This is a genomic window from Mesorhizobium sp. M1B.F.Ca.ET.045.04.1.1, from assembly GCF_003952465.1.
GTDB classification, from domain to species: Bacteria; Pseudomonadota; Alphaproteobacteria; order Rhizobiales; family Rhizobiaceae; genus Mesorhizobium; species Mesorhizobium shonense.
The window spans coordinates 3610924-4061358 of record NZ_CP034448.1 but is presented as its reverse complement, the minus strand read 5'-3'; the positions used below and the strand labels follow the sequence as shown (position 1 = coordinate 4061358).

At 63.0% G+C, this 450435-nt stretch carries 461 protein-coding genes, 3 tRNA genes, 1 other RNA gene and 6 pseudogenes (2 of these 471 cut by a window edge); 212 read left to right on the top strand and 259 right to left on the bottom strand.

Annotation, left to right across the window (positions count from 1 at the left end; genetic code table 11):
* On the bottom strand, positions 1-242 hold the 5' portion of the coding sequence (gene mraZ / locus EJ071_RS20015) for a division/cell wall cluster transcriptional repressor MraZ (RefSeq protein WP_126099417.1). 217 nt of this gene lie to the left of the window's left edge; 242 of the gene's 459 nt are visible here — the first part of the coding sequence; the start codon lies at positions 240-242; its stop codon lies off the left edge, out of view.
* 469 nt (positions 243-711) lie between these two features.
* Between mraZ and EJ071_RS20010 the strand changes: the two genes are divergently transcribed.
* The gene (locus EJ071_RS20010) at positions 712-1014 is read left to right on the top strand and encodes a hypothetical protein (RefSeq protein ID WP_126099416.1); all 303 of its coding nucleotides are present in this window, start codon (positions 712-714) and stop codon (positions 1012-1014) included.
* On the opposite strand, the gene EJ071_RS20005 is transcribed toward EJ071_RS20010, so the two are convergent.
* Complete coding sequence (locus tag EJ071_RS20005) at positions 1001-1891, bottom strand: RNA ligase family protein (RefSeq protein ID WP_245459926.1); 891 nt, start codon at positions 1889-1891, stop codon at positions 1001-1003. The two genes, EJ071_RS20010 and EJ071_RS20005, sit on opposite strands and share 14 nt — an antisense overlap.
* A gap of 138 nt (positions 1892-2029) precedes the next feature.
* On the opposite strand from EJ071_RS20005, the gene EJ071_RS20000 reads away from it, so the two are divergent.
* Positions 2030-3553 (top strand): TadE/TadG family type IV pilus assembly protein, encoded by a 1524-nt coding sequence (locus EJ071_RS20000; protein WP_126099415.1) that lies wholly within the window; start codon positions 2030-2032, stop codon positions 3551-3553.
* Positions 3550-3852: a hypothetical protein gene (locus tag EJ071_RS19995; protein WP_126099414.1), complete on the top strand. Its 303-nt coding sequence runs from the start codon at positions 3550-3552 to the stop codon at positions 3850-3852. Before EJ071_RS20000 ends, EJ071_RS19995 begins: the two co-directional genes overlap by 4 nt.
* Positions 3853-3908: 56 nt before the next feature.
* On the opposite strand, the gene EJ071_RS19990 is transcribed toward EJ071_RS19995, so the two are convergent.
* The 9 genes from EJ071_RS19990 to EJ071_RS19950 all read right to left on the bottom strand — a co-directional run bounded on the left by EJ071_RS19990 (position 3909) and on the right by EJ071_RS19950 (position 8515).
* Positions 3909-4124, bottom strand: a complete 216-nt coding sequence (locus EJ071_RS19990; protein WP_126099413.1) for a hypothetical protein — start codon at positions 4122-4124, stop codon at positions 3909-3911.
* A 48-nt stretch (positions 4125-4172) separates the two neighbouring features.
* A complete protein-coding gene (locus tag EJ071_RS19985; protein WP_126099412.1) occupies positions 4173-4523 on the bottom strand; it encodes a DUF4406 domain-containing protein in 351 nt (116 codons plus the stop codon).
* Positions 4520-5068 (bottom strand): hypothetical protein, encoded by a 549-nt coding sequence (locus EJ071_RS19980; RefSeq protein WP_126099411.1) that lies wholly within the window; start codon positions 5066-5068, stop codon positions 4520-4522. Before EJ071_RS19980 ends, EJ071_RS19985 begins: the two co-directional genes overlap by 4 nt.
* Positions 5065-6444, bottom strand: a complete 1380-nt coding sequence (locus EJ071_RS19975) for a metallophosphoesterase (protein ID WP_189521135.1) — start codon at positions 6442-6444, stop codon at positions 5065-5067. The genes EJ071_RS19980 and EJ071_RS19975 overlap by 4 nt, the downstream gene beginning before the upstream one ends.
* 29 nt (positions 6445-6473) lie before the next feature.
* Entirely contained in the window at positions 6474-6827 is a 354-nt protein-coding gene (locus EJ071_RS19970; RefSeq protein WP_126099409.1) for a hypothetical protein, read from the bottom strand.
* Between the two features lie 26 nt (positions 6828-6853).
* Positions 6854-7165, bottom strand: coding sequence for a hypothetical protein (locus tag EJ071_RS19965; protein WP_126099408.1), 312 nt, complete (start codon positions 7163-7165; stop codon positions 6854-6856).
* Entirely contained in the window at positions 7128-7547 is a 420-nt protein-coding gene (locus tag EJ071_RS19960) for a hypothetical protein (RefSeq protein WP_126099407.1), read from the bottom strand. Before EJ071_RS19960 ends, EJ071_RS19965 begins: the two co-directional genes overlap by 38 nt.
* 94 nt (positions 7548-7641) lie before the next feature.
* Positions 7642-8283 carry a lysozyme gene (locus EJ071_RS19955; RefSeq protein ID WP_126099406.1) on the bottom strand — a complete coding sequence of 214 codons (642 nt, stop codon included), beginning with the start codon at positions 8281-8283 and terminating at the stop codon, positions 7642-7644.
* The gene (locus EJ071_RS19950) at positions 8270-8515 is read right to left on the bottom strand and encodes a hypothetical protein (protein ID WP_126099405.1); all 246 of its coding nucleotides are present in this window, start codon (positions 8513-8515) and stop codon (positions 8270-8272) included. The genes EJ071_RS19955 and EJ071_RS19950 overlap by 14 nt, the downstream gene beginning before the upstream one ends.
* A 280-nt stretch (positions 8516-8795) precedes the next feature.
* On the opposite strand from EJ071_RS19950, the gene EJ071_RS19945 reads away from it, so the two are divergent.
* Positions 8796-9032 carry a Flp family type IVb pilin gene (locus EJ071_RS19945; protein WP_126099404.1) on the top strand — a complete coding sequence of 79 codons (237 nt, stop codon included), beginning with the start codon at positions 8796-8798 and terminating at the stop codon, positions 9030-9032.
* A gap of 133 nt (positions 9033-9165) precedes the next feature.
* On the opposite strand, the gene EJ071_RS19940 is transcribed toward EJ071_RS19945, so the two are convergent.
* The 41 genes from EJ071_RS19940 to EJ071_RS19750 all read right to left on the bottom strand — a co-directional run bounded on the left by EJ071_RS19940 (position 9166) and on the right by EJ071_RS19750 (position 42924).
* Complete coding sequence (locus EJ071_RS19940) at positions 9166-10527, bottom strand: LamG domain-containing protein (RefSeq protein ID WP_126099403.1); 1362 nt, start codon at positions 10525-10527, stop codon at positions 9166-9168.
* Positions 10512-10700: a hypothetical protein gene (locus EJ071_RS19935; protein WP_126099402.1), complete on the bottom strand. Its 189-nt coding sequence runs from the start codon at positions 10698-10700 to the stop codon at positions 10512-10514. Before EJ071_RS19935 ends, EJ071_RS19940 begins: the two co-directional genes overlap by 16 nt.
* Positions 10700-11518: a hypothetical protein gene (locus tag EJ071_RS19930; RefSeq protein ID WP_126099401.1), complete on the bottom strand. Its 819-nt coding sequence runs from the start codon at positions 11516-11518 to the stop codon at positions 10700-10702. Before EJ071_RS19930 ends, EJ071_RS19935 begins: the two co-directional genes overlap by 1 nt.
* Position 11519: 1 nt before the next feature.
* Complete coding sequence (locus tag EJ071_RS38625; protein WP_189521133.1) at positions 11520-11663, bottom strand: hypothetical protein; 144 nt, start codon at positions 11661-11663, stop codon at positions 11520-11522.
* Between the two features lie 41 nt (positions 11664-11704).
* On the bottom strand, positions 11705-13042 hold the full coding sequence (locus EJ071_RS19925) for a hypothetical protein (RefSeq protein WP_126099400.1): 1338 nt from the start codon (positions 13040-13042) through the stop codon (positions 11705-11707).
* Positions 13039-13809 carry a hypothetical protein gene (locus EJ071_RS19920; RefSeq protein WP_126099399.1) on the bottom strand — a complete coding sequence of 257 codons (771 nt, stop codon included), beginning with the start codon at positions 13807-13809 and terminating at the stop codon, positions 13039-13041. The genes EJ071_RS19925 and EJ071_RS19920 overlap by 4 nt, the downstream gene beginning before the upstream one ends.
* A gap of 8 nt (positions 13810-13817) precedes the next feature.
* Complete coding sequence (locus EJ071_RS19915; protein WP_126099398.1) at positions 13818-17123, bottom strand: phage tail protein; 3306 nt, start codon at positions 17121-17123, stop codon at positions 13818-13820.
* The gene (locus tag EJ071_RS19910; RefSeq protein ID WP_189521131.1) at positions 17123-17941 is read right to left on the bottom strand and encodes a DUF2163 domain-containing protein; all 819 of its coding nucleotides are present in this window, start codon (positions 17939-17941) and stop codon (positions 17123-17125) included. The genes EJ071_RS19915 and EJ071_RS19910 overlap by 1 nt, the downstream gene beginning before the upstream one ends.
* Before the next feature lie 35 nt (positions 17942-17976).
* Positions 17977-18576 carry a DUF2460 domain-containing protein gene (locus EJ071_RS19905; RefSeq protein ID WP_126099396.1) on the bottom strand — a complete coding sequence of 200 codons (600 nt, stop codon included), beginning with the start codon at positions 18574-18576 and terminating at the stop codon, positions 17977-17979.
* Positions 18573-22838 carry a tape measure protein gene (locus EJ071_RS19900; RefSeq protein ID WP_126099395.1) on the bottom strand — a complete coding sequence of 1422 codons (4266 nt, stop codon included), beginning with the start codon at positions 22836-22838 and terminating at the stop codon, positions 18573-18575. The genes EJ071_RS19905 and EJ071_RS19900 overlap by 4 nt, the downstream gene beginning before the upstream one ends.
* Before the next feature lie 7 nt (positions 22839-22845).
* Positions 22846-23103 carry a hypothetical protein gene (locus tag EJ071_RS19895; protein WP_126099394.1) on the bottom strand — a complete coding sequence of 86 codons (258 nt, stop codon included), beginning with the start codon at positions 23101-23103 and terminating at the stop codon, positions 22846-22848.
* 50 nt (positions 23104-23153) lie between these two features.
* On the bottom strand, positions 23154-23528 hold the full coding sequence (locus tag EJ071_RS19890; protein ID WP_126099393.1) for a hypothetical protein: 375 nt from the start codon (positions 23526-23528) through the stop codon (positions 23154-23156).
* Between the two features lie 17 nt (positions 23529-23545).
* On the bottom strand, positions 23546-23992 hold the full coding sequence (locus EJ071_RS19885) for a phage tail tube protein (protein WP_126099392.1): 447 nt from the start codon (positions 23990-23992) through the stop codon (positions 23546-23548).
* A 27-nt stretch (positions 23993-24019) separates the two neighbouring features.
* Positions 24020-24271, bottom strand: coding sequence for a hypothetical protein (locus tag EJ071_RS19880; protein WP_126099391.1), 252 nt, complete (start codon positions 24269-24271; stop codon positions 24020-24022).
* Positions 24272-24288: 17 nt separating this feature from the next.
* Positions 24289-24792, bottom strand: coding sequence for a hypothetical protein (locus EJ071_RS19875; RefSeq protein WP_126099390.1), 504 nt, complete (start codon positions 24790-24792; stop codon positions 24289-24291).
* Complete coding sequence (locus EJ071_RS19870; protein WP_126099389.1) at positions 24793-25074, bottom strand: hypothetical protein; 282 nt, start codon at positions 25072-25074, stop codon at positions 24793-24795.
* Positions 25074-25472: a DUF3168 domain-containing protein gene (locus EJ071_RS19865; protein WP_126099388.1), complete on the bottom strand. Its 399-nt coding sequence runs from the start codon at positions 25470-25472 to the stop codon at positions 25074-25076. The genes EJ071_RS19870 and EJ071_RS19865 overlap by 1 nt, the downstream gene beginning before the upstream one ends.
* Positions 25473-25474: 2 nt before the next feature.
* The gene (locus EJ071_RS39525; RefSeq protein ID WP_126099387.1) at positions 25475-26095 is read right to left on the bottom strand and encodes a putative Ig domain-containing protein; all 621 of its coding nucleotides are present in this window, start codon (positions 26093-26095) and stop codon (positions 25475-25477) included.
* Positions 26095-26730, bottom strand: coding sequence for a hypothetical protein (locus tag EJ071_RS19855; RefSeq protein ID WP_126099386.1), 636 nt, complete (start codon positions 26728-26730; stop codon positions 26095-26097). Before EJ071_RS19855 ends, EJ071_RS39525 begins: the two co-directional genes overlap by 1 nt.
* Positions 26731-26736: 6 nt before the next feature.
* Complete coding sequence (locus tag EJ071_RS38615; protein ID WP_189521129.1) at positions 26737-26889, bottom strand: hypothetical protein; 153 nt, start codon at positions 26887-26889, stop codon at positions 26737-26739.
* The gene (locus EJ071_RS19850) at positions 26886-27089 is read right to left on the bottom strand and encodes a hypothetical protein (protein ID WP_126099385.1); all 204 of its coding nucleotides are present in this window, start codon (positions 27087-27089) and stop codon (positions 26886-26888) included. Before EJ071_RS19850 ends, EJ071_RS38615 begins: the two co-directional genes overlap by 4 nt.
* A 49-nt stretch (positions 27090-27138) precedes the next feature.
* Positions 27139-27648, bottom strand: coding sequence for a hypothetical protein (locus tag EJ071_RS19845; RefSeq protein WP_126099384.1), 510 nt, complete (start codon positions 27646-27648; stop codon positions 27139-27141).
* A gap of 39 nt (positions 27649-27687) precedes the next feature.
* Positions 27688-28053, bottom strand: a complete 366-nt coding sequence (locus tag EJ071_RS19840) for a hypothetical protein (RefSeq protein WP_126099383.1) — start codon at positions 28051-28053, stop codon at positions 27688-27690.
* Between the two features lie 32 nt (positions 28054-28085).
* Positions 28086-29405: a phage major capsid protein gene (locus EJ071_RS19835; protein WP_126099382.1), complete on the bottom strand. Its 1320-nt coding sequence runs from the start codon at positions 29403-29405 to the stop codon at positions 28086-28088.
* 91 nt (positions 29406-29496) lie between these two features.
* A complete protein-coding gene (locus EJ071_RS19830) occupies positions 29497-31101 on the bottom strand; it encodes an HK97 family phage prohead protease (protein WP_126099381.1) in 1605 nt (534 codons plus the stop codon).
* Between the two features lie 22 nt (positions 31102-31123).
* A complete protein-coding gene (locus tag EJ071_RS19825) occupies positions 31124-32467 on the bottom strand; it encodes a phage portal protein (protein WP_126099380.1) in 1344 nt (447 codons plus the stop codon).
* On the bottom strand, positions 32460-34169 hold the full coding sequence (locus tag EJ071_RS19820; protein ID WP_189521127.1) for a terminase TerL endonuclease subunit: 1710 nt from the start codon (positions 34167-34169) through the stop codon (positions 32460-32462). The genes EJ071_RS19825 and EJ071_RS19820 overlap by 8 nt, the downstream gene beginning before the upstream one ends.
* Before the next feature lie 124 nt (positions 34170-34293).
* Positions 34294-34788 (bottom strand): hypothetical protein, encoded by a 495-nt coding sequence (locus tag EJ071_RS38610; RefSeq protein WP_189521125.1) that lies wholly within the window; start codon positions 34786-34788, stop codon positions 34294-34296.
* A 192-nt stretch (positions 34789-34980) separates the two neighbouring features.
* Positions 34981-35694, bottom strand: coding sequence for a hypothetical protein (locus tag EJ071_RS19810; RefSeq protein WP_126099377.1), 714 nt, complete (start codon positions 35692-35694; stop codon positions 34981-34983).
* Positions 35691-36410: a hypothetical protein gene (locus tag EJ071_RS19805; RefSeq protein ID WP_126099376.1), complete on the bottom strand. Its 720-nt coding sequence runs from the start codon at positions 36408-36410 to the stop codon at positions 35691-35693. The genes EJ071_RS19810 and EJ071_RS19805 overlap by 4 nt, the downstream gene beginning before the upstream one ends.
* Positions 36411-36424: 14 nt before the next feature.
* Positions 36425-37015, bottom strand: coding sequence for an SDR family oxidoreductase (locus EJ071_RS19800; RefSeq protein ID WP_126099375.1), 591 nt, complete (start codon positions 37013-37015; stop codon positions 36425-36427).
* Positions 37012-37227, bottom strand: a complete 216-nt coding sequence (locus EJ071_RS19795; protein WP_126099374.1) for a hypothetical protein — start codon at positions 37225-37227, stop codon at positions 37012-37014. Before EJ071_RS19795 ends, EJ071_RS19800 begins: the two co-directional genes overlap by 4 nt.
* Positions 37224-38219: a hypothetical protein gene (locus EJ071_RS19790; protein ID WP_126099373.1), complete on the bottom strand. Its 996-nt coding sequence runs from the start codon at positions 38217-38219 to the stop codon at positions 37224-37226. Before EJ071_RS19790 ends, EJ071_RS19795 begins: the two co-directional genes overlap by 4 nt.
* Positions 38216-38806: a methyltransferase domain-containing protein gene (locus EJ071_RS19785; protein WP_126099372.1), complete on the bottom strand. Its 591-nt coding sequence runs from the start codon at positions 38804-38806 to the stop codon at positions 38216-38218. The genes EJ071_RS19790 and EJ071_RS19785 overlap by 4 nt, the downstream gene beginning before the upstream one ends.
* Positions 38803-39594, bottom strand: a complete 792-nt coding sequence (locus EJ071_RS19780; protein WP_126099371.1) for a hypothetical protein — start codon at positions 39592-39594, stop codon at positions 38803-38805. The genes EJ071_RS19785 and EJ071_RS19780 overlap by 4 nt, the downstream gene beginning before the upstream one ends.
* 65 nt (positions 39595-39659) lie before the next feature.
* Positions 39660-40460, bottom strand: a complete 801-nt coding sequence (locus EJ071_RS19775) for a hypothetical protein (protein ID WP_126099370.1) — start codon at positions 40458-40460, stop codon at positions 39660-39662.
* A gap of 32 nt (positions 40461-40492) precedes the next feature.
* Positions 40493-41272: a hypothetical protein gene (locus EJ071_RS19770; RefSeq protein WP_126099369.1), complete on the bottom strand. Its 780-nt coding sequence runs from the start codon at positions 41270-41272 to the stop codon at positions 40493-40495.
* On the bottom strand, positions 41260-41880 hold the full coding sequence (locus EJ071_RS19765) for a hypothetical protein (RefSeq protein ID WP_126099368.1): 621 nt from the start codon (positions 41878-41880) through the stop codon (positions 41260-41262). The genes EJ071_RS19770 and EJ071_RS19765 overlap by 13 nt, the downstream gene beginning before the upstream one ends.
* A gap of 3 nt (positions 41881-41883) precedes the next feature.
* Positions 41884-42162: a hypothetical protein gene (locus tag EJ071_RS19760; protein WP_126099367.1), complete on the bottom strand. Its 279-nt coding sequence runs from the start codon at positions 42160-42162 to the stop codon at positions 41884-41886.
* 610 nt (positions 42163-42772) lie between these two features.
* Positions 42773-42846 (bottom strand) — tRNA-Gln (locus EJ071_RS19755).
* A gap of 1 nt (position 42847) precedes the next feature.
* Positions 42848-42924, bottom strand: a tRNA-Arg gene (locus EJ071_RS19750).
* Positions 42925-43184: 260 nt separating this feature from the next.
* On the opposite strand from EJ071_RS19750, the gene EJ071_RS19745 reads away from it, so the two are divergent.
* Positions 43185-43553 carry a hypothetical protein gene (locus EJ071_RS19745; protein WP_126099366.1) on the top strand — a complete coding sequence of 123 codons (369 nt, stop codon included), beginning with the start codon at positions 43185-43187 and terminating at the stop codon, positions 43551-43553.
* On the opposite strand, the gene EJ071_RS19740 is transcribed toward EJ071_RS19745, so the two are convergent.
* The 26 genes from EJ071_RS19740 to EJ071_RS19625 form a co-directional block, all read right to left on the bottom strand.
* Positions 43550-43867: a hypothetical protein gene (locus EJ071_RS19740; RefSeq protein WP_126099365.1), complete on the bottom strand. Its 318-nt coding sequence runs from the start codon at positions 43865-43867 to the stop codon at positions 43550-43552. The genes EJ071_RS19745 and EJ071_RS19740 overlap by 4 nt on opposite strands.
* A gap of 34 nt (positions 43868-43901) precedes the next feature.
* Positions 43902-44129: a hypothetical protein gene (locus EJ071_RS19735; RefSeq protein WP_126099364.1), complete on the bottom strand. Its 228-nt coding sequence runs from the start codon at positions 44127-44129 to the stop codon at positions 43902-43904.
* 11 nt (positions 44130-44140) lie between these two features.
* The gene (locus tag EJ071_RS19730; protein WP_126099363.1) at positions 44141-44662 is read right to left on the bottom strand and encodes a twin-arginine translocation signal domain-containing protein; all 522 of its coding nucleotides are present in this window, start codon (positions 44660-44662) and stop codon (positions 44141-44143) included.
* Positions 44655-44864 (bottom strand): hypothetical protein, encoded by a 210-nt coding sequence (locus EJ071_RS19725; protein ID WP_126099362.1) that lies wholly within the window; start codon positions 44862-44864, stop codon positions 44655-44657. The genes EJ071_RS19730 and EJ071_RS19725 overlap by 8 nt, the downstream gene beginning before the upstream one ends.
* Before the next feature lie 12 nt (positions 44865-44876).
* Positions 44877-45761: a hypothetical protein gene (locus EJ071_RS19720; RefSeq protein ID WP_126099361.1), complete on the bottom strand. Its 885-nt coding sequence runs from the start codon at positions 45759-45761 to the stop codon at positions 44877-44879.
* Complete coding sequence (locus EJ071_RS19715; RefSeq protein WP_126099360.1) at positions 45758-46042, bottom strand: hypothetical protein; 285 nt, start codon at positions 46040-46042, stop codon at positions 45758-45760. The genes EJ071_RS19720 and EJ071_RS19715 overlap by 4 nt, the downstream gene beginning before the upstream one ends.
* A gap of 154 nt (positions 46043-46196) precedes the next feature.
* On the bottom strand, positions 46197-46742 hold the full coding sequence (locus EJ071_RS19710; RefSeq protein ID WP_126099359.1) for an HD domain-containing protein: 546 nt from the start codon (positions 46740-46742) through the stop codon (positions 46197-46199).
* Positions 46739-47098 carry an aminoacyl-tRNA hydrolase gene (locus EJ071_RS19705; RefSeq protein ID WP_126099358.1) on the bottom strand — a complete coding sequence of 120 codons (360 nt, stop codon included), beginning with the start codon at positions 47096-47098 and terminating at the stop codon, positions 46739-46741. The genes EJ071_RS19710 and EJ071_RS19705 overlap by 4 nt, the downstream gene beginning before the upstream one ends.
* Positions 47095-48066, bottom strand: a complete 972-nt coding sequence (locus tag EJ071_RS19700; protein WP_126099357.1) for a nucleotidyltransferase domain-containing protein — start codon at positions 48064-48066, stop codon at positions 47095-47097. Before EJ071_RS19700 ends, EJ071_RS19705 begins: the two co-directional genes overlap by 4 nt.
* Positions 48063-48242: a hypothetical protein gene (locus tag EJ071_RS19695; RefSeq protein ID WP_126099356.1), complete on the bottom strand. Its 180-nt coding sequence runs from the start codon at positions 48240-48242 to the stop codon at positions 48063-48065. Before EJ071_RS19695 ends, EJ071_RS19700 begins: the two co-directional genes overlap by 4 nt.
* Positions 48239-48676 (bottom strand): hypothetical protein, encoded by a 438-nt coding sequence (locus EJ071_RS19690; protein WP_126099355.1) that lies wholly within the window; start codon positions 48674-48676, stop codon positions 48239-48241. Before EJ071_RS19690 ends, EJ071_RS19695 begins: the two co-directional genes overlap by 4 nt.
* Positions 48673-49062 (bottom strand): hypothetical protein, encoded by a 390-nt coding sequence (locus tag EJ071_RS19685; RefSeq protein WP_126099354.1) that lies wholly within the window; start codon positions 49060-49062, stop codon positions 48673-48675. Before EJ071_RS19685 ends, EJ071_RS19690 begins: the two co-directional genes overlap by 4 nt.
* A 160-nt stretch (positions 49063-49222) precedes the next feature.
* Positions 49223-49414 carry a hypothetical protein gene (locus EJ071_RS19680; RefSeq protein WP_126099353.1) on the bottom strand — a complete coding sequence of 64 codons (192 nt, stop codon included), beginning with the start codon at positions 49412-49414 and terminating at the stop codon, positions 49223-49225.
* Positions 49411-49692 (bottom strand): hypothetical protein, encoded by a 282-nt coding sequence (locus EJ071_RS19675; protein ID WP_126099352.1) that lies wholly within the window; start codon positions 49690-49692, stop codon positions 49411-49413. The genes EJ071_RS19680 and EJ071_RS19675 overlap by 4 nt, the downstream gene beginning before the upstream one ends.
* Positions 49692-49994 carry a hypothetical protein gene (locus tag EJ071_RS19670; protein ID WP_126099351.1) on the bottom strand — a complete coding sequence of 101 codons (303 nt, stop codon included), beginning with the start codon at positions 49992-49994 and terminating at the stop codon, positions 49692-49694. The genes EJ071_RS19675 and EJ071_RS19670 overlap by 1 nt, the downstream gene beginning before the upstream one ends.
* Positions 49987-50532: a hypothetical protein gene (locus tag EJ071_RS19665; protein WP_126099350.1), complete on the bottom strand. Its 546-nt coding sequence runs from the start codon at positions 50530-50532 to the stop codon at positions 49987-49989. Before EJ071_RS19665 ends, EJ071_RS19670 begins: the two co-directional genes overlap by 8 nt.
* A complete protein-coding gene (locus tag EJ071_RS19660; RefSeq protein ID WP_126099349.1) occupies positions 50529-50879 on the bottom strand; it encodes a hypothetical protein in 351 nt (116 codons plus the stop codon). Before EJ071_RS19660 ends, EJ071_RS19665 begins: the two co-directional genes overlap by 4 nt.
* On the bottom strand, positions 50867-51103 hold the full coding sequence (locus EJ071_RS19655) for a hypothetical protein (RefSeq protein ID WP_126099348.1): 237 nt from the start codon (positions 51101-51103) through the stop codon (positions 50867-50869). Before EJ071_RS19655 ends, EJ071_RS19660 begins: the two co-directional genes overlap by 13 nt.
* On the bottom strand, positions 51100-51681 hold the full coding sequence (locus tag EJ071_RS19650) for a hypothetical protein (protein ID WP_126099347.1): 582 nt from the start codon (positions 51679-51681) through the stop codon (positions 51100-51102). Before EJ071_RS19650 ends, EJ071_RS19655 begins: the two co-directional genes overlap by 4 nt.
* 131 nt (positions 51682-51812) lie before the next feature.
* Positions 51813-52169, bottom strand: a complete 357-nt coding sequence (locus EJ071_RS19645) for a hypothetical protein (RefSeq protein WP_126099346.1) — start codon at positions 52167-52169, stop codon at positions 51813-51815.
* A complete protein-coding gene (locus EJ071_RS19640; protein WP_145965079.1) occupies positions 52170-52658 on the bottom strand; it encodes a hypothetical protein in 489 nt (162 codons plus the stop codon). It lies immediately after the preceding gene.
* 154 nt (positions 52659-52812) lie between these two features.
* Positions 52813-52944 carry a hypothetical protein gene (locus EJ071_RS40070; protein WP_281058873.1) on the bottom strand — a complete coding sequence of 44 codons (132 nt, stop codon included), beginning with the start codon at positions 52942-52944 and terminating at the stop codon, positions 52813-52815.
* Positions 52944-53198: a hypothetical protein gene (locus tag EJ071_RS19635; RefSeq protein WP_126099344.1), complete on the bottom strand. Its 255-nt coding sequence runs from the start codon at positions 53196-53198 to the stop codon at positions 52944-52946. Before EJ071_RS19635 ends, EJ071_RS40070 begins: the two co-directional genes overlap by 1 nt.
* Before the next feature lie 11 nt (positions 53199-53209).
* On the bottom strand, positions 53210-53365 hold the full coding sequence (locus tag EJ071_RS38605) for a hypothetical protein (protein WP_189521123.1): 156 nt from the start codon (positions 53363-53365) through the stop codon (positions 53210-53212).
* Positions 53362-53562: a helix-turn-helix transcriptional regulator gene (locus EJ071_RS19630; RefSeq protein ID WP_126099343.1), complete on the bottom strand. Its 201-nt coding sequence runs from the start codon at positions 53560-53562 to the stop codon at positions 53362-53364. The genes EJ071_RS38605 and EJ071_RS19630 overlap by 4 nt, the downstream gene beginning before the upstream one ends.
* 137 nt (positions 53563-53699) lie before the next feature.
* Positions 53700-54167 carry an HNH endonuclease signature motif containing protein gene (locus tag EJ071_RS19625; protein WP_126099342.1) on the bottom strand — a complete coding sequence of 156 codons (468 nt, stop codon included), beginning with the start codon at positions 54165-54167 and terminating at the stop codon, positions 53700-53702.
* 448 nt (positions 54168-54615) lie between these two features.
* Here EJ071_RS19625 and EJ071_RS19620 point away from each other — a divergent pair, with 448 nt between their 5' ends.
* The 27 genes from EJ071_RS19620 (at position 54616) to EJ071_RS19505 (ending at position 67722) form a co-directional block, all read left to right on the top strand.
* The gene (locus EJ071_RS19620; protein WP_126099341.1) at positions 54616-54942 is read left to right on the top strand and encodes a hypothetical protein; all 327 of its coding nucleotides are present in this window, start codon (positions 54616-54618) and stop codon (positions 54940-54942) included.
* A 12-nt stretch (positions 54943-54954) separates the two neighbouring features.
* Positions 54955-55143 (top strand): hypothetical protein, encoded by a 189-nt coding sequence (locus EJ071_RS19615; RefSeq protein ID WP_126099340.1) that lies wholly within the window; start codon positions 54955-54957, stop codon positions 55141-55143.
* Positions 55140-55409, top strand: coding sequence for a hypothetical protein (locus EJ071_RS19610; RefSeq protein WP_126099339.1), 270 nt, complete (start codon positions 55140-55142; stop codon positions 55407-55409). Before EJ071_RS19615 ends, EJ071_RS19610 begins: the two co-directional genes overlap by 4 nt.
* 26 nt (positions 55410-55435) lie before the next feature.
* Positions 55436-55987, top strand: a complete 552-nt coding sequence (locus EJ071_RS19605) for a hypothetical protein (protein ID WP_126099338.1) — start codon at positions 55436-55438, stop codon at positions 55985-55987.
* Between the two features lie 44 nt (positions 55988-56031).
* Positions 56032-56244, top strand: coding sequence for a hypothetical protein (locus tag EJ071_RS19600; protein WP_126099337.1), 213 nt, complete (start codon positions 56032-56034; stop codon positions 56242-56244).
* 12 nt (positions 56245-56256) lie between these two features.
* Positions 56257-56463 carry a hypothetical protein gene (locus EJ071_RS19595; protein WP_126099336.1) on the top strand — a complete coding sequence of 69 codons (207 nt, stop codon included), beginning with the start codon at positions 56257-56259 and terminating at the stop codon, positions 56461-56463.
* An 82-nt stretch (positions 56464-56545) separates the two neighbouring features.
* Positions 56546-56743: a hypothetical protein gene (locus EJ071_RS38600; protein WP_126099335.1), complete on the top strand. Its 198-nt coding sequence runs from the start codon at positions 56546-56548 to the stop codon at positions 56741-56743.
* Positions 56744-56774: 31 nt separating this feature from the next.
* Positions 56775-56951: a hypothetical protein gene (locus tag EJ071_RS38595; RefSeq protein ID WP_189521120.1), complete on the top strand. Its 177-nt coding sequence runs from the start codon at positions 56775-56777 to the stop codon at positions 56949-56951.
* A 192-nt stretch (positions 56952-57143) separates the two neighbouring features.
* The gene (locus EJ071_RS19585; RefSeq protein WP_126099334.1) at positions 57144-57341 is read left to right on the top strand and encodes a hypothetical protein; all 198 of its coding nucleotides are present in this window, start codon (positions 57144-57146) and stop codon (positions 57339-57341) included.
* Positions 57342-57542: 201 nt separating this feature from the next.
* A complete protein-coding gene (locus EJ071_RS19580) occupies positions 57543-57770 on the top strand; it encodes a hypothetical protein (protein ID WP_126099333.1) in 228 nt (75 codons plus the stop codon).
* Between the two features lie 13 nt (positions 57771-57783).
* Positions 57784-57996 (top strand): hypothetical protein, encoded by a 213-nt coding sequence (locus EJ071_RS19575; protein WP_126099332.1) that lies wholly within the window; start codon positions 57784-57786, stop codon positions 57994-57996.
* Positions 57996-58223: a hypothetical protein gene (locus tag EJ071_RS38590; protein ID WP_189521118.1), complete on the top strand. Its 228-nt coding sequence runs from the start codon at positions 57996-57998 to the stop codon at positions 58221-58223. Before EJ071_RS19575 ends, EJ071_RS38590 begins: the two co-directional genes overlap by 1 nt.
* Positions 58224-58337: 114 nt before the next feature.
* Positions 58338-58652 (top strand): hypothetical protein, encoded by a 315-nt coding sequence (locus EJ071_RS19570; RefSeq protein ID WP_126099331.1) that lies wholly within the window; start codon positions 58338-58340, stop codon positions 58650-58652.
* Positions 58653-58721: 69 nt separating this feature from the next.
* On the top strand, positions 58722-58940 hold the full coding sequence (locus tag EJ071_RS19565) for a hypothetical protein (RefSeq protein ID WP_126099330.1): 219 nt from the start codon (positions 58722-58724) through the stop codon (positions 58938-58940).
* Positions 58937-59179, top strand: coding sequence for a hypothetical protein (locus EJ071_RS19560; RefSeq protein WP_126099329.1), 243 nt, complete (start codon positions 58937-58939; stop codon positions 59177-59179). Before EJ071_RS19565 ends, EJ071_RS19560 begins: the two co-directional genes overlap by 4 nt.
* 58 nt (positions 59180-59237) lie before the next feature.
* Positions 59238-61499: a hypothetical protein gene (locus EJ071_RS19555; RefSeq protein WP_126099328.1), complete on the top strand. Its 2262-nt coding sequence runs from the start codon at positions 59238-59240 to the stop codon at positions 61497-61499.
* On the top strand, positions 61496-61921 hold the full coding sequence (locus tag EJ071_RS19550; RefSeq protein ID WP_126099327.1) for a hypothetical protein: 426 nt from the start codon (positions 61496-61498) through the stop codon (positions 61919-61921). The genes EJ071_RS19555 and EJ071_RS19550 overlap by 4 nt, the downstream gene beginning before the upstream one ends.
* Before the next feature lie 41 nt (positions 61922-61962).
* Complete coding sequence (locus EJ071_RS19545; protein ID WP_126099326.1) at positions 61963-62454, top strand: hypothetical protein; 492 nt, start codon at positions 61963-61965, stop codon at positions 62452-62454.
* A complete protein-coding gene (locus EJ071_RS19540) occupies positions 62402-62746 on the top strand; it encodes a hypothetical protein (RefSeq protein ID WP_126099325.1) in 345 nt (114 codons plus the stop codon). The genes EJ071_RS19545 and EJ071_RS19540 overlap by 53 nt, the downstream gene beginning before the upstream one ends.
* 71 nt (positions 62747-62817) lie before the next feature.
* Complete coding sequence (gene dnaN / locus EJ071_RS19535) at positions 62818-64164, top strand: DNA polymerase III subunit beta (protein ID WP_126099324.1); 1347 nt, start codon at positions 62818-62820, stop codon at positions 64162-64164.
* Between the two features lie 184 nt (positions 64165-64348).
* Entirely contained in the window at positions 64349-65014 is a 666-nt protein-coding gene (locus tag EJ071_RS19530) for a hypothetical protein (protein ID WP_126099323.1), read from the top strand.
* Between the two features lie 42 nt (positions 65015-65056).
* Positions 65057-65287, top strand: coding sequence for a hypothetical protein (locus EJ071_RS19525; RefSeq protein WP_126099322.1), 231 nt, complete (start codon positions 65057-65059; stop codon positions 65285-65287).
* A gap of 12 nt (positions 65288-65299) precedes the next feature.
* Positions 65300-65665, top strand: a complete 366-nt coding sequence (locus tag EJ071_RS19520) for a hypothetical protein (RefSeq protein WP_126099321.1) — start codon at positions 65300-65302, stop codon at positions 65663-65665.
* Between the two features lie 42 nt (positions 65666-65707).
* Positions 65708-66166 (top strand): hypothetical protein, encoded by a 459-nt coding sequence (locus EJ071_RS19515; protein ID WP_126099320.1) that lies wholly within the window; start codon positions 65708-65710, stop codon positions 66164-66166.
* A gap of 261 nt (positions 66167-66427) precedes the next feature.
* Complete coding sequence (locus EJ071_RS38585) at positions 66428-66565, top strand: hypothetical protein (RefSeq protein ID WP_189521116.1); 138 nt, start codon at positions 66428-66430, stop codon at positions 66563-66565.
* Complete coding sequence (locus EJ071_RS19510) at positions 66558-67034, top strand: hypothetical protein (protein WP_126099319.1); 477 nt, start codon at positions 66558-66560, stop codon at positions 67032-67034. Before EJ071_RS38585 ends, EJ071_RS19510 begins: the two co-directional genes overlap by 8 nt.
* Before the next feature lie 193 nt (positions 67035-67227).
* On the top strand, positions 67228-67722 hold the full coding sequence (locus EJ071_RS19505) for a hypothetical protein (RefSeq protein ID WP_126099318.1): 495 nt from the start codon (positions 67228-67230) through the stop codon (positions 67720-67722).
* On the opposite strand, the gene EJ071_RS19500 is transcribed toward EJ071_RS19505, so the two are convergent.
* From EJ071_RS19500 to EJ071_RS19355, 30 genes are all read right to left on the bottom strand, one after another.
* Positions 67719-67940 (bottom strand): hypothetical protein, encoded by a 222-nt coding sequence (locus tag EJ071_RS19500; protein ID WP_126099317.1) that lies wholly within the window; start codon positions 67938-67940, stop codon positions 67719-67721. The genes EJ071_RS19505 and EJ071_RS19500 overlap by 4 nt on opposite strands.
* Entirely contained in the window at positions 67924-68142 is a 219-nt protein-coding gene (locus EJ071_RS19495) for a hypothetical protein (protein WP_126099316.1), read from the bottom strand. Before EJ071_RS19495 ends, EJ071_RS19500 begins: the two co-directional genes overlap by 17 nt.
* Positions 68143-68267: 125 nt before the next feature.
* The gene (locus tag EJ071_RS19490; protein WP_126099315.1) at positions 68268-69314 is read right to left on the bottom strand and encodes a hypothetical protein; all 1047 of its coding nucleotides are present in this window, start codon (positions 69312-69314) and stop codon (positions 68268-68270) included.
* 1 nt (position 69315) lies between these two features.
* On the bottom strand, positions 69316-70686 hold the full coding sequence (locus EJ071_RS19485) for a DnaB-like helicase C-terminal domain-containing protein (protein ID WP_126099314.1): 1371 nt from the start codon (positions 70684-70686) through the stop codon (positions 69316-69318).
* The gene (locus EJ071_RS19480) at positions 70658-71809 is read right to left on the bottom strand and encodes a toprim domain-containing protein (RefSeq protein ID WP_126099313.1); all 1152 of its coding nucleotides are present in this window, start codon (positions 71807-71809) and stop codon (positions 70658-70660) included. Before EJ071_RS19480 ends, EJ071_RS19485 begins: the two co-directional genes overlap by 29 nt.
* Positions 71806-72450 (bottom strand): sigma-70 family RNA polymerase sigma factor, encoded by a 645-nt coding sequence (locus EJ071_RS19475; RefSeq protein WP_126099312.1) that lies wholly within the window; start codon positions 72448-72450, stop codon positions 71806-71808. The genes EJ071_RS19480 and EJ071_RS19475 overlap by 4 nt, the downstream gene beginning before the upstream one ends.
* A gap of 2 nt (positions 72451-72452) precedes the next feature.
* Positions 72453-73283 carry a ParB N-terminal domain-containing protein gene (locus tag EJ071_RS19470; protein ID WP_189521114.1) on the bottom strand — a complete coding sequence of 277 codons (831 nt, stop codon included), beginning with the start codon at positions 73281-73283 and terminating at the stop codon, positions 72453-72455.
* Entirely contained in the window at positions 73270-73656 is a 387-nt protein-coding gene (locus tag EJ071_RS19465; protein ID WP_126099310.1) for a helix-turn-helix domain-containing protein, read from the bottom strand. The genes EJ071_RS19470 and EJ071_RS19465 overlap by 14 nt, the downstream gene beginning before the upstream one ends.
* Positions 73653-75335: a DEAD/DEAH box helicase gene (locus EJ071_RS19460; protein ID WP_126099309.1), complete on the bottom strand. Its 1683-nt coding sequence runs from the start codon at positions 75333-75335 to the stop codon at positions 73653-73655. The genes EJ071_RS19465 and EJ071_RS19460 overlap by 4 nt, the downstream gene beginning before the upstream one ends.
* Positions 75332-76036, bottom strand: coding sequence for a site-specific DNA-methyltransferase (locus EJ071_RS19455; protein WP_126099308.1), 705 nt, complete (start codon positions 76034-76036; stop codon positions 75332-75334). The genes EJ071_RS19460 and EJ071_RS19455 overlap by 4 nt, the downstream gene beginning before the upstream one ends.
* A gap of 34 nt (positions 76037-76070) precedes the next feature.
* Positions 76071-76763, bottom strand: a complete 693-nt coding sequence (locus EJ071_RS19450) for an HNH endonuclease signature motif containing protein (protein ID WP_126099307.1) — start codon at positions 76761-76763, stop codon at positions 76071-76073.
* On the bottom strand, positions 76760-77452 hold the full coding sequence (locus tag EJ071_RS19445; protein WP_126099306.1) for a sigma-70 family RNA polymerase sigma factor: 693 nt from the start codon (positions 77450-77452) through the stop codon (positions 76760-76762). Before EJ071_RS19445 ends, EJ071_RS19450 begins: the two co-directional genes overlap by 4 nt.
* Positions 77449-77970 (bottom strand): hypothetical protein, encoded by a 522-nt coding sequence (locus EJ071_RS19440; RefSeq protein WP_126099305.1) that lies wholly within the window; start codon positions 77968-77970, stop codon positions 77449-77451. The genes EJ071_RS19445 and EJ071_RS19440 overlap by 4 nt, the downstream gene beginning before the upstream one ends.
* Before the next feature lie 11 nt (positions 77971-77981).
* Positions 77982-79868: a DNA cytosine methyltransferase gene (locus EJ071_RS39050; protein WP_210211876.1), complete on the bottom strand. Its 1887-nt coding sequence runs from the start codon at positions 79866-79868 to the stop codon at positions 77982-77984.
* Positions 79869-79912: 44 nt separating this feature from the next.
* On the bottom strand, positions 79913-80203 hold the full coding sequence (locus EJ071_RS19430) for a hypothetical protein (protein WP_126099303.1): 291 nt from the start codon (positions 80201-80203) through the stop codon (positions 79913-79915).
* A gap of 104 nt (positions 80204-80307) precedes the next feature.
* Positions 80308-80799 carry a GcrA family cell cycle regulator gene (locus EJ071_RS19425; RefSeq protein WP_245459923.1) on the bottom strand — a complete coding sequence of 164 codons (492 nt, stop codon included), beginning with the start codon at positions 80797-80799 and terminating at the stop codon, positions 80308-80310.
* A gap of 62 nt (positions 80800-80861) precedes the next feature.
* Positions 80862-81551: a hypothetical protein gene (locus EJ071_RS19420; RefSeq protein WP_126099301.1), complete on the bottom strand. Its 690-nt coding sequence runs from the start codon at positions 81549-81551 to the stop codon at positions 80862-80864.
* A 53-nt stretch (positions 81552-81604) separates the two neighbouring features.
* On the bottom strand, positions 81605-82117 hold the full coding sequence (locus EJ071_RS19415) for a hypothetical protein (RefSeq protein WP_126099300.1): 513 nt from the start codon (positions 82115-82117) through the stop codon (positions 81605-81607).
* Positions 82118-82233: 116 nt separating this feature from the next.
* Positions 82234-82506, bottom strand: coding sequence for an HU family DNA-binding protein (locus EJ071_RS19410; protein ID WP_126099299.1), 273 nt, complete (start codon positions 82504-82506; stop codon positions 82234-82236).
* Positions 82503-83216: an MT-A70 family methyltransferase gene (locus EJ071_RS19405; protein WP_126099298.1), complete on the bottom strand. Its 714-nt coding sequence runs from the start codon at positions 83214-83216 to the stop codon at positions 82503-82505. The genes EJ071_RS19410 and EJ071_RS19405 overlap by 4 nt, the downstream gene beginning before the upstream one ends.
* Before the next feature lie 217 nt (positions 83217-83433).
* Entirely contained in the window at positions 83434-83616 is a 183-nt protein-coding gene (locus tag EJ071_RS19400; protein ID WP_126099297.1) for a hypothetical protein, read from the bottom strand.
* Complete coding sequence (locus EJ071_RS19395; RefSeq protein ID WP_126099296.1) at positions 83616-84212, bottom strand: hypothetical protein; 597 nt, start codon at positions 84210-84212, stop codon at positions 83616-83618. The genes EJ071_RS19400 and EJ071_RS19395 overlap by 1 nt, the downstream gene beginning before the upstream one ends.
* A 7-nt stretch (positions 84213-84219) precedes the next feature.
* Positions 84220-84876, bottom strand: coding sequence for a hypothetical protein (locus EJ071_RS19390; protein ID WP_126099295.1), 657 nt, complete (start codon positions 84874-84876; stop codon positions 84220-84222).
* Positions 84873-85409 carry a hypothetical protein gene (locus EJ071_RS19385; protein ID WP_126099294.1) on the bottom strand — a complete coding sequence of 179 codons (537 nt, stop codon included), beginning with the start codon at positions 85407-85409 and terminating at the stop codon, positions 84873-84875. The genes EJ071_RS19390 and EJ071_RS19385 overlap by 4 nt, the downstream gene beginning before the upstream one ends.
* 192 nt (positions 85410-85601) lie before the next feature.
* On the bottom strand, positions 85602-85901 hold the full coding sequence (locus tag EJ071_RS19380) for a hypothetical protein (protein ID WP_126099293.1): 300 nt from the start codon (positions 85899-85901) through the stop codon (positions 85602-85604).
* 75 nt (positions 85902-85976) lie between these two features.
* Positions 85977-86165, bottom strand: coding sequence for a hypothetical protein (locus EJ071_RS19375; RefSeq protein WP_126099292.1), 189 nt, complete (start codon positions 86163-86165; stop codon positions 85977-85979).
* Positions 86162-87040 (bottom strand): TAXI family TRAP transporter solute-binding subunit, encoded by an 879-nt coding sequence (locus EJ071_RS19370; protein WP_245459922.1) that lies wholly within the window; start codon positions 87038-87040, stop codon positions 86162-86164. Before EJ071_RS19370 ends, EJ071_RS19375 begins: the two co-directional genes overlap by 4 nt.
* 40 nt (positions 87041-87080) lie before the next feature.
* On the bottom strand, positions 87081-87518 hold the full coding sequence (locus tag EJ071_RS19365) for a TerB family tellurite resistance protein (protein ID WP_126099291.1): 438 nt from the start codon (positions 87516-87518) through the stop codon (positions 87081-87083).
* A 228-nt stretch (positions 87519-87746) separates the two neighbouring features.
* Positions 87747-88169 (bottom strand): hypothetical protein, encoded by a 423-nt coding sequence (locus EJ071_RS19360; protein ID WP_126099290.1) that lies wholly within the window; start codon positions 88167-88169, stop codon positions 87747-87749.
* Positions 88170-88559: 390 nt separating this feature from the next.
* Positions 88560-88763: a helix-turn-helix transcriptional regulator gene (locus EJ071_RS19355; protein ID WP_245460345.1), complete on the bottom strand. Its 204-nt coding sequence runs from the start codon at positions 88761-88763 to the stop codon at positions 88560-88562.
* Positions 88764-88863: 100 nt separating this feature from the next.
* Between EJ071_RS19355 and EJ071_RS19350 the strand changes: the two genes are divergently transcribed.
* The 37 genes from EJ071_RS19350 (at position 88864) to EJ071_RS19175 (ending at position 112565) form a co-directional block, all read left to right on the top strand.
* Positions 88864-89226 (top strand): helix-turn-helix transcriptional regulator, encoded by a 363-nt coding sequence (locus tag EJ071_RS19350; RefSeq protein WP_126099288.1) that lies wholly within the window; start codon positions 88864-88866, stop codon positions 89224-89226.
* Between the two features lie 43 nt (positions 89227-89269).
* The gene (locus EJ071_RS19345; RefSeq protein ID WP_126099287.1) at positions 89270-89719 is read left to right on the top strand and encodes a hypothetical protein; all 450 of its coding nucleotides are present in this window, start codon (positions 89270-89272) and stop codon (positions 89717-89719) included.
* Positions 89720-90560: 841 nt separating this feature from the next.
* Entirely contained in the window at positions 90561-90944 is a 384-nt protein-coding gene (locus tag EJ071_RS38570) for a ProQ/FinO family protein (RefSeq protein WP_189521110.1), read from the top strand.
* A complete protein-coding gene (locus tag EJ071_RS38565) occupies positions 90941-91114 on the top strand; it encodes a hypothetical protein (RefSeq protein WP_189521108.1) in 174 nt (57 codons plus the stop codon). Before EJ071_RS38570 ends, EJ071_RS38565 begins: the two co-directional genes overlap by 4 nt.
* Positions 91111-91344, top strand: coding sequence for a hypothetical protein (locus tag EJ071_RS19335; RefSeq protein ID WP_126099285.1), 234 nt, complete (start codon positions 91111-91113; stop codon positions 91342-91344). Before EJ071_RS38565 ends, EJ071_RS19335 begins: the two co-directional genes overlap by 4 nt.
* Positions 91341-91610 carry a hypothetical protein gene (locus EJ071_RS19330; RefSeq protein ID WP_126099284.1) on the top strand — a complete coding sequence of 90 codons (270 nt, stop codon included), beginning with the start codon at positions 91341-91343 and terminating at the stop codon, positions 91608-91610. The genes EJ071_RS19335 and EJ071_RS19330 overlap by 4 nt, the downstream gene beginning before the upstream one ends.
* Positions 91611-91794: 184 nt before the next feature.
* Positions 91795-91986, top strand: coding sequence for a hypothetical protein (locus EJ071_RS19325; RefSeq protein ID WP_126099283.1), 192 nt, complete (start codon positions 91795-91797; stop codon positions 91984-91986).
* Positions 91983-92234 (top strand): hypothetical protein, encoded by a 252-nt coding sequence (locus EJ071_RS19320; protein WP_126099282.1) that lies wholly within the window; start codon positions 91983-91985, stop codon positions 92232-92234. Before EJ071_RS19325 ends, EJ071_RS19320 begins: the two co-directional genes overlap by 4 nt.
* A gap of 4 nt (positions 92235-92238) precedes the next feature.
* On the top strand, positions 92239-93558 hold the full coding sequence (locus tag EJ071_RS19315; protein WP_126099281.1) for an AAA family ATPase: 1320 nt from the start codon (positions 92239-92241) through the stop codon (positions 93556-93558).
* Entirely contained in the window at positions 93555-94496 is a 942-nt protein-coding gene (locus tag EJ071_RS19310; RefSeq protein ID WP_126099280.1) for a PD-(D/E)XK nuclease-like domain-containing protein, read from the top strand. Before EJ071_RS19315 ends, EJ071_RS19310 begins: the two co-directional genes overlap by 4 nt.
* Positions 94497-95022: 526 nt before the next feature.
* Positions 95023-96234: a hypothetical protein gene (locus EJ071_RS19305; protein ID WP_126099279.1), complete on the top strand. Its 1212-nt coding sequence runs from the start codon at positions 95023-95025 to the stop codon at positions 96232-96234.
* Positions 96231-97118 carry a hypothetical protein gene (locus EJ071_RS19300; RefSeq protein WP_126099278.1) on the top strand — a complete coding sequence of 296 codons (888 nt, stop codon included), beginning with the start codon at positions 96231-96233 and terminating at the stop codon, positions 97116-97118. Before EJ071_RS19305 ends, EJ071_RS19300 begins: the two co-directional genes overlap by 4 nt.
* On the top strand, positions 97115-98236 hold the full coding sequence (gene dnaN / locus EJ071_RS19295) for a DNA polymerase III subunit beta (protein WP_126099277.1): 1122 nt from the start codon (positions 97115-97117) through the stop codon (positions 98234-98236). Before EJ071_RS19300 ends, dnaN (EJ071_RS19295) begins: the two co-directional genes overlap by 4 nt.
* Positions 98236-98703 carry a DUF5662 family protein gene (locus tag EJ071_RS19290; RefSeq protein WP_126099276.1) on the top strand — a complete coding sequence of 156 codons (468 nt, stop codon included), beginning with the start codon at positions 98236-98238 and terminating at the stop codon, positions 98701-98703. Before dnaN (EJ071_RS19295) ends, EJ071_RS19290 begins: the two co-directional genes overlap by 1 nt.
* 50 nt (positions 98704-98753) lie before the next feature.
* On the top strand, positions 98754-98987 hold the full coding sequence (locus EJ071_RS19285; protein ID WP_126099275.1) for a hypothetical protein: 234 nt from the start codon (positions 98754-98756) through the stop codon (positions 98985-98987).
* Positions 98987-99502 (top strand): single-stranded DNA-binding protein, encoded by a 516-nt coding sequence (gene ssb, locus EJ071_RS19280; RefSeq protein WP_126099274.1) that lies wholly within the window; start codon positions 98987-98989, stop codon positions 99500-99502. Before EJ071_RS19285 ends, ssb begins: the two co-directional genes overlap by 1 nt.
* Positions 99502-100059 carry a hypothetical protein gene (locus EJ071_RS19275; RefSeq protein ID WP_126099273.1) on the top strand — a complete coding sequence of 186 codons (558 nt, stop codon included), beginning with the start codon at positions 99502-99504 and terminating at the stop codon, positions 100057-100059. Before ssb ends, EJ071_RS19275 begins: the two co-directional genes overlap by 1 nt.
* Entirely contained in the window at positions 100056-100292 is a 237-nt protein-coding gene (locus EJ071_RS19270; protein WP_126099272.1) for a hypothetical protein, read from the top strand. The genes EJ071_RS19275 and EJ071_RS19270 overlap by 4 nt, the downstream gene beginning before the upstream one ends.
* Positions 100289-100729, top strand: a complete 441-nt coding sequence (locus EJ071_RS19265; RefSeq protein WP_126099271.1) for a hypothetical protein — start codon at positions 100289-100291, stop codon at positions 100727-100729. Before EJ071_RS19270 ends, EJ071_RS19265 begins: the two co-directional genes overlap by 4 nt.
* Complete coding sequence (locus tag EJ071_RS19260) at positions 100726-101301, top strand: DUF1643 domain-containing protein (protein ID WP_126099270.1); 576 nt, start codon at positions 100726-100728, stop codon at positions 101299-101301. Before EJ071_RS19265 ends, EJ071_RS19260 begins: the two co-directional genes overlap by 4 nt.
* Positions 101298-101645, top strand: a complete 348-nt coding sequence (locus tag EJ071_RS19255; protein WP_126099269.1) for a hypothetical protein — start codon at positions 101298-101300, stop codon at positions 101643-101645. The genes EJ071_RS19260 and EJ071_RS19255 overlap by 4 nt, the downstream gene beginning before the upstream one ends.
* Positions 101645-102328, top strand: coding sequence for a hypothetical protein (locus EJ071_RS19250; RefSeq protein ID WP_245459921.1), 684 nt, complete (start codon positions 101645-101647; stop codon positions 102326-102328). The genes EJ071_RS19255 and EJ071_RS19250 overlap by 1 nt, the downstream gene beginning before the upstream one ends.
* Positions 102325-102747, top strand: a complete 423-nt coding sequence (locus EJ071_RS19245; protein ID WP_126099268.1) for a hypothetical protein — start codon at positions 102325-102327, stop codon at positions 102745-102747. Before EJ071_RS19250 ends, EJ071_RS19245 begins: the two co-directional genes overlap by 4 nt.
* A complete protein-coding gene (locus EJ071_RS19240) occupies positions 102740-103123 on the top strand; it encodes a hypothetical protein (protein WP_126099267.1) in 384 nt (127 codons plus the stop codon). The genes EJ071_RS19245 and EJ071_RS19240 overlap by 8 nt, the downstream gene beginning before the upstream one ends.
* Complete coding sequence (locus tag EJ071_RS19235; protein ID WP_126099266.1) at positions 103116-103793, top strand: hypothetical protein; 678 nt, start codon at positions 103116-103118, stop codon at positions 103791-103793. The genes EJ071_RS19240 and EJ071_RS19235 overlap by 8 nt, the downstream gene beginning before the upstream one ends.
* Entirely contained in the window at positions 103793-104905 is a 1113-nt protein-coding gene (locus EJ071_RS19230; protein WP_126099265.1) for an ATP-dependent RecD-like DNA helicase, read from the top strand. Before EJ071_RS19235 ends, EJ071_RS19230 begins: the two co-directional genes overlap by 1 nt.
* 199 nt (positions 104906-105104) lie before the next feature.
* On the top strand, positions 105105-105461 hold the full coding sequence (locus tag EJ071_RS19225; protein WP_126099264.1) for a hypothetical protein: 357 nt from the start codon (positions 105105-105107) through the stop codon (positions 105459-105461).
* Positions 105462-105481: 20 nt separating this feature from the next.
* Positions 105482-107047, top strand: a complete 1566-nt coding sequence (locus EJ071_RS19220; RefSeq protein WP_189521106.1) for an ATP-binding protein — start codon at positions 105482-105484, stop codon at positions 107045-107047.
* The gene (locus EJ071_RS19215) at positions 107047-107274 is read left to right on the top strand and encodes a hypothetical protein (protein ID WP_126099262.1); all 228 of its coding nucleotides are present in this window, start codon (positions 107047-107049) and stop codon (positions 107272-107274) included. The genes EJ071_RS19220 and EJ071_RS19215 overlap by 1 nt, the downstream gene beginning before the upstream one ends.
* On the top strand, positions 107231-108292 hold the full coding sequence (locus tag EJ071_RS19210; protein WP_348628109.1) for a DUF5131 family protein: 1062 nt from the start codon (positions 107231-107233) through the stop codon (positions 108290-108292). Before EJ071_RS19215 ends, EJ071_RS19210 begins: the two co-directional genes overlap by 44 nt.
* On the top strand, positions 108292-108681 hold the full coding sequence (locus EJ071_RS19205; RefSeq protein ID WP_126099260.1) for a DUF968 domain-containing protein: 390 nt from the start codon (positions 108292-108294) through the stop codon (positions 108679-108681). Before EJ071_RS19210 ends, EJ071_RS19205 begins: the two co-directional genes overlap by 1 nt.
* Positions 108681-109190 carry a hypothetical protein gene (locus EJ071_RS19200; protein WP_126099259.1) on the top strand — a complete coding sequence of 170 codons (510 nt, stop codon included), beginning with the start codon at positions 108681-108683 and terminating at the stop codon, positions 109188-109190. Before EJ071_RS19205 ends, EJ071_RS19200 begins: the two co-directional genes overlap by 1 nt.
* Positions 109187-109426, top strand: a complete 240-nt coding sequence (locus tag EJ071_RS19195) for a hypothetical protein (protein ID WP_126099258.1) — start codon at positions 109187-109189, stop codon at positions 109424-109426. The genes EJ071_RS19200 and EJ071_RS19195 overlap by 4 nt, the downstream gene beginning before the upstream one ends.
* A 3-nt stretch (positions 109427-109429) precedes the next feature.
* Complete coding sequence (locus tag EJ071_RS19190; RefSeq protein WP_126099257.1) at positions 109430-109819, top strand: hypothetical protein; 390 nt, start codon at positions 109430-109432, stop codon at positions 109817-109819.
* The gene (locus EJ071_RS19185) at positions 109816-110106 is read left to right on the top strand and encodes a hypothetical protein (protein ID WP_126099256.1); all 291 of its coding nucleotides are present in this window, start codon (positions 109816-109818) and stop codon (positions 110104-110106) included. Before EJ071_RS19190 ends, EJ071_RS19185 begins: the two co-directional genes overlap by 4 nt.
* On the top strand, positions 110070-111299 hold the full coding sequence (locus EJ071_RS19180; protein ID WP_126099255.1) for an integrase: 1230 nt from the start codon (positions 110070-110072) through the stop codon (positions 111297-111299). The genes EJ071_RS19185 and EJ071_RS19180 overlap by 37 nt, the downstream gene beginning before the upstream one ends.
* Positions 111300-111449: 150 nt before the next feature.
* A complete protein-coding gene (locus tag EJ071_RS19175) occupies positions 111450-112565 on the top strand; it encodes a cystathionine gamma-lyase (RefSeq protein WP_126099254.1) in 1116 nt (371 codons plus the stop codon).
* A gap of 163 nt (positions 112566-112728) precedes the next feature.
* On the opposite strand, the gene EJ071_RS19170 is transcribed toward EJ071_RS19175, so the two are convergent.
* The 8 genes from EJ071_RS19170 to EJ071_RS19135 all read right to left on the bottom strand — a co-directional run bounded on the left by EJ071_RS19170 (position 112729) and on the right by EJ071_RS19135 (position 117320).
* Positions 112729-112932, bottom strand: coding sequence for a type II toxin-antitoxin system RelE/ParE family toxin (locus EJ071_RS19170; RefSeq protein ID WP_348628108.1), 204 nt, complete (start codon positions 112930-112932; stop codon positions 112729-112731).
* 96 nt (positions 112933-113028) lie between these two features.
* Positions 113029-113304, bottom strand: a complete 276-nt coding sequence (locus EJ071_RS19165) for a type II toxin-antitoxin system ParD family antitoxin (protein WP_126099253.1) — start codon at positions 113302-113304, stop codon at positions 113029-113031.
* Positions 113305-113473: 169 nt separating this feature from the next.
* Positions 113474-113873: RNase P RNA component class A (gene rnpB, locus EJ071_RS19160), an RNA gene on the bottom strand.
* Between the two features lie 58 nt (positions 113874-113931).
* Entirely contained in the window at positions 113932-114642 is a 711-nt protein-coding gene (locus tag EJ071_RS19155; protein ID WP_126099252.1) for a transglycosylase SLT domain-containing protein, read from the bottom strand.
* 185 nt (positions 114643-114827) lie between these two features.
* Positions 114828-115595 (bottom strand): N-acetylmuramoyl-L-alanine amidase, encoded by a 768-nt coding sequence (locus tag EJ071_RS19150; RefSeq protein ID WP_126099251.1) that lies wholly within the window; start codon positions 115593-115595, stop codon positions 114828-114830.
* Complete coding sequence (locus tag EJ071_RS19145; protein WP_126099250.1) at positions 115592-116311, bottom strand: DnaJ family molecular chaperone; 720 nt, start codon at positions 116309-116311, stop codon at positions 115592-115594. The genes EJ071_RS19150 and EJ071_RS19145 overlap by 4 nt, the downstream gene beginning before the upstream one ends.
* A gap of 132 nt (positions 116312-116443) precedes the next feature.
* A complete protein-coding gene (locus EJ071_RS19140) occupies positions 116444-116644 on the bottom strand; it encodes a hypothetical protein (protein ID WP_126099249.1) in 201 nt (66 codons plus the stop codon).
* Between the two features lie 160 nt (positions 116645-116804).
* Positions 116805-117320: a winged helix DNA-binding protein gene (locus EJ071_RS19135; RefSeq protein ID WP_126099248.1), complete on the bottom strand. Its 516-nt coding sequence runs from the start codon at positions 117318-117320 to the stop codon at positions 116805-116807.
* 98 nt (positions 117321-117418) lie between these two features.
* Between EJ071_RS19135 and EJ071_RS19130 the strand changes: the two genes are divergently transcribed.
* Genes EJ071_RS19130 through EJ071_RS19120 form a run of 3 tightly spaced genes read left to right on the top strand, consistent with a single transcriptional unit; the run spans position 117419 to position 123146 of the window.
* Entirely contained in the window at positions 117419-121150 is a 3732-nt protein-coding gene (locus EJ071_RS19130) for a hydantoinase B/oxoprolinase family protein (RefSeq protein ID WP_126099247.1), read from the top strand.
* Positions 121151-121185: 35 nt separating this feature from the next.
* Positions 121186-122484: a DUF3419 family protein gene (locus EJ071_RS19125; protein ID WP_126099246.1), complete on the top strand. Its 1299-nt coding sequence runs from the start codon at positions 121186-121188 to the stop codon at positions 122482-122484.
* A complete protein-coding gene (locus EJ071_RS19120; RefSeq protein WP_126099245.1) occupies positions 122481-123146 on the top strand; it encodes a class I SAM-dependent methyltransferase in 666 nt (221 codons plus the stop codon). The genes EJ071_RS19125 and EJ071_RS19120 overlap by 4 nt, the downstream gene beginning before the upstream one ends.
* 6 nt (positions 123147-123152) lie before the next feature.
* Here the strand turns inward: EJ071_RS19120 and EJ071_RS19115 are convergent, their stop codons facing one another.
* A complete protein-coding gene (locus EJ071_RS19115; protein WP_126099244.1) occupies positions 123153-124538 on the bottom strand; it encodes a serine hydrolase in 1386 nt (461 codons plus the stop codon).
* Between the two features lie 282 nt (positions 124539-124820).
* Here EJ071_RS19115 and EJ071_RS19110 point away from each other — a divergent pair, with 282 nt between their 5' ends.
* Together EJ071_RS19110 and EJ071_RS19105 are read left to right on the top strand one after the other, a co-directional pair.
* Complete coding sequence (locus EJ071_RS19110; protein ID WP_126099243.1) at positions 124821-125612, top strand: GH25 family lysozyme; 792 nt, start codon at positions 124821-124823, stop codon at positions 125610-125612.
* Between the two features lie 182 nt (positions 125613-125794).
* Positions 125795-126973, top strand: a complete 1179-nt coding sequence (locus tag EJ071_RS19105; protein WP_126099242.1) for a lytic murein transglycosylase — start codon at positions 125795-125797, stop codon at positions 126971-126973.
* 42 nt (positions 126974-127015) lie between these two features.
* On the opposite strand, the gene EJ071_RS19100 is transcribed toward EJ071_RS19105, so the two are convergent.
* Entirely contained in the window at positions 127016-127912 is an 897-nt protein-coding gene (locus tag EJ071_RS19100; protein ID WP_126099241.1) for a LysR family transcriptional regulator, read from the bottom strand.
* Positions 127913-128039: 127 nt separating this feature from the next.
* Here EJ071_RS19100 and EJ071_RS19095 point away from each other — a divergent pair, with 127 nt between their 5' ends.
* Complete coding sequence (locus EJ071_RS19095; RefSeq protein ID WP_126099240.1) at positions 128040-128771, top strand: SDR family oxidoreductase; 732 nt, start codon at positions 128040-128042, stop codon at positions 128769-128771.
* Here the strand turns inward: EJ071_RS19095 and EJ071_RS19090 are convergent.
* Positions 128768-129988, bottom strand: coding sequence for an alanine racemase (locus EJ071_RS19090; RefSeq protein ID WP_126099239.1), 1221 nt, complete (start codon positions 129986-129988; stop codon positions 128768-128770). The two genes, EJ071_RS19095 and EJ071_RS19090, sit on opposite strands and share 4 nt — an antisense overlap.
* Positions 129989-130201: 213 nt before the next feature.
* On the opposite strand from EJ071_RS19090, the gene EJ071_RS19085 reads away from it, so the two are divergent.
* Positions 130202-131122: a DMT family transporter gene (locus tag EJ071_RS19085; protein ID WP_126099238.1), complete on the top strand. Its 921-nt coding sequence runs from the start codon at positions 130202-130204 to the stop codon at positions 131120-131122.
* Positions 131123-131705: 583 nt separating this feature from the next.
* Here EJ071_RS19085 and metF read toward each other — a convergent pair.
* On the bottom strand, positions 131706-132623 hold the full coding sequence (gene metF / locus EJ071_RS19080; RefSeq protein WP_126099237.1) for a methylenetetrahydrofolate reductase [NAD(P)H]: 918 nt from the start codon (positions 132621-132623) through the stop codon (positions 131706-131708).
* Positions 132623-133645: a metalloregulator ArsR/SmtB family transcription factor gene (locus tag EJ071_RS19075; RefSeq protein WP_126099236.1), complete on the bottom strand. Its 1023-nt coding sequence runs from the start codon at positions 133643-133645 to the stop codon at positions 132623-132625. The genes metF and EJ071_RS19075 overlap by 1 nt, the downstream gene beginning before the upstream one ends.
* Before the next feature lie 149 nt (positions 133646-133794).
* On the opposite strand from EJ071_RS19075, the gene tsaA reads away from it, so the two are divergent.
* From tsaA to EJ071_RS19060, 3 genes are all read left to right on the top strand, one after another.
* Complete coding sequence (tsaA, locus tag EJ071_RS19070; protein WP_126102647.1) at positions 133795-134301, top strand: tRNA (N6-threonylcarbamoyladenosine(37)-N6)-methyltransferase TrmO; 507 nt, start codon at positions 133795-133797, stop codon at positions 134299-134301.
* Complete coding sequence (locus EJ071_RS19065) at positions 134298-134612, top strand: DUF2293 domain-containing protein (RefSeq protein ID WP_126099235.1); 315 nt, start codon at positions 134298-134300, stop codon at positions 134610-134612. Before tsaA ends, EJ071_RS19065 begins: the two co-directional genes overlap by 4 nt.
* Before the next feature lie 126 nt (positions 134613-134738).
* Entirely contained in the window at positions 134739-135692 is a 954-nt protein-coding gene (locus tag EJ071_RS19060; RefSeq protein ID WP_126099234.1) for an aminotransferase class IV, read from the top strand.
* Here the strand turns inward: EJ071_RS19060 and EJ071_RS19055 are convergent.
* Positions 135689-136306 (bottom strand): MOSC domain-containing protein, encoded by a 618-nt coding sequence (locus EJ071_RS19055; protein WP_126099233.1) that lies wholly within the window; start codon positions 136304-136306, stop codon positions 135689-135691. The two genes, EJ071_RS19060 and EJ071_RS19055, sit on opposite strands and share 4 nt — an antisense overlap.
* Positions 136281-136949 carry a TetR/AcrR family transcriptional regulator gene (locus tag EJ071_RS19050; protein WP_126099232.1) on the bottom strand — a complete coding sequence of 223 codons (669 nt, stop codon included), beginning with the start codon at positions 136947-136949 and terminating at the stop codon, positions 136281-136283. Before EJ071_RS19050 ends, EJ071_RS19055 begins: the two co-directional genes overlap by 26 nt.
* A 124-nt stretch (positions 136950-137073) precedes the next feature.
* Between EJ071_RS19050 and EJ071_RS19045 the strand changes: the two genes are divergently transcribed.
* The 3 genes from EJ071_RS19045 (at position 137074) to EJ071_RS19035 (ending at position 138600) form a co-directional block, all read left to right on the top strand.
* Entirely contained in the window at positions 137074-137493 is a 420-nt protein-coding gene (locus EJ071_RS19045; RefSeq protein WP_126099231.1) for a hypothetical protein, read from the top strand.
* 29 nt (positions 137494-137522) lie between these two features.
* Positions 137523-137921, top strand: a complete 399-nt coding sequence (locus EJ071_RS19040; RefSeq protein ID WP_126102646.1) for a glyoxalase/bleomycin resistance/extradiol dioxygenase family protein — start codon at positions 137523-137525, stop codon at positions 137919-137921.
* A gap of 193 nt (positions 137922-138114) precedes the next feature.
* Entirely contained in the window at positions 138115-138600 is a 486-nt protein-coding gene (locus EJ071_RS19035) for an isoprenylcysteine carboxylmethyltransferase family protein (protein ID WP_245459920.1), read from the top strand.
* 6 nt (positions 138601-138606) lie between these two features.
* Here EJ071_RS19035 and EJ071_RS19030 read toward each other — a convergent pair whose 3' ends face one another.
* The 6 genes from EJ071_RS19030 to EJ071_RS19005 form a co-directional block, all read right to left on the bottom strand.
* Positions 138607-139728, bottom strand: a complete 1122-nt coding sequence (locus EJ071_RS19030; protein ID WP_126099229.1) for a beta-ketoacyl-ACP synthase III — start codon at positions 139726-139728, stop codon at positions 138607-138609.
* A gap of 129 nt (positions 139729-139857) precedes the next feature.
* A complete protein-coding gene (gene tam, locus EJ071_RS19025; protein ID WP_126099228.1) occupies positions 139858-140625 on the bottom strand; it encodes a trans-aconitate 2-methyltransferase in 768 nt (255 codons plus the stop codon).
* A gap of 36 nt (positions 140626-140661) precedes the next feature.
* The gene (ettA, locus tag EJ071_RS19020; protein ID WP_126099227.1) at positions 140662-142311 is read right to left on the bottom strand and encodes an energy-dependent translational throttle protein EttA; all 1650 of its coding nucleotides are present in this window, start codon (positions 142309-142311) and stop codon (positions 140662-140664) included.
* Between the two features lie 150 nt (positions 142312-142461).
* Positions 142462-143472 carry a ribonuclease gene (locus EJ071_RS19015; protein ID WP_126099226.1) on the bottom strand — a complete coding sequence of 337 codons (1011 nt, stop codon included), beginning with the start codon at positions 143470-143472 and terminating at the stop codon, positions 142462-142464.
* A gap of 122 nt (positions 143473-143594) precedes the next feature.
* Complete coding sequence (locus EJ071_RS19010) at positions 143595-144044, bottom strand: MarR family transcriptional regulator (protein ID WP_126099225.1); 450 nt, start codon at positions 144042-144044, stop codon at positions 143595-143597.
* Positions 144041-144754 (bottom strand): alpha/beta fold hydrolase, encoded by a 714-nt coding sequence (locus tag EJ071_RS19005; protein ID WP_189521104.1) that lies wholly within the window; start codon positions 144752-144754, stop codon positions 144041-144043. Before EJ071_RS19005 ends, EJ071_RS19010 begins: the two co-directional genes overlap by 4 nt.
* Before the next feature lie 194 nt (positions 144755-144948).
* On the opposite strand from EJ071_RS19005, the gene EJ071_RS19000 reads away from it, so the two are divergent.
* From EJ071_RS19000 to EJ071_RS18990, 3 genes are all read left to right on the top strand, one after another.
* Complete coding sequence (locus EJ071_RS19000) at positions 144949-145881, top strand: alpha/beta hydrolase (RefSeq protein WP_126099223.1); 933 nt, start codon at positions 144949-144951, stop codon at positions 145879-145881.
* 142 nt (positions 145882-146023) lie between these two features.
* Complete coding sequence (locus tag EJ071_RS18995; protein ID WP_126099222.1) at positions 146024-147199, top strand: CaiB/BaiF CoA-transferase family protein; 1176 nt, start codon at positions 146024-146026, stop codon at positions 147197-147199.
* Positions 147196-148845 carry a thiamine pyrophosphate-binding protein gene (locus EJ071_RS18990; RefSeq protein ID WP_126099221.1) on the top strand — a complete coding sequence of 550 codons (1650 nt, stop codon included), beginning with the start codon at positions 147196-147198 and terminating at the stop codon, positions 148843-148845. The genes EJ071_RS18995 and EJ071_RS18990 overlap by 4 nt, the downstream gene beginning before the upstream one ends.
* Positions 148846-148893: 48 nt before the next feature.
* On the opposite strand, the gene EJ071_RS18985 is transcribed toward EJ071_RS18990, so the two are convergent.
* The 5 genes from EJ071_RS18985 to EJ071_RS18960 all read right to left on the bottom strand — a co-directional run bounded on the left by EJ071_RS18985 (position 148894) and on the right by EJ071_RS18960 (position 153734).
* Positions 148894-149340, bottom strand: coding sequence for a CHRD domain-containing protein (locus EJ071_RS18985; RefSeq protein ID WP_126099220.1), 447 nt, complete (start codon positions 149338-149340; stop codon positions 148894-148896).
* A gap of 165 nt (positions 149341-149505) precedes the next feature.
* Complete coding sequence (locus EJ071_RS18980; protein ID WP_126099219.1) at positions 149506-150477, bottom strand: ABC transporter substrate-binding protein; 972 nt, start codon at positions 150475-150477, stop codon at positions 149506-149508.
* Positions 150478-150516: 39 nt separating this feature from the next.
* Positions 150517-151671, bottom strand: a complete 1155-nt coding sequence (locus tag EJ071_RS18975; RefSeq protein WP_126099218.1) for an ABC transporter permease — start codon at positions 151669-151671, stop codon at positions 150517-150519.
* Positions 151668-152546: an ABC transporter permease gene (locus EJ071_RS18970; protein WP_126099217.1), complete on the bottom strand. Its 879-nt coding sequence runs from the start codon at positions 152544-152546 to the stop codon at positions 151668-151670. The genes EJ071_RS18975 and EJ071_RS18970 overlap by 4 nt, the downstream gene beginning before the upstream one ends.
* Before the next feature lie 396 nt (positions 152547-152942).
* A complete protein-coding gene (locus EJ071_RS18960; RefSeq protein WP_126099216.1) occupies positions 152943-153734 on the bottom strand; it encodes an ABC transporter ATP-binding protein in 792 nt (263 codons plus the stop codon).
* A 110-nt stretch (positions 153735-153844) separates the two neighbouring features.
* Here EJ071_RS18960 and EJ071_RS18955 point away from each other — a divergent pair, with 110 nt between their 5' ends.
* Entirely contained in the window at positions 153845-154255 is a 411-nt protein-coding gene (locus tag EJ071_RS18955; RefSeq protein WP_189521101.1) for a cupin domain-containing protein, read from the top strand.
* A gap of 23 nt (positions 154256-154278) precedes the next feature.
* Here the strand turns inward: EJ071_RS18955 and EJ071_RS18950 are convergent, their stop codons facing one another.
* From EJ071_RS18950 to EJ071_RS18935, 4 genes are all read right to left on the bottom strand, one after another.
* Entirely contained in the window at positions 154279-154656 is a 378-nt protein-coding gene (locus EJ071_RS18950; protein ID WP_126099214.1) for a hypothetical protein, read from the bottom strand.
* A 2-nt stretch (positions 154657-154658) separates the two neighbouring features.
* Positions 154659-156110, bottom strand: coding sequence for a dihydropyrimidinase (gene hydA / locus EJ071_RS18945; protein WP_126099213.1), 1452 nt, complete (start codon positions 156108-156110; stop codon positions 154659-154661).
* 68 nt (positions 156111-156178) lie between these two features.
* Complete coding sequence (locus EJ071_RS18940; protein WP_126102645.1) at positions 156179-157429, bottom strand: Zn-dependent hydrolase; 1251 nt, start codon at positions 157427-157429, stop codon at positions 156179-156181.
* A 66-nt stretch (positions 157430-157495) separates the two neighbouring features.
* The gene (locus EJ071_RS18935; protein ID WP_126099212.1) at positions 157496-158824 is read right to left on the bottom strand and encodes an aspartate aminotransferase family protein; all 1329 of its coding nucleotides are present in this window, start codon (positions 158822-158824) and stop codon (positions 157496-157498) included.
* A 254-nt stretch (positions 158825-159078) separates the two neighbouring features.
* On the opposite strand from EJ071_RS18935, the gene EJ071_RS18930 reads away from it, so the two are divergent.
* Positions 159079-159708: a TetR family transcriptional regulator C-terminal domain-containing protein gene (locus tag EJ071_RS18930; protein WP_126102644.1), complete on the top strand. Its 630-nt coding sequence runs from the start codon at positions 159079-159081 to the stop codon at positions 159706-159708.
* Between the two features lie 298 nt (positions 159709-160006).
* On the opposite strand, the gene EJ071_RS18925 is transcribed toward EJ071_RS18930, so the two are convergent.
* Positions 160007-160879, bottom strand: a complete 873-nt coding sequence (locus EJ071_RS18925; RefSeq protein ID WP_126099211.1) for a helix-turn-helix transcriptional regulator — start codon at positions 160877-160879, stop codon at positions 160007-160009.
* Positions 160880-160982: 103 nt separating this feature from the next.
* Here EJ071_RS18925 and EJ071_RS18920 point away from each other — a divergent pair, with 103 nt between their 5' ends.
* Both EJ071_RS18920 and EJ071_RS18915 read left to right on the top strand, forming a co-directional pair.
* Complete coding sequence (locus EJ071_RS18920) at positions 160983-161828, top strand: SDR family NAD(P)-dependent oxidoreductase (protein ID WP_126099210.1); 846 nt, start codon at positions 160983-160985, stop codon at positions 161826-161828.
* The gene (locus EJ071_RS18915) at positions 161825-162547 is read left to right on the top strand and encodes an SDR family oxidoreductase (RefSeq protein ID WP_126099209.1); all 723 of its coding nucleotides are present in this window, start codon (positions 161825-161827) and stop codon (positions 162545-162547) included. The genes EJ071_RS18920 and EJ071_RS18915 overlap by 4 nt, the downstream gene beginning before the upstream one ends.
* A gap of 311 nt (positions 162548-162858) precedes the next feature.
* On the opposite strand, the gene EJ071_RS18910 is transcribed toward EJ071_RS18915, so the two are convergent.
* The 5 genes from EJ071_RS18910 to EJ071_RS18885 form a co-directional block, all read right to left on the bottom strand.
* The gene (locus EJ071_RS18910; protein WP_245459918.1) at positions 162859-163233 is read right to left on the bottom strand and encodes a DoxX family protein; all 375 of its coding nucleotides are present in this window, start codon (positions 163231-163233) and stop codon (positions 162859-162861) included.
* Between the two features lie 67 nt (positions 163234-163300).
* Complete coding sequence (locus EJ071_RS18905) at positions 163301-163759, bottom strand: carboxymuconolactone decarboxylase family protein (RefSeq protein ID WP_126099207.1); 459 nt, start codon at positions 163757-163759, stop codon at positions 163301-163303.
* Between the two features lie 41 nt (positions 163760-163800).
* A complete protein-coding gene (locus EJ071_RS18900) occupies positions 163801-164319 on the bottom strand; it encodes an Rrf2 family transcriptional regulator (RefSeq protein ID WP_126099206.1) in 519 nt (172 codons plus the stop codon).
* Positions 164320-164700: 381 nt separating this feature from the next.
* The gene (gene preA / locus EJ071_RS18890; protein ID WP_126099205.1) at positions 164701-166014 is read right to left on the bottom strand and encodes an NAD-dependent dihydropyrimidine dehydrogenase subunit PreA; all 1314 of its coding nucleotides are present in this window, start codon (positions 166012-166014) and stop codon (positions 164701-164703) included.
* 2 nt (positions 166015-166016) lie between these two features.
* On the bottom strand, positions 166017-167381 hold the full coding sequence (locus tag EJ071_RS18885) for an NAD(P)-dependent oxidoreductase (protein WP_126099204.1): 1365 nt from the start codon (positions 167379-167381) through the stop codon (positions 166017-166019).
* A 338-nt stretch (positions 167382-167719) separates the two neighbouring features.
* Between EJ071_RS18885 and EJ071_RS18880 the strand changes: the two genes are divergently transcribed.
* The gene (locus EJ071_RS18880; protein ID WP_126099203.1) at positions 167720-168493 is read left to right on the top strand and encodes a VOC family protein; all 774 of its coding nucleotides are present in this window, start codon (positions 167720-167722) and stop codon (positions 168491-168493) included.
* A gap of 37 nt (positions 168494-168530) precedes the next feature.
* Here the strand turns inward: EJ071_RS18880 and EJ071_RS18875 are convergent, their stop codons facing one another.
* A complete protein-coding gene (locus EJ071_RS18875) occupies positions 168531-169019 on the bottom strand; it encodes a hypothetical protein (protein WP_126099202.1) in 489 nt (162 codons plus the stop codon).
* Positions 169020-169222: 203 nt separating this feature from the next.
* On the opposite strand from EJ071_RS18875, the gene EJ071_RS18870 reads away from it, so the two are divergent.
* Together EJ071_RS18870 and EJ071_RS18865 are read left to right on the top strand one after the other, a co-directional pair.
* Positions 169223-169621 carry a DoxX family protein gene (locus EJ071_RS18870; protein ID WP_126099201.1) on the top strand — a complete coding sequence of 133 codons (399 nt, stop codon included), beginning with the start codon at positions 169223-169225 and terminating at the stop codon, positions 169619-169621.
* Between the two features lie 175 nt (positions 169622-169796).
* Positions 169797-170745, top strand: a protein-coding gene (locus EJ071_RS18865) for an IS630 family transposase (protein ID WP_126097617.1) whose coding sequence is annotated in 2 segments (ribosomal slippage) — positions 169797-170132 and positions 170134-170745 — 948 coding nt in all. Because the reading frame shifts where the segments join, the coding sequence is not laid out codon by codon here.
* Positions 170746-170751: 6 nt separating this feature from the next.
* Here EJ071_RS18865 and EJ071_RS18860 read toward each other — a convergent pair.
* Both EJ071_RS18860 and EJ071_RS18855 read right to left on the bottom strand, forming a co-directional pair.
* Positions 170752-173193 carry an FAD-dependent oxidoreductase gene (locus EJ071_RS18860; RefSeq protein ID WP_126099200.1) on the bottom strand — a complete coding sequence of 814 codons (2442 nt, stop codon included), beginning with the start codon at positions 173191-173193 and terminating at the stop codon, positions 170752-170754.
* A gap of 281 nt (positions 173194-173474) precedes the next feature.
* Positions 173475-175013, bottom strand: a complete 1539-nt coding sequence (locus EJ071_RS18855) for a trimethylamine methyltransferase family protein (protein ID WP_126099199.1) — start codon at positions 175011-175013, stop codon at positions 173475-173477.
* Between the two features lie 305 nt (positions 175014-175318).
* Here EJ071_RS18855 and EJ071_RS18850 point away from each other — a divergent pair, with 305 nt between their 5' ends.
* On the top strand, positions 175319-175909 hold the full coding sequence (locus EJ071_RS18850; protein ID WP_126099198.1) for a transglycosylase SLT domain-containing protein: 591 nt from the start codon (positions 175319-175321) through the stop codon (positions 175907-175909).
* Positions 175910-175943: 34 nt separating this feature from the next.
* On the opposite strand, the gene EJ071_RS18845 is transcribed toward EJ071_RS18850, so the two are convergent.
* From EJ071_RS18845 to EJ071_RS18820, 6 genes are all read right to left on the bottom strand, one after another.
* Entirely contained in the window at positions 175944-178142 is a 2199-nt protein-coding gene (locus EJ071_RS18845) for an ABC transporter ATP-binding protein (RefSeq protein WP_126099197.1), read from the bottom strand.
* 44 nt (positions 178143-178186) lie between these two features.
* The gene (locus EJ071_RS18840) at positions 178187-179344 is read right to left on the bottom strand and encodes an ABC transporter permease (protein ID WP_126099196.1); all 1158 of its coding nucleotides are present in this window, start codon (positions 179342-179344) and stop codon (positions 178187-178189) included.
* A gap of 12 nt (positions 179345-179356) precedes the next feature.
* The gene (locus EJ071_RS18835; protein ID WP_126099195.1) at positions 179357-180391 is read right to left on the bottom strand and encodes an ABC transporter permease; all 1035 of its coding nucleotides are present in this window, start codon (positions 180389-180391) and stop codon (positions 179357-179359) included.
* 222 nt (positions 180392-180613) lie between these two features.
* The gene (locus EJ071_RS18830) at positions 180614-182266 is read right to left on the bottom strand and encodes an ABC transporter substrate-binding protein (RefSeq protein WP_126099194.1); all 1653 of its coding nucleotides are present in this window, start codon (positions 182264-182266) and stop codon (positions 180614-180616) included.
* 276 nt (positions 182267-182542) lie between these two features.
* The gene (locus EJ071_RS18825; protein ID WP_126099193.1) at positions 182543-188596 is read right to left on the bottom strand and encodes a translocation/assembly module TamB domain-containing protein; all 6054 of its coding nucleotides are present in this window, start codon (positions 188594-188596) and stop codon (positions 182543-182545) included.
* Positions 188597-188598: 2 nt separating this feature from the next.
* Entirely contained in the window at positions 188599-190527 is a 1929-nt protein-coding gene (locus EJ071_RS18820; RefSeq protein WP_126099192.1) for an autotransporter assembly complex family protein, read from the bottom strand.
* 278 nt (positions 190528-190805) lie between these two features.
* Here EJ071_RS18820 and EJ071_RS18815 point away from each other — a divergent pair, with 278 nt between their 5' ends.
* From EJ071_RS18815 to EJ071_RS18765, 10 genes are all read left to right on the top strand, one after another.
* Positions 190806-196301, top strand: coding sequence for an alpha-2-macroglobulin family protein (locus EJ071_RS18815; RefSeq protein ID WP_126099191.1), 5496 nt, complete (start codon positions 190806-190808; stop codon positions 196299-196301).
* A 213-nt stretch (positions 196302-196514) separates the two neighbouring features.
* The gene (pbpC, locus tag EJ071_RS18805; protein WP_245460293.1) at positions 196515-198605 is read left to right on the top strand and encodes a penicillin-binding protein 1C; all 2091 of its coding nucleotides are present in this window, start codon (positions 196515-196517) and stop codon (positions 198603-198605) included.
* A 145-nt stretch (positions 198606-198750) separates the two neighbouring features.
* A complete protein-coding gene (locus EJ071_RS18800) occupies positions 198751-199503 on the top strand; it encodes a M15 family metallopeptidase (RefSeq protein WP_189521513.1) in 753 nt (250 codons plus the stop codon).
* A 201-nt stretch (positions 199504-199704) separates the two neighbouring features.
* A complete protein-coding gene (locus tag EJ071_RS18795) occupies positions 199705-200733 on the top strand; it encodes a sulfate ABC transporter substrate-binding protein (protein ID WP_126099189.1) in 1029 nt (342 codons plus the stop codon).
* A gap of 109 nt (positions 200734-200842) precedes the next feature.
* Positions 200843-201694: a sulfate ABC transporter permease subunit CysT gene (gene cysT, locus EJ071_RS18790; RefSeq protein ID WP_126099188.1), complete on the top strand. Its 852-nt coding sequence runs from the start codon at positions 200843-200845 to the stop codon at positions 201692-201694.
* Positions 201687-202571: a sulfate ABC transporter permease subunit CysW gene (gene cysW / locus EJ071_RS18785; protein WP_126099187.1), complete on the top strand. Its 885-nt coding sequence runs from the start codon at positions 201687-201689 to the stop codon at positions 202569-202571. The genes cysT and cysW overlap by 8 nt, the downstream gene beginning before the upstream one ends.
* Before the next feature lie 52 nt (positions 202572-202623).
* Positions 202624-203667, top strand: coding sequence for a sulfate/molybdate ABC transporter ATP-binding protein (locus tag EJ071_RS18780; protein WP_126099186.1), 1044 nt, complete (start codon positions 202624-202626; stop codon positions 203665-203667).
* Positions 203668-203869: 202 nt separating this feature from the next.
* On the top strand, positions 203870-204856 hold the full coding sequence (locus EJ071_RS18775; protein WP_126099185.1) for a sulfate ABC transporter substrate-binding protein: 987 nt from the start codon (positions 203870-203872) through the stop codon (positions 204854-204856).
* Positions 204857-205105: 249 nt separating this feature from the next.
* A complete protein-coding gene (locus EJ071_RS18770; protein ID WP_126099184.1) occupies positions 205106-205555 on the top strand; it encodes an Rrf2 family transcriptional regulator in 450 nt (149 codons plus the stop codon).
* 94 nt (positions 205556-205649) lie between these two features.
* Complete coding sequence (locus EJ071_RS18765) at positions 205650-206801, top strand: hypothetical protein (protein WP_126099183.1); 1152 nt, start codon at positions 205650-205652, stop codon at positions 206799-206801.
* 109 nt (positions 206802-206910) lie between these two features.
* On the opposite strand, the gene EJ071_RS18760 is transcribed toward EJ071_RS18765, so the two are convergent.
* The 10 genes and pseudogenes from EJ071_RS18760 to EJ071_RS18715 form a co-directional block, all read right to left on the bottom strand.
* On the bottom strand, positions 206911-207414 hold the full coding sequence (locus EJ071_RS18760; RefSeq protein WP_126099182.1) for a gluconokinase: 504 nt from the start codon (positions 207412-207414) through the stop codon (positions 206911-206913).
* Positions 207415-207428: 14 nt separating this feature from the next.
* A complete protein-coding gene (locus EJ071_RS18755; RefSeq protein ID WP_126099181.1) occupies positions 207429-208415 on the bottom strand; it encodes an ABC transporter permease in 987 nt (328 codons plus the stop codon).
* Positions 208412-209392, bottom strand: coding sequence for an ABC transporter permease (locus tag EJ071_RS18750; protein WP_126099180.1), 981 nt, complete (start codon positions 209390-209392; stop codon positions 208412-208414). Before EJ071_RS18750 ends, EJ071_RS18755 begins: the two co-directional genes overlap by 4 nt.
* Positions 209389-210936 (bottom strand): sugar ABC transporter ATP-binding protein, encoded by a 1548-nt coding sequence (locus EJ071_RS18745; protein WP_126099179.1) that lies wholly within the window; start codon positions 210934-210936, stop codon positions 209389-209391. Before EJ071_RS18745 ends, EJ071_RS18750 begins: the two co-directional genes overlap by 4 nt.
* 78 nt (positions 210937-211014) lie before the next feature.
* Complete coding sequence (locus tag EJ071_RS18740; RefSeq protein ID WP_126099178.1) at positions 211015-212139, bottom strand: sugar ABC transporter substrate-binding protein; 1125 nt, start codon at positions 212137-212139, stop codon at positions 211015-211017.
* A 296-nt stretch (positions 212140-212435) separates the two neighbouring features.
* Positions 212436-213461: pseudogene (locus EJ071_RS18735) on the bottom strand (LacI family DNA-binding transcriptional regulator); the annotation flags it as partial.
* Positions 213462-213655: 194 nt separating this feature from the next.
* Positions 213656-214438, bottom strand: coding sequence for an ATP-binding cassette domain-containing protein (locus EJ071_RS18730; protein ID WP_126099176.1), 783 nt, complete (start codon positions 214436-214438; stop codon positions 213656-213658).
* A complete protein-coding gene (locus tag EJ071_RS18725; protein ID WP_126099175.1) occupies positions 214431-216680 on the bottom strand; it encodes an ABC transporter permease in 2250 nt (749 codons plus the stop codon). Before EJ071_RS18725 ends, EJ071_RS18730 begins: the two co-directional genes overlap by 8 nt.
* An 80-nt stretch (positions 216681-216760) precedes the next feature.
* Positions 216761-217843, bottom strand: coding sequence for a substrate-binding domain-containing protein (locus tag EJ071_RS18720; protein WP_126099174.1), 1083 nt, complete (start codon positions 217841-217843; stop codon positions 216761-216763).
* A gap of 235 nt (positions 217844-218078) precedes the next feature.
* Positions 218079-219248 carry an MFS transporter gene (locus EJ071_RS18715; protein ID WP_126102642.1) on the bottom strand — a complete coding sequence of 390 codons (1170 nt, stop codon included), beginning with the start codon at positions 219246-219248 and terminating at the stop codon, positions 218079-218081.
* Positions 219249-219465: 217 nt separating this feature from the next.
* Between EJ071_RS18715 and EJ071_RS18710 the strand changes: the two genes are divergently transcribed.
* Positions 219466-219753: a DUF3175 domain-containing protein gene (locus tag EJ071_RS18710; RefSeq protein ID WP_126099173.1), complete on the top strand. Its 288-nt coding sequence runs from the start codon at positions 219466-219468 to the stop codon at positions 219751-219753.
* Positions 219754-219958: 205 nt separating this feature from the next.
* On the opposite strand, the gene EJ071_RS18705 is transcribed toward EJ071_RS18710, so the two are convergent.
* Both EJ071_RS18705 and EJ071_RS18700 read right to left on the bottom strand, forming a co-directional pair.
* Positions 219959-220735, bottom strand: a complete 777-nt coding sequence (locus tag EJ071_RS18705; RefSeq protein ID WP_126099172.1) for a FadR/GntR family transcriptional regulator — start codon at positions 220733-220735, stop codon at positions 219959-219961.
* Between the two features lie 98 nt (positions 220736-220833).
* Positions 220834-221730, bottom strand: coding sequence for an NAD(P)-dependent oxidoreductase (locus tag EJ071_RS18700; protein ID WP_059187157.1), 897 nt, complete (start codon positions 221728-221730; stop codon positions 220834-220836).
* Between the two features lie 161 nt (positions 221731-221891).
* Between EJ071_RS18700 and EJ071_RS18695 the strand changes: the two genes are divergently transcribed.
* Positions 221892-222830, top strand: a complete 939-nt coding sequence (locus EJ071_RS18695; RefSeq protein ID WP_126099171.1) for an NAD(P)-dependent oxidoreductase — start codon at positions 221892-221894, stop codon at positions 222828-222830.
* A gap of 24 nt (positions 222831-222854) precedes the next feature.
* Here the strand turns inward: EJ071_RS18695 and EJ071_RS18690 are convergent, their stop codons facing one another.
* Both EJ071_RS18690 and EJ071_RS18685 read right to left on the bottom strand, forming a co-directional pair.
* Positions 222855-223619: a FadR/GntR family transcriptional regulator gene (locus EJ071_RS18690; RefSeq protein ID WP_126099170.1), complete on the bottom strand. Its 765-nt coding sequence runs from the start codon at positions 223617-223619 to the stop codon at positions 222855-222857.
* 169 nt (positions 223620-223788) lie between these two features.
* A complete protein-coding gene (locus tag EJ071_RS18685; RefSeq protein ID WP_126099169.1) occupies positions 223789-224778 on the bottom strand; it encodes a sugar-binding protein in 990 nt (329 codons plus the stop codon).
* Between the two features lie 454 nt (positions 224779-225232).
* Here EJ071_RS18685 and EJ071_RS18680 point away from each other — a divergent pair, with 454 nt between their 5' ends.
* The 11 genes from EJ071_RS18680 (at position 225233) to EJ071_RS18620 (ending at position 235736) form a co-directional block, all read left to right on the top strand.
* Positions 225233-225976 carry an ATP-binding cassette domain-containing protein gene (locus EJ071_RS18680; RefSeq protein WP_126099168.1) on the top strand — a complete coding sequence of 248 codons (744 nt, stop codon included), beginning with the start codon at positions 225233-225235 and terminating at the stop codon, positions 225974-225976.
* A gap of 49 nt (positions 225977-226025) precedes the next feature.
* Positions 226026-227024: an ABC transporter permease gene (locus EJ071_RS18675; protein ID WP_126099167.1), complete on the top strand. Its 999-nt coding sequence runs from the start codon at positions 226026-226028 to the stop codon at positions 227022-227024.
* Positions 227025-227331: 307 nt separating this feature from the next.
* Entirely contained in the window at positions 227332-228159 is an 828-nt protein-coding gene (locus tag EJ071_RS18665) for a helix-turn-helix domain-containing protein (protein ID WP_126099166.1), read from the top strand.
* Positions 228160-228421: 262 nt separating this feature from the next.
* Positions 228422-228865, top strand: coding sequence for an SRPBCC family protein (locus tag EJ071_RS18660; RefSeq protein ID WP_126099165.1), 444 nt, complete (start codon positions 228422-228424; stop codon positions 228863-228865).
* 11 nt (positions 228866-228876) lie between these two features.
* Positions 228877-229671, top strand: a complete 795-nt coding sequence (locus tag EJ071_RS18655; protein ID WP_126099164.1) for an FAD binding domain-containing protein — start codon at positions 228877-228879, stop codon at positions 229669-229671.
* Between the two features lie 59 nt (positions 229672-229730).
* On the top strand, positions 229731-230213 hold the full coding sequence (locus EJ071_RS18650) for a (2Fe-2S)-binding protein (protein WP_126099163.1): 483 nt from the start codon (positions 229731-229733) through the stop codon (positions 230211-230213).
* Positions 230214-230222: 9 nt separating this feature from the next.
* On the top strand, positions 230223-231590 hold the full coding sequence (locus EJ071_RS40065; RefSeq protein ID WP_126099162.1) for a xanthine dehydrogenase family protein molybdopterin-binding subunit: 1368 nt from the start codon (positions 230223-230225) through the stop codon (positions 231588-231590).
* Between the two features lies 1 nt (position 231591).
* The gene (locus EJ071_RS40060; protein ID WP_126099161.1) at positions 231592-232596 is read left to right on the top strand and encodes a molybdopterin cofactor-binding domain-containing protein; all 1005 of its coding nucleotides are present in this window, start codon (positions 231592-231594) and stop codon (positions 232594-232596) included.
* A gap of 8 nt (positions 232597-232604) precedes the next feature.
* Positions 232605-233486 carry a MoxR family ATPase gene (locus tag EJ071_RS18635; RefSeq protein WP_126099160.1) on the top strand — a complete coding sequence of 294 codons (882 nt, stop codon included), beginning with the start codon at positions 232605-232607 and terminating at the stop codon, positions 233484-233486.
* A 226-nt stretch (positions 233487-233712) separates the two neighbouring features.
* Positions 233713-234849, top strand: coding sequence for a VWA domain-containing protein (locus EJ071_RS18625; RefSeq protein ID WP_126099159.1), 1137 nt, complete (start codon positions 233713-233715; stop codon positions 234847-234849).
* The gene (locus EJ071_RS18620; RefSeq protein WP_189521512.1) at positions 234849-235736 is read left to right on the top strand and encodes an amidohydrolase; all 888 of its coding nucleotides are present in this window, start codon (positions 234849-234851) and stop codon (positions 235734-235736) included. The genes EJ071_RS18625 and EJ071_RS18620 overlap by 1 nt, the downstream gene beginning before the upstream one ends.
* Positions 235737-235904: 168 nt before the next feature.
* Here the strand turns inward: EJ071_RS18620 and EJ071_RS18615 are convergent, their stop codons facing one another.
* The 7 genes from EJ071_RS18615 to EJ071_RS18585 form a co-directional block, all read right to left on the bottom strand.
* Positions 235905-236312 carry a carboxymuconolactone decarboxylase family protein gene (locus tag EJ071_RS18615; RefSeq protein WP_126099157.1) on the bottom strand — a complete coding sequence of 136 codons (408 nt, stop codon included), beginning with the start codon at positions 236310-236312 and terminating at the stop codon, positions 235905-235907.
* A gap of 368 nt (positions 236313-236680) precedes the next feature.
* Positions 236681-238177: a sugar ABC transporter ATP-binding protein gene (locus EJ071_RS18610; RefSeq protein ID WP_126099156.1), complete on the bottom strand. Its 1497-nt coding sequence runs from the start codon at positions 238175-238177 to the stop codon at positions 236681-236683.
* Entirely contained in the window at positions 238177-239232 is a 1056-nt protein-coding gene (locus EJ071_RS18605) for a hypothetical protein (protein WP_126099155.1), read from the bottom strand. The genes EJ071_RS18610 and EJ071_RS18605 overlap by 1 nt, the downstream gene beginning before the upstream one ends.
* On the bottom strand, positions 239229-241337 hold the full coding sequence (locus tag EJ071_RS18600) for an SMP-30/gluconolactonase/LRE family protein (protein ID WP_126099154.1): 2109 nt from the start codon (positions 241335-241337) through the stop codon (positions 239229-239231). The genes EJ071_RS18605 and EJ071_RS18600 overlap by 4 nt, the downstream gene beginning before the upstream one ends.
* A 76-nt stretch (positions 241338-241413) precedes the next feature.
* Positions 241414-242439 (bottom strand): sugar ABC transporter substrate-binding protein, encoded by a 1026-nt coding sequence (locus EJ071_RS18595; RefSeq protein WP_126099153.1) that lies wholly within the window; start codon positions 242437-242439, stop codon positions 241414-241416.
* An 87-nt stretch (positions 242440-242526) separates the two neighbouring features.
* The gene (locus EJ071_RS18590) at positions 242527-243513 is read right to left on the bottom strand and encodes an ABC transporter permease (protein ID WP_126099152.1); all 987 of its coding nucleotides are present in this window, start codon (positions 243511-243513) and stop codon (positions 242527-242529) included.
* Between the two features lie 279 nt (positions 243514-243792).
* Complete coding sequence (locus tag EJ071_RS18585; protein ID WP_126102641.1) at positions 243793-245238, bottom strand: MFS transporter; 1446 nt, start codon at positions 245236-245238, stop codon at positions 243793-243795.
* Positions 245239-245350: 112 nt separating this feature from the next.
* Between EJ071_RS18585 and EJ071_RS18580 the strand changes: the two genes are divergently transcribed.
* Together EJ071_RS18580 and hutH are read left to right on the top strand one after the other, a co-directional pair.
* On the top strand, positions 245351-246352 hold the full coding sequence (locus tag EJ071_RS18580) for an ornithine cyclodeaminase family protein (RefSeq protein ID WP_126099151.1): 1002 nt from the start codon (positions 245351-245353) through the stop codon (positions 246350-246352).
* Positions 246349-247854 (top strand): histidine ammonia-lyase, encoded by a 1506-nt coding sequence (gene hutH, locus EJ071_RS18575; protein ID WP_126099150.1) that lies wholly within the window; start codon positions 246349-246351, stop codon positions 247852-247854. The genes EJ071_RS18580 and hutH overlap by 4 nt, the downstream gene beginning before the upstream one ends.
* A 180-nt stretch (positions 247855-248034) precedes the next feature.
* Here hutH and EJ071_RS18570 read toward each other — a convergent pair whose 3' ends face one another.
* The 14 genes from EJ071_RS18570 to EJ071_RS18500 form a co-directional block, all read right to left on the bottom strand.
* Entirely contained in the window at positions 248035-248838 is an 804-nt protein-coding gene (locus EJ071_RS18570; protein ID WP_126099149.1) for a 3-methyl-2-oxobutanoate hydroxymethyltransferase, read from the bottom strand.
* A gap of 38 nt (positions 248839-248876) precedes the next feature.
* Positions 248877-249191 (bottom strand): MocE family 2Fe-2S type ferredoxin, encoded by a 315-nt coding sequence (locus tag EJ071_RS18565; RefSeq protein ID WP_126099148.1) that lies wholly within the window; start codon positions 249189-249191, stop codon positions 248877-248879.
* 27 nt (positions 249192-249218) lie between these two features.
* A complete protein-coding gene (locus EJ071_RS18560) occupies positions 249219-250304 on the bottom strand; it encodes a fatty acid desaturase family protein (protein WP_126099147.1) in 1086 nt (361 codons plus the stop codon).
* Between the two features lie 85 nt (positions 250305-250389).
* Positions 250390-251571, bottom strand: a complete 1182-nt coding sequence (locus EJ071_RS18555) for an aldose 1-epimerase family protein (protein WP_126099146.1) — start codon at positions 251569-251571, stop codon at positions 250390-250392.
* Positions 251572-251575: 4 nt separating this feature from the next.
* Entirely contained in the window at positions 251576-252352 is a 777-nt protein-coding gene (locus EJ071_RS18550) for an ATP-binding cassette domain-containing protein (RefSeq protein ID WP_126099145.1), read from the bottom strand.
* A 2-nt stretch (positions 252353-252354) separates the two neighbouring features.
* A complete protein-coding gene (locus EJ071_RS18545) occupies positions 252355-253305 on the bottom strand; it encodes an ABC transporter permease (protein ID WP_126102640.1) in 951 nt (316 codons plus the stop codon).
* Between the two features lie 128 nt (positions 253306-253433).
* A complete protein-coding gene (locus tag EJ071_RS18540) occupies positions 253434-254378 on the bottom strand; it encodes a substrate-binding domain-containing protein (RefSeq protein WP_126099144.1) in 945 nt (314 codons plus the stop codon).
* A 41-nt stretch (positions 254379-254419) separates the two neighbouring features.
* Positions 254420-255334, bottom strand: a complete 915-nt coding sequence (locus EJ071_RS18535; protein ID WP_126099143.1) for a sugar phosphate isomerase/epimerase — start codon at positions 255332-255334, stop codon at positions 254420-254422.
* Between the two features lie 58 nt (positions 255335-255392).
* Positions 255393-256481 carry a Gfo/Idh/MocA family oxidoreductase gene (locus EJ071_RS18530; protein WP_126099142.1) on the bottom strand — a complete coding sequence of 363 codons (1089 nt, stop codon included), beginning with the start codon at positions 256479-256481 and terminating at the stop codon, positions 255393-255395.
* Positions 256482-256516: 35 nt separating this feature from the next.
* On the bottom strand, positions 256517-257587 hold the full coding sequence (locus EJ071_RS18525; protein ID WP_126099141.1) for an ABC transporter ATP-binding protein: 1071 nt from the start codon (positions 257585-257587) through the stop codon (positions 256517-256519).
* Positions 257588-257778: 191 nt separating this feature from the next.
* On the bottom strand, positions 257779-258867 hold the full coding sequence (locus tag EJ071_RS18515) for an ABC transporter ATP-binding protein (RefSeq protein WP_126099139.1): 1089 nt from the start codon (positions 258865-258867) through the stop codon (positions 257779-257781).
* Complete coding sequence (locus tag EJ071_RS18510) at positions 258864-259820, bottom strand: sugar ABC transporter permease (protein WP_126099138.1); 957 nt, start codon at positions 259818-259820, stop codon at positions 258864-258866. Before EJ071_RS18510 ends, EJ071_RS18515 begins: the two co-directional genes overlap by 4 nt.
* Positions 259817-260677, bottom strand: a complete 861-nt coding sequence (locus EJ071_RS18505) for a carbohydrate ABC transporter permease (RefSeq protein WP_126099137.1) — start codon at positions 260675-260677, stop codon at positions 259817-259819. Before EJ071_RS18505 ends, EJ071_RS18510 begins: the two co-directional genes overlap by 4 nt.
* A gap of 79 nt (positions 260678-260756) precedes the next feature.
* The gene (locus EJ071_RS18500) at positions 260757-262370 is read right to left on the bottom strand and encodes an extracellular solute-binding protein (RefSeq protein WP_126099136.1); all 1614 of its coding nucleotides are present in this window, start codon (positions 262368-262370) and stop codon (positions 260757-260759) included.
* A gap of 354 nt (positions 262371-262724) precedes the next feature.
* On the opposite strand from EJ071_RS18500, the gene EJ071_RS18495 reads away from it, so the two are divergent.
* A complete protein-coding gene (locus tag EJ071_RS18495) occupies positions 262725-263753 on the top strand; it encodes a LacI family DNA-binding transcriptional regulator (protein ID WP_126099135.1) in 1029 nt (342 codons plus the stop codon).
* Between the two features lie 33 nt (positions 263754-263786).
* Here EJ071_RS18495 and EJ071_RS18490 read toward each other — a convergent pair whose 3' ends face one another.
* The 7 genes from EJ071_RS18490 to EJ071_RS18460 are packed head-to-tail and all read right to left on the bottom strand — an operon-like array spanning position 263787 to position 270367.
* Positions 263787-264851: an ABC transporter ATP-binding protein gene (locus EJ071_RS18490; protein ID WP_126099134.1), complete on the bottom strand. Its 1065-nt coding sequence runs from the start codon at positions 264849-264851 to the stop codon at positions 263787-263789.
* Positions 264851-265639 (bottom strand): ABC transporter permease, encoded by a 789-nt coding sequence (locus EJ071_RS18485; RefSeq protein WP_126099133.1) that lies wholly within the window; start codon positions 265637-265639, stop codon positions 264851-264853. The genes EJ071_RS18490 and EJ071_RS18485 overlap by 1 nt, the downstream gene beginning before the upstream one ends.
* Complete coding sequence (locus EJ071_RS18480; protein WP_126099132.1) at positions 265639-266508, bottom strand: ABC transporter permease; 870 nt, start codon at positions 266506-266508, stop codon at positions 265639-265641. The genes EJ071_RS18485 and EJ071_RS18480 overlap by 1 nt, the downstream gene beginning before the upstream one ends.
* Before the next feature lie 29 nt (positions 266509-266537).
* Complete coding sequence (locus tag EJ071_RS18475; RefSeq protein WP_126099131.1) at positions 266538-267596, bottom strand: ABC transporter substrate-binding protein; 1059 nt, start codon at positions 267594-267596, stop codon at positions 266538-266540.
* 40 nt (positions 267597-267636) lie between these two features.
* Positions 267637-268611 (bottom strand): PfkB family carbohydrate kinase, encoded by a 975-nt coding sequence (locus EJ071_RS18470; protein WP_126099130.1) that lies wholly within the window; start codon positions 268609-268611, stop codon positions 267637-267639.
* Positions 268608-269639, bottom strand: a complete 1032-nt coding sequence (locus EJ071_RS18465) for an ADP-ribosylglycohydrolase family protein (protein ID WP_126099129.1) — start codon at positions 269637-269639, stop codon at positions 268608-268610. The genes EJ071_RS18470 and EJ071_RS18465 overlap by 4 nt, the downstream gene beginning before the upstream one ends.
* Before the next feature lie 2 nt (positions 269640-269641).
* Complete coding sequence (locus EJ071_RS18460; protein WP_126099128.1) at positions 269642-270367, bottom strand: GntR family transcriptional regulator; 726 nt, start codon at positions 270365-270367, stop codon at positions 269642-269644.
* Between the two features lie 469 nt (positions 270368-270836).
* Between EJ071_RS18460 and EJ071_RS18455 the strand changes: the two genes are divergently transcribed.
* The 3 genes from EJ071_RS18455 to pcaF are packed head-to-tail and all read left to right on the top strand — an operon-like array spanning position 270837 to position 273700.
* The gene (locus EJ071_RS18455) at positions 270837-271694 is read left to right on the top strand and encodes a CoA transferase subunit A (RefSeq protein WP_126099127.1); all 858 of its coding nucleotides are present in this window, start codon (positions 270837-270839) and stop codon (positions 271692-271694) included.
* Positions 271691-272494, top strand: coding sequence for a CoA-transferase subunit beta (locus tag EJ071_RS18450; protein ID WP_126099126.1), 804 nt, complete (start codon positions 271691-271693; stop codon positions 272492-272494). Before EJ071_RS18455 ends, EJ071_RS18450 begins: the two co-directional genes overlap by 4 nt.
* Positions 272495-273700 carry a 3-oxoadipyl-CoA thiolase gene (gene pcaF, locus EJ071_RS18445; RefSeq protein WP_126099125.1) on the top strand — a complete coding sequence of 402 codons (1206 nt, stop codon included), beginning with the start codon at positions 272495-272497 and terminating at the stop codon, positions 273698-273700.
* A 13-nt stretch (positions 273701-273713) separates the two neighbouring features.
* On the opposite strand, the gene pobA is transcribed toward pcaF, so the two are convergent.
* Genes pobA through pcaD form a run of 6 tightly spaced genes read right to left on the bottom strand, consistent with a single transcriptional unit; the run spans position 273714 to position 278516 of the window.
* Entirely contained in the window at positions 273714-274886 is a 1173-nt protein-coding gene (gene pobA / locus EJ071_RS18440; protein ID WP_126099124.1) for a 4-hydroxybenzoate 3-monooxygenase, read from the bottom strand.
* Positions 274886-275938 carry a 3-carboxy-cis,cis-muconate cycloisomerase gene (locus EJ071_RS18435; RefSeq protein ID WP_126099123.1) on the bottom strand — a complete coding sequence of 351 codons (1053 nt, stop codon included), beginning with the start codon at positions 275936-275938 and terminating at the stop codon, positions 274886-274888. Before EJ071_RS18435 ends, pobA begins: the two co-directional genes overlap by 1 nt.
* A gap of 11 nt (positions 275939-275949) precedes the next feature.
* The gene (pcaG, locus tag EJ071_RS18430; RefSeq protein ID WP_126099122.1) at positions 275950-276564 is read right to left on the bottom strand and encodes a protocatechuate 3,4-dioxygenase subunit alpha; all 615 of its coding nucleotides are present in this window, start codon (positions 276562-276564) and stop codon (positions 275950-275952) included.
* Complete coding sequence (pcaH, locus tag EJ071_RS18425) at positions 276564-277316, bottom strand: protocatechuate 3,4-dioxygenase subunit beta (RefSeq protein ID WP_126099121.1); 753 nt, start codon at positions 277314-277316, stop codon at positions 276564-276566. The genes pcaG and pcaH overlap by 1 nt, the downstream gene beginning before the upstream one ends.
* Entirely contained in the window at positions 277313-277711 is a 399-nt protein-coding gene (gene pcaC / locus EJ071_RS18420; protein ID WP_126099120.1) for a 4-carboxymuconolactone decarboxylase, read from the bottom strand. The genes pcaH and pcaC overlap by 4 nt, the downstream gene beginning before the upstream one ends.
* A complete protein-coding gene (pcaD, locus tag EJ071_RS18415; protein WP_126099119.1) occupies positions 277704-278516 on the bottom strand; it encodes a 3-oxoadipate enol-lactonase in 813 nt (270 codons plus the stop codon). Before pcaD ends, pcaC begins: the two co-directional genes overlap by 8 nt.
* Positions 278517-278635: 119 nt before the next feature.
* Here pcaD and EJ071_RS18410 point away from each other — a divergent pair, with 119 nt between their 5' ends.
* Positions 278636-280297 (top strand): sulfatase-like hydrolase/transferase, encoded by a 1662-nt coding sequence (locus EJ071_RS18410; RefSeq protein WP_126099118.1) that lies wholly within the window; start codon positions 278636-278638, stop codon positions 280295-280297.
* 8 nt (positions 280298-280305) lie between these two features.
* Here EJ071_RS18410 and EJ071_RS18405 read toward each other — a convergent pair whose 3' ends face one another.
* The 5 genes from EJ071_RS18405 to EJ071_RS18385 form a co-directional block, all read right to left on the bottom strand.
* The gene (locus EJ071_RS18405; protein WP_126099117.1) at positions 280306-281160 is read right to left on the bottom strand and encodes a sugar phosphate isomerase/epimerase family protein; all 855 of its coding nucleotides are present in this window, start codon (positions 281158-281160) and stop codon (positions 280306-280308) included.
* 4 nt (positions 281161-281164) lie between these two features.
* Positions 281165-281941 (bottom strand): ATP-binding cassette domain-containing protein, encoded by a 777-nt coding sequence (locus tag EJ071_RS18400; protein WP_126099116.1) that lies wholly within the window; start codon positions 281939-281941, stop codon positions 281165-281167.
* Complete coding sequence (locus EJ071_RS18395) at positions 281938-282930, bottom strand: ABC transporter permease (protein WP_126099115.1); 993 nt, start codon at positions 282928-282930, stop codon at positions 281938-281940. The genes EJ071_RS18400 and EJ071_RS18395 overlap by 4 nt, the downstream gene beginning before the upstream one ends.
* A gap of 140 nt (positions 282931-283070) precedes the next feature.
* Complete coding sequence (locus EJ071_RS18390; RefSeq protein WP_245460291.1) at positions 283071-284060, bottom strand: substrate-binding domain-containing protein; 990 nt, start codon at positions 284058-284060, stop codon at positions 283071-283073.
* A gap of 76 nt (positions 284061-284136) precedes the next feature.
* Positions 284137-285210: a LacI family DNA-binding transcriptional regulator gene (locus EJ071_RS18385; protein ID WP_126099114.1), complete on the bottom strand. Its 1074-nt coding sequence runs from the start codon at positions 285208-285210 to the stop codon at positions 284137-284139.
* Between the two features lie 144 nt (positions 285211-285354).
* Here EJ071_RS18385 and EJ071_RS18380 point away from each other — a divergent pair, with 144 nt between their 5' ends.
* Both EJ071_RS18380 and EJ071_RS18375 read left to right on the top strand, forming a co-directional pair.
* On the top strand, positions 285355-286386 hold the full coding sequence (locus EJ071_RS18380; RefSeq protein WP_126099113.1) for a hydroxyacid dehydrogenase: 1032 nt from the start codon (positions 285355-285357) through the stop codon (positions 286384-286386).
* A gap of 196 nt (positions 286387-286582) precedes the next feature.
* Positions 286583-286888, top strand: coding sequence for a hypothetical protein (locus tag EJ071_RS18375; protein WP_126099112.1), 306 nt, complete (start codon positions 286583-286585; stop codon positions 286886-286888).
* A gap of 97 nt (positions 286889-286985) precedes the next feature.
* Here the strand turns inward: EJ071_RS18375 and otsB are convergent, their stop codons facing one another.
* The 11 genes from otsB to EJ071_RS18320 form a co-directional block, all read right to left on the bottom strand.
* Entirely contained in the window at positions 286986-287765 is a 780-nt protein-coding gene (otsB, locus tag EJ071_RS18370; protein ID WP_126099111.1) for a trehalose-phosphatase, read from the bottom strand.
* Positions 287762-289555: a trehalose-6-phosphate synthase gene (locus EJ071_RS18365; RefSeq protein ID WP_126099110.1), complete on the bottom strand. Its 1794-nt coding sequence runs from the start codon at positions 289553-289555 to the stop codon at positions 287762-287764. Before EJ071_RS18365 ends, otsB begins: the two co-directional genes overlap by 4 nt.
* A 253-nt stretch (positions 289556-289808) precedes the next feature.
* Positions 289809-291971 (bottom strand): amylo-alpha-1,6-glucosidase, encoded by a 2163-nt coding sequence (locus EJ071_RS18360; protein ID WP_126099109.1) that lies wholly within the window; start codon positions 291969-291971, stop codon positions 289809-289811.
* Between the two features lie 40 nt (positions 291972-292011).
* Positions 292012-293070, bottom strand: a complete 1059-nt coding sequence (locus EJ071_RS18355; protein ID WP_126099108.1) for a glycosyltransferase family 4 protein — start codon at positions 293068-293070, stop codon at positions 292012-292014.
* Between the two features lie 95 nt (positions 293071-293165).
* On the bottom strand, positions 293166-293936 hold the full coding sequence (locus EJ071_RS18350) for an L-iditol 2-dehydrogenase (RefSeq protein WP_126099107.1): 771 nt from the start codon (positions 293934-293936) through the stop codon (positions 293166-293168).
* 40 nt (positions 293937-293976) lie between these two features.
* Positions 293977-294735 carry a glucose 1-dehydrogenase gene (locus EJ071_RS18345; RefSeq protein ID WP_126099106.1) on the bottom strand — a complete coding sequence of 253 codons (759 nt, stop codon included), beginning with the start codon at positions 294733-294735 and terminating at the stop codon, positions 293977-293979.
* A 35-nt stretch (positions 294736-294770) separates the two neighbouring features.
* Complete coding sequence (locus tag EJ071_RS18340; protein WP_126099105.1) at positions 294771-295499, bottom strand: SDR family oxidoreductase; 729 nt, start codon at positions 295497-295499, stop codon at positions 294771-294773.
* Positions 295500-295521: 22 nt separating this feature from the next.
* Positions 295522-296775, bottom strand: coding sequence for a sugar ABC transporter permease (locus EJ071_RS18335; RefSeq protein ID WP_126099104.1), 1254 nt, complete (start codon positions 296773-296775; stop codon positions 295522-295524).
* Complete coding sequence (locus EJ071_RS18330; protein WP_126099103.1) at positions 296772-297584, bottom strand: ATP-binding cassette domain-containing protein; 813 nt, start codon at positions 297582-297584, stop codon at positions 296772-296774. Before EJ071_RS18330 ends, EJ071_RS18335 begins: the two co-directional genes overlap by 4 nt.
* 162 nt (positions 297585-297746) lie before the next feature.
* Positions 297747-298814 carry a sugar ABC transporter substrate-binding protein gene (locus EJ071_RS18325; protein WP_126099102.1) on the bottom strand — a complete coding sequence of 356 codons (1068 nt, stop codon included), beginning with the start codon at positions 298812-298814 and terminating at the stop codon, positions 297747-297749.
* 225 nt (positions 298815-299039) lie between these two features.
* Positions 299040-299918 carry an AraC family transcriptional regulator gene (locus EJ071_RS18320; protein ID WP_126099101.1) on the bottom strand — a complete coding sequence of 293 codons (879 nt, stop codon included), beginning with the start codon at positions 299916-299918 and terminating at the stop codon, positions 299040-299042.
* Positions 299919-300194: 276 nt separating this feature from the next.
* Between EJ071_RS18320 and EJ071_RS18315 the strand changes: the two genes are divergently transcribed.
* From EJ071_RS18315 to EJ071_RS18270, 10 genes are all read left to right on the top strand, one after another.
* Positions 300195-300797, top strand: coding sequence for an ANTAR domain-containing response regulator (locus EJ071_RS18315; RefSeq protein WP_126099100.1), 603 nt, complete (start codon positions 300195-300197; stop codon positions 300795-300797).
* Entirely contained in the window at positions 300794-302020 is a 1227-nt protein-coding gene (locus tag EJ071_RS18310; protein WP_126099099.1) for a CmpA/NrtA family ABC transporter substrate-binding protein, read from the top strand. The genes EJ071_RS18315 and EJ071_RS18310 overlap by 4 nt, the downstream gene beginning before the upstream one ends.
* A 360-nt stretch (positions 302021-302380) precedes the next feature.
* Positions 302381-303697: a CmpA/NrtA family ABC transporter substrate-binding protein gene (locus EJ071_RS18305; RefSeq protein WP_126099098.1), complete on the top strand. Its 1317-nt coding sequence runs from the start codon at positions 302381-302383 to the stop codon at positions 303695-303697.
* A 91-nt stretch (positions 303698-303788) separates the two neighbouring features.
* Positions 303789-304679 (top strand): nitrate ABC transporter permease, encoded by an 891-nt coding sequence (gene ntrB / locus EJ071_RS18300; RefSeq protein ID WP_126099097.1) that lies wholly within the window; start codon positions 303789-303791, stop codon positions 304677-304679.
* Positions 304680-304689: 10 nt separating this feature from the next.
* Positions 304690-305487 (top strand): ABC transporter ATP-binding protein, encoded by a 798-nt coding sequence (locus tag EJ071_RS18295; protein ID WP_126099096.1) that lies wholly within the window; start codon positions 304690-304692, stop codon positions 305485-305487.
* A gap of 235 nt (positions 305488-305722) precedes the next feature.
* The gene (locus EJ071_RS39510) at positions 305723-306052 is read left to right on the top strand and encodes a hypothetical protein (protein WP_245460290.1); all 330 of its coding nucleotides are present in this window, start codon (positions 305723-305725) and stop codon (positions 306050-306052) included.
* A 64-nt stretch (positions 306053-306116) separates the two neighbouring features.
* Positions 306117-307418 carry a nitrate/nitrite transporter gene (locus EJ071_RS18285; protein ID WP_126099095.1) on the top strand — a complete coding sequence of 434 codons (1302 nt, stop codon included), beginning with the start codon at positions 306117-306119 and terminating at the stop codon, positions 307416-307418.
* A gap of 17 nt (positions 307419-307435) precedes the next feature.
* A complete protein-coding gene (gene nirB / locus EJ071_RS18280) occupies positions 307436-309886 on the top strand; it encodes a nitrite reductase large subunit NirB (RefSeq protein WP_126099094.1) in 2451 nt (816 codons plus the stop codon).
* 82 nt (positions 309887-309968) lie between these two features.
* Positions 309969-310298, top strand: coding sequence for a nitrite reductase small subunit NirD (gene nirD / locus EJ071_RS18275; protein ID WP_126099093.1), 330 nt, complete (start codon positions 309969-309971; stop codon positions 310296-310298).
* Between the two features lie 3 nt (positions 310299-310301).
* Entirely contained in the window at positions 310302-312971 is a 2670-nt protein-coding gene (locus tag EJ071_RS18270; protein ID WP_126099092.1) for a nitrate reductase, read from the top strand.
* A 13-nt stretch (positions 312972-312984) separates the two neighbouring features.
* Here the strand turns inward: EJ071_RS18270 and EJ071_RS18265 are convergent, their stop codons facing one another.
* Entirely contained in the window at positions 312985-314202 is a 1218-nt protein-coding gene (locus tag EJ071_RS18265; protein ID WP_126099091.1) for an FAD-dependent oxidoreductase, read from the bottom strand.
* A gap of 12 nt (positions 314203-314214) precedes the next feature.
* The gene (locus EJ071_RS18260) at positions 314215-314979 is read right to left on the bottom strand and encodes an HpcH/HpaI aldolase/citrate lyase family protein (RefSeq protein WP_126099090.1); all 765 of its coding nucleotides are present in this window, start codon (positions 314977-314979) and stop codon (positions 314215-314217) included.
* 111 nt (positions 314980-315090) lie between these two features.
* Here EJ071_RS18260 and EJ071_RS18255 point away from each other — a divergent pair, with 111 nt between their 5' ends.
* The 19 genes and pseudogenes from EJ071_RS18255 to EJ071_RS18170 all read left to right on the top strand — a co-directional run bounded on the left by EJ071_RS18255 (position 315091) and on the right by EJ071_RS18170 (position 334862).
* Positions 315091-315981: a 2-hydroxy-3-oxopropionate reductase gene (locus EJ071_RS18255; RefSeq protein WP_126099089.1), complete on the top strand. Its 891-nt coding sequence runs from the start codon at positions 315091-315093 to the stop codon at positions 315979-315981.
* A 4-nt stretch (positions 315982-315985) separates the two neighbouring features.
* Positions 315986-316798: a shikimate dehydrogenase gene (locus tag EJ071_RS18250; protein ID WP_126099088.1), complete on the top strand. Its 813-nt coding sequence runs from the start codon at positions 315986-315988 to the stop codon at positions 316796-316798.
* On the top strand, positions 316791-317597 hold the full coding sequence (locus tag EJ071_RS18245) for an SDR family oxidoreductase (RefSeq protein WP_126099087.1): 807 nt from the start codon (positions 316791-316793) through the stop codon (positions 317595-317597). Before EJ071_RS18250 ends, EJ071_RS18245 begins: the two co-directional genes overlap by 8 nt.
* 14 nt (positions 317598-317611) lie before the next feature.
* Positions 317612-317959, top strand: a complete 348-nt coding sequence (locus EJ071_RS18240) for a RidA family protein (RefSeq protein ID WP_126099086.1) — start codon at positions 317612-317614, stop codon at positions 317957-317959.
* A gap of 77 nt (positions 317960-318036) precedes the next feature.
* Positions 318037-318825, top strand: a complete 789-nt coding sequence (locus EJ071_RS18235) for a FadR/GntR family transcriptional regulator (protein WP_189521510.1) — start codon at positions 318037-318039, stop codon at positions 318823-318825.
* 294 nt (positions 318826-319119) lie between these two features.
* Positions 319120-319842: an SDR family oxidoreductase gene (locus EJ071_RS18230; RefSeq protein WP_126099085.1), complete on the top strand. Its 723-nt coding sequence runs from the start codon at positions 319120-319122 to the stop codon at positions 319840-319842.
* A gap of 1 nt (position 319843) precedes the next feature.
* A complete protein-coding gene (locus EJ071_RS18225) occupies positions 319844-320593 on the top strand; it encodes an SDR family oxidoreductase (RefSeq protein ID WP_126099084.1) in 750 nt (249 codons plus the stop codon).
* An 85-nt stretch (positions 320594-320678) separates the two neighbouring features.
* Complete coding sequence (locus EJ071_RS18220) at positions 320679-321626, top strand: LysR substrate-binding domain-containing protein (RefSeq protein ID WP_126099083.1); 948 nt, start codon at positions 320679-320681, stop codon at positions 321624-321626.
* An 87-nt stretch (positions 321627-321713) separates the two neighbouring features.
* Complete coding sequence (locus EJ071_RS18215; protein ID WP_126099082.1) at positions 321714-322748, top strand: amino acid ABC transporter substrate-binding protein; 1035 nt, start codon at positions 321714-321716, stop codon at positions 322746-322748.
* Between the two features lie 137 nt (positions 322749-322885).
* Positions 322886-324049, top strand: a complete 1164-nt coding sequence (locus EJ071_RS18210; protein ID WP_126099081.1) for an ABC transporter permease subunit — start codon at positions 322886-322888, stop codon at positions 324047-324049.
* A 3-nt stretch (positions 324050-324052) separates the two neighbouring features.
* Positions 324053-325132, top strand: a complete 1080-nt coding sequence (locus EJ071_RS18205; RefSeq protein WP_126099080.1) for an amino acid ABC transporter permease — start codon at positions 324053-324055, stop codon at positions 325130-325132.
* Between the two features lie 13 nt (positions 325133-325145).
* The gene (locus EJ071_RS18200; RefSeq protein ID WP_126099079.1) at positions 325146-325901 is read left to right on the top strand and encodes an amino acid ABC transporter ATP-binding protein; all 756 of its coding nucleotides are present in this window, start codon (positions 325146-325148) and stop codon (positions 325899-325901) included.
* A 53-nt stretch (positions 325902-325954) separates the two neighbouring features.
* Positions 325955-327361 (top strand): FAD-binding oxidoreductase, encoded by a 1407-nt coding sequence (locus EJ071_RS18195; RefSeq protein ID WP_126099078.1) that lies wholly within the window; start codon positions 325955-325957, stop codon positions 327359-327361.
* Between the two features lie 114 nt (positions 327362-327475).
* On the top strand, positions 327476-329146 hold the full coding sequence (locus EJ071_RS18190) for a thiamine pyrophosphate-binding protein (protein ID WP_126099077.1): 1671 nt from the start codon (positions 327476-327478) through the stop codon (positions 329144-329146).
* Complete coding sequence (locus EJ071_RS18185) at positions 329143-331239, top strand: hydantoinase/oxoprolinase family protein (RefSeq protein ID WP_126099076.1); 2097 nt, start codon at positions 329143-329145, stop codon at positions 331237-331239. The genes EJ071_RS18190 and EJ071_RS18185 overlap by 4 nt, the downstream gene beginning before the upstream one ends.
* Positions 331236-332852 carry a hydantoinase B/oxoprolinase family protein gene (locus EJ071_RS18180; RefSeq protein ID WP_126099075.1) on the top strand — a complete coding sequence of 539 codons (1617 nt, stop codon included), beginning with the start codon at positions 331236-331238 and terminating at the stop codon, positions 332850-332852. Before EJ071_RS18185 ends, EJ071_RS18180 begins: the two co-directional genes overlap by 4 nt.
* Positions 332849-333433, top strand: a pseudogene (locus EJ071_RS40265) (aminotransferase class I/II-fold pyridoxal phosphate-dependent enzyme); the annotation flags it as partial. The gene EJ071_RS18180 and the pseudogene EJ071_RS40265, both read left to right, overlap by 4 nt.
* A gap of 136 nt (positions 333434-333569) precedes the next feature.
* Positions 333570-334046 carry an aminotransferase class I/II-fold pyridoxal phosphate-dependent enzyme gene (locus tag EJ071_RS40260; protein WP_348628155.1) on the top strand — a complete coding sequence of 159 codons (477 nt, stop codon included), beginning with the start codon at positions 333570-333572 and terminating at the stop codon, positions 334044-334046.
* 3 nt (positions 334047-334049) lie between these two features.
* A complete protein-coding gene (locus EJ071_RS18170; RefSeq protein WP_126099074.1) occupies positions 334050-334862 on the top strand; it encodes an NAD(P)-dependent oxidoreductase in 813 nt (270 codons plus the stop codon).
* An 18-nt stretch (positions 334863-334880) separates the two neighbouring features.
* On the opposite strand, the gene EJ071_RS18165 is transcribed toward EJ071_RS18170, so the two are convergent.
* The gene (locus EJ071_RS18165) at positions 334881-335864 is read right to left on the bottom strand and encodes a GlxA family transcriptional regulator (protein ID WP_126099073.1); all 984 of its coding nucleotides are present in this window, start codon (positions 335862-335864) and stop codon (positions 334881-334883) included.
* A 273-nt stretch (positions 335865-336137) separates the two neighbouring features.
* Positions 336138-337514 (bottom strand): aspartate aminotransferase family protein, encoded by a 1377-nt coding sequence (locus EJ071_RS18160; protein WP_126099072.1) that lies wholly within the window; start codon positions 337512-337514, stop codon positions 336138-336140.
* 222 nt (positions 337515-337736) lie between these two features.
* Here EJ071_RS18160 and EJ071_RS18155 point away from each other — a divergent pair, with 222 nt between their 5' ends.
* Positions 337737-338858 carry an NAD(P)/FAD-dependent oxidoreductase gene (locus tag EJ071_RS18155; RefSeq protein WP_126099071.1) on the top strand — a complete coding sequence of 374 codons (1122 nt, stop codon included), beginning with the start codon at positions 337737-337739 and terminating at the stop codon, positions 338856-338858.
* Positions 338859-338889: 31 nt separating this feature from the next.
* Here the strand turns inward: EJ071_RS18155 and EJ071_RS18150 are convergent, their stop codons facing one another.
* Both EJ071_RS18150 and EJ071_RS18145 read right to left on the bottom strand, forming a co-directional pair.
* A complete protein-coding gene (locus EJ071_RS18150; protein ID WP_189521509.1) occupies positions 338890-339504 on the bottom strand; it encodes a Crp/Fnr family transcriptional regulator in 615 nt (204 codons plus the stop codon).
* Positions 339505-340117: 613 nt separating this feature from the next.
* The gene (locus EJ071_RS18145) at positions 340118-340750 is read right to left on the bottom strand and encodes a hypothetical protein (RefSeq protein WP_126099069.1); all 633 of its coding nucleotides are present in this window, start codon (positions 340748-340750) and stop codon (positions 340118-340120) included.
* 439 nt (positions 340751-341189) lie between these two features.
* Between EJ071_RS18145 and EJ071_RS18140 the strand changes: the two genes are divergently transcribed.
* The 11 genes from EJ071_RS18140 to EJ071_RS18095 all read left to right on the top strand — a co-directional run bounded on the left by EJ071_RS18140 (position 341190) and on the right by EJ071_RS18095 (position 357154).
* Positions 341190-343286, top strand: coding sequence for a polysaccharide biosynthesis tyrosine autokinase (locus tag EJ071_RS18140; protein WP_126099068.1), 2097 nt, complete (start codon positions 341190-341192; stop codon positions 343284-343286).
* A 20-nt stretch (positions 343287-343306) separates the two neighbouring features.
* Positions 343307-343870, top strand: a complete 564-nt coding sequence (locus EJ071_RS18135) for a transcription termination/antitermination NusG family protein (protein WP_126099067.1) — start codon at positions 343307-343309, stop codon at positions 343868-343870.
* Positions 343871-344117: 247 nt separating this feature from the next.
* Positions 344118-345863: a hypothetical protein gene (locus tag EJ071_RS18130; protein ID WP_245460289.1), complete on the top strand. Its 1746-nt coding sequence runs from the start codon at positions 344118-344120 to the stop codon at positions 345861-345863.
* Between the two features lie 183 nt (positions 345864-346046).
* Complete coding sequence (locus EJ071_RS18125; RefSeq protein WP_126099066.1) at positions 346047-347267, top strand: glycosyltransferase; 1221 nt, start codon at positions 346047-346049, stop codon at positions 347265-347267.
* 236 nt (positions 347268-347503) lie between these two features.
* Positions 347504-348766: a polysaccharide biosynthesis/export family protein gene (locus EJ071_RS18120; RefSeq protein ID WP_245460288.1), complete on the top strand. Its 1263-nt coding sequence runs from the start codon at positions 347504-347506 to the stop codon at positions 348764-348766.
* Positions 348767-349239: 473 nt separating this feature from the next.
* A complete protein-coding gene (locus tag EJ071_RS18115; RefSeq protein WP_348628154.1) occupies positions 349240-351063 on the top strand; it encodes a type I secretion system permease/ATPase in 1824 nt (607 codons plus the stop codon).
* Between the two features lie 31 nt (positions 351064-351094).
* Positions 351095-352399 (top strand): HlyD family type I secretion periplasmic adaptor subunit, encoded by a 1305-nt coding sequence (locus tag EJ071_RS18110; protein ID WP_126099064.1) that lies wholly within the window; start codon positions 351095-351097, stop codon positions 352397-352399.
* 62 nt (positions 352400-352461) lie between these two features.
* On the top strand, positions 352462-353412 hold the full coding sequence (locus EJ071_RS18105; RefSeq protein ID WP_126099063.1) for a sulfotransferase: 951 nt from the start codon (positions 352462-352464) through the stop codon (positions 353410-353412).
* Between the two features lie 71 nt (positions 353413-353483).
* On the top strand, positions 353484-354614 hold the full coding sequence (locus tag EJ071_RS18100; RefSeq protein WP_245460287.1) for an oligosaccharide flippase family protein: 1131 nt from the start codon (positions 353484-353486) through the stop codon (positions 354612-354614).
* Positions 354615-354637: 23 nt separating this feature from the next.
* Positions 354638-354988 (top strand): hypothetical protein, encoded by a 351-nt coding sequence (locus EJ071_RS39505; RefSeq protein WP_245460286.1) that lies wholly within the window; start codon positions 354638-354640, stop codon positions 354986-354988.
* 150 nt (positions 354989-355138) lie between these two features.
* Complete coding sequence (locus EJ071_RS18095) at positions 355139-357154, top strand: RTX toxin (RefSeq protein ID WP_245460285.1); 2016 nt, start codon at positions 355139-355141, stop codon at positions 357152-357154.
* A gap of 345 nt (positions 357155-357499) precedes the next feature.
* Here EJ071_RS18095 and EJ071_RS18090 read toward each other — a convergent pair.
* The 6 genes and pseudogenes from EJ071_RS18090 to EJ071_RS18065 all read right to left on the bottom strand — a co-directional run.
* Positions 357500-357703, bottom strand: a pseudogene (locus EJ071_RS18090) (hypothetical protein); the annotation flags it as partial.
* A gap of 84 nt (positions 357704-357787) precedes the next feature.
* Positions 357788-358783 (bottom strand): nucleotidyltransferase family protein, encoded by a 996-nt coding sequence (locus EJ071_RS18085; protein ID WP_126099061.1) that lies wholly within the window; start codon positions 358781-358783, stop codon positions 357788-357790.
* Positions 358780-359931, bottom strand: coding sequence for a PqqD family peptide modification chaperone (locus EJ071_RS18080; protein ID WP_126099060.1), 1152 nt, complete (start codon positions 359929-359931; stop codon positions 358780-358782). The genes EJ071_RS18085 and EJ071_RS18080 overlap by 4 nt, the downstream gene beginning before the upstream one ends.
* Before the next feature lie 82 nt (positions 359932-360013).
* Positions 360014-361015: a hypothetical protein gene (locus tag EJ071_RS18075; protein WP_126099059.1), complete on the bottom strand. Its 1002-nt coding sequence runs from the start codon at positions 361013-361015 to the stop codon at positions 360014-360016.
* Positions 361016-361023: 8 nt separating this feature from the next.
* Positions 361024-361857 carry an AAA family ATPase gene (locus tag EJ071_RS18070; protein WP_126099058.1) on the bottom strand — a complete coding sequence of 278 codons (834 nt, stop codon included), beginning with the start codon at positions 361855-361857 and terminating at the stop codon, positions 361024-361026.
* A 66-nt stretch (positions 361858-361923) separates the two neighbouring features.
* Positions 361924-363204 carry an O-antigen ligase family protein gene (locus EJ071_RS18065; RefSeq protein ID WP_126099057.1) on the bottom strand — a complete coding sequence of 427 codons (1281 nt, stop codon included), beginning with the start codon at positions 363202-363204 and terminating at the stop codon, positions 361924-361926.
* 403 nt (positions 363205-363607) lie between these two features.
* Between EJ071_RS18065 and EJ071_RS18060 the strand changes: the two genes are divergently transcribed.
* Positions 363608-363853, top strand: coding sequence for a hypothetical protein (locus EJ071_RS18060; RefSeq protein ID WP_126099056.1), 246 nt, complete (start codon positions 363608-363610; stop codon positions 363851-363853).
* A 92-nt stretch (positions 363854-363945) separates the two neighbouring features.
* Here EJ071_RS18060 and EJ071_RS18055 read toward each other — a convergent pair whose 3' ends face one another.
* Complete coding sequence (locus EJ071_RS18055) at positions 363946-364626, bottom strand: sugar transferase (RefSeq protein WP_245460284.1); 681 nt, start codon at positions 364624-364626, stop codon at positions 363946-363948.
* 363 nt (positions 364627-364989) lie between these two features.
* Between EJ071_RS18055 and EJ071_RS18050 the strand changes: the two genes are divergently transcribed.
* Positions 364990-366072, top strand: coding sequence for a hypothetical protein (locus EJ071_RS18050; RefSeq protein ID WP_145965078.1), 1083 nt, complete (start codon positions 364990-364992; stop codon positions 366070-366072).
* A gap of 169 nt (positions 366073-366241) precedes the next feature.
* Here EJ071_RS18050 and EJ071_RS40255 read toward each other — a convergent pair whose 3' ends face one another.
* The 3 genes from EJ071_RS40255 to EJ071_RS18035 all read right to left on the bottom strand — a co-directional run bounded on the left by EJ071_RS40255 (position 366242) and on the right by EJ071_RS18035 (position 370326).
* The gene (locus EJ071_RS40255) at positions 366242-366499 is read right to left on the bottom strand and encodes a LuxR C-terminal-related transcriptional regulator (protein ID WP_348628153.1); all 258 of its coding nucleotides are present in this window, start codon (positions 366497-366499) and stop codon (positions 366242-366244) included.
* A 1237-nt stretch (positions 366500-367736) separates the two neighbouring features.
* Positions 367737-369272 (bottom strand): FAD-dependent oxidoreductase, encoded by a 1536-nt coding sequence (locus EJ071_RS18040; protein WP_126099054.1) that lies wholly within the window; start codon positions 369270-369272, stop codon positions 367737-367739.
* Positions 369273-369423: 151 nt separating this feature from the next.
* Positions 369424-370326, bottom strand: coding sequence for a GNAT family N-acetyltransferase (locus tag EJ071_RS18035; RefSeq protein WP_126102634.1), 903 nt, complete (start codon positions 370324-370326; stop codon positions 369424-369426).
* Positions 370327-370562: 236 nt separating this feature from the next.
* Here EJ071_RS18035 and argE point away from each other — a divergent pair, with 236 nt between their 5' ends.
* The 6 genes from argE to EJ071_RS18005 all read left to right on the top strand — a co-directional run bounded on the left by argE (position 370563) and on the right by EJ071_RS18005 (position 377145).
* Complete coding sequence (gene argE, locus EJ071_RS18030) at positions 370563-371687, top strand: acetylornithine deacetylase (RefSeq protein WP_126099053.1); 1125 nt, start codon at positions 370563-370565, stop codon at positions 371685-371687.
* Positions 371688-371697: 10 nt separating this feature from the next.
* Entirely contained in the window at positions 371698-372621 is a 924-nt protein-coding gene (locus EJ071_RS18025; protein WP_126099052.1) for a glyoxylate/hydroxypyruvate reductase A, read from the top strand.
* 22 nt (positions 372622-372643) lie between these two features.
* Positions 372644-372997 carry a cupin domain-containing protein gene (locus EJ071_RS18020; protein WP_126099051.1) on the top strand — a complete coding sequence of 118 codons (354 nt, stop codon included), beginning with the start codon at positions 372644-372646 and terminating at the stop codon, positions 372995-372997.
* A gap of 155 nt (positions 372998-373152) precedes the next feature.
* Complete coding sequence (locus EJ071_RS18015; RefSeq protein WP_126099050.1) at positions 373153-374616, top strand: aldehyde dehydrogenase family protein; 1464 nt, start codon at positions 373153-373155, stop codon at positions 374614-374616.
* Positions 374617-374626: 10 nt separating this feature from the next.
* Positions 374627-375670 (top strand): tartrate dehydrogenase, encoded by a 1044-nt coding sequence (locus EJ071_RS18010; protein WP_126099049.1) that lies wholly within the window; start codon positions 374627-374629, stop codon positions 375668-375670.
* Positions 375671-375687: 17 nt separating this feature from the next.
* The gene (locus EJ071_RS18005) at positions 375688-377145 is read left to right on the top strand and encodes an NAD-dependent succinate-semialdehyde dehydrogenase (RefSeq protein ID WP_126099048.1); all 1458 of its coding nucleotides are present in this window, start codon (positions 375688-375690) and stop codon (positions 377143-377145) included.
* A gap of 15 nt (positions 377146-377160) precedes the next feature.
* Here the strand turns inward: EJ071_RS18005 and EJ071_RS18000 are convergent, their stop codons facing one another.
* On the bottom strand, positions 377161-378435 hold the full coding sequence (locus tag EJ071_RS18000) for an FAD-binding oxidoreductase (RefSeq protein WP_126099047.1): 1275 nt from the start codon (positions 378433-378435) through the stop codon (positions 377161-377163).
* Between the two features lie 16 nt (positions 378436-378451).
* The gene (locus EJ071_RS17995; protein ID WP_126099046.1) at positions 378452-379120 is read right to left on the bottom strand and encodes a haloacid dehalogenase type II; all 669 of its coding nucleotides are present in this window, start codon (positions 379118-379120) and stop codon (positions 378452-378454) included.
* Between the two features lie 319 nt (positions 379121-379439).
* Here EJ071_RS17995 and EJ071_RS17990 point away from each other — a divergent pair, with 319 nt between their 5' ends.
* The 14 genes from EJ071_RS17990 to EJ071_RS17925 all read left to right on the top strand — a co-directional run bounded on the left by EJ071_RS17990 (position 379440) and on the right by EJ071_RS17925 (position 393817).
* A complete protein-coding gene (locus EJ071_RS17990; RefSeq protein ID WP_126099045.1) occupies positions 379440-380279 on the top strand; it encodes a GNAT family N-acetyltransferase in 840 nt (279 codons plus the stop codon).
* Positions 380280-380408: 129 nt separating this feature from the next.
* The gene (locus EJ071_RS17985) at positions 380409-381782 is read left to right on the top strand and encodes an aspartate aminotransferase family protein (protein WP_126099044.1); all 1374 of its coding nucleotides are present in this window, start codon (positions 380409-380411) and stop codon (positions 381780-381782) included.
* A 240-nt stretch (positions 381783-382022) separates the two neighbouring features.
* On the top strand, positions 382023-382745 hold the full coding sequence (locus EJ071_RS17980; RefSeq protein WP_126099043.1) for an HAD-IA family hydrolase: 723 nt from the start codon (positions 382023-382025) through the stop codon (positions 382743-382745).
* A 64-nt stretch (positions 382746-382809) separates the two neighbouring features.
* Positions 382810-384420 carry an ABC transporter substrate-binding protein gene (locus EJ071_RS17975; RefSeq protein ID WP_126099042.1) on the top strand — a complete coding sequence of 537 codons (1611 nt, stop codon included), beginning with the start codon at positions 382810-382812 and terminating at the stop codon, positions 384418-384420.
* Between the two features lie 86 nt (positions 384421-384506).
* Positions 384507-385457: an ABC transporter permease gene (locus EJ071_RS17970; RefSeq protein ID WP_126099041.1), complete on the top strand. Its 951-nt coding sequence runs from the start codon at positions 384507-384509 to the stop codon at positions 385455-385457.
* The gene (locus EJ071_RS17965; RefSeq protein WP_126099040.1) at positions 385454-386305 is read left to right on the top strand and encodes an ABC transporter permease; all 852 of its coding nucleotides are present in this window, start codon (positions 385454-385456) and stop codon (positions 386303-386305) included. The genes EJ071_RS17970 and EJ071_RS17965 overlap by 4 nt, the downstream gene beginning before the upstream one ends.
* Positions 386302-387957, top strand: a complete 1656-nt coding sequence (locus EJ071_RS17960) for an ABC transporter ATP-binding protein (protein ID WP_126099039.1) — start codon at positions 386302-386304, stop codon at positions 387955-387957. Before EJ071_RS17965 ends, EJ071_RS17960 begins: the two co-directional genes overlap by 4 nt.
* A gap of 88 nt (positions 387958-388045) precedes the next feature.
* Positions 388046-388525: an Lrp/AsnC family transcriptional regulator gene (locus EJ071_RS17955; RefSeq protein ID WP_126099038.1), complete on the top strand. Its 480-nt coding sequence runs from the start codon at positions 388046-388048 to the stop codon at positions 388523-388525.
* Positions 388526-388994: 469 nt separating this feature from the next.
* Positions 388995-389771, top strand: a complete 777-nt coding sequence (locus EJ071_RS17950; protein WP_189521508.1) for an amino acid ABC transporter ATP-binding protein — start codon at positions 388995-388997, stop codon at positions 389769-389771.
* 40 nt (positions 389772-389811) lie between these two features.
* A complete protein-coding gene (locus EJ071_RS17945) occupies positions 389812-390627 on the top strand; it encodes a transporter substrate-binding domain-containing protein (RefSeq protein ID WP_126099036.1) in 816 nt (271 codons plus the stop codon).
* A 59-nt stretch (positions 390628-390686) separates the two neighbouring features.
* The gene (locus EJ071_RS17940; protein WP_126099035.1) at positions 390687-391400 is read left to right on the top strand and encodes an ABC transporter permease subunit; all 714 of its coding nucleotides are present in this window, start codon (positions 390687-390689) and stop codon (positions 391398-391400) included.
* Between the two features lies 1 nt (position 391401).
* Positions 391402-392094: an ABC transporter permease subunit gene (locus tag EJ071_RS17935; RefSeq protein WP_126099034.1), complete on the top strand. Its 693-nt coding sequence runs from the start codon at positions 391402-391404 to the stop codon at positions 392092-392094.
* A gap of 11 nt (positions 392095-392105) precedes the next feature.
* Positions 392106-392459, top strand: coding sequence for a cupin domain-containing protein (locus EJ071_RS17930; protein ID WP_126099033.1), 354 nt, complete (start codon positions 392106-392108; stop codon positions 392457-392459).
* A 20-nt stretch (positions 392460-392479) separates the two neighbouring features.
* The gene (locus tag EJ071_RS17925; protein WP_126099032.1) at positions 392480-393817 is read left to right on the top strand and encodes an FAD-binding oxidoreductase; all 1338 of its coding nucleotides are present in this window, start codon (positions 392480-392482) and stop codon (positions 393815-393817) included.
* 93 nt (positions 393818-393910) lie between these two features.
* Here the strand turns inward: EJ071_RS17925 and EJ071_RS17920 are convergent, their stop codons facing one another.
* Positions 393911-394387, bottom strand: coding sequence for an Lrp/AsnC family transcriptional regulator (locus EJ071_RS17920; protein WP_126099031.1), 477 nt, complete (start codon positions 394385-394387; stop codon positions 393911-393913).
* A 223-nt stretch (positions 394388-394610) separates the two neighbouring features.
* Between EJ071_RS17920 and EJ071_RS17915 the strand changes: the two genes are divergently transcribed.
* Positions 394611-395936, top strand: a complete 1326-nt coding sequence (locus EJ071_RS17915) for an FAD-binding oxidoreductase (RefSeq protein ID WP_126099030.1) — start codon at positions 394611-394613, stop codon at positions 395934-395936.
* Between the two features lie 32 nt (positions 395937-395968).
* Here EJ071_RS17915 and EJ071_RS17910 read toward each other — a convergent pair whose 3' ends face one another.
* The 5 genes from EJ071_RS17910 to EJ071_RS17890 form a co-directional block, all read right to left on the bottom strand.
* Entirely contained in the window at positions 395969-397336 is a 1368-nt protein-coding gene (locus EJ071_RS17910; RefSeq protein WP_126099029.1) for an FAD/NAD(P)-binding oxidoreductase, read from the bottom strand.
* Positions 397333-397635: a (2Fe-2S)-binding protein gene (locus EJ071_RS17905; RefSeq protein ID WP_126099028.1), complete on the bottom strand. Its 303-nt coding sequence runs from the start codon at positions 397633-397635 to the stop codon at positions 397333-397335. Before EJ071_RS17905 ends, EJ071_RS17910 begins: the two co-directional genes overlap by 4 nt.
* On the bottom strand, positions 397632-399617 hold the full coding sequence (locus EJ071_RS17900; RefSeq protein ID WP_126099027.1) for a hydantoinase B/oxoprolinase family protein: 1986 nt from the start codon (positions 399615-399617) through the stop codon (positions 397632-397634). The genes EJ071_RS17905 and EJ071_RS17900 overlap by 4 nt, the downstream gene beginning before the upstream one ends.
* Positions 399618-399622: 5 nt before the next feature.
* On the bottom strand, positions 399623-401698 hold the full coding sequence (locus tag EJ071_RS17895; RefSeq protein ID WP_126099026.1) for a hydantoinase/oxoprolinase family protein: 2076 nt from the start codon (positions 401696-401698) through the stop codon (positions 399623-399625).
* Positions 401699-401789: 91 nt separating this feature from the next.
* The gene (locus tag EJ071_RS17890; protein WP_126099025.1) at positions 401790-402695 is read right to left on the bottom strand and encodes a LysR family transcriptional regulator; all 906 of its coding nucleotides are present in this window, start codon (positions 402693-402695) and stop codon (positions 401790-401792) included.
* A gap of 116 nt (positions 402696-402811) precedes the next feature.
* Here EJ071_RS17890 and EJ071_RS17885 point away from each other — a divergent pair, with 116 nt between their 5' ends.
* Positions 402812-403927, top strand: coding sequence for an FAD-binding oxidoreductase (locus tag EJ071_RS17885; protein WP_126099024.1), 1116 nt, complete (start codon positions 402812-402814; stop codon positions 403925-403927).
* Positions 403928-403963: 36 nt separating this feature from the next.
* On the opposite strand, the pseudogene EJ071_RS17880 reads toward EJ071_RS17885, so the two are convergent.
* Positions 403964-405032 (bottom strand): annotated as a pseudogene (locus EJ071_RS17880) (isocitrate/isopropylmalate family dehydrogenase).
* Between the two features lie 29 nt (positions 405033-405061).
* On the opposite strand from EJ071_RS17880, the gene EJ071_RS38560 reads away from it, so the two are divergent.
* Together EJ071_RS38560 and EJ071_RS38555 are read left to right on the top strand one after the other, a co-directional pair.
* Complete coding sequence (locus tag EJ071_RS38560) at positions 405062-405550, top strand: hypothetical protein (RefSeq protein WP_189521507.1); 489 nt, start codon at positions 405062-405064, stop codon at positions 405548-405550.
* Positions 405544-405738 carry a hypothetical protein gene (locus EJ071_RS38555; protein WP_189521506.1) on the top strand — a complete coding sequence of 65 codons (195 nt, stop codon included), beginning with the start codon at positions 405544-405546 and terminating at the stop codon, positions 405736-405738. Before EJ071_RS38560 ends, EJ071_RS38555 begins: the two co-directional genes overlap by 7 nt.
* 51 nt (positions 405739-405789) lie before the next feature.
* Here the strand turns inward: EJ071_RS38555 and EJ071_RS17870 are convergent, their stop codons facing one another.
* Complete coding sequence (locus EJ071_RS17870; RefSeq protein WP_126099023.1) at positions 405790-407871, bottom strand: FAD-dependent oxidoreductase; 2082 nt, start codon at positions 407869-407871, stop codon at positions 405790-405792.
* 72 nt (positions 407872-407943) lie between these two features.
* Between EJ071_RS17870 and EJ071_RS17865 the strand changes: the two genes are divergently transcribed.
* From EJ071_RS17865 to EJ071_RS17815, 11 genes and pseudogenes are all read left to right on the top strand, one after another.
* Positions 407944-408903: a LysR substrate-binding domain-containing protein gene (locus EJ071_RS17865; RefSeq protein ID WP_126099022.1), complete on the top strand. Its 960-nt coding sequence runs from the start codon at positions 407944-407946 to the stop codon at positions 408901-408903.
* A gap of 173 nt (positions 408904-409076) precedes the next feature.
* Positions 409077-409824: pseudogene (locus EJ071_RS17860) on the top strand (substrate-binding domain-containing protein).
* Positions 409825-409898: 74 nt separating this feature from the next.
* Positions 409899-412382, top strand: a complete 2484-nt coding sequence (locus EJ071_RS17855) for an ATP-binding cassette domain-containing protein (RefSeq protein WP_126099021.1) — start codon at positions 409899-409901, stop codon at positions 412380-412382.
* A complete protein-coding gene (locus EJ071_RS17850) occupies positions 412379-413419 on the top strand; it encodes an ABC transporter permease (protein ID WP_126099020.1) in 1041 nt (346 codons plus the stop codon). The genes EJ071_RS17855 and EJ071_RS17850 overlap by 4 nt, the downstream gene beginning before the upstream one ends.
* A gap of 110 nt (positions 413420-413529) precedes the next feature.
* Positions 413530-414357: a phosphogluconate dehydrogenase C-terminal domain-containing protein gene (locus tag EJ071_RS17845; RefSeq protein ID WP_126099019.1), complete on the top strand. Its 828-nt coding sequence runs from the start codon at positions 413530-413532 to the stop codon at positions 414355-414357.
* Positions 414358-414614: 257 nt separating this feature from the next.
* The gene (locus EJ071_RS17840; protein ID WP_126099018.1) at positions 414615-415556 is read left to right on the top strand and encodes a D-ribose ABC transporter substrate-binding protein; all 942 of its coding nucleotides are present in this window, start codon (positions 414615-414617) and stop codon (positions 415554-415556) included.
* A 78-nt stretch (positions 415557-415634) separates the two neighbouring features.
* Positions 415635-416300, top strand: coding sequence for a DUF2291 family protein (locus EJ071_RS17835; RefSeq protein ID WP_126099017.1), 666 nt, complete (start codon positions 415635-415637; stop codon positions 416298-416300).
* A complete protein-coding gene (locus tag EJ071_RS17830) occupies positions 416297-417844 on the top strand; it encodes a sugar ABC transporter ATP-binding protein (RefSeq protein ID WP_126099016.1) in 1548 nt (515 codons plus the stop codon). Before EJ071_RS17835 ends, EJ071_RS17830 begins: the two co-directional genes overlap by 4 nt.
* Positions 417841-418905 carry an ABC transporter permease gene (locus tag EJ071_RS17825; RefSeq protein WP_126099015.1) on the top strand — a complete coding sequence of 355 codons (1065 nt, stop codon included), beginning with the start codon at positions 417841-417843 and terminating at the stop codon, positions 418903-418905. The genes EJ071_RS17830 and EJ071_RS17825 overlap by 4 nt, the downstream gene beginning before the upstream one ends.
* Before the next feature lie 2 nt (positions 418906-418907).
* Positions 418908-419942, top strand: coding sequence for a Gfo/Idh/MocA family oxidoreductase (locus tag EJ071_RS17820; protein WP_126099014.1), 1035 nt, complete (start codon positions 418908-418910; stop codon positions 419940-419942).
* Complete coding sequence (locus tag EJ071_RS17815; protein WP_126099013.1) at positions 419939-421843, top strand: hypothetical protein; 1905 nt, start codon at positions 419939-419941, stop codon at positions 421841-421843. Before EJ071_RS17820 ends, EJ071_RS17815 begins: the two co-directional genes overlap by 4 nt.
* A gap of 6 nt (positions 421844-421849) precedes the next feature.
* On the opposite strand, the gene EJ071_RS17810 is transcribed toward EJ071_RS17815, so the two are convergent.
* Positions 421850-422563 carry a transcriptional regulator NanR gene (locus tag EJ071_RS17810; protein WP_126099012.1) on the bottom strand — a complete coding sequence of 238 codons (714 nt, stop codon included), beginning with the start codon at positions 422561-422563 and terminating at the stop codon, positions 421850-421852.
* Positions 422564-422746: 183 nt separating this feature from the next.
* On the opposite strand from EJ071_RS17810, the gene oiaX reads away from it, so the two are divergent.
* The 6 genes from oiaX to dhaL all read left to right on the top strand — a co-directional run bounded on the left by oiaX (position 422747) and on the right by dhaL (position 428378).
* Positions 422747-423997 carry a 3-oxo-isoapionate-4-phosphate decarboxylase OiaX gene (oiaX, locus tag EJ071_RS17805; RefSeq protein ID WP_126099011.1) on the top strand — a complete coding sequence of 417 codons (1251 nt, stop codon included), beginning with the start codon at positions 422747-422749 and terminating at the stop codon, positions 423995-423997.
* A 2-nt stretch (positions 423998-423999) separates the two neighbouring features.
* Positions 424000-425325: a four-carbon acid sugar kinase family protein gene (locus EJ071_RS17800; RefSeq protein WP_126099010.1), complete on the top strand. Its 1326-nt coding sequence runs from the start codon at positions 424000-424002 to the stop codon at positions 425323-425325.
* A gap of 58 nt (positions 425326-425383) precedes the next feature.
* The gene (locus tag EJ071_RS17795; protein WP_126102633.1) at positions 425384-426142 is read left to right on the top strand and encodes a triose-phosphate isomerase; all 759 of its coding nucleotides are present in this window, start codon (positions 425384-425386) and stop codon (positions 426140-426142) included.
* Between the two features lie 11 nt (positions 426143-426153).
* Complete coding sequence (locus EJ071_RS17790; RefSeq protein WP_126099009.1) at positions 426154-426609, top strand: RpiB/LacA/LacB family sugar-phosphate isomerase; 456 nt, start codon at positions 426154-426156, stop codon at positions 426607-426609.
* 147 nt (positions 426610-426756) lie between these two features.
* Entirely contained in the window at positions 426757-427764 is a 1008-nt protein-coding gene (locus EJ071_RS17785; protein ID WP_126099008.1) for a dihydroxyacetone kinase subunit DhaK, read from the top strand.
* Positions 427765-427769: 5 nt separating this feature from the next.
* Positions 427770-428378: a dihydroxyacetone kinase subunit DhaL gene (gene dhaL / locus EJ071_RS17780; RefSeq protein ID WP_126099007.1), complete on the top strand. Its 609-nt coding sequence runs from the start codon at positions 427770-427772 to the stop codon at positions 428376-428378.
* 226 nt (positions 428379-428604) lie between these two features.
* Here dhaL and EJ071_RS17775 read toward each other — a convergent pair whose 3' ends face one another.
* The 9 genes and pseudogenes from EJ071_RS17775 to fdnG all read right to left on the bottom strand — a co-directional run bounded on the left by EJ071_RS17775 (position 428605) and on the right by fdnG (position 439103).
* Positions 428605-428904 (bottom strand): hypothetical protein, encoded by a 300-nt coding sequence (locus tag EJ071_RS17775; RefSeq protein WP_126099006.1) that lies wholly within the window; start codon positions 428902-428904, stop codon positions 428605-428607.
* A 185-nt stretch (positions 428905-429089) separates the two neighbouring features.
* Positions 429090-429185: transfer RNA gene (locus EJ071_RS38295), tRNA-Sec, on the bottom strand.
* A gap of 129 nt (positions 429186-429314) precedes the next feature.
* Positions 429315-431141: pseudogene (gene selB, locus EJ071_RS17770) on the bottom strand (selenocysteine-specific translation elongation factor); the annotation flags it as partial.
* Positions 431138-431926, bottom strand: a complete 789-nt coding sequence (locus EJ071_RS17765) for a tetratricopeptide repeat protein (protein ID WP_126099004.1) — start codon at positions 431924-431926, stop codon at positions 431138-431140. The pseudogene selB and the gene EJ071_RS17765, both read right to left, overlap by 4 nt.
* Positions 431913-433334: an L-seryl-tRNA(Sec) selenium transferase gene (gene selA / locus EJ071_RS17760; protein ID WP_126099003.1), complete on the bottom strand. Its 1422-nt coding sequence runs from the start codon at positions 433332-433334 to the stop codon at positions 431913-431915. The genes EJ071_RS17765 and selA overlap by 14 nt, the downstream gene beginning before the upstream one ends.
* Before the next feature lie 7 nt (positions 433335-433341).
* Positions 433342-434259 (bottom strand): formate dehydrogenase accessory protein FdhE, encoded by a 918-nt coding sequence (fdhE, locus tag EJ071_RS17755; RefSeq protein ID WP_126102632.1) that lies wholly within the window; start codon positions 434257-434259, stop codon positions 433342-433344.
* 103 nt (positions 434260-434362) lie between these two features.
* Positions 434363-435067 (bottom strand): formate dehydrogenase subunit gamma, encoded by a 705-nt coding sequence (locus EJ071_RS17750; protein WP_189521505.1) that lies wholly within the window; start codon positions 435065-435067, stop codon positions 434363-434365.
* Positions 435054-436004, bottom strand: a complete 951-nt coding sequence (gene fdxH, locus EJ071_RS17745) for a formate dehydrogenase subunit beta (RefSeq protein WP_126099002.1) — start codon at positions 436002-436004, stop codon at positions 435054-435056. The genes EJ071_RS17750 and fdxH overlap by 14 nt, the downstream gene beginning before the upstream one ends.
* Positions 436005-436016: 12 nt before the next feature.
* On the bottom strand, positions 436017-439103 hold the full coding sequence (gene fdnG / locus EJ071_RS17740) for a formate dehydrogenase-N subunit alpha (protein ID WP_145965077.1): 3087 nt from the start codon (positions 439101-439103) through the stop codon (positions 436017-436019).
* Positions 439104-439316: 213 nt separating this feature from the next.
* Between fdnG and selD the strand changes: the two genes are divergently transcribed.
* Positions 439317-440360, top strand: a complete 1044-nt coding sequence (selD, locus tag EJ071_RS17730) for a selenide, water dikinase SelD (RefSeq protein ID WP_245460344.1) — start codon at positions 439317-439319, stop codon at positions 440358-440360.
* A gap of 141 nt (positions 440361-440501) precedes the next feature.
* Positions 440502-441450 (top strand): IS630 family transposase gene (locus EJ071_RS17725; RefSeq protein ID WP_126097617.1). Its coding sequence is split into 2 segments (ribosomal slippage): positions 440502-440837 and positions 440839-441450, totalling 948 coding nucleotides; the frame shifts between segments, so codons are not numbered across the junction.
* Between the two features lie 462 nt (positions 441451-441912).
* Here the strand turns inward: EJ071_RS17725 and EJ071_RS17720 are convergent.
* From EJ071_RS17720 to EJ071_RS17695, 6 genes are all read right to left on the bottom strand, one after another.
* A complete protein-coding gene (locus EJ071_RS17720; RefSeq protein ID WP_126098998.1) occupies positions 441913-443718 on the bottom strand; it encodes an alpha/beta fold hydrolase in 1806 nt (601 codons plus the stop codon).
* Complete coding sequence (locus EJ071_RS17715) at positions 443715-446252, bottom strand: glycoside hydrolase family 2 protein (protein WP_245460282.1); 2538 nt, start codon at positions 446250-446252, stop codon at positions 443715-443717. The genes EJ071_RS17720 and EJ071_RS17715 overlap by 4 nt, the downstream gene beginning before the upstream one ends.
* A 34-nt stretch (positions 446253-446286) precedes the next feature.
* Entirely contained in the window at positions 446287-447285 is a 999-nt protein-coding gene (locus EJ071_RS17710; protein ID WP_126098997.1) for a DUF1839 family protein, read from the bottom strand.
* Between the two features lies 1 nt (position 447286).
* A complete protein-coding gene (locus tag EJ071_RS17705) occupies positions 447287-448210 on the bottom strand; it encodes an amino acid--[acyl-carrier-protein] ligase (protein ID WP_126098996.1) in 924 nt (307 codons plus the stop codon).
* 3 nt (positions 448211-448213) lie between these two features.
* Positions 448214-449353 (bottom strand): acyl-CoA dehydrogenase family protein, encoded by a 1140-nt coding sequence (locus EJ071_RS17700; RefSeq protein WP_245460343.1) that lies wholly within the window; start codon positions 449351-449353, stop codon positions 448214-448216.
* 68 nt (positions 449354-449421) lie between these two features.
* Complete coding sequence (locus tag EJ071_RS17695; RefSeq protein ID WP_126098994.1) at positions 449422-449667, bottom strand: acyl carrier protein; 246 nt, start codon at positions 449665-449667, stop codon at positions 449422-449424.
* A gap of 398 nt (positions 449668-450065) precedes the next feature.
* On the opposite strand from EJ071_RS17695, the gene EJ071_RS17690 reads away from it, so the two are divergent.
* A protein-coding gene (locus EJ071_RS17690; RefSeq protein ID WP_348628161.1) for an AAA family ATPase crosses the window boundary here: on the top strand, positions 450066-450435 show its start. Its footprint extends 2345 nt past the window's final position; only the first 370 of its 2715 coding nucleotides appear in the window; the start codon lies at positions 450066-450068; its stop codon lies off the right edge, out of view.

Here is a 450435-nt window from a genome sequence, read left to right as displayed (position 1 = left end):
CCATGACAGAAGAACGACATGTCGTCCGCTGTCTGCAGGAAGGGATCCTCGAGCGCGATCCGCTGCTCGTAACGGTCGAGCAGATCGAGCCCGCCGACGTCCATCGCCGGAAGGTCCAGGCAACGTAGCGCATAGAGCTCGCCATAGCCACGTTTCTGCACGACCGCGCGGAAATGCGCTGGAACGGACACCCGCCCCTTCGCATCGATCCTGTTCACCGCGTTTGACAGAAATCGGTCCACTACGCGTTACAGCCGCTGTCGCCGCCGCACCCCTTCTCATGTTTTTCTCCGCGCCGCCGCGCATCGCCTCGCGACAAATCGCTTCATTCACCAAGGCAAAAACCGGCAAACGCGCAGCCGCCGCGACTGCCCGATTGGCGTACGCTTCACCCTGACGCGGAACGAAGGCTTGATGATGCGAATGGGATATCATGGGGTACTATGGGCGTCAACGGGAGCAGGCATCACAAACGCGCGCGCCACAACCAGAAAGAGCAGGCTGACGCCACGTCCCGTCTTTATCGTCTATTAAGCCTAACGAAGCGTTATCGTTAGACCGTTGAAATCATTGAGGCCCGTTACCGCTGATTTTTCGAAGTCGCTGTGCCGCAGGCACTTTTCGAGAGCGAAATTATCGCCTTGCGCGGATCACCCGCTGGCGCTCTTCCTCTCGCTCGATCGGCCATTCCGAATGTGGGAGCGTCATGGAATGATGAACGAAACCGAAGTTGGTCGATGCCCGGCCGGCATCACGGCAGCGCGAGCAGAAGAAATGCGGCTTGAGATCCTGCTCGAGGATCGAGTGATCCATCCCCAGCTTGCGCGCCAGCTGCACCAGGTTGATCCTGGTGCTGTGACCGCAGCCGTATTCGTGGCAATGGATTGTGACTTCGTGGCCCAAGGTGAGCAGCTTGCCGATGCTATCGATCGACAACGGATAGGTGATTTCTGGGAGTTGGAATGGCATCTGACCGATATGGGAACTGAGAGCGCCGAGCTCAATCTGCCTTGAAGCCGCGGATCGTGCCATGCCGGAGCTTTGGCTCATTTCGCAGATATCGGACATCGGCCTTGATGGCGCCCGGCTTGATCCACTCGATGGACGGTCCGGCAATCGCCCGCGGTACGCCAGGTGGTTCCTCTGCCCGTGCCTGTCTCACCAGTTGCTGGAGGCGATCGCGCAGCTGCTTGGGCAGCGTGATCGTCGGCGAGCCAGCATAGCAGCCATTTCTGGCGACAATGCCGACGGCCGGTTTCCCCGGAACGCGCTTGATGCCGATGAGCTCGAAATCGCCGGTCTCCCAGCATTTCGTTTTCACCCAAGCCTCCGTCGACCCGCTTTTGTACGGACTGCCGGACCGCTTTGAAACCATCCCCTCGAGTCCCATGCGCTCGACCGCCGCGAAGAACTCGGCGCCGCCGCCGGCGACGTGCTGGCTATATTGGATGATGCCGTCGGCGGGCTTGACCAAATTCCAGAGGATTTCCTTGCGCTCGATCGCCGGCCGCGCGCGCAAGTCCTCGCCGTCGAGATGCATGATATCGAAGGCGACGAAGGCCAGCGCTTCGGCCTGCCACTTCATGCGCGATGCCATCGCATGGAAGTCCGGCCGGCCGTCGGCGTCCGGCGCGATCATCTCTCCATCGATGACGAAGGCCTTCGCCGGAAGCTTTTCCCCCGCGGCGACGATCGGCCAGTAGCGCTTCGACCAGTCGTGCCCGGTCTTGGTGAGTGCTCGAGCGCCGGCCCAGTCGAGAATGAGCTGCGTGCGGAAGCCATCGTACTTGATCTCGTGGATCCAGTCATCGCTGACCGGCGGCTCCTCCACCTGGGCAGGCTCCATCGGCTTGATGAACTTCAACCGATCGCGATTTACTCGACTACGCATCAAAAACGCCTCAACTCTGAGACATTTTAGCAGTGAATGGTTACGCATTCACCATCGCCGCACGCACCGCTTGCAGGCGCTATTCCATCAGTCTATCCTAAAAATACGGGGATAACGGCGGCTTGGGGAGTTGCTGCGATGCTTCGCGTCTTGCGAAATTTCTGGAATGACCAGCGCGGTATCGCGCTCATCCTGGTAGCGATCATGCTACCGGCCATCATCGGCATGTCGATCCTTGCGATCGATATGAGCCGGGCGAACAACCTTCACAACGATTTGCAGAAGGGCACCGATGCGATGTCGCTCGCCGCGGCGGCCGAACTCGACGGCAGATCAGATTCGATCACCAGAGCTGACCGCGCGCTGGCCACACTGGTCTCGAACCACTACAAATTCGGCGGATCGACCGGCGTCGACCAAGTGCTTCAGGCGGCCGGCGTGACTCGACGCTATCTGCGGTCTCTCCCTGCCACCGACGATCTTCCTATCACGTCCGCCAATGTCATCACCGACGAGGTGGCTGGCGCGCTTGAGGCGAGATATATCGAGGTAAGGGTTACGCCGGTCGGCTTTTTCGCAATGTTCCCCGTCTCTTTCTTGAGCGGGAACGACGCCGACAATTCGTTCAACGTCGGCGCGGTCTCGGTCGCAGGCTTTTCACGTGGCGTCTGCGACTTCACGCCGGTCTATATCTGCAACCCATACGAGGGTTCGGGTGACAGCATCTATTCTGTAGCGGCTGACCCGGCAAAGCGCCGGCGCCTCATCGAGCTTCGCCAGCAAGGCGGCTCAACGGCTCAGAACTCGCCTGGTAACTATGGCTTCCTGCAGCCACCGGACGGCTCGACCGGCGCAAACGTGATCAGGGATATGATCGCGAAGACAAAATCGGCGGCGTGCTATAATTCGCGCGGTGTACTCCTTCGACCGGGCTTCATCGCCACGGTCCGGGACGCGCTTAACGTCCGGTTCGACGTCTACAATGGAGCGATGAACGGCAACAAGAACGATCCTGACTACGCGCCCGGCGAAAACGTGCGCAAGGGCTATCAGATGCTGTCGAAAGGCAGCGGGAGTGCTTGTAATGCCGATCTCGCCAGCCCGCCTGATCCCACTAAGTATGATGCTTTCCCGCGCGACAACTGCTTTTCGACCGGCTGTTCGATAGCCAATGGGCGCGTCGGCGATGGCAATTGGGACTTCAACCGGTATTGGAGCACCAACTTCGCCACCACGACAAACCCGGTGGCTATATCCCCTCCCCTTGGAGCAGACGGCGTGAGCCCCGCCAGCAATACAAACCAGCCGACCCGCTACAGCACATATCGCTACGAGATCGCGCAGGGTATCGTCGGCCACCCCTCGAACGGTGGAGAGACCGGCACACCCGCCTGCTCCGCGAATAAGGTCTCCGATCCCGACAGGCGCATAATCTATGGCGCCATCTTGAATTGCCAGGCGCTTGCGGCGGCCGGATTGATGGGCGGCGGCGCCTCCTCGCCGCCGCTGCCAGTCGAAGCCTTCGGCAGTTTCTTCATCACCGAGACGGTCGAGAGCGGCTCTGATCAGACCATCAGGGTTGAACTCGTCGACGTCACAGGACGAGAGGGCCAAGGAACCCTTGACAACTTCCTCCGCGATGAGGTCCAGCTCTACCGATGATCAAAGCCATCATTGTCACCGCTATCCTGATCGCCACACCAGCCGCCGCCGAGGAGATGTCGCAGTCGGCGTGCAATGCGCTGAGCGATGCCGCCGGCAACGCCGCCGGAAATATGAACGGCGTGATCAACCAGCTGGGCGGCGAGGCCTTTCGAAATGCCATGCCGGTGATGCCGGAGAAAGCCAAAGCCCCGGCCGCCGACGTCGAGGACGCCAGGGTCGCGGCGCAATTCGCGCTGAAGGAATACCAGAATTCCCTCAAGCGCTTCTCGGCCTCAATCCAGAACTGCGGGCAATAAAAAAAGCCCCGCCGGCCGAAGCCGACGGGGGCCGCTGATCTTGGGAGGATCAGAAATCAGGCAAGCGTGAAGTCGACGTAGTATTCCTTACCGACCTCGAACTGGATCGCTGCATCGGGATTGTCGACGTTCATCTTCAGGTCGGCCCATGGGGTCGCCTTCGTGAACCGCCCATTCTCGGACTGGATGTCCTCGGAATAGACGGCATGCATGAAGACGGTGGTGCCTTCCTTCGCGCCGCAACAGAATTTCGCTCTTACTCGGGCCGTCATCGGTCTTCTCCTTTTCAAAATACCCGGAACCGCCGGGCGCGGATTCGATCAAAGATGAATGACCTCGAGTCCGATCGCTTCCGCCAAGGCGAGCTCGGCGCGTGCGCCGCGGGAATGCTCCCAGCCAGGCAGTAACGCGATCGCTTCGGCATGACGGCAGATCCAGTCGCAATCGTCGGCGAGCGCGATGCGGGTCGAAAAGCCGTGCTCCTTGGCGGCGAGGAGTTCGCAGCCGGCAGCGTTGCCCTTGGAGATGTCCTTACCTTCTCGAGCAATGTCGCGCTCGGCCGGCGAGAACACTTCATGCCCCTCAGCGCGGAGTTTCGCGGCCGCAGCATGAAAGGCTGGATAGTTGAATTCGGGAATGCCGCGCATCTGCCCGGCCAGGTACGTCCTCATCGTGCCACCTCGCGCACGAGATAGGACACGGCTTTCCGAAGCTGAGTGAGACTGCCGTCGTTGATCAGCTTGTGGTCTTCAGCGATCCCCGCCTGGAATGCGTCGCTCTCGCACCCAACGGGCCCGACATGCCCCGGGCGCTCGACGCGGATGATGATACCGCCGGCGGACCGGAACCAATCGGCCTCATAGACAAGGCTCTCGGCGATCAGCCTCGCCGTCGGGTCGGCGCGCTTGTGTCGATCTACCTCGGTGCCGAGCGTCCATTCCACACCAAGCGTGGTTCCCATGAACCGGCCGAATTTTTCCATGAAGAAGCGCGGCGACGCGCGGCCGGGTAGAAGATCGGACGAGATGTCCTTCAGGCTGCCGTAGACCATTTCGTTGGCCTCGGTCGACGTTGCCCCGAGATGCATGAAATACGCCAGCGTAGCCGCCTTACCGCCATCGAAAGCATGGATCCGTCGGAAGCCGAAGCTTTCGACCAGCATGTTCGCAACGGTGCTCTTGCCGACATTGCGGGCGCCGGTGAGGCCGATCATCATGAGCGAGCACCTCCGGCGCGCACGCGCATCACGGGCTTGCCAAGACGCCCCTCCTCGATCATAGGCGGCTCATAGAGCGTGCCTTCCTCCGGGACGCCGAGGAAGAGCTCGTTCCATGCGATAACGCCAAGCCGCTCCTCAACGATCAGGAGGTTCTGCGAGGCTGGCGCCGGATCGGCCTTCAGTTGTCGAGCCGCGAAGGGATTGAACCCGACCACCGACCCGTTGGCGAAGCCGAAGGGAATCTTGACCGATGTGTGGTTATGCCCCTCGAGGACATAGTGGAAGCCGCGCCCACGCCGGGAATAGGTGGCATGGGTTTTGTACATGCCTCTCACCTGCTTGTAGACGGGCCCATAGAGCCCGCCAGAGCCACCTACGCCTTCATGACCATGCTGGAGCAGGAACCACCAGCCATAGACATTGAACAGCGCTTCGCCCGAGCCGGTGTAGTAGAACTTGGCCCAGTCCTGTTTGCCTAGAATTTTCTCGATCGACCATGAGATCATCATGTCCCAATTGTCGATGGCACCTTCGTTGACGTGAGGCTTCTGTGTCAGCCTCGCATGGTTGCCGGGCGAGGTGTAGACCCGGACAGGAACGCCAACTTCCTGATGGAGGAATTTGATCCCGCCTGCCGTCAATTCCGAAACCAATTTTACACTTTCCACGACAGGCATGGCGCCGCCGCGGCGCGACTCTTCGCGCAGATTGCCATCGATCATGTCGCCGCCGAGACAGATGATGATCTCTTCGACGGGGTCACCGCTCCAATGTTCAGTAAGCAGGGACGCCGTTTTTTGGAACAGGCGATTCATACGAGCTTTGCAGATCTCGCCCGAATATGAATTCAGTCCGTCCATTTCGTAGAGGTCGACACTCTCGCCGCAATGGACATCCGAGATATGCAGGATGGAGGTTCGCTTGCCCCCCTTCTTTGATCCAAGTGCCGGACTGATGATCGCTGGCGCTTCGAGCGCGTCGGCGAGTTGCATGATCGTGCCTCGCACGTCCTGAAGCGTGATGATCTGGTCGAGGAGATCTCTCTCGCGGCGCTTCAGAGAGGCCACTTCCTGCTCTAGGCGGCGCTCGCGGATGCGGTCATCAACAGTCGGCTCGGCGCGCGACTCCTTTACGTCGTGCTCGATTGCCGCAGCGTTTTTTGCCTCGCGCTCCAATATCTCTGCCGACTTATTGATGTTTGGCTCAGCCATTTCCTTGGCGGTGATGAAGCCCCTGCGCTGGGCTTGGTTGAGGCGATTGGCCATCGTGCTTCTGAAAATTCCCAGAGCAAGAGCGGATGCTGTCTTTGACCCGTATTTTCGAAAAACTTCGACTGCCTCGCGGCATTGTTTATCCGTGAGTGGGACACCCATATGGATTTCTCCTGCGATGAATTCTAGATTCAGTAGTCCTCGTCTTCGCCCGGATCTCTCTTTGGCGGCCATACCCGGCGCGCGATGGCGTCGGCGGCGATATCGGAGATCCACATGGCCATCGCTCCAATCAGGAATGCGATGGCGTAGGTGGCTGTCTGGTCTGGTTCGGCTGGCAGCGGCGGCCAATCGTAGACACGCACGATGTGCACCGTCGGTGCCGTCAGATAGGCGGCTGCAAGACAGCCGCAGATCGGTGACACGAACATCTCGCGCAGCTTGAACTTCTTGCGCGAAAGGGCGCGCAGAAGGCCGCCAGCGGTGCCAGCGGCAAGGACGGACGGGTCAATACCCAAAGCAACGAAGACATCGTGAAGTGTCATGGTGGCGGCCCCCGAAATGATGGAACTTACTTCTTTGGCTCTCGAGCCCGTTCGTTGCGGTGATACCAGGCGGCACACCAGGCAATCTGACCATTGGCACCGCCGAGGGCGTTGTCAGTTTTCTTCGTGGCAGTGTCGAAGCGATCGCCCATGGTCACGCCGCTATGCCATTGCCGCTCGCACTGGGGTGGATAGGGAGGCATCCGGCGCGCGTCCTGCACCACCTTCTCAGCGGCCGCGAGCGCTTCCTTTGCGGCGTCGGCTTTCGCCTTGTCGCTGTAGGCTTGGCCGAGCAGCCACTTATTTGTTGCGCAGCCCGTCAAGGAAATGCTGATCAACACGGCAGTCAGCAGGAGGAGGACGGCTTTCAATCTCGGCGAGTTCATCCGACATTTCCTTCTTTTGGGCATCGGTGAGGGTCAGGCGCGTCTCCAGTTCTACGCGCGCCGAGCGCTCTTCGTCTGCGATCTTGCGCTGTTCATCGGCCTTACTATCGCTCCAGGCGCGCAACCGGCGCTCCTCAACCAGTTGCGCGTTCAACGCATCCAGTTCCGCGCCGGCAACGAGTTCGGTGACCGCCCTATTCACCGCAATACGGACCGCAGATGTACGGTCCCACCAGATCCAGCCGCCGGCGATCAGGAAGACCCAGACCGGCAGCGTGATGCCAAAGGTGAGGATCGGACGGATGACTCTCCAGATCGCAAGAACCACAGTCATGGCCGCATCCCTCGCACATACCCGGAGATAACTTTGATGGTGATCAAAAGGCCGATGACGCCACCAACCATGAGCAGAGCGAACCAGATGGCCATCAGTTCAGTCCCGAGACGCAAAGCTCAGCCTCGCCGAGACGCTGCGCGTCGCCCATCTCGCGGCGTTTCACCAAGCCTGGCAGCACGTCGCCGCCCGCCTTGTTCCATGCTGTCTGGGCTTCGCACGCCTCGCGGTATTGATGCTTCGCCACGAACTCCGCGGTTCGCGAACCAAGCTGGCCGCGCCGCGGCTTCTTCGAACCCACCCCGAAATTATAGGCACCGGAGATCATCGAGGACTGTACCGAGATCGGTGCCTGCCAGTAGTCCTTCACGCCGTCGACGAGTGGCAGGTAGAAGTCATGGGTGACGCGATTGATGAGCATGGCGTCGCACCCCTCAAGCGTCTTGCGCATGCCTGGCTTCACGCCCTTGGTTTCGCCCCAGCAGATCGTCCACACCTTGACGCTGTCTTGGTAGGCGACCAGCCGAAGACCTTCCCAAGGCTTGATCAGCTTGTCGACTGCCAGCCGCACCGCCGGCGGCGTATAGCCCTTGGCGACCGCTTCATGAATTGCGACGACCTGAGGATCGGGCTGACTTGCGATGTATGCCGTCCAGCCACTGCTGGCCGCGAAAAGGATGGCGCCAGCAACGGCCGCTTTGCCGCGGGACGTCTTGGCAATCTTACCGATCGGCATCCGGGTCTCCTGAGTTGTTTCGGCGAAGTTTCTTCTGGGGAATGAGGCGGAGCAGCGGAATCGCGGTCGTCAGCGCGCCATTGAGGATGATCAGCCAGATCGGCGGAACCGGCAGCGACGCCGTGATGAAGTAGACCACTGCGGAAACGCCGTTGAGCAACGCAATGAGGATGGCGAGCCGGATGGTCCAAGCGTGCTTGAGCACCGCCCACCAGTCGTCGATGAGGCGCATGACGCATGCTCCGATATGTCGAAGGAATAACGGGATATATTTCGGATGAACCCATCGCCCGAAGGGCTTATGGATGTTCGCCGGATAGTTAACCGGCCGATTTCGCTTTAGTGATCAGCAACTTACAACCGCGCAAATGTCGATAAGCGCTATATCGCGGTTAACAAATTGCTAATTTTCCTTTGACGCCAATGCTCTGTCGGGAGCAGGATCGCTCTGGGACCGGGGGATGAGCTTGAAAGCACCTCTGTCCGGGTATTGGGTAACAGGGGAAATTCACATGACGAAGCTTCTCAGCATGGCCAAGGCATTCCGTGACGAAGAGTCCGGCGCTGCCATGGTCGAATATTCCATCCTGGTCGGCATCATTGCAGGCGCCGCAATCCTGGCGATCGTCGCCATCGGCCTCTGGGTGAGCGGGCGCTTCACCGGCCTGTGCGGTATTCTTGATGGCAACGGCGTGACTGCCGCCGGCGGATCCGGAACCTGCGACGCCACCACTGGCGCAGGCAGCTAAGTACAGACAAGCGCGCCGCCGTCGATTGAACCCGAACGGTGCGCATGGCCCGAAGCAACGCTTATCGGTGAGCTTCCCGGTATGCCTGCCCAGGGAAAGGAAGGAGCCGGCGTCTTTTCACGCCGGCTCCTTTTTACGACCTGGGAAACGCTTTAGTCGGCACCGATATTGATCCATCGGTGTCATAGCGGCAGACGCCCTTGGTGATGCGTACCTCATCAAGCCAGCCATTGAAATTGGCTGTTGCGAATGATCGGCCAATTTCAAAAGCCCCTGTCGAATTGAAGATGGAGCTGTCCGCGGGTGTTTTACTGTCGTCGAGCGTTCCATTCACCCATAGGCGAATTTTCCCCGAAGCATTTTTCGTTATGGCGATGAAGTGCCATGTGTCGAGAGCCATCGCAACGCTGCCGACACCAACGCCGGTGACAGCTGTTCCGTTGGATGTATAGTTGAAAGATATGACCGAAGTCGGAGCGGCAGTAAACGTCGAGTTTATATACCAGCCGATATTGCCGGAGGCTGGAGCCTGCCCCATGACCCGCTGATTCGAAACATTGGCATGCGGCCTGATCCAGAACTCGATCGTGAACTGGTCAGAATTGGCGTCTGAAAGATCCCAATCCGCGCTGTCCGCCATCGACAGATAATCGCCACTTCCATCAAAAAGACAGGACGAAGAGCCGAATTTGGCTTGCGCTGTATCGATCTGAGCGTTGCCGTTGAATGTGACCGAGCGGCCGACCGGGCTCTCGTCGGTAGTGGTGGTAGCACCGTCGGTGCCCTCAAAGCCGAGCAGCAGTTTAACGCTGGAAAAGTATTGATCAGGTGCCAGCGCATCCGCGAACTGGTCAATGGTGATCGAGAATGGTCCGGCATCGGCATTGTTGAACCATAGCGCGACGCCGAAGGTGGTGACGCCGGAGACATTGGAGAATGGCGACAATGATGCGTCGGAAAACTCGGTGTTCCATGTCGATCCGTCGACGCTGGATTTGAGAGTGCATGTCGTGCCGTCATCAGAGGTAATCAACCGGATATAGTTTGGCCCGGCCTGCGTGCCAGAGGCGGCCGCCCCGCCATCGTTGACAGTGTGCCCTGTCTGGGCGTTCCATCCGCTCGGCGGAGTGCCATAGACTTGGTATTTGTTCAGCCCAGTCGAGCCGTCACCGCGGAGACCAAAGATATGGAAATCGTTACTGTTCTTGAAGCCGAAGCCGACCATAGCCAGCTTGCCCTGCTGGGCGAGTTGAGAGAAGTTTGGCGTATAGCGGAAAGTATATTGTCGCCCTGCGGCGACGGTCGCCAACGGGACAACGAATTTACCAAACGAGCCTGACTTGACCTTGCCCTTGATCGTGGTGTCGCCGCTCGATGTCGTGGTGACGACCGGCTGATCGACGAAGCCGCCATCACTGACGCCACCCGATCCTCCAGTATCGCCGACGATAACAGCGCGACCGGGACCGCGCCGGCCAATCATGTGAGGAAGCATTCAAACCTCCAGTCGCCAGCGCGATACATTGATGTCGTTGATAGGAGGTCACCGCTACCATCAAAGAGAAATTGAGGCGCAGCATGGACGGGGATCACTGCGCAGGCGGTGGAAGGCTCATCCTGTTCGCCGATCAGAAAGACCACGCCCTCGAACGGGTCGAATTTGATCATCAGGCGGAGCCCTGGAAGCCTTCAAGTGTGGCAATCCATGTGGACTGCGCAAGCGGCGAGGCGATAGCCTCGAGCGTCTGCAGCAGGCCAAACACGGTCTTGGCGCCGGAGGTCGGCAACGTGATGATACGCGAGCCCTCATCAGGAACGAAAATGCCGCCACTACCATCACTGAAGGTGCGCATCGTCCCGGAAAGCGACCCGATGAAGGTTGCGCGCGGATTGGAGAACGCGGCATTGTCGCCTGCCCCCACCGTCGGCGAGGCTCGGAACAGCCACATGCGCAGCGCCTTGCCGGCGACGCCGGTATCGGTCGTGATCAGCCGCAACCGTTCGATGGTGACTAGATCGTCATTGACGTCTGACATGCTGAAGGAGAACGGTGTCACCGACCCCGCCGTCGTGCTGTTGGCGATCGCGTCATTGGCGGCATAGGCGTTGGTGTCATTCGGCCGCGTCATTGTCGCCGCAGCGGCCTCGATGAACTTCGTCTTGACCTTGCCGATCAGATTGGTGCCGGAGCCGACGACCAGCGTGCCAGCGATCCACTGCTTGATCAGACCGCGCAGATACTGCTGCAGGGTGCCGTTGGCATCGGTGATGACGGCAGCGCCGGAGGTCGTGCCGAGTATCCCCTCAAGACCATCGACCAAACCGGCCAGCGTGGTTGCAAGATCGGTATGCAATAGCGCGAGAGCAGCAGCATCCTCAGTCGATAGCACGACCGGTTTAGAGTCCGCGGCCGCGGCGCGACCGGGTGCCAATGGAGTCTGGATAGGAACAACGTTGCCGTTGGCGTCCTTGACGTCGATGGTCATATCAGTCGTCCTCCAAAAGGATCAGCAGCGCGCTGTTCTCTTCTTGTGAAAAATCAAGGGTTCCAGGCGGCGGTTCAGAATCCAGAGTCGAAGCCGAAAGCGTCACCGACGAATTCAGATCAAGGCGCAGTTCGAGCGTTGGCATGGCGGTTGCTCCGCGAAAATAGGCTATGAGTTGCTGGTCGCTTAGACCTTCAGCGCGAGCGTGAAGCCCACCCATTCCTGAGCGGTCGTCGTCCAAGCGTCAGGCGCGAACGATGTGCCGTCGAGCCACTTATCCGCGAGGTAGACGCTCGCCCCGTCGGCCGATCCGACTTGGCGGATAAAGCGATTGGTGTTTGCGGGTCCGGAGCTCGGTGAGCCAGCCGAACCGTCTGTGCAGACGACACTCAGGAAAGCATATTTTCCATCGCCGCCACCGGGCGAGAACCCAGGCGACTGCGCATTGGCACCGTTGCCGATGACGTAACCGCCCTCGATCGATGTCGCATGCGGATAGGACATCGTCACATAGGACATCTTTTCCGATGACGAACTCGAGAGCGTCAGGCTGTCCGAGCCGGTGGCAATCTTCCAGAGCCAGACGCCGACGCATGCGCCATTCGAGATCTGTTGGTCGCCGATCGTCCAGCCTGTCCCCGCCGAAATGCCGATCGTCGGCGTGCCGTCGAATGCGGCAAGTACCACGATCATGTCGCCGACATTGGCAGCAGGCGGACTTACCGGGTGCGACGTGGCATCGGCACCTGAACTGTTGGTAGTGAAGCCGGCCCATGACGGCCAATCACCGATGTCGGTATCCGCATCGATTTGGGCCGTCGTCTTGGCCGGGAAAATCGCGATCGAGCGGACTCGAGCGTTCTGGAGATAGTATGACCAGTCCTCGACGGTGAAGATGTCGATCTCGACGACAGTGAAGTATCCGCCGCTATGGGTGGTTGTCGTGCTTTGCGCTGGCCCGCCGTTCGTCGTGGACGCCGTCCGCCAGGAGCCGCCGCCGATATCCTCGAAGAGTGTAAAGGCCCGGCGCTCAATACCTGCCGATACAGTAGTATTGACAGTGCCCCCGACCTCTGTGAGATCGTTGCTGTCCCCGACATAGAGGTGATAGCCGTCATAGATGTCGGCGTAGATGGCGTTGACCGTCGTGTTGGCGTTGGTGCCGTCCATGATCTGCATCACCGGACCGGTGGAATAGACGGTGCCGGCGCCGATATCGGACTTGCTGTCGATCGTGAATTCGACTTCGACAGTGACACCACCAACCGCCAAGAGCCCGGTGAAATCGGTGAACATGTCGCCGATCATCTTCGGCCAGTTGCCTGTGCCGAGCTTTAGACCGTCCTCGTTGACATCGGCGAGATTGATCCCGCTCATGATGTCGGCCGCTGCGACCTCCGCACCGCGCGAATAGAAGAAATTATCGACGAAACTCGCGTAGGCTACGGCACCGGCCGGCGGCGTCGGTCCGCCGCCACCCCCGCCGCCGCCAAACGAGATAAAGGAATTCAGAAGGCCCGTCACGATAGAGTGCCGATGAAGACGAGTTTCAGACCGGCGGCACCCGCTCCAGCGTCGTCGATGTCGACTGACACCTCTGCATCATCGGTCATTGCCGTCGTGCTTAACACCGCCGCCGTCGTGGCGGTCGTTGACGTCTTCTCGAGCGCATCAACAGTCAGTGGAGTTGAGAAGATGGACACGCCGTTCTGATTGACGTCGACCTGGACGATGCCGCCAGAATCGGAGGCTGTGTTTAGCGAGGCGCGAACGCTGGATAGCGTGAAACCTCTCGGCCATCTGAACTTCACCTTGGCGGTGCCAGAGGTAAGAACTGTGGTCTCATCACTGACAGCTACAGGGTAGTCGTAGGGCTGCGACGGTGCCGAGCCGCTGGCACCGGCCGCAGTGCGAACATTGACGCCGTCAGATACGAAGGTGGCGACATCGCCATTTGCCACCGTCGGCGGTGTGGCGGACTGTCCCGACACCTGAACTGTGACCGTCTGTCCGCAGCTGTTGAGCACGGTAAATAGCCCACGCTCTTCGGCTGGAACATTCAGCGTAACGGAGCCGCTCGGTGCTGGCGAACCGGCAATCAGCTTGAGATATGAGCCCTCCCAGAAGGCGGCCGACGTCAGCGTCTCGGTCGTGCCATCGATCGAAACATCGACGAACCCAAACGCTGCGGATTCGATACGATTGTCGCGATTGTTGACCGCCGTGACACCGTCGGTGACCTGCGCCTGAGCGACCGGAACCGCCTGCGGTATCTTCTGCTCGATTGTCATGGATTACCTCAAAGAGGGATGATCGCCTCGGCGACGTGTCCGCGGCCGGCGACCGCCGAGATCATGTAAATACGGATGGTTGCCTCGGCCGGCGGGGTGCCCCAGTCAGTCACCTTCTGCGCGGCCGTGTAGGTCCATTCGTTGGCGGTGACTGGATAGGTGTGAAGCGCCGTATTTGGCGAACCCGCGTCCATCACGTCGATTTCGAAGGCCAGCGTAGCTTCACCGCAGTCAGGCGCAGAACTGAACATTTCCCAAGCCGACAGGCGGCTGCGATAGTCGAACGTGACAACTGTGTCCCCAACGGAAAGCTCGCTGGCGATGTTGACCACGGCATATGGTTTCTCGGCGGCACCAGGAATGGCGTGCGCGATGGCAACGGCACTGGCGAGCGACCCGCCGAAGCCGACGGCCTTGTAAAACTTCGTCAAGTCGAGATCGGTCGTCGGATGAAGAAGCTTCTTCACCCATTCCGGGCTGATCAGGACGAAGAGATCGCCAGCCTCATGCTGGCCGCCATAGACCTCCGTGCCGCGCCAGCCGCGCACAGGAAAGCCGGACATCGTATAGGTGCCGTCTCCATTGTCGACGACCGTTGTGAATCCCAGCCCCTCCCAGCGTCCCTCTTTGCCGACAAAGGCAAGGTTGCTGCCGAGCATGACCTCCGCCTCCGTCGCCGCCGTTGGCGCATCGCCGGAGATCTTCCGGACTACGATACTGCTGGAAAAGTCGCCAGCAAACGGATTGGGATTGTCTGGAAGCGCAGTCGCGCAGCTGCCGATGAAGGCCGTATGCGGCGCTTGATCGTACATCACGGCGAAAGCGTTTGCGGTATCCCCACGATAGAGCGAGCCGCCGCCCCAATTCGGCTGACCGCGCCCGGCGACGACACCATACTGAACCAGCGAAGTGCCGCCGGCGTCGTCGGCGTAGCGCAAGAGCGGAATGTCGAGATGCACATACTGCGATTGCAGCGAGACCGAGTTGATACCGGAGAACCCTGAGTTCGAAACCGCTGCCACATCCGCCGAGAGTGACGTCTGGAAGTCCCGCGCCTCGAACTCGATGACCAGATTTTCCTTGATGTTCACCTTCGCAAGTTCGACGGTATAGGTGATGTCGCCTGAAGGTACGCTGATGACGTCGCCCGGGATTAGATGCGCAAAATCGGAAAAGGTCGAGAAACGATGCGCCCGTTCCTTAGCCTGCTGGCGCCACAGAATTTCCCAGACAAGGCGCTCACCATCGGCATCCGAAAGCACCATAGACGTGGAGAAATTCACCTCCTTCGTCGATCGAGTGACATCGTAGAGTTCGTCGAAAGAATCCGCGTAGACGGTGCGCTGCTGATAATTGTCCTCCTTTGAGGTGTATTCCAGCGTAACCCTTGCGACCCTGGTTAGGTCGCTGTCGTCGTCAGAGATGATCGAGCCGTTGGCCTTGAAGACGAGATCGGTATCGGCGAGCGCCTCGTCAACCACGAACGACCCGTCAGTTGGCGTTTTCCGGAACACGATCTCGTTGCCGACGTCAGACCAGACAAAACCAAGCGGATCCTGATAGGTCCGCAGCAGCGTCCGAATGCTGGTGTCCTTGTCGATCACGTCTCCCCAATCGGAAAGACCCTCAAATCCTGAAAAGCGGACATGATCGACCATATAGGGCCCAAGAACGGTGATGAGATCCAAGATATGGTTGCGTGTCGTGATCTGGCCCGGCGTGGTTCCTGGAATCGTATATTCGGTCCACACGGTGTCGCCCGCCGCCATGAAATAGGACAGGCGCGCCTGATCGTAGAAGCCGTAGTCGATCTGCTGTCCAGTTTCCGAATTGACATCTGCCAGCTTGGTTGCGGTGTGCGCAATGATGTCGATTGCCCAAAGATCCTCGGAGCTTGAACCGGAACTAAACAGCGCATAGCCTGGCCGTGGGTAGCTGTTCTCCTGCTTCCCAATAATGCCGTCCAACGGAAACAGCCGCAGGGAAATCGTAAAGGCTTCAGCGATAGATCCCGTGTCAGGAGTAACAAGATAGACATTGAAGGTGCCAGAAGGGATCTCCTCAAGCACAAGTAGATACTCGGTCAGCGGATCATAGTGGAGGCCGGTTATAGTGCCGACCCCCTGATATGCGGTTTGGAAAATCCAGCCATCTCCATCGAATACGGCTTCTGTAATAGTGTTGCCGGTCCTAACAAAGAAAGAAGCTGAACTCGTCGAGACCCGTCCGCCACTGCCAACCGTCGATGTATAATCGACCGGCGAGATGAAAACATCTATGGTGCCAAGGGCAATGTCGATGGTGGCGAATACCGGGAATTGTCCGCCGCTGGTGTCGAGATCGTCGCCGACCATGACCCAGATGTTTCCAAAGGCTTCTGCGGCCGACCAGACTATTGATTGGTTCGACGCCTCCCGCCATTCGGCGACTATCTGACCTGTAACGACATTGTAGACCCGCGTCGGGGAGTTCAATTCTCCGCTGAGAGCAAACCGAACAACAAGATAACCCGACCCCGGAAGGGTCGCATTGACGAAAGCTGACCCTCCAAAATAGAACGCCGAGTCTTCGAGCCCAACGCGATAGAGTTCGACATGGTTGACAGCATCGAGCACCGACAGCATGCACTCCGTACCGGAAATTTCCAACCCGGTCAGCACCTGATAGATGACAGCATCGACCGGATCGTAGCAGGCATGAAGATGCGCCTGCATCATGGTATCCGGCGCAGCGCCGATCCAGGCGATCTCCTGCGTCGATCCGTTGTCGGTCGCAGCGTTCGAGATCACCGCGGTGATCGTCGGTGCCTGCCCCGCCGGATAGTCTGGCAGAACCAAGAGCACGTCACCGGTGTGCGCCCCAGCATTCGCGCCAACGATCTGCTGGACAACGGGGTCAACGGTTGTCTGGAGGCCATTGTAGAAGCGAAACTCGATGCGCGGGATGGCCCCATTCTCAGCGTCGAAGACGACTTCTCCATCCGCCTCAATTCTGATGATGTCGTAGCCGCGGCCAAAATAATCCCGAGCGAGGAGATACACGACATCGATCGTGGCGACTGTGGTCGGCTCCGGATAGGTCAGATAGAACTCAGACCCAACACGGTAGCCTTTGTAGGTCGTCGTGACCGTCTTGGCTTGGCCATAGACGGGGATGCCGTCGACCCGGCCTGTGCCTATCACGGCAGCCTTCGGGCGACCTATTGCCGGAGGGGTAACGAGACCGGTTCGGCGAGTGATGGTATCATCGACACGGGGAGGTAGCGGGGTCTGGACCCAGTGGCCGACGGTGACCTGAGTACCGGGCAGAGCCATTACTTCAGCCCCCCATAGAGCTCGCCAGGAGTGTGGTCATAGCCGGAGAAGCTATTCTTCCGTCCATTTTGGACGCAAACCAGACGCGTCCGGGCGCAACCGCCGTGCATCACGAAGGCATCACCAATCTCGACATCGAGAGAGAAACCCTCTGCCAGTTCGACCAAACTCGACCCGCTCGTCCATTTCCGAATCTTGCGGCTGTCGCCCGCGTTGGCACCAGAAGTGAATTTGATGGCGCCGCCGAAATTGAAGTCGATGTTCGTCGGGTTCGAGATCGCGACCGTGAACTTGCCGTTGCTGGTGACCGTAGCGATCGTGCCAGACAATTCTCGAGTGGAAAGATCGAACCCGCAGGCCGCCGACCCGAAGACGTGGTTGCACTTCGGCTGAATCTTGTCGAGAACAATATCACCCAGTTGCTCGCCCTTGGTGGCGAATTCAAGCGTGCCGGAGATGCTATCAGAGAACGACACCTTCCCGATGAAGCCGGTCGCCATGATCTCCCGATAGTCCGGGTTGTCGATGTCGGCCAGGTAGAGAACGGCAGTTGCCTTGCGCCATACGCCGCGCTTGACGTCCTCCGAAAAAATCGGGCCCTGATCATCGACCGGGACGGTCACATCCACCGTTGCAGGGAATCCATCCAGCGAATAGGTCACACTGGTCATGTTGAAGCCGGGATCGCCGAGATAAATCTCAGACGGGCTTCCGGCCGTCATGACCATTTCGCCGGACGAGCTGAGGCGCACGACCGCGCCAACACGATTGGTGACCTCAATCAGCCAGACGGGCGTAACGGTGTCCCTCTCCAGCATGGTCTGGAGTTGGGTCGGAAATCCAGATCTCGGCATTAGGCGTTTATGTCCTCGATCGCCGACATAGTCTGGATCGTCGCGTAGGCACCGTTCGGGCCATCAATCGTGACGCCCTGTGCCGAGGCCTCCAGCCGACAGGCTACGTAATAGCGGCCGGTCCACGTCAAGGTTTCTCCGACTGCCCATGGCGCGGTCGGCACGACAAGTCCATCGACTTTGCTGGCAATCGCTTTCACCACGCCATTCGACTTGACGACGATGTCCCCGTCGTCCTCATCAAGGAATTTCACCGGAAAATCGTATGGCCGCGTGCCGCCAAATGCGATCACCAACTGGATGCCATTTGTGGTGCCATCGCCGGTTCCAAAGACCTGGTCTTCGACCGAATAGTGCCTCCAGTCCCTGATCAGGGCCGGGTAACCGCTGCCGCGGCATTCCTCGATCTTTTCGACGATCGCGCGGAAATTGGCGACAAGGCCGTTGTTGTAGGCAAAGGACAGTCGCCGAAGCGGCCGGCTACGGCGAACGATTGATCGCACGCCGCCGCCGTTCATCTGAATCAATTCAGATGCGAAGTCGGGGGTCTCGGAAACAAACCCGAGCGCCGCCGATTTTGGAAAGATGGGATAGGTCATGTCGACAACTGACTCATTGCGCCGTAGACGGTGCGCACGAATTCATAGGCCGCCTGCCGACCCGCCTCAGCGCCATCGGTGATGCCATTGACGTTGATATCGCCAACGACGATGTTGCCAATCGCTCCGGATTGTCTGCTGGTCTCCTGCGGTCCGAGATTGATCGTCGGCCTTTTGAGATGGCCGATGCCCCAACTCGAAACGTAGCTGCCCGTCTCTGGGCTCCATGCGTCGCCGAACATGTGCGACTCTTTGGAAATATTGCCGGTGTTAAGGCCACCGTCAGGGCGCCACCCGTAAGGGTCATTGCCATTCGGTCCCATGCCGACGGTCCCTTCCCAGAGGTCATACATCCCCCTGTAAATCGCCGTGCAGGCAGACGATACCTGGTAGATGCCGGAGCTAACATTCGACAGTCCGCTGGTCACGCTCTGATTGACTGTATCGACGCTTTCTCCCACCGCATTGGTGGCCGCCGTTGTCTGATCCTGGCCGAAGCGCGTGACGGTTACGCCGTTCTCGATCGCCCGGGTAAAGCCAGCACCGGAGGTGCCACCAGAATCGCCACCGAACCTGTGAATTCTAATGCCTGTGGCCTCGTCGACGGTTAGCGTTCCGGTCAATCCGGCCCTTGTACTGCCGCCCAGCGTCCCCTGAATCCTCTTCAACAGATCCAGCGCACCTGTCAGTTTGGCGATCTTGGCAATGGCCTCCAAGACGCTCCGGATGAACGGATTGAGGGCGTCGTCGTTGGCACCAAGGGCTTTGAGTTTTGCCTCAATTTCGGCCATGCCGACGGCAAGATCGTGGGCGCTGAGTTTGCCCTTGGCCATGCGATCGGCGAGATTGAAGATGCCACCGGTTACGGCCGCGATTTCATTGCGCACGTCGGCCGTGTTTTCCAGCTTGCCAAACAGTGAGCCACGAGAGGCGAGAACCAAACGCTCCAATTCGCCGCGATATGACGTAAGGGACGTCTCGACGTCCTTGATGTTGTCGCGATTGGCGATGATCTGAGTAACAACGTCGGCTTGAGCGCTCCGGAAGGACGCGAGCGACCCGATGGCACCATTCAAGGATACGACATATTTGTTGACTGCGGCCCGGGCAGTGACGCCAAGCGAAGAAGTATCGCTTTTCAGATCTTGGATTGCGGCATCGGCACGTTGGATCGCTCCGGCACCGCGGTCGAAATCCACAAGAGCCGATGCCGCGGCGTTGACCTGACTCATATCAACGCCGGCAATCGTGCCGTACTTCTGCCGGATGCTGTCGAGGATCGAATCCTGCTTCTCGAGGATGGAGCGCTCGCGCTCGCCGATGACCGAGCGATCGGCCTCCTTCTTGGCAAGATCCGTCTGCTTGGTCAGCATGTCGGTGACGGCCGCCACCTGAGTCGAAGTCAGACCCTTCTTCGAGAAGTCGATCGCCGGCGCGATTTGCTTGGCGGTGGCGAGCAGGCGAGCAAACTCACCCGACGTCGCTTCCGTCGATCGCAGCCATTCGTCCGAGCTCGAATTGATCGTCTGAAGGACGGAACTGACGATTGCGACATCGCGAGCCTCGCCTTCGAGCAGATCCTTGTTATCCTTCATGATCGCCGCGGTGCGCGTGCGAATATCGGCCTCGGACGACGTTTCGCCATTGATATTCTGGAGATCGACCAGAAGACCTGCGGAAACCTTCCTGGATTGCTTCAACGCCTCTTCGTAGAGCCCCATGTGGTCAATGGCGGATTGGGCGACGCTGTTGATCTCCGCCTCGACGTTGATATTGCCGAGACCGCGGTCGAGCGTGGTCTGCAACTGCTGCGCCCGAAGATTGCTCTTGTTCAAGGCAAGCTCGAACTTGCCGGCCTCGCTTACGGCGTCGGACAGTTTTTTGATCTGATCGTCGTCGAGGAATTTAGCCTCCGGCAGGGCGCGAATTTCGCGATTGACGAACTCAAGCTGGACCTCGCCGGCACCAATACGCTTGATCAGGTTGTTGATGCCTGCCGTCGCGCTATAGAACAGGTCGACGAAGTCGCTGCGGCCAGCCAGCTTCGAGTTCACAAGAGGGTCGAATGCGCGCGTCAGCGCGTCCTGAATCCTGTGCGATTGCTGATCGGCGCCGTCGGCAAAGAGTTTAATCTGGCTCTGAGTTTCCTCGAGATTGCCCTTCAATTCGTCGGTCCGCAGGCTGTCTTCCGCGACCTGGCCTGCACCGCCGCCGGCGCTCGCGACGTCGCCAAGCACATCCTTCAAGGCCTTCTTCGTGTTCTCCGCCTGCTGGGCTGCCTCAGCCGACCTGATGCCGAAGATGGTCATTGCCAAGGTGGCTGCGGTGAAGGCAACGCCCCACGGGCCGCCAAGGAACCCAACCAGACCAGCGCCGGCATTCTTCAGCAGACTCAGCGACTGACGGAACGTGCTGGTGCCTTTGACCGCCGACGCAAGTGATACCGTGGTGTCCTCTAGACCAGTCCTGAGGCCGCCGAGAGCCGCCTCGGCGGTGCGGATTTCGGCCGCCTTGCCGATGGCGCCTACCTCGCCCAGCGCCGCGCGCGCGCGCCCGACGCGTTGCGTCTGGTCATACTCGTCGGTAAGGAGTTTCGCGGTCTGCTTCGAGGCAGTTTGGGCAATGGCCTGATACTTGGCGCGCGTCTCGGCGGCCTTAGCTTCGGCATCGCCGATCTTACCGGCGAGCGCAACGCGCTGGTTGCCGATGGATTCCTCGAGTTGGGAGGCCTTCGTCGTCTCGGCGATCTGCTGCTGGCGGATCCGGGTAATGTCCTTTTCCGCTTCCTTGACCGCACCGATATTCGCGACGTTGAGCGTCTGCTGCCCCTTCGCCGCTGTCAGGCGCGTCTCCGCCCTCTGCAACTCATTGGTAAGCGTCGTCTGCCTGGCCAGGCTGTCCTCGATCTTGCCTTGCGTCTCGACGATCTTGGCCGCGGCCGAAATGGTCGACTTCGAGGATTTGACCTCAACGGCGTTCGCGGCGTTGACGGCATCGCGAAGGCGCGTCGTGGTGGCGAGGCGATCCTCGCGGATCTTGTTAAGCTTGGCCTCTTCGCGCTGAAGGATCTTGAGATCCGATTTCGAGGCGAATTCGAGGTTGTCACGACCTTGCAGACTGCCGAGTGCGCGCGTGCCGCGGTCGATCTGTTGGACAAGGTCGTGCTGCGCCTTGGTCAGCTTCTCCACCTGGTCGCGCGCATCGGCGGCTCGCCGCTTCACCTCTCCGAACGTGGAATCGATGCCCTTGCTGACGCCGCGGCCAGCCAGACGTCCGGCGAAGGCAGAGCCAAGCGCAAGGCCCAGCGTTACTGCGCTGCCAGCGACCTTGTCGATATTGTTCGCGAAAGCAAGGATGCCGCCTGACACGACTCGCGTGAGGCCATAGGTCTTGTCGAGCGTGCCGATGTACTCGGTAAGGCGGTTGTCTGCCTTGACCAATGACTGATCAATGGTCAGCACCGATTTGCCGAACTGCTCGTCGATACTGCCCTTGATCTTCGACAGGGCGCCGAGCACCTTATCTGCGGTGAGCTCGCCGGCGACGCTCATCTGGCGCAATTTGCCGATGGTGACGTCGAGACCCTTCGCCAAGGCAAGGCCGAGCGGAGTCTCAAGCACTGCGCGCAGTTCTTCACCGCCAAGCCGGTTCGAGGCGATCGCCTGCGAGAACTGGATGGCGGCCGATGCCGCTTCCTGCGCCGTAGCGCCGCCGAGAGCCAGCGCCTTCTGAATGGTTTGGACGTATTCCAGAACCTCCGAGTTGGCCTTGGTTGGGGCGGCCTTGGCTAGGCGCGAATAGAGCACGGCCGTCGCTTGGAGCGACGAGCGGCTGTTGTCGGCCGCAGCCTGTACTGCCGCCAACTGGCCAGCAAGATCGGCCGCATCGTCGGAGACGACGCGAATCTGGTTGGTCAGATTGTTGTAGGTGTCCGCGTAGCGCAGCACCAGATTCGACGACAGCGCAGCGGTGAGACCGCCAAACACGGCAGTCGTCGCCAACATGGTGCCGCGAAGGAGGCCGACGCGATCATTGACGCGCTCGAAGGCGCGCGAGACTGCAATCAGACCATAGGGCTTGATGCCAGAAGACGCAGCGGTGGTCTTGGCAAACCTGGCAACCGAAGCTTCGGCAAGACCAGCTTCCTTGCGGATGTTGGCAGCACCGCGGGCAGTGATCCTGTCCGCGAGCGCCCAGCCGGACGCATACTGCCCCACGTCCATGGTTAGCGAGGCGTAAAGCGACCCGATCGGTGTAGCCATAGCCTGCTCACTTCTTCTTTTTGGACGTTTTTGATTTCGCGTTCTTCTTCAGTTCCTCCATGAAGGCGCGCATGTTCCGGTACATCTGTTCCGGGGTCTGCGGCTTGAGAGGATCCTTCCAAAGATCGGATGGTTTTTGCGGAATCTTCCGCATGCGATGAACCGCCTCATGATCCCATGCGACGGCTATACGCCCCTGTAGAGCGGGGCTGATCCACACCATCACTTCATGTGGCGTGAGATCGAAAAATTGATGCGGGAACATGCCCGCCCGGTAGGCTTCCTTCTGGATATGCTCCAGTAAATCTCCGGGCTCTATCCGTTTCCCTGGTCGCTATCCACTTCAAGTTTCTTGATGTTGGCGACATAGTCCATGTGGTCATCAAACTTCCGGCCGTGAACGGCAAGGAAGAGGGCGTCGAGCACGGCATCCAGCATGTCGCCCATCGGGCAGTCCAATGTGTCGTAGTCGATACGGAATGGCTTGCCGTCCTTCTTGCCACCGAAAGCTAGGCAGTTCCTTAGATAGAGGGTATCGACCCGGTTGAGCCTCGGAACGGCGTCGGCGAACCAGTTTTCACCGAACTTGCCCTGCAGTTGGTCGCAGTCAGGGTTGGAAAATCGAAGATAGACCCCTTCCCCCGCTTGAGGGAAGGGAACTTCACCGCGAATGCGGATTGAGGTGGTCATGCGATCACGGTCTCCGATTACGCCACCGACTCGTCGATCTGACCCGACACGCGGATCGTCACTTCGAAGTTGATCGGATCCTCACCGGTGAAGGTGAAGTCGCCGCCCGAGACATAACCGAAGCCGGTCAGCTTGTAGGCAAAGCCGGCATTGGTCATATCGATTTCCCAGTTGAACGTCGCGCCGGAGTTCAGCTTGGCCTCGAGGCCGGTCGTGCCGTTCAGCGTGGCGTCGGTCGGATTGTAGTGGCAGGTGATCTTGATTTCGCCCGGATCCTTGAAGCCGGGGCGGAACTCGCGGAAGCCGCCGGTGGATGCGAGGTGGGTGAAGTCCACTTCCTCGACCGAGCGACCCGAGATGTTGATTGCGGTGACGTTGACGACGGAGGTGAATACCTCCGGCGAGCCACCATCGCCGACCTTGAAAGTTGTTCCAAGGCCGACTTTACCAGTCGATGCTACCATGATGAGTCTCCTATGGTGAGCGGTTACCTACGGCAGGCTTTCCGAGCCGCCGCGGCGTCCTCGGGAACCAGTGTGTCGACCCGGCACTTCCGGCATTGCCAGACCGGGTATCCATTCCACTTCTTTTCGGTCATGGAGCAGGATGGGGCGGCCGAAACGACTGAGGCCGCCTCGGGGGGCGGCCTCTTTTTCGGCGATCTGTTCGACGGCCAATGGCACGTCTTCTTTGATCGGATCCGGCTTTTTGGCCGTCCGTCGGACATAAGGTCTGCGGGGCATTTGCCCTCCTCAGATGGCTATTTCTTCCGGCTTCTGAAGGCCGCAGTCGAAATCCTCAGCCAGGCGCGCTGGCCAAGAATGGTCAGCACATTGCCCTGCTGGGAATCGTATGCCGGCCGGAAGAATGGATGCGCTCTGGCACCCGGATGGCGAAAGCCGCCCTTGAATCGCGGCTGGAAATGCGGTGCCGTTCCGAACTCGACCAAGTGGGCGAGGTAGCGAGCTCGGCGGGTGAATGTGACCCACCAGACCCTGACCTTCGCCGTGCCCCTGATCTTGACCGAGACGACGCCTTCATCGAGATGTCCGCCCTTTGGCGCGCCGGATGGTTGCGGGAAGAATGGATCATGCTTGCCGGCGAAATTCCGGAGGGGAACGGCGTTCCTCTCAGTCTCACGCCGCAGCGGCTCGAGCGCCGCTTCGATATCGATGTCCATCTCTCGGCCACCATAGGCATTGCCGATCTGCTGCATGGTGTTCCGAAGTTGGGCGTCTCCGGAAAGCTTGAAGCCCTTGGCCATTTATTTGTCGATCGAGGCGACGGTCGCCGTTGTGCCGGTGTCAAGGACGCGGCGGACAAAGTACGGGACGATGGCACCGACCGGCAGCGTGCCATAGGTCAACGTTTCGTCGTCTTCATTGTCCGCCGGAATGAACACCAAAGTGCCAGAAACCAGGACGACCAGACCCTTGGAGACGGTCTCCAGATCCACACCGTCATTGGGGGTAATCTGCGCGCCCCTCTGGCCGAAATTGGTTTCATTCGGCGTTGAGTTATACGGATCGATCGCGGTCTTAGGCATCAATGCCTCCATCGGATGAAGAAGTCGAGCAGTCGCCGATAAGTCGATCGATCATCCGACGTGTCAGTTCTGTCGAGATCGGCGAATTGCGTGGTCACGCCAGAGAAAGAGCCGATGGTCGCGTTGATGTTTTCCTGCAGGGCCGACATCACCGCATCGCCCAACGCCATGGCCTCATCCGCCGTGTAGGCATTGCATTCTACCGTGACGCGATGCCGATAATACTTCCCGGCACCGTCGAGCATTTGTTCGTCAAAGCCACTGACGATGTTGACAACCAAGCACGGCGCGGAAGCGCCCTGCGGAAGATCGATCGGATAGATGCCCGCGGCCGTCGTGATGGATGTGACCGCCGACGTCGCCGTCAGCTTGGTGATGGCGATCTCGAGTGCGGACATCTTCAGGCAACCGTGATTGAGAAATCCGGAAGAACAGCGATCGTGCCGTCCGCGTCAGAAACCTGAATGGTGATCCCGGAAGTCACTCCAGCCGCCAGCGGCGTGCCGGAGACGGCACCGGTGGAAGTATTGAGCATCAGCCCTTGTGGAAGCGCGCCGGACTCCTCGGCGAACACGTAGGGTGCCGTACCGCCGGCCGCGGAGACCGTGAAGCCGGCATAGGCGACGCCGACTGATCCATCTGGAATCGCCGAGACAATGGCAATCGATAGAGGCACCGACCCGACGACGGCATCCTGGACCGTGCATTCGATGATGCAGTCCCTTTGCCTTTGCCCGTCCGGCAGAAGCGCCTTGATGTCGAAGTTCATCCCGTTGTGGACGACTCGCATGGTCGCGTCGACGCCTTCGACTTCTTCGTACCTGGCGCGGAAGCGCCAGACCTCTTCCGAGTATCGCTGTTTGGTCTCCGGGTCGAAGTGTTCGCGGCCGCGGCGAACCTCGACCTCGCAGATCGGCTCACGCCAAGTCTGCCAGACGTAATTCGGCGCGTTCAGACGAGTCACCCCGACCTGGACCCTTCTTTGGATCTCGATCGGGTTACGAAGAGAGCCGCCGCGCACTATTCGTTCCAGTCGTCATACGAGTTACTGACCTTGAGCGCGGCGCGCAGGTCATCCATGGCGAACAGCACGTTTCTGCTGATCAGCGTCTTGTTCTGCTCGAGAATGCTGGCTTCGGTGTTTTCGATGTAGTGCGCCGCCAAGAACTTGATCATGCGCAGCAGCTTGGGCGGATACGTGGTGTAGCCGGCGGTGTAGGTAATCGACACAGCCCGCGGTGCCGAGGTGATCGACGGCCAGGCGCTGACCGGATGAATCTCCGGCACGAGCATGCCGCTCTTCACGACATAATCGGCGCTGTCGACGACATTGTCCGGACTGCTGCCGTCCTCGATCGTGATTCCGACAACGTCGACAAGCGGCGGATAAGGCAGAAGGATCGGCAGCGGATTGCCGCACTCATCCTTGCTGGGGAAGTTCTTCAGATAGCGCTTGTAGGTGGTCCGGAGGATCGTGCGATTGAGTTCGCCGCCGATGCCGTGCAGTTTGTCCACCGTATCAGTGATCGCATCGGTCAGCGTGTCGTCGAGTTTGGTGACCGTCGACGAGATCCGGAGATGCTTCTTGAAATTGGCCAAGGACAGCACGTCCAGAGCCGTGGCCGTCGGCGGCGTGACGATCTCAATGTCGAGCATGGCGGATCACCTGGTCTTGTAGCCAGGTCCGCGGCCGGCTGGCTGCATGTCGCGAACGACGCGATCGACTTCCTTGCCCTTCGGGCGCGTCACCGGTTTCGGCTTCAGTCCCTTTTTGGACTCAGGCTTCTCGGTCTGACGGTATTGATCACGGATCATGATTTCTCGTTTCGCGATTGCGCGGCGACGATGATGAAGTGGTCCCGGAGGATGTTCGGGAACGGAATCTTGTAGGCCCAGCCCTTGTCGAGGATCGACAGGCCGATGCGACAGGAAAGGGTCTGGCCGTATTCCCCGCCGACAAGCGAATTGGCGAGGCAGGAAAGGGTGGCACCAAGGTTGATGAAGTAGTTGGCCATGGCGCCCTCCCGAGGCAGTTGGCGGGCCCGGAGGCCCGCCGTGTTAGCATTAGATCGAATCGGCGGTGCCGAGCTTGTAGGTCGCCTGGGTCGACGGCTGATTGTGATCGCCGTAGAAAACCAGTGCGGCCGACCATTCGCAGGTGTCGGTCGCGCCGCGCGAGAGGTTCGGCGTGATCTGGGTGCGGATGAACTCGCGGGCGCCGGAGAGGTCGATATCGACTTCGTAGGTGCCGGTCTCCGTCGAACCGCCGGAGTCACCGGTGGCAACCACAGCGGCAGCGAACGCGGATGCGAAGTCGGCGGCACCCGTGCCAGCGAGCGCCGTCGCATCTTGGAAGTTGCCGGCGAACGTCAGGGTCTCGCCGGTTTCGAGGGTGGCGGTGAAGGTGATCACCAGCTTGGCGGAAAGCGCCATGCCGATGCCGTCGAGTTTGCGGTCGACCCAGGCGCAGTCGACTTCGGTGGCATCGCCGGCACCGCCGGCTGTGGCCGTCTTGTTGATTGCCTGGAAGACGGTTCGGCTGTAGGCGCCGCCGTCGAGCATGTTTGCACGCATTGTGGAATCTCCTTCTCGTGCGTTTCTGTCCCCGCCGGATTATTCCGCCGGGGTTACAGCGGCGGCGCGCCGCTGAATTTCAGCGCCAATGATCTCCTTGGCGGCATCAAGCGTCTTCACGCTGTCGTCGCCGGTGATCGTCTTGGCCAGCTTGATCTTCTGGAGGTGATGCATCTCCTCCCAGTTGTCAGGGATGTCGATCGCATGCACCTCTTTGGCCTCGGCCAGCTTCTTCGGCTCGACGGAGTCGGCCACCTCATAGGTTTCGATGCCTTCCGGCACCTCGACTAATTCGGCAGCCTTCTCGGCGAGCATCTTGCGGGCCACGTCCGGCACCACCCCGAAGATGGTGCCGGTCTTGAAAGAGTGGACCGGCACGAGGCCGGTCTTTTTGACTACTTTCACGGGGTTCTCCTGATCAGTGAGTCAAGAGGCGCTTACGCGCCCCAGCGAACGCCCGGGATCACCGACACGGCTTCGAGGTAGCGCATGTCGAAGTCCGCCTCGGTCGACGCCTTGATGTAGGTCAAGTCGTTCTGGAAGGCGGAAACGGCGGTCCCGTTGGTCACCACGGTGGCCTCGGTCGAGACCGAGAACGAGATGCCCATGCCCTCGCCGAACAGAACATGGCCGAAGGCGACCAGCCAGATTTCGGTCTCGTCGGTGCCGGCGCCGCCGTTGACCGGGTTCTGCGTCGTGACCAGAACCGGCTTGTTGCGCCAGGTCGGGTTCGCGTTCTGCAGTTCCGGGTAATAGCGGTTGCCGTTGCCGTCGCGCTGGTTTTGGAGGAAGATGAACGTGCGCGGCGACATGACCCACTTGGCGCCCAGCATCGGCAGGTTGGCATTCATCATGCCCAGTTCCGCCGAGGAGGCGTCCGCCTCAATCTGCGCGATCGTCGGCGAAGTGCCGGTGGCCGTCAGGGTCACCACGGTGACGCCCGAGATCTTGGTGATGCCGAGCGGGGTGTAGGCAGTGCCCTCGCCCAGATAGGCCGCGCGGTCGATCTCGACGCCCATGACGTTGGCCATGTCCATCTCGACCCAGCCGCGGACATCCGGCAGCGAGTAGCGGATCAGTTGGTTGGTGATCGGCACGAGGGCGTCGACGTACTTCGCCACCATGTTGATCTCTTTGAAGGTCGGCTGACTCTTGGCGATCGCCTGGCCTTCACCGCGCCAGCCGGCCGTCGCGCCAGAAGCCGCCTTCGGCATCTTGTAGCTGCCGTTGACCAGCGGCACGCGACGCGGACCACCCTGCAGGAACGTGGTCATCGGACGCAGGACGTCGATGATCTCGCTCGACATGGCCTCGGGAACGAGGACGCCGCCAGCGGCCGCCGAACCGGAGTTCAGGGCGCGGGTGCGCTGCGCCAGGTCGAATTCCTTGGCCACGTCGCCGTAGCCAGCCGCCTCGAGGTGACGGAAGACCGCCTTCGGGCCGCCGGCCTTCTCCTCGATCCACGCGCGGGCCATGCCGGCGATCATGAGGCCGACCTTTTCGACCGTGGTCAGCTTGGTGGCGACAGTCGCCGGGGCGCGCTCGGTGGAGCCAGCCGGGTCGTTCGCCGGCAGAGCGGCGCGGGCGCGAGCCTCTTCCGCCTTGGTCAGCGTGTCGATCTTCTTCTCGATGTCCTCGAGCTCGGTCGTCTTGGTCTCGAGAGCGGTGAAGTCCTCGGCCGACATGTCCGTCTTGTCGGTGAGAGCCTTGATTTCGCCGGACAGTTCCTTCAGCCGGGCTTTCAGTTGTGCGAGCATAGTTGTCTCCTTTTGCTCATGAAAAAAGCCGCCCTTGCGGAGCGGCTTGTTGATCCGGCGGTTGCCCGGCCCGGAATTCGGATGGTGATGCTTACGCTGCGATCAGACCCTTGGCGGCGAGGCGTGCGAGATGAGCAGCAGCCTTTGCCTTGGCTTCCTCGACTTCCGCCTCACAGGGCAGCGCCGGCGGGTCTTCCGGCTCGTCGTCGGGTGTGTCCTTTTCGACTTGCTTCTTGCCGAAAAGTTTGGAGATCTTGGCGCCAACCGAGTCGACCAGGCGCTCAAGCACGTTCAGCTTCTCGGTCGCTTCGGTGGTGTCCAGCTTGACCGTTACGGTCGCAAGGTCGGTCACCTTGAGAGCCGGCGGCTCCTTGGCCTTGTTCACGCGATCACAGATGGACTGAGAGGTCTCGTTGATCTGCTTGATGGTCATCTCGACCGGGAGCTTCAGCGCCTCGATTTGCTCGCCTTCGCGCTTGATGACAAGGCACATGTCGTCACCATCGCGCAGCACGACGACATCGCCGTCCTTGATCAGTGAGGCGAAGGCGTCGAGGACTTCGTCGGTCAGCAGTTCGACGCCCTTGTTTTCGTCGGTCGGCTCCGCGGCAGTCTTGTCCTCGTCTTCGCACTCAGGATCGTGTTCTGGCGGCATCTCCTCCTCGGCGTCCTCCTCAGTCGCCTTATCGGCGAGCAGGAAACGGTCCGCCTTGATGCCGCGGAACATGCCGGAATACTCGTCGGTCAGGAATTCGACCCAGAGTGCGTGCACGCCCTTGAATTCACCATCGTCGACGATGTAGCTGGCGATCACTTCACCGGTCGCCTTCGCCAGGACGTCAGCGAACGGCCAATCCTTGTTTTCGGGATGACCGGGCTTGACCGTAACCTTGGCGCCGACAAACTTCTCGGCTTCGGTATCGGTGGATGCCTTGAGTTCCATCTCGGCAACCGGGGCGAACTTGCGCGCCGCCGGCGCCAAAGCCTTGTCGATGATGAAGGTCGAACGATTGCCGACGAGATCGAAATGCTTGGCGCGGTACTCATCCATCGGGATGAGTAGGCCTTCCGGCGTCTTGGCGTAGGTGTCGAGAATTTCTTCGATCAGCGACCGCGCCAGAACCATGTCGCCGCCGGCGCTCTTGACCAGAGCATCGGGTTGAGCTGGTATGGGTACTAGGCTGCACTCCAGGAGCTCCGAAGAGTTATATCGGAAGCCGCCAGTCCAATCGTCGTCATCGTCAAGGATGAAGTCGATATCGTCCCAGTTCGGCTTGAAGCCGATCGACACGGTCCGGATCGAGCCAACCGCAACGTGACGGGCTGCGCGATCGGCATCCTCGTCGGTGCCTTCCGGCAGGAAGTTCAGAACGCCTTCGGTGCGCTTCGGACGGCCGCCGAGAACCTTGGTCACATCCGACCAGAGACCGCACGGCCACGACCGGCTGTTGTGGAAGAGCAGCCCTTGTGGATTCTCGAGAAAGCGATCGACATTGAGTCCCGCCTGAACAACGATGTCCTGATAGCGGTCGACGCTCTCGCTCGTCATGACGAACTTGGCGCTGCGCGCTTCCTTGTTCCACGACGGCGGGGACTTGAAGCCCTTCACCATGACCAGACCGCGATCGCTGTCGCGGACATGGTCCTTTCGCTTGGCCTGCACTTCGTCAGCGGAGGCTTTTCTGAACTTGGCCATGGTAACTCCTGATTGGATCGGCCTACGCGCCCTTTTGGGCCTTTGCGTCGGCAGGTTGATCTGGCGCCGGAGCGTTCGGATCGATTGTTGACGATGCTGCAATCACCACGTTTCCGTCGCGGTCGACCGCCTGCATATTCACCGGGATCAAGCGCACTTCGCCCTGCCCGTTCGGCAGCGGGTTGAAGCCCTGCATCGCCCTGGCTTCATCAATCTCGATGGCGCCTCGCTCGAGCAGCGTCTTGATGCGCTCGGTCTCGCGCTGAGAGTCGCGAAGCGTCATCTCATCACGGTCATACTCGAAGAAGAACCTCAGTCGGTCAGCGCGCGAGAGCAGAACTTTCCCGTACCTGTGCTCGAATCGCTCCGCGCGCGGGACGAGCGAGTCGCCCACGTACATCTTCTCAGCGGTTTCGAGATTCTCGTATTTTGCCCCGTCGAAATGGAACACCTTGTGCGGCGGAACGCGTAGAAGGCGACAGGTCTGGTTGATCTGCTCGGCGAACTGCTTCGTCAGTTCCATTTCCATCGGTTTCGAGGCGATCGCCTGGAATTCCATGTTGTCTTCGAGGACGACAGGTTCGACTCCCGCCTTGAACCTCTTCATCAGAATCTTCAGTTGCGAGCGCAGGCGCTGGAACGCGAGTTCGTCGAGGGCGCCTTCGCCACTCTTCTTGAAGACGCCTCGCAATTGGCCTTCTTCACTGAACAGTGAAGTTCGGAAGCCGTCGATCGCCTTTCCGGTGTCGAGCACATCGCGGCCGGCCGTCAAAGTCGAGTAGCCATCCATGCCGTCGACCATGCGGCCGCGGACGTGGATCATGTCCCGTTCATGGAACGTCATCGACACCGCGCCGAGCAGTGCCTGTTCCTGCATCGTGCCGGCGACGACGTCGTAAAATATGTCCCTGCCCTCGACCAGTTCCCGCACGCGTCCAGTCTGGAACGGGATCAGTTCCAGCGGGTCGTCGGTCCGATTGCGCAGCACGCCGGCGTAGGCGTTGGAGGTGTAGCACTCCCAGAGCACCATCATCTCCGTGAACTCATTCCAGGTATGGCGCCGGTTGGGCTCGAGCGCGAGAAACCCCGCGATCGGGTGCTCCGTCGGCAAAACAACCCGGGAAGTTCCGTTCTTCATCCTCTCACGCAGCCGGAGCGTGGACTTCGCAATGTCCTGCGCAATGACATCGCAGCAGAGCATGAACGCAGCCTGCTTCAGCGCATTCTGAACGCTTGCGCTGCCAATGTTCTCGCCGAGCCATGACGCGAATTCCGCCATAGTCATCTCGGTGCCGTGATCCTTGACGATCAAGTCCATCTGGCGGGACTCGGTCGGGACGACGGCCGTCTCTTCGACATCAGACATTGCCGTCACCTATTCCCATCTGGTCGAATCCAATGATGCCTCGCTTCAGATACGGATCGGTCGAGGCGCTGGTCACCTCCACGGCCGGCTTCGCCTCACCGGGCTGCATCCGGCAGCCATTCGCGAAGCAAAGGGCAACGAAGCCGTCGATCTTGCGGGCCGAGTTCTCTTTTTCTTTTCGCGGGAGGATCGAGCCGTTGGCCTTGCGCTCGCCGTGCACGTTCTGCGCATTCCAGGCGAGAACTGGATTCCCATCATGCCAAATCGTCTGCACCGCGACGCGGCCGAGGATGTCATCCGTCGGCGCCGTCATCGTCTTCGCATTATTCGGGTACACCATGACCGGCTTGTTGCCGTCCCACAGGTACTTCACCGTGTTGTGCGCCTGCGCCGGGTCACAGGCGATCACCTGGACGTCGAACACGTCGCAATAGGCCTCAACGTCCGCCCTCACCCGGTCATGATCGGCCAGCGGGCCAGGTGTGAGGGTTAAAAACCCTTGTTCCTGCCAGTGCGCCAGATGATCGACCAGATCAGGATTCTGCGCTGTCGGCGATTCCTCCGGCAGAAAGAAGTGGGCAAACGCGACTAGCTGACCAGCCGGCAACTCGAATAGGAGCGCGATGGCGCACATGTCGAGCACCTGCGCCAAGTCGACGCCGATCCAACACTTCATGCCGAAAAAGTCCGACAAGGCGAGTGGGCGCTTACATGCACCCCACGACGCCGAGTCGATCAGCGTCATTCCGGCGCCAGTCCAGATATTGAAGCGGGTACGCGCTACCTCACCCCGCTTATCTGGACGAAGCCGGTGAGCCTCGTTTACCGCGGCCTTGATCACCGAAGGATCCAGACCGACCCCATACATTGGGTTGGCCTTGGCGATCAGGCTTTCGTCTGTCAGCAATCGATCCCAGTCGATCGCATTGGTTTCCGGGTTGGTGTAATCCTCGCGATCTAGCGTGTAGATCGCCGCGAAGAATGTGAAATCCTCGACCTTCCCTTCGAGGATCATCTGAGCCTGGCTCAGGAGATCGAATGCCGGGCCTTCCGAGTGATGGCCAGCGGTGGTGATCATGCGGCGCAGCGCATTCGGCCGCGCGCCGAAGGCTGAATCAACCACCTTGTAGACCAGAGCCGCGCCGGCGTGCCCTTCCTCGAATAGCGCCAAGGACGGGTTCAGACCGTCGATTCGGTCACCGTGCTGCGTGAGCTTAAAGATTCGGCCGCCGTTGCAGGTGACCTCTTCCTGCGTCACCCGGATCTTGAACTCTTCCTTCAACTCCTCGTCATTGTTGAGCATCTTGACGATGTCGCCATAGAGCGTGTCGTCAGCCTGCTTCGAAGAAAACGCGGCGATCGGAATTTCCGGTGCCATGCCGCCGGAGCAGCAGAGATCAAAAAGCGCCGCGCGCGTGGCCCGCAAGGACTTTGCCGACTTGCGGGGGATCAGTTCCAGCGCAGTCTTGACCAGCCTCGTTCCGTTAAGCCTGACTCGGAAGCCATGGATCGCGGACTCGATCCAGATCTCGAATGGCTCGAGGATGATCCGCGGATCCGGATTCCCCTCCTCGTCAAACTGGTTCAGTTGCCAGTTGCCGGCCTCGAAGTGCTTCAGCTTCTCGCCGAACCGGCAGTAGTCGACGACATACTTCGGTTCGTAGACAAACTCGCAATTCGGATCCTCGGCCATCTCGAGCATGTCGAGATATCGCTGCGCGGCGAGGACGAGGAGACGGTTTGTCGGCAGCCTCTTCGAGGCGACCGCTTCAGCGTAAAGCCTGGCGATCGCCGGATAGTCCGGAACGAGTTCTACTTCTCCAGTTTCAGAGTTTACCAGTTCCAGCGGCTCGATGTGGCCGCAGTGTGATCGGTGAAGTCCGGCTATTCGAGAATCCGGAACCTGCAAACCGGTTTTTTTGGTTCGGGTTCGCGATCGCTGGCGCATCTTCTGCAATTCTGAGCCTCACGCTGATCGCATCCATGCGCTTGATGAGATCCATCGACACCGCTTTGCCGGCGGTCAGCCTCTCATGCATCTGCTGGTGCATCACGGCCATGCGTTCGCAGTCGCCGCAGGTGACCTTCGTCAGCTTGTTTCCGGCGAACAGAAGCGCGGTGATCTCGTCGTATTTTGCCTTGCCGACCGCATTCAACGGAATCGTCGGCTCGGGGATCGAGGTCAGCCAAGGCCCGGTGATGACCTTCTCTGCCGCGCGCGCGGCGTACACCTCGTCGGAACGATCCGATCGATAGGTTCCCTTGGCGCGCTTCTCAGCGTCCGTCAGTCTGCCGTTGCCGCCACTGCCAATGCCGCCCATGACCCTATCTCCCGGCCTTAGGCGCTCCGTATAGACGCTCACCAACAGCGCGGAGAATTTCCCGATCAGCCCATGACAGTTTTGGATCGTCCATCTTCACCACGAGAATGCCTTGGTCATGGAAGGCATTCTTCTTGATGGCCTCGTAGTCGACTGTGCTTGCGAAGTTCAGCGACGATCGCAGGCCAGACATCAGGCGGCCCAGCGCCGGAGCTCGGCGTTCCATTCATCGGCAAAGGCGCAATCTTCGTATCCCGGCATCGTCGGGATTCCGTCCGTGAAATGCACCACATCCGGATCGATTTCATCGCTCGAATGGCCAACCAACCAGTTCCACGAGGCGTCCAACTCGCCGATGTCCTTATCATCAAGCCAACAGAAGGCGTGCAAGTCGCGACCTGGTGCCGAATTGATTAGATCCAGCGTCAACCTAGAATTCGCAGGATGGTCCACATTGAATGCGCAGAACGACGACCAATTTTTTCGCGAATATCTTGATTGTATTTGGCCATCCATCTTGATGCGCTCCGTCGGCTGGAAGTTGTGCTTCACAACCATCACGGCTTTCGACGGATCGAGAAGTTTGAACAAGCGCTCGACATTCGAGCGGACCAGCATGTCGCAGTCCATGAAGATCGCCCAGCCGCTGCCAGCCAGATGAGGCGCAAGGAAGCGCGAAATCGAAAACTCCGTCGCACATGCGGCACCGGAGATGTCATCCCACAAGCGTCCCTCGCGGATGCTGGTCGGGCGAGTATAGAGACCTTTCGCCTGGAGGTTTGCGAGCACCAGACCTCGGATAGGAACTGGTGTGATCAAATTGCGTCTCAAGGAATTCTTGGTGACCGCAAAGGCGGCGGCTTCACGAGGATCGAAGCCGATATAAAAGGCATGCTTGGGCTTCACTGGTCTTTCCTCTTGCCCTTGTGATGGGCGGTGCATTCATGCAGACGTGTGGACGGCCAGGCGTGACCGCGGGCACCGGTCGGATTGAGATCTTGAACTTTCAGTTCCGGCTCGCTCTCGAGCGCTCGATCCCAGACGTAGGCGGAGTGCCACTCTTTGAGTTTGAAGACCGAGTCGTTCAGGTAGAAATCGGCGAACAGGCGGAGCACGCGCCGCGTTTCCCTACCCAATCGCATGGCGTAGAAGCCGATCTCCGTGTGTCTGCCCGGCCGGCGGATGCAGGCCACGTCGGCACCGTCGAGTAGCGAATCCACCCAGTTATCCGGCACCTTGCCCATTGTTTCGGTATCGGCATCGAACCAGACGAAGATGTCGCCGTCGACAAGCCCCTCGATCCCGGGGATCGGTGCCAGCGCCTGCGGCATCCACTTCACAGCGTCGTGACGCCAAGAATAGCCGTTCTCATTGGTCTTCGTGCCTGGCGGGGCCCTGTGGCCCATGGCGGTCATGTCGCTGCTCCAGCGGTCCATGAACGCCCGGTAGCCGGCAATCAGTTCCAGAGGCGCCTGTTTGCCGCGCGGCAGGCCAATGAAGCGGTCAGTCACCACCACCAGTTCAACATCAGATGGCCAGTAGTCCGCGAACGTCTGCGCGAACTTTCGGCCATAGCGCTCCCATGCCGTCCCCCAGCAGAGACTGCAGACCCGAACCGTCATCAATGATCCTTTGGCTAGTGGAGGCCGCCATGCATCCGGATGATCGTCCCGGAGATGTACGGCTGGAAATAAAGCAGTGTCCTCGCCATCGCGGCGACTTCGCTCGCCTCGAGGAAGCGTCTCTTCGGATGCTCTTCACGCCGGCGGATGAGGTTTTCCACATCGGTCCGTGACGTCGTCATGCGGCAGTCGCCGATGATGCCAGGCGAGATCGCCACCAGCTGCTGCAGCTGCGAGAGGCGCTTCTTTTCCACGTAAGCATGCAGCAATTCCTTGGCTGATGCGTAGTTCTCGTCGAACGAGCCGCGGTAACCGCTTTCCGACCCAATGACGCAGACCCTCGCCAGTACGTTGGTGGCAAAGATCAGATCGCAGGCCCGCACGATCGAGGCGAAATTGACTTCGATGCCTTCCCTGATCTCGGCATCGGTCTGGTCCTCGATCCGCTTCGGCCGGAGCAGGCCCTGGCAGAACAGATATCGTTCCGCCCCAAGCGGGAAATTCGGTTCCATCGGCTTGCCGTGCACGATCTCTTCGTTCGACCGAAGCAGCCGGCGGAACTCCTCGGCGATGGCACTGCGCCATCCGGTGATGACGATGGTCACGGATCAATAATCAGATCGAAATCGTACTTGAGAAGCCACTCGGTCTTCCCATGAATTTCGATCCCGAAACGATGCATGCTGTCTTCGGGCACAGACTTGATGACGCCCTCGCCAGCTTTCAGCCAAACACGATCAAACTGATCGAGAAGATCCGGCACTTTGACCCGGTCGCCGATCTCCGGCACATATATCGTTCTGGTCTCCACCTTCATTGCGCGATCATCCCCTTGATGATCCTTTCCGCCTGGACGACGGCATCGATCTTTCCCGCGCGCACGCGCAGCGCGCGCTCCCCTACCTTGACGACCTCGACCAAGCGGCTGTCGGCGCCGGAAAGCGGCATCGCTCGGATGCTCAAGCGGTAATCTTCCACCTGGTAGAGATCGCGGATCGCTGGATAGAACCCGGCCATGTCGCTGATCATGAACTGTGCCTGGCGCTCCACGTCGGCGGCGCTGAGACCGTCGAGCAGTGCCTTCGCCTCGCCCCAAGTCTTGCAGTCCTTAGAAAACGGCGTCCATTTGGCTGACGACAAGCTCGAGAGTCCGAGATCCTCGTTCCAGACGTACAGCGACGGAAACGGCCCGTCGACGATCGTCACCGATTTGTCGGTCGGCCCCTTCAACAAGACCACGAGGCAGGGCTCGTAGCGATCGACGCCGGCGCTGTCATTGGCGCAGAAGCTACAGTCGATCGTGAAATGGTAGTTCTTGCTGTCCACCTCGCCGATTGGCGTGTTGAAGCGGATCTTCCCGTCCAGAATCTTGGCGAAGTGCGCGCGCGCCGCGTCGACAACGATGTGGCGCTCGCCGAGCATCACGCCACCTTCGACGAAAGTCAGGCCAAACTCGGCCGGATCGTAGAGGGTGATGAACTCGACCTGATCGCGCAGGATCCTCTGGTAGGTGCCGAAGTCGATCAACGAATGGTCGCGCGCGACCGCGTAAATGTTCACCGGGATCGACCGGGTGAGATGGCCATACTCCTTCAGGAATTCAGCCTGATGCTCCTGACAGGCCCGCTGCGTGGCCGACGACCGCGGGTAATGCGGAGCTCCAAGGTGCAGCCTGGCCGGAATGTTGCCGGAGGCACCGTTGAAGATGCGGCCGCTGCTCTCGTGAATCTCGACGTCATGGCCTGCGGCAATCAGCGCGGCGCTTAAATGACATCCGAACCAGCCGGCGCCGAGAACGCGAATTTTCATATGGAGAATCGCTCGACGAAAACGTCGTCGCCACGCTTCTCGCGAACCGACAGGACGACTTCGATGTCCTTCTCGCGTTTGATCGCCGTCATCCAGCGCGCCGCATTCCAGCCGAACGGATGCAGATCCGGTTTCTGAAACACCTTTTTCTTCACCGGCGCGATCTTCTCGGCGATGTAGAGCGCCTTGTTCGACAGCGAATAGAGCCTGTCGACCACCCACGGCAGGTCGATGACCGGAATCGAGCCAAGGACGTGCGTGCAGATCACCAGATCGAACTTGCCTACCGGTTCCGCGGCGAATGGCGGATAGGCCGGGTCATACTTGGTGACTTTGATGCCCCAGTATTCCTCGATCGTCATGCCAACCGGGATCGATCCGATCGGATCGGCATTGCGCCAGGAATATTGCTCGCCCTTGCCGGCTCCGTAATCGAGAATCGTCTGACAGCCGAGCCGATCGATGATTTCCTTGATGAACGGCGCGTGCGGCCGCAGAAACTTGCCGGAATAGGTCTTGTGCGCGGCATGGTGACGCTTGGCGTCGTCCAGCGCCGCCAGATACTGGGTGCTCGGCTTCATGCTCATCCGTAAATCTGCGGGCGAATGATCTGCCACGCTTCACCGGCGGCGAACTCACTCATCGTCCATTGCTGGTACGCGAGGTTGGCCAGCCACTGGTTCCGTTCCTTGCGCTTCACCATCAATGGCGACTCGAGATCGGCCATTTCAGTCGAGGAAATCGGCTTCGCCACCGCATCCCCGAGCACAATGCACGGGATGCCTGCGAGGACCGCCTCAAAGCATGCGTTCGAACCATGGGTGACGACGGCATGGGCACCGTCGAGCACTTGGTCGATGGTTTCGCCGGTCCCGTAGGAGAACCTGGTGCCCTTGATCGCAACAGCCTCTTTCCAACTGGGCTTCGGCCTGTAGACGATTGGCCTGTCGCTGACCTCACGAATGTGCCTCACAAGGCTTTCGGCGTATGTCGTCGGGTCCGGCAGCCCATAGAAGGCATTGTACTTGGCCGACGATCCGGCGATGACGATATGACCGCCAATGGTCCGCCACGGATTGACGGTCAGGCGAAGCCTCTGCAGGCGATCCGACGGCCGCGGCACCTTCATCAGGTATCGGGTCGGGTGATGGCCGTCGACAGCGACGCGCCAGTATTCCCAGATCTTGATCGGACCGCCAGCGCTGCCGCGGACATAGCCTTTATCAAGCATCACGGTGTGGATGCCGGCATGCCAGTTCGCCTGGAATAGTTCCTTGCTCTTGACCCCGACCATGACGGCCACTTCGCAATCCGAAGCGACTTGCACCTCATCGGTGAGAAGCCGGACCACCGCTTCATCGCCGTGCTCGATCACGCCGCGCGCGAAAGCATCAGCAAGCAGGCCCTCGCGAGGCTTCGATGATCTGAAGAAGCAGACCTTCAATTCAGGAGTCCTTCTTCCTTAAGGTGACGCCAAGCGACGCCGTCTGTCATTTCCTGCACGTTGAACTGGCACCACGAGATATCTCTCATGAGTTGCTCGCGATCACCGTGACGACGCGGCTCCTCGATCCTCGAGAGGTCGTACAGCGCGAGCGGCGAAGCGACGCCTTCGATGCAGAAGGCTGGCACGCCGGCGATCAACCCGTCGATCGAGACGTTGGAGTGATGCGTGACCACCGCATGGCAGTCGACCAGCATCTTGCGGACGTCTTCCCTTGTCTGCTGAAACTCGGCACCGGCTATCGGCCGCGCGCCAAGCCAACTCGGCTTTGCCCTGTAGATGATCCGGCGATCGGTATACCGGCGCAGTTCCGCGACAGCCCAGCGCTCCCACTCTTCCGGGGCGAACCCGTCGACGATTGCCCCCTTGTCACTCGTGCCAGCGACCAAGATGTGGCGACCGGCCGTCCATTCCTTGAACTCGAGCCCGAACTGGGCGAGACGGCTTCCATCATGCCGCTTGGACTGGAAATAGGCCGTCGGATGCCGATTGTTCACCGACACCTTGTGGAAGCCGGTCCAGCGACCAAGATCCTTGCGGCCCCAATAGCCGAGATCCACATAGACCACCGGCAGTCCTGCTGCCCGATAGCCCTTAAACACGGCTTGCAGAGTCTCATCGAAGCCGTAAAAGACGGCAATGTCGGCATCGGGCGAACGATAGGCCGTCGATGGCATAACGCTCACCATGTCGCCGACTCGGTGAATGCCTTGCGCCATCGCCGCGCCGACGAGCATTGAGCGCTTGTGTGCAGGGATCTGATAGACGGTTACCCGAGAAGCCACTTGAATGGCGTTCCTTCCTCGAGCTCGGCAGTTTCCCACTGAGCCCACGCAAGACTGCGGAGCATCGGCAGGCGGTCGCCGAGAAATGGATTTTCGATGTCGTCGACGCCGCGCTTGGCGGCCGGTCCGCCGATCCATGTCGGCATGTCATGAAAGACCGGGACTCCGGCGACGATCGATTTGATGCCGGCACCGCTCGCCCATGTCACCGCGGCCCACGCGTTCTGCAAATCTGGCCCCGGATCGGTCTTGTCTTTGCCGGGGTGCGGCCGGACCCTGATCGGTCGATCCGTCACCTCTTTCAGGCGACGCACGACGTCGGCGACCCACGTCGATGGCATCGCAATGCCCGGCTCGCCTATACCTCTCTGTGGCAGGATGACGATCTCGTCGCCATTGGAGCGCCACGGGAGCGGTTCGATGCCGAGAGAGGCCCATCGGTCGCCGGCGCCCTCAACCCACGCGCCGGCGCCCAGATGGTGCCCCAGCGCAAGCGCATAGAGCAGGTGCCCGTCCCTATCCTTGCCGATGTAGCCGTTCTCAGCCACCAGCACCCTCGCGCCAGCCTTTTCATATCGGCTGGCGAAGTCGTGATTTCCTCTTGTCCGATTCCAGATGAGCAGAACGTCGTTCGGCTCGGGCCTTTCCTTCGGCGGCCGCCCGACAACATATCCGAGCCGCGCCAGTCCCCTCCGGAATGCATCCCGGTGATAATACGGCGAGTCACTGAACGTGTCGGAAGCAACGCCCGCTATGCCGGCCATTCCGTCTCCAGGTCGACGCGCGGTAGCCAGTCGATCGTGCTCTTGATCGTGGCATTGACGACTGCGATCTTGCGGCGCGCGAACTCGTCCGTCAGGCCGCGCAGATACTTGCGCCAGTTCTCGGTGTTCGAATGCAGGTCCATGCCCGGTCCATGGGGACCGAACCAGTGCGACCGGGCCCCGTCATCCGAATAGTCGAAGGCGACGACCACAATCCGGCGAGCGCCGAGTTTTGCGGCCAGGTGCACGCCCTGAAAGCCGCCATTGCTACCGCTGCGAATACAGCCAGGGGTCTCATCGTACCCGGAAAGGCCGGTATTCTTCAGCGTCCGGACGTCGTGATAGCCGGTGATCTCGAGCGACGTCTTCAAGCCGCGGAAGGCAGGCACGCCCTTATGCAGGTTCCACCAGCGCTTGTCGGACGCATGGAGGATATCGGCGAACCAGCATGGATAGATCGCATCGTTGATGGCGATGACGCGGATCTTGTCCGCGGCGCGCGCCATGCCGATCCTGCGGACCTGGCTGAGCGTCAGGGATGGACCACCGGCGACGATAACGACCGGCCGATCGTCAAAGGGCGCGATCGGAAGGCAGGGAGATTGCACGGATCAGAATTCGACCGTCTCGCCGTCGGCGAACGTGATCGACTTCACCTCGCGACGATTGCCGGTCTTAGGGTCTGCGATGAAGAAACGTGGCGCGCCGGTGATATTCAGATGATCGGCGAACAACTCGAGATTCAGACGGATTGGATCCTCTGGTCCGAATCGCGGAACTTCGACTGATGTGATCCCCGGGATCTCGCGACCGGACTCAACATCGAACACCTTGGTGCCGACACCGATGCCGGTATCCGGAGTGACCATCTTGACGAGCCGGTGAGCCATGCGTTCTCCGAAAAAGGAAAACGGCGGCCCAATGGACCGCCGAAAGATTGCTTACTCGGCGGTGCCGAAGGTCTTCTTGATGAACGCGATGATCGGCGCGCGGAAGTACCAGGCGACCGCACCGACGGCTGCGAGAACGATAAGATCTGCGAGCATGCTGTCTCTCCCTTGTTGGAAATGGTGCCGTAGCCCATCGTCCCGCCAGTGGCGTTCTGATGTCTACTACGGTCTTGAAGAACTAAGCCGGGGAGCTTGAAGGGCGCTTGGCGACCAACAGAGGCCAGACCCGGCTGGGAATTGATGGCCGCGAGAGCCGGTGCTGTGTTTGCCGGCGAGCCTCTCCGGATACGTTCGGCGTTTCGCTCGCCGCAGGCTCAATCTCGCGGACCAAATGCGGGAATCATCCCGCGTGAACCGGCCAGAGGCGCGGTTGCACTGTAGCGCGCTGGTCAGTCGCGCAATCTGCTATTGGTGGTCGGATTTGCTCAAGGCTTGCTTCAAGACGTCGGTTATTCCGCGCGCCTCGCGATCGGAAATGCCATCACCATGGGGCGCGGCGCATGCGGCGAGCATGAGAAGGATGAGGAGATATCTCATGGCCAAGATCTTTTGGTTCCCGCTCATGGGCTCGAACCACGATTCACGCCTTCAAAGGGCGGTGTCCTACCATTAGACGAAGCGGGAATGGTCGCCGCGGTAGGATTCGAACCCACAACCCTCAGAGTCGAAATCTGATGCTCTATCCAGTTGAGCCACGCGGCGGTGATGGTTACCGGCGCCGCTGTTGCTGGAGAGCGTTCATGGGTTTGATTCCGTCTTGGACATGAATCCATCTTTCGCGGCTCTTATGACTCGCATTCTGCAAAAGACACAACAGGTAGTCTTTCAGATTTTTGTGAACACAATTTCTGGTATATGGCGAAACCCAAACAGCGCCAAGCGTTCTTACGAAATTCGAAGTTTTTTCACGCTGCCTGGCGCTCAGTTCTTTCGAAATTGACCGCCAGAATCATCAAAAACCCTTGGCACTGTTGACGTTATGCGCCTTTCCGTGCTTTGAAATCGACGTTTTTCAACAGGAAGGCAGTTCCATGGCTACATCAGTCAACTTTTCAATCATGAGCATCGCCGAGATCGACGAGGTGATCAGGCAGGCCGAGGCAGCGAAACTCGTCCCAACCGGTATCCGCGCCATTTCTCTAATCACCAGTTTGAAGGAAGCCATCAAGGGAATCCGAGAGATCGACGAGAGCATCCTCGGTGAAGTGCTGGGCCCGATCGCTCCGCAGGCCATGCCGAAAGAGGCAACGACGGCTCGGAAATATGGCCTCTCCGAAACCCAGGTGAAGAATGCCAAGGACAAGGCGATCAAGGCGATCGCCGGGCTCTAGCCTCGCGCCGCCGCCAGAGCGTCTTCAACAACTTTGACCGTTGATGGTCGCACATCGTGCACCTCATCAATGTCAAAGATGACACGCTCCAGCGCTGCCACGAGCGCATCATGAGCGTTGACGATGCGGACAGCCTCATCGCGATCTTCGGTGCGCATGAACTTTGCAACGATGTTGCATTGTGGCGAGCCGACGGGGCCGTTGCCGTTGCGAACGATCAGCGATTCTTCTGCTTCACGTTCGGATCGCCAGTCGTTGCTCATGGTGTCGAATTTCGGCTGATGCACATATCGACTTGCTTGCCATCTCGTCATCCCGTCACCTCCATCATTGGCCAATAGATGGCCTCTAGTCCAGAATGCGTCTCGCCGTCGCGAGCGCGCTGAATATGATCCACCAGACCAGAAAGTTGCGTCGCTCCTTTGGTGTCATGGTCATTTGAAGGCTGATCGACAGATCCCCGTCGGTCGGCCATTTCGCCGATTGCTCTGATTGAGTCTCGGTCGAGAATTGCGATACGTCGGCTATCGGCGTGAAGTCGTCGCCATTGCCGATGAACATCTTGCCTTTGCCCATAAAGGTTGCCATCAGACTGCCTCTGCCGCCGGAATCGTCACTTCAATCTCACTCGGATTGAGTTCGAAACTGTCAATTACCAACTCATGGCGGCAGGTCGCACAGACCTCTCGGATGAATGATTTCTTGATCATGTAGAGGCCGTTTTCACCCTGCGACATGGCAAAATCAATGTGTCGGCCGGATGAGAACTCACCCATGAGCAATCCTCGGCCCTCATTGTCGAGAAGAGCCTCAACGCTCAATTCCATCGGATCCGGCAGACAGTAATATCGATGATCTAGCCGATCTATTTGCTCAAGGGATGCGAACGAGACGCTCCTCGCCATATTCACCGTCAAGCTGGTCGACTTGCCGAGAAGACGCCAGACGTCGTTGACCTTCATGAAGACGTCGCCGACATCATGATCCGGAAAGGGCAATGCCGGTACAGCCACCGCCTCGACTGCGGCAATCACTGGCATGCCGACCGCGGCGACGCCGGCGGCCGCCATGAGGCCTTTGAGGAAGTTGCGGCGGGATAGGTCAGTCATGGACGAGCCCTACAATATGGATCTCCATTTCCGGGCCTCGCTTGAGTTTGCGGTAAAGGCTGGGTTCACCATCCGTATCCTCGACCGGCTTGCGCTCGACCGTCATAATTGCGCTCCTCAGTCTGGTGGCTTTCCCTCCAGTTTCAACAACCTCCACGATCTTGGCCTCATCGTCGAAGGTAATGGTGATCGTATGTTTCACTCTGCCGTCTCCTTATCCGTCCGTCGTCGCATCAACGACGTACCATTCCTCATCCGTGACGACGACACCATACAGAACGGACCCGATCCACCAGTCTTTCGGATGGTTCGACCCGTCGATGTTGTATGAGCCAGTTGGGCACTGGTTCGCCAGGTCGACGCGGCAAATCCGGCGCCACTTGCCTTCATAGTTGATCATCAAGTCGTGAAAGTAGCTGATACCGCGCTTCTTCCCGCCCGAGTTCGGGATTACCGTCCCCGACCATGGGTCGAGACGCTTTTCCATCTTGAATTCGGCTTGATTCATGATCTCGACGGCGCGCGGCTTCTCGATGAACTTTCCGTTCATCGCCTCGGCAAGCTCTTCCTTTTGCCGCCGGACAGAGCTTGCCATCTGCGCCTGCCATTGCTGGTCGTTGTATTTCCGCAGATGCGCCGAAATCTCCTTCGCCCTCAGCCTCTCGTCATCAACGAAGAAATCGGATGTCGTCTCACGGAGAAAGACCTCTGCCGCAGTCACCCATTGCAGAATCGGGTGCAGAGATTCGTTGGCCAGGTTGCGCCTCGCATCCTTGACGTATGTTTCCAAGATGCTTTTGTGATCGACGGCATTCAAGCGACCGCACCACATTCCGACGTCGGCATTCCACCAATACTGCGGTTTGCCTGCATCCTCGCCGCGCTCGATGCTGGCCCCCAATCCATGCGGAACCACCCGTTGGCGGTCCTCATCCCAACGCGACCACGTCTCGTGATCGCCGCCTTCATGGTCGACGTTCGGCAGGAAGCGAACCTTGAGCATCGGTGTGATGATGCTCACCTTGGCCTCACCGTCGAAAGTGGAAGTCAACCGCTTGGCTGGCGTCCCGTCGGGCAGGATGATCTCCTCAATGGTCATGGTGCCGGAAACACATATGGCGGATTCTCTGCCTCGAACCTCGCCTTTTGCGCCATCGCCTCTTCGCGGTCGCGCTTCAGCTTTTCCTTCTTGGCGACCTCCTTCAGGATATAACTCTCCGCTTTGACTTGAGAGCCAAACGGTTTGACGAACTGGCCCCAATATGGGAAATCTGCGTCATCGTCATGCCAACCATAGATCTCCACCTGAAATTTGCCGTCTACACAGGGCACGACCCTATATTGCCCACAAATCCCAGGGTCGCAGCAGTCGCTCATCATTTCACCTTCTTGTGGCCAACGCCACGGATCCACCACCAATAATACCCGAAGCTTTTCAGCAGATAGGGATTAGGGTTCCATCCAATACGAATGAACGGACGTCCCCAGAAACCGAGGATCGAAAGTCTTCCAATTCTGAAATCGAATAGGTCGTTCACGGGACATCACACTGCGCGGCCGCGCGCGCCCAGAGCGTTGCGTCACCTTCCTTCAGCACATCGAGCAGCCGCAGTTTCTCATGCCGGTAGACGCGCCAGAAATCCGGATCGCGCTGTTTGATGGTAAGCGTGTTGTCGATCAGATCGGCCAGCTTGATCGTCTTCGCGGCCGACGGCGCCTTGGCGGTATGCGCCAGGTCGATAGCCTTCCGAGCGGCGCGGTTGCCGTCCAGCGGCAAAGAGACGTCAGTCAACCAGGACACAAGAGTCACTACCTCGCGCCCGAATTCTTGGAGGATTTTGTTCAAGGTGATTGGAGTGTCTTCCACGACGTCGTGCAGGTATGCCGCGGCGATCATTTCCGGCGTATGCGGAACCGACCGGACGATCTCAGCGACCGCTATTGGATGCTCGATGTACGGTTGATTTGTATATTTTCTGCGCTGGTCGATCGAGGCGTGCGCTGCGGTCGCGAAGGCGAGCGCCCTCTCCTCTAGCGCCTCGCCATATCGGCATGGATAGTTGGCTTGCCATTCGATCATTTCCGCATCCTCGCATTCCGCGTCAGCGCGTTGCAGTCAGTCTTGTTCATCGGACCGAGTCCGATGCAGGTAATCGTCGGCTCGCCGAAGACGGTCCGGCCGGCGTCCTCGACAACCGCAAATGGAACGCCCCTCGCCTTTGCCTTCGCCATAATGAGCGCTATCGCATCCAGATCATCGACTTCCATGCTCAACTTCATCTGGAGACCGGCCATATAGGAAGTGGCCACCTCGCCGCCGCCGTGAACCAGCAATGCCACCGCATGGCCGAACTGGACCTCCCCCTTGCCGCGCGGAATGTCGATGTCGGCGCGGAAAATGACGGCGATCCGCAATTCATCGGTTGAACTGGTCATCTCGCACCTAACACTTCATCCCGATATGAACTTGCCACGAAGTCGTCGATCCAGGCCAGATCCGGCTCTGCTGGCAACGTTGAAGCTGCCGCCGCAGCCTCAACGCGCTCGAGAAGGTACTCGATCTCTGCCGCCACAACCTGGTACGGCAGGAGTCCCCGCTTGATCTCGAGCACATGGGCAGCATTCGGCAATGGAAAGGTCACGAAACCGGTCAGGAGGAGCTCGATTGCTTGGTTTCCGACGCGCACGGCATGTGAGAGCGCCTTCCAGTCGACTCCTTGGTTGCTCTCAGCCATCAGCGCGCGCTTGCCGTACTCGTCGACCACGCGTTGCATGATGTCGTGCGCATTCCTGATCGACGCCGTGTACGGCATTTTCCGGTTGCATACTTCCCAGAGCAGGACTCTCTGCCCGTGAGGCGTCGTATCCTCGACAAGACTCATGTGGTCGTGCTTGACCATCAACGATCTGATGTCGGGATCCAGTCCGCCGAGTTTGTCCGTCGCCGAAAGAGCCGCCTTCAACAATGCCAATGCCGCCCGGGCCGCGGCGACACGCGAGCCGCGTATCCCATATTTGGCTGCCTGCTGCTTGGCATAGCCGATGAACGCCGCGGACTTCCTCGTCAGCAACCGATCGCGGTTGTCGAGAATCTCTTGCCAGTGCCAGGACGGATCGTCCGTCATCGCCCATTCTGGTGCGAACAGGACGTCCAGCGCCACCGTCTGCCCTTCGGCAAGTAGTCCAAGGAAGCGCTGGAGGCTGAACCTCTCCTCCTCGACCTCGCCGGCGTAGTTCTTCTCACGCTCCGCCTTTGGGCGCTGGTCGTTGATCGTATTCTTTGCCCGCTGAAGCAGGATAGATCTGCCGTCCGGGATGAACACGCTCTTGAAGTCGAGATCCGATTGTGGAGTCGACGTCCCATAGAGATGCGAGCCGAATTTGATGCGGACGATCTGCCTCATGCAACGTCACGCTTCCATGCCTGCCCTTCGTGGAAGGCCTTTACTTCCACTTCCGCCACCTGAAAGTTGAGTCCCTGATCGATGAATGGCTGCACCTCATCCTTTGCAGACTTGAGATCGAGGAAAACTTTATACGGGCGGTGATACTCGCAAGCGAGGTAGTAGGTCTCGATCATGTTGCCTCCATCATCCTCAACGTCTCAGCATAGGCTGTCACCACGGCGAGACAGAGCGCGATCGCCACATTCCCCGGCGGCCGGCGGTCAATGTCGATGCCGACATCCCAGATGCTGCGCGGCGCCGGCTTGCCGTATTCTTTCAACAGCCGCTCGCCATGCGTCGGGCAGTTGAAATCCGGAACAACCCACGCATCATCGGAGACGCAGCACGTCCCGATCTTCCAGGCAAAGCCCGGCAGGATTCGCTCGAGCAACTTCACCGCGGCGTTGAGGTCGCTGGTGAAGGCTGGACAGATTGGCATCCCGTTCCGCATGGCCGCCAATGAAATATTGAACGGTCGCGGCTCGGGCCAAAGAGCGCCGAGTTCGCGATCGATATCCCGGTCAGGCGCTTCAAGCTGCTCGAGTCGTGCAATCAGATCTTCGATCATGCTGCCCCCGAAAGCTTCTTGAAAGCACGCGAGACGGCATCCACGGCCTGCCCCTTGCTGATATTGCCGCCGTCGCCGGTATAATAGCTGTCCCAGACGCGGATCTCCTCGGCTGCAGCACCTACCAGCTTAGATGCGAGTTCCATTTGCCGCTCCGCGATTCGCTCCTCCATTGAGGCGACAGTCGCGGCAGATACGATGCCAATCGTGGCGCGGATCGTCTCGGTCATGGTGCCTTCGTCTGGCTTGTCCTTGGTGAAAGTGATGTGGCCACTTCTAAAGATGAGATCGACAAGATCGTGAGCCAGCGATTTGCGCACATACTCTTCATATTCCAGTTCATAGGAGCGAACGACCGCCTGGCCGCTCACCTTCATGACGGCCACCCTGTCCTCCGATGTCGTTGGAGCGCATTCAGGGCACGGATATTGCCGGCTTATTTCTTCGGCGACCGCCGGCGGTGCGTCGGCGCGATATGCTTGTAAAGATCTGTACAGCGGAACCCTGATGGTGCGCTGCCCTCGGCAAACTGGACACGGCTCAGTCTCACTCATCTTGTCCTCCATACCCCGAGAGCGCGGCACGGCCGGATTCGGTCAATGCCAAGCGATATTCGGAAACCCACACGACTAATCCGAGATCGACAAGTCGCCGCGCTGGGTTGTAGGCTTCGCTGCACCGGTCGTCACCGTTGGCAATCTCGACTAGCAGCTGCTTCTGAGCCTTCGTCAGCCTCATTCCCCGCCCTCCTGCAATGCATGGCCCGCCACATTGCGCGCAAAGCGGCTGAGATGATCGGGGCCATAGCCGTCGCGGATCGTCTCCAGCGCCTCCCTGTACCGCTTCTCTGCCTCTCTGAGGCGGGAGAGTTCGTCTAGGAGGGCGTCGATATTGTTGGTGGTGCATGCGGCGCGAAACTCCATGAGCGCTTCATGGCAGCGGTCATCGGTGACTGGATATTTCCGGAAGGCGGCGATTGCCTCCCCAAGATTTTCCTCAATGCGCTCTATGTCCATCACCGCTTCTCCTCGGAAGAGAGAGGCGCGGCGGCGATCATGGCGCGATAGGCGTCAGCAATATCGTCTGCCTCCGAACCGTCCAGGGGCACCTCAGATAGACCAGCCTCAATCATTTCCGGTGTCGGCTCGCGCGGCACTAGCACCATCTCCGCCACTCCTGGCTCTTGGGATAGGGCTGCGGCGATCTTGGCTTTGACGCCGGCAACGTAGTCATCATCGGCGCGGCACGCCGTCATTGTCTCGGCAAGGTCACAAAGTTTGAGCGCTTCCTGTAGCGCCTCGGTGATGCGGTCAGTCATCCAGGCCTCCTGAGGTGAGGGCGCGGGCGCGGCGGATATCGCTTGCCTTAAGCCGCCATACGCATGTCGAACCGTCTTCGTGCCGAAGCGCGTCTAGTTCCTCGGAGAGTGCGGCGAAGGGCTCCAGCGCCTTCCTCGCCTCCTCCAGCTTGCGGCGGAGGTCTGAGGCTTCGGCCTCGGAGGTGGTGGCGCGGGCTGCATTTGCCATGTCGCTCTTGGCGGCTTCCTCGTAACCGGCCTTGTAGTCTGCTAAGTCAAGTTCCACCTCCACCAGCCGTGCAGAGAGGAGCATGATGGCGGTGGCAGCTTCGCGCAGATCGGGCGCCGCGCCTTCCCAGCCATCGGTATTTTCGCAGTCCACTGCCAGCGCCTCAAGCAGTCGCGGCAGTCCCTCTGTCGGTGCCACCGCCTGTGCGGGGGTGGCGTAGAGGGGAGTTATCGGCCTACCCGCTTTCGCCCAAGCGTTGGCTGTGTCCTGTTCTGTCGTGATGGCCGGAGCTTCAAGATCAGCCCAAGCCACAGGTTTGCTTTTGGTCATAGCGATTTCCCCGCATAGAGGGGGATCTCTTGAAGATCGCGAAGGCCGGCCGCTTTCTGGCTGTGGTCCGCAACGCGCCAATTCGTCCACTCGCCATCCAGTTTCCAGCGGTAGCGCCAAGCCACCGGCTCCGCCGCTCCTGATGGTGAGGAGGAGGCGAGGGCGGCGTTAAGCTTGTCGGCGCACTCAAGATAGCCGTGCTTCCGCAAAGCCCATAAAGCGAAGTCGATGGTGCTCTGGTCCGCCAGATCGCGTGTGGGCCGTACCGGCTCGCTTGAGCCTTGTTCGGGGATGGCGCGAACGACGCCGTTGAAATCGGGCCCGAAATGGGTCTTCACTTCTGACATTCAAACACTCCGTTCTCCGCTCGCGCATCAGGGCATTCGCCGCGCCAATAGGCTTCATAATCTTCCGGCGACACGCAGATTTCTTTTCCGATCGTCTCATCGAGGACTAGGAACGAGCAGTCAGGCAACTGCGCCTCAATCGCAGCCCGGTCGTAGTGAATGAACACAGCGCTGAGGATAAACCCGACAATGAGCGCGACCGACCGCCAGAGCCATTTCTTCATTTTGCCAACACCGCGCTTCTCGACGACCAAGCCGGCAGAAAAGGATACCTGAGCGCCGCCATCCAGCACCTCAGTTTGAAACCGGTGGCGTCGTTGTACCCCTGCCCTTCCCTCAGTTGCTCATGGAATCGGATCCGGCCTGCCTGGGTGATCCGGTCAAGACCGGCCAGTTCCAGTTTCCGCTGCATATCGCGGTCAGTCTTGTAGCCGGCGTCGAGCCAGCCCGGCTCATCGATCGCCACATAGGGCAACTTCAGCAAGCCGCCGAACGCGCGCTCGAGCCGGTCATGGACTTCGTTTTCGGCCGCCTCAATCTCGGCAAGAGGCGGCACCAGCTCGGCATTCAGTGGCGCCAAGCGCTGATCCGAGATCATGCGCTCTGGCGGCTTGGTCAGATGCGATTCGATAAGATCCTCAATGGCGTCGATCAGTTCGTCCTCCGTCATCCTCTCGAAGGACGGACCGGCAAGCGCAAGCGCGGCGTCAATCTCAGCTAGTTCATCTTTCGCCCCGCCAACATCGTAGACGGCGACAAGATATTCGATATGCCTCTTGGCGGTCCTCAGCGCCTCGGCCATGGTTGCCTCCATGGTCGACAGACAATCCTCCGTCGTCTCCGGCCGGAACCGCGGTCCTTTGTAGGCGACATGCGGATAGCAGGTCGTGTCGACCGCATAGCCGGCGGCCTTGGCTTGTTCGATGGTCAGCATTAACCAGCCTTCCTTTCTGGTCGCACAAGGTGCCTCTTTTTCTTAGTCCAAACGATGACCTCTTTGTCACCCCTCTTTGGTTCGGCGGAATCAATGGCAGCATTGATCTGCCACATGATCGGATTTTCCACCGCGGCACCGAGATTGACGAGGTGCTCTCTAGCCAGTTTCAGAGCCTCGACCATTGAGTCATGCGCATTGACCGCCCTCATCGCCAATTGGTAGTTCGGTTCTGATAGGACACGGCAGTCGACAGAGAATGGTCTACCACCCGCCATCAGCCGATCATCGCCGGCAGGGATAAAGACGGCCGTGGTTTCGGTCCATGGTGCAGGAGTGTGCTGATGTTCGCTCATTTATGCCATCTCAATATGGAAGGGAGGTCGCACGCCGGTGCAATTCGCCTCGGCAGCCTCGAGAGCGGCCAGGATGCGGCCATCTGGGTTCCCCAAGGCCCCGTGCAGCCGGCCAAGCGCATATCGCGCCCCTGAGCCCACCGCAGCGTGGGAGGCGAACTCGGCGACCGAATAGTCGGAACTGATCTTGAACAGACGGCCGCCGTGCCCGATGAGCAGTTCGTCGATATCCTTGCCCGAGAGTTCCTTCAATTTGTCGACGACATTCAGGACGAGATGCTGCAACACATCCTTTCCAGTCGGCTTGGCCAGCGCCGTATATTGCATCAGCTGGCCGACTCGGTAGGATCCGGTGAAGCCGATGACATAGACACCATTCCTGAACACCTTCCGATTGGTTCGGATTTCAATGTTCTCGCCGGCGCTGGCCGCACTGTCGGCGCCGATGTAGACCTTGCCATTGTCGATCAGTCCGACCACGCAGGTCATTGGCCGAGAACCTCCAGAATTTCCGCAGCCGCGATGCATATGACGCCGATCACCAACAGCACCCCAGCCCTTAATTCGGACCCACCTGCCAAGATGGAGATGATGGCGACAGCTGTGGTGATTGTGGAAATGATAGTGTATCGTGCCGATCTCTTCACTTGATCCCCCCCTTCCATGCCGCTCTGATCAGCGCGATACCGACCGCCACCCCGGCCATCACAATTCCGATGCATGCGGCGTATATCGCCGCATCGAAAAGGAGCGCGCTTGCCGCCTCTTCCGTCATCACTCCACCTCCAAAGCACAATGCAGGCCGCATTCGACGTCGTATTCATCGACGGGATCGTCAGTGATTAGCATCGGCGTCCGCTGGACGTATTCGACGATATCGCTGACGCTCTCGCGCATGGCGAATGTCTTGCCGAGCGCGGATTCCTCGTTGATCCACCACAATGGCACATCAGGATTGTCTCGAGCGATGCGCTCGCGGATCGCGCGACGCTCGAGCTCGGTCTTCAGCTTTTCGGCTTCGGTCTGCATTGCGTTCTCCTCTAAGCGAACACGCCGAGCGAGATCAGCGTGGCTACATCAATGCCCACACCAAGGGCGATCAGCGCCCACAGAATGGCCTTGTCGAGCCAGCGCCAATGGTCGGGGATGTGATCCTGGCCGACGGTCGTGCGGTAGTAGCGGGGATGGGTCATCACACTGCCCTGCTCTCCCAAGGGAATACCGCTTCCATCTGGTTCGGATACAGCGCCCGGCACATCGCCCGGATCGATGGCGGAGCTCCTTCGCGCTGATAGTTCACCACCGACCCGACACTCACACCCAAAGCCTTCGCGGCTGCGCGCCCGGTGTAGTTCATGGCCGAAAGCCATCGCTTGAACTCGGCCGCAGACATCGAAACTGGCTCGACAGCGGCGTTAGACCGGGTTTTGTTCAATGAATGAATATCCAACCGCTAGGGCATTAGTGTTCACAGGCGGACACTAATACGCCGATCAAAGAATATATGCAATATGCATTTCACATTTTATTTTACGCGACTGGCCGAAACTGAAAAGGCCGCTTTTCCGGATCTCGACACCACTCCGGCAGCATGCCGAGCAGTCCATTTTCCCGCGCATAGACCTCCATCACGCCCTTTTGCGCATGGTGATGCCGGCACAGCGCCATGAGATTCGACCAGGTATGTTTGAGATCCGGCCGATCAACGACCGGGATGATATGGTCGACGAGATCTGTCAGCGTATCCCGATCGATCTGCTCACACCAAAGGCAGCATGGATGGCGCTTGCGGAACGCGATCGAGAGCCGATCCCACTTGGCGTCATATCCTCGATCTCGAGGCGAGCCGCGGTAATTCCCGGTCTTGTTCATCTTCTGGATGGCGATCGCCGCCGGCGCCTGGAAGAGCTTGAACCGCGGTGGCCGGCTGTTTTTATTCACAGTCAAAAATCCCTCTACGCCTTGGCAGATATGGGCCTCAGCGCCCCCGGCCGCCAAGAATTTTGTTCGCTCGGGCAAAAATTCTTTCGGTGGAGTCTCGCGAATTTGGCTGCCAGCTCGGTCCGCCCTCCGCGCGCGCGAGGGTTTAAGCGGACCCCCCTACCCCTCGAGACGCCGGCGGCCGGCCAGGTCGAGGCTCAAGCGCCGACGGCGCGGCGACAAGCACGGCCAAGCCGAGCGCGACGACGGCGCGCCATGCGGTGCGGTGCGCGGTGCAACGATTGATCGAGGAGGAGGAGCGAAAAGCGTTAGGCGCGACGACGGCGCCGAGCTTGTGCGCTGGACGTGCTACCTGGCGCACTGTGCCGCCGGCCTAGCCGAGCAAGGCAAGCGGTGCGGCATAGGGAATAGATATGCGATATGCATTTATTCTATTGACAATGGGCGCGCGCATAGGCAAGGTGACGCTTAGTCGATTGTGACTGACATTGGAGCTTGAAACGAAATGAACGCTCATACCTACCCTGCCCTAACCGCAACGTATGCGCATGATTTGGTTGTGACCCATGTTAATGGCCGCACCGCAACGCTTCGGCGCGCGGGTTATGTAGCGCCCGTCGTCCTGCTTCGGAATATCATTGCCAAGCGTGCCGACATTCGCCGCATTGAAATCTATGCGGTGCGCACCAATGGCACGCGCAACCATGTTGGCACGTTGCACGGCAAGCGCGCGCCGCTCTTCAACGTTTCCATGCGCAAGGTCGGCGGCCTGACGTTCATCCGGCTAGGTCGGCTTTGCGTTTCGTTCTGTCTGACTCGCAAGCCGGTTTGAGGAGCAAGCGCCATGAAATACGCTCTAGTCGTCTATCTCATGATGCACGGGCAGTCTCATTCCTTTGTCGTCGACAAGGGATTGACTGCAGACGATTGCGTCGCGGCCATTGCCGCCGATCTGCCGTCTGACATTCCTAACGACCTTGCCGCCGCGCTTGCCAAAGCGCCGCGCGTTTGTGAATTGGAGTCGAGCAAATGAGAACGCTCCTCAACTGGAAAAACGAAACCGTTTCGCCTTCGGCATTTGCAGTCATCGCATGGGGCGGCAAGCCGGCAGTGTATGCTTTCGCCAGCGCCGAAGCTATGCGCCGTTCCATTGGCGCGGCCAAGCTCTGCCATGTCGAGGCGCGCGAAGTGTCGGCGCATTGCGCCGAAACCCTCCTCATGGGCGGATTTGACGGCCGCTTGCACGAAGTCTCTTGCAATGGCGTTGCCGCCTTCGGCAATCTGAAGCTTGCCGCCTAAGCGGCCGATCTGAAGGGAATAGGACCATGACGACGTTTGAGCAATTCCAAGCTTCGCGGCGCGAGGTTGACGACGTGGAAGCCGCTACCAATGGCGATTATCCGACCGACGGCAAACGGGCCGGTTTCGTCTATCTGGATGGATTCGTGATAGAACGCACCGCAACGGGCTTCTATCTCGTCATCGAAAATCAGCAATTCGAGAATGCCGAGCTTGCGCCGCTCGAGCGTGAAATGTTCGATTTCTATAGAGCAGTCAACGCTGCAGCGCCGTTGCCAATATCGGTCGCGACAATCGGCGACAAAATCAAGCTTGCGCGCGCCTTCGGCGAATTGGTGCAAGCCGAGCTTCGGCCGTTCCAATTCCGCGAAATGTGCGATGCAAACAAGGCCGAACCGGAAAACTCCGGAGTGTGCCACTCCCACGACTATTTCGACGCGAACATGATCATGCTTGAAGCCTTCAAAGCCACATTCGGCCGCGAACCGGCTTTCATGGAAAATCCGGATCATGCCGCCGATCTAGAGCTTTGGAATGATGCATGGGCGATTGCCAAAGCGGCCGATTTCTTCGCCTAACCCGAACCCGAGCGCGATTGTGCGCGACAATAGGAGATTGAACCATGTTTGAGATTGCGTCCAGATTCCCGCGCCTCATGGCAGCATTGCGGCTTGCGGGCTTTTCCGTCGGCGAAGCGGTATCGGCAATCAATGCCCGAATGATCGGCGACGATTTCGCGGCAGCTGAAGCGATTTGCTATGTCGGCGGCGCCTCGAAGGCAATCCGTCATGCGCGCCATTGCCATCGCCTTGCGCGCCGCTATCGGCTGATTTGAGGAGCGGCTACCATGGCACAATATCAAGTCCAATCGACTTTCGCGCCGAGCGCTACCGTTCAAGCCGCAACGCATGGCGCGGCGCTGGATCGCTATCTAGTCGAGCATGAAAACCGAACCGGCTGGAGTTATCCGGAAGAGTCGGCGATTTCGGTTCGGCGCGGTGCGGCCGCATGGCGCAATTACGTTTGCGTTGATGGATTCTTTGAGCGTGACTAATCGCTTTCATATCGGCGCGCCGTTGCGCCGATAGGATGGCGACTAGCCTAAGCCAATGGTGGCGAAGAAAAGGAAACGAACCATGATAATCTTTTACGGCAAAACCGAAAAAGCCATGCCGCATTTTCAATCGGACTCAATCCCAAGCGATAGCGCTTATGCGGTTTGGAATTCAAGCGACGATTGCTACGTCCAGTTCTTTCGCACATTTGACGGCGCCAAAACAGAGGCAAGCAGACTTGCCCGCAAATGCGCCGCGACTTCGATTTTCGTCGGCTAGCAAATCGGCAGAAACAAAAAGGAAAACGACCATGCCAAACCAGGATTCCGCCGCGCGCGTCAAGCGGCTGCAGAAAGCAATCAAGGCCGAAACAGATTCGGCGCGCAAGCGCGCGCTTCAGTCTCGATTGCGTGACCTATGCGCCGACCTGGCGCGCCGCGACTATCGCGCCAAACTGGCCAATCTCGGAAACATGGCGGCATATTGAAAGCCGCGCAAAACTGGAGTTTTCGGAGGATGGATTTTCGTCAAGGAAGGCGAAACGGCCGTTCTATGGTTCGACGCTGAATTCTACACGCCAAGCTCTATCTTTCGCCATGCCGCCACAAGCGGCAATGGCTGGCTACTCTAAATCCGGAAACTGCAAACCGCCAATTGTGGCAATCATGGGAGTCTGAAAATGAATAAGCCGCTTGACGCCGCCGCGCGCGCCGATCTGGAAACGATCACTGCCGCCGATCTGGACGCATTTTTCGCGCAACATGAGGCGCGCAAGGTTCGGCACGGCAAGCCATTCGCAAAGCGCCAGGACGGCCGCGACCGGCGCGCCGAGCGCAAGGCGAAAGAGGCGCGCCGTTATGATTGGTTCAACACATGAGCGCGGCCGCATTCGATACACTGGCAAGGCAATGCGCGCTTGCCGAGCGCCGGTTGAAAGCATGGGACGCAAAGCTAGACAATCCGCGTTTCTTCCGTCCCGTCATCAAATGCGAATGGGACCGGGCTTTTGACACGCGCGAAGCGCTCAAGACGAAACTCTGCCGAATGGATCGCGACCGCTTCGCCGCAATCTATCCCAATGAACCAAACGACCGCTAAAGGAAAACAGAACATGAGCAAGATTGACGTTTCCTATTCCTATTGGGGACACAAACGCGCTTGGCGAGTTCGCGCCTGGCAGGCGCCGCCGGCCGGCCGGGACTTCGGCCGCATCTTGTCCGAAGAATTCAAGCGAACGGAAGCGGCCGCCAAAAAGGCCGCCGAGCGCTTGGCCGCTCAATATGGCGTTACCGCAAACCGCATTTGAAGGAATCGCGACGATGATTTTCGAACATGACACAAAGGACCATGGCGGATCGGCAATGGAACGGCCGCCGACGGCCGGACAATTGGCCTATGAGGAGGATTGCCGGCGTTGCCCGCGCTATGCCGATCAAAGCCCGCGCAAGGATTGGCGCGAATTGCCCGACTATGCGCGCGCCTCATGGGAGAAAGAGCCGACGCCGCGCGAATATGGGAGGAGCGGACTCTAATGCAGATTGGCAACCGAAAAGAGCTCGACGCCGCGCGCGAAGCAATGCGCGACGCATTCGACGCCGTTTGGCTATCTTCCGCCACCATTGGGCCGAAGGAAGCCCGCGCCATTCGCTGCGCTATCGCGTTAGATCGGCCGCGCGTCTTTCACCTGGCGCCCAATTGGCGAATCTTCCCAGGCGGCCGATTTGTCGGCGGCATGGATTGTGGCGTTATCCGCGCCTAGCGCGACCGCTGGCGCGGTCTCATGGCCGCGCCGGCTTCCCTATCCGCTTTGAAAACCCGCGCGCCTTGTGCGGTCTTTCATGGCCGATAGTGGCCTATCTGAAAGGGAACCGGAATGAAGATTGACGGGATATCGCCGAACAATCGAGCGCGTGCCTTGCTCTATTATTTCGGCTTGGAAGGAATGCACCTTGACGGCAAGGCCGTTGCCGAGCTGGCGCGCCTCACTAGCTGCAGCGCCGCCGACCTGCTACACGCAACCGAATTGCCGCATAGCGGCTTGACTTGTGACCATGCTGGCGGCTTCAGCGCCGTGCGCACATGCGACATGGAATGGCGCCGCGACACCCTGGCGCCGCGCTACTCGGCAAATCTGGAATACTGGCAAGGCGTCATCGCCGGATTTTGGGCAACCGGCGCGCTCAACTGATCTTGCTTTTTTGCCCGAACTGTGAAATACAACTGAACCGCCGATTGTGGCGCAACTGGAGTTTGAACAATGGCCGAATTCTCGCTTGAAATCAAAATGGATAATGCCGCCTTTGCCGACGATCCAGGCGGCGAAGTCGCGCGCATTCTTCGCGATATCGCGGACAAGGTGACGCGCGGTGACGGCTTCACCATCGGCGAAGCAACTGGAACGCCGATTCGCGACGTGAACGGCAATCGCGTTGGAACTTGGTTCGCCGATCTGGAAGATTTGGAGTCGGGCCAATGAGCGGCAAGGCCAAAAGAACGAATATCGTCGCCAGCGTCCACCGCTTCCGGGATTTCATCGCGCTTTGTGTCGGCGACGGCCCGACGGTCTATCTAAGCCCGAAAGCTGCAAGCCAAATTGCCCGCGCGCTCAACAAATGCGCGCGTTCGGTCAAGACTGAAAAATTCACAGATTCACATTTCGGCTCCGTCTATATCGAAGACGGCGACGAATGGCGCACAAGCGCCCGGCGCGACTAAAGACCGCAAAACGTTCAAACCCTTGCCAATCGTGGCAACAACTGGAGATCGAAAGACAATGAACATTGAAACCGCTATCCGCCCGGATTCCGTCGCCATTGGCGCGCCGGCCTATCATCCCGCCTATTCAAGTTCCGGCCATGTCGTCCAGGTCGAGGCCTGCAACGGCTTTACCATTGGTGCCAGCGGCATGGTGCGCGACCGGTCGCAGCTAACCATCGTTTGGGGCGAAAGCCTTCAGATAACGGAGGTTCCCGAATCCGCCGCGCGGTCATGGCTGGACCTTGCGGCGCGCTACCGTATCGAGCCGATTTCAGCCGAACAGGCGGCGGCATTGCTGGCGGCGGCGAAGGCGAAGAAAGCCGACGCCGCACGCCAGATGAACGAAGCCTATGAGCAAGGCCGGATTGCGCGCGCTGCCTTTGAAGCCGACGCGGCCAGCAAGATTCCGGCATGGGCGAAAGCTGTCATCGTCGCCGAGTTGATCGAGGATCAATCGGACTCGATGACTGACTATTACGGCGGCAAGACGGTTAGAACCGTCATTCTCGGCTTTTCCAAGCATACCCGCGATCTGTTCCCCGAGCTTCGGCAGGCGGCGCGCAACTTCGCCGAGACTGCCGCATTGGCCGACGCGCCGGAAACTGCCGAGAATCGGCAGAAATGGAGCATGGGCGGCGGCTACTTCCTGAAGGTCGGCGGCCGCTACTCGAACGGCTGGAAAGTCTCGAAACAATCGTTCTATGGCAACCGTGAGCCGGTCAAGAGCCTGCCTTTCCCTGCCGATTGGCACTTGGCCGCACCGAAGGCGGAAACCGCGCCAGCGGCCGCGCCTGGCGTTGTGACGCCGGCCGGGATTCGGATCGAGGAACACACCCACACGAAAAAGGGCTTTCAGATGTTCATCTGCATCATGCCCGAGCGCGTCGAGCGCGACGAATTCAACCGGCTTCGCGAACTGGCCGAGACTCTCGGCGGCTGGTACTCCAAGCCATGGGGAAAGACGCCGGGCGGCTTCGCCTTCAAGAAACGCGATGCCGCCGAGACGTTCGCCAATCCGGAGCCGTCGCCGAACGATGACGGGCCGAAGGATGGACGCGCGCCGGAAGCCGCACCGCGCGCCGAGGCGCCGGCGCGTGCCAGTGTCGCAACCGGCGACAAGCTGCGCGCCATGGCCGACGCTATGCAAGGCGAGATCGACCATAAATTCCGCGACCGGCTGACAAACACGCCTAAGCGCCAGCGTGAAGCCGATAGCGCGCGCCTTGACGGCTATTGGCTACAGCGCACGCAACAGGCGCTGCGCGCCCTGGCGGCGCACCATAACGCCGGCACCGTGCCGCCCGAGCTGCGCGGCGTCACATCGAAGAAAGCCGCGCACGATCTGGCGCGGTCCGAAATCGTGCGCAACGGCGGCTATTATGACGCCGGTTACGACACCGGCAAGCCGGCGACCGACACGCCGGCAACGCGCGCGCTTTGGGCGATGATCGCCGGCCAGAGCGAGGCAGACAAGCAAGCCGAGGCTTTGCGCCGCAAGGTCCAGGCGCTGCAATTCGCCAATATCCCCGGCTACTTCCCGACGCCGCGCGCCGTGATCGATCAAATGATTGATCTTGCCGATCTGCCAGCCGGTGAATTCGACATGCTGGAGCCGGAAGGCGGCAGCGGCGCAATCCTCGATGTGGTGAAGGATACGGCACCCGGCGCAAAGCTCACCACCTATGAGCGGCATTTCAGCTTGCGCGAGATCTTGACAGCCAAGGGTTATGCGCTCGCCGGATCCGATTTCATGGAAGCCGAAACCGCGCCGCGCTTCGACCGCGTGCTGATGAACCCGCCCTTTGAGAACGGGCAGGATATCGACCATGTGCGCCACGCCTTCAAGATGCTTCGCGATGGCGGCCGGCTGGTCGCTGTCATGTCGCCCGGTCCATTCTTCAGGCAGGATCGAAAGGCGACGGAGTTCCGCACCTGGTTCGATGACTGCGGCGGCGAAAAGTACGATCTGCCGCCCGGATCGTTCAAGCAAAGCGGCACCGGAACCGCAACTGTCCTGGTCGTGCTTGTCGGCGATGAACTGGCAAAGGAAGCCACACCGGTATCGACTGCGCCCGCCGGCGGCTACCGCATCGGCACAAGCCATTTCGAAAGCCTCGAGGCTGCTGGACGCTACTATGGCGACCCGCGCGGCTCGACGGCGGCCGACAAGGTAGCCGAGGGCGAAATTCACATCGGCCCGCCGTCAACATGCGAGCCGGACGAAACCGTGACGCTGAATCGCGAAGAAGGCCGCTATTTCATCGAGCGCAAGTCATGAGCGCCCCCTCTACCGACGAGGTATTGAAGCGGCTCGAAATCCTCCACAAAAAACTGGAGGACGAGGGCATGTATGTGCGCGCAAATACGGCTTTGTTGGCCATCAAGGAAATAAAACTGTTGTTGGCTCTGGCCGAGAGGCAACACGATCTGGCAGAAGAACGACAGCGCGAGGTTGTCAGCCTGATGCGGCAGGTTGAGGCGGAACGTGAACGCAGCGCGCGTTGGATGCCCACCCCTATCGAGAGACAGCCAGTTGAGGTCAAGGGCGAGCCATACCAGCCGACTGGAGATAGCGGTGGACTTCGGCCACCTCATCACATGAGCCGCGCACGGGAATTCCTTGGCTTCCTCGCGCTCGTCGCTCTTATGGCTGGCGTCCTGGCGCTGGTCGTCATCTTCGACTTGCCGCTTCCGCATTAACCCCGCTCGATTGTGAGCGAACAAAATAGGAGATTGAGACCATGCCCAAGATGATTTTTCACATGGGTGTTACCCTTCGCTGTTACGGCAACGTTGAGATCGAGGCCGAAAGCGTCGAGGCGGCCTTTCCGCTTCTGACTGCCGACTACATCGGCGACAATATCAGCATCCATGAAACGACAACCGATAGCGGGCAGGATTTGGCCATCATCGACGTTACCAACGCCGAGACCGGGGAACTACTGGCGGACTATGGCGGGCATTCTCTGCCGAGTCCGTATGATCCCAAGCCGTCGCCGCTCGAACTGGCGGCGCCTGACATGCTCGCCGCCTTGAAGGCGATCAAGCGAGCTCGCGGCAATTGTGGCGCCTCGCCATTCGAACAGGAAGCTTGCGACATGATGGACAAGGCTATCGCCAAAGCGGAAAGCGGCGGCATCGAACAAACGCCGGCCCTGCCCGATCATGCTGCGGCCCGACATGCTGTCGGCGCTTCGCCGAGTCGAGTCCCGCATAAAAGGCGAATGGTTTGATCCGACGGGCGACTTGGAAAGCGACATCGCCGGGATTGTCCGCGTCGCAATTGCCGAGGCTGAATCGCCAGTGCCGGAACGTGTCGTCATCGTGATCGAGGGCGGCATGGTCCAAAGCGTGAGCGGCACCGGCTCAATGATCGGCCGCACCGTCCACATCATCGACTATGACACCGACGGCGCCGACGAAAGCGAACTGTCGGAAGTCATCCAGACCGACGGCGAAACAGCCGAGGCCATCGTGCGAACCGAGATCATCGATGAACTGACTGTCACACTGCCGGAAGACTGATCTTGCTTTCGGCATAGATTTATGCCATGAACTGAATTGCCGATTGTGGCGAACAAAGGAGACAGAACAGCATGAACGCTCATACCAATTTTGCGAATTCCAGTGTTTCGGCGATTGCGCTTGGCGCGGTCGTGTCCTTCAGCGACTATGCGGCCGCCAAGGCGCTCAATGTCGAGCCATCGCATGAGCCGGAAGTGATCGCCGCCAATGAGGCCGCCAGCGGCCGCGATGAACTGGTCAAGGCCGAACCGGAAGCGCCAGTCGGGCCAGCAACCGCACTCGCCGACCGAGCTGCGCTCACCCGCGCGCTCGAAATCGTCGCCAACGTGATCGAAAAGCGGAACTCGATTCCGATCCTGTCCAATGTCTGCCTGGTGGGCGACGGCAGCAACCTGACTGTCACCGGCACCGATCTGGATATCGAAATCGCGGTCAAGATTCCAGCCGCCGCCGATGCGCACTTTGCCGTCACGCTGCCGGCGCATACGATGAAAGACCTGGTGAAGAAGGCGACGGCTTCCGAATTCGTCGGCTTCACCGCTGCGCACGGCGACAGCAACGCGGTCACGGTCGATTTCGAAAAGGTCAACTATCGACTTCAGGATTTGCCGGTCGCTGACTATCCGAACCTGTCGGGCGGCAACCCGTCGCATTCCTTCACGGTCCCCGGCGCCGATCTGGTCGAATCCTTCGGCGGCGTGGCCATGGCCATTTCGACGGAGGAAACCCGCTACTATCTCAACGGCGTCTATCTGCACCATGTCGAGCCGCGCGCCATCGACGCCTATCATGGCGATCACGGCGCATTGCGCATGGTCGCGACCGATGGGCATAGGCTCTGCCGGCAGGATTTGGCGGCAACGGAGGGCATGGCAGGGATGCCCGGCGTCATCATACCCCGGAAGACTGTCGCGCTCCTGCAGAAGCTGCTCAAGGGCAAGGCGTGCCCGGCAAGCGTTCGCATCGAACTGTCCGACAAGATGCTTCGCCTCATGTTCGATGATGTCACCGTCACGACGAAGCTGGTGGACGGCACATTCCCCGACTATCAGCGCGTCATCCCGACACAGAACGACAAGCCGGCATCCTTCAAGTCCGCCGACCTGGCGGAAGCCGTGCGCGCCGTCGAACTCATTTCCAGCGACAGGGGCCGCGCGGTCAAATGCACCTTCGATAGGGGCAATTGCCGCCTCGCTGTCAACAATCCGGATCAAGGCTCAGCGAATGCCGATGTCGCAACCGACTATGCCGGCGACATGATCGAGATCGGATTCAACGCGAAGTACATACAGGATTTCATCGCCACGGCCGGCGGCGAGGACATCACGCTCACCATGGCCGATGCCGGCTCGCCGACGGTCATCACCACCCCGGACCGCAAGGGCTGGCTTGGCGTTCTCATGCCGATGCGCGTCTGACATTGCACTAGCAATGCAAGAACATCGCGGGCGGCGAAACCGCCACCCGCTTTCCTCCTCGGGCACTCGCCCTAACCGAAAAGGAACTTCGGAATGAAGCGGCAAAGCTGGAAAGACCAATTGGCAGTCGGTCGCGCGTTCGAGCTGAAGGCTCGCCACGGCGGCCAATGATCCGATCTGCGTCATGATCGTTCGCGATCCGCACCAGCCATCTTACGGCTACCCGATTGCGGTGCAGATTGACGAGCGCGGCATGCGGTCCGATGGCCACTGGAACCACCGTCGCTTCTGGGCCGGCAGCTTGAGGCTTCAGGATTTCACTTCCGCAAAGATTGCCCGTCGCCGCTTTGATCTTGAGCGCTTCGATGCGCGCGATATCGAGCTCATCAACTACGGCATCGGCTTGAAATTCACCGGGGAATTCACCGGCAACAGTTATTCCCGGCGGAACATTCCAAATATCTCCGGCTTTGGTGACATCGTTTGGACGATCTTTTGGACCCCGGTTGAGAGCTGGGATTTTCACGTCTCCAACCCCGAACACGACGCGCTGAAAGACGCATTGCGCGGCGCCTGGCATTTCACTTCATACGGAAACGGATCGATCAATCGCCGCCCGGTCGCATGGGCGACAACGAAGACAAACCACGCCGAGCTTCGCAGGATCGAGGCTATCTTGCGGCGGCATCACCCGAACGTCCAGCGCTCGGAATTCGCGTTCCGATCTGTCGCCAACGAAAAGGGAACTTTCATGCTCCCCGTCGGTCATCTCGGCCCTTGCCTCTGGTCGGTATCGTCCGCCTTTCACGCTGTCGATGGGACTAGAAGCTTTTCGATCTCATCTTCCTGAAAATCAACCGGGCTCTTGCCCTAACCGACAAGGATTTCGCTTATGAAGCTGCCCAATTTTGTTGTCGTCGCCGATGGCGGCATGACGCGCCCGCGCCTCGACATCATGCTCGATCATGATGACGGCATGTCCGCCATAAAGGAAGCTGGCACCATAGGCACCGCCCTGGTGGACGCCGGCTATACGAATTTCACCGTCTTTCGAGTTGACGAAACCGATGTGGAAATCGTGCGGTTTCGCGTCTCGAAGGGCGAGCCGGTCATCCACGAATAGGAGAGATTTGCCGTGAAGATCCATTTGAAGTTCAAAGGGCCGAAAGAGTTTTATGGCGTGATCGGCTATCTGGACCTGACAGCATCCATCCATCGCGCATGGGGGAAAGACACGAGACGCATGGCGAGTTGGCGACACATCACCATCGGCTTGCGGTCACCGCTCCTACGCCAGCCTGGCAGGCTCTACAAGGACGGCCGCGCCCGTTGGGGATGGTGGCCGCTCCGGTTCGGTTATGGTGCCGGCAACGTCTACCTCGGGCTGATCTACATCATCACCACGTTCGGCAAGAGTTCCGGGCAGATGGAGTACAAACGCTTTGGTCCGCTTGAGTGGGCCTATTGGGCGCCATATCGGGCCTACCGCCGCGACGCCTGAAACACAGAAACGCCAACCGTGGCAAAACACAGGAGATAGAACATGCCCACCATCGAAGAGATCGCCGACAAACACGGAGGTTTGCCGATTGAGCCGGCCAAGCCGCTGAAGACCTTTTCCCTTCTTTTCGCCTGGTCCGACAATGACAAGGAGCAAGGCGAGTACGGAACGGTCGTGCGGGCCGAGAGCTATGACGACGCGGAAGCCAAAGGTCGCGCCGACATGCGCGAAAACCATATCTCCAACCATTGCGATGCCGATGCCGACGAAGATGAAATCGCTGAATCATGCGCCGAGTATGAGCACACCGATCTTTACGGCAACATCGTTTTCGGCGGCCGCCTGATCGAGGCTCATGTCGGCGCCATCTGGAAGGCGGCGGAACTGGAAACAGCGTTGCGCGACATCATCACGTCCAGCGACGCCAATGACAGCGGGAGCCTCATGAACGCCATCGAAGCTGGTCGCGCCATCATCGCCGAGATCGACGCCATCGCCTAATCCAACCCGCCCGCCGCGCGCGCCAGCAAGAGGAGATCGACACATGCCGAAATTCACCATCGAAAGCACGTTCATGCAGTCATTGCGGGGTGTTACCTCCTGCCGCTGTGGCGGGTTGGCACCGGCTTGTTCTTGGCGCTTGTTGCTGTAGCAATCATCCGCAGCCTATGCGCCACATCGTAATCGACAATATCGGCGCAATGCTGTTCGGCGCCGCTTTCTAAAACCAACTGCCAACTGTGGCAAAGAAAGGAGACCGGCATGAAAACGCTTCGCACCATATTCGCGGCCGTGCGCCGCATCATCTTCGCCGATCCGGTCAAGGATTATTTGGCCGAATGGGCAAACGAGATCGAGCAGGAGACGGCGGCCCGCAAAAGGCGCAACACCGATGCTTGAATATGGACCCATCGTCATCCTGATCCTGGTCGTCGCCGGCGTGGCCGTCGGCCTGCTTCCCGAAGCGCATGACGCGCCGATGCGCCGGTTCCGGAATCATTGCCGCGCCGAGGGTATGTCATTCGCCGAGACCGAAGCGGCGATCGCCACCCGAATGGCATTCGTGCGTCTGCGACGGCTGGCATCGGATCAATGCGTGTCCCAAGCTGGACGGATCGGACGCGACGAGATCAACGAGATCGCCAGCCGCATGGCGCTCGGCTTGGCCGCAGCCCATGGCCATGAGGCGGCGAAGAAATTCATTGCCTGGATCGACGACTGTCCGGACGAGGAGATCCTCTACGACGACGCCAGGGCGGCGCGCCACCGCCATGCTGTCACGGAGCTTCGCCAGCGCGGCCTTTATCCTCCGAAGGAACCGAAGTTCCACGACGATCACAAGCACGCATTCCGGATCATGAAGCATTAGGCGCGCTTTGCCGCCAGATTTGGCCGCCAGCGCACGCGAAGGCCTTCGGACGCAGCAAACTACCGGCCAAGCAAAACGCGCGCTGGCGGGCTTGCCCCGTCCCCGCTCATCAATCGTGACAAAAAAGGAGTTTTGACCTATGGATTTGATCGTTGCCGATTCGAAAGCCGATCGTGGCGCATACGGAGATGGAATGGCGAACAAGAGCAATCCGATCTACAGGGCGTGGGCCGAGCCCAACAACCGCGGCGCGGGCTATGTTGCCGTGTGGATTGCGCCAGGCCTTGTTGCCGACATCGTTCGCCCCGATGGCAAGACGCCGGCCGTCTATAGCACCGAGTTCGAGGCCGAGCTCGCCGGCTGGAGGCGCATGGCCGAGGTGCTGAACGGTCCGAGGATCAGGGCCAATAAGCAGCAGGGCAAGCCGGAGCGCTATGTGCGCCTGTCGGGCCCGGAACTGGCCGAGCAACTGCGCGCCGCCGGCATCACGCCGTCCTTCCTCGCCTATCTCTACGCCACCAGTCAGCATCGCGTGCTGACTTGGATCGACGGCGCCGAGGATGTGCCGCATCCGATCCGCGTCCTGCTTGCCTTGTTCCGGGCGGACGCTACCAACATCGATATAGCCGAGAACGTGACGGACAAAGTCACATCCGAGCGCAAGCCGCGCCGGCTGGAGACCGGCTAGGCGCTGCCAATGCACGGTCCAATGGTGTCGTGCTTGTCGATGTAATCGTCGATGAGATCGCTAAGATCTTCGACCGTGCTGATCGCACCATTGAGCGTGAAGACGACGCCGGCAAACGGGTTACCCTTCTCATCCTTCAAGACAATGTGAACGTTGCCGTCATCGTCAATGCTGGCCTCGACTGCGGCGGCGTGCGGGACATCAAGGGCCTTTACCACCTTCAGCCTCCCGCGCCGCCAGGACATCAAGGGCCGTCCCGATGATGCTTTGCGGTCGCCCGCCTTCGATGCTGGTGCGCGCGACTGAGCTGCGCAACTCCTCGATGGTAGCGCCGCACTGCAGGGCGATCGAGATTAGCACGGCGGCATCATGGCAGATCAGGCCGATGGCTGAATCGGCCTTCTGCGCATAGATGAACATTTCGCCGATCCGGCCATCCGCATAGAAGCCGATTGTCGATGTGAACGGAGACTTGTTGCCGTTGGCTTCGATATGGTGGAATTCCAGAACCTCCGAGGCCCTGCGGCCAGGTAGACGTTCACACATCAGGCTTGCCTCAATATCTGTTCCGCCGCATTGGAGACGCGCCGCGCCTCGTCCCTCTCCATGCCTTTCACAATCGGCAACTCGCGTCCCCACCTCGAGGCGAATGCGGTACGACCCATCAATTCCTCGAACACAGCGACGACGTCGAGCGCCTGCCGGATTGCCTCATAGACCAGACTGCGCGCCTGCGTGCTGGGAATGCTTTCCCAGACGCACTCGTCCCGGTCGACGACCGCCTCAAGCAGCGCAAAATCGCGGTCGGTCATCATCTGCCGGATGGCGCCGATGGCATGGATCGCCTGAAGTCGGTAGGCTGAAATGGCGAGGCGGCTGTTCGAACCCCGACCGACGCGGTCGAAGTCGATGCTACTCATGCCGCCGATGCGGCAGCCATCCATGTAGCCGCGCAGTATCCTTCCAGCTTCCTTGCGGCGTTCCTTGCTTGAGATCCCACTGATCTTCGGTGCATCGACGCGCTTCTCGGCGGGATCGGCCAATGTCCCGATGTCATGCAGATATTCGAGCGCCGAGCCCTTCAGGCCGCGATTCTCGGCACCCCCCATTTCACGGGCTGCCTGCTCCTCGGCGGCAAGCTTTTCCTCGCGCCTGGCTTGCTGCTTCCGGCGTTGGATTTCCTTGCGCCCTTCTCTGGTTCGCGAATCCGGAACCGGAAGAGGTGCTGGTGCCTGCGGCTTAGGCTTCATGTACCAGGACAGCGGACCAAGGACGGATGGCTCGGATTTGGCCGGAGCTGCCTGCGCCGGCGCCAATTCGGCGGCGATGAAATACTTGTCCGGAAGTCTCCCCTCGTCGACGCGGTGCCTCTTCATCTCGTCCAGCTTTTCTTGCCTGTCTGCGATCGACATCTGCTCGCGCGGCGTCGGGAAAGCGCGGTGGACGATTCCACGAATGCTGCCGGTCGACCTCTGGCTCAACATGGCGATCGCCTTGATCGACCTACCGCTTAGCCACAAGACCGAGATCGTGAAGGTTACGATACCCAGTTCCTTCTTCTTTTGCTGCTTGGCCTGCTTTTCCGGCTTCATGTCAACGCTCCACTTCCCGGAGTTGCCCGCGGCGACCGTCGAACTCGAATTCGGCCGTCTCGCCGTCTTCACCGCGCCGCCTCTTGAGGCATCGCACCTCGATCCTGTTCTTCCAGCGCTGCATCTGTTCGGCCCACTCCCTGCCCTCCTTGCTGTCCATCTCCTGCGGCCGTTGACCCTTCAGCCACCGATCTCGCCTGAACAGTGAGACGCACCAATCCGCGTCTTGTTCAATACTGCCGCCGCCATCGAGGTCCGTCAGATTCGGGAATGGATCATCTCGTCTCTGCGATGATCTGGTCACCTGCGAAAGCACGATAAAAGCGATACCGAGATCCTTTGCCAGCGCCTTGAACTCGCCTGTCACATGCTCGATCCGGTCAAACTTGTTCGTCGACTTGTTGAATGTCCTGACCAGGCGAACATGGTCGACAACCGCAAAGCCGAGACCGTGCCGGCGCTTCATGGCCACACATCTATCCCGCATTTGTTCGACCGCAAGCTTTGGTCGATCATCGATGACGATTCTGGCACCCTTCAGCTTGTCTCTGGCAGATTTCAGATCCTCCAGCGCGAAAGCGTCATAGGAGCCTGCCTCGATCTCGGCGACCGACACATTGGTCTCGCCTGCCATGGCGCGAGCCGTAAGATCCTCGTCCTTCATCTCGAGCTCGAAGAAGATGCCGGGCATGTAGAGTTGCGCGCGCAAGGCCAATTGGAAGGAAAGCAGCGTCTTGGCGTCCCCCGCGCGCGCTCCGATGAACCCCAGATCGCCGGCATGGATTCGGCCGATCAGTTGATCGAGCGTCGGCAGGCCTGTGTCGAAGCCCGGGATAATGCCGGTGTCCTTCGTCTTCGCAGATCGGGTCAGCACCTTACCGGCAATGTCGCCGATCCACTTCAGCGGTTCAGCCTGGCTATTGACGTTGATGTCCTTGATCTTCACTTCCATGTCGGAAAGCAGGTCGGCTGGCATGACGTTCGGCTTCTTCGCCTCCTTCAGCCCATGCTCGAGCGTCTCGATCAGCTTGCGGTGGCGCCAGAGATCGACAATCTGTTCCACTTCGTCCAACGCCGATTCATTGTTCTCGGCGTCGCGCAGCAGTGCGGTGAGGAGTGACACGGTGGATTTTCCGTCGTCATCGTATTCAGGCCCGAGCCGGCTTTCGATGATGGCGATCGACATCCGCTTGCCTTCGGTCAGGATGTCGCGGATTGCCTGGTAGATGCGCTGATGGATCTCGCGCGAGAAGTGGAAGGCATGCAGGGCGTCGGCAACTGCCCAAAAGGATGCCTCGGACTGAAGAACCTTGCCGAGCACCATGCGCTCGGCAGCGAGGTTTTCAAGATGCTGTGTTTGCTGCTTCGCCATTCCCGCCTTCCTTCACCATGCGTTTTTCGAATTTCTGCCGCGAGTTCCAGAGATCGAGCGCATCGCCATCACGGCAGACGTCATGGATCGGGCATTTGATCCCGACGGATTTCATGCGCTTCTGCAGTTCCTCGGCCGCATGCTGACCGGGCGGCGGCAACACGCGCCCCTGCGGCCCCATGACGGCCTTGTCGCCGTCCTTCCATATCCCGAGCCGCTCCACGAAAGTCGGCGGCTCGAAATTCTTCATGCCGCTGGTCGACATAAACGACCAAACAGGCCTTCGGTGGCCATCCAGAAACCAGGCACCGAGCGCCGTCTCGGCGCCTTCGGCCCCGTCGATCTCGGCCGCGTCACCGCCGATCCGGATGGCGCCGCCGGTGGCCGGACCGCGGCCGATCTTCGGGCTCGGCGACAGATCGGCCTTGGCCGGCTTGTCGCGCTGCAGGTAGATTTGCCACACCGCTATAAGATCACCGAAGGCGTCGACGACCTTGCAGACAACGGCCGGAAAGCGGCCAGCGTCGCGGTCGGGTTCGAAATCCAGCGCCGGATGAAAGCGCAGCGTGTCATCCGGCTTCCATGGCCACTGTGCGATTGGAGGGATGCCGCGGGCGATCAGATATTGCTCGCCGAGAGTGCCCTCGAGCGGCTTGCTTTCGTCCCAAACTTCCTTGGCGCTGAGCGTGCGCTCCTGATTCTTCTTCGCCGTCCGTTCGGCATCAGCCTTGGCTTTGGCTTCACGTTGCTGGCGCTCCTTCGCTTGGCGCGCTTCACGTTCAGCCTTCTCTTGCGGAGATTCTTCGTGCTGCTGGATGCCAAGAAAATCTCGAGCCCACTTGAACGCCTCGCGGTAATCATCCTTGCGGCCGGTCTTCCAATAGGAGATGAGTTCGATGCTGCCGCCACCAATCGACTGGCTGAAGCGATACCAAGATCCCCGCGGCATCTTGTTGCTGTCATCGAGCGAGACCGTGAATGACCCGAGTTCCTTGTTGTTCTTCGGCGTCAGATAGGCAATTTTCCCGCGCTGCATCCAGCCTGGATAGGTCGCGTCGAGCACGCCCTCGATGTCATCCTCGAGTCGCCGGCGGATTTCCTGTGCGTCGTCCTGCCGGCTCATTTGCGCTTCAACTTCAGTTCGCCGATGGCGCGCATCACTTCCGAGCGCGTCAGGCTTGTTGCCTCGGCGATCTCGGTCGTCGAAGCGCCACGCTCATACAATTTGGTGATCGTCGCCTTGCGTGGAACGGGCTGCACTTCGGCCGCCGGTTCGGCGAGTGTCGCCTCATCTCCGGATTCGAGGAAATCGCGCGCACGGCTGACACGGCTTTTAACCGTCCCTTCGGCAATGCCGAAGCGCACGGCTATCTCATGATACTCATGACCAAGTGTGGCGAGTTCGACCACCTTGCGCATGTCCGAGTTCATCATCCGCATGCGCCGGCGTATGACTTTCAGGTCAACGGCGGAACTTTGCCCCTCGCCGATCGGAACCGCTTTCGCGAAAGCATCGTCGACGTCCTCAACCTCGCGCCCGCGCTTGCGGCATGTCGAAATCCAATCATTGCGCATGATCGTGAACAGCCATGCATGGAGGTTTGTCCCTGATTGGAACTGCTCGAACTTCTCAAGCGCACGCAGCATCGTCGATTGCACGAGATCCAGGGCCCGATCACGATCGCCGGCGAGGCTGACAGCAAATGCCATCAGCTTGGGGCCACTCTTGATCAGATCGTCATCGAATGCCTTCGGGCGGACCATGGTCAGGCACCGATCTCCGCGTCGAGGTAATCGAAGAGTCGGAGCGCCAACGCCGAGTGGTGCCGCATATGCTTCTGCCGCGCTTCAACATCAGCATCGTTCAACTCATTGCGTAGATCGAACCTCGACATCGCCTTTATTAGGCGGCCTTCCGGCACCATCCACGAGCGCTCGGCGTCGAGGACGTGGCAAATGGCCTTGATTGCCGGTGACTTCACCAGACCCGTCCCTCGGCCCCCGTGGACGGTTATGCAGCGCAGCGCCAAAGCCAGGTGATCGGCACCGTAACTCTTCAGGCATTCCTTCAACGTGCCGACGGCGATCGTCTGGCCAGGCTTCATGAGATTTGATGGCACCGGATTGCGGCAGATCGTGACGCCGCCGGCGAGGCAGACATCGCGCAGACGAACCGCCGCATCGTCGCCGGCCGCGACATCGGCCGCGAAGATCGCAAGGGGGTGGATGGCAGTCACGGATCCGTTGATCGCGGCGAAAGCCTTCGCCTGCTTTCCGGGGTCAGCTGCGATGACGACGCACGGCACCTTTATGACGCCGCGGATGTCGGCTGCGATGGTGCGATGCTGCCCGTCGACAATGGCGTAAAAGCCATCTCCCAAAGACGCGACGACGACGACCCCGAACAACGACCAGTCGAAGTACCTGGCGATCCGGCCAATGTTCCGCGCGCCATTGCGCAGCACTTCCCGCTGATAGGTCTCGTCGATACGGAGATTCGCGATCGGCAGCCACATCAACTGGGGCGTAGTGCCGAGTTTTTCGGAAACGATCTCACCGACGAATGACGCAAACGGTCTTGAATCAACGAGCCGCATGCGGCGCCTCCTTTTCCTTCCTTGGCCTGCCAACAGGCCTGCCGGTCGACGGCCGCTGCAATCTCTTCTCAAGGCTGTAGTTCGATATCGGCGGATCGCCGGTCTCATGGGAATGGCGCGCCAGCGAATAGAGGACCGTCGTCCAGTTCTTGTCGAACCATTTGGCGATCTGCGGCGATGACAGCGTCGGCTTCTTCACCTTGATCTGATACATGGCTTCCCGACGTGCGCGGCAGGTCTTGTCGTCCCTGAAGTCCATGACGATGACATTGGCGGCGACGCCGTGCTTCGAGGCGACCTCGTTGATGATCTCCCGGGCCCACAGCGGCACATGACGCACCGCCAGCATGTCTTGCTTGGGGATCCTTTTCATGCGGATCTCTTTTCCAAGAACTGCTGCGCCAGAAGCTTGATGCGCGACTCGTCCGTATAGACCTTCGGCAGCGCCATCCCGGGATCGTTGATGCCGCGGGCCTGATCCTTCTTTATGGCGTTGACGGCCATGATGGTCGGATCGGATCCGAAGTTCACATAGGGGAATATCGCAGTGACCTCGTCTTTGGTCTGCCCAGGTCGATCAACGCGACCGAGCAGCTGCTCGACCACTTGGGGCGACCAGTCGAATTCGCCGACGACAACAGTGCTGCAGACGCGCTGAAGGCCATCCAGACCAGCGCCAGACCGGAGCGAGATGATGAGCGGGTTAGCCTCTCGATTGATGAAGGCCTTCTTCGCTCGATCCTTCTGCTGCGGCGATTCGGTTCCTGTGTAGAGGATTGGCTTGAAGTCGGCGAGTTCCTCCAGCCAGATCTTGTAGACTTCGCGGTGCCAGCCACCGAGGATGATCTGTTCGCCACCTTCCTCGATGAGCATCCGCACATAGGTCGCCACACTCTTGGCCTTGGCCAGCCCGGTTTGCAGGCGGGCGAAGGCATCGAGCTCGCGCGCGGCCTGGCCTGCCTCGTGGAACTTTCCGCCGATCACCTTCATCGCCAGCGAGCGCGCCAGTTTCTCGGCGTCGGCCGCAACGTCCTCGTCGAAATCGACCTCGATCGGAATGCGGTTGATCGGCCTACCCTGTCTGATGCGGCGCAGGAACACCTTCGCCTCACGCAGGTAGGTTCCAAGTGCATCAGGATCGGTGACCAACCATTTGCCGTTCTTGCTGTGGCACCATTCGCGGACGAACTCCCACCAATCGCCGAGCACGTCGGGGTCGATGAACTGCATGATGTTCCAGATTTCCGAGCCGTAGTTGAACACCGGGGTCGCTGAGAGCCCGAGCCTCAACTCGGCATTGTCGGCAAACACTTTCGCCGCGGCGCCCTTGCGCGTCCCCTCTCCCGGCCTGCCTTCCATTTCGAAGCCGGCACGCAGGTCTTGGATCTCGTCGAACACGACAGCCTTGAACATGCCAGTCGCGGCGAGATCGGCCCAGCCGTGGATGTTGGTGTAGCGGAAGATGTAGAGATTGGCCGGGGGCAGCCGATAGGGCTCGGTGCCCTTGATGACATGCGCGGTCATGTAGGTGAACGGCTTGATGAACTCGTCGACCCACTGTTGTGGCAGATGGGCCTGCACTACGATCGCCGCTGGCAGGTATTGCGAGCCGGCGAGTGCCGCCATGGCCACGATGGTCTTGCCGAACCCAACGTCATCGCCGAGCAAGAGGCGCCGAGTCAGATGCAGGAGTTCGACTGCCTGTTGCTGCATCTCGTAAGGAGCATAGCCAGGCCGGAAACCATGCCTGACTTGTTGGGACTTCCATTCCGGCGACAGAATGGCTTCGACATTCGCACGGTCTTGATCGAATTTGGCGCGCCGGCCCTCGAGCAGATCTCTGTCCGTATCCGACATCGCCAGCGGATAGCGCTTCATGAACCACGACAGGTCGGCCGACATTTCATCGGTGGCCGGAAGATCGAACACTTTCGTCTGTGTCTTTGGGATGCGCCTGAAGATGTCCTTCATGCGGATGGCGACATGCGGCGGGATATCGCTGAGCACCCAGCGATTCCCTTGCAGCGCCAGTTTGCCGTAGATTGGAGTCATGCGACACCCGCAAACAACGGGCCAGCATCGTTCTCAATCCGGCCGCGCGCGATCATCACGTAGTCCGGATCGAGTTCAATGCCGATAAAGTTTCTATTGGTCCGGCGGCATGCGACCCCGGTCGTTCCGGATCCCATAGAGAAATCCAGTATCGTGTCACCCTCTCGGCTATAGGTCTTGATCAGGCATTCGAAAAGGTCGACCGGCTTCTGGGTTGGATGCACCTTCTCAGGATCATCGTTGTTGATGATTGGGAACTGTTGGACTGACCGCGGATAGCGCTCTGTCGATCCACCATACTCGGTCGGCTTCTGCGCTCCGTAGTTCGACGTGTTGGTCCGCCGGACGGCGAAGTTCCCCGGCGTGTGGCCGTCGGTCATCTGCGGAAAGTACGGCGGGGTCTCCTTGGAAAAGACAAGCACGAGCTCATGCGCCCTCATCGGCGCTTTTTTCGCATTCAGGTGACCGGTCGCCTTGTTCTTCTCCCAAACCCATTCATGGCGGAAATGCTTGACCTGACTCATCACCAGCGCCGACGAAAATGGCTGCATGGCCGTGAAAACGACAGCGCCGCGGCAGAGCCGCCAGATCTCCTTCCACATCGGCTCGAAAGGGATGATCACATCCCAAGAGTTCTGCGTGGAATTGTAAGGCGGGTCGACCGCGATCATATCGATCGAGCGATCTGGCAATGTCGCCATGATCTCGACTGCCTCCCCGCAATGAAGTGTGAAGTTAGGAGATGTAGTCATAGATGCTGGCCTTGATGCGGTCCCATTCTTTTTGGGTCATCGCGTTTTTGCAACGGTTCTCAAACCATGTGAGTATTTGAAGGTTTGCGACCGAATTTATCTCTCCTCCCCTGCTGATAGGCACAATGTGATCGGCTGATGGGCGTAGGTAGCGATCGCTTTTACCGGCGTCGCACCATCTCTCGTAGACGCGATTGAACTGCTCGTCGTCGTAGAATTTAGAGATGAACTCCATATAAAATTGCACGGTTATGTTCGGGAATTCCCGAGTTCTAGACACACATCGATTCAGCGATTTCAACTTCTCTATGTCCTGGAATTGGTTCAGCCATTTCCAGTCGATATCTACCCGCAGATGCGCCGCCATGTTTTTGATGACAGTCTGTCTTGGCATCTTGAGCCCGGTAGACCAGCATTTTCGGCCCTTCGTCCGCTTGGAGATTTTTCTACGGTGCTCAATCGTAAATGGCGGCAACTTCCCTGGGACAATTGTGACCCCCGCTTTGATCAATATTCTCTTCACCAAGTGATTGCTCACACCGGACAGACGCGCCACCTCGCGAATGGTCGTGATCCCCGGGATGTAGTTGCAAAGCACACGCTCGTCGCGTGTCGCGACTCGAATCTCGAACAAGTCAAGCTGGGTAGCGTAGAACTGTAAAGAGTGAATTGTCATGCCGCCACCAGCCCACGCCGACGCTTCACCGCAAGAACAGCCCTGAGATCCTCGAGCGCCTTCACCTCGATCTGCCTGATGCGCTCCCGGCTGACTCCGTACTCTTCGCCGAGCGCTTCGAGCGTCACGGGATCGTCGCTCATGACGCGGCGCCGGATGATGTCCTGCGAACGCGGGGACAATTTCGCCAGCGCGAGATCCATGATTTCCTTTGCCCTCTCCCCGTCGATCGTGCGCTCCGCCATCTGCTCCGGGTTCGGATCATCGCCCTCCAGTATGTCGACCCATGTCTGATTGCCGTCTTCCCCGACCGGCATGTCCAAGGACGCGTGGCGGGTACGATCGCCCCTGTAGAATCTCCGCTTGGCATCGTGCCCCTTGGGGCCTCTCACGATGCAGTAGTTGTTGAGGATGAAGGTCTGCATGTGGGAGATCACCCACCACCTGGCAAAGGTCGAGAAGCGGTTGCCCATGTCGGGGTCGAACCGATCAAGAGCGCACTTCAACCCCATCGCCCCTTCCTGAACCAAGTCGTCATGCTCGAGATCGAACTTGGCGAATTTCTTGGCCATGCCATGCACCAAGGGCAGATGCGAGGCGATGATCTTCTTCATGGCCTTCACATCCTTGTGGTCGCGCCAGCTGACCGCCAGCGCGTACTCCTGCTCCTTGGTAAGGAGTTCACTCAAAGCCACGCCTTCGCAAGATTGTGGAAATAGACCGGCTTGCCGTTGATCTCCGGCGGGAAGCCCATGGCGACGTTGCTGATCAGGATCAGTTCCCTCACCTTGGCGTGCTGCGCGTAACGCTCCACCTGGTGGAAGATTGCCCTCTTGCTGCCCTTGATCTTCACCTCGATCGCCACATCGCCGATCATGAAGTCAGGCCGGTCTTCCGGGCTGAGTTGGACTTCCCGCTCATAGTTCACGCCGGCGGCATTGAATTCCTCGGCGATCGCCAGTTGCAGTTTCACTTCGGTCGAGAGTGGCAAGCGCAGTCTTGACAGAAAGCCCATGATTTCCTGCGCCGTCGCTGGCGGCTTTGCCTTCATAATCGTTAGTTCAGACCGCTCACGGTGCCATTTCGAGCCGTCCTGCAAATCCTCAACGATCCATGCCGGTATGCTGCCAGGATGAACGGAGAGGATGACGCCGCTAAACGCCGGCTTGTCGCCGACGGCGACCGATTTGACAAATTTGCCGATCATGCCGTCGGGCCTCATCTGCTGATCTTTCCTTCCGCCACCAACCGTTCGAAGCGATCAATGCGTTGGCCTATCCATCGCATGACATTACAGGCCATGGAGTTCCCCAGCGCCTTGTAGCGAACGCCATCCGGATCGTTGACCCGATACCCTTTCTTCGTCTTGCGGACGGTCAGGTCGGCGGCTTTCAGTTCCCCGATATCTTCGTCCTCGCCGACATCGCGCCAGCCATCCCAATTGGGGATTTGCGTGAAGCGATCAGGGAAACCCTGAAGTCTCTCGCACTCCAATGGCGTCAATCGCCGAACGCGCCAACCACCATCGGTGACACCGATGGTGGTGCCATCTGCGTCGATTGGAAGCGAGAGGTCTTGTTCATTGATTGGGTCTTGGCGAGCGTTAAATGAAATCACGCTCGGGCTCTCAGCAATAATCGTCTCGTTCTTCGCATCGCCGCGGCGCGTCGCAGGCAGTCTGCCTGCTGCCTCAAGCAGCCGAACCTCTTCCCTTTGATTTTGAGCGAAGGCAACGAAGGTCTGCGACGATCCTCCACCTGGCGTTCGCACCACGGGGGCGACGCCCCCGTGCTCTACCTCCGGAGTGGCCCCACCATCACGGCCGCGCATGGAGAAGGCAATCGGCACAAGGCTTTCACAGGTATCGACGTCGGTCCGATAGGGGCGATCACCCCCCGTCTTATTTCCTCCGGCGCGCAGTGTCGGTGCTACCGACACTGCTATGATTGGCGTTCCCCGACCAGTCCCGTCCTCGCTGGCATCAAATCCCTCGCCTCGCAGCGAGTGGACCACTCGCTGCTCAAGCGCGGCCGGCAGGGCGTGGTCCACGCCCTGTACCTTATTCCTCGCCTCCAGAGTGTAGGCTATATCTTCCTGATAGCCCTTCCCCTGTGGCCCAGCATCCGGGTTCTCGCTGACCGCTCTCTCTTGGATCGCATACACTGGCTCGGTGACCAGCGCCTCACTACCATGACCGACATCCCCACTAGCAGCCCTTAACGAAGGCGCGCCGGCACGCCGGTAACCGGCGTGGTCAGATACCACGAACGTCTCTACTTCAAAATCAATCCTATGGTTATGAGCAGCCAACGCGGCGTCGCCGCCGCGTGGCTGGTCGCTCGTATTGCCTCCGCCGAAAGCGGCCTGCGAGCAGACGGCGGTCTGACCGCCGTCTATATCGAAGTCCGTTCCAAGCCCGCCACCGCCTGTAGAGCGTGAAGCAATTGTCGGGGCAACTCTTTGCCCCGATTGACGGCGCGGCGGAGAATCCCTGCGCATGCTTTCGGACTCAAATAGAACCGCTGCGGCACGTCGCCAGTCTCCAAGATATCCGACAACGAACAAACGCCTTCGTCTTTGAGGGACAGCCCTGCTATATCCGTCCACTCGGACAAATTGAGAGTCCAGAACTCGGTAGGCGAACCCATACCCGCATTCGCGAACGAAGGAGAGGAACATGGCGAGATCACGCTCCTCGATACCCTCTCCCTCTCCTCCGACTGGACCTTCCTGAACCTCACGGTTTGCCTGTTCGCCTCCGGAGAAAGAGGAAAGCACGCCGGGGACATTTTCCCAAACGATCCAGCGGGCGCCAAGCCGGCGAGCCAAGCTGAGAAATTCGAGGGCGAGGTTGCCGCGCGGATCATCCAGTCCGAGACGTTTTCCGGCGACCGAGAAGGACTGGCATGGCGTTCCTCCGACAAGAAGGTCAATAGGTCCGGCATCGGCTGAGATTTTTGTGAAATCGCCATGGTTTGGCACTCCGTTGGTTGCAAGCGGCTCGCCCGGCATATTCGATCCATAGTGATGAGCAAGCACCGCAGACGGAAACTTCTCAATTTCCGAAAAGAAAGCTGGCGTCCAACCAAGCGAATGCCAGGCCATGGTTGCGGCCTCGATCCCGCTACAGACTGAACCGTATCTCAAAGTCACTTCTTGCCCTTCCAATTCTTCGAACCCTTCTCCGGGAACGCCAGCGCCATGCAGTAACGGTCGAGGTGCAGTTCCGCCGTCTCAAGGATGGTCAAACCTCTCCTGTTCAGCGTCAGTTTCATCACTTCCTCGCCCTTCTGCCCCTTCAGCACTTCGACCTGTTCTCCAAGAAATCTGCGCACATAGTCGATCGTGAAGTCCGTCTCCTCGACCCCGACGCCCCACTGGCGATAGACGTCCAGCCACCGCAGTGCGGCGAAGATCTTGGCCGCTTCTTCCCTCGTCATGTGAACGATCACCTTGAATGATCGTCCGTCGTCCCGTTCTCCGTTTCGCCAGATGATGCCTCGCAGAAAGTCACGCGCGTCCTCCGGCCTGATATCCGATGCCTTCAAGCAAACTCACCGCGCCAGGACAGTCTCGCGCTTGACCTTTTCCTCTCCCGCGGCACCGGCAGGCCGTCATACATCTTCTTGTGGCAATGCCAGCAATACGATGATCCGGCCTTCACCGGCTTGCCGCAGTAGAAGTATGCTTCCAGTCCCGGCCGCTTGTCGTCATTCCACAGCGGCCGCCGGCATTGCCCGCTCTTGACCTCTTCCAGATGCACTTCGTAATGGCTGTCCGGGAATTCGTAGATGGGCTCGGCATCGACGAAGGCTGGCTCTTGTTTCTTTTTCAACGGCACCGGAGGCGATGTCTTCGTCGGTTTTACCACCCTCTTCATCGACCCGGTCTTTGACGACTTTGGCCTCGCCGACGCCTGTTTCTTTTCCACCTTCGGTCGTGGAGATGCCAATGCCACATGGGCCCGGTAAGCCAGTCCGATGACGGCGTTCCTTGTGCACCCTCCTATTTCAGCCGCAATCTCCGTGCTGCTCATGTTGCAGCCGACGCCGTCGCGGATCGCCTCTATCCGCTCCTCTCTTGTCATCCGATTCCACATCAGGTGGCAGCCTTGAACAGTTTCTCGGCCTCCTGGATCTGACGCTGCGCATTGGTCGGCGGCTTATCGGCAAAGAGATCGTTGGCCCGGCGATGGCTGTACGGATTGAGCGTCCGATCGAGCCACCAGCACACGCCAACCGCCTCCGCCGAATCCACGCTGGAGATTTCAATGCCCAGCTTGCGGCACATCTTCACCGCTTCCGACTTGGCATCCGGCGGCCGCCCATGCCCCAGAAAGGCCGCCCTCCATGTCGCCTGATTGACGAAGACTGCCGGGATGTTCAGTTGGGCGCACACCCGGCAGGCAACCGCCTCGAGGCCATGAAGCTTAAAGATCGTCTTGAGGCTGATACCGCCCTTCTTCTCGTAGGTGACCGACTTGCCGGCCCAGTTGGATCCGGCATCGACAACCGCCTTCTTCCGGCCGCTGAAGTCGGTGCGCAGCGGTTCCTCGATCGCAACCTTTTGGATGCCATGGGTGAGGATCCAGACGCGCACAACGCGCTCGAACCAGTCGAACACTTTCCCCAGTTCGACCGCGTCCAGTGCCTTCTTTTCCTCAAGATCATCAAGGATGCTCTTTTTCTTCTTCGCGCCGCTGAAGACGAATGTCTCGGCGGTGAAGATGCCGTCCTTGAGGACGGCAGCGCCTGTCGTTGTGGCTATATCGAGCCCACCGAGAATCATGTCGCAATGCTCTTCATCTTGGGAAAGCGGGCAGTTGCCTGCCCCCTATGATCTCACTCCGCCGCGGCGCCGCCCGCCGCCTCGTCGAACTCATCCGGCTTGCCGGAGACCTCGGCCCCTTCCTTGCGCAGCAGTTCTGCTTCTGGCGGCTTCTGCTTGATGCCGGTCGCGTTGATTGCCTGACCAGCGTGCCACCCCTCGACATAGCGCCCGTAGGCAACCGTGTCCGGCGCATGCGGCGGTTGCAGCGTCTTGCCCGACATGCCGTCGCGCTTGCCGTCATCGAAGGCGCGATCCTCGATCGGCCGTCGGTCGGCGTCGAACAGCGAGCCTTGCGTACCGATCGCGAGGCCGGCCCAGCGCGCGACCATCGCCTGGCGCTCCATGTCGGCCTTGATCCTGGCCTCGCCTTCCGGCGTTTCCAGTTCCTCGAGCAGCTTGATATTGGCAAGGCCGGTGGCGCCAAGATCCGACTTGATGACCTTGTCGAAGTTCATCCTGGCGGCCTTGGCCTTCTTCTCGGCGTCGACCAGCGACTTGCGCTTCTGCGCATGCTGTCTGGTCAACCCTTGGAGTTGGTCATCCGTGAGTTGCTCCTGCGAGCGATTGTGGCCCGGTCCGGCGACGCCGCCGACGACGGATAGTTTGGGTTTATTCTTGGATCCGGCTGGACGTCCCAAAGTCACATCCTCCCCTTCAGATCAGCGGCCATCTTGAACGTGACCTTTCGCCCGGCGGCGATTGCCACAGTGGCGCCGGTGTGGGGATTGCGCCCCTGACGCGCCGCAGTCGCCTTCACGTTGAAGATGCCAAGGCCGGCGAGTTGCACCTTTTCGCCGGAAATCAGAGTGTCGGCGATCGCGTCGATCAGGGAGTTCACCGCTGCGGCGGAGTCCGCTTTCGTTAGGCCTGTCGCGGCTGCGACTCGAGCGGCCAGTTCTGTCTTGGTCGTCATGCTTCTTCCTTCAGATGTGCCGCGTCCTGCGGCGGTTGCGCCGGGAGTCCGGCATCGAGCAGGCCGACCTGGTCACCCCAGGCCGTCCAGTTCTTCCTCGAGCTCCTGCTGAAAAGCTCGACATAGGGGCCATCGAACAACGTTTCGATGCGATCGTATTGTTCGTCCGGCTTCTGGCTGTGGATGCGGCGTGGCGCGCGTATGGCGTCGAGCGGCATCGCCTCGATGAAGTCGCGCACGCTGCGGACGCCGGACGGGATCACCGCCTCGCCGAGCATATCGCTCATGATGGGCTGGCGAAGCTGCGGGCCGCCACGGGTGCAAAGTATGCATGGTTCGAGATTTTTTCTCGTGCCATACCCGCCTCCGAAGGCGTATTTGCCGGATTTCGGATTGAACTTGATCCATTCCCAAGCAAGGCCAGCGAAGGTGAGTCCGAGCGCGTCGACAACCTCGCGCCAGCGCATCGCCAATGGCCAGGTCATCCAGAGGAAGACGGCAGCGTCGTCCGCCAGCAATGCCGTCAACGGCACCTGACAGATCTCCTCGATCGTCATCGTGTTGTAATGGCGCTGCGGGCCCTTGCCCTGCCCCTTCTCCGAGAAGTGCTCGAAGTCCCATGGGAAGTCGATCAGCGCTGCCTTGAAGCCGCCGGCTGGGCGGATGGAGGCGAACTCTTTTGTCATCTTGGCGAAATCGATGGCGCTCACGGCGGCGTCACCGAGAATGAGATCTTGGCGGCTTGTTCCGAATGTCCGCTTTCACGTCCCGGCGCAGCGCCGGCCCGGTCTGGATGCTGGCTGTACCCAGCACCCATTTTTGCACCAGAAGCTTCGGAACTTGGTATGCTCAGATGGCCGCCGGCACCTGCCGAAAGGCGCGGACCGGGTTTGTTCAGTTGGTTGGCGGTGGCAAACAAGATGATCCTCACTTGCCTTGTTTGACGAGTTCGGCGACCTCGACGCATTGGCCGAGGTAACCAGCCTCCGGGAAGAACTCGGTGGTCTCCATCTTGATTGTCTCCTGGCACTTCGCGACCGTCGCGACGCACCGCGTCTCGAGCGAGAACGAGTTGTCCATCAGCGCAAGGATCATGAGGACCTGGCACATCAGATCTGCTGCTCGTAGGTTGGTGCCGGCGGCGGTGATCGCTTGTCGGGCAGTACCTTGGGCTGCGGTTTGGCCCAGAAGCGCTTCTCATGCGTATCCCACGACCATTCGAACGGATTCATCTCGACCGAAGGATTGCCTTCCTGCGCCCGCTTCTCACCGCCCTGGCCGCCGCCATTCTTGCCCTTCTTCTCCCATGGCCACCTGAACTGATCGACGGTGATGCCAGCCTCGCCGCCCTCGCCCTTCTCATCCAGCGCCTGCTGTAGTTTGTCGGCCATCTTCGGATCCCATGGGATCTTGAAGTACCGCGGCTGCTCTTCTCCACGATCGATCAGGACATAGATGCCATCGCCGATCGTGATCTTGGCGCCGAGTATGGCGTGCTCGCCGGCGGATAGCGTAAGGCCGTCGACCAAGGGAACCGGCCAGCCAAGGCTGAAGCCGAGTGACGCGGCCGCGATTGGGCTCGCCAACAAAAAGGCGAGGACAGCTAGGCCGCGGGCGCGCGAGAAGCCGCGGGCCCAGATGGCGAAAGTGGCGACAAGGCCGAGGATGACGGTGATCACCAGCCAGACGGTTACAGGATAGCTCATGGCAGCCTCAGTGCTCGTAAGGAGGGGTTACGGAACTTCCGTGCGGCGTCTCGGACTTCGTCGCCGAGCGCAGCGGCTTGAATACCGAGTTCTTGGATCCCGGAACGATGTCCTTGGTCGACTCGTCCAGCTTGAACCGGATCGCCGTGCGCTCCTGCCCATCGGTCACAAGCTTGACCGTCGTGTTGACGAGCGGCTTCATCTCGGTCTTGCCCGGCTCGCCGGTATTGAGTTCGACGACGACCTTGACGTCCTGCGGCAGTTGCGGGCAGCGGTAGCACATCACGTTGACCGTATAGTCGCCGCCGACTATGCCGCGGGTGAAGGCGTCCTCGTAGTTGATGTCCGTTGCGTCCGGCTGAGCGCCGAGATCGTCACGAAGAAGGTTCCAGAGAAGGCCGCCCTTGTTGCTGTACCCGACCGGAACCGGCTCGCCGGGTCCGTCGACCCAGAGATCGACATCTGTGTCCCCTTGAGGCCACAGGATATGGACGATCATGTTGCCCGGAGGTTCAGATGCCTCCTTCTCCATCTTGTTCTTGACGGTGATCAGGATGGCAACGATCCCTATGATCATCGCCAGTCCAAGAATCGTGTTCAGCAAGACATCACGGTAGGCGACGCTGTTGATCTCGCTGTCGTAGTCGATCTCGGCCTCGATCATGGCGCGATAACCTGCGGGAACGAGCGCGGCCGCAGGGCCTCGGCATCGATCTGCAAGAGCGCCGTCGCGACGCGAAGGATGTGGCCGTTGACGCCAAGCCAGAGGCCGAGACTTGTTCCGATCATGGTCGTGTAAAACGCGACCTTCATGCCGGCGATCATCTGCCCGATGGCATTGAGCGCGGCGTCACCGCCACCCGATAGGTTCAGCGCCTCAACGGCCTGAGAAAAGCCCGCAATGTTACCAATCAGACCGAGCGTGACAAGCCATACCGAGACCGCAGGCACGAACGATCCCTTGACCTTGAATTTGCGGATGTCGACCCACCTGCCCGCTTTCACATCGTTCAGCGCCGCCGATGTCTTCCGCACCCGCTGGATGAAGCCAATCATCGCGATGACGAAAACGACCACCATCCCATATCCGATTCCGGTAGTCTCGTGCGCGAAGAGAACCTGGACGCGACCCTGCATGAAACCCCAGATCAGGCCGGCGACGATGCATGCGTTGAACACTGCGATCCGATAGAGCAAAAGATTGTTTAGCATGCACGTCCCCTTTTCAGCCTTGAGTTATTGTTGAGAGTTCAGTTCCCATCTCGATCGGCGCGTGACGATTTCCGCCAGATCTCAATGTGATGAGCAGGACGACGAAGACGGCGCCAAAGAAGGCAGCCAGCGCAACGGATGCGCTCATCGATTGATATGGTTGGCGTCGCGCAGACCTCACGTCGGCGCTCCGCTGTGGTCGCCCGGCGGCGCGATAACGGCCCAGCCAGTTCCGACGGTCAGTACGCATGCGGTTCCATCGACGCCCACCGCCACCGTGGTCCAGGTCTCACCGCCAGGCGACGCGAACACCGCCATCATCGCATGGTCGTTGATGAGCGCGGCCGCAATCTGCACCTCATGGAACTTGTCCGCGAGAGCTTGTTTCAGCGCGCCCCATTTCGAGCACTTTGACTCTTCCGCATGCGCCGGAGACAGCGCGAGGAACGCTGCCAAAAATAGACCTGCCTTCATCATCACGCTTCTCCTTGAATTGGTGCCGGGAAAGGCCCCCGGCTGGCCATTTAGTTATTGCTGCCGCCTATGCGGCGATCAGGACTTTGACCCCTTAAGCCAACCCTCGATCGTCTCCATCTTCGAGTAGGCAAAGATGAGGGCGGCGACGAAGAGGCTCGAGAAGAGATCCAGGAAGGTGTTGAAGATGACGAACTGCAGCACGATCAACACCAACTGGATGACGAGGATGGCACCAAGCGCCTTCGCTTTGAGCCAGGCGATCATTGGCCGTATTCCGCCTTGATGCCGGCGGAAGCGCGGGCAACCGCCTGAATGAATGCCGCCAGTTGCTTCTGGTCCGTGAAGCGATCGGTGTTCACATAGACGCCGGCCAGCCACGAGATCGTCGAGACGGAACTGCCGAAGAGTCCGGTTTGGAGCGAATTCGGATAGGTGCCAGACGGGATGTCCACGTAGGTATAGAGCGGCTTGCCGGTGATGTCCGTCGCGTCGTTGAAATCCTTGTCATTGGCGTCAGCCAGGACGACACTGTCGCCGAAATTGCTGTCCGCCTCCATGACGGTGCCGTTCTTCAGACCGGACGGCACAAGCATGCATGTGGTCACATCGGAGGCCACGGCAGAAAGTGCGATGATGCCGCCTTCATTGGTGACGGGAACCTTCGCGTAGCTGTCGTCTTCGGCGATGATGTTTTGCCATATCAGCCAGGCGCCGGAACCGGGCTCGCCGATTGCCAGCGAGTGCCCACCATCGGCAATGTCGCCGAGATCGTCGACGCCTGACGCCTTGGAGCACAGAACGTGAAGATACTCGCGATGAAGACCGCCGACCTGGCGCAGTTTCTTCACCTTCGCCGGCGACTGCCGTCCGATATAGACCGGTCCGTCAGGTTGGCCGATCATCGCGTCGCACGCCGTCGGCGAATCGGCCGGCTGGTCGATGAGACGCTGCAGGTTGTCGATGGTGCCTTCGGTCTCGACCACCGAGACGGGCAGATTCTTGCCGGCCATCTTGGCGATCTCCTGTCCTGCGGCGAAGTAGTTGCCGCTCGAGGAGCCGGTGCATAGCCGAATGTCAGCCATGGCCGCGGCGGGTAGCAGTGTGGCGATCGCCACGGCAATCAAAAGTCTCTTGATCACTCAAATCTCCCTTCGGTGATTGAGATCGGCGCCGATCAGATCAGGCGGCGAGCTTGTCGTAGTTGACGTTGCAGATCGACGCGATGTCGCGCATGACCGCCGTTTCCGCCGCTGAGATGCCGCCTTCGTCGGCGACGTCCAGACTGGCGAGCACGATGGCCTGGCCGAGCGAGCCGGTCCGGTCCCTGGCGATCACCTCGCGGATCTCGTTCTTCAGTTCCGCCTTGCCGGAGCGCGTCGTGGTCTTGCCCTGCATGCGCGCGAAGACCGACTCGATCTCGGTCGAGCCGAAGCCTTTGGAGATCGCCGAGTTCGACCGGATGACCGTGAGCGTCTTCTCGTACTCGGCGTCGTCGATGCCGCCCTCGGCGGCGGCCGTCAGCGCGCAGGCGGCGCACATGCCCTCGAGAAAGTCCTTGTTGCCGGAGAACTGGTTGATGGCTTCCTTGGCTTTCCCTTTGAAGAGATTTCCGAACATTCATCATTCCTTTGGTTGGTTGAGAGGTTGGTAGGCACTTCCATCCTGCCGTCAGGCAGAATTCTGTTGTGCAGCGGCTGCTTTTGCCCTGCGCTCTTTCTTCGCGAGAACATGCCGGATCTTTGCGGCAGTGGCGCTTCCATCGAAGACTTCCTGCCTTCGCTGTTCTCGGAGAACGCGTCGCCGTTCCGGTCGCGTCAGTTTCATTTCTTTCCTTTCAGTGCCCGATCAATGATGAGCAGCATCCATTCCCAGCCCCGCCGCGCGAGACTCTTTGTAAGGCGTCGCATCCTTTGACCCCGTTCCCAGCCGTTCAGCCCGATAGCTGTCGGCAGCCCGTTCGTTGGTTTCGCAAATTCTCTCGTATGCGATCATCAGTTTGACGAGAGCCGAGCCGGACACATCCTTCATGTCCTCCCAGCGCTGCCAAATTCGCTTGGCCATCGAAATCTCGATGCCGGCGAATTCTGCCGCACGATCCCGCGCCGACGTCCAGGTATCCCGGCGCGGCCCGCGATGCATTTTTGCGGCGATGCCCTCGAGCCAGAACTTGGCCTGCTCGGGAGCTTCCATACCTTTGGTATCGGCCAACGCTCTCATTGGAGCCTCGGCACGTAATGTGTCGGATTTGACACTTCTCGCGTCGGACATGGCTGATCTCCTTCGATACATTGAACCTCATCGAAGTGCGGCCCACCCAGATCAACCCCCGGGCCGCGGGAAAGAAGGACAAACGAAAATGCTCCAGAACCTCGGACCATTCCTGGCCGGCAAGCACGAGACTGGCCGAGATCATGAGCGGACAAGTTCATGGGCGGTTCGCCGCCCTAACTGGTTGTTGATTGCGGCCGACGATCACAAGATCGGCGCCCGAGGTGATAGTCCGAAGAATGCGCGAGCCAACGCATGCCGCGCCAGAAATCAGATTGGGGCGATGGTCCACGCCCGTCGTATGGAGTGACTCAAAGCCAGCACACATCGCAACGAACGCCGTCGCCGTGCCCGCGGGGCGGCAAAAGGCGTCTTTGGAGGACAAGAGGTTCACTCTGCGGCCTCGAGCTCGGGGCACAACGCATCGGCAGTGCCGGCGTCGGCCGCGTCGGAAAGAACCTGCAGGGAGATGAGAATCGCACCCTTAGGCGGATTGTCGGCCCTCTCCATATTGGAGACGGTTGACTGATTGACGCCCAGAAAACGCGCCAGGCGCTTCTGATTCCAGTTCAGGCGCTTGCGAAGCGCCTTCATGCTCAAGGGTGCGTTTGCTCCGGTCATATCGTGTAATATGCATATCACATATTTTCTGTCAAGGGCGAAACGCATATCAGAATCGCGCAAGATGCATTTTATGAAAAATCTTGATGATAGACCCGAAAGGGCACAGCGCCTTGTCCAGGCGCGCCTCGCACGAGGCTTCAAGACGGCCAAGGCCGCAGCCGAGCGATTCGGCTGGAAGAATGCGACCTATAATCAGCATGAGACCGGGAGAACCGGCTATCAGAACTGGCTTTCCGACTACGCCAAAGCGTTCAAGGTAGATGAATCATGGCTTTGGAGTAATGTCGGCCGGGGGCCGGGTGGCACGCCTGACCTTTCCATTCCTGAACATACAAAAGAGAAGCTCAGACTGCTTGAGCCGGACGACCTCATGGACGTCTTCGACTATCTCGACGGGATAGTTGACAGGGCAGTGCAAAGGAGCCGAAAGTAATGTTTGAGGGATCGGAGAGGGTTAATATAAGGGCGGAGCAGCGATGGGTGCAGCATTGGCCACCAGTGCATGGGCAACAACAGAAAGTAGTGATTTCCCTAAAATTGAAACGTTCGAGGCTTGTCAGGCGTCAGTATCGCCTGACGGCGATGCTTGCGAGTTTAATGTAAAGCATGAGAATAGGCAGAAATCTGTGGTTTACGTGCCATTCTCGCGAATTGGCTCGCTTTATCATGAGGTTCGATACGCAACTCAGCTGATGGTCTTTCGACAGAGGCTTAGGTTGGACAAGGGAATCGAAAAGATGCTTGAGCTCTGCGCAACGGCGCTCAGGCCATCAACTACGGAAGTCATCGTCGAGCCGGATACCGGCGATCGCCTGGTGATCTATCAATTCACCGAACACGCTCCATTTTGCCTGCGTATTTCACCGGTCGAGATGGATGCTTTCATTGAGAAACTGAAGCAGGCCTCGAAGAAGGCCTCTCACTAAAGATTGCTGTCCGGATTCGAACGGGGATTCGGCGTTATCCACAACATGCAACAAGTCTGATATACCCTTCCTCACCCATCCGTTCTGAAGGTCGGTGAGGGAGGGTTCCAGCCAAAGGTTCCCCCTACCCCATGGATCCAGTCCAAGGGGCGGGGGAGCCTTTGGCGTGTCCTGAAGGCCGGAGCCTGGGATGGGACGCAAGCCAGAGATCCCTTACGGGGTACTCGTCCTCTGTTTCTGGTGGCACCGTAGGACTTTCGGTTCCCGCGCCCGCAGCCGATCGCCAGACCAAGGAATTGCACCCGGTCGCTGCAAAAAAATCAGATTGTGATTAAGGTCAACACTCCGTGAATATGCGGGGTGTTCTGCATATCGTCAACGTAGAAATATGGATTTCACATTTTTCCTGTTGACGGAATTTATGTGATATGCATATTGTTGCGTCATTGAACGCCGACAAACCGGCTCAAACCTTCCCGATCTCAAGGAGGCGCCTGGCGATGAAGCTCATCTGAAATCTCAGGTTCGGCGAATGGCATCAATGGAAAATTTGGTGGCCGGCGCGAATGCCGGCCAAGTCCCAAGGAGACCTCAATGTCAGCATCCGACGCCTGCCCCTTCTGCCGATCCCTCGACAATTCCGTCCAGCGGTTTGGATCCGGCAAAATGCAAATGTTCCACGTCAATTGCCACAACTGTGGTGCCGACGGGCCGATCGCAGACAGTTCGGCCGAGGCGGAACGCCTCTGGAAAACCAGGCCACCCGAGCCAAAGCGCGGGAACGGCCATCCGCAAAGCAAGAATTGAAATCGCGCCGCGGCGCCCTCGCACGGAGGTCCAATTGTCGAAGCCCTTCTATACCTATCGCGAGCACATCAATCCCGCCCGTGAGCGGCTGGCAAAGCTGTTTCCATCTGCCTTTTCGCGCAAGGGTGAGCCGGCGAAAAGGCCGCTCAAGATCGGCATCGACAAGGACGTTCTCGCTGCGGTCAAGGATATTCCGCGCCGGGTCATCAAGCTTGCAATCAGCGACTATTGCACCGGTCCGAAATACGCCAAGGCCATGGTCGAGGGCGCCGTTCGCATTGATTTGGATGGCAACCCGGCCGGCGTGGTTTCGGCCCACTCGGAGGCCTATGCGCGAGCTCGTGAGGCTACGCGCCTGGAGCGCGTGAACAACCGGCATGTCAGTCGCCAGATCGTCGGCGAGGAGGCGCGGCCGTGAACACACCCAAGAGCGTCGACGCGCTCAAGGCTGAACTCGCCGACGCGAAGGCGGCCTATGAGCACTGCAGCTATCACGACAACTACCAGCGCATGCGCCAGTGCCAGAGCAACGCACAGCGCCAGATTGACAGGCTGACCGCGGCGATTGCGGAGGCCGAGAAGCCATGAGTGCGCGCAATGACGGCGGACAAGCGTTCCCGCGCACTGGCGGCGAAGTTCCCGGGCCCAATTCTCCAGAATGGGTGCAGCCGCAGGAAGGCATGAGTCTTCGCGACTGGTTCGCGGGGCAGGCACTCTTTGGACTTCTTGCTCACGGCTATGACCTGACGTGGTCTGGCCATGCCGAACGCGCATACATCGCGGCCGACGCCATGCTTGCCGAAAGGCAGAAGGCATGAGCAACAACCCCCTCGCCCAATATCCTCTCGGCCAGTTGCGCGCTTGGGCCGATGCCAAGGTCATCTCGTCGGCGAAATACGTCGAGGAGATCGAGCGGCGGAAGAGTGTCGCGCAATACAAGATCTGCGGCGAGTTTTGCACCTGCGACTCCTTCTGCGATCGGGTGAATGACGAAATCCAGGCCAACAGTGGCGCGGACACTTTCTTCACCCGGACGGAAGAACAACTGATCGACGGTCTCAAGCTTGATGCGGTGGCGCCATGATCCAGTGCCTAGCCCGCGAAGACATGCTCGCGCACCTTGCTGAGGCCGTCAATTTCCACATCAAGGGCGACCGTTACGCCGCCCTTTTCCATAGCCGCATCGCCATGGACTTGGCGTCCCAACTGAAGGACGCCGCAGCCCACAAGGTGATGTTGAAGTACAGGAAACTTATGAGGGCAGCGCCATGCGCGAACTGATCAGTCCTTATCCCAAGCAGATCGGCCGCCGCGTCGTGCACGACGAAACGCGCAAAGAGGGCGTCGTGGTTGTCCAGCCAGACGGCGATGCGACGCATGTCTTTGTGCTTTTCGATGGCGCGGAGCAAGCAGTCCCAGTTCACCCGGGCAGCATCGAATACGTGGACCAAGCAGCATGAACCACGTCTGCGCCAACGAAGCGACCACCATCAACCGAACCAATCGCAAGCCGGAGTCCGAGGCGATCGCCAAGGTGCGCGAGGCTCTGCTGGCGATCGAGAAGTTCGACACCGACCGCGAGTTCATTCTACGCGCGCGGCACCGCTACTGCGAGCTCACCGAGCCGCATCCCGACGAGGTCGAGGCGAAGCGCAGCGACGCCGGTGCTGGCATCGTCATGCATCATTTAAACATCCGGAGCGATTGACCTCATGCCCATATCCTATCTGCGCATCAACAACTACATGCGCGTCGAGAACGTCGAGTTTGATCCGAAGGGTGGTCTGAACGAGATCACAGGATCGAACGGCGCAGGCAAAACAAGCACGCTCAGCGCACTCGCTACTATGGGCGGCAAGAAAGAAATTGCATGGAAGCCGATCCGGGATGGTGCCGAAGAGGCGACCATTGAAATTCATGTCGACGGCGTTGGCGCGTCGACCATCCGGGTCATCCGCAAATTCTGGACCGACAAGAACGGCAAGCCAGCCGAATCCTTGACGGTCGAGAGCGCCGACGGCGCCAGGTTCCCATCTCCGCAGAACATGATGACGGGTTGGCTGAGTGCCTTCACGTTCGATCCCCTCGCCTTCACCCGTATGGAAGGGAAGGAGCAGGCAGAGATACTGAAAAGGTTCGTCCCTGATTTCGATTTCAATGCGATCGACAAAAAGAATCGCGAGGATTTTGAGACCAGGACGGACGTCAACCGATCGGCAAAGGATCTTCGAGCTCGTATCAGCGGCATCCTAGTGCCGGCGGATACCCCGGACGAACCGATCGACGAGTCCGCTCTTGTGGAAGAACTGCAAAGTGCCGGCGCCCACAACGCCGACATCGAAAAGCGGCGAGCCAACCGTCAGGCGCTCCAGAGGGACATAGACCGGCGCGGTGAAGATATCGGTCGCGCTCGCGCACAGGTCGAAGAACTGAAGCAAAAGATTGCGGCCGTCGAGGAGGGCATATCCGCCGACGAAGGATGGATATCAGAGCAGAAGGGGCGCTTGGCAAAGGCCGGTGAACTTCCGGCACCAATCGATCAATCTGAAATCACCGGCAAGATCAATGCCGCCCGGGCAATCAACGCCCATGTCACCAGGAAGATCGAGCGCGCCGACCTGATCAAGAAGGCCGAGGCTGCTGAGGCCAACAGCGCCGCCCTCACGGCCGCCATGGACGCCCGCAAGAAGGAAAAGGCGGAAGCTGTCCGGAAGGCCAAGATGCCCGTAGACGGGTTGGAATTTGGCGAGGACATGGTGCTGTTCAACGGCCAGCCGCTCGACCAGGCATCGCAAGCCGAGAAGATCCGCGTCTCAGTCGCGATCGCCGCAGCGATGAGTCCAAAGCTCAAGGTTGCCATCATCAAGGATGGTAGCCTTCTCGATAAGAAATCATGGGCGCTACTTGAGCAGTTTGCGATCGAGCACGATCTGCAGGTCTTCGTCGAGACAGTCGACTCAAGCCGCCCAACGGCAATCGTCATCGAAGACGGGTCAATCCGCCAGGAACAGGCATTGGGGGCGGCAGAATGACCGGCCTCATCCGCGAATATATCCCGGGCACCAAGATCACAGAGCCGGGTGCCTACGCAAACATGCCGATGTCGGTTTATCACGGCCAGCCGACCGAAGGACCATCAATCAGTTCCAGCGGGCTGCGCACGATCTTCAACCAGAGTCTGGCGCACTATTGGGATACATCGCCGCTCAATCCCGACCGCGAAGAGACCAAAGACAGCGAGGCAATGATCCTTGGCCGCGCTGCCCACCATCTCCTCCTCGGCGAAGCGGATTTCAACAAGTTCTTCGTCCTGCGGCCGGAAGAGGCACCGGACGGGCGCGCATGGAACGGCAACAACCTCTCGTGCAAGAGGTGGCTCGCCGAAAGAGAGATTGAGGGTCTGACCGTCCTCAAGCCAGAACAACTCGAATACATCAAGGGCATGTCGAAGACGCTTGCCGCCGAGCCGCCGATCCGCGGCGGTATCCTCAATGGCATGGTCGAGCTTTCGTTGTTCTGGCAGGATCCTGAAACCGGGATCTGGCTGAAGAGTCGACCTGATGCCGTTCCGAACGACAACGATGCGGCCGACTTAAAATGCGTATCAGATGTCTCGGACGATGGCATTTCGAGAGCCTTAGGCGAGCGCGGCTATCACCAACAAGCAGGGTTGGTAAATGAAGCTATGCAGATGGTTTTCGGCCGTCCGCTGGAAAATTTCTTTCTCGTCTATGTCGAGCAGAAACGCCCTAATTGCGTCCGCATCGACGCAGTGGACCCGAACGAGATCGCGGCAGGCCACGCCGAGAACCATGCTGCGTTGCGCTTGTTCAAACGCGCCTTGGATACTGGCTACTGGCCAGGACCGAAGAATCTACAAGGGGATGGTGGGTTCATCCGCCGTACCAAATGGTCACGCGAGCAGGCAGAGCGGCGGATCGCAATGATCGAACAGGATTTAGCGGCGTGAGTGATCGTGTAACAGCCATGACCGGCAAGCGCTTTGGACGCCTTGTGGTTATGGCACGATCTGGTTCCCTCAGAAATAAGGCTGCGTGGAATTGCCTTTGTGACTGCGGTGCCACGACGGTTATCGTGGGGCAACAATTAAGACGAGGAAAGGCGCGATCCTGCGGCTGCCTACAAAAGGAACAAGCAGCCGAGAAACGATTGCGCCACGGAGCGACGAAGCGTGGGTCGAGATGGCCTGAATGGGGCATCTGGAGAGCAATGATTAACCGATGCCATCGGCCGAAGACTGAATCGTATAGGAACTATGGGGCCAGGGGAATAATGGTCTGCGATCGGTGGCGATTTGGCGACGGTTCGGCCTCTGGTTTTGAATGCTTCATCGCTGACGTTGGACGCCGGCCGTCACCGGATCTGTCCATCGAAAGAGATGACAACGACGGCAACTATGAACCCAGCAACTGCCGGTGGGCAACAACAGCAGAGCAGATGCAGAATCGTCGCATCAGTAAAAAGAAGGCAGCAGCATGAACGAGATCACGACGATAAACGAACCCGTCGAAACCTTCCGACCGTCGGCGGCGATCGATCCGCAGCGCCTTGAATATCTCTGGACGCTGGCCGAGCGGATGGCTCAGTCAACACTCGTTCCTGAGTCTCTAAGGACAACCGGCAGTAAGAACAACAAAAAGGATCTTCCGCACGAGGCTGTGGTTGCGAACGTGTTCGCCGTCGTCGAGCAGGCTGACCGTTGGAACATCTCACCATTTGCGCTACTCGCATGCGCAGCAATCGTCCATGGGAAACTCGGCTTCGAGGGCAAGGTCATCTCCTCGGTGCTCGAGTCTCGCTACGGAATCGACCTTCAATACGAGTGGACCGGATCCGGCGAAGACCGCAAGATCAAAATCAGCGGCATGAAACCGGGATCGGATCGGCCACTGATCATCGAAGGAACGGTCAAGGACTGGAAGACGACCGGGGATGGGTCTCCGTGGCGCCCATCCACCTTCGACAAGATGCTCGCCTACCGCGGCGCCCGGGAGTGGGCGCGCCTTCATAAGCCGTCGGCAATCCTCGGCGTTCTCGGTGATGACGAGATCCTGGCGATTGGCATGGAGCGCGACGCGCAGCTCGCACGCGACATCACGCCGTCACTCGCCTCACGCTTCGGCGGCAAGCAATCCGCCGACGGCTTCGATCCCGACAATGTGAAGAAACTGACCAACTCCGGTCAGGTCGCGATGGATGTAGTCGACCAGAAGACAGGAGAGATTTTGAACACTGGGGTACAGCGCGAAACGACGGTTAATAAATCTACGTCGTCCGCGAAAGCGGCCTCAGCAAAGCCGGCATCTGACGATGCTGGCAGGAGCGGCGAACACTCATCGGGCTCAGATGACAGCCGCTCCACCAATTCGTCGCAGGGCTCCGCCGAACGGGGCCATGACGAAGCCGGCGGGAAGACGGAGGTAGCCGCCCAGCGTCTTCCCGCCGAACTCTTCAAGAAATATGCGTCCAGCCTGGCACGCATGCAGACCGAAGGCAATGTCGACAAAGCCTCCGCCCAGTTCTGGCAGGAGAACGGCGGCGCACCGAAGGGCAAGGATCGTGCGCTGGCGAAGTCCATCTACGACAAGGAGATGGCCCGCGCGAAAGGCGAGTTGAGCGCCGAAGGACTGCTGGACGAAATCAACGCCCAAATCGACACATCATTTGCCGGAGACAATGCACTATGAGCGACATGATTGAGGCTCCGGTGGCGCGCGTGCGCGTTGTCGACCTTGAGACACTCTTCCCGGAGCCCGAACCGAACGGCATCGTCGAGATCGGCTACACAGACGTCGTTGCGACCCGAACCGATCTTTTCGGCGAGCCGACGCAGTGGGAGGTTCGGCCGGGCCAAGGCTTCCTGGTCAATCCGATGCAGCCGATCCCGGCCGAGACGATGGCGGTTCATCACATCATGGACTGCGATGTTATCAATTCGCCAGTGTGGCGCGAGGTTCATCCGCTGGTCTTCAACGTCGACGTGATCGCCTACGCCGCCCACGGCGCCGAGTTCGAGCGCAAATGGCTGAGCGAAGAGATTACCGGCAATGCCCCGTGGATCGATACGTACCGCTGCGCTCTCAATCTCTATCCGGAGTCGCCGACGTTCAAGAACAACGGCCTGCGCTATTACCTGAATCCGGAAGGCATCGTGCGAGAACTGTGTATGCCTCCGCACCGCGCGCAGCCCGACTCCTACGTCACGGCGCACACCGTCCGAGACATGCTGAACGCCGGTCATTCGATCGAGCAATTGGTGAAGTTCACCAACAACCCAGCCCCTATCCCGACCTGCAAGATCGGCGACACCTACTACAACGGCGGCAAGGGGACGCCGTGGAAAGACGTCGAATGGTCGATGCTGACCCGGATCCTGAAAAAGGATTTCGGGGAAGACGTCGTTTTCACCGTCCGCCGCGAGATGGAACGCCGCGAGATCGACCAGCGCCTCGAGAACGAGCGGGTCGACCTCAACCGACAGTTCCGCGCCAACAACCTGCCGGAAACACCGCCGGCGCAGGAGTTGCCGCCGGTGTCGGCCTATGAGAACCAGGAGCTCTTTCCGCTATGAAGTTTGTCGCCGACGCAAAAGCCTTCGCCGCGGCTATGGCCGCCGTCCAAAAAATATGCGAGCGCCGCAATAGCATTCCAATCCTATCGAACGCTGTGGTTTCGGCAAAGCAGGACGGTATCGAACTGCGCGCCACCGATCTCGACCTCGAGATCACGATGGCGCTCGGCGCCGCCGTGGCGCGACCGGGTGCGACGAGTGTGCCGGCACAGCTGCTGAGCGACATCCTGCGCAAGATGGCACCCGGCTCCGAGGTGATGTTCGAGAGCGAGCCGGATGGCCAGGTCGCCAGCGTCGGTGCCGGCCGGTCGAAGTTCCGACTGCAGACGCTGCCGGATAGCGACTATCCGCAGATGACCGACGGCAACTATTCCCACACCATCCAGTTCGCCGGCGACGCGCTGCTCGAGGCGCTCTCCAAGGTCCAATTCGCCATCTCGACCGAGGAGACGCGATATTATCTCAACGGCGTCTTCTGGAACGTGGATGACGCCCAGCCGGATGCCATCACCTTTGTGGCCACCGACGGCCATCGCCTGGCGACGTCATACCGACAGCCAGATGGCGACGTCGACGGGTTTCCGCCCATCATCGTTCCGCGCAAGACAATCAGTGAGATCATCACCCTGGCCAAGGTCGCCGGCACCGATCCGATCAAGGTCGAGGTGAGCGAGAACAAGATCCGTGTGACGGTCGGCACCACGGTGCTTGTATCGAAACTGATCGATGGCACCTTTCCGGACTACAAACGCGTCATACCCGCCATCGGCAATCGCATCGCTATCGTCGCCTCCAAGATTCTGTCGGCGGCGGCCGATCGCGTCACGACGGTTTCGTCCGAGCGCGGCCGCGCGGTCAAACTGACCTTTACCGACGAGCATCTGAGCTTGACCGTCAACAGCCCCGACAATGGGTCGGCCGAAGAGGATGTCGACGTCCAGTATGGCGGCGAACCGCTCGAGATCGGCTTCAACGCCAAGTATCTGAGCGACATCATGACGGTGATCGGCACCGGCGATGCCCGCATCAGCCTGATCGATCCGGGTAGTCCGACAGTCATCACGACTGACAAGGATCCGGCGTCGGTCTATGTCCTCATGCCGATGAGAGTCGGGTGATGGTCGACTCGACGGAAAGCATCCTCAACCACATCGCCCTGGTCCGGGCGTCTATCCATCAGTTTTGCGATCTGATGGATGCCCGGGCCGAGGTGCACGACGCGTCGAAGTTCACGCCGACCGAAAAGGGGCCGCTAGATGCGCTGCTGACTCTGATCGAGAAGGAAGGTCCGGCGCCCTATGGCTCCGACGAGGCGCGCCGGCGCACCGCCATGCTCGGCGACATGATCACGCATCACTACGCGAACAACGATCACCATCCTGAGGCGCACATCGGCAGAGGCATGGCCGGCATGACGCTGATGAGTCTTGTCGAGATGTTCTGTGACTGGCGCGCCGCCAATGTCGAGCGTGACGGCGGCGAGCCCATGAACCTCTCCTATTCGGTCAAGAAGTACGGAATCCCCCCGATGCTCGCCGACATCTTGAGGAACACGGCGTCCGAACTCGGGTGGGCGTGGAAATGACCCTGTCGACGATCAGAGCGCACTTCCAATGCGATGGATGCTCGGCTCCCATGACATTCGACATGGATGCGGCAGAAGCAACACCGGAAGGCTGGTCATTGTACGATATGGCCGTCAACAGCGTTCGCTCTGGTTCGCCGCGGGAGGGTGGATTCTCGTCTGTTCAAGCCGAGATGTGTTTGTGCAGCAAATGTACTTCCATCGTTGACGAGTACCTCACTGAAGATCGAAACGCGACGGCTGACGAAGTCAATGCCGCCCTCAACAGGAAAGCAGGCATCTGATGGCTGGCAGTCTGAACAAGGTCCAATTGATAGGTCATCTCGGCGCCGATCCGGACATCCGCAAGAACAACTCCGGCGATCCGATCGCCAACATGCGCATCGCGACGTCGGAAACTTGGCGCGACAAACAGACCGGCGAAAAGCGCGAAAAGACCGAATGGCACAATGTCGTCATTTTCGGCGGCATCGCCAAGGTGGCCGAGCAGTATCTGAAGAAGGGAATGAAGGTCTACATCGAAGGTCAACTGCAGACGCGCAAGTGGCAAGACCAGTATGGCAATGACCGGTATTCGACCGAGGTTGTGATTCAGAACTTTGGCGGATCGCTCATCATGCTGTCCGGCGGCGGCGATGACGATCGGCGGGGCAGTGGTGGCCGCGGTGAGCGCCAGGACGACCGCGGTGGCGGATCGCGCAGCAACCAGTCCTCCCGCGACAGCGGCTCGTCCGGCGGCGGCGGCTTTGGCGGTGGCGGGTTGGACGACGAGATACCCTTCTCTCCGGAGTGGCGCTAATGCAGCGGAAACTGGTCGTCGTCGTGAATGGGCATCCGCGCTCGGGCAAGGACACCGTCGTCAATGGCCTCTCTGAGGTCTTGAAGGAGTTTGGATGGCTTACCGGAGCGATCAGTTCGATCGACCCGATCCGCAACGTGCTGCGAGGGCTTGGCATTCCAGTCGACAAGAAGACGACGGCAGAGCGGGATCTCCTCGCCAACATGAAGGCCTGCTTGGAAGGGTACGATAATTGGGTGACGCGCTCCTGCGTGTCGTCGGCGCTGGCGAGGCTTGATATCGGCTATTCCGGCAAGGATGTCATCTTTCTGCATGTTCGCGAGCCGGCTGCGATCGCGCTCACGAAGGAATTGCTCCCTGACTCGGTCGAGTTCCTGACGATCTTCGTCGATCGTGCGGCAGCCGAGCAGGTCTCCACCAATGCTGCCGACGCGAATGTCGAAAACTATCCCTACGACATCAGCTTGGGAAACAACGGCGACCTTGCATCACTGGGAGCCAGCCTTGTTGCGTTAGCCGCCAAAATCAATCAATCCACTGCAAAGGTGGCGGCATGAGCGACTTCTACACGTTCGCCGGCGCTCATCCGTTGGTCACCTTCTTCTTGGCTTGGGGGATTTGGCCGGTTTGCTGGACGGTGCAGGCCATTCTGACCACACCGTTCAGATACGCCTATTTGGCCTATAACCGCAGGCTGCGTTCGCTGAACATCCGCGCTCTCGGCTGGCCGACGAATCCGATGATGGATGCCGATGGCGATATCGCCCAGCCGCCAGTGCAGGCAAAATGAGCGACCTCGTCGTCACATGCCCCAAGGCCTCCTGGGAAGAATGGATCGCGGAAGGCGACCCGGCCGGCGCCGCTTGGTCTGGGACCGAATGGGGCTGGTACATGACATCGCGCGCGCGGCCGCCGATCGCTGTTGGCGATCGCCTCTATGTCGTCGCCCATGGCCGGCTGCGAGGCTATGCGCCGGTCACGGCGCTGCGCGGGCTTAGCTTCGATCCGAAGCACGACTGCCAGCCGCCAGGCGGTGTCTACTTGGACGTGGCCGATCTTGATGCGTCGCCTCCTTATCACGCCGTCGACCAGTGGTGCATCTGCCGTCGTGGTGACGCCGTGGCGGTGACTATCCCTGAGCCGATCAAGGGCTTTCAGGGCTGGCGCTATACCTGGTGGTCACGCGATCAAGAAATCCCCTTCCCTAACTGGAGAGCGGTTGCATGAACACGATCGCACATGACGCCGGCGGCAAAGTCAAACTCCGGCTCCCGGAAGGCATGGATGGCGACGCTTCGTTCGGCGGCGATCGTGGCCAGTTTCGGCATCATCTCGGTCGCTGGTGGGGCGACATTCTCACGCCGACCGACGGCAACTACGCACTCTGGATAGGCATGAATCCGAGCGTGGCTGGATGGGATGTCGATGATCCGACCGTCCGCCGAGAAGTCGCCTACACGAAGAAGATGCTCGGCCTCAACCGCTACATCAAGACCAACGTCATGGACTACCGGTCGACAGATCCGAAGGCGCTGCTTTCGATGACGCCGGACGAGCGGTGCAGCCTGGTGAACTATAACAAGATCGAGGCCTATGCGCGTAGCGCCGATGTTGTCATCGCAGCATGGGGCGCGCTGCCGCCAGTTCTGCGGCCGCACGCGATTGCTGTCGAGGTGATCCTCCGCAACGCCGGCATCAAACTCCACTGCGTCGGATACACCAAGGATGGATCCCCCAGGCATCCGCTCTACGTCCGCGGCGGCGCGCCGCTTCTCCCCTACCCTCGCGAGGCAGCATGAGCAAGAAAGTGACGAAGTCCGATCTCGAATCTACGATCGAGAAACTGCAAGCCGAGAACACCGCACTCCGGCAAAGGATGGTCAGCAGCGAGGCGAATGCGAAGCTGACCCTCAAGGAAAGGGATGAGCAATCCGCGTCAATCGCATCCCTCAAGACCGAACTCATGGCGAAGTGTCTCGAGGTGGCGAAGCTGGAAGGCTACATCACCCGGGCCAATGAGAGCGATCCGGAACCCGCGTCACCGACGATCAGGACGTTCGGTGCCATCGAAAGGCCGCCGATGACCAGCGTCAGCTATGGAGCCAATTGGTCGGAGCCGCAGACGCCGTGGTGGAACCGCTGATGGATCGGCCCATCCTCTTTTCAGGTCCGATGGTCCGAGCGCTGCTCGAGTCTCGCAAGACGCAGACCCGGCGGGTGATCACACCTCAGCCTGACTGGGATGCCGAAGTGGTGGAGACCAAGCTTTTTGGTCTCACTTGGCCGATAGGCAAATATGGGCAGCAATGTGGAGGGCCAATCGCACTCCCGCGCTTCGCCATCGGCGACCGGCTCTATGTCCGTGAGGTTTGCATGGCGGAAGAATTGGCGGACGGATCAGATGGTGTTCGCTATCTCGCCGACAACGCCTTCCTTGCTATCGCAAACACGCGCGAAGCCGGCGACCGATGGTGCGATCTGTTCAACTATAGCGGCAAGCGCCCATCGGGACGGCGAGGCCGCAAAGTCCCCGGCATGCATATGCCGCGGTGGGCCTCTCGCCTTACTCTGATCGTTACTGATGTCCGCGTCCAGCGCCTCCAAGCGATCAACGAGATCGACGCGTGGGCCGAGGGCGTCCAAGATTGCGGAGAGATCGACGGTGGCAGGCATATCTCCGGCCACGGGAAAACGCTCTACGCGAATCTCTGGGACCATCTCAACAAAGATCGCGCCGGCGGCGCATACGCCTGGGCAGCAAACCCGTGGATCGTGGCCGTGTCGTTCAACGTCATCAAGCAGAACATCGACCGGGTGAAGCCATGACCGACATGGAATATCTGGAAGCCGGCGTGCTGGCCTTCATGAAGGTGATCGACGAGCGAATCCCTGACAACTACGTGGCCGGACTGAAGGCCGACAATGCCGATGAGTATCGCATGATGTGCGCTGCCGTCAGCGCCGCCATGGAGGCAGGGAACAAGCGTCGAGTTCAGGATCTGCTCGAGGCGAACAATCGCTATCAGCAGGCGGGTCGCAACTGGACAATGCTTGAACGTTTCCGTGAGGGTGAAGGCAACTCGATCACGCTGGTTTGCGACAATCCGGATTTCAACGGTCAAGCAAACTCAAAGGTCATCGTCTGTGCGGACTGGACTGAGTTTCAGGAGCGCGAGTTCACTGGCGATACAATCACCCAGGCCATAGCAAACGCCTTTGCTGTTTTCGGAGAGACCAATGGCTGACGTCACCGGACCCATCTCATCGCTGCCCGGCTCAGGCCACGACTTCCCGGACGGCACTATGTGCGACGATCATCCCGATAGACCGGCGGTCGCTCGCATCCAAGGCGAGACGGATAGCTTCGGCAGTGAGATGAACGACATGTGCCAGGAGTGTCTCGACGCCTATCGCGAGGAGATGAAGAACACAGATTGGTCCGGAGTCTGCGACTGGTGCAAGCAGCACATGCCGCGCCTTCGGCCGAGGCGCGACTATGAAGAGGGCATGGCCGGGCGCGTCTATGACGTCTGCGACGACTGCATCAAGCGAGAAAATGACGAACTCGAAAAAGAGATCGGAACCTATTGGGACGACGACGGCGGGGATTACGATGACTGAGCATCGCGACACCTCCGCGCCTGACATTCTCCTGCTCAAACTCCACACCTCGGGGCTGTACCGTAAGGACATCTCCATCGACGATTCTGCACAACCATGGTGTCCTGAAATTGCCGCAGCCCTCTGCAATCGCTCTGGCACGATGCTCAACGCATTCACCCATCTGATCAAGAGCGATGGGCGCACGATCAAGGAGAACGCCGAGAAGGTGCACGGCATCACGGCGCGCGCGAGCTCGCAGGTCGGCATACCAGAGCCTCGAGTCTTGGGCGCCCTGTCGGACATGCTCAAGACTGCGCCCCTTGATTCACACATGCGCGTCGTCACTTTCGGCGACATGGACCGGATGGTCGTCGCATCGCTCTTTGCGCGGTTCGCGCTGGCAAGCGGCAAGAAGTCAGACGCCTATGACCGCCTTTGGCTTACCCGGCCGCTGATCGAGTTCGTCGACCTGCAGAAGCCCTATGCGCAGCAACTGTGCAAGCTGCCGAGCGAGTTTGAAGGCGGCGGCGATTACAAATGGCCGTCACTCGACGAGGCCGGATCAATCATTCTCGGCCAGTCGGCCCATGAAGGCCTGCGCGACGCATGGTCTGATCTGATCACGATGAAAAAGCTTTTCTTCAAGTTCGAGGAAATGGGATTGTTTGAGCGAGAGGCGGCGGCCTGATGCAGTTCTCTCCACAGCAAGCCGCCGCGATCGACGCCGTCAGCGCCTGGCATAAGGCTAAGGAAAAGCAGGTGTTCCGAGTCTTCGGTTACGCCGGCACCGGGAAAACGACGCTGGCAAGGCATTTTGCTGAAGGCTTGAATGGCCGAGTGCTCTATGCCGCCTATACCGGCAAGGCCGCTATGATGATGCGGAAGAATGGCTGCCTGAATGCCAGCACCATCCACTCCACGATCTATGCCGTCGACGTGAACAAGACGACCGGCGCCACCAAGTTCATCCTCCGCCATAAGAGCGAATTCGAAGGCGTGGCGCTCTTGGTCATTGATGAGTGTTCGATGGTCGATCAGGACATCGGCCAAGAGATTCTTTCATTCGGCATCCCGGTCCTTGTCCTCGGCGATCCGGCGCAGTTGCCGCCAGTCTCGCCCGGCGCCGGGTTCTTCACCGAGTGCGACCCGGACGTCATGCTGACGGAAATCCACAGACAGGCGGCTGAGAGCCCTATTATCCAGATGGCCACGATCGTGCGGGAGGGCGGGAGCCTCCGATACGGAGTCTATGGCGCGAGCGAAGTCATCAAGCGGTCCTACCTGGTGCAGGACCACGTCATGAAGGCCGATCAGGTATTGGTCGGCCTGAACAAGACGAGAGCCGGCTACAACCAGCGCATGCGAGAGATCCTTGGCCGCAAGCAGGTGCTGCCTGAGAAGGGTGACCGGCTTGTCTGCCTCAAGAACGACCGGACCCTTGGCCTGTTCAACGGCGGACTATGGAACGTCCTCCACGTCGCCAAGCGCCGCGCCGGACACATTGAGGACCATTGCGTCGCAATGGACGTGACGTCCATCGACTTCGAGATGACGACGCCAGTCAAAGTCAGGGCGCGCAAAGAATGCTTTGAGGGTCGCCTCAATGAGGTCGACTGGAAGGAACTGCGCGGGACTCAGCAATTCGACTATGGATACGCTTTGACCGTGCACAAGGCGCAGGGCAGCCAGTGGGACAACGTCTGCCTGTTTGATGAAAGCAGCGCCTTCGCCGATAGCCGTGCGCGATGGCTCTACACCGGACTGACGCGCGCCGCTGAGAAGATCACGGTGGTGATGTGAGCCAGCCTTCGCTCTTCGATTTCGCCGATGAACAGATCAGGCACCACGAGGCTGCCGCGGCTGAACTGCGACGCGAAACGATCATGAGTGAGATGGAAAGAAGGCGGACTTCGCACAAGGAATGGAAGCCGCTGGCCGGCGAACTGCGCCGGGCAACATGCCTGGCGCTGGCGGCATCATGCGGAAGGGAATGGATTGGATGACCGGCGACAGGATCTGCTGCATCAACCCGCGTTGCGGCCGCACGGCACCAAAGGACAAGTACGGCGAGTCGACCGACATCATCTGCCGTCGGTGTTGGAACCTGCTTCCGAAGGCGATCGCCGATAGGTTCCGGACTCTGAGCCGGCGCGACAAGAGGCTGAGCCGACTGATCGACAAGCGCTTTGCCGCCGGCACGATGCCGCAATACCGCATCAACATGCTCGGGAATTTGATTGACGGACAGGCCCGGAAGAACTGGGCGGAGATTGCCGCCTATTTCCGGGATCCACAAAAGCCGGAAGGGTTGGAGAATTTTCTCGCCGACATCGGCCTTGGGAACGAGACGCCATGAAGATTGCAGCAAACATCGAATTGAACCTCGAGACGTTCCGCGGCCAGCGGTCGATCCTTCAAGGCGCATCCGGATCCGGCAAGTCGAACGGTGCCCGCGTGCTACTCGAAGCGACCTATGGAAAGTTCCAGCAGTTGATCCTCGACGTCGAGGACGAGTTCCATACTCTTCGCACGCCGGAGCGGGAATACGCCATCATCGGCGGTGACCACGGTGACGCGCCACTGAGCAAGACGCAGGACGCCGGTGACCTGGCGCTGACCTTGTTGAAGGTCGGAGTGTCGACCATCCTGCAAATCGGCGATTGGACGCTGGAGGAGAAGCGGTCGTTCATCGGCCGGTTTGTCGCCGGCATGATGCGCGCCAAGTCGGACCTGTGGCACCCAACCATCGTCATGCTCGACGAGACACATCTGTGGGCGCCCCAGCAAGGCGTGGTGGCCTCCAGCGAAGCGATTACGCATCTCGCCACCGCTGGCCGCAAGCGAGGCTTCGGCGCCATCTTTGCGACCCAGCGGCTGAGTCTGATCAACAAGGACTTGCTCGGCCAGTGTGAGAACAAGTTCCTTGGCCGCGTCGAGCAGAGCGCCGACCGTCGGGCGGTGGCCGACCTACTTGGTTTCGGATCAAGGTCTGACGAGGCCGTCGACATGCAGGCGTTCAAGCCGGGCGAGTTCTATGTCGTCGGTCCCGCTCTCGCCGCGACACCGGTGCGCGATCGTCTATTCAAGGCCTCCACGGAGGCTCCAAAGCCCGGCAGCACCGTTCTGCCGTCGGCGACACCTGCCGCCATCCAGCGCGCCCTGGCGGAGCTCGTGAAGGCATCCAAGGAGCCGACGACGCCGGAGAAGTCGCCCGATCAGAAAGTCCGCGGCGCCGACCCATCAGAAATCGCAACTGCTGAGCGCAGAGGCTACACGCGCGGCTATGGCGAGGGATTGGACAAGGGGCGTGAAGACGGCTTCGCCGCCGGCGCCGAGGCAATCAGGACGGCGCTCGAGGAGTTCCTCGACCGGCCGCGTCCGCCGAAGATCCATGTTGGCGTCGACATGGCGAGGGGGCGGGATGAAACTGTCTACTACACCCCCATTGACTTGAATGCACAGCCAAAGGAATTCATCCCCGGCGTGAAAACGGCCGAGTTACCCATGTCGCCGAGCTCGCGCAAGGTGGTCGACGCTGTTGTCTCCGCCTACCCCCTCGGCATCAGCCTACAGGTCGCCGCCAAGCGCGCCGGCCTGTCATCTCGATCGAGCGCATTCCGGAAGTATCTGATCGAGGCGGCGGCATCTCCACGCATCCAAGACCGCGGCGACGGCCGCTACGTGGCTGTGGAGGCTGAGGCTGGCATCACGGCGCCTCCCGGACTCGCCGCCTTTAAGGAGCGCCTGCCGTCGTCCTACGCCCGCATGCTGGCCGCCCTAGAGGCCGCCAAGGGCGCCGAGATGGACTTGGATGCCATCGCTGACCGCGCGGAGGTCTCGCGCACGTCCAGCGGCCTCAGCAGCGGCCTTCGTGAACTCGCCGCGCTCGACCTGATCGTCAAGACCGACGGCGGTTACCGCCTGTCACCGGATTTCCTGTGATGAGCATCGAGGGCATCGGATCATTTTCGGATTTCTACACGCCACCAGGTGAGAAGACCGAGCGCATGCTTGACGCAGCAATCGAATGGGAACGCGCAAGGGCGGAGTGCATCAAGGCATCCATCTACCCGATAGGAAACACCGAATACCGAGCGAAACTGATCGATCTATCGAACGCTGAAGATGCCCTCGCGAGGGCCGTCAGAGAAGGAGCCAACAGTGGCTGAAAATACCGCGATCTCATGGGCCCGACACACTTTCAATCCATGGATGGGGTGTACCAAGGTCTCGCCGGCCTGCGATGGCTGCTACGCCGAAGCTCTCATGGACAAGCGCTATGGCAAGGTCAAGTGGGGGCCGCACGGCGACCGAGTGCGCACGGTGCCGACGAATTGGAACAAGGTCAGGAAATGGCATCGCGACGCCGCGAACGCCGGTGAGAAGTGGTTCATCTTCTGCGCGTCGCTCGCCGACATCTTCGACAACCAGGTGCCGCCAGCATGGCGCAAGGATCTCCTCGACCTCTGCCGCGAATGTCCGAACCTGATCTTCCTGTTCCTATCGAAGCGGCCGCAGAACATGGTCCGCATGAGCGAGGAGGCCGGCGGCCTTCCGCCAAACTGCGCGCTCGGTGCGACATGCGAGGATCAGAAGCGAGCCGATATCAATCTGCCGCACCTACTCATCGCCGCGAGCCGCTTGCGGGCAGCATTCGCCTTCGGATCTTTCGAGCCGCTTTTGGGGCCAGTCGATGCTGGATGGGCGATGTCCAACAATCCTCTCGATGTGGCGGCAGGCATTCTCGAGCACGGCCATTTCTCACCTGGCCTCGAAACCCTTCGCCGAATCGAGTGGGTCATCACCGGCGGCGAGACTGACCAAGGCGACCACAAAGCTCGGCCCTCGGATCCAGCATGGTTCCGCAGACTTCGCGATCAGTGCGCGGCCGCAGGTGTTGCCTACCATCACAAACAAAATGGCGAGTGGATATCGCATGAGCAGATGGGCGGCGGTTGGGAGTACACCCGCACAAAGGACGGTGTCCGCTACGGCGTTCTGAGCGAAGGCGGCTTCGGAAGGACCAATCGGCTTTTCGGTGGCCGCGATTTTCCGACGGAGTATCCATGGAACACCGCCGGACCAGGCGGATGGGGGCCGGGGCCATGCATGGTCAAGGTCGGGAAGCACAACTCCGGCCGGCTCCTCGATGCGCGCGAGCACAACGCCTTCCCAGAGGTGGCTTGATGGCCTCTCGAATTGCCTACCAGCGAGAAGCCTTCGCCAACGCGCCGGCCAAAGGCCAGAAGCGGCCGCGCAAGGAAGACGGCGCCCATCTGAAGTGGATCCGCACGCTGCCGTGCGCGATCACCGGCAGACGTCCGGTCGAAGCCGCACATGTTCGATACGAGGATCCGGCCTACGCCAAGCGCGAGACCGGGAAGGCAGAAAAGCCGGACGATCGATGGTCGCTGCCCCTCAGCCCCGAGAAGCATCGTGAGCAGCATTCCATGGCCGAGAGAGCCTTTTGGGCCAAGCACGGCATCGATCCGCTCCGCGTCGCTCTGGCTCTCTACAACGTCACCGGTGACGATGAGCAAGGGGAACTGATCATTCGAAACGCGAGGAGAGCATAATGAATTCCGCACTGATAGCGGCGCTCAGGGAGTGCATTGAGACGCTGAGCCTTGTCGAGCATCCTCCGAGAGTAGATTCCGTCCATGGCGACGCGGTTCGCGAACTAGGCAGCCGCATTGGCTATGGCGCGCTCATGTCATCCGCGTCAGCCTCTTGGCGAGCAGCTTTGGCGGAAAGAGGTCTTCCCGCCGGCGGTGAGTTTGTCGCCGGACCGTGCCATGGAACGGTCGAGAGGACGCTCAAGCTGGCGCGGGAGGTCATGGCGGTGGCGGAAGCACCAGATGAGCCGATCGATGCCGAGGGATGGCAACCAATTGATTCAGCGCCAAAGATCGATGATCAGCGCATACTCGCTTGGTGCACCGCGGCAGAAAGCCTGCATGGCATCATTGAAATGATATGGCGCGGCAAACGTTGGGCGCCTGTGATCGAACACCCGTGGACCAATGCCTGTCTCGCACCGACGCATTGGCGACCTACATTCGACGACCCGAAAGCGCGCTCATGAGCATCCCCGGCTATGACGCATGGAAACTCATGACGCCGGAAGAGGACTACGAGTCCCGCGGCGGCAAACTTTGTCCATTCTGCGGTGCCTACTCGCCGAGGCAGTGCGAACTGGACGAGGACACCGGCGGCGTCTGCGCCTGGGAAGAGAGCCAGCCAGATCCCGATGCGCTCATGGAAGCGCGCCGCGACGACAAGCGCATGGCTGCCGACCAGCGAGATGATGGAGACTTCTGAACCATGACCGACCTGACGCTGGAAGAAAAGACGAATTATGCCTCGCGGCGAGCTGTCGAGGTGGCGGCCGAGAAGCATTTCTATGACGTCTCCCAGCCCCACTTCCCCCTCGGCTTCTCCGTCGCCTATCGCAACCCGGGTCACTGGGACATCTTCGCCAAGCAGGCGCATGGCAGGGTATCGGCGTGGCTTCACGCCAATCCTGGCAGCAGCACCAGCGGGAAGGACGGCGAGCGCGAGCGTGCTTTCCGCATCCGTGGCGAGCCGGGGAACGTCGTCGTCTTTGATGAGCGATGGAACCCGTACAATCCGCATCCTCGAAAGGAACTGGTCTTCCGGAGCGTGCCGGCTGCGATGCTCTGGATCGCCGAGGAGTTGATGCAGGAACCATGACGAAGATGGACGATTTGCCTCTGTTCGCCGGCGATCGAGAGATCGCGGAGGCGATTGTTGGCAAGCGTGGTGCTGAAAAATGGATGAAAGAACGCCTTCCAACTCTTGCACAGAAGGCCGGTTTCCCTGCTATTGATGCCTTTCACGGCGGGCGGCCAGTGCCGCTCGTCAAGCGCTTCTATGAAAATTACCTCGGTTTGCCCGTCGAATCCGCCAAGGGCAAGCCCGACGGCCAAGAGGACGACAGCGCATGGAACAAGCGAAAGCGCCGGGGCTCAAATGGATGAAGCGCGCGAACGGCGCCGCGCCAATCTGGGTCGCCGATGAAGCCGATGTGAAGAAGGGGTTCCTCCCCAAGACGGTCAATCTATCGATGTTCGTGGACCAGCCCGACATCCTGAAGGCGAAATGCGATGCGCTTCAGGCAGACATGCTGCTATGGCGCGCCGGCTATCGCAATGACCCTCTCGCCTTCGACGGCACCGTGAAATCCCTTCTCACGATGTACCAGTGCCACGACGAGAGCCCGTTCAAGAAGCTCAAGCCTGCATCTCGTCGAACCTATGTCGGATTCCTCTCGAAGATCGAGGCGCACATCGGCGCCAGGCGCGTCGACGCGATCAGCGGTGTCGACATCATCCGCTACCATAAGGTCTGGTCCAACGGCGGCGAGAATCTCGCGACCGCGGCGATGTGCCGGTCGATCCTCGAGTCCGCCCTCAGCTTCGGCGTGATGAACAAGCACAACGAATGCGCCGGCCTGCTCCTCATGCTTCGCGAGGCAAAGAAGAACCTTTCCCGGGCGTCGCCGCGCACCCAGGTCATCACCCCGTCTCAAGTCGCCGCCGCCCGCGCCGCCGCCAACGCCGCGAATCGGCGTTCGTCGGCGCTGGCCTACGCCTTCGCCTTCGAGACCACGCTCCGGCTCTGGGATGTCATCGGCCAATGGTATCCGATGAATGAGGGCGGCCTGTCGGACGTTCTTGATCCCGCCAATGGAGAGAAATGGTTTGGGCTGCGTTGGGAGGACATCGACGAGCACATGGTGCTCAGGTTCACACCGTCTAAGACGGAAGAGACGACGGGGCGGAAAATCATCTATCCGCTCGCCAAGGCGCCGATGGTGATGGAGGAGATCAAACTCGTTCCGCAGGAGCTGCGCATCGGCCCGATCGTCGTCTGTGAGGACACCGGCATCCCCTACCGGCCGAAGAACTTCGCCTATCGCTGGCGGCTCGACCGCAAGGCTGCGAACATCCCGTCGACGGTCTGGGCGCGTGATTTGCGCGCCTCCGGCCTCACCGAAGGGCGCGCCGCCAACGCGTCGATCGAGGACGCCGCGAAGGTCGCTGGCCACACGGGGCCGACCACAACCGCCAGGGTGTATGATCGCGCCGTATTCGAAGCTGCGGACCGATTCGCCGATGCTCGGCTTCGCGGGCGCGAACAGAGCGGTAACGGCAGCGGTAACGGGCGGTAACGGGCACCAGCTAAGCGATTGGAAACGCGGCGGAAAATTTTCGATAAAACTAACGAAGCGTTTAGAACGCTCTGGCCCAAAAAGACGCGGCTTGCTGCGAACGGCTGGCGCGCCTAGCGTCGAACCTCTGTTCAGCGAAGGAATGAGCCCATGTCCGAAACCGCGAAGTCACGCGCCGCGGCACTTGCCCATCTGCGCAGCGGCGATTTCGCCAAGGGCGACCCGATCCCCTTGCCGCTGACCATGGCTTCGATCTTTCATTCGCCGGGCGACGCGACCGGATACGATCAATACGGCCGGTTCAGCAATCCGACATGGCATGCCGTCGAGCATGTGCTTGGCCATTTGGAAGATGCGCAATGCGTTGCTTTTCCGTCGGGAATGGCAGCGATTTCGGCGGCGTTTTTCGCACTCGTCAAATCGGGCGACCGCATACTCTTGCCGTCGGACGGCTATCACACGACACGCGCGCTGGCGGAGCGTTTCCTGAAACCGCTTGGCGTCACCTATGACGTGAGGGCGACATCGAGCATGCTCGATGGCGCTTTCGCAGGCTATCGACTGGTCTTCGCCGAGACCCCATCCAATCCGCAACTTGATATCTGCGACATCGCCGCCGTCGCCAAGGCGGCTCACGAGCAAGGTGCGGTTCTTGTCGTCGACAACACGACGATGACGCCCTTTGGCCAGCGGCCGCTCGACCTCGGCGCCGACATCGTCGTGTCGGCCGACACCAAGGCGATCAACGGGCACTCGGACGTGCTGTTCGGCCATGTCGCCAGTCGCAATCCGGACATTGTCGCCAGGGTCAGAGACTGGCGCGAAACGGCCGGCGGCATTCCCGGACCATTCGAGGCCTGGCTCGTGCATCGCGGCCTCGAAACGCTTGAGGTGCGTTTCGACCGCATGTGCACTTCGGCGGAAACGATCGCCCGCCGGCTCAAGGCGCATCGCGCCGTGAGCGGCTTGCGCTTTCCAGGCCTTGAGGGCGACCCCTCGCACAATCTGGCGCGGTCTCAGATGGATCGCTTCGGCTTCCTCATCTCCTTCGAACTGGCGTCGGAAGAGAAGGCCGAGGATTTCATCAACAATTGCGCGCTGATTGAATCGGCCACGTCATTCGGCGGCGTGCACAGCTCGGCCGAGCGGCGCTCGAAGCGTGGCGACGCCGTGCCCCCGGGCTTCGTGCGGCTAGCCATCGGCTGCGAGCCGGTCGAGGAGCTCTGGCAGGCGATCGAGGCGTCGTTGGATAAGATCGGCAGCTAGCGCAATTCCAGGAAAATGCTTTGGCGGTTTTCGTCCGGAATTGCGTTGAAGCATGTCTGCCGAAAGTGGAACCGGTTTCGGGACAAAGACATGCGTAAAATCAAAAACCTAAAGCGCACGGAGCGAATGTGAAGGATCGCGACGCGCTTTAGACAAACGCCGATCACGGCGCAAAGTCGTCCGCCTCGATCTTCCGCCGGCCGTGCAGCACACGGACGACTTCGATCGCGTCCCCGCCGACCCGATAGAAGGTGAGGTATTCGCCGACGATCAGATGACGGATTCCGGGTGCGATGTCGTCGCGCGGAGGGCCCGAATACGGATAGGTCGCGAGCTGTTGACACCGGGGCTCGATTCGATCGAGCAATCTATCCGCTGCAGCTTCGTTATCACGCGCGATGTGGAGCCAAAATCGCTATCAAATCGCCTTCAGCGTGCGCCGTACGAATGATCGGCAGCACCTTCATGCCGCGTCGTCGGATCTCAATCGCTTACGGGCTTCGGCCTTTATTTCATCCATCGACGAGAACCGTCCAGGCCCGCTGTCGATCCCCTCTTGCACCAGCTTGCGTAGTTCCTCGACTGTGTAGCCGAGTAGGTCGCGCCGGTCCTTCCATTGCCTGAGCGCGTCCCGGATCACCTCGCTCGCCGAAGCGTATTCGCCGGCGGCGACGACATCGTCGACCGCCCGCGCCAGCTCGGGGGAAAGCGTTATGCTGCGTTTGTCGACCTGGCCCATGATGTGCTCCGATGGCTTTCTTTGCGACCAGGGTACGATTTAATCGTACCGGTTTCAAGGAACGCATTCATGGAGCGGTGGAACCGGGCACAGCTCCACGCGCTTGAATCAACAGGCACGCCCATGGCTGCAACCTGTTGATATCAAGCGTTTTGTCGGTATCGGGAAAAATGCCAGCTGGCCTGTAAGCCGGGTTCTGTATGGCCCCGCGCCTTGCGGCGCGGGAACGTGGCGGCCATTCATCTTGGGCGCATGTCGCCATGCGCCTCACGCAACCTACCCGGACGGTGGGCCGGAAACAGCCCTCGAAGGTTTCCCTTCGCACCGCCCCTATTCGGTCTTGCTCCCGGTGGGGTTTGCCGTGCCGCTCCTGTTGCCAGTCGCGCGGTGGGCTCTTACCCCACCCTTTCACCCTTGCCGCGGCTGATGCCGCGGCGGTTTGCTTTCTGTGGCACTTTCCCTGGGGTTACCCCCGCCGGCCGTTAGCCGGCACCGTGTCTCCATGGAGCCCGGACTTTCCTCACCCGCAGCCTTTCGGCTCTTGCAGGCGCGGCCGCCCAGCCAGCTGGCAAGCGCGTATAAAGGGATTCCCGCCTGAAAACGCAAACGAAAAAGGCGAACTTGCCTCTAGGCGGGTGAGCCGAGCGCCGCCATCTGCACCTTCACCTTGCTGCAATAGGCGGCCGAAACCGGATTCATCCGCCTTGCGCCATGACCGGCATTGTATTTGAGGATCGTGCCGCAAGTGGTGCCGCCGCCGAGGCCTTGCGCCATGGCGAGGTACTTCATGCCGTATTTGATGTTGGTGTCGGGATCGAACAGTCCCTTGACCGAACCCGTATAGCCCATCATGCGCGCCGTCGCCGGCTTGATCTGCATCAGGCCGATCTCACCGGCGCCCCCGACCATGTTCGGCCGGTAGTTGCTTTCGATCTTGATAACGGCCTTGGCGAGCGACACCGGCACGCCATAGCTTGCAGCATAGCGAGCGATGATCGCCGAATATTGGCCGCCGCCGGTGGCCGAAGACGACAATGCAGGCTTTTCGGGGTGAATGGACGCTGTCGTCGTCAGGTCGACAGTCTGCCTGCCGCGCTTCCTACCGCGTTTGACCGTTGATTTTGCCGACTTCAATGCGGCGGTCTTCTGCACTTTCGCCGCAGCGGTTTTCTTGGTTTTTGCGGGTTTGAGGGCCGGAGCCGCCTTCGGCGTCACGGGGGTCGCTGCGAACCCATTGTCTGCCGCCCGCATGCTCAACGGCGCGCTGTTAGCCGGGCTGAAGGCAAAAGTCATCACTCCGGCAGCAACGGCTGCCGCTACAACGGTCAATCTGTGCATGTAGTCCTGTTCTGTTTGAACCGAGCGAAGAACTTCGCGCGGGTGGGCCAACTCAATATCGGAACATCTTGGGAGGCTAGACGTCCGACAACTTGCGGGAGATGCCTTTGAAGAGCGATTTGGCGCCAATGAAGGCGAGGCAATTCACTTTGTATGACAAATTGTAATTTAGGTAGCTTGGCAGATTATTCTGGCGAGGCGGCCTTTACGGAAGCCAGCAGCCTTTGCAGTGTGCGGATCGTCGAGCTGTCCGCCACGCCGTCGACGAGCCGCCGCCGGAAATGCCGCTGAAATGCCGCCACCACGATTTCTGTTTGGCGATCGAAGACGCCCGATATCTCGACGCCATAACCATAGAGTGCCAGCATCGACTGCAGCGCCTCGACGTCGGCGCCGGTGTCGCACGCCTTCAGCGTCGCGCCCTGCCTGATCGGGGCCGCGGGAACGAGGTGGCCGACGCCGGCCGCGAAGAGCGCCTTCCAGGGAAATCTCTCGCCCGGGTCGACTTTGCGCCCCGGCGCCACGTCGGAATGCGCAAGCACCCTTTGCGGTGCAATGGAATGCCGGCCGGCGATCCCCGCGCACAATCCGATCACCGCATCGATCTGCCGCTTCGGGAAGGCCTTGTAGCCGAGCGAATGCCCGGGATTGACGATCTCGATGCCGACCGAGCACGAGTTGATGTCCGTGCGCCCGAACCACGAGCTCTTGCCGGCATGCCAGGCGCGGTCGCCCTCACGAACCATCTGCACGATCCAGCCGTTCTCATGAACAAGATAATGCGCGGACACCTCGCTTGCCGGATCGCACAGCCACGCCTCGGCGCCGGCGCCCGTCGCCATGCCGGTATAGTGCAACACGATCATGTCGGGCCCGAGCATCTCGCGTCGCGGGCCAAAATTCGGCGACACCCTGACCTCGGCACCCTGCTGGTCGGGCAAAAATCCGCTCATGCGTGCCTGAGACCCCGTTCGATCATCTCATAGGCAGCGTTGATCGCAGCGACCCTTGTCGTGGCGATCTTGATGAACTCCTGCGGCAGGCCACGCGCGATCAGCCTGTCGGGGTGATTGTCGGAGATCAGCTTGCGGTAGCGCTTCCTGACCTCTTCGAACGGCTTTCCGCGCTCGATGCCCAGAACAACATAGGGATCGGCGGCGCCCAGATTGACGTGACGCGACAGGATCGCCTGGTAATGCGCCTCGTCGATCCGGAAAATCTCGGCAATGCGATGCAGGAATTGCCCTTCCCGCTCGTGGATCAGGCCGTCGGCCTTGGCGATGTGGAACAGCCCATCGAGTATGTCTTCCAGCATCATGCAATTCGCATGGCCGGAACCGCAAAGCTGCGCCATGCGCAGGGCATAGATCTCGAAACCGGCAACATCGCGCTTGGCGAGGTCGTAGAGGCGCGCCACGTTGCGCGTTTCACTCGGCGGCACCTCGAAGATTTCCTGGAAGGCGCGCACTTCGTCCTGAGTGACGATGCCGTCGGCCTTGGCCATCTTGGCAGAGAGCGCGATCATCGCCACTGAGAAGGCAACGCGCCGGCGCAAATCCGGGTCGCCGGAAAACACGGTACGCACGGCCTCGACGACGTCGGCGACGCCCGAGGACGCCGACGACGAAACACGAGCGATGAATTCGCCGAGGCGGTCCCAAATCGACATGCCGGCTTCTTAGTGCGAACCGGGCACCGCTATCAAGCCGGGACGATGCCGCAGGTCCAATGGTCGCTGACCGCAGCCCCGACAAAAAGAAGGCCGGCAGAAGCCGGCCTTCCAGAATCGTCAGATCGACTTCTACTGCGCAGGCGCAGCAGGAGGTGTTGCCGGAGCCGGTTCGGCAGGCTTCGAAGCGTCAGGCGTAGCTGGCTTCATCGGCTGCTCGTTGGCCGGCGGGTTGGTGCTTTGAGTGGTCGTGTTGTCCGTGCCGCTGTTGCTGCAAGCCGCGACCCCCAGCAGGGCAAGCGCCGAAACAGACGCCAGAATGAGCTTCTTCATGATATCACTCCTTCAACAAACGTTCACGTTTCGGTGAACAGTCGCAGGAGAAATGCATCAAGCGGCTCGGGAGTTTCGTAACGTTGCGTTTCTGCGTGTAACATCGCGATAACTGCTAACGCCCCGGTATTACAGGCAATTTGGCGAGATGGTGCGCCTGCTACAGGCTGACGGCGCCGCGGGCAGCCTGGTCGTACTGGCCAGACACCGCGCGCATCAGCGCCGCGAGCCTGCTGAGCGCCTCTTCATCGAGCCCGAGGGTTTTGATGCTCGAAATCAGCAACCCTTCGCGCAACTCCCGGTAGCGTTCGCACGCCCGCGCGCCAGCTTCGGTAACCCCTACGATCTTTTCCTTGCCGCGTCTGCCGGTTCGGACAAGGCCCATTCCGGCGAGTTTCTTGATCGAATAGGTCGCAAGATGGGTGTCCTCGATGTTGAACATGGTGCAGAGATCGGCCTGCGTCTTCTCGCGCCCTCGATGGTTGGTGGCATGCAGCAGAAGGACGTCGAGATGGGTGAGGCTGGGGTAGCCGGCGGCCGCCATGCACCTCACCGTCCAGCGCTGAAAGGCGTTGCCGGTGACCGTCAGGGCGAATTCCAGTTCCGACATGGACGGCATGGCCCCAACCGACAGATGCGATGCCGAAACGATCGGCCCCCATTCTTCGCGTTGCATGCGATGCCTTTCCGATGTTTTATCGATAATATATTGACGTATTGACATCGATAAGGCAATGAAAAACCTAGATCCGCACGACCGCAAAGGGAGGCAACGTGACCTCGAGATGGGATTTCTGGATCGACCGTGGCGGCACCTTCACCGACATCATCGGCCGCGATCCGCAGGGCCAGTTGCACCCGCGCAAGCTCCTGTCCGAGAACCCTGAAGCCTATGCCGACGCCGCCATCCAGGGCATACGCGACCTGCTTGGGCTAAAAACCGGCGCCGCCATTCCCGCCGAGCGGATCGGCGACATCAAGATGGGCACCACAGTCGCCACCAATGCGCTGCTCGAGCGCAAGGGCGACCGCGTGCTCCTGCTCATCACCAAGGGTTTTCGCGACGCGCTGCGCATCGCATATCAGGCGCGGCCGGATATCTTCGCCAAGGAAATCATCCTGCCGGAGCAGCTCTACGAGCGCGTGATCGAGATCGACGAACGCGTGCGTGCAGACGGTCGCGTCGAGCGCCTGCTCGACATCGCCGCCTGCCGCCCCGCGATCGAGCAGGCCAAGGCGGACGGCATCGACGCGGTCGCCGTCGTCTTCATGCATGCCTGGAAATATCCGGACCACGAAAAAGCGGTAGCCAAGGTCTGCCGCAAGATCGGCTTCAGCCAGATCTCGGTCAGCCACGAGGTCTCGCCGCTGATCAAGCTGGTCGGCCGCGGCGACACCACGGTGGTCGACGCCTATCTGTCGCCGATCCTGTCGCGCTACGTGCAAAGGGTGGCAGGAGAGTTGGGTGCCGGCCCCCGCCTGATGTTCATGATGTCGTCGGGCGGGCTAACCGCCGCCGACATGTTCCAGGGCAAGGACGCGCTGCTGTCGGGTCCGGCCGGCGGTGTCGTCGGCATGGTCGAGACGGCGAAGCTCGCCGGATTCGACAAGGTCATCGGTTTCGACATGGGTGGCACCTCGACCGACGTCGCCCACTATGACGGCGACTACGAGCGCGCCTTCGACACCGAAGTCGCCGGCGTGCGCATTCGAGCGCCGATGATGCGCATCCACACGGTCGCGGCCGGCGGCGGCTCGATCCTGCATTACGAGGCCGGCCGCTTCCGCGTCGGCCCGGACTCGGCCGGCGCCAATCCTGGCCCAGCCGCTTACCGGCGCGGCGGCCCGCTTGCCGTCACCGACGCCAATGTCATGCTCGGCAAGCTGCAGCCCGATGTCTTCCCGGCGATCTTCGGTCCCGGCCAGGACCAGCCGCTCGATGTCGCCACCGTGCGCGAAAAATTCGCGGCCTTGGCCGCCGAGATCGGCGATGGACGCTCGCCGGAAGCGGTGGCCGAGGGTTTCGTCACCATCGCCGTCGAGAATATGGCCAACGCCATCAAGAAGATTTCGGTGCAGCGCGGCTACGACGTCACCGAATATCTCTTGAACTGTTTCGGCGGCGCCGGCGGCCAGCATGCCTGCCTCGTCGCCGATGCGCTCGGCATGGAAGCGGTGCTCATCCACCCCTTCTCGGGCCTGCTCTCGGCTTACGGTATCGGGCTGTCGACGGTTTTCGCCTCGCGCCAACAGGCATTGCTCGAACCTCTCGCCGAAGAATCGCGCTCGTCGATCGAGGACCTGATTTCGGCATTGCGCCAAGGCGTGGTCGCCGAGCTTGCCGCGCAAGGCATTGCGGAAGCCGCCATCGCGTCCAAGCCGGTCCTGCAAATTCGCTATGACGGCACCGACACGGCGCTGCCGGTCAATTTCGAGCATGGCTCGATCTTCCGCGCCAGAAGCGATTTCGAGGCCGCCCACAAGGCGCAGTTCGGCTTCGTCTATGAAAACAAGCCGATGATCGTGGAGGCAGTCGGCGTCGAAGGCAGCGATGTCGGGACCGGAGCGCGCGACGAAAATGAATCAAGTCTCGAAGACCAAGCGGCAAGCCCTTGGCAGACCCGGCAATTCTTCGCCGATGGCGGCTGGCGCGATGCCGGCATCTTCCGGCGGGAGGATCTGAAGCCCGGCTACAAGGTGGCCGGCCCGGCCCTCATTATCGAGCCGAACCAGACCATCGTCGTCGAGCCCGGCTGGCAGGCCGAGATCACCGCCAGAAATCACGTGCTCCTGCGCCGCATCGAAAAGAAGCGCCGGCAGGCGGCGCTTGGCACCGAGGCCGATCCGGTGATGCTGGAGGTCTTCAACAACCTCTTCATGTCGATCGCCGAGCAGATGGGCGTGACGCTGCAGAACACGGCCTATTCGGTCAACATCAAGGAACGGCTGGACTTTTCCTGCGCGGTGTTCGACCGCCACGGCGCCCTGGTCGCCAACGCGCCGCACATGCCGGTGCATCTCGGCTCCATGGACCGCTCGGTCGAAACCGTCATCCGCCTGAATTCGGGCGATATCCATCCGGGCGACGTCTTCGCGCTCAACGCGCCTTACAATGGCGGCACGCATCTCCCCGACATCACCGTCGTGACGCCGGTTTTTTCCCTCCCCCTTGAGGGGAGGGTGGCCGCGAAGCGACCGGGTGGGGTCGCCTCAGAAGGCACAGCCAAAGCGTCGAGCACTGCCGCAACGACCCCCTCCGCCGCCTTCGGCGGCACCTCCCCCTCGAGGGGGGAGGAGATATTGTTCTACGTCGCCTCGCGCGGCCACCACGCCGATGTCGGCGGCACGGCGCCCGGCTCGATGACGCCTTTAGCCACCACGGTCGACGAGGAAGGCGTGCTGTTCGACAATTTCCGCATCGTCGATCGCGGCCGCTTTCGCGAGAAGGAGCTCGAGACCCTCCTTACCGACCATCCCTATCCTGCCCGCAATCCCGTCCAGAACATCGCCGACCTCAAGGCGCAGATCGCCGCCAACGAAAAGGGCGTGGCGGAACTCCGCAAGATGGTCGCGCATTTCGGCCTCGATGTCGTCGAGGCCTATATGGGCCATGTCCAGGACAATGCCGCCGAGAGCGTGCGCCGCGTGCTGGAGCGCTTGCCGGACAGTTCGGACTACCAATATCCCACCGACACCGGTCAGCTGATCAAGGTCAGGATCAGCGTCGACCGGGAAAAGCGCGAGGCGACGGTCGATTTCACCGGCACCTCGCCGGTCATGAAGAACAATTTCAACGCGCCGGAGCCGGTGGCGCGAGCCGCCGTGCTCTATGCCTTCCGCGTCATGGTCGAGGATATGATCCCGATGAACGCCGGCTGCCTCCGACCGATCAACATCATCATCCCCGACGGCTGCATGCTCAAGCCTGCCTATCCCGCCGCCGTCGTCGCCGGCAATGTCGAGACCTCGCAGCACGTCACCAACGCGCTGTTCGGCGCCATGGGCGCGCTGGCCAACGCCCAAGGCACCATGAACAACCTGACCTTCGGCAACCGGCAGTATCAGTATTACGAGACGATCTGCTCCGGCTCGCCGGCCGGCCGGATGAATTCGGGCCGCGGCTTTGCCGGCACCTCCGGCGTCCACACGCACATGACCAATTCGCGGCTTACCGATCCGGAGGTGCTGGAATTGCGCTTCCCCGTCGTGCTGGAGGATTTCCGCATCCGCGAAGATTCCGGCGGCAAGGGCAAGTGGAACGCCGGCGACGGCACCAAGCGCACCATCCGCTTCCTGGAAGCGATGGAATGCGCCATCCTCTCCTCGCACCGCAACCGCCCGCCCCAGGGTCTGAACGGCGGCGGCGATGGCGAGGCCGGCTCGACCAAGGTCAGGCGCAACGACGGCTCGATCGATGTGCTGAAGGCCTGCGACCAGACCACGCTCGACGCCGGCGAGGCCGTCATCGTCATCACGCCGACACCCGGCGGGTTCGGCAAGGCATAAATATACCAGCGTCAACAGCCTGTCACCCGCCTGTCATGACGCTGCGCTACCCGCTTGCGCCAACGCAAATGGGGAATCACCTTGCCATGTCGGATGTTTCGGGAGAACTCGTTTATCGCCGAGGCAAGGAAGTCGGAAAGGCGGTCTACCAAAACCGGGCATTGTCGAAGGATGGCATTTCCGAACGTCTCTTCGCCTTCCTGTTTTCCGGCCTTGTCTATCCGCAGATCTGGGAGGACCCGGATGTCGACATGGAGGCCATGCAGCTTGGCGCCGGCCATCGCATCGTCACAATCGCGTCAGGCGGCTGCAACATCCTGGCTTACCTCACCCGCTCGCCGGCCCGGATCGACGCCGTCGACCTCAACGCCGCGCACATCGCGCTGAACCGCATGAAACTGGGAGCGGTTCGCCACCTGCCGTCCCAGGGCGACCTGTTCCGCTTCTTCGGCGCCGCCGACACCAGCCATAATTCGGAAGCCTACGACCGCTTCATCGCGCCGCATCTCGATCCGGTCAGCCGCCACTATTGGGAGCGCCGGAACTGGCGCGGCCGCCGCCGCATCTCGGTCTTCGACCGCAACTTCTATCAGACCGGCCTGCTCGGCCTCTTCATCGCCATGGGCCATCGCGTCGGCAAGCTGTTCGGCGTCGATCCGGCCGGCATCATGAAGGCGAATAACATTGGCGAGCAGCGCCGCTTCTTCAACGAGGAGCTGGCGCCGGTCTTCGACAAGAAGCTCCTGCGCTGGGCGACGTCGCGCAAGGCGTCGCTGTTCGGCCTCGGCATCCCGCCGGCGCAATACGACTCTCTTATCACCTCCGGCGACGGCTCGATGGCGAGCGTCTTGAAGGCGCGGCTGGAAAAGCTCGCCTGCGATTTTCCGCTGAAGAACAATTATTTCGCCTGGCAGGCCTTCGCCCGCCGCTATCCGGAACCTGGCGAGGCAGCCCTGCCCGCCTATCTCGAGCCGGGCAACTACAAAACGATCCGTGCCAACATCGATCGCGTCGCCATCCATCATGCCAACCTGATCAAATTCCTGGCCGCCAAGGATGCGGGCTCGGTCGACCGCTTCGTCCTGCTCGACGCGCAGGACTGGATGACCGACGACCTGCTCAACGATTTGTGGACCGAGATCACCCGCACGGCCTCGGTTGGCGCCCGCGTGATCTTCCGCACCGCGGCCGAGCCCAGCCTGCTGCCGGGCCGCGTCTCCAACTCGCTGCTCGACCAATGGCACTATGAGACCGAGGCCTCGCGCGAATTCTCCGCCAAGGACCGTTCGGCCATTTATGGCGGCTTCCACCTCTATGTGAAGCGCGCCGCATGAACGCGACCGAACTGCCGGCCAGCCATGCCGAGCTGATGGACGGCGTCTATCGCTGGCAGCGCCACATCTACGACCTGACCCGCAAATACTACCTGCTCGGCCGCGACCAGCTGATCGCAGGGCTCGACATGCCGCAAGGCGGCACCGTGTTGGAACTCGGCTGCGGCACCGGCCGCAACATCGTGCTTGCCGCCCGCCGCTATCCGAACGCCCGCTTTTTCGGCCTCGATATCTCGGCCGAGATGCTGGAAACGGCGAACGCCGCTATGGCCCGCGAAGGTCTCGCCGCTCGGGTCACCCTGGCTCGCGGCGACGCCACCGACTTCGATGCCAAGGCGCTTTTCGGTACCGCGCGCTTCGACCGCGTCTTCGTTTCCTATTCGCTGTCGATGATCCCTGGGTGGGAAAAGACCGTCTCGGCGGCGCTCGCCGCGCTTGCTCCAGGCGGCTCGCTGCATGTCGTCGATTTCGGCCAGCAGGAAGGCCTGCCGCGCTGGTTCCGGGCGTTGCTGCGCGGCTGGCTGCGGAAATTCCATGTCGAGCCGCGCGCCTCGCTGCGCGATGTCCTTGAATCGGAATCCGAGCGGAACGGCACAACCTTCCATTTCAGAACGCTTTATCGCGGCTATGCCTGGCTGGCGGTGATCGGCGCTCGCAAATAGCAGGCGCTACTGGTGTAGTGCCTTGACCAGCGCCGCCACCATGGCTTGCGGACGATAGCCGAGCTTGGCGGGCGTCAGCCCGAGACGCACCACCACCAGTTGCTCCGACGGAATGATGGCCACCGTCTGGCCGTCATGGCCTTCCATCCAATAGGTATCCTTGGGCAGGCCGGCAGCGGCGCCAGCGCCGGGGCTTTCCTCGTCGCCCGGGCCCTCGATCCAGACCTGACCCTTGCCGTAGACCTTCGAAGCCGGTGCCGGCTCCCGCATCCAGTCGACGAAGCCGGCGGGCAAGATCTGCGCGCCGTTCCAGACGCCACCCTGCAGCAGGAACTGGCCGAAGCGGGCCCAGTCATGCGCCGTGGCATAGAGATAGGACGAGCCGACGAACGTGCCCTGCTCGTCGGTTTCGAGCACCGCGCTGTGCATGCCGAGCGGGCCGAACAGCGTGGTCCGCGGCCATGCCAGCGCCTTTGCCTTCTCACCGACCGCGTCCTGCCACAGGCGCGACAGCATGACGGCCGTGCCGCTCGAATAGGAAAACACCTTGCCCACCTCGCCGGCGAGCGGCTTGGCCTCGCCAAAGCCCGCCATGTCCGGCTCGAGATAGAGCATGCGGGTCACGTCGGCGACGTCGCCGTAATCCTCGTTGAACTCCAGCCCGCTCGACATCGCCATCATGTCGGCGAGGCTGATGGCGGCCCGCCCGTCGGCCTTCCACGGCGCGAACAGGTCCTTGCTGTCGAGCGCCATCTTGCCGTCCTTCACCAGCGTGCCGACGATCGCGACATTCACCGTCTTGGTCATCGACCAGCCGAGCAGCGGCGTCTTGGCCGAAAAACCATCGCCAAAGCGCTCCGCGACGATATGGCCGTTCTTCACCACAACGAGCGCGCGCATGCCGGTCCCGGCCATGGCGGCATCGTCGATGATCTTCGACACTTGCGGGTTTTGCGAGGCATCCACCCGTTCGCCTTCGGGCCAGAGCGCGTCCTGCACGGTCACCGCCAGAGGCTCGACATGCACGGATGTCTGCCTCGCCCGTCCGGTGTCGCCGTTGGGAACCGAGGCGCAGCCGAGCCCGTCGCGCGCGACCGCGACGCTTTTGCCCAGCACGCCGAACAGGCCCGCCGAAACAAGCCCCCTCTCCTTGTCGACAGATACCTTCATCAGGCGGAGCAGCGGATGACCCGGCGCCTGCACGTCGATGGCGAGCACCTCGTTCGGGTCCCGGCCGGCGATGAACACGTTCGAGCAGACGATCTTGGCCGAATAGCCGGAGCCGACGCGGATCAACTCGGGCGGCGCAAAGTAGAGCCAGGCGAAGAGCCCGACCACCGCCAGCACGACGAGGCCCAGCAGCCATTTGATGAACTTCACGACAGCCCGCATCTTTTTCCCGCCCCTTGGATTTCCCGGCTCGATTTATGTCATCGATTTGCCGCCATTGCTTCCGCAAAATCATATCCGATGTCGAGCGCCGTCAACGGATTATCAACCATGTTCGGCGATCACGGAGGGATGTGGTCCAAAAGTGCCAAGCTGCTTTGGGACAACGACATGCATGAAGAGCGGGCGGCCCAGTGGGGCGGCCGTCCGGAGGGGGCCCGCGTAAGCGACCACCATCAGTGAAGGACCCATCAGCGGCCGGCTGATCCCGGCTCGGGGGATATCATGCGCCGTCTTGCGGCCATCCTGATGCTTACGCTGTTGGGCGCCTGCTCGACCGTCGAGGATCTTTCGCCGCTGGCGCCGTCATCGCAGACTGTCGCGGTGCGCGCGCCGCGTTTCGAGGATTCCAAGCCGCATGAATGGGACAGCGGCACGCCGTGGAATTATGCCATCCATGGCACCGATGTCTCCAAATACCAAACCTCGGTCGACTGGCCGACGGCCAAGGCCAGCGGCATATCCTTCGCCTTCATCAAGGCAACGGAAGGTGGCGACCGGTTCGATGACTATTTCAACGAACACTGGGCCCGCACCAAAACCGCCGGAATCCCGCGCGCGGCTTATCATTTCTTCTATTTCTGCACGCCGGCCGCCACCCAGGCGCGCTGGTTCATCGCCAATGTGCCAAGAGACCCGTCGGCAATGCCGCCGGTGCTCGACATGGAATGGAACCCGAAGTCGCCGACCTGCAGGCTGCGCCCCGATCCCGCGACGGTGCGCGCAGAGATGACCACCTTCCTCGAGATGGTCGAGCGCCACTACGGCAAGAAGCCGATCATCTACACTTCGCTCGACTTCTTCGACGACAATCAACTGGCAACCTTCCGCGGCTATCCCTACTGGCTGCGCTCGGTCGCGGGCCATCCGCGTCAGAAATACGGCAGCCACCCCTTCGCGTTCTGGCAATACACCGGCACCGGCATCGTGCCCGGTATGACCGGCAAGTCCGACATCAATGTTTTCAACGGCTCGGAAGCCGCCTGGAACAAGTGGCTGCGGCAGAACACCCGTTGACATCGGCCCCCGTGCCTGCTTTTCGACACGGCGGGCGGCGATGGTTGCAACCGCTAGTGATGCGGAGCGGCGCACCCTACCCGGGTGCCGAACGGCGCTCTTGAACTTTGAAATCTACGCATGATCCTGTCCAGACCCGGCCGGGTTTCACGGATCAATGCGGCGGTCTCGAAAGGGAAGCGATGCGATTGCGCGTTGAAATTTTGGCGGCGCTGGTCCTCGGTGCTTTCGCCTGGCCGGCGGCGGCACAGGAATGCGGCGGCGATTTCGAAGCCTGGAAACAGGGCGTCGCGGCCGAAGCCAAGGCGGCCGGCGTCGGCGCCGTCGGGCTGGACGCGCTGGAAGCCGCCACCATCGACGAGAAGGTGCTGGCGCGCGACCGCGCTCAAGGAGTGTTCACACAGACCTTCACCCAATTCTCGAACCGCATGATCTCGGCATATCGCCTCAAACAGGGCGCGGCCAACCTCCAGAAATATGCCGATGTCTTCGCGCGCGCCGACAAGGAATTCGGCGTGCAGCCGGCGGTCATCACCGCATTCTGGGGACTGGAAACCGATTTCGGCGCCGTGCAGGGCGATTTCCATACGCTGGACGCGCTGGTCACGCTCTCGCATGACTGCCGCCGCCCTCAGCTCTTTCGGCCGCAGCTTGTGCCGCTGCTGACCTTGATCGACCGCGGCGTGCTGCCGGCCGACGTGAAGGGTGCCTGGGCCGGCGAGATCGGCCAGACGCAGATCCTGCCGACCGACTACCTCGCCCGCGGCGTCGACGGCGACGGTGACGGCACGGTCGATCTCAGGAACAGCGTGCCGGACGTGATCATGACCACGGCCGACAAGATCCTGTCGCGCGGCTGGAAGCGCGACCAGCCCTGGGTCGAGGAAGTGCGCGCTCCCGGCGATATGCCTTGGGACCAGACCGGCCGCACCAACAAGTTGCCGATCTCGCAATGGGCTCAGTGGGGCGTGACCAATCCGAACGGCACGCCGCTCGTCGACAATGGCCTGAAGGCCGGGCTCGCATTGCCCATGGGTCGCAAGGGTCCTGCCTTCCTGACCTACGACAATTTCGACGTCTATCTGGAGTGGAACCAGTCGTTCACCTATGCGCTGACCGCCGCGGTGCTCGCGACACGGTTTGCCGGCGCGCCGCAATTCGACCCGCGCACGCCGGAGCAAGGTCTCAGCGGCGACCAGATGAAAGCGCTGCAGACCAAGCTCGAAGCCAAGGGCTACGATGTGGGAACGGTCGACGGCATCCTGGGCACCAACACGCGTGAAGCGATCCGCAAGGAACAGATGCGGCTTGGCCTTCCGGTGGATGGCTGGCCGACGCCGGAACTGCTGGCGAAGCTGTGATTCCTGTGATGGACGGAGCTTGGTCCTTCCAGCTCCGTGCCTCTACTCTCGAGTCGTCCGAATGAAATCGATGAACACACGCAGTGCCGGCGGCACATGCCGTCGACTTGGATGATATAGATAAAAGCCTGGAAAACTGGGCGACCAGTTTTCGAGAAACCGAATCAGTTTGCCGGTCTCGATCGATGGCTGGACTTGATAATCAAGCATGTAAGCCACGCCTGCTCCGTCCAGCGCCGCATTGAGCATCAGCTCTGTATCGTTGACGATGAGACTTCCCTCGACTGCGATTTCAAGCGACCGCTTACCGCGCGAGAACTCCCATCGGTAGATGTTGCCTCCGCCGGGCCATTGAAAGTTGATGCAGCGGTGCTGGTGTAGATCCTGCGGGAAGCGCGGAATCGCGCGACTCTTGAGGTAGGCCGGAGCAGCCACAGCGGCCATTTGCAAATCATCGCTCAGCTTGACAGCAACCATGTCCCTCTCCAGCCGTTCGCCAAGACGGATTCCGGCATCGAAACGCCCCTCGACAATATCTGTCAGCAGGTCGTCGACGATGATCGTCAGTACGATATCGGGATAGGCGCGCTGGAAGTCGCCGAGGATCGGCGCGATGAACCGCATTGCGGCAATGCGCGGAACATTGATACGCAGCGAACCGGTCGGGCTGTCACGCGCGGCCTGAACGTCCGCGACAGCGCCTTCCAGTTCACCGAACACCACCGCAAGGCGGGCAAACAGCGTCTCGCCGGCCGCGGTCGGCGCGACGCTGCGTGTCGTCCGGTTCAGCAGGCGGACGCCGAGGCGAGCTTCCAATTGCCGTATCGTCTGGCTGAGAGCCGGGGGTGAAATCCTGAGCCTAGCAGAAGCGCGGATGAAACTGCCCTCCTCCACGATCGCCGCAAAGGCCCTGAGTTCGGTGAATTCAGACCCTCTCATTATGTATCTCAGGATTAACAAGCCAGTCAGATAATAGGCCATTATCTGACCAATTGCATACCGCTATTTCTCAATTGCCAGCCCGTCGCGCAACCGACGCGGCAAGGAGTAATTGAAGGAACTGAACATGTCTCATGCGCTTCAGGGCAAAACCGCAATCGTCACAGGCGGTTCGCGCGGCATTGGTCGCGCCATCGCGGAAGGACTCGCAGCCAACGGCGCCGCTGTCGTCGTCAACTATGTCAGCAACAGCAAAGCCGCGGACGAGGTGGTGGCCGCCATCACGAGCAAGGGCGGAAAGGCGATCGCCATTCAGGCGGACATATCCAGCGTGCCGGACGTTCGCCGCCTGTTCGACGAGACCGAGAGCCAGTTGGGCGCAATCGACATCGTCGTCGCCAATGTCGGCGTCGCCGTCATCAAACCGTTGGTCGAGGCCAGCGAAGCCGATTTCGACCTTGTCTTCGGCACCAACGCCAAAGGCACTTTCTTCACGCTCCAGGAAGCGGCACGCCGGGTACGTGCAGGCGGCCGCATCATTGCAGTCTCCACTGGCGGGACAAAGATGTACTTCACGCACGCCGCCCTCTATCTCGGCAGCAAGGGCGCCGTCGAACAGTTCGTGCGCGTGCTGTCGCGCGAACTCGGGCCGCGCGGCGTCACCGTCAACGCCCTGTCGCCCGGCTTCACCGACACGGATCTGCTGCCCGAGCGTGACCGCGCCGTTGCTGCCGGCATGTCGCCCTTCGGCAGGATCGGCGCGCCGCGCGACGTCGCCGACGTCGCCGTCTTCCTGGCCAGCAATGAGGCCCGCTGGCTGACCGGCGAGAACATCCAGGCCGGCGGCGGGGTCGCCTAGTCCGCCATCGTCTCCAGGCTCGCGAACCCCTCCGGCGCGTCACCCTCGTCGAACGGCGTCGCCAATTCGACGAATGTATCGGGAAAAAAGCCGTTGAAGCGCGTCCTCAGCGACAGCGAGTAGGCGCCGATATGGCCGATCTCGATCCAGTCGCCGGTGTCGACCGTTTCCGGCAGCCAGAACGGCCTGGACAGGATGTCGACGGAATCGCAGGTCGCGCCGCAGACCTTGAACGGCACAATGTTTTTCTCGGCGCCGTTGCGCGTGCGGATCGCGGGATCGGGAATGAAGCGCGCCGGCAGCGTGATCTTGCCGGTCCATGAATCCGAGAGCGACGCCCAGATACCGTCATTGATGTAGAGCCGCTTGCCCTTGCGCAAGAGCACGCGCACGATCAGCGACAGGCAGCGCGCCACGATCACCCGGCCGGGTTCCGCCACCAGCGGCATCTGGTCGAACTGATACTCCTTCAGATCGCCCGCCAACCGCGACATGAGCTGGCCGAGCGACGGCATCTCGATGTGCCTGCGATTGGGGTCGTGGCCGTACTCGGCCGGAAAGCCGCCGCCGACATCCAGCCCGGCAATGTCGAAGGTCAGCCGGTTGCGCACCCAGTCGGCCGAGGCCAGCGCCCGCTCATAGGTGTCGGGATCCTCGATCTGGCTGCCGACATGGAAGCACAGCCCGACCTTGTAGCCGGTCCGATTGAGCCGCTCGGCAAGCTCCACCGCGTTGGCGGGTCCAGCGCCGAACTTCTTCGACAGCTCATAGGCGGCGTGCCCCTTGGTCTGGATGCGTACGAACACCGTCACCGCGCCCGGGTCGATATCGAGCGCGCGCACCACGCGCGTCAGCTTGGTGATCTCGTCCTCATGATCGAGCGAAATCACCCGGATGCCGTATTTCTCCAGCGCCAGCTTGATGTCCGACTGCGCCTTGACCGGGTGCATGTAAAGCATTTCGGCATCCGGCGAGACGGCGCGCACGGCGGCGAACTCACCGGGCGAGGCGACGTCGAAGGCGCTGACGCCGGCCTCCACCAGCGTCTTCAGCACGATCTGCTCGCCATTGGTCTTGACTGCATAGGCGGTCTTGCCCGGGAACATGCCCATGAACTGCAAGGCATCGGCTTTCAGCACCTGCGGGCGGAAGCAGTAGACCGGATCGTCCGGGCGAAGCGCCAGTGCCGCCTCGCGGGCATTTTCGAATCGCTGCATGGACGAATCCTTGATCTGGCCGCGCACAATTAATCCTAGCTAGCCGCCAAAGAAAACAGTTCTGTGTCTCGCCTTCCCGCGCGGCCGGCCGCACCCTTTCCGCCAACGCTAAACCAGTGGTCAGGTTTTGGGTGGCCCTTGCCGCTAAACCGGATATCGGTTGCAGCTGTTCGACCGGCTTGAGATTGCGACCGGACTGGGGGGGTTGACGAGATGACGATTACGGCTGGCGTCGCGGCGACGCGCGGACCGATGACGCTCAAAGACTGGGCGCAGCTGCTTTTGCTCGGCGCGATCTGGGGCGGCTCGTTCTTCTTTGCCCGCGTTTCGGTGTCGGAGATCCATCCGCTGGCGCTGGTGCTGTTTCGCGTCGCCATCGCCGCGGCAGCGCTCCAGCTTTATCTGGCGATGCGGGGCCCGTCCTTCCGCCTCGCCTTTCCTCGTGCTGGCCTATTCTTCCTGCTGGCGCTCACCAACAACGTCGTCCCCTTCTCGCTGATCTTCGCCGGCCAGACCGAGCTCGGCGCCGGCGTCGCTTCGGTGCTCAACGCCACGACGCCGTTCTGGACGCTGGTCCTCGCCAATGCGCTCACCACGGACGAGAAGCTGTCGTGGAACAAGCTCGCCGGCATCGCGCTCGGCGTCGCCGGAACGGCTGTCATGATCGGTCCGGGCCTGCTCGCGGGGCTTGGCGGCCCGGTCTGGGCGAAGTTCGCGCTGATCGGCGCGTCGCTCTCCTACGCGGTCGCCCTGATGATCGCGCGCCGCTTCAAGGGCGTGCCGTCGCCGGTCATCGCCACCGGGCAACTGACCGCATCGACCATCATCATGATCCCCGTCGTGCTCATTGCCCATGGCCCGGCCGGGCTGTTTTCGGCCTCGCCGCCGGTCTGGGCCGCGGTACTGGGACTGGCGCTGCTGTCCACGGCCTTTGCCTACATCCTCTATTTCAACCTCGTCGCCTCGGCCGGCGCAACCAATGCCTCGCTGGTCACCTTGATCGTGCCGGTCAGCGCCGTGCTGCTCGGTTTCCTGTTCCTCGGCGAACGGTTGGCGGCCTTTGAAATCGGCGGCATGGCGCTGATCGGACTCGGGCTGGTCACCATCGACGGGCGCCTGTTCGGCCGATGGTAGCGGTGTCATGCCACAGCGCCGCCACAATTTATTCACAACTTTTGGATCGATTTTTGCCGAAGAGTTTCAACGGCTAATGGCAAATCGGAAGCCGCAAATTCCACAATCACGTCGCAATGCAGCATATTTTCCGCTTGCCTGTGACCCAAATGACTCTAGATTCCGGCCATAGCTCTGAAGAGGAGGCTATGGCATGGGACTGACGAGGCCAATCAACGCTTTGATGATTTGTGCCGCATTCGCATTCATCGGTGCCCTTATCATAGGCGTTCTTCCCTGACCCGCCAAAGCCGGGAAGATCAGTACCGAGAGTAGTCCAAACAGTTCGAAAAGGCCGGGTTCCACCCGGCCTTTTCCATTTCAGTCTTTGTCATTTCAGTCTTTGTTTTGATGCATGTCGTATTCCCAAAACAGCTGCACACTTTTGGGCGACATGCATCAGGGTGTCTTGAGATTCAGGTCAGGACGAGTCGAGAATGGTGGTTTCCGAGAACCGGAGCGGAGCGTACTCAAAGTACGTGAGCACCGGAAGCGCAGGAAGCCGCCATTTGCAGGGCCGGCCTCACCTGAATGTCGACACACCCTAGGCCGCGGCCGACCCTGTCGCCTCCGATTCATGCGAGCGGATGCCGATCATGTGGCAGACGGCAAACACCAGGTCGGCGCGGTTCATCGTATAGAAGTGGAAATCGCCGACGCCGCGCTCGACCAGATCGTGAACCTGCTCGGCCGCGACCGCCGACGCGACCAGCGCATGCGTCTGCGGATCGTTCTCCAGCCCTTCGAAGCGCTCGGCCAGCCATGCCGGCACCAGCGCGCCGCAACGCGAGGAGAAATTGGCGACCTGGGTGAAATTGTGCACAGGCAGGATGCCAGGCACGATGGGGATATAGATGCCGGCGCGGCGCGCCCGCTCGACATAGCGCTCGTAGAGATCATTGTCGAAGAAGAACTGGGTGATCGCCCGCGTCGCGCCATTGTCGACCTTGCGCTTCAGCATGTCGATGTCGGTGGCGAAATCCGGGCTTTCCGGATGCTTTTCCGGATAGGCCGAGACAGAGATGTCGAAATCGCCGGCGCTCTTCAGCGCGCCGACCAGTTCGGCGCCGTTGGCATAGCCTTCGGGATGCGGACGGTAGGCAGTTCCGACACCCGCGGCCGGGTCTCCGCGCAAGGCGACGAAACGGGTGACTCCCATCTCCGCAAATTCACTTATGACGGCGTCGACCTGATGGCGGGCCGCGTCGACGCAGGTCATGTGCGCCGCCGGCGTCAGCGTCGTCTCGTTCAAGATGCGCCTGACCGTGCGAGCGGTGCGCTCGCGCGTCGAGCCGCCGGCGCCGTAGGTCACCGACACGAATCTCGGCTTGAGCGGCTCCAGCCGGGTGACGGTATCCCACAGCCTTACCTCCATTTCGTCCGTCTTCGGCGGGAAGAACTCGAACGAAACCCGGACCTTGTCGCCAATGTCGGGGCGGCGGGAAAAGCGGAACTGGTTCATCAGGCTGTTTCCCCCATTGGATATGCTTTGGCTGGAAGCGTGTCGTTGGATGGGTCGGCGATCAGCAGCCGGCGGTCGCGGCCGAGCCAGAGCTTGACGGTGAGCCTTGCCTCATTGCCGCCGCGCGGCTCGAATTCCTGGCTGTCCTCGAGGTCGAGCTCGGCCTCCGCGAACCAGTCGGCGATCTGCCGGTCGGAAAAGCCAAGCCGCATATGGGCGTGCTGGTCGCGCAGGAACTCCAGATTATGGGGCGCGAAGTCGACGATGACCAGTCTGCCCGCTGGACGCAACAACCTCGCCGCCTCGCCGATAGCGCGCGCCGGATCGTCGAGATAGTGCAGCACCTGGTGGATGGTGACGAGATCGAAGGCGTTGCGCTCGACCGGCGGCGAAAAAATGTCGCCCTGGCGCACCTGCGCATTGGCGACGCCCGCCCTGTCGAGATTGGCGCGCGCCACCGTCAGCATCTCGCGCGACATGTCGATGCCGACGCCGCGCCGGTAGAGCGGTGCAAAAATCTCCAGCAGCCTGCCGGTGCCGGTGCCGAGGTCGAGCATCGACTGGAACGGCCGCTTGCCGACGAGCTTGAGCAGTGCCGCTTCCACCGCGCGGTCCGGCACATGCAGCGAGCGGATGCGATCCCAGCTTGCGGCGTTCTCGGAAAAATATTCAGCGGCCCGGTCCTGCCGCTTGCGCTTGACCGCCGCCAGCCGCTCCAGATCGCGCACCACCTGCGGATCGGCCTCACGCACGCCAGAGACCAGGCGCTGCACGAAATCGCGCGAGGCGTCCGTGTCCGACAGCCTGAAGAAGGCCCAGGACCCTTCCTGGTAGCGGCCGATCAGCCCGGCATCGAGCAGGAGCTTCAGATGCCGCGACACGCGCGGCTGCGACTGGCCGAGGATTTCGGTAAGGTCGGAGACCGTGAGATCGCCGCGCGACAGCAGCACGAGGATGCGCAGGCGGCTGGATTCGGCCGCCGCCTTCAATGTATCTACCATCGTGTCGAGCGTGACATGCATGAGCGGGTTCTCACTGAAAGATATAAAGATATGTTTATGTCGATTTTGAAACCATGGCAAGCGCTATGTCGCTTCCGGACAAGAAAATGGCGCAGCCGCAATCGGCATGCGCTTCGCCGCTCTTCCGCGGACTGACAGGGACCAAGCCGATGTTCGAGATGCGCGAGGGTGAGAAGCTTCTGGAGACCGACCCGGCTGATCTGCCGCCGGACGGCCATGTCGTCTTCATCGGCCATATCGTCTCGCCCTGGACCAGTCGCGAGGATTGTCCCAAGAACATGCGCACCGCCCGCGACACCGGACGGACGGCAACCATCCTGATCGACGAGCGCTATCGCCCCGGACTGCAAAATCTCGACCGCGCCAGCCACCTCGTCGTCCTGTCCTGGCTCGATCATGCGCCGCGGAATCTGATCGTGCAGAAACCGCGCCATGCGGCTGAACCGAAAGGCGTTTTCTCGCTGCGCTCCCCTGCCCGGCCGAACCCTGTAGGGCTGCATGTCGCGAAGCTTGTCACACTCGATATCGAGGCTGGCCGGATCGAGATCGACGCCATCGACATGCTCGACGGCACGCCGGTCATCGACATCAAGCCCTATTACGCCTCGACCGATGCGTTCCCTGAAGCGTTCATTGCGGGGCGCGACGAGGAATGAGCGCGCCGACCGGCCGCCGCCGCGCCATTGCCAAGGCGCTGACCGCGCTCCTGCCGCTCGCCCCGTATGCCGACATGGAAAAGATCCGCGCCGACGCCGGTTCAGTGCATATGAAGACCTTGCCGCCGACGATCGCGGTCTGGCTGGCAACCATCGCCCATGTCCGCCACGCCCATACCGACTACGAGAGATTGCTCGCCGAAGGCTACGACCGGGACTCGGCGCGCTTCTTCGTCATCGGAAAGACCAATGAGGTGCTCACCCGCTGGCGGGCGACTCGCCTGTTGGAGGAGGACGACGAGGACGAGTGAGGCCGATGGGGAACCGCCTGGACCGCGCAACCGCCTCACAGGCCAAGCAACGCCGGCGGCCTGGCTCTACTTCATTTGGGACCGGACGCTAGCCTGCCCTTGCCGCAACAACGAGGGAGAGACGAGATGAGCCTAGCCGCCAAGCCCGCCGGGCCGCTCCCCCTGCTTTCGGACCGTCACGTCGACCCGCACGCTTATCCGGACGGGGTGGCTTACCTGGATGGACAATATCTGCCGATGTCGCAGGCCAAGGTCTCGGTACTCGACTGGGGCTTTCTGCACTCCGACGCCACCTACGACACGGTCCATGTCTGGGATGGCCACTTTTTCCGTCTCGACCTGCATCTCGAGCGTTTCTTCGGCGGATTGGAAAAGCTCCGCATGGCGATTCCGTTCGACCGCGACGGCGTCGCCGAAATCCTTCACAACTGCGTTGCGCTGTCCGGCCATCGAGCAGCCTATGTCGAGATGCTGTGTACGCGCGGCGCCTCGCCGACCTTCAGCCGCGATCCACGGCAGGCGATCAACCGGTTTATGGCTTTCGCCGTCCCGTTCGGCTCGGTCGCCAATGCCGAGCAGTTGCGAAGCGGCCTCCATGTCGCGATCAGCGACAAGGTGCGCATCCCGCCTGCCTCGATCGATCCCTCGATCAAGAACTACCATTGGCTGGACCTGGTGCGTGGGCTCTACGACGCCTATGACCGCGGCGCCGACACCGCGCTGATCCTCGACTTCAACGGTAACGTCGCCGAAGGTCCAGGCTTCAACGTGTTCTGCGTCAAGGCGGGCAAACTGTCGACGCCCGCCGTCGGCGTTCTGCCTGGCATCACGCGCCGCACCGTGTTTGACCTATGCGCCGAGGCGGGGCTCTCTGCGGTGGCGGCGGATGTCAGCGTAGCCGCGCTCAAAACAGCCGACGAAGTCTTCATCACCTCGACTGCCGGCGGCATCATGCCCGTCACGACGATCGACGGCGCGTCGGTGGCCGACGGCAAGGTCGGCGTGATCACTGAGCGTCTGATGGCGCTCTATTGGAAAAGGCACGGCGATCCGGCCTGGTCGAACCCGGTGCGCTACTAAGCGCGATAGATCCACTGCTCCGGCACCCGCACGGAGATCTCCTCGCCTGCCCTGATGATGCCTGGCTTCTCGACCCAGGCGACGAGGCCTCGCAGCCTTTTCGCCGCCTTGGGGAACAGCAGCGCTCCCGCCTCATGATCGGCCATGCCGGCGTTCTCGGCGATCGAACGGCCGGAGAAGCGGCAGGGCCCGTTCTGCGCATCGACCTTGATGGTCACGCCGCCCTTGAAGAACAGCAGCGATCCCGCAGACAGCATGGAAAGATGCGGCACACCTTCGATCAGCAGGTTAGCCCCGATCCACTCCGGCTTGATCTCCGCGATGCCCATGCGCTCGGCGACGATGGCCAGCTCGTCGGCGGCGACCAGTGACAATTGCCTTTCGTTGCGCATCTCGGTGCCGCGAGGATACCAAGGCTCGCGCCCGCCGGAGCGCCGTGTCGCGCCGGCATGGAAATCGCCCTCGATGCCGTCGAAGCCGAGCCGCAATTCCTCTACCCGCCTCGTCTCGAAATGATCGGAAGGCGCCACGTAAAGCGCCGCGGCCATCGCCGCGAGCTTGCGGCCCGGCACGATCTCGATGGGCGTTTCAATCGTGGGGAACAGGTCCGGCATCGGTTTCGCCATTTGAGTCGGCCGCTTTTCGCACTTCGGCTGCCCAGGCGGCAAGAGCGATCTCGGCCAAAGCCCTGAGGTCTTGCGCCGAAGCGCCGTCGCGCGCCTGGATCGACATTCCGTGCATGACGCCGGTCAGGTATTTGGCCAATCGCTCGACGGACAGATCCGCCGGCAATTCGCCGGCCTCTTGGCCCTTGACCAGCCGCGCCGCGATCGCCGCTTCGGTCGCCTTGCGATATGTCTTGAGCTCGTCCGCGATGCCTTGCGCCTGCGGCGAGGCCGCCAGCGCACCGCTGATGAAAAGGCAGCCGCCAGGCTTGCCCGGCTGGGTGTAGGCCTCAGCCGCGCCCATCAGCAGCAAACGGATCGCCTCCTTGACCGGCACCGGCGCGCTGAGCGCGTCGAGCGCAAACCCGATTTCCCTTTCGTGGTAGCGCGCCAGCGCCCGACGGAACAGCGTCTCCTTGTCGGTGAAGGCGCTGTAGATCTGCGGCGGCGTCAGGCCCATGGCCTCGCGCAGCATGGCAAGCGAGGTCGCTTCATAGCCATGCTCCCAGAACAGATGCATCGCGGCGTCGAGCGCAACCTCCGGGTCGAATGCGCGCGGCCTGCCGCCGCGTGACTTCTCGAAATTTTCCATAGTGATCGATACGAAACCTATTGACTTGCCGATTTGAAGTAACGTAACGATCAATACGTAACCTGACAAGCGCAAAGCACCAGAGCCGTCAGGGCCATCCGCAGCAAAGCAAGGGAGAACCATTATGCCGATCACCGTGACCGCGCCCGAAGGCGTGCTAACAGCAGATGGGGAGCGCGAAATCCTTCCCCGCCTGAGCGCCGCGCTCATCGAGGCCTCCGGAGCCACCGGAAACTCATTTTTCACTGCAATCGTCGGCGGAACGGTCCATGTCCTGCCGGACCATCGCATCTATGCGGGCGGCGCCAACCGGCCTGTCGTCATGGTGGAGCTGAAACTGCCGAACATCGGCCTTGCCTCCATCGAGGCAAGAGAGGCATTCATTACGGCTGCCGCAAGGATCGTCACCGACCTTTGCGTGCCGGGCCATAGGCCCGAAAACACCTGGATCAACATCCTCAATGCGCCCGACGGCGGCTGGGGCATCGGCGGCCGGCAATATTCAGGCGAGGCGCTGGTCGCGGCGGCGATGGCCGCCGCATGACGACCACGGTTCAGAAGCAAGGGCACGGGATGCGGTTTTCTCCCTCGCTGTTTTTCACGACCAACTGCGAGGCGGCTCTCGCCTTCTACGAACGGTGTGGCCTCGGCCGGGGAACAGTCCTGCTGCGTTGGGGTGAAAACAATATGCCCGTGCGAACCGAGGCCATGCGAGGGAAAGTGTTGCATGCCCGGTTCGAGGGGCCTGGCATCCTTTTTCACGCATCGGACAATGACGACGCCGAGCCCATGAAAGGCTCGGCGCTGATGTTGGAGTTCGACGAACTCATCACGATGCGGGCGCTGTTCGGCAACATGGCCGAGGGCGGCCGGATCACCGTGCCTCTGGCGCGTCGGTATTGGGGGACAAGCTTCGGGATGCTCGTCGATGCTTTTGGCATACAGTGGATGTTTAGCTGTTCGAGCGAATAGGAGCGGTGTCTGCTCGCCGCTCGCCTTGCGATCACGACGTTCTTACTGGCCGCCACTATCTTTCGCCCCGCGGCGTCGCTTTGATGGCGGCGCCAAGACGAAAGGGTTGATCATGCATCCCGGACCCGCAATCGCTGCCTTGTGGCTGGCTTGGATCGTATCCTGGGCTTTGGCCGCCTTTTGGGCCGATCCCGTGCAAAAGCGCGCAGGCTTCCGGGCGGAAGCCCAGTATCGGGCACTGTGGCTCGCCGGCACCATCCTCCTATTCGTGCCGGCGCACGGCTATGTCGGCCGGCTTCGGCTCTGGACGCCGACGCTTGCCGAGGCCTGGATCTGCGTTGCCCTTATCGCCGTCGGCATCGCCTTCGCCTGGTGGGCGCGCCTGCATCTCGGCAAGCTGTGGTCCGGCACCATTACCGCCAAGGCCGATCACCGGGTGGTCGACACCGGCCCCTATCGGCTAGTCCGCCACCCGATCTACACCGGCCTGCTTTTGTCGATCCTCGCCACCATGGCGGCGAAAGGCACGGTCTGGGGCATCGCCGGCGCCGCCCTCCTGCTTATAGGCATCGTCGTCAAGGCCAAGCTGGAAGAAAGCTTCCTGCGCGGCGAGTTGGGCCCCGCCTATGACGACTACGCCAGGCGCGTGCCGATGCTGGTGCCCTTCGCGCCAGCCTGACCCGCTTTACAACATCCTGAGCAGCGCGCCGCCGATCGAATAACCGGCGCCGAAGGCGCAGAGCAGGCCGAAATCGCCGGCCTTCATGTCGGCATGGTTTTCCGACAGCGCGACGATCGCGCCGGCGCCCGCCGTGTTGCCGAGCCGTTCCAGCACCATCGGCGCGCGGTCGTGGTCGACGTCGTGACCGAAGGCGAGTTTCAGGATCATCGCGTTCATGCGCGCATTGGCCTGATGCAGCCAGAAGCGGCGGATGCCTTGCGGCGTCAGCCCGTGCTCGGCCAGGAACTCGACGATGAATTTGTGGCCGGCGACGGTGACTTCCTTGAACACCTTGTTGCCGACCTGCTTGATCAGATTGCCCTCGAGCTTGATCTGGTAGGGATCGTCCTGGGCGGTGCGGGTGTGGTAGCCGAGATTGGTGCGGATGTTGTTCGACAATTGCGTCCAGGTGCGTGTGTCGAGCACCTCGAAGCGTCCCGGCCGCTTTTCGCCCTGGTTGAGCCCTTCGACGACCATCGCGACCGAGGCGTCGCCGAAGATGAAATGCGTCTGCCGGTCGCGGAAGTTGAGATGGCCGGTGATGATTTCGGGCGTCGACACCAGGATGCGCTTATGCGCCCCGGCCCTGACCAGATTGACCGCGATGTGCAGCGCGGCCGCGGCGGAAGAGCAGCCCAGCCCCATGTCGAAGCCGGCGCCCTTGGTGCCCAGCGCCTCCTGCATCTCGATGGCGATCGCCGGATAGGGCCGCTGGTGATGCGAGGCCGAGCATATCACCAGGTCGATATCCGACGCTTCCACGCCGGCATGGGCAATCGCCTTTCTGGCTGAGGCAATGCCGAACTCCGCCTGGAGCGACAGCGCGTCGTCCGGCCGTGCCGGAATCCGTGGCGCCATGCGGGTCGGGTCGAGAATGCCTTCGCGCTCGATCACATGGCGGGTCTGCACGCCCGACGCATGCACGATGAAGTCGCTGTCCGATTTCTGCAGCGGCGTCTCGCCGGTGACGGCGCGGCGCGCATTTTCGGTATCGACCCAGCTGTTGAAGCTTTCGACCAGCTCTTCATTGGTGATGACGGGCTCGGGGATTTCGGCGCCGATGCCGCTGATGATGACGCGATGCATGTCCAATCCGTCCGAGGCGCAACCTTCTGGTGCCGAAGCGGGCCGGGCCACCCTTGTCGTATTTGGCCGGTTTATGCCAGCTTAAATCTCTGTCGCGCGCTGCTATCGCGATGAGTTGACCGGAAGCAGTCAGGCGCGCTTGGCGATGATGAAGATGCGCGGGAAGCGCAGCAGCACCTTGCCGTTCGCAGTCTTGGGATAGGCCTTTGCGATCTTCGCGGTATAGCTTTCGAGAAACAGCTTCTTCTCATCCGCGTCGAGCGGATCGAGGAACGGCTTCAATCCCGTCGCCTTGACCCATTCGACGACCGCTTCGGCATCGGCCAGCGGATGGTTGTAGATCGTGTGCCAGATATCCACCCGATCCGCGAGCGGCGACAGGAGATCGTAGTAGAACGAAACCGGCGGCAGCGGCGCGCGCGCCGCGCCCTTGAGCTTCGCCGAGAACGGCATCTCGGCCGCGGTGTCGCGCATCAGCTGATGCGAACGCTCGGCGAGATTGTCGGGCATCTGGATGGCCAAGGCGCCGCCGGGCGCGAGCAATCCCATCAGCCGCTGGAACACCGCCGGATGCTCCGGCAGCCACTGGAAGACGGCGTTGGCGAAGATCACGTCGACCGGGTTCTCCGGCTGCCATTTGGCAGCATCGGCGAGCGCGAAGGTGACATTGGGCAGCCGCGTCCTCGCCTTCTCGATCATGTCGGGCGAGGTGTCGAAGCCGCTGACCTCGGCATCCGGCCAGCGCTCGACCAGAAGCTGCGTCGAGTTGCCTGGACCGCAGCCGATGTCGACGACGCGGCGCGGAAAGTCTACCGGCACCTGGGTCGCCAAGTCCCGCGCGGGCCGCGTACGCTCATCCTCGAACTTCAGATATTGAGCGGCGGACCAATCAGCCATTTCAGAACCTCTTTGTTCGCCGCCGCCTCGTTGATCCTACCTTGTCAGCCGCTTGTGCGTCATGCGGTGCGGAGTGGCCGCTTCCGCGCCCAGGCGGCGCAGCTTGTCCTTCTCGTATTCCTCGAAATTGCCCTCGAACCATTCGACATGCGCGTCGCCCTCGAAGGCGAGCATGTGGGTCGCCATGCGGTCGAGGAACATGCGGTCGTGGCTGATGATGACCGCGCAGCCGGCATAGGCTTCCAGCGCATCTTCAAGCGCGCCCAGCGTTTCGGTGTCGAGGTCGTTGGTCGGTTCGTCGAGCAGCAGCACATTGCCGCCGCCCTTCAGCATCTTTGCCAGATGCACGCGATTGCGCTGGCCGCCTGAAAGGTTGCCGACCTTCTGCTGCTGGTCGCCGCCGCGGAAGTTGAAGGACGAGCAATAGGCGCGGCTGTTGACCTCGTGCTTGCCGAGCTTGATGACCTCGGCGCCGCCGGAGATCTCTTCCCACACGGTCTTGTTCGGGTCGAGCGCGTCGCGGCTCTGGTCGACATAGCCGAGCCTCACCGTCTCGCCCTTGCGGATCGAGCCGGCATCAGGTGTTTCCTGGCCGGTGATCATCTTGAACAGCGTCGTCTTGCCGGCGCCGTTCGGGCCAATGACGCCGACGATGCCGCCTGGCGGCAGCTTGAAGGAAAGGTCTTCGATCAGCAGTTCGTCGGCGAAGCCCTTGTTGAGGCCTTCGATCTCGATGACGACGTTGCCGAGGCGCTCGCTCGACGGGATGACGATCTGTGTATCGGTCGGCTTGCGGCTCTGCGACTGCTCGACCAGTTCCTCATAGGCCTTGATACGGGCCTTGGACTTGGTCTGGCGCGCCTTCGGCGAAGACTGGATCCACTCGCGCTCGCGCCAGATCGCCTTCTGACGGGCGTCGTCCTCGCGGCCTTCCTGGATCAGGCGCTTGGCCTTGGCGTCGAGATACCTGGTGTAGTTGCCCTCGTAGGGGATGCCGCGGCCGCGGTCGAGCTCGAGGATCCAGCCGGTGACGTTATCGAGGAAGTAGCGGTCGTGGGTAATGATCAGCACCGAGCCCGGATAGTCGCGCAGATGCTTTTCCAGCCATTGCGTGGTCTCGGCATCGAGATGGTTGGTCGGCTCGTCGAGCAGCAAAAGGTCGGGCTGCTCGAGCAGCAGCCGGCAGAGCGCCACGCGGCGACGCTCGCCGCCCGACAGGTTGGTCACCTCGGAATCGGCCGGCGGGCACTGCAGCGCGTCCATCGCCATCTCGACCTGCTGCTCGAGGTCCCACAGGTTGAGGCGATCCATCTCGTCCTGCAGCTTGGCGGACTCGTCGGCCGTCTCGTCGGAATAGTTCATCATCAGCTCGTTGTAGCGATCGATGATGGCCGTCTTCCTGGCGACGCCGTCCATGACGTTTTCGCGTACGGTCTTGTTGGGGTCGAGCTGCGGCTCCTGCGCGAGGTAGCCCACGGTCGCGCCCTCGGCCAGCCACGCCTCGCCCTGATACTCCTTGTCGAGCCCGGCCATGATGCGCAGGATGGTCGACTTACCCGAGCCGTTGGGGCCGAGGATGCCGATCTTGGCGTCCGGATAGAAGGACAGGTGGATGTTGTCGAGCACCTTCTTGGTGCCATAGGCCTTCGACAGGCCGGACATGTGATAGATGAATTGGCGAGCCACGCGCGCTTTCCCTGAAACTGAACTGTCGAGTTGGATGGGGGTTGCGCGCTATGTAGGCGATGAAGCGCCGAACGGCAATCGCTTTCGGCATGCCGCGATCTTTCGGCAAGCCGCAGGACTGCCGGTCCGGCGGCTTAACCCGCGCAGCCCCTACTGGAAGCCGATCGCGTCGACCGTGCCCTTCGGGCAACCGGCCTTGCCCGTCGGCGTCGAGGCCATGAGCAGGTCGGCGAGCTTGCTGTCAGGACCGATCGGACCGGAGAGGCCGAGCGTCAGCTCGCCGATCAGCCGCCGGCCGCTCGACGGATCGACAAGGCAGGAGACGCGTACCCGGTCGCCGGCGCCAGCGCCGAAGGCCTGGTCGAAGGCGCTGCGGACCTGGTCCGACGTCAGCTGCTTGCCGATGTTCTTGGTGAAGAGATCGCGCACCGGCGAGGCGTTCACCGCGCGCATCAGATTGAGCGCGTCGGAGAAATACTCCTGCTGGCTCTTGCCGTAGCAGGTGCCGTGCTTGATCCACTCGTGGCGTTCGAGCTTGGAGGCAGTACCCGGCATCACCTCGTCGAGCTCGGCGCGCGTATTGGCATCGAGGTCGACCGCTGGCAGATCCCCCCAATGCGCGGGATTGTCGTTGGTCTTGTCGCCAGCCGACACTTGGCAATAGAAATTACCGTTCGGCTGCGGCCACAGCCCGTGCAAGGTGAAGTGCGAAGCGTCGAACTCGTTGGGATTCTGCGCCTTGCATTCGGGCTTGTTGGCCTTGGTCTCGCAGAAGGCGGGCTGCCAGCTCAATGCGAAGACATATTCAGGCTTGCCGGAAGCCGGCTGCGACGGTCTGGCCTGGTCGGCGGGCGCCTGGGTGGCCGGCGCGCTGCCGCCGGTGACATGACCGCAGTTGATCTTCACCCAGCGTCGTTCCGGATCGGCGCCCGGGACCTGGATGAGGTAGTGGGTGGGCGCGTCCTTGTTGCCGGCCAGAAGCTGATAGCTTTGTCCTGCCTCGATGGAGATGTTGCCCGGGTTCTTGCCACTCTTGATGGCTTGCGTCGCCGGACAGGCGCTGTCGGCCACGAATGTGCCGCTCATCTTCACATCGGCATTCGCCGTGCTGGCGCCAACCAGGGCCAGAACAACCGAACCCCATAGTGCCCAAACCCGCATTCCCGCTCTCCCGGCGATCATTGAACCGTATTGGATTCGTCACACTAGAACAGGCGACGTGTCAGAATTGCGATCTTTTTCGCCAGGCGAAAATAATCCCCAGATGAAGGCTTTTGGCCTGGTCAGCTCTCGGCCTGCTCCACCCGCAGCGCCAGCACCCGCAGCAGCGCCAGCGCACCCTTGAGCTCTCGAGGGTCGAGGCCCTCGGAGACAGAGTTCGCCCATGCGTGTTGACGTCTGGCGATGTGGCGGATTGCCGTCCAGCCGGCTTCGGTCACCGACAAAAGCTTGGCGCGGCGATGCGCCGGATTGTCGGCATAGGCGGCAAGCCCGTCCTCGGCCAGTATGTCGGCCAGGCGCTGCACGCTCTGGCGGGCAAGCCCCATGTCGCGTCCGATCTCCGCGACGGATTTCGGCTCTCTAAGAACGGCTCCCAGCACCTGCCAGCGCGCCGCGGTCAGCCCCGCCGGAGCGGCCAGCCGATCTGCCGCTTCGAGGAAGCGGCCATTCAGCCTGAACACAGCAAGAACGAGATCGGTAAGCGTGTCTGCGGCCTCGGTCCCGGTCGTCATTCGTGGGCCTCGATGGTCGCGATGAATGTGTTGACGGCTTCCGCCACCACCTCGGGCTTGTCAAGCATGACCCAATGGCCGGTGCCCGCCACGACTTGATGCGGAATGCCGGCTCGCAGGTGATAAAGCGCGGATGGATTGTTGCTGGGCTCGGTCGCCAGCACCAGCAGCGGCCCATGATAGGCATCGAGCGCCGGTTCCGGATTCCACTCGGCGAGCGCCTTGCCGACACCCGCCACCGCCGCCGGATCGACGACCGACGCGTCGGCAAGCACCCGCTCGCGGACGGCAGGATTGGAGCCGGCGATGGACGTGTAATACGCCTTCAACACATCGGATGCATTGGGGCCGGCCAGATCACGGATGAACCCTTCGCGCACGTCCTTCGGCAAGGCACGCGGATCGGTCGCCGGATCAACCAGCAGGATGCCGGCGACACGGTTCGCATGGCTGGCGGCGTAGGCGAGCGCCGTCCCCGCCGCGCCGCTATGGGCAACAATGAGAAACCTTTTCAGGCTGAACGCATCGGCGATCGCTTCGACGTCGGCCGCACGCCCGTCATAGCCATAGTCGCCATCCGCGGCTGGCGCCGAGATGCCGTGACCGCGAAAGTCGAAGGCAACCGCCCGCCGGTCATCGGCCGTGGCTTGCATCACCTGCTGCCACGCCGATGCACGGCTGCAATCGCCGTGCAGGAACAGGATCGGCAAGCCGTTGCCGGTTCCGATACTGTAAATCGCAAGCCGACCCTGCGGGCCGTCGATGGTCGACGTCTTCATAACTTTCTCCCTGGCTTCCAAGTTGACAGCATACTGTCATATAACTCATTGACAGCATGCTGTCAATGCTGCGCTCTCTTGACGTCGCCGAAACCCTCGCCCATCAGTCGCGGAGGGAGCGAGACATGCCATTCGACAGAAAGACTAGGCTGGCCTCACCAACCGGGGCCGACCTTAACCTTTATGTGAAAGACGCTGAGACGGCTCCGCGCGCCGTGATCCAGATCAATCACGGCCTCGCCGAACACGCGGCGCGCTATGCCCGATTTGCCGATTTCCTCGCCCCGCGCGGCTTTCATGTCTATGCCCATGACCATCGCGGCCACGGCGCGACAAAGGCGCCCGACGCGCCGCTCGGCAGGTTCGCTCACGCCGACGGCGTCGCCAAGGTGATCGCCGATGTCGGCGCGGTCCACGACCTGATCGCCGCCGAGCATCCGGGGTTGCCGGTCATCGTCTTCGGCCACTCGCTCGGCGCTTCGATCGCGTTGAATTTCGTGCTCCGCCGTTCCGGTCGCGTCCGTGCCGCCGCCATTTGGAACGGCAATTTCTCGCAAGGTCTGCTCGGCCAGCTCGCGCTGGGCATCCTAGGCTGGGAACGCATGCGGTTGGGCTCCGACGTGCCGTCGCGCCTGTTGCCGAAGCTGACCTTCCAGGCCTGGGGCAAGGCGGTGCCCAACCACCGGACCCTGTTCGACTGGCTGTCGCGCGATCCGATCGAGGTCGACAAATACATCGCCGACCCGCTCTGTGGCTGGGACGCCTCGATCTCGATGTGGCGCGATGTCGTCAGCATGGCGCTTCATGCCGGCAAGGATTCCAGCTTTGCCGGCGTACGCCGCGACCTCCACGTCAACCTGGCCGGCGGCGAGAAGGACCCGGCGTCGGACTATGGCAAGGCGGTCAGCCACCTCGGCCGGCGCATGGATAGAATGGGCTTTTCGAATCTGGTTTCAAAGGTTTACGCCGAGACTCGCCACGAAAGCTTGAACGAGATCAATCGCGACGCCGTCATGAACGATTTCGCCGCCTGGGCCGACAGCGTGCTCAAATCCTGATCCGGCGTGGCCCACTGCAAGAGCCGTGACAGGGACGGCTGCTATTGATAGTGCATGTCGCCCAAAAGTGCGCAGCGGTTTTGGGATAGCGACATGCACGACGCAGGATTCGAGGCTGCGCTTCATTGAACCACGGTGATCCATGACAGAGCCTCCGCTGAAAGGCATCCGCGTTATCGAGCTCGCCCGCATCCTGGCGGGGCCTTGGGCCGGGCAGCTGCTCGCCGATCTCGGCGCCGATGTCATCAAGGTCGAAAGCCCGGATGGCGGCGACGATACCCGCAAATGGGGTCCGCCCTTCGTCATGAGCCATGACGGCGAGAACCTTTCGGCCGCCTATTATCACTCCTGCAATCGCGGCAAGCGCTCGATCGCCATCGATTTCTCCAAGCCCGAGGGCGCCGACACGCTGCGGCGCCTCGTCGCCACTGCCGACGTGCTGATCGAGAACTTCAAGCTCGGCGGCCTGAAGAAATATGGCCTCGACTACGAAAGCCTGAAGAAGATCAATCCGCGCCTCGTCTATTGCTCGATCACCGGCTTCGGCCAGGACGGCCCTTACGCACCGCGCGCGGGCTACGATTTTATCATCCAGGCGATGGCCGGCATGATGTCGATCACCGGCGAGGCAGGTCGGGAGCCGCAGAAGGCGGGCGTCGCGATCTCCGACCTTTTCACCGGTCTCTATTCGGTGATCGCCATCCAGGCGGCGCTGCGCCATGCCGAAAAGACCGGCGAAGGCCAGCACATCGACATGGCTCTGTTCGACAGCCAGGTCTCGGCGCTCGGCAACCAGAACCTCAATTATCTGGTCTCCGGCAAGTCGCCGGTGCAGATGGGCAACGCCCATATGAACATTGCGCCTTACGAGGTGCTGCCGGTGAGGGACGGCCACATCATCCTTGCCGTCGGCAATGACGGCCAGTTCGGCAAGTTCTGCGCTGTGGTCGGTCTCACCGACTTGCCCGCCAATCCTGACTTCGCCACCAACCCCGCCCGAGTGGCCAATCGCGCCAAGCTGCGCGAGCTGATTGTCGAGACGCTGAGCACGTGGGATCGCGATCCGCTTTTGGCTAAGCTCGAGGCAGCAAGCGTGCCGGCGAGCCCGATCAACACGATCGGCCAGATGTTCGCCGACCCGCAGACGATCGCGCGCGGCATGCGACTCGACCTCGACGACGGCCATGGCAATCTTCTGCCTTCGGTGCGGGCGCCGATGGTGATGTCCGGCACGCCGCTCGTTTATGAGCGCCCCTCGCCGCGCCTCGGCGAGCACACGCAGGAAATCCTTGCCGAACTGGAGAGATCAGCAAAATGAAGACCGGCGGACAACTGATCGTCGAGGCGCTCGAAGCGAACGGCACCGACCGCATCTTCTGCGTTCCGGGCGAATCCTATCTGGCGGTGCTCGATGCGCTGCATGATTCATCGATCCGCACCATCGTCTGCCGCCAGGAAGGCGGCGCGGCGATGATGGCCGACTGCCAGGGCCGCCTGACCGGCAAGCCCGGCATCTGCTTCGTCACCCGCGGTCCAGGCGCCACCAACGCCTCGGCCGGCATCCACATCGCCATGCAGGATTCGGTGCCACTCATCCTGTTCATCGGCCAGGTCGCAAGCCATGCCAAGGAGCGCGAGGCCTTCCAGGAGGTCGACTACAAGCGTTTCTTCGGCGACATCGCCAAATGGGTGGTCGAGATCGACGACGCCTCGCGCATTCCGGAATTCGTCACCCGCGCCTTCGCGGTGGCGACCTCGGGCCGGCCGGGCCCCGTGGTCATCTCGCTGCCCGAGGACATGCTGACCAGCCAGGTCGAGGCGCCGGAAGCGCTTCCGCACACGCCGGTCGAGACGCGTCCCGGCGAGGCCGAGCTCGACGCGCTCGAAATGCTGCTTGCCGGCGCAAAGCGACCGTTCGTCATTCTCGGCGGCACGCGCTGGGATGACCAAGCGGTGGCGCAGATGCGCACGATCGCCGAGGCATGGTCGCTGCCGGTGGGCTGCTCATTCCGTCGCCAGATGCTGTTCGACCATCTTCACCCGAACTATGCCGGCGACGTCGGCATCGGCATCAATCCGAAGCTGGCGGCGCAGATCAAGGCGGCCGACGTCGTGCTGCTGATCGGCGGGCGCATGGGCGAGATGCCTTCCTCCGACTACACGCTGCTGAAGAGCCCCTATCCCGACCAGGCGCTGGTGCATGTCCATGCCGATGCCGGCGAGCTCGGCCGCGTCTACCGCCCGACGCTGGCGATCAACGCCTCGCCGTCGGCTTTCGTCACGGCGTTCGCCAAGCGCAGGCCGGCCGCCACGCCTTCATGGGCGCAGGAGACGGAAAAGGCACATGCCGCCTATCTCGAATGGTCGACGCCGCCGCAGACCGGCCCAGGCGCGGTCCAGATGGGGCCGATCATGGAGTATCTGAACAAGACGCTCCCTGAGGACGCCATCCTGACCAACGGCGCCGGCAACTATGCCACCTGGGTGCATCGCTTCTACCGCACCCGCCGCTTCGGTACGCAGGCAGCACCCACTTCCGGCTCGATGGGCTACGGCACGCCTGCGGCCGTTGCCGCCAAGTCACTGTACCCTGATCGCACCGTGGTTGCCTTCGCCGGCGACGGCTGCTTCCTGATGAACGGCCAGGAATTCGCGACCGCTGTCCAATATGACCTGCCGATCATCGTAGTGGTCGTCAACAACGGCATCTACGGCACCATCCGCATGCATCAGGAACGGGAATATCCAAACCGCGTCGTCGCAACCGATCTGAAGAACCCGGACTTCGCCGCCCTTGCCCGCGCTTATGGCGGCCATGGCGAGACGGTCGAAAAGACCGAAGACTTCGCGCCTGCGTTCGAACGTGCGCGCGCCAGCGGTAAGCCGGCAATCGTCGAGATCAGGCTCGATCCCGAAGCGATCACGCCGACCCGCACGCTGACCCAGATCCGCGACAAGTCGTGACTCGAACGAGGCGGTTTTGCCGCCTCGTTCCTGCCTGCGGAAAGTCCGCTACATCGATGCGCCAGCCTTTTCGATCTGCCCGCGTATCTCGCCGTCCGGATTAGCCTTCGTGTGGACATTGACGTAATACTTGCCGGCCTCAAGATCGGCCGCTTGCGCGTCGGTCAGCGTCGCCGATCCCTTGATCGGGCTCTTTAGCTTCTTGAACGGGATTACCGGATCCGCGCTTTGACCCATTGCGGCCGGGCCGTGAATGTGAGCGGCCGCCGCCGGCCCGCTGAGGCCGGAATATTTGACGTTCCAGCTGAGCTTCTTGCTGGTGGTGTTGAAGGTGAATGTAGCAGTTCCCTTGCCCTTGGTGGTGACGGGCGGGGTTTGCTGGCCACCATCGAGCGTCGCCTTGAACTTCATCGTCTCGGCCATGGCCGGCGATGCGAGCAGGAAAGCGGTCGAGACGGCTAGCGCCGAAAGCAGCGGCAAGGCTTGGATGCGCATTGAAGGACCTCCGTTTGGCTAATGCGTCCGCCACCGCTCCCCGGCGCGCGGACTCTACTGCAACGGTTGGCAGGCGCTTTGTATCCGGACACACGCATATTTTACCAGCGCCAACAAAAAGGGGCGGTCGCCCGCCCCTTTCGATGCCGCCATCAAGGCCCGATCTTACTTGATCGCCTTGTCGGTGATCGCCGTCGTGTAGGCGCCCGAGGGCTCCTTGGCGATGATCTTCTGGTCGAGCAGCGCCTTGGCGGTGCGCTCATAGGTCGCCGGATCGAGCTTGCCGTCGGCATTGTCGATCAGCTTGGCGACTTCGCCCATCATGCGCTTCTGGTGGTTCTCGTCCTGGCCGCCATTGTCCATGACGATGCCGGCCGCCTCGTCCGAATTGTCGACGGCGTATTTCCAGCCCTTCATCGAGGCGCGCACGAAGCGCACCATCTTGTCCTCGAAGGCCGGATCCTTGAGCTTGTCTTCCAGCGCATAGAGCCCGTCCTCGAGCAGGTCGTTGCCCATGGCCGAGTAGTTGAAGACGGTGAGTTGCTCCGGCTTGTAGCCGGCGTCGATCAGCTGCCAGTACTCGTTGTAGGTCATGACCGAGATGCAGTCAGCTTGCTTCTGGATCAGCGGCTGCACGTCGAAGCTCTGCTTCAGCACCGTGACTCCGTCCGGACCGCCCTCGGTCTTGAGGCCGAGCTTGTTCATCCAGGCATAGAACGGATATTCGTTGCCGAAGAACCAGACGCCCAGCGTATGGCCCTTGAAGTCCGCTTCGGTCTTGATCGGGCCGTCCTTCGGGCAGACCAGCTCCATGCCGGCCTTCTTGAAAGGCTGGGCGATGTTGACCAGCGGCACGCCCTTCTCGCGCGCGGCGAGCGCGCCGCCCATCCAGTCGACGATCACGTCGGCGCCGCCGCCGGCGATCACCTGCTCCGGCGCGATGTCCGGACCGCCCGGCTTGATGTCGACGTCGAGGCCCTCGGCGTCATAGAAACCCTTGGCCTTGGCGACATAGTAGCCGGCGAACTGGGCCTGCGTGACCCATTTCAGCTGCAGCGTCACCTTGTCGGCGGCCATCGCCTGGAAAGCGGCCAGCGACATCGCCCCGGCCAAAGCAGAAATTACCAGTCTTTTCATGTTTTTACCCTCTGAAGTTATCACCCAAACCCACCGCCCCTATCCACCACGGACAGAGGGATGCCAAAACGTGACGGCTCTCTCGACGAGAGCGACCACGCCATAAAAGACCGAACCCGCCAGTGCTGCAACTGCGATTTCGGCCCAAACCATGTCGATGTTCATCCGCCCGACTTCGGTCGAAATGCGGAATCCCATGCCCACCACCGGCGTGCCGAAGAACTCCGCGACGATGGCGCCGATCAGCGCCAGCGTCGAATTGATCTTCAGCGCATTGAAGATGAACGGCATTGCCGCCGGCAGCCTGAGTTTCAAGAGCGTCGGCCAGTAGCCCGACGCATAGGTGCGCATCAAATCGCGCTCCATATGGCCGGAGGCGGCGAGCCCGGCCACCGTGTTCACCAGCATCGGGAAGAAGGTCATGATGATGACGACCGCCGCCTTGGACGGCCAGTCGAAGCCGAACCACATGACCATGATCGGGGCGACGCCGATGATCGGCAGCGCCGACACCATGTTGCCGATCGGCAGCAGCCCACGCCTGAGGAACGGCACGCGATCGGCGAGGATGGCGACGACGAAGCCGGCGAGATTGCCGACGATGTAGCCGATCAGCACCGCCTTGAAGATCGTCTGCCGCACATCCGATCCCAGGATCGGCAACGAGTTGGCGATGCGCGCGCCGATGGCGCTCGGCGGCGGCAAAAGGATGAACGGGATTCCGGCGCCGCGCGTCACCGCTTCCCAGATGATCAGTATCCAGGCGCCGAAGATCGCCGGGATGATCAGGCGCAGGGCAGTCTTCGCCCCATTGGCTGCGGGCCTTAGCGAAGACAAGAGGGCGACGCAGCGCCAGGCCAGCAGCCAGGCGGCGGCGAGAGCCAGGAAATAGGGCGCCAGCGCCGTGCCCTCGAAGCCGGCGATGCCCTTGATCAGCAGCCAGGCCGCGATATGCGCGCCGATGAACAGCACGGCCGCCTCGACGACAGGCGCGAGCCTGACCGCCGAGACCAATGCCGCGATCAGCAGCAATCCGAGGATCAGCCCCTTCGTGCCCATATACGGGTAGATGGTCGTCGCCGTGGGTTGCGCGAGCGCAGCCGCTTCCGGCTTCGACATCGCACCGAGCGCCAATGCGACGAGGCAAAAGAGGATCGCCAGCACAGCTTGCCAGGACGGTTTCAGCCAGGTCATGCCGGCCTCCCGCCCATGGCGCGGTCGACGAGCCGGCCGGCGATGCCGACCACCATGACCAGCAGCGCCGCGACCACGGAGCCTGCGACCAGCGCCGACCAGATATCGATGGTCTGGCTGTAATAGGCGCCGGACAAAAGCTTGGCGCCGATGCCGGCGACCGCGCCCGTCGGCAGTTCGCCGACGATCGCGCCGACGAGGCTCGCCGCCACCGCAACCTTCATCGAGGTGAACAGGAACGGCACCGAGGCCGGTACCCTGAGCTTCCAGAAGGTCTGCGAGCGGCTGGCATTATAGGTGTGCATCAGGTCGAGATGCATGATCTCGGGCGAGCGCAGCCCCTTCACCATGCCCACTGCAACCGGGAAGAACGACAGATAGGTCGAGATCAGCGCCTTCGGGATCAGCCCGGTGATGCCGACCGCGGCCAGCACCACGATGATCATCGGCGCCACCGCCAGGATCGGAATGGTCTGCGAGGCGATGATCCACGGCATCAAGCTGCGGTCGAGCGTCGTCACATGCACGATGCCGACCGCAATCACGATGCCGAGTGCGGTGCCGAAGGCAAAGCCGAGCAGCGTCGAGGACAGCGTCACCCAGGCATTGTAGACCAGGCTGCGGTTCGAGGTGACGCTGCGCAGAAAAGTGTTCTCGAAGAAGTTCACCGCCACCTGATGCGGCGCCGGCAGCGTCGGCTTCGGCTGCGACAAAGTCTTGCCGATGAATTCGACTGTGCCGGGTGTTTCGTTGGCCCTCTGGTCGAGGTCGCGCTGGAACGGCGCGTTGAGGATGACGGCGAAGACATACCAGAGGACGACCACGCCAGCGAGGATCGTGGTTACCGGGATGATCCTGGAACGGAAGGAGTCCATCAGCGGCTCCCTCCTCCTCTCCCCACCGGGGAGAGGGTGGCCGGAGCGAAGCGAAGGCCGGGTGCCTTCGCTTTCTGTGCCGCGGCGTTCGTTCTTTTCGTCATCCTAGGGCGAAGCAAGGAGCGAAGCGACGCGGCGCAGACCCTAGGATCCATGCCGTTACCTGGACGTTCCACAGCGGTGCCGAACATGATTCCCAGCGCTGCGCCTCGGGCGCATTTTCTCCGCCGTTTTGACCCTTCCGCCGAGGTCACGGCATGGATCCTAGGGTCTGCGCTCCGCTTCGCGTCGCTCCGCCCTAGGATGACGAAATCGCGATTGGCCGCCCCCTCACCCGGCCGCTGCGCGGCCACCCTCTCCCCGACGGGGAGAGGAGGGCGCGTATCCGCCACCCCCTCAATCCTCATAGCTGTGCCCCGCCCTCAACCCATCGCGCACGCGGGCGGCGATCGCCAGGAATTCCGGCGTCTCGCGGATGTCGAGCGGCCGGCGCCTCGGCAGCGTCGATTCGATGACGTCGGTGACGCGGCCGGGCCGCGGCGACATCACCACGATGCGTGTCGAGAGATAGACCGCCTCGGGGATCGAATGGGTTACGAAGCAGATCGTCTTGTTGGTCCGGCCCCAGAGAGAAAGAAGCTGTTCGTTCAAATGGTCGCGCACGATCTCGTCGAGCGCGCCGAACGGCTCGTCCATCAGAAGCAGGTCGGCGTCGAAGGCGAGCGCGCGCGCGATCGAGGCGCGCTGCTGCATGCCGCCGGAAAGCTGCCAGGGATACTTCTTCTCGAAGCCGGAGAGGTTGACGAGCTCCATGGTGCGCTTGATGCGCTCAGCCTGCTCGGCCTGGCTGAGGCCGATGATCTCCAGCGGCAGCGCCACGTTGCGTTCGATCGTGCGCCAGGGAAAAAGCGCCGCCGCCTGGAAGACGTAGCCGTAGGCGCGTTTCTCGCGCGCCTGCTCCGGCGAAATTCCGTTGACGGAGATCGCTCCCGAGGTCGGCTTCTCCAGGTCCGCGATGACGCGCAGCAAGGTCGTCTTGCCGCAGCCGGAGGGGCCGATGAAGGAGACGAACTCGCCCTTGCCGATGGTGAGATCGACATTGGACAGCGCCTGCACCGGACCGTCACTGGTCTGAAAGGTGAGGCCAAGCTTGCTTGCCGAAACGACGGCTGGCGACTGTCCGCTCATTGGCAGAAACCTGCCTTTCGCAGCCGCTGCCGTGCAGGATGAAATCCCGTTGCTTTTGCGTTGATGTTGCTTTCCACTCGTCCAGTCCCACTCGATCGACGCCCGGAGCCTTGCCGATGTCGCCTAAACCCGCTTGTCATCTTATTCGCCCTGAAAGCACTTATGAAGGCAAGCAGGGGCTGAGCTATTTCGCCGGCATTGCCGCCGAAACGGTCGGTTCCTCCGGCATCTGCATGCATCTCCTGACCATGCCGCCCGGCGCCCGCGCCAAGGCGCACATGCATGAGAACCACGAGACGGCGATCTACGTGCTCTCCGGCGAAGTGCACACCTGGTATGGCGGCCGGCTCGAGCACCACATCGTCGTCAAGGCCGGCGACCTCTTCTACATTCCGGCCGGCGTGCCGCACCTGCCCGCCAATCTGAGCGGCGCGCCATCTTCGGCCGTCATTGCCCGCACCGATCCCAACGAGCAGGAAAGCGTCGTCCTGCTGCCGGAATTGGATGCGCTGGTTGCCTGAAGCTGAAGGATGGGCTCTCGCCGTTATTTGCACCGGGAGACTTCGCCCATCACATTGCCGCCTTCGTCGGTCACCACCAGCTTCTTCGCATTCTTTTTGCTGCGCTTGATGGTGAACTTGATCGGCGCCTGCCCCTCTTCGCCTTCCGCCTCGCATTGTGCTTGCACCACAAGTGATCCGTCGGCCTGAGTCTGCTTGTCGCTGAAGGTGCAGGCGCTGGCGGCCGTGATCAGTTCCTTGTCGGTCAAAAGCAGCATCCGATCGGCGGCGACTTCCTGGCCGTTTCTGTTGATGCAGCCATACTTGTCGCCATAGGGCTTGCTGAGATCAATGCCCGCGGCGAATGCCTGGCCGGCAGCCAGCAGCGCGGCGGCCGTGACTACGAGATAAATGGCGCGCACGCTTAAACTCCCGTCGCCGGAATGCCGGACCGCTCCACCTTGCGCGGTGCGGAAATCTCCTTCCAGGTCGACAGCGCCCGGTTGACCGCTGCGTTCGGCTCGCGGGCGACGAACTCGCCATGGCCGATCTTGGCCTTGACGTCCGCCTCCTCGATCGACAGCTCGCCGCGCGAGAAGACGAAGCGCGGCAGGCCGGTCACCTCGAAACCTTCGAAGACGTTGTAGTCGATCACGGACTGCTGCTTCTTGGCCGTGATCGTCTTCTTGCGCTTCGGATCCCAGACCACGATGTCGGCATCAGCACCTTCGACGATCGCGCCCTTCTTCGGATACATGTTGAGGATCTTGGCGATGTTGGTCGAGGTCACCGCGACGAACTCGTTCATCGTCAGCCGACCAGTGTTGACGCCAGTGGTCCACAGGATGGGCAAGCGGTCCTCGAGGCCGCCGGTGCCGTTCGGGATCTTGGTGAAGTCGCCGATGCCGTTGCGCTTCTGCTTGGTGGTGAAGGAGCAATGGTCGGTCGCCACCACCTGCAGCGAGCCGGCCTGCAGGCCAGCCCACAGCGAATCCTGGTGCCACTTGCTGCGGAAAGGCGGGCTCATCACACGGCGCGCCGCATGGTCCCAGTCCTTGTTGAAATATTCGGTTTCGTCGAGCGTCAGGTGCTGGATCAGCGGCTCGCCGAACACCCGCATGCCCTTCTGGCGGGCGCGGCGGATGGCCTCGTGGCTCTGCTCGCAGGAGACATGCACGACATAGAGCGGCACGCCGGCCATGTCGGCGATCATGATGGCGCGGTTTGTCGCCTCGCCCTCCACTTCCGGCGGACGCGAATAGGCATGACCTTCGGGGCCGTTGTTGCCGGCGGCAAGCAGCTTCTGCGAAAGCGCCGCGACCACGTCGCCGTTCTCGGCGTGCACCAGCGGTAGCGCGCCGAGGTCGGCGCAGCGCTGGAACGACGCATACATCTCGTCGTCGTCGACCATCAGCGCGCCCTTATAGGCCATGAAGTGCTTGAACGAGGTGATGCCCCTGTCGACGACGGTCGCCATCTCGTCGAACACCTGCTTGCCCCACCAGGTGATAGCCATGTGGAAGGAATAGTCGCAAGCCGCCTTCGAGGTCTTGTTGTCCCACATCTGCAGCGCTTCGAGCAGCGACTGCTGCGGCGCCGGCAGGCAGAAATCGACCACCATGGTCGTGCCGCCGGAGAGCGCGGCGCGCGTGCCGGACTCGAAATCGTCGGCCGAATAGGTGCCCATGAAAGGCATTTCGAGATGGGTGTGCGGATCGATGCCGCCCGGCATGACATAGCAGCCGGTGGCGTCGAACTCGTGATCGCCATGCAGACCCGAGCCGATGGCGATGATCTTGCCGTGGCTGAACACCACGTCCGCCTTCCAGGTGCGGTCGGCCGTGACGATGGTGCCGTTCTTGATGACTTTGGTCATTCTCTTGTTCCCCTGATCTTTCGCGCTTCTTTGCGAGCGGTGTTTTGGGAGGTGATTGGTCTAGCCGATCATTCGACGATTCCCGCCGTTTCGACCACCGCGTGGAACAGCACGTCGGCGCCCGCCGCCGCCCATTCCTTGGAGATGTCCTCGGCCTCGTTGTGGCTTAGCCCGCCGACGCAGGGGCACATGACCATCGTCGCCGGCGCCACCTTGGCCGCCCAGCAGGCGTCGTGACCGGCGCCGGAAATGAGATTCATGTGGCTGTAGCCCAGCTTCTCCGCCGCCGTGCGCACGCGGCCGACCAGCGTCGGATCGAACGTCACCGGATCGAAATGGCCGACCGCCTCGACCGAGCATTTCACCCCGAGCGGCTCGCAGATCTTCGGCGCTTCCTTCTCGATGCGGGCGCGCATGCCGTCGAGCTTCGCCTGGTCCGGCGAGCGGATGTCGACGGTGAAGATCACCGTGCCCGGCAGCACGTTGCGCGAATTCGGCGAGAACTTCACCTGGCCGACACCGCCGACGGCGCCGGGCTGGTTCTCCATGGCGACCGTCTGCACCATCTCCAGGATGCGCGCCATGGCGAGCCCCGCATTGACGCGCATGTTCATGGGCGTCGAGCCGGTATGCGCTTCCCTGCCGGTCAGCGTGAATTCCAGCCACCACAGCCCCTGGCAGTGGGTCACCACGCCGATCTGCTTGTTCTCGGTCTCCAGGATCGGCCCCTGCTCGATATGGTATTCGAAATAGGCGTGCATCTTGCGCGCGCCGACCTTCTCGTCGCCCACCCAGCCGATCCGCTTCAACTCGTCGCCGAAGGTCAGGCCGTCGAGATCCTTGCGAGCATAGGCGTAGTCTTGGCTGTGCACGCCGGCGAACACGCCGGAGGCAAGCATGGCCGGCGCGAAGCGCGCGCCCTCTTCGTTCGTCCAGTTGGTGACGACGATCGGATGCTTGGTCTTGATGCCGAGATCGTTGAGCGAGCGCACGACTTCCAGGCCAGAGAGCACACCGAGCACGCCGTCATATTTGCCGCCGGTCGGCTGGGTATCGAGGTGGGAGCCGACATAGACCGGCAGCGCGTCCGGATCGGTGCCGGCGCGCGTCATGAACATGGTGCCCATCTGGTCCACGCCCATGGTAAGTCCGGCCTCGTCGCACCAGGACTTGAACAGCTCCCGGCCCTGTTTGTCGGAATCGGTGAGCGTCTGGCGATTGTTGCCGCCGGCAATGCCGGGACCGATCTTCGCCATCTCCATGATGGAGTCCCACAAACGGTCTGAATTCACTCGCAGATTCTCGCCGGGGGCGGCCATTGAAAGTCCTCTCATTCACGTCTCCGGCCGGGCGGCAGTTCCCGACGCCGCCCGGCCGGAAGCAGTTTAGTCTATCGAGCGCAGAACGTCCCTGACATGGTCGATCAGTTCGTTGATCTGGCCCTTGGTGATGATCAGCGGCGGCGACAGCGCGATGATGTCACCGGTGGTGCGAATCAGTGCGCCGCGCTCGAACGCCTTGACGAAGGCCGAGAAGGCCCGCTTGGTCGGGCTTCCGGCGATCGGCGCCAGCTCGATCGCGCCGATCAGGCCGATGTTGCGGATGTCGATGACATGCGGCTCGCCCTTCAGCGAGTGCAGCGCGTCTTCCCAGTAGGACGAGAGCTCCTCGCCGCGGGTCAGCAGGCCCTCTTCCTTGTAGGTGTCTAAAGTGCCCAGCGCCGCGGCACAGGCGATCGGGTTACCCGAATAGGTGTAGCCGTGGAAGAACTCGATCATGTGCTCGGGGCCGGTCATGAAGGCGTCGTGGATCTCCTTCTTGACGAACACCGCGCCCATCGGGATGACGCCGTTGGAGACGCCCTTTGCCGTGGTCATGATATCGGGCGTGACGCCGAAATAGTCCGCCGCGAACGGCGCGCCGAGGCGGCCGAAACCGGTGATCACTTCATCAAAAATCAACAATATGCCGTGCTTGGTGCAGATTTCCCGAAGTTTCTGCAGATAGCCCTTCGGCGGCAGTATGACGCCGGTCGAGCCCGCGACCGGCTCGACGATGACAGCTGCGATGGTCGAAGCGTCATGCAAGGTCACGAGGCGCTCGAGTTCGTTCGCCAGTTCCGCGCCGTGCTCCGGCACGCCCTTCGAGAAGGCGTTCTTCTCCGGCAGATGTGTGTGCGGCAGATGGTCGACGCCGCCGAGCAGCGTGCCGAACATCTTGCGGTTGCTGACGATGCCCCCGACGGAGATGCCGCCGAAATTGACGCCGTGATAGCCGCGCTCGCGGCCGATGAGGCGGGCGCGCGAGCCCTCGCCCCTGACGCGATGATAGGCGATCGCCATCTTCAGCGCGGTCTCGACCGATTCCGAGCCGGAATTGGTGAAGAAGACATGGTCCATGCCCTTCGGCGCGATATCGACCAGGCGGTTCGCCAGCTCGAACACGATCGGGTGGCCCATCTGGAAGGCCGGCGCATAGTCGAGCTCCGCAGCCTGGCTCTGAATCGCCTCGGTGATCTTCGGCCGGCAGTGGCCGGCGTTGACGCACCAGAGGCCGGCGGTGCCGTCGAGCACCTTGCGGCCGTCGCTCGTCGTGTAGTGCATGTCCTTGGCGGACACGAACATGCGCGGCGCCTGCTTGAACTGCCGGTTTGCCGTGAACGGCATCCAGAATGCGCTGAGATCGTTCGGCGTGACTTTCAGCCGGTTGGACATGACCAAGAATTCCCCTTGTAGCCTGTTTCGGTGCGCTAACGCTTGGTCTTCCCAAGGCTTGGTCTTCGTTGCGTTTTCGTGCTACGCAAAATTTTGACCGGTTGGACAAACGTTAGCACCGCCCTGTCGGCGGTCAAGGGACTACTAACGGAAATGCGGCATCAAAAGCGCGCTCCACGGCCCGAAGAAAAACTGGTCCAGAGAATTGGTCCAGAGAGGCCGAACGGCGACGACTGGCAAGGATGACGGACACGATGGAAGGCTCAGCTCCCCGCCGCACCCGCATCCAGCAGGAAAAGCGCGAACTCATCCTCGAGGCCGCGCTCGAAGTCTTCTCCACCAACGGCTTTCGTGGCTCGACCATCGACCAAATCGCCGAAGCCGCCGGCATGTCGAAGCCGAACCTTCTCTATTATTTCCGCCGCAAGGAGGACATTCACGAGACGTTGATGCAGCGGCTGCTCGACACCTGGCTGGCGCCGCTGCGGGAGCTGGACGACATCGGCGATCCGATGACCGAGCTCAGGAGCTACATTCGCCGCAAGCTCGAAATGGCGCGCGATTTCCCGCGCGAAAGCCGGCTCTTCGCCAACGAGATCCTGCAAGGCGCGCCGCGCATCATGCCGATGCTGGAGGGCGAGCTGAAGACGCTGGTCGACGAGAAGGCCGCCGTCATCAAGGGCTGGATGCGCGCCGGCAAGATCGCCCGCACCGACCCCTGGCACCTGATCTTCTCGATCTGGGCGACGACGCAGCACTACGCCGATTTCGACGTCCAGGTGCGCGCCGTGCTCGGCGCCGACCGCGGCGGCGACGGCCGCTTCGAGGACGCTGCGCGCTTCCTCGAGCAGCTGTTCCTCGATGGCTTGAAGCCGAAGGGCTAGCGTCTCGTCATACCAGCTCAGCGGGCCGGAACAACTTGCGAGCCGTTTGGTTGTTGCTGCCCTTGGAGATTGGCCGAAGCCACTCAGCTTCGTCATCCACGGGCGGAGCAAGGAGCGTAGCGACGCAGCGCAGACCCGAGGATCCATTCCGTGACCTCGGAGCGCCGCTACCGTCCAGAATTCTGCACCGCTGCACCCCACGGCAAAGGTAACGGAATGGATCCTCGGGTCTCCGCGTCCGCTTCGCTCCCGCTCCGCCCGTGGATGACGAAGCCGATAGGCCTGCGACCAACCAACCTCACGCGCTGCGCCGTTCGGCCGGCTGCGCTTCGAGCAGCTTCTTGAGCTTGGCGATCGAGTTCTGCTCAGGCAACGGCGTGTAGACGATCAGCCGCATGTCCGAGCCGTCGTCGATCGACAGGCTCATATGCTCGAAGGCCATCGCGCCGGCGGTAGGGTGGCGGACGTGCTTCACTCCCGTCAGCCTTCGCGCCACGTCCCGCCGCGGCCACCAGTCGCGGAACTCCGGGCTGGAGCGCATCATCAGCGCGATAAGCCGTTCGAAATCCGGATCGCCGACATATTTGGCGCTCTCGGCACGAAACGAAGGGAGCACCACGCGGGCGAGCTCTTCCCAGTCGACCAGCAGCCGCCGGTGGTGCGGGCTGGTGAACACCAGATGCACGATGTTGCGGGCATCGCCCTCCAGCAGGCCGTAGTCGCCGAACACGGCAACCGCCGCATCGTTCCAGGCCAGCACGTCCCAGCGCCGGCCAACCACATAGGCCGGCTGCAGGACGAGGCTTTGCAACATATGCAGCAGCGTCCCATCGGCCCTTTCGGGCGCCGCCACCCGACGCTCGGGCTGCTGGCGGCCGGCGAGGATGAACAGATGCCGCTTCTCGACGGCATCGAGGCGCAGCGCCTCTGAGAGCGCCGTCAGCACTTCCACCGACGGCCGCACGTCCCTGCCCTGCTCCAGCCAGGTGTACCAGGTGGTGCCGACGCCGGCGATCATCGCCACTTCCTCGCGCCTCAGTCCGGGCGTGCGCCGCCTGGCGCCGGTCGCGATGCCAATGTCGGCAGGCGACAGCCTCTCACGGCGTGAACGCAGGAAAGCGCCAAGCTCGCGGCGGCGGCTGTCCTCGGGGGAATGGGTCACGGCATCCATGAAGCTATTATAGCAGTACTGATACCAGGATAAAGTTTGAACTGTTTGGGATGCGCGCCGCGCCCCATCTTCTCGTTCAGAGCAGCATAAGGAGGCTCTGAACATGGAACTGAAGAACAAGACCGTTCTCGTCACCGGTTCGACCGACGGTGTCGGCCGTGTCGTCGCCGAAAGGCTCGGCGCCGCCGGCGCTCGCGTGCTGGTGCATGGCCGCGACGAAGGCCGCGGCAAGGCGACAGTCGCCGCCATCGAAGCCAAGGGCGGCAGGGCCGAATTTCTCGTCGCCGATCTCGCGTCGCTTGCCGAGGCGCGCCGCCTCGCCGAAGCCGTGCGCGAAAGGACCGACCGGCTCGACATTTTGATCAACAATGCCGGCGTGGGCACCGGCGGCCAGGGTGCGAAACGGCAGGTGAGCGCCGACGGCCATGAGCTGCGCTTCGCCGTCAACTATCTCGCCGGCTTCCTGCTGACGTCGGAGCTGCTGCCCTTGCTCAAGAAAAGCGCGCCGGCGCGCATCGTCAATGTCGCGTCGGCCGGCCAGCAGGCGATCGATTTCGACGACGTCATGCTGACCCGCGGCTACAGCGGCGTGCGCGCCTATTGCCAGAGCAAGCTGGCGCAGATCCTGTTCACCATCGATCTGGCCGAACAGCTCAAAGGCAGCGGCGTCACCGTCAATGCCCTTCACCCGGCGAGCTACATGGACACCACCATGGTCCGGCAGGCCGGCGTCACGCCGTGGAGTTCCGTCGAGACCGGCGCCGACGCCATCCTCAACCTCGCGTCGTCATCGGCGCTCGAAGGACGCAGCGGCCTCTATTTCGACGGCCAGCGGGAATCGCGCGCCGACGCGCAAGCCTATGACGAAAAGGCCCGCCGCCGGTTGCGGGCCCTCAGCCTCGAACTGACCGGGTACTCTTCAGCGGCATCCAGGAAACAGCATCCATGAGCGAGAACATCGAACATTGCGTGATCATCGGCGGCTCGTCCGGCATCGGCCTTGCCACGGCCAAACGGCTGGTCGGCCCCGGCATGAAAGTCACGATTACCGGCCGCAACGAGGAGAAGCTGAAAAGCGCCTGGAAGAGCCTTGGCGGCACCGTCGGCAAGGCCGCCTTCGATGCGAGCAAGCCGGATGAGGTCCGGAATTTCTTCGATAACCTCGGTCCGTTCGATCATCTCGTTCTGGCCGCCAGCGGCGGCAAGGGACTGGGGCCGTTCGCGACGCTAGACCTTGCCGACATCGGCAGCGGCGTCGACGAGAAGATCCGGCCGCAGCTGGCCTGTCTGCAGGCGGCCCTGCCGACCTTGAACAAAGCCGGATCGGTCACCTTCATTTCGGCCGTCTCGGCGCAGCTCGCCACACCCGGCGTCGCCGGCATCGGCGCCATCAACGGCATGCTTTTGACCGTGGCGCCGATCCTGGCGGTCGAGCTGAAGCCGCTGCGTGTCAATGTCGTGGCGCCCGGCGTCATCGACACGCCCTGGTGGGACTTTTTGCCTGACGAGCAGCGGCAAGCGGTGTTTGCCGAATATGCCGGCAAGACCCCCGTCGGCCGCATCGGCCGCGCCGAGGACGTCGCCGCGGCAATAGCCTTCCTGGTCTCCAACAGCTTCATGACCGGCCAGGTGCTGACCTGCGACGGCGGGCTGCGCTTTGCCGCGTGAACCGGACAGCAATCGAAGGTCTGCGCCGCCCCTCATCCGCCTGCCGGCACCTTCTCCCCGTATATGACGGGGAGAAGGGACTGGCCGCGGCCTTGGCGCTCGTTCTGCAACGCTGGCGATTGGCGAAACCGTCGAGGACGGCGTCTTTCTCCCCGTCACTATACGGGGAGAAATGCCCGGCAGGGCAATGAGGGGCGGCGCCACCGTCGGCGATTGGGTGCGGCGACCAGTTCCTCCTCTGTCTTAGCCTTGGGTATTCAGTTCACTAGGAGCGGCGTGAACGCCATCGTGGCGGCACTATAAACTCCCGGCTATGCGGCTTGCGCGATCAGCGCCAGGAAGCCGCCGGCCAAGGCAATGTTGCCGACGAAGCCGTTGATGCGGGAGGCGCGATCCGGACCCTGATGGTCCCAGAAATTGTGGAACATCGGCGTCGCGGCAATGAGGAACAGGACAAGGCTTGCCGCCGCCAGCGCGGTCCAAAGGCCGGCGATCACCAGCGCGCCGGCGACGACCTGCAGCACGATGCCCAGCCACAATGCATGGCCCGCCCGCGGCACGCCGCGCGCCGCCATCATCGGGATGAGCAGGTTCCTGTTCTGGATGTTGCGCAGGCCGGCGAAGACGAAGGCGCCGCCAAGCAGCAGGCGGGCGGCAAACAGAACCTCGTTTCTGAAAATTCTCAACCATGTCATTGATCTCGCAAATGAAAGCGCGCGAGCACGCGACAGACCCGCGCGCCGGTCTAAACCCTCAGGCGGCCTTCGCGGCCGGCATCGGATGGATGGCGTGGAAGGACACGCAGAGCCGGTTCCAGGTGTTGATCATGCCGACCGCCACCGTCAGCTTGACCAGTTCCTCCTCCGAGAAATGCTCCAGCGTGCTCGCGTAGAGATCGTCCGGAACGCCGTTGCCGGAAATGTTCGTCACCTTCTCGGTCCAGGCGAGCGCGGCACGCTCGCGCTCGGAAAACAGCGGCGATTCCTTCCAGGCGGCGACCAGATAGAGCCGGGTCTCGGTCTCGCCGTCCCGTCGCGCCTCACGGCTGTGCATCTCGACGCAGTAGGAGCAGCCGTTGATCTGCGAGGCCCTGAGCTTGACGAGATGCATCAGGCTTGCCTCGAGCCCGCACTCCTCGACGGCCTTGTTGAGCGCCATCACCGCCTTCATGATTTCAGGCGCCTTGGCGAAGAACTGCAGCCTCTGTTTCATCGTCTTTCCTTCTAGGTTTTTGGGTGGATTTAGAGGTGGGTCTAGATCTGCTTGGATGAAGCGGATTTCTGCGGCCGCTGGTGACGCTCGACGAAGGCGCAGCTTGCCGCGATCGAACGGGGATCGCCTTCCGCGGCGTAGTTCGCCACGATGTCGGATACCTTCACCTCGGCAAGCGCCGTGCGGTAGGCGCGCTCGGCCTTCAGCATCGCGGCGTTGATGCCGCATGGCTTCACATAGGCCGAGGCGTCGAGCCTGACCGGGCCGCGCTGGCGGATCTCGCCGCAGCGGAAGGCCGGCTCCCGGCCTTCGACCGCCAGCACGATGTCGAGCAGCGTGATGCGCTCTGCTGGCCGCGCCAGCCGATAGCCGCCGGAAGGCCCGGAGACCGATTCCAGGATGCCAGCCGCCGTAAGCTGATTGAGATGTTTCAAGAGATAGCTCGGCGACAGGCCGAAGGCCTCGGCCATGGCGGCGCCCGACATGGTGCTGTTGCCGTCGACACCGGCAAGCATGGAGGCGCAGTGGATCGCCGCTTCGACCCCTTCTCCCAGCTTCATGGCCTTTCGCTCCTATTCATGGATAACTTTTATCATGGATATTTTTTATCTGCAATAGCCGTTGCTCACGGCAGCTTCTATCCGAAGGTCGGCGCTGCCCCTCACCTGCCTGCCGGCATCCTCTCCCCGTATAGCGACGGGGAGAGGGACGCCCCTCATGGATGATTTCGCCGATCGCCAGCGCTGCAGGAGGGGAGCCAGCGTTGCGACAAGTCCCCTTCTCCCCGTCACTATACGGGGAGAAGGTCCCAGCAGGGGGATGAGGGGCGGCGCCGGCTTCGATAGTTGACGGGTCGTGCGTAAAAAATGACGGTCGTGCGCACAAAAAAATCGCCCCGTGAGCACACAGGGCGATCGAGTCAAGCCTACAAGGACGAAAGCCTATTCCGCGGCCACCTTGGCCATCGGGTTGTTCGGGTGCGTCGTCCAGTTGGCGTAGATCGGCGACACCGGCTTGCCGGTGCGCCGGTCCATCGCGCCCGCCGCCAGCGGCTCCATGGTGATGCAGCCTTCCACCGGGCAGACGTTGACGCAGAGGTTGCAGCCGACGCATTCGGCCTCGATCACCTCGAAATGTCGCTTGCCGTCCACCATTGCGGTGATCGCCTGGTGCGAGGTGTCCTCGCAGGCGATGTGGCAGCGGCCGCATTTGATGCAGGCATCCTGGTCGATATGCGCCTTGGCGACATAGTTGAGGTTGAGATACTGCCAGTCGGTGACGTTGGGCGTGGCGCGGCCGACGATGTCGGAGAGCGAGGCATGGCCCTTCTCGTCCATCCAGTTCTCCAGCCCCGCAATCATCTCCTGCACGATCTTGAAGCCATAGGTCATGGCCGCGGTGCAGACCTGCACGTTGCCGGCGCCGAGCGCCATGAATTCGGCCGCGTCCCGCCAGGTGGTGATGCCGCCGATACCGGAGATCGGCAGGCCATGCGTTTCCGGATCGCGCGCGATCTCGGCCACCATGTTCATGGCGATCGGTTTCACCGCCGGGCCGCAATAGCCGCCATGCGAGCCCTTGCCGTCGATGGTCGGCTGCAGCGCGAAACTGTCGAGGTCGACGCCGGTGATCGAATTGATGGTGTTGATCAGCGACACCGCGTCGGTGCCGCCGGCTTTCGCCGCCCTCGCAGGCTTGCGGATGTCGGTGATGTTGGGCGTGAGCTTGGTGATAACCGGCATGCGCGTGTACTGCTTGCACCAGCGCACCACCATCTCGATATATTCCGGCACCTGGCCGACGGCCGAGCCCATGCCGCGCTCGCTCATGCCGTGCGGGCAGCCGAAATTGAGCTCGATGCCGTCGGCGCCGGTCTCCTCGACCAACGGCAGGATCGCCTTCCAACTCTCCTCCTCGCAAGGCACCATGATCGAGGCGACCAGCGCCCGATCCGGCCAATTCATCTTCACCTGCTTCATCTCGCGCAAATTGGTCTGCAGGTCGCGGTCGGTGATCAGCTCGATGTTGTTCAGGCCGAGCAGCCGGCGGTCGGCGCCCCAGATCGCGCCGTAGCGGGGACCGTTGACGTTGACGACAGGCGGCCCCTCTTCGCCGAGTGTCTTCCAGACCACGCCGCCCCAGCCGGCCTTGAAGGCGCGCTCGACATTATAGGCCTTGTCGGTCGGTGGCGCGGAAGCCAGCCAGAACGGATTGGGCGACTTGATGCCGACGAAAGTGTTGCGGATGTCTGCCATGCTCATGCCCTCCCGTTAGAGGTCAGTGCCCGGTGGATGCTCTCGGCGGCGTCGCGCCCTTGAGCCACGGCCGAGACCGTCAGGTCGTCGCCGCCGAAGATGCAGTCGCCGCCCGCCCAGACCTTCGCCAGCGAGGTGCGGCCTTCAGCATCGACCTTGATGCGGCCGCCTTCGAGTTCGATTCGTTCGCCACTGCCGTTGAGATGAGCCGGCACGAAGCTCTGGCCGATCGCCTTGAACACCTGGTCGGCGACGAGCGTAAGCCGTTCACCGGTGCCGGCGAGCTTGTCGCCATTCATTGCGGTGTATTCGAGCTCGATGGCCGACACCTTGCCGTTCTCGGCAATGACGCGCTTCGGCTGCAGCCAATGGCGGATGGTGACGCCGTTGGCCGCGGCGAGATCCTGCTCGAAGCCGGAGGCGTTCATGTGCTCCTGGCCTCGGCGGTAGCAGACCGTCACCTCTTCAGCGCCGAGCAGCTTCGACTGCACGGCGGCGTCGATCGCCGTCATGCCGCCGCCGATGACGACGACGCGCCGGCCGACCGGCAGGCCGGAAAGGTCGCTTGCCTGCCTGAGCTCGGCGATGAACTCGACGGCGTTGGCGACACCGTCCGCATCCTCGCCGTCGGCGCGGAGCGCATTGACGCCGCCAAGGCCGAGACCGAGGAAGACTGCATCGTAGTTGCGGATCAGGTCGGATAGCTGGAAGTCTCGGCCGAGCGCCTTGCCGTTCTGGATGTCGATGCCGCCGATCGATGTCACATAGTCGACCTCTGCCTGGGCGAAATCGTCGACGCTCTTATAGGCGGCGATGCCGTATTCGTTGAGGCCGCCGGCCTTCGGGCGGGCCTCGAGAATGGTGACGTCGTGGCCATGGCGAGCCAGACGATGCGCGGCCGCGAGACCTGACGGCCCGGCGCCGACCACGGCGACCGTCTTTCCGGTCGCTTCGGCGCGCTGATAAAACTGTTTGTTTTCGTCCATCGCGACATCGGTCGCGTAGCGCTGCAGCCGGCCTATCTGCACCGGCTTGCCCTCCGCCACTTCGCGCACGCAGACCTCTTCGCAGAGCGTCTCGGTCGGGCAGACGCGGGCGCACATGCCGCCGAGTATGTTCTGGTCGAAAATGGTCTTGGCCGAGCCCAGCGGATTGCCGGTCGCGATCTGCCGGATGAACATCGGGATGTCGATCGAGGTCGGGCATGCATTCATGCACGGAGCGTCGTAGCAGAAATAGCAGCGGTCGGCCTCGACCAGCGCCTCGTGATGATCGAGCGGTGGGTGCAGGTCGGAAAAATTGTCGGCATATTGCTCGGCCGACAGCCGGCCGCCGGCAATGCCTTCGATGAAATGACCAGTCGCCATTCCAATTCCCCTTGTTTTGCTTTGTTTTGGGGAAGGCTAGCACGTTTTATTTTTTTATCAATTGGTCAATTTTCGGCCAAGCCACTGTAATGGCTGGATAAAACATGATAATTGCAGTCATGTTATATTGGTAAGATCCGGCGTGAGCGATATCCGGCGCATGGATCGACAACCCCTCGTCGACGGCAAGGAAGTCGAAAACGACAAAGCGCGCAGGAATGCGGACGAAAGTGCCTTGCCGCCGTCGATTTGCGGCCCATGTCGGATTTCTGTCGCCAAGATCGTCCTAGGATGGATCGAACCGCGATCGCTGCCCTGAACCGGTGAGGAGACCGACCATGCCGAATTCCCAACCTTTCTTCTGGTACGAACTGATGACCACCGACCTCGATGCCGCCGAGGCTTTTTACACCGCCGTCGTCGGTTGGAGGGCCGAGCCCTTCGACAAGGCGCCGGGCATGCCCCGCTACATCGTGATGAATTCCAGCGTGCGCGGCGTCGGCGGGCTGATGACGATACCGGAAGATGCCGCCAAGATGGGCATGCCGCCGGCTTGGCTCGGCTATATCTACACCAAGGAGGTCGACGCCTCGACGAAGGCGCTTGAGCAGGCAGGCGGCTCCGTCCACCGCGCGCCGGACGACATCCCTGGCGTCGGCCGCTTCGCCGTCGTCGCCGACCCGCAGGGCGCGACCTTCATGTTCCTGCAGCCCAACCAGCCCGAGCAGCCGCCGGTGCCGGCCACCACGCCCGGCCATGTCGGCTGGCACGAGCTCTACACCTCGGATTGGAAGGCCGCCTTCGACTTCTATTCGAGCCAGTTCGGCTGGGAGAGCGCCGGCGAGTTCGACATGGGCGAGATGGGCATTTACAAGACCTTCGGCGCCGGCCCTGAATCCGGCGGCGGCATGATGAACAAGCCGCCCCAGATTCCGGTGCCGGCCTGGCTGTTCTATTTCAACGTCGATGCCATCGACGCCGCTGCCAAACGCGTCACCGACAATGGCGGCAAGATCCTGATGGGCCCGATGGAAGTGCCGAGCGCGCAATGGGTGGTCCAATGCCAGGATCCGCAAGGCGCGCATTTCGCGCTGCTGGCCCCGGTTAGATAGTCGGTTTTGAAGTATTGCCTCATCGACTGGCGCCGGATCACTCCGGCGCCAGCACCGCGACCTTGAGGGTCTCTTTCTTCGCGCCGCTGAGCTGAACGGTAGCCGGACCGGCGGACAGCTTGAAGCGCACGTTCTTGCGAATTCCAGGGCAGGTTTTCACGCCGCTGAAACCCGTCGACTTTATGGCATGGCCGTCCTGCACGACATCGATCCAGGCTTCATCAGACAGGCTGAACTGGAGCTCGCCTTCAGGTGGTACGGTCACGTTTGCCGTCGCGCCGAACGTGCCGGCTGCCGGTGCACGTTCCGGCGGGACTTCAAAGCTGATCGTGTCGACAGCCACGAGTGCGAAATCCATCGCTTGCCCGACTGTCAGGTCAGCGCCGGATTGCGCGGCGGGCGCCGCCGGAAACAGCGCCTGCTCGCGTGTGACCGGCCATTTGAAGGCATCACAGCCGGCGCCGGCGGCCATGGCGGAGCAGGTGCCTGCAAGGATTGCGAAGAGGCTGATGACGAAAGTTTTCATGATGCGCGGACCTATTCGGCTTGGAACGTCGACGCTTAGATACAACCATAGCGATATTTATGCAACCATGGAGAGAAAATTTGCAGGTCATCCACGGAACCGTTTCCAATCATCGATTGTTGATAGCAGGCCTCAGGAAGTGAATGGTCCACCGCCGGGCGATAATCTATGGCCGATCCGGGCGGGCTAAAATGGAGTTTTATATGAAGCTTTTCGAAAGCCTTGCCCAATACCGGCCGCAGGCGCTGGGCGTGCTCCGCATCATGACGGCGCTGCAGTTCATCGAGCACGGCACGCAGAAACTGTTCAACTTTCCGGTTGGCGAGCATGCCGGCCCCTTGAGCGGACTGCCTCTCACGGCCGCGCTCCTGGAATTCATCGGCGGCATCCTGCTGGCGCTGGGGCTCTTGACCCGCCCCGTGGCGTTCCTGCTCTGCGGCGAAATGGCGATCGCTTACTTCATGGCGCATGCGCCGCGCGACTTCTTCCCCGTCAACAATGGCGGCGACTCGGCAATCTCCTTCTGCTTCATCTTCCTCTATCTGATCTTTGCCGGGCCCGGCGCTTTCGCGCTGGACAATCGCGACAGCGCAAACGCCTGACAGCTGGGATGCGGGCCTGGAGGCTTTTTGTTTGACGCAATTCCGGACGGAAAACCGTTTCACACTTTTCCTGGAATTGCTCTAGAGCGGTTCAAGATTTGACGGAATCGGAAGGGATTCCCGATTTGTCGGATTTGTGATTCAAGATGCTGGCTGGAATGGAGGCCAGCATCTGATGACGCGACCTCTTTCGAATGATCTTCGCGAACGGGTTGTGGCGGCGGTTTTGCGTGGTGAGAGCCGCCGGTCGGCGGCCAAACGGTTTGGCATTTCGGTTTCGGCGGCGGTGAAGTTGTTGCAGCGCCATCGGGCGACTGGTTCGGTTGCTCCAGGCAAGATGGGTGGACATCGCAAGAGGGTGTTGGAGCCGCACCGTGCCTTCATCGCGGCCCGTCTACGTGAGACGCCGCATCTGACGCTGCACGGTCTGAAGGATGAGTTGGCCGCTCGCGGGGTCAAGGTTTCGCATAACGCAGTGTGGCAATTCCTGCGCCGCGAGGGGCTGAGCTTCAAAAAAAACGTTGTTCGCTCTTGAGCAGGCACGCGCCGATATTGCCCGAAGGCGCCAGCGATGGCGATCCTGGCAGGCCGGCCTCGATCCGCAGTGCCTGGTTTTCATCGATGAGACCTGGATCAAGACCAACATGGCTCCGCTGCGTGGCTGGGGGCCGAAGGGCAAGCGGCTGCGCGGCTTGGCTCCGCACGGCCACTGGCGCACGCTGACTTTCCTGGGCGCGCTGCGCTGGGATCGGCTCGCGGCACCTTGTGTCTTCGACGGACCGATCAACGGTCAATGCTTCCGCGCTTATGTCGAGCAACAGCTCATCACTGTCCTTAAGCCCGGCGATATCGTCATCATGGACAATCTGGGAAGTCATAAGTCGGCCGCCATCAGGCAGATGATCAAGGCCGCCGGTGCCAGGCTTTGGTACCTGCCGCCCTACTCGCCGGACCTTAATCCGATCGAGCAGGCCTTCGCCAAAATCAAACACTGGATGCGCCAAGCTCAGAAACGTACCGTCGAGGACACCTGGCGTCACATCGGTCACCTCGTCGAAACCATCGAGCCAGCCGAATGCAAGAACTACTTCGCAAACGCAGGCTATGCTTCCGTCAAAACGTGAAAGACCCTAGGCGCGCATCCGCTCGAAATTGGCGTCGAACAGCGGCGCCGCCTGAATGCGCGCCGCATGACGCTTGCCGAGGATCTCGATCTCGAAGCCGTCCGGCTCGTCGGCGATCTCCTTCGGCACATAACCCATCGCCACCGATTTCTTCGAATGATGCGCGTAGCCGCCCGAGGTGACCCAGCCGCGCACAACGCCGTCATGCCAGATCGCCTCGTCGCCGATGACATCGGCATCATCGGCCTCGACTATGAAGGCGCGCAGCCTGAGCTTGCCGCCCTGCTTGCGCTCGGCGACCGCTGCTTCCCTGCCGATGAAATCGGCCTCCTTGCCATAGGCGACGAAACGGTCGAGCCCCGCCTCCAGCGGCCCATAGATCGGCCGGTATTCGCGTGCCCATGAGCCGTAATTCTTTTCGAGCCTGAGCGCATTGAGCGCGCGCGAGCCGAACAGGCCTATGCCGAATTCCTGGCCAGCGGTCAGCAGCGCCTGGAACGCGGCGCGCTGATATTCCGGCGCCACCCAGATCTCGTAACCGAGGTCGCCGGTGTAGCTGACGCGGCCGACGAGACAAGGCGCCATGCCGATATCCATCCTGGCCACCGCCATGAAGGGGAAGGCTGTGTTGGAGGTATCGGCGCGGGTGACTTTAGCCAGCACCTCTCTCGCCTTCGGCCCCGCGATGGCGAGACCCGTAAGCTTCTGCCCCAGCGCTTCGATGCGGACCGAGCCGTCCTTGGGCTCATGCGCTTCGAACCAGCGCATGTGGTACTGCTCGGCGACGCCTGAGCCGGCGATGAACCATTCGCTATCCCTGGCACCGGGGGCGCCGACATTGGCAAGCGTGAAATCGCCGATCAGCTTGCCGTCTTCCTTCAGCATCGGCGCCAGCGTCATGCGGCCGGGCTTGGGTAGCTTGCAGGCCAGCATACGGTCGAGCCAGGCAGCGGCGCCCTCGCCCGCGACCTTGTATTTGGCGAAGCTCGAAATCTCCGACAGGCCGACGCCGCCACGAACGGCAGCGACCTCCTTGGCGACATGGTCGAAGTCGCTCGAACGCCGCCACGAGAACTCGTCCTTGACGCCCTCCGGCGCGTACCACAGCGGCACTTCCAGCCCATAGGCCACGCCCCATTGCGCCCCTTTGGCCGACAGCGTGTCGTAGACCGGCGTTGTCTTCAGCGGACGTCCCGCGGGCAGTTCCTCATTCGGGAAGCGGATCGAGAAGCGGCGCGAATAATTCTCGCGCACCTTGGCGTTGGTGTAGGCCATCGTCGCCCAGTCGCCGTAGCGTGCCACGTCCATCGCCCAGATATCGGCGCCCGGGTCGCCCTCGATCATCCAGTTGGAGAGCGCAAGGCCAACGCCGCCGCCTTGCGAAAAGCCCGCCATGACGCCGCAGGCGACCCAGAAGCCCGGCAGGCCGCGCACCGGACCGACCAGCGGATTGCCGTCCGGCGCGAAGGTGAAGGGACCGTTGATGATCTGCTTGATGCCGGTCTTCTGGAAGGCCGGGAAATGGCGGAAGCCGACCTCCAGCGACGGCGCGATGCGGTCGATGTCCGGCTCCAGCAGCTCATGGCCGAAGTTCCACGGCGTCTGGAATTCGGACCAGACCTTGTTGGCCTTCTCATAGGTGCCCATCAGCATGCCGCCGCGCTCCTGGCGGAGGTAGAGCTCGCCGTCGAAATCGACGGCGTGGATGATCTCGGTGCCGGTCTTCTTGTTCCAGTCGGCAACCTCCGGCATGTCCTCGGTGATCAGGTACATGTGCTCCATCGCGAGCACAGGCAGCTCCAGCCCGACCATGCGGCCGACCTCGCGCGCCCACAAGCCGCCGGCATTGACCACATGTTCGGCCACCACCTCGCCCTTGTTGGTGATGACGCGCCACAGGCCGTCGGGTCGGCGCACGATGTCCTCGACCTTGGTGAAGCGCTCGACTTCAGCGCCCAGTTTCCGCGCGGCCTTGGCATAGGCATGCGTCACGCCCGACGGGTCGAGGTGGCCGTCCTCCTTGTTGCGCACCGCGCCGACGAATTGCTTCGGATCGATGAGCGGCATCAGTTCGGCTGCTTCCTTCGCCGAGATCACCTCGAGATTGATGCCGAGATAGCGGCCCTTGGAGACCACGCCGCGCAGCCAGTCGAGCCGCGCCTCGGTCGCCGCCAAAAGCACGCCGCCGGTGAGATGGACGCCTGTCGCCTGGCCGGAAAGCTCCTCGATCTCCTTGTAGAGCGAGATCGTGTATTTCTGCAGCTTGGCGACATTGGGGTCGCCGTTGATGGTGTGCATGCCGCCCGCCGCATGCCAGGTCGAGCCGGAGGTCAGCTCATCGCGCTCCAGAAGCACGACGTCGGACCAGCCGTGGCGGGCGAGATGGAACAGCACCGAGCATCCGACGACACCGCCGCCGATGACCACGACCTTTGCATGCGACTTCATGGCTTTTTTCTCGTTATTTCAGTGAGTTGGATAACAAAGTGAATCGAAAGGGCAGCGCCAAGCCACCCCCCTCTGTCCTGCCGGACATCTCCCCCTCAAGGGGGAGATCGGCAGCCTCAACGCCGCCGCCCCTTCTTCAACGTCGGTGATTGGCGAAGGAGAATGTGACAGCCAATCTCCCCCCTTGAGGGGGAGATGTCCGGTCCACCCTCCACAGCTGCAGCGCAGCTGCTGCGGAGGACGGGCAGGACAGAGGGGGGTGCCTCGCGCCGACGCTAAAGTCACGGCTCGCCCTGCCCGATCGCTTCCTTGCGGCGCGCGATATAGGCCTCGAGCGCCTCGCGCACGGCGGGATCCATGGCCGGCTGAACGTATTCCTCCAGAGCCTTCTTCCAGAGCCGCGTCGCACGTGCCGTGGTGTCAAGCGCGCCGGCTTCCTGCCAGGCCTCGTAATTCTGCCAGTTGGAGAGCATCGGCTGATAGAAGGCGGTGGCGTAGCGCTCCAGCGTGTGCGGCTCGCCGAAGAAGTGGCCGCCGGTCGGCACGGCGCCCAGCGCCTCCACGGCCAATTCGCCTTCATCGACCACGATCGGCCGCAGGAATTCCATCATGTGCTGCATCATCTCGACGTCGATGATGAGCTTCTCGAACGACGCCGTCAGCCCACCCTCCTGCCAGCCGGCGGCATGATAGACGAGGTTGCCGTGGCCGAGCACCGCGCCCCACAACGCCATCAATGTCTCATAGGCGCCTTGCGCGTCGGCGGCATTGGAGGCAGAGCCCGGCGTCGTGCGGTAGGGCAGATTGTAGCGCCGCGCCAGTTGGCCGGAGGCAATGTTGGCCTTTGTGTTTTCAGGCGTGCCGAAGGCCGGCGCGCCCGACTTCATGTCGACATTGGAGGTGAAGGCGCCATACATCACCGGCGCGCCAAGGCGCACGAGCTGCGTCAACACGATTCCCAACAGCGCCTCGGCATTCTGTTGCGCCAGCGCGCCGGCCAGCGTCACCGGACTCATCGCCCCCATCAGCGTGAACGGCGTCACCGCCACCGACTGGCCGAACTCGGCCATGGTCATCAGCCCCTCGGCCATCATCTCGTCGAAGCGGCGCGGCGAGTTGACGGAAATAATGGTGGTGACGCCGGGATCCTCGGCCATCTGCTCCAGCGTCAGTCCGCGCGAGATCGCCATCATCTCGATGCCGTCTAGCGCCCTGCCCCGGCCGATCGCCGAGACATGGAAGCATTTGTCGGTCAGCGTCAGATTGGCGAAATAGGTGTCGAGATGGCGCGAGTTCGCCGGCAGCTCGATCGGCGCGCAGACCTGGTTGCCGAGCATGTGGATACAGTTGAAATGCTGCGCCAGCCGCACGAGGTCCGAGTAGTCGGCGAGATTGCCGGCGCGGCGGCCGCGTTCCATGTCGTGCACATTGGGCGGCCCGGCGACCAGCGTGAAGTTGATGGTGTTGCCGCCGAGATGGATGGCGCGGGCTGGATTGCGGGAGGTCAGCGTGTAGGAAGAGCGCGTCGTCTTCAGCGCCTCCTCGACCATGCCGCGGTCGACGCGCACATTCATCGATGAGTGATCGACCCTGGCGCCGGCGCGTTCGAACAGGGCGAGCGCCCTCTTGCTCATCACCTCTATGCCGAAATTTTCGAGGATATGCATCGAGGCCTGGTGAATGGCCTCGATCTGGTCGGCCGAAAGCACCGCCATCGGCGGGTAAGGATTGACCACGCGCCGCGGCGGCAATTGGGGAATGGCGGCAGGCCCCCGGTTGCTGGTCCGCTCGGCGCCGCGTTTTCGTCTCGGTTCGGTCATGCGCGCATCAGAGCGTCAACGTGCCGGCATAGCTGTCAGGAATTCGTCATTTGCCGGCGCGATTTTAGCCACGGCGGCATTCTTTCAAATCGATGAGAAGAAACACGACGCATTTGGTCGAAATATTGATACGACCAGGATGGGCGCGCCTAATGCATGTCGCCCAGAAGTGTGCATCGGTTCTGGGGCAACGACATGCATCAAACAAAGACTTGAAGCGCGTCGCCGTCCAACGCGACGCGCTTTAGCCGGCGTTAAGGAAGCTCGAAAGACTCCTTTTATGATTTCCGCCTATTCGTTGCCCAATGCGTAGGTCGAGTTTTAGTAAAATTGTCGCTGTCTCTGTGCTGCTGGCGCTTTCGGCCTGCGCGACGGCGCCCAGCCATATCAACAATGTCTGCGCCGTCTTCGACCAGAACGACGGCTGGTTCGACAACTGGCAGTCGGCCGCCGAGCGCACCGAGCAGAAATACGGCATTCCCGTTCCGGTGCTGATGGCGACGGTGCGCAAGGAATCCGGTTTCAAGAGCAATGCCCGACCGCCGCGCACCAAGCTGCTCGGTTTCATTCCGTGGAAGCATGTCTCCAGCGCTGCCGGCTACTCGCAGGCGCTCGACGGCACCTGGTCGCAATATCAGATGGAGACCGGCAACTGGGCGGCGCGCCGCAGCCGTTTTGCCGACGCCGTCGATTTCGTCGGCTGGTATCATTCCAAGACCGTCGACACCTTCGGCGTCGCCCGCAACGACACCTACAACCTCTATCTTGCCTATTATCTCGGCTGGACCGCCTACGGCCGCGGCAATCGCGGCGACGCCGGCGTGCAGAACTACGCGCGCGCCACCGACCAGATGGCCCGCGACTATGCCGCGCAGCTGCGGCAGTGCGGCAGCTAATGGCGGCGCGGAAGCGACGTTAGCGCCGCTCTTCTTAGTTCGGCTTCGGCTTCTTGCCGCGCGGACGCTTCGGCGGAATACCGGCAAAGCCCGGCCCTTCGCTGTGCGGCGCGTCGTCCGGCACGCCCTCATGCGCGGCGTGCTCCTTGTCGAACTTGATGACCGGTTCCATCTTCGCCAGCACGTCGTCGGCCAGCCAGCACAGGCTCATGTGGCCGTCGCCAAGATTCTTGTGCGGCGGCACCTTGGTCTCGCACAGATTGTCCGGCACCAGCTTTTTATAGCCGCAGCGCGTCTGGAAGGGGCAACCGGTCGGCGGGTTCATCGCCGAGGGGATGTCGCCCTCGAGCACGACATGCTTCTTGACCACGCTGGTGTCGGCGATCGGGATCGCCGACAGAAGCGCCTCCGTATAGGGATGGTAGGGCGGCGAGAAAATCTGGTCCGTCGTGCCCTGCTCGACGATATAGCCGAGATACATGACGACGACGCGGTCGGCGATGTAGCGCACCACGGACAGGTCGTGGCTGATGAACAGCATCGTCGTCTTGTTCTTGCGCTGAATGTCCATCAAGAGCTCGGTCACCGCCGCCTGCACCGAGACGTCGAGCGCCGAGACCGGTTCGTCGGCCACAACCACCTTGGCATTGCCGGCAAAGGCGCGCGCCACGCCGATGCGCTGCTTCTGGCCGCCGGAGAGCTGGCGCGGCTTGCGGCTTTCGAAGGCCCGCGGCAGCTTCACCAGATCGAGCAGTTCCAGCATGCGCTTGCGCCGCTCGGCGACCGTCTTGCCGACATTGAACTTCTCCAGCGTGCGGATGATCTGCGAGCCGACCGTGTGGCTGGGGTTCAGCGTGTCGAATGGATTCTGGAACACCATCTGGATCGAAGACACGGTCTCGACATTGCGGCTCTCGATGCCGGTCGACTGGATCTCCTTGTTGCCCAGCGTCACCGTGCCGGAGCTTGCGGTCTCGAGCCCCAGAAGCACCTTGGCGAGCGTCGACTTCCCGCAGCCGGATTCGCCGACGATCGCGACCGTTTCCGATTCACGCGCGGTGAACGAGATCGTCTCGTTGGCCTTGACGACACGGCCTTCGCTGGAGCCGAACACCTCGCTGCCGCCGACCTTGTAGTACTTCTTGAGATCGTCGATCTTGAGCACCGGTGCGCCGGGCTCGACCTTTTCGTTGACCTTCTTGGCGCCGGGCGGCAGCGCTTCCCAGTCGATCTCGTTGAAGCGCACGCAGCGCGAGAAATGGCCCTCGTGCCCGTCGACCGGGATCATCGGGATTTCGGCGGCGTTGCAGACGCCCTCGACGAAATGGTGGCAGCGCGGTCCGAAATTGCACCCCCTCGGCCGTTCATGCGGCAACGGCAATTGCCCCGGAATGGAGATCAGCGGCCGCGAATTCTTGTCGGCGCCGGGCAGCGGGATCGAGCGGAACAGCCCTTGCGTATAGGGATGGCGCATCCGGTCGAAGACGTCCTCGATCTTGCCGGTCTCCACCGCCTCGCCGGAATACATCACCGTGATACGGTCGCAGGTCTCGAGGATGAGGCCGAGATTGTGCGACACGAAGATCATCGAGGTGCCGAACTTCTCGCCCAGCCCCTTGACCAGTTCGACGATGCCGGCCTCGACGGTGACGTCGAGCGCCGTCGTCGGCTCGTCGAGCAGGAGCAGCGCAGGCTTCGACAGCAGCGCCATGGCAATGACGATGCGCTGCTGCTGGCCGCCTGAAAGCTGGTGCGGATAGGAGCGCATCATTCGCTCCGGATCGGGCAGCTTCACCGCGCGCACCATATCGAGCGCCCGTTTGTAAGCCTCGTCCTTCGAGACCTTGTCGTGGATCAGCGGCACTTCCATCAATTGCTGGCCGATCTTCATCGCCGGATTGAGGCTCGCCATCGGCTCCTGGTAGATCATGGCGATCTTGTTGCCGCGGATGGCGCGAAGCTCCTCCTCGGACAACTCGCCCATGTCCTTGCCCTGGAACTTGATCCGCCCGCCGACGATCTTTCCGATGTTGGAGAGGTCGCGCATGATGCCGAGCGACACGGTGGACTTGCCGCAGCCGGATTCACCGACGATGCCCATCGCCTCTCCGGGCATGACCGTGCAGGAAAAGTCCATCACCGCCGGGATCTCGCCCTTGCGGGTGAAGAAGGAGATCGAGAGGTTCTCGATCTCGATGATTGGTTGAGCTGGATCTCGAACTGCCTCGTTCATGGGTCGCTCCAATCCTTATTATAGTAGGGTCTGGGACCCCGCCATCAATCCTTCATTGACTGTTCGCGCAGCGAATCCGCCAAAAGATTCAGTCCCAGCACGAACGACATCAGCGCGATCGTCGGCGGCAGCGCCGGATGGATGAAGGAGCGCAGCAGGCGGCTGGCATCCTTGATCGCGGTGCCCCAGTCGGGGCTTTCGGGCGCCAGGCCGAGGCCGAAATAGCCGAGCGTGCCGAGCAGGATGGTCGTGTAGCCGATGCGCAGGCAGGCATCGACGATCAGCGGTCCGCGCGCATTGGGCAGGATTTCCCACAGCATGATGTACCAGGGCGATTCACCGCGCGTCTGCGCCGCCGCCACATAGTCGCGCGTCTTGATGTCCATGGTCAGCCCGCGCACGATGCGGAACACGCCCGGGCTGGAAGCGAACACCACAGCCACGAAGATGTTGAGCTGGTTGGGATCGATGTGCACGATGTGCAGCGGGTCCCTATCGAACACTAGGCCGATATAGATCCAGCCGCCGACGACGAGCGTCACGCCGAGCAGGATGTAGAGGCGGTCCGGCCGGTTCTTGAAGCGGGTCCAGAACAGCACGCTGAAGAAGATGATCGGGAACAGGAAGAACAGCCCGGCCATCGCATAAGGGATCGGCGTATCCATGATGCCTGGCGTCACCAGGAGGTAGAACAACAGGATCACGGGGAAGGCCAGCACCAGATTGGCGAGGAACGAAAGCAAAGTGTCAATCTTGCCGCCGTAGTAGCCTGCCGGCAGGCCAAGCGTGATGCCGACCATCAGGGCAAAGCCGGTCGCGGCCGGCGCGATGATCAGTACGATCTGGCTGCCATAGACCATGCGCGAGAACACGTCGCGCGCAAGCTTGTCGCCGCCGAAGTAATAGATGAGCTTCGAGGTCGGTTCGATCGCGCCGGGCAGTGAGTCCTTCATGATCGAAACCTGCGCCAGCGGATCGAAAGGCGAGATTGTCGAAGCGAAGATTGCCGTGAACAGCCAGAACAGGCAGATGCCGACACCGGCAATGCCGACGCCGCTGTCGAAAAGCTGTCCGTAGAGGCCGAGCCGCTTCTTGTAGGCGAAGCTCACGCCCATCACCAGGATGAGTGCGACCCATACCGGCCAGAAGCGCCAGACTACGCCAACCACAACGTCGAAGGCGTTGATATATTCGATCTGCATCCGCCTTGCCCCCTACTGAACCCTGATACGCGGATTGAGAAACGCGTAGCCGACATCGGAGATGAGCTGTGTGATCAGCACGATGAACACCGAGACCAGCGAGCAGCCAAGCAGAAGGTCGATGTCGTTGTTGCCCGCGGCCTCGACCAGCGTATAACCGAAGCCCTGGTAGCGGAACATCACCTCGACGATGACGACGCCGGTAAGCAGCCACGGGAACTGCAGCATGATGACGGTGAACGGCGCGATCAGCGCGTTGCGAAGCGCATGCTTGACCACAACGCTACCGAAGGAGAGGCCCTTCAGCCGGGCGGTGCGGATATATTGCTGCGTCATCACCTCGACCATCGAGGCGCGCGTCATGCGCGCAATGTAGCCGGTGCCGTAAATCGCCAGCGTCATCACCGGAAGCGTGAAATTGTAGAAGGTAAGGCCCTGGCTTGCCGAGGCCGCCGAGCCGTTCAGCCAGCCGAGCCACGAGGCGAAGATGACGGTGAAGATGACGCCCGACACATATTCGGGCGTCGCCGTCGAGGCGATAGAGGCGACCGAGAGCGTGCGGTCGGTGCGCGAGCCCTCGCGCATGCCGGCGAGTATCCCGACAAGCAGCGAGATCGGCACCATCACCGCCAGCACCCAGAACATCAGCAGCCCGGTAGCGCCGAGCGCCGGAAACAGCTTGGCCGCGACCGTCGTCTTGAACTTAGTCGAACAGCCGAAATCACCCTGCAGGACACCTGAGAATTTCGGCTCGACCGGGTCGTTGCAGAAAGAGAAGCGCTGCGCCGGCTTGCCCGTCGCCGGATCGGTCGCCGGCTGCTTGGGCAGCAGGCCCAGCCACTGCCCGTAGCGAACGAAGAAGTTCTGCCGGTAGCCATGGTTGACCAGCCAATCCTCCAGCTGCTCGGCCGACGTATGCATTTCGGTCTGGCTGATTGCCAGCTTCTTCAGGTTCGGATTGAGATTGATCAGGAAGAAAACGACCAATGTCAGGCACAGCATCGTCAATGCCATCGTGCCAAGGCGTCTGAGGATGAAAGATAGCATGGCGGCCCCTGCCGGTCTGGTTGGGGGTTGGAGCCTGTCTGGAAACCAACCCGGCCGTTAGCGGCCAAGCTGATTGTCAACGGACCCTCGGATGCGATCAACCCTGTTTTGTTACATGTCGTTGGCGAAAGACCCGCACGCTCTTGGAGCGGCGGCTTCCGGTTCCAGCATTGTGTGGGTAGAGAGGGGAAGGGGCAAGGGCCCCTTCCCGATCGGCTCCGATCACGCCTGGTCGAGCCAGACCTTGCCGTAATCGCGTTCGAAGGTCGGATGCATCTTGTAGTTCTGCACCGCCTTGACCGAGTGGCTGTAGAGCTTGCGCCAGTAAGGCTGGATGATGATACCGGAATCCTGCAGGATCTGCTCGATGTCCTTCATCATGTCCTTGCGCTTGGCGGCGTCGGCGACGGCGAGCGCGGCATTGAGCTTGGCGTCCCAATCGGGATTCGACCAAGCCGTCTCGTTCCAGGCTTCGCCGGTGCGATAGCCGATCGCCAGCACCTGTACACCCAGCGGCCGCATGTTCCAGTTGGTCATCGACAGCGGATACTTGGTCCAGTCGTTCCAGAAGGTCGAGCCCGGCAGCACCGTGCGCTTCACCTTGATGCCGGCGTCGCGCATCTGCGCGGCAATCGCGTCGCCGGTGTTCTTGTGCCAGTCCTCGTCGACCGTGATCAGCTCATGCTCGAAGTCGGCCTGGCCAGCTTCCGCCAGCAGCGCCTTTGCCTTGGCCGGGTCGCGAGCGACCTTCGCCAGTTCGTAGTATTCCGGGTGGATCTGGCAGACGTGGTGATTTTCGGCGACCGTGCCAGCATTACCGTAGCCGAGCTGGAGAACGACGTTGTTGTCGACCGCAAGCTGCAGCGCGTTGCGGACCTTCTGGTTGTCGTAGGGCTTGTTGTTGACGTTGGTGCGGCACACGATCGTCGAGGCCGTCACCACTTCCGACTTCACCAAGTCCATGCCGTCGAGAATCGACACATAGTCGGCCGAGGTCTCGAAATTGGTGTGCACTTCACCCGCCTCGAAGGCGCTGACCGTGGCACCCGGATCGGTTCCGTAGTCGATGAATTCGATGCCGTCGAGGAAGACTTCGCCATCCCACCACTTGTTGTCGGCGCGGCGCTTGTAGACCACTTTCTGGCCGACATCGTAGGAGACGAGCTCGAACGGACCGGTGCCGATCGGGCAGGCTTTGAAGTCTCCGCCCTTCTCGTCGAAGCTCTTGTGGACGATCAGGCCCGGATAGTCGCACATGTTCGGGATCAGCGCGATGTCTGGCTTGCCGAGTTTCAGCTTGATAGTCATGTCGTCGACCTTGGTCACGGCGCTCTCGTCGAGCTTGTCGTCCTTGACCAGGGTGCCGAGGCGGCCGGGCATCGAATTGCCCTCGGCCTTCTTGTCGCCCCAGCGCTTCAGGTTGAAGATGACGTCATCAGCGGTGAAAGCATCGCCGTTCGACCAGGTCACGCCCTTGCGCACATGCAGCGTGTATTCGGTGGCGTCGTCGTTCACATCCCAGCTTTCCAGCAGATAGGGGCGGAAGGTGTATTCGGTGGTGTACTTGACCAGCGGCTCGAGCGCCTGGCGCTCGGCATTGGCGATTTCCGACCAGTCGGCCTTGCGCGGGTCCTTCGGATCCTTGATCCACTGCGCGACCTTCAGCGTGCCGCCCTTCTTGCCCTGGACATCTTCCGCCCGCGCCGGCGTCGGATCGGCGAGACCGATCAGCCCATAGGCCATCGCCGTCGACGCGCCGAAAACGCTGGCCAAAGCCAAAAATTCGCGGCGATCGACGTTTCCTGCCTTGGCTTCTTCGGCCAGGGCCAGGATGTGATCCGGAACGCGATCGCCATTACTCTTATAGATTGCCATGACTTATCTCCCATTGTTGGCTTTCTGCCTTTTAACATTCCGCATCCAGACCGTGATGTCAAAAGACGGTGTGGAGTGGGAACATGTTGGGGAAATGTGCAACTTTGGAATGAGACCGGTTGGCGTGATAGCGACAGTCTTGACGCAAATTTGTTAGTGCACGCACATTTCTCGAAAAATCGACGGGGCGATTAAATCAAGACATTTTAGGCGGATAAGCGCCTCATGCGCTCGGCGGAAGCCCTCTTGGGCCGGCCGCAGGCGAGCGTCATGTCGTCAATATTCGCGCTCGTAAAAGACGCCGCCCTTGGCTTCGCCGGCATCGTTGGCCTCGCCGCGCAGCTTCACGCCGCGCCCGACGTTGAGGTCGATCGTCGCCTTGCCGGAGCCCGGCTTGTCGCCCTTCTGGATCGTCACATAGGTGCGGTCGTTGAGGTACTTGCCGGCCGAAACGGCGGTGCCGCCCTTTTCGTCGGTCGTCACGTCGAGGTCGTCGACGCCGATGGCGCTGCGCAGATTGTCGAGCAGCGAGGTCGAGCCGCCGACCCCCGCCAATTGCGCGGCCGCATCGGCGAGCTGGGCGATTTGCAACGGCGACAGATTCGACATCGAGCGGCCGAAGATCAGCTGCGCCAGCACCTCGTCCTCGGGCAACGCCGGCACGGAAGAGAAGGTGAACTTCGGATTGGTCGCCTCGCCGGAAACGACAATCGTGACGGTGGCGCTGCTGGTCGTCGTGGTCGCCGTCATGTTGAGGTAAGGCACCAGCGAACCCTGGAACCCGACCGTGCCCTCGGTAAAGGTCAGCCGCTTGGCAAGGATCGTCAGCCGGCCGCGTTGCAGGGTGAAGGTGCCGACCGCCTGCGGCGACGACGCCGGTCCGGTCAGCTTGAGCGAGCCGCCCAGTTCGGCATCAAGGCCCCTGCCCTGGATGAAGATCTGGTTCGGCGCGTTGACCGTCACGTCGAGGACAAGACCGCCGCCGCCGTTGCTGTTGCCGCTGGATGTCGGCGGGTTCAGCGCCCTGTCCTGCGCCCGCACCGCACGCGGCGCATTCTTGTGCTTGACGTCGAGCGCCGAGAGCGAGCCCGGCAGCTTTTCCGGCACAGTGATGACCGTCTTCGCCAGATTGATGGTGCCCGCGATAACCGGCGCCGAGACGAGCGGTCCTTTGATGGTCAGATCGCCGCCGAGATTGGCGGTCACCACCCTGCCATCCGTGTAGCGGCCGTCGGTGAGTTTGATCGACAGGTCGGCCGGAAAGCCTTGCGCCGGGGTGATGCCGACCGTGCCGCTGGCCGAAAGGCTGCCGCGCGTCGACAATGTGCCGGTCAAGCGGTTGATCCTGGCAACGCCGCTGCCGATAGACACGTCGGCCGCGATGTCGTTGACCGCAAGCCCGGAACGCGCGTCGATAAGGCGTGCGCCGGATGTCGTGACTTTGCCGCTGATCACCGGCGACGATGCGGGACCGCGCACCTGCACGTCGACATTGGCGGTGCCGTTAAGCGCCAGGCCTTGAGCAGCTAGCTTGGCGGCAAGGAAGGAAAAAGGCACCTTGCCGTTGAAGTCGAGCGCCAATATCGGCCCACCTCCTGTCGTCACCGTGCCGCCGCCCTTCAGGCCAAGCCCGGCGCCGTCGCTGATATTGGCGTCGAAAGCGAGCTTGTTGCCGGCAAATGTGCCCGACGACGACACGTTCATGCCGCCGAGCCCGGCGCCGCGCGTCTGCGAGGTCTGCACGGCGGAAGCATCGACCTTAAAGGTGACCGCCGGAGTGGCCGGCGCGCCGGACACCTTGACGGTGCCCGAGATCGAGCCGGCCGCGTCGAGACCCGGCGAAAAACTGTTGGCGAGCGAGACCGGCACCCTGGCCAGGTTGGCGTTGATGTCGAGCGCCTGTGCGACCTTGCCCGTCACCGTGGCGGTGCCGCCGCCGAGATTGAGCACCAGCCGGTCGAGCGTGGTCGCGCCGTTGGCGATGGTCACGGTCGAGGCCTGCGCGATCGCAGCCTTGATCCCCTGGACCGTCGCCTGGCCCGAAGCCAGCTCGACGGTCGTCGTGCCGTTCGCCACTTTCACCCGGCCGGCCGCCCTGGCCGGAATGTTCTTGACGGTGGCGCCGCCGGAAAAGCCGGTCCAGTCGCCGTCACGCTTCAGGTCGACATCGATGCCGGTGACGGTGGTGCCGCCCGAGATCACGCTGCCGGCGCGCACCTTGCCGGAGATGACAGGGGCCGCAAGGTAGTTGGCGATCTGTGCATCGATGGCGACGTTTTTGGCCGATAGATCTCCGCGCCTGATCGCCGCCGTGCTTGCCTTGACGACGACGTTTGGCCCGTCGGCCGCTTTCGAGAAAGCGATAGTGCCGCGCACATCGCCCTCCGCCTTTTCCAGCGCAAGCGCCGCCAGCGGTCCGATGTCGGGCAGGTCGAGCGACACGGTTCCCTCCGGCACGAAGGCCTCGTCGAGAGCAAGATCGCCGGAAATCTTGTTCGACCCCAACGACAGCAAAAGCCCGTTGATCGCGCTCTTGCCGTTGGTGGTGGCAAGCACGGCGCTGCCCTGCAGCGGCTGCCCGGCGACATTGCCGGTCAATTGCACATTGGCGGCCGGATTGGCGGCATCCGCCTTGCCGGTCGCGATGAGTTCAAGTCCCGTGATTTCGCGCGCCGCCACCGAAAGCCGGTCGCTGTTGACCGTCAGCGACAGATCGGGCCCCATGATCGGACCTTGCGCGTTCAGGGCAAAAGCGATGGCGCCCCTGGCGTCTTTCGACAGCAGCGAAACGTCGCTCAAGGCACCCTTTATGTCGGCGGCAAGCTTGCTGTCGGCAAGGCTCGCCTGCCCGTCGGCGCTCAGCGCGCCCGAGTTGAGCTTCAAGCCGTCGACATGGACGTTGCCATTGGCATCACGCTTCAGCGCGGCGCTCAACTGCGCGCTCTCGCCCAGCATGCCGCGCACCGCCGCCGGCAAGGCGGAAGAAGCAACATTGGCTTTCATATTGAGGTCGATGGCGCCGTCGCGCAGCGATATCAGGCCGGCGATCTGGCTGTTGAGCGCATCGCTCTTGAGCGCGCCGCTGTCGACGGCAACGGCATCGGTCGTCAAACGGCCGTTGACCTCGGCCGTGACCTTGCCGGCAACCAGCGGCGCGATCATCGGATTGTCGAGACCGACCCTGTTCACCGACACCGTGCCGGAAACCGGACCTGCCCGCCCCTTGAGATCGAACGCATCCGAATGCAGCGCCAACGCAAGGCCGTCCACATTCACCTGGCTGGCGGCAACGGAAGGCAGGATCGCGGAAACATCCAGTCGGGCTTGGGTGCTTTCGCCCTCCATCTTTGCCGACAAGGACTGGACCGCGATCTTGACCGGGCTCTCGGCGCTGCCGATCGTCAGCGGCAGGCTGGGTCCGGATGATGTGAGGTCGAGGGAAAAATCGCTGGCGCCGTTCGGATTTAATGTGCCGGCGGCGTTGCCGGAAATCTTGTCGCCCGAAAGCGTTGCGTGGTCCAGGGCTACGCCGCCCGCCAGGCTGTAGCTGCCTGTTGCGTCTAGATCGAGCGGCCCAAGCCCGGCCTGGCGGGTTTGGCTGGTCTCAGCACCGGCGAGTTGCGCGCTGAACTGGACCTCAGGGTTGGTCGACGCACCCGTGACATGCGCCGTGCCGTTCAATGTTCCGGCAGCATCGAGGCCAGGCACGAAGTCGTTGGCAAGTGCCGCCGGCAGGCTGGCAAGGTTGGCGGTCAGGTCGAGTGTCTGGCCGGCGCTGCCGGAAATCGTCGCCGAGCCGCCGCCGAGATTGAGCGCGAGCTTTTCGATGCTGGTGACGCCATTGGCGATCGCAAGGCTCGACGGCTCGGCGATCGCCGCTTTGATGCCGCGCACGGTCGCCTCGCCCGATGCGATCTCGACACTTGTCCTGCCGTCGGCGATCTTCACGCGCCCGGTTGCCTTGGCCGGAATACCGGACACCGTCGCGCCGCCGGCAAAATTGGTCCAGTCGCCGTCGCGCTTCAAATCGATGCCGATGCCGCTGACCACGGTAGCGCCGGAGGTCACGCTGTCGGCCTTGATCGTGCCCGAGATTGCCGGGCCCTTGAGATAGTTGGCGATCAGCGCGTTGACGGTGATCGTCTTTGCCGCCAGCTCGCCGCGCGCGATCGAGGTGCTTGCCGCATTGATGGTGACGGTCGGGACCGCGCCGTCCTTGGCGAAGGCGATGATGCCGTTGATGTCGCCGGTCGCCGACTGGCCGCCGAGCGCGGCAAGTGGCGCGATGTCCGGCACTGCCAGCGTCAGCGTGCCGAGCGGCAGGAGCTGATCGTCGAGCGCGAGATCGCCCGAAACCTTGTTGTCGCCGAGCGCAAGGCTGAGCCCCCTGATCGAGCGCTTGCCGGCGGCGGTCACCAACGAGGCCCTGATATCGAGCGGCTGCTCTTCGGCGCTGCCCGTCAGCGAAACATCGGCCGAAGGATTGGCGACGTCGGCCTTGCCCTTCGCCGAGAGCTTGATGTCCTTCACCGTGCGGCCGGCCGCCGTCAGGCTGGCGCTGTCGGCCGAAACCGAGAAGTCCGGCGCCCAGCGCGGACCGCTCGCGCTCAGCGCGAAATTGATCCCGCCGGCAAGCGGTGTGCCGGCCAGAGAAGACAGCGCCGAGACGTCGCCCAGCGTTCCCTTGACGTTGGCCTGGATGTCCGAGCCCTGCGCGCTGGCCGTGCCGCTTGCGCTCAGCGAGCCGGAGGTGAGTTCCAGCTCGTTGGCCGCGAACGCGCCTTCCGGGTCGCGGGTCGCGGTGGCCGAGAATTTCACCCGTTCGCCGAGCAGCGAGCTGATCTGCGGCGGCAGCGCCTTCGACACGGCGTCAGCATTCATCTTCAGCGTCATCGACAGATCGGCGAGCGAGACGCCGGCCGTCAGCGCGGCATTGAGCGCATCGCTGCGCAGCGTACCCTTGTCGATGGCCACGTTATCGCGGCTGATCGTGCCGGAAAGATCGGCCGCGAGCTTGCCCGTGACGAGCGGCGCCAGCGTCGCCACGTCGGTCTTCAGGCCGGTGGCGGCGAGCTTGACGCTGACCGGGCCGCTGCGGTTTTCGACATCGAAGCCGTCTGAATGGATTTCTCCCGTCACAGTGTTGAGCTGCGTGCCGCCGACGGCGACCGAGGCCAGCGAGGTACCGATATCGACCATCGGCGCCTTGCCGTCGCCAAAGGCGCGCGCCGTCGCCTTCTCGATCGCGACCAGGATCGGCACCGCGCTGGTGCCGACATCGATCGTGACGGGCTTTTCCTTGGCGGAGAGCTCGACGGCAAGGTCGCTGGCGCCTTTCGGGTCGACATTGCCCGTGGCCGTGCCATGCACGGCGTCGCTTTCTATGGTGGCGCGCTCGATATCGACCCCGCCTGCCGTCGTCGCCGTCCCGGCGACGTCGAAGTTCGTCTTACCGGCAAAGAGCGATTTGAACTTTTCCGGCAGGAAGCGCTCGAATTCGCCGTCGCCCTTGGCCTCGATATAGTGGCCCTTGTCGCTGAGCTGGTGGCGCCCGATGAGCTGGGTGACGATCTGACGGTCGACGACGAAGGTGCCGATGCCGCTCCAATTGGCGAGCGGCCCAGTGCCGGTGACGACGATGTCTACAGGCGGCGCATCCGGCAGCTTGAGCAAATTGGCGATGATGCCGCCCGCCGGCTCCGATGCCTTGAGATCGAGGTCGAGCTTGTTGTCGGCCGGCGCGAAATGGACCTTGGCGTCGACATTGCCCTCTCTGCCGTCGTGACGGGCGACGTTGAGCACCGTCTCGATCGCCAGCGGCGATGGATCGGCCTTGAGCGAACCCTTGGCGGCAAGCTCGGCAATGCCGCTGCCGGCAAGCTGCTGCCCGAGCGCGATCTCCGGCAACTCGATCTTTCTGACATCGATCGAGACCGGCAGGCTGGTCGATCCGCCTTGCGACGGCTGTTGGCTGGCTTGCGGCAATCGCGCCAGCTCGATGCGCTCGGCGGCGATGCGGTCGGCGTTGAAATTGCGCGACAAGAGCGCCGTCGGCGACCAGTCGAGCGCCACCTTGCGTGCCACCAGCCAGGGCCCGGCGCGGTCCTCCAGCACGACGTGATCCAGCCGCAAGGCGCCGGACCAGATGCCTTCGATGCCGCTGACGGTGATCTTGCGGTCCTCGGTCGAAGCCATCTTCGAAATCAGACCAGCGAGATTTTGCCGGCCGCCTTCGGTGCCGGTGAGCACGACGAGCGCGCCGATCGCCACCACCAGCAGCAGGAGCAGCGCGTAAAGGCAGATGCGAAGGATGCGCCAGAAGATCCTCATCGTCAGAACGCCTGACCGATGCCGGCATAGATGCCGAAATGCGGATCGCTCGGATCGCGGTTGAGCGGCACGGCGGCATCGATGCGCAGCGGCCCGAAAGGCGTAAGATAGCGCAAACCGACGCCGGCGCCGACCTTGACGTCCGAGAAATCGGGGAAGGATTTCGTCGAGACCGTGCCCGCATCGACAAAGGGCACGACGCCGATCGTGTCTGTGATGGCGATGCGCATCTCGACCGAGGTCTCGAAAAAGGACAGGCCGCCGATCGGCTGGCCGTCGATGTCCTTCGGGCCGATGCCCTGATAGGCGTAACCGCGCACCGAGCCGCCGCCGCCCGAATAGAAACGCCGGTCTGCGGGCACGTTCTGCAGGCCGGTGCCGACGATCGAACCGAGCACGGCGCGCTCGGCAAGCACGAATTTGCTCGCCGTGTCCAGCGACTGATAGGCGGAGCCTTCTCCCTTCAGCTTGAGGAAGGTCGCGCCGTTCAATATGTCGTAGCTCGGCTCGGCATAGGCGAGCGCCCGGAAACCCCTGGTCGGATTGAGCTTGTTGTCGCGGCTGTCATAGACATATTGCAGCGGCACGCTGGCGATCAGATAGGTGTGCTTGCCGAAAGTGTCGGTGATCCGCGAATAGTCGAGGGCGAATTCGGCCGAAACCCTCTGCTGCTTGTCGAGATCGTAGGAGACGCCGATATTGCCCTTGACCGAGAAATGGTCGTAGGCGTCGGGGTGCTCGAACACCGTCTTGATGCCGGTGAAGAACTTCGATGTCGGCCCGAGCACGCCCGGCTTCTCGAACATGATGCCGGCATTGTAGTTGAGCGCGGAAATGCTGTTGCTGCCGATGCCGCTGATGGAACCGTCGATGCGCAGCTTCTCCGCCTGGCCGAACAGGTTGCGGTGGCCCCAATAGCCTTCGAGCCCTAGCCCTTCCGTGTTCGAAAACGTGCCGCCGATGCCGAAAAAGCGCGGCTTGCGCTCGCTCACCTGGACGTCGATCGGGATGTTGCCCTGGGCGTCGAGGCTGTCGCCTTCCTTGATGGTCACGCTGTTGAAGACTTCGAGCCCGAGCAGCCGATCGCGGGCATCGTCAATCTCTTGCGGCGAATATTGCTGGCCGCGCTTCAGTCCGGTCATGTATTCGGTGAAGTCGCGATCGACCTTCTCGGTGCCCTCCACGGTGGTGCCGCCATAGCCGGCGACCGGGCCGGCCGCCACCGTCAGCGTGACGTCGAGCGTCGAGGTGGCGTGGTCGGCGACGATCTCGCGGTCCGTCACCTTGGCGAGCGGCCTGCCCTCTTCCTTCAGCGCGCGTACGATCGCCGCTTCGGCCTTGAGAACGGCGCCGGACCCGGCATCGCCGCCGGCGAGCAGGCCGAAATCGGCGCTCGCCAGCCCGGCCGCGTCGCCTTTCAGCCTGATGTCTCCCAGCGTGAATTTCGGCCCGGCGGCAATGCTGACGACCACCGGGATGGGCTGCGGCCCCTTGAATTCGGCGTCCGGCGGCAGTTCGTCGATAGACTTGCCCTGGATGGTGATGGTCACCACGCCTTCGTAGCGGGCGTCGGCATAAAGGGCGGCAACGAGCTGTTCCCGGTCGCTGCGCGCCTTGGCCATCAGGCCGAGCGACCCCGACACCGGATGCTCCTCGTCGCTTTTGAGCGCCGAGGCATTCTCCAGCCTCTCGACCAGATCCTTGTCGGCGTCCGGCGCGTCGATGGTTACGGAATAGCGCAGCGGATCGACGATGTCGGCATCCTCGTCCTTGGACGAACCCCAAAGCTTGATGCCGAAAATCTCGAAGGCAGCCGCCGGACGCGCTTCGCCGGCAAGCATGGTAGAGCAGACAAGCGCGAAAAGCAGGGCGCGCGGAAGCCCGCGCCCTGGCGCGATCCCTCCTGACATCTGCGTTTCATACGCCGGCATTAACACAACCTAGTCGACAAAACTAAAATTGGAATGAAGTTCTGAAACGCTCGTAAAGGGGCCACAATCCAATTGTCTGAAATAGACCGGGCTTGGAATTCACACCTTTTGCACCTTCGCAAGAATGTGTGATCCATCTCATAGAGGTTCTGTCGAAATACCGGCCTTTGGCCGGCAAGGAAACCGTTGGCGGGTTGAAAAACCTGTCGCGTTCCGGCGTTGACAAGCCCGCTCGATGCTTGATCATGCCCGGACGCTGGCAATGTCTGGAGGGTGATATGGCAATGCGCGCGGCTCGTGGTCTCTCTTTCCTTCTCCTTATCTTTTTCGCCCCTGTCTTCCTCGCCTTGAGCGGCGCGGCACTTGCGGCCGAAGCCCGGCGAATCGTGACGACGGACAATTCCGACTATTTCGGTTTCGACCTCAGGTCGGATCAGAATGTCAGCCTCGACCAGTGCAAGACCACATGCCTCGGCGACCCCGCCTGCCGCGCCTTCACCTACAACACCAAGGCCAAATGGTGCTTTCTCAAATCCGACTATAACCAGCTGAAACCCTTCAGCGGCGCCATAGCCGGCAAAGTCGCCAATGTCGATGGCGACCCCGAGATCGGCGCTCCGCCGGCGCTTGCCTTTTTCCCCAACTGGATGGCCGACCAAGCCCAGCAGTTCCGCAACAAGCTGACCGATCCGGCCTATGACAAGCCGACCGAAGGGCTGGCCGCGCTTCAGGCCGCAGCCGAGCAGGCCGCGCTCACCGGCGACCATCGCCTCGCCATGCAGAAATACCAGGCGGCGCTGTCCGTCCTGCCGGACGACGGCGCGCTCTGGCTGGCGCTGGCGCGCGAGACGCTTGGCGTGCAGCCGGCTTCCAACACCACCGAACCCTCGACCTTGCCGGCAAATGTCACCTCGGCCGCCTTCAACGCCTACAAGCTGGTGCGCACCGCAAAGACCCGCGCCGAGGCGCTGGCGCTGCTTGCCGCCGGCCTCGACAAGCGCGACCTCTTCCGGCCGGCCATTCAGGCCTATGAGGCGAGCCTTGCGCTGGTGAGCTCGCCCGCCGTCCAGGCCGACTATGCCGACCTCAAGGCGCGCAAGGGTTTCCGCGTTATCGAGCACACTGTCGATGCCGATTCCTCTTCGCCGCGCATCTGCGCCCAGTTTTCCGAAGAATTGGTCAAGACCGGCGTCGACTATTCGCAGTTCGTCACCGTCGACAACGCCGCACCCAAGGCCGTCGAGGCCAAGGACAAGCAGATCTGCGTCGAGGGGCTGGAACACGGCCAGCACTACGACGTGACGTTCCGCGCCGGCCTGCCGGCGGCAATAGGCGAGACGATCGCCGCCCCGGTCGTGCTTTCGATCTATGTCCAGGACCGCGCCTCGTCCGCCCGCTTCACCGGCGACAGCTTCGTGCTGCCGGCCGGCGCCCGCCGCGGCGTTCCGGTCGTCACCGTCAACATGAACGCCGCCAAGATGAAGCTCTTCCGCATCGGCGATCGTTCGCTGGCTCAGCTTCTGTCCGGCTATCAGTTCCTGCACCAGCTTGACGGCTATGACATTTCCACCATTTCCGACCAGATGGGCGAGCCCGTCTGGGAGGGCACGCTCGACATCGCCAACGACCTCAACAAGGAGGTCACCACCTCCTTCCCGGTGGACGAGGCGATCCCGCAGCGCAAGCCCGGCGTTTATGTGCTGACGGCGCAGCCGATCGACGACAAGGGCGACGACTACGGTTCGCGCGCCACCCAGTGGTTCGTCGTTTCCGACATCGGCTTGTCCACCTATACGGGCCAGGATGGGCTCAATGTCTTTGCCCGCTCGCTCGGCTCCGCCAAGCCGATCGCCGGCGCCGAACTGACGCTGCTTGCCAGGAACAATGATATCCTCGGCACGGCGACATCCGACGCCGAAGGCCACGCCGTCTTCAACCCGGGCCTGACGCGCGGCGAAGGCGGCATGGTGCCGGCCGTGCTGATGGCCAAGCAGGGCGACAATGACTTCGTCTTCCTCGACATGGGCCGTGCCGGCTTCGATCTGTCGGACCGCGGCGTTGCCGGGCGCGCCGCGCCCGGCGCGCTCGACGTCTATGCCTGGACCGAGCGCGGCATCTACCGCGCCGGCGAGGATGTCCATGTCGCAGCCCTTGCCCGCGACGGCGCCGCCAAGGCGGTCGAGAACCTGCCGCTCACCTTCATCTTCACCCGTCCCGACGGCGTCGAGAGCCGCCGCGTCGTCAGCGACGGCGTGTCCGCCGGCGGCCATGCCGTCGACCTGCCGCTCGAACCCAACGCCATGCGCGGCACCTGGACGGTTTCGATCTATACCGACCCGAAGCAGGCGCCGGTGGCGAGCCAGATGTTCCTGGTTGAGGACTTCGTGCCGGATCGCATCGAGTTCGACCTGACGGCCGACAAGAAGGAGATCGCCCAGGGCGAGACCGCCAATGTCAGCGTCGACGGGCGCTTCCTTTACGGCGCGCCGGCCGCCGGCCTCGCGCTCGAAGGCGAGATGACGCTGTCGACCACCAGCAGCTGGGACCGGTTCAAGGACTTCACCTTCGGCCTCGCCGACGAGCAGTCGGCCGAGCCTTCGGTGACGCCTCTGGCCAACCTTCCCGTCGTCGGCGATGACGGCAAGGCGACCTTCCCGGTTTCGATCGACCAGTTGCCTTCGACCACCAAGCTGGTCAACGCCAAGGTCACTGTGCGCATGCGGGAGGCCGGCGGCCGCGCCGTCGAGCGCTCGCTCGACATCGCGGCGCATCCGGAAAAAGAGATGATCGGCATCCGCCCGGATTTCGAAGGCGATGAGGTGCCTCAGGGCGGAATGGCGAAGTTCAGCATCATCGCCGTCGATCCAAACGGCAAGCGCGAGGAGCTGAAGGGCGCCCAGTGGTCGCTGGTCAAGGTCGAGCGCAACTACCAGTGGTACCATTCCAACAATTCCTGGAATTATGAAGCGGTGAACCTCACCAAGGCCGTCGCCAATGGCCAGATTGACCTCAACGCCGACGGAGAGGCGACCGTGTCGCTTCCTGTCGACTGGGGCCGCTATCGGCTCGAAGTCGAGACGGCTGACCCGGAAGGTCCAGCGACCAGCTACGAGTTCGATGCCGGGTGGTACGTCGCCTCGACCACAACCGAAACGCCTGACGGTCTTGAGATCGCGCTCGACAAGGACACTTACGCCGCCGGCGAGGTCGCGAAGCTGAAGGTCTCGCCGCATTTTGCCGGCGAACTTCTCGTCAACATTGGTGCCGAGAAGCTGTTGAAAACCGTTACCGCTTCAGTGCCGGCTGGCGGCGGCACCGTCGACATCCCGGTCGGCGACGATTGGGGCGCCGGCGCGTATGTCACGGCGACTTTGTTCCGGCCGGGCGATGCTGAGCAATCGCGCATGCCGGCCCGCGCCATCGGCGTCAAATGGCTGACCGTCGACCCAGGCTCGAAGAAGCTCGCAGTTGCGCTGACGCCGCCCGAAAAGACCGCACCGCGCCAGCAACTGTCGATCCCGGTCGCCGTCAACGGCGCACAACCCGGCAGCAATGCCTATGTGATGGTCGCGGCGGTCGATGTCGGCATCCTCAACCTTACCAACTACACGGCGCCCGATCCGGAGGACTGGTTCTTCGGCCAGCGCATGCTGGGCCTGGAAATCCGCGACCTCTACGGACGCCTGATCGACGGCTCGCTCGGCACCACCGGCAAGCTCAGGACCGGCGGCGACGGCGCCAACATGCAGTCGCAAGGCAGCCCGCCGACCGAAAAGCTGGTCGCCTTCTTCTCCGGCCCGGTCGAGCTCGACGCCAACGGCAAGGCGCGGGTCGACTTCGACATCCCGCAGTTCAACGGCACCGTGCGCGTCATGGCTGTCGCCTGGACCAAGGAAGCCGTCGGCCACGCTCAGACCGACGTCATCGTGCGCGATCCGGTGGTGATCACTGCCGGCCTGCCGCGCTTCCTGGCGCCCGGCGATGCGGCCACCATGCGCCTCGACATCGCCGACACCGACGGCCCTGCCGGCGACTACAAGCTCTCGGTCACCACGACCGGCGATCTTTCGACCGGCGACAAGCCCCTGCCCGAGAAGCTGACGCTCGCCCAGGGCAAGCGTCAGTCGCTCTCCTTCCCGCTGGTCGCGCGGACGGCGGGCGATGCCTCGATTACTGTCAAGCTCGCGCATGACAGCGGCGCCGAGGTCGAGCAGACGCTCTACCTGCCGGTTCGCCCGGCCCAGCTTCCGGTCACCAACCGCATGGTGGTCGACCTGAAGCCGAATGGCGGTTCGCTGCGCGTCGACAAGGAACTGCTTGCCGCAAGCGTGCTCGACGGCGCTTCGGTGAGCGTCGGCGTCTCGCAGGCGTCCGCCTTCGACGTGCCCTCGCTGCTGATGAGCCTCGACCACTACCCCTATGGCTGCGCCGAGCAGACCACCAGCCGCGCCATGCCGCTGCTCTACGTCAACGACATGGCCACCAGCATCGGCATGGGGAGCGATCCCGAGCTGCATGGCCGCATCCAGGACGCCATCTACAAGGTGCTGAGCTACCAGTCATCGAGCGGCAGCTTCGGCCTCTGGGGTCCGGGCTCCGGCGATCTGTGGCTCGACGCCTATGTCAGCGAGTTCCTGACCCGGGCGCGCGAGCAGAAATACGACGTGCCGGCGCAGGCGATGAACCAGGCGCTGAACAACCTGCAAAACTCGCTCGGCTACGACCAGGACGTCCAGGATCGCGGCAGCGAGATCGCCTATGCGCTCTATGTGCTCGCCCGCAACAAGAAGGCCTCGATCGGCGATCTGCGCTACTATGTGGACACGCAGCTCGAAGCCTTCTCCAGCCCGATGGCCGTCGCGCAACTGGCGGCGAGCCTTGCACTTTATGGGGACACGCAGCGTTCGGAAGCCACCTTCCAGACGGCGCTTCGGCTGGCCCAGGCGAGCACCGAGTACGACTACTATCGCTCGGACTACGGCTCGCCGCTCCGCGATGGCGCGGCGATCCTGGCGATGGCCGCGGAATCGAAACCGGTGCCGAGCATCGTGCCGCAGTTGATCAGGCTGGTGGCGCGGGAACGCGCCGACGCCCGCTGGACGAGCACCCAGGACGAATCCTGGATGCTGCTGGCGGCGCGGGCGCTGAAGGAAGGCAATGATTCCATCACGCTTTCCGTCAACGGCGCGCCGCATTCGGGCGGCTACTCCGACCAGGTCGCCGGCAATGAGCTCGAGGGCAGCCCGCTCACCATCGCCAACACCGGCAAGACGCCGCTGCAGGCGGTGGTCACCGCGGTAGCCGCGCCTGTCGAGCCGCTGCCGGCCGGCGGCGACGGCTTCACCATCGAGCGCACCTACTACAGGCTCGACGGCACCGAGGCCAATATCACCGAGGCCAGGCAGAACGAACGCTATGTGGTCGTGCTCAAGATCTATGAGCAGAACAACTGGCCGTCGCGTCTCCTGGTCACCGACCTGCTGCCGGCTGGTTTCGAGATCGACAATCCGAGCCTGGTTTCAAGCGCGCAATTGTCGAACTTCTCCTGGCTGGCGCAGACCGACGCCGCGCATCTGGAGTTTCGCGACGACCGTTTCGTCGCCGCCTTCAACCCCAATGAAGGCGACGGCGACCGCAACATCACGCTGGCCTATGTCGTGCGCGCGGTGACGCCGGGCACCTATGCCCATCCGGCGGCGACGGTGGAGGACATGTACCGGCCGCAATATTCGGCCCGCACGTCCACCGGCATGATGGAGGTCAAGGCGGAATAAAGTGCTGCTGACGGACATGAACGGAACGATGGCGCTGCCCCTCATCCGCCTGCCGGCACCTTCTCCCCGTATAGAGACGAGGAGAAGGGGGCCGTCGCGATCGCCGGCCCGTTTTCTGCAGCGTTGGAAATTGGCGAAAGCCTCTGCGCAGGCTCCTTTCTCCCCGTCTCTATACGGGGAGAAATGCCCGGCAGGGCAATGAGGGGCGGCGCCATGCTCTCCAGGAAATTTCTGCGTCGCGCTGCCATCGCCGGGATTTCTCTAGCCGGCTTCGCGGTACTCTCCATCGCCATCCTCTGGGAGCTCGACCGTGCCTTCCCGCCGCCTGTACCGGCCGCGCTGACGGTCTCGACCGAAGTGCAGGACCGCGACGGCGAGCTCTTGCGCGCCTTTGCGACACCGGACGGCTACTGGCGGCTGGAAACCCGGCTCGACCAGGTCGACAGAGAGTTTGTCGACATGCTCGTCGCCTATGAGGACAAGCGCTTCTGGGATCACGGTGGTGTCGACGTGCTGGCGCTTTGCCGCGCCGCGGGCCAGTTTGCCACCAGCGGCCATATCGTGTCGGGCGGCTCGACCTTGTCGATGCAGCTTGCCCGGCTGATCGAGCCGCGCGACAGCCGCAGCCTAGGCTCCAAGCTCAAGCAGATCCTGCGCGCCGTCCAAATCGAGCGGCGGCTGTCCAAGCAGGAAATCCTCGAGCGCTACCTGACGCTGGCGCCCTATGGCGGCAATCTCGAAGGCGTGCGCGCCGCCTCGCTCGCTTATTTCGGCAAGGAGCCGAAGCGGCTGACCGTCTCCGAATCCGCCCTTCTCGTCGCCCTGCCGCAACTGCCCGAAAAACGCCGGCCCGACCGCGACCTCGACATCGCGCATGCCGCGCGCGACCGCGTGCTCAACCGCATGGTCTCGGCCGGCCTGCTCGGCGAAAGAGAGGCTGCCCGCGCGGCCCTCGATGACGTCTCCGGCCTGCGCCGCAAGCTGCCGGCGCTGGCCGCGCATGCCTCCTACGCCATGCTGCCCAAGGCCGAGCCCGGCAAGCCGCTGCGGCTGACGATCCGCCGAAGCGTCCAGCAGGGGCTGGAGCAGGTGGCCAGGGAAGCCGCCAGGAAGCTCGGCCCGAAACTCTCCATCGCCATGGTGATGGCGGATGCGCGCACAGGCGACATTCTTGGCGAAGTCGGCTCGGCCGACTTTTTCGACGCCACCCGCTCCGGCTGGATCGACATGACCAAGGTCGTGCGCTCGCCCGGATCGACGCTGAAGCCCTTCATCTACGGGCTCGCCTTCGAGCAGGGCCTGGTGGCGCAGGAAACCATCATCGAGGACAGCCCAGCCGATTTCGGCGGCTATCGGCCGAAGAATTTCGACATGGGCTACCAGGGTGATGTCAGTATCCGCCAAGCACTGCAATTGTCGCTCAACGTGCCGGCGATCCGGGTGCTCGACGCCGTCGGCCCCGCACGGCTCACCGCGCGCTTCCGCCAGGCTGGCGTCAACCCAACGCTGCCGCTTAACGAGGCGCCGGGCCTGGCGATCGGCCTTGGCGGCGTTGGCGTAACTTTGCGCGATCTGGTGCAGCTCTATACGGGGCTCGCCAATGGCGGCAAGATGCACACGCTGCATGACGGCACCGAGCCGGCCAATGCCGAGCGCACCACCGCCACCATCCTCGACGACCAGGCCGCCTGGCAGATCAACGACATCCTGTCCGGCGTAAAGCCGCCGGAAGGTGCCATGCAGCGCGGCATCGCCTACAAGACCGGCACCTCCTATGGCTATCGCGATGCCTGGTCGGTCGGTTTCGATGGCCGTTATGTGCTGGGTGTCTGGGTCGGTCGCGCCGACGCTGGTCCAATCCCAGGCCTCTCCGGCTATGTCTCGGCCGCGCCGATCCTGTTCGAGGGCTTTGTCCGGTCGGGTCTGGCCAGCGTGCCGCTGCCCAGCCGGCCGCCGGGCGTCTTCAATCCCAAACGCGAGGACCTGCCGGTAACGCTCGCCCGCTTCGGCGCCGGCTCGGACGGGCTGGTGCAGGCGACGCCGACGGAGCCGGCGCCCACGATCGTCTTCCCGCCGGATGGCGCCCGCGTCGATCTCGGCACCAATTCTGCCGACGCCACGCCGCTGGTGCTGAAGCTGCAGGGCGGCCGCGCGCCGTTCCGCTGGCTGGCCAACGGCAAACCGCTCGCCGGCATCGATCGTCGCCGCAACGCGACCTGGCTACCCGACGGCACCGGCTATTCGACACTGACCGTGATCGACGCCGCCGGCCGCGCGGCCAGCGTGAAGGTTTTCGTTGAATAGAATGCGGCAAGCGATTCAGAGGATTGCGTTTCTTGAAGCTTTGGTTCGAGGAAGTTCTCTCCTGACGTTTGGCGCGAGGCACCCCCCTTTGGCCTGCCGGATGGAGGCGGCGCCGAAGCTGCCAATCTCCCCCCTTGAGGGGGAGATGCCCGGCAGGGCAGAGGGGGGTGCCTCGCACCAACCTTCGCTGAGAGCGACTGCGATCCTCGCAGCTCTCCTGACCGCAATCTCCTCCCCCGCCCGCGCCGATCCCCTCCCCGCCGGCTTCGTCAGGCTGGCCGACGTCGATCCGACCATCCGCCAGGACATCCGCTATGCCGGCGCCAAAAACTTCCTGCACCGCAAGGTGAGTGGCTACGAAGCACCTGTCTGCATCCTGACCGAACAGGCGGCGAAGGCGCTTTCCAGCGTCCAGAAGACGGTCGCCGCCAAAGGCCTGACGCTGGTCGTATTCGACTGCTACCGCCCCGCGCGTGCCGTGGCTGACATGGGCAAATGGACCCGGCAAGGCGGTCCGCCCGATCCGCGATGGTATCCGAAGGTCGAGCGCGGCGATCTCATCGCCAAGGGCTATGTCGGTGAGCTCTCCAGCCATTCGCGCGGCTCGACCGTCGATCTTGCGATCGCTGAGGCGGACAAAAAAAGCACGGCGCACCCGGCCTGCGGAGCGCCCGATGCCGGCACGCTCGATTTCGGCACCGGCTTCGACTGTTTCGACCCTTCTAGTGAAACAGCCCACCGCCCTCTCCCCGCCGAAGCGGCGGCGAGCCGCAAGATGCTGCTGGCGGCCATGCGCGCCGCCGGCTTCCGCAACTATGCGCGCGAATGGTGGCATTTCACGCTTGCCGACGAACCTTTCGCAAAACAGCGCTTCGATTTTCCGGTGACCGCAAACTGAGCCGCAGGACTTGCCTGGAGGCGGCCCGCTTCTAATTAGGCCGGCTGATGAGGAGCCCCAGCGACGCAAGTTGAGGAAGTTATTTCCTCGATCGGCCATTGCTCGGCGAAAAATTGCTGCAAGGAGGTGAAAAAGGCAACATTCAATGCATCTAATTTCTATAAACTCGCTAGAGTTCGGCCGTCATCAACGGAGGCGGAAATGACCAATCCTCATTTCAGGAAACTGCTCGGCGCGCTGGTCGCCACATCTGTCCAGTTCGGCACGCTCGGTTTCGCGTTTGCCGATACGACCATTCTGAATGTGTCCTACGACCCGACACGTGAGCTCTACAAGGCCTATGACGAGGCCTTCGCCGCGCACTGGAAGGCCGAGACCGGCGAAACCGTCACCATCCAGCAATCGCATGGCGGATCGGGCGCGCAAGCCCGCGCGGTCATCGACGGCCTCGACGCCGATGTCGTGACGCTCGCGCTCGAAGGCGACATCAACGCCATTGCCTCGAAGACGAAGAAGATCAATCCGGACTGGCGCACGAAATTCGAAAACAATTCGGCGCCCTACACCTCGACCATCATCTTCCTGGTGCGCAAGGGCAACCCCAAGGGCATCCACGACTGGAACGATCTGGTGAAGGACGGCGTCCAGGTGATCACGCCGAACCCGAAGACGTCCGGAGGCGCGCGCTGGAATTATCTCGCCGCCTGGGCCTATGCCAACGCCAATGACGGCAACGACGAAGCCAAGACCAAGGAATTCGTCGGCAAGCTTTATGCCAATGTCCCTGTGCTCGACACCGGCGCGCGCGGCTCGACGGTGACATTCGCGCAGAAGGGCCTCGGCGACGTGCTGATCGCCTGGGAGAACGAGGCGTATCTCGCGCTCGACGAATTCGGCGCCGACAATTTCGACATTGTCTACCCGCCGACCTCGATCCTGGCCGAGCCGCCGGTCGCCGTCGTCGACGCCAATGTCGACGCCAAGGGCACGCGCAAGATAGCCGAGGCCTATCTGAGCTGGCTCTATTCCAAGGAGGCCCAGACCATCATCGCCAAGAACCACTATCGTCCGGCCAAGCCCGACCTGGTGCCTGCAGAGGACCTCGCCAAGTTGCCGGCAATCAAGCTGGTCACCATCGACGATCCGCAATTCGGCGGTTGGAAGAAGGCGCAGCCTTATCATTTCGGCGATGGCGGTATATTCGACCAGATTTACAAGCCCGCCCAATGAGGCATGGTGGCCACCGGCCGGATGAAACCTGATTGGGTCTATTGTACGACTGCCCAAGGCGATGCAGCGGGCGGACTGGTCTGAATAAGAAGGGACGATCCAGAACAGCATGAACACAGCACCCGCCAAGGCGGGGGGGCGATTCAGACAGCCGAGCGTCATTCCGGGCTTCGGATTGACGCTCGGCTTCTCGCTTGCCTACCTCACGCTCATCATCCTCATCCCGCTTTCCGGGCTGATCTGGCGTTCGGCCGCGCTCGGCTGGACCGATTTTTGGGCGATCGCCGTCGACCGGCGCACCCTCAACGCGCTGAAGGTCAGCTTCGGCACCGCCTTCCTGGCCGCTGCCATCAACGTCGTGTTCGGCACCATCGTCGCCTGGGTGCTGGTCCGCTATCGCTTCCCCGGACGCCGCATCGCCGATGCGATGGTCGACCTGCCCTTCGCCTTGCCCACCGCGGTCGCCGGCATCGCGCTCACCACGCTTTACGCGCCGAACGGCTGGATCGGCCACCTGTTGGCACCGCTCGGCATCAAGGTCGCCTATACGCCGCTCGGCATTGTCGTGGCGCTCGTCTTCATCGGGCTGCCTTTCGTCGTGCGCACTGTCCAGCCGATCATGGAAGAGATCGACAAGGAGGTCGAGGAGGCAGCCGCCACATTGGGCGCCAACCGCTTCCAGATCATCACCCGCGTGCTCTTCCCCGGCTTGGCGCCGGCCATCATCACCGGCTTCTCGCTCGCATTCGCGCGCGGCGTCGGCGAATACGGCTCGGTCATCTTCATCGCCGGCAACCTACCCTTCAAGTCCGAGATCGCGCCACTGCTGATCGTGATCAGGCTCGAAGAATACAATTACGAGGCGGCGACCGCGATCGCAGCGATCATGCTGGCGCTGTCCTTCGTGATGCTTTTGGTCGTCAATCTCGTGCAGACATGGAGCCGTAAGCGCTATGGCTGATCCCGAGATCAAATCTTTCGAGCCGCATCGCGTGAGCCAATCGGCGGCGGTGACAGAAAGCCGGCCCGTGAGGGCGGTGCTTTTGGCGATCGCTTTCGCCTTCCTCGCCGTCTTCCTGCTTCTGCCGCTGATCGTCGTTTTCCACGAGGCGCTTGCCAAGGGCATCGGCGCCTACACGGAAGCCCTTTCCAGCCCCGACACCCGCTCGGCGATCCGCCTGACGCTGCTGGTGGCGGCGATCTCGGTGCCGCTCAACGTGATTTTCGGCATCTCGGCCGCCTGGGCGATCGCCAAGTTCGAATTCAAGGGCAAGGCGTTCCTGACCACGCTTATCGACCTGCCCTTCTCGGTGTCGCCCGTCATTTCCGGCCTGGTCTATGTGCTGCTCTTCGGCGCGCAAGGGCTGCTCGGCGAATGGCTGAAGGCGCATGGCATCGTCATTCTCTTCGCCGTGCCCGGCATCGTGCTGGCGACCATCTTCGTCACTTTCCCATTCGTCGCCCGCGAATTGATCCCGCTGATGCAGGAACAGGGCAACGGCGACGAGGAAGCCGCCCTTTCGCTCGGCGCCAATGGCTGGCAGACTTTCTGGTATGTGACGCTGCCCAACGTCAAATGGGGACTGCTCTACGGCGTGCTCCTATGCAACGCGCGCGCCATGGGCGAGTTCGGCGCGGTGTCGGTGGTCTCGGGCCATATACGCGGCCTCACCAACACCATGCCGCTGCATGTCGAGATCCTGTACAATGAGTACAATGCCGTCGGCGCCTTCGCGGTCGCTTCGCTGCTTGCCGGCCTGGCGCTGGTGACGCTGGTCTTGAAAACACTTCTCGAGATGCGCTACGGCGCCGAGATCGCCGCGGCGCGCGGACATTAGATGCATGCCGCCCAAAACTGCATTGCATGCGTCAACTGACTGAGGGATCTGTATGGAAGTTCGCGTTGTCAACGTGCGCAAGGAGTTCGAGCGGTTTCCGGCGCTCCATGACGTCTCGCTCGACATCAGGTCGGGCGAGCTCATTGCGCTGCTCGGGCCGTCCGGCTCCGGCAAGACGACCCTGCTCAGGTTGATCGCCGGGCTCGAGCGGCCAACCAAGGGCGCTGTCTTCTTCGGCGAGGAGGACGCCTCGCAAAAGTCGATCCAGGAGCGCAACGTCGGTTTCGTCTTCCAGCACTACGCGCTGTTCCGCCACATGACCGTTGCCGACAATATCGGCTTCGGCCTCAAGGTCCGGCACGGCGCGGCACGCCCCTCGGCGAAGGAGATCCGCCGCCGCGCCTCCGAGCTCCTCGACCTCGTCCAGCTGTCGGGGCTGGAAAAGCGCTATCCGGCACAACTCTCCGGCGGCCAGCGCCAGCGCGTGGCGCTTGCCCGCGCCATGGCGATCGAACCCAAGGTGCTGCTGCTCGACGAGCCGTTTGGCGCCCTCGACGCACAGGTGCGCCGTGAGCTTCGTCGCTGGCTGCGCGAGATCCATGACGCCACCGGCCACACCACCGTCTTCGTCACCCATGACCAGGAAGAGGCTTTGGAGCTTGCCGACCGCGTCGTGGTCATGAGCCAGGGCCGCATCGAGCAGGTCGGCTCGGCCGACGAGATCTACGACATCCCAAACTCGCCGTTCGTCTATAGCTTCGTCGGCGAATCGAGCTCGCTGCCGGTCAAGGTCGAGGGCGGTGAACTGTGGATCGCCGACCGGCCGATCGGGCTATCGGCACCGCAGGGAGCGCCTTCGGGCGAAGCGTTGCTCTATTTCCGTCCGCACGATGTCGAGCTGCTCGACGGCTGCAGCGGCTGCATCGCCGGCACCGTCGCCGCCAGCCGGCGCGTCGCCGGCACCAGGCGGGTCGAGCTCGAGGTGGGCGGCGAGCGCCAGCGCGTCGAGATCGAGCTGCCGGTCGACCATCCGGCGGCACAGAAGAGCCGGGTGGCCTTCAGGCCGCGGCGCTGGAAACTTTTTCCGGTGTCCTGACGCTTCATTACGCCTAGCGTTGCCGGAGTCCGCCGCGGTCCCGCGATGAATCGGCTTGGAAGAAAATCCTATTAGGCGGCTGTTTGGGCGACGCTTTTTCCCGGCGTCCCCACTCCTCCCGCTGCGTGTGCCTCGTCGGGCCAGGCCTTCCCCATTAAGGTCGTGCTATAGTCTCAATCCATTCTCAAGGGAGCCTATTGTCGTGAAGCGCTTATTGCTTGGCATCGCCACTTTCGCCGGCCTCGTCCTCGCCTCCTCCCAAGCCTGGTCGGCCGACAGGCTGTTGAATGCTTCCTATGACGTCGGCCGGGAATTGTTCGCCGAGGTCAACAAGGCCTTCATCGCCGGGCACCCCGGCGTGACTGTCGATCAGTCCCACGCCGGAACCTCGGCGCAGGCACGCGCCATTGCCGAAGGCCTGGCCGCCGACGTCGTCACCTTCAACCAGGTCACCGATGTCGAGTTCCTGGTCAAGAAGGGGTTGGTCTCAGCCGATTGGCAGAAGGATTTCCCGGACAACGCCTCGCCCTTCTATTCGCTGCCGTCCTTCCTGGTGCGCGCCGGCAATCCCAAGCACATCAAGGACTGGAGCGATCTGGTGCGCGACGATGTGCAGGTGATCTTCCCCAACCCGAAAACCTCGGGCAATGCGCGCTATACCTACCTGGCGGCCAGCGCCTATGCCAAGGAAGCCTTCAAGGGCGACGATGCCAAGGTGAAGGAGTTCATCGCCAAGCTGTTCGCCAACGTGCCGATCTTCGACACCGGCGGCCGCGCCGCCACCACCACTTTCGTGCAGCGCGAGATCGGCGACGTGCTGATCACCTTCGAGTCGGAAACGCGCGGTATCCGCAAGGAATATGGCGACGACAAGTTCGAGCAGGTCACGCCTTCGGTCAGCCTGTTGGCCGAGTTCCCGGTGGCGATCGTCGACAAGGTTGCCGACGAGCACGGCAGCCGCGATCTCGCCAAGACCTATCTCGACTTCCTCTATTCAGCGGAAGGACAGGACATTGCCGCCCGCAACGGCCTGCGGGCCCGCGACGCCGCAGTCGCCGCCAAATACAAGGCCGATTTTCCCGACGTCCGCCTGTTGACGGTGGACGAGGTCTTCGGCGGCTGGGACAAGGTGCAGAAAGAGCATTTCGCAGCCGGCGGCCTGCTCGACCAGGCCTACGGCAGCCGGTAGGCTGCCTTATCGGAAAAGTGCAGGAAGGCCGGCTTTTGCCGGCTTTCTTCATATCTGGCGCCGGCATCGGCTTGACGCCGAAATGATGGCAGCCAATGTGAAAAACGTTACGAAGAATCAACGCGTTTGTGCCTAACCTGTATTGGCGAATTGTTGGGCCAAACGGCGTTCTGCGGCCAAACTGTCATGATTTGCACACAAACAACCGTCAGATGCAGGGCGATTGGGGTTTGATGAACTGAATCGGGCATGCTGACCAAAAAAGGCAAATACGGCCTCAAGGCCCTCGTGCATCTTTCCGGCCTGCCGGACGGCCAGCTTGCATTCGTCAACGACATAGCGGTCGCCAACAACATCCCGAAGAAGTTCCTGGATGCCATCCTGGGCGAATTGCGCAATGCCGGTTTCGTGCAGAGCCGCAAGGGCAAGGAAGGCGGCTACCGCCTTGCCAGGCCCGCTTCCGAGATCAAGATCGGCCATGTCGTGCGCGTGCTCGACGGACCGCTGGCGCCAATCCCTTGCGCCAGCCGCACGCAATATCAGCGCTGTGAGGATTGCGACGAGGCGACGTGCCAGGTCCGCCACATGATGCTGGAGGTGCGCCAGGCGATCGCCGAGGTTCTCGACAATCGCAGCCTCGCCGCGATGCGCGACGCCGACAACGACGATTTCCCGGCCGAACTGACCTCGCAGATCTGATCGCCAACCCGCAGCGCCATGCCGTAGTTGTCTATCCGCGACAAACGCAGTAAAGCGGCTGGCGGATGGGAACGAGGTCTGGGGTATCCGACGCATGAGGCTGCCTTGGCTTGGCAAGTCCCGCAGGGCCAAACGACAACCGTCATCCGCCAACATCTATCACACCGAGATCATCGCCGACGTGCTGGTGCCGGAGCGCGGCGAAACCGTCCGCTTCTTCAGCCGCAAGCTCGTCCGCCCCGGCAAGTTGCGCCGCGTCTCCAACAAGGATCTGCGCGAGAGCCTGCTCTTCTTGTTCTATCTCGGCGTGGCGGCTCTCCTGCCGGTCGCCTGGTGGGCGCCGATCTGCGGTCGGGTGTCGACGCTTCGGCGCAAGCGCCATTTTCGCAAGGAATTCGCGCGCTATGACGTCGCGATCAAAGCGGTGCTTGGCGATGACGTTGACACGCAAAGCTTTTTCAGGGGCCATCTCGCCGCCGCGCATCGCCGCCGCCTGATGCTTGCCGCCCACCTGGTGCCTGGCAGGCGCTGGTCGCCGGCAATCCGGCTCGAAGGCGTCGACGGCGTGCGCGAGGCGTTGCGACGCGGCCGCGGCGCCATTGTCTGGTGCGATCAGTTCATCGCCCAGACCATCATGGGTAAGCGCGCCCTCTTCGAGGCCGGCATCGAAGCGCACCAGGTGAGCGTCAACTTCCATGGCTTTTCGGAAAGCAAATTCGGCCTGTACGTGATCAACAGGCCGCTGGTCGAGGTCGAGAACCGTTTCCTGAAGAGCCGCATCGTCTTCGAGCGCGCCGACGCCTACCAGGTCACCGCGCGCATCCAGAAGACGCTGAAGGAGAACGGCGTGGTGCTGATGACCAACACCATCCACGCGGGCTCCACCTTCACCGAAATCGCCATGGGCGAGCACGGCTGGACCCACCTCGCCTCGGCGCCGGCAAATTTCGCGGCGCGCGCAGGCGCTGCGCTGTTTGCCATGTCGACCCTGGAGACCGTGCCCTTCCGCGAATACCGGGCGATCGTCAGCCCTGAACTGAAACCCAACGCTGCCCAGCAGGCATCCCTGTCGGCAAAGGACGTGGCGGCAAAGAACCTCGTCCTGCAGGCGGGCTACATCCTGCTCAAGCGCGACCGTCTGCTGGAAGCTGTCAAATTATATCCGGAGCAGATGATGGTCTGGTCCGGCGCCAATCGGCTCACCGGGCAGCAGGATCAACCCACGATCGGTAGCGACACCGCCTAGAGCAATTCCAGGAAAAGTGTGTAACGGTTTTCCGTCCGGAATTGCGTAGAAACAAATAGTTAGAGCAGTTCGGCGTTTCCGAGCCGTTTCCGTGAAACGATGAACTGCTCTAGCCGAGTAATTCGTTCACGATCGCGACGACGGACCGCGTCGCATCCACCGTCACCGCGAGCTCGTCCGGGCCGGGCTCTTCCAGGGTCGCGAACTGGCTGTCGACCAGGCTCGCCGGCATGAAATGGCCCTTGCGGCCCGCGACCCGCCGCCAGGCGGTCTCGCGATCGATCTTGAGGTAGAGGAAGACGATGTCGGGGCAAAAGCCGCGCAGCCGGTCGCGGTAGCTGCGCTTCAGCGCCGAGCAGGCCGCCACCGCCTTCTGTCCGTCGGCGACGGAGGCCGCGATGCGCTCGCCGATGGCGTCGAGCCAGCCTTTGCGCAAGGCATCCGTCAGCGGCTCTCCGCGCGCCATGCGCGCCACGTTTTCCGGCGGATGCAGGCGGTCGCCTTCGATGAAGATCGCGCCCAGCTCTTTGGCCAGCGCCTCGCCGACGACCGTCTTGCCGCAGCCGGCCACTCCCATCGCGACGATGGCCGGCGCTGACCGGATGTCGTTCATTCTTTCATCCACGATCAGCGACTTGCCGGCGCGCGGCCGTAAAGCAGAAGCATAGCGACGATCACGACGCCGTAGATGATCTGCCGCCCCGCCTCCGGCATCTGCATGACCGAGAGGATCGACTGCAGCAGCGTGATCAGGATCACGCCGGCGACGGTTCCGAGATAGGAGCCGCGTCCGCCGAGGATCGAGGTGCCGCCGAGCACCACCGCGGCGATCGACGGCAGGAGATAGGCATCGCCCATCGACTGCGCGGCCTTCGATGCGTAGCCCGCGAGCAGGACGCCGCCGAAGGCCGAGAGCCCGCCGGACACGGCAAAGGCGATCATCACCACGCGGCGCGTGTCGATGCCGGACAGATAGGCGGCGCGCTCGCGATTGCCGATGCCGTAGACGGCGCGGCCGAAGCTGGTGCGTGTCAGCATGAAGACCATCGCGGCCCCTATCAGCGCCCAGATGATGACGGCGTTCGGCACCCCAGGAATGGTAAACCCGGTTGCGAGGTAGCGCATCGCCGCCGTCGCCGAATCCTGCGGCGAGAACCCGCCCGTATAGACCACCATCAGCCCTTGCGCGACGGCATTGGTGGCCAAAGTGATGATCATCGAGGGAATGCGCAGGTAAGCGACGCCGATGCCGTTGACGATGCCGATCGCTACTCCGCAGAGGATGCCGAACGGGATGGCAAGCGCGACGCCGACCGGGCCATAGGCCGCGGCCGCGCAGGCCATCATGGCGCCGGTCGCCACGGCCCACGGCACGGACAGGTCGATCTGGCCGAGCAGGATCACCAGCATCATGCCGGTGGCGATCACGCCGAGGAACGAGGCGACCTTCAGCTGCTGCAGGAGATATTCCGGCGACAGGAAGCTGCGCGAATAGAGGCTGCCGACCAGAAGCAGGAGCACGATGCAGGCAAAGGCGGTGACCACCGCCGGATCGGCGCGGCGGATGAATTTCGGCATGCGGCCGGCGATGCCGCCAAGCGTCGTTTCGCTCACAGGAACCACTCCAGCCGGTTGCGCACCCTGAACAGCGCGAAAGCGCCGAGGCTGACCGCGATCAAGAGGATAACGCCCTGGAACAGCGGCTGCCAGAGCGGATCGAAATCGAAGACGAACAGGAGATCGCCGATGGTGCGGAAGGCGAGCGCGCCGAAGATCGCGCCGATGGCGCTGCCCTTGCCGCCGAACAGCGACACGCCGCCGAGCACGACGGCCGCGATGGAAAACAGCGTGTAGGCATTGCCGCTCGCATAAGCCGCCTCCCCGGTGTAGGTGAAAAAGGTCAGGAACAAACCTCCGATCGCGGCGAGCAGCCCGGCAAGCGTATATGCAAGGAACTTGCCCCTGCGGATCGGCACGCCCGACATATAGGCCGCCGTCTCCGAGGAGCCCGCGGCATAGGCCGCGCGGCCGAGTTCGGATCGGCTGAACGGCACCCAGACGATGAGGACCACGACGAACAGCGCCACGAAGCTCGCCGGCACCACGCCGAAGAAACGCCCGGTCAGGAAATCGGCGAGGTCTTCGTTGACCGATCCGCCGGGCACCGGCCGCAGCAGCAGCGCTAGCCCGAAATAAACAGCGCCCGTAGCGATGGTCGCCACGATCGGCTGCAGGCGGCCATAGATCACGATGGCGCCATTGACCGCCCCGCTGATGAGCCCGGTGCCGAGCACGGCCACCACGCCGAATGCGGTTTCGAGGCCGGTGCCGATCACCAGCCAGGAAGCCATGCAGTTGGTGAGCGTGAAGATCATGCCGACCGACAGGTCGATGCCGGCGGTGATCACAACAAGCGTCTGCGCCATGGCGACGAAGGCCAGCAGCACGCCCTTGTTGGCGGCCGTTTGCACGACATTGGCGGTGAAGCCTGCCGGATGGTTCGCGCTGTAGATAGCGAACATGACGATGAAGATGGCGAAGGCCAGCAGCGTCCCGCGCTGTTCGGCCAGCCAGTAGCGCCAGTCCTTCATGCGCCCTCTCCTTGCCTTGGCCCGGAACCTTCACCGTGGATGTTGAGCGCGCTGGCGATCAGCGCATGCTCGGTGATCTCGGCGCCGACGAGCTCGCGCTTGATGGCGCCGTCATAGAGCACAAGCACGCGATCGCAGCAGCCGATCAGCTCGTCATAATCGGTCGAATAGAACAGGATCGCGGCGCCTGCATCCGCAAGCTTGCGCATCAGTTGGTAGAGCTCCTGCTTGGTGCCGACATCGATGCCGCGCGTCGGATCGTTAAGCAGGATGATGCGCGGCTGCCGCATCAGCCATTTGGCGATCACCACCTTCTGCTGATTGCCGCCGGAGAGCGCGCCGACCGGGATATCGAGGCCCGCCGTCTTGATGGCCAGCAGCCCGACCATATCGTCGATCAGCCGCTGCTCGGCGCCGCGGTCGATGACGCCGGCTTTCGACAGCCTGTCGAGCGCTGCGAAGGACAGGTTCTCGCGCACCGTCATCGGCAGCATCAGCCCTTCCGTCTTGCGGTCTTCCGGAATCAGCGCCATGCCCACGCGGTCTTCGCTCGCGGCTGTGGGGCTTGCGATCGAAACCGGCTTGCCGTCGACCAGGATCTGCCCGGAAAGGCCGCGCAGCACGCCGAAAAACGCAAGCAGCAGCTCGCGCTGGCCCTGGCCGTCGAGACCGCCGAGCCCGACAACCTCGCCGGCTCCGATCGACATCGAGATATTATCCAGCCGGCCGCTCCATGAGAGGTTGCGCGCCTCCAGAACCGGAACCGCACCGGACTGGTGACGGACCGGCTTTGGCGGGAAGATGTGGCTGTATTCGCGGCCGATCATCAGTTCGACGACTTCGTTGTCGCTCTTCGAACCCGCCGCATAGCTGGCGACATTGCGGCCGTTGCGGAATACCGTGCACTGGTCGGCCAGCTCGGCGATCTCGTTCATGCGATGTGAGATGTAGAGCAGTGCCAGCCCTTCCCCGCGCAGCCGCTTCAGCACGCCGAATATCTTGGCGACATCTGCCGCCGTCAGCGCCGAGGTTGCTTCGTCGAGGATCAGGATGCGCGGCTTCCTGGCCAGCGCCTTGGCGATCTCGACCATCTGCCGGCGCGACAGCGGCAGATCCTTGACCAGTGCCAGTGGATGGATGTCGGAGGCGCCGGCGCGGGCAAGAGCCTCTTCCGCGATGCGCCGCTGCGCCTTGCGGTCGATCATGCCGAAGCGCTTGGGCGGGTCGGAAATGACGATGTTGTCGGCGACGCTGAGCTCCGGGATGAGCGACAGTTCCTGGAAGATGCAGACGATGCCGACCTGGTTCGCGGCGGCCGGTGAGGCGAAGGTCACCTCGCGCCCATCCAGCGTCATGCGGCCTTCGTCCGGCGCGACGACACCGGCCATGACCTTGATCAGGGTTGATTTGCCGGCGCCATTTTCGCCGAGGATGGCGTGGATGCTACCGGCCGTGACCGTGAGGTCGGCCTTTTCCAAGGCCCGTACGCCGCCATAGCGCTTGGATATGCCTTCCATATGGAAAAGCGAAGCCGCGCCGTCCATCAGCCCTCCCAAGGCCAGTTCGCGATTGGCATCAAGCGGCCGGCGCCACGGCTTTCCCGCGGCGCCGGTTGGATCAGGCTACTTGTTTTCCTTGGACTGGCCCATGATTTCCTGCGCGGTGAAATTGATGCCGCAGGTCGGGAAGGAATTGCCTACGAAGAAATTGTCGGACTGGTCGGGGAAGAAATCCTGGCCCGCCTTGAAGTTCGGATCCTCGACGATGGCCAGCGGCAGCTTGACCGACTGCGGCACGACATTGCCTTCGAGCGCGGCGATCGCCGTCTTGATGGCGACCGCGACCTGGGCCGGTCCGGTGCCCGCCGAAGAGCATTTCAGCCCGTCGCCGGCATGCGCGGCGCAGAATTTGCGGAAGCCGTTTTCCGTCTCGCCACCGAACGGCACGAACGGATGCTTGGCGTCGATCATCGCCTGCACGATGCCGGTGTCGCCGCCCTGTCCCGTGATGCCGTCGAACGGCCCGCTGGTGGCGATCGCATCGGCCGTTGCCTTCTGCGCCACGCCGTCATCCCACTTGCCGACGACCTCGGTGACATCCCACTTCTTGCCGGACCCATCGAGCACCTCATGGATGCCGTTGTGGCGGTCGGTGTCGACGGAGGTACCGGCCACGCCGCGCACCTCGAGCACCTTGCCGCCATTCGGCACATGCGCGACCAGCCATTTGCCCCACAACTCGCCGAGGCCCTTCTGATCGACATTGACGTTGATGGCGTCCTTGGTGTCGAGGATGTTGTCGAAGGCGACGAGAATGACGCCGGCTTCCTTGGCGCGCTTGATCACCGGCCCGAACGCGGTCGGGTTCTGGGCATTGACGACAATAGCGTCAAAGCCGGAATCGATGAAGTTGTTGATCGCCGAAATCTGCGCCGGCACATCCTCGCCGGTCGACACCACCTTGAATTCCTTGAGTTTCTTGGCGACGTCCGGCTGCGCGGCATAGGCCTTGGCGGTCTGGATCATCTGGATGCGCCAGGTGTTGGCGATATAGCCGTTGGCGAGCGCGATGCGGTACGGCCCATCCTTCTTCGGATATTTGAAGAACTGTGTGTCGGCCGCCCAGGGCGCGAAACAGTCCGGCTCGGCGGCCGGCCCCTTGACGATTTCCGGATCGGCGATCGCCGAAGAACTCAGCATAACGAATGCAGTGGCGGCAATGACGCCGCCAACGAGTGACTTGATCATCGGTATTCCTCCCAGTTGCAGTTCTGCTTGTCGATGGATCCGCGCTGTCGGCCGGCTTCCTCACGCCAGTCCAATACGCTTCCGAGGTGACTTGCGCCGTCCCTCTTTCCTCCCCCTCCCGCCCCTCCAGGCGGCTTACAAAACTATCATATTATACATAATAAACAAGCATGAGCTGTCGCTTATGTATAATAAACAGCCTTGTTGCCCCCAATCGCATACTTGGCGGGAAATATGGTAGCGCTACCATCTTATAGTGTAAACCGGCATTCGCACAGTCGCCGCTGCGTGTTTCAACGTGCGGTGCTCTCGCGGCGTATGAGCTCGAAACCGAGGTCGACAACCCGCTGCTGCGGCCTCTGGCCTGCGATCGCGGCAAGCGCCATCGCCACCGCCCTGCGGCCGATTTCGTAGCGATGCGTGCGGACGCTGGTGACCGAAGGGAACGCCGCCTGCATCATGTCGAGATCGTTGAAGCCGACGATGCCGATTGTCTTCGGCACCGCGATCGCGGCACGGCGGCATTCGAACAGAACGCCAAGCGCGATATCGTCATTGTTGCAGAAGACGCCGTCGAGCGACGGCATCTTGGCCAGCGCATCGCGCAAAAGCTCGCGGCCAAGGCTCACGCTGGACAAGAGCGGCGTGGTGGTGACCAGCCGTGGATCGAACAAGCCGGCCGCCTCCATCGCCGCGCGATAGCCGGCAAGGCGCCGTTGCGAACGCGGATCCATGCGCGCACCGATGAAGGCGATCCGCCGGTAGCCCATTTCGATCAGGTGCCCGGTGGCCGTCCGGCCGCCGTCGAAATGCGAGAAACCGACTAGCATGTCGACCGGGTCGGGTCCGGTTTCCATCACTTGCACCACCGGGCAGCCGGCCGTCTCCAGCAGCTTCCGCGACGGCGGCGTCTGGTCGATCCCGGCCACGATCAGCGCCGCAGGGCGCTGCAGGGCAAATACCTGCAGCAGCCGCTCTTCCTCCAGGCCCGAGTAATGCGTGTTGCCGAGCTGGATGCGGAACGGGCTGTCCGACAGGCTGTCATAGATGCCGCGCACCACCTCGGCAAAGACGTTGTTGGTGAGGGAAGGCACCAGCACGCCGAAGACCTCGGCGCGCGCCGAGGCCAATGCCCGCGCGTTGGGATCCGGCACATAGCCGAGCTCGTCGACGGCGGCCTGTATCTGCCGGCGCAGATCTTCCGAAACCCGCCCGGGCTCGCGCAAGGCGCGGGAAACGGTGATTGCGCCGACGCCGGCCTTGCGCGCCACGTCGGCGATTGTGGGGCGGCCGCCGCCACGCCGCGAGCGCGGCCTTGTCACCGCCTTGTCCTTTTTGCACGAAAGGAGCGCAGCGGCGGGTTGACGATCAACAGCTTAGCCACAGCAACCATGTTTCGCAGCCCGTCCCCATTCCGGTCTGGGTCGCGCAGGCCATGGCCATTGTCAAGCCAACGAATATTGGTTCAGCCCACCCCCGGTAGAAGCGATAAGCCCTCAGGCCAACGCCTCGGTGGTCAGACCGCCCTCGCCTGATCGGCCGTAAGCGCCTGCTCCCGGGTGCCGGAGACTATGATCTCAAGGACCTCGTGCTCGTCGGTGTTCCTGACGTGACGGTCGCCGACATTCTCGCCACGCTTGAGCACCATGACACGGTCGCCCACGGCGAAAATGTCGACCAGCCGATGCGAGATGATGATCTGGGCAACGCCCTGCTTTTTCAGTTCCAGCATGGTCTCGAGGAGCCGCTCGGTCGCCATCACCGAGAGATTGGCGGTCGGTTCGTCGAGGATCACGACGCGTGGCTCGAAGGAGATCGCGCGGGCAATTGCCACGGATTGCTGGCGGCCGCCCGACAGGCTTTCGACCTTCTGGAAAACGGAGTTCACGTCGACCTTGAGCCGCTTCAGCACGCTGTCGGCTTCCGCGTACATCTTGCGGCGATTGACAAAAGGGCCTTTGCGCGGCCAGCGGCCGAGAAAGATGTTCTGGCCGACATCCATGTTCCCGCAAAGAGCGAAATCCTGGTAGATCATCTCGATGCCGGCATCGCGGCTCTCATGCGGACTCTTGAAGTGCACAGGTTGACCGGCGACGAGGATTTCGCCGGCGTCGCGCTGATAAGCGCCGGTCAGGATCTTCATGAGCGTCGACTTGCCGGCCGAGTTGTCGCCGACCAGTCCAAGGATCTCTCCGGGATAGAGCACCAGATCGACTTTCCGAAGCGCCTGGACAGCGCCGAAGGCTTTTTCGATGCCTCGCATTTCCACGATCGGTTGAGGCAACGCAGCATCAGGCATGAATGGTTTCCTGGGTTCGTGCGCGTCGCGCGAGGCGGGCTCGCAGGCGACCGAAGATGTTGGCTTGGCGCACCCAGATGTCGATCAGCACCGCGACGATGAGGATGACGCCGATGAAGACGTTGATCCAATGCTGCGGCATGCTGAAGCCCTGGACATTGAGCTGCAGGAGCGACCGAACGAGAGTGATCACGGCTGCACCGGCTAAAGAGCCCAGCATGGTGCCGTAGCCGCCGAAGATCGACCCGCCGCCGATGATCACGGATGCGATGGCATCGAGTTCGCGGAACTGGCCTGCAACGGGATTGAAGCTTCGGAAATAGGCGACGTTGATGATCCCTGCCATCGTCGCGCAGAACGCCGCCAGCATGAGCGAGATGAAGCGCGCCCGGTTGGTGTTGATGCCGGCATAGGCGGCGGCGCGTATGTTGCCGCCGGTTGCGTAGACCTTTTGCCCGAACGGCGTATAGGCGAGCACGATGCCGGCAATCAGGGCGACGAAGATCATCCAGACCGTCTGCACGCTGACCACCTCGGCCAGTGTTTTGAGGATGCCATCCGGAAGCACGATGCCGAAGTGAAGGAGGATGTCGTTCACCTTGCGGCCAAGCAGGTTGTAGCCCTCCGGCCAGCCGGTTAGCTGCTGGCCGGCGACGAACCATGCGGCGAGACCGCGGGCGATGTAGAACATCCCAAGCGTGGCGATGAAGGCCGGGAGCTTCAGGCCGACCGCAACGATGGCGTTGACGAGGCCGGCGAGCATTCCCGCCAGCAGGCCCATCGCGATGGCGGTGACGGGATCGGCGCCCAGGACCTTCAGGAAATAGGCCGCCGCGCTGCCGGCGAGCGCCAGGACGGCTCCGACGGAGAGGTCGATATCGCCGGCAGCGATGACGTAGGTAAGCCCGACCGTGATCAGCGCCAGCTCGGTATAGTTGAGCAGGATCGCGAAAGTGTTGGACAGGTTCCACCAATAATCCGGCCTCAGCAAAAGACCCGTGAGCCACAGCACCACGGTCAGGATGACGGCGAGGGCATCGCGCCGGGCGAGGAACTTGCCGAACCCGGTCGCCGACAGCGCCATGTCGGTCGCCATTGCGCCCTTGGTCACCACGCCCTCGAGCGCGACGCCGCCGATCTCGAAGGCCGGCGGCGGCGGCCTGCCGCGCAGCCATGCCCAGAGGCGCGCCGCGACCTGGCGGCGGATGAGGTGAGGTTCAATCAGCACGGCAATGACGAGCAACAGCCCGAGAAAAACCGGCACCGCGCCGACCGGCAGGGAATAGACGGCGTTGACCGTCACCTCCTCCTCGCCGATCTTGATGGTGCGCGTGATCGGCAAACCCTCGCGCAACACCTTGTCGAGCAGAACGACCAGCGTGGCGCCGAGGCAGGACCCGGCGACGCGGCCGCGACCGCCGAGAATGGAAGCGCCGCCGATGATCACCGCGGCGATGACGGTTAGTTCGCCGCTAACGCCGTAAAGCGGGGTCACACCCTTGTCCTGAGCGGCCGACAGGAGGCCGGCAACGGTGGCGCAGAGCGACGAGAGCAGATAGGCGCGGATGCGTACCCAGTTCGTCGGTATGCCGGCATAGACTGCTGCCTGCTCGTTGCCGCCCGTCGCAAAGGTCTCGTAGCCCCAGCGAGTGTTGGCGAGCACGTAGGCGCCGATCACGGCAACGACCGCGAAGATCGCGATCTGGTTGTTGAAGCCGAAGACGTTCGTCTCGCCGAGATGAAAGAAGAGCGGGGCCTCCTTCGCTTTGCCTGGATAGTAGATCGCCTGACCGTGAGTCAGGGCGAGGACGAAGCCGCGGCCGATCAAAAGCGTGGTCAAGGTGGCGATGAACGCCGGCACTTTTAGGATGGTAACGAGCACGCCGTTGACGAGGCCGATCGCCATGCCAAGAAGGACGCAGACGATCACCGACGTGACGATGTCGAGATCGGCGAAGCTTGGCGCGAACAACCTGGCAAAAACGACGGCCACAAGGCCGTAGATGGAGCCGACCGAAAGGTCGAGGTCCTTGTTGATGATGACGAAGGTCATTCCGACGGCGATGATGGCGACCCGCGAGGTATCGCGAAGCACTGCATGGAACGCCTCTGGTGAGCCGAAGAACGTCGGATTGACGGCAGCGCCGCCGAGATAGATCAGCGCCAGCAGGGCAAGCAATCCCATTTCCCAGCCGCCGACGAGCTGGGACGGAAGGCGACGAGCGAGAGCTTCAGCGGGCATTTTTGATGAAGGGTTCCGAAGGCCAAAATGCGCGGGAGGATACCAGCCCTCCCGCGCCAGGTTCAGGATCGCTTTGACATTCAGTTCTCGAAACGCTTGCCGACCTTTCCAACAGTCTCTTGCGTCACGAGTTGGGCACGCGTGTCGAGATTGGCGGCTGAGATGCCACGATCGATCTGCAGATAGAGCTGCATGACCGGATAGAAGCCCTGCAGGAAGGGCTGCTGTCCGAGCGCGCCCGTCAAGTCGCCGCTCTTCAACGCATCCTGCTGCGCCGGACCGAGGTCGAAGCCATAGGCACAGATTTTTCCGGTCTTTCCCGTCTGCGCGACGGCCTTGACCAGCGCCGGCGTGAACACGTTGTTGCCGGCGAAGGCGCCGACGACATCACCGCGCGATTCGAACAGCGTCACGATGCCGTTCACTGGATCGTTCGGATTGGTGTCGATGCCGGTGTTCTCGGGACCTGCGTCGACCTTGAAGGCCTCGAGCTTGCCGGCAGCCTTCAGGCTTTTGACGACCGCGTTGAAGGCCGAGGTGACGCGATTGTTGACCTCGATGTTGCCCATTGCGGTCGAAGACGGGAAGACGATCGAGCCCTTCTCGATACCCTTGTCGACCAGGCACTTGACGAGCGCCTCGCCCGCGATTGCCGCGGCGGAGGCGTCCTGACCAGTGTGGCTGATGCCGCTGCGGTCGAGGATCGTGCCGTCGAAGGAATTGGTCGTTGCTACCGGTATGCCCTTGGCCTCGGCGGCCTTGACGATGTCGTTATAGGCGCCGACCTGGGGCGTTGTCATGATCAGCCCGTCGATAGTCGGATCCTGCACGATCTGATTCAGGATTTCGATCTCGCGGGCCGGGTCGTCGGTCGGAGATTCCGAGCCGAGCAGCAGTATCTTGGCGCCGATCAGATTGCCGGCGGCAGTCGCACCGACATAGACCGGATCGAAGAAGCCGTTGCCGGCTGTATGAGTCACGATCGCGAAAGTGAGATGACCATCGGCCGAATGGAAGTCCTTGGTGGTGGGAGCCTCCTTGGCGGCTTCCTCGAAGCTGTAGCCGCCGACTGCTTTCTGGACGCCGCCGGACTGAGCGAAGGCGGAGGGCACGCCGAGCAACAACGCCGCGGCGCATGCCGCGAGCGGGAAAATACGTCTCATGATTATCCTCCCTTGCATTCAACGGGCGGAAGCCGTTCGAGCGCATTTATTCAGGGGATTTTCCGAGTGCTTCCTCCCACTTAGCAATATTCCGCCCAAAGCCTGTCCAAGTAAATAGCCTGCTGCGTCCAGTGTTCGGGCGCGACGTCATGCGAAAGAGTGCGGACGCCCCCACCCAGCCCCTCCCTTTGCGCCGGTAGACAATCTTGCAATGGCTAGGTTTTGCTGGCGGACATCAGGCCAACGCTTCGGCGCTCCGCCTCGCCTTCCACATAAGCAGCAAAATGGCGGTGAGATTGACCAGGTTCCAGGCGATGCCGTTGAGGAACGCGGCGGCGTAGGAGCCTGTGAGATCGTAGATCCAGCCCGACATCCAGCCGCCGACCGCCATGCCGAAGATGGTCGCCATCAAGACGATGCCGACGCGCTGGCCGGCTTCCTTGGCCGGCATGTAGTCGCGCACGATGATCGCATAGCAGGGCACGATGCCGCCTTGCGAGAGACCGAAGATGAGCGAGACGACATAGAGCGAGGCAAGCCCGTCGAAGGGGATATAGAAGAGCAGCGACACGCATTGCAGCGCCGAGCCGATGAGCAGCGTCTTCACCGCGCCGATGCGGTCGGCGAGGAAACCCGACCCGATGCGGCTGACGACGCCCGCCGCCAGCATGATCGACAGCATGTCGGCGCCGCGCGCGACGCCGTAGCCGAGATCCATGCAATAGGCGACGATGTGCACCTGCGGCATCGACATCGCCATGCAGCAGCCGAAGCCGGCGACGACAAGCAACATCTGCAGCGCTGACGGCGACAATGAGATCGGCTGAACCGGGCGGCTGCCGGATGAGCCGGCGGCCTCGCGCGGCGCGCCGCGCCGCAGCATCAGCACCAGCGGCACCATGGTCGCAAGGCAGAACACACCGATCGCCGCATAGGCGAAACGCCAGCCTTCACCTCGCATTATGTAGGGAATCACGATCGGCCAGACCGCACCGGCCAGATAGCTGCCGGAGGCTGCGGCCGTCACGGCGACCCCGCGGCGGCGGTTGAACCAATGCGAAATATCCGCAATCAGCGGCCCGAAGATCGCCGAGGTGCCGAGGCCGATCAACAGCCCCTGGGCAAGGGTGAAGCCGAGGATCGAGGTGGTGAGCGAAGCGAGAAGAAAGCCCGCGCTCAGCGCCGCCGCGGAGGCGAGTGCCGGTATCCAATAACCCATGCGATCGATGGCGCGCCCGACCAGCACATTGCCGGCGGCGAAGCCGACCATGGTCGCGGTATAGGGCATCGAGGCGGCAGCCCGGTCGACACCGAACTCGGCCTGAACGGCGGGCAGAACCACGACCACCGCCCACATGCCGGCGCCGCCTATCGTCGCCAGCAGCAAGGAAATGCCGAGCCGCATCCACGCATAGAAGCTGTCGATGCCGGCGTCGTTTGCCGTGTTTCCGGGGATTGTCGTCAAGGCGTTTCCTGTCCGCGATTCTTCGAGACCGGGCGGTTTCAGCGCAGTATCGGCGCATTTCTGCTGCCGAGCAGCGCCACGACGGACAAATGCGTGGCTCCAGCAACCGGGAACCGGCCCTGCCGCCCGGAGTTGTGCCCATGGAAGGAGCTTCACCATGACCGCTAAAAAAAAATGGTCGGCCGAGGTGACCGAGCACAGCGACGCGCTGGATCTCGAAGAGCACGTCTTCGAATCCGACGATGCCAAGAAGATCGCCGCTTCGCTCAAGCGCTCGGCCGAGCACAGCCACCGCCGCAAGGCGGAGCCGTTCCGGTCCGCGATGTCGATGCTGAATTTCTACATCAACCGCGCCGGCAGGAACCTGCCGGAGCAGCGCAAGCGGGTGCTGGAAAAGGCGAAGGACGAATTGCGCGTCGCCTTCGGGCGCGAGAAGCAGGACTAAGGCCTGCTCAGATTCAGGTCAGGCCGAGTCGAGAATGGTGGCTTCCGAGAACCGGCCTACGCCGGCCGTAGCCTTCATAGAGCGGAGACACTTATGACGGCTTTGGCCGGCGAAGGCCGGAGCGGAGCGTACTTTAAGTACGTGAGCACCGGAAGCGCAGGAAGGCGCCGTTCGCAGGCCGGCCTCACCTGAATCTCAGCAGGCCTTAGCGCGAGCGGATGACGTCGTCGGTATTGGCAAGCAGCTTGCGCACGGCATTGCGCGCCGCATCCGGCCGCTGCAGCCGGATGTTCTTCTCGATCGCTTCGTGCAGTTTCTGGGCGTGCTGCAGATCGTCCAATTCGCGTGTCGTGTAGGCGAAGAGATGGTCGAAGGCGGATTCGATGAGGACGCCGAGCGGCACCAGCAGGTCGTTGCCCGAGGCCCTAAGGATGGCGAGATGGAAGCGCGTGTCGGCGCGGGTGCGCTCCTGCAGGTTGGTCGCCTCGCCCATTTCGCGGCAGGCCTGGCTGATCTCGGCCATCTGCTCATCGGTGCGCCGCATTGCGGCAAAAGCCGTCGCTTCCGGTTCGATGATGTGGCGGAACTCCTGCACCGTCCGCAGGAAGACTTCACGATCCGGCGACGTCGCGTACCAGGCGAGCACATCGCGGTCGAGCAGGTTCCAGCGCTCTTTCGGCTCCACCCAGCTGCCGATCTTGGGTCGCGACGCCAGAAGGCTCTTGGCCATCAGCATCTTGATCGCCTCGCGCACCGCCGAGCGGCTGACGTCGAAGGTTTCCGACCATTTCGCCTCGTTGGGCAGGATGGTACCCGGCGGATAGTCGCCGCGCACGATCCGAAGGCCGATTTCGCTGGCTAAAGAGGTATGCACGCTGGCGCCAGGGATGCGCGGCGCATTGGGCCGGCGAGTACCGGCCGGGCGCTCGGCGGATGCCGCTGTCGTTGGCCTATTTTCGTTGTTCGGCTTCGCGTTCCGCATATATCCACAAAGTCCGGTTTTCAGAAGCTGTCAAGCACGGCAAACCAGCTTTACCGCAAAGCGCGCGGATGTGCACAGCTCAACCAGCGTTTGTCTCCTCATGCCGTCTTGACGTATTTGCGCCAGCTATGCTCGGGCCGGAAGCCCAGCACCTCCCTCGCCTTGCGGTTCGACAGCAGCGTCTCGAATTCGCCGAGCTCGGCTTTCACCGGCACGCCGGGATAAAACCGCTTCAGGAGCTCGGCCGTCGGCAGGTCGGACGAGGTGTCGTCATTGGCCGCGTTGAACACCTGGTAGCCTAGCCCGTCCTTCTCGATCGCGCGCAAGGTGATCTGGCCGAGATCGCGGGCGTCGATGTAGCTCCAGGCGATACGCTTGCGGAAACCCGGATCGGCGAACCATTTCGGGAATAGCGCATATTCATGCGGCTCGATGACGTTGCCGATGCGCAGCGCATAGATGTCGAAGCCGCTGCGCAGCGCGAAGGCGCGCGCGGTCTTCTCGTTGACGATCTTCGACAGCGCGTAGCTGTCCATCGGGTCGACGTCATAGTCCTCGTCGAGCGGAAAATGCGTCGGATTGCGCGGCTCGTTGGCGAAGACCAGGCCGTAGGTCGTCTCGCTGGAAGCGACGATCACCTTGCGGATGCCGAGCTTCACCGCCGCCTCGATGACGTTGTAGGTCCCCATCGCGTTGATGCGGAACACCTCGTTGTCGGGCGTGATCATGATGCGCGGGATGGCGGCGAAATGCACCACGGCATCGACCGGCTGCGCCCGCAGCGACGGGTCGAACTCGTGCAGCCCCGCATAGCTCGACAGCGCGTTGAACACCTGGCCGCTGTCGGTGATGTCGGTGATTAAAGTGCGCACCTTCGGGTTGTCGAGCGGCCTGGTGTCGATGTTGAGCACCTGGCAGCCATGCTCGACCAGATACTGCACGACATGACGGCCGGCCTTGCCGCTGCCGCCGGTGAACATGATCCGCTTCGTCATTTTACTCTCCACATTGCTCGGGAATTCTGTGTATTGTCAGACAATATGGCGCTCCGCAATCGCCTGCCAACGGCGATCCGCGAAAACCTTCTCCAGCAATCGCTCGCCGGCCGGTCGCGCCGGCCCCGATCATCAGACAACAACGATAGGGACGAAACGACATGACCACCACCGCTGCCCGCGAGAACATCGGTTTCATCGGTCTCGGGCTGATGGGGCACGGCATCGCCAAGAACATCGTCGACAAGGGTTATCCGCTCACCTTCCTCGGCCGCAAGAACCGCAAGCCGGCAGAGGATCTGCTTGGCCGCGGCGCCAAGGAAGCGGCGACCTCGCGCGAGGTGGCGGCGGCCTCCGACATCGTCTTCATTTGCGTCACCGGCTCACGCGAGGTGGAGGCGATCATCCGTGGAGCCGGCGGCCTCAAGGAAGGCTTGAAGAAGGGCTCGGTGGTTGTCGACTGCTCGACATCCGACCCGACGTCGACCATGGCTTTAGCCGCCGAACTCAACGCGCTTGGTGTTGATTATGTTGACGCTCCCCTCAGCCGCACGCCGAAGGAGGCCTGGGAAGGCACGCTCGACGCCATGGTCGGCGCGCCCGATGCGGTGTTCGCACGTGTGAAGCCTGTTATCGAGACCTGGGCCGGGCGCATCGTCCATATCGGCGACACCGGCGACGGCCACCGCATGAAATTGCTCAACAACTTCATTTCGCTGGGCTACGCGGCGATCTACTCCGAAGCTCTCGCCCTGGCGCAGAAGGTCGGCATCTCGCCGCCGCGCTTCGACAGCGTGATCCGCAACGGCCGCATGGATTGCGGCTTCTACCAGACCTTCATGCGCTGGACGCTCGACGGCGACCGCGACGCGCACAAATTCTCCATCGCCAATGCCTTCAAGGATCTGACCTATCTGGAATCGATGGCGGGCGCCGCCGGCATTGCCAATCCGCTGGGCAACGCCACCAAGAACTCATTCGCGACCGCCTTTGCCGCTGGGCCGGCCGAGCAGTATGTGCCGATGCTCGCCACACATGTCGGCAAGCTCAACGGTGTCGACCTGATGCCGTCGAAGGACGGGGTTAAGCAGAAGATCTGACAGCCATCGGCGCGAGTTCCCTTCTCAGCGCCGCGACAGCTCGATCACCTCGTCGGTGTTGGCGAGCAGCTTGTGCACCGCGCTCCTGGTGGCCGCCGGGCGCCGCAGGCGGATGTTCCGCTCGATCGCCTCGTGCAGGGATTGGGCCCGCCGCTGGTCGCTGTGCTCGCGCGTGACGAAGACGAAGAGATGGTCGAGCGCCGATTCGATCAGGACGCCGAGCGGCACCAGCAGCTCGTTGCCGGAAGCCCGCAGGATGGCGAGGTGAAATCGCGTGTCGGCGCGCGTGCGCTCCTGGATATGCGTCGCTTCGCCCATCTCGCGGCAGGCCTGGCTGATCTCGACCATCTGCTCGTCAGAGCGCCGCATCGCCGCGAAGGCGGCCGCCTCCGGTTCGATGATGTGGCGGAACTCCTGCACCGTCCTCAGGAACACCTCGCGGTCGGGCGAGGTCGCGTACCAGGCGAGCACGTCCCGGTCGAGCAGGTTCCAGCGCTCTCGCGGCTCGACCCAACTGCCGATCTTCGGCCGCGACGCCAGCAGGCTCTTGGCCATCAGCATCTTGATGGCCTCGCGCACCGCCGATCGGCTGACGTTGAAGGTTTGCGACCACTTGGCTTCATTGGGCAGGATGGTGCCGGGCGGATAGTCGCCGCGTACGATCCTGAGGCCGATCTCGCCGGCGAGCGATGCATGCACGCTGAGACCGGAGATCCGCGTCGCCTCAGGCCCGCGTATGACGACCGCCGCTGGCTCGGCTAAGCGCTTCGCTGACTTTTCCCGTGGCATCCGCGTTCGGTGCCTCCTGTCGCGAGCTCCAAGACGCCCGCAAAACTCTGCCGGACAAGAAAATTCTGGGCGCGGAAAAGTCTTGGCCCGCCACCCCCGGCAAGGCCGCGCCCATGATCCTGGCGAAAAGTGGAGGGGCGCCCTTCGAAGGGCGCCCCGGGATGGAAGCCTACTTCTGGATGCAGGTGTCGACCGTGTCCTTGGTGCATTCGTCGAGACCGGTGAAGACCGGATCGTCGACCTTCTTGCCCTCGATCAGGTCGATCATCACCGACGGCGCCTTGTAGCCCATCTCGAACGGGCGCTGGCCGACCAGAGCCGTCACCAGGCCATCCTTGGCGATAGCCACTTCGTCGCCGATCGTGTCGGCGGCGCCGATGACGAATTCGTTCTTGGCGATCTTGTCTGCCATCGGCTTGAACAGGTCGCGGTAAGGCTGCGGCGCGCCGAACAGCGGCCAGCCACCCTCGATTGCGAAAGCATCGAGCTTGGGATTGGCGGCAAGGATGTCGGTCATCGCCTGCACGCCCTTGGCGCCGTCGTCATTGGTGAACACCGGGCATCCCGCCACCTCGGTCCAGCCGCCCTCGCCGGCAAGCGCCGCAAGGCCTTCCTTGCCGCTGAGCGCATCGCGCGTGCCCTGGGCGCGGCGCAGGATGTTGTCGGCTGCGGGGTTGCCTTCGATCAGGCAGACCGTGCCGCCGTTCGGCTTGGCCTTCTTGATGTACTCACCGATCTTGTGACCCATCAGATAGTTGTCGGTGCCGAGATAGGTCTTGCGCAGCGCTGCATCTTCCTTGGCAAGGTCGGCGTCGACCGTCATGATCGGGATCGACGGATTGGCGCTCTTGATCGTCTGCGCGATCAGCGGCGCGTTGGATGGCGAGATCGCCATTGCCACTGTGTCGGGCTTGCTCAGCATGTCCTGGACGATCTGGGCTTCGCCCGCCTCGTCGGAGGTCGACGCCGGGCCCGTATAGAAGCATTCATATTCCGAGCTGGCGTTTTCCTTGTTCCACTTCTCGCAGCCCTGATGGATGGCTTCGAAGAACGGGTTGTCGAGACCCTTGACGACAATGACGAGCTGTTTCTTGGCCAAAGCCGGCCCGGCGCTCAACGCCATGGCGGCGACGGCGGCGAGCAAAAGTGATTTCCTCATATCAGTCCTCCCTTGAAAACAGACGGACACGACGTGCCCGCCACACCAACCGACCTGGACGCAAGGACACGGGAATTGCCTCGAACGTTCGTGTCTTAAGCCGGGCCGATAAGCATTTGCCGATCCGTTCCAGGCCGAATGAACACTGGCATCGCCGGATCTTAACCGATCCTTGCCCACCGCCTCCGCCGAGCAGCGATTTGCGAGGGCAAGCTCTTCCTCCGACGCTAGCTAATATCGGCTCGCCGCCAACGTCAATTCCTATTTGTCCTACAAAACGGATTTTTCGACGAGTTCCGAAATTAATCGTCCGACAGTTGATTGACGCCCATGCGGGTTTTGCCTAAATGAACCGATCGCACCCGCTCGGGAGGAGTTGGAGGTGCGAGGCCCAGGCGGCGCCGACATCGATGATGCGGCACTCGCGGGACGCAAACGGGGAGGCTTAAGGCTGGTGTCGGTTCTCGAACTCGCCAACATTTCGAAGCATTTCGGCGCCATCCAGGCGGTGAACGACGTTTCGATCACGCTGGAAGCTGGCGAGGTCGTCGGCCTGATGGGCGACAACGGCGCCGGCAAGTCGACGCTGGTCAAGATGATCGCCGGCAACTTCCGCCCGAGCCACGGCACGATGCGCATGGACGACAAGGAGCTGATCCTGCACAAGCCGGCGGAAGCCCGCCAGCACGGCATCGAGATCGTCCACCAGGACCTGGCGCTCTGCAACAATCTGACGGCCGCCGCCAATGTCTATCTCGGCCGGGAACTCCGCCGCGGCGTCGGCCCGTTCCGCATCCTCGACTATGCCGCGATGTACAAGCGCGCCGGCCAGCTCTTCGCCGAGTTGAAATCCGAGACGCGGCCGCGCGACCTCGTCAAGCAGATGTCGGGCGGCCAGCGCCAGGCCGTGGCCATCGCTCGCACCATGCTGTCGCAGGCCAAGATCGTGCTGATGGACGAGCCGACGGCGGCGATCTCGGTCAGGCAGGTCGCCGAAGTGCTGAACCTGATCCGCCATCTGCGTGATCAGGGCATCGCCGTCGTGCTGATCAGCCACCGCATGCCCGACGTCTTCGACGTCGCCGACCGCGTCATCGTCATGCGGCGCGGCAGGAAGGTCGCAGACAAGAAAATCGCCTCGAGTTCGCCGGAGGAGGTCACCGGGCTGATCACTGGCGCCATCGAGCAGCTAGCATAACGGCGCCTGTGGCACCTAAGCGTTTCACCGCCGGCAAGAAAGGTCGATAATGGCAGTCACCCTTGACCAGACGATCGCGCAGAAGCAGCACACTTTTCTATCGCGGCTTTTTGCCAGCCAGACCTTCTGGGTGGTGATCGCGGTCATCCTCGCCTGCCTGTTCCTGTCCTTTGCCACCGACGCCTTCGCCACGCAGAAGAATCTCTACAACATCACCCGCAACATTACCTTTGTCGCCATCGTGGCGCTCGGCATGACCTTCGTCATCATCACCGGCGGCATCGACCTTTCGGTCGGCTCGGTGCTCTGCCTGTGCTCGATGGTTCTGGCCGTCACCATGCATGCCGGCTATTCGATCGAGGTCGGCATCCTGGCCACGATCGTCACCGCGCTCGCCATCGGCGCTTTCAACGGTGTCCTCATCGCCTATCTCGACTTCCCGCCCTTCGTGGTGACGCTCGGCATGCTGTCGGTCGCCCGCAGCCTCGCCATGGTCGCCTCCAACAACACCGTCGTCTTCCAGTTCGGACCGGACCACGACAAGCTGCTCGCGCTGGGCGGCGGCGCCTGGCTGTTCGGCATCGCCAACCCGGTTCTCTACATGATCCTTCTGGCGCTGATCACCGGCTTCATCCTGCGCTGGACCAAGTTCGGCCGGCACATCTTCGCCATCGGCGGCAATGAGCATGCGGCGACGCTGACCGGCGTGCCTGTGCGCCAGATCAAGGTCGCCGTCTACATGATCTCGGCGCTTTCGGCGGGTCTCGCCGGCATCATTGAGACCGGCTGGCTGGGCGCGGTCACCACCAACATCGGCACCGGCATGGAGCTGCAGGTGATCGCCGCCACCGTCATCGGCGGCGCCAACCTCGCCGGCGGCGTCGGCACAGCCTTCGGCGCCATCGTCGGCGCCGCGCTGATCGAGGTGATCCGCAACAGCCTTGGCCTGCTTGGCATCAACGCCTTCTGGCAAGGCACCTTCATCGGCGGCGCCATCCTGCTGGCGGTGCTGTTCGATCGCATCCGCAACTTCCGGCGCAGCGACTAGAGCGCGACGCCCCCTTCTCCCCTTGCGGGAGAAGGTGTCGCCGAAGGCGACGGATGAGGGGTGCTCCAGGGAAAGCCAGCGTCTCACTCCGCTGGAACACCCCTCATCCGTCTCGGCGCTGCGCGCCGATCCACCTTCTCCCACAAGGGGAGAAGGGAACGCACCTATCGCCCAGTCTGAAAATCCGTCCCGATGGCCGTCCCCAAACGTCTGTCATCATTGCGCGCCTTGACGCAACCGCAAACTCAGCCGCACTATCCTTGAGCAGGCGAAGGGAGGCCAGTCGCCTGCGGGAGGAACTATACCCATGACGGACGCGATCAGGCTCTATTGGGGCCGGTTCGGACATGTCTCTGTCCTGAATGTCGCCAACGACTTCGTCACCCACGCCCATGGCGAGGCGCATCTCATCATCTGGCTGGAAGGCACCGCCGGGGAAATGACCATCGGCCGCGAGACTGTGCGGCTTGGACCTACCACTGCCGCCGGCATCAACTCCTTCCAGCCGCACAGCCACGCGCTTTCCCGCGACGGCAAGCCCGGCCTTTTCCTCGCCTTCTACATCGATCCCGACTGGGCACGCCGGCGCCGCGACCTACCCTCGTCGGCGCCGCTGTTTACGCAGGCGGCAATCGTCCTGGAGCCGTGGCTGCATCAGGCAGCGGCGAACCTGCTCGATCACTTGGCCGACAATGAGAGCATCGACGACGTTGCCAACTACGAGATCGAGCGCTTCATCGACAGCGTGCTCGACGCCGCCGATGCCTCGGCGCCCCAGGCGGCACGCGCTCGCATCAACACGATGCTCGATTTCCGCGTCCGCAAGGCGATCCAGCTGATGAAAGCCAATGTCTGCGAGCGCATTTCCTTCGACGACGTGGCGCGCTCCGTGGGCCTCTCCCGGCCGCATTTCTTCGCGCTGTTCAAGGAACAGACCAACCTGACGCCGAATGTCTACTGGAACACGCTGCGGATGGAGGAAGCCGTGCGCCAGCTGCAGTGGTCGCAGGAGCCGCTGATCTCGGTCGCCTGCAATCTCGGCTTCACCACCCAGGGCAATTTCTCGCGCTTCTTCCGCGATCATGTCGGCGTGCCGCCGACGCTCTACCGCGAGGCGGCGCGGGCGATGTCCTGAGCCGGCGCCCGGCTTATCTTGCAAGGCTATTTTCAGACTGCCTGAGCGGCCTAAAGCGCGTCGCGATCTTTCAGATTCGCTCCATGCGCTTTAGGTTTTTGATTTCAATCATGTCTTTGTCCCGAAACCGGTTCCCACTTTCGGGAGACATGCTTTGAGGCCGCTCTTTTTCAGACTGATTGATACGCGCTCAAGACGCATTGATAAGCGCCGGCGCACTGACCGCCCTAGCCTCTTGTCATCTTTGCAAGGGAACGAGCTTATGGCGAAAGTCACCATTTCCAGCGTCATCGACGCGCCGGTCGAGCAGGTCTGGGCCCGCATCCGCGACTTCAACGGTCTGCCGAGCTGGCACCCGCGCATGGTGGAAAGCCACATCGAGGACGGCAAGGACGCCGCCGCGATCGGCTGCGTGCGCAACTTCCAATTGGTCAGCGGCGCGCGGCTGCGCGAAAAACTGCTCGACTTCTCGGACGAGAATTTCCTGGTCAGCTACTCGATCCTCGAAACCCCGCAGCCGCTCACCAACCACAAGGCGACGCTGCAATTGCGTCGCGTCACCGACGGCAACCGCACCTATGCCGAATGGAGCGCGAGCTTCGACGCCGCGCCCGAGGAAGCCGATAAGCTGGCCGAAGGCATGGGCGCCAATGTCTTCCAGGGCGGCTTCAACGCCCTGAAGAGCCATTTCGCAGGCCAGGGCTAAGGGAGCAGGCCATGTCGCTTGCGCTGCAGACCTTCTCGACAGTGAAAGACGCCAACGCGGCCCTGCAGGCGTCCGGTACCCGCTATCTGGGCGGTGGCACGCTGGTCGTCCGTGCCGCCAATGAGGGCGACATCTCTGTCTCCAGCCTCGTGCGCGTCACCGAGCCAAGCCTGTCGCAAATCACCGTTTCCGGCGGCAGGGCCCGGCTCGGCGCTTCCGTCACCATGGCCGCAATCGCCCGTCATCCCGAGCTTGCCGCGCTCGCGCCGGCGGCGCGCGCCGTCGGCGGGCCGGCGATCCGCAACATGGCGACCGTCGGCGGCAATCTGTTCGCGCCCGCCCCTTACGGCGACTTCGCCGTGGCGCTGCTGGCGCTGGACGCCACGGTTGCCACCGCGGACGGCGAAATGCCGATCGAGACCTTCCTGGCGGGCCGCGACACCAGCCGCGGCATCGTCACCGCTGTCGGCTTTTCGCTGCCCAAGGCGGAGAGCTTCCGCTTCCTCAAAGTGTCGCGAGTCAAGCCGAAGGGCGTCTCGGTGCTGAGCATCGCGGCGCTCTTGCAAAGCACGACCGACGGCACGGTAAGCTCCGCCCGCATCGCGCTCGGCTGCATGGCCGATCGCCCGATGCGCGCCCACGCCGCCGAGAAGGCGTTGCTTGGCTGCAAGCTCACGGCTGACGAGATCGCACCGGCGCTGGCTGCCGCGGGCGAAGGTATTGCACCGATCTCCGATCCGATCGCCAGCGCCTGGTATCGCACGCAAGTCCTGCCGGTCCATCTCGGTCGGCTGCTGCTGAGTTAACCACCGTTGGGGGATGCGCGTCTGTCCGGTCATCCGGGCAGGCGCGCTGGGAGGAAAAAATGGCCAAGGTCCCGATTCAGTTCACGCTCAACGGCTCGGAGAAGGCCGAATTCGTCGAGAGCGGCACGACGTTGCTCAACGCGCTGCGCGACAAGATCGGCGATACCTCGCCGAAAGGAGGCTGCCACCAGGGCACCTGCGGCGCCTGCTCCGTCATCATCGATGGCGAACTGAGGCTTTCCTGTCTGACACTGGCCGAGACCTGCAATGGCGCCGATATCAAGACCACCGCCGGCCTTGCCGAGGGCGGCGTGCTGCATCCGCTGCAGCGCGCCTTCCTCGATGCCTTCGCCACGCAATGCGGCTTCTGCACGCCCGGAATGATCATGGCCGCGAAGGTGCTGCTCGACCGCACGCCGAACCCGAGCCGCGAGGATGTGGTCGAGGCGCTGTCCGGCAACATCTGCCGCTGCACCGGCTACGAGCCGATCATCCAGGCGGTGCTGACCGCCGCGCGCACCAACTCGCAGAACGCCGCCTGAGGAACAGCCATGGAACTGCGCAAGGACTATTTCGCCGACATCCGCAAGGACGGCCTCCACGAGATCGGCCAGCCGCGGCCTCGGCTCGATTCCCCCGGGCACGTCACCGGGAAGACCGCCTATTTCGCCGACCGCAATTTTCCCGGTATGCTGCATCTGAAAATGGTGCGCAGCCCGCACCACCACGCCCGCATCCGCTCGATCGACACTTCCGAAGCAGAAAGGCATCCGGGCGTTGTGCGCGTGCTGACCGCCAAGGACGTCCCGCACAACGTCTACACCATCCTGATCCTGATCCAGATCGGCCCCGAGGACGAAACGGTGCTTGCCGACGGCAAGGTGCGCTGGAAGGGCGAGGCCGTGGTGGCGGTGCTGGCCGAGACCGAGCGCGCGGCGCAGGAAGCCGCCGCCAAGGTCAAGGTCGACTACGAGGTGCTGCCGGCCGTCTTCGACATGGAGGAGGCGCTGAAGCCCGGCGCGCCGATCGTCAACGAGTATCACGGCCAGAACCACTATCTCTATGACAGCGGCGAGTGCCGCAAGGTGCGCTTCGGCGATGTCGAGGCCGGTTTCGCTCAGGCCGACCATATCCTGGAGCAAAGCTACCAGTCCTCGCCGATCGAGCATGCGCCGACCGAAACGACCGGCTGCGTGGTGGCGCCCGAGGGCAACGACCGCTTCACCTGCTACACCAACACGCAGGCGATGTTCTTCACCCTCGACAACACCTCGATCATCCTGCAGATGCCGGGCTCGAAGCTGCATTTCGTCGGCGGCACGGTCGGCGGCGGCTTCGGCGGCAAGGTCGACGTCATCGTCGAGCCGATCGCCATCCTCGGGGCCAAGCTAACAGGACGACCGGTCTGTTTTATCTACAGCCGCGAGGAAGAGATGCAGATCTCCTCGCCCCGCGCGGCTGAAAAAGTCGTCATCAAGGACGGCGTCATGAAGGACGGCCGCATCGTCGCGCGCAAGGTGACCGGCTACACCGATGCCGGCGCCTATTCGCGCCATTCACCCTATGGCGCGCAGAAGGGCGCCGCGCACTATCCCGGCCCCTACACGATCCCCAACGTCTGGATCGACACTTACTGCGTCTACACCAACCGCACCCCGTCGTCGGCCATGCGCGGCTTCGGTGTCACCATCGGCGACTTCGCGCTGGAGGTGCAGATGGACAGGCTGGCGCGGCTGATCGGCTTGGACCCGCTCGAATTCCGCTTCATCAACGCCTATCGCGACGGCGACATGAAGGCGCATCGCCAGCCGACCGAAGGCGCGGCGCTGATCGAGTGCATGCAGGAAGCCTCGCGCGCCGCCAACTGGCCGGTGGCGGAAAAATACATGGCGATGTCCTCCTACAGGAAAGGAGGCTGAGATGGCGATCCGGCGTGGACGCGGCGTCGCCGCGATCAACTATCCGACCGGCATGAATCTCGGCGGAGACCCGACCCAGGCGCTGGTTCATTCGACGCCGACCGGCAATTTCATGGTCACGCTTTCCAGCGTCGATCTAGGCCAGGGCATGAAGCAGATCATGGCGCAGATCTGCGCCGAAACCATCGGCGTGCCGACCGACCGCGTCATCATCGACACCGCCGACACCGACACCGGCCCCCACTGCATGGGCACCTTCGCCTCGCGCGGCACGCACCGCGCCGGCAATGCCGTCATCCAAGCGGCCAAGGAAGCCCGCCAGGTGATGCTGGAAGTTGCGGCCGAGGAGCTGGAGGTAGACGCCTCCGACCTTGAGACCGATGGTGAGGGCAACATAGTGGTGAAGGGCGCGCCGCAGAAGTCGATCTCGATCTTCGATGTCGCGCTGTCGGCGCATTTCAAGCGCGGCCGGTCGATCTCCGGCCGCGGCATGTTCTTGATCCCGCGCTCTTATCCGGAGAAAGAGACCGGCGCGATGAAACCGTCCACATGCTACGCCCATGCCTGCACGGTGGCCGAGGTCGAGGTCGACGACGAGACCGGCGAAGTGACGGTGCTCACCGTGAAGAACGTCTTCGAGATCGGCCGCGCGCTCAACCCGAAGATGGTCGAGCAGCAGCTTGTCGGTGGCTCCTGGATGGGCATCAGCCACGCGCTCTACGAGACCACCGAGCCCTATTATCCGAGCCGGGACCATGGCGGCACCGACTTCAACCAGTATCTGATGCCGGGACCTGGCGATCTCGCCGAGACCGAGATCATCGTGCTGGAGCGCCCTTCCGCCGACGGCCCGTTCGGCGCCAAGGGTCCGGGCGAGATGTGCGCCAATCCACAGATCCCGGCCGTCGCCAATGCCGTCTTCGACGCCGTTGGGGTTCGCATCGATACCTTGCCGATCACGCCCGAACGCATCCTGCGCGCGCTGAAGGCGCAGGCCACGGGCTGAGCAAGAAGATGACCGGCGCCGATGCAGAGCAGGTTGCGGCTTCGCCGGAGGCGGTCGCGGCGCGCCTCGTCGCTTCGCGCTACCTGGCCGACGACAGCCTTGCGACCGCGATCTTCCTGGCGATGCGCTTGGGCAAGCCGCTGTTGCTCGAAGGCGCGCCCGGTGTCGGCAAGACCGAAGCCGCCAAGGCGGTCGCCGAACTGCTCGGCCGCGAGCTGGTGCGCCTGCAATGCTATGAAGGCATCGATGCCGCGCATGCGCTCTACGAATGGAACTACCAGCGCCAGTTGCTCGCCATCCGCCACGCCGGCGAGCACGAGATCGACATTTATGACGACCGCTTCCTGGTCGCGCGGCCGCTGCTGCAGGTGCTGCGCGCACCGGAGCAACGCGTACTGCTGGTCGACGAGATCGACCGTTCGGATCACGAGTTCGAGGCGCTGCTGCTCGAATTCCTCTCCGATTTCCAGATCAGCATTCCCGAGCGCGGCACGATCCGGGCTGCGACCCAGCCGATCGTCATCCTGACCTCCAACCGCACCCGCGAACTCGCCGAGGCGCTGCGCCGGCGCTGCGTCTACCACTGGATCGGCTATCCCGACGTCGCGCGCGAGGCCGAGATCATCATGCTGCGCTCAGGTGACGTCGCCGAGGCGACCGCGCGCGCGGTGGCGAAGGCCGTGCAGCAGATCCGCGCCCGTCCGCTGGCCAAGCCGCCAGGGATCGCCGAGGCCGTCGAATGGGCAAATGCCGCGACCATTCTCGAAAAAGGCGGCAGCCCGTGGCCGGAAGCCTTCCGCCGCGCCATTGGGGTGCTGATCAAGGACGAGGAGGATTTGTCGGCGATCGTGCCGGAGCTGGGGAGGATTGTCGAGGAGGCGCTGGCGTGATGAGCAATCGCAACGCGCTAGCGCGATACCCCAGGGTTAATGCGCGACGCTGGCGGGACAGCACCCCCCTCTGTCCTGCCGGACATCTCCCCCTCAAGGGGGGAGATCAGACGTCCTGCCGGCTTTCGCCAATCTTCAACGTCGCAGGATTGAGCGGAGCGCCCAAGCTGCCAATCTCCCCCCTAGAGGGGGAGATGTCCGGCAGGACAGAGGGGGGCGCGAAGGAATGATGCGTGGGGAAAGCTTGCCTCGTCCCACCATGCCCTTCCTCGGCTTTGCCCGGCTGCTGCGCCGTCACGCCTTCGCCATCGCGCCGGAACAGGTCATTGCCTTCATGCAGGCGGTTATGCTGCTTGGGCCACGCTCGATGAACGATATCCGCGAGGCGGCACTTGCGACGCTCGCACCCTCGCCTGACCGCCGCGGCGAATTCGAGGCGCATTTCCGCGCCTATTTCTACGGCGATGCCAAGCCTTCGGTCGCAGGCGATGAAGCCGACGAAACCCGCATCAAGGATGATCGCGGCACGCGCGAAGAAGAAAGCCGGGCCTTGCGCCAGGAGAAAGGCGGCGAACTATCCTCGGGGCTCGAGCAGTTGAGCAGCCGCGATTTTCCGCGCGATCCCGACGGCCTCGGCTCGTTCCGTCGCCGGCTCGCCTCCGCCCTCCCCGCCCGCCGTTCCTTCCGCACCGCGCGCACCCGCTCGCGCGGCACGCTCGACCTCAGGCGCTCGCTGAGCGAAATCGTCAGCGCCGATGGCGACATTCCCTCACCGCTGCTGCGCCGCCGGCAGATCGTGCCGCGCAAGCTCTTGCTGCTCATCGATGTATCCGGCTCGATGAAGCTGCACACGGCCGACTACCTCAAGCTGGCGCACGCCGCCGTGCAAGGCGCTGACCGCGCGGAAGTCTTCACCTTCGGCACGCGGCTCACCCGCATCACCTCGGCGCTGCGCATCCGCGATTGTGGCCAGGCGCTGGCGCGCGCGGCAGCGCTGGTCGACGATTGGGACGGCGGCACCCTGATGGGGCCGACATTGCTCGCCTTCCTCTCGGTGCCGCGCTTTTCCGCCTTCACGCGCGGCGCTGCGGTGGTGATCCTGTCGGACGCGCTGGAGCGCGGCGACCATTCCGATCTCGAAACCGCGATGCGGCGGCTCAGCGCCCGCGCCTTCCGGCTGTCGCTGGCGAGCCCGCTCGCCGGCGATCCGCGCTTCCGACCGGCCACCGCAGCGCTCCGCGCCATGCTGCCGGTGCTCGACGATCTGATCGACGGCTCGTCGCTGAAGAGCCTGACTGATTTCATCCTGTCGCTCGCCCGCCCTGCCCCGGCGGCCGAGACCATCTGGAAAAGGGTATCGTGATGCAGAAGGCGATCGACGCGCATTTCCACATCTGGCGCCAAAAGGACCAGCCCTGGCTGGTCGGGCCGATGGTGCCGCGCATCTTCGGTCCTTACGAGCCGATCCGCCGAGATTATCCGATCACGGAATTTGTCGACGACCAGAAAGGCTCCGGCGTCGAGAAGGCCGTCTACGTCCAGACCAACTGGGCCAAGGAGGATTTCGAGAAGGAGGTCGCCTTCCTGCAGAAAACCGCGGAGGAGACCGGCTGGCCGCATGCGATTGTCGGCTATGCCGACATGACGGTCGACGACGTTCGGCCGCAGATCGACCGGCTGATGAAATACAAACTGCTGCGCGGTGTGCGCATGCAGCTCCACTGGCACGAGACACTCGCCTTCCGTTTCGCCTCGTCAGCCGACCAGGTGATCGATCCCAAGGTGCGCGCCAATGTCGCCCGATTGAAGGACTATGGCCTGTCCTTCGACCTGCAGCTCTTCCCGGCGCAGATGAAAGACGGACTGACGCTGATTGGCGAAAACCCCGAAACGAACTTCATCCTCACCCATGCCGGCATGCTGACCGGCATGGAGCCGGAAACCGCTGAGGCCTGGAAGGCCGGCCTGCGCACGCTGGCAGCGGCGCCCAATGTCTACGCGAAGCTGTCCGGGCTCGGCACTTTCGTGCACCGCAACGACCCGGAGCTCATCGCCTATATCGTCGACAACGCGATCGAAATCCTGGGCAGCGGCCGGCTGATGTTCGGCTCGAACTTCCCCATCGAAAAGCTCTGGACCAGCCACGCCGAGCTGATCAAGGCGCACCGCGCGGCGGTGGCAAGACATGGGCCGAAGGCTGAGGCGGATGTCTTCTGGAACACGGCCGAGAAGGTGTATCGGCCGGTGTAGTTGGGCGCCTCTCCTTCTTCCCTGTGGGAGAAGGTGGATCGGCGCGTAGCGCCGAGACGGATGAGGGGTGCTCCAGGGGACGCCAGCGCCTCACTCCGCTGGAACACCCCTCATCCGTCGCCTTCGGCGACACCTTCTCCCGCAAGGGGAGAAGGGGGCGCCGGCGCCTCACTTCACCTCGAACTGCGGGTCGAGCGTGACCTGCATCGCCGTGACCAGATGATTGGTCTGCCCCGCCAGCCCGATGATCGACACCAGCTCGCCATGCTGAGCATCGGTCATGCCCTTGGCGCGGGCGGCGGCCGTGTGCGAGTGGATGCAATAGGAACAGCCATTGGCGGTCGAGACGGCGATATAGATCATCTCCTTGGTCAGCGGATCGATGGCGCTGTCGGCGACCATCACCGCCTTGAGCTGCTCCCACACCCGCTTCAGCGAGGCCGGATCGTTGGCGAGCCCGCGCCAGAAATTGTTGACGAAATCGGACTTCCGCGTCGCGCGGATATCGTCGAACACGGCCTTCACCGCCGGGATTTTTTCGACCTCGGCATCGCTGAGGAGTCTTGTGGTGGCCATGGCGTCGTCCTTTCGTTTGAATTGTTGGTCGAGGTTGTTGAATCAAGCGTTGCGCATAGACGGCTAACCCGTTTGTCTGATTCAGTTTTTAGCTCGAAACAACACACTGCCGCGAGGTTGGCCGAAGCACCTCAGCATCGTCATTCTAGGGCGGAGCAAGGAGCGAAGCGACGCGCGCAGACCCTAGAATCCATTCCGTGACCTCGCGCGAAGGGCGCAGCGAAGCAGAATTCTGGACCGCAGCGGCGCCTAAAAGTAACGGAATGGATCCTCGGGTCTGCGCGCGTCGCTTCGCTCCTTGCTACGCCCGTGGATGACGAAGGGGCGGACGATTCGGCCAATTGTTGAAGTGCCCACCAGCCAATACCCTAATGCACTGCCGCATACATGATCTTCTCCTCCGTCGCCTCCGCCGGCGAGAACTCCTCGACGATGCGGCCCTGGCGGCAGACGAGAATGCGGTCGGAAAGGTTCATGATCTCAGGCAGGTAGGACGAGATGACGACGACAGCGAGCCCTTCATCGGCCAGCCGGTTGATGATCTGGTGGATCTCGGCGATGGCGCCGACATCGACGCCGCGGGTCGGCTCGTCGAGGATGACGATGCGCGGTTTCTGTACCAGCCCCTTGCCGATCACTACTTTCTGCTGGTTGCCGCCCGAAAGCTCGACCACGCGGGCATTATCGTTGATCGCCCGGATGTTGAGCGTCTTCGTCCACTCGGCCGAAAGCTGCCGCATCTCCTGCTGGTTGATCACCCAGGCCTTTTCGCGCCCGGCCGCCAGCAGTCCGCCGAACAGGTTGTCGGCGATGCCCATCGTCTCGAAAATGCCTTCGCTCTTGCGGTCCTCGGTGACATAGACGATGCCGTCGGCCACCGCCTCGGCCGGCACCAGGTAGCGCACCGGCCTGTCGTCGAGCTCGATCGCGCCGCCGCGCAGGAAATCGCGCTTGTAGATGCCCGACACGATCTTGAACGTCTCGGTGCGGCCGGAGCCGATCAATCCGAACACGCCGGTGATCTGCCCCTCGAAGATCGAGAAGGAATTGTTGCGCACGATGTTACTCATCGAGATGTCTTGCACCGAGAGCACTTTCCGGCCCGCCTTGCGCAGCTTCGCCTCGTCGCGCTGGCGGTAGATCTGCCCCGACAGCGAGCGGCCGACCATGGCGGCGACGATCCTGTCGCGGTCGAAGCTTGACGTGTCGTCGGTGATCACCAGCTCGCCGTCGCGCAGGATGGTGATGCGGTCGGCGATCATCAGCGCTTCTTCCAGCGCGTGGCTGATGAAGACGATCGAGACGCCGCGCGCCTTCAGCCGGCGGATCAGCGCGAAGAAATGGCGCTTCTCCTCCGGCGTCAGCGTCGCGGTCGGTTCGTCGAAGATGATGATCTCGGCATTGTGGTGGACGGCGCGCGCGATCTCGACCATCTGCCGCTTGGCGGCGCCGAGTGTGGCCACCATGGCGTTGGGGTCGACGGGAAAATTCAGCGACTGCAGGAATTGCTGTGCCGATATGTAGGTGCCGCGCAGCCGGTTGAGGAATTTCTCGGTGCCGAGATAAAGGTTCTGCGCCACCGTCATCGACGGCACCAGGCTGGTTTCCTGGAACACCATGGCGATGCCGGCTTCGAGCGCGGCATGCGGCGAGGCGTAAGTCCTCTCGACGCCCCTGTGGAACATCTTGCCCGAGGTCGCGTCGACGACGCCGGCGATGATCTTGGTCAGCGTCGACTTGCCGGCGCCATTCTCGCCGAGCAGCGCGTGGATCTCGCCTTTCCTGAGATCGAAGCTGACATTCTTCACCGCCGGCACGCCGCGATAGGTCTTGGTGACGTTCTCCAGCCGCACGATCGGGTCCATCAGAAACCTCCCGCGATCGCGTCGAGCGCCAGCACGCAATCGCCACCCTTCGAGGCGACGAACAGGCGGCCGTCCTTCTCAGTCACGCTGCAGATGCCGTGACGCGTGCCGTTGGCGCGGCTGTGCAGGCTGAACAGCGGCTGCATGTTTTTATCGAGCCTGGCCACCAGCCCGTAGGAGCGGCTGGGCGACCACGGCTTGTGGATGCCCATGGTGCGGATGCCGCCGCATTGCAGCGGTTCGAGGAAGCTGCGGTTGGAAGCGAGCGCCGGCGCGATCCAGTAGGCCGGCGGCACCTGGCCGATCATGTCCTCGCGGTAGCGCTTCTCCTGCAGAACGAATTCGATCAGCCGGTTGCGCGGCGCGAACAACGCCAGCCATGCCCCGCCATCGCCGGACGGCGACAGCCGCGCAGGATAGCCGGGCAGATGCGTCAATACCGTGGAACGATTGCCGGTCGCGCCATCGAAGCGGACGAGTTGATGGCGCCAGCTTTCACTGACCAGCACATCGCCGCCGATCGGACGGAGCCCGTACGGGAAGGCAATGTCGCCGGCGATCATTTCGAAGCCAATGCCTCCCGGTCCGCACCGCCACAGCGAGCCCGACGCGCCCTTCTTCATCAGGTCGGCGGCCCATTGGGACGGCGCATGTTCGTCCGAGCCGTTGGCCAGCCACAGGGTGCCGTCGTCTGCATAGGCAAGCGCCGTGATGCAGCGCACATCGGCCGGAAGCGAAACCTCCCGGCCTGCGAGCAGCAGCTTGCCGCTTTCCAGCCCGATCGTAAGCTCGCCTGACGGCGAAAGCGCAAGCGCTGTCACCGGCGATTGAAAATGCTCGACCACAGCAGGTTCGGCCGTTGAGCCTATCGAATAGATCGCATTGCCGCTCGATGCGAGCAGCCTTTCGCCGTCGACGAGCAGGTTGTCGGGCTCCGAAAGCGTGGCGAATACCGGCTCGTCATCGAGCTTCGTGTTGGGCCGGAAAGCGCCGTCGAGCGGCGGGATCGTCACAGCCTTGCCGCGGAAGACATCAAGCACCCGATCGAGGATCATGGTTTTGCCCCCCAATAGGAGTCAGGGCTGGTCCAGTTAGGGTCGGCGCCCTCGATCCTGTAGCGGCCGACGCGGTTGTTGAGGATGCCGCCGACGAAGAGATATCCCTTGTGCTCGCGCATCGAGGTGACCATCGGATGCGCGGCGCCGGAGAGATCGCCGAGCGTCTCGACGATGCCGCCCTTCTCGTTGAACTTCACCACGCCGCCGGTGTTGATGTTTGGAAACAGCCATTCGTCCTGCGGCAGGCGCCGCGTCATGCGCTTGCGCATGTCGGGATGGCGCAGCGACAGGTCGAAGCTCGGCGTGCGCATGCCGAGCCAGGCCATCCAGTAATTGCCGTCCGAGGCCCTGTTGATGTTGTCGGGATAGCCCGGCATGTCGCGGATGACGCATTCGGCGGTGCCGGCCTTCGGCCCCTCCAGCCAGTAGCGGTGCACGCGGCAGGCCCAGCTTTCGGCGAAGAACAGCGACTTGCCGTCATGCGCCATGCACACGCCGTTGGTGTAGCGATAGCCGTCGAGCAGCGTCTTCGTCGAGCCGTCCTTCGGATCGAAGACCAGCAGGCGGCCTGTGGCGCGGTTCTCGATCGAGTCCAGCGTCCAATCGTGGGCGTCGTAGCGCTTGGTCGAATCCGTAAAATAGATGCGGCCGTCCGGCGCGATGTCGCAATCGTTGGGATCGCGCAGCCGCGCGTCGTCGACGATCGATGTCCAGGAGCGCGCCGTCTCCGCCGACAGCCGCTTCACCTCGCGCTCGGGCGAGACTGAGTAAAGCCCCATGGCGCCGACGCAGCTGATCAGATTGCCCTCCTTGTCGAAGGCGAGCCCGAGCGGGAAGCCGCCGATATGGGCAAAGACCTCGGAACGCTTGTAGTCCGGCGCGAAGAAGCGGACGATCTCGCCGTGGCGGGTGCCGCAATAGAGATGGTCGTCGTAGTCGAGGATGACGTCTTCCGGCCCTTCCAGCTCGCCAAGCCCGATGTGGTCGGCCTCCGACAGGCGGTTGTCGAGTTCGTAGAGCGTGCCGGAGCCGGGTGCGGCCGACTGCGTCTCGCCCATCCTGAGGTAGACCGGCGCGACATAGACCTCGTTCAGCACCTTGTGGCGGTTCTTCAGCCAGCGGATGTCGATGGTGACGGCGGCCGCCAGCAGGATGCCCAGCACCATCTGGTTGGTGCCGGTGCCGTAGCCCAGCCGGATCAGTCCGTTGGTCATGGTGAGCACGATGATCGCGCCCATCAGGCCCTTGACCACCGAGCCGCGGCCGCCGCCGAGGCTGACGCCGCCGACCACCGCCGCCGTCAGCGCCATGATTTCCAGGTTGAGGCCGGTGCCGGGTCCGGCGCCGCTCAGGCGGCAGGCGATGAGGAAGCCGCCGATCGAGCAGCAGAAACCCGAAAAGACATAGGTCATGAAGACCGTGCGGCGCACGCGGATGCCGGCATTGTGGGCCGAGCGGCGTGAGCCGCCCACCGCCAGCACGTGCCATCCGGGCCGCGAGCGTGTCAGTGCGATATGCCAGATCGCCAGCCACACCGACACCGAGAGCCCCCAGAATGTGCCGTCGCCGATGAAGTCGAGCACATCGGAGGAGGCCTGAGACAACTGCACGTCGGCGGCGTAGGTGCTGACCAGGATGTCGAACAGCGCTCGCCCGAAGATGAAGGTGACCAGCGTGGTCAGGAAGGCGCGCAGCCTCAGATAGCCGACGAGGTAACCGTTGATGGCGCCGAAGACGAGGCCTGTGGCCAATGCAGCGACCAGCGCCAGCCAGACCGACTGTTCGAGGATGAAGAAGACATAGACGGCCGAGAAGCAGGACAGCGCGAAGATCGAGCCGACCGAAAGATCGATGCCGCCGCCCAGCATCACCACGGTCATGCCGATGACGACAAGGGAGAACTCGCCGAGCTGGCGGGTCGATCCCTGCAGCGAGGTGAGCTTGAAGAAACCCGGAATGATCGAACCGAAGACGCCGAGCGTCGCCACCAGCGCCAGGAAGGGAATGGCGTTGTCGGTCCAGCGCTTGGTCAGAATCTCGCCAACCAGATGGTCGGGCACGAGATTGTAGCGCCAGGCCTGGAGGCGTTCGCGAAAATTCATCGGCTGCTGCTGTCAATCAAGAGTAAAGAGGTGGCCGGAATGTCCGGCCACCTCGCGGATGCTTTGGTCAGCGGCCTTACTTTGCCGCCGCTTCGGCCTGCAGCGCCTTCAGGTCCCAGCAGCTGTCGGGCTTGAGGTCGGCCTTGGTCGTCGCCTTCTCCAGCGTGTAGATGTAGGTATGCGAGGTGCCGGCCGGTTGGCCGCTCTGCAGCAGGAATTTGATGATGGCGTTCATGTCGCCCGACTGGCGGGCAAGATCGGTCATCACCACGGCGCCGTAGGTGCCATCCACGAGCTTGTCGCAGTCGGCGGCCTTTTCGCCGCCGCCTGTGGTCACCAGGAACACCTTGCCGTCGAGCTTGGCGTCGCGGATCGCGGCGGACGCGCCGGTGGCGTCGCCGTCCCAGAAGTCGATGATCGAGCAGATGTCGGGATGCTGCTGCAGCATCGTCGTCGTCACGTCGCGCGAAGTGGTCGCATTCCAGTTCGAATCCGGCTTGGCGACGACCTGGAAGTCGGGATGTTTCTCCAGCACCTTCATGATGCCGGCATACTGGTAAAGGCTCGAGGAATTCGCCTGGTCGCCCTGCACCAGCCCGATCTTCTTGGAAGAATTCTCGCCGCAGCCCTTGACCGCCGCTTCCGCCTCGAGCTGGCCGAGCTTGTCCCAGTCGCTGCCGACGAAGGCGTCGGCGGGGAAGTTCGCCGGATTGTCGACCAGCAGCACATAGGTGCCGGCAGCCTGCGCCTTCTTCATCAGCTTCGAGTAGGAGTTCAGGTCCGGCGCGTGGATGATCAGCACGTCCGGCCGCGTGTCCGAAGCGATGGCGTCGGTGATCGCCTGCGCGCCGGCATCGACAACCCAGTTCGGGTCGCGCGTCTCGAAAGTACCGCCCCAGGCCTCCACCTCCTTCTTGAGATAATGCGCCCAGCCCTGCGCCAGGTCGAAGCCCATCGCCAGCGGCACCAGCATGACGCGCTTGCCGTTGAGCGCCTTGCTATAGGTGGCCGGGCCCGGGTCGTCCGCGGCGAAAGTGGGAGCAACGAAGGCCGAAACGGCAAGCGCCGTGGCCGCCGCCATCAATGTCCTGAACAATTTCATGTCACATCCTCTGGTTTCGATTGTTGCCGGCCGATCAGAATGGATCGAACCGGGTACCCGAGAGCAAGATGGGCTAGCCCATCTGCTCTAAATGTCGCCTTGCTGCGCGGTCTGCTCGTCGCGTGGATTGATGATGCCGTCGACGATGGTGGCGCCGAGCAGGATCGCCGCCTTGATCAGGTTCTGGTAGAGCAGCGGGATGTCGATGATGGTCATCGCGTTGAGCAGGATGCCGATCAGCGCGGCACCGACCAGCACGTTGCGCACCCCTCCCCGTCCGCCGGAAAGCCCGATGCCGCCGATCACCGCCACCAGCACGATGTCGTAGAGCAGCGTCGAATTGACGACGCGCGTATTGATCGAATGCAGGCTGGCGGCCGTGAGCAGGCCGGCGATCAGCGCCACCACGGCCGAAAGCACGTAGCGCAGCACCAGCATCGGCCGCACCGGAATGCCGATGTTGCGCGCGGCAACCGGGTTGTCGCCGGCGAAATAGATGAAGCGGCCCCATTTGGTATAGCGCAGGAACAGGAAGACCAGGAACGCCAGCCCGGCAAAGACGAAAACCTCGACCGGAATGTCGAGAAAGCGCATGCCGCCAAGCAGCTCCACCCAATGGCCCTGGGGCACCGGCACGGCATCCTGCGTGATCAGTTGCGAGCGCACATAGCCGAAGACGAAGGAGCCGGTCGCCAGCGTCACGAAGATCGCCGGAACGTCGGCATAGGCGACGAGGAAGCCATTGAGCAGGCCGATGGCGAGCACGCCGGCAAGCACATAGGTGAAGGCAAGGCCGTCCGCGGTGCCGGTGTTGAGCAGCTGGAGATACCAGGCGACCGACATCGCCATGATCGCCACAGCCGACAGGTCGATGCCGCGACCGATGATGACGACGGCCATGCCGAGCGCGAGGATGCCCAGGACTGACACGGAACGGACGATGGCGACCAGATTGTCGGCGGTCAGAAAGCCCGGCAGGCCGATGGCGGCCGCGGCGAACAGCAGGATGGCGATCGCAAAGATGATGCCTTCCTGATTAAGGCGCCTCCAGTCCGGCCAGCCGATCGCGTTCATCGCTATGTCTTCGCCCCGATGGAAAGGCCCTGATGGGCCTCCGTCCCGCACGAAAGCTAATCGGCCCAACAGCGGCTCGTCAAATGAATCCGCGTTCAAGAGCCGCGCCTCTCCGACTATTTGCCGAGTGGACGCATCGATTGCCGTAACTGGCGCAATAGCCGGAAACTCTTGGGCTTTTGGCAATTCGTTGTCTCGATTGTGCGGCTCGTGAAAGAGCGCATTCGAAGCCTGCGAGGCCGGCGGAATTTACATCTGCAAAACGCGGTAAGCGCGATGTCAATTGTCCGCTGAGTGACCCGAGACCTCGGCTCCGGCGGATGGCGGCAGGACCATGAACCGGAACGACGCCACGAGCCCGATCAGCCCGATCGCGATGAATGCGATTCTGAAGTCGACGAGATCGGGCGCCGCTTCGCCTCTGGCGATCTGCGACAGGTTGAGGACCGCCGCCGCGACGGCCACGCCGAACAGCATCGATATCTGCTGCAGCATGCTGGAAAGCGTCGCCGCCGAGCTGCGCTGCGCCCCGCCGATATCGGCGAAGGCCAGCGTGTTCAGCGCCGTGAACTGCATCGAGCGCGTGAGACCAGCGATCAGCATCAGCGCCACCACCAGCGCCAGCGGCGTCTGCGGCGAGATCGCCCCGCAAGCCATGATCGCCAGCGACGCGATCAGCCCGTTGACCACCAGCACCCGGCGGAAGCCGAAGCGCCTCAGCGTCGGCGTGGTCACCGCCTTCATGCCGAGATTTCCGAGGAAATAGGCCAGGATCAGCAAGCCGGCATCGACCGGCCGCATCCCGAAGCCCACCTGGAAGAGCAGCGGCAAAAGGAAGGGCGTGGCATTGATCGCTACGCGGAAGATCGTGCCTGCCGACAGCGTCGAGACGGCGAAGGTCAGCACCTTGAAGGCGGAAAGATCGAGCAACGGATGCGGCGCACGCCGCAAATGCCGAACCGCGAGCCAGCCGATAGCGATGCCGGCGGCAATCAGCGCCACTGTCGGCAGCATGCCGTTTTCGGGATGCGCAAGGCGCTCCAGGCCGTAGAGCATCACCGCGAGGCCGAACGAGGTTACGAAGAAGCCCGGCCAGTCGAGCGGCCTCGCCTCGGAGTCGCGATCGCCCGGAACGAAGCGGGCGACCAGCAGCAGCCCGGCAAGCCCCAAAGGCACGTTGATGAAGAAGTTCCAGTGCCAGGAAAGATAGGTGGTGATGAAGCCGCCGAGCACCGGCCCCACAACCGGCGCGAACAAGGCCGGCCAGGTGATCAGCGCTGTGGCGTTGAGCAATTCCGATTTGGCGGCGTTGCGCAGCACCAGGATGCGGCCGACCGGCGTCATCAGCGCGCTGCCCAGGCCCTGCACGATGCGGGCGGCGACGAACTGCGCCAGGCTCTGGGAGAAGCCGCAACCAATCGACGCCAGTGTGAACAGCGCTATCGCCCCGAGGAAGATGTTGCGCGCGCCGAACCGGTCGGCGAGCCAGGCCGACAGCGGCACGAACACCGCCATGGTCAGCATATAAGCGGTGATGCCGATGCTCATCGCCACCGCCGGCACGCCGAAGGATTGACCCATCTGCGGCAGCGACGTCGAGATGATCGTCGAATCGAGCAGCTGCATGAAGAAGGCGACAGCGACGATCAGCGCCACGCGCCGTGCCTGGCGCGTCGCCATCGGCATGGGCTGGGACACGGCCTCGTTGTCGGGAATGCTGCTCATGACGCGCAGGTTGAACAGCAAAAGGCTGAGCCGGTCCAGAGATTAACCAACAAACTTTCGTGTCGCCTCGCCGCCTGTTATTGAGAGGTGGGCTTGGGAGGGGAAAAACGGGATGAAACCCATCTATATCGACTATCTCAACGCCCTCGACATCCAGGCGCTGGCGATGACCGATGCCGAGATCATCGGCGCCGTCGAAGCCGGGCTCGTCGCCCAGGGCAACGGCCAGACGGTGATCGAGCCGCGCGTCCATCTCGAGCCGGATCCCTCCTTTCATGGCCATTTCAACGTGCTGCGCGGCTATGTGGCGCCGCTCGATGCGGCCGGCGTGAAGATCGTCGGCGACTATGTCGACAACTACCTGCACGGGCTGCCGTCCGAATTCGGTATCCTCAACCTCTTCGACCCGCGCACCGGCACGCCGCGCGCCATCCTCGACGCCACCGTCATCACCGACATGCGCACCGGCGCCGTCACAGCCATCGGCGCCAAGCATCTGGCGAAGAAGTCATCCAGGGTGCTCGGCCATATCGGCGCGCGCGGCACCGCCTACTGGAACGTGCGGCTGCTCGATCATCTCTTCGACTTCGATGAGATCCGCGTCCATTCGCGCCGGCCGGAAAGCCGCGACGCCTTTGTTGCGAAACTTGCCGCCGATCTCGGCAAGCCGGTCATGGCCGCGGCTGACTGGAAAAGCTGCGTCGAAGGCGCCGACATCGTCGTCGAAGCCTCGCGCTTGCCGGAACCGCAGCCGCTGCTCAAGACGGACTGGATCAAGCGCGGCGCGCTGGTCGTGCCCTATGGCACGATGAGCGCGGTCGAACTGTCGCTCACCGACATCATGCAAAAGATCGTCGTCGACGACTGGGGCCAGTGCAAGACCGGCAAGTTCGGCTCGCTGCGCGCCCATGTCGAGACGGGGCGGTTGAGCGAGGCGACGCTCCATGCCGAACTCGGCCAGATCGCGGCCGGCCTCAAGCCGGGCCGACAAAGCGATGGCGAGACGATCCTGTTCTGGCACCGCGGCCTGTCGCTCTCCGATATCGCGCTCGGCAAGGCGATGCTGGCCAAGGCCGCAGATAAGGGCATCGGCCAGAGGCTGCGCTTCGCATGACCCCGCTCGTTCTCACCGGCGCCGGCGTCAGCATCGAGGATGTGGCGGCTGTCGCGCGCAATGCGGGCAAGATCGAGATCACGCCGACGGTCATCGAGAAGCTCGGCAAGGCGCGCAAGGCGCTCGATGACGCCGCCGCCGGCGGCCAGCAGATCTATGGGCTGAACACCGGCCTTGGCGCCAATCTCGGCACGGCCGTCGAAGGCGATGCCGGCGCCTTCCAGCGCCAGCTTCTCGACGGGCGCGGCGCAGCGGTCGGCGATGCCTTGCCAATCCAGATCGTGCGGGCGGCGATGTTTGCCCGCATCGCAATGCTTGCGGCGGGTGGTTCCGGCCTGTCGCCGCATGTCTTCACCGCGCTCGTCGATGCGCTCAACGCCGGCGTCCATCCGGCAATGCCCTCGCTCGGCTCGATAGGCGCCGGCGACCTGGTGCTGATGACGGCGATCGCCCACACGCTCATCGGCGAAGGCGATGCCGACTACCAGGGCCGGCGCATGCCGTCGGCCAAGGCGCTGATGATGGCGCGGCTTGCCCCGGTCAACCTGGCGCCGAAGGACGGCCTGTCGCTGATCAACGCCTCGGCTGTCTCCACCGGCGCCGCCGCGCTGGCACTTGTCGACGCGTTGTCGGCGCTCGAACAGCAGCAGCAGGCCGGCGCGCTGACCATGGAGGCGCTCGGCGCCAACCGCACCATCCTCGATCCGCGCCTCCACGCCGCGCGGCCCGCGGCGTGCCAGCAAGCGGCTGCAAAGGCGCTGCGCGACCTGCTCGCCCGCGACGACGCACCGGCGCCGACCACCATTCAGGATCCGCTGTCGATCCGCTGCATGCCCTCTACCCATGGCGCGCTGATCCAGGCGATCGATCACGCCAGGCTGGCGGTCGAGATCGAGCTCAACGCCGCAGCCGACAACCCGCTGGTGCTCGTCGACGATGCGCTGGTGCTGTCGACGGGCAATTTCCACACCGCCTCGCTCGCGCTGGCTTTCGAGACTTTGGGGCTGGCGATCGCTCAGTGCGCGGCGGCTACTGCCGCCCGTTTCGTCCAGCTCACCGGTTCAGGCCGTAACGGCCTGCCGAAATACCTCTCGCCGGTCGGCGGCGCGTCCGCCGGCTTCGTGCCGCTGCAGAAGACGGTGACGGCGATCCTGGCCGCGATCCGCCACAAGGCCAATCCGGTGATGCTCGACTTCCTGCCCGTATCCGAAGGCGCCGAGGATCATGCGACGCAGACTCCCCTCGCCGTGGCGAAATGCGCCGAGATGACCGTGCTGTGGCGGCGCCTGATCGCCTTCGAGCTGATGGCAGCAGCGCAGGCGATCGACCTGCGCGAAGGGCTGACGCTGGCATCCGCCACCGGAGCGATCCACGCGGCTGTCCGCGCCCACGTGCCGACGCTCAAGGAAGACAGGCCGCTCGGCCCCAATGCCGATGCGCTGCACTCGGTGCTCGCCGACGGGTATTGGCACCCTGCGGTGCACCAAACGCTGCGCGTTTAAAGCATGTCTCCCGAAAGCGGAAACCGGTTCCGGGACAAAGACATGCGTAAAAATCAAAAACCTAAAGCACTCACAGCTTAAAGCATGTCTCCCAAAAGTGGGCCCGGTTTTGGGACGAAGACATGCTTAAAATCAAGAACCTAAAGCAGGTCGCGTGAATCCTTTTTCACGCGACCTGCTTTAGGCTTTCTCGTCCACCTTCTTTATGAAGTGGCTGAATTCGTTCGGGTCCATATGCACGATATGCCTGTCTTCCGGATAGGCGCCGCTGTTGACGTCGGCGACGTACTCGGAAAACGCTGCAATGCGCTCCGCCTGCAGCCGGTCGTACTCGGCGGCGAAGTTGCGGTAGACCTTCGAGTGGCGCGGCATGTGACCGCGATTGGTGCCGAGAATGTCTTCGGCAAACAGGTATTGCGCATCGCAGCCCGTGCCCGCTCCCATCGACAGCATGATGAGCGAGGTGCGCTCGGAGATCGCCTTCGCCACTTCGGCCGGCACCACCTCGATCTCGGCGCCGATCGCGCCGGCGACTTCCAACTGCTTCACCGCCTCGAACACCTGCATCGCGGTGTCGGCGGTCTTGCCAACGGCCTTGAAGCCGCCGGTCCAGGTCGCGCGGGAAGGAATGAGGCCGACATGTCCGATCACGGGAATAGCGTCGTCGGCCATGCGCTTGATGGTCGCGTAGCCGGCGCTGCAATAGACGGCATCGGCGCCGGCCTTGTAGAGCCTGAACGACCAACGCACAAAATCATCGGCGGTGCCGATCTCGTAGAAATTGTCGCCCGGCATGGTGAAGAGGCTGGGCGCCGCGTCGCGGTACTGCGGATTGAGCACCAGTTCCGGCGGCACCGAGACGATGTCGACACCGGCGCGCTCGGCGGCCTCCGCTTCTTCCAATGTCAGCACACGCAACATGGTCAACTGCCGTTTGCCCTTCATGGCGCGCAGATCGGCAACGGTCGGTCTCTTTCGGCTCATCGATTTCTGTTCCTTCGTAGCTTGGCTGGTGCGGCCGATCAGTCGATTCCGATCAAGACTTTACCGGCCTCGATCTTGACCGGATAGGTCTTGAGGTTGACGCAGACCGGCGCGCCCTTGGCCTGGCCGGTCTTGTAGTTGAAGCGGCCGTTGTGCTTCGGGCATTCGATGATGTCGTCCATCACCAGCCCGTCGGCGAGATGCGTCTTCTCGTGCGTGCAGAAGCCGTCTGTAGCGAAGAACTCGTCGTCCGGCGAGCGGTAGATCGCAAAGCTGCGGCCGCCATGGTCGAAGCGGATCACGTCCTCCTCGTCAACGTCATCCACAGCGCAAGCTTCGACCCAGTCCGCCATCGTCTCCTCCGGATTGTTACGTGCCGCCTATTCGGCCGCGGCCGCCGTTATATCCAGCTCGTGCAACTCGCCGCGATAAGGCTTGGCCGTCGGCGGCAGTTCGCGCTTGAGGTAGTAGTCCTCATATTTCAGCTGCCTGAGCAGCACCGGCCAGACCTCGCGATACGCGTGCCACATCGATGGATTCGGCTCCGGCAGGTCGTGCTTGATCAGCTCGTGCAGCTTCGGCAGCGCGTGATAGGGCACCATCGGGAACATGTGGTGCTCCACATGGTAGTTCATGTTCCAGTAGATGAACCGGCTGATCGGGTTCATATAGACGGTGCGCGAGTTGAGCCGGTGGTCGATGACATTGTCGGCAAGGCCGATATGCTGCAGCAGGCCGGTCATCACCATGTGCCAGGTGCCGTAGAGGCGCGGCAGGCCGATCAGCACCAGCGGTATCCATGATCTAAGCACGATCGCGACAGCGATCGTCGCGGCATACACGACCATGTGCCAGCGCGCCGCGACCACCGCCTTATGGCGCTCCATCTCCGGGATGTAGCTCTTCTCGTCGTCCGACAGCGTGCCGAAGGCCTGGCGCACCAGTGTCGGCAGCGAATAACGGAAGTCGAGGATGCCGGTGAAGGCGAGCGCCGCCTTTATGAGGTCCGGCGGCCGCATCACGGCGATCTCGGCGTCACGGCCGACGATGATGGTATCGGTATGGTGGCGGGCATGGCTCCAGCGCCACTGCACCGGATTGCGCATCAGCATGAAGGAGGCGATGTGGTAGACGACGTCGTTCATCCAGCGCGTGCGGAAGGCGGTGCCGTGGCCGCATTCGTGCCAGCGCGAGTCGCTCGACGAGCCGTAGAACACGCCGTAGACGAACAGGAACGGCACGACCCACCACGTACCCCAGAACCAGACGATGCCGGCGGCCGAGCCCAGGATCAACACGATCCACATGACGGTGTCGCGGATCGCCGGCCCGTCCGAGCGCTGCATCAGCTCCTTCATGGTCTTGCGCGCCACGTCGGTGTGGTACCACTCGGCCGAGGCGAGCCCGGTCTCGATCGCAAGCCGAGTGCTTTCGCCGACAAGGCTGTAGTCGCGTTTTTTTGCCATCGTCGTCACATTTGCCTCCAATCTTCGCGCACCGCTGGCAATCCGGTCCGCCGGCCGGAGGGCTTGCTATGGATATTTGCCACGCTCATGCCCTGTCCGCCAGTTTTGGAAACTTGCCGGAGGGTTGAGGATAATCCTGCTCGGGCTGGCGGGCGATGGCCGTGATCCTGCTTTCGGCGTCGGCGATCGCCTCCTTGCCGTCGAGGACGCGGAACACCGCGTCATAGGTACGGTTCTCGCCATGCTCCAGCCAGATCATCTCGCCGCGCTCGCGCGCCGCAAGGTTGCCGAGCACATGATGCGTCGATGGCTCGATGCCCAGCGCATACTGCCCGGCCTGGAAATTCTGCCACTGATAGCAGCAGGGCAACTGGTCCTTGCTGGTAACGACCTCGAAGCCGAGGCCGAGACGGTCGTTGACGACGGCCACCGGCACCCCGCCCTTGGCGTCGGCGCCGAGCTCGTGCTGCCAGACCTGCTCGCTGAATCCGAGCTGCGGCGCGGGCACGCTGCGATAGCCGACCTCCTGCGCCTCGTAGCGCTCGCCGGCATGCGCGGCCCAGACCACGTCACGGATCGGCGCCAGGTAGCGCGAACCCTCGTCGAGCAGCGGATGCCCGACATTGACGTGGTAGAAATACATGTGCGGCGTGCGGTGGAAGCCGTGGTTGACGACGCGGTCTGAAATCCGGATCTCGCCGCCGCCGACATCGGCTTCGATCCGGCGGATGAGGTGCAGGTCCTCGCCGAACACGGTTGCCTGCTGGACGATGCCTTCGGCCCACAGCACACAGCGATCGCCGTCCCAGCTTTCACCATAGCCGGTCAGCCGCGCCGGAATGGTGCCGATGCGCCCGTGCAGTGAATGGGTCACCGTCTTGCGGCCCGGATAGTTGTAATTCTCGGCCGGCACCTCGTTGCGGCCGAGTATGTGGTCGAGGCCGCAGGTAACGAGCAAGCCGGAGAAGGACCGCCCCCAGGCAAAGCCGTTCTCGCCTTCATAGTCGTGCAAGGCGGGATGGCGGAAGCCGCTCGGCGAATGCCAGCCGATCGCCTGGCCCTTGTACTCGCAATCGGCGATATCGAGCGCGCGGTCGACGAGCGCGGTGAAGCGCAGGCCCGAGCCGGTGCGGAATTCGAGCATGCGGATGCCGCGCTCCACGCCGTCGCCGAGCGTCATCAGCCGCACGCCGGCGAACTGCGACAGCATCCCGGACCGTTCGGCGACCTGCCGGCGCGATAGCGTCTGTCCGTAAAGCTTCACCATGCCGTCACTGCGCCCTTTTCATCAGCGCCGACATGTCGGCTCCGGTTATCAGGCTTTCCACGGTCAGAAGGTCGGTGCCGGCGACGGTCTGCTCGGCGACGACTTCGCCGCGCCGCATGACGACGATGCGGTCGGCGACCTCGAACACGTGGTGGATGTTGTGGGTGATCAAAAGCACCGAATGGCCGGCCTCGCGCATCTCCTTGACGAAGCGCAGCACGCCATGCGTCTCCTCGACGCCGAGATTGTTGGTCGGCTCGTCGAGGATGATCACCTTGGCGGCGAACTGCATGGCGCGAGAGATCGCGATCGACTGGCGCTCGCCGCCGGACAGCGTGCTGACCAGCGCATTGGCGTCGAGCTTCTTCGAGATGCCGACGCGCTTCAGCAGCGCCGACGCCGCATCGCGCAGCTTGGCAAGGTCGAGCGGCGCGAAGACCCCGAGCCATTTGAGATTGACCGGCTCGCGGCCGAGAAACAGGTTGCGCGCGATGCTGAGGTCCGGCGCCAGCGAGGTGTCCTGGTGGATGGTCTCGATGCCGAGATCCATCGCGTCGCGCGTCGAACGGATCGAGACCTTCTCGCCGCGCACATAGATATCGCCGCGATCGATCGGGAACACGCCGGAGATCGCCTTGATCAGCGTCGACTTGCCGGCGCCGTTGTCGCCGAGCAGGGCCACCACCTCGCCTTCCCTCAGCGTCAGCGAGGCGCTCTTCAGCGCGCGCACGCTGCCGAAGGATTTTTGCAGATTCTGCAGCCGGAGCACTTCCTGCATCATGGTCAGCTCCTTGCGGCGTTTTTCTGCAGCAGAGCGTGCAGGATGAGCATGGCGAGGATGATGACGCCGACGAAGATGTTGTAGGCCAGCCCCGGCACGCCGACCAGCACGATGCCGTTGCGGATGGTGCGCAGCATCAGCGCGCCGACAATGGTGCCGAGGATCGTGCCGCGGCCGCCGGTCAGCGCCGTGCCCCCGACCACCACCATGGCGATCACTTCGAGCTCGTATCCCGTGCCCGCCACCGGCGAAGCCGCCGAGATGCGGAAGGCGCTGATCATGCCGGCAAGCCCGGCAAGCACCGAGGTCAGGATGAACAGCCAGATCTTGACGGCGTCGGCCGGCACGCCGCGCGCCACCGCGGCGTTGCGGTTGGAGCCGATGGCGCTGATCCAGTTGCCGAGCTTGGCGTAGCGCAGCACATAGACCGCAAGCAGCGACAGGCCGATGAACCACCAGAGCGAGGTGTAGAAACGGAATGAACCAACGTTGAAGCTGCCGGCGAGCAGCGTCACGAAGAACCCCGGTTCATTCCAGGATTTCAGCGGAAAACCCTGCGTGATGTAGAGCGCCGCACCGCGCACGATCAGCAGCATCGACAGCGTCACCAGAAAGGACGAGATGCCGATCTTAGTGACGATCACGCCGTTGATCGCGCCGATCGCGATGCAGAGCAGAAGCCCGGCAAGCAGTGCCACGCCGATATCGATCCCGGCGTTCTGCACCAGAAGCATGACCACCACCGGCGCCAGCGCGAACACCGCGCCGACCGACAGGTCGAATTCGCCGGCGGTGAGTAAGAGCGTCATGCCGAGCGCGATGATGCCGAGCTCGGGCAGGAAAGCCATCATGTTGGAGATGTTGAGCGGCGACAGGAAATTGCCGTCGGCGACCGCGAACACCGCGAGCAGCACGACGAGAATGACGAAGGAGGAGAATTGCGGCGAGCGCATCAGGCTCGACCTGCCCTTCGCGCTTCGTGCGCCGTCTTCCGCGGTGATTGCCCCGGCTTGCTGAACCATGACTTGCTGAACCATGCTTTCTGCGTGGCGCCCGCCGCGCGCGGCGGACGCCAGTTCTCTCACTTCTTGTCGTAAAGCTTCAGGATCGGCTCGACGCTCGAGGCGTCGTAGAGCCCGAAAGTGTGGATGTCGTAGCCGATCGGCTCGCCGGAAGCCGCGAGACCGAGCAGCGCGACCGGCATGAACCCTTGCGCCGAAGGATATTGCCAGGCGGCGGCGTTGACGAACCCGTCCTTGACCGCGTCGGCCGTCTCCTTCGAATTGCCCCAGCCGACCACCGGGATCTTGCCGGCCGGAATGCCGGCGCCGTCGAACACCCGCTTCACGCTGGCCGCAACGGAATCGCCCAGCGCGATGATAGCGGGCGGATTGTTGGCGACCATGTAGTCGGTCATCTTGGCGATGATGCCTGCCGGGTCGGTGCCGCAATCGACCACGTCATATTTGATGCCGAGCGGATCGAAGACGCCGGCGATGCCCTCGGTCTCGAGCTGCTGATAGCTGGCGCCGGGGACCTCGACCGGCAGGAACACCTTATCGCCCTGCTTCACCATCTTGTGGTCGACGAGATACTTCGCCCAGATGGCGCCGGCTTCCTTGAGGTCGGCGCCGACATAGGCCTGGCGTCCGGTCGCCGGATCGTCCGTGTTGAAGAACACGATCGGGATGCCGGCCGCCTTGGCGGCCTTCACCTCCTCGGTCCACAGGCCGGGCTGCGCCGAGGTGGTGGCAATGCCGTCAGGCTTGGCTGCAAGCGCCGAATTGAAGGCCTCCTTCTGCGCCGCCATGTCGCCGCCGCTAAAGGAGATCTTGCAGGTCACCTTGAGCTGATCGCAGGCCTTGGTGGCGCCGGCGTTCCAGTCGATCCAGAACGCGTCCGACGGACCGCCATGCGACAAAAGGTAGAACGTCTTCTGGCCGTCCTGCGCCTGCGCCGCCGATCCGAGCGCAACGCCGGCAAGCAAAGTCGCTGCGGCCGCCAGCTTCAATCCAAACTTCAACATCTCGCTTCCTCCACTCTCATGTCGTGCAAAGGTGCCGGCCTTTAGAGGCCGTTCTCGCGGAACTTTCCGTCGAGAAACTTCTTGGCGCGCGGCACGTCGTCTTCCGACAGATGCTCGATGATGACCGGGATGTTCGGATGCTTCTCGGCGAGACGCTTGAGGTAGAGGTCGTAGTTCAGCGAGCCGAGGCCCGGCGCCGGCAGCTCGATCTCACCGACGCCGCGGAAGGTGTGGCTTTCCATCGCGTCGGCGTCGCCGATATCGGCATGCTTTTCCGACTTGTCGCTGCCCGAGCGCTTGACGTCCTTGGCGTGGGCTATTCTGATCTTGTCGGTCAGCGTGTCGAAGACCTGGTTCAGGATCTGGTCCATCCGGTCGATGTTGTGGGTCTCGAAATAGTTGGTCGGGTCCATCAGCAGGCCGAGGCCGGGATGGTCGACCTGCGCGAACATCTTCACCGTCTCTTCGACCGAGCCGACGACGTTGTTGACATAGGTCTCGAGCAGAAAGACCGCGCCGTGGTCGTAGGCCGTCTGGGCAAGGTCCGCGATCACCTTGCGGCACTCCGCGAAACCTTCTTCGGTCTTGTTCTTCGGGTGATGTACCCAGTCGGACTCGGTGTTGTAGGTGCCGGTCTCCGAGATCACGTAAGGGCTGCCGAAGTGGCGGGCGTTGCGGATGATCTCCTTGAGATAGCCGACGCGCTTCTCGCGCTCCGCCTTGTCCGGATGGATGATGTTCGTGTAGCCCGACACGCAGCAGACCGGCAGGTTGTGGTCGCGGAACACGTCCCGCACCTTCTTCGCCTTGTCCTTGGTGATCTGACCGGCCGAGAGGTCGATGTCCTTGAAATGCAGGTCGAGCTGCACCGTGTTGAAACCGAGGCTGCGGATCTTTTGCGCCGTCTCTTCGAGGCCGTACGGGAAATAGCCCGTGAAAATGCCTGCCTGCATCATGGTGTGAATTCCTCCCTCTAAGCGATTCAGTTGGTTGCGATTTCAGTTGCCGGTGTTTTCAGGTGATCGAGATTTCGGAGAGCTTGACCGTCCGGCCCGACGCGATCGAGCGATAGCCCGCCTCCACCAGCGCCATCGTCTTGACGTTGTCGGCGACGGATAGCGCCGGCGGCGTGCCGGTCTTCACCGCGTGCTGCAGCTGTTCCATCACGCCGATGAAGGCCTGCGGGAACCACATCGTCTCCCAGCTTGGGCTGACCCATTCGCCGCCGGTCGTCTCGGCGGACGCATAGGTCAGCGTCGAGGCAGAGCCCGTCGGCCAGCCGATCGTGCCCTTGGCGACGCCCTTGGTGCCGTCGACGCGCCAGTTGATATGCTGGTCGTCGTGATAGCCTTCCTGGCGCGGACCGGACCACACGTCCTCCAGCGACACGGCGAGCACGCCCGACGGGAAGCGCAGCGTCGACACCGTGATGCCGTCGGAATGATCGAAGCGCGTGCGCGGGTCCTTGCGCGTCAGCGTCGTGATCTCGTCGGGATCGCCGAACAGGAAGCGCAGCACGTCGAGATGATGCACGCTCATATTGGCGAGCGTCAGCCGGTCATAGTCCTCGAGGAAGGTCTGCCAGTGCGGGATCGCGTGCATGTCGATCTGCGCGAAGACGATGTCGCCGAGTTCGCCATTATCGATGATCTGTTTCAACACGCGCATCGACTGGTCGTAGCGCATGTTCTGGTTGACCGAGAGGATCTTGCCGGATTTGGCCGCCTCGTCGCGCAGCTTGACTGCTTCCTCGACCGTCAGCGCCAGCGGCTTCTGCGCCAGGATCCCCCTGATGTGCTTCTGCTTCAGCGCGTGGCGGATCAGCGCCGGCTGCTGGTCGGGCGGAAAGGCGAGATCGATGATCTCGACATTAGGATCCTCGATCAACTGTTCCGGCGTGTCGTGCACGGTCGGAATACCCCAGCGCGTCGCGACCTTCTCGGCATTCGCCTTGGTGCGCGAGGCGATTGCCAGCACCGGAAAACCAGCCTCCTTGTAGGCTGCCAGATGGCACTCGGCCATGATCATGCCGGCGCCGACGCAGCCGATTTTGTAGTCCTTGGTGCGAACCTTGACGTCCGGCTCGAAGCCTTTGCTTGCCATCTCTTCCTCCCGAAATTCTCTTCTCGCGGCCGCTGTCACAACGCGCCTCCGTCCTGGCCGAAATAATGCACGCGGGCCGGCTCGCAGGATATCGCCACTAGCGCGTCCGGCCTGATGTCGGGCTGGCCCCGCAGCAGCGCCCTCACCCGCGCCTGCCCGGCGGCAAGTGTCACCACGGTGTAGCCGCCGAGCGGCTCGACCTCGAACACTCGCGCCGGGCGGCCCTTGCCCCCGTTCGCCATCTCATTGTCTGCCCACGGACGCACCTTGATGTCTTCGGGCCTGAGCCCGATCTCGATCGACTCGGCCGGGGCCTTGGCATCGGCGATGCAGATTGCGCCTTCGGCCGCCTCGACACCCTCGGCCTCGTGCACCGACGGCAGGATGTTCATCACCGGCGAGCCGAGCATGCGCGCCACATAGGCGCTTGCCGGACGATCGTAGATCTCGGCCGGCGCGCCGATCTGCCTAATGCGGCCGTTCTCCAAGATGGCCATGCGATCGGCGACCGACATCGCCTCTTCCTGGTCGTGCGTGACGTAGATCAGCCTCTTGCCCAAATCGCGCTGGATGCGCTTCAGCTCGACGCGCGTCTCCTCGCGCAGCCGCGCATCGAGCGCCGAGATCGGATCGTCCATCAGATAGGCGACCGGATCGCGCACCAGGGCGCGTGCGATCGCCACGCGCTGCCGCTCGCCGCCGGAGAGCTGCGCCGGCGGCTTGTGCAGGATATGGCCGATATGCAGCTTGGCGGCGACGTCGGCGAGGCGCTTGTCGATCTCAGCCTCCGCAACCTTCCGCTCGACCAGCGGGAAGCGGACATTGTCGCGCGCGCTCATATGCGGGAACAGCGCGAGGTTCTGGAACACCATGGCGACGTTGCGTTTCGCCGGAGAGACGCTGTTGACCGGCTTGCCGCCGATCAGGATCTCGCCCTCGTCCGGTTGCTCCAGTCCAAGCACAAGGCGCAGGATCGTCGACTTGCCCGACAGCGGCGGGCCGAAGAAGCAGAAGAACTCGTTGTCGTTGACGGTGAACGAGGCGTCGTCGACGGCGAGCGTCGTGCCGTAGCGTTTCGTGACATTGCGGAAAACGATATCGGCCATGCTAGTGCGCTCCGCAGATTTCGATCAGCCTGCCGGCCTTGGCGCCGCCCCTCATCCGCCTACCGGCACCTTCTCCCCGTATAGTGACGGGGAGAAGGGAGCTGGCCGCAACGCCGGCGACCCCCTCTCCCCGTTCTTCACGGGGAGAGGGTAAGGGTGAGGGGCGGCACAGACCTGGGGATACTTGCATCTCAACCCCCGACCTTGATGGCGCGACCCGTACCGGCGTCGAAGACGCGCACCGACGAGGCCGGCGGCGCGACGACCGCCGCCTGCCCGATCGAGAGCCCGACAACGTTCTCGAACACCGCCTTCACGGCGCTCTCGCTCTGACCCAAATGGACGATGGTGCGCGCGCCGACCCGCTCGACGAATGTCACCGGCATCGACAGCCCGCGTTCGGCAAGCGTCACCTGCTCCGGCCGGAAGCCGTAGAGGACCTCTCCGCGCACCGCGCGCACCGCCGGAGCGAGCTCGTCGGGCAAGGGTGGCGTGACGCCGAGCGGCCCGAGATCGATCACCAGCCCGCGATCGCTTTCCGCCGGCCGGCCCTTGATGAGGTTCATGCCCGGCGCGCCGATGAAGCGGGCGACGAAGACGTTGGCCGGATTGTTGTAGACCTCGAGCGGCGTGCCGACCTGCTGCAGCACGCCATGATCCATCACCGCGATACGGTCGGCCATGGTCATGGCTTCGAGCTGGTCGTGCGTGACATAGATCATAGTCTGCTTGAACTGGCGCTGCAGCTGCTTGAGTTCGGTGCGCATCACCGCGCGGAAGGCCGCGTCGACATTGGACAGCGGCTCGTCGAGCAGGAAGATCGCCGGCTCCATGATCGCCGAGCGGCCGATCGCGACGCGCTGCAGGATGTTGACCGAGAGCCGGTCCGCCTTGCGGTCGAGCAGCGGTGAAAGCTGCAGCATCTCGGCGATGGCGCCGACGCGGCGGTCGATCTCGACCTTGGCGGCGCCGCGCATCTTCGGCCCGTAGGTGATGTTCTGCCGCACCGTCATATGGGTGAAAATCGCGTAGTTCTGGAAGACGAAGCCGACACCGCGCCGCCCCATCGGCACACCGGCCATGTCGCGCTCGCCGAACAGGATTTTTCCGCTGGTCGGCTCTTCCATGCCGGCGATCATGTTCATCGTCGTCGACTTGCCGCAGCCGGAAGGCCCGAGCAGCGCCATGAACTCGCCGTCGGCGATCTCGAGATCCATCGTCTTCAGCGCGGTGAAGTCGCCGAATTTTTTGACCAGGTTCTTGAGGTGGATCGCGCTCATGCCGCCAACTCCCGGGCCTTCGCCATGTGCTTCATGGCGTAGACCGCGACGATCGAGAGCACGACCAGGATAGCCAGAGCGATGGCCGCCACATAGCCCCAGATCAGGTCCTGGGTGGTGACCTTGTAGATGTAGACGGAGATCGTCTCGGTGGCGACGCCGGGACCGCCGCCGGTCATGATGTAGAGCGTGTCGAAGATCTTGAAGTTCTCGATCACCCGGATCGCCAGCGCGATGATGATGATCGTCTTCATCTTCGGCAGCACGATGGTGACGAAGCGCTGCCAGGGATTGGCGCCGAGCAGCGTCGCCGCCTTCATCTGGTCCTCCGGCACGCCGACAAGGCCGGCAAGCAGGATGAGGAACATCAACGGCGTCCACTGCCAGATGTCGGCGATCATCACCGCGATCAGCGCCAGCGTCGGATCGGAAAGCCAGGCGATGGTGACGGGCGTTCCGACGATCTTCGACAGGATGTCGTTCACCGGTCCGCCCGACTGGAACAGCATGAAGAACATGTAGCCGGCGACCGCCGGCACCACCATCATCGGCATCAAGAGGATCGAATAGAAGATGCGCTTGCCCGGAAAGTCGTCGGCAAACAGCGTGGCAAGTGCCAGGCCCAGCAGCAACTCCGCCGGCACGCAGACGACCATGACGATCGCCGTGCGCTGCAAGGCGCTCCAGAACCGGGTGTCGGCCGCAAGGTCGGTATAGTTGGCAAAGCTGTTCCATATCTCCCAGGCGTTCCACCAGCCGATGCCGGAAAGCGGCGACCAGTCGGTGACGCTGATGTAGAGCTGCATCAGGAGCGGGAAGGCCGAGATGAACAGCACCAGGATCTGCGCCGGCAAGGTCAGCCGGAAGCCAAGCCGCGCGCCCTCGTCGGGCGTGGCGGGCTTTGTCCGCGCGGCCATCTCGTCCTCCGAAATCGTAGCGGTCACGGCGCTCATTGCTTGAGCGCTCCGAAGGTCAGTCCGCGCACCAGATGGCGCTGGATGGCGATGCCCATGATGACCGGCGGCACCGCCGCGATCAGGCCGAGCGCCGCCTTGGCGCCGTAGAGCTGTCCGGTCATCGAAGACGACAGCGATGCCATGTAGACGGGGATTGTCACCCATTCGCGCGTCGTCAGAAGCAGCGCGATCAGATAGTCCGACCAGTTGAGGATGAAGACGAAGAGCGCAGCACTTGCCAGCGGTGCGCGCATCATCGGCAGCGTGATGCGGGTGAAGACGCGCAGCCGCGAGCAGCCCTCGACGAGCGCTGCCTCCTCGATCTCGCGCGGCATGTCGTCGAAGAAGGTCTTCATCAGCCAGAAGGCGAAGGGCAGCGTCACGATGCCGTAGATCAACGCCAGGCCCCACCAGCTGTCGGTGAAGTTGAGAAACGACCACATGATCATCACGGGAATCATGACGGCCATCGGCGGAAACAGCCTGAGCTGGATCAGCGCCAGTGGCAGGTTCTGGCCGGAGCCGAAACGCGACAGGCCGTAAGCGGCCGCGGTGCCCGCCGACATGGCGATCGCGGTTCCGAACACCGCCGAGAGCAGCGACGACAGGATCGGCTTCAGCGCCGTGCGGTCGAGCGCCACGATCAGGCTGTTGGTGGATTCGCCGAATACGAACTGGAAATTGGCAAGCGTCGGATGCTTCGGCCACCAGGTCAGGTCGGCACCTGTGGCCGACCATTCGCCGATCGGCTTGAAGGCCATCGACGCCATCCACAGGATCGGCACCAGCGTCACCGCGATCGCCACGAAGATCGCGGCGTAGCGGAATATCTCGAAAGGAACGGAACGCTTCATCTGGCTGCTTTGCTGGTGGCGTTGTTTCGAAGGGGAGGAGCAGTGTCCCTCCCCTCCTTTTCTGATCCAGGGAGGCGGATCAGGCGATCGAGTCGAGAACCGTAGGCCAGGCCTCCTTGTTGGTCTTGATGGCTTCGAGCAGTTTGTCCTCACCGGTGCGCCGCGCGATCTTCTTCCACTCGGCCTCTGTGTCGGCCATGGCCTGCTCGGGCGTCTTGGCCTTGGTCAGCGCGGCGACGAGATTCTCGTCGAGCGCATTGTGGAAGGCCGTAGCACCTGGATAGTTGATGGTCGGGACCGTGCGCGCCACCGTCTCGCGCACCACGTCCATGTGGTAGGCGTGATAGGTTTGGCGGACCAGCGGATCGGAGAAGTCCGAGAGGCGGGACGGATCGAAATAGCCGCCCGGGTTGGCCGTCATCCAGGCATAGATGCGGCTCGATCCCAGCCACTGCAGGAAGAGATAGCAGGCTTCCGGATTCTTGGACTGCGCCGAGACCGAAGCCGACAGGTTGAGCCACAGCACCGAGCGGCTGACCAGCTTGCCGTCGATCTCGCGGCCGGGCGGCAGCATCGAGCCGATCTTGCCGGTGACGGCGGAATCCTTGTTGCCGGCATTGTCGAGGAATTTCGGCAGGTTGGAGAAGGCGCAGGTCATCGCCGCGCCGCACTTGGCGAAGTTGCCATACTGCTCCGGCCAGCCCCACGAGATCGCGTCCGGTGAATGATGCGCCAGCGAATCGACGTATTCCTTCGTCGCCGCGATGCCCTGCTCGGAATTGATCAGCGGCTTGCCTGCGTCGTCGAACAGGTATTGGTTGGGCGAAGCCATCGAGACGTAGCGCTGGTACCAGTTGGTGTAGCCCCAGCCCTGGTTGCGCAGGTCGGTCGAGCCGAACAGGCCCTTGTCCGGGCGATGGAAGAAGGCGGCGATGTCGCCATGCTGCTTCCAGGTCCTGGGCGGCGCGAGATCGTAGCCGTACTTATCCTTGAAGGCCTTCTTCTCGGCCCCGTCGCCGAACAGGTCGGTACGGTAGACCCAGGTCTGGAAGTCGCCGTCGAGCGACACGCCATAGGTCGAGCCGCGATACTGGTTGAGCAGCGAAACGCCCTTGGCGCCGTTGACGTAACCGCGCTCCGGATCGTCCCATTCCGGCTTGTGCTGGGCGACGAAGTCGTCGAGCTTGATGATGCCGCCGGTTTCGGCGAGGTCGCCGAGGCGGTTCCATTCCACCGCATAGATGTCATAGGCCCCACCCTTGGTGGAGATGTCCTGCATCGTCTTGGTGAATTCCTGGCCGTTCGGCACACCGACGATTTCGAGCGGAATGCCGGTTTCCTTTTCCCACAGATCCTTGATCGACGGCGCTCCTGCGGGGAACGGCTGCGTCAGCTGGCCGATCGAGCCGTCCGAGAGGCCGAGCACGATCTTGGCCGGCGCCTTGCCGGCGCCCTTCATCGCCTTGATCGCCTCGATGGCGCGCCCTTCCGGCGTATCCGGCCCGTACTGGTAGCGCTCGGCGCCGTCGAAGCCTGTCGGCCCGCCGATCATGCCTGGCGCCAGTGCATCGGCCGCCAGGGCGCGGCCGGGACGAATGAATTGCGGCGCGATTCCAGTCGCGGCGACAAACACAGCCGCCTTTCCTCCGGACGCCAAAAGACGGCGCCGCGAGACGCGGATCAAATCAGTCATTGGAACTCCTCCCTCAAGGGCCTGTTCCTCCATGGCCCTTATGAGGGATATTGACGGAACCATATCGAGCCTGTCAACATCATAAATACTCAAAACACGTCATAAGATCGCAAATGAGGGAGAGAATGCAGTTCGCCGAGCCAGTCACATCGCACCCATTGCGTGGTTTTGAGGGATTCTTGCGCCGATCCGGCCGGCTTTGCCGGGCCTTCGCTGTCTTGTGTAACGCGTCGGCTTGCGTGCGGGCCAAGGCCGGTTACATCATTTCACATCAGAATCGCGGCTGCGGCTGAGCGGTTTTCCGGAACGGATTGGCAGCTGCGTGATTTTGATGCTTGCGATGAGGTGCTCGACGTGCGGTCAACCCTGACAGACATAGCCCGGGAAGCCGGCGTTTCTCCCGCCACGGTCGACCGTGTGCTCAACAACCGTCCCGGTGTGCGGGCGCGCACGCGCGAGATCGTCATCGAGATGGCGCAGCGCCTTGGCTACATTGCCGAGACCCCGAACGGGGCGCAGCAACGAACCGTGCCGGGTCAGACAATCAGGCTCGACTTCGCGCTGCCCGCCGGCACCAACTCCTTCATCAAGCTGCTGCATCGCCACATCGAGGCCCAGGCGCAGACGCGGCCCGATCTCGACGTACGCGTGACGACGATCGAAGGTTTCAATCCCGACCGGCTTGCCCGCCTGCTGCAGGACTTGCACGGCCAGACGCAGGGCGTCGGCGTCATCGCGCTCGACCATCCGACGGTGCGCGAGGCGATCCGCTCGCTGTCGGCGAGCGACGTCAAGGTCGTCACCATCGCCTCCGACATCCTGCACGTGCCGCGCGTCGCCTATATCGGCATCGACAACCGCGCCGCCGGGCGGCTGGCCGGCTACCTGCTCAACCGCTTCATCGGCGCCCACCGTCCAGGCAAGGTCGCGCTGTTCGCGGGTTCGCTCGCCTATCGCGGCCATGAGGAGCGCGAGATGGGTTTTCGCCATATCCTCGCGGAGGAATCCCCCAACCTCGAAATCGTCGAGATGCGCGAAATGCTGGACGATCGCGAGAAGGCCTATTCGGAGGCCTCGGCTTTGCTCGAGCGCCATCCCGACCTCGCCGCCATCTACAATGTCGGCGCCGGCAATACGGGCATCGCGCGCGCGCTCAAGGAGCGCGGACGCGCGAAGGAGATCCTCTTCCTCGGCCATGAGGTGACCGACGGCACCAAGGAGCTTCTGCTCGACGGCACGCTCGATGCGGTGATCGACCAGAACCCGCGCGTCGAAGCGCGCGAGGCGCTCAACATCCTGTCCCACGCCGTCAGGGGATTGCCTTACGAGCTACACCAGCCGCGGCTGCAGGTGATCTTTCGCGAAAGCATTCCGGAGATTTGAGCGATCCCAACCAGGCCCAGAAGATCGGCAGTCTCAGGCCGCGATCAGCACAGTGCTCTCTGGCGACCAACTGAGCACAACTGGCTGACCTTCGGACAGCCTTTCTGCGCCGGTGTTCTGGACGACCACCTTCAGCGTCTGACCCTCGCGATCGACGAAGTACGTGCTGTTGTTGCCGGCGAAGATGCGTTTTGAGACCTGCCCCTTAAGCATGTTCGCGTTGCCCGAACCCGGCTTTCCCGCGCCCGTCGAAATCTGGATGCGCTCCGGGCGCACGGCGCAGCTCGCCTTGGCGCCGGCTGGCACCGATGCACCCGAGGAAGCGCTGATTGTCGTGCCGTCCGGAAGCTTGATCCCGCCACCAATCGCGTCGCCGCGAAAGATGTTGGCGTCGCCAAGAAAAGTCGCGGCGAACTCGCTTTGCGGCCTGTCGTAGATTTCTTCCGGCGGTCCCTCCTGCACCAGCCTGCCGTCGCGCAATATGCCGATGCGGTCGCTCATCGTCAGCGCCTCTTCCTGGTCGTGGGTGACGAAGATGGTGGTGATGCCGATCTCGCGCTGGATGCGCTTCAGCTCGATCTGCATGTCGACGCGAAGCGCCTTGTCGAGCGCGCCGAGCGGCTCGTCGAGGAGGAGCACGCGCGGCTTAGTGACGATGGCGCGAGCCAGCGCCACCCGCTGGCGCTGGCCGCCGGAGAGCTGATGCGGCCGGCGGCCACCGAGCTTACCAAGCTGCACGAGGTCGAGCGCGCGCTGCACCTCGGCCGTGATCGTCGCCTTCGGCTCGCCGCGCACCGACAGGCCGAAGGCGATATTGTCGGCCACGCTCATATTGGGAAACAGCGCATAGTTCTGGAACACCATACCGATGCGCCGCTTCTCCACCGGCACGCGCTCGACGCTTTCGCCGCCGATGGCGATGCGGCCCGAGTCCGGAAAATCAAAGCCGGCGATCTGGCGCAGCAGTGTGGTCTTGCCGCTGCCCGACGGTCCGAGCAGCGCATAGAAGCCGCCGTCCGGAAAATCGATCGAGACGTCGTCCAGCGCCTTGTGCGCGCCAAAACTGCGGGAGACGTTCGCTACCTGCACGCCGGCCATTATTTTTCTCCGCCGAATTTGAAGAAGCGCGCCGTGAGCAGCATCAGGGCCATCGACACGACGATGATGATCGTCGACACCGCGTTGATCTCGGGCGTGAAGCCCTTGCGGATAGCGGCGTAGATTTCGACCGGCAGCGTCGTCTGGCCGGGCGTCGACAAGAAATAGGAAACCACGAACTGGTCGAAAGAAACGGCGAAGGCAAACAGCCCACCGGCAATCACGCCGGGCATGATCCAGGGCAAGGTGACGCGCGCAGTCACCTGCCACTGATTGGCGCCGAGCGAGCGCGCCGCCTCCTCGAGCTCCGGGGCGAAGGTCTGCAGCCGGGCCGAAACGACGACGATGACGTAGGGCAGCGCCAGCGCGACATGGCCGAGCAGGATGGCGACCAGCCCGCGGCCGATGCCGATGCCGAAGAAGAAGATCAGCATCGCCGTGCCGGTGATCAGCCAAGGAATGGCGATCGGCGGAAAGAGCAACGCCTGCAGGAATTTTTTGCCACGGAACTCGTAGCGGTAGAGCGCCAGCGATGCCATCGAACCCAGCGCCGTTGAGATGATAGTGGTGATGACGGCGATCTCGATGCTGTTCCTGGTCGCCGCGATCAGTTGTTCGTTCTGCCAGAGCGAGGCATACCAGTCCGTCGTCCATTCAAGCGGCAACTGATAGAATGGCGAGGCGTTGAACGACATCAGCGCCATGATGATGATCGGCAGATAAAGGAAGGCAAGCAGCAGGACGATGTAGAAACGCCCGAGCCATTCGAGGATGCGCGTCGTCGCCATCAGGCGGCCCTCCGCAGCACCGGTGCCGCCAGCGCCAGGATAACCAGCACGACGGCGAGCAGGATGAAGGAGAGTGCAGCGCCCAGCGGCCAGTTGAAGACGGCGACGAACTGATCCTCGATGACGGTGCCGTAGAAGGTGCCGGTGCGGCCGCCGAGGATGCGCGGCTCCATGAAGGAGCCGACCACCGGCACGAAGATCAGCGCGGCCCCCGCGATCAGTCCGGGCATCGACAGCGGGATGATCACCCGCTTGAGCACCTGCAGCCGCGATGCGCCGAGCGAGCGGCCCGCCTCGATCAGCGAGTCGTCGATCGCCTGCAGCGTCAGATAGCAGGTCAGCACCATGTAGGGCACATAGGAATGCACCAGGCCGATGATGACGGCCGGATAGGAATACATCAGATCGATGTTGATCTTGAACGGCAGCACGGCGTTGAGCGCCGTGTCGAGGATGCCGCCTTCGCGCAGCACCATCGCCCACGAGAAGATGCGCACCAGCCCGTTCGACCAGAACGGCAGGATGACGAGCAGGAAGATCGCCTCGCGGCTGCGCCCTTTCAGCACCTTGGCCAGCACATAGGCCGCGGGATAACCGATGACGATGCACCACAGCGTGACCTCGAGGCCAAGCCGCAGCGAAGCGAGCAGCAGTGTGGAATAGAGGCTCTGCGAGAAGAAGGCCGCGTAGTTGCCGAACGTGAACGCCCACTTCTTCCCGGCCAGTGGCAGGTCGGTCATGAAGGAGAAGAACACCATGGCCGACAGCGGCAGGAAGATCGCCACTGTCAGCCACAGGTAGGCGGGAAGGAGAAGCGGCAGGGCCGGCCGCAGTCCGCGGCGCGAACCGGTCGCGAGCTGGTCAGCCATCTTGCCTCTCCTCCCCCGAAAGACGCCGGTTACTTCACGTTGACCTTCAGCTCCTGCCATAGCGCCAGGTACTTCTCGCGCTGCTCATCGGTGACCGGCGCCTGGAACTGGATGCGCTTGGCGACCTCGGGGCTGCCCATGACCTTACGGTTGAAGGCGTCCTCGGGCAGCGCCTCGACCGCTTTGGTGTTGGCCGAGACCGGCGCGCCGACCTTGGTGACCCATTCGACGTAGAATTTCGGGTCGATCATGTAGTTGATGAAGGCCTCGGCGCCGGCGACGTTCTTGGAGCCGACGGGGATCGAGAAGGCGTCGAGCCAGGCGACCGCGCCTTCCTGCGGGATGACCAGCGAGACCGGCAGCTTGAAATGCGTCTTGGCGCGGTCGGCCGAGCCGCTCCAATAGGTGCCGATGTCGATCTGGTTGGAGGCGACCATCTGGTTCCAGTCGTTCTCCGAGCTCCAGAAGGTCTTGATTTGCGGCATCAGCGAGGTGAGCTTGGCCTTTACCGCTTCCATATCCTTGATATCGTTGATGTTCTGGCCGCTGGCAATCGCTCCGAACTGCACCGCCTCGACGGCGTCGTCGCGGATGATGACGCGGCCCTTATGCGCCGGATCCCACATCTCGGCGATGCTGGTCGGCGGCTTGTCGAAGGATTTTTCGTTGATGGCAAGAGCGGTCAGGCCCCAGACCCACGGCACGCCATAGACCTTGCCGTCATGGTTCAGCATCGGCGAGCCGGCCTTGTCCTTGGCGATATCGGCATAGTTGGAGAGCTTCGATGTGTCGATCGGCTGGATCAGCTTGCCGGCCATCGCCTGGTCGTTGAAGGCGGCGTTGATCATGACGACGTCGTAGAGGCCCGGGTTTGTCCTCAGCTTGGTCAGCATCTCCTGCTCTGAGTTGAAGAAGTCGTTGACGACCTTGAAACCGGTCGCCTTCTCGAAATTGGCGACAGCCCACGGCTCGTCGGCGCCGTAGCCCTTCCAGTTGAGCACATGCACTTCTTCGGCGGCCTGGGCGGCCAGGGCTGAAACGAAGACGGCGGTCGCCGTCAGAAAAGCGGTCAGTCTGGGCATGCGCATGTTTTCTTCCTCTCATTGTTTTGCCCGATTGACGGGCTTGTTAAGTTGCAGTCGCGTCCTCCCGGCCATGCGCGGTCGTTTCTTGATCGCGGTGGCTCAGGAATTCCTGGATCTCTGCATCCGTCGGCGCCGAAGAACCGCCATGACGCGTGACGGAGAGGGCCGCGGCGGCGTTCGCGTAGCGCGCCGCCTCGCAAGGCGGCATCCCGCGCGACAATGCGCTGACGAAGGCGCCGATATGCGCATCGCCGGCGCCGTTGGTGTCGACGGCTGAGACCTCGAAACCGGGGATCGCCCGCGTGCCGCCGTCGGCCATCCGCACCAGGCAGCCATGCGCCCCGGCGCGGATGACGACGCCTTCAGCCTTGAGGCAATGTTCCGCGAGCAACCGGATCGCGACAGTCTGGGCATCACCGGCGCCGGCTATCTCGGCGGCTTCATTCGTGTTGCAGCTCAGCCAGGTCGTGCGGGCGAGCACCCGGTCCAGAATCGTCCGAGGAATGTCCGCAATCACTGGCGTCGGATCGAACACGAAAGGAATGTCGGCCGGCAGCGCCTCGATCCAGTCGGCGAGCACATCGCGGCTGCCAGGATAGCTCAGCGTGTAGCCGGAGGTGAAAACCCAGTCGCCCGCAACCACTTGGACCGGTGCCATCATGTCCAACGTCAGCCGGCTCTCGGCACCCGGCCAGGAAACGAATGTGCGCTCGGCATCGCCGCTGATCATGGCGACGCAATTGCCGCTGTCCATCAAAGGCGATGGCGGTGTCAGCGTCTCGATGCCTTCAGCTTCGAAAGCGGCCCTCAGGAAGTCGCCGTCAGGCCCGGTACCGAGCTGGCCGCCGAACGCGACCTTCATGCCGGTGCGGCTCGCCGCGACCATCATGTTGAAGCCGCCGCCGGCGACCCGGGCGTAGCTTGTCGCGGTCTTTTCGCTGCCGGGTGCCGGCAGAGCGTCGATGCGATAGACATAGTCGACCACAGCGCTGCCGACATGGACGAGCCGCGCGCTCATCGGGCAACCTCCTTGCCGGAGCCAGCCTTTGCGGCGCGTGCTGCCACGAGATCGTCGGCCAGCGTGCGAACCTCCGCGAGGTGAATACCCTTCAGCCTTGCGATGCGATCCTGCGGCAAGCGCGACAGACCCGAGCAGGCGCCCGCCATGCCGGCGGCAATGGCGCCGATCGTGTCGGTGTCGCCGCCGAGATTGGCGCTGATGACGGCCGCTCGCCAGGCATCGCCGTCCGCGACCTCCAGCACGGCGAATGCCGCCGGAACCGATTCCTGGCTGGCGACGCCCGTGCCGATCAGGTCGACGATCAGCCGGATCGCCTCCTTCTCCGGCTTGCCACGGACGAGTTCCTGCGCCCACAGGATACGTGCCGCGATGTCGCCGCCGGTGACCCAATGGCCGAGCGTGGCACCTAGCCTTGCCGCTGCGACGGCATGGCCGGAAGCTGCGCGCCAGTCGCCGCCCGAAACACCGAGGCTGACCGCGGCGGCGACCGCGGCAGCGGAGGCAATGGCAATCGACGTGTTGTGCGTGGCCCGGCAAGTTTCCGCCACTTTAGCGACCAGCGCGTCAAGCGGCTCGGGCGGTATCATGATGCCGACGGGTGCGATGCGCATCGCTGCCCCATTGGTGTCGCCGCTTCGCCCCGCCTCTTCCGCCGGGACGCCGCTATTGATCGCGTCGATGGCGCGCTTGGTCGACGGTCCAAGCAGGTCGTAGCTGCCGCGTGCCTTCACGTCCCGCTCCCAGTCGAGCAGCGCGTTGACCCAGCGCGCATGGTCGAAGCGACCGCCGGAGCTGATCAGGATGCGGCCGAGCAGCAACGCCTGTTCGGTGTCGTCGGTAATAGCGCCGGCGGGCAGGCCTTTCGAGACCGGATGGTCGGCGGCCGGCGCGACAAAATCCTCGATATGGCCGTAGAGCTCGGCGATGCGAGCGGGCGACAGGAGCTGCGTCGGCATGCCCAGCGCGTCGCCCAGCGCCCCGCCGATCAACGCGCCAATTGCCCGGTCAAGCGCGTCAACCGCCATGCTCAGAACTCCAGATGCAGCGCGAAATGCGCCGGGTTGAGCAGGCTGGTGACGAATTCGATGGCGCGGCCGTCGGCGGCGCGCGTCAGGCGCCGCGTCCTGAGGAACGGCGTGCCCGGCGCGCAGTCAAGGATGGCGGCATCGGCAGCGCTGAGCATCTCGATATCGACCCATTCCTCGCCGTGGTCGGGAACGAGCCCTGCCCCGCGCAGCGTCTGGTGCAGCGAGCCCTCGCGCAGGCCGCGCAACGGCACGTCTTCGAGCTCGGGCGACAGCGGCAGGCGGCTGCGCTCGATCGAAATGGCATGGCCATCATCGGCGTTGGTGCGCACACGGTCGACGGCAATGAAGGACGGGTTCTCGACGCCGAGTTTTGCCGCGAGCTCGGCGTCCTCGATGATCTCGAGCCTCAACGTGCGGGTCTCGGCATTGGCGCCCGCATTGGCAAGCGCGCGCGACCAGCCGATCGCGTCATCAACCGGCATGCCGTCGAAAGTGACGAAGGAGCCGATGCCGACCTTGGTGGTGATGAGCCCGCGATTCGACAGTTCTTCCAGACCTTTGCGGACCGTATTGCGGCTGACGGAAAAGCGCTGGACGAGCTCGTTCTCGCTTTGCAGACGATCGCCGAAGCCGAGCATGCCGGAGCGGATTTCACGCTCCAAAACCGTCGCAATCTGCTCGGGCTTGCCCGTGCCGGGAGTGAGTTGCATCGCGCGACGAGCCATATCAATACCTGTTCAATGAACCTGTATAATCCTGTTCAATATTAGATAAAGTAGGTGGAGTCAACGAGTGCGTAGTGAACGAACCTGGCGGCCGCCTAACGTTAATTTCAAGCGTAGCGCTGCCCCTCACCTGCCTGCCGGCGTTCGTTGTTCGAAAAGCCAAGCAGTTGGCTTTTCGTCCGCTGCGCGGACCACGCCTCACTCCCCGTATAGTGACGGGGAGAGGGCGCTGTCGCTGGCGCGCTGTCGCTGGCGGTTTCGCCAATCGCAAACGTTGCAGAATTGGCGCCGAGGACGCGGCCAGCCCCTTCTCCCCGTCTCTATACGGGGAGAAGTGCCCGGCAGGGCGATGAGGGCTGCGCCGATTTTCGGCGGTTTGGGTGGCCGGTCAAACAAAGAAAAATTGCTCGACGCGCTGCTTGGCCACATAACACATGTTCGCAATACGAACTTCTTCGGAGCGTGCTCGATGGTCAAGTTCCTGCCGCTGAAACAGGCCGTCGCAGAGAACCTCCATGACGGCGATACGGTCGCCTTCGAAGGCTTCACCCATCTGATCCCGACCGCCGCAGCGCATGAGGCGATCCGCCAGGGCTTTCGCGACCTGACGCTGATCCGCATGACGCCCGACCTGATCTACGATCAGATGATCGGCATGGGCATGGCCAAGAAAATTGTCTTCTCCTATGTCGGCAATCCGGGCGTCGGCCTGTTGCGACGCGCCCGCGACGCCATCGAGAACGGTTTTCCTCGCGCCATCGAGGTCGAGGAGCATAGCCACGCCGGCATGGCCAACGCCTATGAGGCGGGCGCCGCCGGCCTGCCCTGCGCGGTGTTCCGCGGCTATCGCGGCGCCGGCCTTGCCGACGTCAATCCGAACATCAAATCCATCACTTGCCCGTTCACCGGCGAGGTGCTGGCCGCTGTTCCCGCGATCCGGCCGGACGTCACCTTCATCCATGCGCAGAAGGCGGATCGCAAAGGCAACGTGCTGGTCGAGGGCATCATCGGCATCCAGAAGGAGGCCGTTCTTGCCGCAAAGCGCGCCGTGGTCACGGTCGAGGAAGTGGCCGACAATTTCGACGACCTCCACCCCAACCTCACCGTGCTGCCGGGCTGGACTATCGCGGCGATCTCCGTCGTGCCGGGCGGCTCCCACCCTTCCTATACTCATGGCTATTACGAACGCGACAACGCCGCCTATCTCGAATGGGACGAGATCGCCGCCGACCGCGACAGGTTCCAGGCCTGGATGCAGCAGAACGTCATCGAAAGCACGGCGGACGATTTTGCCGCCCGCGTCGAGCATCTGAGGAAGGCCGCATGAGCGACACGCCGGATCTGGGCTTCACGCCCAACGAGATGATGACGATCGCCGCCAGCCGCGCGTTGAAGAACGACGATGTCTGCTTCGTCGGCATCGGCGCGCCGTCGGCCGCCTGCAACGTCGCGCGGTTGACCCATGCGCCGGGCATCACGCTGATCTACGAAAGCGGCACCATCGGCACCGCACCCGACGTTTTGCCGTTGTCGATCGGCGACGGCGAATTGTGCGAGACCGCGGTGACTACGGTCGCGGTGCCGGAGATGTTCCGCTACTGGCTGCAGGGCGGCCGTATCTCGATCGGCTTCCTGGGCGCCGCCCAACTCGACAAGTTCGGCAACATCAACACCACCGTCATTGGCGACTATGCGCACCCGAAGACGCGGCTGCCCGGTGGCGGCGGCGCGCCGGAAATCGCCACCTCGTCGAGAGAGGTCTACATCACCATGGTGCAGTCGAAGCGCGGCATGGTCGAGACAATCGACTTCTTCACCTCCTTCGGCCACGGCGAAGGCGGCGACCACCGCAAGCGCCTCGGCATCGGCACCGCCGGCCCGACGCTTTTGATCACCGATCTCGCAATCTGGAAGCCTGATCCCATCACCAAGGAATTCACCGTCGTGTCGCTGCATCCTGGTGTCACGCGTGAGCAGGTGCAGGCGACCTGTGGCTGGGTCGTAAAATTCGCCGAGGCCCTTGACGAGACGCCGGCGCCGACGGAACTCGAGCTGAAGACATTGCGCGACCTGCAGGCCCGCACCAAGGCGGCGCATCAAGGGATCACCAAAGGGAAAGCAGCATAAATGGCTGAAGCCTTCATCTGCGATTACATCCGCACGCCGATTGGCCGCTTCGGCGGCGCGCTGTCCTCGGTGCGCGCCGACGACCTCGGCGCCATTCCTCTCAAGGCCCTGGTCGAGCGCAACCCCGGCATCGACTGGTCGGCCGTCGACGACGTCGTCTATGGCTGCGCCAACCAGGCCGGCGAGGACAACCGCAACGTCGCGCGCATGGCGCTGTTGCTTGCCGGCCTCCCCCAGGACATTCCTGGCTCGACCGTCAATCGTCTGTGTGGTTCGGGCATGGATGCCGTCACCATCGCCGCGCGCGCCATCAAGGCCGGCGAGGCCGAGTTGATGATTGCCGGCGGCGTGGAGTCGATGAGCCGCGCGCCCTTCGTCATGCCCAAGGCCGACACCGCCTTCTCGCGCAATGCCGAGATTTACGACACCACCATCGGCTGGCGCTTCATCAACCCGCTGATGAAGAAGCAATACGGCGTCGATTCGATGCCGGAGACCGGCGAGAATGTCGCCGAGGATTTTTCCGTCAGCAGAGCCGACCAGGACGCATTTGCCGTGCGCAGCCAGGACAAGGCGGTCGCGGCGCAAGCCAACGGCCGGCTGGCGAAAGAGATCACGCCGGTGAGCATCCCGCAGAAAAAGGGCGATGCCGTCGTCGTTTCGAAGGATGAACATCCCCGCGCCGGCACGACCATCGAGGCGCTGGCGAAACTGCCGACGCCGTTCCGGCAGGGCGGCACGGTGACCGCCGGCAATGCCTCCGGCGTCAATGACGGCGCCGCCGCCCTCATCATCGCATCCGAGGCAGCGGCGAAGAAGCATGGCCTGACGCCAATCGCCCGCATCCTCGGAGGTGCCGTCGCCGGCGTTGCCCCGCGCATCATGGGCATCGGCCCGGCGCCGGCCACGGAGAAGCTCTGCGCCCGCCTCGGCCTGACGCCCGAGCAGTTCGATGTGGTTGAACTCAACGAGGCCTTCGCCTCCCAGGGCATTGCCGTGCTGCGCCAACTCGGCATCGCCGAGGATGCCGCCCACGTCAATCCGAATGGCGGTGCGATCGCGCTCGGTCATCCGCTCGGTATGTCGGGCGCCCGCATCACCGGCACCGCGGGGCTCGAGCTGCGCGAACACGGCGGCCGCTATGCGCTAGCCACCATGTGCATCGGCGTCGGCCAGGGCATTGCGATCGCGCTGGAGCGCGTGTGACGGCTTCCGCCGATCAGTATGGAAGGCCGACATAGTTTTCGGCTAGTGCGGTCGAGGCCGCCTTTGAATGCACGAGATAGTCGAGCTCGGCTTCCTGGATGCGCTGGCCGAACTCGCCGGTCTCGGGAAAGCGGTGCAGGATCGTCGTCATCCACCAGGAGAAGCGCACCGCTTTCCAGACTCGCGCCAGCGCTTTTGCTGAGTAGGCGTCGAGCCCGGCTTCCGACTTGTCGGAAAAGAATTCGCGAAGCCCGGCAAAGAGATAGCGCACGTCGCTGGCAGCGAGGTTGAGGCCCTTGGCGCCGGTCGGCGGCACGATATGGGCGGCGTCGCCGGCCAGGAACAGCCGGCCGAAGCGCATCGGCTCGGCGACGAAGGAGCGCAGCGGCGCGATCGATTTTTCGAAGGACGGCCCGGTGGTGACGGCCGCAGCCGTCCGCGCCGGCAGGCGGCGTCGAAGCTCATCCCAAAAACGGTCGTCCGACCAGGCCTCGACGCGTTCGTCGGCGGGGACCTGAACATAGTAGCGGCTGCGGCGCGGCGACCGCATCGAGCACAGCGCAAATCCGCGCCCGTGATTGGCGTAGATCAGCTCATGATCGGCCGGTGGCACCTCCGCCAGCACGCCCAGCCAGCCGAACGGATAGTGCCGCTCGAAGGTCTTCAGCGCGCCTTCCGGCACCGATCGACGGCTGACGCCGTGATAGCCGTCGCAGCCGGCGATGACGTCGCAGTCAATGCGATGGCCGACGCCATCCTTGTCGTAGGTGACGAACGGCGCTCGCCCGTCAAAATCATGCGGCGCGACGCTCGCCGCTTCGTAAACGGTGATGAGCCCCGCCGCCTCCCGCTTGTCCATCAGATCATGCGTCACCTCGGTTTGCCCGTAGACGGTGACGTGCTTGCCGCCGGTGAGCGCCGTGAGGTCGATGCGATGCAGGCGTCCGTCGAAGGCGAGCGAAATGCCGGCATGCGGCAGGCCTTCAGCATGAAGCCTGTCAGCAGCGCCTGCCTCGCCGAGCAGGTCGACTGTGCCCTGCTCCAACACGCCGGCGCGCACCCGGCCAAGCACATGCTCGCGGCTCGACCGCTCGAGGATGACGGTCTCGATGCCGATGGTGGCGAGCAACTGGCCGAGCAGCAGGCCGGACGGTCCCGACCCGATGATGACGACCTGGGTGCGCATCAGTGGCCGAGGCTTTCGATCTGCGCTGCAAGCTCGGCCGCAAGCCTGAGCGCGGCTGCCGTCGCCACCACCATCTGCGGCAGGATGAGCCACTCCAGCGTCCAGGCCGCACCCGAGCGCTCCTGCTCGTGCTCCAGCGCCTGATGCATGCCCGATAGCTGGACGGCGTTGAAGCGCGCAAGCGCGACCAACGCTTCCGCCTTTACCGGGTTCTGCTTATGCGCCATCGCCGACGAGCCGCCACCGCCGGAGAGCTTGATATCCGTGCCCGCCTGCGCCATCAGCGCAATGTCCTGGCCAAACTTGCCCAAACCGCCGCTGAGGAGCGACAGCCAGCCGGCGAACTCGGCGAGCGCGTCGCGCTGGCTATGCCATTGCGGCGCATCGCCAAGACCGAGCTTCGCGGCGAGTGTCGCATGCACAGCCGGCGCTTTGTCGCCGAGTTTTTCCAGCGTGCCTGCAGCGCCGCCGAACTGCACCACGAACAGCCGGCCGGATTGTTCGTTCAAGCGCTGCTGGTGCCGCTCGATCGGCGCGCGCCACGAAGCGATCCGGTCCCCTGCCCTGATCGGGATCGCCGGCTGCATGCGCGTCATCGCCATCAGCGCCCTGCCCCCGAACTCCTGTTCAAGGTTGGCAAGGCGAACGATGTTTTCGCTGAGCAGCAGGCCGATATGCTCGACAGCCCGGCGCAGGCGCAGCACCAGCGAAGTGTCGACGACATCCTGGCTGGTCGCGCCGAAATGAACGAATTCGCCATGTGGTTCGCCGACGGCCGCCGTGAGTTGGCGGACCAGGTCCGGCACCACGACGCCATCCTTGGCGACGCCGGAGCGCAGCTTTGCGGTATCCGGCCGGAACGAGACCAGCGCTTTGACGATGGCAGCCCCGGCTTCGCGCGAAATCACGCCGCATTCGGCCTCCGCCTCGGCCAGCCCGCGCTCGAAACTGAGCATCGCGGCGATGTCGGCTTCCACCGAAAAATGTCTCGCCGCCTCTTCGTCGCCGAGCAGGCCGGAAAGCAGCGGATGGTCGAAGGGCGATACCGTCATGTCGGCCTCGGTCAGCTGTCGAAGAAGACCGTCTCCTTCTCGCCTTGCAGGTGGATATCGAAGACGTAGGTGTCGCCCTGGCGCTCGGCGATCAGCGTCGGCACCCGAACGCGATGCTCGATGCGGGCCAGGATCGGATCCTCGGCGTTCGCCTTGTCCTCGTCGGCAAAATAGAGTCGCGTGTTGAGGCCGATATTGATGCCGCGCGCCACGATCCACAGGCTGATATGCGGCGCCATCGGCCGGCCGTCGCGGAACGGCACCCGTCCTGGCTTGATCGTCCGGAAAAGGCAGACACCAGTTTCCATGTCGGTCGGCTGGCGGCCCCAGCCTAAAAAATCGGGATCGGCCGCACCGCGCAATTCGCTGGGCGAGTTGTAAAGCCCGTCGGCATCCGCCTGCCAGATCTCGACCAGCGCATCCTTGAGCGGCGTGCCGGTGCCGTCGAGCACACGAATGCGCAGCTCGATGCGCTCGCCCTTGGTCTGGTCGTTGACCATGGTCGAGCCGAGATCGCTCTGATAAACGCCGCCAATGCCGCAGAAATTGGGCGTCAGCCCGATATGCACATAGGGCCCGGCGGTCTGCGAAGGGCTTTCCTTCAGCCGGTCGAGCGACTGTGCCATCAATTGCGCTCCGGTCCGTTCTCGAACAATGTCGAGCGCCGCCCGCGCAGCACGATGTCGAACTTGTAGGCGAGCGCATCCATCGGAATCGCCGACTGCATGTCGAGCGCGGCAATCAGCGCTTCGATGGCGGCCTTGTTCGAAATACCGCCGACGATCGGGCAGCGCCAGATCAGCGGATCGCCTTCGAAATACATCTGGGTGATCAGTCGCTGCGCGAAGCCGTGGCCGAACACCGAAAAGTGGATATGCGCCGGCCGCCAGTCGTTCGGGCCGTTCGGCCATGGATAAGGGCCGGGCCTGACGGTGCGAAAGGCATAGCCGCCGTCCTCGCTGGTAACGGCGCGGCCGCAGCCGCCGAAATTCGGGTCGAGCGGCGCGAGATAGCCGTCCTTCTTGTGGCGGTAGCGGCCGCCGGCATTGGCCTGCCAGAATTCCAGCAGCACGCCGGGCACGCCCTTGCCCCGCTCGTCGAGCACCCGTCCATGGACGATGATGCGCTCGCCGATTGCGCTCTCGCCAGGCCTGGCGAAATTGTGGATCAGGTCGTTGTCGAGCTCGCCGACCAGAGCATGTCCGAACACCGGGCCGGTGAGTTCCGACAGCGTGTTGTCGAAGGCGACCAGCGCCTTTTGCGGCGAGCGCAGCACCGAGCTTTTGTAGCCCGGCGTGAAGGCCGGCGGGTGCCATTGGCGGTCACGCTGGAAGAAGGCGCCGGTTTCCGGCGTCCGGTTGGAGCCGGGCTCAGTCATGGGGCTCCGTCCATTTGCGCAAACACTTCCTTGGCGATCTTGAAGGCGCGGTTGGCCGCCGGCACGCCGGCATAGATAGCGACATGCAGGAAGGCTTCGCAGATGTCCTCGCGCGAGGCGCCGGTGTTGGCGGTCGCGCGCACATGCATGGCCACCTCCTCATCATGGCCAAGCGCCGCCAGCAGCGCCAGCGTCACGATCGAGCGCTCGCGCTTCGACAGGCCAGGGCGTGCCCACACCGTTCCCCAGGCGGCCTCGGTGATCAGCTGCTGGAACGGCCGGTCGAAATCGGTCGCGGCATCCTCGGCGCGGTCGACATGTGCTCCGCCAAGCACGGAGCGGCGGACCTCGAGCCCGGTCCGGTATCTGGCGGTGTTCTTTGAGTCGTCATCCATGGGCATGCGTTCCCTCAGGCAACGAGGCGACGAAGTCGCGGATCAAGGCGGTGAGCGCGTCGGGCCGTTCGATGCAGGGAATGTGTCCGGCGCCGCGGATCACTTCGAAGCGCGCGCCGGGGATCAGGTCGGCAAGCGCGCGGACAAGATCGGGCGGCGTCGAGCCGTCCTGGTCCCCGACGATGCAGAGCGTCGGCACCGCGATGCGGCGCGCGCTGTCGGTGAAATCGGCATCACGCACCGCCATGCAGGTGCAGATATAGCCAGGCAGCGCCTGCCTGGTCAGCATGTTGCGGCAGCCGGCAAGCTCGGCCGCGCGGTTGGCATGGAAATCCGGCGTGAACCACACTTTGAGCACACCGTCGGCAATCGCTTCGATGCCGTCGTGCTTGATCGTCGCGATGCGGCTGTTCCAGCTTTCGGCAGTGCCGATTCTGTGCGCGGTGTCGCTGAGGATCAGCCCCTCGACGAGGTCGGGCCGCCGTGCATAGAGCCCCTGCGCGACCATGCCGCCGACCGATAGGCCGCAGATCACCACCTTGTCGAAGCCGAAATGTTCGATGAGCGCGATCAGATCGTCGGCATGGTCGTCGATCGAGCGCACGCCGTCGCCATTGTCGGAAAGCCCGTGACCACGCTTGTCGTAGACCAGCATCGGCATTTCGCCGGCAAGCCGCGCGACAACGTGGTCCCAGATCCGGAAGTCGGTGCCGAGCGAATTGATGAAGACGATCGGACACGCGGTGCCCGTCGCTTCGAAGGTGCGGTAGTGAAGCGTGACGCCGCCTATGCTGACGAATGGCACGGTTTCAATCCTCCACGGTGACATTGCACCAGTTGGCGGTTCAAGAAAATGATATTTGGCCGCGTTTCATTCACTTCGCCGTTCTGGCATTACCGTTCGTCCGAGAGCCACGGATAGCAATGAATTCAAAACGCAACGTCCTTTTCATCATGTGCGACCAGCTTCGGTTCGACTATCTGAGCTGCGCCGGACACAAGAGCCTGCAGACGCCAAACATCGATAGGCTCGCCAGCCGCGGCGTGCGCTTCACCAATGCCTATGTGCAGTCGACGGTGTGCGGCCCCTCGCGCATGAGCGCCTACACCGGCCGCTACGTCCGCTCGCACGGCTCGACCCACAACGGCGTGCCGCTGAGGGTCGGCGAGCCGACCTTGGGCGATCACTTGCGCGAGGTCGGCGTGCGCTGCGCGCTAATCGGCAAGACGCATATGAGAGCCGACGAGGAAGGCATGGAGCGCCTTGGCATCGCCCGGGATTCGGTTATCGGCGTGCGCGTCGCCGAATGCGGCTTCGAGCCGTTCGAACGCGACGACGGCCTGCATCCTTCGACCAGCTACGATCCCGATCCGGCCTACGACACCTATCTGCGCGAGCATGGCTTCGACGCGGCCAACCCATGGGAGCATTGGGCGAATTCCGGCGAAGGCGGGAACGGCGAGAATTTCAACGGCTGGCTGCTCGTCCATGCCGACAAGCCGGCGCGCATTCCGGACGAGCATTCCGAGACGCCCTACATGACGCGCCGCGCCATGCGCTTCATCGAGGAGGCCGAGGCCAGGGGCGAGGCCTGGTGCGCGCATCTTTCCTACATCAAGCCGCACTGGCCCTATATCGTGCCGGCGCCCTATCACGATCTATACGGCAAGGCGGACATCCAGCCGCCGATCCGCAGCGAGGCCGAACGCGTCTCGCCCAATCCGATTTTCGAGGCTTTCCAGCAGGAGCGCTACTCGAAGAACTTCTCCCGCGACGAGGTCCGCGAGACGGTCATCCCTTGCTATATGGGCCTGATCAAGCAGATCGACGACCAACTCGGCCAGCTGTTCGACTTCATGGAAAAACGCGGCCTGTTCGAGAACACGCTGGTCGTGTTCACCTCCGATCACGGCGACTATCTCGGCGACCATTGGCTCGGCGAAAAATACCTGTTCCACGACGTCGCGGTGAAGGTGCCGATGATCGTCTACGATCCGCGCTCCGAGGCCGATGCCATGCGCGGAACGACCTCGGACGCGCTGGTCGAGATGATCGACCTTGCGCCGACCTTCCTCGATTATTTCGGCGGCAAGGCCAAGCCACATATCCTCGAGGGTCGCTCGCTGCTGCCGCTCACTTCCGGCGAACGGCAAAGCCTGCGCAACTATGCGATCAGCGAATACGATTACAGCGGCGATGCGGCGCGGCTGAAGCTCGCCATGCTGGTGTCGGACTGCAAGCTCTACATGGTGACCGACGGCCGCTTCAAGCTCGTCCATGGCGAAGGTGTGGAGCCGATGTTCTTCGACCTGCATAACGATCCGGGCGAACTCCGCGACCTCGGCCGCGCGCCGTCGGCGGCCGCCGACATCGAGAGGCTGCGGAAGGTGCTGATGCGCTGGCTGGCGCTGCCCAACAACCGCATCACCGTAGCAGACGAGTGGCTGACCGAGATCGACGACAAGGTCGGGCATTTCGACCCGATCGTCGGCTCAGGCGTGCTCATCGGCTACTGGGACGAGGCCGAGCTTGCCGAACAGCAGGAGGCGCGCCGCCGCTGGCTGGCGCGCCAGGCCGGCAAGTAGACCTCCACCTATCCGAGGGTCAGCCCAGCCTTGCGCGCTTCCTCGCGCAGGAAGGGCAAGCCCACCTCTATGACGTCGCGCGGGTCTTCCGCCACCGGACGCCACACGGCGAGCCCGCCGGCGATGTCGATATCGACATGGTTCATGCTTTCCAGCGTGATCGCGCCCTCGTAGCCGATGTCGGCGATCGCCTTCATGCACGCCGCCCAATTGAGCATGCCGCGCCCCGGCACGCCGCGATTGGCCTCCGACACATGCACATAGCCGAGGAAGGGCGCCGCCGCCTCGAAACCGGAAGCAAAGCTCTCTTCCTCGATATGCATATGGTAGGTGTCGAGGTGGATGAAGATGTTGTCGGCGCCGACGCGCTCGATGATCCGCGCCGCGTCGATGCCGCGGTTGATGAGATGCGTCTCGTAGCGATTGCACGGCTCGATGCCGAGCTTCAGGCTGCGCGACTTGGCGGATTTCGCCGCACGCTCGAGGAAACGGCACATGCCGTCGATCTCCCTTTGCGTCGGCGCCCGCCCGGTGGTCTTGCCGATCGTGCCGTAGGTGACGCCGCCGAGCGCCTCGGCGCCCACTTCGTTGCAGACCTTGAAGGCCGGCTGCAGGAAGTCGAGCGCTTCCTCCGGCCGCTCGACGACATCGAGCGCGCGCGGCAGGCCGAGCGACGGCATGAGCTGCACGCCGTAATGACTGGCGAAGCCGCGTGTGCGCTTGGTGTCGATCTCCTCGGGGCGCAGCAGCGGGATCTCCATCAGGCCGATGCCGTGCTCCTTCAGCCGGTCCATCTGCGGCTCGATGCGGGCAAGGTCCCAGACCGGCGCGATGGCGAAAGTGTGCAGTCCAAAGGTATTCATAAGCTCAGCCTCGTTGTTCATGCTCCGCCGCGGCGGCTGTATCGCCGCCGCCGACGATGCGGCTGACGACTTCGTTCATATTGGTTTTGGTCGTGACGAGATCGGCATCCGCCCTGCCATGCCTCAGCACGACGATGCGATCGGTGACCGACAGCACGTCGTTCAGCCGGTGCGAGATCAGGATCACGGCGATGCCTTCCGACTTCAGCCGCCGGATCAGGTCGAGCACGCTCTGCACCTCGCGCACGGCAAGTGCGGCCGTCGGCTCGTCCATGATGACGAGCTTCGGATTGAAGGTGAGCGCACGCGCGATCGCCACCGTCTGCTGCTGGCCGCCGGAGAAGGAGCCGACGGAGCGGCTGATCGACGGCAGGTGCGCGCCGAGCCGGTCGATCATCCGCGCCGCCTGGCGGTCCATTTCAGCCTTGTCGACGAAGCCGGGGAACAGGCCGAGCAGCCTTTTCGTCGGCTCACGGCCAAGGAAGATGTTCGACGCCACGTCCTGTTGCTTGGCTAAAGAAAGATCCTGGTAGATCATCTCGATGCCGAGGCGGCGCCGCTGGCCGGGATCGAGCGCCAGGATGTCCTTGCCGTCGAATTCGATCGAGCCGGTGTCGGCCCGGTAGATGCCGGTGATGGTCTTCATCAGCGTCGACTTGCCGGCGCCGTTGTCACCGACCAGCCCGACCACCTCGCCGGCCGCGACCGACAGGTCGACGCCATGCAGCACGTCGACCGCGCCGAAGCTTTTGCGGATCCCATGGAGCGAGAGCAGTGTCATACCCGCGACTCCTTCCGCACCTGGTACTGGTCGATGAAGACCGCAAGGATCAGCACCGCGCCGATCGCCATCTGCTGGTAGTAGGATTGCACCGCAAGCAGCGTCAGCCCGTTCTGCAGCACGCCCATGATCAGCGCGCCGATCATCGTGCCGAGGATCGAGGCGCGGCCGCCGAACAGATTGGTGCCGCCGATGATCGCGGCGGTGATGGCGGTGAGCTCGTAGTTGATGCCGGCGGTCGGGTCGCCGGCATTGACGCGGGCGGTGAACAAGAGACCGGCAAGCCCGGCAAGCGCGCCGGAGAGCGTGTAGATGATGCGGCGGTGATGCTCGACGCGGATGCCGGCGGCGCGCGCCGCACCCTCGCTGTCGCCGAGCGCCAGCGTGTGGCGGCCGAAGCGCGTGTAGGCGAGCACGCAATGCGCGACGATCGCGGTCAGCACGAAGGTGATGACCGGCATCGGAACGCCGAGCGGCCTCCCTTGCCCGATATAGACGATCTCGGGCGGCAGGCCGTAGATCGCCCTGCCCTGCGAGATGACGAGCGCCAAGCCGCGCGCCAGGCCCAGCATGCCGAGCGTGACGATGAACGCCGGCACGAAGGCACGGGTGACGAGTTGTCCGTTGATGTAGCCGGCGATGGCGCCGGCGAGGATGCAGGCAATCAGCGCGAAGACCGACGGCCAACCGAGATTGACGGCGACGAAGGCGCCCGCCACGCCGGCAAGGCCCATGACCGAGCCCAGCGAAAGGTCGAGCCCACCCGAGCCGATGACGAAGGTGGCGGCGATCGCCAGCACGCCGATCGTGGATGTCGCGAGCAGGATGTTGAGGAAATTGCTGAGCGACAGGAAAAAGGGCGACAGCAGCGCCATCGCCGCGCTCAGCAGGACAAGCACCAGCAGCGACTCCAGCCTGATGTGGAGCCTCTCGACGGATGCGCGCTGCACCCGAGCCCAGAAACCGGGCTGCGCCGTTTCGGAAGCCATTTTTTTCACCCTTCGGGTAGGGAGTAGGCAGTAGGGATTAGGCAATAGGCAACAGGTGAATAGCGATCCGGTCTGAGGGGCAGGACATAGGTAGTCCCTACTGCCCACTGCCTACTGCCCACTGCCTACTGCCTATTCCCTTATTTCACATATTGCAGCATCGGCTCCTTGCCGGCGTCGAGCATGTCCTTGGTCAGCACCAGGGTGGGCACGGCGATGCTTTCCTCGACCTTGTCGCCGGCCAGCGCCTTCTTGACATTCTCGACCGCCTGCTTACCGACCAGATAGGGAAGCTGCGCGACGGAAGCGTTGAGGCGCCCTTCCTTGATCGACTTCACCGCATCGACATTGCCGTCGACCCCGATCATCGTCACCTGCTCACCCTTGCCGGCCGCGTAGACCGATTCGACTGCGCCCAGCGCCATGGTGTCATTGGCAGAGAAGATGGCGACGAGATCGGGATGCGCGGTCAGCGTGTCGGTGGCGATCGAGGCCGCCTTGCCGCGATCCCAGTCGCCCGGCAGCGAAGCGACGATCTGCAGCCCGGGCGCCAATTCCTTCAGCTTGTCGGCAAAGCCCTTGGCGCGCTTTTCGCCGGTGATGTTGCCGGACAGACCCTCGATCACCAGCACCGGACCCTTGGCGTCCTTGCCGAGCTTGGAGACGAGATATTCGGCGCCTTGCGCGCCGGCCGCGACATTGTCGGAACCGATATGGAAGGTGACCTTGACGCCCTCCTTGTCGAGCACGGCCTGATCGAGATTGTTGTCGAGGTCGACGATCTTCATGCCCGCAGCTTGCGCCGATTTCAGGCAGGGCAACAGATTGGTCGAGTTGATCGCGGCAGTGATCATCGCCACCGGCTTGCGCTCGAGCATCGTGTTGCAGAGGTTGAGCTGCGGCTCGGCAGCCTGGTCGCTTTCAGCCGCCTGCTGGAAATATTTCACGCCGGCTTCCTTGGCGCCGTCCGCGACGCCTTGGGCCATGGCGCCCCAGAACGGATTGGCCAGCGTCTTCATCAGCACGCCATATTCGCCGTCCTCGGCCTTGGCTGCGCCAATGGCGGAAACCGCAAGAGCTACGCCTAACGCAAGGGTAAATCGATTTATCTTCAGGAAAAGCGATGTCATTCCATCCTCCGTTTGTTGTTTGCGCCGGATGCCTCGGCCAGGGCCGGCGCCTTTGTTCCGTTTTCGACAATGGGGGCTATTGTCGGTCTCCTCCCCCGGAATGCGGGACGCTGCCTGGCGAGCCAACGGATTCCCGCATCAACACCTTGCAGGGTTCGAGCCGCGCCGTTGGCGGGCCGCCCTCGCCTTCGATCCTGCGAAACAGAACCTCCATCGCATTGCTGGCGATCTCGCGCACCGGCTGCACCACGGCGGCGATCGCCGGCCAGGTCACCTGCATCCATTCGGCGTCGTCGAAGCCGACCAGCGAGATGTCATTCGGACAATGCCAGCCACGCCGCCGGAATTCCGACAGCGCCACCAGCGTGCCCTTGAGGAATAGCGAATAGACCGCCGTCGGCCGGTCGTTCCCAGCTTCCCGCTTGCTGAAATAGTCGCGAAGCAGTGTCCGCAAAGGCTCGACGTCGCTTTCGCAAAGCACGACGTCGATGCGGATGTCGGGCGCAAGTTCCAGCGCGGTGTTGCGAAACCCTTCGAGGCGGGCGCGGACCGTCGCCGCCTGCTGGCCGAGGCCGACGACGAGGATATGGCGATGCCCCTCGCCGACCAGCGCGCGCGCCACTTCAGCACTTGCGGCCGCGCTGTCGGCCGAAACCGTATCGAAGGCATCGTCGGCAAGCACCCGGTCGATCAGCACGCCGGTCATGCCGTTCGCCTTCATGAAACCGGCCGCCGGCCCGTGCTCGTTGCGCACCGGAGCCAGCACCACGCCGGCGACGCGCCAGTCGTGCATGCGGGCAAGGATCTCCTTCTCGCGCGTTTCCGATTCACGGCTGGAGGCGGCGACCAGCGTATAGCCGCGCTGCTCGGCCAGCCCTTCGAGCTCGCTGACCATCTGGCCGAAGAACTCGCTTTCAAACTCAGGCATGATGGCGCCGATGATGCGGCGCTTGGCCCTGCGCATGTCGGAGGCGAGCGGGTCGACGCGATAGCCGAGCAGTTCGACGGCATCGAGGACGCGTTGCGCGTTTTCCGGCTTCACCGTGGTGACGCCGGCCAACACCTTGGAGACGGTGGCTGCCGACACGCCGGCATGGCTTGCCACGTCGTGGATCGACGGGCGCCGCTGTTGGGCTTCCTGTTGCGCCATCAATCTTCTCCCAAGGGCAGCTGGCCGCCCGCCCTCTCAATAATGTAACCGATAAATCGATTTTTCGCTGTTGTAAATCGTTTCATCGGGAGTAAAAAACGCATATGTGATTGACGCGATCCAATCTCGTCGGGAGGAAAAATCATGTCCAACAAAGCCTCGCCGCTGGTGATCAGCGCACCCGAACCGCGCACGCTCGACCTGATCTTCACGCCGCCGCAACTGGCTGTGTTTCGCAGCAAATATCGCATCGTCGAAACAACGCCCGAAGGCGTCGCGGAGTTGCCGCCGGATGTGTTGTCGGAGGCGCGCTACATCGTCGGCCAGCCGCCGATCGCGCCGGAAACGCTGCAGAAATTGAAGGCGCTGCGCTGCGTCTTCAATGTCGAGACCAACCTCATCAACAACATGCCGTATGAGACGCTGTTTGCCCGCGGCGTCCACGTCGTCACCACCGGCCTGGTCTTTGCCGAACCGGTTGCCGAGCTTGGCCTTGCCATGGCGCTCAATCTGGCACGCAACATCGTCGATGCCGACCTCGCCTTCCGGCAGGGAAAGGAGCTTTGGGGCGGCGACGGCAACCAGGCCGCACGACTACTCTCAGGCGCCGATATCGGCATCATCGGCTTCGGCGATCTCGGCCGCGCGCTCAATCGCCTGCTGACCGGCTTCCGCACCCGCACCAGGGTGTTCGATCCCTGGCTGCCGCCTTCCGTGCTCATCGAGCACGGCGTCGAACCGGCTGCGCTCGACAAGGTGCTGTCGGAAAGCGATTTCGTTTTCGTCGTCGCTTCGGTGACCGCCGAGAACCTGGGTTTTCTCGGCGCGGACGCCTTTGCCAAAATGCGAAAAGGCGCTGCTTTCATCCTGCTCAGCCGCGCCGGCGTCGTCGATTTTGCGGCCTTGATGGCGGCGGTGAAGAGCGGCCATATCGTTGCCGCCAGCGACGTCTTCCCGGAAGAACCGCTGGCCAAGGACCATCCCGTCCGTTCCCTGCCCGGTTTCCTGCGCTCGGCCCACCGCGCCGGCGCGCTTGACGTCGCCTTCAAGCGCATGGGCGACATGGTGCTGGAGGACATGGACCTCATCGATCGCGGACTGCCGCCGATGCGCTCCAAACGCGCCGAGCGCGAGACCGTTTCCCGGATGCGCTCCAAGCCGGTCGACAGGAATTGAGAGATTTGGGGCTCTGGCAGGGAATCCCCGACAATTCGGTCAGTAACACTGCGGCTTGCTGGAAAATACGCCCAATCTTCCGGTTTTTACCGGCAATATTTTGCTCTGATGACCCCAAATCCGGAACCTTCATCCCGACCTGTCGTTTGCCTTTCGATCGTTGCTTCTACGATCCAAGCAACAGGAGGATGATACCGTGAGCATCAAGATGATCTGCTTCGGCGCCATGGCGCTTTCGATGGTCACCGGCTCGGCTCTCGCCGCCGGGCAGACCGGCACGTCGGCGCTCGACGACCCGGCCAAGATGCAGCCTTTCTACACCGACTCCAGCATGAAGACGATGGTCAGCAAGGACGCCTTCGTGAAGGCTTGGAAGGCCATGTCGCCGGAGGATCAAACGGCGATGATGACCGCATGCGCCGACGAGGCCAAGAACGCCAATGCAGCCAACACCCATCCGGAGTTCTGCAGCAGCGTCAAAGAAAACGGCGGCAGCAAGTAACCGGTCGCCATAGGCACACATGATACGGCCTCGTTCGCGGGGCCGTTTTTCAATGCATCATCATGATCACGGATGGCCAGCACCAGCCATTAGGCCATTAGGCAACGAGATCGCCGCGGTCCGCCTGTTCAGCGTCGTTGAAATTCGCCTCGAGCCAGGCGATCGCGCTGGCGACGTCGGCAATGGCAAAGCGTGCCGCGGTCTCGCCCTGCGGCTTCACGCGGATCGAAATCCCGCCCGCGGCATTGACGGTCTCAAAACCGTTTTCGTCGGACGTGTCGTCGCCGAGGAATACCGGACGCCGGCCGGTGAACGGATCGAGCTGCATGAAGCGACGGATCGCGGCGCCCTTGGCCGCCTCCAGCGGCATCAGCTCGACACCCGCATTGCCGGCAATCACGCGGTAGCCTTTCGGCAGCCGGGCAAGCGCTGCCTCGACCAGTTCCGTCGCACGGACCAGCAAATGCGGCGCCGCCCTTGTATGAATGGCCAGCACCGGCCCCTTGCGCTCGACATAGACGGCCTTGCTTGCCAGCTCCAGCTCGATTTCGTCGGCAAGTGCCGCCATGTCCGCTGGCTCATCGGCTGCCTCGATCTGCCCGTCCGGCGTCAGCCTATGCTCCAACCCGTAGAGGCCGGCGATCCGCAGCCTCAAGGGATCGAACAGGTGATCGACGGCGGCGATCGAGCGGCCGGTGATGAAGGCGAGCGCTCCATCCAGCCGGCGTTCGATCGTCTCCAGGAGGAGGCGCAGCTCCTCGCTGACCGAAACACTGTCCGGGTGGGCGGCATGCTCCAGCAGGGTGCCGTCAATGTCGAGGAAGAGCGCCCACCGGCCGTCGGGAAGGCGCGGCGTCAAATCTGTCTGAATATTCATCGGTACCCGGCTGCCTGTTTGCGTTCGAATATGGAGACGACATTGTCGCCGTTGGTGTTCGCGGGCCGTTCCGATAATGCGGTGACCCGGTCGAGCTCGCCGCGCTTCCTCAGCCGCGCCGCGTCGAGCAGCATGCTGCCGGCCCAGCGATAGACATTGTTGTCGCGAACGATTTCGCGCATGCGCCGCATGCGCTCGCGCTGTTCGTCAGGCCCCATGGTGAGTGCTTGAAGCATGACCTCGCTCATCATCGCCGCGTCGTAAGGGTTGACGATCAGCGCCTCCAGCAGCTCTCGCGAGGCGCCGGCGAAGGTGCTGAGCAGAAGCACGCCTTGCTCGTCGTCGCGCGAGGCAACGAATTCCTTGGCGACGAGGTTCATGCCGTCATGCAGGCTGGTGACCAGGCAGATGTCCGCCGCCCGATAGATTTCGTAGACATCCTTCTGGGAATGATGCTCGGCCACCAGCACGACCGGGCGATAGGTTTCGTTGCCATAGCGCTCGTTGAGCTCCTCGGCAAAGCGCTGGCATTCCTCGTGCAACTGTTTGTAGGCCGGCAACGTGCCTCGGCTGGGTGCGGCGATTTGCAGGAACACCACCTGCCCGATCGTTTCCGGGTGACGGATGAACAGCTCCTCCAGCGCGTGAAACCGGTCGAGAATGCCCTTGGTGTAGTCGAGGCGCTCGACCCCCACGCTGAGCTTGGCATCGGCCGGAATGCCGAAACGTTCGCGGATGTGTTGTCGGGATTCCTCGACCGAAGGCAGGGCCTTCAACAGCTCGACGGGCCATTCGATCGAGATCGGATAGGCATGCACCAGCGTCGTCTGGCCGCCATAGGATACGGCGGCGTCCGCCCGCTCGATCCGGCTCTCCATGAAGCGGTCGACGCTTTCGGTGAAATTGTTGGCGTGGAACTGGGTGTGGAACCCGATGATCGAGCTGCCGAGCAGGCCGTCGAGGATGCGCTCGCGCCACGGGCAGATGCTGAACACTTCCGAGTTCGGCCATGGAATGTGCCAGAAAGTGATGACGATCGCTTCCGGCAGCCGCTCGCGGATCATGCGCGGCAAAAGCGCGAAGTGGTAGTCCTGGACCAGCACGATCGGCCACTCGTTGCGGGCCTCGGCGACCACCGTATCGGCGAATTTGCGGTTGACGGCCTCATAGGCCTCCCAATCGGAATCCCGGAAGATCGGTCGCGTGAAGGCGATGTGGCAAAGTGGCCATAGGCCCTCATTGGCAAAGCCGAGATAATAGCCCTGATATTGCTCGTCGGTCAGCCAGACCCGGCGCAGCGTGTATGAGGGATTGCCAGGGGGCACCTGCAGACGGTCGTCCCCGTCCACCACCAGGTGGTCGGCGCTGCCGCCGCCATAGGCGATCCACGTGCCGGCGCAGGCGCGCGTGATCGGCTCCAGCGCCGAAACCAGTCCGCTCGCCGGCACGACGAGTTCGACATCGCCTTTCTTGTTCTCGTTGTGGATGTAGGGCTCGCGGTTGGAAACAACGATGACCTGTGCGTCCGGCAGATCCTCGGTGAGGATCTTGCGCAGCGTCTCCGGCGACCAGGTCACCAGGGCAGCGTCGACCGACTGTCCATTCTTCTCGAATTCGCGCATCACCTTGCGCGCGGCTTCCGAGGCGACATCATCGCCCGAGCCAGGCATGCTCGCAGCCCTCGAATGTTGGCGGCGGTGCCGGGATACTGAAATGAAGATCGCGAGAGCGGAAAGTCCGAGACTTGCGAGGATGAGAACCCACAAAAAGTCGACGCCATATTGTGTCATTGAAATGCCAGGCTGCCTCCGGCTGTCCGCTATTTTGTTTTTCGTTCTTGCCGGCTGCGGACCGGTAGGCCGGTACGAGTTTGCAAACGCATAACCCGGTCGTCGGTTCCGACATTTTTCGATTATCGGACGCGCGCTTGCGGAACTCTGCTCTGAGCAATTTCGGGAAAAGCGTGGGGCGGCCTTCCATCCGGAATTGCGTAAAAACAAATAATTAGAGCAATTCAATGATCCTGCCGGACGCTGAACTGCTCTAAGTCCGCACGATGAGCGGCACCATGCCCTCATGCCGGTCGGAAAGAAAGGCCACCACGCGGTCGCCGACTCGCTGGAACGTGAGGTCGACGGATTTGTCGCCGACGGTCAGGTGCCGGAGCGTGAGTGTGTCGATACCGATCGGCATCCTTGGGCGCGTGACGTGCAGTTCGCCTTCCCATCCATCGATTTCCAGGCCGAGGCAGGCCTGCATCAGCATGAAGGTGGAGCCTGCCGACCAGGCCTGCGGCAGGCAGGCGACAGGATAGGCGATCGGCGCTTCGCCTGGTGCCCGGATGAAGCCGCAGAACAATTCCGGCAGCCGCATGTTGAAGTGCACGGCTGACTCGAAGGTGCCGCTCATCAGCCGCACCACACTGTCGCGCTCGCCGTAACGCGCCAGGCCGACACCGCAGAGCGCGGTATCGTGCGGCCAGATCGAGCCGTTGTGATAGGACATCGGGTTGAAGAAGATCGCGTCGTCGGCGAGCGTCCTCAGCCCCCAGCCGGAATGGAAGGAAGCCGACAGCAATTGATCGGCGACGATCTTGGCGCGCTCCGGCTGGGGCAGCCCGGCATAAAGAAGATGCCCGGCATTTGACGTTCGCACCTTGCAGGGCTGGCCTTCGCCGTCGATCGCGATGGCGTAGAAGTTCAGATCGTCGATCCAGAAGTCGCGCTCGACGGCCAGCCGCATTTCCTCGGCGCGGTTCTCCCAATGCTCGGCATCGGCGAACTCGCCGCGGCGGCGCGCGAGCGCGGCAAGGCCCCGGTAGGCGGCAAAGACATAGCCCTGCACCTCGACCAGGGCGATCGGCCCCCTGGGAATACGTCCGTCGGCATGGAAGACCGAATCGATGCTGTCCTTCCAGCCCTGGTTGGCGAGCCCGGATTCCGCCGCGCGCTGGTAGGTGACGAAGCCGGTCGCCCGGCTGGCCTCTTCAGTCCACTCGGCGGCCGCCTTGAGCGATGGCCAGAGCGTGTCGATGAAGGCCATGTCGCCGGTGCGGTCGGCATAGGCGCAGGCGAGATGAATGTAGAGTGGGGTCGTGTCGACACCGCCGTAATAGCGGCCGAAGGGGAGCTCGCGCAGCGCCGCCATCTCGCCCTTGCGTGTCTCGTGCATGATCTTGCCCGGCTGCGAATCGATGAAGGGCGACGTCTCCGTCGCCTGATGCTCGGCAAGAAACGCCAGCACGCCGCGCGCCAGGCCCGGATTGAGCCACAGCATCTGTAGCCCCGAGATCACGCCGTCGCGGCCGAAGGCCGTCGAGAACCACGGAATGCCTGCGTAGGGATAGGGTCCGGTCGAGAGCTCGGTGGTGAGCAGCGCGACATCGGCGCGTGCGCGCTCGACCCAGTCGTTGAAGACACGGCCGGAACTGTGCACCGTGGCGCCATGCCGGCGCTTGGCGCGCATGCCGAAACGCGCGCGGGCCGCGGCGGCACGGAAGCGGTCGCGCCCGGGTATGTCGGCGACCTCCGGGCCGACTTCGACATAAAGCACCTTGCTGCTGCGCTTGGTGACCGCGATCAGGAAGTCGGCACGATTGTCGCTCAACTGGTCGGGGGCTTGCGAAAAGGAGATCGCCGACAGGCGCGGCAAGCCGTCGAGGCCGTCATAGCCGAGCAGCACCGATGCCTTGTCGGTCTTGGCGACATGGACCGTTCCGCGCTTCGGCCGCGTCGAGCCGCGCACCTCGAACATGTCGCGGAAATCGGCGGCGAAATGCAACGAGACGGCAATGGTCGAATGCTCCCGGCTGTAATTGGAAAGCGTGATTCGATCGAACAGCCGGTCCTGCCAGATCAGCCTGACGCGCTCGATGTGGATCGCGCCCTGCGGAATGTCGCGGCCGGCGGCGCTCTGGATCGGCAGGTTGGTCAGGTTGCTGGTGAACAGCACGTTGTCCTGACTGAGCGAGGCGCCAAGCAGCGACATCGGCCTGCCGCCGACCGTCAGGCGGAATTCGGAAAGCACGCGCGTATCGTCGCGAAAGAAACCGTCGCCGGCGCCCCGGATGTCGCCATAGGCGTCCGTGACGGCAAAACAGTCGCCCTGCTTGAGCGCGAACAGCCGATGCGGCTCCCGCGGCGCCGTTTCGTCGAGCGAGGCAAGAGCCACCGCGGGATCGAGCTTGCGCTCGTCGAGCTCCATCATTCGTCACCTCTCGTTTGTCCCGCCCGTAAGACAATGCCGATCAGGAGGCTCTCGCCTCCGGGATGCCGATCAGCCGCATATAGGCGGCTTGATAGTCGCGCGCCATCCTGATGACCGAAAAACGCTTTTCGAAGACTGCCCTCACCTGCCTCCGGTCAAGCTTCAGAAGCGTGGGCACCGCCGCGACCGCATCGTCAACCGTATCGACGACAAAGCCCGTCACCCCCCGATCGATGATCTCCGGCAAGGCACCGCAATTCCAGGCGATCACCGGCGTGCCGCAAGCCATGGCCTCGACCGGAGCCAGGCCGAACGGCTCCGGCCAGTCGATCGGAAACAGGAGGCCCGCGGCGTTGCCGAGGAACCCAGCCTTCTCATCTTCCGCGATCTCGCCGACATAGTCGACGCGGTTGCCGTCGATGAGCGCCTCGATCTCGTCGTGAAAATAGGCGCGATCGTCGTCGCCGATCTTGGCCGCCAGCTTCAGCTTCAATCCTGAACGCCGCGCGATCTCGATCGCCCGATCCGGTCGCTTGTCGCGAGACAGTCGCCCGAGGAAGGCTAGGTACGGCTCTTCGGTCGATGGGTCATAGGTCGGCGGATAGGCGTCGACCGGAATCCCGTGATGGATCGTCGCCAGCCAGTTGGCGTCGGGCAACCCCCGCTTCTGGCTGTGCGAGATGGAGATCATCGGAAAGCGCGGGAAGCGCTTGTATGCCGGCGCCAGGTCGACATAGTCGAGCCTGCCATGCGGCGTCGTCACCGTTCGTTCCGCCATGTGCTCGAAGAACGGAAAATGCACGAAATGGCTGAGATGGAAATGGATGACGTCGAACTCGCTGGCCCGCTCGCGCACATCGCAGAGCATCGCCATATGCGCCGCGATCTCCGATTTCTTCGGCCGCGGATCAAGCCGGATCGCCTGGTCGCGGCCGGGCACCAGCCGCGCCGAGGTCTCGCTGTCGCCGCTCGCGAACAGCGTCACATCGTGCCCCAGTTCCACCAGCGCTTCGGTGAGATAGGAGACGATGCGCTCGGTGCCGCCATAAAATCTCGGGGGGACGGATTCATAGAGCGGCGCGACGTGGGCAATGCGCATGGATTCCCTCAAAACTATTGACGGAAACCAAAATGCGTCAGCCGCGAGATCGTTCCTCTCAATCGGCAGCGGCCGGCCCCTCCAGCTTCTGCCGATCAGCTCATCCAGTTGCCGCCGTCGACATTGAGCGTCTGCGCCACGACATAGTCGGCATCGCTCGACGCCAGGAAAACGGCAGCGCCCCGGTAGTCGTCGGGATCGCCCATGCGTCCGGCCGGCACCGCCAGCCCGACCTGCCGCTTCTTCTCGCCGACCGGCAGGTTCTCGTAGCGCGCGAACAGCGCGTCGACCTGGTCCCACATCGGCGTGTCGACCACGCCTGGCGCAATGCCGTTGACGTTGATGCCGTGCTTGATGAGCGCAAGGCCCGCCGATTGGGTGATGCTGATCACGGCGGCCTTGGTCGCGCAGTAGACGGCGACCAGCGCCTCGCCGCGCCGTCCAGCCTGTGAAGCCATGTTGATGATCTTGCCGCGCCGCCCTTGCGCGACCATGCGCTTGGCCACCGCCTGCAGCGTGAACAACAGGCCCTTCACGTTGACCGAGAATTGGAGGTCGAAACTCCCCTCCGATATTTCCAGCAGCGGCCCCATGTCGAAGACGGCGGCATTGTTGACCAGGATGTCGATGCCGCCATGCGTCCGTGTCACCGTATCGACCATCGCTTCGATCGAGGCGAGATCGCGCACGTCGAGCCGGACGGCGGTCGCCTTGCCGCCGAGTTCGCGCGCCAGCGCTTCCGCTTTGTCTGCGGCCATGTCGGCGATGACGACGTGAGCGCCTTCATCGACGAAGCCGCGCACGATGGCCGCCCCGATGCCTTGCGCGCCGCCGGTGACGACGGCGATCTTGTCCTTGAGTTTCATGCCTGCTCTCCTGTCTCAGCGCCCTGTCTCAACGCCCATCTCAGCGCGTCGTATAGCCGCCATCGATGACCAGCACCTCGCCGGTCACATAGCTCGATGCAGGAGAGCACAGAAAAAGTGCTGCCGAGGCAACCTCCTCCGGCTGGCCGACGCGACCCATCGGCGTCATGCCGCGCCAGATCGGGAACCATTCAGGATTTTCGATGCCGCCGCGCGAAAGATCGGTCTCGATATAGCCGGGCGCGACGGCATTGACGCGGATATTCTCGGCCGCGAGCTCGCTGGCGAGGCTCTTGGTCATCATGTGCACGGCCGCCTTGGAGCTGTTGTAGGCGACCTGGTTCTGCGGAACGTTGGAGACGATGCCGGAGATCGAGCCGACATTGAGGATCACGCCGCCGCGCTGGCGCCGCATCGGCGCTAACGCCGCCCGGCAACACCGGAACACGGCATCGACATTGATCGCCATCGTCTGCCGCCAGATGTCCTCCGGATAGTCGCCGCTGTCGCCATGCACGGCGATCCCGGCGCTGTTGACCAGGATGTCGAGCCGGCCCGCCTTGGCGAGCGTATCGGCGACAAGCCGGTCCGGCGCCTTCTCGTCCAGCATTTCGGCGGCGAGGAAATCGAAGGCGAGGCCCGCAAGCTCCTGCCGCGCATCATCCTTCATGGTCCGGCCCGCAACGACGACGCGCGCTCCCGCTTCCCCGAGCGCCTTGGCGATGGCAAGGCCGATGCCACGCGTGCCGCCGGTCACCAGCGCAACCTTGCCGTCCAGTCGGAAGCGGTCGAGGATCATGATTGTCGTTCCATCGTCCGGAGTTGGAGGACGGCTCAGATGTCCACGCTCTGCGGCAGGATGACGAGGTCGCGGATGGTGACGTTGCGCGGCCGCGTCAGCATGAAGAGCACGGCGTCGGCCACTTCCTTCGGCTCCATCAGGCTGCCGGCGGCCAGCGCTTCTTCCATCTTGGCCTTCGGCCAGTCGCTGAGCAGCGCCGTCACCACGGGACCGGGCGCGACGGCGCCGACGCGGATGCCGTGCTTCAGCACCTGGCGGCGGACCGTGTGGACGAAGGCCTGCACGGCGAATTTCGACGCGGTGTAGATCGGCTCCCAGACCACAGGAACGAAACCGGCGACGGAGCTGGTGACGATGATGTCGCCGCTTTTCTTCTCGATCATGTGCGGCAGCACGGCGTGCACCGTACGGAACACGGCGTTGATATTGAGGTTGAGCATCCTGTCCCACTGGTCGGGATCGCCGGACGCCACCTCGCCGCCGACATAGGCGCCGGCATTGGCATGGAAGATGTCGAGCCGGCCGGCCTTTTCCAGGATCTCGGGCATCATGCGATCGACGCTCGACGGGTCGAGCAGGTCGGTGACCACCGCTGAAGCATTGTCGCCGAGCTCCGCGACGAGCGCCTTCAGGCGATCCTCGGCCCGATCGACCAGGACGACCTTCGCGCCGGCGGCGAGCATGGCGCGGGCGCATTCCAGCCCGATGCCCGAGGCAGCGCCAGTGATTGCGGCAACCTTGCCGGAGAGACTTTCAGACATTGCGATCCTCTTCGATGAGCCGTCAGGCGCGGCCGTGTGAGACGCGCGAGCGGCGGGCGAGAGAATCGACGATGACCGCGATCGCCAGCACGCAGCCGGTGATCATGTACCGGAGCGAGGATGACAGATCGAGCAGCGTCAGGCCGCTTGCGATGGACTGGATGACGATTATGCCGAGCAGCGCCGAGTAGGCGCTGCCGCGGCCGCCGAACAGGCTGGTGCCGCCGATGACGGCCGCCGCGATGGCGTTGAGGTTGACGTCGCCTGTGCCGGCCTGCTGGCTGGCGGTGGCGAGACGTGCGGCGGACAGCAGGCCGCCGGTCGCCGCCAGCGTGGCGCAGAGCGCGAAGGCGCTGGCGTAGATCAGCCGCACATTGATGCCGGCGCGTCGCGCCGCCTCGCGGTTGCCGCCCACGGCGGTCATCGAGCGGCCCCACTGGGTCCGCTTCAGCGCATAGTTCATCGCCACGACCAGGCCGACGAACAAGGCGAACATCCAGGGCACGCCGCGCGACTGGTTGAGGTAATAAGTCACCAGCTCGAGCGCGACGGTGATCACAACGGCCTGGAGCAGAAGCCCGCCGAACGAACGCGACGACAGTCCGGCGGCCTGGCGACGCTGCGCCTTGCGGTAGCCGAGCAGCAAGGCGAGCACGCCGGGCACAACGGCCAAGGTGTACGACACCCAATGCGGCATCACCAGAAGCTGGCCGAAATTCACCAGCGGCGAATCGTAAGGCAGGTTGATCGAGCCGGTCGGGCCGAGGATGTAGAGCTGCAGGCCGAGGAAGGCGAGCAAGCCGGAGAGCGTCGACACGAAGCTCGGCATGCCCAGCCGGTTGAGCAGCAGCGCATAGACGCAGCCGGTCACGAACCCGACCGCCATCGCCGCCACGATGGCAAGCGCGACCGGCCAGCCCCACTGGACCCAAAGCACGCCGAGCAGCGCGGAAGACAGGCCGCTGACGGAGCCGACGGACAGGTCGATCTCGCCGACCATCAGAACGCAGACGATGCCGAGTGAGATGATGCCGACCGTCGAGCAGTCGAACAAAAGGTTGACCAGGTTGTTCGGCTGCAGGAATACGGGATTCAGCGTCTGGAAGATCGCACAGATCAGGACCAGCCCGACAACCACGGGCAGCGAGCCGAGATCGCCGGACCGGACGCGGTCGAGAAAGCCCCTGATGGCGCCCTTCGCGCCGCTGCGATCCTTCAGCCGCTCGTCGCCGCGATCGAGCAGCGCGCCGGGATTGCGATCGGAAGCCGTCGTCATGGCTGTTCTCCCTGCACCTTCTCGGCTGTGCGCCTGCCGCGCCGCGAGACCGCGTTGTCGTCGGCGCCGGTTATCGCGGTCACCAGTTCCTGGTTGGATGCGCCGGGCAGGAAGATGCCGTTGTTGCGGCCGAGCCTCAGCACCACGATGCGGTCGGCCACGGCGCGCACATCCTCCATATTGTGGCTGATCATGACGACGCCCAACCCGCGGTCGCGCACGCGCTCGATGAGGTTCAACACCTCGGCAGTCTGGGCAACGCCAAGGGCCGCAGTCGGTTCGTCGAGGAGAATGACCCTCGGTTCCATCAGCAGGGAGCGGGCGATCGCGACCGTCTGCCGCTGGCCGCCCGACAGCGACGCCACCGGTTCGCGCACGCTGGGGATCCGCGCCGACAGCTCTTTGAGCAGGGTCCAGGCGCGGACCTCCATCGACACTTCGTCGAGGCGAAGCGGATGAAGTTCGCGGCCGAGGAAGATGTTGGCCACGACATCCAGATTTTCGCAAAGCGCGAGATCCTGGAAAACGGTGGCAATGCCGAGTTTTAGTGCCGCGGCCGGGTTGGCCAATGTCACCGGCTGGCCGTCGAAGGTGATCGAGCCGGAGCTCGGCATATGCGCGCCGGCGAGGATCTTCACCAGCGTCGACTTGCCGGCGCCGTTGTCGCCGACCAGGGCGACGATCTCCCCGGCGTTGATGTCGAGATCGACATCGGTGAGCGCCGACACCGCTCCGAAATTCTTCGAGATGCCGCGCAGGCTGAGCACCGGCTGGCGGCTTGTCGTGGACGGCGTGTCGGGTATTGCCATGGCGCTGTTACTCTTCCCGCGTTTGGTTCGGTATGTCCGGCCGCCAGGAGGTAGCGGCCGGACACGCCCGGCTGCCTGCGTAGGCGACGTGCCGAGTATATCGCCATCGACACGGCTGCGCCGCATCGCTCTCGAGACAATGCCGCCAGGCGGCATTGCTCCTTATTCAATACCGAGCTTCTTGCAGCCTTCGGCGTAGCGGTCGGTGCAGAGCTGGGCTGCGGTCTGGATCTTCTTGTCGATGATCTCGGCCTTGAGGTTCTCCTGCGTCACCACCGCCGGCACGAAGAGCTTCGAGGGCGTGTCGTAGAGCGTCGTCTCGGCTTTCGGCGTCTCGCCCTTGAGAAGCTGCACCGCAACGTTGGCCGCCGCCGCGGCGACGATTTCGCTCGGCTTGGAAATAGTGTTGTACTGGTCGCCGGCAATGATGAGCTGCAAGGCGGCGATGGTGGCATCGTTGCCGGTCACCGTCGGTACCGGATCGACGCCGGCGGCCTTGAACGCGGCGATGGCGCCGCCGCCGGTGCCGTCATTGGCGGCGACCACGCCGACGATCTTGTTGCCGAAGCGCGAGATCTGCCCCGCCGCCCATTGCTGGGCATTCGACGGCGCCCAGTTCGGCGTGTCGAACTCGGCCAGGGTCTTGTAGCTGCCGGTCTTGAGGCCTTCATGGATGCCGTCCTTGATCAGGCCCGCCGCGGCGTCGGTCGGGGAGCCGTTGATCTGCAGCACGCCGACATCGCCGTCGCTCGACACTCCCTTCGCTTTGAGATGCTCGACCAGCGAGGCGGCGATCGCCTTGCCGATGGCCTTGTTGTCGAACGACACGTAGAAATCGGCCTTGGTGTCCGGGATCGGCCGGTCATAGGCGATGACCTTGACCCCTTGCGCCTGCGCGTTGTGCACCAGCGACGCCGCTGCCGCGGAATCGACCGGATCGAGCACGATCACCTTGGCGCCCTGGGTGATCACCGAATTGAACTGCTGCTGCTGCTTGGTGACGTCGGCGTCGGCGTTGAGGTAGAGCACCTTGCAGCTGTCGCAGAGCTTCTTCATTTCGGCGACGAAGCCGGGATGATCGTGCTCTTCGTAACGCGTCGAGCCCTGGTCGGGCATCAGGAACGCGACGGTGGAACCGGCAATATCTTGCGCATTGGCAAACGTCGCGCCGAGAGCAAGGCTCGAGACGGCCATAGCGGCCGCGGCCAATCTGGACATGTATCTGGACATAAGGTCTTCTCCATTCCCATTGTTTGATGTAACGACCTCGACATCGGGCTATGGATGTCTGCTCGTGTCGCCCGATCGGAAGTCTAGCGAACTCGTGCAGCAGCCTAACGACTTCCTCCCGCTGGCATGACACGAGGCAATGCTCGTCCGTCGCTGGTTCGCTCGCGCGACCCATCGCTTCGTCTTGATTCTTGCTTAGGCTTGTTTTTCCTCCCAAACTCCTTTCTATGCGGCGCGCGCGGCCGCGAAATTGTCCGCAACCAATCGTCTGAACTGCGAAGGCGGCATGCCCTTCTCGGCCAGGAACTGGCGGTTGAAGTTCGACAGGTTGTTGAAGCCGACCTCGAAGCAGATATCGGAAATCTGCGCCTGCTCGTCGCTCATCAGGATCTGGCAGGCGAGATTGATGCGCAGGCGCTTGATGTAATGCAGCAGCGACATGCCGGTGTGCTTGCGAAACGATCGCGAAAACGCGCTCGGCGTCTGGCCCGCGATTGCCGCGAGGTCGCCTTCGTTGAATTGGTGGGTCAGGTTCTCGCGGATATAGGCCAGCGCCTGGTTCATGCCGGCCGACATGTAGCCCGACGGGTCAGGCAGGTAGTTTTCGCTGGCGAGCACGCGCGGCGAGGTCTCGCGGCTCAGCGCTTCCATGATCGACATGAACAGGCTGATCCGGTGCACGCCGTAGGCATGCGTGATCTCCGCCAGCAACGGCATCACCTGTCTGCTCACGCCTTTGCCGAACAGGACGCCGCGCCGCGCCAGATCGAGCAGCGGCGAGACTGCGCCGAGCTCCGGAAAAGTCGTGATCGCGCCGCCGATGAATTCCTCGCTGAACTGGATCAGCCTGCAGCGCAATGGAACCGACTCCGGAACCTCGCTGATCCAGTTGTGCGGCAGGTTGGGGCCGGTGAGCACGAGATTGCCGATCTCGAACTCGCCGATGAAGTCGCCGACGAAATAGCGGCCCTTGGTCGCGACGATCTGGTGCAGCTCGTATTCGGGATGAAAGTGCCAGCGCACCGTATGATACGGATAACCGTGCCACTTCACCGCGAATGACTCGCCAGGCCTTATCTGTATGACTTCCAGATCGGGTCCCATGCTTCCTCCCGGAGGCTGTCGGGTGCTTCAGCCTTCGAACCGCGGCCGTTGTTTGGCTCATCTAGGGTCAGGATAACCGCGGCCAAGCAGGTCCGCCACCTCGCCACGCCGCGTTGACTGATACGTTTTTGACCATTTTGGGCCACGAAGATCGCATCTTCGAAAATTAGACGCCGCGAACGTTCGGGATTGGCCAACGGCGCATGAGCGCGGGAAAGTTCGCTTCGGACCACGCTGCCGCATTGCACAATTTCGGTTCGACTGCACAATAGGCGCATGTCCGCCGGTTCGTTGACCATCCTTGTTATCGACGAGAACCGCATCCGCGCCTCGATCATCGAGGCCGGATTGCGGGACGCCGGCCATCGCCATGTCACGGTGGTCCATGACGTGGCCGGCATCGCCCGGCGCATCGCCGAGATCGAGCCGGACGTCATCGTCATCGATCTCGAAAATCCAAACCGCGACATGCTGGAGAACATGTTCCAGCTGTCGCGCGCGGTGAAACGGCCGATCGCCATGTTCGTCGACCGCTCCGACCAGGCCTCGATCGAGGCGGCCGTCGATGCGGGCGTGTCCGCCTATGTCGTCGACGGGCTGAAGAAGGAGCGCATCAAGCCGATCCTCGACATGGCGATCAGCCGCTTCAATGCCTTCTCGCGCATGGCGCGCGAACTGGAGGAGGCGCGCAGCGAGTTGGAGAACCGCAAGGTCGTCGATCGGGCCAAGGGCATATTGATGAAGTCGCGCGGGCTGAGCGAAGAGGCGGCCTACGCGCTTCTGCGCAAGACCGCCATGAACCAGAACCGCAAGATCGCCGAGATCGCCCAGAGCCTGGTGACCGCGGCGGGATTGCTTGGACCGCTGGAGGGCGAATGAGCACGACTGCCTCGCACCAGGTCACTGCCGGCTTCATGCCGCTCTTCGACAGCGCCGTCCTGGTCGCGGCCGGCGAGATGGGCTTTGCCGCCCGCGAGGGCATCGAGCTCAAGTTGCAGCGCGAGACCTCCTGGGCCAACATCCGCGACCGTATCGCCATCGGCCATTTCGACGTGGCGCATATGCTGGGACCGATGCCGCTCGCCTGCAGCTTCGGCCTCACGCCGCTTGCCTCCGAGACCATTGTGCCCTTCTCGCTAGGACTCGGCGGCAACTGCATCACCGTCTCCAATGCGGTTTGGCAAGGCATGGCGGCGAACGGAGCCACGCCTGACCTCGATCCGGCTCGTGCCGGCACGGCGCTCGGCGCGCTGATCCGCGAGCGGGCCGGCCGCGAGCCGCTGCGCTTCGCGGTCGTGCATCCGCATTCCGGGCACAATTACGAGCTGCGCTATTGGCTCGCCGCCTGCGGCGTCGATCCCGATCGCGATATCGAGATCGTCATCGTACCGCCGCCGTTCATGGCGGACGCGCTCGCCGCCGGCCGCATCGACGGCTATTGCGTCGGCGAGCCCTGGAACAGCGCTGCCGTCGCCGCCGGCACCGGTCGTATCGTCACCGTCAAGGCGCTGCTGTGGCGCAACAGCCCGGAAAAGGTGATTGGCGTGCGCAGGGCCTGGGCCGAGGAGAACCCGGAAGCGCTGGCGGCGCTGTTGAGAGCACTGCATCACTCCGCCCGCTGGTGCCAGGATCCGGCAAACCGCGGCGAGTTGGCGGCGCTGATGGCCAGATACGCCTTCCTCGGGCAGCCGGAGGCGATCCAGATGCCGGTTCTCACCGGACAGCTTCAACTAGGTGGCGGCGCGGAACGGCGCGTCGAGGATTTCTTCCTGCCCTTCGACAAGGCGGCGAATTTTCCCTGGAAGAGTCATGCGCTCTGGTTCTACACGCAGATGGTGCGCTGGGGACAATTGCCGCATACGCCGCAAAACCTGGCGATCGCCCGCGACTGCTATCGGCCCGACCTCTACCGCTCGGCGCTTAAGCCGCTCGGCGTGGCGCTCCCCGGCGCCAATGCCAAGGTCGAGGGCGCGCTGAAGGTCGCGACGCCGGTCGGTTCGGCGGGGGCGAGCCTTGTCCTTGGCCCGGACGGATTTTTCGACGGCCAGATCTTCGATCCCGACCGGATCGACGCCTACATTGCCGGGCAAAAACGAGCCTGATTATTTTCGCGCCACTCTTGTGCACTGCACAATAATTGTGCGCGCGCTTGCGCTAATGGGCAATCTTTGGCCTGCTCGCTTAGTGGTCCGGCACGCTGCCAACTATAGCATACAATTGATTTCATTGGTATTTTTGACACAGTCTGAAACTGGCACGGTTCCTGCTTCGTAGTAGCCAGACTCTTCGCGGGGTCACGGAACAGGCGTCCAATGGCGGGCGCCACAGGCAAAGCTGCCGCTCAGGTCAACACGCGATCCCGGATGTAAGGACGCGCGCGACCTGGCCGGCGGCTTTTTTGTTTTTGACCGAACACGCAATCGACGGCGCCGGTCTCAAGCGGCGCCCAACGGGAGATGACGATGACGAAACGGATCGGAACTGGAACGACGCCGAAGGACCTGACCCGGCGCGACTTCCTTGCCAGAAGCGCGCTCACTGCTGGGCTGTTCGTGGCGGCGCGCAAGCTCCTGCCCTCGGGCGCCTATGCCGCCACGCCCACTCCCGAGGTGACCGGCGCCAAGCTCGGCTTCATCGCGCTGACGGACGCGGCGCCGCTGATGATCGCCAAGGAGAAGGGACTGTTCGCCAAATACGGCATGCCCGATGTCGAGGTGCTGAAGCAGGCCTCCTGGGGCGCTACGCGCGATAATCTTGTGCTCGGCGGCGAGGCTAACGGCATCGACGGCGCCCACATCCTGACGCCGATGCCCTACCTCATGCACACCGGCAAGGTGACCCAGAACAACCAGCCGCTGCCGATGGCGATCGTGGCGCGGCTGAACTACGACTGCCAGGGCATTTCCGTTGCTCAGGAATACACCGCCACCGGTGTCGGCCTCGACGCGTCCAAACTGAAGGAGGCCTTCGCCGCCAAGAAGGCCGCCGGCAAGGAAGTGAAGGCCGCCATGACCTTCCCGGGCGGCACGCACGACCTCTGGCTGCGCTACTGGCTGGCCGCCGGCGGCATCGATCCCGACAAGGATGTCTCCACCATCGTCGTTCCGCCGCCGCAGATGGTGGCCAACATGAAGGTCGGCAACATGGACGTGTTCTGCGTCGGCGAGCCGTGGAACGAGCAGCTTGTTCACCAGGGCATTGGCTTCACCGCCGCCACCACCGGCGAGCTGTGGAAGGGCCATCCGGAAAAGGCGCTCGCCCTGCGCGCCGCCTTCATCGAAAAATACCCCAACGCCACCAAGGCAATCCTGATGGCCGTCATGGAGGCCCAGCAATGGTGCGAGGCCATGGAGAACAAGGAGGAGATGGCCTCGATCATCGGCAAGCGGCAATGGATGAACGTGCCCGTTGCCGACATCATCGGCCGCCTCAAGGGCGACATCAACTACGGCAACGACCGCGCCGCCAAGGGCACCGACCTCTACATGAAGTTCTGGAAGGGTGGGGTCTCCTATCCCTTCAAGAGCCATGATGCCTGGTTCCTCACCGAGAACATCCGGTGGGGCAAGTTGGCGCCGACCACCGACATCAAGGCGCTGGTCGACCAGGTCAACCGTGAGGATCTCTGGCGCGAGGCGGCGAAGGATCTGGGCGTCGCGGCAGGCGACATCCCTCAATCGCCCTCGCGCGGCGTCGAGACCTTCTTCGACGGCAAGACCTTCGATCCGGCCAACCCGTCCGCCTATCTCGACAGCCTGAAGATCAAGGCATCGGCTTAAGCGCGACGGCGCCTTCGCGCCGTCGTCGCTTAAGCGACAAACGGCGCAACGCGCCGTTTGTCGCGACTGCCCCACGGAGATTTTCCACGACATGTCCATCCAAACCGTCGAGGACACCAAGGTGAAGGCATTTCCTGCGAAGCCCGCCGAGGTGATTGCCTTCACCGCAAAAGCGCGGCGCCGCATCGACCTCACGGCCATTGCCGGCCGGCTGGCGACGGCACTGGTGCCGCCGGCCGTCGTCATCCTCGTCCTGCTCGTCGTCTGGCAGGTGGCCTGCTCTTCGCCGACGGCCAGCCTGCCGCCGCCGAGCCAGGTGTGGAACGAGGCTTACGACCTGATCGCCCATCCGTTCTTCGACAATGGCCCGCAGGACATAGGCCTCGCCTGGCGAGTGCTGATCTCGCTGCAGCGCGTCGCCATCGGCTTCGGCATGGCGGCGGTGGTTGGCGTTGCGCTGGGCGCCCTGGTCGGTCAGTCTGTCTGGGCGATGCGCGGTCTCGATCCGGTCTTCCAGATCCTGCGCACCGTACCACCGCTCGCCTGGCTGCCGCTGTCTCTGGCCGCCTTTCGCGACTCCAACCCGTCGGCGCTGTTCGTGATCTTCATCACCTCGATCTGGCCGGTGATCATCAATACCGCCGTCGGCGTGCGCAACATCCCCGAGGACTACCGCAACGTCGCCCGCATCCTGCGGCTCAACCAGCTCGAATTCTTCGTCAAGATCATGGTGCCGGCCGCCGCGCCCTACATCTTCACGGGCCTCAGGATCGGCATCGGTCTCTCCTGGCTCGCTATCGTTGCCGCCGAGATGCTGACCGGTGGCGTCGGCATCGGCTTCTTCATCTGGGACGCGTGGAATTCCTCGCGACTGCCAGACATCATAGTCGCGCTCGTCTATATCGGCGTCACCGGCTTCTGCCTCGACCGGCTGGTTGCGGCGGTCGGCGCCTTCGTCACCCGCGGCACAACGGCAAAGTGAGGACGGCGCCATGATCGCCTATCTGAAGCTCGACCATATCGACAAATCCTTCTCTCGTGGCGGCCAGTTCAGCGAGGTGCTGAAGGACATCAGGCTCACCATCGATGCTGGCGAGTTCGTCTCCATCATCGGCCATTCCGGCTGCGGCAAGTCGACCTTGCTCAACCTGATCGCCGGACTGACCAAGGTTTCCAAGGGCGCCGTGCTGCTCGAGAACAGGGAGGTCGACAGCCCCGGACCGGAGCGCGCCGTGGTTTTCCAGAACCACTCGCTGCTGCCCTGGCTTACCGTCTACGAGAACATCAACCTCGCCGTATCCAAGGTCTTCGGCCGCACGAAGAGCCGGGCCGAGCGGCATGACTGGATCATGCGCAACCTCGACCTCGTGCAGATGGCGCATGCAAGGGACAAGCGCCCGGCCGAGATATCGGGCGGCATGAAGCAACGCGTCGGCATTGCTCGCGCCCTCGCAATGGAGCCGAAGATCCTTCTGCTCGACGAGCCCTTCGGCGCGCTCGACGCGCTGACCCGCGCCCATCTCCAGGATGCGGTGATGGACATCCACGCCAGGCTGGGCTCGACCACGATCATGATCACCCATGATGTCGACGAGGCGGTGCTTCTGTCCGACCGTATCGTGATGATGACCAACGGCCCCTCGGCCACCATCGGCGAGGTGCTTCCGGTGCCGCTCGCCCGGCCGCGCCGGCGCATCGAGCTTGCCTCCGACCGCACTTTCCTGCGCTGCCGCGAGGCGGTGCTGAAGTTCCTCTATGAACGCCACCGCTTCGTCGAAGCGGCGGAGTAAGGCCGTGACCGAAAAACGCACCGCATCGACAATAGGCAATCTACCGCATTGCACAAATATTATGCTGCCCTGCAAGGCATCCTGACTAATCTTTGATCCGCTCCGGGCTTGGTCAAAAGTCGCACGACAACGTCTTCGTATTGATTTCATTAGATAATTCATATCGCTGTCGAATTGGCACGCTTCCTGCTTTTGAGAAAGTAGGCCCGCAAGGGCCAAGAGACACAGGCGTCCAATGGTGGGCGCCACAGGCAAAGCTGCCGCTCAGGTCGACGCGCGATCCCGGATGTACGGACGCGAGACCTGGACGGCAGCTTTTTTGTTTTGGACCCCGAACACGAAAATCGACGGCGCCGATCCCAGGCGGTGCCAGGCGGAGACGACGATGACGAAACGGATCGGAACTGCGACAACCCTCAAGGATTTCACGCGCCGCGATTTTATCGCCAGCAGCGTCCTGACGGCGGTGCTGTTCACCGCGGCGCTCCTGCTGTTCCCAGCCAATCACGAAACCGAGGGCAAGGGCCCGCAAGTGACCGCGCAAGTCCCGGTCTCGCCGCGCTGACCGATGCCGCGCCTCTGACCAACACAACACGCGGTGCCTCCCACGCCGCAAACCGGAGCCCAAGATGACCGCAAATCTCCCAGCCGCGCCAAGCCAGGACAGTACTCCCCGGCAGGCGCTCGTCATGTCCACCATCGCCTTCACGGTCTGCTTCGCGGTGTGGACGATCTTTTCCATCATCGGCGTGCGCATCAAGCAGGAGCTCGGCCTGAACGAGACCGAATTCGGCCTGCTGGTCGGCACGCCGATCCTCACCGGCTCGCTCGTACGCATGGTGCTCGGCGTCTGGACCGACCGCCACGGCGGCCGTCTGGTCTACACCATGACCATGCTCGCCGCGGCGGTCGCGACCTTGCTGCTCGCTTTCGCGCACACCTATGAACAGATGCTGGTCGCAGCGCTCGGCGTCGGCCTTGCCGGCGGCTCCTTCGCGGTCGGCGTCGCCTATGTCTCGCGCTTCTTCCCGGCTGGCAAGCAAGGCACCGCGCTCGGCATTTTCGGCGTCGGCAATGTCGGCGCCGCGGTCACCAAGTTCCTCGCGCCGTTCGTGCTGCTTTCCTGGGGCTGGCAGTCGGTCGCGCTGATCTGGGCGGCGGCGCTGGTCGTCATGGCCATCGTGTTCTGGTTCACGACCGGCGACGACCCGGTCATCCGCGAGCGCCGCGCCGGCAAGATAGCACCCGTGAGAAGCTTCTGGCAGGAATTCGCGCCGCTGAAGAACCTGCAGGTCTGGCGCTTCGCCTTCTACTATTTCTTCTCCTTCGGCGCGTTCGTGGCGCTGTCGCTCTGGCTGCCGCGCTACCTGATCGGCGTCTACGGCTTCGGCATCGCCACCGCCGGCATGATCGGCGCCGCCTATTCGATTCCCGCAAGCGTTTTCCGCGCCTATGGCGGCGTGCTTTCCGACCGCGTCGGCGCCCGCACCGTGCTCTACTCGACCTTCAGCGTTTGTGCCGTGGCGACCCTCGTTCTGTCTCTCCCCTCGGCAGACTACGTCGTGCGCGGCATCAGCGGGCCGATCCCGTTCCATTTCGAGATCGGCCCGCTCGCCTTCATCGCCGTCGCTTTCGTGCTCGGCTTCTTCATGAGCCTCGGCAAGGCCGCCGTCTACAAGCACATCCCGGTCTACTATCCGCAGAGCGTCGGCGCGGTCGGCGGCGTGGTCGGCATGATCGGCGGTCTCGGCGGCTTCATCCTGCCGATCGCCTTCGGCGCGCTGAACGACCTCACCGGCGTCTGGTCGAGCTGCTTCATGCTGCTGTTCGTGATCGTCGTCTCGTGCCTCATCTGGATGCACGTCACCATCCGCCGGATGGAGCGCGCGGCCGCTGTCAAGCCCGCGCCCCTTTCCTACGCCGCCGAATAGATCGGAGCAGACCGGACATGAGCGAAAAACTCGTCATCATCGGCAACGGCATGGCTCCCGGCAGGATGCTCGAGCACCTGCTGGAAGCAGCACCCGACCGCTACGCCGTCACCATCTTCAACGCCGAGCCGCGGGTGAACTACGACCGCATCATGCTGTCGCCGGTGCTTTCGGGCGAGAAGGCGTTCGAGGAAATCGTCATCCACGGCGACGGATGGTACATCAAGCACGGCATCACCCTCTACAAGGGCCACAGGATCGTCGCCATCGACAGGGACGCAAAGACCGTTACCTCGGACCACGGCGTGACCGAGAGCTACGATCAACTCGTAATCGCAACCGGCTCGGTTCCCTTCATCATCCCAGTGCCGGGCAAGGACTTGCCCGGCGTGCTCAGCTACCGCGACCTCGACGACGTCAACGCCATGCTGCTTGCCGCGCAGTCGCGCGCCAAGGCGATCGTCATCGGCGGCGGCCTGCTCGGGCTCGAAGCCGCTGCCGGGCTGAAGGAGCGCGGCATGGACGTGACCGTGCTCCACGTCATGCCGACGCTGATGGAGCGCCAGCTCGACCCGGCTGCCGGCTACCTGCTGCAGAAGGCGGTCGAGGCGCGCGGCATCAAGGTCATGACCAAGGCCAACACCAAGGCCATTGTCGGCAACGGCAAGGTCGAGGGCGTCGAGCTCATGGACGGCACGGTCATCCCCGCAACGCTGGTCGTGATGGCAGTCGGCATTCGCCCGAGCACCGCCCTGGCCAAGGAAGCCGGGCTCGAGGTCAATCGCGGCATCGTCGTCGACGACCGCATGCGGACCTCCGATCCGGCGATCATGGCGCTCGGCGAATGCGCGGAGGTCGGCGGCCATGTCTATGGGTTGGTCGCGCCTCTCTACGAGATGGCCCGCGTCGCGGCAGCCGGGCTCGCGGATGGCGAAGACAAGCGCTTCGTCCACTCCGACACGCCGACCAAGCTCAAGGTCACCGGCATCGACCTCTACTCGCTGGGCGACTTCGCCGACGGCGACGATCGCGAGGAGATCATCCTGCGCGATGCGTCCGCCGGCATCTACAAGCGCGTCGTGCTGCAGGACAACCGCATCATCGGCACGGTGCTGTTCGGCGAGACGGCCGACGGCGCCTGGTTCAACGATCTGAAGAAGAAGGCGACCGACATCTCGGAGATGCGCGACACGCTGATCTTCGGCCAGGCGTTCCAGGGAGGCACCTCCTCGGACCCTTTGGCGGCCGTTGCGGCACTGGCGGATGATGCGGAAATCTGCGGCTGCAACGGCGTCTGCAAGGGCAATATCACGGGCGCGATCACGGGCAAGGGGCTGACCGGGCTCGACGACGTGCGCGCCCACACCAAGGCCTCGGCCTCGTGCGGATCGTGCACGGGTCTCGTCGAGCAGCTTCTGAAACTGACGCTGGGCGAGGCCTACAATCCGGCGGCGGTGCAGCCGATGTGCGGCTGCACCAGCCTCGGCCACGACGATGTGCGACGCCTGATCAAGGCGAAGGGCCTGAAGACGATTCCCGCCGTCATGCAGGAACTCGAATGGAAGACCTCCTGCGGCTGCGCCAAGTGCCGACCGGCGATCAACTACTATCTCGTCTGCGACTGGCCGGACCAATATGCCGACGACTATCAGTCACGCTTCATCAACGAGCGCGTGCACGCCAACATCCAGAAGGACGGCACCTATTCGGTAGTGCCGCGCATGTGGGGCGGCGTCACCAGCGCCGGCGAATTGCGCGCCATCGCCGACGTGGTCGACAAGTTCCGCATCCCGACGGTGAAGGTGACCGGCGGCCAGCGCATCGACATGCTCGGTATCCGCAAGGAAGACCTGCCGGCGGTATGGGCCGATCTCGGCAAGGCCGGCTTCGTCTCCGGCCATGCCTACGCCAAGGGCTTGCGCACGGTGAAGACCTGCGTCGGCTCCGACTGGTGCCGCTTCGGCACCCAGGATTCGACGGGGCTGGGCATCCGCATCGAAAAATTCATGTGGGGCTCCTGGACGCCTGCCAAGGTGAAGATGGCGGTGTCGGGTTGCCCGCGAAACTGCGCGGAGGCGACCTGCAAGGATGTCGGCGTGGTGTGTGTCGACTCCGGCTACGAGATCCATTTCGCCGGCGCCGCCGGCCTCGACATCAAGGGCACCGAAGTGCTCGGCCTGGTGAAGACCGAGGACGAGGCGCTGGAGGTGATCGTGGCGCTGGTCCAGATGTATCGCGAGCAGGCCCGCTATCTGGAGCGTATCTACAAATGGGCCAAGCGCATCGGCACCGCCGAGATCAAAAAACAGATCCTGGACGACGTCGAGAAGCGCCGCGCCTATTTCGAGCGCTTCGTCTTTTCCCAGAAATTCGCGCAGGTCGATCCGTGGTCCGAGCGCGTCTCCGGCAAGGACAAGCACGAGTTCCGGCCACTGGCCACCGTTGGCTTTGCGGAGGCGGCGGAATGATGGAGATGTCTGCAAATTCTAGCTCGGAGCCCAGTCGTGTCGCATCGACTGGGCTCGACGCTCAACAAAAAGGCCCCTCCAAATGACCTGGATCGCAATCGGCACCATCGCCGACATCCCTCGCCGCGGCGCGCGTTGCGTCGCAACCCCGCAAGGCAAGATCGCGGTCTTCCGCACCGGGGATGACCAAGTCTTTGCCATCGATGACCATTGCCCGCACAAGGGCGGGCCGCTCAGCCAGGGCATCGTCCATGGCGCGGCGGTGACCTGCCCGCTGCACAACTGGGTGATCTCGCTGGAGACCGGCAAGGCGCTCGGCGCCGACGAAGGCTCGGTCAGGACGATCCCCGTCAGGATCGAAGGCGAGCGGCTCTTCATCGCGCTTGAAGCGCTGGCCTCGAAAGCGGCCTGAGGCATGGAAGAAGCACGCGAGGTGAGGACCACCTGCCCGTATTGCGGGGTGGGCTGCGGCGTGCTGGCCGAGATCGCCGCGGACGGCAAGACGACCGTCCGCGGCGATCCCGAGCACTCGGCCAATTTCGGCCGGCTTTGCTCGAAGGGGTCCGCGCTTGCCGAGACGCTCGGCCTCGAAGGCCGTCTGTTTCAGCCGGAGATCGGCGGCAGGCAGGCGAGCTGGGGCGAAGCGCTCGATCTCGTGGCCGCGAAATTCTCGCAGGTTATTGCCGAGCATGGCCCGGACTCGGTCGCCTTCTATGTCTCCGGCCAATTGCTCACCGAGGACTATTACGTCGCCAACAAGCTGATGAAGGGTTTTATCGGCTCGGCCAACATCGACACCAATTCGCGGCTCTGCATGGCTTCGTCCGTTGCCGGCCACCGTCGCGCTTTCGGCGAGGACATCGTTCCCGGCGTCTATGAGGATTTCGAGCGCGCCGATCTCATCGTGCTCACCGGCTCCAACACCGCATGGTGCCATCCCGTGCTCTACCAGCGCATGCTCGCAGCACGTAGGGAGCGTGGTACGAGGATCGTTGTCATCGATCCCCGCCGCACCGCGACTGCCGACGAATGCGACCTGCATCTCGCGCTCGATCCGGGCACGGACGTGCTCCTGTTCAACGGCTTGCTCGCGCATCTCGTCCAGGCCGGAAAGATCGATGCCGGCTTCATCCGCGACCATACGTCGGGCTTTGACGCCACAGCCTCGCTGGCCGGCGCCGATGCGCCGTCGATCGCGCGCGTCGCGAAAGGCTGCGGATTGGCAGTCGCCGATGTCCAGGCCTTCTATGAGCTCTTCGCGCGCATCGAGCGGACGGTCACGGTTTACAGCCAGGGCGTCAACCAATCGGCGCATGGAACCGACAAGGTCAACGCGATCATCAACTGCCATCTCGCCACCGGCCGCATCGGTAAGCCGGGAATGGGGCCGTTCTCGGTCACCGGACAGCCGAACGCGATGGGCGGCCGCGAGGTGGGCGGCCTGGCAAATCAGCTCGCCGCGCATATGGACTTCGCCGACGAGACCAACATCGACCGGGTCTCCCGCTTCTGGAACGCACCCGACGTCGCGCGGCGCGGCGGCCTGAAAGCCGTGGACATGTTCCAGGCGGTCGCCGACGGCCGCATCAAGGCGTTGTGGGTCATGGGCACCAACCCTGCCGTCTCGATGCCGGACGCCCCGCGCGTGCGCGCCGCTCTGTCCAAATGCGATTTCGTCGCTGTCTCGGATGTCACCCGCACGGACACCACGCGCTATGCCGACGTGCTGCTGCCGGCCGCCGCCTGGGGAGAGAAGGACGGCACGGTCACCAATTCGGAGCGGCGCGTCTCGCGTCAGCGGCCCTTCCTGCCGCCGCCCGGCGAAGCGAAAGCCGACTGGCGCATCATCTGCGAGGTCGCCGCGCGTATGGGCTTCGGCGATGCGTTTGCCTACCAGACGCCGGCGGAGATCTTCCGCGAGCATGCCGCGCTTTCCGCCTTCGAGAACGATGGCGAGCGCCTGTTCGATCTCGGCGGCCTCGCCGATCTCAGCGACGCGGACTACGCCGCCTTCCCTCCCCGCCATTGGCCTGCGCCGGAGCGGCGCGAGCAGCAGGCGAGACTGTTCGCCGACGGCCGCTTCCCGACGCCCGACGGTCGCGCGCGCTTCGTGCCGGTGCGGCAGGAGGCGACAGCCTTCACGGTCGACTCGGACTATCCGCTTGCCTTGAACACCGGCCGGCTGCGCGACCAGTGGCACACCATGACGCGCACCGGAAACGTGCCGCGCCTGATGGCCAACGCGCCTGAGCCCGCGGTCGACCTCCATCCGGCGGATGCGGCCGCGCACCATCTCAAGGATGGCGACCTCGCCCATCTGTCGACGCGCTTCGGCTTTGTCCGCGCGAAGGTGCGCGTATCCGACGCGCAGCGGCGCGGCCAGGCCTTCATGCCCATGCATTGGAGCGGTCAGTTCGCGGCCAGGGCGGCCGCAGGGATGCTGTCCTCGCCGGTCACGGATCCGCATTCCGGCCAGCCGGAGCTTAAGCATGTCCCGGCGAGAATCGTGCGGGAGAAAACCGGGTGGGCCGGCGTGCTCATCACGCGGCGCGATCTCAGGCCGACCGGTTTCGTCCATTGGAGCCGGCATGCGGTCGAGGGCGGTTGGGTCTACGAACTCACCGGGACCGAGCCGCCGGACCAGGGCATTCTCCTGGCGCGCAAGCTGCTCGGCGTGCAACGGCAGGATCAACTGCTCGAATACACCGATCGCCGAGGGCTCGCTTATCGCGCCGCGGCCATCGACGAAGACGGCGCCATGGCCGAGGCCCTGCTGGTCGCCGCTCCGGAGCAGTTGCCGACGCAGGACTGGCTGGTGTCGCTGCTCGCCACGCGCCAGCCGCTGTCGGCCACCGATCGCCACGCGCTTCTATCCGGGCGCTCACCCGCGCCAATGCCCGCTATCGGGCGGGTCGTGTGCTCGTGCTTCCATGTCGGCGCCAACCAGATCGCTTCGGCGGTCGCTTCGGGATGCGACAGTCTGGAGGCGATCGGGTCGACGCTGCGCGCCGGCACCAATTGCGGCTCCTGCCGCTCCGAGATAAGGGCGATCATCGAGGCCCGCCAGGTTCAGGCCGCCGAGTGATTAGGAACGCCGCTCAGATAACCGCTTCTTCCAGAAACGGCTCGTTACGCGGAATGCGCTCATAGCAGAACGGCGACAGGTCGAGCGTCTGGAAGGCGCCATGGACGATCAGCTCGGACACCGCCCGGCCGACCGCCGGCGACTGCTGCAGGCCATGCCCGGAAAAACCGTTGGCGAACATGAAGTTCGTCACCTCGGGGTGGAAGCCGACGATGCCGTTGTGGTCGAGCATGTTATATTCGTAATGGCCGGTCCAGCTCGTCTGGACCTTCAACGCGTCGAAGGCCGGAATGCGGTGCCACAGCGCCGGCCAGATATAATCGTCGAACTCCTCGAAATGCATTTCGAAGTCGTCGTAATCGGCGGGTCCGTCGCCTTGCGGCGTGTTGCCGGTGAGGAAAAGCTCGCCTTCCGGACGCACAAAGGTGCCGGAGAGATCGATGACGTTGGGCATCCGCCCGGGGATCGGATTGGCGCTGGCGAAGACGAAGCTGTAGCGCTTGTAGGGCGCGACAGGGATCGACAGTCCGGCCATGGCTGCGACCTGCTGCGCCCGCGGGCCAGCCGCGTTGACCAGCGTGCCGCAGGCGACGGTCTCACCGGTTGCGAGGCGGGCGGACACAACCCGCCCATCGCGGACATCCAGCGCTGTCACGGCATTGTCGATATATTCGACGCCGCTGGCGCGCGCCGCGCGGCGGAAGCCGTTCAGCAGGCCCATGGAATCGAACCAGCCTTCTTCCCGGGAGCCCCAGGAGCCGCCGCCGAGATCGTCGACATTCAGCCAGGGAAAGCGCTCCTTCAGCGGACCCGGCTCGAGGAAGACCGTATGGGCACCGAGGCTTCGCTGCAGCTCGACCCGTTCACGTGCCGCTTCCACGCCTTCGGGCGAGCAGCAATAGAGATATCCATGCTCCTTGAAGCCGAGATCGGGGGCCGGCTCATCCGTGTAGAACGGGGCCATCCGCTCCCGGAAGCCACGGATGATCTCGATGCCGAACTGGCTGATCTTCACATTGATCGGATTGGAATATTGCTGGCGGATGGCGCTGGTGGAGAGTGCCGTCGAGGAAAACTCGTAGCTTGAGTCGCGCTCGACCACGAGGATCGAAGCGCCGTTGCCCAGCGCCTGGCTCAGCCAATAGGAGGTCGACGAGCCGATGACGGCACCGCCGACGATGACGATGTCATAGACGTTGCGCGAGGGAGCCTTGTACGGAGGGATTGCCATGGCTGTCTCTCCTTACCGGTTGAACGAGGCGATCAGGGCATCCGAGCCCCGCGCCAGCAGACCGAGGTCCGATCCGACGGCCACCATGGTGAAGCCGTCGGCCAGATAACGGTCGGCGTCGGCCTTTACAGGCGCCAGGATGCCGCTCGCCTTGCCTGCCGCAGCCGCGGCCTCGCGCACGGATGCGATCGCCTCCTGCACATGCGCAGCACCTGGGTTGCCCATCGCGCCCATGTTCGTGGAGAGGTCGCCCGGGCCGACGAAGAGAACATCGACGCCATCCACCGCTGCAATCTCGGCGGCATTGGCGACGCCGGTCTCGTCCTCGATCTGCACGGCGAGAAGCTGCTGCTCGCGTGCCTTGGCGTGATAACCGGCGATGCGGCCGAAGGCATTGGCACGGTGGCCGACCGAGAAGCCGCGAAAGCCGCCGGGGGCATAGGTCATCGCCGCGACGATACTACGTGCCTGGTCCGCCGTCCGCACATTCGGGATCATCAGGCTGCGGGCGCCAATGTCCAGCGCCTGCTTCATCAGGTTTGGATCGTCCGACGGCAGGCGCACCACTGCCTCGGAGGGGAATGCCGCCACGACCTGCAGCTGCGCCATGATGCTGCGCAGGTCGTTCGGGCTGTGCTCGCCATCGATCAGCAGCCAGCCGGCTCCTGAACCGGCGACGACCTCGGTGGTGAGGGCCGAAGCCAGCGAGCACCAGATGCCGATATGCGGCCGGCCAGCCTGTACGGCCGCCTTTAGCGAATTCACACGCTCCTGCATTTTGCGATCGGTCTCCAGTCGGAAAGAAGGTGCATTGAAATTTGTATGATGTCCTATATCATATGGCTTGATCGAGCTGCAAGATGGCTCGGACGCCAATGGGAGTTGCGCATGAAAATTGGCTTCATCGGGCTTGGTGTCATGGGTGCGCCGATGGCGCGGCATCTCGCCGATGCCGAGCACGAGATCGTCACGGTCCTGAACCGCTCGCCTCTTCCAAAGGACCTAAAGGCAGCGGTCGTCACCTCCCCCGCCGAGGTGGCCCGGGTGTCCGATATCGTCATCACAATGCTGCCCGACACGCCCGACGTGGAACGCGTCCTGCTCGGACCTAACGGCGTGCTCGAAGGGATTTCGGCCGGCAAGCTGGTCATCGACATGAGCTCGATCAGCCCGATTGCGACGGCGGAATTCGCGGCGAAGTTCAGGGAAGCCGGCGCCGGTTATCTCGATGCGCCGGTCTCTGGCGGCGAGGTCGGCGCCAAGGCGGCGAGCCTCACCGTCATGGTCGGCGGGCCGGCCGCGGAGTTCGAGCGAGCGCTGCCGATCTTTGAGAAGCTCGGCAAGAACATCACGCTGATCGGCGAACAGAACGGCTCCGGCCAGACCTGCAAGATCGCCAACCAGATCATCGTCGCGCTCAACATCGAAGCCGTCGCCGAGGCGCTTGTCTTCGCCAGCAAGGCGGGCTGCGACCCGGCGAGGGTCCGCGCCGCGCTGATGGGCGGCTTCGCCTCTTCGCGTGTGCTCGAAGTGCATGGCGAGCGCATGATCGCCCGCACCTTCGCGCCGGGCTTCCGCATTCGGCAACACCAGAAGGATCTCAATCTCGCGCTCGAAAGCGCCCGCGCGCTCGGCGTCTCGCTGCCGAGCACCGCGACGGCGCAACAGCTGATGAATGCCTGCTCGGCCCGGCCGGGCGGCGCGGACGCCGATCATTCGTCGCTCGTCAGGGCCCTCGAGGTGCTGAGCGATCATGAACTGTCAAACGAAAAGGAGTGAACCGATGCGCGGAACCGGCAAAGCCGAAATCTTCGTGATGCTGGCCCATCCAGTCGGGCATGCCAAGAGCCCCGGAATCTTCAACGAAATCTTCGAGCAGAAGGGGCTCGACAGCCTAATGGTGCCATTGAGCTGCCGTCCGGAAGATTTCGACACTTTCTGGGCCGGCATCACCGCGGCCGAGAACATCCGGGGCGTGATCATCTCGGTGCCTTACAAGACGGCGGTCTACCACAAATGCGCCGCCGCTCATGACCGCGCCGCGCGCGTGCAGAGCGCCAACTCGGTGCGCAGGCAGGCGGACGGCACCTGGTATGCCGACAATTTCGACGGCGTTGGCTTCATCGACGGGCTGAAGGCGGGCGGGCACCAGATCGCCGGCCGCCGCATCCTCCAGGTCGGCGCCGGCGGCGCAGGATCATCGCTAACCTACTGCCTGGCCGAAGAAGGCGCAGCGGAAATCCGCCTCGCCGACATCGACAGAGACCGCGCCGCAAAGCTCGCTTCGCTGGTCAACAAGTCGTTCCCCAATTGCCGCATCGAGGTCGGGGAACCCGATCCGTCCGGAATGGATATGGCAATCAACGCGACGCCGTCCGGGCTGAAGGCCAGCGATCCGCTGCCGATGGATGTGAGCAAACTGACACCGGAGATGACCGTGGTCGACATCATCATGGAGCCGGCCGAGACGGCGCTGCTCAAGGCGGCGAAAGAGATCGGCTGCCGCATCCAGCCCGGGCGCCCGATGATGGATTTCCAGGTCGAGGCGATGTCTGAATTCTTCGACATCGAGCGGAAGGACCGCCGCAATGGTTGACGCATCGACCGCCGTCGTCATCGGCGGCACGTCCGGCATCGGTCGCGCGATCGCGCTGCGCTTCGCCGAGGACGGCTACCAGGTGGTCGTCGCCGGCCGGGACGCTGTCCGGGGCAAGGAGGCGTCCGTCGCCTGCGAGAGTGCGGGCGCGCCACGCGCCCTCTTCGTGCAGACCGATGTCGCCGATCCCGCCTCCGTCGAGGCGCTGGCGCAGAACGTCGCGGATGCGTTCGGCACGCCCCATGTCGTGGTCAACTGCGCCGGCATCCTGCAGAGCGGCAAGCATGTGCTCGACCAGGAGCTCGGCGAAGACGAGCAGATGTGGCGCATCAACTATCGCGGCACGCTGCTTGGCTGCCAGGTGTTCGGCCGGCTGATGTCGGCCGCCGGACGCGGCGCAATCCTGAACGTCGGCTCCCTCGCCTCCTTCGCGCCACTTTCGCTGCCGGCCTATACGCCTGGCAAGCACGCGGTTCTGGCTCTCACCCAAATTCTTGCCGCCGAGCTTGGCCCGCACGGCGTTCGCGTCAACGCCGTGGCGCCGGGTTACACGCTTTCCGATGGGCTGAAGGCCAGGATCGCCAAGGGCGAGCGCAATCCGGAAGCCATCCAGGCCACGACTGCGCTCCGTCGTTTCGTCGAGCCGCGCGATGTCGCCGAGGCGGCGCTGTTCCTCTGCTCCGACCGTGCCGCGTCAATAACCGGCGTCACGCTACCCGTCGACGCCGGCTGGCTCGTCCAGGCGCCTTACGCGCAATACCTGCAGGGCAACCCCATCCGGCAGACGCCGGCAATCTGACGAGAAAGAATCCAGTGGGCGATATCCAGCGCTTCGACTTCGACACCCGCATCCATCACGGCGTCATCCACAACGGCACGCTCTACCTCACGGGCCAGGTCGCGCGGCCGGGCCAGTCCGCGACCAACCAGATGCGCGAGGTGCTCGGCAAGATCGACGCGCTGCTCGCCAAGGCCGGCACCGACAAGACCCGCATCCTTCACGTCCAGATGTGGCTGGACGACGTCCGCGACTTCGATGAGGTCAACACGGTCTGGGACGCCTGGATGCCGAAGGAGCACGCGCCGGCGCGCTCTTCCGGCGAGGGGCGGATGGCCAAGCCCGGCATGCTGGTCGAACTCATCGTCACCGCGGCGGTTTGAATGGTCTTGCCGGTTCGGGCATCATCCCGAATCTGAACTTGAACAGCCCGAATCTGAACTTGAACGGAAGGACCTAAATGACGAAGCGCAAGCCGCTTTCCACCGTCGTGGCGGAGAGCTTGGCCGAAAAGATCCGCTCCGGACGGTTGCAGCCTGGCGCGCAACTGCCGACCGAGGCGGAGCTCTGCGCCGAATATGATGTCAGCCGCACCGTCGTGCGCGAAGCGGTGGCGCGGCTGCGCTCGGAGGGCATGGTGGTGCCGCAGCAGGGCCGCGGCATGTTCGTCAGCGAGACGCCCGTGCCGCGCAATTTCTCGATCCCGGACGAGGCGCTGAGAACCTTGCCGGAAACCATCGCGCTGCTCGAGCTTAGGTTGAGCGTCGAAGTGGAATCCGCGGGGCTCTGCGCGGAGCGCCGCACCGATGAGGAGGCCACCGATATCCGGTCGATGATGGAGCAAATCGACGCTCAGCAGGCGGATCCCGCCGCCGTCCAGATTCACTACGACTATGATTTTCATCTTGCGATCGCCAAGGCCGCGCGTAACGAATTCATCCATGGCTTCCTCGCCTATCTCGGGCCGATGATCGTGCCCCGCTTCCAGCTCGGCTATGTCGTCGAGCCCGCGCTCAAGGACAGTTATTACGCGCGCATCCACAGCGAACACCAGGCAATCGTCGACGCCATCGAAAGGCAGGACGGCGGCAAGGCCCGACAGGCCATGCGCAAGCATCTGCACAACAGCCTGGGACGCGTGCGCGCCCTGGCGAGGGCCTCCGGCGTCGAGGCGACGGACGCGGAGCAAAAGGCCGCCGCGGCCTCGCTCTTCACCAAAATGAAAAGGCCGGAATCGACCGGCGGGTAAGCTGCGACGACTTGCGATCCGGAGAGCCTGCGCTGAAGGCAACCGCCGGGCGGTTGCGAAAGCCATGTTTTTGCTCGGCCGAGCGGCCGGAAGCCCCTCGCCTGCGCCGAACATCTTGTTTTCCTCTGGTTTGCGGCTTTCGAGGTCCTGCGGTCGGCGTAGAACGTTTTAACCTTCGAAACGGCTTTCGAAAGTTTATCTTTCCTTTTTGCTGCTTTTCTTGGTTTCGCGGCATCGGCCAAGGTCGCACACTGACGCCAGGCAATTGGGGAAGCCGCAATCGGGGAAACCAAGGTGACGACAGCCTTCATCACAGGAGCGACGAGCGGCATAGGACGAGCGATTGCCATCGCGTTGAGCGATGCGGGCTACGACGTCTATGCGGTCGGCCGTAGCCAGGCGGCGCTCAAGGAACTGCAGGCAGAGCGGCCGGCCATTGTTCCCATTGCGGTCGACGTCACCGACCGCGAGGCGCTGGAATCGGTTCTGGCCGATCTCACCATCGACGTGCTGATCAACAATGCCGGCATGATGCCGCCGCTCGGCAACTTCGCCGACATGAAGATCGCCGACATCGACACCACGCTGGAGGTGAACCTCAGCGCGGCGATCCTGCTCACCCGCCTCGTCGTGCCGCAGATGCGCGAGCGGCAGTCGGGGCACATCCTGTTCACCGGCTCTTCCGCCGCCCATGCGGCCTTCCCCAATGTCGCCGTCTACTCGGCGACGAAGGCGGCCATCGCCGGCTTTGCCGCCGCGTTGCGCGCCGATCTCTCGCAACACGGCATTCGCGTCACCGAGATCGTTCCGGGCCGCGTCGAGACGCAGCTCTACAAGGATATCCTCGACACCGAGGCGCGAGCGGCGATGTACGCCGGCAATGTCGCCGTGCAGCCGGACGACGTCGCCAAGATGGTCGTCGCGCTGCTCGGCCTGCCCGCATGGGCCGACGTTACCCGCTTCGACATCATGCCGACCCGGCCGACCACGCCGAGTGGCAGCAAGCAAGGAAAATAGGATGAAAGACCTTTCCGTTCTGATCGTTGGTGGCGGCGCCGGCCTCGGCGCCCTTCTCGCCCGCATGGCTGTGGAGGCCGGTGCGGCCAAGATCGGCATCATCGACATCAACCAGGAAGCCGCCGAGAGCGCGCTCGAACCGGCAAAGGCCAAGGGGCTGCCGACCGCGGCCGCGGCTTGCGACATCCAGGTCGGCCCGCAGTGCCATGCGGCCTTCGACGCCATCGTCGCGAAGCTCGGGCGCGTCGATACGCTGATCAACTGCGCCGCGATCTACCCTCGCCGCCCCCTCCTCGAGATCACCGACGCCGAGTGGGACGCCTCCAACGGCATCAACATCAAGGGCACCTATCACATGATGGTGGCGGCCGTTCGCCATATGCAGGCGCAGGAACCGAAAGCCCATGTGCGCGGCCGCATCGTCAACCTGACCTCGGTCGACGCCTTCAAGGCGCACCCGCAGAACGCTCATTACGCGGCGACCAAGGCCGCCGTCGTCAGCCTGACCCGCTCCTTCGCCCACCATGTCGCCAAGGACGGCATCCTGGTGAACTCGGTGGCGCCGGCCGGCATGGCCACGGGGAAGGCAAAGGCCCTCGGCTTCCTCGAGGAACTGGCCAAGGCAAGCCCGCTCGGCCGCGGCGCCGAGCCGACCGAGATCGCCGAATGGGTGCTGATGACCGGCGGCCCGAAGAACACCTACATGACCGGTGAAAACGTAATTGTCTCAGGCGGTTACATTTACGCGTGAAATCAAATTTTCAGAAGCCGGCGGCGACTGAAATACGGCAGTGCATGATCAACGGAGTTTCCAGGGAAAGGAGGCGGACTTCACCATGACCGGCAAGCTTCGCCTTCCTTCGCTGAATGCGCTTCGGGTCTTCCATGCCGTCGCGCAGCACAAGAGCTTCCGGCAGGCGGCCGACGAGCTGCTGGTGACGCCGCAAGCCGTCGGACAGCAGATCAAGCTGTTGGAAGACACGCTTCAGGTGACGCTGTTCGAGCGCAAGGGCCGGTCGATCGAATTGACGGAGTCGGCGATCCTTCTGTCGCACTACGTGAAAGCCGGCTTCGACGAATTTTCCGAAGGCGTTCGCCGCGTCACCAAGTCGAACTACCGCGACCGCATCAACCTCAATGCGAGCCCCTACTTCGCCACGCATTATCTGCTGCCCAGGCTTTCGCTGTTCCGCGAGATCCTGCCGGGCGCCGATCTGCGTCTCACGACGATGGTCGACCTGCCCGACTTCGGACGCGACGACATCGATATGACGGTGCAGTGGGGCTACGGCAACTGGCCGGACTACGAGACCACGCTGTTGGTGCCGGACCCGAAGATCATCTGCTGCACGCCGGCGATCGGCGAAAAGATCAAGTCGGCGCAGGACCTGACGCGGTTCACCCTGCTCGACACCGTCAAGTCGAAACGGCTGTGGCCGGATATATTGCGCCACCTCGGAGTGGAGCTGACGGAGGGCGACCGCAGCGTCAGCTTCGATGACGCGGCGACCATGCGCCGGGCGACCCTGCAGGGCATCGGCGTGGGCTTAGTCTCCGTCATCGACGCCGAGGAGGATTTCCGGTCTGGCGCGCTGGTCGCGCCGATCGGCCGCGACGCCATTGCCGATATGAGGCCAGAGGAAGTCCCCGGCTTCTATCTTGTCGTCCCGCGCGGGCATCTGCGCGTGAAAGCTGTGGCCGCCCTTCATCGATGGCTGGCCCAGCAGGATTGGCGGAGCGATCTCACGATTTCCCTGCCGAAACCGACCCCGCTTTCCGACTAGGACGCGGCTTCCAGACCGGGCTCCGAAAGGCAACTTGCGGAGCTCCAACAATAAGAAACGGAATAACTCAACAGTGGAGACGACAACATGAAAATGATGAAATGGGGGGCTGCCGCCTTGGCCCTTGGCCTGGTGCATTTCGCGGTGCCTGCGGAAGCGGCGGGCGGCAAGACGCTTGAGACCGTGAAGGCGCGCGGCGTGCTCAACTGCACCGGCCATGACGGCTCCTATCTTGGCTTCGCCGAGGTGGACGACAAGGGCAACTGGAAGGGCATGGACATCGACCTCTGCAAGGCGGTGGCGACCGCCGTGTTCGGCGATCCGGCAAAGCTGAAAATTGTGCCGATCAGCTGGGCGCAGCGCTGGCCGTCGCTCCAGTCGGGCGATGTCGACATCATCATCAAGGCGTCCGGCGGCACGCTCAGCCGCGACACAGAGCTCGGGCTGCAATTCTCCAACTCTTACTACCTCGGCACGACCAAGGTGATGGCGCACAAGGAGCTCAATCTGAAGTCGCTCAAGGACGCCAATGGCGGCACGATCTGCATTCCCGCCGGCACGTCGCAGGAGCAGCAGGTCGCCGCTTACGCCCAGAAGCTCGGCATCAAGCTGGAACCCGTGCTCATCGAAAAGACGGAAGAGCTCGAACAGGCTTACTTCTCCGGCCGCTGCGATCTCTATGCGCAGTGGGGACCGACGCTCGCCATTGCCCGCATCGCCAAGAGCAAGGTCGAGGACCACGTGATCCTGCCCGACGTGCTCGCCGTCGAGCCTGAAGTCATGATCATGCGGCAGGGCGACGACAACTGGGTCGACATCGCCAACTGGACGCTCAGCGCCCTGATCTTCGCCGAACAGGAAGGCATCACCTCCAAGAATGTCGACGAGATCAAGGCCAAGCCGACCTCGCCGCAGGTGGCGAAATTCCTCGGCGCCACGCCAGGCATGGGCAAGGGTCTCGGTCTCGCCGACGACTGGGCCTACAACGTGATCAAGAAGGTCGGCAATTACGGCGAGATCTTCGAGCGCGATCTCGGCAAGGACTCGCCCTACAAGATGGATCGCGAGCTCACCAACCTGTGGAACAATGGCGGCGTCCTGTTCCCGCTGGTGATCGACTGATCCGCCTAAGCATTTGCAGCCAAATGAAATCCATTTGGCGTCGCAGAAATGCGACGAAGCAAAATTGAACGCATCCCGCTCTTGGCTCTGCCTGGCTCTTGCCAGGCGGAGCTGGCGCCAATTCGGGAAAGACGCTGATGATCAGCCTGCTGAGAAATCAGAGGATACGCAACACGCTGTTGCAGGTTCTTTACGTCGGCTCGCTTGCCGGGATGGTTCTTGCCTGCGTGATGATCGCAAGGCGGAACCTGGCGGAGCAAGGGATAACCTCGGGATTCGACTTCCTGTTCAAGTCGACCGGCTGGGACGTGAACTTCTCGCTCCTGCCCGCCACAGCCAATGATCCCTACTGGTGGTACTTCCTCATCGGCATCATCAACACGCTGTTCCTCGGAACCACCGGGCTGATCCTGGCGACGATCGTCGGCACGATCATCGGTCTGGCGCGCGCCTCTTCGAATGAATTGGCGCGGCTGCTCGGCCGGACCTATGTCGACATCTTCCGCAACATCCCGCTGATCCTCCAGGTTTTCTTCTGGTACGCCGTCATCACCCATCTGCCGACGCCGCGCGCCGCGCATGAGGCCTTTGGCATGCTGCTGACCAGCCGCGGCCTTTACGTGCCGGTCCCCAACGTCGGCGGTGCTGCGCTCGCGGCAGCGATACTTGCGGTGATCGCGGCGATCGCGCTTCCGGTTTGGCTGGGCAGGACATCTCGCCTCAGCCGGCCTGTCGGCGAGCGCCTTGGCGTTCAATTCGCCGGTGTCGCGGCGGCGCTGGCCTGCGCGGTCATCATCCTGACGGCCGGCCGCCTGCCCGACCTGCCGCTGCTCGATTTCCCTGCCCTGCAAGGCCTCAACCTCAAGGGCGGCTTGCGCATTCCGCCGGAGTTTTCCGCTTTGGCCATCGCCATCGCCATCTATGGCGGCTCCTACATCGCCGAGATCGTGCGCGGCGGCTTCAAGGCGGTCGGCAAGGGTCAGATGGAGGCGGCGCTCTCGCTTGGCCTCAGCCCCTGGCGGGTCTTCACGCTGGTGCGGTTGCCGCTGGCGCTGCGCGCCATGCTGCCGATCCTCGCCAACCAGTATGTCTGGCTGATGAAGGCGACGACCATGGGCATCGCGGTGGGCTTCACCGACTTCTTCATGATCGTGGCGCTGACCATCAACCATTCCGGCCAGACGCTGGAAGCGATCGGCATCCTGATGGCGGGATTCCTTGCCATCAACCTCAGCCTTGCCGCGATCTTCAACCGCATCAACAAAGCCATTGCCCTCGAGGGCAATCAGTTGAGGGGGTGAGAGATGGAGATGGTCGTTGTCGCTCCCCCTGCCCCGGGAAAGCTCGAGGATCTGAAGCGGCGCTTCTTTGCGACGCCGCTTCAGGCGCTGTTGTCGCTGATATCGGTGGCGATCATGGCTTTCGTCGTCTGGAGGCTGCTCGACTGGGCGGTCTTCTCGGCCGTGTTCACGACCAGCGGCGGGCCCGAGGCATGCCAGGCGGCGGCGGGAGCCTGCTGGTCGGTCATCGCTGCCCGGTGGCGCATCATCCTCTTCGGCCTCTATCCCTTCGAGGAGCAATGGCGCTCGGCGCTGGCCTGTGTGGCCGTGGTGGTGATGACGGTGCTGAGCTGCATTCCAGCCTTCTGGACGGGCCGCCGCATCGCGCTCGTCTGGGGGGCCGGAACAGGCCTCTATTACGTGCTGATGAAAGGCGGCCTGCTTGGTCTGCCTTATGTCGGCGAGGAAGCCTGGGGCGGACTGGCGCTCACCCTCTTCATCTTCGTGACCACCTGCCTGATCGGCTTTCCGCTGGCGATCTGCCTGGCGCTGCTGCGCCGGTCGGACCTGCCGTGGGTTTCCAGGACAACCGGCCTCATCATCGACGGGGTCCGCTCGCTGCCGCTGATCTCGATCCTGTTCACCTTCGCCGTCGTCCTGCCGTTCGCGCTGCCGCAATGGCTGGTAGGCGACAAACTCTACCGGGTGATCATCGGCTCCGCCCTGTTCTTCTCCGCCTATCAGGCGGAGATCGTCAGGGGCGGCATGCAAGGCGTGCCGAAGGGACAGGAAGAGGCCGCCATGGCGCTCGGCATGAGCTACTGGCAGCGCATCGGTCGCATCCTCCTGCCGCAGGCCATGCGCAACGCTCTGCCGGCGACGATCAACCAGTTCGTCATCTCGTTCAAGGAAACCTCGCTGGTGGTCATCGTCGGCTTCTTCGAGATCCTGGCTTCGGGCAACGCCGCCTACGGCACCGGCGAATGGCGCTTCGCCTATGTCGAGGTCTATGCCTTCATCGCCATGATCTATTTCGTCTTCGTCTTCAGCCTGTCCCGCTACGGCGCCTTCCTCGAGCGGCGCATGTCGGTCGGCGAACGATAGGAGAGGCCCGCAAGTGAATTCGACCCAGCCATCCGGCGCCGCCGTGCGCATCGAAAACCTCGACAAATACTATGGGACATTCCAAGCGCTGCGGAAGATAAACCTGTCCGTGCAGCGGGGCGAAAAGATCGTCGTCTGCGGCCCCTCCGGTTCCGGCAAGTCGACCATGATCCGCTGCATCAACCGGCTCGAGCAGCACAATGGCGGCCGCATCACCGTGCTCGGCACCGAGCTCAACGACGATGTCGGCAACATCGACGGGATCAGGCGCGAAGTCGGCATGGTGTTCCAGCACTTCAACCTGTTTCCGCACATGAGCGTGCTGGAGAACTGCATGATCGCGCCGATGATCGTGCGCAAGCGGCCGCGCGAGGAAGCAGAGGCGACCGCCCGGCGCTATCTTGAGAAGGTCCGCATTCCCGAGCAGGCGATGAAGTTTCCCGGCCAGCTCTCCGGCGGCCAGCAGCAACGTGTGGCGATTGCGCGCGCGCTCTGCATGGAGCCGCAGATCATGCTGTTCGACGAGCCGACCTCGGCGCTCGATCCGGAAATGATCGCGGAGGTGCTGGACGTCATGGTCACGCTTGCCTCCGAAGGCATGACGATGATCTGCGTCACCCACGAGATGGGCTTCGCACGCCGCGTCGCCGACCGGGTGATTTTCATGGACGGCGGCGAGATCGTCGAGGAAGCGCCGCCGGAGGAATTCTTCACCTCGTGCCGGAACGAGCGCACGCGGCAATTCCTGTCGCAGGTCCTGGGTCATTGAGCCGGGCGCCGCACCTGTCTATACGCGGCTCGTCGTACATCTCAGGTATCCCGATGGCTGATCCCGTTAGTGTATTGCAGGCAATTCTCGGGCCGAAAGGCTGGCTTTCGGGCACTGACGCCGAGCCCTACCAGCGCGACTGGCTGAACCGCTATGGCGTCGCGCCTTTGGGCGTTGCCAGGCCGGTGAGCACCGCTGAAGTAGCGGCGGTCGTCAAGGCATGCCGGGAGGCGGGCGTGGCGGTGATCCCGCAAGGCGGCAACACAGGCCTTTGCGGCGGCGCCGTCGCCGATCGGCCGAACGCCGTGATCGTCTCGCTTTCGCGCATGACGGCGATCGGCGAACCGGATCCGGAGAGCGGGTCGATCGCGGTTGACGCGGGCGTTGTGCTCGCCACGCTGCACGGGGCGCTGGAGCCGCATGGCCTGATGTTTCCGATGCATCTCGGCGCCGAAGGCAGCGCCAGGATCGGCGGCCTGATTGGCACCAATGCCGGCGGCAGCCAGGCTTTCCGATACGGGATGATGCAGGATCTTGTGCTTGGCCTCGAGGTCGTGACGCCGGACGGCGCAGTGTGGGACGGGCTGCGCGCGGTGCAGAAGGACAACGCCGGCTATCAGCTGCGCAAGCTGTTCTGCGGTTCGGAAGGCACGCTCGGCATCGTGACGCGCGCGGTGTTGCGGCTCTATCCCACGCCAAAGCAGCAGGCGAGCGCGCTGCTGGTCATGTCCGACTTCGCTGCCGCCGTGTCGTTCGGCGCCTACCTGCGCGGCGAGGCCGGAGAGTTCCTCGCCGGGCTCGAATTCTTCTCCGATGTCGGCCTTGCGCTGGCGCTCAAGCACCTGCCCGACCTCGCCTATCAGCTGGAAACACGCGGCGACGTCTATCTGCTCGTCGAGCTGGCCTCGGGCTCGCCGCGGGTGCCGCTGGACGAAATCCTGAATTCGGCGCTGGAATGGGGCATGGAGCAAGGCCTAGTCGTGCATGGCGCGCTGGCCAATTCGGGCGCGCAGCGCGCGCAATTCTGGCGCCTGCGCGAGGAGCAGCCCGAGGGGCAGCGGCTGGAAGGCGAGCAGTTGAAGCACGACATCTCTGTGCCGCCGGGCGCGATCGCCCGCTTCATCGAGGCCGGCGCAAAGATCTGTGACGACATCCTATCGGGCGTGCGGATCAACCCGTTCGGGCATCTCGGCGACGGCAACATCCACTACAATCTGTCGCCGCCGGAAGGTCGCGCCGATTTCGACGGCAAGGCCGGAGAGTTCGCCGAGGCGCTGGCTGCGCTTGCCACCGAAATGGGCGGCAGCTTCGCGGCCGAGCATGGGCTTGGCCGCGCCAAGATCGCCATGGCCGATCGGACCAGGGGTGTAATGGAGCGGGAGCTCATGGCGCGGCTGAAGGCTGCGTTCGATCCGTCGGACACGATGAATCCCGGCGTTCTGGTGCATTCGCCAGAGTAAAGAAAAACTTTCGATTAGACCGCATTTCTTGATTTCGCTGCGGTCCGCCAGCGTGCAGGTATAGATCGAAGGGCAGGCTCAGTCCGCTTGCCGACACAGCGGGGTGTTCGAAGCATGATGCGCAATGGCGGTCGCCTTCTTGTCGAGTGCCTGATCGCGCTCGGCGCGACCAAGAGCTTCGGCGTTCCCGGCGAAAGCTATCTGGCCGTCCTCGACGCGCTGCACGACACCCATGGCAAGCTGGATTACGTGCTCTGCCGCAACGAAGGCGGCGCGTCTTTCATGGCCTCCGCCTACGGCAAGCTGACAGGCACGCCGGGCATCTGTTTCGTCACCCGCGGCCCGGGCGTCACCAATGCCAGCATCGGCGTGCATACGGCCATGCAGGACTCGTCGCCGATGATCCTGTTCGTCGGGCAGGTCGGCACCGACATGAAGGGCCGCGAAGCCTTCCAGGAGATCGACTACCGGGCGGTCTATGGGACCGTCGCCAAATGGGCGGTCGAGATCGACGACGTCGAGCGCCTGCCCGAGATCGTGGCGCGGGCCTGGACCACCGCCTCGACCGGACGGCCCGGCCCCGTTGTGGTCGCGCTGCCGGAAGACATGCTGACCACCCTGACCGAGGCCGCGCCGCTCAGCGGCCCGGCGGCGATCTTCGAGCCCGCGCCGGCGCAGGCTGCGATTGCGGCGGCCGTCAAATTGCTGGCATCGGCCGAGAAGCCGGTGCTGCTGATGGGCGGCACCAACTGGACGGCGGACGGACGTGCCGCGCTTCAGGCCTTCGCCGAAGACTCCGACATCCCGGTCGTCGCCGCCTTCCGCTACCAGGACCAGTTCGACAACCACTCGCCGGTCTTCGTCGGCGAGGCCGGCGTCGGCATGGTGCCGCATGTGAAGACCCTGATCCGCGACGCCGACGTGATCCTGGCCGTCAATGTCCGCTTCGGCGAGATGACGACCGACGGCTACACGCTGCTGGAAGTTCCCGTGCCGCGCCAGAAGCTGATCCACGTGCACGGTTCCGATCGCGAGATCGGCAAGATCTATGTGCCGGCGATCGGCATCCATGCTGGGCCGAACGCCTTCGCCAAGGCGCTCACCTCGGTGAAGGGTGGCTGGGCCGACTGGCGCGCCGCGGCTCGCAAGGCCTATGAAGGTACCTTCGCCGCGCCCGTGCAGCCTGGCCCCGTCGACATGGTCGCGGTCAGCGCCTGGCTTCGCGACAACCTACCGGCAGACGTGATCCTGACCAACGGCGCCGGCAACTTCACGGTATGGCCGAACAAGTTCTTCAAGTTCGGGCCGCAGGCGCGGCTGCTTGCACCGCAGTCCGGCGCCATGGGCTACGGTCTGCCGGCCGCGATCGCCGCCAAGGTCGCGTATCCGCAGCGCACAGTCGTCTGCTTTGCCGGCGACGGCGACTTCCAGATGAATTGCCAGGAACTCGGAACCGCCATGCAGGCGGGCGCGCAGCCGATCGTGCTGATCATCAACAACGGCATCTACGGCACGATCCGCGCGCATCAGGAGCGCAACTATCCGGCCCGCGTCTCCGGCACCTCGCTCGAAAATCCGGATTTCGTGACGCTGGCAAAGGCCTACGGTTTCCACGCCGAGCGGGTCGAATCCACCGGAGATTTAGCGGCGGCGTTCGAGCGGGCGCTGAAGTCCGAAACAGGCGCCGTCCTCGACATTGCCGTCTCGCCCGAAGCGCTCACGCCCCGGCAGACTCTCACCCAGATGCGCGACGCCGCATTCGCTTCCCGGAAGGCCAAGGCATGACCTCCAGAACTGACGACATCCGTCTCGGCGCGGACATCGGCGGCACCTTCACCGACATCGCCCTCGACGTCAGGGGAACGATGTTTTCGACCAAGGTGCTGACCAACTATTCGGCGCCCGAACAGGCGATCCTCGACGGCATCGCCATCGTCGTCCGAGATGCCGGAATCGCGCCGTCCGAAATCGGCATCATCATCCACGGCACAACGCTCGCCACCAACGCGCTCATCGAGCGGCGCGGCGCCAAGACCGCGCTGGTCACAACGGAAGGCTTCCGCGACGTGATCGAGATGCGGACGGAAAACCGTTTCGAGCAATACGATCTCAACCTGCAACTGCCGACGCCGCTCATCCCGCGCGAAGACCGCTTCACAGTCAAGGGCCGCATCGGTGCCGAGGGCCAGGAGCTGCAGCCGCTCGACGAAGCCGCCCTGAAGGAAATAGCGGACCGGATCGCGGCCGGCGGCTTCGGCTCGGTGGCAATCGGCTTCATCCATGCCTACGCCAATCCGGACCACGAGCGCCGCGCCCGCGAAATCCTTGCTCGCAAGCTGAACATCCCGATTTCGATCAGCGCGGAAGTCTCGCCGCAGATGCGCGAATTCGAGCGCTTCAATACCGTCTGCGCCAACGCCTATGTGCGGCCGCAGATGGCCGACTACCTCGCCCGCCTGCAGACGCGGCTCAAGGACATGGGCGCCGAGTGCCCGGTTTTCATGATCCATTCCGGCGGCGGCCTGATCTCGGTGGAAACCGCTTCGGAATTCCCGGTTCGGCTGGTCGAATCCGGCCCGGCCGGGGGCGCCATTTTCGCCGCCGACATCGCCAGACGCTTCGGGCTCGAAAAGGTCGTCTCCTATGACATGGGCGGAACCACCGCCAAGATCTGCCTGATCGAGGATTACGCGCCGCGCACGGCGAGAACCTTCGAAGTGGCGCGCACCTATCGCTTCTCCAAGGGCTCGGGCATGCCGATCTCCATCCCCGTGATCGAGATGATCGAGATCGGCGCCGGCGGCGGCTCCATCGCCTGGGTCGATGCCATGGGCCGTATCCAGACCGGACCCGAGAGCGCGGGATCGGAGCCGGGCCCGGCCTGCTACGGCCGCGGCGGCAAGCGCCCGGCGATCACCGACGCCGACCTGGTGCTCGGCAAGCTCGATCCACACAATTTCGCTGGCGGCGCGATCAGACTCGACACAGCCGCGTCCGAACAGGCCATCCTGCGCGATGTCGGCGAGCGGCTTTCGTTGAATGCCATGTCGACCGCCTTCGGCATCTGCGAGGTGGTGGACGAGAACATGGCAAATGCCGCCCGCGTCCATGCGGTGGAGAACGGCAAGAACATCTCCGACAATCTGATGATCGCCTTCGGCGGCGCCGCACCGCTTCACGCGGCAAGGCTGTGCGAGAAGCTCGGCATCGACCAGTGCATCGTGCCGAGAGGTGCCGGCGTCGGATCGGCGATCGGCTTCCTCAAGGCGCCGTTCGGTTACGAGGCGCTGGCCTCGAAACTGACGCGCCTGTCACAATTCAAGCCGGCCGAGGTCAACGCCCTGCTCGCCGACCTCAAGGCCTCCGCCGAGGGCTTTGTGCGTACCGGCGCCAGCGGTAAAATCGTCTGCGAGATCACCGCCTTCATGCGCTATGCCGGCCAGGGCTGGGAAATCCCTGTCCCGCAGGCCGACGAGCCGTTCGGCGACGACGCCGTTGCAAAGCTCAAGGAACTGTTCGAGGAGAACTACCAGCGCTTCTTCGGCCGCGCCATCGAAGGGCTCGACGGGCTGGAGATCGAGATCGTCACCTGGTCGGTCAAGGCGACGGATGTTCGGCCTGCCGTTACGAGGCACGAGCTGACCACCGGTAGGAAGACGAGCGAACCGACCACGACGCGCGAGGTCTTCGATCCCGTCAGCGGCGCGCCGCGCAGCTACGGCATCGTCGAACGCGACACGCTCTGCACCGGCGACCGTGTCGCGGGCCCTGCCGTCATCGTCGAACGCGAAACGTCGACCGTCGTCACCACCAGCTTCGACGCCGTCATCCAGAGCGACGGCGCAATCCTCCTGATCCGCAAAGGCAGCCAGGCATGAGCGATATTGGCGAAATCCGCATGCAGGTCATGTGGAACCGGTTGATCTCGGTGGTCGAGGAACAGGCGCTCACCTTGCTGCGCACGGCCTTCTCGACCTCGGTGCGCGAATCCGGCGACCTGTCGGCCGGCGTCTTCGACCCGCGCGGCCAGATGCTGGCGCAGGCGGTGACCGGCACCCCCGGCCACGTCAACACCATGGCCGAAGCCGTGCTGCATTTCATGAACGAGATCCCGCGCAATCAAATGTTCGAGGGCGACACCTACGTCACCAACGATCCCTGGCAGGGTACGGGCCATCTGCACGACATCACCATGGTGTCGCCGTCCTTCCTGAACGGCGAGCTCGTGGCCTTCTTCGCCTGCACGGCGCATGTCGTCGATGTCGGCGGACGCGGCTTCGGCGCCGACGGCAAGTCGGTCTACGAGGAAGGCATCCAGATCCCGATCATGAAGTTCGCGGAGAAGGGCAAGGTCAATCTCGATCTGGTCAGGATCCTGCGCGCCAATGTCCGTGAGCCCAACCAGGTCGTCGGCGACTTCTATTCGCTCGCCGCCTGCAACGAGGTCGGCCACCGACGGCTCGTCGACATGATGAAGGAGATCGGCCTGACCTCGCTCGATGGGCTTGGCGAGTTCATCTTCTCGCGCACCCGCGACGCCATGCTCGAACGCATCGAGGCGCTGCCGAAGGGAAGCTGGTCGAACGAGCTGGTGACCGACGGCTACGACGAGCCGGTCAAGCTCGCGGCCACGGTCTCGGTGCGCGACGACCATGTCGAGGTCGATTTTACCGGCACCGACCCGATGAGCCGCTGGGGCATCAACTGCCCCATCATCTACAGCAAGGCCTATGCTTGCTATGCGCTGAAATGCATGGTGGCGCCTGACATTCCCAACAATGCCGCCTCGCTCGCCTTCTTCACCGTGTCGTCGCCGGTCAACATCCTGAACGCCGTGCGGCCGGCGCCGGTGGCGCTCAGGCACATCTTCGGCCACATGGTTCCCGATCTGGTGCTGGGGGCGTTTTCCAAGGCGTTGCCCGGCAAAATTCTCGCTGAAGGCGCCGGCGCGCTGTGGAACATCCACATCTCGGCACGGCCTGTCGCCGGCGGCTCCGGCCGCCGCGCCGAAGTGCTGATGTTCAACTCCGGCGGCATGGGCGCCCGCCCCGAGCTCGACGGATTGTCGGCGACGGCCTTCCCGTCGGGCGTGCATACGATGCCGATCGAGGCGACGGAGCATACCGGCCCGATCGTTATCTGGCGCAAGGAGCTACGGCCTAACTCCGGCGGCGACGGCGAGTTCCGCGGCGGCCTCGGGCAGATCATCGAAATCGCCGCGACCGAAGGTCACGAGTTCGACTTCTCGGCTATGTTCGACCGCGTCAATCATCCTCCCCGGGGGCGCAACGGCGGCAAGCCCGGCGTCGCCGGCGTGGTCAAATTGGATGACGGCACGAAGATGCGCCCGAAGGGCTGGCAGCATGTGCCCGCAGGACGCCGGCTGATATTGGAATTGCCCGGCGGCGGCGGCTATGGCGATCCGGCGAAGCGCGGCGCGGCGGCGCGAGCCAATGACCGATCCAAGGGATACATCTCGGAGAGCGAATGATGAGCTATGTTGCCTCGCGTCTGTCGGTGGTGAAGCCTTCGGCTTCGATGGCGGCCTCGCAGGCCGCCAAGGCGCTTCGCGCCAAGGGCGTCGACGTAATCGATCTCGGGCTGGGCGAGCCCGATTTCCCGACCCCTCTTCACATCATCGACGCCGCCCACTTCGCGGCGAAAGCGGGACAGACGCTGTACACCGCCGCCGCCGGTACCGCCGAAGTGCGCGAGGCGGTGGCCGGCAAGTTCCGCCGCGAGAACGGGCTGGATTGCTCGGCCGACGATATCGTCGTGGCGAATGGCGCCAAGCAGATCATCTTCAACGCGCTGATGGCGACGCTGGAGACCGGCGACGAGGCGATCCTTCCGGCGCCCTACTTCGTCTCCTATCCCGAGATGGTGAAGCTGCTCGGCGGCACGCCAGTCGTCGTCGAGTGCCCGGAGACCACCGGCTTCCGGCTGACGCCGGCTCTGCTGGAAAAGGCAATCACACCAAGGACCAAGTGGCTTTTCCTCAACATGCCCGGCAACCCGTCCGGCGCGGTCTATTCGCAATCAGACCTCGCGGCGCTGGGCGCCGTGCTGGCAAAGCACCCACAGGTGCTTGTCCTCTCCGACGAGATCTACGAGCACTCCGTCGAACGCGAGTTCGTTCCTTCGGCAAGGCTTGCCCGCGCTCAAGGACCGCACGCTGATCGTCAACGGCGTCTCCAAGTCCTACGCGATGACCGGCTGGCGTGTCGGCTATGCCGCTGGCCCTGCGCCACTGGTCAAGGCGATGTCGACGATCCAGAGCCAATCGTGCACATCGGTGTGCTCGATCGCGCAGGCGGCCACGGTCGCCGCGCTCAACGGCCCGCAGGACGAGGTCGCGCGCTTCCGGCATGCCTTCGAGGCGCGCCGTGATCTGGTCGTGGACGGCATCCGCAAGATCAACGGACTGACGCTGTCGCCGCCGGAAGGCGCCTTCTATGCCTATATCGGCTGCGCCAGCCTGATCGGCCGCAGGACGCCCAAGGGTATGGTCCTGGACGACGATGCGGCTGTGGCGAATTATCTTCTGAACGAGGGACGCGTGGCGTCTGTGCCGGGCGTAGCCTATGGATTGTCACCCTATTTCCGCATCTCGACGGCGACGAGCGAAGAGGTGCTGACCGAAGCGATCTCGCGGATCAACGCCGCCGTCGCGCGAGTGGAGTAAACGATGCCGCACTACGAACGTATCCTGATCACCGGCGCCGCCGGTCGGCTCGGCTCGCAGCTCAGGAAGGGGCTGGTGCCGCTGGCAAAAACGATCCGCCTGGCGGGGCGCGAACCGTTCGGCGATCTTGCGCCGCACGAGGAAGAAGCGGTCTTCGACCTTGCCGACATGGAGGCCACGATCGCGGCCACCAAGGACTGCGACGCGATCGTGCATTTCGGCGGCGCGCCCCTCGAATGCGAGTGGCAGACGATCCTCGATTCCAGCATCCGCGGCTCCTACCACATCTACGAAGGCGCCCGGAAACACGGCGTGAAGCGCGTCATCTACGCCTCGTCGGTGCATGCCATCGGCTATCACGAGATCGAGGCGCATATCGGCGTCGACGCGCCGGTGCGTCCCGACAGCCTCTATGGCGTGTCGAAGAATTTCGTCGAGAGCCTCAGCCGGCTCTATTGGGACAAGTTCGGCATCGAGACGGTATGCTTGCGCATCTTCTCGTCCTTCCCCGAGCCGGCCGACCGCCGCATGCTGTGGTCCTACCTCTCCTTCGCCGACTGCGTGCGGCTGGTCGAGGCGTCGCTCACCGCGCCGCGTGTCGGCCACACCATCTCGTTCGGCATCTCCGACAACAAGCTGAAAATGGTCGACAACAGCGGCGCCGACCACCTCGGCTTCATCCCTCAGGACAGCGCCGAACCTTTCCGCGCGGCGATCGAGGCGAAGACGCCGGTTCCCGATCCGACGAAGCCGTCGGTGAAATATCTCGGCGGCTGGTTCTGCGAGCTCGGGCACCCGGACGACAAGCCCGCGTGACCTTTATAGGCCGGCAAATCAGTTTGGCATTGCCGACCTGACCTTGCTGGGCGGCACGCCGAACGTCTCGCGAAACGCCCTGGAGAAATGCGAGGCATTCTCGAAGCCGACTTCAATCGCGATCTCGACCATCGGAACGCTGGTCTCGAGCAACAGCTGCTTCGCCCGCTCGAGGCGCACTCTTTTGTAAACGAGCGCCGGGGAGCTCTTTGTTTGCTCCATGAACAGACGCTCCAGTTGCCTGCGCGATAAGCCGACCGATGCCGCCAGTTGGGGAATGGAGATCGTGTTCTCGATATGGCTCTCCATCATGATGAGCGCCGCCTGGAGCCGCGGGTCGTCGCATTCGATGGCAAGCGGCCTGCGCGGCTGGATGTGCAAGGCCGAGCGCGCCTTGTCGATCTGCAGCACTTCGAGCGCATTCCGTTCCGCCCGTTCGCTGATGTGGCGTCTCACGATCGACGCCGCCATGTCGGCCGCGCTGCTGCCGCCGGCGCATGATCCCCTGGTCCGATCGAGGTTGAAAATGCGGTCGGCCCGGACCTCGTGATCAGGGAAACGCTGGCGGAACGCCTGATAATGCAGCCAGCTGACGCAGGTCCGGTGGTACTTCATCAGGCCGGCGTCCGCCAGGATGAAGGTACCCGTGCAAACTCCGATCAACGGAACCTTGGCTGCCGCGGCTCTCTTGAGGTAGCGGACGGTTTCGTCGTCGACCGGGAATTCATTGTTCAGCAGTCCGCCGACGACGACGATGTAGTCGAACAGGCCGGGATCGACGAAATCCGATGTCGGCGCGACCTGCACGCCGCAGCTGGCTGTGATCAGGTGTCTGGTGCTCGCCAGAACCTGCCAGTCGGCAAAGACCCTGCCGGATCTGTCTGCTTCGTCGCTGGCCAGGCGCAGCGTGTCGACGAACAGAGCAAACGCTGAAAGAGTGAACGAACGGGCGAGAATGAAACCGATTTTCAGCCGGCTGGTCTCCGGAACCGCTAATTTCATATTTGCCTCGCTCCTGTTGGCGGACAATGTGCGCACTCTGATGCGCTGTTTCCAAACCGGCGCCTGATCTCGCCGTCAACACCTTTTCACGCATGGTAAGATGCCAGCCGCTGCCGTCCTCGGATAGTCCATCAACGACTTGGCCGCCTCGGAAGGAGACGCGCTGTCGGGCCCGGATCGTCGCGCCGGCCGGATCTCAGCGCTGGCCGGCAGAAGGCTAGCGGTGTCTTATGCGGCGACGCGGAATAGACGGTGTCGCGGCTTTGGATTGGCTCAGCCCTGCGGCCGAACCTGCGGCAGGGCGGCGTCGAGCGACCGTTCGAACGTATCGACCAAGGCGTCGACCTGGGCCTCGGTGATGATCAGCGGCGGACAGAAGGCGATGGCGTCGCCCATGTTGCGCGAGATCACGCCGTTCTGCTGCAGCAGGCCGTTGACCAGCGCGCCGAGCGCGGCGGGCTTGCCCCACGGCGCCTTGCTTTCCTTGTCGGCGACAAGCTCGACGGCGGCGATGAGACCGACGCCGCGCACCTCGCCGACCAGCGGATGCGAGGCAAGCTTGCGCAATCGCGCTTGAAGGTGGGCGCCGACCTTGCGCGCATTGCCGACGAGGTCGCGCTCCTCGATCAGCTTGATGTTTTCCAGAGCGACGGCCGCGGCGACAGGATGGCCGCCGCCGGTGAAGCCGTGGCCGAACGTGCCGATGCGGTTGCTCTCGTCGGCGATCGGCTCGAATACCTTGTCGTTGATGATGAGCGCCGAGATCGGCAGGTAGGAAGACGAGATCTGCTTGGACAGCACCATGATGTCGGGCTTGATGCCGAAGGTCTGCGAGCCGAACATCTCGCCGGTCCGGCCGAAGCCGCAGATCACTTCGTCGGCCACCAACAGGATGTCGTATTTCGACAGCACCGCCTGGATCTTTTCCCAGTAGCCGGCGGGCGGAACGACGACGCCGCCGGCGCCCATGATCGGCTCGCCGATAAAGGCGGCGATGGTCTCCGGCCCTTCGGCGAGGACGAGCTTTTCCAGATCGTCGGCAAGCCGCGCGGAGAACTGCTCTTCGCTCTCGCCTGGCTCCGCGTCGCGCCAGTGGTGCGGCGTCGAGGTATGCAGGATGTTGGCGATCGGCAGGTCGAAGGAGAGATGGTTGTTGGGCAGGCCGGTCAGGCTCGCCGAAGCGATGGTGACGCCATGATAGCCGCGCTTGCGGCTGATGATCTTCTTGCGCGCCGGCTGGCCGAGCGCGTTCGAGCGGTACCAGATCATCTTGATCGCGGTGTCGTTGGCCTCGGAGCCAGAATTGGTGAAATAGGCCTTGCTCATCGGCACCGGCGCCATCTTTACCAGCTTCTCCGCCAGGTCGATCAGCGGCGAATGCGCCTTCGAACCGAAGTCGTGATAGTAAGGCAGCTTCGACATTTGCCGCGTCGCCGCCTCGACCAGCCGCTTTTCCGAAAAGCCGACGGCGACGCTCCACAGGCCCGCCATCGCTTCGATGTAGCGGTTGCCGGCAATATCCTCGACATAGACGCCGTCGCCCTTCTCGATGACCAGCGGTCCGGTTTCCTGATGCTTGCGGGCATTGGTGTAGGCATGCATATGGTAGCGGATATCGCGCGCTTCAGGGGAATTCGGTCTGGCGTCCATGCTGGCTCCTGTCTGCAGGCTCGAAGCGAAAACGGCCTGTCTCCCTGAAGGAGATGTTCACAAAATCCGCCTCACGTCTGTACTGCTGATGCATCATGGCGGGATGCCGCCGCAAGAGCCGCTGTGTCACAATCGATAGCGCCATGAGGTTTCCGAGGTGGACAGAGACTGTATGGTTGCAGGGGCTTTGGCGCGGCGCATGCGCAACCGGAGGGACGTGGCATGGAACAGGTCGACTGCGTAATTGTCGGCGCCGGCGTCATCGGACTTGCGGTTGCGCGTAGCTTTGCGGCGAAGGGCCTCGATACGCTGATCCTCGAAGCGACGGAGGCCGTAGGCACTGGAACGAGCTCGCGCAACTCGGAAGTCATCCATGCCGGCATCTACTATTCCGAGCGCTCTCTTAAGGCTCGTCTCTGCGTCACCGGCCGCGACATGCTCTACCGCTACTGCACGGAGCGCTCGATCCCGCACGAGCGCTGCGGCAAGCTCATCCTCGCGACCGACGAGGCACAGGAGCCGGTGCTTGCAACCATTCGCGCCAATGCCGCCGCTTGCGGCGTCAGCGATCTGCGTTTTCTTTCCGCTGCCGAGACGCGGGCGCTGGAGCCGGCGTTGCATTGCACGCAGGCGCTGTTCTCGCCCTCAACCGGTATCGTCGACAGCCACGCCTTGATGCTGGCACTACGCGGCGACGCCGAGGAAAAAGGCGCGATGCTGTCATTCAACACGCAGGTCGTTTCGGGATATATCGAAGCCGGCCGTATCGTTCTGCAGACGACCGACACGGCCACCGGCGAAGGTTTCGAGATCGCCACATCGCGTCTCGTCAACGCGGCCGGCCTTGGCGCTGTGGCGCTGGCTGGCTCGCTGAAAGGCTTCGACAGGCAATTCCTGCCAACGCTTCGTTACGCCAAGGGCAACTATTTTTCGGTGGCCGGACGCGCGCCCTTCTCGCGACTCGTCTATCCCGTGCCGGAACCCGGCGGCCTGGGCGTCCACCTGACGCTCGATCTCGGCGGGGCAGCGCGCTTCGGACCTGATGTCGAATGGACTGAGACGCTGGACTACCGCGTCGATCCGGCGCGCGGCGAGCGCTTCTACGACGCGATCCGCAAATATTGGCCGGGCCTAGCCGACGGCAGCCTGCAGCCCGCCTACAGTGGGATCCGGCCGAAACTCTCCGGGCCAGGCGAGCCCAACAGCGACTTCGTCATCCAGGATGCCGCGACCCATGGCGTCGAGGGCGTGGTCAATCTGTTCGGCTTCGAAAGCCCTGGGTTGACCTCGTGCATGGCGACCGCACAGCATGTGACGGACATCCTCGCCCTGGAGCAGCGCTGATGGACGCTCGAACCGCAAGCGCCACATGACGTCAGCTCGAAATGTAGGACCGATCAAATCCAGCTGTTTCGATCAGTCCCGCATGGTCATGCAACTCGACCACGCCGTTGCGGAATGACGCCAGCCCGGTCTCCCGCAATGTCTTCAATACACGGCTCACATGCACAGCCGAAAGCCCCAGCGCGTCGCCCAGTTCCGCCTGGGTCAGCGGACATGCAAAGCGGTCCGGATAACTCGTTGCCGATCGATTTACGCGGCAGGCCAGCTCGAGAAGAAGATGGGCCGTGCGCTCCACGGCCCCCCTTCTGCTGGCCCCGGCCAGATGTTCCGCGAGCCGTGCGTATCGGCTTGCCTGAGCCACCAGGATAGCCTCGCAAATCGACTGCGGGTAGCGCGAAAAACAAGTATGGACGGGACCGGCCAGCTCGATCGCAGTCACGTCCGATAGAGCGGTTACCGTCTCGCCGGCTTCTCCACCGAACTCGATAGGAGCTATTTCGCGAGGAAGCGCGAAGTCGACGATGACACGTGATCCGTCCGGCAGCGCCTTCGCGAACGCCGCCCACCCCGCAGTCATGATTAGTACACAGGATCTGGCCTGATACTCGCCTGCAATTGTCGTGTTGGCCGGATAGGTGCGGCGCATAGCTCCCGGCAGTAAAGATATCCCCCGCTCCCAACTTGCCTCAGCAAGCGTAGGTCCCCGCGCCAATCCAAGAGCCAGCTTTGATAAGCTCATTTTGTTCTGAGCACCCCAACGCGTTGACCACCCCCTGATCAACCTCAAGCTGCAACCATCAACTACACAAAAGGTTCCATCTGCCATTTCATCCGAATTGCTGCCCAGTCTACCACCTTTGGGCATAAGCTTGCCACCCGGTAATCGAAGGCCTTCCTTTGAAGACTACCATGACTCCCGGAACAACACGACGATGCAGCCGCTTGCATTGGGCAAAAGCGTGGCGGCAAACCGGCACGCCATGCGTAAGGCCAGACATCGATCTTCGTCCGCTCGGCGCCTTCGCTCGGGCGGCAGTGGCCGTGTGGCCATTGGCAAGTTTCTTGGGAAACCAGCTGCGTCTTGCCGGCGCAGCACTGCTGCCCGCGCGACCTTCCATATCGGGATGAAAGTCGTATCAGAATGCCGGCGATCTCGGCCATGATCGATGGCCGCTCGTGCAGTCCCGCCTGCCGGACCGGCTTCGGCGAGTTGCCTGTGGCCTGCCAGCAAACCGATGGCGAACCGACATGCTTGCGGTTTACTTCAGCCGGCTCGAACCATCACCGGCATAATTGTTCAACTCGATCGCAGCCCCTCTTTGACGTTCTTTCGAAAGCGGATCGTGTTCTGCCGGTCGAGTTGATGCCGGACGCGCGGAGTCCAATCGGGCGTCGAGCGCTTGTAGCTCTTGCCAAAGCGGACCGGGGATCGACTGCCCCTCTCTTGCGGGCCTCTCCTCTGCGCTCACCGAAGCGGTTTGCTCCATTGTTGCGGCCGGCCGCTTCCTGCGCGACTGAAACCGCGAGACCGTGGGATGCTTGGCGCTGTAAGTCTGCCGTCTTTCCTCGGCAACTTCCAGCTCGCCGAGCGCCGACATGACCGATGCGAGGCGGTCTTCGATTTGCGTCAAACGCCTCCGGGTGGAAAGCAGGGCAACTGAAACCAGCAAACTGTAGGCGAGAAAGACGATAACTGCTCCGCCCGGATTCTCGATGCCGAAAGAGATCAATGTGACAGCCCCAACAAGCACGGCGAGGGCGCCATAGCCCAGTAGCCGGCCTTTCTGCAAAAGGAGCATCAACGGCAAGGTTGTTGACAGCATCAGAATGGTTCCCGGTCTGTTGGTGATCCAATCCGCAAATTTCACAACGATTTCGCTGTAAGTGTCCATGTCAACCTCGGACTCGCCTTCGATCTCGGACCCGCCGGCGGCCAGCCGCGTTCTTGTCGTCCAGGCACAGGGTTCTCCTGCGAGACGCTATACGTCGGCAGTGTTGTGGGCCTCTCGGAAGAGCGGCAGCAAGGTGTCCAGGCGACGTCCCAAAGCTCTGAAAGGCCTGCCGGGTAGACCAGATCGACCTTTAGCCGATTTACTACTCAATAATGGTAATGGCGAGAATGTCCGCGAAGCTGATATGTTTCTAAGCCGACCGGTGACGCGATCGGTCAGGTGGGTGGAACAGCGATTTGGACATGCCGGCGGGGCACAAAGGCCCGCGCGATGAGTTTGAGCGCGCCTAACAGCTAACTGCCCGAACCTTTTGGAAAGAAAGCCATTTCAGCCGACGCTGAAGGGGTGGTGTCGTGCTGCTGATCGCAAGGATTCCGAGATGGCAAGTCCAGCTGACAATCCGACGATGATCCGGGAGTTTTTGCCGCTCGACGTCAGGGAGATCGTTGATTTCTTTCTCCGGCGTTGGAAGCTTGTGTGCAGTATTGCAGCGCTCACCTTCAGCTTATTTCTAGGCGCCGCCTATGTTATTCCGGCATCGTATACGGGCGTTGCGCAAATCCTGCTTGACGCCCCGATCGACTATATGACTCCGCAAGACTATTCCAATTCTGACTTTGCCGACAATCCAACATTCATCGAAAGTCAGATTGCAGTCCTGAGATCCGCCTCACTTCTTCAACAGGTCGTCGACAGCCAGAAGCTTACGGAAGATCCCAAGATCGGGCCGGCGGCATTGGTATGGCTCCAAGGCGCGCTGGGAGTCTCGCGCGTCGGGCTCGGCAACGTCATTGAGCTTGATGTGAGCACCTACGACCCGCAGAAAGCAGCATCGCTCGCCAATGCAATTGCCCAGGCCTATGTCAACGATCGAATAAAGTCCCGTTACGAAGGGGTCCAGAAAGCCTCGACATGGCTTAGCGAGCGGGCCTCCTACTTGCGGGCGGAGCTCAGCCGTTCGGAACAGGCAGTCCAGAAATTTCGGATCGATCACAATCTGCTGGCGACGCCGGCGGGCAGCCTGACCGACCAACAGCTGTCCGAATTGAACGTCGCTTTGATCAATGCGCGCGCCGAACTGTCGGAGAAACGGGCGCAGTATCAACAAGTCGACAAGCTGCAGATTGCCGGCGGCGACATCCAGTCAATGCCCGACGTCTTGCAATCCGTCGTGGTCAGCGCACTTCGATCGCAGCTGTCTCTGGTGAGCCGGAAGGAAGCCGACCTCAAATTGAAATACGGCGAACGGCATCCCGAAGTCATGGCGGCCCAAGCCGAGCGCCACGACATCGAGGGGCAGATTGCCGCCGAGGTCCAGCGCCTCATCGGCAACCTGAAGAATGAAGTCGACGCCGCCGAAGCCCGCGAGGCTTCACTGGCTCGGGCCCTGGACTCAGTATCCAACCGATCCGAGATCGAAGGTCAGGTTGGCGTTCAGCTGCGCGATCTCGAGAGGATCGCCGCCGCGAACAAGGAACTCTTCGAGACATTCCTGTCACGCGCCAAGCTCACCGAGGAAAAATCCACCCTCCTCAACAGCGGCGTGCGTGTGATCACCGATGCCAGCGTTCCGGGTGCACCGAGCTTCCCGAACAGGTCTCTTTTTGCGGCTCTGGGTTTGGTCTTCGGCATTTTCTTCGGCGGCGCCGGCGCCGTTCTTCGTGAGCTTTTCGCTTCCGGCTTCATGGCAAAGAAGCAGATCGAGGACGAACTGGCCGTTCCGGTTCTTGCGTCCATGCCAAGGATGTCGGGCTGGTCGAAGGACGCCCAGTCCCAGGCGCAGCCGGTGGCCTACCTCGAGCGCAAACCACTATCCAGATACAGCGAAGCGGTGCGGCGGCTCCGCCTCGGCCTGGAGGCGACGCCGGAATGGGACCGTTCGCCGCGCCTCATGCTCGTGACGTCGGCGATGCCCGGCGAAGGAAAGACAACTCTAGTGTTGAGCCTGGCCTGCTCCGCCGTGGCCGACGGCAAACGGGTTCTGGTCATCGATGCGGATTTGCGGCTGTCCGCCACAACGGCTTTCTTCGGCATGGCGGACAAGGTCGGCTTGGTCGACCTCCTCACTTTGCCGGTGAAGGCTGCAAACGCAATTCACCTGGACGAACGCTCGGGGATTTCCCTTCTGCCTGCCGGCGCAAGGACCCGCAACCCGCCTGCCCTTCTCGCTTCGGCGCGAATGCGCTCCATCCTCGATGAGCTTCGCGGAAAATTCGACACGGTGATCATTGACGCGCCGCCCGTTGGACCCGCGGCCGATGCCACGATCCTGGCGAAGCATGTCGACAAGGTCGTCTTTGTCGTGAAGTGGCGCGAGACCTCGCGCGAGGCCGTTGCCGAAGGAATTCGACATCTCGGCGGTCGGTCCAGGATTGCCGGAATCGCCTTGACAATGGTGGAGGAACCAAAGCTGCCGAGATACGGCCGTTACACGTCGCTCGAAAGCAGTGTCTCGGACAGTTACTATCTCAATTAGGAAAGAGACAATATTGCGCCATGCTCAACGCTGACTTATACCACAATCGGCCCCTGGAGCCGGCAGCACAAAGTCACGACGGCGAACTTGCCCGTTGGTGCGTGGTCCAGACGCACCAGCATTCCGAAAGCCTCGCCGAAAGGCACCTGCTGTCGCAAAGCTTCCGAACCTATCTGCCCAAGCGAAGGCGAACTGTCCGGCACGCGCGCAGTGTCAAAACCGTCTCCAGTGCATATTTCGACTGCTATCTGTTCGTCTCACTGGCTGTTCATCAACAGAGCTGGTACCCGATCAACTCGACCGTCGGCGTCCGGAAGCTGGTCATGAGCAAAGGAATGCCGATACCGGCACCTTACGGTGTGGTCGAGTCGCTGATATCGGCAACCGACGATGACGGAATTTTGCATCCGGACATTCTGTTGAGGCCGGGTCAAAGAATAAGGATCATAGACGGACCGTTTTCGGACCAGCTAGGGGTTCTTGACCAGGTCGGCAGCGCTGGGGCGGTCAGGATTCTTCTTGATATTATGAACCGTTCGATTCCGATTACTATCGGCAGAGATAAACTCTCGGTAATTTCTTAATACTTATTGTGAACTTTCATTTACTGTTTTTCTGGTGGGAAAATAGCCGAACCCACTCGACGGAATTGGCACCCAATTCACCCTGGGTGCGGCAGCTTGCAAAGACAACATCCGAACTTGCAGGCCGGCATTGAGAGGCTTGGTGCCTCAACATTGCAGCGAAGTCAGGCGCAGAGATTGGAATGCCTCAAGTCATCCGACAACGTCGAGCGAATGACGCCAGCCGCTACAAATTGCAGGAGACCCCTTGCAGCCCGCACCCAAATCCAAATCAGGAAGCTACCGCCCCGACGGGCCCGGTGAGCTTCACGATGGCCTGCGGCCGCATCAGTATCGTCGCTGGTCCCCGGATGCCAAGGCAAGGATGGCGACGGAAGCGCTGGCGCCGAGGGCGAATGTATCGGCGCCGGCCCCTTCGCTTGGCGTGAGCCCGTCGGGCAGCCAAGCAGATGCAAGGCCCTCTCAAGCCAACGGAAGCGCTTTGCGGCCCCGCGAAACGGCACCGGTGCTGCCGATTGCCACTGATCTGTTTCGAGCGTTCAACGAAGCCGGCCTGAAATACGGGATAATTCAAGATTTGGCATCTCTACATGACGGACTGTCTGGCCGGGACGATCTGGATGTCCTCTTGGACAAGCACGACTATCCGGCCTTCTGCTCGATCGTAAGTCAGCTGCACGGCCGTCGCAGCGTCAGCCTGTCCTGTTACGACAATGTCTGCGCCGGACGGGAAGACTGGTTCCTGCCTGATTTCTCGCATGGCCGCTATCTCCATCTCGATATGCATATCGGCGGCCGGGTCGGCAGGGAATTTCGTAAGCGCTATCCGGTATTCGATTATGCGGCGATCACGCGATGGGAGTCGGTCAGCGTCGACGGCGTATCGATTCCGGTGGTCTCCTCAGAAGACGAGCTTCGAATAACGATTGCCCGTTTCGCCTTCCGGGCCTGGGCGCCACCGTGGAGGCAATGGATCACCGTCGGCGATGGTTGGAAGGACCAAATTGCACGCCTGCCGTTTCTGTCCAGCGAATCCGAATTGCGTGTGATGGAATATGAACTTGGCGGCGGGCGAACGGTAAGCTGCAGGTTCATGCAAAGCGGCGACGGTTTGGCTGCCCATCGCGGAGATCTCGCCAGGCTGCGGCGTTCGATCCGGGAAATGTGCGGCTTCACGGGGCGCTATGGGATAGCCGATGCCGCGGTCCATCTGGCCCGCAAGACCTCATATCTCGGCTTGCGGTTCCTTCAGCGCTTGATGCCCGGCAGCTTTCCACCAAAGAGACGGCCCGCGGCAGGTGGATTCGTGGTGGCGCTCATAGGCCCGGACGGCACGGGCAAGAGCACCCAGGCTGACCGGCTGACCCAGATTTTTCGATGGAAATTCGGCTGCGCGCAAGCCTATGTCGGAACCGGCGATGGCAATGGATGGTGGCTTCGCAAGGCGCTGCAGGCTCTGGTTTTCCCCCATAGACGCCGCCTCAAGTCCCTGGCCGGCCACGACGGCAAAGATTCCCTCGGCCGGAGCGGAGCCAAGGAGGGCGTTGCAGCCGCCGCATTGGCATTGTGGGCGGTTTTGATCGCGTTTGAACGATACGCTGTGGTGAAACGCGCACATCGGTGGGCGACGCGCGGGCTGATCGTCATTTGCGACAGGTGGCCGCAGGCGCTCCGAAGCGGATATCTGGACGGGCCGACCATCCCACCGCACCTGTTCTCCGTCCCGGGCCTGTCAGCTCTCGCTCGGCTCGAGCAGCGGCTCTATCAGAAGATGGCGGAGTGCCAGCCGCACCTCACTTTGCACCTCGTCTCGGATTTTGCCGTCTCCGAGCAGCGAAAGCCGGGAGACATCAAGAAAGAAGCGTTCGATGCGCGGCTGTCACTGATGGCGGAGCTACGAGCCAGGGACAAGAACATCCGGACCGTTGACGCCAGCACGGACGTAGAGGCCGTCGGCCGGGAACTGTTCAGGCACATCTGGCTGTCTTTGTAACAGCCGGCCGCGGAGTCCTCGGCCCACATCCATTCCCACAATAGACGCAACCTCCCCCGCGATCGCGCCAGGCGACAAGCGATCCCGGCCATGCGCGCGAAAGGCGGGAGCCGCCAGGCATCTCGCTCGACGCATTCGATCCTCTACCCGAGCCCGGATTTCACGTCCCCTGAGGTATAGGCAATGAAGATCGTTCATGTGCTCACCCGACTGCTTCGGGCCGGCTCCGAAGAGAACACATTGGCTTGTTGTCTCGCTCAGGCGCGGCACGGCCACGAAGTGCTGCTGGTTCACGGCGAGGAATACGACCCGAGTCTACGGTTGTCCGTCGCCGGCGCCCTTCGAGTGGTGACGCTCGGAAAACTCATCAACTCGATTTCGCCCTCGCGCGACATTTCTGCATTCGGGCAGCTCACGCGCCTTATGCGCGATTGGCAGCCCGACATCGTGCACACACATCAAAGCAAGGCCGGCATCGTCGGCCGTCTCGCCGCAAGGGAAGCCCATATCCCCGGCATCGTGCATGGCGTGCACATTTTGCCGTTCGTGCATGTGGGCACTGCGCAGAGGCTGATATTCCTGGCTGCCGAACGCCTGGCCGCGAGGTTCACGCGCGCTTACATCGATGTCAGCCAGGCCATGCGCGACATTTGCATCTCCAATCATTTGGGCCGCCCCGATCAGCATCACGTCGTCCACTCCGGCTTCGATCTGGCACGTTTCGCGAACGCGAAATGGCCGCAAGAACCGCATCTGCTGCTGGGGACGGGCGCCGGCGAGCCAAAGCCACCGGTGGTCCTGATGCTGGCCGCGCTGGAACCGAGAAAACGCCACGTCGAGTTCATTGAAGCATTCGGGCAGGTCGTCGATCGAATTCCGAACGTGCGACTGCTCGTGGCCGGTGAAGGGTCGGCGCGAGCCGCGGTTGAATCGGCGATCGAACGATCCCCGTTCGCGAACAACGTTCGCATGATCGGCCATCACCGCGAGCCGGAACGGCTGATCAGCCTGGCGGACGTGTGCGTGCTGACATCCATGCGAGAAGGGTTGCCCCGCGTCATGATGCAATATCTGGCGGGCGGTCGAGCCAGTGTGATCTCGCACCTGCCCGGCGTGGAAGAGGTTGTGAAGCATGGCGTGAATGGAATTGTGACGCCGTCGGAAGACGTAGGCGCCGCCGCCGCGGCGGTCGCCGATCTTCTCGAGAACCAGCATCATCGCGCTCGACTGGCTGACGGCGCGAAACTCACCGATCTTTCGTCCTGGGGACTGGATTCCATGTGCGAAAGGGTCGAGCTGATTTATCAATCCGTCCTGGAGTCAGCCCCTGCAGCCGCAAGGCCAACCGAGGCGCGAATTCGCGACCGCCTGGCCAAGCAAACCATGGGGCTGCCCGGATTTTGATCGCCCTTTCGCTCCTTCGAACGAGCAGGGAGTTGCAAGGCCATTTCTCCAACCGAACGGATCCCCGCTGTCACGCCCTGGTCGACGCGTGTCGACTGGCCGTGAAGGCAGTTGTCAAGGCAAGCGGAGTACAGACGATGTGTTTGCGTGCTGACCAGCAATTTCCATCCCAGCCTTTGCGAAGCTGGAGCCGATGGCTCCTTACCGGATTCGAACCGGCGGCCGGCGTGTTCGCAATGATCGCCGGTCTCGCAATTGCTTTTGTCCTGCTCACGGCGCATGCGTCCCGCGCCGACGGCTATGCCTTCGACACCGGCGACGTCTTGCGGATATCCGTGATCGGCGAGGCGTCCTATCCGCTGGATGTGGTGGTCGATGATCGGGGCTCGATATCGCTGCCCATGTTGGGCGATATCCAAGCGCGAGGCCTCACCACCGTCGCCCTTTCAGAGGCCATTGAGCATGCATTTCGGCAGCAGAAGCTCATCCTCGAGCCGTTCGTGAAGGTGGAGATCGGTCAGTACCGGCCATTCTTCATTTCCGGAACCGTGGCTCACCCCGGATCCTACCCGTTTCAACCGGGAATAACGGTTCGCCATGCGCTCGCCATTGCGGGCGGCTTTCGGGCTAGCGCGGTGGGAAACACGGAGCCGGCCCTGCAAATAGCCGACCTGCGCAGCACTCGCGCAAATCTGGCGATCGAAGAATATCGCCTGAAGGTTCGGCTCGCCCGGCTCCTGGCGGAAAGCCGCGAAGACAAAACCTTCGTTGCTCCGGCGGATCCGCCGATCGAGTTCGGCGGACACCTGATTGCCGACATCATCGCGTCCGAACAAGCCCAGCTGAACGCGCGGCTTGCCGCGTATCAGGACGACGTCTCCTATCTCCAGGCCTCGCTGGATCGGTCGAAGAAGGAAGCTGATATGGTCGCCGCCACCAGAAAGGAACGGGAAAAGACCGCAAACCTTCAGCTTGAGGAATTACAGTCTGCCCGCTCGCTGCGGGAAAAGGGGCTGATAACGAACTCGAATGTCAATTCGGCGGAAAGAGCGCATACGAGCTATCGGGCCGAACTGGCGCAGACCGAGCTGCAGCAGGAGCAGGTCCAGCAGGAGATGCTGAACGCGCAGAGCGAACTGCGAAAAAAGCGTCAAAGCCACGAAGTGGAGTTGATCGGGCAGACCCAGGACACGCAGGTCGAGCTTGGAAAAGTCCAAAGTCAAATCAGGTATGTCGCCGACAAACTTCTGTTTATCTTTACTTACGGCGAACAGAGGACCTTTGACGACTTGCAAGGTTCGGTGAAGATTTCGATTTTCAGGCGCGACCAGAAGATCGCTCACGACCTCGTCGCCGACGAAAATACGGAGGTGAAAGCCGGCGACGTCATCGAGGTCTCGCTTGTGGCCAACAAGGGGTTTTACGCTCCGGACTCCGGAACAATGGCGCCTCCGAATACGGAAGGTGCGGCCAACCAGCCCGGCATCATCGGCCAATAAGACGAGCCTCGCTTTCTCAAGCAGCGCTAGGCTTCGAGCCTGCTGTCGCCGCTCCGCAATGCTCTGGATGAGCTGTGCATTTGATTGGTCTCCGGCCGTCTGCACTTAGGGGTTAAGATCTCATCTTCGGAACTTTGACAATGATCCTGGGGGCAGCACTGACCGCTTTGGGGAGCCGACTCCACAAGGCGAATTCTGATGCCGCGACGGAACTGAGGCCGCTCAGCCTCCTCCGTGCAACGGTGCGCCGCAAAACGTCTCGTCGCGCCCTGCGCCGCCGGCCCGTCGTCCGGCCGCACATCCCCGGAGCAATCCTGCTCGTCCTCGCCCTTGCGTTGGTTGGAGCCGATCTTTTACCGCGCTTCGTCGATTTCGGCAGAGTCTCGCAGGCGCGGCCGTGGACCGATCTCTCGGCCGGCTGGCTGGCCGGTCCGGGCGCTCTGCCGGTATGGCTGGCTATCGCAATCCTGGCCTTGCTCGCGGTGGTCGCGCGCTACGCAAGGCGGAAACGGAGGGGCAACTTGCCAGGCGCGTTCGCGAACGCCGGCGCCTCGGTCACGGAGCCGGCGCCCGGTTCGGAACTCGCCGACGCATTGCGCTCCTGCAAGGCAGCGTTCGCCGGCGTCGCGCTCTTCAGCGGCGTGAGCAACATCCTCATGCTGACCGGCGCGATGTTCATGTTGCAGGTCTACGACCGCGTGCTGCCGAGCCGCAGCGTCCCGACCCTGATAGCCATGGCGATATTGGCCGGCATTCTGTTTGTCGGACAGGCGCTCATCGACCTTGCGCGCGGCCGCATCATGACCCGGATCGGCGCCGAGCTGGACGACGCGGTAGGGGGACGCGTCTTCACGGCTGTTTCGAGGCTGCCTCTGTATATCGGCCAGCAGGGCGATGGATTGCAGCCGCAGCGCGATCTCGACGGCATCCGCACATTTCTGTCGAGCGCCGGGCCTGGCACGCTTTTCGACCTCCCGTGGCTTCCTTTTTATCTGGCGATCATCTGGAGCCTTCATCCGACCCTCGGGATCACCGCCACCTGTGGCGCGATCCTGTTGGTGACGCTGACGGCCGCGACCGAGGTCTTTACGCGCAAACCGATTGGCGCCGCGGCTGTGACTGGCGTGCGGCGCAACAGCCTCGCCGAGGCCAGCCGCCGCAACGCGGAGGTGCTTGCGGCGATGGGCATGGGCAACCGCCTGCACGACCACTGGCGGGAGGCGAGCCGTGAATATCTGGCGCAACAGCAGCGCGTCAGCGATATCGTGGGCGGCTTTGGCAGCTTCGCCCGCGCCTTGCGGCTGATGCTCCAGTCGGCAATGCTGGGTGTGGGCGCCTGGCTGGTGATCCAGGGCGAGGCGACGTCCGGGATCATCATCGCCGGCTCAATCCTTGCCGGCCGCGCGCTGGCGCCTGTCGATCTCGCCATCGCCCATTGGCGCAACTTCGTGGCCGCGCGTCAGAGCTGGAGCAGGCTGAGCAAGTTGCTCGCCCGATTGCCGCCGGACGCGCAGCCGATGGCACTTCCGGTTCCCGGTGCGAATTTGACGGTGGAGCGCATCGCGATCGGCGCGCCGGGCGCGCAGCGGATCATCGTGCAAGGTGTGGAGTTCAGCCTGGACGCCGGCTCGGTGCTCGGCATCATCGGACCAAGCGGCTCCGGCAAATCGAGCCTCGTTCGTGGGCTGGTCGGCGCGTGGCGACCGCTGGCAGGCCGCATCAAGCTGGACGGCGCCGCACTCGATCAGTGGTCGTCGGAACGCCTTGGCCGCTACATAGGCTACCTGCCCCAAGACGTCGAACTCTTCGCCGGAACCGTTGCCGCCAATATCGCCCGCTTCGATCCCGGACCGGATCCGGAGGCTATTGTTGCCGCCGCCCGCGCGGCGGGTGTCCACCAGCTGATCATCGGTCTTCCCAACGGCTACGAGACGCAGATCGGAGAGGGCGGAACCGCGCTTTCGGCAGGGCAGCGCCAGCGCGTTGCCCTGGCACGCGCGCTCTATCGCGATCCGTTCCTGGTCGTCCTCGACGAGCCCAACTCCAATCTCGACAGCGAAGGCGAAATGGCGCTTGCCGCAGCCATCCTAGGAATCAAGGCCCGCGGCGGCATCGTGGCGATCGTGGCGCATCGGCCGAACATCCTCAGCACCGTGGATTTCCTGCTGCTGATGAAAGAGGGGCAGATGCAGATCTTCGGCACCAGGGAGTGCGTCCTGACGAAGCTCCTGCCGATGCCGCAAGTCAGTGCCGAGGGCCTGCAGCCGGTAGCAAGCGCGCCACAATTGCGGAACTGAACACAGGACTCGGGCAAGCAAGGCGACGGACTTGAAGCGGCCTTCCTCCAACCGGCGTTCCATTCGCCGCAACCTGCTGGGCGGGACAACCGTCGTCGCGCTGCTCGTCGGCGGGGTCGGAGTCTGGGCCGGAACCGCGGACATTTCCGGAGCCATCATTTCGCGTGGCGCGGTAGTTGTCGAGACCAGCGAGAAGAAGGTGCAGCATCCGACCGGCGGCGTTGTCGGCAAGATCTTTGCGCACGACGGCGACCGTGTCCGAGCCGGAGACGTTCTGGTCCAGCTCAGCGACACCATTCCGCGCGCCAGCCTGGCCTATGTGACGAAGAACCTGGACGAGCTTTATGCGCGAAAATCGCGGCTTGAGGCCGAGCGTGACGGCAGTGAGCGGATTGTGCTTGCTCCCGAGCTTGCCGCGCGAGTGAACGACCCCGAGATTGCAGCCACGGTGGCCAGCGAGCAACGTCTATTCGATCTTCGCCGGGTCGAGGTGTCCGGCAACAAGGCACGCTTGCGCGAACGCATCGAGCAACTCGGCAAGCAGATCGAAGGCTACTCGGCCCAGGAATCGGCAAAGGCCAAGGAGATCAAGCTGATCAACGACGAGCTCGTCGACATCCGCAGCCTCGTCGAAATGAAACTCACCCTCAAGTCGAAGCTGACCGAATATGAACGCGAGGCGACACGCATCGAGGGTGAACGGGCGCAACTTGCATCGAGCATGGCGCAGGCGAAAGGGGCCATCGCCGAGGTCGAGCTGCAGGTCCTGCAGCTGGACAAGGAATTTTCCAGCCAGACCGGGAGCGAACTGCGCGATGTCGAAGCCAAGATCGCCGAGTTCGAGGAGAAAAAAGTCGCCGCCGAGGACCAGCTGTCGCGCATCGACATTCGCGCCCCTTCCAGCGGCACGGTTCATCAATCTTCGATCCATACCGTGGGCGGCGTGATCGGCGCAGGGGAGCCGATCATGCTGATCGTACCCGACACCGACACGCTCACGGTCGAGGTGAAGGCCGCTCCGCAGGACATCGACCAGCTCTCGATCGGCCAACGCGCGCTTCTTCGCTTCACCGCCTTCAACGTCCGCACCACGCCCGAAACCGAAGGTGTGGTCTCCATGATCTCGGCCGATGTGACGCGCGATCAGCACACCAATGAAGTCTACTACGTGGTGCGCATCACGCCCGGCCCGAAGGACCTGAAGAAACTCGGTCCTGTCTCGCTCATTCCCGGCATGCCGGTGGAAGCGTTCATCCGGACCGGTGACCGCAAGGTGTTCTCCTACCTGATGAAGCCTTTGACGGACCAGATGATGCGCGCCTTCAGGGACCAGTAGCGGCGCGGCTTGCCGTGCGGATCGCGCAAATCCTAGTTCATCTTTAGCGACGGAGACTTGTCATGATGACAACCGAGCTGAAACCTCCGATTTTTCTGATTGGCAATTATCGGTCCGGCACCACGATTGCGCAGAAATTGATCGGGCTGCACCCCGACATCGTTACCTGGTACGAGCCAAAAACGGTGTGGCTTTATGCCGACCCGGCGCGGCGTCATGACGAATTTGGCGAAATCGATGCCACGAAAAAGGTCGCTCGTTACATTCGGGGCCGGTTCCTCGAATACCAGTTACGAAATGGCAATCGGCAGATCATGGAAAACACGCCCGCCAACGTCTTGCGCGTGCCGTTTGTCCACGAAATATTTCCTGAAGCCACATTTCTGTATATTACGAGGAATCCATTCTCCTACATAAGTTCGATGGAGCTCAAGTGGCAGCGAGCCAAGTCATTCAAGGGGCTTCTGCGTCTCCTGAAAATGACCCCTGTCACTCAGATTCATTACTATGCCACAGATATTGCTAAACAGATCATTGCCAAAAGAATATTACGAAGAAAATACACATCCATCTATGGCCCTCGCTACAACGGGATAGATCGGGACTTGAAGGAGCAAGAAAAACTGACGGTGATCGCGCGCCAATGGGCGCGCGGCAATCGGAAGGCTCGAGAAGATCTCGCCAGGCTGGGCAACAGCCGCGTGCTGTCGTTTCGCTATGAGGACCTGATCCAGGATCCCGAGCTGGTCTTGCGGCGCATCTTTGACCATTGCGGGCTGAACTGCACCGAAGACATCGTTCGCACGGCCAAGGAGATGATCGATCCCGGCCGCCAGCAGAAATGGCTGCGCCTGGATCCGAACGAACTGGCGGCGATCATTCCCGAGGTCCAGGATGAGATGGATTTCTACCGCTACGAGATCCCGTCCCTTCTCGTTGAACATGGCTCGCGGCCAACGCGGGCTCCGTTGGCGTTTCAGCAAGGCCGTCCGGATATTCCGTCTCCCCGCTGAGCGGTTCCGGGAAAGATGCATGGCCGCCCGCCTGGGTCGGTCGAGTAAGTAACCTGCACGTGGAGATTGGCGTGAGCGACATTCGGCGCGGGCTGGCAAAACGCAGTGTCGTGGGCATGTTCTGGACGGGCCTGTCCATGGGCGCCCTGGCGGTTGCGGAGCTTGTCGCCCTTCTCCTCCTGGCCCGGCTGCTCTCGCCCAACGAGTTCGGCCTTTACTCCGCGGCACTGATCGTCATCAAGTTTTCGGCCATCTTCCAGGGCCTTGGCATTACGCCTGCGATCGTGCAGCGGCCTGTACTGGAGGAGCGGCATCTTCGGGTGGGGTTCACCTTGTCGTGCCTGCTCGGACTTGCCGTGGCCGCGCTGGTTTGGCTGATGGCACCCGCAATTGCCAGCCTTCTTCGCCTCCCCGATCTCATTCCAATCGTGCGCGCGGTCTGCTTCATCTTTCTTTTCCAGGGAGCTTCCATGGTGGCGTTGGCCTCGGCCCAGCGCGCGTTGCGGTTCCGTTGGCTCGCGCTCGTCGACGCGGTCGCTTTCGCGGTCGGCTATGTGGTTGTTGGTCCGGTGCTGGCCTGGCTCGGCTTCGGCATTTGGGCGCTTGTCGCAGCGCTCCTGGTCCAGCAGTTGTTCCGCACGATCGTGCTGCTCGCCGGCCAGCGGCACCCGATGCGGCCGTTGCTCGAGCGAAGCGCGATTTTCGAACTGCTCTATTTTGGAGGCGGCTTCACCATTGCGCGGGTCTGCAACTACCTCGCCACTCAGGTGGACAGGCTCGTCGTGGGCCGCTACCTCGGCGCCGATGCGCTCGGCGTTTACGGCTTGTCGTCCCAGTTCATGACCACTCCGGCGGTCATCGTCGGCCAGGTTCTCGATCGCGTGCTGTTCCCCACCATGGCACTGGTCCAGGAAGAGCCCGTCAGGCTTGCGCGTGCCTATCGCAGCGCGGTAGCCGGTTGTGGCCTGCTTGTCCTGCCGGCCAGCGTGGTTGTGGCGATCGTCGCGCCCGAATTGGTTCGGGTCATTCTCGGACGAGGCTGGGAGGGTGTAGTAGCCCCCTCCAGATCCTGGCGTTCAGCATGCTGTTCCGCACGAGCTACAAGCTTAGCGACTCCGTCTCGCGGGCAACCGGAACGGTTTACGCACGAGCCTGGCGCCAGGCTGTTTTCACCGTCGGTGTCTTCGTCGGAGCCTTCATAGGGCAATTTTGGGGGGTGGAAGGTGTGGCGTTCGGTGTCGGCCTGGCATTCGGGGCCAACTTCTTCCTCATGGGGCAGTTGAGCCTGCGCGTGACCGGGATGACATGGGCGGATTTCTTCCTGGCGCACTTGCCTGGCCTCGCGCTAGCGGGCGTCGTCGGAACCGGCGTCTGGGCGTTCGTGGAATGGCTTCGCGCCTTCCAGCTGTCTCCTCTTCCGCTGCTCATCGATACGGCATTGCTGGCGTCTGCGGGGGGCCTGCTGTTGTGCTGGCTGCTGCCGTCGCTGTTCCTTGGGCGGGAAGGCCTGTCGCTGCTGCGCTTGCTCGCTGCAGTGGTGCCCGCGTGGCCTAGGATGAAGCAGGCAACAGACTGATCATCGGCGGAACTCGAGATAGGTCCGAGGATCACATTCTTCACGCGCAACGAAATCATCGCCTTGCTCGATCATGGGTCGGCCTGACCCGGGTCGGGCACCTGGAGGTTTCGTTGTTAATCGAGGGGAAATGCGGAAAGGAGATGTATCATGGCTGAACTATTCGAAACGCGGGTGGCGACAGCAGGCGACGATGTCGAGGAGAAAGGTTCCGGTACGATCGGAACCAACACCGGCGACCTGGAGCTGGGTTATGACAGCAGCACCCGCCAGACGGTCGGCATCCGATTCACCGGCATCGACATCCCGCAAGGCGCGATCATCACCAGCGCCTACATCCAGTTCCAGGCCAATGAGGTGAAGACCGGCGCGGCCTCACTGCTGATCCAGGGCGACGACACCGACGACGCCAGTCCCTTCACCAGCACCGCGTTCAACGTCTCGTCGCTTCCCCGGACGACGGCGTCCACCGCCTGGACGCCGGACCCGTGGACCACGATAGGCGAACAGGGCCTGGCCGAGCGTACACCCGACCTCTCTACGATCGTCCAGGAGATCGTCAACCGATCGGGCTGGGCGGCGCTCAACGACATGGCCTTCTTGATCACCGGCACCGGCACACGCACGGCCGATTCATATGAATACAATCCCGCCGGCGCGCCGCTGCTGCACATCGAATATACCTTGCCGGGATCCGGAAGTCCGGTGGCCTTTAACACAAACGCCGATGCCAATTCCGCCACCAATCAGATCGCCGAGCTCGCCGCGACTGGTGCTTCTACCGGGATCACCGCTTCAGCGACGGACCCCGACGCCAACACGACCGTCACCTACAGCATCAACGATGCGCGCTTTGCCATTAATTCCAGCACCGGTGTCATCACGCGCTCGTCTGTCGGCACCCTGGACTTCGAGACCCAGCCGTCGATCAACTTGACGGTGACGGCAACCTCGTCGGACGGCGGCAGCGCCACCAAGATTTTCACTCTCGCTGTCCTCGACAGCCCGGAGCCGGTCGCGTTCAACACGCCGCCGGATGCCAACACCGCGGCCAACCAAATCTCCCAGAACGCCGCCGCCGGCACTGCCGTCGGCATAACCGCCTCGGCCAAGGATCCCGATGCCGGATCGACGGTCACCTACACGATCGACAGCTCGCGCTTTGACATCAATTCCAGCACCGGCGTCATCACGCGATCGAGCAGCGGCACGCTCGATGCCCAATCGGAACCGTCAATCAATCTGCACGTGACAGCGACCTCGTCCGACGGCAGCACCGACATCCACACCTTCACCGTTGACGTCACCGGCGGCAGCGGCCAGTTGCCGACATCGGTGACCTTGGCGCATACCATTCTGACTTCGCAGTGGTCGCCGCCAAGTCCCGATCCAACGGATATCGTCTATATTTCTCATCTCGGCACGCTGCTGGTTGCCGACAGCGAAGTCGATGAAATGTCCATTTTCACCGGCAAGAATCTCTACCAGATGAATCTGAACGGCACCCTGGCGGGTACGCTCACGACCATCAATTTCTCCGATGAGCCGGCCGGGGTCACATACAATCCGACGAACCACCATCTCTTCTTCTCGGACGATACCGGCACGAAGAGCGTCTACGAGTTGAACCCAGGCAAGGATGGGCTTTACAACACGTCCGACGATATCGTGACCTCATTCAAGACGTCCGCGTTCGGCAGTTCGGATTCGGAGAGTCTTGCCTACGACACAAACCGCGGAGTGCTCTATCTCGAGGATGGCTCGACCCATAGGATTTACACCATCGCTCCGGGCCAGAACGGCAAATTCGACGGCGTCCCAAGCACGGGTGGCGACGATGTCGTGACGAGTTTTTCCGTACAATCGCTCGGAACCCCTTCTGACGGCGGGCTCGCGTATGATCCGGTCCACGACCTGCTTTATGTCATCACGTCACGCAACTCGGTCGCGATGGTGACGCCAACCGGGGATCTGCTGGGCACGCTCGATATCTCCGCCGCTCACGCGAAGAAACCGGCGGGATTGGCGCTGGCGCCGAGCAGCGACGATCCGAGTCATCACATGAGCCTCTACATCGTCGATCGGGGCGTGGACAACGACTCGAACCCGACCGAGAACGACGGCAAGATCTATGAATTCCATTTGAATGACTGGCTGCTCGCCTGACCCGTCAGGTGCGATCTTTCAGGCCCCCGGAGCGCGTCATGCCCGGCTCGAATGGTGCCGGGCCAATGCGCCCCGGACGCGCGAGCGCGGCGCGTTGCAAGCGCGAGCGAGACTGACCGCCGCCGGCAAAAGAAAAGCCCGGATCGCTTGCGGCACCCTGGCGTGCCGCAAGCGATCCGGGCTTTCAACGTAGAACCAAATAAATAATTAGAGCAGTTCGCCGTTTCCATGAAACGGTGAACTGCTCTGCTCTAAGCCCTATGGCCTCAAAACGCTGTTTTCAGCGATCATGCCGGTCGAAGAGGCTTACGATTGGCCGGGAGGGCCAAGGTGAATATGGTTCGTGTCTCCCCAGCCATTGCCCGGGCGTGATCCTCCCGACTGGGCAATCGCCTTCGAGTTCAGGCTCGTGCCGAGCAGAAGCGTTATCGCCGGCGGGGTCACCGCCGCAAAACGCCCCGCCTTCTTGAGAAAGTCCCGGCGCGCCTGAGACTCTGAAACCAGCGTTTCCGGCTTCCGTTCCGGGCGTTTTGTGCTTTCGGTTGGCATGTCAAATCTCCCCACACGCGTTTCAAGATTTCACGGACTTTACTCTATGCTTCCCGGGACGGAGGTACTAGTTCACCAAAAGGCTTAGATTTTCGCCCTGGGGTTCAAGAGCGTGCGAGCGATGCGCCGCGCAAGATCGGTCGAGCCACGCCGTGCCAAATCATCGGCCTGTGAAAACCGGCGTGCGCCCCACATCAAATTGCCGGCCAGGCGCAACGGAGCGCCGATGATCGGATGGGTCGCCGTGAACACGCGCCTCCAGTGCTGGAAACGGATCATCGGCCGCTGTGCGCATTTTGCCGGAATGTTGGTTCCGAAGAAATGCTGCAGGGCGAGGAGCTGGGTGTCGAGCGCATTGCGGGCGCGCCGATCCGCCATGGATGCCCGCAGCGCCGTCCAGTCCACGTCCTCCCTTTCCGCCAGTCGCGCCAGATCATGAAGGTGCCGCAGATCAATCCTTCCGCGCCAGTAGTCCCCCTCCTTAAGCAGGTCGTGCACGATCCAGTGCAGGGCGCGGGACCGGACAGACGGAATATTCACCCGCAGCCCGTTTCGCCGGACGAGCTTGGGCAGCTCAAAGCCGTTGCCCCTGCTCGGCCGGAGCTCCAGCATTCCGGCGTCCTGCTGCCGGACCATGCCTCGGGCGCCCCCCATCTCGACGTAGCCAAGCTCCTCGAGGCAGCTTCGCGCGACCGCTTCATCGGCCGGTTCCACGGCCAGATCGAGGTCGCTGGTCATCCTGCTGGGGACCCGATCGATCGGGGAAAGGAATAGGGGAACGGCCCCCTTGAGCAGGAGCGGAACGATGCCGCGGCGGTTGAGGGCCGCCACGGCTTCACGCAGTTGGGCTCGCAAGCGCAGATTTCGTTCCCGATTGCAGCCGTGAACGAACCGAAGATACTTGCGTACGTCCCGCGGGAGCCGACTGATCTGGCCGGCCCGCAACAGCGACGAGAACAAGTCCGGCGTGAGCAACGTGCGATTGGCCAGAGCAATCACCGCACGCCAGTCGGCCGCGTCGGCCGGACAGCCGCGAAGCCCCGCGACCAGTGCCTCAAGCGCGTTGCCTCGATGCTTCATCGGCAAGCTTTCGCGATCAGCTCTATTGCATCATCGAGCTTTGAATAGGTCAGGCGGTAGGTCTGCGCCGATCCGATGAGTTGGGTCAGCACGTCGAACGCGGCGCCACTCAGTTCTGGGCCGGGTGCAGACGCGCCGTTGAGCAGGACGCGCAATGCGCTGGCCGGATCGACCGGTTCCAGGCACGCTTTCGCGTCGCGACCTCGACGAAGCTGGATCACACTGCCGATGGGCGCAGGAGAAGGCGGCACGAACTGCCCCGGCACGGCAAACCGAACGCGCCTGCGGTCCGGGCGGCGACAGATTGGGACAGCGTCGATATCGGGGTAATATTCGGCCACAAGCGGCCATGCTCCCGCCTTGACCGCGGGGGCAAACGGAAGCCCCACGCCATGCCCCTTGGCGTCCAGCAGCGTCACATCATCGGATGCGAAACGGAACCCTGCATGAACCAGCGCCAAGGTCAGCGTTGTCTTGCCCGCGCCCGGATTGCCGCAAAGAAGCACGAGGCGTTCATTGCCGACCAGCGCAGCCGCGTGCAGGGCAAGTTCGTAGGCGCCGTGATCGAGGACCTCGGTCAGCAATTGCCCTTTCAGCATGACGGGCAATTCATCGCGCGAACAAGACAGGACCCATCCGTCGTCCCGAAACAGGTGGACCCGTCGGTCGTGTTCAACCACCTGGAGCAGAATGTCGGCAGCCTCTCTTCGGACCTCGAGATGGCGAAATACGGAGACGGCGGGAAAGGCGCAGGCGGCCGGATACACGATGCGTATGGTAAGGCCCGCAACGGCGACCACCTGACTCACGAGCTCCTGAGCCGATGATGGAGAGAACGGCGCGCACGGCCGTATCAGGCTCAGTCGCTGCCAATCCCCAAGCGCTGCCTCGACATGCCTGTTTGCCTCAAGCCTATCGACGCCGCTGCGGGCCATCTCGACCGAGATGGCCTGCGGCGATGTGCCTTCCTCCAGAAAGCGCCAGATGTCGGCAGCAGTATCGTTGACGGCGAAAATTGCCCGCTGGGATGGGCTGAACAAGATGTTTTGCCCCCTGACGCGGGCCAATCGCCCTTGGGTGACAAACCTCGCAGCGTGATCGGCAGAAGCTGGCGACATGGTTTCATCGACCGCCTTGTCCTGTTTCATCGCCTTCCTCTCGTCTACCATGCGGTGACGGTCTAAACTGTCGTTTGCAAAGCTGGCGGCAGCTTGCTGCCGGCGCGACTTCTCACAGCGCTTCGTCGGTGAACCGGGCCACGTCCCGATGCGCTGCGACCCACTGGCGATACGCCTTGTTCCAATATCCGCGGGCATCGGCGCCCGTCAGCACCTTGAACCCGGACGGCGGCAGCGGAAATTTGAACGGAATTGGTTCGTCGGGCAGCCACAACAAAGCGTTGTCGCGACTTTCAACCGTCAGCCCCCACGTTCTTTCGAGACGACGCAATCCACGCATGTTTGCCGAAGTCAGCGCGAAAACCGATCCCGTGATCCTCAACCTGGGTGACTGATCGACAGCCTTGATCGGCGCTTGATGTGTGATCTCGCCTTTGGAGAGAAAGGCGTGCATGCGAATGAGGGTTCGGTCGATCCGCACGGTCTCCCCTGTCCCGTCCCGTTCGTTCGACGCAGGATCCACACTGATCCCCGAGAAGCACCCGTCGAACAGGCAATCTTCGACCGTGCCGCTGAGGAGATAATCGTTCTCCACCGCATCATCCCTGACCTCGCTGAGCCAGCACCCTTTGAGGTGAAAGCCGTCGGCCCGCTCGGCCAGGCGGATGCCGTCCCAGCAGCGGCGCACACGGACGCCTTCTATTGTCGCATTGGCGGTTCCGTCCCTGACAAGCAGGGCCGCGCTGTTGCAGTAAGTATCCCGCCAGTCGGAGGTCAGCGGCACCTGACCGTCGAAGCGCCCTCCGAGGAAGTGGACGCCGGGGCAGTTGCGGATGACGACCGGATAGCGATTGACCGGCAACGTCCCCTCGTCGCAGCCCATCATCGCGCTGGGATCGCTGTTCCTGCTGTTGGCGACTGTGAAGGAAGCGTTGCGGGCGTCGACCGTCGTTCCGGCTTCGAGATTCCGAATCGATTGTTGCTCGTAGCCGTAGTCACCCGTCAGGACGAGTTGCTTGCCCCTCGGCGTCTGTCCTTCCGCTTGGCACGAGCCCGGCAGCAGAGCGCACACGGGATACAAACCGGCAAGGCCTATGAACGAGCGGCGATCCATCCCCATGCTCATCGATCAGCCGAATCACATGGCCGATGTCGTTCCAGACAGGCCAAAAGCACCGTCTCCAGCGCTCTTTCAGCCACGTCTTCGGGCGACGCCAGTCTTTCCACGTCGACTGACGCCAATACGCCGACGTGATCTTCCGTTCCCATTTCCTTCTCAAGATCGGCCGTCAGCTCACGGCAAGTTCGATCCGCCGCCGACCAGAGATCGAGGTCGCGGCCAGGAGACGCCCTTTGCATTCGCGAGGATTGATCGCCCCTCTTCAGAAGTCGATCCCGCGCCACGCCGGTCTCGGCGCGAAGATGGACGAAAAGCATGTCATCGACGCCAATGTCAGACAGGATATCAACCCACCTCTCGGAAGTTGCCCGGCGCTTGCTCTTCAAAAATATAGACCAGAAGCCCTGCAGCAATCCCTGATCCATAATGACGATGGCGTTTTGTCTTGGCCTCTCGCTCTGAACGAAGGCAACCAGAACCCACATGTTCCAGGTCACCCTGACTGCGTCGGCAATCGATGACTGTCCGCTTTCGAGGACGAAGCGGGCTATTCGCATCAGCAGCGAGCGAAACTCACGATCCTTGATTCTTGGGGCGACAATGCCGACCCTGTAGATCTGCCGGCTGATGAAAGTTCTTGTCCCCCACGCCATTCGCACGTCGCCGACCAGCGGGCCGCAACGTCGCAAACCGTTCGCCAACAGACTGGAGGCGGTTGTCTTTCCGACCCCGGGCAGACCAAAGAATTCCACAAATCGGATGTCTGTTTGAAGCGCGCGCGTTCCGACGCTTGGCGGAAGTCTTGCCGCCAGGTCGCGAACCGCGTGCGAGGTCATCGGATTAAAGCGCTAAGGTTGACTCTTGAAGATCAAAGAACCAGGAAGAGGCTCTTCCTCTTTTCTTCATTGCTGGAATAGTTGAGGTCCGGTCCCGGCATGCAGCTCTGGCTTCTGGTCGAGCCCGGTCTGCAGTGATCGCTGCATGCCGCGGTAGACCATGAGCAACGCCAGCGGCAACCAGAAGAAGGCCGAGGTTGATGGACCGAAGGAATCGCTCATCTGGTTTGCGACGAGGTAATTCCACACGGCGACCGACGTTCCGAGCACCATCACGTTCACTTCGGTCGCTTGCTCGCCCTTCCCCCTGTCGACCAATGTGTGAAGAACGGAGCTGATCAGATAGGCAACGACCAGCACAACGATAACCGATACCAACGCCAGGCCGGGCACTCCCAGCGTTCTGAAGGCGTCGATGAACAGGTTGTGGCTATGCGGAGCGATGTCGCCCACCCACTGGCCTGCCCCCACTCCCATGAACGGATGCGACAGGCCGAGATCGATCGATATGGACCACAGTTTCTGCCGCGACACGATCGAATGCGCCTCCCCTCCGGAAAGCTGAAGTGACAGCAGCCTGTAGGCCCGCGGATTGAGGAACTGCAATGTCGCCAAGCTCAACTGGAACAATATCGGAGCCGCAACGGTCCCGGCGATCACTGTTACTGGGCGCTGCCTCCTTATCACCAGATAGACGCTGTATAGCCCGAAGAACGTGCCGAGACCTGCCACGCCAAGGACGAAGTTTGTCTTTGAGCCCGATTTCACCAAGCCCAAAAGCCCCGCCAGAAGGCAGCCCGAGAGGAGAATCCTGTGCCTTCGAGAAGCGACCAGCTTCGCGGCGACAAGCGGCAGACCGGCCGACAAGGCAATTCCGAGCTGGTTTGCGTGCTTGAAATAGCCCTCCGCCCGATCGGCGAACCGAGCATCGCCCAGCCCGATGGCGACGAGGCAGGATGTCGCAGCAACCATGATGACCATCGCCATCCCGATCCTGTCGATTGCCTCGAAACCCCTGGGCCTCGCGGCGATCACCGCAATCGTCGGAATAATGGCGAAACCAAATACCTGCGCGAAGACCGCGCGCATGGTCCTGATCGGATTGTCTGCATGAAGCGCCGACAGCAGGGACAGAACCATGATGAAAGCAGACATCGTCAGCACGGCAATCGCCAAGCCCGCTTCGGTTCGGTGAAGGCGTTTTGTCGCTTCGGCATAGGGAACGATACTTACCAGGGCGCAGAACAGGGCCAGCAAAAAGGAAAGCGAACCATCCGTCCCGGCGATCCGCGTGGCGCCGGGAAACCATATCGACACGATAAGCAAAAGGATGGATGCCTGCAGCATAGATGGAGACGTCACGCTGAAAGCGCTATGCGGCAACTGTGCGCCGACACTGCTCAGCCCCGCTGAGCAACGTCCAGCGGCCTTTTCGTCCTGATTGGCTGCGCCCGGGAACAGGGCTCCGTGCCACCATTCAAGACATGCTGCCGCACCGCGGGTGAATGTTCCGCGTACTATTCCATAAGCAGCGTAGGCTGAGCGCCTGGACAAGGAAATGAGCGAAAACGCGTCATTCGGAGAAGGTGTCCTACGCCTTTTGTGCAAGCAGCGGAGATGCAGCGATTTCCCGCCACCTGGTTGAGGCCGTCAGGCAGTGCGCCGAGATTGAGAGTTGGTACGGATTCGCAGATGTGGGAGACTTGGGACACGGCACACTTTTGAGTCTTCCACATTATAGGAGATCGCCGTGTTTTGGGGCCTTGTCGCTGTCGGCGCGATCGGCATCTTGCTGGGATTGCGCGTTCGTGCGCCTGCGCTCATCGTCGCGACCGCGGCGACTGTCGTGGTCGGCGCCGTTGCAGGCGGCATTGGCAGTTTGTTTGATTGGCACCGCCTGCTTTCGATCATGCTCCTCGTTGTCACGCTGCAGTGCGCCTACCTGCTCGGCCTCCTCCTCGGCGTCATGTGGCGTCGGATGCCCCCGGAGCAATGACGGCCGCGGCTGCCATCTCCGTCGCCGCCGGTGCAGTTCCCGCGGTCTCTGCGGCAAGGACATGCATGAGGAAGAATTTGCGATCCGCTCGTTCAGGACGCGTGGTCGAATTTCATCACGGCGAAAACGGTCCGCGCAAGAATGACGACATCGGCCCAAATGGACCAGTCTCGCACGTAGCGGCTGTCGATGGAGACGCGGCTGGGATAGTCGATTGCGTCCCTGCCCGTCACCTGCCAGAGGCCGGTCAGCCCCGGCCGGGTTCGGAGATAGTCGATCGCGCAGGCGCCGTAACGTTGCAGTTCGTCCGGGACGACCGGTCGAGGGCCGACACAACTCATTTCGCCGCGCAGCACGTTGATGAGCTGAGGCAACTCGTCCAGGCTTGATTTCCTGAGAATGTGCCCGAGGAACGTGATGCGCGGGTCATTCCTGAATTTCCAGTTCTGCTCCCATTCCTTGGCAGCTTCGGGGTTGTTCGCAATATAGTCGGCAAGAACCTGATCGGCGTTGGCGACCATTGTCCTGAACTTGTAGCAGGCGAACCGCTTGCCGTTGAATCCGACCCGGGTGTGCGAGAATATTGCCGGTGAACCGTCGGTCAACAATATCAGTAGAGCAATCGCCAACATGACCGGGGCGGCGAGGACAAGCGCGATCGATGCGACCGTCACGTCCATGATTCTCTTGCGACGCCCCCCCAGCGGGCGATGGTTTTGACCCACGCTGATGCCGGGTCTGCGGGGATTCATGCCAAATGCGCTGATTGTCATGAGTTTCGCCAACGAACGCGGCTGGTTTTCCGCTCCCAATTTCACAGCGGCTGGTCATCCTCGGCAAGAACCGCAAAGGAGGTAGCGCCGCACCCGACCCTGATTACCCGTTAGCCTGATCCGCGCCTTGCAGGCATGATGGCAATAAGCCTTCTGATCAAATGACGTGTCACCAAGCACCCGTTTTCTGCAGTAGCAGTTCGGGCGGGTTCGGCTGTATTGCGGGAGCGACACAGGCCCGCAAAAGGCGTCCGCCGACGCAATGCATGAAAAAGCGTGCGCATCGCGTCCGGACGAGATCCGGCAGGACAGTTTGTTCCGCGTCAGGGATGTGAGCCTATCTGACAGTGGAGACCGCGCAACGTGGCGCCCAGCCTGAAGCCTTCGCCCCGTGATTTCCCTGCAAGGCCGCTTGCTCGTCATGCTGCCGAGATCGACCATGCGGAAGCACTGGCTATTGTGCGCAACCAAATAGCCTCGCTCGATCTCGATCTCTCTGGCCTCACCGTGGTCGTTGGCGCTTCAACAGGATACCACGCGGTGACCGCGACAGCCGCGGCGCTCGCCAATGCCGACCGCGTCATTGCGCTCGCCCGCATATCCGCCAGACATCCGAACCTGGCGGCGGCCGCAGACTCGACATTGGCATTCAGCAAATACGCCAAGGTCTCCGCGCGTGTGGAAGTCACACACCGCATCGACAGCCGCAAATGGCAGGACGTGGACGTCCTCACGAACTGTCCGCAGGTCGCGCCGATTTCGAGATCGCTTATCGAACTCTTGCCCTCGCGAGCGGTCGTTTCGCTGATGGCTGAACCCTGGGAGCTTTGGCCAGGCGCTGTCGATTTCGACGCCTGCGACGAGGCCGGCATCAAAGTTGCGGCTCCCAATCTCGCCCATCCGGCCATAGACCTGCTGCCGGAATTCGCGCGGCTGTGCTGCGCCTTTCTTGGTGACGCCGGCGTCGATCAGCGTGGCGCCAGGGTCGCCATCGTCTGCGACACGCCTTGTGCGCCGTTCCTCGAGCATATGCTGCGCGAAGGCGGGGCGAGGGTAAGCGTTTTTTCGCACCCGGCACTCCTGAGCGACGACGCATGGGATGTGATCGTCGTCGCGATGCGACCCTCCGACAAACCACCAATGGACATCAACTGCCTCGGCCGTATTGCCCGTAACTCGCGCCATGCGCTGCTGTTGCAGTTCAGTGGCGGAATCGATCGCTCGGCCGCCAGCTATTTCGGTCTCGGGGTTTGGCCGCCGAAGCGGCCCGCCCGTGGTCAGCTAGGCCTGCCGCTCGACCTGCTCGGAGCCGCTCCGGTGATCCGCAGACTGACGGGAGGGCTGAAAGCCGCCGAAGCTGCATATCGCAACGCGGAGTTGGGCGAAGACAGTGTTGGATTTCTGGTGAAGGCAGGACCCGAGACGGTTGGCCGGAAACGTGCCTGAACAGTCGCCCGAACGTATCCGTTTCGCCAAAGGCCCCAAGCTGGCGCCCAACTTTCCTGACTCCCGGATCTGAGCTGCGGCCTCACAGAAACCCGCAGCTCCGATCCGAGGCAAAGGTGCCCAGCAGTCGTACCGCCGGACCCGCTAGGCAGAGACCGGTCGAGGAGCTTCAAAGCATCATCTGTCTGAGCTTGTAGGCTACCTCCGTGCGGTTCGTAGCCTTCAGTTTCTTCATGATGTTGCGGATATGGACCTTGACGGTGCTCTCACAGAGATTGAGCTCGTAGGCAATTATCTTGTTCGCCTTGCCTTTCCTCAGCGCCTCCACAACCGCCGCCTCTCGTGCGGTGAACATGCCGGTAAGCGGGCGGGCGCCGTTTGCTGTCGAATGGATGATCTCGCGAAGCGCTAACACTGGCGGGCACAAAGATGCCTCCGGCGCGAGCCAGGCCGATGGCCTCGGCGGCGACCTTCACCTTCACGCTTGTGGGAATGTAGCCTCGGGCGCCGCATTCAAGAGCCGCCAGGATTTCCCCCGGCTCATCGGAATCCACCACGACGATTACAGGTACCGTGCCAACCTCGCCAATGAAATGCACGAGCTCCGCCCGAACGCTTTGATCGGTAACCTTTCTGGCCCCCAGGATGACGAGGATCGCGGATGGCTCCGCCTCGCCGTCACTATGCTGGATCTCGTCAAGCGATCCCACCGCGCTGACGCGCAAAGCGGGATTGTGTTCGATAAGGCCACGAGCAAGGCATTCGCGCTCAAGTGCCCGCTTGTCGACAATTACAACCAGGCCTTCGCTTGGCTGTCCTTCTTCAGCATCGGACCTGTTAAGGCCGGTAGCGCTCGGCAGATGCCCATTTGGTACCGGTCCTGTTGCGTCGCTCCAAAAATCGGAAATCTGAGGATGTCCCATCGCCTTTTTACTCCTCTCCGCCGCCGACCTTGCTTTCTCCCTTTTTGTATTTGCTCCCTCGCAAAGCCATGTCGAAGGCATGAACTGATACGCTCGTCTACCCGTGTGGCAGGCTGCCTAAATGTTGACTGGGGATTCTGGGAGTAGAGCACACGCCATCGCAACGTCCGGACGTATGGCACCCCCGCTCCATTGAGGTAACTCAGCCTGAGAGGCATACTACGATGCTGTGGAAAACGCGCATTAATCCCGGTTAACAATTTGGTAATTATATCTTAGGTGGCTAATATGCCCGAAAGGATTACAATCTGAAGTTGTGCATACATAAAGAAACACCAAAAAGACGAACGCGAGATCGCCACGGGCCGAGTGCGGAACCTTGCGATTTGGAGGAAACGGAGCCACAATTTTTGAAAACTTATTGACCTCGGCTGTCAGTGCCCCCACCCAACCCCTGCAGTCGAGGTTCCTTTTTTGGCCGTACGCGGCGTTGCCCGGACGGGCAAAAATGGCGGGGAGCACCGGCGAGCGGATAGCTCGCTACGATCGGACCTCCGGCATACCGACCGCCTTTCGGCTGATAGCTTGTCTATGCCGTGGATCAGGTGTTGATGCGCTCAACCGAGGTCAGCAAGCCTCGATTAATGCATGTCGCCAGTGTGCAGCGGTTTTGGGAGAACGACATGCATCAAAACAAAGATTTAAAGCGCGTCGCCTGAATCCGTTTCGACGCGGCGCGCCTTAGACAGGCACTGCGCGCTCCATGGCCAGTTCGGCTTCCAGGCTCTCGACATCCCGGAAGATCGAGGCGGCAGCCAACGTGCGCCCTCCCCTCTTGAAACGCAGCAGGCAGTCCCTGGCGGCGATGTCGCCCTCGACCACGATCTCTTCCCATCGTTCGGCATGACCGACATAGTTGATCGGGACGTCGTAATGCTGGCTCCAGAAGAACGGGACTGCAACGTACTTCTCGCGGTATCCGAGCATATTGAGCGCCGCGGTTTGACCCTGTCTCTCAGCAACCACCCAATGTTCGACCCGGATATTCTCGCCGCTGTGGGGATCGGGCCACCGCGCGATGTCGCCGGCAGCGAAAATCCCTGGCTCGCACGTTTCCAGGAAAGCGTCAACGGCGACGCCGCGGTCAACGACCAACCCTGCCTTCTCGGCAAGCCCGGTGCGCGGCCGCACACCAATGCCGGCGACGACGAGATCCGCCGCCAGAGTACTGCCGCCGCTCAGTCTCACCGTCCCGCCGTCGATGCTGCTTAAGGTTTGCTCGAGATGGAACACGACACCCTGCTGTTCATGCAGGGCGCGGATGAAGTCGCCCATCTGCGGACCCAGGATACGCTCCATGGGCCGCTTCTCAGGCGCCACGACATGGACGTCGATAGCGCGCGCACGCAAAGAAGCGGCAACCTCGAGCCCGATGAAACTGGCGCCAAGCACGACCGCACGACGTGCGGTGGCAGCTCGCGCGATGATCTCCGTGCAGTCCGCGAACGAACGCAACGTGCGGACATGCGGCTGGCCGGCGCCGGGGACGGCCAGGCGAACGGGTTCCGCCCCGGTCGCAAGCAGCAGCCTGTCATAGGGAATCCTGCCCCCATCCGCGAGGATGACCTGCCGCGCACGGGCGTCGACATGCATGGCTTCCGTGTTGAGCCGCAGGTCGATGTTGTTCTTGGAATAGAATTTTTCGCCGCGGAGCGGGATCCAATCCTCAGGGGCTTTTCCGGCGAGGTAGTCCTTGGAGAGGTTTGGCCGATCGACGGGCGGCGATTGGTCGTTGCTGAGCATTACGATGCTGCCTTGGAACTGCTCCCGGCGCAGCATTTCGGCCGCTGCGAACCCCGCCGCGCCGCCGCCTATGATGACGATTTTCTCAGGCACCTGGCCGGAGCCCCCGGAGCGCGGTTTCGGAGCCGTCCGTTTCAGTTTCTCGCCGACGAATATGCGGCCGTCCCGCTGTTCGACCGCCCAGCAGGCAAGAGGATTGAGCGCAGGGGCGCGTAACGCTTCGCCCGTCCGCAGATCGAAGCAGGCATGGTGCCAGGGACAGCGGACGGTATCATCCGCGACAAGGCCGTCGACGAGCGGCCCGCCGTAATGCGTGCATGTCGCACTGACCGCGAATACGTCGGTTCCGCGGCGCACCAGCAGCACTTGGTCGTCGCCACATCGGCCGGCCAGCTTGCCGCCGTCAGGAAGGTCCGCGAGCGCGATGCCCTGAATCAGATCCGGTCCGGTCGACTTGCCTTGGTCCTGGGCCATTGCCTTCTCCCGCGGCGATAGGCTCGGAATTCAACGGCAGTTTCTCGCCATTGGGGACATCCTGCAAACGAATTCAATCGGCAGTCGGGTGCAAATTTCATGATAGGAACCGGACTGCTCGCGTTCGTCGCGCAGATCGCGCCTTACTGAACTACCCGAGAGTTTGACTGGCAAGGGCATAGGTCATCGGTGCGGTTGCGCCGCCGACGGAATAATCGGCGAGGCGCTTGCCCATGGACATAGTCAGCACCGTGTCGAAGACAGGCATTCCGCTGTGCGACAAAAATGCGGCGAACTCGCCGCTCTCCATGTGGGTATCGACCCGCAGGAAGCCACCCGAATGATCGGCCACGTGCGGCCGGACCACCGCGATGGCATCGGCATCCCGCTGCGCCACCACCGGGCCGATGACGTGGCCGCGGCCGAACGGCCGGCACAGGGCAAAGGCCTTGAGCCGGCCATCGTCGAAGAGCCCGTAGCCGACGGATTGATCGAGCAGCTTTTGGACGAGTGCTTCCCTACGCACCCCGAAACCGGCGGCGTCGAGTGGGATGATCGCTTGCAGGTGCTCCGCACGCAATTGCCGCACCTCGCCATGCGCCTTGCCCATGCCGGCCGATCCGATCGCATGGACAACTCCCTGGCATTGGTAGACGGTCCTCTCCGGCTGGAAATCCAGCGAAAGATAAAGCCGCCTTGCCGCCCGGGTTGCGTTGAGACGCAGGTTACGCCCGGCGACCTTATCGAAGACCCGCTTCATCAGCCACTGCCCTGCCCCCAGCGTCTGCAGTCTCGGCGAGGTGATGACCATTCCGACCGTCGCGAAATCGGCGCCATGTGGGAACCACATGGCCGAGCCGAGAACGCGGCCGATATCATCGAGCGCCACGAACCCGTGCCCGCATTCGCGCAGGAACTGCCAGTCTTCGGCTCGATGCGGCCATCCCACGGACAAGGAGTGCGCGTGCAACCGGTCGAGATCGATGCCATCGACGTCGCCGATGCGCATCGAGAAGGTATCGATTTTCAAGCTTCCGGACGGCTTCAATTTCATGCCTCTGAAAGATTGCCTGACGGGTGCACGCAATGGCCGCTCCCGCCCTGCCAACGCTAAACAACCAGACCGATACGATTTGCTCGAAAGCCCCGCTCCAACGCAAGATTCAACTGAAACACTTCCGCTTTCGGCACGCAATCGCGAAAGAAAGCCCACATCCTCTGCCGAATTGCTGCAGCATGCGGTCGACGGCACCAATCCCGGCGAACCCAAAATGCTTTTTGAGGACAGGAATGGACGTCCTAGACATCCTCGACCGTCTCGTCGCCTTTCCATCGGTCGCCGGCAAGCCGAACGGCGACATTGCCGGCTGGATCGAGGCCAATCTCGCCGAACAAGGAGCAAAGGTCACCCTGCTTCCGGGGCCGGAAGGCGACCGTTCCAATCTTTTCGCGACGATCGGTCCAGCCGATGTCCCGGGCTACGTCCTGTCCGGCCACATGGACGTCGTCCCCGCCGGCGAGCCGCAATGGAGCTCTTCTCCCTTCGCGCTGCGCCGCGACGGCGAGCGGCTCTACGGGCGCGGCACTACGGACATGAAGGGGTTCCTTGCTGCCGCGCTTGCGGCCGTGCCGCACGTGGCGGGCATGCGCCTGGCCAGACCGATTCACCTTGCCTTCTCCTATGACGAGGAAGTGGGATGCCGCGGCGTGCCGCATCTGATCGCCCGCCTGCCAGAACTTTGCGCCAAGCCGCTCGGCGTCATCGTCGGCGAGCCAAGCGGCATGCGCGCCGTGCGCGGCCACAAGGGCAAGGCGGCCGCCCGCGTGACGATGCGGGGCCGCACCGGTCATTCCTCGCGGCCCGATCTCGGCCTCAATGCCATCCACGCCATGGCCGAGGTGCTGAGCGCGACCGTGAGCGAAGCCGGGCGGTTGACGCACGGTCCGTTCGACCCTGCCTTCGAGCCCGCCTATTCCTCGCTGCAGGCGGGCGTGATCGCGGGTGGACAGTCGGTCAACATCATCCCCGACACCTGCACGCTGGACCTGGAGGCGCGCGCCATACCCGGCGTCGATCCGGCCGGCTTGCTCGCACCCGTCAAGGCAAGGGCCGAGGCCTGCGCATCCGAAGGCTTTCAGATCGAGTGGACGCCGATCAGCGCCTATCCGGCGCTGTCGCTGCCGCAAGACGCTGCACTGGCGGCATTGCTGCATGGGCTTACCGGCGAAGAGCCGCTTGCCGCCGTCAGCTACGGCACGGAGGCCGGGCTTTACCAGGCCGCCGGCTTCGACGCGATCATCTGCGGCCCCGGCGATATCGGCCGCGCCCACAAGCCGGACGAATATATCCTTGCCAGCGAACTCGCCGCCTGCCAGCGGATGATCGAGGCGCTGGGCGCGGGCTGCGCGGTCTGAGGGCACCGGAATGACATTCCTGTTCAACTCCGATGCGCGCCGCGGGGCTGTCTTCGCAGAAGCCTTTGCCAAAGAGTTGCCCGACCTCCCCTTCGCCATGGACGCCGCGACGGTCGATCCCGACGCCGTGCGCTATCTGATCACCTGGACCGTGCCGGAAAATCTCGCCCGCTACAGGAACCTCGAAATCCTGTTTTCCATCGGCGCCGGCGTCGACCAGTTCCGCTTCGACGCGGTGCCTGCGCACGTGAAGATCGTGCGCATGATCGAGGACGGCATCGTGCGTATGATGCAGGAATATGTGGCGCTGGCCGTGCTTGCCCTGCACCGCAACCTGCCGGACTATCTGGCGCAGCAGCGCGCCGGCGAATGGCGCGATATCCCTCAGCTCCAGGCCGCCTCGCGGAGGATCGGCGTGCTCGGCCTCGGGCAGCTCGGCCACGCCGTCCTCGACCGGCTGAAGCCCTTCGGGTTTCCGCTTGCCGGCTGGAGCCGCTCGCCGCGGCGGATCGAAGGCGTGATCTGCCATCATGGCGAACTCGGGCTGGATGAGATGCTCGCGACCAGCGACATACTGGTCTGCCTGCTGCCGCTAACCGAGGACACGCGCGGTTTTCTCGGTGCCGGCTTGTTTGCGAAACTGCCCAAGGGCGCGGCGCTCGTTCACACCGGCCGGGGGCCGCAACTCGACCATGAAGCGCTTATCACCGCCCTCGACAGCGGCCATCTGTCGGCGGCGATGATCGACGTGACCGATCCCGAACCGCTGCCCAAGGGCCATTCGTTCTGGTCGCATCCGAAGATCATCCTGACCCCGCATGTCGCCAGCGTCACCCAACCGGCGACCGCGGCGCGGGCCGTCATCGACAACGTGAAGCGTCACCGCGCCGGGCTCGATCCGATCGGGCTCGTCGACCGGTCGCGCGGCTATTGAAATCCAACGGAAAGGCCATCCTTTGTCCCTGCTCAAGACCGTCGATACAGACCCAATCTTTTCGCCGCGCGAATCCAAGGCGCTGCCCGAACGGCTGATTGCCGGCAATCCCGCCTTCAAGACCTGGGCACAGGATGTCGCCAAGGACGACCTCGTCCATACCGGCGTCTGGGAGGCGACGCCGGGCGAGACGCGCTCGATCAAGGGCGACACCTTCGAGTTCTGCCATATCCTCTCCGGCGTGGTCGAGATCACGCCCGACGCCGGCGAGGCGGTGACCTACCGCGCCGGTGACAGTTTCGTCATGAAGCCTGGCTTCACCGGAGTCTGGAAGACCATCGAAACGGTGCGCAAGATCTACGTGACGGTCGGCTGACAGGCGCTGATCTGCGCGGAAGATTTTGCCGTCCCCCGCGCTTGGCACGCAACTTTCGTCGGCTGCGGATCGGCGAACAGCGCATGCTGCGTGCCAGCACGCGCTAGGCTCGGGCAAATGCTCGAAAGTGATCGCCCCATGACGTTGAGCTTCGAATGAGCCTGAGCTTCGATCCCGACAAAATTCCCCTCCCCGTCGGCCATTTCGTTGGCGGGGAGCTGATTTCGGCCGAGGGCCGCATCGAGATGCGCCGCCCGTCGGACGGCAAGCCATACACCGCCTGCCCCGTGGCCAGCGCGGACATGGTCGACCGTGCGGTGGAAAGCGCCAAGGCGGGGCTGAAGGCGAGCAATTGGGGCGGCGTCCGGCCGCGCGAGCGCACCAGGGCACTCCAGGCCTGGGCCGACCTGATCGAAGCGGAAGCCGAAACGCTCGCCAAGGTCGAGGCGTTGAGCTCGACCCGGCCCGTCGGCCAACTCGTCACCGGCGACATCGCCGTCACCGCCGAGCAGATCCGCTTCTTCGCCGAATTCGCCGACAAGGAAGGCAGCGACCTCGTGCCAACTGACGACGCCAGTCTCGGCATGATCATGAGCGAGCCCTATGGCGTGGTCGGCGCGATCACGCCCTGGAATTTTCCGATCTCGATGGCCGGCTGGAAGCTCGGCCCGGCGCTGGCTGCTGGCAACGCGGTCGTGCTGAAGCCGTCCGAGATGACGCCTTTCTCGGCGGTCTACATGGCGCAGCTTGCCGTCAGAGCGGGTCTGCCGGCAGGACTAATCAACGTGGTTCTCGGCGACGGTCCGACGACCGGCACGGCGCTGACCGGCCATCCCGAGATCGCCAAGGTCAGCTTCACCGGCTCGACCCGCGCCGGCTCGGCCATCATGGAGAACGTCGCCCGCACCGGCGTCAAGCCGATGACGCTGGAACTCGGCGGCAAGAGCCCGCAGATCGTGTTTGCCGATGCCGATCTTGACAAGGCGGCGACGGCAATCGCCGGCAGCGTCACCTTCAACGCCGGCCAGGCCTGCGTGGCCGGCACGCGCCTGATCGTCGAGAAGAGCGTCGCCGACAGCCTGACGGCCGCCATACTGGAGAAGATGAAGGCGGCGCGTCCCGGCCCGACCTGGGACGAGGCGACGCAGTATTCGCCGATCATCTCGGAACGGCAGCGTGCACGTGTCGACGGCATCGTGCGGGCCGCGGTCGAGGCCGGCGGCGAATGCCTGACGGGTGGCGGCGCAATGGATGCTCCCGGCTATTTTTATGAGCCGACGCTGATTGCCAATGTCGATCAGGCCAATCCGGCGATCGTCGAGGAGATCTTCGGCCCGGTTCTGACGGTTCAGACCTTCGAGGCCGAGGAGGAGGCCCTGGCGCTGTCCAGCCACCCGACCTATGGGCTGGCCTCCGGCCTCTTCACCGCCGACCTGTCCCGCACCATCCGCCTCGCGCGCAAGCTCGAAGTGGGTACGGTCTGGGTCAACCGCTACAGCCGCTCGCGCGACCACATCCTGCCGACCGGCGGCTACAAGCGCTCCGGCATCGGCAAGGATCTGGGGCGCGAGGCCTATCTCGCCAACCGCAGGACCAAGAGCGTCCTGATCAGCCTCTAGAGAGATGCCGATGAAGTCCTACTCGATCGCCCTGATCCCCGGTGACGGCATCGGCCGTGATGTGACCGCCGCTGCCTGGACGGTGCTGGAAATGGCGGCCCGGCATTCAGGCTTTGCCGTAACCGGAACTGAGTTTCCCTGGTCCTGCCGCTTCTTCAAGGAAACCGGCCGCATGATGCCCGAGGATGGCATCGAGACCTTGCGCGGCTTCGACGCCATCCTTCTCGGCGCCGTCGGCTGGCCGGCGGAGGTGCCCGATTCCGTTTCTCTCCACGGCCTCCTGCTGCCGATCCGCAAGGCGTTCGTGCAATACGCCAACATCCGGCCGCACCGTCTGCTGCCGGGCGTGAGGGGCCCGCTGCGGACCGAAAGCTTCGACATCCTGTGTATCCGCGAGAACACCGAAGGCGAATATTCGGGTGCCGGCGGGCGCGTGCATCAAGGCACGCTGGACGAGGTGGCGGTGGAGACCTCGATCTTCACCCGCGCCGGCGTCGAGCGCATCCTGCGCTTCGGCTTCGAGCAGGCGCGGGCACGCCGGGGCAGGCTTGCCTCCGTCACCAAGTCCAACGCGCAGAAACATTCGATGGTCTTCTGGGACGAGATCACGCACAAGCTGGCGGCAGACTATCCGGATGTCGCGGTGACCAGCTATCACGTCGACGCGCTCGCCGCGCGCATGATCATGGCGCCGGAGAGCCTCGACGTGGTCGTCGCCTCCAACCTCTTCGGCGACATCCTGACGGACATCGGCGCGGCGATCCAGGGCGGGCTCGGCTACGCCGCTTCCGCCAACATCAATCCGGACCGCTCGGCGCCGTCCATGTTCGAGCCCGTGCACGGCTCCGCGCCCGACATCGCCCATCTCGGCATCGCCAATCCGATCGCCGCCATCTGGTCCGGCGCGATGATGCTCGACCATCTGGGCGAAAAGGACGCAGCCGGCCGTGTCACGAAGGCGCTCGAAGCGACGACCGCTCGGGGCATTAGAACCATCGCCGGCAAGGACAGCACGGACGCCGTCACCGCCGCCGTCGTGGCGGCGCTCAACTGATTGCAAGGTCGTTTTCTATGAAAAACCTGAAAGATAAAACGCTCTTCCGCGAGGCCGGCCTGATCGGCGGCAAATGGGTCGCGGCCGGTTCCGGCAAAACGGTCGATGTCGTCGATCCGGCGACACAAGTGTCGATCGGCACCGTGCCCGACATGGCCGGTCCCGACACACGCGCGGCCATAGATGCCGCGGCTTCCGCCTATCGGTATTGGAAGAAGAAAACCCACGCCGAACGCGCTGCCCTTCTGGAGGCCTGGCATGGCCTGATGCTCACGCATCTGGACGACCTCGCGCTGATCCTGACCACGGAACAGGGCAAGCCGCTGGACGAAGCCAGGGGCGAGATCCGCTACGGCGCTTCCTTCGTCAAATGGTTCGCCGAGGAGGCACGCCGCATCAACGGCCATACCATCCCCTCGCCCACGGCCGACCGCCGCATCATCGTGCTGAAAGAGCCCGTCGGCGTATGCGGCATCATCACGCCGTGGAATTTTCCCAACGCGATGATCACCCGCAAGGTCGCGCCGGCGCTGGCCGCCGGCTGCACGGTGGTGATCAAGCCCTCCGAGTTCACGCCCTATTCGGCGCTGGCCCTTGGCGTGCTCGCCGAACGGGCCGGCATCCCCGCCGGCGTCATCAACATCGTCACCGGCATGCCGGCCGGGATCGGCAACGAGATCATGGCGAACGAGACCGTGCGCAAGATCTCCTTCACCGGCTCGACCCGGGTCGGTTCGCTGCTGATGCGCGGAGCGGCTGACAGCGTGAAGCGGCTCAGCCTCGAGCTCGGCGGCAACGCGCCCTTCATCGTCTTCGACGACGCCGATCTCGATCTCGCCATCGAAGGCGCGCTCGCCTCGAAATTCCGCAATGGCGGCCAGACATGCGTCTGCGCCAACCGCATCCTCGTCCAGGCCGGGGTCTATGATGCCTTCGCCGCGAAGCTCAGCGCCCGCGTCAACGCCATGACGGTCGGGCCAGGCACTCAAGCCGGCGTCGCCATCGGGCCGATGATCAATATGGCGGCGGTCGAGAAGATCAACCGCCACGTCGAGGACGCGCTCGCCAAAGGCGCCGAGATCATCACGAAGAGGCCAGCCTTGCCAGAGGGGCCGCAATATGTCGCGCCGCTGGTGCTGACGGGCGCTACGAACGAAATGCAGCTCGCCGGCGAGGAAACCTTCGGCCCGGTCGCGCCGCTTTTCCGTTTCGATACGGAAGAGGAGGCGATCGCGCTCGCCAACGGCACGCCCTATGGGCTCGCTTCCTACTTCTACACCGAGAACCTGAAACGCGCCTGGCGCGTCGGCGAGGCGCTGGAGTTCGGCATGGTGGGGCTCAACACCGGCTCGGTCTCGATGGAGGTGGCTCCCTTCGGCGGCGTCAAGCAATCCGGCCTCGGGCGCGAGGGCGCGCAGGCCGGCATCGAGGAATATCTCGAGATGAAGAGCTTTCACATGGGAATAGGGCAATAGGGAATAGGCAACAGCCTACCTCACCCTGTCGAGCGCCTTGTAGTAGAGGCCGACCATCGGCAGGAACCAGGGCTTGCCGGAATAGCCGGGAATGGCAGGCCACTCGAGCCCCTTCATCGGATTGCGGTCCTCGCGGCCGAGCATGGCATCGGCCATGATCATGCCGAGATGGGTGGAAAGTTGCGCGCCGTGGCCGGAATAGCCCATCGCGTACCAGACCCCGTCATGGTAGCCGGCTCGCGGAAAACGGTCCTTGGTCATGTCGACCAGCCCGCCCCAGCAATAGTCGATCTCGACCTTGGCGAGTTGCGGGAAGATCGCGGCGAGGCCTGCCCGCAATATCTCTCCGCTCTTGGCGTCGGAGCGCTGGTCCGAGGTCGCCGAGAAGCGTGCGCGACCGCCGAAGATCAGGCGGTTATCCGGCGAAAGCCGGAAGTAGTTGCCGATGTTCATCGAGGTCACGCATGTCCGGTTGCCCGGCATGGTCGCGGCGATCTCCGCGTCGCTCAGCGGCCGCGTGGCGATGATGAAGCTGCCGACGGAGATGATCCTGCGGCGGAAAAAGCCGAAATTCGGCGTCGTGTAGGCGCCGGTCGCCACCAGCACATCGTTGGCGCTGATCCGGCCGCGCGATGTGGTCAGTTCATGTCTGGCGCCGGCCTGCTTGCGGTCGGTCACCGCCGCATTCTCGTGGATGACGGCGCCATGGCGAGCGGCGGCCGTGGCGAGACCCGCCACATAGCGGCCCATATGCATCATGGCGCTTTTCTTCGACAGCATCGCGCCATGGAAGGGCGAGCCGATCTCGGACTTGAGATCGGCCGCCGACAGCAGCGCCGTGTCCGGATCGACCTCGGCATGGACGGCCTCGAAATTGCGGGCGATCGCTTCGAAATGCTGCGGCTTGGAGGCGAGCTTCAACTTGCCGGCGCGGCGGAAATTGCAGTCGATGCCTTCCTCTGCGACCAGCGCCTCGATGGTCTCGACGGATACGTCCAGCGCGCGGTAGAGGGCGATAGCCCGCTCCTTGCCGAGCTCCGCCTTGGCCGAGAGATAGCTGTGGGCGAGGCCGTTGTTCAGATGCCCGCCATTGCGGCCGGATGCGCCCCAACCCACCCGCTCCGCCTCGAGCACCGCCACCCTCGCGCCGGCCTTCGCCAGCTGGCGCGCGGCGGCGAGGCCGGTGAAGCCGCCGCCGATGATGGCGACGTCATAATGCCCCTCGACCGGGCCTTGCGCCCCGCCGGAGAAGACAGGGGCCGTGTCGTGCCAATAGGAAACGAATTTCATCGGCAATCCGCCTGTTTCAAAGCCCGACCACGCCCGGCAGACCGGAAATATCGGCGATCTCGACATAGCCATAATACGGGTTGGCCGGTTCGTGGCCGCGGTTGACCCAGACCTTGTTCTTGATGCCGAGATCGTGCGCCGACATCAGGTCATAGCGGAACGAAGACGAACAATGAAGGATATCCTCCGGCCTACAGCCCAGCCTATCGAACATATACTCGAAGGCCTTGAAGCGAGGCTTGTAGGCCTGAGCCTGCTCGGCCGTGTAGACGGCATGGAACGGCGCGCCGAGCTTCTCGACATTGGACATGATCTGCGCGTTCATGGCGTTGGAGAGGATGACCAGCGGAATTTCCTTGGCGACCTTCGAAAGCCCCGCCGGAACGTCCGCATGCGGCCCCCAGGTCGGGACGCGCTCATACACCATCCTGGCGTCGTCGGCACCGAAGGCGACGGCGTTGCGCTTGCAGGCGCGCTCAAGCGCGTTGTGGATGACGTCGGCATAGGGCTTCCAGTCGCCCAGGATCTCGTCGAGCCGGTAGGCCGCGAAGTTCTTGATGAATTCCAGCATGCGCGGCTCATCCAGCCGGTTGCCATAGAGGTCGCGCGCCGCTTCCGCCATCTGGAAATTGGTCAACGTGCCGTAGCAGTCGAAGGTGATGTATTTGGGCCTGAAAGTAGCCATGTCCGTCGATCTCCGGTGGAAGCACATCCGCGTTGGATGTGTTTCATCATAGGCCGGCAGGCGGCGAGCCACCTGACCGAAAAGCGCCTCGCGAAAGCAGAAAGTTCTGTATCCGTCGCCCGGTTTGGCACGCTGTAGCATCTTGAGCGTCGATGAATGCGCCGGTCGACGGCGTGAAGCCTGTCCAGTTCGATAGGTGCCAGCACAAGATGCGGTGCGCACCCCGCGCTACGGCGAAAGATACCGCCGAAGCCGAGACCTTCAGACGATCTGCGGCGCGCCGATGCCCGAGACTTGGAAGCAGACGGAAGGATGCTCCATGCAGCAGGGCGAGATCGAACTCCAGGACTTCGGGCCGGACCATATCGAGGGCGCGGTGGCGCTTTCTCGCCAGGAGAATTGGCCGCATCGTCCGCAAGACTGGCAGATGGCGCTGCAGCTCTCCAGCGGCGCGGTAGCGCTCGACGACCGAGGCCGGGTCGCCGGAACCATCCTGGTCACGCCATACGGCGCGGACTGCGCCATGATCAACATGGTGATCGTCGACAGGAACGCGCGTGGCAAGGGGCTCGGGCGGCGGCTGATGGAACAGGCCTTCGCGCTTGCCGAGAACCGTCCGCTGCGGCTCGTCGCGACGACCGACGGCATGCCACTCTATCAGAAGCTGGGCTTCGTGCCTTCCGGCACGATCCTGCAGCATCAGGGCAAGGTCACGGAGCTTCACACGCCTGACGGCGTGCAAGCCGCAAGCGCCGACGATCTGCCGGAGATCAAGGCATTGGACCGCGACGCCTATGGCGCCGACCGTGAAGCCTTGATCGATGCGCTGGCCGAGCGCGGCCAATTCGCCGTTATCCGCCGCAACGGGGTCATCGAGGCCTATGCCGCGATCCGCCCGTTCGGACGCGGCGAGGTGATCGGTCCGGTCATCGCGGGGAGTGCCGGTGACGCCAAGGCCTTGATCGGCTTCTTCGCCGCGTCGCGTCCCGGCGCCTTCCTGCGCGTGGATACCGACAGCAGGACCGGCATCGCCGGCTGGCTGACCGAAATCGGCCTCGCCCATGTCGGCGGCGGTGTGGCCATGGACCGCCCGTCGAAGAAGGACTCAGAACAGGTCAGGCCGAAAGTTTACGCCCTCGCCAATCAGGCGCTCGGCTAGAGCCGGATGATCTCGGATCGAGTCGATCCGAAGTCTGAATCCGGCTCTAAATCAAAGAGATAGAGCATGATGTCGTCCGAAAACCGCCTCACACTTTTCGGCATCATGCTCTAGTCACGAGGACAAACAATGCTCGCCAATTCCCTGATCGAACTCGACCGCGCCCATCTGATTCATCCGGTCTCCTCGTATCGCGGCCATGAGGCGCTCGGCGTGCGCGTGCTGAAATCGGCGAAGGGAGCGACGGTGACCGACGCGTCCGGCCGCCAACTCCTCGACGGTTTCGCCGGGCTGTGGTGCGTCAATGCCGGCTATGGCCACGACAGCATCGTCGAGGCGGCGGCCCGGCAGATGCGCGAGCTTCCCTACGCCACCGCCTATTTCGACCTCGGCTCGGAGCCGGCCATCCGGCTCGCCTCGGAACTGGCCGAGCGCGCGCCGGGAGACCTGAACCACGTCTATTTCACGCTTGGGGGGTCGGACGCGGTCGACAGCACGATCCGTTTCGTCCGCTACTACTGGAATGCCAAGGGCGAGCCGAAGCGCGACCAGTTCATTTCGATCGAGCAGGGGTATCACGGGTCGTCGGTGGTCGGCGCGGGGCTGACCGCCCTGCCCGCCTTTCACGCCGGTTTTGGCATTCCCCTTGATTGGCAGCACAAGATCCCCTCGCCTTACCCCTATCGCAACCCCGTAGGCGAGGACGGGAACGCGATCATCGCCGCCTCGCTCGCTGCGCTGAAGGCCAAGATCGAGGAAATCGGGCCGGAGCGGGTCGCCGCCTTCTATGCCGAGCCGATCCAGGGCTCGGGCGGCGTCATCGTCCCGCCGAAGGGCTGGATCAAGGCCATGCGCGAGCTCTGCCGCGAACACGGCGTCCTCTTCATCGCCGACGAGGTGATCACCGGCTTCGGCCGCACGGGGCCGCTGTTCGCTTGCACCGATGAGGACATCGTTCCCGATTTCATGACGACGGCGAAAGGGCTGACCTCGGGCTATGTGCCGATGGGCGCCGTGTTCATGGCCGATCATGTCTACAACGTCATCGCCGATGGCGCGGGCAGCGCGGCGGTCGGCCACGGCTACACCTATTCCGCCCATCCCGTCAGCGCCGCCGTGGCGCTCGAAGTGTTGAAGCTCTATGAGGACGGCCTTCTCGAGAACGGCGTTAGAGCCGGTGCCCGCCTGATGGCGGGCCTGTCGGGCCTGAGCGACCATCCGTTGGTCGGCGAGGTGCGCGGCCGCGGCATGCTTGCGGCGATCGAACTGGTGGTCGACAAGGAGAGGAAGACGCCACTTCCCGCCTCGGCGATGCCGGCGCGGCGGGTCTTCGACAGGGCCTGGGACAACGGCCTCATCATCCGCGCTTTTGCGCACGGCGTTCTTGGGTATGCGCCGCCGCTCTGCTGCACCGACGGCGACATCGATGCGATCGTCGAGCGCACGCGCCGGACGCTTGACCAGACGCTGGACGATCCCGATGTCCGCAAGGCCCTTGCATGAAGGGCGATGAATTTTTCGCATCTCGAAATATCGCCGGGGCCGACGATTTCGCAATTTTGTGCCGCAGCCCCGCGCCTTTTCGGCGAATCCAGCGCGGGGGAAGTGCCAGACTGCTTTTAAAGACAAGGCCAGAAAGCCCGAATTTCCGGGCTTTTGAAGAAGGTGGACGCCCTGAGCAGCACGGAATTTTGTTCTGTTCAGCACCAAGCAATTCAGCCGCGCGCAGAGGAGAGCTAGTTCTTGGCCAGGGCCTTTAGCGAATTCAAATACATGACCTTCGATGTGGTCGGCACGCTGATCGACTTCGAGGGCGGCATAACGAGCTGCCTGGCCGGGATTGCCGCCGAGGCTGGCGTTGCCGTCGACGGCGAAGAAGCGCTGGCCCTCTACCGGCAGGCCCGCTACATGCCCGACGCGGGCCTGTTCCCCGACGATCTCGCGCGCGTCTACATGGTTATCGCACCGCGGCTCGGCCTGCCGGCCAACGAGAAATACGGCGTCCGCCTGCGGGATTCGGCCGGCATCTGGAAAGGCTTCCCCGACAGCGCGGCGGCATTGGCCGAGCTTGCGAAGTCCCACAAGCTGATCGCCATGACCAATGCCAGGCGCTGGGCGCTCGACCATTTCGAGAAGCAGCTCGGGTCGCCCTTCTTCGCCACCTTCACCGCCGACGATTGCGGCACGGAGAAACCGGACCCGGCGTTCTTCCAGAACGTCTTCGATTTCGTTGCGTCCTGCGGCGACAGCAAGGACGACATCCTGCACGTCGCGCAAAGCCAGTATCACGACATCGGTATCTCCCGGGCGCTTGGTTTGACCAATTGCTGGATCGAGCGCCGTCACGCCCAGAAGGGCTATGGCGGCACGATCGAGCCCGAGCGCTTCACCGTGCCGGACTACCACTTCACCTCAATGGCTGCCTTGGCGGCCGCCGTGCGGGAAAGCCTGAAGGAACGAACCTGAACCCAAGCCCGGAAAGCCGCAGCAAGACGAGCATACCGACCAAACCGACAGAAAGGGGAATGACATGACCGACAAGATCACCAACTGGACCAGCGCAGACGATGCCATGGTCGAAAACGCCATCCGCCGGGGCGCCAGCCGCCGCGAGCTCCTCAAGATGCTGTTGGCCGGCGGCGCCGCGGTTGCCGCGGGCGGCGTGGTGCTTGGCCGCGCCACTCGAGCCGTCGCCGCCACGCCAGTTTCCGGTGGAAATTTTAAGGCGGCCGGCTGGTCGTCCTCGACGGCCGACACGCTCGATCCGGCAAAGGCGTCGCTCTCCACCGACTATGTCCGCTGCTGCTCGCTCTACAACCGTCTGACTTTCCTCGACAAGGATGGCAAGACGCAGATGGAGCTGGCCGAAAGCTTCGACAGCAAGGACGCCAAGACCTGGACGGTGAAGCTGCGCAAGGGCGTCACCTTCCATGACGGCAAGGATCTCACCGCCGACGACGTCGTCTTCTCGCTGAAGCGCCATCTCGACAAAGCGGTCGGCTCCAAGGTCGCCAAGATCGCCGCGCAGATGACCGGCTTCAAGGCAGTCGACAAGTCGACCGTGGAAATCACGCTCGCCGATCCGAATGCCGACCTGCCGACCATCCTGGCGCTGCATCACTTCATGATCGTCGCCGACGGCACCACCGACTTCTCCAAGGGCAACGGCACCGGCGCCTTCGTGCTGCAGACGTTCGAACCGGGCGTGCGTTCGGTGGTCACCAAGAACAAGAACTACTGGAAGTCGGGCAAGCCCTATCTCGACTCTTTCGAGTTCATCGCCATCACCGACGACAGCGCCCGCGTCAACGCCCTGATTTCCGGCGACATCAATTTTGCGGCCTCGATCAATCCGCGCTCGATGAAGCTGCTGGCGAGCCAGCAGGGCTTCGAGCTGTCGAAGACGACCTCGGGCAACTACACCGACCTCAACATCCGGCTCGACATGGATCCGGGCAGCAAGGCCGACTTCGTGGCCGGCATGAAGTATCTCGTCAACCGCGAGCAGATCGTCAAATCGGCATTGCGCGGCCTCGGTGAAATCGGCAACGACCAGCCCGTCTCGCCGGCGAACATCTTCCACAATGCCGACCTCAAGCCGAAGGCCTTCGACCCGGACAAGGCGAAGTTCCACTTCCAGAAGGCGGGCGTCCTCGGCCAGTCCATCCCCGTGGTCGCGTCCGACGCCGCAACCTCGTCGATCGACATGGCGGTGATCATCCAGGCGGCCGGCGCCGATATCGGCATGAAGCTCGACGTCCAGCGCGTCCCGTCCGACGGTTACTGGGACAACTACTGGCTCAAGGCGCCGGTCCATTTCGGCAACATCAATCCGCGCCCGACGCCGGACATCCTTTTCTCGCTCCTCTACGCCTCCAACGCGCCCTGGAACGAGAGCCAGTACAAGTCCGAGAAGTTCGACAAGATGCTGGTCGAAGCGCGCGGCTCGCTCGACCAGGCCAAGCGCAAGGAGATCTACGGCGTAATGCAGACCATGATCTCCGAGGAAGCCGGCACCATCATCCCGGCTTACATTTCCAACGTCGATGCCCTCTCCAGCAAAGTGAAGGGTTTGGAAGCGAACCCGCTCGGTGGCATGATGGGCTACGCAATGGCGGAATACCTCTGGCTCGAAGCCTAAGAGGCGCCTGCCGGGGGCCGGTCAGCCGGCCCCCGACACTGCATTGCGCAACATTGTTTGGCCGAACGCAACCGCAGGGAGCTTCCATGAAGTCTGGGGTTTTAAACCTCGTGCTGAAGCGGTTGGCGGTCGCGGTCGTCACCCTTCTGATCGTTTTGTTCGCCGTGTTCTTCGCCACCAGCATGCTGCCTGGCGACACGGCGTCGATCCTGCTCGGCCAGGCGGCGACCCCCGAGGCGGTCGCCGGCCTGCGCGAGGCCATGCATCTCAACGATCCGGCGATCCTGCGCTTCCTGCGCTGGCTTGTCGGCCTGCTTCACGGCGATCTCGGCACCTCCTATGCCAACGACATGCCGGTCGCGGCGCTGATCGGCGGGCGCTTCGTCAACACCATGAAGCTCGCCGGCATCACCACGCTCATCTCGGTGCCGCTGGCGCTGACGCTCGGCATCACCGCCGCGATGCTGCGCGGCTCCCTCTACGACCGCACCGTCACCGTGCTTTCGATCGGAGTGATCTCGGTGCCGGAGTTCATGGTGGCGACGCTGGCGGTCCTGCTCTTTGCCGTTTATCTCAGATGGCTGCCGGCGCTGTCCTCGGTCAACGAGGCGCATTCGCTGACCGACATTGTGCGCATCTATGCGATGCCCGTGATCACGCTCACCTTCGTCATCTCCGCCCAGATGATCCGCATGACCCGCGCCGCTGTGATCGAAACGCTCTCCACGCCTTACGTCGAGATGGCGCTTCTCAAGGGCGCATCGCGCAGCCGCATGGTGCTGAGACACGCGCTTCCCAACGCCCTCGGACCGATCGTCAACGCCGTCGCGCTCTCGCTGTCCTATCTGGTCGGCGGCGTCATCATCGTGGAGACGATCTTCAACTACCCCGGCATCGCCAAGCTGATGGTCGATGCGGTCGCGACCCGCGACCTGCCGCTGATCCAGAGCTGCGCGATGATCTTCTGCCTCGGCTATCTCCTGCTCATCACGGCCGCCGACATCATCGCCATCATGTCCAATCCGAGGCTCAGATGACAATGGCGCGCGCGACATCCTCAAGGCGGTCCTTCCTGGGCCACAGCTACAACCTCGTCGGCGTCGTGGCCTCGCTGGTCATCCTGGCCTGGACCCTAGTCGCGATCTTCGCGCCCTACATCATTCCCCATCCGATCGGCGACATCGTCGACGACGACTATTTCGGCCCGATGCGCCAGGGGCTGTGGCTCGGCTCGGATTATCTGGGCCGCGATATGCTCTCCAGGGTGCTGATGGGCGCGCGCTACACCGTCGGCATATCGCTTGCCGCCGTCTCCATCGCCTGCTTTTCCGGCGTCGTGCTGGGGATGATCGCGGCTGTCACCGGCGGTTGGCTCGACACTTGCCTCAGCCGCTTCCTGGATGCCATGAACTCCATCCCCAGCAAGCTGTTCGGTCTTGTCGTCGTCGCCGCGGTCGGCTCGTCGATCCCGGTGCTGATCCTGACGCTCGCCGTCATCTACATTCCCGGCGCCTACCGTTTCGCGCGCGCGCTCGCCGTCAACATCAACACCATGGACTTCATGACCGTCGCCCGCGTCCGCGGCGAGAGCACGGTCTATCTCATCGGCTCCGAGATCCTGCCCAACATCATCCGCCCGGTGCTGGCCGACTTAGGCCTGCGCTTCGTCTTCATCGTGCTCTTGCTCTCCGGCCTCTCCTTCCTTGGGCTTGGCCTGCAGCCGCCTTTAGCCGACTGGGGCGCGCTGGTGCGCGAGAACATAGGCGGCTTGCCCTTCGCGGCACCGGCCGTCATCGTGCCTTCGCTGGCAATCGCCAGCCTCACCATCAGCGTCAACCTGCTGATCGACAACCTGCCGCAGAAGATCAGGGACAGGGACGCATGACCAATCTCGTCGAAGTCAGGAACCTGAGGATCGAGGCGACGACCGATGCCGGACGTCTCGTCGAAATCATCAAGGGCGCCAGCCTCGACATCCCTGACGGCGAGATCGTCGCCCTGATCGGCGAGAGCGGCTCGGGCAAGACGACGCTGGCGCTCTCGCTGATGGGCCATGCGCGGCCCGGCTGCCGGATCACAGGTGGCGAGATCAACGTGGGCGGCAAGGACATGGCCGCGCTTTCCGAAAAGCAACGCGCCAAATCACGCGGCACCGACATCGCCTATGTTCCGCAAAGCGCCGCCGCCGCCTTCAACCCTGCCGCGACCATCATGGACCAGGTGATCGAGGTCACGCGCATCCACAAGCTGATGCCGCCCGAGCAGGCGCGCCGGCGCGCGGTCGAGTTGTTCAGGGCGCTGTCGCTGCCGGACCCGGAGGGGATCGGCGCCCGTTATCCGCACCAGGTTTCCGGCGGGCAATTGCAGCGGCTGGCGGCGGCCATGGCGCTGATTGGCGATCCCAACCTGGTCATCTTCGACGAGCCGACCACGGCGCTCGACGTGACGACGCAGATCGACGTGCTGAAGGCGTTCAAGTCAGTCATGCGCGCTGGCGGTATAGCAGGTGTCTACGTCTCGCACGACCTCGCGGTCGTCGCCCAGATCGCCGACCGCATCGTAGTGCTGAAGGGCGGCGAAGTGCAGGAGATCGGCACGACGGCTGAAATCCTTTCGGCTGCCAAGCACCCCTATACGCTGGAACTGCTGGCCGCCTTCGAACCGAAACCAAGGCAGACGCAGGCGGATGGAGATTCGGGAGCGAAGCCGCTGCTTCGCATCGACAATCTGACCGCCGGATACGGACCGGTGAAACCTGACGGGCAGCCGGTTATCCGCGCGGTCGAGTCCGTCAGCCTTGTCGTGGAGAAAGGGCGCAACCTCGGCGTCATCGGCGAATCCGGCTGCGGAAAATCGACGTTGGCGCGAGCCATCGCCGGCATCCACCCGGCGGCCTCCGGCGACATCGTGTTCGACGGTAAGGCGCTGGAGCGCGCCGCGAGGAACCGCAGCCGCGACCAGCTGCGCGAGATGCAGATCGTGTTCCAGTATGCCGATACCGCGCTCAATCCGGCCAAGCCTGTCGAGGACATCGTCTCGCGGCCGCTGGCCTTCTATCACCGGCTCGACAGGCAGGCGCGCTCGAAGCGCGTCGACGAACTGCTCGACATGGTGCGCCTGCCGAAGGCGCTGCGCTACCGTCATCCGTCAGAACTCTCGGGCGGCCAGAAGCAGCGGGTGAACTTCGCGCGTGCTCTGGCGGCCAACCCCAAGCTCATCATCTGCGACGAAATCACCTCGGCGCTCGACACTGTGGTGGCGTCCGCCGTGATCGAGCTGCTCAAGGAATTGCAGCGCGAGTTGGGTTTGTCCTACATCTTCATCAGCCACGACCTCTCGGTGGTCGAGGCCATCTGCGACCAGATCATGGTGATGTACAATGGCGAGCGGGTGGAGCAGATCACGCCTGACAAGGTGAAGGCGCCCACCCACCCCTATTCCAAGCTGCTGTTCTCCTCCGTGCCGAAGCTTGACCCGACTTGGCTCGACGGCCTCGTCCGCGATCCCGAGCTGGTCAGCCAGTACGGCCACCGCTGACTACATCGGAAATAGGCCGGAAGACTGGGAGTGACGGCAAGTTTTTCAGCCACGATTGTGTCACCAGATCAACGCGCAGGCAGGCAGAATGAAGCTTGATCAACTGGACTCTCGCTTGCTTAATATTCTGCAGACCAACAATCGCCACGGCACGGAAGAGCTTGGCCAAATGGTCGGCCTGTCGGCAACGGCGGTCCAGCGTCGTCTCAAACGGCTTCGGGAAGGGGGAGCAATCGAAGCTGACGTTTCGATCGTGAAACCCAAGACTGTCGGCCGGCCTATTGCAATGCTCGTGCTGGTTTCGCTCGAGCGCGAACGGGCTGACATCGTCGACCGCTTCAAACAATCGATCCGCCAGACTCCGGAAGTGATGAACGGTTACTACGTTACGGGAGAAGCAGATTTCGTTCTCATCGTCACATCCCGAAGCATGGAAGATTATGAAGCTTTTACCCGGAGATTTTTCTACGAGAATCACGACATCAAGGGGTTCAAGACAATGGTTGTCATGGATCGAGTGAAGGTTGGGTTTTCCATGCCAATCGATTTCGAGCATTGTCTTGATTGATGATGCGTTTAGGCCTGTCAACGGCGTGGTGCAGGCAGCCCGTGATGTGAATCTCTGCAAGAACGTGCCGCAAAAATGGGCGTGAGGCGAGCGCCGATCCGAAGACCTGGTTTACCCTGCCGCGGTCCGACTCCGACGCGTTCGGAGCGTTTCCTCTTACAAACCTACGATTGGCAGGAATTCTGCGGAAATTCAATGGAATAAGACGAAATTGCGTGCCCCGACGGACATAAGCTGAGGTTACGTTTTGTAGTCCTCGAGGGTGGAATGCAGATGGAAGCAGTCGGCCTTGAACAGGAGGGCGCGCAACAGCATCCGTCGCCGAATTTCGTTGAACTGAAATTCGTCTGTTTCTGCGATTTGGCCCCCTTAGGGATCCGAGAATGACGACTAGCGAAGATGTCGCCGAAATGGACCGTCGATCGGTTCTACATCCCTTCACCACGGCACGGACAGGAGGCGCCTGGGCATGGCTCCTGTTCTGAAGGTTCGCGAACTCCGTAAGGCATTCGGCGCTGCCAGCGTTCTCAACGGAGTGAGTTTGCAGATGCGCCAGGGCGAGGTCATTTCGCTCGTCGGTTCCTCCGGCTCGGGAAAGAGCACTGCGCTACGATGCATCAATTTTCTGGAGACCCCGAGTTCTGGTGAGATCGAGGTGATGGGCGATGCGATTACCGCATCGCAGAACGAACTCCACGAAACGGAAATCTTCAACGCGGCCAATATCAGGGTTTTTCGTCGCCGCATCGGTATGGTGTTCCAGAGCTTCAACTTGTGGCCCCATCGAACCGTGCTTGGGAACGTGACCGAAGCGCTGGTCTACGTGCTGCGCAAGAACAAGCGGGAGGCGAATGAAGCAGCGCTTTCGGCGCTATCCAAAGTGGGCATGGCCGATTTTGGCCACCGGTATCCAAGCCAGCTTTCGGGCGGGCAGCAGCAACGCGTGGCAATCGCGCGTGTTTTGGCGATGCAGCCCAAGCTGATGCTTTTTGATGAACCAACCTCCGCGCTTGATCCTGAGCTGGTCAGCGAAGTCTTGAAGGTCATCAGAACGCTTGCCGATGAGGGAGCGACCATCCTCCTCGTCACGCATGAAATGAGGTTCGCTCGGGAGGTGTCGAACCGAATGATATTCCTGCACAAGGGTGTCGTTGCGCAGGATGCCCGGCCGGAAGAACTGTTTCGAAATCCCGCAACCCAAGCGGTGAAGCAGTTCCTTTCCAGCGTGATTTCAACCGCCGCCTGATGGCGGCCATCAAACAGAAAGCAAAGAGGGGTAACTCAGAATGCTCGTAAAGAATACACTTCGCTCAATCTGCGTATCCGGCCTGATGGTGGCGGCAATAAGCGTCGCATGGGCCGAGGACGGCGTCTTGCGCGTGGGCACCGAAGGCGATGCGCCGCAGTTCAGCATGGCCGATGCCAACGGCAACGTTACCGGCTTCGACGCCGATATCGCCAACGGCATCTGCGCCGAGCTTAAGGTCAAATGCAAATTCGTGGTGCAGACGTTCAGTTCCTTGGTTCCGTCGATGGACAGCGATCGCTTTGATGTCATCATCTCGGGTCTCGGCATCACCAACGAAAGAATGAAGAAGATCGACTACTCCGTCCCCTATGCAACCACACCCCAGTATTTCGTGGTTCCGAAGGATTCTTCGCTCATGGGACTAAAGAGTCTTGCGGAAATCGAGAAGGGGCTGGCCGGCAAGACCATAGGCGTCGTGAATGGCACCACATACGCGCAGTTCATCAAGAAACATATTCCGACCGCGGACCTGAAGACCTACGACGCCACGACCCAGCAGAATTCCGATCTCGCGGCAGGCCGGCTTGACGCTGCATTCGGCGATTCCCCGACCTGGGTCGACTTCCTCGGCTCACCGGACGGCGCCAACTTTGCCCGCATCGACGTCAAGGTCACCGGAGCGGACGATCACGAAGCGCTGGGCTATGGCATGGGTGTTGGCCTGCGCAAGGGCAATACCGAACTCAAGGCCAAGCTGGACGGCGCACTCTGCAACATGATCGACAACGGCAAGGTGAAGGCTGCCTCGGAAAACTGGTTCAAGGACGACTACACAATCGCGTGCAACAAGTAATCACCCGACAGGCAACAGACCGTCGCGGCAATGCCGCGACGGTCTGATGGAATGTTTTCATGTTGCACGATATCTGGGTGCTGATGGTCGAGAAGGGCTGGCTCCTAGCGTTGCTGCGCGGGGCCGGTATCACGCTTCTGATCGGCTTTGTTGGTGTGGTTGTAGGATTGGCGGCGGCGATACCGCTTGCCATCCTTCGTTGGCGCCAGGTCCCTGTTCTGTCACAGCTTGTTGATGCCTACAGCATCATCATCCGCGGCGTTCCGGGACTACTGGTCATTTATCTCCTGTTCTTCGGCTCCGTCGACTGGGTGCGGAGAATTGCCTCGGCGTTCGGCTACGCGGATAGCGCCGAAAACGCCTATCCATTCCTTATCGGCATTATCGCGATCGCCGCCATTTCATGCGCGTACTCGATAGAAGTCATACGAGGCGCGCTGCAGGCAGTTCCCATTGGCCTCCTGGAGGCGGCTCGATCGCTTTCTTTGTCGCCGCGCGTGACCTTTTTTCGCGTGACGCTACCGCTCGCCCTCAGGCTGGCTCTGGGTGGGATCAACAACGTGTGGCAGATGACGATCAAGGATACCTCGCTCGTATCGGTCGTCGGTATGCAGGAACTGATGCGAGCGGCAGCGGTCGCCGCAGGAATCACGCGCTCGCCGCTTCTATTCTATTGCTTGGCGGCCGCGATGTTCTTCGCCATGACCGCCGTAAGCCAAGTTCTGTTCAACCGCGCCGAAAACCATTTCAATCGCGGCTTCAGTAGAGGTTAGGATGGATTTCAGCATCGTCACATATGCGGATCCATTTCTCCTCGTCGGCGCGAAGACGACCCTGCTGATTGCAGTTTTCGGCGTCGGTCTTGGATTGCCGTTCGGCATCCTGCTGGCGACAGCCCGCATTTCCCAGACCGGCACGGTTCGCAAATGCGCCGACTTCTACTGCGCGGTCTTCAGGGGCACGCCGATGCTCGTGCAGATCTTTGTGATCTACTACGGCCTCGCGCAAATAGGTTTCATACGCCACAACGCGGTTTTGTGGTGGCTGATCGGCGACAGTCTGCACGCTGCCATCCTTGCCGTCATTCTCAATACCGGTGCCTATACGGCGGAGATCTTCCGTACTGCCCTGCTCTCGCTGCCGCGCGGGCTGATCGAGGCGGCAGAAGCCTGCGGCATGTCCGGGTGGGTGGTCTTCCACCGTATCAAGTTTCCTCTGGCGCTACGTCAGGCCTTGCCTTCCTACAGCACCGAAGTCGCCGTTATCGTCAAGGAATCGAGCCTTGCCTCCACCATAACGGTGCTTGAAATCACCGGCTACGCGAAACGGCTGATGAGCGAGACATTCGCCATCATGGAAATCTTCGTCGTCACCGCTGCCTTCTATCTTGCAATCAACGTCGTCTGTCTGACTGCCCTGCATGCCATCGAAAGGCTTCTGTCTTTCGAACGGCGTTCCGCACGCTGAAAGGGTGCCCTATGTCCAAGCTTACCTTTTTCGATCAGAACAATCTCCCCGAACCCAGGAGAGGCGAACCGCTGCCGGAACGGCGCGTGGAAGGTGATCCCCGGTTTCTAACTTGGGATATCGCGCAGACCGCTGATGGCCAGGTGCAGGCTGGCGTATGGGAGGTCACGCCTGGCGCTTATCGTTCCATCAAAGGCGGGACCTTCGAATTTTGCTACATCCTTTCGGGGGTTTCGGAACTCATCGAGGATGGGTTCGAGCCGCGCCGAATTGCAGCGGGCGATGCCTTCGTCATGCACCCAGGATTCACAGGGGTCTGGCGGGTGATCGAGCCCACCCGGAAGCTCTGGGTCTCGCGCGATTGAGCGCGTGGATTGAACCAGAGATGCACGCCATGGATCCCATCTCCGCGCGTCCCTTTAAGTCCACGCCGTATTGGTGGGACGACTGCGCGTTTTCTGCTCTGCCGGTGTGGCCGGTGATCCCCAGATGCGACGTCGCCATCGTCGGCGGTGGCTATGCGGGCCTGTCGGCGGCCATCGAGCTCGCGAGGGCCGGACGCAGCGTTCAGCTTTTCGACCGGCAACCGATAGGGCAAGCCGCGTCCAGCCGAAACGGCGGCATGGCGAGCGGCAGCATAAGGCCGGGCCGCAAACAATTGATACGAAGGTTTGGTGAAGCGCGCGCCAATGGCATCTTGATGGAAGGAAAGGCTGCGCGAGAGGATCTTTGGGCCTTTCTCGAAGAGGAGCAGGTGGAGTGCGACTTTTTCCTTTCTGGCCTTTTCGACGGAGCGATAAACGACCGCGAATGCGAAGAGTTGAGCCGATACGCCGAGTTGTTGCAACGTTTTCTAGGGATTGAGGCATTTTCAGTTTCCCGTGCAGAGGTATCGCGATACATCGGCACGGAGGTCTACGCGGGTGGCTTCGCGCGCATGGACATTGGTGGTCTTCATCCCGCCAAGCTGCTGGCCGGCATACTACGGGTCGCCCGGGCAACCGACGCGGTCATTCACGAGGATACGGCGGTGCTGGGGATGGTCGCCGAGGCCGGCGGCGTGCGTGTCGCCACGTCGCGCGGCGAGGTCTTCGCCAAGAAGGTGCTGGTGTGCACCAATGCCTATACTGACGACTTCGATCCCTGGCTTCGCCGTCGTCTCGTGCCGGTGCGGAGCCGTATCGTCGCCACCGAGCCTCTGGGCAACGGCGTCATGGAGCGCCTGATGCCGAAGCGCATGATGTATGGCGACACAAGGCAGCTCAGTTACTACTACCGTCCATCGCCAGACGGCTCACGTATTCTATTTGGCGGGCGCGACGGCACGACGGAAGGGGATCCGCTTTCTCCAACCACGCACCTGCGGTCCGAACTCGGACGCATATTTCCCGAACTGGCAGGTATTGGCCTGACGCATAGCTGGTTCGGCCAAGTCGCAATGAACCGTGACATGATCCCACGAATGTTTACCGTGGGCGACACCATCTATGCCACCGGGTTCTGCGGATCCGGCGTGGTTTGGGCGCGCTGGCTCGGCAAGAAGGCTGCCTTCAAGCTTCTTGGCCAAACAGAGAAGGCCCTGTCGGCCTTCGACTTCGATCCGCCGCCGAAGGCAGTGCCATTCTACCAGGGCAAGCCATGGTTTATCCCGATCGTCTATTCGCTCTACGCGTGGAGGGACAAGCGCGCGATGCGCCGCAAGAATGAGCGCGAGAAACGGTGATGATCTTTTTCAGCGGTCGCGCGCATGGCGTTGTTTTGCGATGCTTTCGCGGTGCGCAAGACCCTAGTTCGTCAGCGTGGCGGCCACCATTGACTACATCGGAAACAGACTGGGCAGCGGCATGTGCGCCTTGACGATGGGAGACTTCAGCACCACGAAGCTGAAATATTTGTCGATGCCGATATCCATGTCGGTGAGCCGTTCCATGATCGTCTGGTACTCGCCGATGCCGGCGGTCACGAATTTCATCAAATAGTCGTAGCCGCCCGACACGAGGTGGCATTCGATGACCTGGTCGATCTTCTCCACCACGGCGAGAAAACGGGCGAAGTCCACCTGGCGGTGGTTCTTCAAGGTGATCTCGGTGAACACGGTCAGCGTTTGGCCGAGCTTGCCGATATTGACCTGCGCCGAATAGCCTTCGATGTAACCTTCCGACTGCAGCTTCTTGACCCGCATCAGGCATGGGCTGGGCGACAGGTGCACCAGCTCGGCCAGTTCCACATTGGTGATACGGCCGTTCTTCTGCAATTCGTACAGAATCTTGATGTCGATCCGATCGAGTTTCACGGCCGTCTCCACAGAACGCATGCCACAGCACAAAATGCTGCCTTGCCAGTCACCATCGACACTATCACAGCCCACCGGCCTGTCCATCAGAGCGGATACCGCTTTGAGACGCATCGGCTCCCGATTTCGGCCGAGCTGCCGGAATAAAATTCCGCCTCAGCCTCAACTGCGGCAGCGGCTGCCTGCGCAACGCGCTAGATTGGCGCTTCAAGGTGGAGAGACCATGCGCGCGCCGCTGCAGCAAATCGAAACGTCCGGCGAACTGCCGCAATCCGCGGATGCGGTGGTGATCGGCGGCGGCATCGTCGGCGTCTTCGCTGCCTACTATCTGGCAAAGCGCGGCATGAAGGTCGCGCTTATCGAGAAGGGACGCATCGGCGCCGAGCAGTCCAGCAGGAACTGGGGATGGTGCCGCCAGCAAAACCGCGATGCCCGCGAGCTGCCCATGGCGACACGAAGCCTGGATCTGTGGGAGCGCTTTGCGGCGGATACCGGCGAGGATACCGGCTTTCGCCGCTGTGGCCTGCTCTATCTCAGCAATGACGAGGCGGAACTGGCCGGCTGGGCGCGTTGGCGTGACTTCGCAAAGACGGCCGGCGTCACCACGCATATGCTCGACAGCACCGAGGCAAGCGATCGGGGTCTCGCAACGGGCCGGACGTGGAAGGGCGGCGTCTTCTCGCCGACCGACGGCACCGCCGATCCATCGCGGGCCGCGCCGGCGGTCGCCCGCGCCATCCTCAAGCTCGGGGGCAGCGTGCGCCAGAATTGCGCCGCGCGCGGCATCGAGACCGAGGGCGGGCGCCTGAGCGCAGTGGTCACCGAAAGCGGAACGATCCGGACGAAGCTGGCGGTCCTCGCCGGCGGCGCCTGGGCGTCCTCCTTTTGCCACCAGTTCGGCTTCCGCTTTCCGCAAGCGTCGGTCCGCTCCTCCATCCTGTCGGTCTCGCCCGGCGCGGAAGGCCTGCCCGATGCGCTGCACACGGCACGGATCTCGGCCACGCGTCGCGGCGACGGCGGCTATACGCTCGCCATAAGCGGACGTGGGCGCGTCGACATGACGCCGCAGCAGTTGCGCTTCTCCTCGCAGTTCCTGCCCATGTTCCTGAAGCGGTGGCGCAGCCTCGCGCCGGGCGGCCTGCAGGGCGTGCGCTCGGGGCACGAAACGCTGCAACGCTGGCGGCTCGACAGGCCGACGCCGATGGAGCGGATGCGCATCCTCGATCCGGCCCCGGATCGGGCGACCATCCGCCTGACCCACGCCCGCGCGCTCGAGCTGCTGCCGGCGCTGCGCAAGACATCGATCAGCGCGGCCTGGGCGGGCTATATCGACAGCACACCGGACGGCGTGCCCGCCATCGGCGAGATAGACACAGTTCCGGGTTTCTTTCTGGCCGCCGGATTTTCGGGACACGGTTTCGGCATCGGGCCTGGCGCCGGGCACCTCGTCGCCGATCTGGTGACCGGGTCGGAACCGATCGTCGATCCAACATCCTACGATCCACGTCGCTTCGGCGCTTCGGCCTGGGGGAAGGTCGCCGATTTCTAAGACGTGATCCTTGCCGAGCCTCCGGAATTGCATCAGCTTCCCCGGACAAAGGCGCCGATAAGCGCCGGCCGAACAGGCGCCTGCCCGCGAAATCGGCCGACAGCGCCGGGCGCGCAGCCGGTCTGCGCCGCGACGAGTTCGACGGCGGCCAACTGACAATAGCGCCCCTGGCACCGCCCCATGCCGACGCGTGAAAGCGACTTCACCCTGTTGGCCTCGCCGCCACCGAAATCCGCGCCCTCACGCACGGCTCCGGCAGTCACGCTCTCGCAGCGGCAGACGATCGCGTCGTCGGGGAGTGCACGCACCATCGCGGACGGCCAGGGAAAGGCGCAAGCCAAACCGCGGGCAAAGCGCTCGAGCCGCGCCAGCTTGCGCAGATCGGCGCCGACCGAGGGCGCTGGACGTCCGAGATCGGAAAGACATGCCGCCGCGGCAAGGCGTCCCGCGATCTCCGCCCCATCCGCCCCGAGGAGTCTGGCCCCGTCGCCCGCAAGATAGACGCCGTTACCCGCCCGGCCCATCGCGTCGGTCTTCGGCAGCCATTGGCGCCACTGCTCGTCATAGGTGAAGGCGCATCCCGCCAGATCGGCCAGATGCGTCTCCGCCCGCAGGTGCCAGCCCATGCCGATCATGTCGCATGGGGTTAGGCGCTCCCGGCCGCGGGCATCGCGCCAGCGCAGCGCTGTGACGCCCGTCTCGTCCGCCTCGATACTGTCCAGCGCCACACCAGCATGATAGCGGCGGCCGAGCCGCGCCCGCAGGACCAGACCGCGCAACGCGACGACCGGCCGGGCGGCAAGTCCCCAGAACCCCCGCATCTGCTGATGCCAGGACGAAGTGTCCAGCACCGCCGCCACATCCGCCCCAGCCTTGAGGAGCTGCGCGCCGACCAGCGTCAGCAGAGGTCCCGATCCGATCAGCACGATGCGCCGCCCAAGCGCGACGCCCTGTGCCTTGAGCGCGATCTGCGCCGCGCCGAGGCTATAGACGCCGGCGCTCTGCCAGCCGGCGACCGGGGCGACACGGTCGGATGCGCCGGTGGCAAGGATCAGGCGGTCATAGCCGATCACCTGCACGCCGCCCTCCCCCAGCACCTGGAGCCGACCCTCATGCACGGCGATGACGGAGCTTAGCGCGCAATGGGTGAGCCGGCCCTTCTCGGCCAGCCGGTCGAACAGCGCATGCAGCGCGCGCGCCTTCGCCGCCTCCGACCCGTAGAGCTGCTTCGGCGTGCGGGCGAAGCCGGCAGGCGGACGGCGATAGATCTGCCCGCCCGCGCGATGTCCTTCGTCGATCACCACCGGATGGAGCCCGGCATCGACCAATGTCGCGGCGGCCCTTATGCCGGCCGGACCCGCGCCGACGATCACGACCCGCGGCGACGAGGTCCCGTTCACGGCCAGCCCTCCGGCGGCGTGGTGCGCAGCCGCATGCCCTCGACGATAACGGTTGTGCAGGCACGCAGACGCGGTCCCTCCTCCTGCCAGACCCAGCAATCCTGGCAAGCTCCCATCAGGCAGAAGCCGGCACGCGACTCGGGTCCGAACTCCGAGCTTCGTAGGGCGTGTCCGGACCCCAGCATGGCGGTCAGCACGGTGTCGCCCGCAAGCGCGCCGCGCATTTCGCCATCGAGAAGGAACTGCACCTCTGCCCGGTCGCGCTCGGCCAGCCGGACGATGCGGCCGGCGGTGATCATTCCGCGGCCTCTCGCACCGGGCCTGGGCGAGGCAGTTCGGGGAAGCGTTCGCAGACCGCTTCGAAGGCCGCCTGGACACGCTGCGGCCCGGAGCGTCCTTTCATGCGCCGGAAGATCTCCGTCTTGGCGAAGAACCGCCAGTGGATCGGCAAGGCGTCCAACAGAGTGTGGAGCCGGTCATAGGCCGCCGGCGTCCATTGCGCTTCGTAGCCGTCGCGCTCCGGGCCGAAGTGGAAATGACCGGCGGACGGCACCTGCCCCGCGCGCAACCGCTCCGTCGCTTGCGCGTCGACCTCGCCGCCGCTGAGGACGACGCCATAATCGCGCTCGGCTGCGGCCGCCGAGACATAGCCGCGCCGCACATCCTGGGCGATCCGCCAGGCCTCGCGCTGATGCGGATCGCCGCGCCCGCCGCCTCCGGCGGAGCGGATTTCCAGCACGTCGCCGGGCTGCAGGACCGCCGTGTCGATGTTGCCCAGCCGCCGCTCGTGCTCTGTCCCCGGATTGACGACCATGTCCGACAGGCCGGCTGCCTTGCCGCCGAGCACGCCCCAGGGACGAAAGAAGCTGCGATCCCGGTTGCGCGCCGTGATCCTGGAGTCGGGGGCAAAGACGCGGAAGGCCATCTCGGTCGCCAGCCCGCCGCGCCAGCGGCCTGGGCCGCCGCTGTCCTTGGCGAGCCCGTATCTCACGAACTCGACCGGCGTTTCGGTCTCCGTGATTTCGATCGGCGTGTTCTTCAGATATGCGGCATCGGCGCCCGATCCGTTGGTGCCGTCGCGATGCGGCATCGCGCCGCCGCCGCCCACCACGGGGTTCACCGCCGCGATGACGCTCCGGCTGGTGCGCTCATCCGTGGTCATGACGTTGACGATGCAGTTGTTGCCGGCCGGCGCCGCCGGCAGGCGTTCCGGCACGGCTTGCGAAAAAGCTCCGAAGATGACCGACCGCAGCCGGGCGCAGGTGAGCGAGCGCATGCCGACGGCTGCGGGATGGACCGGGTTCAGCACCGAACCTTGCGGCGTGATGCAGGTAAACGGCCGGGTGAGACCCGTGTTGAGCAGGATCTTCGGGTTGAGCGTATAGAGCACATAGTAGACGCCGACGAGCAGCATGGTGTGGCGCGGGTCGCCGCCTGAAGGCACATTGAGCGAGGAGCCGAGCTGCGGATCGGAGCCGGTGAAGTCGAGCACCGCCTCGTCGCCCCTGATGGTCAGCGTCAGCTTCAGCCGGCAGGGATTGGCCTCGACGGAATCCTCATCGGCGTAGTCGGCGAATTCCCATGTGCCGTCGGGCATGGAGCGCAGCACGTCGCGCGCCTGCGCCTCCGCATGGTCGAGGAGAGCTGAAACGCCTTCGATGAAGCCGGCCTTGCCGAACTTCTTCACCATTGCCTGGATCTTGCGCTCGCCGGTGTTGAGCGCGCCGACCAGCGCCTTGATGTCGCCGATGTTGAGGTCGGGCTTGCGCACATTGGTGCTCATGATCTTGAGGATCGTCTCGTCGAAGACGCCTTCCCTGACCAGCTTCATCGGCGGAAAGCGGATGCCTTCCTGATGGATTTCGGTCAGCGCGCGGCTGAGCGAAGCCGGCACCGCACCGCCCATGTCGGTGTTGTGAATGTGCCCCCCGGTCCAGGCGACGATCTCGCCGTCGACGAAGACCGGCTTCCACAGATGCGTGTCGGGCGCGTGCGTGGCGACGTGGCCGGAATAGGGATCGTTGGTGAAGGCGACGTCTCCGGGCCGGTAGTCGTCGACCATCGCGATCGCGCGGTGATAGGAAAGCCCTGGATACCAGGTGGCGCCGAGTTCCATCGGGACGGCGAAGGTCGCCCCTGAACGGTCCATCAGCATCACCGTGAAATCCTGCGTCTCCTTGACGAAGGCCGAGTGCGCGGTGCGATGCAGCGTGTGCGCCATGTTCTCGGCGGCCGCGCGGGCATGGTTCGCCAGAACCTGAAGGTTTGTGCGGTCGAACAATGGCGTCACTCCACGAAGGTCAGGAGAAGGTTGAGGTGGCGGTCGACCCGTGCCTGCGCTCCGGCGGGAATGGCAAAGGTGGTGTCCTCCTGAACGACCACAGCTGGCCCCTGGAACGTGCTGCCGGGTACCAGGTTCTGCCGGTCGTGGAGGTCGACGGTCTCGACGCTCGTGCCAGTATAGACCGGAAGCCGACGGGCCACACTGACCGGGGCTTCGATCTCGTCGATCTCCGGGAAGGAGAGCGCCGGCCCTGCGCCGATCGCCGACAGCCGGACATTCACAAGCTCTATCTCACCCTCCAGGTCGTGGAAATCGTAGAGCTGCTCATGAGTGCGGTGGAAGGCTTGCTTGACAGCATTCACGTCGCCATCCGCCAGCCATTTCGGCGAAAGGACGACCTCGATCTCGTAGCTCTGACCGACATAGCGCATGTCGCAGGAGAGATTGAGCTCAACCGCCGCATCATGCCCCTGCGCCGCAAGCCAGTCGCGCCCCTCTTGCGCGAGAGTCTCGAAGGTCTCACGGATGGTCGGCAGCGATGCGGCCGACAGCGGACTGAAGATCGTGCGAATGAAGTCTCCGCGCAGGTCCGCCACCAGCCCGCCCAGCGCCGACACCACACCGGGACGGCGCGGAGCCATGACGCGCTTCATCCCGAGCTCGCGGGCCAGGAACGCGCCGAGCATGGGGCCGCCGCCGCCGAAGGGCATCAGCGTGAACTCGCGCAAGTCGACGCCGGCGCGCGAGGCGAGCTTCTCGACTTCGACGAACATCTCCGATACCGCGATGTCGAGGATCGCCTGCGCGGTCTGCTCGACTGGGCGGCCGAGCCGGGCAGCGAGCTCGCCGACCGCGCGATGCGCCAGTCCGGTATCGATCCGGAGCTGGCCATAGGCCATCTCGCTGTGGCCGAGCCAACCGCACACCACCATGGCGTCCGTCACCGTCGCCCGCTCGCCGCCACGGCCATAGCATGCCGGTCCAGGCGTCGAGCCGGCCGACTCCGGTCCGACGCGCAGCACGCCTTGCGCGTCGACACCGGCGATCGAACCGCCGCCGACGCCGATCGAGCTCACCGACACGGACGGAATATGGAGCGGAAACTCGCCGATCAACTCGCCGGTCCCGAACTGCGCCTCGCCGCCGATGATCAGTGCGAAATCGGCCGATGTCCCGCCGATGTCGAGCGTAAGAACCTTGTCCTCGCCTGCCTGGCGCGCCAGCCATGAGGCGCCGATGACGCCAGAAGCCGTTCCCGACAGCAGCATGTTCACGCAGGCGCGCTTGCCTTCGGCAGCGTTCATCAGCCCGCCGTTCGACTTCGTCAGCATCGGGCGGGCCGGCACGCCGCGGGTTTTCAGCCGCGCTTCCAGAGCCGTCAGATAGGCCGAGACGCGCGGATGGACGTAGCCATTGAGGATGGCGGTCGAGCTGCGCTCGTATTCGCGGATGACCGGCCACACCTCGGCTGAGGTGAAGACGAAGAGCTCGGGCGCAAGACGCGCGATCGCCGCCTTCACCGAAGCCTCCTGCGCGGCATTGCGCCAGGCATGCAGGAAGGACACGATGATCCCTTGCGCTCCGTTCGCTTTCGCCGCCGCGACCGCCCTCTCCACCGCCGTCATGTCCGGCGCCTGGGTTTCGCTCCCATCGGCACGCATGCGAGCCGGAATGCCGAACACCATGTCGCGCGAGATCAAAGGGTCCGGCCGCGAGCAGAACAGCGAGTACATGTCCGGCATGCGAAGCCGCGCGAGTTCGATCAGGTCCTCGAAGCCCGCATTGGTGAGCAGCGCGAGCGGCGCGCCCTTGCGCTGGATGATCGTGTTGATGCCGACCGTCGTGCCGTGCACGAAGCGCGTCATATGGGTCGGATCGAAGCCTTCGCGCTCGGCCAGAAGGGCAAGGCCGGTCATCAGCTCGGCGCCCGGATCTTCAGGCGTCGTCAGCACTTTCAGCGAGGCGACCCGTCCGGAGCGGGCTTCGAGCGCGCAGAAATCGATGAATGTCCCGCCGATATCGACGCCAACCTTCCAGTCGGCCCCATTCTGCGCTGCATCCGCGATGGCACCATCCATGACGCGTCCCTTCCTGTCTTGCCAAACAAATGCTGGCATGACCGGATGGTCCGGGTCCAAGATGGATGACGGGCTAGGTTATAAGCCCTGCTTATACTCTTCCGTCTCGTTCACCCAGGACAGCGGAGCATGCGGCGCGGATCTGATCGCGCATCATCTCATCGGCCCGCGAAAGCGCCCGTGCTCGCGAGGTAAGCAGCGCGATCGGGAATTCCGGTCCCGCCACCAGCGGCCTGACTTCAAGTCCGGCAAACTGGCGCCACGGCAGGAGCGCGTCGACCAGGGCGATGCCCATGCCGGCCTGGACGAAGCCGACCGCGGAGATCGACACGTCGATCTCGAGCGACGGCGAAAGTGTCACGCCCTGGGCGCGGGCCGCATGGGCCAGTTCGTCGGCGGGACGGGTGTTTCCGCGGTAGGATATCAACTCCTCACCGACGAGATCAGCGAGCGTCAGCTCGGTCTTCTTCTGCAACGCGTGCCCGGCGGGCAGCAGGCAGGCGAAGCCGATGCTGCCCATCACCTCGGCGTCAATGTCGGGAGGCAGGCGATCGTCCATGGCCACGCCCAGGCTCGCATCGCCCGCGCGCAGCATGTCGATGATCGCGGCGATCGGCGCAATGTTGGAGCGCAGCAATATATCGGGATGCTGCGCCCGGAATTTGGTGAACGCGCGCGGCAATATCGCCATGGCCGGCGGGGGCGAGGCCGCGACCCGCACCAGCCCGGTCCGGCCCAACCGCAGGTCAGTGGTCTTGCGGCGAAGGCCCTCCAACCCCGCCGACAACCGTTCGGCATCTGCAAAGATCTCCAGCGCCTCCGGAGTAGGCCGCAGCCGGCCTTTCACCCGCTCGAACAGCGTGAAGCCGAGTTCGTCCTCTGTGTGGAGCAGCACCTGGCTGAGCGCAGGCTGAGAAATGTTCAGCATCCGCGCCGCGGCGGTGACGGTGCCCGCGCGCATGACGGCGATGAACACTTCGAGCTGCCGAGCCCGCATTGCCACTCCATAGGTAAAGCTTATGGCTTTTGTCCAAACCCATCTTTGACGCAATGCCGCGGCGCGGACAAGATGGACGCATCCAAGGATCGGCCGCTCTGCGCTAGGGAATGACTATGGGTGTGATCGTGCTGGGCGGCGGCCTGATGGGGACGGCTTCGGCCTATTTCCTCGCCAGGCGCGGCGCGCGCGTTACGCTGATCGAACGCAACCGCGTAGGGGCCGGAGCAACCGTCGCCTCTTTCGGCAACATCCGGCGCACCGGGCGTCATCTGTCCCAGCTTCCGCTGGCCCACCGCTCGTTGAGACTGTGGGGCGAGGCCGAAAAAATGCTTGGCCGCGACGTGGAGTTCCGGGCCACCGGTCATATCCGGCTGATCTTCGATGACGGCGGCCTCGCCGACATGCGGGCCTATGCTCAAGCCGCGCGGCCCTGGGGGCTCGAGCTGGAGGAACTAGACCCGCGCGAGATCCGTGCCCGCTTTCCCGGCCTCGGTCCCGACGCGATCGCGGCGTCGTTCTCGCCGCATGACGGCAGCGGCAATCCGCGGCTGATCGCGCCGGCCTTTGCCGAAGCCGCTCGCAAGCTCGGCGCGGAAATCATCGAGGGAGCCCTGGTCGAAAAGATCGAGCGGACCGACTCCGGTTTCCTTGTCGCCACCTCAAAAGGTTCATTCGCCGCCGAATGCCTGCTCAATGCCGCGGGTGCTTGGGGCGCGCGCATCGCCGCGCAGTTCGGCGAGGAGGTTCCGCTCGACGCCCGTGGCCCGCAGATGGGCGTGACGGAGCCGCTGCCGCATCGCATCTTGCCGGTGGTCGGCATCTGGACGCGCGACAAGGATTACGGCGCCTATCTGCGTCAGGTCGAGCGCGGCAACATCGTCTTCGGCGGCGCGGCCGAAAGGGTGCCGGTGGACCTCGATCCAGGCTATGCGGTCGCCGACCCCATGCGCCTGCCGGCGCAGTTGCGCGCCGTCGCCCGGCTGCTGCCGGCGATCGCGCAGGTCGCGGTCATCCGCACCTGGTCCGGCTGCGAGGGCTACGTGCGGGACATGCTACCCGTGATGGGGCGCTCGGCGACGACGCCAGGACTGTTCCACGCCTTCGGCTTCAGCGGACACGGCTTCCAGCTTGGCCCGGGCGTCGGCGACGCCATGGCCGAGCTCATCACGACCGGCCGCTGCGAGACGCCGCTCGATGATTTCAGGGTCGATCGCTTCAGCCGCGCCTGAACAGCGGCGTTGCCAGGAAGTGGAAAGGGTTGGCTTCTATCCGACCAAGCGGGATGAACTCGCGCTGTTGACACCTGAGAGGGCGGCAATCACGGCAGCGGTGGCCGCCAAGATCCGGACTGAGATACTCTCCTCGACCAGTGACGGTTTCAATTGCCACCATAAGGCGACGCGCCGCGGCCTGCTCGCCGAGATGGTCAAGCATCAGGCTCGCCGTCCAGAACGACCCAAGCGGATTGGCGACGCCCTTGCCGGTGATGTCGAAGGCCGATCCATGGATTGGCTCGAACATCGACGGACGCGCGCGTGACGGGTCGATGTTCGCGGTTGAGCCTATGCCAGCGAACCACCGAGTGCCGCGGCCAGATCGGACAGGATGTCGGCATGTAGATTGGTCGCCAGCACCGTGTCGATGCTGCCGGGCTTGTTGACCATGCGCTGGGTCATGGCGTCGACCAGCATCCAGTCGACGGTGAGGCCGGAATAGTCTCGAACGACTTCGCGCACGACTTCGTCCCACAGCACCATGCCATGGCGCTGCGCGTTCGACTTGGTGACGACGGTCAAGAGCTTGCGCGGGCGCGACATGGCAAGATCGCAGGCAAAACGGGCGATCCGCTCGATGCCGCTGCGGGTGAAGACCGCAACATCCATGCCGACCTCGATCGGCAGGCCGCGATGGGCGCGGCCGCCGACGCCGGCATATTCGCCTTCGCTGTTCTCGGCCCGTCGATCTGCTGGCCGAGTTCAGGCCGCAACGGACCGGTGAGGCCCGGCAGAAGGCGCGTCGGCCGCACATTGGCGTACTGGTCGAACCCCTGGCAGATGGCCAGCCGCAAACCCACAGCGTGATGTCGTCCGGCAGGTTCGGATCGCCGACCGAGCCGAAATAGATCGCGTCGAAGTCCTGGATCTGAGAGAGCCCATCCTGCGGCATCATGCGGCCGTTGCGGCGATAATAATCCGAGCCCCAATCGAAACGCTTGAACTCGAAGGCAAGGCCCGGCTCGACGGCAGCGAGCGCTTCCAGCACCTCGACGCCGGCCTCGACAACCTCCGGGCCGATGCCGTCACCGCCGATCACGGCGATCCTATGCAAGGACATTTTCAGCTTCCTTCTCGATGGCAGCGACGATGGCGCTGGTCATTCCTTCGGTGTTGGTGGTTCCGCGTATGTCGCCCGTGCACGTTTCGGGCCGCGCGAGCGCGGCGATCGTGGCCTCCGCCAAGATCGACGATGCTGCGAGCGCCTCTGCTATGCCTCGGTTGTGGCCAAGCCATTCTGATAGCATGCGAGTGGATTCGACATCATCCCGACCTACCATCTTCTCACCCTGGGTTGGGGGCTGGAGAGCTATCACTGGTTCTTCATGGCGCAGAAGGCGCCCTTCCCCGAGAAAGCTGATCTGCGCCGACCTCGACTATTACATCAACTACAAGCTCAACAAGAAAGGCGTGGACCTGGAGATATTCACGCCGGAAGCCTTCAAGGAATATGCCCGCTGCACGACGCCCGAGCAGATCCATGCGGTGTGCGAGGACTACCGCGCGACCGCGACGCTCGACCTCGTCATGGACACCGCCGATTCGGCAGGAAGACGATCCAGTGCCCGGTCATGGTGATCTGGGGCAGCAACAGCCATGTCGGACGGCATCTCAAGCCGATCGAAGCCTGGACCCCCTGGGCGCCGGATCTCCGAGGCTGGGCCATTGCGACCGGCCACTATCCGGCCGAACATCGCCCCGACCTGGTCTATGAGAGCTTCTGGACCTTCTTCAACGGAAGCGAGCCGAAGCCCTACCAGCCTTGAGGATGCGCCGAATTGACTTTCGACCGCGGCGGCAGCCGCGGCCACGCCCGTCTACAATTGCGAACAGAGACGGTAGGCCTCATAGATCGACGAATAGATATCGCGGCTGGCAACAGCGTCGCCAATGCGGTGCAGCTCGAACGATCCGGCGGCTGGAGCCTTGTTGCCCTCTTTCGCCCCTGCTCCGGTCATCAGCGCAATGTCGGTGACGCCGTTGTTGGAAGAGCGGGCACGCAGTTCCTGATAGACGTCCTCGATGGGGACCGTGCCACGCTCGACTATGACTTGAGCCGCGCTCAATTCCATCTCTGTACCGGTGAGCTCATGCCGGAATCTGGCGATGATGCCGTTGCCTTGGCGCACGGCTTTGATCAGCCGGACGTCACTGACGACCCGGATGCCGAGTTCCGCGGCGCGTTTGCGGAAGCTCACCCTGTCTGGATAAGGGGTCTCGACCGCCAGCGTGTCGTCCGCGATGGCGAGTGTGACCGCACGGCCCAGGCGGGCGAAATGAAGTGCGCAGGAAACAGCCGCCTGGCGTCCGGTCTCGTCATAGATGAGAATGTCGTCCTTCGCCGGCACGGCTCCGGTCAGCATGTCCCAGACGCTGTCGCAGTGTTCAGCGCCGTCCAGCCGTTCCATGTCCGGAATGCCGCCCGTGGCGACGATCACTGTGTCGGGCCTGTCGGCAAGGACGATCTCCGCATCCGCGTAAGCGTTGAGGCGGACATCCACACCGAGGCGGGTGAGTTCGTTGACGCGCCAGTCGACGATGCCGATGAGATCCTTGCGATCGGAGGCGGAGGCGGCGATCAGCACCTGGCCGCCAAGCCGCGCTCCAGCTTCGAGCAGGATCACGTCGTGCCCGCGTTCGGCGGCAACCCGCGCCGCTTCCATCCCGCCGGGCCCGCCGCCGACCACGACCACCCGCCTCGGCGTTTCGGCCCGGTCGATGATGTGGCTGACGATCGTTTCGTGGCCGCTGGCCGGGTTGTGGACGCATTGGACCTTCTTGTAGAGGCAGTAGGATGCGCCGACGCAGGGGCGGATGCGCTCCTCTTCTCCCCGTATCACCTTGTTGACGATATGCGGGTCGGCGATATGCGCCCGCGTCATGCCGACCAGGTCGACAAGCTTCTCGCGGATCGCATGCCGGGCCGTCGCTACGTCGCGAATGGCTGCCGCGTGAATGACGGGCAGCCTGGTTTCCCGCTTGAACTGCCCGACCAGCGGCAGGAACGGCGCGCTCCGGCTGAACATGCCAGGCATGTTCTGCTCGGCCAGGGCCAAGTCGGTGTCCATCCGACCAAAGATGCAGTTGAAGAAATCGATATGCCCTTCCCGCTCGAACAGCCGGGCGAAGGCAAGGCATTCCTCGAAATCCGACCCATTCTCGACCGCCTCGTCGATCACGAACCGGATGCCGACGGCAAAGTCGTCGCCGACCGCCCGGCGGATCGCCTCGTGGATCATCAGGCCGAAGCGCGCGCGGTTTTCGAGCGAGCCGCCGAAGCCGTCCGTGCGCCGGTTGGTTCTTGGAGAGAGGAACTGACCGATCAGATGTCCGCCGGTGACCGTCTCGACGCCGTCGAGACCGCCATCGCGGCAGCGCCTGGCGGCGCTTGCGTAGTCGCCGACGATCCTGCCGATGTCCGAGGCATCCATCTCCTTCGGAAAATTCCGGTTTCGCGTCTCGCGCACGCGCGACGGCGCCACCGGCGGAAGCCAGTTGCCGGCATAGGCGGTGGCGCGCCGGCCCAGATGCGATACCTGGCACATGACGGCGGCGCCGTGGCGGTGGATTCGCTGCGACAGCGATTGGAGATGCGGGACGATGCGATCGCTCGAAAGATCCAGTTGACCGCCGCCCCAACTGGAATCCGGCGACGTCATCGCCGAGCCGCCCATCATGGTCATGGCGAGGCCACCGCGCGCCTTCTCCTCGTGGTAGCGCTGGTAGCGCTCGAGCGGCAGGCCGCCATCGTCCAGCATCGAAGCGTGACTGGTGCTGACGACGCGGTTGCGCAGAACCAGTCCCTTGAGCCGGAACGGTTGAAGCAACGGATCCAGCGATGTCTCCATACCCTTGGACTGCGGTGCCGCTAAGGTCACGTTCTGCTCCGAACCATTCATGAAAGTTATAGTCCGTTATTTGGAGAGCCTTAGAAAGATTGAAAATTCTTTTGGTAGCTATACACTGCACGTATGGCTGGCTTCGCAAAACTCGTTCCTTCCGCGCGCGGACTTCTGGTCTTCGAGGCGGCTGTCCGGCTGGCAAGTTTCACGGCCGCTGCCCGGGAGTTCAACGTCACGCAACCGTCCGTAAGCCGCAGCATCGCCCAGCTCGAGACCGATATTGGCGTCGCTCTTTTCACGCGGAATTCGACGGGATTGACCCCGACCGCGGACGGCCGCGCGCTCTATTCGGCGGTGCGCGAAGGATTTGACGGGATCGAGGAGGTTATCCGCGGGATCAAGGAGAAGAACGTCGCAAAGCCGGTCGTCACGCTCTCCCTTTCAAGCTCGCTGGTGACGCATTGGTTTGTTCCGAGGCTGAGCATCTTCGCGACAAGATTTCCGGACGTGGACCTGAGATTCGAGCTGATCGCGGGCGTTCTGCGCGGGCCGGTCGAGAACGTCGACCTGGCCACCAGAATCCTGGCCGATGACGACTTAAACTATCACCGTTGGGCGTTCTCGCCGGAAATCATCGTTCCGGTGTGCAGCCCATCCTATCTGTCGGCCCATGGCCGGCTGAAGCACGACGCGGACGGCGAGGGCCATGTCTTGCTTCATCTCACCGATGCCAAGCTGCAATGGCTGGACGCCTGGGGCCACGTCGCCGACCGCAAGACCAGCAAGGCAAAGTGGCTCGAATTCTCGGACTACGCGGTTGTGCTCCAGGCCGCGATGAACGGGGAAGGCGTCGCGCTCGGCTGGCTCAGCAATGTCTCTAGGGCCTTGCTTCAGGGGACACTTGTCCCTGCATCGGACCGCCAGATCAACACCGGCCGGACCCATCACCTGATTGCGCCGCGCTCGAGACCGGTGCGGCCGATCGTCTCCGAGATCTGCGCCTGGATGATCGCTGAGATGCAAACCGAATTGAAGGCCTTGCATCCAATGTTGCGGCCGGACGTCTGGCGAAGGGCCGGCTCCAACTGATCGTAGGTTCCGCCACGCATCCCGCGCTCGCAAGTTCAAGCCCGAAGTGCCGCTTGCCTATTTGGTATGCTGGTATAACATGTAGCTGGTATGGTGTCTTTTGAATGGGCGTCATAGCGGAACAGCAGACGAGCCGACCCATGTTTGGCCGGCGCTTTTGGGAGGAGATATCAATGAAGTTCGCAATCGTTGCGGCGCTCACCGGCGCCGCGCTGGCTAGCGTTTCGGGTCTGCCGGCAATGGCGTCTCCGGACGCGCCGGTCATCGCGCTGGCCAACGCGTATTACGGCAATACCTGGCGCCATCAGATGGTCGAGGCCTTCGAGGCTTCGGCCAAGGAAGCCAAGGCCGCCGGACAGATCGCCGACTATATCGTCATGAACGGCGACGGCTCGGTCGCGCAGCAGAACAGCCAAATCGCCGAACTGATCCTGAAGAAGGTCGACGTGCTCGCCGTCGATGCCGCTTCCGAAACCGCGGTCAACGGCATCATCGAGAAGGCCTGCAAGGCCGGCATCATCGTGATTTCCTTCGATTCCGTTGCTTCGGCGCCCTGCAACTACCAGCTCAATTTCGACTTCAAGGGTTACAAGGCCGCCCAGGCGGAAGCCGTGTTCAAGATGCTCGGCGGCAAGGGCAATGTCATCCAGGTGCGCGGCGTGAAGGGCTCCGCGCCCGACAACGACATGTTCAAAGCCCAGCAGTCGGTACTGGCCAAATATCCCGACATGCATCGGCGGCGCCGCCTTCTGGCTCGGCCTGTCGCTGCTCAAGGGCGCCAAGGCGCCCAAGCTGATGATCATGCCGGTGGCAACCGTCGATGCCAACAACCTCAAGGACTACGCCAAGCTGCCGGGCGGTCAGATCATCAGCCCGAGCTATTCGCTGGACTGGGTCAAGCAGAACCTGCTCAGCAAGTAAGGCAGGCCGTTTAACGGATCGGGCGCCGCCCCACAGCGGCGCCCGATCTTCGCCTGCGAAGAAGCGGAGGACGAATGTCCCATCTTGCCGTTGCCGCACAGGGCAGCGCCGTAGCCACGGGGCCTGCTGCCCCTGCCCGGCCAAGCGTCGTTTCGCTCAGCGGAATAACCAAGAGCTTCGGGCCGACTCTCGCCAACGCCGGGATTGATCTTTCCGTCGGCGCCGGCGACGTGATCGGGCTGGTCGGCGGCAACGGCGCCGGGAAATCGACGCTGATGCGCATTCTGTGCGGCGCGATGTGGCCGACGCTCGGCTCGATTTCCTTCGCCGGCACGGAGGTTGCTTTCGCCGGCTACGACACCGGCGAAGCGCAGCGGCGCGGTATCCGCATGGTGCATCAGGAGCTGTCGCTCTGCGCCAACCTGTCCGTCGCCGAGAACTTTTTCCTGGAAACGCCGAGCGACTCCGCAAGCCGGCCTGGCTGGCGCGCGCTCTATCGCACCCGCGCCCGCGCGGCGCTCGACGCCGTCTTCCCCGGCAATACAATCGACGCCGACACCGAGGTCGGCCATCTCAGCATCGCCGAACGGCAGATGGTGGAGATCGCGCGTGCCGCGGCGACGCCCGGCGTCAAGCTGATCGTGCTCGACGAGCCGACATCCTCGCTCGATCTCGACCGCTCGAAGCAGCTCCGCGCCTTCATTCGCGAGCGGGCCAAGGCCGGTCTCGCCTTCATCTTCATCAGCCACAAGCTGCAGGAGATCATCGACATCGCCACCGAAGTCGTGGTGTTGCGCAACGGGCGCACCGCGTGGCAGGGCCATACGACGGATGCCTCGATCGGCAAACTGGTGCAGTTGATGGGCGGCGATGCCGATCCGGTTCACCAGCACGCCGTCGCGGCCGCATCCTCCCAGGATGTGCTGGTGCGGCTCTCCGGGCCGCTGACGGCCGAGCTCGGCCGCGACATCGACATCGTGCGCGGCGAGATCGTCGGGCTGGCCGGCCTCGAAGGCAGCGGCCAGAAGGAATTGCTGCACGCGATCTTCAACCCCGGCCGAAAGCAACACGCCGTCGTCGCCAGGCATGCGGATGCCGGCTACATCGCCGGCGACCGGCAGAAGGAAGGCGTGTTCCCGCTGTGGAGCGTGCTTTCAAACATCAGCATCGGCGCGCTTGCCCGCCGCCCGGCGCTGGGCTTCGTTTCCGACCGCGCCAGCCGCGATACCGCTTCGCGTGCCGCAAGCCGCCTGCGCCTCGACGACCGGCGCTTCCAGTCCAACATCACCGAACTCAGCGGCGGCAACCAGCAGAAGGCGCTGGTGGCGCGCGCGCTTGTCGCCGACACGCCGGTCATCCTGCTCGACGACCCGACGCGCGGCGTCGACATCGCCACAAAGCAGGATTTCTACCGGCTCTGCAACGAGGTCGCGCGTAGCGGCCGCGCGCTGGTCTGGCACACGACCGAGGATGCGGAACTGCTCGCCTGCGACCGCGTGCTGGTCTTTTCAGGCGGCCGGATCGTGAAGGAACTGGCGGGCGAGGCGATCACCGAGCAGGCGATCGTCGGCGCCTCCTTCGCCCAATCGACGGACAAGCAGATGAGTACCGCGCGAAACCGGACCACCATGGCGGGTTTCGCTCGCCGGCTGGTGAACGCGGCGCCGTTCATCGGGCTCGCCGCCGTGCTCGCCATCATGATCGCGATCAACCCGGCGGTCGCCTCCACCTTCGGCCTCGACCTGCTGTTGATGCCGGCCCTGTCGCTGGTGCTGGTGACCGGGGCGCAGATGTTCATCGTCGGCGGCAGCGAGATCGATCTCGGCGTCGGCGCCTTTGCAGGTCTCGTCAGCGTGCTCAGCGCCACGCTGCTCTACGACCAGCCGTGGCTCGGCGCGCTGGCGCTGATGGTGGCGGTCGCCACCTATGCGGGGCTTGGCGGCCTGATCCAGGCCCGCAAGATCCCGGCGATCGTCGTCACGCTCGGCGCATCCTTCATCTGGGTCGGGATAGGCTATGCGCTGCAGCCGACACCGGGCGGCGCCAGCCCGGACTGGCTGTCGGCCCTCTTCAACTGGTCGCTCGGTGTCGTGCCGACCTCGATCATCCTAATCGCCGCCGTGGCGCTGATCGTGCTCGTCATTGACAGGCTGCCGCTCGGCGTCGTGCTGCGCGGCTTCGGCAACAACCCGGCGGCGATGATCCGCTCGGGATGGTCGCCGACGCGCTACGCGCTGGTGCGCTATCTCATCGCCGGACTGTTCGCCGCCGCCGCCGGCCTGTCGCTGACGGCCATCAACACGGCGAGCGACATCAATTCCGGCAATTCCTACACCTTGCTGAGCGTCGCCGCCGTGGTCATGGGCGGCTGCTCGCTGCTCGGCGGCGTCATCTCGCCGGTCGGCGCTGTCGCCGGCGCGGTGACGCTCTCATTGATCGGCGCGCTGCTCGGCACGCTCAGCGTCAGCAGCGACTACAACGCCGCCACGCAAGGGCTGATACTGATCGCGCTGCTCACGCTGCGCAGCCTGACCGCCGACCGCAGGAGCGAGCCATGAACGCACTCGCGGGCTTCGGCATCTGGGCGCAGCGCAACCGCTGGATCTGGTCGGCGATCGGCGTGCTGCTTTTATGGCTGGTGCTGTCATTCGTCACCAACCGCTTCAGCCTGTCCAGCCTGTCCGGCGTCGTTCTGTCGGCCTCCTTCCTGACGGTCGTCGGTATCGGCCAGATGTTCGTAGTGACGACCGGACGCGGCAACATCGACCTTTCGGTCGCCTCGGTGATCACGCTCAGCGCCTTCGTCGCCCTGCTCACCATCAAGGGCCAGGACGCGAACCTCGCCATCGGCGTGATCGCCGCCATCCTGCTCGGCCTTGGCGTCGGGGCGCTCAATTCGCTGCTGGTCGTCGGGCTCGGCATCCCGGCGATCATCGCGACATTGGCGACCGGCTATGTGCTGGCGACGGCGACGCTTCTGTCCAACAAGGCGATCCCGGGCTTCGCCGTCAGCCCTTCGCTGAAGGAACTGGCGACCGGGCGCATTTCCGGCGTGCCGATCATGGCCGTCATCGCCGTCGTCGGCGTGGCGGCTACTTCCTTCGTGCTGCGCTACACCGTTTTCGGACAGCTCTTGTCGGCGGTCGGCCAGAACCGCGCCGCGGCGCGGCTTGCCGGCATCCGCAATGGCCCGGTGATCGCGTCGGCCTTCATCATCTCTTCGGTGCTGGCATCGCTCGATGGGCTGCTGCTCGGCGCCTATATCGGCGGCGCTTTCCTCGAAATGGGCCAGCCCTATCTCTTGCAGTCGATCGCCGCCGTGGTGCTCGGCGGCACGCTGATCTTCGGTGGCTCGGCGACGGCTTTGGGCACGTTCTTCGCCAGCATCCTGCTCATCCTCATCGTCACCACCATGCAGATCATCGGCCTGCCTCCGGGCGCGCAGGACATCGTGCAGGGCGTCGTCGTCATCTTCGTGCTGGCGCTGGCGGGGCGCCAGGCTCTGGCGCGGCGCGCCTCCGTCGATCCTGCCGATGGCGAGGCGGACCCGGCGGCCAAGGCGGAAGCGAGCGCGCCGGGCATCCACCCCGGCTGAGAGACACGACGCGATGATTTCCTCTTGCCAAATCGTGGTAGAGTGATCATACCAGTATATGAGATGACGATTGGCGAGAGCGTCGTCCGAAATTCAGGGAGCAAGGCCAAATGACAACGATTGCGCTGTTCGGTGCGGGCGGCAAAATGGGCTACCGTTTGTCGACTAATTTTCGCGGGTCGCCCTATACGATACGCCATGTCGAGATCAGCGAGGCGGGCAAGGAGCGCCTGAAGACCGGACTCGGCATCGATACGGTCAGCGTCGACGAGGCGCTCAAGGGCACCGAAGTGGTGATCCTTGCGGTTCCCGACACGCATATCGGCAAGGTCGCGGCCAGCATCGAAAGCAAGCTGGCGCCGGGGACGATGGTGATCGTGCTCGATGCCGCGGCGCCCTTTGCCGGCCATCTGCCGAAGCGTCCTGACCTGACCTATTTCGTCACCCATCCCTGCCATCCGCCGATCTTCAACGACGAGACCGACATGGCGGCCAAGAAGGACTTCTTCGGTGGCGTCAAGGCCAAGCAGCATTTCGTCAGCGCCCTAATGCAGGGGCCGGAAGAGGACTACGCCAAGGGGGAGAAGATCGCCCAGATCATCTGGGCGCCGGTGATGCGCTCGCACCGCGTCACCGTCGAGCAGATGGCGCTGCTCGAGCCTGGCCTCTCCGAGACGGTCTGCGCTTCCCTGCTCGTCGTCATGAAGGAGGCGCTCGACGAGGTCGTGGCGCGCGGCGTCGATCGGCAGGCGGCGCTCGATTTCCTGCTCGGCCACATGAACGTGCTCGGCGCCGTCATCTTCGGCGAAACCAAGGGCGTGTTCTCGGACGCCTGCAACAAGGCGATCGAGTTCGGCAAGCCGGTGCTGATGCGCGACGACTGGAAGCGGGTCTTCGAATCGGAGGAGATCGCTGCCAGCATCCAGCGCATCACCTGAGATAGCTACTATCAGGTACATATCACCTGAATTAGTGATTGACTCATCATACCAGTTGGCTTTAGCTGTTCCGGCTCGGATTGCTGGGAAAATCCGAAGCGGACGTGGAGGAATGGCGGGGAGCGGCAGCGAGGGTCGGTTCGGATGAAAGCCGGCGAAGGCTTTCAAAATCCGAGCGGCGCGGCCGGCACCGCCTGACGAATTTCAAACACAGACGATTGCCTCGATCGAGGCACGGTTTTCAACGGGAGGACTTCATGAAACTCACTCGCAGAATGACGCTTGCGGCTTTCGCCGGCGTGCTCGCACTGGGCACCGCCATGCCTGCCTATGCGGCGGACCTGATCGCCATCATCACACCTTCGCACGACAATCCGTTCTTCAAGGCGGAAGCGGTGGGCGCCGAAGCCAAGGCTAAGGAGCTCGGCTACGACACGCTGGTGCTGGTGCATGACGATGACGCCAACAAGCAGTCGGAGTTGATCGACACCGCGATCGGCCGCGGCGCCAAGGCGATCATCCTCGACAATGCCGGCGCCGACGCCACCGTCGCCGCCGTGCAGAAGGCCAGGGACGCCGGCGTTCCCGCCTTCCTGATCGACCGCGAGATCAACGCCACCGGCGTCGCCGTGGCGCAGATCGTCTCCAACAACTACCAGGGCGCCCAGCTCGGCGCGCAGGAATTCGTCAAGCTGATGGGCGAGAAGGGTAATTTCGTCGAGCTGGTCGGCAAGGAATCCGACACCAACGCCGGCATCCGCTCCAAGGGCTATCACGACGTGATCGACGACTACCCGGACCTGAAGATGGTCGCGCAGCAGTCGGCCAATTGGAGCCAGACCGAGGCCTATTCCAAGATGGAATCGATCCTGCAGGCCAATCCCGATGTCAAGGGCGTGATCTCCGGCAACGACACGATGGCGATGGGCGCCTATGCGGCGCTTGCCGCCGCCGGCCGCAAGGATGTCATCGTCGTCGGCTTCGACGGCTCGAACGACGTGCGCGACTCCATCACCTCCGGCGGCATCAAGGCAACGGTGCTGCAGCCGGCCTATGCCCAGGCGCAGATGGCCGTCGATCAGGCCAGCGACTTCATCAAGAACAAGAAGTCGCCCGAGAAGGAAAAGCAGCTCATGGACTGCGTGCTCATCAATGGCGACAATGCTCCCAAGCTGGAGACCTTCGCGCTCAAGAACTGAGCTGGCGATAGAAGCTGCGAGGGGCGAACACTTGTTCGTCCCTCGCCTCCATTTCACTTTCGGGTATCCTTGATTGCCATGACCAAGCCGGCTTGTCCGCTCAAGAAGAGTTGGCTGATCCTTGCGCTCACTGCCGCCGTCGGCCTGAGCGCCTGCAAGATCCTGCCGACGCCCTCGGCGCAGGGTGCCGATAGCGGCAACGGCTCCGCCTTCAATCCCGACAAGATGGTCGAGGAGATCTGGGCCTCGAAGGTCATTCCCTATCTGCAGCAGAAGGCAGGCCCGTTCGCCGAGGTCCATGCGCTGGCAAAGACCGATCCCGCCGCTGCCGGCGCAAAATACGGCAATCCGAAGAAGCAGGCGAATTCGCCATGGACCTTCGCGGTGCGCGTCGAGGGCAAGATCGTCGCCGCCAACACGCAATCGCGCGCGGCAACCATCGATGTCGACGTCGACGGCGACGGCAAGGCGGACGCGCGGGTGCAGATCGGGCCGGCCATGCGCGGTACGGCGCTGCGCGACAGTCTGGACTTCGTGCAGTTCAACGACTTCACCAACCAGATCGACTTCGCCCAGTTCGGCAAGGCCTTCAACGCCCATGCCGGCAAGACGGTGCTGTCCAAGCTGCCGCGCGATGGGCTCGAGGGCCGCACCGCAAAGGTGCTCGGCGCCTATACGATCGAAGGCGGCCAGGACCTGCCGCTGGTGACGCCGGCGGAGGCCGAGATCGGGCCGAAGCCATGAGCCCCCCGCCCGGTCACGACGTCATCCTGAAGCTAGAAGACATCTCCAAGGTCTATGCCGGCACCGTGGCGGTCAAGCACGCGAATTTCGAGGTGCGCAAGGGCGCGGTCAACGTGCTGGTCGGCGAGAATGGCGCCGGCAAGTCGACGCTGATGAAGATCATCGCCGGCGTCGAACGGCCGACCGCCGGCCGCATCCTGCTCGACGGCAACGAGGTCTCCTTCTCGTCCTCCGGAGACGCCGTCAGCCGCGGCATCGGCATGGTGTTCCAGGAGCTGAACCTGTTCGGCAACCTCTCGGTCGCCGAGAACATCTTCGCCACCCGCGAGCTGACCAACGGCTTCTGCAAGATCGACCACAAGGCGCAGGAGCGGCGCGCCGCCGAATTCCTCGAACAGCTCGAAGCCGGCATCAGGCCCGACATGCTGGTCGAGGATTTGCGTATCGGCCAGCAGCAGCTGGTCGAGATCGCCAAGGCGGTCTCGCTCGACGCGCGTATCCTGATCATGGACGAGCCGACCTCGGCGCTGAGCGCGGCCGAGGTCGAGATCCTGTTCAAGGTGATCGCCGATCTCAAGGCGCGCGGCGTGGCGATCGTCTACATCTCGCACCGGCTGGAAGAGCTGATCCGTATCGGCGACTACATCACCGTGCTGCGCGATGGCCGCATCACCGGCCAGGAAGAGATGAGACAAGTCGATACGCAGTGGATCGTCCGGCAGATGATCGGCTCGGACGCCAAGGATTTCGCCAAGGCCGACGGCCATCAGCCCGGCGAAGAAGTATTCCGCGCCGAGGAAATCTGCCTGCCGCGCGTCACCGGCGGACTGGCGGTCGATCATGTCTCGCTGTCGCTGCGCGCCGGCGAGATCCTCGGCATCTACGGATTGATGGGCGCCGGCCGCAGCGAACTGTTCGACTGCATCATGGGCCGTCACGGCCAGGCGAGCGGCAGGATATTCATCGACGGGAGGCCGGTAAAGGAGCGCGACACGGCGCGGCGTATCCAGCGCGGCCTGGCGCTGATCCCGGAAGACAGGCAACGCGAGGGACTGGTGTCGATCCTGTCGGTCGCCAGCAACCTGACGCTTGCGAGCCTGTCGCGTTTCGTCAGCCTGTTCCACATACGCGGCGGCGCCGAGCGCCAGGCCGTCACGCAGATGGTGCGCGAGCTGGCGATCAAGGTCGCCGATCCGATGCAGGAAGTCTCGTCGCTGTCGGGCGGCAACCAGCAGAAGGTGGTGATCGGCAAGGCGCTGCTCACCGACCCAAAGGTGCTGTTGATGGACGAGCCCAGCCGCGGCATCGATGTCGGCGCCAAGGCCGATGTCTTCCGCACCATGCGCAAGCTTTCACGCGACGGGCTGGGCATTCTCTTCGCCACCTCCGACCTCGACGAGGTGATGGCGCTATCCGACCGGATCGCGGTGATGAGCAACGGAAAACTGACAGGCATGTTCGATCGCGCCGAGGCGACGGAAGCGGCGATCGTCGCCGCATCGGCGCTTGGCCATGGACCCGTGCATGGAGAGCAACGCCGATGACCGACATTCCAGCCAAGGCTGCCGCGCCATCCGCGTCCAGCGGCTCCGTGCTGCTGACGCTGATGAAGCTCCGCACCTTCATCGCGCTGATCGCGGTGCTGGCGTTCTTCTCGATCGCGGCGCCAAATTTTCTGTCGGCCGCCAATCTGATCCTGATGGCCAAGCACGTGGCGCTCAACGCTTTCCTCGCCATGGGCATGACCTTCGTCATCATCACCGGCGGCATCGATCTGTCGGTCGGCTCGATCGTCGGCTTGTGCGGTATGGTCGCTGGCTATCTCGTGCTCAACGGTATCGACCTGCAGATCGGCTACACCGTCTATTTCAACGTCGTCGAGATAGCTCTCATTACGCTTTCGGTCGGCATACTGATCGGCGCCGTCAACGGCTTGCTGATCACCAGGCTGAACGTCGCGCCCTTCATAGCCACGCTCGGCACGCTCTATGTCGCCCGCGGCCTGGCGCTTTTGTCGTCGGACGGCCGCACCTTCCCCAACCTCGTCGGCAAGCCGGAGCTCGGCACCACCGGATTCGGCTATCTCGGCGCCGGCAAGCTGCTCGGCCTGCCGGTCTCGATCTGGATACTGCTCGTGGTGGCGCTTGGAGCCGCCTACCTCGCCCGCTACACGCCGCTCGGCCGCCACATCTTCGCCGTCGGAGGCAACGAGCGTGCCGCGCGCATCTCGGGCGTGCGCGTCAACGTGGTGAAGATGTTCGTCTACATGTTCTCAGGCTTCTGCGCGGCGATCGTCGGTCTCATTATCTCGTCCGAGCTGATGGCTTCGCACCCGGCGACGGGCGAAAGCTTCGAGCTCAACGCCATTGCGGCAGCGGTGCTCGGCGGCACCTCGATGTCGGGCGGCCGCGGCACGATCGGCGGCACCATCGTCGGCGCCTTTGTCATCGGCATCCTCTCCGACGGGCTGGTGATGATGGGCGTCAGCTCGTTCTGGCAGATGGTCATCAAGGGTCTCGTCATCATCGTCGCTGTCGTCGTCGACCAGGCGCAGCGCCGGCTGCAGAGCCGGGTGACGCTGATGCAGATGGCGAAGGTGGGCTGACCATGGCGATCTTGCGTGGAGCGCTGATCGGCTGCGGCTTCTTCGCGGTCAACCAAATGCATGCCTGGCGCGACATCGACGGCGCTTCGATCGTCGCGATCTGCGACCGCGATCCCAAGCGATTGCGGATCGTCGGTGACCAGTTCGGCATCGAGCGGCGCTACAGCGATGCGGCCGAAATGTTTGCCGGCGAGACGCTCGACTTCGTCGACATCGCGACCACCGTCGGCAGCCATCGGCCGCTGGTCGAGATGGCTGCTGCAAACCGCGTCCCGGTGATCTGCCAAAAACCTTTCGCGCCGACGCTCGGCGACGCCAAAGCCATGGTCAAAGCCTGTGCGGATGCCGGCGTGCCGCTGATGGTGCACGAAAACTTCCGCTGGCAGTCGCCGATCCAGGCGGTGCGCGCCGTGGTCGACAGCGGCGAGATCGGCAAGCCGTTCTTCGGGCGCATCTCCTTCCGCTCGGCCTATGACGTGTTTTCGGGGCAGCCTTATCTTGCGACCGGCAAGCGCTTCATCATCGAGGATCTCGGCATCCATATCCTCGACATCGCCCGCTTCCTGCTCGGCGACGTGTCGAGCCTCACCGCGCGCGCCGCGCGCGTCAATCCGGACATCGCCGGCGAGGACGTGGCGACGATGCTGATGGATCACGAAGGCGGCGCCATCTCCGTGGTCGATTGCAGCTATGCGACCAAGCTTGCGACCGAACCGTTCCCCGAAACGCTGATCGAGCTTGACGGCAGCGATGGCACAATCCGGCTGGCGCGGGGCTATCAGCTCACGGTCACCGGCAAGAGCGGAACCAAGATCAGCGACGTGTCGCCGCCGTTGCTCCCCTGGGCGTCGCGGCCATGGCACAACATCCAGGAAAGCGTCATGGCGATCCAGAAGCACTGGGTGGACTGTCTAACGAGTGCCAAGGAGCCGGCGACTTCCGGCGCCGACAATCTCAAGACATTCGCCCTGGTCGAGGCCGCCTATGCCGGCGCCGCGAGCCGGCAGCCGGTGCGGATCGAAGAGTTGCTCAAATGACCGCCGGCACGTTCCGCCTCTACGGCACGCGCGCGGTCGACGCCGAACCGGTCCGGCTCGTAGCCGGCCCGCTCAGCGCCGATTTCGTCAACGGCAATCTGCGCACCGTCCGCCATGGCGGCGTCGAGGTGCTGCGCGCCGCCGCCTATATCGTGCGCGACCGCGACTGGGGCACTTATGAGCCGGTGCTGGCGGATCTGGTCATCGAACAAGGTGACGACCGTTTCTCGGTGCGCTACTCGGCAAGCTGCGAGGGGCCGGGCGGGAGCCGGCTCGGCTTTGACGCCACGATCGAGGGCCGCGCCGACGGCCGCCTCGTCTTCGATGTGAGCGCGCTGCCCGAAAGCGATTTCGAGACCAACCGCTGCGGCTTCTGCATCCTGCATCCGATCGCCGGTCTCGCCGGCAGCCCGGTCAAGATCGAGCATACGGACGGCAGCGTGGCGGACACGAAGCTGCCCTTGCTGATCGACCCCTGGCAGCCGTTCAAGAACATGCGCGCCATCACTCAGCAGGTCCGGCCGGGCGTCGGCGCCGAATGCCGGATGGAAGGCGATATTTTCGAGATGGAGGACCAGCGCAACTGGTCGGACGCCTCCTACAAGACCTATGTGCGGCCGCTCGCTTTGCCGTGGCCCTACGTGCTGCCGGCCGGACAAACCAATCGTCAGACGATCACGCTGCGCATCACCGGCGACGAGAAGTCGAAAGCCGCCGCAGCGGGAACCGAACCGGTCCACATCGAACTTGGCGCAGCCGGAGCGAAGCTGCCCGATATCGGTGTGGTCATTTATCCGGAAGATGTCGAGGCGGCGCTTGCCAAGCTTCCGCTGCTGTCGAACCTTGGCCCGCAGCAGCTTCTCCTCCACTATGATCCGACACGCGGCCACGGCCTGGACGCCTTGCGCGCCCATGCCAGGCTCGCCGCCGCATTCCCCGCCAAGACAACCCTCGAATGCGTCGTCGCCTGTGCCGGCGATCTCGACGTTGAACTCTCCGGCGTTGCCGAGATGGTGCGCAGGGTGGGTCTGCGCCTCGATACCATCGCGGTCTCGCCTTCGGTCGACCGGCAGTCTACGCCGCCCGGCAGCATCTGGCCGGCATGCCCACCGCTCGAGGACGTCTACGCCGCCGCCCGCCGTGCCTTTCCGGACATCCGCCTTGGCGGCGGCATGTTCAGCTATTTCACCGAGCTCAACCGCAAGCGCGTTCCCGCCGACGCGCTCGATTTCATCACCCATTGCACCTGCCCGATCGTGCACGCGGCGGACGATCTCAGTGTCATGCAATCGCTGGAGGCGCTGCCTTTCATCACCCAGTCGACACGGGCGATCTACGGAGCGAAGCCTTATCGCATCGGACCCTCGACCATCGCCATGCGGCAGAACCCCTATGGCGGCGCGACCAAGGACAATCCACACGGCCAGCGCATCGCCATGGCCAATCGCGATCCGCGCCATGCCGGCTTGTTCGCTGCCGCCTGGACGATCGGCTATGCCGCGCGCGTGGCGCCGGCCGGGCTGGAGATGCTGACGCTTTCCGGCTTCACGGGGTCGTTCGGCGTACTGGCAGCCGCCGGCGAACCCGCCGAAGAAGGAAAGCCGCGGCCGATCTTCCATGCTGTGCAAGGCCTCGCCGCGCTGGCCGGCCATACGCATATCGCTGTGCGCGTCAGCGGCGATCGCGTGGCTGCGCTGGCGGGCCGCTCGCCGGCTGGCGCCGTGACGGCCTGGCTGGCAAACATCGCGTCGGACGAGGTGCCCGTCGACATCTCGGCGCTGGTTGGCGGAGCGGCAGGTCCGGTTACGATCTGGGACGGAGTGGGTGAACGCACGCTTGCAATCGGCGCGGCTTCAGGGCGCTTCACTATGCCGGCTTACGCCATAGCAAGGATCGGCTGAACGAAGTTATTTCTCAGAGCTCATCACATAGAGGGCGCGCGAGCGTTCGAGGTGCTTGATCATCGCCTTCTCGGCGCCTTCGGCGTCCTTCTTCTCGATACAGCCGATGATCTCTTCGTGCTCGGTCAGTGTGAATTTTTCCTTGCCGGTCCAGATCAGCATCTCGGTGTGATATTCCTTCAGCCAGCCGAGCATCGCCTCGCTGACCGCGACATAGATCGGATTGCCCGAGATCGCCGCGATCTGGGTGTGGAAGCGCATGTCGGCGGAGATGAAGGCCTCGGCATCGCCGCGCGCGGCGCGCTGCTCGGCGACGGTCGCTCTCAACCGCTGCACATCCTCGGGCGTCGCCTTCTCGGCCGCTTCCTTGACCATGCCGCGCTCGAAGAAGATGCGCGCGCTCTTCAAATGCTCCAGCGTATCCTTCGACGACGACAGGATGATCTTGGCCGCGCCGTCGACCTGCTTGATGATCGACTTGGCGGTGAGCTGCAGCACCTTGGCGCGCTCACCATGCGAGATGGCGACAAGACCCATATTGCTCAGCGCCTGCATCGCCTCGCGAATCGCCGGCCGGCCGACTTCGAAGCGCTCCATCAGTTCGCGCTCGGACGGCATGTCGTCACCCGGCTGCAACTCGCCGCTGGTGATGAGGCGCTTCAGCCTGGCAAAGACTTCATCGGAAAGCTTGCGCCGGACGATCGGTTCCGAACGGTTCATCGCCGCGAATCACTCCTTGACCCAGACCCAATCTAACACCGCGACTGCAATTTCCGGAATGGCTGTCACCTTTCGCATGGCGCTCCGCCAAGCAGGATATTGCTTGCAATGCTTATGTGCTCATTATACCAGATTTCGAGCACAGGGAATTCTTTTCCTGCCTTTTCGAAGTATGACCCGGCCATGATCACCCTCACCTATCGCATCGAGACCGCGGGGAGCATCGAGGCGCTGGCGGCCAAGATCGCCAGCGACCAGTCGACCGGCACCTTCGTCGCGTTGCCCGGCGAGACCGAGGAGTTGAAGGCACGGGTGGCGGCGCGCGTGCTTGCGATCCGGCATTTGCCGGACGCGGCGCAACCGTCGATACCCGAGGTCGGCGGTGGTCCCTTCAAGCGCGCCGATGTCGACATCGCTTTTCCTTTCGACGCGATCGGTACCGATCTCGCGGCGCTGATGACGATTGCGATCGGCGGCATCTATTCGATCAGGGGGCTCACCGGCATCCGCGTCATCGACATGAAGCTGCCGGAAGAGTTCCGAGGCGCTCATCCCGGCCCGCAATTCGGTGTCGCCGGCAGCCGAAGGCTCACCGGCGTCGAGGGCCGCCCGATCATCGGCACCATCGTCAAGCCGGCGCTGGGTTTGAGGCCGCATGAGACGGCCGAGATGGTGGGCGAGCTGATCGAGGCCGGCGTCGATTTCATCAAGGATGACGAGAAGCTGATGAGCCCGGCCTATTCGCCGCTGTCGGAGCGGCTGAAGGCGATCATGCCGCTGATTCACGACCATGAGCAGAAGACCGGCAGGAAAGTGATGTACGCTTTCGGCATCTCGCACGCCGATCCCGACGAGATGATGCGTAACCACGATCTGGTGCTTGAAGCCGGCGGCAATTGCGCGGTGGTCAACATCAACTCCGTCGGCTTCGGCGGCATGGCCTTCCTGCGCAAGCGCTCCGGCCTGGTGCTGCATGCGCACCGCAACGGCTGGGACATCCTCACCCGCCATCCCGGCCTCGGCATGGACTTCAAGGTCTGGCAGCAGTTCTGGCGGCTGCTCGGCGTCGACCAGTTCCAGATCAACGGCATCGCCTCCAAATACTGGGAGCCGGACGACTCCTTCGTTCGCTCCTTCGAGGCTGTGACGACACCTTTGTTCTCGGCCGAAGATTGCGCGCTGCCGGTGGCGGGATCCGGCCAATGGGGCGGACAGGCGCCGGAGACCTATGAGCGCACCGGGCGCACGGTCGATCTCCTCTATCTCTGCGGCGGCGGCATCGTCAGCCATCCGGACGGGCCGGGAGCCGGCGTGCGCGCCGTGCAGCAGGCCTGGCAGGCGGCGGTCGAGGGTATTGCGCTGACGGACTACGCTCGCGGTCACCCCGAGCTAGCGCGCTCGATCGAAAAGTTCGCCGACGGCAAGGCGGCCTGAGCATGCAAAACCTGCTTCTCAGCTATTACGGCGACGACCTCACCGGCTCGACCGACGTCATGGAGGCGCTGGAACTCGGCGGCGTGCCGACCGTGCTGTTCATGCGCAAGCCCGATGCCGAACTGATGACGCGCTTCGCGCATTGCCGCGCCGTTGGCCTTGCCGGCACCAGCCGCAGCGAGTCGCCGCAATGGATGGACACATACCTCAAGGACGCCTTCGCCTGGCTGAAGACGCTGCGGGCCGAGATCTGCCACTACAAGGTCTGCTCGACCTTCGATTCCAGCCCCACGATCGGCAGCATCGGCCGGGCGATCGAGATCGGTCGCGCGGTGTTCGCGCAAGCCTGCGTGCCGCTGGTGATCGGCGCGCCGCAGCTCAAGCGCTACACCGCCTTCGGTCACCTCTTCGCGGCCTATCGCGACAGATACTATCGCATCGACCGCCACCCGGTGATGAGCCATCATCCGGCGACGCCGATGGACGAATCCGATCTCCTGGTGCATCTGTCCCGCCAGACCGACCTGCCGTCGGAACTGCTCGATCTCGCAACGCTGCGGTCGCCTGGTAGGTCCGGAGCCTTTGACAGGCTGGCCGCGGATTCGGCGATCCTGCTCATCGATGTCGACAGTCCCGAGAGCCAGGTGCTCGCCGGCAAGGAAATCTGGCGCACCCGCAAGTCAGGCGGATATTTCGTCGCCGGCTCCTCCGGCATCGAATATGCGTTGCTCGCCGAATGTCAGGGCAATGCAGGGGCAAGCGCGAGCTTCCAGCCGCCCGGCGCCGCCGACCGCATCGCGGTGGTGTCGGGCAGTTGCTCGCCGACGACGGAACGGCAGATCCGGCATGCGATGAGCGACGGTTTCGACGGCATCGAGGTCGACCCCGTCGAGCTGGTCTCCGAACGCTCCGGAAGTGCGATCGCGCGCGCCGTGGCGGCCGGATGCGCCAGCCTGGAAGCCGGACGCAGTGTGATCCTCTATACGGCACTCGGTCCTACGGCCGACCGCGGAGCGGAGATCGACCGCCAGGAAGGCGCCCGCCACAAACTCGGCCGTGGCCTGGGCGAACTGCTTCGCGCATTGACCGTGGAACAGCAATTGAAGCGGGTGATCATCGCCGGCGGCGACACGTCCAGCCACGCGCTCGGCCAGATGGGCGTCGACGCGCTGACGGTGAGAATGCCGCTGCCGGCATCGCCCGGCTCGCCGCTGTGCGTCGCCCATTCGAGCATCGCTGCGGTCGACGGGCTGGAGGTGGCGCTGAAGGGCGGACAGGTCGGAACCGACCGCTATTTCTCGGCCATCCGCGACGGCCTCGGCGGTTGATAGTCCCATGCCGCACTCACCCGTTTTCGGCCCGATGTCGCCAAGGGACTGATCAATGATGCCTCAAGTCTGGATCGGCACAAGCTGGAAAATGAACAAGACGCTTGGCGAGGCGCATGCCTTCGCCAGCGGACTGCTTGCCGACCCGGAAGGCGACCCGCGGGTCCAGCGTTTCGTCATCCCGCCCTTCACGGCGGCGCGAGAGGTCAAGGCGATACTGAGGGATACCTCCATCAAGGTCGGTGCCCAGAACATGCATTGGGCCGACGAGGGCGCATGGACCGGCGAGATTTCACCGGTGATGCTGAAGGATTGCAATCTCGACATCGTCGAGCTCGGCCATTCCGAACGCCGCGAGCATTTCGGCGAAACCGACGAAACCATTGGCCTCAAGACGGAGGCCGCCTTGCGCCACGGCCTGACCCCCTTGATCTGCATCGGCGAGACTTTTGCCCAACGCGAGGCCGGCTTGGCCCGCGAAGTTCTCGACAGGCAGGTGCGCGGCGCGCTCTCCAAGCTCAGCGCCGCGCAGAAGCGTGCGCCGATCCTGCTCGCCTACGAGCCGGTATGGGCAATCGGCGTCAACGGCATTCCGGCGACGTCGGACTATGCCGATGCCCGCCAGGCAGAGATCATCGCTACCGCTGAGGACGTGCTCGGGCGCCGCGTTCCTTGCCTCTATGGCGGTTCGGTCAACCAGGACAATTGCGCTGAACTCATCGCATGCCCGCATATCGACGGGTTGTTCATCGGACGCGCTGCATGGGCTGTCGAGGGCTACCTCGACATCCTGTCCAGATGCCTCGCCAAACTATGAGGGAGACGATCATGAAGCTCGCGATTGCGGGGGACAGTGCCGGCGAAGGTCTGGCCAGGGTTCTTGCCGACTACTTGAAGGACAGGCACGAGGTTTCGGAAGTGTCGCGCACCGAAATCGGCCCCGACCCGTTCTACGCCAATTTGTCCGATCGGGTCGCGAGCGACGTGCTGGCCGGCAAATACGACCGTGCCATCCTGATCTGCGGCACGGGGATCGGCGTCTGCATCTCGGCCAACAAGGTGCCCGGCATCCGCGCGGCGCTCACTCACGACACCTACTCCGCCGAGCGCGCCGCGCTGTCGAACAATGCGCAGATCATCACCATGGGCGCGCGCGTGATCGGGTCCGAGCTGGCGAAGTCGATCGCCGATGCTTTTCTCAAGGAAACGTTCGATCCGCAAGGGCGGTCGGCCGGCAATGTCGCCGCCATCGACCAGGTCGACGCCAAGTACAACGCTCGCTGACTCTCGGGCGCTGGCCTGGCGACTTCTCCAGCGGCACTGCAACCGCTTAGCGAACTTCCGGCTGTTTGGCTCGCCAAGAAAACAGAACGTTCCAAGCGGCCGGGAAACGCTTTAGTCTCGCGGCCGAAATTGTACAGGGAGAAGCGCATGAGCCTGACGCAGAAGCTGATCAACGACGGCAATGCAGCGGTCGACGAAATGCTGGTCGGCATCATGGCTGCGCATCCTGAGCATCTTTGGCGCCCCGACAATGCGCCGCGTGCGGTCGTCGCCAAGCACGGTCCGCGCACCGGCAAGGTAGCGCTGGTCATCGGCGGCGGCTCAGGCCATGAGCCGACCTTCCTTGGCTATGTCGGCAAGGGATTGGCGGATGCCGCCGCGATCGGCAACGTCTTCGCCTCGCCGCCTCCGCAGCCGGCGGTCGACGCGGCGATGGCCGCGAGTGGCGGCGCCGGCGTCCTGTTCATGTACGGCAACTATGCCGGCGACGTGATGAACTTCGACATGGCTGCCGAGCTTCTGGAGATGGAAGGCATCGAGGCGCGCACGGTGCTGACCACCGACGACATCGCGTCGGCGCCGCGCGATCAACGGCAAAAGCGCCGCGGCGTGGCCGGCAACGTGTTCATCTTCAAGGCCGCGGGTGCGGCCGCCGACATGATGATGCCGCTGGACGAAGTGGAGCGCATCGCCCGTCACGCCAACGACCGCACCTTCACCATGGGCGTGGCGCTCTCGTCCTGTTCCCTGCCGCAGACGCGGCGGCCAAGCTTCGATCTGCCCGTTGGCGAGATGGAGATCGGCATGGGCATCCATGGCGAGCCCGGCGTACGGCGCGGCCCATTGCGTTCGGCCGACGATGTCGCCGACGAAATCATGGATGCGATTCTGGCGGAAATGAAGGCGCCGGCCGGCGATCGCGTCGCGGTGCTGGTCAATTCGCTTGGCGCAACGCCACTGATGGAGCTCTACATCCTGAACGCCCGGACAGCCGAACGCCTGCAGGCTGCCGGGCTGGTAGTCCACAAGACGCTGGTCGGGCCCTATTGCACGTCGCTCGACATGGCCGGAGCCTCGATCACCGTCATGCATCTCGATGACGAATTGCAGCGCATGATCGACCATCCCTGCGACTGCGCCATGTTCCGGAGCTGAGCGAGATGGACTTTACGACCAAGGATTTGAAAGCCCTTTTCGGCGCCTTCTCCGAGCGGATGGCGACCGAGCGCGACAGGCTCTGCGCGCTTGACGGGGTGATCGGGGACGCCGATCACGGCATCGCCATGGAACAAGGCATGAAGGCCGCTGCCGACGCGGCCCAGGCCGCCGAGGGCACGTTGCAGGACGTCTTCAACGCCGCCGCCAAAGGCTTTCTCAACGCAGTCGGCGCCTCCTCCGGACCGCTCTATGCGACCGCCCTTCTGCGCGCTGGCAAGGCCGCGGGCCCGCGCGGATCGATGCCGAGCGGCGAGCTGCGGACCGTCATTGCGGCGATGCGTGATGGCATCGTCCATCGCGGCAAGGCCGAACCGGGCCAGAAAACCATGCTCGACGCCTGGGCGCCGGCTGCGGATGCGGCAGTCAATGGCCAGAACGCCGATGCCATAGCCGCCGCTGCCCGCCAGGGAGCGGAAGCGACGCGCGATATGATCGCCACCGTCGGCCGCGCCGCACGCCTCGGCGAGCGCTCGCGGGGTCATCCGGACCCCGGCTCGGTTTCAGCCGCAATGCTGGTCGAAGAAATCTGCAATGCGATGAAGACCGCCTGACCATCTGTTGCGTGGGCTAAAGCAATTCCAGGAAAAGTGTGAAACAGTTTTCCGTCCGGAATTGCGTGGAAACAAATAGTTAGAGCAGTTCGGCGTTTCCATGAAACGGTGAACTGTTCTAGCCAAGCGCGTTCCTTGGCTTCAGCTTCCTGCCCAAAATGCGCGCGTAGAATGGCTCGCATTACCGGCGTGGCGCTCAGACTGGGGACGGCGCTCGGCGTGCGCATCAAAAATCGACGACAGGCGTGTCCGGCATCTGCTGTTCGAACAGTGTCCAGAACACGGAGCCCCGGGTTTCAGAGTACCATTGCTCGAAATCCGCAAGCGCGGCACGGATATTGACGGATTGGTTCCCGTTCGTGTCCCGGAACATTGCCAGCGCAACCGGCGCAAAATGCGAGATCACCTCCGAGCGCGCCTCGCTGTCTGCATTCCAGCCGAGGCTCGTGCGCAAAGCGGCGAAGGCGCTCGCAACGGCGATATCTTCACTTTCGGCCGGGGCTATCGCATCGGCGATCATCTGCATGAAATTGAGCCGCCGGAAAGCAAAGGCGCGGTCCTGTTCCAGAACTGCGATCTGCCTTGCTGCCTCGTGCCGGAAACTCGTCTCCACAGCTTTGGCGGACTCGGCCGCAGTCCTCAGTTCAAGCAGAAAAGATGCTGGCATCGCGTCATCTCCTCGGAAAGATCCGACAGCCAATTCTAAGAGGATGGCGGAAGAGAGTGGGAGTCGAACCCACCAAGGACCGGCTCGCGGCCCCTCCCGGATTTGAAGTCCGGACGCCCCACCGGGGACGATGCTCCTCCAGAAGCTTTCGCGATTGGCGGCCCACTGTCGTCCTGGCGGCGAAACAGGTCCAGCCGATGCTTGTTGACGCGACGCAGGTCACCGCGTCGCAAGGTGACGCCGTGCCGATCGAGGAATTCGAGGATGTGGACAGCGACCTTGCGCCCGCTGCCCGCACTGTCGCGAAACTGTGCGACACTGAACCGTCCGTCATGCTCGGCCGCCAGATCGCAGACGATCTCGACGATCTCGCCCAGCGCCGAGTGAAGGAAGAAGTGATCATGCGCAACCTCATGAACCGTGCCGATGCGTCCGGAGAGCTTCAGGACCTTGCGGATTTCCGCTTCCGGCCGGGCAAGCTCGCTTGCGATGTCGCGCACCCTTGGGGGATGGAATTTCACCGGGCCAGCTAGCCGTGGCTCGATCTCGCGCCAGAGGGCCTCCTCCCTGGCCGCGAGACGGACCTGATGTCCCGGAAGCCGTATCCAGGCGCCGTCAAGCTCGATCTGACCGACGCGGACCAGACTTCGCATCGCGGCGGCGAAGGCCGGCGCAGGAAGACAGGGATCGAGCTGAAGGCGCAGCTTTTCCATTCCGATGCCCGGCAAATCGGGGTTGCCGGCATGAAAGGCCTCCAGGATTGAGCCCAGGTCGCGCCTGAACCGAGCCCAACCGATTGACGAGACCACGAACTGCGTCTCCCCGACGGAAATCGTGGCAAGGCCGAGACGATCGATCAGGCTTGCGACCTCGCCGGCGCCGAGGGCACGATCGCGTGCGAAGGCTCCAATATCCAGATAGCGGGGCGGCGTGTCGAGCAGCGCAGCGACGGCCTTTTCCGGTGCCGGAATGGCGAATGCTTCGAGCATGGCCAGCCGATCCGGTGAGCGGCGTTTCCGGCTCGGACCTCTGAGGTCGATGAAGCGTCCGCCGCCGATGGTTCGCTGGGCGGAGGTGTCGCGCATCACATAGGCGTCGCCGGCCGCAGCGGCGATCGGGTTCTCCAAAACGATCTGGACCTTGGCTGTGCTGCCTGGCGCTATAGGCTCGTCGTTGAGAAGCACGATCCTGGCCCCGACCTCGGCAGCGGCGTGGTGGAGCCGCACCGGGAACCACTGCCCGATCGGCCTTGGCTCGCGGGGCAGCAGGCGCAACTCGGCGTCGATCCTGTCCGCCGGCGCGTGAAGCGCGGGATCGAGGATCACGTCTCCGCGGCGGATCGCCTCCTTGCTGACGCCGTCGCCGGTCAGACAGAGCGCGCAGCGGTCTCCGGCTCGGCCGCGCTCTGCCACCCGGTCCTGAGCGTGGATCGAGCGAATGCGCGCGGCAAGCCCTGGCGGGCTCACCACCACGCTGTCGCCGACGTCAATGCAACCTGAAAGCACGGTGCCGGTCGCGACGGTGCCGATGCCATGCAGGGTAAAGCAGCGGTCGACCGCCAATCGAAAGCGGCCCGCGGCTGAGCGCCTGGCAAAGCGCGATGCCTCCTCAGCCAGCAGGCGCCGAAGGTCATCGATGCCTTCGCCGGTAACGGTAGAGGCCGGGACAACCTCAGCCTCCTCCAAGGCTGTACCGGCAACGGCGGCGCTGATATCCGCGGCAACGGCTACGCGTCGTGCCGGGTCGGCCAGATCGCACTTCGAGAGCACGACCAGCCCGCGCCTGACACCAAGGAGATCGATGATCGCCAGGTGTTCACGCGTCTGCGGCATGACGCCGTCGTCGGCCGCCACGACCAACAGCGCGAAATCGATGCCGCTGGCGCCGGCGACCATGGTGTGGACGAAGCGCTCATGACCGGGAACGTCTATGAACCCGACGATGTCCCCGCTCGGCGTCGGAAGATAGGCGAAGCCGAGGTCGATCGTCATGCCGCGCGCCTTCTCTTCCTGGAGCCGGTCCGTATCGACGCCGGTCAGTGCCTGCACCAGCGCCGTCTTGCCGTGGTCGACATGTCCCGCCGTGCCGACGATCATGGCGCAGGCTCCTCGAGCGACAGCGCAGCGCGGCGCTCGCCCTCGGCGATATCGTCCGCGGTGAGCGCGCCGCGCGCCGCGTCGATATACCGGCCTGCGAGAGCACTGCCGCCTGCCCGCGCACGCAGCAGCCAGGCATAGGCTTCGACAGCGTCGGCGGGAACGCCGGCGCCGAGATGGCAGGCGGCGCCGAGCAGCGCCTGGCCGTCCGCGTCGCCGCGCAACGCTGCCTTGCGCCACCAGCGGACCGCTTCGGCAGGATCGCGCGGCACGCCGAGCGCATCGTGATAGAGCATGCCGACACGGGTCATTGCCGATGCGATCCCTCGCCCGGCGGCGGCCAGCGCCCAGCGCCGCGCCTCGGCGATGTCGGGCTCGATCACCTCACCCTCGAGCAGCATCCAGCTCAGCATGTCCTGCGCCGGTCCGTCGCCTTGTTCCGCCGCGGCCCTATAGAGTTCGGCCGCGCGGCGGTAATTCTGCTCGACGCCTTCGCCACGGAAATAGAGCGAGGCGAGGTTCCGCTGCCCGACGGGATCGCCGGCTTCGGCGGCGAGCGCCAGCCAGCGGGAGGCAAGACCGCAGTCACGCTCGACGCCGAGCCCCTCGGCGAAGCAGGCGCCGATATTGTTTTGGGCGCGAGCCGATCCGGACCGCGCCAGCGGCTCCCAAATGCCGAGAGCTGTGGCGTAGTCGCTCCGTTTGGCAGCGTCGAGGGCCGCCGCCAACCGGTCGGCTGCAAATGCCGGAGCGGCCTTGCGCGCGAGATGATCAAGCCATCGCACCGCCGCTGCCTCCCGGAGAGAAGTTTGCGAGATTGGCCACAAAACCGGCTTCGTCTTCAAGGCAACGCAGATCAAGCACGAGCGCCCGCTTTTCGACGCGCCCGATCACCGGAACAGGCAGCGCGCGCAAGGCGGCTGCGAGTGCTTCCAGGGCCTGACCGCTGCCTGAATGGGGGCTAAGAGCAAGCCCGGCGCTCGGCAAGGTATCGAGCGGCATTGCGCCCGATCCGACCTGGCTGCGGCACTCCATCACTTGCACTATAAATTGATCGCCCAGAGCATTGGAAAGCAGGGGAGCCAAGCGCTGGGCCTGCGTGGCAATATCGACGGCGAGGCGCGCGAGCAGCCTGAGCGTCGGCAAACGCTCGGCCAGGCGATCCGGGTTGCGATAGAGCTTCAGTGTCGCCTCCAACGCGGCCAGCCGGAGCTTGTCGACACGAAGCGCCCGCTTCATCGGGTTTCGGTTGACCTCGGCAACAAGATCCTTCCTGCCGACGACGAAACCTGCCTGCGGCCCTCCGAGCAGCTTGTCGCCCGAGAAGGTGACGAGATCGGCGCCGTCCGCGATCGCCTCGCCTACGGTCGGCTCGTGCCTGAGGCCATATTGGGTAAGATCGATGAGCGTGCCCGAGCCGAGATCGTGGACGAGAGGCACGCCGCGTTCCCTGGCGATTGTCGAAAGCTCGCGCGCCGGGACTTCGGCCGTGAACCCCTCGATCCGGTAGTTCGACGTGTGCACCTTGAACACGAGTCCGGTCGCCGGACCGATGGCCGACAGATAGTCCCTGGGATGCGTACGGTTGGTGGTCCCGACCTCAACGAGCTTCGCTCCCGCGCGGGTCATGATGTCCGGCATGCGGAACGCGCCGCCGATCTCGATCAGCTCGCCACGCGACACGATCGCCTCGCGGCCAAGCGAGAGCGTGTTGAGGACGAGGAGGACCGCGGCCGCGTTGTTGTTGACGATAGTCGCGTCCTCGGCCCCCGTGAGCTCGCATATGAGCATGCGCAGATGATCGTCGCGTTCGCCGCGTCTGCCGGTCCCGATATCGAATTCGAGCGCCACTGCCTCGCGCATGGCGGCGCGCATTGCCTCGGCGGCTTCGTTCGCGATGAGCGCGCGGCCGAGATTGGTGTGCAGCACAGTGCCGGTCAGGTTGAAAACCGGGCGCAGCGATGGGTGCTCGGCGGTCTTGAGCCGGACAAGTGCGTCGGCGGCGAGGTCGCACGGATCAGGCACCGCGGCCCCGGTGCGCCACGCTGCCCGCGCTTCTTCGAGCACATCGCGGATGGCGCGCGTCGTGGACTGCTGCCCGAAGCGCTCGACCGCCGCAGCCGCGAGCGGGGTCCTCAGCACCCGATCGACTGATGGGAGATCGCGCAGGCGAGTTGCGGGCAGACCCGACATCGCACCCTCAATAGCCGATCAGGAACGGGTTGAACGATCCGCGGCGATAGCCGGTTTCGCGCACGAGCATGTCGAGGCCAAGCGTTGCCACGTCATCGGCGATCGGGTCGAGACCGGGATCCTTGTGCTGATGCAGGATCTTCACATAGCAGCCGCAGGAATCACAGGTCTCGGCCTTCACCGTGCCCGGCCCGCCCTCGATCTCCTGGTAGCCGATGCCCTTGGTCGAGCCGCACAACGTGCATTTGATGCGCACGTGGTTCCACAGCGTGCCGCATAGCGAGCATGCGCAGAAGCGCGACCCATGGGCTCCCTGCCAGCCGACAATGATCGAGGATGCCGGCGGGGATCCGCAGGCGGGGCACGCGCCCTCGCCTACCGGCACCAGCGCAGGGGCGTCGAGGCGGGCGGCGAGACGGGCGAAGTGAACCTGCAGCGCGGCCGCGACATAGACGTGTTCGGCGAGCGCCTCCATCGGGATCGCACCGGCGAGCACATTGCGCACCATGCCAGCGCGCTTCGCCGGAGTGGCCTGCCTCAAACGGTCCAGCGCATCGGCCGCGGCGCCCGGCTTCTCGATCTCCGACGCCGCGGCGATCAGGCGGTCGAGCGTCTCTGCGGCCATGTCGAGGACGAGTTTGTTGCGGTCGAGCGGCGGCATTCCAAAGCTCCTCGCGCGCGCGCGCGCCGAGGCATCAGGCATCTCCGGCTCCGTCAGGCCCTCCTGACTACGGTGCTGCACATCGGCGAGAGCGGCAAGAAAGCGAAGATAGGGACCCAGCTCATGGCCTGCAGCCAGCGCGTTCCACCGCTGCGCGCGGCGAGAGAACAGACTTGAAGGCTCTGGAAGGCGGGCAAAGGGAGGGGCGGAGACCTCGCCTATGGCGGTGGGGTCGGAACCCGCCGGAATGATCTGTCTTGGCATTCGAGCCTCACGAACCGCACGGGTCACGTGGTTGCCTGACCGGCACAAAAATCATGTGCGAACACAAAACTAGGGCGGCAAAGTCATCCGACCAGCGCCCGCCCTATTCGGCGGGCTTCGATCCCGATGATCCTGTTCCCTTGCTCGATTTGGTGACGAGCTCCCGCAGCCATTTGCGGTGATGCCGCCAGGCCCAGCCGCCGGTCACCCGTCCGCGCGTCATGGCGGGAATGGTGCCGCGCACCCAGATGGCCGAGTAGAAATGGACGATCCAGACGCCGATGATCGCCACCGCCGCTATGGAGTGGACAAGTATGGCCACGCGCTTCTGATCGATCGTCGTATACTGGGAGAAATATTGATCCCATGCCGCCAATCCGCTGGAGATGAGGATCACAATCAGCACCGACATCGACCAGAAGACCAGTTTTTGGCCGGCATTGTACTTGCCGACCTCGGGAACATTGTCCTCGTGGTTGGCCAGCACGTCACGGAAACGGCCGAGCCACGTCCCGTCCTCGCGCCTCCACAGATTGGCCTTCCAGAATCGAAGGAAAAGTCCAAGGAAGCTGAAGAAGAGCACGACGCCGATCCAGGGATGGATGAAGCGCGTGAACTGTCCCCCGCCGAAAAGGCCGGACAGGAAGAACAGGCTCGGGTGGAACATCGCAAGGCCGGACAGGGCGAGCAGGACCAGGCTGGCCGCCGTGATCCAGTGGTTGATCCGCGCCCCCACCGTGTAGCGGTCCACGATCACCGGCTTGCCGGGATGTATCTGTTCGTTCGGCTTGAGGTCATCGGCGGCCATGGCTGTCGCCTTCCGTCAGCTCTTCGGCGTGCTCCTCATCCGCCTCGGAGACCCTGTTCGGTCCCATGATCAAATGGTGGAGCAAGCCGACGCCGGCCGCCACGCCCAACACCGTGAGGCCGGCATATTTGGTCACACCTTTCCAAGCCTCCACCAACGGACTGATCTTCGGGTCCTTGGGCAGGCCGCTGTAGATCTCGGGCTTGTCGGCATGATGCAGCACATACATTACATGTGTCCCGCCGACGCCCGGCGGATCATAGAGGCCGGCATTGACGAAGCCGCGCGACTTCAAATCCTCCACCCGCTTGGCGGCCCAACCCTTCATCTCATCCTTGGTGCCGAAGACGATCGCCTGGGTCGGGCAGGCCTTGGCGCAAGCCGGACCCTGACCGACCGCCACGCGGTCGGAGCAGAGCGTGCATTTGTAGGCCGTATGGTCGACCTTGGAGATGCGCGGGATGTTGAAGGGGCAGCCCTTGATGCAATAGCCGCAGCCGATGCAGTTCTCGTGGACGAAATCGACGATGCCGTTCGAATACTGCACGATCGCGCCCGGCGCCGGGCAGGCCTTGAGGCAGCCGGGATCGGCGCAATGCATGCAGCCGTCCTTGCGGATCAGCCATTCGAGCTCGTTGGTCTCGGGGTTGTCCCATTCGCTGTAACGCATCAGCGTGAACATGTCCGGCGTCAGGTCGGGCGGATTCTCGAAGGCGCCGGCGAAGACGCCGACCTCCGGATGCGTGTCGTTCCACTCGAGGCAGGCCGTCTGACAGGCCTTGCAGCCGATGCATTTCGAGACATCGATAAGCTTGGCGACTTCGGTCAGCTGCGTCTCGGGAGCAGGCACGGTAGACGCCGAGCGGCGGATGAGGTCCTTCTCGGAAAAACGCGGGGCCGTGTCCGTCGTCGAAGGATTGGGAAGGGGAGGAAACATCGCTTGCTCCTCCTATGCCACCGGCCCTGGAGCGGGCTCGATGTTGACCAGGAATGCCTTGTACTCCGGCGTCTCGATATTGGCGTCGCCGACAAAAGGCGTCAGCATGTTCGGACCGAAGCCTTTCTTTGCCGCTCCGGTGAAGCCCCAGTGCAGCGGTATGCCGACGATGTGGATGGTCTTGCCGTCGCAGGTGAGCGGCCTGATCCGCTTGGTCACCATGGCTTTCGCCACGACCGAGCCGCGCTTCGACCAGACGCGGACGTATCCGCCCTTGGTGATGCCCTTCTCGGCCGCGAGCTGTTCCGATATCTCCACGAAGAACTCCGGCTGCATCACCGCATTGACGATGACGTGCTTGGTCCAGAAGTGGAAATGCTCGGTCAGGCGGTAGGAGGTCGCCGCATAGGGGAACTCCGGCGAGGCCGTTTCGGCGAACTGGGCCATGTCGCCTTGGAACACCCGCGCGGCGGGATTGCCGCGGACCTTGGGCGCCACCGGATTGACGATCGGCGACTCGAACGGCTCGTAATGCGCCGGGAATGGTCCGTCGCGCATCATGGTTCGGGTAAAGAGGCGCGAGACGCCTTCCGGGTTCATGATGAACGGGCCGACCTGATCGGGCTTGGCAGTGGGCAGGATGTCGGGCACGTCGTAGCCCGACCACTTGGCGCCGTCCCATTCGATCACTTTGCGGCTCGGATCCCAGGGTTTTCCGGTAAGGTCCGCAGAAGCCCTGTTGTAGAGGATGCGGCGATTGGCGGGCCATGAGAACGCCCATTTCGAATAGAAGCCGGCGTCGTCCGGATCGCTCGTGTCCCGCCGCGCCATGTTGTTGCCGTTCTCGTTGAAGCAGCCGGAATAGATCCAGCAGCCGCAGGCTGTCGAGCCGTCGTCGCGCAGTGCTGCAAAGGCCGGCAGCAGCTTGCCGGGCTCGGCCAGCACTTTCGTCGGGTCGGCCGTGTCGGTCACCCTGGCGAGCGCCCTGCCGTTGATCTCCTGGGCAAGTTCCTCGGCTTTCGGATCGCCGGGATCGGCATAAGGCCAGGTGAGCTTGACGATAGGATCGGGGAAGGCGCCGCCTTCCTTGGCGTAGAGCGCCTTGAGGCGAAGATAGAGCTGCGCCATGATCCATGTGTCGCGCTTGGCTTCCCCGGGGGGCGTGCCGCCGGCCCAATGCCACTGCAGCCAGCGCCCCGAATTGACCAGCGAACCGTCATCCTCAGCAAAGCAGGTTGAGGGCAACTGGTAGACTTCCGTCTGGATCTGCGACGGATCGACATCGTTGTACGGCCCGTGGTTTTCCCAGAACCGCCCAGTCTCCGTGTCCAGCGGATCCATGATGACAAGGAATTTCAGCTTCGAGAGCGACTCGATCACCTTCTTCTTGTTCGGAGCCGCCTGCAGCGGGTTGAAGCCCTGGCAGAAATAGCCGTTCATCTTGCCCTGGTGCATCAGCTCGAAAGCACGCAGCAGATCGTAGCCCGGCAGGTCGAGCTTCGGCAGGTAGTCATAGGCGAAGTCGTTCTCCGGCGTCGCCGCGTCGCCCCACATCGACTTCTGGAAGCTTACGAAGAACTTCTTGTAGTTCTGCCAGTAGCTCATCTGGTTCGGCCGCAGCGGCTTGAAACCGCGCGTCGACATATAGGTGGCGAGATCCGGCTCCTTCTGTGTCGGCAACGTGAGATAGCCGGGCAGCAGGTTCGACATCAGCCCGATGTCGGTCAGCCCCTGGATATTCGAATGGCCGCGCAATGCATTCATCCCGCCGCCGCGAATGCCGATATTGCCGAGCACAAGCTGCAGCATGGCCATGGCGCGAATGTTCTGCGAGCCCTTCGAGTGCTGGGTCCAGCCGAGCGCATACATCGACGTCATCGCCTTGTTCGGCGCGGACGTTTCGGCAACCATCTTGGCTACCTGCAGGAATTTCTGTTTCGGCGTGCCGCAGATGCGTTCGACCATCTCCGGCGTATAGACCGCGACATGGTTCTTGAGCAGGTTCCACACGCAACGGGGATTGGCCAGGGTTTCGTCGACAACGGCGAAGCCGTCCGGCCCGACATCGTAATCCCAGGTGGACTTGTCGTAATCCCGTTTCGCCTCGTCATAGCCGGAGAACAAGCCATCCTTGTAAGCGAAGCCCTGCTTGACGACATAGGCCGCATTGGTGAAGGCCTTCACATAGTCCCATTGCACCTTGTCGTTCTGGATGCAGTAGTTGATGAGCCCGAGCAGGAAGGCGATGTCCGTTCCCTGGCGGATCGGCGCATAGACGTCTGATACCGAGGCTGAGCGGGTGAAGCGCGGATCGATGACGATGAGCTTGGCGCCGCGGTTGGCCTTCGCTTCCGTGACCCATTTGAAGCCGCAAGGATGCGCTTCGGCGGCATTGCCGCCCATGATCACAACAAGATCCGTGTTCCTGATGTCGGTCCAGGAATTGGTCATTGCGCCGCGGCCGAATGTTGGGGCGAGACTCGCCACCGTCGGGCCGTGTCAGACACGTGCCTGGTTGTCGAACACCAGCATGCCTGCGCTGCGAACCACCTTGTAGGTCGCGAACGCGGTTTCATTGGTCGAAGCCGAGGCGGCGAGAAAGCCCGTGGTGATCCACCGGTTGACCGTCACGCCGTCATTGTTCCTGGCGACGAAGTTCTTGTCGCGATCGTCCTTCATCAGGCGGGCGATGCGATCCAGCGCCTCCTCCCAGCCTATCGGCTCGAACTTGTCGGACCCGGGCTTGCGGATCAATGGATGCTTCAGCCGGGTCGGAGATTTTACGAAGCCGAGCAGAGCCGATCCCTTGGGGCATAAGGTGCCGCGATTGGTCGGATGGTCGGTATCGCCCTCGATATGGGTGATCTCGGCCTTTTCGCCTTTTCTGAGATCGCCTTTCGAATACATGATGATGCCGCAGGCCACCGAGCAGTAGGGGCAGGTGTTGCGCGTCTCGACAGTGGTCGCGAGCTTGAAGGGCCGTATCGCCGCCGCATGCGCGGCCTCGATGTCGGCGAAGCCGAAAGCTCCCAACGTCGTGCCGGCGAGACCCGCGCCTGCCGTCTGCAGGAACGCGCGCCGTGAGAGTTCAACATTCATCTGGATTTCCTCCCGAATTCCATGCCCACAGGGGCATCCAGAACCAAGGGATACGCACGCCATTTTGAGCCGAATTGGCGTAATGTCAAACACTTAGAGCGCAGATCGAAGTCGGCAAATGATTCCGCGCAGGAAAATGCGATTGACGCTTTTCGGAACGTGGTCCTACAGTATCGCGTGGTCTTGGAAACGGCTCCCGCGTCGCGGGGCGATATCACCGAAGCGCGCCTGACCAGCCTTGCTCATGGCGGCGGTTGTGGTTGCAAGCTGGCGCCCTCCGTCCTTCAGCAGCTGCTTGCCGAGCAGGCGGAACCCAGCCCCTTCAGGCAGCTCCTTGTCGGCACCGAAACCGGAGACGATGCCGCCGTCTGGCAGATCGACGACGCGACCTGCGTGATTGCGACCACCGATTTTTTCATGCCGATGGTGGACGATCCTTACGATTTCGGCCGGATCGCCGCGGCCAACGCACTCTCCGACGTCTATGCTATGGGCGGACGGCCGATCATGGCCTTGGCCATCGTCGGAATGCCGATCGGGAAATTGCCGACGCATACGGTGCGGGAAATCCTCAAAGGCGGCCGCGACATCTGCGCCACAGCCGGGATACCGGTCGCGGGCGGCCACTCGATCGACTCACCCGAACCGATCTACGGGCTTGCCGTGACCGGCATCTGCCGGCCAGCGGACATCCGGCGCAATTCGGGGGCCAGGCCGGGAGATGCGCTGATCCTGACCAAGGGACTCGGCGTCGGGATCTATTCAGCGGCCATCAAAAAGCAGGCGTTGTCGCTGAGCGGCTATCAAGAGATGATCGCTTCGACGACCCTTCTCAATCGGATCGGAGCGGAACTCGCCAAGGACGCAAGCGTGCATGCGATCACCGATGTGACCGGCTTTGGCCTGCTCGGACACGCCCTTGAGATGGCGCGCGGCTCAGCCTGCGAGCTCGTGATCCGCGACCGCGACATTCCGGTCTTTGCGCAGGCCTCTTCACTTGCAAAACAAGGCTTCGTCACCGGTGCGTCGCAGCGCAACTGGGCAAGTTGCGGCGATGCGGTGCGGCTGCATGAAGGCATGCCGGAGTGGCGGCGCGATCTGCTTACCGATCCACAGACCTCAGGGGGGCTGCTGGTTGCCTGCGAACCCGGCAGCGCCAGCGCCCTGGTCGAGACAATCGTCGCATGCGGCTATCCGTCGGCTAGATTGATCGGATGTGTCAAACGCGGCCGACCTGCCGTAGCAGTCGAGGAATGAATGTCAGGATCGGGCTACGAGCCGAATCCGTTTCGACGCGACGCGCTTTAGAGCGGTTCAAGATTTGACGGAATCGGAAGGGATTCCCGATTTGTCGGATTTGTGATTCAAGATGCTGGCTGGAATGGAGGCCAGCATCTGATGACGCGACCTCTTTCGAATGATCTTCGCGAACGGGTTGTGGCGGCGGTTTTGCGTGGTGAGAGCCGCCGGTCGGCGGCCAAACGGTTTGGCATTTCGGTTTCGGCGGCGGTGAAGTTGTTGCAGCGCCATCGGGCGACTGGTTCGGTTGCTCCAGGCAAGATGGGTGGACATCGCAAGAGGGTGTTGGAGCCGCACCGTGCCTTCATCGCGGCCCGTCTACGTGAGACGCCGCATCTGACGCTGCACGGTCTGAAGGATGAGTTGGCCGCTCGCGGGGTCAAGGTTTCGCATAACGCAGTGTGGCAATTCCTGCGCCGCGAGGGGCTGAGCTTCAAAAAAAACGTTGTTCGCTCTTGAGCAGGCACGCGCCGATATTGCCCGAAGGCGCCAGCGATGGCGATCCTGGCAGGCCGGCCTCGATCCGCAGTGCCTGGTTTTCATCGATGAGACCTGGATCAAGACCAACATGGCTCCGCTGCGTGGCTGGGGGCCGAAGGGCAAGCGGCTGCGCGGCTTGGCTCCGCACGGCCACTGGCGCACGCTGACTTTCCTGGGCGCGCTGCGCTGGGATCGGCTCGCGGCACCTTGTGTCTTCGACGGACCGATCAACGGTCAATGCTTCCGCGCTTATGTCGAGCAACAGCTCATCACTGTCCTTAAGCCCGGCGATATCGTCATCATGGACAATCTGGGAAGTCATAAGTCGGCCGCCATCAGGCAGATGATCAAGGCCGCCGGTGCCAGGCTTTGGTACCTGCCGCCCTACTCGCCGGACCTTAATCCGATCGAGCAGGCCTTCGCCAAAATCAAACACTGGATGCGCCAAGCTCAGAAACGTACCGTCGAGGACACCTGGCGTCACATCGGTCACCTCGTCGAAACCATCGAGCCAGCCGAATGCAAGAACTACTTCGCAAACGCAGGCTATGCTTCCGTCAAAACGTGAAAGACCCTAGCGCTTCAAATTAGGCCTGATTGTCTCGACCTCTTCTCGCGTACTCGTATCGGGCAATTCGCTAGGACCATCCGGATTCGGCGCCGGTTTTTCACGCGTGTCCCTCGGCGGCTTGTCCTTCGGATCGGGGTTAGATGGGTTTGGTTTGCGGGCTTTTTCCCGTTGCGTTGATTTCGGCATCGTACAGGTTCCTCTCCCTGCACAACTTTGGAGAAAGGTTGTGGTTCGGCGTCAAGTCAGCAGGCGATCGGCCGTACTCTGCTCATCAGCGAGTTCCGCTGTTGCCCGTTTCCTCAGCCCGCGATTCCTGGCGGCACTGCGCGGCTATCAGCGGTCGTCACGCCTACCGGCCAATCGGCGTCAATCCGAACAGGATGACGAGCCAAGCCGGCCACGGCACGGCAAGACGCGGCAGGGTGCCGGTCAGATGCATGAAAGCCCGATCAGGACGACCTAGGGCGCCAGGAAGGACGGGCTTGTCGTCGCGAGCAGGTTGTCGGAACGAACGTGGCCGTCACGCCTGACGCCGCCGTGATCGATCAGGCGGGCGATCATCGCGCGCCTTGCATGATGAGGTGTGAGCGTGTGGTCGGCGTTTGGCAGAGACACCCTGGTCACGCCACGAATGCTGTCAAGCCGCTCTTCCTCCGGGCCGAAATGGCGGGCGATCTCCTTCAGGCTCAAGTCGCCTTCCGAGGTCACCAGGAGAACCCGCACGCCCCGGCCGCAAAGCTCACGCATCCAGCGTTCCACCCGCCGCTGTCCCGCCAGCGCGGCCGGATGCAGCATCGACAGAGTGGACTTGATCGCCTCCAGCCCGCGCCGGACGATCAGCCGGGCGTGGCGCGAAGCGATCCCGCGCCATGCCGGAGCGTCCGGGTCGGGGCTCTCCTCCATGACGGCGGCGTTCCGCGCGGACACGGCCTTGGAAGTCTCGTAAGTCTTCCAGACCGCCATCTCCAGCGCGTAGGAACTGTTCCAGGCGAAGCAGAGCGGGTTGATCATGGTCAGCGCGCATATCCGCCGGTCGGCCCGCGCGGCGTGAAAAGCCTGGAAAGCGCCTGCGCAGACGCCGACAAGGCCGACAGAAGAATAGCCCGCTCGTTCCATCCAGTTGACCGCACGGCTGACATCATGGCGGGTGCGCTCGTCGTAGAGAAACAGGCGCCCTGGTTCGGTCCGACCGCTGAGGCCAAGTCCGGGCAGATCGATGCGCAGCGAAGCCAGGCCTTCCGCCGCGAGTTCTCGCGCCGCTTCCACGGTGCCACGCGCCCACCCGACATGCGGCACGCCGCCCGCATTGAGGAAGATCACCGGCTCGGCCACGGCGTGGCGGCGGCGCGGCCGACAAAACACGCCGCAGATCTCTGGCTCCGGTCCGATCAGGACCGGCTCTTCCATATAGTGCGGACCGACCAGGACCTCCGACGCGTCGCGCAGCCCCTTTGCCGGCAACATGGCCTTTCCTGTGACCGCCTCGCCGGCATGGCCGGCCATCCAGGCAGCGCAACGATCGAGAGCGGCGGCCGGAATCCGGTTGGCGGTCGGGTCGCACATCAACAGAGGATAGCCGTCGAACTCGGCCGTGGTGATATCCCCGGCGTTCGCCCTTTCTCCACGAATTTCGTCAGCGGCGAACGGCTTGCCGTTGGTAAGCACCAGCATCGCGAGGGATGGAAGGTTTGCGGCGGCCTGCCGCCAGTCGAGCGCCGCAAGGTCGGCCAGCGTCTCGTGCGAAATCCGAAAGCCGGCCGCCTCGCGCCCCTCGGTGAAAGGCCCCTCGCCCGCCGAACGGCTGGCCAGCGGCGCGTCGATCATGCGCGACATGGCTGTGATCTCGCGGACATAGGCCTTGCCGGAGGACGGCGGCGCCAGCAGCACGAGACCGGCCACGTCGGTTCGTCCGGCAGCCGCCAGCGGCGCCAGCAGCGCGCCCAGCCGGAAGCCGACCAAAATGACGTCGGCCACGCCGCAATCCTGCTTCAGCCGGTCGATCGCGGCGCCGATGCTCGCCGTCCACGCACGCACCTGGCCGGGCGTTGAGTGATCGCCGGCAGCGTTGCCGCAGCCGGGGTAGTCGAACTGCAGCGCCGGCAGACCGCTTTCGGCCACCATGTCTGCGAGCAGCTTCAGGAACCGCCGGCTGCACAGGTCCTCATGCCCATGCGCCCCGGCGATGACGACGCCACGGTTACGCCCCACGGTGCCTTTGCCTTCATTGAGCCAGCCGATCGTGTCGGCGAAGACTATCCCCTTCATGCCATGCTCCTGGCGGGCTCGAACGCTCGTCTGATCTCTGCCCCGATTTCTGCATTGTCGGCTTGTGGCGCATCGTAGGCTATGTCGCGGTCGGCATTCAGCGCCGTCACGACGCCGGCCGGGATGGCCGAGGACGGCCCGTCCAGGCAAATTTCCTTCTCCGCACCCGGCATCAGGTGGAAACTATTCTCGCGCGGGAGGAACCGCTCGTCCTTGATGGCGACGTGATAAGCGGCGCGCCTGCAGGCGAGCCGCAGGCGCCAGCCGTCTTGTCCGCGCACCAGCCGCGCCGACAGGCCGACATCGCGCCGCGCGATCATGACGCCGGGAAGCACGTGGAAGGCCTCGGCCAGGATCTCTCCGTCGGCGCCTTCGAGCCTCGCTACCGTCACCTCGTGACCGGCCGGACCGAAACGATAGGCATAGGACAGGTCGAAGAAAGCGCCGAGCAGCGAGAACGCCGGCAACGACCGCGCCGCGCGCGCCTGCACGGTGACCGGCTGGCGCGCCGTCACCACCGGGGTGACGCCATCGCGCAGGCACACAAGCGACAGCGTCGCCTCGACGGCCTTTGCCCCATCATTGACGAGATGGATGCCGAGCCCGTTGACGCCCTCGTCGCTCAGCGTCAGCCTGAGCGGCGCAAAAGCGCGCCTCAGCGCATGCCAGACCGATTTCGGCCGTCCGGTGGAATCGACGACGCCCCACCCGGCGCCCGGGCGAAGATCCTTCCAGAAGAACAGCAGCGCACCCGCCGTCGGCGAGGCCGGTCTGCGCCATTCGTCGATCGTTCGCTCAACGACCTCCGCGGTGACGGCGCGCGAGAGGTCGAGGTAGCGCGCCGGATCCTCCGTGCGCAGCCGGCGGGCATCGACGCCGAACAGCGTCTCCAGATAATGCTCGCGCACGTCCTCGAAATCCCACGACGCACCTGCATCGCGCGGCACGCCGGCCTTCCAGCGCGGATCGTGGCCGGGTGGAACGGGCAGATGCTCATCCAGTGTCGCCTGTTCCGGCACGTTGGCGAAGGCAAGGCACTCGCTGGCGAAACGCACTTCCGCGCGGCGCGCGTCCTCCAGTGGCCGGCAATAGGCGCCGACGCCATAGTAATGCGTCGGGCCGCCATCCGCGGCGAAGGGCAAGCTGCCGCCGGAAGGCGACGAGGACACGAGTGCCAGATCGGGCAGGATCGCCTGCGCGGCCGGACGCACGACCGCATCGAACCAGGGCGTCGGATCCATCGCCGCCGGCATGCCGAGCATCGCCGCCTGCTGCGCCACCTCGCTGCCGCCGCACAGCACCGCCAGCGACGGCGAATGCCGAAGCCGCTTCAGCAGGTTTTCCACCTCGCGCGACAGCGCCGCCTGCCAGGTCTCGTCCTTCACCGGATAATCGAAATTGGCGAGCATCAGATCCTGCCAGACGAGGATGCCCATCTCGTCGCACAACTCATGGAAGGCATCGACCTCGTAGGTGAACGTGCCGCCGATCCGCAGCATGTTGACGCCGGCCTGGCGCACGAGATCGAGGTCGGGCTCGATCTCGTGCCGCTCGCATGGCAGCCGCACAGGATCGGACGGCGTCCAGACCGCGCCGCGGCAGAAGACAGGCACACCGTTGGCGAGCAGACGGAAATCGCGTCCGTCGGCGCCGCGATCGATCTCGATGCGGCGGAAACCGACCCGGCCCAGCCGGCTGCGCACCGCGCCGAGCGTCGCCGTCACTTCGTGCAGCGCCGGCTCGCCATGACTGTTCGGCCACCATCGGGCGACATCGGCAATGTCCAGTTCCGCCGTCAACCGGGTGGGTGTCTCGACCTTGAGGCGCGCGCGCGCTCCGGCGCAGCTGACATGCGCCGTTTCCACATCGTCCAAAGGTTCAGCGAGGGTGATCGCAACGGCAAGGTGTCCGGTGGTGCCGTCGAGGTTGGCGCGCATGTCGGCATCGACAATGCGCTGCCCGCCATTTTCGCGGATCAGCTTGACGGGACGCCACGGCCCGACGACGTCGAAGTTCGGACACCAGCCCGGCATGCGGCCGATCAGTGTCGTGCGCACCAGCCGCAGCCGCTGGTCGTCGATCATGCGCGGACGCCAGCGGGCGCGCGGACCGGTCGCCGTTTCCAGATAGCGGTCGAGGCTGCGCAGGGCGATGGCGAGCTGCTCGCCGCCTGCAAGCGTTACCGCAACCTCATGCCGCTCGAACATCGAGGTCGAGGTCAACAGCAGCCGGTCGTCAAGCCAAACCTCGCCGATGGTCGCCAGCCCCTCGAACACCAGCCGCACCGAGCCGAGCGTGTCGAGCCTGCGACTGTACCAGACATCGTGGTCGTGCAGCGGGGTCGGCTGCGCGCGGTCCCAGCGGCCATGCTTTTCCAGCGTGCCCGCCGCGGTGCCGGGGCAGGCCGCTTCCAGCCATTCGGCGTTTGCGTCGATATCGTCCGGCGAAGCCCAAGCGCCGGCCGCCGAGACAGCCATCCGCCAGCCTCGGTCCAGCGATTCAGCAGTGTCGGAGCTCGACACCGTGGCGTCCATTCACACACCCCTGCCCAATGCGCCCGGCCGGCCCCTAGGCCGCCTTGGAGGCGACACCCGCAACGCGGGCGTCCAGCACGTCCATCACCGTGTCGTAGGCCTGTGCCATTGGCGCGATCGCCTCGGCCAAGCCGTCGAAACGCTGCCGCGCCATGGCGCGGGCGAGCTTGAACTGCATGACCTTGGCGCCATCGGCAATGTCGCCAGCGGCTTGCGCCGCCTCGGCCAGGCAGGTTTCGCCATGCTGCCCCAGCCATTCGAGATGACTGCCGAGGAGCTCGAAATTCGCGCCGACCTGCCGCAGCGTGTTGAAGGCGTAGGTATGGAAATAGTCCGGCGACCGGCTCGCCAACGTTTCGGCGTGATGGCCGAACGCAGCCGCATAGGCGGCGAGCGGATTGCGCTTCGGCCGCCGCTTGAGGTGATGAGCGAGCAGCGCCGCCGCGGTCCCGATCGCGTCACGGGCCGGCCGCGTGGCGTCGAACTTCACGAACTCCGCGTAAGGAAACAGCGGCGGGCCGCCGGCCGGCACATCGTCCCATTGCCCGAAAATGCCGTCATAGTCTTCGCCCTCGAGCGCGAAGTAGCCGTCATTGTGGAAGTAGCGCATCTGCCGCCGCTCGGGATCGAGCGCGTTGATGCCGACCGTGGTCTTGGAATGGCCGCTGCGATAGGTGATGCCCTTGGTGTCGGGCAGGTGGAAGGCGTCGACCTCGACCAGCGGCAGCCGGCCGAGTTCGACCTGGGCCAGCACATGCGTCTCCAGCCTGTCGAAGATCGCCAGTTCCTGTATGTCCAGCCCGGCCAGCCTCTGCAGATCGGCGGTCGGGAACTTGAAGAAGGTAAACTGATCACCCTCGAAATCCTGCGCCACGGTGAAGCCGAGCGCTGCGACCGGATCGTGGCCGGTCGCGTGCAGAACCTCGATCAGGAGATCGACATAGCAGTTGGTCTGCGGCCAGCGCCGTTCGGCATCGTGCAGCCGGTGCGGCCGGTAGCTGGCCGGGTCGAGGCCGGCGATGGCGCTGCGCATATCAGACGTCCCACAGCACGTCGCGGACCGCCGCCGGCCAGGCCGCGGCGTCCGGCCCGTGATGGCGGAACAGGGCCAGCGCCACGCGCTCCAGCCCGAAGCCGACGCAGGCCGAATGGCAGAGCTCCCCGTCGGCGAACTTCAGGCCCCAGGTTCGGCCAAAATGATCCTGATGATAATTGAAGCTCAGACAGGCGGTCGGCTTCTCGATGCTGGTCACCGGGATCAGCAGCTCGAATTTCAAGCCCTGGTCGCGCTGATTGTTGGCCATCATCTTGCCGCCGCGGCCGAAGAACGGATCGTTGGCGAGATCGACCTCGCAGGGAAGCTCGAGCGACTCGATCATCGCCTTGCCACGCTTCAGCCAGCTTTCGCGGAACGAGCGCACCTGCTCGGCCGTGCCGATCTTGACGAATTCGCGCATGCGGAAGAGCTGCATGCGCGCCGGATCCTTCGACGGCTCATGGCGGAAGCAATACGAGGAGAGTTCGAAAAGCAGGCCCTGCGCCGGCACCGGGCCGCGCGCAGCGACGGTGGGATAGAGCGGGTAGCAGGCGGCCGGTGTCAGCGCGACGTCAGTCGCCTTCTGCAGCTCCGTCCAGTCCCCGCCATCCGCCATCATGCCGAGCAGTTGCACATGCTCGCGCTCGCCGCCCATGAAGGAATGCACACAGCCGGCAAGCTGCGGAAAGCTCTTCATGTAGCCGCTCTTCTCCAGCGTCGCGCGGCTCATGCCCGGCGGAAAATGGATGCGGGTGGCCTTGTCTGGCGCGCCGAGCCGGGTGACGAGACGCTCGAACCGCTCGATCACTTCCTCGAATGCGCCCGAACGGCCATAGAGGCCGTCGATGCCGGATTCGAACAGGATGCCGTTCTCGAACAGGCTGTCGAGCAGCGACTTGGCATCGAATGTCTTGGCGTCCATCTCTCAGCCCCCCAGGCCAGTGTCGAAGCGGCTCATCAGCATGAGCGTCGCGGTATTCGAAAGGATGCGGTCGTTGGAGATCATCACCGGCGCCGAGGTCACATCGCGCAAGTGCCGGCCGACGCTGAACGGGGTGCCGTTCTTGTAGCCGAGGATGCCGTTGACCAGCATGGCGAGACGCACCACGGCGCCCGCCTTCTCGCTGGCCGCGACCTTCAGCGCGTTGATCTCGGCGGCGAAGCCGATCGAAGACAGCGCGTCGTCGTCGCCACTGGCCGCTTCGAAGCGGCGGATGGCGGCCGTCAGGTGCCCTTTCATCTCCTGCAAAAGGGCGGCCGCCTCGGCGAGCCTCAGCGCGCCCGGCGGCATGGCGTCGGGCTGCTTGCGCGCTGCCGCCTTGACGAAGGCCTGCGCCCGGTTGAAGGCGTCGGCGGCGATGCCGAACCAGGTCGCCGCCCAGAAGATGTGCGAGCTGGCGAGCATCGACTGCGCCGCGATCTCCGAGAACGGCTTGGGGAATATCTGCGCCGCGTCACCCGTGGCGACCAGGTGAAAGCCATCGGAGCAGGTGCCGCGCATGCCGAGCGTATCCCACACCGACGTGCGTTCCAGCGTGCGGTTGGCATCGGCCGGGATCACCACCATGACCTGATCGGAGCTTGCCGCATCGGGGGCGCGCCGCGCCGTGGCGAGGATGGCGTCGGCATAGTTGCCGTAGGAGATGACGGTGGCTTCCTTGGTCAGCGCGAAGCGCCCGCCGGCAACCTCGACGGCGCAGATCGAATTGCGCAGATTGCCGCCGATGCCGGCCTCGGTCGTCGCGGAAGCCATCAGAAGCTGCTCGTCGGCAATGCGCCGCATATAGGCTCGGTGCCAATCGCTGGCGCCGCCATGAGTGACGAAGCTCGACGTCTTGATCTGGTGCATTGCATAGATCATCGCGCTCGAGCCGCAGGCCTGGCCGAGCTGGACGATGAGATCGGCGATTTGCATCGTGCCGAGCCCCTCGCCGCCATGTTCGATCGGGATCGCCACGCCGAGCAGGCGCTCGCGCTTCAGCGCCTCGACCGTTTCGGCCGGAAAACGGCCTTCCTTATCGACGGTATCGGCATTGCCGGCGGCGATCTCGGCGACGCGGCGCATGCGCTCGGTTGCGGCTTCCGGCGCCTGCGCGAGCGGAGCCGCTTCTATCTTCCTCAACACGTTCATGGCTACGCCGCCTTGCGCGTCAATTGCGAAACGGCGTCCGCGATGCTGGCGAGCGAAGAGAAGGTGCGCCGCGTCAGCATCGTCTCGGGGAATTCGATGTCGAACTCCTCTTCGAGCGCCAGCATCATCTGGACCGAGGCGAAGGAAGTCAGCCCCGCGTCGTAGAGATTGGCGTCGTCGGCGAGCGCGCCGAAATTCACTGGAATCATCGGATGCTGCTCGAGCAGCGAGCGAATATGGTCGATCATGGATAGCCCACCCTGGTGCATGTTCAGGCGGGAAACATCGCAGAGGCAGAGCAACCGTGACGTTAACGGCGCCGGGCAGTTTCAACCATGGCTAAGGATCGGTAACGGCCCGCGCTACAATTTTAATAGGCACTCGCCGGCGATGTCTGCTTTCAGCCGGTGGAACAGCCGATCCCTAAGATCAAGATAAGGTGCATTGCGGCCAATCGGTTCCGGCGTCGGCCACTCGCAGATCGATTTGTGACGCCGGTATCGGGAAGTGATCGGGCCCGCCGGGATTCGGCCTTATTTTAAGCAATTCTAATGGAAAGCAGACCCAGTTGGGGTACACTCGCGACTTGAAGCGCGTCGTGTTCGAACCGCCTTTTGTGAGGCGCTCCACTGTCTTGTTTTTAAGCATGTGGCAAACGCGGGGCATTCTTGGGCGACATGTTCTGGAAACGGTTGCGCCAATGCTGCTCGAGCGAGAGGGACCTCTCAAAACTTTGCTGGCAACCGCGACCAGCGCTGCCGAGGGTCGGGGCGGCATGGTGCTGCTCGAAGGCGAGGCCGGGATAGGCAAAACTGCGCTGCTGCAGGAATTCGCCGGGCGGGCGGGCGCAGGCTGCCGGGTGCTCTGGGGCTGGTGCGAGGCGCTGTTCACACCGCGGCCGCTCGGTCCCCTGCAGGACATGGCGCAGGCTCTCGACCCCGAGGTCGCGGCGTTGCTCGACCAGGGGGCCGCGCCGGAGCGGCTCTTTCCCGCGCTGCTAAGCGCGCTGCAGCACG

Excerpts from the sequence above, each read along its gene's own strand:
- EJ071_RS17845 (WP_126099019.1), top strand. The coding sequence starts at position 413,530 with ATGACAACGATTGCGCTGTTCGGTGCGGGCGGCAAAATGGGCTACCGT.
- EJ071_RS19060 (WP_126099234.1), top strand. The coding sequence starts at position 134,739 with ATGAGCCTAGCCGCCAAGCCCGCCGGGCCGCTCCCCCTGCTTTCGGAC.
- EJ071_RS18700 (WP_059187157.1), bottom strand. The coding sequence starts at position 221,730 with ATGACGAAGCGGATCATGTTCACCGGCGGCAGCGGCAAGGCCGGCCGT.
- EJ071_RS18190 (WP_126099077.1), top strand. The coding sequence starts at position 327,476 with ATGATGCGCAATGGCGGTCGCCTTCTTGTCGAGTGCCTGATCGCGCTC.
- EJ071_RS18040 (WP_126099054.1), bottom strand. The coding sequence starts at position 369,272 with ATGGCCCAGGACCAAGGCAAGTCGACCGGACCGGATCTGATTCAGGGC.
- EJ071_RS18500 (WP_126099136.1), bottom strand. The coding sequence starts at position 262,370 with ATGACTGATTTGATCCGCGTCTCGCGGCGCCGTCTTTTGGCGTCCGGA.
- EJ071_RS19030 (WP_126099229.1), bottom strand. The coding sequence starts at position 139,728 with ATGCATCGCGTCATCATCAGCGGCATCGGCGCCGAAATCCCCGAGCCC.
- otsB (WP_126099111.1), bottom strand. The coding sequence starts at position 287,765 with ATGAATATTCAGACAGATTTGACGCCGCGCCTTCCCGACGGCCGGTGG.
- EJ071_RS19475 (WP_126099312.1), bottom strand. The coding sequence starts at position 72,450 with ATGGTCCGCCCGAAGGCATTCGATGACGATCTGATCAAGAGTGGCCCC.
- EJ071_RS39510 (WP_245460290.1), top strand. The coding sequence starts at position 305,723 with ATGGTGGGCGCCACAGGCAAAGCTGCCGCTCAGGTCGACGCGCGATCC.
- EJ071_RS19585 (WP_126099334.1), top strand. The coding sequence starts at position 57,144 with ATGAATAAGCCGCTTGACGCCGCCGCGCGCGCCGATCTGGAAACGATC.
- EJ071_RS19470 (WP_189521114.1), bottom strand. The coding sequence starts at position 73,283 with ATGCGGCTCGTTGATTCAAGACCGTTTGCGTCATTCGTCGGTGAGATC.
- EJ071_RS18935 (WP_126099212.1), bottom strand. The coding sequence starts at position 158,824 with ATGTCCAACCGGCTGAAAGTCACGCCGAACGATCTCAGCGCATTCTGG.
- EJ071_RS19275 (WP_126099273.1), top strand. The coding sequence starts at position 99,502 with ATGCAGCGGAAACTGGTCGTCGTCGTGAATGGGCATCCGCGCTCGGGC.
- EJ071_RS18125 (WP_126099066.1), top strand. The coding sequence starts at position 346,047 with ATGAAGATCGTTCATGTGCTCACCCGACTGCTTCGGGCCGGCTCCGAA.
- EJ071_RS18120 (WP_245460288.1), top strand. The coding sequence starts at position 347,504 with ATGATCGCCGGTCTCGCAATTGCTTTTGTCCTGCTCACGGCGCATGCG.
- pbpC (WP_245460293.1), top strand. The coding sequence starts at position 196,515 with ATGCTCTCCAGGAAATTTCTGCGTCGCGCTGCCATCGCCGGGATTTCT.
- EJ071_RS18660 (WP_126099165.1), top strand. The coding sequence starts at position 228,422 with ATGGCGAAAGTCACCATTTCCAGCGTCATCGACGCGCCGGTCGAGCAG.
- EJ071_RS18980 (WP_126099219.1), bottom strand. The coding sequence starts at position 150,477 with ATGAAAAGACTGGTAATTTCTGCTTTGGCCGGGGCGATGTCGCTGGCC.
- EJ071_RS19575 (WP_126099332.1), top strand. The coding sequence starts at position 57,784 with ATGATTTTCGAACATGACACAAAGGACCATGGCGGATCGGCAATGGAA.
- EJ071_RS17700 (WP_245460343.1), bottom strand. The coding sequence starts at position 449,353 with ATGCGCCGCGTCGCCGAGATCGCCGCCGGCAATGCCGATACCGTCGAT.
- EJ071_RS19175 (WP_126099254.1), top strand. The coding sequence starts at position 111,450 with ATGTCCGAAACCGCGAAGTCACGCGCCGCGGCACTTGCCCATCTGCGC.
- EJ071_RS19225 (WP_126099264.1), top strand. The coding sequence starts at position 105,105 with ATGACCGGCGACAGGATCTGCTGCATCAACCCGCGTTGCGGCCGCACG.
- EJ071_RS19635 (WP_126099344.1), bottom strand. The coding sequence starts at position 53,198 with ATGCAGACCGAAGCCGAAAAGCTGAAGACCGAGCTCGAGCGTCGCGCG.
- EJ071_RS19055 (WP_126099233.1), bottom strand. The coding sequence starts at position 136,306 with ATGCCGGACCTGTTCCCCACGATTGAAACGCCCATCGAGATCGTGCCG.
- EJ071_RS18915 (WP_126099209.1), top strand. The coding sequence starts at position 161,825 with ATGAGCGAGAACATCGAACATTGCGTGATCATCGGCGGCTCGTCCGGC.
- dnaN (WP_126099277.1), top strand. The coding sequence starts at position 97,115 with ATGAAGTTTGTCGCCGACGCAAAAGCCTTCGCCGCGGCTATGGCCGCC.
- EJ071_RS18960 (WP_126099216.1), bottom strand. The coding sequence starts at position 153,734 with ATGAGCGGACAGTCGCCAGCCGTCGTTTCGGCAAGCAAGCTTGGCCTC.
- EJ071_RS18655 (WP_126099164.1), top strand. The coding sequence starts at position 228,877 with ATGTCGCTTGCGCTGCAGACCTTCTCGACAGTGAAAGACGCCAACGCG.
- EJ071_RS19835 (WP_126099382.1), bottom strand. The coding sequence starts at position 29,405 with ATGCTCGCACAACTGAAAGCCCGGCTGAAGGAACTGTCCGGCGAAATC.
- EJ071_RS19895 (WP_126099394.1), bottom strand. The coding sequence starts at position 23,103 with ATGTTCCCGCATCAATTTTTCGATCTCACGCCACATGAAGTGATGGTG.
- EJ071_RS19075 (WP_126099236.1), bottom strand. The coding sequence starts at position 133,645 with ATGCATGTCACGCTCGACACGATGGTAGATACATTGAAGGCGGCGGCC.
- EJ071_RS19700 (WP_126099357.1), bottom strand. The coding sequence starts at position 48,066 with ATGAGGCAGATCGTCCGCATCAAATTCGGCTCGCATCTCTATGGGACG.
- EJ071_RS18765 (WP_126099183.1), top strand. The coding sequence starts at position 205,650 with ATGAGGCTGCCTTGGCTTGGCAAGTCCCGCAGGGCCAAACGACAACCG.
- EJ071_RS18025 (WP_126099052.1), top strand. The coding sequence starts at position 371,698 with ATGACATTCCTGTTCAACTCCGATGCGCGCCGCGGGGCTGTCTTCGCA.
- EJ071_RS19935 (WP_126099402.1), bottom strand. The coding sequence starts at position 10,700 with ATGATCAAATTCGACCCGTTCGAGGGCGTGGTCTTTCTGATCGGCGAA.
- EJ071_RS19905 (WP_126099396.1), bottom strand. The coding sequence starts at position 18,576 with ATGACCTATCCCATCTTTCCAAAATCGGCGGCGCTCGGGTTTGTTTCC.
- EJ071_RS17825 (WP_126099015.1), top strand. The coding sequence starts at position 417,841 with ATGACCGACATTCCAGCCAAGGCTGCCGCGCCATCCGCGTCCAGCGGC.
- EJ071_RS18285 (WP_126099095.1), top strand. The coding sequence starts at position 306,117 with ATGACCGCAAATCTCCCAGCCGCGCCAAGCCAGGACAGTACTCCCCGG.
- EJ071_RS19455 (WP_126099308.1), bottom strand. The coding sequence starts at position 76,036 with ATGGCGACATTGCCAGATCGCTCGATCGATATGATCGCGGTCGACCCG.
- EJ071_RS19920 (WP_126099399.1), bottom strand. The coding sequence starts at position 13,809 with ATGACAATCGAGCAGAAGATACCGCAGGCGGTTCCGGTCGCTCAGGCG.
- EJ071_RS19245 (WP_126099268.1), top strand. The coding sequence starts at position 102,325 with ATGACCGACATGGAATATCTGGAAGCCGGCGTGCTGGCCTTCATGAAG.
- EJ071_RS17965 (WP_126099040.1), top strand. The coding sequence starts at position 385,454 with ATGACAATGGCGCGCGCGACATCCTCAAGGCGGTCCTTCCTGGGCCAC.
- EJ071_RS18705 (WP_126099172.1), bottom strand. The coding sequence starts at position 220,735 with ATGCGGAACGCGAAGCCGAACAACGAAAATAGGCCAACGACAGCGGCA.
- EJ071_RS18830 (WP_126099194.1), bottom strand. The coding sequence starts at position 182,266 with ATGGCAATCTATAAGAGTAATGGCGATCGCGTTCCGGATCACATCCTG.
- EJ071_RS19770 (WP_126099369.1), bottom strand. The coding sequence starts at position 41,272 with ATGGCCGGCATAGCGGGCGTTGCTTCCGACACGTTCAGTGACTCGCCG.
- EJ071_RS18180 (WP_126099075.1), top strand. The coding sequence starts at position 331,236 with ATGAGCGATATTGGCGAAATCCGCATGCAGGTCATGTGGAACCGGTTG.
- EJ071_RS18225 (WP_126099084.1), top strand. The coding sequence starts at position 319,844 with ATGAAAGACCTTTCCGTTCTGATCGTTGGTGGCGGCGCCGGCCTCGGC.
- EJ071_RS18610 (WP_126099156.1), bottom strand. The coding sequence starts at position 238,177 with ATGGACCCGATCGTGCGGCTGGAGAACGTCACCAAGACCTATCGCGGC.
- tam (WP_126099228.1), bottom strand. The coding sequence starts at position 140,625 with ATGGCTGATTGGTCCGCCGCTCAATATCTGAAGTTCGAGGATGAGCGT.
- EJ071_RS18870 (WP_126099201.1), top strand. The coding sequence starts at position 169,223 with ATGAAGCTTTTCGAAAGCCTTGCCCAATACCGGCCGCAGGCGCTGGGC.
- selA (WP_126099003.1), bottom strand. The coding sequence starts at position 433,334 with ATGTCGGGTCTGCCCGCAACTCGCCTGCGCGATCTCCCATCAGTCGAT.
- EJ071_RS17830 (WP_126099016.1), top strand. The coding sequence starts at position 416,297 with ATGAGCCCCCCGCCCGGTCACGACGTCATCCTGAAGCTAGAAGACATC.
- EJ071_RS19145 (WP_126099250.1), bottom strand. The coding sequence starts at position 116,311 with ATGTCGATTTGGGACCGCCTCGGCGAATTCATCGCTCGTGTTTCGTCG.
- EJ071_RS18845 (WP_126099197.1), bottom strand. The coding sequence starts at position 178,142 with ATGAACGAGGCAGTTCGAGATCCAGCTCAACCAATCATCGAGATCGAG.
- EJ071_RS18665 (WP_126099166.1), top strand. The coding sequence starts at position 227,332 with ATGACGGACGCGATCAGGCTCTATTGGGGCCGGTTCGGACATGTCTCT.
- EJ071_RS38590 (WP_189521118.1), top strand. The coding sequence starts at position 57,996 with ATGCAGATTGGCAACCGAAAAGAGCTCGACGCCGCGCGCGAAGCAATG.
- dnaN (WP_126099324.1), top strand. The coding sequence starts at position 62,818 with ATGAACGCTCATACCAATTTTGCGAATTCCAGTGTTTCGGCGATTGCG.
- EJ071_RS18080 (WP_126099060.1), bottom strand. The coding sequence starts at position 359,931 with ATGAAACAGGACAAGGCGGTCGATGAAACCATGTCGCCAGCTTCTGCC.
- EJ071_RS19325 (WP_126099283.1), top strand. The coding sequence starts at position 91,795 with ATGCGCGAACTGATCAGTCCTTATCCCAAGCAGATCGGCCGCCGCGTC.
- EJ071_RS17820 (WP_126099014.1), top strand. The coding sequence starts at position 418,908 with ATGGCGATCTTGCGTGGAGCGCTGATCGGCTGCGGCTTCTTCGCGGTC.
- EJ071_RS19560 (WP_126099329.1), top strand. The coding sequence starts at position 58,937 with ATGAGCGGCAAGGCCAAAAGAACGAATATCGTCGCCAGCGTCCACCGC.
- EJ071_RS18510 (WP_126099138.1), bottom strand. The coding sequence starts at position 259,820 with ATGAGCGCCGTGACCGCTACGATTTCGGAGGACGAGATGGCCGCGCGG.
- EJ071_RS18465 (WP_126099129.1), bottom strand. The coding sequence starts at position 269,639 with ATGGCGGTTGACGCGCTTGACCGGGCAATTGGCGCGTTGATCGGCGGG.
- EJ071_RS17750 (WP_189521505.1), bottom strand. The coding sequence starts at position 435,067 with ATGGCCGCCGATGACCTCAAGCCGAACGAACAGATACATCCCGGCAAG.
- EJ071_RS19510 (WP_126099319.1), top strand. The coding sequence starts at position 66,558 with ATGCTTGAATATGGACCCATCGTCATCCTGATCCTGGTCGTCGCCGGC.
- EJ071_RS19680 (WP_126099353.1), bottom strand. The coding sequence starts at position 49,414 with ATGAGGCTGACGAAGGCTCAGAAGCAGCTGCTAGTCGAGATTGCCAAC.
- fdxH (WP_126099002.1), bottom strand. The coding sequence starts at position 436,004 with ATGTTTCCTCCCCTTCCCAATCCTTCGACGACGGACACGGCCCCGCGT.
- EJ071_RS19235 (WP_126099266.1), top strand. The coding sequence starts at position 103,116 with ATGACTGAGCATCGCGACACCTCCGCGCCTGACATTCTCCTGCTCAAA.
- EJ071_RS17970 (WP_126099041.1), top strand. The coding sequence starts at position 384,507 with ATGAAGTCTGGGGTTTTAAACCTCGTGCTGAAGCGGTTGGCGGTCGCG.
- EJ071_RS19125 (WP_126099246.1), top strand. The coding sequence starts at position 121,186 with ATGACGCTGCGCTACCCGCTTGCGCCAACGCAAATGGGGAATCACCTT.
- EJ071_RS19695 (WP_126099356.1), bottom strand. The coding sequence starts at position 48,242 with ATGATCGAGACCTACTACCTCGCTTGCGAGTATCACCGCCCGTATAAA.
- EJ071_RS19930 (WP_126099401.1), bottom strand. The coding sequence starts at position 11,518 with ATGACCATCGACGTCAAGGACGCCAACGGCAACGTTGTTCCTATCCAG.
- EJ071_RS19830 (WP_126099381.1), bottom strand. The coding sequence starts at position 31,101 with ATGGCCAAGTTCAGAAAAGCCTCCGCTGACGAAGTGCAGGCCAAGCGA.
- EJ071_RS19480 (WP_126099313.1), bottom strand. The coding sequence starts at position 71,809 with ATGAGCCGGCAGGACGACGCACAGGAAATCCGCCGGCGACTCGAGGAT.
- EJ071_RS18305 (WP_126099098.1), top strand. The coding sequence starts at position 302,381 with ATGACGAAACGGATCGGAACTGGAACGACGCCGAAGGACCTGACCCGG.
- EJ071_RS18875 (WP_126099202.1), bottom strand. The coding sequence starts at position 169,019 with ATGAAAACTTTCGTCATCAGCCTCTTCGCAATCCTTGCAGGCACCTGC.
- EJ071_RS19110 (WP_126099243.1), top strand. The coding sequence starts at position 124,821 with ATGCGCCGTCTTGCGGCCATCCTGATGCTTACGCTGTTGGGCGCCTGC.
- EJ071_RS19210 (WP_348628109.1), top strand. The coding sequence starts at position 107,231 with ATGCCCTCGCGAGGGCCGTCAGAGAAGGAGCCAACAGTGGCTGAAAAT.
- EJ071_RS18485 (WP_126099133.1), bottom strand. The coding sequence starts at position 265,639 with ATGGCGACGACGCGCATCCTCGAATGGCTCGGGCGTTTCTACATCGTC.
- EJ071_RS19715 (WP_126099360.1), bottom strand. The coding sequence starts at position 46,042 with ATGATGAGCGACTGCTGCGACCCTGGGATTTGTGGGCAATATAGGGTC.
- EJ071_RS19505 (WP_126099318.1), top strand. The coding sequence starts at position 67,228 with ATGGCGAACAAGAGCAATCCGATCTACAGGGCGTGGGCCGAGCCCAAC.
- EJ071_RS18330 (WP_126099103.1), bottom strand. The coding sequence starts at position 297,584 with ATGGCAATACCCGACACGCCGTCCACGACAAGCCGCCAGCCGGTGCTC.
- EJ071_RS18615 (WP_126099157.1), bottom strand. The coding sequence starts at position 236,312 with ATGGCCACCACAAGACTCCTCAGCGATGCCGAGGTCGAAAAAATCCCG.
- EJ071_RS18550 (WP_126099145.1), bottom strand. The coding sequence starts at position 252,352 with ATGATGCAGGAAGTGCTCCGGCTGCAGAATCTGCAAAAATCCTTCGGC.
- EJ071_RS17840 (WP_126099018.1), top strand. The coding sequence starts at position 414,615 with ATGAAACTCACTCGCAGAATGACGCTTGCGGCTTTCGCCGGCGTGCTC.
- EJ071_RS19045 (WP_126099231.1), top strand. The coding sequence starts at position 137,074 with ATGCCGATCACCGTGACCGCGCCCGAAGGCGTGCTAACAGCAGATGGG.
- EJ071_RS19655 (WP_126099348.1), bottom strand. The coding sequence starts at position 51,103 with ATGAAGAAATGGCTCTGGCGGTCGGTCGCGCTCATTGTCGGGTTTATC.
- EJ071_RS18600 (WP_126099154.1), bottom strand. The coding sequence starts at position 241,337 with ATGAATTTTCGCGAACGCCTCCAGGCCTGGCGCTACAATCTCGTGCCC.
- EJ071_RS19950 (WP_126099405.1), bottom strand. The coding sequence starts at position 8,515 with ATGCGCCTCATCGACGACTGGTGGGCGGTGCTCAAGCACGCTTGGACC.
- EJ071_RS18605 (WP_126099155.1), bottom strand. The coding sequence starts at position 239,232 with ATGATCCTCGATCGGGTGCTTGATGTCTTCCGCGGCAAGGCTGTGACG.
- EJ071_RS18000 (WP_126099047.1), bottom strand. The coding sequence starts at position 378,435 with ATGAAATTCGTTTCCTATTGGCACGACACGGCCCCTGTCTTCTCCGGC.
- EJ071_RS19495 (WP_126099316.1), bottom strand. The coding sequence starts at position 68,142 with ATGTTCATCTATGCGCAGAAGGCCGATTCAGCCATCGGCCTGATCTGC.
- EJ071_RS19255 (WP_126099269.1), top strand. The coding sequence starts at position 101,298 with ATGAGCAAGAAAGTGACGAAGTCCGATCTCGAATCTACGATCGAGAAA.
- EJ071_RS18710 (WP_126099173.1), top strand. The coding sequence starts at position 219,466 with ATGACCGCTAAAAAAAAATGGTCGGCCGAGGTGACCGAGCACAGCGAC.
- EJ071_RS19915 (WP_126099398.1), bottom strand. The coding sequence starts at position 17,123 with ATGGCTCTGCCCGGTACTCAGGTCACCGTCGGCCACTGGGTCCAGACC.
- EJ071_RS19530 (WP_126099323.1), top strand. The coding sequence starts at position 64,349 with ATGATCGTTCGCGATCCGCACCAGCCATCTTACGGCTACCCGATTGCG.
- EJ071_RS18255 (WP_126099089.1), top strand. The coding sequence starts at position 315,091 with ATGAAAATTGGCTTCATCGGGCTTGGTGTCATGGGTGCGCCGATGGCG.
- EJ071_RS18770 (WP_126099184.1), top strand. The coding sequence starts at position 205,106 with ATGCTGACCAAAAAAGGCAAATACGGCCTCAAGGCCCTCGTGCATCTT.
- EJ071_RS18985 (WP_126099220.1), bottom strand. The coding sequence starts at position 149,340 with ATGCGCATCCAAGCCTTGCCGCTGCTTTCGGCGCTAGCCGTCTCGACC.
- EJ071_RS17995 (WP_126099046.1), bottom strand. The coding sequence starts at position 379,120 with ATGGCTACTTTCAGGCCCAAATACATCACCTTCGACTGCTACGGCACG.
- EJ071_RS18380 (WP_126099113.1), top strand. The coding sequence starts at position 285,355 with ATGTCCAACAAAGCCTCGCCGCTGGTGATCAGCGCACCCGAACCGCGC.
- EJ071_RS18210 (WP_126099081.1), top strand. The coding sequence starts at position 322,886 with ATGATCAGCCTGCTGAGAAATCAGAGGATACGCAACACGCTGTTGCAG.
- EJ071_RS19785 (WP_126099372.1), bottom strand. The coding sequence starts at position 38,806 with ATGAGCATGAAGCCGAGCACCCAGTATCTGGCGGCGCTGGACGACGCC.
- EJ071_RS19085 (WP_126099238.1), top strand. The coding sequence starts at position 130,202 with ATGACGATTACGGCTGGCGTCGCGGCGACGCGCGGACCGATGACGCTC.
- EJ071_RS19865 (WP_126099388.1), bottom strand. The coding sequence starts at position 25,472 with ATGTCCGCACTCGAGATCGCCATCACCAAGCTGACGGCGACGTCGGCG.
- argE (WP_126099053.1), top strand. The coding sequence starts at position 370,563 with ATGGACGTCCTAGACATCCTCGACCGTCTCGTCGCCTTTCCATCGGTC.
- EJ071_RS18695 (WP_126099171.1), top strand. The coding sequence starts at position 221,892 with ATGACCACCACCGCTGCCCGCGAGAACATCGGTTTCATCGGTCTCGGG.
- EJ071_RS18315 (WP_126099100.1), top strand. The coding sequence starts at position 300,195 with ATGTCCGCCGGTTCGTTGACCATCCTTGTTATCGACGAGAACCGCATC.
- EJ071_RS19360 (WP_126099290.1), bottom strand. The coding sequence starts at position 88,169 with ATGTCCGACGCGAGAAGTGTCAAATCCGACACATTACGTGCCGAGGCT.
- EJ071_RS19690 (WP_126099355.1), bottom strand. The coding sequence starts at position 48,676 with ATGATCGAAGATCTGATTGCACGACTCGAGCAGCTTGAAGCGCCTGAC.
- EJ071_RS18400 (WP_126099116.1), bottom strand. The coding sequence starts at position 281,941 with ATGACACTGCTCTCGCTCCATGGGATCCGCAAAAGCTTCGGCGCGGTC.
- EJ071_RS17695 (WP_126098994.1), bottom strand. The coding sequence starts at position 449,667 with ATGATCGACCATATTCGCTCGCTGCTCGAGCAGCATCCGATGATTCCA.
- EJ071_RS19390 (WP_126099295.1), bottom strand. The coding sequence starts at position 84,876 with ATGATCGAGGCCGAGATCGACTACGACAGCGAGATCAACAGCGTCGCC.
- EJ071_RS19365 (WP_126099291.1), bottom strand. The coding sequence starts at position 87,518 with ATGTTCGGAAATCTCTTCAAAGGGAAAGCCAAGGAAGCCATCAACCAG.
- EJ071_RS19050 (WP_126099232.1), bottom strand. The coding sequence starts at position 136,949 with ATGGAAAATTTCGAGAAGTCACGCGGCGGCAGGCCGCGCGCATTCGAC.
- EJ071_RS18885 (WP_126099204.1), bottom strand. The coding sequence starts at position 167,381 with ATGGCGACTGGTCATTTCATCGAAGGCATTGCCGGCGGCCGGCTGTCG.
- EJ071_RS18560 (WP_126099147.1), bottom strand. The coding sequence starts at position 250,304 with ATGGCAAAAAAACGCGACTACAGCCTTGTCGGCGAAAGCACTCGGCTT.
- EJ071_RS19615 (WP_126099340.1), top strand. The coding sequence starts at position 54,955 with ATGAAATACGCTCTAGTCGTCTATCTCATGATGCACGGGCAGTCTCAT.
- EJ071_RS17800 (WP_126099010.1), top strand. The coding sequence starts at position 424,000 with ATGCAAAACCTGCTTCTCAGCTATTACGGCGACGACCTCACCGGCTCG.
- EJ071_RS18725 (WP_126099175.1), bottom strand. The coding sequence starts at position 216,680 with ATGCCCGCTGAAGCTCTCGCTCGTCGCCTTCCGTCCCAGCTCGTCGGC.
- EJ071_RS18545 (WP_126102640.1), bottom strand. The coding sequence starts at position 253,305 with ATGCGCTCGCCGCAATTCTCCTCCTTCGTCATTCTCGTCGTGCTGCTC.
- EJ071_RS18570 (WP_126099149.1), bottom strand. The coding sequence starts at position 248,838 with ATGAGCCGAAAGAGACCGACCGTTGCCGATCTGCGCGCCATGAAGGGC.
- EJ071_RS19730 (WP_126099363.1), bottom strand. The coding sequence starts at position 44,662 with ATGACTGACCTATCCCGCCGCAACTTCCTCAAAGGCCTCATGGCGGCC.
- EJ071_RS19230 (WP_126099265.1), top strand. The coding sequence starts at position 103,793 with ATGCAGTTCTCTCCACAGCAAGCCGCCGCGATCGACGCCGTCAGCGCC.
- EJ071_RS18490 (WP_126099134.1), bottom strand. The coding sequence starts at position 264,851 with ATGGCCGGCGTGCAGGTAGCGAACGTCTCCCGCAGTTTTGGCGCGCAC.
- EJ071_RS19660 (WP_126099349.1), bottom strand. The coding sequence starts at position 50,879 with ATGTCAGAAGTGAAGACCCATTTCGGGCCCGATTTCAACGGCGTCGTT.
- EJ071_RS18925 (WP_126099211.1), bottom strand. The coding sequence starts at position 160,879 with ATGGATGCCGTGACCCATTCCCCCGAGGACAGCCGCCGCCGCGAGCTT.
- EJ071_RS19675 (WP_126099352.1), bottom strand. The coding sequence starts at position 49,692 with ATGGACATAGAGCGCATTGAGGAAAATCTTGGGGAGGCAATCGCCGCC.
- EJ071_RS19250 (WP_245459921.1), top strand. The coding sequence starts at position 101,645 with ATGGATCGGCCCATCCTCTTTTCAGGTCCGATGGTCCGAGCGCTGCTC.
- EJ071_RS19395 (WP_126099296.1), bottom strand. The coding sequence starts at position 84,212 with ATGAGCTATCCTGTAACCGTCTGGCTGGTGATCACCGTCATCCTCGGC.
- EJ071_RS18160 (WP_126099072.1), bottom strand. The coding sequence starts at position 337,514 with ATGGACGCCAGACCGAATTCCCCTGAAGCGCGCGATATCCGCTACCAT.
- nirB (WP_126099094.1), top strand. The coding sequence starts at position 307,436 with ATGAGCGAAAAACTCGTCATCATCGGCAACGGCATGGCTCCCGGCAGG.
- EJ071_RS18070 (WP_126099058.1), bottom strand. The coding sequence starts at position 361,857 with ATGACCTCGCACGCGGTTCGCGACCTGGCGGCAAGACTTCCGCCAAGC.
- EJ071_RS19090 (WP_126099239.1), bottom strand. The coding sequence starts at position 129,988 with ATGCAGCGATTCGAAAATGCCCGCGAGGCGGCACTGGCGCTTCGCCCG.
- EJ071_RS17865 (WP_126099022.1), top strand. The coding sequence starts at position 407,944 with ATGGCTGGCTTCGCAAAACTCGTTCCTTCCGCGCGCGGACTTCTGGTC.
- nirD (WP_126099093.1), top strand. The coding sequence starts at position 309,969 with ATGACCTGGATCGCAATCGGCACCATCGCCGACATCCCTCGCCGCGGC.
- ssb (WP_126099274.1), top strand. The coding sequence starts at position 98,987 with ATGGCTGGCAGTCTGAACAAGGTCCAATTGATAGGTCATCTCGGCGCC.
- EJ071_RS19555 (WP_126099328.1), top strand. The coding sequence starts at position 59,238 with ATGAACATTGAAACCGCTATCCGCCCGGATTCCGTCGCCATTGGCGCG.
- EJ071_RS18940 (WP_126102645.1), bottom strand. The coding sequence starts at position 157,429 with ATGGCCGCCCCCGGCGAGAATCTGCGAGTGAATTCAGACCGTTTGTGG.
- EJ071_RS19335 (WP_126099285.1), top strand. The coding sequence starts at position 91,111 with ATGAGTGCGCGCAATGACGGCGGACAAGCGTTCCCGCGCACTGGCGGC.
- EJ071_RS18800 (WP_189521513.1), top strand. The coding sequence starts at position 198,751 with ATGCCCGGCAGGGCAGAGGGGGGTGCCTCGCACCAACCTTCGCTGAGA.
- EJ071_RS17775 (WP_126099006.1), bottom strand. The coding sequence starts at position 428,904 with ATGCAGATGATCGCCGATGCGATAGCCCCGGCCGAAAGTGAAGATATC.
- EJ071_RS18880 (WP_126099203.1), top strand. The coding sequence starts at position 167,720 with ATGCCGAATTCCCAACCTTTCTTCTGGTACGAACTGATGACCACCGAC.
- EJ071_RS19420 (WP_126099301.1), bottom strand. The coding sequence starts at position 81,551 with ATGATTCTCGGTGGGCTCGATATAGCCACAACGACAGGCGCTGCCGTC.
- EJ071_RS19910 (WP_189521131.1), bottom strand. The coding sequence starts at position 17,941 with ATGCTGGAGAGGGACACCGTTACGCCCGTCTGGCTGATTGAGGTCACC.
- EJ071_RS19850 (WP_126099385.1), bottom strand. The coding sequence starts at position 27,089 with ATGGCCAACTACTTCATCAACCTTGGTGCCACCCTTTCCTGCCTCGCC.
- EJ071_RS19670 (WP_126099351.1), bottom strand. The coding sequence starts at position 49,994 with ATGACTGACCGCATCACCGAGGCGCTACAGGAAGCGCTCAAACTTTGT.
- EJ071_RS19735 (WP_126099364.1), bottom strand. The coding sequence starts at position 44,129 with ATGGGCAAAGGCAAGATGTTCATCGGCAATGGCGACGACTTCACGCCG.
- EJ071_RS19485 (WP_126099314.1), bottom strand. The coding sequence starts at position 70,686 with ATGGCGAAGCAGCAAACACAGCATCTTGAAAACCTCGCTGCCGAGCGC.
- EJ071_RS40065 (WP_126099162.1), top strand. The coding sequence starts at position 230,223 with ATGGAACTGCGCAAGGACTATTTCGCCGACATCCGCAAGGACGGCCTC.
- EJ071_RS18650 (WP_126099163.1), top strand. The coding sequence starts at position 229,731 with ATGGCCAAGGTCCCGATTCAGTTCACGCTCAACGGCTCGGAGAAGGCC.
- EJ071_RS18455 (WP_126099127.1), top strand. The coding sequence starts at position 270,837 with ATGGTCAAGTTCCTGCCGCTGAAACAGGCCGTCGCAGAGAACCTCCAT.
- EJ071_RS18920 (WP_126099210.1), top strand. The coding sequence starts at position 160,983 with ATGGAACTGAAGAACAAGACCGTTCTCGTCACCGGTTCGACCGACGGT.
- EJ071_RS38555 (WP_189521506.1), top strand. The coding sequence starts at position 405,544 with ATGGTGATCTGGGGCAGCAACAGCCATGTCGGACGGCATCTCAAGCCG.
- EJ071_RS18835 (WP_126099195.1), bottom strand. The coding sequence starts at position 180,391 with ATGCTATCTTTCATCCTCAGACGCCTTGGCACGATGGCATTGACGATG.
- EJ071_RS38595 (WP_189521120.1), top strand. The coding sequence starts at position 56,775 with ATGCCAAACCAGGATTCCGCCGCGCGCGTCAAGCGGCTGCAGAAAGCA.
- EJ071_RS38585 (WP_189521116.1), top strand. The coding sequence starts at position 66,428 with ATGAAAACGCTTCGCACCATATTCGCGGCCGTGCGCCGCATCATCTTC.
- EJ071_RS19195 (WP_126099258.1), top strand. The coding sequence starts at position 109,187 with ATGAGCATCCCCGGCTATGACGCATGGAAACTCATGACGCCGGAAGAG.
- EJ071_RS18760 (WP_126099182.1), bottom strand. The coding sequence starts at position 207,414 with ATGAACGACATCCGGTCAGCGCCGGCCATCGTCGCGATGGGAGTGGCC.
- EJ071_RS18435 (WP_126099123.1), bottom strand. The coding sequence starts at position 275,938 with ATGACGGTATCGCCCTTCGACCATCCGCTGCTTTCCGGCCTGCTCGGC.
- EJ071_RS19705 (WP_126099358.1), bottom strand. The coding sequence starts at position 47,098 with ATGACCAGTTCAACCGATGAATTGCGGATCGCCGTCATTTTCCGCGCC.
- EJ071_RS19460 (WP_126099309.1), bottom strand. The coding sequence starts at position 75,335 with ATGACTCCAATCTACGGCAAACTGGCGCTGCAAGGGAATCGCTGGGTG.
- tsaA (WP_126102647.1), top strand. The coding sequence starts at position 133,795 with ATGTTCGAGATGCGCGAGGGTGAGAAGCTTCTGGAGACCGACCCGGCT.
- EJ071_RS18535 (WP_126099143.1), bottom strand. The coding sequence starts at position 255,334 with ATGATGCAGGCAGGCATTTTCACGGGCTATTTCCCGTACGGCCTCGAA.
- EJ071_RS17935 (WP_126099034.1), top strand. The coding sequence starts at position 391,402 with ATGGATTTCAGCATCGTCACATATGCGGATCCATTTCTCCTCGTCGGC.
- cysW (WP_126099187.1), top strand. The coding sequence starts at position 201,687 with ATGGCTGATCCCGAGATCAAATCTTTCGAGCCGCATCGCGTGAGCCAA.
- EJ071_RS18260 (WP_126099090.1), bottom strand. The coding sequence starts at position 314,979 with ATGCAGGAGCGTGTGAATTCGCTAAAGGCGGCCGTACAGGCTGGCCGG.
- EJ071_RS18905 (WP_126099207.1), bottom strand. The coding sequence starts at position 163,759 with ATGAAACAGAGGCTGCAGTTCTTCGCCAAGGCGCCTGAAATCATGAAG.
- EJ071_RS19270 (WP_126099272.1), top strand. The coding sequence starts at position 100,056 with ATGAGCGACTTCTACACGTTCGCCGGCGCTCATCCGTTGGTCACCTTC.
- EJ071_RS18505 (WP_126099137.1), bottom strand. The coding sequence starts at position 260,677 with ATGAAGCGTTCCGTTCCTTTCGAGATATTCCGCTACGCCGCGATCTTC.
- EJ071_RS18365 (WP_126099110.1), bottom strand. The coding sequence starts at position 289,555 with ATGACACAATATGGCGTCGACTTTTTGTGGGTTCTCATCCTCGCAAGT.
- EJ071_RS19190 (WP_126099257.1), top strand. The coding sequence starts at position 109,430 with ATGACCGACCTGACGCTGGAAGAAAAGACGAATTATGCCTCGCGGCGA.
- EJ071_RS18270 (WP_126099092.1), top strand. The coding sequence starts at position 310,302 with ATGGAAGAAGCACGCGAGGTGAGGACCACCTGCCCGTATTGCGGGGTG.
- EJ071_RS20010 (WP_126099416.1), top strand. The coding sequence starts at position 712 with ATGATGAACGAAACCGAAGTTGGTCGATGCCCGGCCGGCATCACGGCA.
- EJ071_RS17795 (WP_126102633.1), top strand. The coding sequence starts at position 425,384 with ATGCCTCAAGTCTGGATCGGCACAAGCTGGAAAATGAACAAGACGCTT.
- EJ071_RS19150 (WP_126099251.1), bottom strand. The coding sequence starts at position 115,595 with ATGAGCGGATTTTTGCCCGACCAGCAGGGTGCCGAGGTCAGGGTGTCG.
- EJ071_RS18540 (WP_126099144.1), bottom strand. The coding sequence starts at position 254,378 with ATGTTGAAGTTTGGATTGAAGCTGGCGGCCGCAGCGACTTTGCTTGCC.
- EJ071_RS17940 (WP_126099035.1), top strand. The coding sequence starts at position 390,687 with ATGTTGCACGATATCTGGGTGCTGATGGTCGAGAAGGGCTGGCTCCTA.
- EJ071_RS38625 (WP_189521133.1), bottom strand. The coding sequence starts at position 11,663 with ATGCCAACGCTCGAACTGCGCCTTGATCTGAATTCGTCGGTGACGCTT.
- EJ071_RS19790 (WP_126099373.1), bottom strand. The coding sequence starts at position 38,219 with ATGAAAATTCGCGTTCTCGGCGCCGGCTGGTTCGGATGTCATTTAAGC.
- EJ071_RS18155 (WP_126099071.1), top strand. The coding sequence starts at position 337,737 with ATGGAACAGGTCGACTGCGTAATTGTCGGCGCCGGCGTCATCGGACTT.
- EJ071_RS19990 (WP_126099413.1), bottom strand. The coding sequence starts at position 4,124 with ATGACGGCCCGAGTAAGAGCGAAATTCTGTTGCGGCGCGAAGGAAGGC.
- EJ071_RS19095 (WP_126099240.1), top strand. The coding sequence starts at position 128,040 with ATGTCTCATGCGCTTCAGGGCAAAACCGCAATCGTCACAGGCGGTTCG.
- EJ071_RS17705 (WP_126098996.1), bottom strand. The coding sequence starts at position 448,210 with ATGGACGCCAAGACATTCGATGCCAAGTCGCTGCTCGACAGCCTGTTC.
- EJ071_RS19265 (WP_126099271.1), top strand. The coding sequence starts at position 100,289 with ATGAGCGACCTCGTCGTCACATGCCCCAAGGCCTCCTGGGAAGAATGG.
- EJ071_RS19065 (WP_126099235.1), top strand. The coding sequence starts at position 134,298 with ATGAGCGCGCCGACCGGCCGCCGCCGCGCCATTGCCAAGGCGCTGACC.
- EJ071_RS18310 (WP_126099099.1), top strand. The coding sequence starts at position 300,794 with ATGAGCACGACTGCCTCGCACCAGGTCACTGCCGGCTTCATGCCGCTC.
- EJ071_RS17985 (WP_126099044.1), top strand. The coding sequence starts at position 380,409 with ATGCTCGCCAATTCCCTGATCGAACTCGACCGCGCCCATCTGATTCAT.
- EJ071_RS18395 (WP_126099115.1), bottom strand. The coding sequence starts at position 282,930 with ATGGCTTCCGAAACGGCGCAGCCCGGTTTCTGGGCTCGGGTGCAGCGC.
- EJ071_RS18035 (WP_126102634.1), bottom strand. The coding sequence starts at position 370,326 with ATGAAATTGAAGCCGTCCGGAAGCTTGAAAATCGATACCTTCTCGATG.
- EJ071_RS17930 (WP_126099033.1), top strand. The coding sequence starts at position 392,106 with ATGTCCAAGCTTACCTTTTTCGATCAGAACAATCTCCCCGAACCCAGG.
- EJ071_RS19600 (WP_126099337.1), top strand. The coding sequence starts at position 56,032 with ATGTTTGAGATTGCGTCCAGATTCCCGCGCCTCATGGCAGCATTGCGG.
- EJ071_RS18975 (WP_126099218.1), bottom strand. The coding sequence starts at position 151,671 with ATGACCTGGCTGAAACCGTCCTGGCAAGCTGTGCTGGCGATCCTCTTT.
- EJ071_RS18530 (WP_126099142.1), bottom strand. The coding sequence starts at position 256,481 with ATGGCAAGCAAAGGCTTCGAGCCGGACGTCAAGGTTCGCACCAAGGAC.
- EJ071_RS19100 (WP_126099241.1), bottom strand. The coding sequence starts at position 127,912 with ATGAGAGGGTCTGAATTCACCGAACTCAGGGCCTTTGCGGCGATCGTG.
- EJ071_RS18995 (WP_126099222.1), top strand. The coding sequence starts at position 146,024 with ATGACAGAGCCTCCGCTGAAAGGCATCCGCGTTATCGAGCTCGCCCGC.
- EJ071_RS19000 (WP_126099223.1), top strand. The coding sequence starts at position 144,949 with ATGCCATTCGACAGAAAGACTAGGCTGGCCTCACCAACCGGGGCCGAC.
- pcaF (WP_126099125.1), top strand. The coding sequence starts at position 272,495 with ATGGCTGAAGCCTTCATCTGCGATTACATCCGCACGCCGATTGGCCGC.
- EJ071_RS19180 (WP_126099255.1), top strand. The coding sequence starts at position 110,070 with ATGGAACAAGCGAAAGCGCCGGGGCTCAAATGGATGAAGCGCGCGAAC.
- EJ071_RS18245 (WP_126099087.1), top strand. The coding sequence starts at position 316,791 with ATGGTTGACGCATCGACCGCCGTCGTCATCGGCGGCACGTCCGGCATC.
- EJ071_RS19645 (WP_126099346.1), bottom strand. The coding sequence starts at position 52,169 with ATGAGCGAACATCAGCACACTCCTGCACCATGGACCGAAACCACGGCC.
- EJ071_RS17850 (WP_126099020.1), top strand. The coding sequence starts at position 412,379 with ATGAACGCACTCGCGGGCTTCGGCATCTGGGCGCAGCGCAACCGCTGG.
- EJ071_RS19425 (WP_245459923.1), bottom strand. The coding sequence starts at position 80,799 with ATGAGCAGCACGGAGATTGCGGCTGAAATAGGAGGGTGCACAAGGAAC.
- EJ071_RS18480 (WP_126099132.1), bottom strand. The coding sequence starts at position 266,508 with ATGGCTGACCAGCTCGCGACCGGTTCGCGCCGCGGACTGCGGCCGGCC.
- EJ071_RS19630 (WP_126099343.1), bottom strand. The coding sequence starts at position 53,562 with ATGTCTGCGGCCGAGTTCAAGCGATGGCTTTCGGCCATGAACTACACC.
- pcaC (WP_126099120.1), bottom strand. The coding sequence starts at position 277,711 with ATGGATGACGACTCAAAGAACACCGCCAGATACCGGACCGGGCTCGAG.
- EJ071_RS19465 (WP_126099310.1), bottom strand. The coding sequence starts at position 73,656 with ATGAAAAGGATCCCCAAGCAAGACATGCTGGCGGTGCGTCATGTGCCG.
- EJ071_RS19550 (WP_126099327.1), top strand. The coding sequence starts at position 61,496 with ATGAGCGCCCCCTCTACCGACGAGGTATTGAAGCGGCTCGAAATCCTC.
- EJ071_RS17835 (WP_126099017.1), top strand. The coding sequence starts at position 415,635 with ATGACCAAGCCGGCTTGTCCGCTCAAGAAGAGTTGGCTGATCCTTGCG.
- EJ071_RS18350 (WP_126099107.1), bottom strand. The coding sequence starts at position 293,936 with ATGAAACTCAAGGACAAGATCGCCGTCGTCACCGGCGGCGCGCAAGGC.
- EJ071_RS19995 (WP_126099414.1), top strand. The coding sequence starts at position 3,550 with ATGATCAAAGCCATCATTGTCACCGCTATCCTGATCGCCACACCAGCC.
- EJ071_RS19155 (WP_126099252.1), bottom strand. The coding sequence starts at position 114,642 with ATGCACAGATTGACCGTTGTAGCGGCAGCCGTTGCTGCCGGAGTGATG.
- EJ071_RS17785 (WP_126099008.1), top strand. The coding sequence starts at position 426,757 with ATGAGCCTGACGCAGAAGCTGATCAACGACGGCAATGCAGCGGTCGAC.
- EJ071_RS19300 (WP_126099278.1), top strand. The coding sequence starts at position 96,231 with ATGAGCGACATGATTGAGGCTCCGGTGGCGCGCGTGCGCGTTGTCGAC.
- EJ071_RS18345 (WP_126099106.1), bottom strand. The coding sequence starts at position 294,735 with ATGATCCTCGACCGCTTCCGACTGGACGGCAAGGTTGCGCTGGTGACC.
- EJ071_RS38560 (WP_189521507.1), top strand. The coding sequence starts at position 405,062 with ATGGCGCTGGTCATTCCTTCGGTGTTGGTGGTTCCGCGTATGTCGCCC.
- EJ071_RS19805 (WP_126099376.1), bottom strand. The coding sequence starts at position 36,410 with ATGACGGTTCGGGTCTGCAGTCTCTGCTGGGGGACGGCATGGGAGCGC.
- EJ071_RS19975 (WP_189521135.1), bottom strand. The coding sequence starts at position 6,444 with ATGGGTGTCCCACTCACGGATAAACAATGCCGCGAGGCAGTCGAAGTT.
- EJ071_RS38600 (WP_126099335.1), top strand. The coding sequence starts at position 56,546 with ATGATAATCTTTTACGGCAAAACCGAAAAAGCCATGCCGCATTTTCAA.
- pcaH (WP_126099121.1), bottom strand. The coding sequence starts at position 277,316 with ATGACTGAGCCCGGCTCCAACCGGACGCCGGAAACCGGCGCCTTCTTC.
- EJ071_RS18135 (WP_126099067.1), top strand. The coding sequence starts at position 343,307 with ATGCTCAACGCTGACTTATACCACAATCGGCCCCTGGAGCCGGCAGCA.
- EJ071_RS18095 (WP_245460285.1), top strand. The coding sequence starts at position 355,139 with ATGGCTGAACTATTCGAAACGCGGGTGGCGACAGCAGGCGACGATGTC.
- EJ071_RS19665 (WP_126099350.1), bottom strand. The coding sequence starts at position 50,532 with ATGACCAAAAGCAAACCTGTGGCTTGGGCTGATCTTGAAGCTCCGGCC.
- EJ071_RS19380 (WP_126099293.1), bottom strand. The coding sequence starts at position 85,901 with ATGATGAAGGCAGGTCTATTTTTGGCAGCGTTCCTCGCGCTGTCTCCG.
- EJ071_RS18475 (WP_126099131.1), bottom strand. The coding sequence starts at position 267,596 with ATGCGCATGCCCAGACTGACCGCTTTTCTGACGGCGACCGCCGTCTTC.
- ntrB (WP_126099097.1), top strand. The coding sequence starts at position 303,789 with ATGTCCATCCAAACCGTCGAGGACACCAAGGTGAAGGCATTTCCTGCG.
- EJ071_RS17890 (WP_126099025.1), bottom strand. The coding sequence starts at position 402,695 with ATGCGGGCTCGGCAGCTCGAAGTGTTCATCGCCGTCATGCGCGCGGGC.
- EJ071_RS17855 (WP_126099021.1), top strand. The coding sequence starts at position 409,899 with ATGTCCCATCTTGCCGTTGCCGCACAGGGCAGCGCCGTAGCCACGGGG.
- EJ071_RS40260 (WP_348628155.1), top strand. The coding sequence starts at position 333,570 with ATGACCGGCTGGCGTGTCGGCTATGCCGCTGGCCCTGCGCCACTGGTC.
- EJ071_RS18005 (WP_126099048.1), top strand. The coding sequence starts at position 375,688 with ATGAAAAACCTGAAAGATAAAACGCTCTTCCGCGAGGCCGGCCTGATC.
- EJ071_RS18595 (WP_126099153.1), bottom strand. The coding sequence starts at position 242,439 with ATGAAATTGTTCAGGACATTGATGGCGGCGGCCACGGCGCTTGCCGTT.
- EJ071_RS19285 (WP_126099275.1), top strand. The coding sequence starts at position 98,754 with ATGACATTCGACATGGATGCGGCAGAAGCAACACCGGAAGGCTGGTCA.
- EJ071_RS19410 (WP_126099299.1), bottom strand. The coding sequence starts at position 82,506 with ATGACGACCAAGACAGAACTGGCCGCTCGAGTCGCAGCCGCGACAGGC.
- EJ071_RS18620 (WP_189521512.1), top strand. The coding sequence starts at position 234,849 with ATGCAGAAGGCGATCGACGCGCATTTCCACATCTGGCGCCAAAAGGAC.
- EJ071_RS18105 (WP_126099063.1), top strand. The coding sequence starts at position 352,462 with ATGATGACAACCGAGCTGAAACCTCCGATTTTTCTGATTGGCAATTAT.
- EJ071_RS19570 (WP_126099331.1), top strand. The coding sequence starts at position 58,338 with ATGAAGATTGACGGGATATCGCCGAACAATCGAGCGCGTGCCTTGCTC.
- EJ071_RS19525 (WP_126099322.1), top strand. The coding sequence starts at position 65,057 with ATGAAGCTGCCCAATTTTGTTGTCGTCGCCGATGGCGGCATGACGCGC.
- EJ071_RS18195 (WP_126099078.1), top strand. The coding sequence starts at position 325,955 with ATGGCTGATCCCGTTAGTGTATTGCAGGCAATTCTCGGGCCGAAAGGC.
- fdhE (WP_126102632.1), bottom strand. The coding sequence starts at position 434,259 with ATGCCAAGACAGATCATTCCGGCGGGTTCCGACCCCACCGCCATAGGC.
- EJ071_RS38615 (WP_189521129.1), bottom strand. The coding sequence starts at position 26,889 with ATGATCCGTGATCAATACCGTCAGACCGAGAAGCCTGAGTCCAAAAAG.
- EJ071_RS19440 (WP_126099305.1), bottom strand. The coding sequence starts at position 77,970 with ATGATCGGCAAATTTGTCAAATCGGTCGCCGTCGGCGACAAGCCGGCG.
- EJ071_RS19010 (WP_126099225.1), bottom strand. The coding sequence starts at position 144,044 with ATGACGACCGGGACCGAGGCCGCAGACACGCTTACCGATCTCGTTCTT.
- EJ071_RS19120 (WP_126099245.1), top strand. The coding sequence starts at position 122,481 with ATGAACGCGACCGAACTGCCGGCCAGCCATGCCGAGCTGATGGACGGC.
- EJ071_RS18815 (WP_126099191.1), top strand. The coding sequence starts at position 190,806 with ATGGCAATGCGCGCGGCTCGTGGTCTCTCTTTCCTTCTCCTTATCTTT.
- EJ071_RS18690 (WP_126099170.1), bottom strand. The coding sequence starts at position 223,619 with ATGCCACGGGAAAAGTCAGCGAAGCGCTTAGCCGAGCCAGCGGCGGTC.
- hutH (WP_126099150.1), top strand. The coding sequence starts at position 246,349 with ATGACCCCGCTCGTTCTCACCGGCGCCGGCGTCAGCATCGAGGATGTG.
- EJ071_RS18675 (WP_126099167.1), top strand. The coding sequence starts at position 226,026 with ATGGCAGTCACCCTTGACCAGACGATCGCGCAGAAGCAGCACACTTTT.
- EJ071_RS18295 (WP_126099096.1), top strand. The coding sequence starts at position 304,690 with ATGATCGCCTATCTGAAGCTCGACCATATCGACAAATCCTTCTCTCGT.
- EJ071_RS18360 (WP_126099109.1), bottom strand. The coding sequence starts at position 291,971 with ATGATGGAGCTCGACGAGCGCAAGCTCGATCCCGCGGTGGCTCTTGCC.
- EJ071_RS19825 (WP_126099380.1), bottom strand. The coding sequence starts at position 32,467 with ATGTCTGATGTCGAAGAGACGGCCGTCGTCCCGACCGAGTCCCGCCAG.
- EJ071_RS18990 (WP_126099221.1), top strand. The coding sequence starts at position 147,196 with ATGAAGACCGGCGGACAACTGATCGTCGAGGCGCTCGAAGCGAACGGC.
- EJ071_RS19720 (WP_126099361.1), bottom strand. The coding sequence starts at position 45,761 with ATGACCATTGAGGAGATCATCCTGCCCGACGGGACGCCAGCCAAGCGG.
- EJ071_RS18825 (WP_126099193.1), bottom strand. The coding sequence starts at position 188,596 with ATGAGGATCTTCTGGCGCATCCTTCGCATCTGCCTTTACGCGCTGCTC.
- EJ071_RS19330 (WP_126099284.1), top strand. The coding sequence starts at position 91,341 with ATGAGCAACAACCCCCTCGCCCAATATCCTCTCGGCCAGTTGCGCGCT.
- EJ071_RS18685 (WP_126099169.1), bottom strand. The coding sequence starts at position 224,778 with ATGAGGAAATCACTTTTGCTCGCCGCCGTCGCCGCCATGGCGTTGAGC.
- EJ071_RS18150 (WP_189521509.1), bottom strand. The coding sequence starts at position 339,504 with ATGCGCCGCACCTATCCGGCCAACACGACAATTGCAGGCGAGTATCAG.
- EJ071_RS19205 (WP_126099260.1), top strand. The coding sequence starts at position 108,292 with ATGGCCTCTCGAATTGCCTACCAGCGAGAAGCCTTCGCCAACGCGCCG.
- EJ071_RS19185 (WP_126099256.1), top strand. The coding sequence starts at position 109,816 with ATGACGAAGATGGACGATTTGCCTCTGTTCGCCGGCGATCGAGAGATC.
- EJ071_RS17955 (WP_126099038.1), top strand. The coding sequence starts at position 388,046 with ATGAAGCTTGATCAACTGGACTCTCGCTTGCTTAATATTCTGCAGACC.
- EJ071_RS18410 (WP_126099118.1), top strand. The coding sequence starts at position 278,636 with ATGAATTCAAAACGCAACGTCCTTTTCATCATGTGCGACCAGCTTCGG.
- cysT (WP_126099188.1), top strand. The coding sequence starts at position 200,843 with ATGAACACAGCACCCGCCAAGGCGGGGGGGCGATTCAGACAGCCGAGC.
- EJ071_RS18900 (WP_126099206.1), bottom strand. The coding sequence starts at position 164,319 with ATGAAGCTGGGAGAAGGGGTCGAAGCGGCGATCCACTGCGCCTCCATG.
- EJ071_RS18235 (WP_189521510.1), top strand. The coding sequence starts at position 318,037 with ATGACGAAGCGCAAGCCGCTTTCCACCGTCGTGGCGGAGAGCTTGGCC.
- EJ071_RS19115 (WP_126099244.1), bottom strand. The coding sequence starts at position 124,538 with ATGCGGGCTGTCGTGAAGTTCATCAAATGGCTGCTGGGCCTCGTCGTG.
- EJ071_RS18385 (WP_126099114.1), bottom strand. The coding sequence starts at position 285,210 with ATGGCGCAACAGGAAGCCCAACAGCGGCGCCCGTCGATCCACGACGTG.
- EJ071_RS19885 (WP_126099392.1), bottom strand. The coding sequence starts at position 23,992 with ATGGTAGCATCGACTGGTAAAGTCGGCCTTGGAACAACTTTCAAGGTC.
- EJ071_RS18555 (WP_126099146.1), bottom strand. The coding sequence starts at position 251,571 with ATGGTGAAGCTTTACGGACAGACGCTATCGCGCCGGCAGGTCGCCGAA.
- EJ071_RS18085 (WP_126099061.1), bottom strand. The coding sequence starts at position 358,783 with ATGAAGCATCGAGGCAACGCGCTTGAGGCACTGGTCGCGGGGCTTCGC.
- EJ071_RS19875 (WP_126099390.1), bottom strand. The coding sequence starts at position 24,792 with ATGGCCAAGGGCTTCAAGCTTTCCGGAGACGCCCAACTTCGGAACACC.
- EJ071_RS18250 (WP_126099088.1), top strand. The coding sequence starts at position 315,986 with ATGCGCGGAACCGGCAAAGCCGAAATCTTCGTGATGCTGGCCCATCCA.
- EJ071_RS40070 (WP_281058873.1), bottom strand. The coding sequence starts at position 52,944 with ATGACGGAAGAGGCGGCAAGCGCGCTCCTTTTCGATGCGGCGATATAC.
- EJ071_RS18780 (WP_126099186.1), top strand. The coding sequence starts at position 202,624 with ATGGAAGTTCGCGTTGTCAACGTGCGCAAGGAGTTCGAGCGGTTTCCG.
- EJ071_RS19890 (WP_126099393.1), bottom strand. The coding sequence starts at position 23,528 with ATGACCACCTCAATCCGCATTCGCGGTGAAGTTCCCTTCCCTCAAGCG.
- EJ071_RS18390 (WP_245460291.1), bottom strand. The coding sequence starts at position 284,060 with ATGACATCGCTTTTCCTGAAGATAAATCGATTTACCCTTGCGTTAGGC.
- EJ071_RS18140 (WP_126099068.1), top strand. The coding sequence starts at position 341,190 with ATGGCAAGTCCAGCTGACAATCCGACGATGATCCGGGAGTTTTTGCCG.
- EJ071_RS19845 (WP_126099384.1), bottom strand. The coding sequence starts at position 27,648 with ATGCGTGCAAACATGCTCGACGGCGGCGCCTACAGCCGAACCGTCTTC.
- EJ071_RS17790 (WP_126099009.1), top strand. The coding sequence starts at position 426,154 with ATGAAGCTCGCGATTGCGGGGGACAGTGCCGGCGAAGGTCTGGCCAGG.
- EJ071_RS18580 (WP_126099151.1), top strand. The coding sequence starts at position 245,351 with ATGAAACCCATCTATATCGACTATCTCAACGCCCTCGACATCCAGGCG.
- EJ071_RS18325 (WP_126099102.1), bottom strand. The coding sequence starts at position 298,814 with ATGTCCAGATACATGTCCAGATTGGCCGCGGCCGCTATGGCCGTCTCG.
- EJ071_RS19855 (WP_126099386.1), bottom strand. The coding sequence starts at position 26,730 with ATGCTCGACATTGAGATCGTCACGCCGCCGACGGCCACGGCTCTGGAC.
- EJ071_RS18525 (WP_126099141.1), bottom strand. The coding sequence starts at position 257,587 with ATGGCCGATATCGTTTTCCGCAATGTCACGAAACGCTACGGCACGACG.
- EJ071_RS19310 (WP_126099280.1), top strand. The coding sequence starts at position 93,555 with ATGACCGGCCTCATCCGCGAATATATCCCGGGCACCAAGATCACAGAG.
- EJ071_RS18750 (WP_126099180.1), bottom strand. The coding sequence starts at position 209,392 with ATGAAGGACTGGCGCTACTGGCTGGCCGAACAGCGCGGGACGCTGCTG.
- EJ071_RS19640 (WP_145965079.1), bottom strand. The coding sequence starts at position 52,658 with ATGACCTGCGTGGTCGGACTGATCGACAATGGCAAGGTCTACATCGGC.
- EJ071_RS18265 (WP_126099091.1), bottom strand. The coding sequence starts at position 314,202 with ATGGCAATCCCTCCGTACAAGGCTCCCTCGCGCAACGTCTATGACATC.
- EJ071_RS19565 (WP_126099330.1), top strand. The coding sequence starts at position 58,722 with ATGGCCGAATTCTCGCTTGAAATCAAAATGGATAATGCCGCCTTTGCC.
- pobA (WP_126099124.1), bottom strand. The coding sequence starts at position 274,886 with ATGCGCACCCAGGTCGTCATCATCGGGTCGGGACCGTCCGGCCTGCTG.
- EJ071_RS18205 (WP_126099080.1), top strand. The coding sequence starts at position 324,053 with ATGGAGATGGTCGTTGTCGCTCCCCCTGCCCCGGGAAAGCTCGAGGAT.
- EJ071_RS18635 (WP_126099160.1), top strand. The coding sequence starts at position 232,605 with ATGACCGGCGCCGATGCAGAGCAGGTTGCGGCTTCGCCGGAGGCGGTC.
- EJ071_RS17720 (WP_126098998.1), bottom strand. The coding sequence starts at position 443,718 with ATGAAGGGGATAGTCTTCGCCGACACGATCGGCTGGCTCAATGAAGGC.
- EJ071_RS39050 (WP_210211876.1), bottom strand. The coding sequence starts at position 79,868 with ATGGCCTGGCATTCGCTTGGTTGGACGCCAGCTTTCTTTTCGGAAATT.
- EJ071_RS18625 (WP_126099159.1), top strand. The coding sequence starts at position 233,713 with ATGATGCGTGGGGAAAGCTTGCCTCGTCCCACCATGCCCTTCCTCGGC.
- metF (WP_126099237.1), bottom strand. The coding sequence starts at position 132,623 with ATGAACCAGTTCCGCTTTTCCCGCCGCCCCGACATTGGCGACAAGGTC.
- EJ071_RS19260 (WP_126099270.1), top strand. The coding sequence starts at position 100,726 with ATGAACACGATCGCACATGACGCCGGCGGCAAAGTCAAACTCCGGCTC.
- EJ071_RS19315 (WP_126099281.1), top strand. The coding sequence starts at position 92,239 with ATGCCCATATCCTATCTGCGCATCAACAACTACATGCGCGTCGAGAAC.
- EJ071_RS18745 (WP_126099179.1), bottom strand. The coding sequence starts at position 210,936 with ATGGACGGCGCGGCTTCGCTTTTCCATATGGAAGGCATATCCAAGCGC.
- EJ071_RS17925 (WP_126099032.1), top strand. The coding sequence starts at position 392,480 with ATGCACGCCATGGATCCCATCTCCGCGCGTCCCTTTAAGTCCACGCCG.
- hydA (WP_126099213.1), bottom strand. The coding sequence starts at position 156,110 with ATGACCAAAGTCATCAAGAACGGCACCATCGTCACGGCCGACCGCACC.
- EJ071_RS18515 (WP_126099139.1), bottom strand. The coding sequence starts at position 258,867 with ATGAGCGCGATCCACCTCAAGAACCTGGTCAAAAAATTCGGCGACTTC.
- EJ071_RS19940 (WP_126099403.1), bottom strand. The coding sequence starts at position 10,527 with ATGCTTCCTCACATGATTGGCCGGCGCGGTCCCGGTCGCGCTGTTATC.
- EJ071_RS19345 (WP_126099287.1), top strand. The coding sequence starts at position 89,270 with ATGGGTGCAGCATTGGCCACCAGTGCATGGGCAACAACAGAAAGTAGT.
- EJ071_RS20000 (WP_126099415.1), top strand. The coding sequence starts at position 2,030 with ATGCTTCGCGTCTTGCGAAATTTCTGGAATGACCAGCGCGGTATCGCG.
- EJ071_RS18730 (WP_126099176.1), bottom strand. The coding sequence starts at position 214,438 with ATGCCTGATGCTGCGTTGCCTCAACCGATCGTGGAAATGCGAGGCATC.
- EJ071_RS19610 (WP_126099339.1), top strand. The coding sequence starts at position 55,140 with ATGAGAACGCTCCTCAACTGGAAAAACGAAACCGTTTCGCCTTCGGCA.
- EJ071_RS19620 (WP_126099341.1), top strand. The coding sequence starts at position 54,616 with ATGAACGCTCATACCTACCCTGCCCTAACCGCAACGTATGCGCATGAT.
- EJ071_RS18065 (WP_126099057.1), bottom strand. The coding sequence starts at position 363,204 with ATGCTGCAGGCATCCATCCTTTTGCTTATCGTGTCGATATGGTTTCCC.
- EJ071_RS17810 (WP_126099012.1), bottom strand. The coding sequence starts at position 422,563 with ATGAACCGTTCGGAACCGATCGTCCGGCGCAAGCTTTCCGATGAAGTC.
- EJ071_RS18220 (WP_126099083.1), top strand. The coding sequence starts at position 320,679 with ATGACCGGCAAGCTTCGCCTTCCTTCGCTGAATGCGCTTCGGGTCTTC.
- EJ071_RS19450 (WP_126099307.1), bottom strand. The coding sequence starts at position 76,763 with ATGACAATTCACTCTTTACAGTTCTACGCTACCCAGCTTGACTTGTTC.
- EJ071_RS17945 (WP_126099036.1), top strand. The coding sequence starts at position 389,812 with ATGCTCGTAAAGAATACACTTCGCTCAATCTGCGTATCCGGCCTGATG.
- EJ071_RS17895 (WP_126099026.1), bottom strand. The coding sequence starts at position 401,698 with ATGGATGGTGCCATCGCGGATGCAGCGCAGAATGGGGCCGACTGGAAG.
- EJ071_RS19400 (WP_126099297.1), bottom strand. The coding sequence starts at position 83,616 with ATGTGCCAGGTCCTCATGATCCTTGCGCTGATGGACAACTCGTTCTCG.
- EJ071_RS18185 (WP_126099076.1), top strand. The coding sequence starts at position 329,143 with ATGACCTCCAGAACTGACGACATCCGTCTCGGCGCGGACATCGGCGGC.
- EJ071_RS18970 (WP_126099217.1), bottom strand. The coding sequence starts at position 152,546 with ATGGACTCCTTCCGTTCCAGGATCATCCCGGTAACCACGATCCTCGCT.
- EJ071_RS18355 (WP_126099108.1), bottom strand. The coding sequence starts at position 293,070 with ATGCGCATTGCCCACGTCGCGCCGCTCTATGAATCCGTCCCCCCGAGA.
- EJ071_RS19215 (WP_126099262.1), top strand. The coding sequence starts at position 107,047 with ATGAGCATCGAGGGCATCGGATCATTTTCGGATTTCTACACGCCACCA.
- EJ071_RS17715 (WP_245460282.1), bottom strand. The coding sequence starts at position 446,252 with ATGGACGCCACGGTGTCGAGCTCCGACACTGCTGAATCGCTGGACCGA.
- EJ071_RS18010 (WP_126099049.1), top strand. The coding sequence starts at position 374,627 with ATGAAGTCCTACTCGATCGCCCTGATCCCCGGTGACGGCATCGGCCGT.
- EJ071_RS19955 (WP_126099406.1), bottom strand. The coding sequence starts at position 8,283 with ATGCCGATCGGTAAGATTGCCAAGACGTCCCGCGGCAAAGCGGCCGTT.
- EJ071_RS19490 (WP_126099315.1), bottom strand. The coding sequence starts at position 69,314 with ATGAAGCCGGAAAAGCAGGCCAAGCAGCAAAAGAAGAAGGAACTGGGT.
- EJ071_RS18405 (WP_126099117.1), bottom strand. The coding sequence starts at position 281,160 with ATGAATACCTTTGGACTGCACACTTTCGCCATCGCGCCGGTCTGGGAC.
- EJ071_RS18855 (WP_126099199.1), bottom strand. The coding sequence starts at position 175,013 with ATGACCGAACCGAGACGAAAACGCGGCGCCGAGCGGACCAGCAACCGG.
- EJ071_RS19605 (WP_126099338.1), top strand. The coding sequence starts at position 55,436 with ATGACGACGTTTGAGCAATTCCAAGCTTCGCGGCGCGAGGTTGACGAC.
- EJ071_RS19240 (WP_126099267.1), top strand. The coding sequence starts at position 102,740 with ATGGCTGACGTCACCGGACCCATCTCATCGCTGCCCGGCTCAGGCCAC.
- EJ071_RS18930 (WP_126102644.1), top strand. The coding sequence starts at position 159,079 with ATGGAAGGCTCAGCTCCCCGCCGCACCCGCATCCAGCAGGAAAAGCGC.
- EJ071_RS19880 (WP_126099391.1), bottom strand. The coding sequence starts at position 24,271 with ATGCCCCGCAGACCTTATGTCCGACGGACGGCCAAAAAGCCGGATCCG.
- EJ071_RS18015 (WP_126099050.1), top strand. The coding sequence starts at position 373,153 with ATGAGCCTGAGCTTCGATCCCGACAAAATTCCCCTCCCCGTCGGCCAT.
- EJ071_RS18075 (WP_126099059.1), bottom strand. The coding sequence starts at position 361,015 with ATGGATCGCCGCTCGTTCATAGGCCTTGCCGGTTTGTATCCCGTGTGC.
- EJ071_RS19140 (WP_126099249.1), bottom strand. The coding sequence starts at position 116,644 with ATGAAGAAGCTCATTCTGGCGTCTGTTTCGGCGCTTGCCCTGCTGGGG.
- EJ071_RS19545 (WP_126099326.1), top strand. The coding sequence starts at position 61,963 with ATGCCCAAGATGATTTTTCACATGGGTGTTACCCTTCGCTGTTACGGC.
- dhaL (WP_126099007.1), top strand. The coding sequence starts at position 427,770 with ATGGACTTTACGACCAAGGATTTGAAAGCCCTTTTCGGCGCCTTCTCC.
- EJ071_RS19540 (WP_126099325.1), top strand. The coding sequence starts at position 62,402 with ATGCTGTCGGCGCTTCGCCGAGTCGAGTCCCGCATAAAAGGCGAATGG.
- EJ071_RS17710 (WP_126098997.1), bottom strand. The coding sequence starts at position 447,285 with ATGCGCAGCGCCATCGCCGGCCTCGACCCGGCCAGCTACCGGCCGCAC.
- EJ071_RS19870 (WP_126099389.1), bottom strand. The coding sequence starts at position 25,074 with ATGCCTAAGACCGCGATCGATCCGTATAACTCAACGCCGAATGAAACC.
- EJ071_RS40060 (WP_126099161.1), top strand. The coding sequence starts at position 231,592 with ATGGCGATCCGGCGTGGACGCGGCGTCGCCGCGATCAACTATCCGACC.
- EJ071_RS18720 (WP_126099174.1), bottom strand. The coding sequence starts at position 217,843 with ATGAGACGTATTTTCCCGCTCGCGGCATGCGCCGCGGCGTTGTTGCTC.
- EJ071_RS17950 (WP_189521508.1), top strand. The coding sequence starts at position 388,995 with ATGGCTCCTGTTCTGAAGGTTCGCGAACTCCGTAAGGCATTCGGCGCT.
- EJ071_RS17815 (WP_126099013.1), top strand. The coding sequence starts at position 419,939 with ATGACCGCCGGCACGTTCCGCCTCTACGGCACGCGCGCGGTCGACGCC.
- EJ071_RS18470 (WP_126099130.1), bottom strand. The coding sequence starts at position 268,611 with ATGAGCGCGCGGCTCGTCCATGTCGGCAGCGCTGTGGTCGACTATGTC.
- EJ071_RS19820 (WP_189521127.1), bottom strand. The coding sequence starts at position 34,169 with ATGCTCGAGATGGCCGAGGATCCGAATTGCGAGTTTGTCTACGAACCG.
- EJ071_RS17885 (WP_126099024.1), top strand. The coding sequence starts at position 402,812 with ATGGGTGTGATCGTGCTGGGCGGCGGCCTGATGGGGACGGCTTCGGCC.
- EJ071_RS19760 (WP_126099367.1), bottom strand. The coding sequence starts at position 42,162 with ATGGCTCACCGGCTCGTCAAGATGGTCACTCCGGATACCGGCATCGGT.
- EJ071_RS17960 (WP_126099039.1), top strand. The coding sequence starts at position 386,302 with ATGACCAATCTCGTCGAAGTCAGGAACCTGAGGATCGAGGCGACGACC.
- EJ071_RS18850 (WP_126099198.1), top strand. The coding sequence starts at position 175,319 with ATGCGTAGGTCGAGTTTTAGTAAAATTGTCGCTGTCTCTGTGCTGCTG.
- EJ071_RS18820 (WP_126099192.1), bottom strand. The coding sequence starts at position 190,527 with ATGCCGGCGTATGAAACGCAGATGTCAGGAGGGATCGCGCCAGGGCGC.
- EJ071_RS18795 (WP_126099189.1), top strand. The coding sequence starts at position 199,705 with ATGACCAATCCTCATTTCAGGAAACTGCTCGGCGCGCTGGTCGCCACA.
- EJ071_RS18215 (WP_126099082.1), top strand. The coding sequence starts at position 321,714 with ATGAAAATGATGAAATGGGGGGCTGCCGCCTTGGCCCTTGGCCTGGTG.
- EJ071_RS19290 (WP_126099276.1), top strand. The coding sequence starts at position 98,236 with ATGGTCGACTCGACGGAAAGCATCCTCAACCACATCGCCCTGGTCCGG.
- EJ071_RS19015 (WP_126099226.1), bottom strand. The coding sequence starts at position 143,472 with ATGCGGGTTTGGGCACTATGGGGTTCGGTTGTTCTGGCCCTGGTTGGC.
- EJ071_RS19795 (WP_126099374.1), bottom strand. The coding sequence starts at position 37,227 with ATGAAGGTGGAGACCAGAACGATATATGTGCCGGAGATCGGCGACCGG.
- EJ071_RS19350 (WP_126099288.1), top strand. The coding sequence starts at position 88,864 with ATGAAAAATCTTGATGATAGACCCGAAAGGGCACAGCGCCTTGTCCAG.
- EJ071_RS17975 (WP_126099042.1), top strand. The coding sequence starts at position 382,810 with ATGACCGACAAGATCACCAACTGGACCAGCGCAGACGATGCCATGGTC.
- EJ071_RS18740 (WP_126099178.1), bottom strand. The coding sequence starts at position 212,139 with ATGATCAAGTCACTCGTTGGCGGCGTCATTGCCGCCACTGCATTCGTT.
- EJ071_RS19710 (WP_126099359.1), bottom strand. The coding sequence starts at position 46,742 with ATGATCGAATGGCAAGCCAACTATCCATGCCGATATGGCGAGGCGCTA.
- EJ071_RS18320 (WP_126099101.1), bottom strand. The coding sequence starts at position 299,918 with ATGGGACCCGATCTGGAAGTCATACAGATAAGGCCTGGCGAGTCATTC.
- EJ071_RS19970 (WP_126099409.1), bottom strand. The coding sequence starts at position 6,827 with ATGACACTTCACGATGTCTTCGTTGCTTTGGGTATTGACCCGTCCGTC.
- EJ071_RS18335 (WP_126099104.1), bottom strand. The coding sequence starts at position 296,775 with ATGACGACGGCTTCCGATCGCAATCCCGGCGCGCTGCTCGATCGCGGC.
- EJ071_RS18055 (WP_245460284.1), bottom strand. The coding sequence starts at position 364,626 with ATGACAATCAGCGCATTTGGCATGAATCCCCGCAGACCCGGCATCAGC.
- EJ071_RS19135 (WP_126099248.1), bottom strand. The coding sequence starts at position 117,320 with ATGCAACGCGAAGAATGGGGGCCGATCGTTTCGGCATCGCATCTGTCG.
- EJ071_RS18170 (WP_126099074.1), top strand. The coding sequence starts at position 334,050 with ATGCCGCACTACGAACGTATCCTGATCACCGGCGCCGCCGGTCGGCTC.
- EJ071_RS18715 (WP_126102642.1), bottom strand. The coding sequence starts at position 219,248 with ATGCGGCTCGGCATTTCCTTGCTGCTGGCGACGATAGGCGGCGCCGGC.
- EJ071_RS19740 (WP_126099365.1), bottom strand. The coding sequence starts at position 43,867 with ATGACGAGATGGCAAGCAAGTCGATATGTGCATCAGCCGAAATTCGAC.
- EJ071_RS19430 (WP_126099303.1), bottom strand. The coding sequence starts at position 80,203 with ATGACGAGGGAAGAAGCGGCCAAGATCTTCGCCGCACTGCGGTGGCTG.
- EJ071_RS19650 (WP_126099347.1), bottom strand. The coding sequence starts at position 51,681 with ATGGCCGAGGCGCTGAGGACCGCCAAGAGGCATATCGAATATCTTGTC.
- EJ071_RS18460 (WP_126099128.1), bottom strand. The coding sequence starts at position 270,367 with ATGGCTCGTCGCGCGATGCAACTCACTCCCGGCACGGGCAAGCCCGAG.
- EJ071_RS18450 (WP_126099126.1), top strand. The coding sequence starts at position 271,691 with ATGAGCGACACGCCGGATCTGGGCTTCACGCCCAACGAGATGATGACG.
- EJ071_RS19320 (WP_126099282.1), top strand. The coding sequence starts at position 91,983 with ATGAACCACGTCTGCGCCAACGAAGCGACCACCATCAACCGAACCAAT.
- EJ071_RS19985 (WP_126099412.1), bottom strand. The coding sequence starts at position 4,523 with ATGAGGACGTACCTGGCCGGGCAGATGCGCGGCATTCCCGAATTCAAC.
- EJ071_RS19580 (WP_126099333.1), top strand. The coding sequence starts at position 57,543 with ATGAACCAAACGACCGCTAAAGGAAAACAGAACATGAGCAAGATTGAC.
- EJ071_RS19375 (WP_126099292.1), bottom strand. The coding sequence starts at position 86,165 with ATGATCGCCTGGCTCAAAGCGAAGGCGCTTGGTGCCATCCTCGTCATC.
- EJ071_RS18165 (WP_126099073.1), bottom strand. The coding sequence starts at position 335,864 with ATGAAATTAGCGGTTCCGGAGACCAGCCGGCTGAAAATCGGTTTCATT.
- EJ071_RS17915 (WP_126099030.1), top strand. The coding sequence starts at position 394,611 with ATGCGCGCGCCGCTGCAGCAAATCGAAACGTCCGGCGAACTGCCGCAA.
- EJ071_RS19305 (WP_126099279.1), top strand. The coding sequence starts at position 95,023 with ATGAACGAGATCACGACGATAAACGAACCCGTCGAAACCTTCCGACCG.
- EJ071_RS19355 (WP_245460345.1), bottom strand. The coding sequence starts at position 88,763 with ATGAAGGCGCTTCGCAAGCGCCTGAACTGGAATCAGAAGCGCCTGGCG.
- EJ071_RS19515 (WP_126099320.1), top strand. The coding sequence starts at position 65,708 with ATGCCCACCATCGAAGAGATCGCCGACAAACACGGAGGTTTGCCGATT.
- EJ071_RS18840 (WP_126099196.1), bottom strand. The coding sequence starts at position 179,344 with ATGCAGATCGAATATATCAACGCCTTCGACGTTGTGGTTGGCGTAGTC.
- EJ071_RS19165 (WP_126099253.1), bottom strand. The coding sequence starts at position 113,304 with ATGGGCCAGGTCGACAAACGCAGCATAACGCTTTCCCCCGAGCTGGCG.
- EJ071_RS19040 (WP_126102646.1), top strand. The coding sequence starts at position 137,523 with ATGCGGTTTTCTCCCTCGCTGTTTTTCACGACCAACTGCGAGGCGGCT.
- EJ071_RS19200 (WP_126099259.1), top strand. The coding sequence starts at position 108,681 with ATGAATTCCGCACTGATAGCGGCGCTCAGGGAGTGCATTGAGACGCTG.
- EJ071_RS19960 (WP_126099407.1), bottom strand. The coding sequence starts at position 7,547 with ATGACTGTGGTTCTTGCGATCTGGAGAGTCATCCGTCCGATCCTCACC.
- EJ071_RS38610 (WP_189521125.1), bottom strand. The coding sequence starts at position 34,788 with ATGGGCGGCATTGGCAGTGGCGGCAACGGCAGACTGACGGACGCTGAG.
- EJ071_RS18590 (WP_126099152.1), bottom strand. The coding sequence starts at position 243,513 with ATGAACGCGATCGGCTGGCCGGACTGGAGGCGCCTTAATCAGGAAGGC.
- oiaX (WP_126099011.1), top strand. The coding sequence starts at position 422,747 with ATGATCACCCTCACCTATCGCATCGAGACCGCGGGGAGCATCGAGGCG.
- EJ071_RS17870 (WP_126099023.1), bottom strand. The coding sequence starts at position 407,871 with ATGAATGGTTCGGAGCAGAACGTGACCTTAGCGGCACCGCAGTCCAAG.
- EJ071_RS18145 (WP_126099069.1), bottom strand. The coding sequence starts at position 340,750 with ATGGACACTTACAGCGAAATCGTTGTGAAATTTGCGGATTGGATCACC.
- EJ071_RS19775 (WP_126099370.1), bottom strand. The coding sequence starts at position 40,460 with ATGCTCGTCGGCGCGGCGATGGCGCAAGGCATTCACCGAGTCGGCGAC.
- EJ071_RS19900 (WP_126099395.1), bottom strand. The coding sequence starts at position 22,838 with ATGGCTACACCGATCGGGTCGCTTTACGCCTCGCTAACCATGGACGTG.
- EJ071_RS18860 (WP_126099200.1), bottom strand. The coding sequence starts at position 173,193 with ATGAAGTCGCATGCAAAGGTCGTGGTCATCGGCGGCGGTGTCGTCGGA.
- EJ071_RS17905 (WP_126099028.1), bottom strand. The coding sequence starts at position 397,635 with ATGATCACCGCCGGCCGCATCGTCCGGCTGGCCGAGCGCGACCGGGCA.
- EJ071_RS19595 (WP_126099336.1), top strand. The coding sequence starts at position 56,257 with ATGGCACAATATCAAGTCCAATCGACTTTCGCGCCGAGCGCTACCGTT.
- preA (WP_126099205.1), bottom strand. The coding sequence starts at position 166,014 with ATGGCAGACATCCGCAACACTTTCGTCGGCATCAAGTCGCCCAATCCG.
- EJ071_RS18585 (WP_126102641.1), bottom strand. The coding sequence starts at position 245,238 with ATGAGCAGCATTCCCGACAACGAGGCCGTGTCCCAGCCCATGCCGATG.
- EJ071_RS19980 (WP_126099411.1), bottom strand. The coding sequence starts at position 5,068 with ATGATGATCGGCCTCACCGGCGCCCGCAATGTCGGCAAGAGCACCGTT.
- EJ071_RS18340 (WP_126099105.1), bottom strand. The coding sequence starts at position 295,499 with ATGTCTGAAAGTCTCTCCGGCAAGGTTGCCGCAATCACTGGCGCTGCC.
- EJ071_RS19945 (WP_126099404.1), top strand. The coding sequence starts at position 8,796 with ATGACGAAGCTTCTCAGCATGGCCAAGGCATTCCGTGACGAAGAGTCC.
- EJ071_RS18565 (WP_126099148.1), bottom strand. The coding sequence starts at position 249,191 with ATGGCGGACTGGGTCGAAGCTTGCGCTGTGGATGACGTTGACGAGGAG.
- pcaG (WP_126099122.1), bottom strand. The coding sequence starts at position 276,564 with ATGGCACAGTCGCTCGACCGGCTGAAGGAAAGCCCTTCGCAGACCGCC.
- EJ071_RS20005 (WP_245459926.1), bottom strand. The coding sequence starts at position 1,891 with ATGCGTAGTCGAGTAAATCGCGATCGGTTGAAGTTCATCAAGCCGATG.
- EJ071_RS19105 (WP_126099242.1), top strand. The coding sequence starts at position 125,795 with ATGCGATTGCGCGTTGAAATTTTGGCGGCGCTGGTCCTCGGTGCTTTC.
- EJ071_RS17990 (WP_126099045.1), top strand. The coding sequence starts at position 379,440 with ATGCAGCAGGGCGAGATCGAACTCCAGGACTTCGGGCCGGACCATATC.